Genomic DNA, 457,614 nt, shown 5'->3' on the forward strand with positions numbered 1-457,614 from the left:
ACAGCGCACTGAACGATGCAGCATCGAGCGCGTCGGCCGGAATCAGCAGCGGCCGGGCCCGCCGCGCGCCCTGCCCGACCGACAGCACCAGCAGCAGGCTGCTCCAGTGCGCGTGGCCGGTCACGCGGCCGCGGGCCAGCAACTGCCCGGTGCGGCCAAACGCCGCAATCTCCCCGAAGGCATCGATCCGCAGCTCGGCCGGCAGCCGGCGGGCGCAGGCCCGCGCCGCCCATACGGCCAGCAGTGCCGCCGTCGCGGCCGACACGCCCGCGCCGGCGGCAGCGCCCGCGCGCGGCGCCCAGAACAGGTACGCCGACGCGGCAGCCGACGCGACGAACGCGGCCAGCACGAGATACGACACGGCCGAGGCCCGCAACGCGAAGCGCTGCGGACGCCCGGCCGGAGCATCGAATGGACCCGTCAAGCGATTCGACTCAGACGCGCTTGAACACCAGCGTGCCGTTGGTCCCGCCGAAGCCGAAGTTGTTCTTCACGGCCACGTCGATCTTCATGTCACGCGCGGTGTTCGCGCAGTAATCGAGATCGCACTCGGGGTCCTGGTTGAAGATGTTGATGGTCGGCGGCGACACGTTGTTGTGCAGCGCCAGCACCGTGAACACCGATTCGAGGCCGCCCGCGCCACCCAGCAAGTGACCCGTCATCGACTTCGTCGAGTTGACCACCATCTTGTACGCGTGCTCGCCGAAGGCCGCCTTCACCGCGTCGGACTCGTTCTTGTCGCCCAGCGGCGTCGACGTGCCATGCGCATTCAGGTACTGGACCTCGTCGGCGTTCACGCCGGCGTCGCGCAGCGCCGCGACCATGCAGCGGCGCGGGCCGTCCATGTTCGGCGCGGTCATGTGGTACGCGTCACCCGTCATGCCGAAGCCCGAGACTTCCGCGTAGATCTTCGCGCCGCGCGCCTTCGCCGCCTCGTACTCCTCGAGCACCATCACGCCGGAACCCTCGCCCAGCACGAAGCCGTCGCGGTCCTTGTCCCACGGCCGCGACGCGGTAGCGGGATCGTCGTTGCGGGTCGACAGCGCGCGCGCCGCCGCGAAACCGCCGATGCCGAGCGGCGACACCGTCGATTCGGCGCCGCCCGCGACCATCACGTCCGCGTCGCCGGCCTGGATCAGGCGCGCGGCGAGGCCGATGCTGTGCAGGCCGGTCGTGCAGGCCGTCACGGCCGCGAGGTTCGGGCCCTTCAGGCCGAACATGATGCTCAGGTGACCGGAGATCATGTTGATGATCGAACCCGGCACGAAGAACGGCGAAATGCGGCGCGCGCCGCGATCGACGTAGGTCTGGTGCGTATCTTCGATCATCGGCAGGCCGCCGATGCCGGAACCGACCAGTACGCCGATGCGTTCCGCGTTGGCTTCGGTCACTTCCAGCCCGCTGTCGCGGATAGCCTGGACGCCGGCGGCGATGCCGTAATGGATGAACGTATCCATGTTCCGGGCTTCCTTCGCCGGGATGTACTCCTCGGCGCTGAAACCCTTCACTTCGCCCGCGAAATGGCAGGCGAGGCTCGACGCATCGAACTTCGTGACGGTGGCGATACCGGACTTGCCGGCGACGAGATTGGCCCAGCCGTCGGCAACATTATTGCCAACAGGCGAAATCAGCCCCAGGCCTGTAACGACAACACGACGGCGGCTCACGGTAACCTCTTTTCCATTATTGGATGACAAAAACAAAAGCCACAGTGGCCACAGGAATCAGCCCTGCGAGCCCTGTGGCTGTTAGTCCGTCCGGCGCGAAGCCGGCAGGATGGCGCGTCAATCGCGAAGATCGCGGCGACGTGGCGGACAAGCGCGAAAGGCGCTTACGCCTTGACGTTTGCGCGAGCGTAGTCGATCGCTTGCTGAACGGTCGTGATCTTCTCTGCTTCTTCGTCCGGGATTTCCATGCCGAACTCGTCTTCGAGCGCCATCACCAGTTCGACCGTGTCGAGCGAGTCGGCGCCCAGGTCGTTCACGAACGAAGCTTCGTTCTTGATCTCGGCTTCGGCGACGCCCAGTTGTTCAGCGACGATCTTCTTGACACGTTGTTCGATGTTGTCCATTACCCCTCCGAGGGAAAGTTCAGATTTACAAGTGCGCGCATTTTATCAGGTTTGCTGACGCCAAAACGCGCGTTGGCTTGATGGTCGATCAAGCGCCGATCCGCCTGAAAAACGGGATACGGCGCGGATGGTAAACGAAAACCGTTACGACATGTACATGCCGCCGTTCACGTGCAGCGTCGTGCCGGTGATGTAACCGGCCTGCGGCGAGGCGAGGAACGCGACGGCATGGGCGATGTCTTCCGGGCTGCCGAGGCGGCCGAGCGGAATCTGGGTCTTGAGCGCGGCCTGCTGTTCTTCCGGCAGCGTCTTCGTCATGTCGGTGTCGATGAAGCCCGGCGCCACGCAGTTCACGGTGATGCCGCGGCTGCCGATTTCGCGCGCGAGCGCACGCGTCATGCCCGCGACGCCGGCCTTCGCGGCCGCATAGTTGACCTGACCCGGATTGCCGGCCGAGCCGACCACCGACGTGATGTTGATGATACGGCCGCCGCGCGCCTTCATCATCGGGCGCAGCACCGCACGCGACAGACGGAACACCGACTTCAGGTTGGTGTCGATCACCGCGTCCCAGTCCTCGTCCTTCATCCGCATCGCGAGCTGGTCCTGCGTGATGCCCGCGTTGTTGACGAGCACGTTCAGCGCGCCGAATTCCTTCACGGTCGCATCGATCAGCGCTTCGGCAGCCGCCGCGTCGTTGACGTTCAGCACCGCGCCGCGGCCCGCGACACCCGCTTCCGCGAACGCCGCGGTGATCGCGGCGGCGCCCGATTCGCTCGTCGCCGTGCCGATCACCGTCGCGCCCAGACGCGCGAGTTCGAGCGCGATCGAGCGGCCGATGCCGCGCGACGCGCCGGTCACGATCGCAACCTGTTTATCGAGAGTCTTGTCCATGAATCGAATATCCGTTGCTTGGGAAAAGGCGCCGCGTCAGGCGGTCACCAGCTTGAGCGCTTCGTCGAGCGAAGCCGGATCGAACACCGACGCCCCCGTCAGGTTGCCGTCGATGCGCTTCGTCAGGCCGGCGAGCACCTTGCCCGGACCGCATTCGATCACGTGCGTGACGCCCGTGCCCGCGATGTGCCGCACGCATTCGACCCAGCGCACCGGGCCCGCGGCCTGGCGCACCAGCGCATCCTTGATCGCGGCCGGATCGCCGACCACGGCGACGTCGATGTTGTTGACGACCGGAATCTGCGGCGCCTTCACGTCGACGTTCGCGAGATAGTCGCGCAACTGATCCGACGCCGGCTTGAGCAGCGACGAATGGAACGGCGCCGACACCGGCAGCGGCAGCGCGCGCTTCGCGCCCTTCGCCTTCGCGATTTCGCATGCCTTTTCGACCGCAGCCTTGCTGCCTGCGATCACGACCTGCGCGGGCGCATTGAAGTTCACCGCTTCGACGACGCCCGCTTCCGCGGCTTCGGCGCACACCGCGCGCACCGTGTCGTCGTCGAGGCCCAGGATCGCGGCCATGCCGCCCTGGCCGACCGGCACGGCCGTCTGCATCGCCTGCGCGCGAAAACGCACGAGCGGCACCGCGTCCTTGAACGCGAGGGCGCCGGCCGCGACGAGCGCCGTGTATTCGCCGAGGCTGTGGCCGGCGACGATCGACGGCGCCGGGCCGCCCGCCTGCTGCCACGCGCGGTAGCACGCGTACGCTGCGGTCAGCATCACGGGCTGCGTGTTGGTGGTCAGGTTCAGCTCTTCGGCCGGACCTTCGGCGATCAGCTTGCCGAGATCCTGATCGAGCGCATCGGACGCTTCCTGGAGCGTCTCGCGCACGACGGCCAGATCGGCGAATGCGTTGAGCATGCCGATCGCCTGAGAGCCCTGCCCCGGAAAAACGAATGCAAATTTCATATCGTCCCCAATTGAATCGATTCGGACGGCGCACGCGAACGGCGCGCCGACGGGATCCGCGCGCGGCTTCGCGCGCCGCGGATCAGAAGCGGAAGACCGACGCGCCCCAGGTGAAGCCGCCGCCGACGCCTTCGATCAGCACGTGCTGACCGCGCTGGATGCGGCCGTCGCGCACCGCGGCGTCGAGCGCCAGCGGGATCGACGCGGCCGACGTGTTGCCGTGCTGGTCGACCGTCACGACCATGCGCTCCTGCGGCAGGCCGAGCTTGCGGCAGGTGCTGGTCATGATGCGGATGTTGGCCTGGTGCGGAATCAGCCAGTCGATTTGCTCGGGCGCGAGATTCGCCTTCGCGAGCGCTTCGATCGCGACTTTTTCCAGCACGTTGACCGCGAGCTTGAACACGGCCTGCCCGTCCATGTGCAGGAACGCGCTGCCGTCGATCACGCCGCGATTGACGTTGCCCGGCGTGCACAGGATGTTCGAGTAGCTGCCGTCCGCGTGCAGCGCGCTGCCCAGCACGCCCGGCTCTTCCGATGCGGACAGGATCACCGCGCCCGCGCCGTCGCCGAACAGCACGCAGGTCGTGCGGTCCTTGAAGTCGAGAATGCGCGAGAACGTCTCCGCGCCGACCACGAGCGCCGTACGGTGCTGGCCGCTGCGGATGAAACTGTCGGCCGTCGCCATCGCGTACGCGAAGCCCGAGCACACGGCCTGCACGTCGAATGCCGCGCCGCCGTTCTTGATGCCGAGCTTGTTCTGCAGCAGGCACGCGGTGCTCGGGAACACGAAATCGGGGGTCGAAGTCGCGACGATGATCAGGTCGATCGACTGCGGATCGACACCGGCCGCTTCGATCGCACGACGCGACGCTTCGAGCGCGAGATCGCTCGTCGTGACGTCGGGTGCGGCGAAATGGCGCGCGTGGATGCCCGTACGCGCCACGATCCATTCATCGCTCGTCTCGATGCCTTCCTTCGCAAGACGATCGGTCAACTGCTGGTTCGTGACGCGGTCGGGCGGCAGGAAGCTGCCCGTGCCGAGCACGCGGGAATAGAGAGTCGATTGGGCCATTTATGCTTTAGAGGATTGCGCAGCGGAAGGTTCGGCGTGATGGCCTGCGGCAGGGCTTGCATGGCCCGCGCCGCCCGCGTCGTGCTCGCCGTCGCCGAGCGACGCCGAATTATCCGCCATCGCGCGCGCGAGGCGCTCCAGCACCCCGTTTTTGACGGCATCATACCCGCGTTTGATCGCCCACTCAAACGCGTAGGCGTCGGCCGAGCCGTGGCTCTTGATCACGAGGCTCTTCAGCCCCAGCAGCGCCGCGCCGTTGTACTGGCGGTGGTCGACGCGCTTCTTGAAACGCATCAGCACGGGCAGCGCGAGCAGCGCCATCAGCTTCGACATCAGCGAACGGCCGAACTCCTCGCGGATGATGTCCGACAGCATCTGCGCGAGCCCTTCGGACGTCTTCAGCGCGACGTTGCCGACGAAGCCGTCGCAGACGATCACGTCGACGGTGCCCTTGTAGATGTCGTTGCCTTCCACGTTGCCGCGGAAATTGAGCGTGCTGGCGCGCAGCAGCTCGCCTGCGCGCTTGATCGTCTCGTTGCCCTTGATGACCTCTTCGCCGATGTTCAGCAGGCCGATCGTCGGGCGCTCCTTGCCTTCGAGCGCGGCCACCAGCGCGTGCCCCATCTCCGCGAACTGCAGCAGATGCTGCGGTTCGCAGTCGACGTTCGCGCCGAGGTCCAGCATCATCGTGTAGCCGGTCGGGTTCGGCAGCGCGAACGCGATCGCCGGCCGCTCGATGCCGGGCAGCGTCTTGAGTACGTAACGGGAAACGGCCATCAACGCGCCGGTATTGCCGGCGGAAATGCAGGCCTGCGCCGCGCCTTCCTTGACGTGGTTGAGCGCGACGCGCATCGAAGAATCCTTCTTCTTGCGCAGCGCCACTTCGACAGGGTCGTCCATCGCCACGACTTCGGTGGCGGGCACGATGGTCAACGCGGGATCGTCGAGGGCTTTCAGCTTCTTCAGCTGAGCGCGAATCGCGCTTTCGATGCCGACGAGCATCAGGTGCGCATCGGGATGCGCGCGGACGAACTTGACTGCCGCGGGAACGGTCACGGACGGGCCGTGGTCGCCTCCCATGCAATCGATTGTGAGCTTTACGGTCATGGAATGCGACGAATTTCAGGCACAAAAAAGCGGCAGTTGAATGCCGCCTTTTTGTCGAGCCAGGAAAGTGTCAAGCGAACCAGTTGTCACGCGAACGGCGAGCGTAGCGCGCAACGCGTGACTTGACGCTTAGTCGTTCTTCGTCTTGACGACTTTCTTGCCGCGATAGTAGCCGTTCGGGCTGACGTGGTGACGCAGGTGCACTTCACCCGTGCTCGGCTCGACTGCCAGCGGCGCTGCCGTCAGGAAATCGTGCGAACGATGCATGCCGCGCTTCGACGGCGACTTCTTGTTTTGCTGGACTGCCATGACTAACTCCTAAATAATTTTCCGGATTCTAACACAGCCCGATCCGGCGCTTAACTACCCTGGCCCAAAGCCCTACGCCTTCCCGCGCCACAACTGCTCAGTGTTTCTTGGTGCCGTCACCGTCCTTCTTCAACGCTTGCAGCGCTGCGAACGGATTCGGCCGTTTGCCTTCGTCCCCGGCTTCGTCGGACTCCTCGTCCGACTCTTCCGCGGGACCGCTCGCGCCCGACACGAGGCTTTCGTGAACTGCCGGGCAAACCTCGTGCTTGGGCACGAGCGGCAACGAAAGCAGCAATTCCTCTTCGATCAAGTCGACGAGATCGAACTGGCGCGAGCCCACGATCACATCGGCTTCATCGTCGTCGAGCGGAAATTCCTCGGCTTCTTCTTCGGTCGCGACGATCCGGTACGTCATGTCGACGTCGAACGCCTGGTCGTACGGCGTCATGCAGCGCTGGCACGTGAGCCATGCATGGCCGTGCACCGCGAGGCGCAGATACGGCTGCTGCCCGTCGGCGCCGTCGTCCTGCAACTCTTTCTGCGTGAACCCTTCCGCCTGCCACGTGAAGACCGTGTCGCGATCCGGCGCGTCCGTCGGCACTTCGTTTAACATGCGCGGCAGTTGCGAGAGACGCACGGCCCCGGCCGCCTGCCGCCCGCTGCGGGCGAACTCGAACAGGTCGACCGCATGCGGATCGAGGGCCGCTGCAGGTTTGCCAGAAGAAGTGTTCATGTGCGCTCCTGCCTACAGGCTGACTTGCGGGATCCGGCTTGGCACCGCTCGCGTACGGCTCATCGAGGGATGCCGTACTTTACTTCCGAAGACCCGGCAGGCGCCACCACAGCGAAAGCCTGCCGACGAAAAGCGGGAAAGCATACCTGTTTTACCTTTTGCGGTCAATCACTTAAGCTTGCGTCCGCGCAACGCCGCGCCACACCTGACGACTCACCGATCCAACCGACCATGCCGGATACCGTTTGCCGCCCGCCGCGGCTGATTCTTGCCTCCAGTTCCCGCTACCGCCGCGCGCTCCTCGAGCGCCTCGGCGTACCGTTCGACGTCGTGTCGCCCGACCTCGACGAAACCCCGCGCGCCGGCGAAACGCCGGCCGCGACCGCGCTGCGTCTCGCCGGCGCGAAGGCGCGCGCCGTGGCCGCGACGATCGACGCACCGGACGGCGTGCTCGTGATCGGGTCGGACCAGGTCGCGACCTTCGACGGGCGCCAGATCGGCAAGCCCGGCACGCATGAGCGCGCGCTCGCGCAACTCGTGTCGATGCAGGGCCGCGAAGTCGAATTCCACAGCGCGCTCTGCCTGTACGACAGCCGTACGGACGACGCGCAGATCGAGGACATCGTCACGCACGTGCGCTTCCGTTCGCTGCCCGAAGCCGAACTCGACGCCTACCTGCGCGCGGAAACGCCGTACGACGTGGCCGGCAGCGCGAAGTCCGAAGGGCTCGGCATCGCACTGCTCGACGCGATCGACTCGGACGACCCGACCGCGCTCGTCGGCCTGCCGCTGATCGCCCTCACGCGGATGCTGCGCGCCGCCGACTACCCGCTGTTTGCCATCACCCGAGGAGACCGCGCATGACCGCCGGCACGCTTTATCTCGTCCCCAACACGCTCGGCGAAGGCGACGAATCGATGCTCGCCGCCGTACTGCCCGCGGCCGTGCAGGCGCGCGCCGGCACGCTCGGCTATTACATCGGCGAAAACGCGAAAACGACCCGCGCGTTCCTGAAGAAGATCGGCACGACGCGCCCGATCCAGGAAATCGAGATCAGCGAGCTGAACGTGAATACGCCGGCCGGCGCCGTCGACCGGCTGCTCGCGCCCGTGCTGGCCGGCGCGGACGCCGGACTCGTGTCGGAGGCCGGCTGCCCTGCCGTCGCCGACCCCGGCGCGCTGCTGGTGCGCCGCGCGCACGAGCGCGGCGTGAAGGTCGTGCCGCTCGTCGGGCCGAGTTCGATCCTGCTCGCGCTGATGGCGTCGGGCCTGAACGGCCAGAGTTTCGCGTTCAACGGCTACCTGCCGGTCGATGCGGCCGCGCGCGCGAAGCGCCTGCGCGAACTCGAGCAACTGTCGCGCAAGGCGCGCCAGACGCAGATCTTCATCGAAACGCCGTACCGCAATCACGCGATGCTCGACACGCTGGTCGCGACCTGCGCGCCGTCGACGCAGATCTGCGTGGCGGCCGATCTGACCCTTGCGACCGAGACGATCGCGAGCCGCACGGTGGCGGATTGGAAAAAGGCGCCTGCGCCGAATCTGCACAAGCGCCCCGCGATCTTCCTGCTGCTCGCGAACTGACGCAGCGATCGATGAAAGTGAAAGGCGAGCCATCGCGGCCCGCCGATTGCCGCCGTCGGCCGCCGGCCGTCAGCGCAGGTTGACCGACGCGCCGCCGGCCGTCAGCGCCTTCATCGCGGCGCCCCCGACGGCCGCGCCGAACTTGCGCGCGACACGATTCGTCAGGCTTTCCTTCACCGTATAGTCGACCAGATCCGGTGCCTTCAGCACGTCGCGCGCGACCGTGTCGGTCGTGCCGTAGCCGTCGGCGAGCCCGAGCTCGACGCTCTTCTCGCCGGTCCAGAACAGGCCCGAGAACATGTCGGGCGTCTCGTGCAGCCGCTTGCCGCGGCCGTCCTTCACGGCCTTGATGAACTGCGCATGCACCTGATCGAGCAGCGCCTGCGCGTGCGCATCCATCTTCGGCGTTTCCGGCGAGAACGGGTCGTAGAAGCCCTTGTTTTCGCCCGACGTATGCAGGCGCCGTTCGACGCCGAGCTTGCCCATCAGCCCGGTGAAGCCGAACCCGTCCATCAGCACGCCGATCGACCCGACGATGCTCGCCTTGTCGACGAAGATCTTGTCGGCCGCGGACGCGATGTAATAGCCGCCCGACGCGCACATGTCGGTCACGACGACGTACAGCGGCTTGTTGGGATACTTGCCGCGCAACCGCCGGATCTCGTCGTAGACCATGCCGGCCTGCACCGGGCTGCCGCCCGGGCTGTTGATTCGCAGCACGACGCCGACCGTGCCGTCGTCGTCGAACGCGGCGTCGAGCGCCGTGTTGATGTCGTCGGCGTTCGCGTTGACGCCGGCCGCGATTTCGCCGTCGATCGTCACGAGCGCCGTATGCCGCCCGCTCGACGAAAACTTCGAATCGCTCGAGAAATCGATCAGCGCGAACGCCAGCAGCACGAACACGCCGAGAAACGCGAAGCGGAAGAAGATCTTCCAGCGCCGTGCCGCGCGCTGCTCCTTGACGGCCGCGAGCGCGATCCGCTCGAGCGCCGCGCGCTCCCAGCCCGGGTCACGGTCGTCGGGACGGGAGGAGGAATCCGGGAAATTCGGTTGGTCGGCCATGCAATGGTGTCGTCAGTCGGTCGTGGCGGGAGTGGCGGGATGCAGATCGGCATCGGGCACCCAGAATACCGCACGCCCGTCGGGCGTGTCGCGCTCGTCGACCTCGACCGGCCGCAGGCGGCCGCCGCGGCACGGGCCGCCGACGCACTTGCCGGTATCCGGCGCGTAGATCGCGCCATGCGTCGCGCACATCAGATAGAGGCCCGACGACTCGAAGAACTGCCCTTCGGCCCAGTCGAGCTCCATCGGCACATGCGCGCAGCGGTTCAGGTAGCCGTAGGCGCGGCCGTCGTAGCGCACGAAGAACACGACGGCCTGCTCGCCGCGCAGTGTCGCGTCGACGCGCACGCCGGCGCCGCCGTCGATCAGCGCGTCCGACGCGCACACGCGCACGGCGTCCGGCGCCGCGCTCATGCGTGCTCCCGCAGCCATGCGGCCAGCGCGCCGACGTCCGGCGCGACGAAGCGCGGCGCGAGCGCCGCCAGCGCGTCGGCCGTGTGCGCGCCGTACGACACCCCGACGCCTGCCGCGCCGGCGCTGGCGGCCATTTGCAGGTCGTGCGTGGTGTCGCCGATCATCACGGTGCGCGACAGGTCCTGCCCCAATTCCCGCGACAACTCGTGCAGCATCGCCGGATGCGGTTTCGAGAAGGTCTCGTCCGCGCAGCGCGTCGCGTCGAACCAGCTCGTCAGCTTCGACTGGTCGAGCACGCGATTCAGCCCGACCCGCCCCTTGCCGGTCGCGACGGCGAGCAGGTAGCCCGTGTCGCGCAGTTCGGCGAGCAGCTCGCGCACGCCGGCGAACAGCTCGATGCGCTGGTCGTCGAGCAGATAGTGGTAGCGGTAGCGCTCGGCGAGCCGCGCGTAGTCGGACGGATCGAGGGTCGGCGCCGCGATTCGCAGCGCATCGCGCAGGCCAAGGCCGATCACGTAGCGGGAAGCCTCGTCGGACGGCGTGGGCAAGCCGAGATCGCGGCACGCGGCCTGGATGCTGTGCGCGATGTGCGCGGTCGAATCCATCAGCGTGCCGTCCCAGTCGAAGACGATCAGGTCAAATTGCTGTCGGGCCATGCGGTTCAGGCGGTATCGCGCAATGCGCTGAGTTGGTCGAGAAAGCGCCGGCATTCGGCCGGCAGCGGCGCATCGAACTGCAGCGCCTCGCCGGTCAGCGGGTGAGCCAGCCGCAGCCGGTGCGCGTGCAGGAACATCCGTTTCAGCGACGGCTGCGCGTTCGCGCGCGCCAGCGCCTTGTTCAGTGCGAAATCGCCATACTTGGCGTCGCCGGCGATCGGCAGACCGAGATGCGCGAGGTGCACCCGGATCTGATGGGTCCGACCCGTTTTGAGTTCCGCTTCGACGAGCACATAGTCGGACCAGCGGTCGACGAGGTTGAACACCGTATGCGACGGCAGCCCGTCGTCCTGCACGCGCACGCGGCGCTCCCCTTCCGGGGTCGAATACTTGAACAGCGGCGCCTTCACCGCGCGGCGCCGGCCCCAGTCGGGCTGCCATTCGCCGTGCGCGCACGCGAAGTAGCGCTTGTCCATCCGGTTCTCGCGAATCTGCTCGTGCAGGCCCACGAGCGCCGTGCGCTTCTTCGCGAGCATCAGGATCCCGGACGTCTCGCGGTCGAGCCGGTGCACCAGTTCGAGGAATTTCGCACGCGGGCGCGCCTGGCGCATCTGCTCGATCACGCCGAACGCGACGCCGCTGCCGCCGTGGACCGCGACCCCGGCCGGCTTGTCGATGACGAGCATCGCGTCGTCCTCGTACAGCACGTCGAAATTCGCGGGCGGCACGACGGGCGTGTCGGCGCGCGCGAGGTCGGCCGCGGCCACGCGCACCGGCGGCACGCGGACGAGGTCGCCGAGCGCCAGGCGGTACTGCGCATCGATCCGGCCCTTGTTGACGCGCACTTCGCCGCTGCGGAGGATCCGGTAAATATGGCTTTTCGGCACGCCTTTACAGACGCGCAACAGGAAATTGTCGATCCGCTGACCGGCCGAGTTTTCGTCGATCTCGATCGTCGATACCTGGCCGCTTGCGACCGAATTCTGGGATATTTTGCCTAACTCATTCATACTGAATATAATTTTGCCCAGCCTGACGTTGTGGGTGGCCTGATCGGCCGGCCCCGGCTGAATTGGGCAAGGCGCAAGCGCAAACTGCTATTTTACTTGCGCCGGGGGTCCGCTGCTCGCCCCTAATCAAAGAGAAGCAGCAAGTTGCACGCACGGCGCCGCCCGTCGGCAAGGATCGCGCCCACAGGCGGATTCGGTCGGCAAGGCGCCGCGGTAACGGAAAGTTGGTTGAAAAGAATTTGATCGGCAGCCCGGCGGCGCGAAGTACGTCCGCAGGCTGCCGGTTGCGAAAATTACGGCGTTGCGCCCGATTTGGCCCCGCGAAGCGTGCGGGGCTTGGCGACGTCAAACCAGGGAAGTACACCCCAAGCGGGAAAGTCGGGCTGGATTCGATACTCCCCGCTGCGGCCCAAGCCGCAGCATCTGCCGCCCGTCGGCGCGCGCGACGCATTGTGCGCGCCCGTGGCAATGCCCGGACAGGCTTAGCGCGCTTTTGCAGCGTGCGGTGTGTGAACGCCGTGCTTTGAAGCCGTATTCGCAGGTGCCCTATGGCCGCCGGCCCCGTCTTTCGGGCCCAAGCGCCTCTTCAGGCAATTCTCCCCGCCAGCGTTCCCGCTCCAGCGTGCTCGTGACAACACAACAAGGTGCGGCCTGCCGTCGTTCCCGCCCTCGCGCCTGACAACCGCGAGGCGTCGGCAGCGGAGCCGCCTGGAGCCGTTCATGAAACGCATGCTGTTCAATGCGACGCAGCAGGAGGAGCTGCGCGTCGCCATCGTCGATGGGCAAAAGCTCATCGACATCGACATCGAAACCGCCGGGCGCGAACAGCGCAAAGGCAATATCTACAAAGGTGTCATCACCCGTATCGAGCCGTCGCTCGAAGCGTGCTTCGTCAACTACGGCGAAGACCGCCACGGCTTCCTGCCGTTCAAGGAAGTCGCCCGCCAGTACTTCAAGGACGGCATCGACATGCGCTCCGCGCGCATTCAGGATGCGCTGCGCGAAGGCCAGGAGCTGATCGTCCAGGTCGAGAAGGAAGAGCGCGGCAACAAGGGCGCGGCCCTCACCACCTTCATCTCGCTCGCCGGCCGTTACCTCGTGCTGATGCCGAACAACCCGCGCGGCGGCGGCGTGTCGCGCCGGATCGAAGGCGACGAGCGCCAGGAACTGCGCGAAACGATGGCGCAACTGCAGATTCCGGACGGGATGAGCATGATCGCCCGTACCGCGGGCATCGGCCGCAGCGCCGAGGAACTGCAGTGGGACCTGAACTACCTGCTGCAACTGTGGCGCGCGATCGAGGCCGCGTCGCAAAGCGGCAACGCCGGCCAGCCGATGCTGATCTATCTGGAATCGAGCCTCGTGATCCGCGCGATCCGCGACTATTTCCAGCCGGATATCGGCGAAATCCTGATCGATACGAACGAAATCCACGATCAGGCCCGCGCATTCATGGACATCGTGATGCCGGACAACGTCGCGAAAGTGAAGCGCTACCACGACGACGTGCCGCTGTTCTCCCGCTTCCAGATCGAGCACCAGATCGAAACCGCGTACTCGCGCACGGTCCCGCTGCCGTCCGGCGGCGCGATCGTGATCGACCACACCGAAGCGCTCGTCGCGATCGACGTGAACTCGGCGCGCGCGACCAAGGGCGCGGACATCGAGGAAACGGCCACCCGCACGAACCTCGAAGCGGCCGACGAAGTCGCCCGCCAGCTGCGCCTGCGCGACCTCGGCGGCCTGATCGTGATCGATTTCATCGACATGGAATCGGCGAAGAGCCAGCGTGAAGTCGAGCAACGCCTGAAGGACGCGCTCAAGCACGACCGCGCGCGCGTCCAGATGGGCAAGATCTCCCGCTTCGGCCTGATGGAGCTGTCGCGCCAGCGCCTGCGTCCGGCGCTGTCGGAAGGCAGTCACGTCACGTGCCCGCGCTGCAACGGCACCGGCCACATCCGCGACACCGAATCGTCCGCGCTGCAGGTCCTGCGGATCATTCAGGAAGAAGCGATGAAGGAGAACACCGCGGCGATCCACTGCCAGGTGCCGGTCGAGGTGACCGCCTTCCTGCTGAACGAAAAGCGTCAGGAAATCAACAAGATCGAGTCGCGCTTCAAGGTCGGCATCGTGCTGATCCCGAACAAGCACCTCGATACGCCGCACTACAAGCTCGAGCGCCTGCGTCACGACGACGCGCGCCTCGACGATCCGCGCGCGTCCTGGAAGATGGCCGAGGAAGCGGCCCGCGAGCTCGAGTCGGAAACGGGCTACAGCAAGCGTGCGGCCGAAGTGAAGCCGAAGCAGGAAGCCGCGGTGAAGGGCATCACGCCCGAGCGTCCGGCGCCGAGCCCGGCCCCGCAGCGTCCGGTCGAGCCCGTTGCGGCTCCGGCGGCGCCCGTCGCCGCGGCAAGCGGTGGCTTCATCGGCTGGCTGAAGGGGCTGTTCGGCGTGTCGCCGGCACCGGCACCCGCACCGGTCGCACCGGCACCGGCGAAGGAGCAGGCAGCCCGTCCGGCGCGCGAGCGCACCGAAAAGACCGAGCAGCGCGGCGGCGATCGCAATCGCAACCGTCGCGGCGGCGCCCAGCAGGCGCAAGGCGGCCGCGACCAGGCAGCGGCGGGCCGTGGCCAGCCGCAACGCCAGGAACGCGAAGGCAAGGAAGTGCGCGAACCGCGTGAAGGCCGTGAGCCGCGCGAGGGTCGTGAACTGCGCGAAGGCCGGGAAAACCGCGAAGGTCGCGAAAACCGCGAGGGTCGCGAGGGCCGTGGTCCGCGCGAAGGCCGTGAGCCGCGCGAACCGCGCGAAAACCGCGAACCGCGCGAGCGTGTCGAACAGCCGGAAGGCGTCGAAGCAGCCGGCCGCGGCGAGCGCCAGGAACGCGGCGAGCGTCGCGAGCGCGGCGAACGCCGCAAGCCGACCCAGCATGCGGCCACGCTCGAAACCGTCACCCGCGGCGAAAACCACCCGGAACCGGAAACCGACAAGGCCGTTGCAGAAGCCCTGCCCGGTGCGGAACCGGCAGCCGATGCGGAAGCCGGTGCACGTGACGGCGAAGAACGCCGCCGTCGTCGTCGCGGCCGCCGCGGCGGTCGTCGCGAGCGCGAGGAAGATGGCGCAGTCGACCAGGCCGAGCAAGGCGCCGAAGGCGACGTCGCCGCGCAAGCCGTGACGCCGAATGCACCGGTCGCAGCCGAGCCGGCCCACACGGCCGCACCGGCAGTCGTCGCGGCCGTGGCAGGTGCGGTCGCAGTGGAAGCCGTCGCCGAGCAGCATGCCGCTCCGGCCGCCGTCGAAGCGCAGCCGGCACCGGCAGCCGAAGCGGCACCGGCCGAGCCCGTCGTCGCCGTCCAGGCAGCCGAACCGGCACCGGTCGCACCGGCGGCGGCGGAAGCAGGCCCGGCGCCGGTCGCGGTGTCGCCGACCGATGCGTTCGAAGTGCCGGCAGCCGCTCCGGCCGCTGTCGAGGCGCCGCAAGCCGCACCCGTCGAGCCCGCCGCACCGGCCGTCGCGATCGAAGCCGCTCCGGTGGCGGTCGAGGCGCCGGTCGAGGCAGCACCGGCAGAGGCCGTCGCTGCACCGGCACCCGCCTCGACACCGGCTCCCGCCCCCGCCCAACCGGCAGCCGCGCCCGCTTCGGCGAGCCTGGATGCCGTGCTGGAGCAGGCCGGTCTCGTCTGGGTGAACACGGACGCCGACAAGTTCGCGGCCGCGCAGGAAGCCGCGTCGCGACTCCCGCGCCCGGCCCGCGTGCCGCGCGAACGCAAGGTGCTGCCGCCGGTCGATACGGCCCCGATGCAGCAGGTCGAAACGACGACGCACCACTGAACGGCGCATCGCACGACCAGGAAAAGCCCGCCTCCGGCGGGCTTTTTCATGCCCGCGCTGCGGGTTTCCGCCCCCGGACCCGCCGGCCGGTTGCGGCTAAAATAGCAGTCTGGTCCGTACTTCTTCCAACATGTCCCGACGCATCATTCCCCTCGCCGACGTCAGCGGGATGCCGGACGTCTCCGGCGTCGCGCATGCCCCCGACGGCACGCTGGCCGACACGTTCGCCAGGCCGCTGCGCGACCTGCGCATTTCGGTGACGGATCGCTGCAATTTCCGCTGCGTGTACTGCATGCCGCGCGCCGTCTTCGACAAGGACTACCCGTTCCTGCCGCACAGCGCGCTGCTCACGCACGAGGAAATCGAGCGCGTGGCGCGGCTCTTCGTCGCACACGGCGTCGAGAAGATCCGCATCACGGGCGGCGAGCCGCTGCTGCGCAAGAACCTCGAATTCCTGATCGAGCGGCTCGCGCGTCTGACGACGCACGCCGGCCGCCCGCTCGACCTGACGCTGACGACCAACGGCTCGCTGCTCGCGCGCAAGGCGCGCGCGCTGAAGGACGCCGGGCTCACGCGCGTCACGGTCAGCCTCGATGCGCTCGACGATGCGCTGTTCAAGCGCATGAACGATGCCGAGTTCGCGAGCGCCGACGTGCTCGACGGCATCTTCGCCGCGCAGGCCGCGGGCCTCGCGCCGGTCAAGGTCAACATGGTCGTGAAGCGCGGCACCAACGACGGCGAGATCCTGCCGATGGCCGAGCGCTTCCGCGGCACCGGCGTGATCCTGCGTTTCATCGAATACATGGACGTCGGCACGTCGAACGGCTGGAACATGACCGAGGTGCTGCCGTCGGCGGACGTCGTCGCGCGTATCGCCGAACACTTTCCGCTCGTGCCGCTCGAGCCGCACACGGCGGCCGAAACCGCGCAGCGCTGGGGCTATGCGGACGGCAGCGGCGAGATCGGCGTGATCTCGAGCGTCACGCAGGCCTTCTGCGGCGACTGCACGCGCGCGCGACTGTCGACCGAAGGCAAGTTGTACCTGTGCCTGTTCGCGTCGACCGGCCACGACCTACGTGCGCTCGTGCGCGGCGGCGCAAGCGATGCCGAGATCGCGACCGCGATCGCCCGCATCTGGCAGGCGCGCACCGACCGCTATTCGCAGCTGCGCGGCAGCGCATCGTCCGACGCCGCGCCCGAGGGCGCCGGCAAGCGCGTCGAAATGTCGTATATCGGCGGCTGACGCCCGCCGCTCTTTCCGCCTGCGCACGATGTCCGCTCCCGCGTCCGCCCCGTCGATCGCCGGCCTGCTGCTCGCAGGCGGGCGGGCCACCCGCATGGACGGCGTCGACAAGGGCCTGCAATTGCTCGACGGTACGCCGCTCGCGCTGCACGTGCTGCGCCGGCTGTCGCCGCAGGTCGACGAGACGCTGATCAGCGCGAATCGCCATGCCGATCGCTATGCCGAACTCGGTGCGCCGTTCGACGCGCGCATCGTCGCCGACGAAACCTCCGACTTCCCCGGGCCGCTCGCGGGCCTGCTTGCCGGCATGCGCGCGGCGCGCGCGCCGCTGCTCGCGTGCTCGCCATGCGATACGCCCTATCTGCCCGTCGACCTCGTCGCGCGGCTGCATGCAGCGCTCGACGCGCAGCAGGCCGACATCGCGATGGCGATTACCGTCGACGCGCGGCAGATGCGCTCGCCGCAACCGACGTTCGCGCTGCTGCGCACGTCGCTGGCCGACGACCTGGCCGCCCGGCTCGCGGCCGGCGACCGCAAGGTGCGTGCGTGGTACGCACGCCACAAGACGGTCGAAGTCGAGTTTCGCGACGAGCGTGCGTTTTACAATGCCAACTCCTGGCAGGAACTCGCCGCGCTGGCCCGCCGCTGACGGCCCGTGCCGTTCCCGCCCGGCGCCCGCCACACGCGAAACCCGCGCCCCGGCACCCTCCTCGCGCCACCGGCCACGAACCCGATACGCCTCGCGGCGCAGTCCGACTGATGATCACGCAATCCTCGCCCGCTTCCCGAACCGCACCCGGCCCCGATGCCCCGATGTCGCTCGCCGACGCGCAGGCGCTCGCGTGCCGCTTCGCGGCGCCGGTCGACGCGTACGACACGGTGACGCTGCGCGATGCGCTCGACCGCGTGCTCGCGGCCGACGTGAGCGCGCCGTTCGACATTCCCGCGTACGACAACTCGGCAATGGACGGCTATGCGTTCGACGGCAGCAGCGCAGCATTCGCGTCGGCGCAGAGCGAGGTCGCGATGACGGTCGCCGGCACCGCGTTCGCCGGCCATCCGTTCGACGGCGCCGTGGCGGCCCATGCATGTGTGCGCATCATGACCGGCGCGCCGATGCCGGCCGGATGCGACACGGTGATTCCGCAGGAACGCGTACGCGTCGATGGCGACACGATACGGTTCGCCGCACACGACGTCGCGCGCGGCGCGAACTGCCGCAAGGCCGGCGAAGATCTCGCGCGCGGCGCCTGCGCACTCGCCGCGGGCCGTATCCTGCGGCCATCGGATCTGGGCCTGCTCGCGTCGTTCGGGGTCACCGACGTCACGGTGCGCCGGCGCGTGCGCGTCGCCGTGTTCTCGACCGGCGACGAGCTGCGCGAGCCCGGCGAACCGCTCGGCCGCGGCGCACTGTACGACAGCAATCGCGGGATGCTGACCGCGATGCTCGCACGGCTGCACGTGGACACGATCGATCTCGGGATCGTCCGGGACGACCCGGCCGCGCTCGAAGCCGCATTGCGCGACGCCCTCGCCGCGCAGGCCGATGCGGTCATCACGTCGGGCGGCGTGTCGGTCGGCGAAGCCGACTTCACGCGCGACGTGATGGCGCGGCTCGGCGACGTGACGTTCGCGAGTCTCGCGCTGCGGCCCGGCCGGCCGCTCGCGTGCGGCACGCTCGCACGCCCGGGCGACAGCGCCGGCCACGCGCTGTTCTTCGGGCTGCCCGGCAATCCGGTCGCCTCCGCCGTGACGTTTTACGCGATCGTGCGCCCCGCACTGCTGACGCTGGCCGGTGCGCAGACGCCGCCGCCGGCGATGTACACGGCGCTCAGTACGCAGCCGTTGAAAACGCGTCCCGGCCGCACCGAATACCTGCGCGGCATCGCGACGCGCGCCGCCGACGGCCAATGGCACGTCGCGCCGGCCGGATCGCAAAGCGCCGCGTCGCTGAGCGGTCTCGCCGCCGCCAACTGTTTCATCGTCCTGGGCCACGATACCGCGGCAATCGACGCGGGCGCCCCGGTCGACATCCTGCCGCTCGACGGCCTGATCTGAATTCCAATCGGTATATCACTACGGGGGCAATCCGCACATGAAGAAACAAATCTCGTCGATCGCCGCGGGGCAGACCGCAAAGGCGCTGATCCTCGTCTACCTGACGTTCAGCGTGCCGATCGTGCTGCTCGGCATTCTCGTCGCGTATATCCGTTACGGGATGGTCGAGTTGAGCACGATCCTGAGCGCGCTGCTGCTGAACGCGATCCTCGGTTTCGTGCTGCTGTGGATCGCATGCCATGCGTACAACTGGGTCGCGTCGCGCTTCGGCGGCATCGAGATCGTGCTGTCCGATCCGCCGGAGGAAGCGTGAGCGGCACGCCGCTGATCCGCGCGGCCGACCCGCGCGACGTCGGCGCGATCCTCGCGCTGATGCGCGAGCTGGCCGAGTTCGAGAAGCTCACGCATCTGTTCGTCGCGACCGAAGCCGATCTCGCCGATGCGCTGTTCGGCGAGCACCCTGCCGCCGAGGCACGGGTGGCCGAGCAGGACGGCGCGATCGTCGCGTATGCGCTGTTCTTCCACAACTATTCGACGTTCCTCGGCCGCCGCGGGCTGTATCTCGAGGATCTGTACGTGCAGCCGTCGCAGCGCGGCACGGGCCTGGGCACCGCGATGCTGCGTCATCTCGCGGCACTCGCCGTCGAGCGTCGTTGCGCGCGCTTCGAATGGTCGGTCCTCGACTGGAACCAGCCGGCGATCGATTTCTACGAGAAGATGGGCGCGACCGTGCTGCCGGAGTGGCGCATCGTGCGCGTAACGGGCGACGCGCTGGACACGCTCGCCGCGCACTGAGCGCGAGCCGGCCGCGCCGGCGACCGCTGCCAACGCGCGTCACGCGTCGTCCGCATCGGCGCCTTCGGCCCCTTCCGCGCCGAGCAGACCGGCCGCCGCATCGCCCGGCAGCGCCTCGACCTGCTTCAGCTTGCGGCTCATCACACGCGTGCGCTGCTCGGCAGACTCGATCGAGCGCGTGACCGTTTCGAGCTGCGCCTTCGTGCGCGCGAGCACGTCGCCGAACTTGCCGAACTCCGTCTTGACCGCGCCGAGCACCTGCCACACCTCGCTCGAGCGCTGCTCGATCGCGAGCGTGCGGAACCCCATCTGCAGGCTGTTCAACAGCGCGGTGAGCGTGGTCGGCCCGGCGACCGTCACCCGATAGTCGCGCTGCAGCAGGTCGGTCAGCCCCGGGCGGCGCAGGATCTCCGCATACAGCCCCTCGGTCGGCAGGAACAGCAGCGCGAAATCGGTCGTGTGCGGCGGCGCGACGTACTTCTCGGCGATCGTGCGCGCTTCCATCCGCACCCGCGCCTCGAGCGCTCGCGCCGCCTCCTCGACCGCCACCGCATCGGCGCGCTCCTGCGCGTCGATCAACCGCTCGTAGTCTTCGCGCGGGAATTTCGCGTCGATCGGCAGCCACACCGGCGGCGCGTCGCGCGTGCCGGCAGCGCGGCCCGGCAGCCGGATCGCGAATTCGACGCGCTCGGTACTCTTCGGCACCGTCGCGACGTTCTTCGCGTACTGGTCGGGCGTCAGCATCTGTTCCAGCAGCGCCTCGAGCTGCACTTCGCCCCAGGTGCCGCGCGTCTTCACGTTGGTCAGCACCTTTTTCAGGTCGCCGACGCCGGCCGCGAGCGTCTGCATCTCGCCGAGCCCGCGATGCACCTGTTCGAGCCGGTCCGACACGAGCTTGAACGATTCGCCGAGCCGCTGCTCGAGCGTCGCGTGCAGCTTCTCGTCGACGGTGCGGCGCATCTCCTCGAGCTTCGCCGCGTTGTTCGTCTCGATTTCCTTCAGCCGCTGTTCGAGCGTCGCACGCACTTCGCCGATCCGACGATCGTTCGCCTCCGTCAGTTGCGTGAGCTGCCGGTTCAGCGTGTCGCCGAACAGCCGCAGCGCGCCCGTCTGTTCCTCGCGCGCCTGCTGGGCCTGGCGCTGCACGCTCTCGCGCATCGCGTCGAACTGCTGCGCATTGCCGGCGACGAGCTTGCCGAGCTGCTGCGCGAAACCGTCGATCTGGCTGTTCTGCACGGTCGCCACGCTCGTCAGTTGCGCGGCGAGCGTCTGCTGCAACTGGGCGAAGCTGCCGGCCAGCTCGGTACGCGACCCGCGCGCATTGTCGACGATCTCGCCGCGCAATTCGCGTTCGAGCCGCTCGACCGCGCGCGCCTGCGCATGCGCGGCATCCTCGATCCGGTCGCCGAGCACGGCCACGTCGTCGTGGCGGCCGCCGCCGCGCACGAGCGCGACGATCGCCACGGCGAGCGCGACGGCCAGCACGACGACCGCCGCCAGCAACAACATCATCGTCATGCGCGCGGCTTCCCGATCACGTCAGGGTTGATCGGATTCGGCGGCCGCCCCGCGCGCGGCCCCTCGCCGAGCGCGGCGATCAGGTTGTCGGCGGCGAGATTCGCCATCGCGCGGCGCGTCTTGTCGGTCGCGCTCGCGATATGCGGCGTCAGCACGACGTTCGGCACTTCGAGCAGCGCCGGATGCACGCTCGGCTCGCCTTCGTACACGTCGAGGCCGGCCGCGGCGATCGTCCCGTCCCGCAGCGCGGCGGCCAGCGCCGCATCGTCGACGATCCCGCCGCGCGCGATGTTGGTCAGCGTCGCCGTGGGTTTCATCTTCGCGAGCTCGGCCGCGCCGATCGTGTGATGGTTCTCCTTCGTGTACGGCAGCACGAGCACGACGTGATCGGCACGCGCGAGCAGCGCATCCTTCGACACGTATTCGGCCTCGAGCTCGGCTTCGATCTCGGGCGCGACCCGCGAACGGTTGTGATAAATCACCTGCATCCCGAAGCCGCGCGCGCGCCGCGCGAGCGCCTGGCCGATGCGGCCCATCCCGATGACGCCGAGCGTCGAGCCGTAGATGTCGGTGCCGAGGAAGCCGTCGTACGCCCACTTCCGCCAGTGACCGGCGCGCAGCCAGTGTTCGGATTCGGCGATCCGACGCGCGGCGGCCATCATCAGCGCCCAGCCGAAATCGGCGGTCGACTCGTTCAGCACGTCGGGCGTATTGGTACCGAGCACGTTCGCCGCGTTGAACGCGGCCATGTCGAAGTTGTTGTAGCCGACCGCCATGTTCGCCACGACGCGCAGGCGCGGCGCGGCCGCGAGCGTGGCCGCGCCGACCGGGTCGCCGGCCGTCAGCGCGCCGTCCTTGTCGGCCAGACGCGCGGCGAGCGCGTCGGGCGCGAGCGCGTCGCCGTCGTTCCAGTCGACTTCGAAATACTGCTTGAGCCGTTCGATCACGTCCGGAAAGATCGGACGCGCGACCAGGATCTTCTGCATCGCCATCTCCGCATGCCGCGGACGGGCCGCAGCGCCGTGCGCCGCCGGGACCGCCCGCTCGGGGTTGAAAATCGTCAGCTTACGCCGGGAAGAAAAGCCAGGACGTCAGCAGGAATACCGGTATCAGCACGACGAGCGCCCAGCCGAGGTACGCAAAGAAGCTCGGCATCTTCACGCCGCGCGATTCGGCGATCGCCTTCACCATGAAGTTCGGCGCATTGCCGATATAGCTGTTCGCGCCCATGAACACCGCGCCGGCGGAAATCGCGGCGAGCGTCGATGCGCCGGTCGTCATCAGCGTCTGCGCATCGCCGCCCGCGAGGTTGAAGAACACGAGATAGGTCGGCGCATTGTCGAGGAACGACGACAGAATGCCGGTCGCCCAGAAGTACATCGCATCGATCGGCTTGCCGTCGGGCCCCGTGACGAGATGGACGATCTGCGCGAACGCGCCGTCCGCCCCCGCGCGCAGGATCACGATCACCGGCGCGATCGTCACGAAGATGCCGGCGAACAGCTTCGCGACTTCCTCGATCGGCGCCCAGTTGAACGCGTTGCCCTCGCGCGCGGAACGCGGCGTCAGCGCGAGCGACGCGAGCGTCACCACCACGAGCGCGACGTCGCGCACGAGATTCTGCAGCGCGACGTGCGTGCCCCACACGTCGAACGAGACGCCCGGCTTCCACACGCCGCTCATCAGCACGAGCGCGATCACGGCCGCCAGCAGCACGAAGTTGATCTTGCCGTCGATCGACAGCGCCGCGCCGTCGGGCGTCGGATCGAGCGCGGCCGGCCGCTCCTCGCCGCCCTTCCGGTAGAAGTACGTATCGAGCGCGAAGAACAGCGTCAGCAGCACCGCGCAGATGAACAGCATCGGCAGCGCGAGATGCGTGGTCGTCCAGAAGAAGCTCACGCCGTTCAGGAAGCCGAGGAACAGCGGCGGATCGCCGAGCGGCGACAGCGAGCCGCCCGCGTTCGCGACGAGGAAGATGAAGAAGATCACGACGTGCACGACATGCTTGCGGTTGTCGTTCGCGCGCAGCAGCGGCCGGATCAGCAGCATCGCGGCGCCCGTCGTGCCCATCACGCTCGCGAGCAGCGTGCCGAGCGCGAGGATCGCGGTATTCAGTTTCGGCGACCCATGCAGATTGCCGTTCACGCAGATGCCGCCCGCGACCGTATAGAGCGCGGTGAGCAGCACGATGAACGGAATGTATTCCTCGAGCAGTGCATGCACGAGCGTGCCGAACGCGGTGCCGGCGCCGAACGCGACCGCGAACGGCGCGAGGAACACGATCGCCCAGCCGGCGGCGATCTTGCCGAAGTGGTGATGCCAGAACACGGGGGCGACGAGCGGAAACAGCGCGATGGACAGCAGGATCCCGGCGAACGGGATACCCCAGAGCGCCGACAGCGTGGAACCGTCGAGCGTGGCGGCCGATGCGAGCGCGGGAGCGGCGCCAAGCGCGATTCCCGACGCCATGCCCGCCCAGGCGGCATGTCGTTTCATGCGGAACTTCCTTGTTCGAAATAAGGGTGAAGGCAGCGGGCGCGTCATGCGCCCCGTACGACGATCGCGTGCACGCGGTACGGACCGTGTGCGCCCAGAATGATCGTTTGCTCGATGTCGCCGGTGCGCGACGGGCCCGACACGAAATTGACCGCGCGCGGCAGTTCGCCGCGCTCCGCGCGAATCAGCGCGAACGCGTCTTCATGACCGGCGACGATGCGCGACGCCGGCACGATCGCGATGTGGGTTTCCGGCAGCAGACCGGCCGATGCGTAAGTGTCGGGGCCGGACAGCAACACCAGCGACCCCGTTTCGGCGGTCGCGCAAAAGCAGCCGGTCAGGCCGACGAGATCGCCGTCGCGCGGCTTGCGGCACTCGACCGACAGGCCGGCGGCGGCCCAGTCGAGATCGGCCAGCGTGCGCCACGCGATGGCCTGCGCCGGCAGGCCGTGAGCGGCAAGATAGCGGGCGGCGGCGGCAGGCACGTCGGCCAGCGTCGCGACTTCGTCGACCGTGGTCGACAGGCGCTGCGCTTCGTCGACGAAAGCGGCGACGAGGTCGGCCGGCGCCGGCGGGCGCGGGCCTTGCGGATGACGGGCGAGGTAGTCGGCGACGCCGTCGCGCTCCGCTGCATCGGGTTCGGCCGCGCGCCCCTGCGCCGCGCGGATGCGCGCGAGGATCTGGCGACGGGCAGCGGAAGTGTCCATGAACGGTCCTCGTGACGTTGCGTGCAATACGTCGGATTATACCGGCCGCCCCTGCTGCGACACACCTTCGGCCGAACGGCCGGCGCCTACTTCGACGCGTCTTCCTCGACCGGCTGCGCGATGCCGAACACCTGGCGCAGGTACGCGAGATACGCCTTGTCGTCGCACATGCTCTTGCCCGGCGAATCCGACAGCTTCGCGACCGGCTGGCCGTTGCAGCGAACCATCTTGATCACGATCTGCAGCGGCACGTAACCGAGATCGTTGGTGAGGTTGGTGCCGACGCCGAACGCAAGCTTGCAGCGGCCGCGGAACCGTTCGTACAGCTGCATGACCTTCGGAATGTCGAGCGCGTCCGAGAACACGAGCACCTTGGTGCGCGGGTCGCACCGGTTCGCCTCGTAATGGCGCAGCATCCGCTCGCCCCAGTCGAACGGATCGCCCGAATCGTGGCGCGCGCCGTCGAACAGCTTGCAAAAGTACATGTCGAAGTCGTTCAGGAACGCGTCCATGCCGTAGACGTCCGACAGCGCGATCCCGAGGTCGCCGCGATACTCCTTCGCCCACATCTCGAAGCCGTAGATCTGCGAATCGCGCAACCGCGGGCCGAGCGCCTGGCACGCCTGCAGGTATTCGTGCGCCATCGTGCCGAGCGGCGTGATGCCGTGCTTCATCGCGTACAGCACGTTGCTCGTGCCCGCGAACTGCGGGCCGAGCCCGTCGCGCAGCGTGAGCGCGACTTCCTCGTGCCAGACCTTCGAGAAACGCCGGCGCGTGCCGTAGTCGGCGATCTTGCAGTCGGCGAATTCGGGCTTCGCGCCGAGCAGCTTGATCTTCTCGCGCAGCCGTTCGCGGCCTTCGCGATAGTCGGGCTCGCGCTGCGTGTTGCGGAAATAGACTTCGTTGACGATCGCGAGCACCGGGATCTCGAACAGAATCGTATGCAGCCACGGCCCTTCGATCACGATGTCGATCTCGCCGTTGCCCTTCGGCGAAGGCGTGATCGAGATGTACTTCTCGTTCAGGTGGAACAGCGCGAGGAAGTCGACGAAGTCGCTCTTGATGAAGCGCATCCGCCGCAGATAGTCGAGTTCGACGTCGGAAAAGCGCAGCGAGCACAGGCCGCGCACCTCGTCGCGAATCTCGTCGATGTACGGCACGAGATCGACGCCGGGCGTGCGGCACCGGAAACGGTATTCGACGTTGGCAGCGGGAAAGTGATGCAGGACGACCTGCATCATCGTGAACTTGTAGAGATCCGTGTCGAGCAGCGAAGTGATGATCATGATGACGGCAGCGCCAATATCGTGACCGGGCCCCGACGCACCGCGCGCCGCCCGGTCTGTCGGTCATGTTACCCGAATGCGTGCCGGACCATCGCGAAACCGCCCTCCGCCGTGCCGCATCACGCTCGTGCGCGGCGCGCGGTTGTGTCCGCGTTGCGCCGCCCATAAACTAATCACGAAACGATATAAGCCGGATAGCCGACCACGCGATGCGGGTTTTGCGCTTCAGTTACAATGCCGCTTTTGGCGCAAACGCCACCCCATATATACCGCCAAGCAGGAGCGTTTTAATGACTCACGTTGTGACCGAAGGCTGCATCAAGTGCAAATACACGGATTGCGTGGATGTGTGCCCGGTGGATTGCTTCCGTGAAGGTCCCAACTTTCTCGCCATCGATCCGGACGAGTGCATCGACTGCGCCGTGTGCGTCGCCGAATGCCCGACCAATGCGATCTATGCCGAAGAAGACGTTCCGGGCGACCAGCAGCAGTTCACCGCGTTGAACGCGGAGCTGGCGAAGAACTGGCCGTCGATCACGAAGACCAAGCCGGCGCCGGCCGACGCGGACGAGTGGAAGGACGTGCAGGACAAGCTGCACCTGCTCGAGCGCTGATCGCACGGCGGCGACTGCAAAAAATTTTATTCGCTGCGGCTCCAAAGTATTGACAGGTTAGCGAACACTCCATACAATCTCGTTTCTCTGCTGTTGTTGTTTGTTCCCCGATAGCTCAGTCGGTAGAGCGCCGGACTGTTAATCCGTAGGTCCCTGGTTCGAGCCCAGGTCGGGGAGCCAAAAACGCAAAGGCCCGTTGAAAGTGGACGGGTTTTTTGTTGAACGAGCAACACGCAGATGTACCGATTTATTCCCCGATAGCTCAGTCGGTAGAGCGCCGGACTGTTAATCCGTAGGTCCCTGGTTCGAGCCCAGGTCGGGGAGCCAAATAGCGAAAGGCCCGTCATTCGACGGGCCTTTTGTTTTTTCGGCCGCCGTTCCGCCCTTCTGCTTTTCGTGGCCTTTCGTGGCCCGGTCACGCGCATGCTAGAGTCTCTGTCCCGCATTCGCATCCGGTTCCGTCGATGAAGCATCGCCTCCTGCGCTCCGCCCCCGTCGCCCTCCTGCTCTCCGCATTCGCTGCAGCGCCGTTCGCGCAGGCGGAGGAAGTCGGCAGCGTCAATACCCATTTCCGCGTCACGGGCTCCGATCGCGTGGTCGTCGAGGCCTATGACGATCCGGTCGTGAACGGCGTGACCTGCTACGTGTCGCGCGCCCGCACCGGCGGGATCAAGGGCACGCTCGGCGTGGCCGAGGATCCGAGCGAGGCATCGATCGCGTGCCGGCAGGTCGGCCCGATCAGCTTCAAGGAACCGCTCAAGCAGCAGACCGACGTGTTCAGCGAACGCATGTCGTTCATCTTCAAGACGCTGCACGTCGTGCGCGTGGTCGACAAGAAACGCAACACGATCGTTTACCTGACCTACAGCGACCGCATCGTCAGCGGCAGCCCGAAGAACGCCGTCACCGCGGTGCCGATGCCGGCCGGCACGACGATTCCGGTCAAGTAAGCCCGCGCCGGCCGGGCGCGCGGGCGATACACTGTCGGTTCGACCGCTCCCGCGCCCGATCATGTCCGCCACCCGCCTTCCCGATTCCGCACGCTACTGGCGCACGCCGCTCGTGCCGGACGCGGATCTCCTCACGGCCACCTATCGCGATCACGCGTTCGCGCCTCACTGGCACGACGCGTACACGATCCCCGTGATTCTCGAAGGCGCGGAACGCTTCACCTATCGCGGCACCGGCCATGTCGCCGAAACGGGCACCGTGCCCGTGATCAATCCCGGCGAAGTCCATACGGGGTCGCGTGCCACCGACGAGGGCTGGTGCTATCGCGTCAGCTACATGCCAGTCGAATTCATCCGCGACCTCGCCGGTTCGATCGCGGGCCGCCCGCAGGATGCGCCGTGGTTTGCGCCCGACGTGATCCGCGACGCCGATCTCGCGGCCCGGCTCACGCTCGCGCACCGGATGCTGGAAGCCGGCAGCGAGCGCGCGCTGTCGTCGCATGCGTCCGGGCAGCCGGCCGACGCTCCGGCGGCCGACGCTCCGGCGGCCGACGCTCCGGCGGCCGGCGATCCGGTGGCCGGCGGTCCCGCCACCGGCGCGCCGCGCGTCTACGATCCGCTCGCCGCCGAAACCGCGATGCTCGACGCGCTGTCGACGCTGATCGCACGCCACGCCGACGTGCGGCCGCAGCCGGCGCCGCTCGCGGCCGACGAACCGCGCGTCGACGCGATGCGCGAGCGGCTCGCCGCCGATCTGACGGGCGCGGTGACGCTCGACGATGTCGCGCAGGCGGCCGGCCTGTCGCCGTTTCACGCGGCGCGCCTGTTCACCCGTACGGTCGGCATGCCGCCGCATGCATGGCGCAACCAGTTGCGGCTGCAGCGTGCGCTGGCGCCGCTGCGCGCGGGCATCCCCGTCGCCGATGTCGCGGCGGCCAGCGGCTTCGTCGACCAGAGCCACTTCACGCGGCATTTCAAACGGATGTTCGGCGTGCCGCCCGGGCGCTGGCAGGCAAGCTGACGCGCGGCTTCCCGCAGTCGTCGGCCGCGCCCGCGCCCCGCGCCGGCCGACACGCGAACCGGCGCCGCTGCGGCGGGCGCAAGAACATACAAGCCGGCTCGCCACCGGCCCGCTATCCTCCCCCTCATGGAGGAGCGCTTCTTGAACGAGACACCCGCATCGCCCCCGCGCCGCCCGCTCAACGAATGGCTCGACGGCGCACGCGACACGATTCCGATGATGATCGGCGCAGCACCGTTCGGCGTGATTTTCGGCACGCTCGTCGGCGGCGGCCCGCTCGCCGCCTGGCACGGCGCGCTGATGTCGCTCGCGGTGTTCGCGGGCTCCGCGCAGTTCATCGCGCTCGGCCTGATCGCCGGCAGCGCGAGTTTCGCCGTCGTGCTCGCCACGACGCTGATCGTGAACCTGCGCCACCTGCTGTACAGCGCGACGCTCGCGCCCTATGTCGCCCACCTGCCGCTGCGCTGGCGCGCGACGCTCGGCGCGTTGATGACCGACGAGGTATTCGCGGTCGCCTACGGACACTACCGGCACTACCCGCCCGGTACGATCGGCCCCCACTACTTTTTCGGCTCCGGGCTCGCGATGTACCTGAACTGGCAGGTCTGGACGCTCGCGGGCATCGGCTTCGGCACGGCATTCCCGGGCCTGCAGTCGCTCGGCCTCGATTTCGCGATGGCGGCGACCTTCATCGCGATCGTCGTCCCGCAGCTCGGCACGCTGCGCTACTTCTCGGCGGCCGCCACGGCCGGCACGCTCGCGTACTTCTGGCAGGGCTGGCCGTACAAGCTCGGGCTGCTCGGCGCGGTCGCCGCCGGCGTCGCAGTCGGCGTCGCGCTCACGCTGCTGCACGATCGCACGCGCGCCGGCTCCCGCCCGGAGGCGGCATCGTGAGTTACGCGCTGCTGATCCTCGGGATGGCCGTCATCACGTATGCGATCCGCTCGACGCTGTTCCTGTTCGGCGAGCGGCTGACGTTCCCGCCGCTCGTGCGGACCGCGCTCGGCTTCGTGCCGGTCACCGTGCTGACCGCGATCATCGTCCCGATGACCGTCTCGCCGCACGGCGGCACGGCCGAGCTGACCTGGCGAAACCCACAGCTCGTCGGCGCGCTCGCGGCCGTGCTCGTATCGGCCGCGACCCGCCGCCCGCTCGTGACGATCGCCGCCGGGCTCGCGGTGTTCTTCCTGTGGCAAGGGGTCGTACTGCCGCACTGGCCGCCCGCCTGAGCGCGGGCTGCGTCGCGCGCGCTCAAGTTTCCGCCCGGTGCGCCGATATAGGAGAGGAAGACCCGCCACCGGCCCCGGCGCGCATCGGTCGATCGACGCCGTGCCCCGTTCCCGGTGCGCCGCGCCGGCGCCGGCTTGCGCGGGCCGCCATCGAGACGATTCATGGGCCAGATCACCCTTTCCCTCAAGGACGACACGCTCGAGTCCCTGCGCAAGGACTACGATGCGTTCGTCCGCGTGTCGCTGAAGCTCGACCCGCAATTCGCGACGCCGTCGTTCGAGGATTTCCTGCGCGCCAAGCTGCTCGACAACATGGTGCCGCTGACCGAGCACGCCGTGCAGCGGATGCTGCAGGGCGGCCAGTACGCGTGGGCCAAGCGCACGCTCGACAAGGAATTTCCGGACGTCGTCGCGATCCTGATGCGGCAGGCCGGCGAATTCGGCTTCGGCTTCGCGTCGCGCTCCGAATGGACCCCCGACGAACTCGCGAAGGCATGTCGCGACTGGGCGAAGGCGATCGTGGCCGAAGCGCAGGGCGACGCGTCGCTGATCGACCCGCTCGCGTCGCAGATCAAGAGCGCGGCGCAGGACATCCAGACGCTCGAGGAACTGATGCAGACGCCTGCGTGGCGGCTCGCGGAATCGCTGCGGCAACGGATCTACGAGGCCAAGCTCGCGTGCGAGATGAGCGTCGGCAGCACCGCGCGCGACAAGCTCGGCGAACTGCGCGGGCTGCTGCGGCTCGGGCTCGCGCACGGCTCGTTCCAGAAGCAGGAAGCGCAGCAGATCATGGAATACCTGCGGCTGCTGAAGCCGGAGATCTTCGTCGAGGAACCGTACGACGTCTTCGCGCGCCTGGCCGCCTGGCTTCGCAGCGTGTTCACGCCGGCCGTCGCACGGCCGGCCCAGGGACAGGGGCAAGGCCAGCGCCGGCCCTGACCGCGCTCGTCCCGCGCAACGCACCGCCCCACGAAAACGGCCCGGTCGCGCGAAGCGAACCGGGCCGCCTGACGATTGCCGTCGCGACGCGCCTTCCAGGCGCGCGTCGCGACGGCGTCGGACACGCTTACTGCGTGGCGCCCTGCGCCGATGCACCGCCCTGCGCGCCGACCGATGCGCCGCCTTCGGTCGCCTCGTCGGCCTTCGCCTTGGCCGAGCCCGCATGGCCCTTGGCCGACTTCGCCGCATGCTTCGTATGCTTCTTGGCCGAATGAACGGCCGACGACGTCGTATCCTTCGCGCCATCGGCCGCCGCGCCGACCGCATCGGTCGCACCGCCCGTCGCATTGCCCGACGCGTTCGCGCCGGCGCCGCCCTGCGCGCCCGCACCGACACCTGCCGCCGGCGTCTGCGCCTGCACGCCGGCACCGGCTGCGCCTTGCGCCGTCGTGCCCGTCTGGGCGAATGCGGCCGAAGTGGCGAACGCCGTCAGCGCGGCACCGATCAGCATCGTACGAATCTTGGACATGGCAATTCTCCTCAAGAAGTTGTGCGTCCGGACCGCAGCGATGCGGTTCGTCGCGTCCCCGCCGCAACACGCAGCAGGTACGACAGAAGACCGGCCGCCCGCACGGCCGGTTCGCGAATCTCTCAGACTGTTACCCACCGTTTCATTTGCTGACGAATCGCTCACAGTCCTTTACATCCGCCGGCGGCCGCCCGCGCTCGCGTGCGGGCGCGCGGTGCCGTATGATGCGGAGCGTTTCCTCCCGCGCGTCGCGCCCCTTCCTCGTCATGCCCAATCTGGATTTCACGCTGACCGGCGAATACGTCGAGCTGCACAACCTTCTCAAGATCACCGGTCTCGCGGACAGCGGCGGCACCGCGAAGCTGATCGTCGCGTCCGGCGCCGTGAAAGTGGACGGCGCGATCGAGCTTCGCAAGACCTGCAAGATCCGCGCGGGCCAGGTCGTGCTGCTCGGCGACACGCGCATCGCGGTACGCGAGGCCTAGCGCTCGCGGGGGTTCCCCCTGCCCGCGACATGGCCATCGGCGCGCGCGTTCGACACGGTACGAATAAAGCCGTAAGCTAGCCGTCTCTCAAAATAAATACATATAGCGCGGGCCCGCACCCGCGCGAGCGCCCATTCCATGTCGCATTCCGGTCTTACGAGGACGGCCGCCGCGCCGCCGTCCCTGTCCAGTCATGCCGCCGATACCGCACGCCTCGCCGCGCCGCTCGCGATCGCGCAACTTTCCCAGATGGCGATGAGCGTCACCGACACGGTGCTGCTCGGTTCGCTCGGCCCCGATTCGCTCGCGGCGGGCGGGCTCGGCGCGAACTTCTTCTTCGTCATCGTGACGATCCTGCAAGGCGTGCTGTCGTCGGTCAGCGTGAGCGTCGCGCATGCGCGCGGCGCCCAGGCCGAGGATCGCGTGCCGCACATCTACTGGACGGGCTTCGCGCTGTCCGTGCTGCTCGCGATTCCGGCCATCGTCGCGCTGTCGCTTGCCGAACCGATCCTGCTGATGTTCCACGAGCCGCCGCTGCTCGCGCATCACGTCGGCGAATACACGGGCATCCTGCGCTTCGCGGCGCTCGGCAGCCTGATCGGCGTCGGGCTGATGCGCGCGTTCCTGCCGGCGATCGGCGCCGCGCGGCGGCTCCTGTGGGTGTCGATCGGCGGCGTCGGCGTCAACGGCGTGCTGAACTACGGGCTGATCCACGGCGCATTCGGGCTGCCGCGCCTCGGCTTTCTCGGTTCGGCCGTCGCGACGACGATCACGATCTGGCTCACCGCGCTCGCGCTGATCTGGCTGCTGCACGGCCGGCAGCGCTTCCGCCATTTCGTGACCGCGGCGCGCCCGAAGCTGCCCGTGATGGGCGAGCTGATCGGCATCGGCTGGCCGGTCGCGATCACGTACGGGGTCGAATCGACGCTGTTCCTCGCCACCGGCCTCACGGTCGGCGTGCTGGGCGCGACGTCGCTCGCCGCGCACCAGATCGCGCTGAACGTCGCATCGGTGTCGTTCATGGTGCCGCTCGCGATCGGCCAGGCGGCCAATGTTCGCGTCGGCTACTGGATCGGCGCGGGCTCGCCCGTCGCCGCGCGGCACGCGGGCTTCGTCGCGCTCGCGCTCGGCGTCGGCTTCATGTCGCTGTCGGGCCTCGTGATGATCGTCGCGCCGCATACGATCGTCGGCCTGTACCTGCACCTCGACGACCCGGCCAACGCGGCCACGGTGTCGCTCGCCGCGTCGCTGCTCGGCATCGCCGCGGTGTTCCAGATCGTCGACGGCATGCAGACCGTCGCGTCGGGTGCGCTGCGCGGCCTGAAGGACACGCGCATCCCGATGCTCGCCGCGACCTTCGGCTACTGGGGCATCGGCTTCCCGACCGGCTACTGGTTCGCATTCCACGCGGGCCTGGGCGCGCGCGGCCTGTGGTGGGGGCTCGCGGCCGGCCTGGCGAGTGTCGCCGCACTGATGGCATGGCGCTTTCACCGCAAGACCACCTCGCTCATCGCGACGGCGCGCTAGGCGCGACACGACGCGAAATCGCGGCCGGCGCTATGCTTGTCGATAGCCATCGAGACGCCGCGCGAGCGGCGCGACTGCCTCACGATACGTCCGATTACGTCTGACGCCGCGCGACGGCGCGCGGCCTTTCCCCTTTCCTGGAGGAGTGCATCATGAACGAAGCAGTTCGGATGGAACGCGACACGTTCGGCGAGATCGCCGTGCCGGCCGACCGGCTCTGGGGCGCGCAGACCGAGCGCTCGCTGCAGAATTTCCGGATCTCGACGGAGAAGCAGTCGCCCGAGCTGATCCACGCGCTCGCGATCGTCAAGCGCGCCGCGGCGGCCGTCAACCAGTCGCTCGGCGTGCTCGCCGACGACAAGGCGCGCGCGATCATCGAAGCCGCCGACGAGATCATCGCCGGCCGGCATCCGCGCGAATTCCCGCTCGCGGTGTGGCAGACGGGCTCCGGCACGCAGACCAACATGAACCTCAACGAGGTGATCGCGAACCGCGCGAGCGAGCTGATGGGCGGCGAGCGCGGCGAAGCGCGCAAGGTGCATCCGAACGACGACGTGAACCGCGGCCAGTCGTCGAACGACGTGTTCCCGACCGCGATGCACGTCGCGGCCGCGTATGCGATCGTCAATCACCTGCTGCCGGCACTGCGCACGCTACGCGCGACGCTCGACGCGAAGTCGAAGGCGTTCGCCGACATCGTGAAGATCGGCCGCACGCACCTGCAGGACGCCACGCCGCTCACGCTCGGCCAGGAGTTCTCCGGCTATGTCGCGCAGCTCGACCACGGCATCCGTCACGTCGAATCGGCGTTGCCGCACCTGTACGAGCTCGCGCTCGGCGGCACCGCGGTCGGCACGGGGCTGAACGCGCATCCGGAGTTCGCGGTGCGCGTGGCGGACGAGATCGGCCGGCTGACGAAGCTGCCGTTCGTGACCGCGCCGAGCAAGTTCGAGGTGATGGCCGCCGCCGACGCGCTGGTCTTCGCGCACGGCGCGCTGAAGACGGTGGCGGCCAGCCTGATGAAGATCGCGAACGACGTGCGCTGGCTCGCGAGCGGGCCGCGCTGCGGGCTCGGCGAGCTGTCGATTCCGGAAAACGAGCCGGGCAGCTCGATCATGCCGGGCAAGGTGAACCCGACGCAGTCGGAAGCCGTGACGATGCTGTGCTGCCAGGTGTTCGGCAACGACGTCGCGGTCAACGTCGGCGGCGCGAGCGGCAATTTCGAATTGAACGTGTTCCGGCCGATGATCGCGCACAATGTACTGCAGTCGGTGCGCCTCCTCGCCGACGGCGCGCAGAGCTTCAACGATCACTGTGCGGTAGGCATCGAGCCGAACCGCGCGCGGATCGATCTGTTGCTGAACGAATCGCTGATGCTCGTGACGGCACTCAATCCGCACATCGGCTACGACAAGTCCGCGCAGATCGCGAAGAAGGCGCACAAGGAAGGCACGACGCTGAAGGCGGCCGCGCTCGCGCTCGGCTACCTGACCGAGGCGGAATTCGATGCGTGGGTGCGCCCCGAGCAGATGATCGGCACACGGTAACGGCAGGACGGCGGGCGCGGCGCACGACGCGCGGCGCCCGCGGCACTCAGACGGTGCCCTTCGCGACTTCTTCCGGCTTCATCTCGACGATCTTGTCGAGCGCGGCCCGCACGTCGGCCGCGTATTTCGCCAGCACCCGCTGCTCGTCGGTTTCGGGCACGAACGGCGGCACCGGCACCGGGTTGCCGTTCTCGTCGACCGCGACGAACACGACGAGGCAATCGGTCGTCTGACGCAGCACGCCGCCCTTCGGATCGCCGGCGTGCACCGACACGTGGATGTGCATGCTGGTACGGCCCGTCGCGACGACGCGCGCCTTCAGTTCGACCAGATTGCCGACCAGGATCGGACGCTGGAAACGGATGTTGCCGACGCTGACCGTCACGCAATAGCGGCTCGACCAGACGGCCGCGCACGCATACGCGACCTCGTCGATCCACTTCATCAGCGCGCCGCCGTGCACCTTGCCGCCGAAGTTCACGGACGAAGGCTCGGCAAGGAAGCGGAATACGGTTTCGGTGCGGTCGAGGGCAGCCGGCACGGGGGACGGTCGAGGCATTGTTCTGGCTCCAGGCGGCAGGGGCGCCGTCATCGGGCCATTATACGTTGCACTGCGGCAACGCGGCGCGGCAAGCCCCGCGTGGCGGGGCTGCGGCGGCCATGCCGGCTCGCGCCGGACCGGCGCCGGTCAGCGGCGTACCGTGACGCCCTGGTCGATCGTTCCGTACATCTCGATACTGCCGCCGCGCTCGCCGGTCGCGCCCGCGCCGCCGGGTGCACAGGCGGCGCACACGAGCGCCGCCGCCAACACACAGAAAATCGTCTTCATCGTTGCATCGCGTCTCAGGCGGCGGCCCGCTGCCGCCGCGTCCGGCCATTCTACGCGTGCCCTGCAACGGGCTGCGGTTCGGTCCGCGCAGGGGGCGGCGCGCTGCATCCGACATTTCATCCGAGAGCGAAACATCGAATGCGCATCCGGACTACACTGCCCTCATCCCGCTCGACGAGACACGACGATGACCGATCAAGACGACCACCATTTTCCGGGCCTGAGCCGCATCGGCGCGCTGATCGCCGATCCCGGCCGCGCCGCGATGCTATGGGTGCTGATGGACGGCAGCGCGCGCCCTGCCGGCGAACTGACGATGATCGCGGGGCTGTCGCCGTCCGCGGCCAGCGCGCACCTCGCGCGCCTGACCGAGGGCGGCCTGCTGGCCCTCGACGTGCGCGGCCGGCATCGTTACTACCGCATTGCGTCGGCCGACATCGCGGCCTCGCTCGAAGCGCTGGCGAACGTCGCCCGCGCGGCCGCGCCGCATCGCCCGGTTCCGCCGCCGTCGCGCACGGTCCCGGCCGAACTGCGCTACGCACGCACCTGCTACGACCACATGGCCGGCGAGCTCGCGGTACGCATCTTCGACGGCCTCACCGCGCGCCGCTGGCTGCTCGCGAACGGCGACGCGATCGAGGCCACCGAACTCGGCACGCAGGCGCTCGCGCAATGGGGCATCGACGTCGCGCAGCAACGCACGCGCCGGCGCCGCTTCGCGTGCGGCTGCCTCGACTGGAGCGAGCGGCGTTCGCATCTCGGCGGCGCACTCGGCGCGGCGCTGCTCGAAAGCTTCTGCGCGCACGGCTGGATCGAGCGCGCCGACCGACCGCGCGTGCTGCGCGTCACGGTGCCCGGACAGCAGGTTTTCGACGCGTGGCTTACGTCCGCTTGACGCCGGCATTGCAGCTGCACGACAACAGCGCGCGATGGACAGGTTTTGTTACATCGCGTGCCATTCGACTTACAAAACACCGTGCCTTGAAACAGGCCGAGCGGATATTGTGAACTGGACGGCACGAATCGACGCGCCGCGATCACAACGATGACGCTCACCATGGCCTCCCTCTTCACGCTCAAGCGCACCGCCCGCTACACGCTGCTCGCGTTCGTCGCGCTGGCGGCGCTGCCGCCCGCCTTCGCCCAATCGGCCGATGCGCCGCCGAACCTGGCCGCGGCACGGCAACCGGGCGGCGATCCGCCCGGCCGCGTCGCGCGGCTCAATTACCTGTCGGGCGCCGTGACGACCGAACCGGCCGGCACCGATACGTGGTCGTATGCGGCGGTGAACCGGCCGCTGACGACCGGCGATCAGCTCTGGAACGATGCCGGCGCGCGCTCGGAGCTGCACATCGGCTCGACCGCGGTGCGGCTCGGCCAATCGACGAGTCTGTCGGTGCTGAACCTCGACGACACGACGACGCAATTGAAGGTGGGGCTCGGCACCGTGTCGACGCACGTGCGCGATTTGCCGGCCGGCGGATCGTACGAAATCGACACGCCGAACCTCGCGCTCGGCATCGCCGGCCCCGGCGACTATCGTGTCGATGTCGCGCCGAACGGCGCGAGCACGACGGTGACGGTACGCAGCGGGAGCGCGACCGTCTACGGCAGCAACGGCCAGTATCCGCTGTCGCCGGGGCAGCAGGTGGTGTTCACCGGCACCGATCTGCAGGTCGCGCAGCAATCGGCCGCGCCGGCCCCCGACGCGCTCGACCAGTGGGCTGCCAGCCGCGACGCGGCCGAAGCGCGCTCGGTGTCGGCCCGCTACGTGTCCCGCGACATTCCCGGCTACCAGGATCTCGACGCGAACGGCACGTGGCGCGAAACCCCGAATTACGGCGCGGTATGGGTGCCGAACGACACGCCGGCCGATTGGGCACCGTATCACGACGGCCACTGGATCTGGCAGGCGCCGTGGGGCTGGACCTGGGTCGACGACGCGCCGTGGGGCTTCGCGCCGTATCACTACGGCCGCTGGGCGTACGTGGACGACAGCTGGGCATGGGTACCCGGCCCGATGGTCGTCGACCAGCCGCCCGTCTATGCGCCGGCGCTCGTCGCGTTCGTGGGAGGCGGGGGCGGCGGCGGTTCCGACTGGAGCGTCGCGCTCACGGTCGGCGGCGTCGCCGCGGCCGGCTGCGCATGGTTCGCGCTCGGCCCCGGCGAGCCGTGGCATCCGGGCTGGGGCGGCTGGAGCCCGCACTACTACGACCGCGTCAACCGCAACATCGTGGTGAACAACGTCAACGTGAACAAGACCGTGAACGTGACGAACATCACCAATATCACCAACATCAACAAGACGTACGTGAACTTCCGTGCGCCGCACGCGATCACAGCCGTGCCGGCCACCGCGTTCGTGCACGGCCAGCCGGTCGCGCACTTCTCGCAGCACGTCGATCCGCAGCAATGGCGCAACGCGCACGTCACGCCGGGCACGCCCGGCATCGCGCCGGTGCGCCAGAGCTTCACCGGCGGGCTGCGCAATGCCAGCTACCGCCCGCCGGCGGCGATCGCGCAGCACCCGTACGTCGCGACACGCAATCCGGCCGTGCCCGCCGCCTATCGCGACCAGGCCGCCGCCCACCTCGCGCAGCAAGGCGGGCGCGTACCGGGCGCCGGCGCGCCCGTCGTGAAGACGAACGTGCCGGCCGACTATACGGCTCGGCCGGTCCGCGTTCCGGGCCAGCCGCCGGGCGGCGGCGCATGGGCGATGCACAACGTGCAGCTCGTGAATCCGCACGGGCCCGTCGTGCAGCCGGCCCACGCGTCGCGCGAAGGCCAGCCGGCCGGCGAGCAGGCCGCGCGGCCAGGCGCGTCGACGCCGGGCATGTCGAATGTCGCGCGGCCGCCGAACGGCGAAAGCCCCAACGCACCGCGTTTCGCCAACGGCGGCACGCCGCCGGCACCCGGCAACCCGACGCCGCATCAGGCGTTCGCGCCCGGCAACGGCGTCCCGCATCCGCCGGGCGCGAACGACGTTCCGGCCGCGACCGGCAACGCACACGCGGCCAACGCGCCGTCGCCCGTGTGGATGCAGCCGCACACGCCGATGGCGCGTCAACGTCCCGACTCGCCGACCGCACTGCACGCGGCAGGACAGAATGCGCTGCCCCCCGTGCGCAGCGCAGCGGTGCCGCATCCGGACGGCGTGCCGACGCCGCAAGGCGTACAGCCCAGCGGCCGCAACGAAGCGCCGCGCGCGCTGCCGCAACCGCGGGTCGACAATACCGCGCAAATTCAGCAACCGCGTCCGCACCCCGACTTCCAGACGCCGGCCCGGCATGCACAACCTCAGCCGCAACCGGAACGGGCCGCCCCCGCGCCGCAACCACGCCCGGACTTCGCTCAACCGGCGCCGCATCGCGAGGTCGCGCCGCCGCGCGCGAACGAGTACCGTCCGCCGGCGCCCGCGGTGCACGACATGCCGCGTCCGCAGCCGCAGGCGCCGCACATGGAGCCGCGTCCGCAGCCGGCGCCCCGCATGGAACCGCGCCCGTCGATGCCCGCTCCCCGGATGGAACCGCGGCCGCAGCCGGCGCCGCACGTCGAGGCGCCGCATCCGGCCAATCCGCCGCCGCAGGGCGGCCATGAGGAGCGGCATCGCCAGTAAGGGCAGCAAAGATGAAACAAGGCTCGACCGGCCAATACCGGTCGAGCCTTTTTTGCAAGGTACGGATCGACGAAACCGTGCGGCCTCGCCCGCGCGATCAGACCGCCATCGGCGCGGTCAGCGGCTCGTGGTGGCGATAGCCGACGAGCGAGAAATCGGACGGCTCGACCTGCTCCAGCCATTCGGGCGCATACACGCCCGTTTTCGCGTACTCGGGCACGCGCTCGGCAATCTCGAGCCGCGGGCTTTCGTACGGCTCGCGCGTGAGCTGCTGCTGCAGCATGTCGAGCTGGTTCTCGTAGATGTGGGCGTCGCCGATGAAATACGTGAACCAGCGCGGCGTGTAGCCCGTCAGCCGGCCCACGAGCGACAGCAGCGCGGCCCCTTCCGTCAGGTTGAACGGCGTGCCGAGACCGACGTCGTTGCTGCGAATGTACAGGCACAGCGAGATCTCGCGCTTCGTCGCGTTCGGCAGGAACTGGTACAGCAGATGGCACGCGGGCAGCGCGATCTGGTCGAGCACGGCCGGATTCCATGCGTGAAACAGGATGCGACGATCGGACGGATTCTCCATGATCGTGTCCAGGCATTGACGCAACTGGTCGATCGCCTTGTACAGCAGCACCTTCGGCGCGCCATCCTCGTCGAAACGCGTGACGATCCGGAAGCCGCGGCGCGTCGCGTCGGCGATCTGCGCGTCGGCGCCCGCATCGAGCACCTTGTAGCCAGGCCACTGGCGCCATTGCACGCCGTATACGTCGCCGAGATCGTCGACGCCCTGGCGATACGGGTTCGCGAGCCACTGCGCGTTCTCGTTCGCGTTCGCATCCCACACCTTGCAGCCGAGCGCGCGGAAATCGGCCGCGCTGCGCGACGCACGCAGGAAGCCGACCAGTTCGCCGATCGCCGACTTGAACGCGAGCTTCTTGGTCGTCACGGCCGGAAAGCCTTGCTGCAGGTCGAAGCGCAGCATCGCGCCCGGCATGCTGATGGTGCGGATCCCCGTGCGGTTCTCCTGCCAGGTGCCGGTATCGAGAATGGTACGAACGAGATCGAGATACTGTTTCATGCGGGTTCCTTCGGCCGCGAGAGGCGGCCGTACCCGCCGATTTTAGCAAGCGTGGCGCGGAAGCTCCGGCAACGGCGCCGAAAACCCTGCCAGCGTGTCGCCGCGATCGCGCATGCCGTGCGCGCACATCAGCCGGTAGAGCGTGACGCGCGACACGCCGAGCTCGCGCGCGGCATCCGCGAAACGGCCGCGATGGCGCAGCAGCGCCTGCTCGATCGCCTGCCGTTCGGCCGCCTCGCGCGCCTCCAGCAGCGACACCGGCGCGAGCGTCGCATAGTCGTTCAGCTCGAGATCGGCGGCGGTGATCATCCGGCCTTCGGACATCACGATCGCGCGGCGCACGCGGTTGATCAGCTCGCGCACGTTGCCGGGCCACGAATAGCCGTACAGCGACGCGACCGCATCCGGGGAAAAGCCGCGCAGGCGCCGATGCGCATCGCCCTTGAAGCGCTCGAGCATGTGGCGCGCGAGCACCTCGATGTCCTTGCCGCGCGCGCGCAGCGGCGGCTCCTCGATCTTCAGCACGCACAGCCGGTGAAACAGGTCCTCGCGAAAGCGCCCTTCGCGCAGCGCCGCTTCCATGTTCACGTGCGTCGCGCAGATCACGCGCACGTCGACCGGCATCGACACATGCGCGCCGAGCCGCTCGATCTTGCCTTCCTGCAGGAAGCGCAACAGGCTCGCCTGGCTTTCGAGCGGCAGGTCGCCGATCTCGTCGAGAAACAGCGTGCCGCCGTTGGCGGCCTCGACGCGGCCGATCTTGCGCTGGTTCGCGCCGGTGAACGCGCCGCGCTCATAGCCGAACAGTTCGGCCTGCAGCAGCGTCGACGGTATCGCACCGCAATTGATCGCGATGAACGGCGCCTGGGCGCGCGACGAACGCTCGTGAATCGCGACCGCCGTCAGCTCCTTGCCCGTGCCCGACTCGCCGGAGATGAACACCGGCGCGTCGGTCGCCGCGACGCGGCGAATCGTCCTGAAGAGCCCGAGCATCGCATCGCAGGTGCCGACCATCTCGCCTTCGCTGCGTCCTGCGCCGACGGGCGGCGAAACGGGATCGGTCAGTGCGACCATGCCGTGCGCATGACCGACGGTCTCGACGATCCGCGCCGTTTCGTACGGCATCGTCACGTAGTCGAAGCAATAGTCGCGAATGAGATGGCGCAGCGTCGCGTCCTGCAACTGGCCGCGCCGCGTCGCCGCGATCCAGCCGATATGCTGGATGCTCAGGCAGGATTCGAGTTCGCGCAGGTCCGACGGCTTGAAGCCCGGCGAGAAATCGAGCAGGCCGGCGGTCGCCACGCCGTGCTGCACGACGCGCCGCACATCGCGCACGGTCTCGGCCAGGTCGACGCGCCAGCCGCATTCGTCGAAATGGCCGCGCAACGCGTCGTTCGGTTCGCGCGAATAGTAGACCACGTGCCGCTGATCGGCTCCCATATGCTCACCCCGTTCATCAACCGTCCAACGATTGCCGCACACGTCGGATTGCGTGCAAAAGGATCGAATCGGGTCAGCCAGAGGTGGCTCGATTCGCCATGCCGATGCGTGGCAACGACACAGCCTCGCATGATGGCGCTTGTCTCGCGTCCAGTATTTTTTTGATCAAGACGATCTGGTTATAGGCACCGAATACGACAAATCCGTTTCGGTGCCGATGGCGACACGGCCGAATCGCTCAGCGGTCGATGCAGATCAATCATCTGCACATAGCACATGTGCAGCAAGGGTTTCGTCATCGACACACGCGCCGATTTTCATCCTTGAAGCGTGTCAATTGAATCAGCAGTATTCCCGAGCCCCATCGTTTCACGCCTGAAACATTTTCAGGCGTTTTCGGCCACCATTCGCAACGCTCGAGCGCGAGTCGCAATGGCGGCAATGGCCCCGGTACGGTGGCATGTATTTCGCTGAATACGTACACGATCGGAGACATCCGCCATGCGAAAAACTTTTTTACTTTCTTTCGTGTCGATGGCGCTCGCGCTCTCGGCCGCCGGGCCCCCTGCTCCGGCATGCGCGGACGAAGGCATGCAACCGGATCGCGCCATGCAGCTTGCCGGGAACACGCCGAGCACGCAGCACGGCAACGGGTTCGGCATCCTGACCGTGTCGGCCCCGCAACCGCTGCCGGCCGCCAACGCCGCCGTGACGCTGTGGGACGAGATCCCGCCGCCGCCCCTGTTGCCGATGCCGCTGCCGGCGCCGCAACCGGGCGACGTCCGGCATGCGATGGAAGGCAATGCGCGGGGCAATACGCATCCCTGATGCATGCGCCCCTTCAATTAATCAGGATAACGCATTTAACCGACGAGCCGGTCGAACGGGATGCCGTCGAGCGGACCCGGCCTCGCCGATCTCGCGACGTAAAACGTTTTGGTGCTCCGTCCCCCGGCGGGCACTCTTTTTATTCGGACGGGCCGTCGCGACGCGGGGCATCGCGCGTCGCGACGGACGGCGCCGGAAACGCCGGTCGCCGTGCGGGCGTGCGGAATCCGGCGCACGCCGTCGTTCCGGTAAAATCGGCCCCGTTCCCCTCTTTTCCGACCTTCATGACGACGTTGACCCTGATCGTCGCGCGTGCCCGCAACGGCATCATCGGCCGCGACAACCAGTTGCCCTGGAAACTTCCCGAGGATCTCGCGTTCTTCAAGCGCACGACGATGGGCGCGCCGATCGTGATGGGCCGCAAGACCCACGAATCGATCGGCCGGCCGCTGCCCGGCCGCCGCAATATCGTCGTCACGCGCGACGCCACGCGCCGTTTCGACGGCTGCGATACGGTCACGTCGCTCGCCGACGCACTGGCGCTCGCCGCGCGCGACGGCGCGTCGGAGGTCTTCCTGATCGGCGGTGCGCAACTCTACGCGGAAGGTCTCACGCTCGCCGACAGACTGGTCGTCACCGAGATCGACGCCGACTTCGACGGCGACGCGTCGTTCCCGGCGCCCGACGCCGCGCACTGGCAGGAAATCTCGCGCGACGCGCATCAGGCTGCCGCGCCGAACACGTTCGGCTATGCGTTCGTCGTCTACGAACGCAAGCGCGGCTGACGTATTCTTCCGCACGATGAAAAAAGCCCGACCGGCTTCGCGCCGGTCGGGCTTTCGTTTTCCGGCGGCCTGCGCCGCGTGCGGCTTACTGCCCTGCGATCGTCATCTGCTCGATCAGCACCGAGCCGGTTTCCTTCGTCCCGCGCACGATCGAATCCGCACCGATCGCGACGATATGACGGAACATCTCCTGCAGCGTGCTGGCAACGGTGATTTCCTCGACCGGATACTGGATCACGCCGTTCTCCACCCAGAAACCCGCCGCGCCGCGCGAATAGTCGCCCGTCACGTAGTTCACGCCCTGCCCCATCAACTCGGTCAGCAGCAGCCCCGTGCCGAGCTTCTTCAGCATCGCGTCGAAGTCGTCGCCCGCCTGCGTGTTCGTGCTGCGCAGCGCGAGATTGTGCGAGCCGCCCGCGTTGCCGGTGGTTTGCGTGCCGAGCTTGCGTGCCGAATAGGTCGACAGGAAATAGCCTTCGACGACACCGTCCTTCACGACGCTGCGCGCACGCGTGCGCACGCCTTCCTCGTCGAACGGCGCGCTGCCCATCGCGCGCGGCACGTGCGGATCCTCGACGATCTGGATGTGCGGTGCGAACACCGGCTTGCCGAGGCTGTCGACGAGGAACGACGTCTTGCGATACAGCGCGCCGCCGCTCACGGCCTGTACGAATGCGCCGAGCAGGCCGGCCGCGAGCGGCGCTTCGAACAGCACGGGCACCTTGCGCGTGTCCAGACGGCGCGCGCCCATCCGCGCGAGCGCACGCTCGGCCGCGTAACGGCCCACCGCCTCGGGCGCGGCGAGATCGATCGCGCTGCGCTTCGACGAATACCAGTCGTCGCGCTGCATGTGGCGGCCGCTGCCCGCGATCGGCGCGCATGCGATGTAGTGGCGCGAGTACGGATAGCCGGCGAGAAAGCCGCGCGACGTCGCAAGCACGAACTGAGAATGCTGCGCCGACACGCTCGCGCCTTCAGAATTGCGAATTTGCGGGCTGACCGCAAACGCGGCGTCTTCCGCGCGGCGGGCAAGCTCGACCGCGTCGTCGGCCGTCAGCGCCCACGGGTGGTACAGATCGAGGTCCTGCGGGTCGGTTTCGAGCAGCTCGGCTTCGGCGAGACCGGCCGCTTCGTCCTCGGCCGTGAAGCGCGCGATGTTGTAGGCGGCGGCGACGGTATCCTTGATCGCGGCCGGCGAGAAGTCCGACGTGCTCGCGTTGCCGCGTTTCTTGCCGATGAACACGGTGACGCCGACCATCTTGTCGCGGTTGTGCTCGATCGTTTCGACCTCGCCGCGGCGCACCGACACCGACAGGCCGTCGCCCTCGGAGATTTCGGTCGCGGCGTCCGTCGCGCCGAGCGCCTTCGCATGGCGAAGGATGTCCGATGCGATTTCCTTGAGCTGGTCCTGCGTGTGCGGGAAATAGCGCGCTTGTACGTCGAGATTGGCTGCCATCGTCTTGGTATCCGGTGGCGGGCGGGCGCCCGCATGGTCAAAATGTTGCGTATCCCGCGATCATAGCAAGGTCCGGGGCCGGGCACAGACAAGCTTGGGTATCCGCGCCGCGATACAATGCGGCCCATGACACGCAAAACCCGAATCCAGCCGATCGAACATGCCGTCGAGGACGACGACAATGGCTACGATCGCCCCAGCAAATCCCAGTTGAAGCGCGAAATGCACGCGCTGCAGGAACTCGGCCAGGCGCTCGTCGACCTGCCGAAGGACGCGCTCAAGCGCATGCCGATGCCCGAAGATCTCGCGGACGCCGTGCGCGAGGCCCGCCGGATCACCGATCACGAAGGCAAGCGCCGCCAGCTCCAGTACGTCGGCCGCGTGATGCGCTCGCTGACCGACGACGAAACGGCCGCGCTGCGCACCGCGCTCGACGCGCAACGCGGCGTGAACAAGGCCGCGACGGCCCGCCTGCACTGGATCGAGCGCACGCGCGAGCAACTGCTCGCGAGCGACGACGCGCTGACCGAATTCCTGCGCCAGCACCCCGACGCCGACATCCAGGAAGGCCGCACGCTGATCCGCAACGCGCGCAAGGAAGCCCAGCAAGGCAAGCCGCCGCGCTATTTCCGCGAGCTGTTCCAATGGATCAAGACCGCGAGCGGGACGCCCGGCGGCGATGACGAAGCGGGCGACGACGCCGGAGACGACCATGACGACGACGCGTAACCATCCGGACGAGCTGGTGGTCGGCCTCGTGTCGATCAGCGACCGCGCGAGTACGGGCGTCTACGAGGACAAGGGCATTCCGGCGCTGCAGGAATGGCTCGCCGGTGCGCTCGTCTCGCCGTGGCGCGCGCAAACACGCCTGATCCAGGACGACGCGCCGACGATCTCGGCCACGCTGACCGAACTGGTCGACGTCGCCGGCTGCGACCTCGTGCTGACGACGGGCGGCACCGGTCCCGCGCGCCGCGACGTGACGCCGGAAGCCACGCTGGCCGTGGCGACGAAGGAAATGCCGGGATTCGGCGAACAGATGCGGCAGATCAGCCTGAATTTCGTGCCGACCGCGATCCTGTCGCGGCAGGTCGCGGTGATCCGCGAAACGGCCGACCATGCGGCGCTGATCATCAACCTGCCCGGCCAGCCGAAGTCGATCCGCGAGACGCTGGAAGGGCTGCGCGATGCCGACGGCAAATCGACCGTGCCCGGCATCTTCGCCGCGGTGCCCTACTGCATCGACCTGATCGGCGGCCCGTATATCGAGACCGACGCCGCGGTGGTCGCGGCGTTCCGGCCGAAAAGCGCGCGGCGCTGAACGTGGCTCGAGCGCCGCGCGCGTGCCGGCCCGCTCAGGCGGCCGGCACGGAATCGCCTGCCGGCGCCGATGCGGCCGGAATCAGGAAATGCTCGCGATAGTACTTCAGCTCGTCGATCGACTCGTGGATGTCGGCGAGCGCGGTGTGCATCGCCCGCTTCTGGAAACCCTTGTAGATGGCCGGCTGCCAGCGGCGGCACAGCTCCTTGAGCGTGCTGACGTCGAGGTTGCGGTAGTGGAAGAACCGCTCGAATTCCGGCATCCAGCGCGCCATGAAGCGGCGGTCCTGGCAAATCGAGTTGCCGCACATCGGCGACTTGCCCGGCGACACGTACTGCGCGAGGAACGCCTGCAGTTGCGCGGCGGCTTCCGCCTCGGTCACGGTCGATGCGCGCACGCGGTCGATCAGCCCCGAACGGCCATGCGTCGACTTGTTCCAGTCGTCCATCTTCGCGAGCGTCTCGTCGCTCTGGTGAATCGCGAACACCGGGCCCTCGACGGCAACGTCGAGCGTGGAATTGGTCACGACGACCGCGATCTCGATGATGCGGTCGTTTTCCGGGTCGAGGCCCGTCATCTCCATGTCGAGCCAGACGAGGTTCAACTCGTTGCGCACGAGCGCGGGCTGGCTGGCGGAAGCGGCGGTATCGGTCATGATTCATCCTGGAAAATGGCGGACCGGGCGCGCCGACGCGGCGCCGCCCGGGCGGGCGGCATCGCATCAGCGGGGCCGGTCCGCAAGAACATATAATTCTCGCATAGAACCCTTTGGCGCCTTCGATGTCACCCTTTTCGTTCACCCTGCTGTTCGCGATCGCCGTACTCGCGATGGTCGTCACCAAGCTGTGGCTCGCGTCGCGGCAGATCCGCTTCGTCGCCGCGCACCGCAACGGCGTGCCCGCGCAATTCAGCGCCACCATCCCGCTGACCGCCCACCAGCGCGCGGCCGACTACACGGTCGAGCGCACCCGGCTCACGATGCTCGAGATCGTCGTCAGCGCGGCCGTGCTGGTCGGCCTCACGCTGCTCGGCGGCGTCGGCGCGCTCGACACGCTGCTGACCGGCTGGCTCGGCCGCGGCTACGGGCAGCAGGTCGCGCTGGTCGCCGCGGTGCTCGCGATCATGAGCGTGATCGACGTCCCGTTCGAGTATTACCGCCAGTTCGGGATCGAGCAGCGTTTCGGCTTCAACCGGATGACGAAGCGGCTGTTCTTCACCGACATGCTGAAGAATTCGCTGCTCGGCGCCGTGCTCGGCCTGCCGCTGCTGTTCGTCGTGCTGTGGCTGATGAACCAGGCCGGCAGCCTGTGGTGGCTGTGGACCTGGATCGTGTGGGTCGCGTTCCAGATGCTCGTGCTGCTGATCTACCCGACCTTCATCGCACCGCTCTTCAACAAGTTCGAACCGCTGAAGGACGACGCGCTGCGCGCGCGCATCGAGTCGCTGATGAAGCGCTGCGGCTTCGCAGCGAAGGGCCTGTTCGTCATGGACGGCAGCCGCCGCTCCGCGCACGGTAACGCGTATTTCACGGGCTTCGGCGCATCCAAGCGGATCGTGTTCTTCGATACGCTGCTCGCGCGCCTGTCCGGCCAGGAGATCGAAGCCGTGCTCGCGCACGAGCTCGGCCACTTCAAGCGCCGCCACGTGATGAAGCGGATGCTCGTGTCGTTCGTGCTGAGCCTCGTGCTGCTCGCGCTGCTCGGCTGGCTCGCCCAACGCACGTGGTTCTATACGGGGCTCGGCGTCACGCCGTCGCTCGACACCAGCAACGCGGGCGCCGCGCTCGTCCTGTTCTTCCTCGCGATTCCGGTATTCCTGTTCTTCGCGACGCCGTTCAGCAGCCTCACGTCGCGCAAGCACGAATTCGAGGCCGACGCGTTCGCGGCCAGCCAGACCGACGCGCAGGATCTCGTCAGCGCGCTCGTGAAACTCTATGAAGACAACGCGTCGACGCTGACGCCCGACCCCGTCTACACGGCCTTCTACTACTCGCATCCGCCTGCGTCGCAGCGGATCGACCGCCTGCTGCAGCACGCATGAGCCGGCCGACCTCCCGCAAGCCGGCCCCGCGCGCATCGGGCGCGCAACGGGCCGAAGGCCGCGTGATCGCGGCGCACGGCCGCCACTACATCGTCGCCCCCGACGACGGCGGCCCGATGCTGCAATGCTTCCCGCGCGGCAAGAAGAGCGACGTCGCGGTCGGCGACCGCGTCGCGTACGAACTCGCGTCGGCCGACCAGGGCGTGATCGTGGAGATCGGCGAACGGCGTAACCTGCTGTACCGCTCCGACCAGTTCAAGTCGAAGCTGTTCGCGGCGAACCTCGACCAACTGCTGATCGTGCTCGCGACCGAGCCCTATTTCAGCGAGGATCTGCTCGGCCGCGCGCTGATCGCCGCCGAAGCGAACGAGTTGAAGCCGCTCGTCGTGCTGAACAAGATCGACGTGGAGGCCGCACTGCCGGTCGCGCGCGAACGCCTCGCGCCGTACCGCGCGCTCGGCTACGACGTGCTCGAGCTGTCGGTGAAAGGCGCGCCGGACGACGCGCGCGCGCAACTGATGCCGCACCTCGCCGGCCATTCGACGATCCTGCTCGGCCAGTCGGGGATGGGCAAGTCGACGCTCGTGAACCTGCTCGTGCCCGACGCCGAAGCCGCGACCCGCGAGATTTCGGCCGCGCTCAACAGCGGCCGTCACACGACGACGTTCACGCGCCTGTACCCGCTGGAAGGCGGCGGTGCGCTGATCGATTCGCCGGGCTTCCAGGAATTCGGCCTCTACCACCTGACCGAAGGCCGCCTCGAGCGTGCGTTTCCGGAATTCCGGCCACTGCTCGCGGACTGCCGTTTCTATAATTGTCATCATCTGCACGAGCCGGGCTGCGCGATCCTCGAAGCCGTCGCCGACGGCCGCATCGCGCCGTCCCGGCATGCGCTGTACGCGCAGCTCGTGCACGAGGCGAGCCAGATCGTCCGCTGATCGCGCGACGTGTGCGACGGCCGGCCGGCGCCAGACGGGCCGGCCTTCATCGACAGGAGCGGCGATGCGTTTCAAGGCACCCGACCTCGCGACCGCGCAGCATTGGGCCAACGTGCTCCAGGTGGCCGGCATCGGTTGCGAACTGCACAACTGCTACGCGACCGGCGCGCTCGGCGGCCTGCCCGCCGATGCGTGCACGCCCGAACTGTGGCTCGACGACGAACGCGACGACGCGCTCGCCCGCCGGCTCCTCGATGCCGCATCGCACGGCCCGTCGGCCGGTGCCGCACCCTGGCGCTGCCGGCAGTGCGGCGAAGCGCTCGAAGCGCAATTCACCGCGTGCTGGCAATGCGGCGCCGTGCGCGATCCGCGCGACGACTGAACGCACTGCGCCGACCCACAGCGAAAAGGCCGGCATCAAGCCGGCCTGTTCATTTCGTCGGGCGCCGGGCTAGCGCGTCACGATACCCAGACCGCCAGCGTCAGCATCAGCAACAGGATCATCCACAGGATCACCGCGCGCCACACGAGGCCGACCGCCGACTGCAGCGTGCGCGGCGTGCAATCGTCACCGACCGTCAACGGACCGCTGTCGCCGACCGCCAGCGCATCGAGGCTCGACGGCTCCGCGAGCGGCCCGGCGAGACGCGCGCCGAGCGCCCCGCTGCCGGCGGCCAGCAGCACGCCGTCGTTCGGGTCGGGCCACTGGCGCGTATGGTTGCGCCACGCGTAGATCGCATCCTCGAAATTGCCGACGATCGCGAAGCCGAGCGCCGTCAGCCGGGACGGAATCCAGTCGATCACGAAGAACGCGCGCTGCGCGAACGTCGAGAAGGCAACCGTGCGGTCGTCGCCCGGCGTCGACCAGCTGCGCGCGAGGTATTCGGAAATCCGGTACAGCACGGCGCCCGCCGGACCGAGCGGCAGCACGTACCAGAAGAACACGCCGAAGACGTGGCGATGCGACGCGACGACCGCGTGGATCAGCGTATGACGGACGATTTCGCCGACCGGCATGTCGACCGTGTCGATACCCGTCCACTCGTGCAGGATTTCTCGCGCGCGCGGCACGTCGTCGTTGTTGAGCGCGAGATGGATATCGGTGAAGTAGTGGCTGAACTGGCGGAAGCCGAGCGTGAAATACACGACGGCGACGTTCCACAGAAACGCGAGCACGAAGCTCACCTTGTACAGCAGGAAATAGATCAGCGCGACGATCAGTACCCACGGCAGCACGACCGCGAGCCAGGCGAGGATTCCGTGCTTCTGCTTGCCGGCGTCGAGGCCATGCGCGACGGTTTCCGCATGAAACTGGAACAGCGCGAATACCGGATTGCTCGGCGACAACGCGCGGATCTGTTCGATGATGAGAGCGAGGAGAACCGAAAAGAAAGTCATGCGTGGCGCCGTCTTCGGAGTTATGTCATTTTTTGCATAACGATAGCACAGCGTCAGTCGCGCATGGCTGCGCGGCGCGGTCGCCGGGCAGCCGGTCGCGCGCGCCGGCCGGCGCGCCCGCCTAGCCGGCGGCCAAGAAGCGATACAAATTGCGAAACATGGCGGCAGTTGCACCCCAGATGAAGTAATGGCCGTCCGGTTTGCCATTCGGATAGGGCATGGCAAAAAAACGACGCTCGCCGCCCTCCCATCGGAACACGCGCACCTGATGGTTCGCGGGGTTCATCACGAACGCGAGCGGCACCTCGAAAATCTCGGCAACTTCGAACGTGTCGGCCTGCACGGTGAACGGCGGATGCACGAGGCCGACCACCGGCGTCACGCAGAACCCCGTGCCGGTCAGGTAGTCGGGCAGCGCACCGAGAATCTCGACGCGTTCGGCGGCCAGCCCGATCTCCTCCTTCGCCTCGCGCAACGCGGTGGCGGTCGCGTCGCGGTCGAACGGCTCGCGACGGCCGCCGGGAAAGCTGATCTGTCCGGCGTGGTCGTTCAGGTGATCGGCGCGCTGCGTCAGCAGTACGGTGAGGCCCGACTCGCGGACGACGAGCGGCATGAGGACGGCCGCGCTACGCGGATCGACGCCTTCCTGCAGCCTCGCCTCGCCGGGTTCGACGCTCCATTCGAGCGTGCGCGCGAACCGTTCGCGCAGGCCGGGCGGCGTCATCAGCCTGGAATCGATGACCGGCAGGCCGGCGCCGGTGCCTTCGACCGGCAATACTTCGGGATCGATGATGGGGCGGCGATTCAATGGGGCTCTCGGGTTCGTGTCGTATCGAGCATATTGTCGCGCCAGAATGAAAAAAGCACCCGGTTGGGTGCTTTTTCCTTACAGCTCTTACTCTTGGGAAGCTGCTGCGGCGCGATCCTTCGACACCAGCTTTTCCTTGATACGAGCCGACTTGCCCGAACGCTCGCGCAGGTAGTACAGCTTCGCACGACGCACATCGCCGCGACGCTTCACGACGATGCTTGCCAGCAGCGGCGAGTACGTCTGGAACGTACGCTCGACGCCTTCGCCCGACGAGATCTTGCGGACGATGAAGTTCGAGTTCAGACCACGATTGCGAATCGCGATCACGACGCCTTCGTAAGCCTGAACGCGCTTGCGGTTACCTTCAACCACGTTCACGTTCACGATCACCGTGTCGCCCGGGGCGAAATCGGGGATCGTCTTGCCGGCGAGCGCGCGCTCGATTTCTTCCTGCTCAAGTTTTGCGATCAGATTCATTACTGACTCCTTATGCCATCGTGTCGGCGTTCAACCCGCCTGCTTCCAGGCTTGGCCCCGATAGAGGATGGATTCACATCAGGCGCCGCACACGCATGTACGGCACCGCCAATTCCCGCTCGCGCAGCCGCCTCAGGAGGCGTCCTTCGCTTCGCGTGCGAGGTTCGCGAGCCACGCCTCGTCGGCGCGGCTCAACAACTTCTCGCGGCGCGCCCGGACGATCAGGTCCGGCCGCTTCCGCAACGTATTCCTCAATGCTTCCTGGCGCCGCCACCGCTCGATCTCGGCATGATGCCCGCCGAGCAGCACGTCCGGCACGCGCACGCCGGCGTATTCCTCGGGGCGCGTGTAGTGCGGGCAATCGAGCAGACCGTCGGCGAAGCTGTCCTGTACGGCCGACAGCGAATCGTTCAGCACGCCGGGCAGCAGCCGCACGACCGCATCCATCATCGCCATCGCCGGCAGTTCGCCGCCCGACAGCACGAAATCGCCGAGGCTGATTTCCTCGTCGACGCAACGGTCGAGCAGGCGCTGATCGATCGCTTCGTAGCGACCGCACAGCACGACGACGCCGGGCTCCTGCGCCATCCGCACCGCACGATCATGCGTGAGCGGCGCGCCTTGCGGCGACATCATCACGACACGCGTGCTCGCGATGCCCTGCTCCGCCTGCGCCGCTTTCGCGGCGTCGATCGCGGCTTCGAGCGGCCTGGCCAGCATCACCATGCCCGGACCGCCGCCGTACGGACGATCGTCGACCGTGCGGTAGTTGTCCGTCGTGAAATCACGCGGATTCCAGGTGCGCAGCCCGAAGCGCCCCTGCTTGACGGCCCGGCTGGTGATTCCCCAGTCGGTCAGTGCGCGGAACATCTCGGGAAAGAGCGTGACGACGTCGAACTGCACCGCGCTCTCGGTAACCTGGTTCATTTCAGTAATCGGCTTCCCAGTCGACGACGATACGACGCGCCGCCTGATCCACCGTTTTGACGTAGACGCCGACGAACGGAATCAACCGCTCGTCGGTGGTCGGCCGACCGTCTTTGCCGGTTGCCGGATACTCGACGCGCATGATCGAATGCACGCCGTTGTCGATCATCCCGCTCACCTTCCCGAGCGCCACCGATTGCTCGTTGACGACATCGAGGCCGATCAGGTCGACCCAATAGAATTCGTCCGCGGCCAGTGCCGGGAAATCTTCCCGGCGCACGAACACGCGAAAGCCGCGCATGGACAGCGCAGCATCGCGGTCGCCGACACCCGCGGGTTGCGCAACGACAGTGTCGCTGTGCGTCTTCGACTGCATGATGCGGACGGAAAGCCGCTCCGCACCGCGTTCCAGCCACCAGCGACGCGCGCTGAGCAGCGCGTCGCCACCGCGACCGTTATCGGCATGCGTCGCCACCTTGACCCAGCCCTTCAGGCCGTAGGCGTCGACTACCGCCCCGACCTCGACGGCATCGTCGGGCCAGGCTTGCGTCGCTTCGGGGCCGCCCTGTTCGGCAGCCTGACCGGCGTTCGCGACCGTGTCGCGCTCGACCGGCTTGCGGACGAATGCGCCGAATGACGCACGCCCGCGCCTTGCATTACCGGAATCGTGACCCGCCATCAATGCACCTCACAGCCGGCACGACCGGCACACCGTGCCACGTTAGGCAGCCGGTTGCGCCTTTTGCGCTTCCTTCACGAGACGCTGGACGGTCGGCGACAGTTGCGCGCCAACGCCTTGCCAGTACGTCAGGCGATCCTGAGCGATACGCAGCGATTCGCCCTTCGTGGCGACCGGGTTGTAGAAGCCGACGCGCTCGATGAAGCGGCCGTCACGACGGTTGCGCGAATCGGTAGCGACGATGTTGTAGAACGGGCGCTTCTTCGAGCCGCCACGAGCCAGACGGATGATAACCATATGATGTCCTTCGGGAAAACCGGGTTCGAAACTACTGAAACACGCGATTATAGCCGGAAACCAGAGGTACAACAAACACTTACGCGTAAAAATCCGCGGACGGCCCGCCAGCCGGGCCTACAATCGTCGTATCGAGGATGCTCCCGACCGTCATGCCGCCCCTTCGCGCCACCCCGATGCGCCGCGTGCAGCGCCAATTGGCGGCGCTGCTTGCCGGCCTTGCCTGCGTCGCGTCCGCACCGGCGTTTGCCGCGCCGCTGCCGGTGAACGAACTCGTTGTGCCGCCCGGCTTCCATGTGAGCGTGCTGACCGACGCCGTACCGGCCGCGCGCGAAATGGCGTGGTCGCCGCACGGCATTCTGTATGTCGGCACGCGAGACGGCCGCGTCCATGCGTTCGCGATGCACGAGGGCCGGATCAGCGCACACTACGTCATCGCGTCCGGGCTCGACCTGCCCGTCGGCGTCGCCTATCGCGACGGCGCCCTCTATATATCCGCCGTCTCGCGCATTCTGCGCCTCGATCGTATCGACGACCGGCTCGCCCGACCGCCCGCGCCCGTCGTCGTGACCGACGCGCTGCCGACCGACCATCATCACGGCTGGAAATTCATCGCGTTCGGCCCCGACGGCAAGCTGTACGTGCCCGTCGGCGCGCCGTGCAACGTCTGCCTCGCCGATCGCGACCGCTACGCGATCATCGCGCGGATGAACGCCGACGGCAGCGGGCGTGAAGTGGTGGCTCGCGGCATACGCAATACGGTCGGCTTTGCATGGCACCCTGACTCGGGCGAGCTGTTGTTCACCGACAACGGGCGCGACATGATGGGCGACGACGTACCCGACGACAAGCTGAACCGTGCGCCGCGCACCGGCCTCGACTTCGGCTTTCCATACTGTCACGGCGGCGATACGCCCGACCCCGAATTCGGCGGCGTCGACGTCTGCCGCCGTTATGTGCCGCCCGTCCTGAAACTCGGCGCGCACGTCGCGGCGCTCGGGATGCGCTTCTATACCGGGGCGATGTTTCCGGCGTCGTATCGAAATAATGTTTTCATTGCCGAGCACGGCTCATGGAACCGCAGCACGAAGGTCGGCTACCGCGTGATGCGCGTAGTCGTCTCGGCGGACGGCAGCCACGCTCGACAAACACCGTTCATCACGGGCTGGCTGCGGCCCGACGGCACCGTATGGGGACGCCCGGCCGATGTATTGCCGCTACCGGACGGCTCGCTGCTCGTCAGCGACGATTACGCCGGCGCGATCTACCGCGTGACCTATGCGGCACCTTGACGCAGGCGACGCGTGACCGGGCCCGACCGGGCATCGTAGAATGCGTGCCGGGCCGCGCGTCCGCGCCGGCCTGCCGGCCCCGCCCATGCCAACGACAATACGCCGCCATCCATGTCCAGCAGCACCGCTTCGCCCCGCCGCTTCCGCTCCAAGACGCTCACCGCCGCCCTCGCGTTCCTGCTCGGCTCGCTCGGCGCGCACCGCTTCTATCTGTACGGCTTTCGCGATGTGTACGGCTGGGCTCACCTGCTCGCGACGATCGTCGGCGTCCCGGGTTTCCTCCTGCTCGCAGCAACGCAGCGAAGCGCCGGCCTCGGCTGGTGGCTCGCGGTACCCGGCGCAATCTCGCTGCTGGCGGCGTTTCTTGCCGCACTCGTCTACGGGCTGCGCCCCGACGAAAAATGGGATGCGCAATTCAACGCGGACACCGGCAAGCACAGCCGGTCGGGCTGGACCGTGATCTTCGTCGTGATCTTCTCGCTGCTGATCGGCGCGTTCCTGTTGATGACCGCGCTCGCGCTGTCGTTCCAGACCTACTTCGAATCGCAGGTCGAAGCAGCCAAGCAGATTTCGCAGTAAGCACGACCGATACGGTCGATACGGCACACCGGCGACTGCATGGCTCGCCGGTCAGAACAGGTTCAACTGCATGTCGTCGCGCGGCTTCGCGCCGGCTGCGCGCACCGCGACACGCGGCGCCGGCACCACGGCGGCAGGTGCACCGCTGAACCGCGACAGATCGAGGATACCGTTCGTGCGTTCGTTCAACCCGAGCCGCTTGACGGCCTGGCGGAAGCGCTGCCGCAACAGGTCGGCCCAGATCCCCTCGCCCTTCATCCGTTTCGAGAAATCCGAGTCGTAATCCTTGCCGCCGCGCATGTCGCGCACGCGGTTCATCACGCGCTCCGCACGATCGGGAAAATGCGCGGCAAGCCATTGCTTGAACAACGGCGCAACCTCCCACGGCAACCTCAGGATGATGTAGCTCGCATGCGTCGCGCCGGCTTCCGCGCAGGCCTCCAGCACGCGCTCCATGTCGGGCTCGGTCACGAACGGAATCACCGGGGCAATGCTCACGCCGACCGGCACGCCCGCATCTCGCAGCGCGCGAATCGTGCGCAGCCGCCGCGCCGGCGTGGCCGCACGCGGCTCCAGCGTGCGCGCGAGCTCGGCATCGAGCGTCGTGATCGTGACCGCCGCCATCACCTGCCCGCGTTCGGCCATCGGTGCGAGCAGGTCGAGATCGCGCTCGATCAGCGACGATTTCGTGATCGCCGCGAACGGCAGCCCGCGATCGTGCATCACCTGGATCACGCTGCGCGTAATGCGCAGGTCGCGCTCGACGGGCTGGTACGCGTCGGTGTTGACGCCGAGCGCGATCGGCTCCGGCACGTAGCGCTTGCGCGAAATCTCGCGCTCGAGCAGTTCGGCCGCGTTCACCTTCGCGTAGATGCGGCTTTCGAAATCGAGCCCCGGCGACAGCCCGAGGTAGCTGTGCGTTGGCCGCGCGAAGCAGTAGATACAACCGTGCTCACAGCCGCGATACGGATTGAGCGACACGCTGAACGGAATATCGGGCGACTGATTGTGCGTCAGGATGCTCTTCGCCCGCTCCTCGAATACCTGCGTGCGCAGCGGCGCGGGGAAATCGGCGTCGTCGGACTCGTGCGTCCAGCCGTCGTCCACCGCTTCGCGCTGCGCGATTTCGTACCGCCCCTGGAAGTTGTCGACCGCACCGCGCCCCTTGCGGGGCACGGGCGGCGCTATCGGAAATTCGTTGTCGGACCGATCGTCCATGTGCCCACCCATTTGCCTGCGCCCAATACTGTACATTTATACAGTATTGGGCGCAGCATGCCAAGGACGGGATAAAGGGCCCGACAACGGGCCGTCGGCGCGTCACTCGCCGACGGCGATCGTCAGCGTTTCCTTGATTTCTTCCATCACGACGTAGCTCTTCGACTGCACGGCGCCGGGCAACTGCAGCAGGATGTCGCCGAGCAGTTTCCGGTAGTCGGCCATCTCGCCGATCCGCGCCTTGATCAGGTAGTCGAAATCGCCGGAAACGAGATGGCATTCGAGCACCTCGTCGATCTTCATCACTTCCCGGCGGAATTGCTCGAACATGTTGCCGCCCTTGTGGCCGAGCGTGATCTCGACGAACACCAGCAGCGCGGCGCCCAGCTGACCCGGGTCGACCCGCGCGTGATAACCGGTGATCACGCCGTCGCGCTCCATGCGTCGCACGCGCTCGATGCACGGCGTGACGGTCAGTCCGACCTGTTCCGCGAGATCTTTCATCGCCATCCGGCCGTCGTCCTGGAGCAGTTTCAGAATGCGCCGGTCGAGCTTGTCGAGCGAGCGTACGGGCTGACGTTGCGTTCTCATTTGTTTATGCTGAAAACCGAAAAAATACGATAACAAAAACTGTACATTCGACAATACCATAGCTCGAAAAACTAGATCAGCTAGAGGTTACACGGAGCCGCAGGTGCGCCCGGCCTCAATCTGGTCCCTTCCATCTGGAGCAGCTATGCGAGTCGTCATTCTGGGCAGCGGTGTAGTGGGCGTGGCAAGCGCGTATTACCTTGCGCGCGCCGGCCATGAAGTCACTGTGATCGACCGGGAAGCCGGCCCGGCGCTGGAGACGAGCTTCGCGAACGCAGGCCAGATCTCGCCCGGCTATGCCGCGCCGTGGGCCGCGCCCGGCGTGCCGCTGAAGGCCGTCAAGTGGATGTTCGAAAAGCACGCGCCGCTCGCGATCCGCCTCGACGGCACGCGCTTCCAACTCCAGTGGATGTATCAGATGCTGCGCAACTGCACGGCCGAGCGCTATGCGGTCAACAAGGGGCGCATGGTCCGTCTCGCCGAATACAGCCGCGACTGCCTGCAGGCGCTGCGGGCCGACACCGGCATCCAGTACGAAGGCCGCACGGGCGGCACGCTGCAACTGTTCCGCACGCAGCAGCAGCTCGACGGCGCGGCGAAGGACATCGCCGTGCTGCAGGAAGCGAACGTGCCGTTCGAACTGCTGTCACCGGCCGAACTGAAAAAAGCCGAACCGGCGCTCGCCGCCGTCTCGCACAAGCTGACGGGCGGCCTGCGCCTGCCGGGCGACGAAACGGGCGATTGCCAGCTGTTCACGACGCGCCTCGCCGCGCTCGCCGAATCGCTCGGCGTCAAGTTCCGCTACAACACGCCGATCGATGCGCTCGCGATCGCGGGCGGCAAGATCGCCGGCGTGCAGTGCGGCAGCGAGACGGTGCGTGCCGACGCGTACGTCGTCGCGCTCGGCTCGTATTCGACGCGCTTCATCTCGAACCTGATGAAGATTCCCGTCTATCCGCTCAAGGGCTATTCGATCACCGCGCCGATCGTCAACGAAGCCGCCGCGCCCGTGTCGACCGTGCTCGACGAGACCTACAAGATCGCGATCACGCGCTTCGACCAGCGCATCCGCGTCGGCGGCATGGCGGAAATCGTCGGCTTCGACAAGACGCTGCGCGCGGCACGTCGCGAAACGCTCGAGATGTGCGTGAACGACCTGTTCCCGGGTGGCGGCGACACGTCGAAGGCCACGTTCTGGACGGGCCTGCGCCCGATGACGCCGGACGGCACGCCGATCGTCGGCCGCACGCCGGTGTCGAACCTGTTCCTGAACACCGGCCACGGCACGCTCGGCTGGACGATGTCGTGCGGCTCGGGCCAACTGCTCGCGGACCTGATCTCCGGCAAGATGCCCGCGATCCAGGCCGACGACCTGTCGGTGCATCGTTACCTGAAGGACGTGCCCGGCCAGACGCGCCCGGCATACGCGTAAATCGGAACGGCCCGCGGCGATGCGGGCCCGTTGCATCAGCGAGAAAGGCGCCCGAGGGCGCCTTTCTCGTTTCGGCGGCTGCGAGCGCAACCGCGACCGCGAGTGTCGATTCGGCACGACGCTTCAATCGACCTGCGCATGCCGCCGTCGCACGGCGCTCGAATCGACGCTACCCGTCGTGCGTGCGCGAGGATACGTTCCGCACGACACGGTACGATCCGGATTCTTCCCGCCGAGCGACGCTCGCGCCTCTTCCACGACGACACAACAAAAAAGGGGCGCTCGTCGCGCCCCTCTTCCCGTGTGCTTACCGCTGAAGCGTCACGCCGCGTCAGCCGAGCTCGCTCACGAGTTCCGGCACGAGCGCGAACAGGTCGCCAACGAGGCCGTAGTCGGCCACGCTGAAGATCGGCGCTTCGGGATCCTTGTTGATCGCGACGATCACCTTCGAATCCTTCATCCCGGCCAGATGCTGGATCGCGCCCGAGATGCCGACCGCGATGTACAGCTGCGGCGCGACGATCTTGCCGGTCTGGCCGACCTGGTAGTCGTTCGGCACGTAGCCGGCGTCGACTGCCGCGCGCGATGCGCCGAGTGCGGCCGACAGCTTGTCCGCCAGCGGCTCCAGCACCTTCGTGTAGTTCTCGCCGCTGCCCAGACCGCGGCCGCCCGACACGATGATGCTCGCGCTGGTCAGCTCCGGACGGTCCAGCTTCGTCACTTCACGGCTGACGAATTGCGACTTGCCGGCGTCGGCTGCCGCTTCGATCTTCTCGACCGCTGCGCTGCCGCCTTCCGCTGCAACCGGATCGAAACCGGTCGCACGCACCGTGATGACCTTGATCGGGTCGCTCGATTGCACCGTCGCGATCGCGTTACCGGCGTAGATCGGGCGCTCGAACGTGTCGGCCGAATCGACTGCCGTGATGTCCGAGATCTGCGCGACGTCGAGCTTCGCGGCGATACGCGGCGCGACGTTCTTGCCGTAGGCCGTCGCCGGCGCGAGGATGTGCGAGTAGTCCTTCGCGATGTTCAGCGCGGTCGTCTCGACGTTTTCCGCCAGGCCTTCGGCCAGTTGCGGCGCGTCGGCCAGCAGCACCTTCGACACACCCGCGATCTTCGCGGCCGCGTCGGCAGCCGCTTGCGCGTTGTGACCCGCGACCAGCACGTGAATGTCGCCGCCGATCTTTGCCGCCGCCGCCACCGTGTTCAGCGTCGCGGCCTTGATCGACGCGTTGTCGTGTTCTGCAATTACCAGAATCGTCATTTCTTTCCGCTCCCTTTACAGCACCTTGGCTTCGGTCTTCAGCTTCTCGACCAGCGTCTTCACGTCCGGCACCTTCACGCCGGCCGCGCGCTTCGGCGGCTCGACCACCTTCAGCGTCTTCAGACGCGGCGCGACGTCCACGCCGAGGTCTTCCGGTTTCACCGTTTCGAGCGGCTTCTTCTTCGCCTTCATGATGTTCGGCAGCGTCACGTAGCGCGGCTCGTTCAGGCGCAGGTCGGTCGTCACGACCGCCGGCAGCGTCAGCGACAGCGTTTCCGCGCCGCCGTCGACTTCACGCGCAACGGTTGCCTTGCCGTCGGCGATCGTCACCTTCGATGCGAACGTCGCTTGCGGCAGACCTGCCAGCGCGGCCAGCATCTGGCCGGTCTGGTTCGAATCGTCGTCGATCGCCTGCTTGCCGAGGATCACCAGTTGCGGCTGTTCCTTGTCGACCAGCGCCTTGAGGATCTTCGCAACGGCCAACGGCTCGACGCTGTCGTTCGACTCGACGAGGATCGCGCGATCCGCGCCGATCGCCAGCGCCGTGCGCAGCGTTTCCTGCGCTTGCGCGACGCCCACCGACACCGCGATCACTTCGGTCGCGACGCCCGCTTCCTTCAGGCGCACGGCTTCTTCAACGGCGATTTCGTCGAACGGGTTCATCGACATCTTCACGTTCGCGATGTCGACACCCGTGTTGTCCGACTTCACGCGGACCTTCACGTTGTAGTCGACCACTCTTTTCACTGGCACCAGGATTTTCATGCACACGCTCCAAAGTTACGAATACGACCAGAGGCCATTTTATAGCGCGACCTCATGACTGCGCGGCCAGGCGGACCCAACCATCATGGTTGTCGAGGATACCGCTTCTTGGCGACGCGCCAATGATAGCGAACGGTCGTTCTATTTTAAAAGAGAAAAAACCCGGACGCAAAGCCCGGGTTTTCGATCATCGACTCTAATCCCGCCGGGCGTCCGCGCTCCATCGGTTACCAGGCGGCAACGACCGCGCCGCCGAACTTGCCTTCGATGAACTGCTTCACGTCGGCCGAGTGGTACGCCGCAATCAGCTTGGCGACCCACGGCTTGTTCCGGTCCGCCTCGCGGATCGCGAGAATGCTCGCGTACGGGCCGTTCGGGCCCTCGATCGCGATCGCGTCCTGCTTCGGTTTCAACCCCGCTTCCATCGCGTAGTTGGTATTGATCGCGGCCGCGTCGACGTCGCCGAGCGAGCGCGGAATCTGCGCCGCGTCGAGCTCGACGATCTTCAGCTTGCGCGGATTGTCGACGATATCGAGCGGCGTCGCCTTCAGCCCTGCATCCGCGCGCAGCTTCAACAGCCCCTGCTTCTGCAGCAACAGCAGCGCGCGGCCGCCGTTGGTCGGATCGTTCGGAACCGCGACGCGCGCGCCCGGCTTCAGTTCGGCCAGCGACTTCACGCGCTTCGAATAGATGCCCATCGGGAACGTGACGGTGTCCGCGACCTTGAGCAGCTTGTAGCCGCGATCCTTCACCTGCGCCTGCAGATACGGATCGTGCTGGTAGCTGTTCGCGTCGAGGTCGCCCGACGCGAGCGCCGCGTTCGGCTGCACGTAATCGGAGAACTCGACGATGCGGATCTCCAGGCCGTCCTTCGCCGCGACCTTCTTCACCACTTCCATGATCTGCGCGTGCGGACCGCCCGTCACCCCCACCTTGATGGTTTCGGCCTGCGCATGCGCGCCCGCGAACAGCGCGGCCGCGCCCAGCGCCGCCGCGAATTTCAGCATGAAGCGTCGTTGCATCGTGTCTTTCCTGTCGGATCGGTTTGGTCTTATTTGTGGCTCAGCCGGCGCACCAGCCAGTCGCCGAACGATTGCACGATCTGCACGAACACGATCAGGATCGCGACGACCGTCCACATCACTTCCGGCAGATAGCGCTGGTACCCGTAGCGGATCCCGAGATCGCCGAGCCCGCCGCCGCCGATCGCACCCGCCATCGCCGAATAGCCGACGAGCGACACGAACGTGATCGTCAGGCCCGCGACGACGCCCGGCAGCGATTCGGGCAACAGCACCTTGAATACGATCTGCGACGTGGTCGCGCCCATCGACTGCGCGGCCTCGATCAACCCGCGATCGACCTCGCGCAGCGCCGTTTCGACGAGACGCGCGATGAACGGCGCGGCCGCGAGCGTCAGCGGCACGACCGCCGCGGCCGTGCCGATCGACGAACCGGTGACGAGCCGCGTGAACGGAATCACCGCGACCAGCAGAATGATGAACGGCGTCGAGCGGACCGCGTTCACGATGCCGCCGAGCACGCGATTCACCGCGAGGTTCTGCAACACGCCCTGGCGATCGGTCAGGTAGAGCAGCACGCCGAGCGGCAGGCCGACGAGCGCGCCGACCGCCCCGGAGATGCCGACCATGATCAGCGTCTCCCAGAACGACTGCACGAACATATCGAACATCTCACTCAACATACGAAAGCTCCTCTACCACCACACCTTGTTCGCGCAGGAACGCGAGCGCCTGCCCGACCTTGCCCGGCTCGCCGCCGGCGAGCACCGCGAGCGAACCGAATGCCTGCCCCTGGATCTCGTCGATCTGGCCGTGCAGGATGTTGAAATCGAGTTCGTACCGGCGGATCGTCTCCGACAGGATCGGCTGGTCGACACCCGAGCCCGTGAACGCGAGCCGCAGCAGATGGCCGCTGCCCGTCTTCAGCCGCTCGGCCACGCGCGCCTTCAGCGCGGGCGGCAGTTCCTGCGCGATCACGTCGCCGATCAGCGCGCGCGTGACTTCGTGATGCGGCTGCAGGAACACGTCGATCACGCGGCCCTCTTCGACCACGCGCCCCGCGTCGAGCACCGCGACGCGATCGCAGACCTGCTTGATCACTTCCATCTGGTGCGTGATCAGCACGATCGTCAGCCCGAGTTCGCGGTTGATGCGCTTCAGCAGATCGAGGATCGAACGCGTGGTTTCGGGATCGAGCGCGGACGTCGCCTCGTCCGACAGCAGCACCTTCGGCTGGCTCGCCAGCGCGCGAGCAATGCCGACGCGCTGCTTCTGGCCGCCGCTGATCTGCGCCGGATAGCGATCCTTCTGCGCGGACAGCCCGACCAGGTCGAGCAGCGGCAACACGGCGGCCTCGATGTCGGCACGGCTCGCGCCGGCCAGTTCGAGCGGCAGCGCAACGTTGTCGAACACCGTGCGCGACGACAGCAGGTTGAAGTGCTGGAAGATCATGCCGATCTCGCGGCGCGCCTCGCGCAGCGCGCTGGCCGACAGCAGCATCAGGTCGCGCCCGCCGACGACGACATTGCCTTCGGTCGGCCGCGTGAGCAGGTTGATGGTGCGCACGAGCGTGCTCTTGCCGGCGCCGCTTCGGCCGATGATGCCGAACACCTCGCCTTGCGGGATCGTCAGGTTGACGTTGCGCAACGCTTCGACCCAGCCGCCCGGGCCGGGGAAACGCTGCGAAAGATTGCGTAATTCGATCATGTAAACAAAACGGCGGCCGGCCGGCGAGTTGGCCCGCCAGTCGGCCGCCGATGCATCGGGAATAGCCGGCGATTTTACCGCAAACCCCTCATTCCCCTTAATAATCGATTTCGATCTTTTCATAACCAGACGAAATTAGAGGAGCGCTGCTTCGCCCACGCCGGGAGGCCGCGACTATGATCGGGAACTCACTCGCCAACGAACCGGAGACACGCCAGATGAGCGCCACCACCACGCCGGCCGCCGCACCCGCCGCCATTGCCGGATCGGCGCCTTCGGCGCCCGCGCCGCACATGGGCCGGCTGCGTACCGCGGACGGGTTCGAACTGGCGTCGTACCGCTGGCCGGCCGGCGACGGCAGCGGGCCGCCGCGCGCGACGATCGCGCTCGTGCACGGCCTCGCCGAACACGCGGGCCGCTATGCCGCGCTCGCCGGCCGGCTGAACGCAGCCGGCATCGACGTGCTTGCGATCGATCTGCGCGGGCATGGCCAGTCGCCCGGCAAACGCGTGTGGGTCGAGCGTTTCGACGGCTACCTGAACGACGCGGATGCGCTGGTCGCCGAAGCCGCGCGCGGCGACGCGCCGCTATTCCTGATGGGGCACAGCATGGGCGGCGCGATCGCGGCGCTCTACGCGATCGAACGTGCACCGGCTCGCGGCCACGCACTGGCCGGCCTCGTGCTGTCGAGTCCGGCGCTTGCGCCGGGGCGCGACGTGCCGCGCTGGATGCTTGCGCTCAGCCGCCTCATCAGCCGTGCATGGCCTACTTTCCCCGCGATCAGGATCGATGCGGCCCTGCTGTCGCGCGATCCGGCCGTCGTCGCCGCCAATCGCGCCGACCCGCTCGTGCATCACGGCGCCGTGCCCGCCCGCACCGGCGCGGAGATCCTCGATGCGATGGCGCGCATCGAGCGCGGCCGCGGCGCGCTGCGCGTGCCGGTGCTCGTCTATCACGGCACGAAGGACAAGCTGACCGAACCCGACGGCAGCCGGGCGTTCGGCGCGCACGTCGGTTCGCCCGATCGTACGCTGACGCTGTACGAAGGCGGCTTCCACGAAACGATGAACGATCTCGAACGCGACCGCGTGATCGACGCGCTGATCGCGTGGATTCATGCGCGCGTGCCGGCGCGCTGAACGCGCCCGGCCCGGCCGGTCAATCGCGAATCAGATCCCGGCCAGCACGCGCAGGTGCGCGACGACGCTGCGCCCGAGCGCGGACAGGTTGTAGCCGCCCTCGAGGCAACTGACGATACGGCCCTGCGCATGCCGGCGCGCCACGTCGACGATTCGCGCGGTCAGCCATTCGAAGTCGGCTTCGACGAGCCCGAGATTGCCGATATCGTCCTCGCGATGCGCATCGAAGCCGGCCGACACGAACAGCATCTGCGGCTTGAACGCGTCGAGGCGCGGCAGCCAGAACATGTCGACGGCTTCGCGAATCGCCATCCCGTTGCTGCGTGCGGGCATCGGCAGGTTGACCATGTTCGGCGCCTGATGATCGACGCCCGAGAACGGATACAGCGGATGCTGGAAGAAGCTGCACATCAGCACGCGCTCGTCGTTCGCGAACGCCGCCTCGGTGCCGTTGCCGTGATGCACGTCGAAATCGACGATCGCGACGCGCTCGATGCCGTGTACGTCGAGTGCGTGCCGTGCGGCGATCGCGACGTTGTTGAAGAAGCAGAAGCCCATCGCGCGCGCGGGCTCCGCATGGTGGCCGGGTGGGCGGACGCCGCAGAACGCATTCGCATAGCGGCCTTCGATCACCGCGTCGGTCGCCGCGATCGCGGCGCCGGCCGCGCGCAGTGCCGCGCGCCACGTGTCGCGATTCATCAGCGTGTCGGGATCGATCTCGACGTAACCGTCGACCGGCGTCATGCTTCGGATGTAGTCGATGTGCGCCTGCGTATGCACCCGGCCCAGCGCGACCTCGCTCGCGAACGGCGCGGTTTCGTGCACGATCAGGTCGTCGATGCGGCTCGCAATCAGTTGATCCTGGATCGCCGACAGGCGGGCCGGACATTCCGGATGCCATTCCCCCATCTCGTGCAGCATGCAGTCGGGGTGCGTATAGAAAACGGTTGCCATAAGCTGTCATCCGCGGCGCACGGTGCGTCGCAGGTCTCCATCAATGATGTCCATCGTCTGCCGCGAATTCGCCGCTAACTTACCACAACGGGGGCCAGCTTCGGCCCGGTGCGCCGGATGCGTCGGGTATACTGCGCCGAACACAATCGCCCTGTCCGCCCGCTTCGACATGAATTCCAGCAAGCCTGCCGCCCTTCTTTCCGCGCTGTTCCGGGTTCGCGTTCCGCTCGTCGCCGCTGCCCTCGCCACGGCCCTCGGCACCGCGTCTGCCGTCGCGCAGACGCAGCCGGCGAAGCCCGCCGGCACGCTCGTCGCCCAAGCCCAGCCGCAGCAGGAGACGCCGCAAGGCCAGACCTTCGAAGAGGAAATCGTTCCACAGCGTTACGCGAACAATGCGAAGGTCGACGCGTTCATCGACGAGATGGTGAGCCGCAACGGTTTCGATTCGGCAAGCCTGCATGCGCTGTTTTCGCGCATCAGCTACTCGGCGACGGCCGTCAAGCTCGTGAAGCCGGCCCCGTCGCCGACGGTCAAGAACTGGCGCGTCTATCGCTCGCGCTTCATCGAGCCGATCCGCATCAACGCGGGCGTGAAGTTCTGGAAAGCGAACCAGGCCACGCTTCAGCGCGCGTCCGAGCAGTTCGGCGTGCCGCCCGAGGTGATCGTCGGCATCATCGGCGTCGAGACCATCTATGGCCGCTACATGGGCAATTTCCGCGTGCTCGACGCGCTGACGACGCTCACGTTCGACTACCCGGACACGCCGAACCGCGACAGCCGCCAGGCCACGTTCCGCAAGAACCTCGAAGACTTCCTGGTCTGGACCCGCGACAACCAGCTCGACCCCACCACCGTGCTCGGCTCGTACACCGGCGCGATCGGGATTCCGCAGTTCCTGCCGAGCAGCATCCGCGAATATGCGGTCGACTTCGACGGCACGGGTCACGTCGATCTGCGCAGCAGTCCTGTCGATGCGATCGGCAGCGTCGCGAACTACCTGAAGCAGCACGGCTGGGAAACGGACCGTCCGGTGGTCTGGCAGATCACGCCCGATACAGGCAGCCTGGGCATCGCCCAGGCCGCCGCCGACGGCCAGCCCGAACCGCACTGGGCGCTGTCGCAACTGCTGCGCGCGGGCATGACGTTGAACGAGCCGACGGTCAACATCACGACCGAAGCCGGCACGCCGGTCACCGTGGTCGACTTGCCGACGCCGGGTCGCGCGACCGAATACATGCTCGGCCTGAAGAACTTCTACGTGCTGACGCGCTACAACCGCAGTTTCTTCTACGCGCTCACCGTGTACCAGCTCGGCGAGGCCGTGAAAGCGCAGATGGAAGCGAGCGGCGCGCTGCAACCCGCCGCTGCCGCGGCGCAGTCGCAGTAAGCACCGGTCGCCCAAAGAAAAAACGCCGCAGAAGCGGCGTTTTTTATCGATGCGCGGGCCGCGCCCCCTCTCGCTCAGGCGGGAAACACGCCCGTGGACAGGTAGCGGTCGCCACGATCGCAGACGATGAACACGATCGTCGCGTTCTCGACCTGGCGCGCGATGCGCAACGCGACTTCGCATGCGCCGCCCGACGAAATGCCCGCGAAGATACCTTCGACCGCCGCGAGCCGGCGCGTCATCGTTTCAGACGCAGCCTGACTCACGCTCTCGACGCGGTCGACGCGGCTGCGATCGAAAATGGTCGGCATGTACGCTTCCGGCCACTTGCGAATACCCGGAATACGCGAGCCGTCTTCCGGCTGCGCACCGATGATCTCGATCGCCGGATTCTGTTCCTTCAGGTAGCGCGACGTGCCCATGATCGTGCCCGTCGTGCCCATGGCGGACACGAAGTGCGTGATGCGCCCCTCGGTATCGCGCCAGATCTCCGGCCCCGTGCCTTCGTAGTGCGCGACGGGATTGTCGGGGTTGCCGAACTGGTCGAGGATCACGCCCTTGCCTTCGCGCTGCATCTGCTCCGCGAGGTCGCGCGCCAGTTCCATCCCGCCCTTCACCGGCGTCAGGATGATTTCGGCGCCATAAGCCGCCATGCTCTGGCGGCGCTCGACCGACAGATCCTCCGGCATGATCAGCACCATCTTGTAGCCGCGGATCGCCGCGGCCATCGCGAGCGCGATGCCCGTGTTGCCGCTCGTCGCCTCGATCAGCGTATCGCCCGGCTTGATGCGCCCGCGCGCCTCGGCCTTGCCGATCATCGACAGCGCCGGACGATCCTTCACGGAACCGGCCGGATTGTTGCCCTCGAGCTTCGCGAGCACCACGTTGTTGCGGGCGCGAATCTCGTCGTCCGGCAGGCGGACCAGTTGCACGAGCGGCGTATTGCCGATCGTGTCTTCGATAGTTTTGTAAGCCATGGATATACCGTGAGTGCGAGGCCGATCAACCGATCGATTGTAAACCAGCGCCGGCACGCGCGTCGGCAACCCCATTGCGACGATGGAATACGCGCGCCGCGCGGTCGCGATCGCCGCGCATGCCGCTCCATGCAAAAAACCCGCGGCATGCCGCGGGAAGCCGTCGCAACGACGGCGACTGAAGGAGCCCTTGGTCGGGTAGGTGCGACCCGTTATTTCTGCGCGGTGCGAGCCGGTGCAGCGGCAGGCTTCGCCGCCGCCGGCTTGCCTGCGGCTGACGGCGCCGCGCCCGCCGCCGCACCGATCGTCAACCCTTCCTGCTGAAGCCGCTCGACGGTATGCCCGCCCATGCCCTTCACGCGCGCGGCGAGATCGTCTGCATTCCTGAACGGGCCGCGTGCGCCGCGCTCGTCGAGAATCGCCTTCGCCCGCGCCGGACCGATGCCCTTGATACCGACGAGCGCATCCTCGTTCGCGGTGTTGACGTCGACGGCCGCCCAGGCCGACGCCACTGCGCCGAGCATGACCGCCGCGGCAAACCATTTCCTGATCATGTGCTGGATCTCCGAAGAAAAACGGCCGGCGGCTGCCGACCGTGAGACCCAGTCTATCGATGCAACGCGCCGGTTTAAACCTGGCCGGATAGCCAACGGACGTAGCGGTCGACACCTTCCTGCACGGTCAGGAACGGTGCGTCGTAGCCGGCCGCGCGCAGCTTCGTCTGGTCGGCCTGCGTGAAGCACTGGTACTTGCCGCGCAGCGCATCGGGGAACGGCACGTATTCGATCAAGCCCTGCTCGACCTGCTGCGCGAGCGTGAGCGGCGGCTGGTTGTCGAGTGCGCGCAGCGTGTTCACGACCGTCGACGCGATATCGTTGAACGGTTGCGCCCGGCCCGTGCCGAGATTGAAGATGCCCGACTTCTCCGGATGATCGAAGAAGAACAGGTTCACCTTGGTCACGTCCTCGACGGACACGAAATCGCGCGTCTGCTCGCCCGGCGCATAACCGTTGTACTCGCCGAACAACTTCACCTTGCCTTCCGCGCGGAACTGGTTGAAGTTGTGGAACGCGACCGACGCCATGCGCCCCTTGTGCGTCTCGCGCGGGCCGTACACGTTGAAATAGCGGAAGCCCGCGATCTGGCTCTTCGCGCTCGGCAGCACGCGACGGATCACCTGGTCGAACAGGAACTTCGAATAGCCGTATACGTTCAACGGCGCCTCGACGTCGCGTTCCTCGACGAAACGCGTCGAGCCGCCGTAAATCGCGGCCGACGATGCATACAGGAACTGCGTGCCCTGCGCGAGGCAGGTATCGAGCACCGCGCGGCTGTAGCGGAAGTTGTTGTCCATCATGTAGCGGCCGTCGGTTTCCATCGTGTCCGAACAGGCGCCTTCATGAAATACCGCGCGCACCTTGCCGAAATCGCCGCGCGCGAAGCGTTCGACGAATTCGGTCTTGTCGAGATAGTCGTCGATCTCGCAGTCGACGAGATTGCGGAACTTGTCCGCGCGCGTCAGGTTGTCGACCGCGATGATGCGCGTCTCGCCGCGCTCGTTGAGCGCCTTGACGATGTTCGCGCCGATGAAACCGGCTGCGCCGGTAACGATGAGGGTCATGATCGTCCTGCCTGAAAAGTGCGAGCCACTCGTGCGGCGCGCTCGTCGCGCCGCCGAATGCACTCAGTGAAACAGTTCGTCGTAGTCCACCGTGGCCGTGCCGAGCTTGCCGACCACGATGCCGGCCGCGCGATTCGCGAGCACCACGGCGTCGACGAGCGGCACACCGGCGCCGAGCATCGTCGCGACCGTCGCGATGACGGTGTCACCCGCGCCCGACACGTCGAACACTTCACGCGCGAGCGCCGGCGCATGCAGTTCGCCGCCCGCGGAAAAGAGCGTCATGCCCTCTTCCGAGCGCGTGAGCAACAACGCGTCGATGCCGAGCGCCGCACGCAGATTCGCGACGCGCGCGCGCAGGTCGTCTTCCGATTTCCACTGCCCGACCACCTCGCGCAGTTCCGCGCGATTCGGCGTGATCAGCGATGCGCCGCGATAGCGTTCCCAGTCGTCGCCCTTCGGGTCGACCAGAACCGCCTTGCCGGCCGCACGCGCCTTCTCGATCATCGTCGTGACGTGCGTCAGGCCGCCTTTCGCGTAATCCGACATCAGCACGACGTCGTGCTGCGGCAACAGCGCATCGAAGCGCGCGAGCCCCGCGAGCAGCACCTCGTGCGTCGGCATCGCCTCGAAGTCGACGCGCAGCAACTGCTGCTGACGCGCGAGCACGCGCAGCTTGATCGTGGTCGGCAAGGCCGGATCGCGCTCGAGATGCGGCGTCACGCCGCTGCTGCCGAGCAGCTCGACGATCCGCTCGCCGGGCTCGTCGCAACCGACGACGCACAACAGCCCGGCCTGGCCGCCGAGCGTCACGGCATTGCGCGCAACGTTGGCCGCACCGCCGAGCCGCTCCTCCTGACGCTGCACGTGCACCACCGGCACCGGCGCTTCGGGCGAAATGCGATCGACGTTGCCGAACCAGTAACGGTCGAGCATCACGTCGCCGACGACGAGCACACGCGAGCGCGCGAGTTGCTCGCGCGGCACCGGAACGACTTCGCGAAGAGTATTCATCGTACGTTCAGCCACGGGGGAACGACTGGGGATCGACATACGGCCGGCCGATCGCGTAGTAATCGATGCCCAGTTCGGCCATCGCGTCCGGCTCGTACAGGTTGCGCCCGTCGAAAATCACCGGTGCCTTCAGTTCGGCCTTCAGGCGCGTGAAATCGGGGCTGCGGAATTCCTTCCATTCGGTCACGATCACGAGTGCGTCCGCGCCCGTGACCGCGGCATCCTGCGTGTCGACGAGATGCAGTCGCGCCAGCATGTGCGCATCGTCGCCGAAATCCAGCGCGAACACGCGCCGCGCTTCGTCGACGGCGACCGGATCGTAGGCGCGCACGGTCGCACCGCGTTCGAGCAGCGCGGCGATCAGGCGGCGGCTCGGCGCCTCGCGCATGTCGTCGGTGTTCGGTTTGAACGCCAGACCCCAGACCGCGAATTCGCGCCCCGTCAGGTCGGCGCCGAAGCGCTGCTCGATCTTGCCGATCAGCACGTCCTTCTGTGCATGGTTGGCGGCCTCGACGGCCTCCAGGATGCGCAGCGGCTGGCCGTTCTCGCCGGCGGTGCGGATCAGCGCCTGCACGTCCTTCGGAAAGCACGAGCCGCCGTAGCCGACGCCCGCGTAGAGGAAGTGATAGCCGATGCGCGGATCGGAGCCGATCCCGCGGCGCACGGCCTCGATGTCGGCGCCGACCTTGTCGGCGAGATTCGACATCTCGTTCATGAACGAGATGCGCGTCGCAAGCATCGCGTTCGCCGCATACTTCGCGAATTCGGCCGAACGTACGTCCATGTAGATCGTGCGCTCGTGGTTGCGGTTGAACGGCGCGTAGAGCTTCTTCATCTTCTCGCGCGCGATCGTGCCGGTGTCGTCGTCGTCGACGCCGATGATGATCCGGTCCGGGCGCATGAAGTCTTCGACCGCGGCGCCTTCCTTCAGGAATTCCGGGTTCGACACGACCGAGAAGCGATGCGCGACGCTGCCCGCGAGCCCGCGTGCGGCCAACGCCTCGTCGACCACCCCGCGCACGCGCCGCGCGGTGCCGACCGGCACCGTCGACTTGTCGACGATCACCTTGAAGCCCGTCATGTGGCGGCCGATGTTGCGCGCGGCCTCGAGCACGTATTGCAGGTCGGCCGAGCCGTCCTCGTCGGGCGGCGTGCCGACCGCGATGAACTGGATCTCGCCATGCGCGACGCTCGCCTCGATGTCGGTCGAGAAGCGCAGACGCCCCGCCGTGCGGTTGCGCGCGATGATGTCCAGCAGCCCCGGTTCGTGAATCGGCATCCCGCCGTTGTTCAGGATATCGATCTTGCGCGGATCGACGTCGAGACAGAAGACGTCGTGACCGATCTCCGCGAGGCAGGCGCCCGTGACGAGGCCGACATAGCCGGTGCCGATGATGGTGATTTTCATAGATGTTCCGGTACTTCCCGGTAATTGACTAACTTGGCCGCCGGGGCGAGCCCGGCGGCAACCGCAGCGCGTTGGCTCCGCGTGCCGGGATCAGCCCGGCATCGCAGGTTCGACGCGGCGCGGCGCATAGGTTTCCCAGCCGCTGCATCCGGGGCACTGCCAATAGAAGAGCCGCGCCCGGAAACCGCAATTCTGGCACGTATACCGTGGCAGATTTTTCGTGCGCTGCTTGATCAGCGCACGCATCATTTCAAGTTCCTTACGACGCGGCTCCTCGGCCGCCGCGATCTGCGCATCGAGCAGGTGCAGCATCCCCGACAGGTTCGGCGACTTTTCCATCTGCGTCCGCGCAAGCGTGTGTGCCGCATCCTGGCCGCGCAGCCCGGCGATATGCTGATAGGCGATGTCGAGCAGGTCGTTCGACGGATAACGATCGACGTACCCCATCAGCAACTCGGCGCCTTCGACGTTCTTGCCGAGCGCGACGTATGCCTTCATCAGCTTGTCGGCCACGAGCGGCAGATACGCCGGGTTCTGCGCTTCGACGCGCTTCCAGTGCTCGATCGCGCCCGCGTGATCGCCCGCCGCTTCCGCCGCGTCGCCGGACAGAACCGTCGCACGCACGTTCTGCGGATTCACTGTCAGCGCAAGGCGCAACTGTTCGGCCGCCGCGGCGGCATTCTTGCGCTGCAGCGCGTCCTGCGCGAGTTCGCAGTGAAACTGCGCGATTTCGACGCCGAGCGGCTTGTCGCTCATCGACTCGATGCGTTTCGCCGTATCGATCGACTTGTTCCAGTCCTTCTCGATCTCGTAGATCGTCAGCAGCGCCCGCTGCGCGCCGAGCGCGTAGTCGCCGTCCGCGAGCTTGTGGAACGCCTCTTCCGCGCGATCCAGCAGGCCGGCCTTCAGGAAATCCTGGCCCAGTTCGTACAGCGCGTGGTCGCGTTCGTTGACCGGCAGATCGGTGCGGCTCAGCAGGTTCTGGTGCACGCGGATCGCGCGGTCGGTCTCGCCGCGACGGCGAAACAGGTTGCCGAGCGCGAAGTGCAGCTCGACCGTTTCGGGATCGAGCTTGGCAACCTCGATGAACGCATCGATCGCCTTGTCGGGTTGTTCGTTCAACAGAAAATTCAGGCCGCGAAAATACGAACGCGGCAGGTTGGCGCTCTCCGACAGGAGATTCTTCAGGTCATAGCGTGACGCCGCCCAACCGAGCGCGAACGCGACCGGAATCGCGAGCAACCACCAGAAATCCAGATCCATGCGAAATATCGAAGCAGAGACGAAAACCGCGCGATGATCGCGCGGCGTCCGTGTTAAATGACGGGCGGCATCGGCGGCTGGTCGATGACGGCAGGCGTTTCGCGCGCCGCACGCAGATCGCGCTTCAAACGCCCGTTCTCGAGACGCAGGCGGAAGATCGAAGGCAGCGCGGACAGCAGGCCGGCCAGCAGCCCCACGGCGAAGAATGCCAGGCCGATCAGGATCAGCGGCGCTTGCCATGCGTAGCCGGCAACGAAATTCAGCGTCGCGGTTTGCGTATTGGCCAGCGCAAGCACCAGCAGCAGGACGAACACCAATACCCGGATCAGCCAGACGATAAACTTCATGAAGCCCTCTCTTTGTTGAGGTTTGCCGCGGCGCGCGACTCCCCTTCGTCGCACCGAATCGACCCGTATTGTAAAGGAAGCGTTTCCGCGGCTGCGCACATCCTGTGCGCGGCGTTGCGCGCGGGGCCGGAAATGAAAAAAGCGCCCGCAAGGGGCGCTTTCTTTTCAGCCTTCGCCGGACAGGTTCCGGGCACACCGAACGACGTTCAACGCTCGTCGTCCGGATCGTCAGCCTTCAGCGGTTCACCGGCGCGGCCGTCGACGCGTTCACGCAATTCCTTGCCAGGCTTGAAGTGCGGCACGAACTTCTCTGGCACCTGCACTTTCTCCCCCGACTTCGGGTTGCGTCCGACGCGCGCCGGGCGACGATTGAGGCCAAAGCTGCCGAAACCCCGAATTTCAATGCGATGCCCTTTCGCCAGGGCGTCGGACATCGCATCGAGCATCGTTTTCACCGCGAAATCCGCATCCTTGAGGACAAGTTGCGGAAATCGCGATGCCAGCTGCGCGACCAACTCGGATTTGGTCATACTTCAGCAGACCTCGTAAGGCTTACTGGTTTTGGCCGTCGAGCTTCGCCTTCAGCAGCGCGCCGAGGTTGGTCGTACCGGTCGCAGCAGCGCTGGAGTCCGACTGCAGGCCGCGGATCGCTTCCTGTTGTTCGGCCGAATCCTTCGCCTTGATCGACAGGTTGATGCCGCGCGACTTGCGATCGATGTTGATCACCATCGCGTTGACCTTGTCGCCTTCCTTCAGCACGTTGCGTGCGTCTTCGACGCGATCCTGCGAGATTTCCGACGCACGCAGGTAGCCTTCGATGTCGCCCGTCAGCGTGACGACCGCACCCTTCGCATCGACCGTCTTCACGACGCCATCGACGATCGAGCCCTTGTCGTTCATTGCAACGTAGTTGCTGAACGGATCGCCTTCGAGCTGCTTGATGCCGAGCGAAATGCGTTCCTTCTCGACGTCGATACCGAGCACGATCGCTTCGACTTCGTCGCCCTTCTTGTACTTGCGAACGGCTTCTTCGCCGGCTTCGCTCCACGACAGGTCCGACAGGTGGACCAGGCCGTCGATGCCGCCCGGCAGACCGATGAACACGCCGAAGTCGGTGATCGACTTGATTGCGCCCGTGATCTTGTCGCCCTTCTTGAAGTTGCGGCTGAAGTCGTCCCACGGATTCGGCTTGCACTGCTTCATGCCGAGGCTGATACGACGACGGTCTTCGTCGATCTCGAGGACCATGACTTCGACTTCGTCGCCCAGCTGGACAACCTTCGACGGCGCAACGTTCTTGTTGGTCCAGTCCATTTCCGACACGTGGACGAGGCCTTCGATGCCCGATTCCACTTCGACGAATGCGCCGTAGTCGGTGATGTTCGTGACCTTGCCGAACAGACGCGTGCCCGACGGGTAACGGCGCGAGATGCCTTCCCACGGATCGTCGCCCAGTTGCTTGATGCCCAGCGAGACGCGGTTCTTCTCTTGGTCGAACTTGAGGATCTTCGCGGTGACTTCCTGGCCAACCGACAGGACTTCGCTCGGGTGACGCACACGACGCCATGCGATGTCGGTGATGTGCAGCAGGCCGTCGATGCCGCCGAGGTCGACGAACGCGCCGTAATCGGTGATGTTCTTGACCACGCCGTTGACGATCGCGCCTTCCTTCAGCGTCTCGAGCAGCTTCGCGCGCTCTTCGCCTTGCGTTGCTTCGATCACTGCACGACGCGACAGCACGACGTTGTTGCGCTTGCGATCGAGCTTGATCACGCGGAACTCGAGCGTCTTGCCTTCGTACGGGGTCGTGTCCTTGACCGGACGCGTGTCGACCAGCGAACCCGGCAGGAACGCGCGGATGCCGTTGACCATCACGGTCATGCCGCCCTTCACCTTGCCGGTGATCGTGCCGGTGACGAGTTCGTTGTTGTCGAGGGCCTTTTCCAGCGACAGCCACGATGCGAGGCGCTTCGCCTTGTCGCGCGACAGGATCGTGTCGCCGTAGCCGTTTTCGAGTGCGTCGATCGCGACGGACACGAAATCGCCCGACTGCACCTCAACCTCGCCCTGATCGTTCAGGAATTCCTCGATCGGAATGTAAGCCTCGGACTTCAGGCCTGCATTGACGACCACGAAGTTGTGGTCGACGCGCACGACTTCGGCGGAAATCACTTCGCCGGCGCGCATGTCTTGGCGGGTCAGCGACTCTTCGAACAGAGCCGCAAAGGATTCGGTATTCGGGGTGGAGGTTTGCAGGTCGGACATAAAAATCTGATTGTGCATGGCTCGCTGTGCCACGCCGGCCGGAATGGCAGGCTGAAAGGGCCAGATCGAAGACCACACGGGGTTAAGGGTTCGAAACACGCTCCGCACTCACGCGCGGAGCACCTACTGCCGCCCAGCCTTCTCAGGCTGGCTGGCCGAGCGCCCGGTACCACTGCAGCACCTGATCGACGGCTTCATCGACCGAAAGTGCCGACGTATCGAGCAACTTGGCATCTGCCGCAGGCTTCAGCGGCGCGGCTGCGCGATTGCTGTCGCGCGCGTCACGTTCACGAAGATCCCGGAGCAAGTCATCTATGTTAGCAGAAAAACCTTTTTGCATCAATTGCTTATGCCGTCTGGTCGCGCGCGCCTCGGCGCTGGCCGTCAGGAACACCTTCAGCACGGCGTCGGGGAAGATCACCGTGCCCATGTCGCGCCCGTCCGCCACGAGGCCCGGCGTCTTGCGAAACGCCCGCTGGCGCGCGACGAGCGCGGTGCGCACGGGGCCGTGCACGGCAATGGCCGACGCGCGGTTGCCGACCGCTTCGGCACGGATGTCGTTCGACACGTCGACGCCGTCGAGTTGCGCGCAACCTTCACGGAACGTGATGTGCAGATCGTCGATCAGCTTCACCAGCGCGTCGATGTCTTCCGCTGCGATTCCGTAGCGCACGCTCGCGAGCGCCGCCACCCGGTACAGCGCGCCGCTGTCGAGCAGGTGGAAGCCGAGGTGCGCGGCGACGAGCGCCGCGACGGTGCCCTTGCCGGAGGCGGTCGGGCCGTCGATCGTGATGACGGGAGTCGGGTGAAAGGGTCGGGTCGATTTCATCGGAACAGTCGGATCAGGCTTTGGCGAGCGCGGCGAAGCGGTCGAAATAGTCGGGGAACGTCTTGCCGACGCACTTCGGATCGTTGATCCGCACGGGCACGCCGCCCAGGCTGACGAGCGAGAAGCACATCGCCATCCGGTGATCGTCGTACGTATCGATCGCCGCGTTCGGCGTGAGCTTTTCCGGCGGCGTGACGACGAGATAGTCGGGGCCTTCCTCGACGATCGCGCCGACCTTGCGCAGCTCGGTCGCCATCGCGGCGATGCGGTCGGTCTCCTTCACGCGCCAGCTCGCGATGTTGCGCAGCGTGCTCGTGCCGTTCGCGAACAGCGCCGCGATTGCGATGGTCATCGCCGCGTCGGGAATCAGGTTGAAGTCCATGTCGATCGGCTCGAGCTTGCCGTGATCGTGGCCGATGCCGCGCACGTCGATCCAGTCGTCGCCCATCGTCACGTTCGCGCCCATCTGCATCAGCGCATTCGCGAAGCCGACGTCGCCCTGGATGCTCGCCCGCCCCACGCCCTCGACCCGCAGCGGGCCACCGCCCAGCGCGCCGGCCGCGAGGAAGTACGACGCGGACGACGCGTCGCCCTCGACCATGATCCGCCCCGGCGAGCGGTAGCGCACGCCGGCCGGCACGACGAAGCGCTGCCAGCCGTCGCGCTCGACGCTCACGCCGAAGCGCGCCATCAGCCGGATCGTGATGTCGATGTACGGCTTCGAGATCAGCTCGCCGTCGACTTCGACGACGGTCCGGCCGTCCTTCGCCTTCACGAGCGGCAGCGTCATCAGGAGCGCGGTGAGGAACTGGCTCGACACGTCGCCGCGCACGCGGATCGGCGCATCGACCGAGATCGTCGCGGGCTTGATCCGCAGCGGCGGGTAGCCTTCGTTCAGCTCGTAGTCGATCTGCGCGCCGATCTGGCGCAAGCCGTCGACGAGATCGCCGATCGGCCGCTCGTGCATGCGGGGCACGCCGTGCACCCGGTAGTCGCCGCCGTTTACCGCGAGCGCGGCGGTCAGCGGCCGCACGGCCGTGCCCGCGTTGCCGAGGAACAGGTCGGCCGTCTTCGCGGTAAACGCGCCGCGCGTGCCGGCGACGACACAGGTGTCGCCGTCGCGCGCGAGCTTCACGCCGAGCTTGCCGAGTGCGTCGAGCATCACGCGCGTGTCGTCGGAGTCGAGCAGGTTGGTGATCGTCGTTTCGCCTTCGGCGAGCGCCGCGAGCAGCAGCACGCGGTTCGAAATGCTCTTCGAGCCGGGCAGGCGCACGGTGCCCGATGCACTGGAGTACGGGCCGAGATCGAGGTAGTCCATGGGAATCGTCCTGTTATTTCTTGACCGGTTCGGCAGCGGACGCGCCGCCGCTTTCCTGCCATGCCTTGCGCGCGGCGCGCGAGCGCGTGAATACGGCTTCGAGCGCCGCGCCGTCGCCGGCGTCGATCGCCGCGCGCAACCGCGCGAGCACGCGCGTGTAGCCGTCGAGTTCGTCGAGCAGCGCCGCGCGGTTCGCGACGCACACGTCGCGCCACATTTCCGGGTTCGACGCCGCGATGCGCGTGAAATCGCGAAAACCGCCGGCCGCGTACGAGAATTTCAGTTCCGCGTCGGCCTCGCCGAGAATCTGCTCGACGAGCGCGAACGACAGCACGTGCGGCAGATGGCTGATCGACGCGAATACGCGATCGTGCTGTTCGGTGGTCATCGTGCGCACGTCGGCGCCGGTCGCGCGCCACATCGCGTCGATCCGGGCCACCGCTTCGAGCGCGTTCTCCGGCAGCGGGCACAGTACGACGTTGCGGCCGACGTAGAGGTCCGGCAACGCAGCCTCGACGCCGCTCGACTCGCGCCCGGCGATCGGATGCCCCGGCACGAACTGCACGATCCGCGCGCCGAGCGCGTCGCGCGCAGCCGCAACGACATCGGACTTGGTGCTGCCCGCATCGGTGACGATCGTCGCGCCGTCGAGCCACGGCGCAATGCGCGCGAGCAACGGGCCCGTCTGCGCGACGGGCGCGGCCAGCAGGACGAGATCGGCGCCGGCAAGGGCGTCGCGCACCTGCGCGTCGTCGTCGAGCGCCGCCGCGCGGTCGATCACGCCGAGCGACAGCGCGCGCTCGACCGACGCACGCGAACGGCCCACGCCGACGATCTCGCCCGCACCGCCCGGCGCGCGCTCGCGCAGCGCGCGGGCCAGCGATCCGCCGATCAGGCCGACGCCGAAGATGACCAGTTTGTTGAATGCAAAGCCTGACACGACAAGAGCCAAGTTACGCATGCGGGACGACGCCCCGCACGCGGAATTCCAGATTCCGGGCAACGGGCCCGCACCCGGCGCAACCTGCGCCGGATACCGCCCGCTCCCGCCTTCGGCAGCGCCGATCGGCCTGCCCTGCCCGCTTCTTCGCGCGCCGCCTGCGCACCGCAGGCGACGCGCCGCCGCGTCAGCGTGCGCGCGGATACGAACCGAGTATCTTCAGGAACGCGGCCTTTTGGCCGAGTTCCGTCAGCGCGGCCGCCACCGCCGCATCGTCGCGATGCCCTTCGATGTCGATGTAGAAGTAGTACTCCCACGTGCCCACGCGCGCCGGACGCGACTCGAAGCGCGTCATCGACACGCCGTGCCGCGCGAGCGGCTCGAGCAGCTTGAACACGGCGCCCGGCTCGTTCTTCACCGACACGATCAGCGACGTCTGGTCGTGACCGCTCTGGCCGGCCGGCTGCTTGCCGACGATCACGAAACGCGTGCGGTTGTGCGGATCGTCCTGGATCAGCGAGAACGCGATCTGCAGGCCGTAATGCGCGGCCGCGCGATCGCCCGCGATCGCGGCGACGGTCGGATCGGCCGCGGCCAGACGCGCGGCCTCCGCGTTGCTCGCCACGGCTTGCCGCTCGAGCTGCGGCGCATTCGCCGCGAGCCACTGCTGGCATTGCGCGAGCGCCTGCCCATGCGCGCAGACACGCTTCACGCCGTCGAGCGTGCCGCTCTGCGTGAGCAGGTTGTGATGGATCGGCAGCGCGAGCTCGCCGCTGATCACCAGTTGGGTCTGCAACAGCAGGTCGAGCGTGCGCGATACCGCGCCTTCGGTCGAATTCTCGACCGGTGCGATGCCGAACGCGCACGCCCCGGCCTCGACCGAGCGGAACACCTCGTCGATCGACGGGCACGGCAGCCCTTCGATCGACTGGCCGAAATACTCGAGCATCGCCTGCTCGCTGTACGTACCGACCGGCCCGAGGAACGCGACGTGGATCGTCTGCTCGAGCGCGCGGCTCGCCGCCATGATCTCGCGCCAGATGGCGCTGATGTGCTCGCTCGCGAGCGGCCCGGCACTCATGTCCTGCAGCCGCGCGATCACCTGCAGCTCGCGCTCCGGCCGGAACACCGGCGCGTTGAAATGCTTCTTGACCTCGCCCACCTCCAGCGCCACCGCGGCGCGCTGGTTCAGGAGCGCGATCAGCTGCGCGTCGATCGCGTCGATGCGGTCGCGCAGCGGTTTCAGGCGGGAATTCAGTTCGTCGTCCATGCGTTTTGCCGTGCTGTTTGAACAGCGCCGCCGTCAGGCGCCGCGCTGCTCGAAGTCCTTCATGTACTCGACGAGCGCCTTCACGCCCTCGAGCGGCACCGCGTTGTAGATCGACGCCCGCATGCCGCCGACGGACTTGTGGCCCTTCAGCTGCAGCAGCCCGCGCGCCTTTGCGCCGGCGAGGAAGTCTTCGTTGCGCGTTTCGTCGGCCAGGAAAAACGGCACGTTCATCCGCGAACGCGCTGCCGGCTCGACCTTGTTCAGATAGAAACTGCTCGCGTCGATCGTGTCGTAGAGCAGCTTCGATTTTTCGATATTGCGGGCCTCGATCGCTTCGAGCCCGCCCTGCCGCTTCAGCCACTGGAACACGAGGCCCGCGATGTAGATCGCGTAGGTGGGCGGCGTGTTGTACAGCGAGTTGTTCGCGGCGATGGTCTTCCATTCGAATGCGGACGGGCAGATCGACAGCGCGCGATCGAGCAGATCCTCGCGCACGATCACGACCGTCACGCCAGCCATCCCGATGTTCTTCTGCGCACCGCCGAACAGCACGCCGTACTTCGCGACGTCCATCGGGCGCGACAGGATGTGCGACGAGACATCCGCGACCAGCGGCACGTCGCCGAGATCGGGGATCTCGAACGTCTCGACGCCGTCGATCGTCTCGTTGGTGCACAGATGCACGTAGGCGGGATCGTCCGACAGCTGCCATTCGGCACGCGCGGGCGCACGCGTGAAACCGCCCTCCGTCTTGCCGGTCGCGGCCAGATGCGGCGTGCAGAACTTCTTCGCCTCGCCGAACGATTTCTGCGACCACGAACCCGTCACGACGAAGTCGGCCGTCTTGCGCGAGCCGAGCAGGTTCATCGGCACGATCGCGTTTTCCGCGATGCCGCCGCCCTGCAGGAACAGGATCCGGTGGCTCGCCGGCACGCCGAGCAGGTCGCGCAGGTCGGTCAGCGCGGCCTCGTGGATCGACATGAACTCCTTGCCGCGATGGCTCATCTCCATCACGCTCATGCCGCTGCCGTGCCAGTCGAGCATTTCGTCGGCGGCCTGCCGCAGTACTTCCTCGGGCATCGCCGCGGGGCCGGCGGAGAAATTAAAGACGCGCATCGTGAAAACCTCGGGAGGGACGCGACCGGCTTGCCGCCGGCAGAACGCGCCAGAAAAGAAATGGCCGCTTGCGCTCGCGCGCAAACGGCCATTATCGCACTGTCGTCAGGCTCCCGCCAAACCCGGCCGAACGGCCGGGGGCGTGCCCGGACAGCTTACTTGCCCGGCTTGACTGCTGCGACTTCCTTGTCAGCCTGCGTACGCGTTGCCTGGATCGCTTGCGGCATGTACTTCTGCATCAGGCCGTTGACCACGTCGCGACCGACCTGATCCTGAACCTGGATGAACTTGCGGCCCGTCGGGCTCTTGTAGAACGTCGTCAGATCCTTGATCTCCGACGTGCTGTAGTACTTCGCGTACGCGTCGTACTGAGCCGACATCGCGTCGCTCTGGAACTGTTGCGTGCCGAACACCTTGCCTGCGCCGTCGACCAGCTTCGGCACCGCGTTCTTCTGCAGCGTCGGAACGGCAGCCTGCTTCTGCTTGTCGTTCAGCGTCTTGTTTTCCGACAGCGCGTCCGACAGGATCGCCGGCACGAGTTGCTTGGCCTGCATTTCGGCGCTGTTGCCGATTGCCGACACGAGCTTCGGCGCGTCGATCGCGTCGAGCAGATCCTTGATCGCTGCCTTCTTGTCGGCGTCGATCGGCGCAGCTGCCGCCGGAGCAGCCGGTGCGGAATTCGACAGCGCCTGCGCCATCGCGAACGTCGGCACCAGTGCAGCCAGCAGAACCAGTTGCTTGAATTGCTTTTGCATCATCACTCCCTTTTGGAAATATGAATGGTTGCTCGCCGGCCGCGGCGCATTTCGCCCGCGGCGGCCAGAGTCTCATCCGTTCTTCAGGCTTCGCCGTCCGACGCCTCGTCGGCCTCGCCCTCTCCCTCTTCGGCCTCCGCGATCTGCTGCAGGCCAGAGAGCTTGGTACCCTCATCGAGACTGATGAGTGTAACACCTTGCGTGGCGCGTCCCATCTCGCGTATCTCGGAAACACGGGTGCGAATCAACACGCCGGCCGTCGTGATCAGCATGATCTGATCCTCGGCGTCGACGAGCGTGGCGGCCACGACCTTGCCGTTGCGCTCGGACGTCTGGATCGCGATCATGCCCTTCGTGCCGCGACCGTGACGCGTGTACTCGGTGATCGGCGTGCGCTTGCCGTAGCCGTTTTCGGTTGCGGTGAGCACCGTCTGCTCCTCGCTGCCCGCGACCAGCATCGCGATGACCTGCTGCCCGTCCTCGAGCTGCATGCCGCGCACGCCGCGCGCCTCGCGCCCCATCGGACGCACGTCGTTCTCGTCGAAACGCACGGCCTTGCCGGAATCCGAGAACAGCATCACGTCGTGCGCGCCGTCGGTGATCGACGCACCGATCAGGTAGTCGCCATCGTCGAGGCCGACCGCGATGATGCCCTTCTTCATCGGGCGGCTGAATGCTTCGAGCGGCGTCTTCTTCACGGTGCCGAGCGACGTCGCCATGAAGATGAACTTGTCGGCCGAGAATTCCTTGACCGGCAGCACGACGTTGATCTTCTCGCCTTCCTGCAGCGGGAACATGTTGACGATCGGGCGGCCGCGCGAGTTGCGCGAGCCCTGCGGCACTTCATAGACCTTGACCCAGTACACGCGGCCGCGGTTCGAGAAGCACAGGATGTAGTCGTGCGTGTTCGCGATGAAAAGCGTCTCGATCCAGTCGTCTTCCTTCATCTGCGTCGCCTGCTTGCCGCGACCGCCGCGCTTCTGCGCGCGGTACTCGGACAGCGGCTGCGACTTCACGTAGCCCGCATGCGACATCGTGACGACCATGTCCTGCGGCGTGATCAGATCCTCGGTGTTCAGCTCGGTCGCGTTCAGCTCGATCTTCGAGCGGCGCGCGTCGCCGAATTCGGCCTTCACCGAGGTCAGTTCCTCGCCGATCATCGTCGTGATCCGCTCGGGGCGCGCGAGGATGTCCAGCAGGTCGGCGATCTGTGCCATCACTTCGCGGTACTCGCCGATGATCTTGTCCTGCTCGAGGCCGGTCAGGCGCTGCAGACGCATCTGCAGGATTTCCTGCGCCTGCGTGTCGGACAGACGGTACAGCCCGTCGGCCTGCATCCCGAACGCCGGGTTCAGGCCTTCCGGACGATACGCGGAACGGCCGCCGGCCGCCGCGTTCTCGCTCTCGGCGCGCGTCAGCATCTCGCGCACAAGCGACGAATCCCACGGTTTCGCCATCAGTTCCTGCTTCGCGATCGGCGGCGTCGGCGCGGCCTTGATGATCGCGATGAACTCGTCGATGTTCGCGAGCGCGACCGCGAGACCTTCGAGCACGTGGCCGCGCTCGCGGGCCTTGCGCAGTTCGTAGATCGTGCGGCGCGTCAGCACTTCGCGTCGATGCGACAAGAAGCACTGCAGGATTTCCTTCAGGTTCAGCAGCTTCGGCTGGCCGTCGACGAGCGCGACCATATTCATGCCGAACGTGTCCTGAAGCTGCGTCGCCTTGTACAGGTTGTTCAGCACCACTTCCGGCACTTCGCCGCGCTTGAGCTCGATCACGACGCGCATGCCGCTCTTGTCGGACTCGTCGCGGATGTCGGAAATGCCCTCGAGCTTCTTCTCATTGACGAGCTCGGCGATCCGCTCGAGCAGCGAGCGCTTGTTCACCTGGTACGGCAGCTCGTCGACGATGATCGCCATCCGCTGGCCGCGGTCGATCTCCTCGAAGTGCGTGGCCGCGCGCATCACGACGCGGCCGCGCCCGGTGCGGTAGCCGTCGCGCACGCCGGCGACGCCGTAGATGATGCCGGCCGTCGGGAAATCCGGCGCCGGGATGATCTCGATCAGCTCGTCGATCGTCGCCTCCGGGTTGCCGAGCAGATGCTGGCACGCGTCGACGACTTCGTTCAGGTTGTGCGGCGGAATGTTGGTCGCCATGCCGACCGCGATGCCCGACGAGCCGTTGATCAGCAGGTTCGGGATGCGCGACGGCAGGACCGACGGCTGCGTTTCGTTGCCGTCGTAGTTCGGCTCGAAATCGACCGTTTCCTTGTCGATGTCGGCGAGCAGCTCGTGACCGATCTTCGCCATGCGAATTTCGGTGTAACGCATCGCCGCGGCATTGTCGCCGTCGATCGAGCCGAAGTTGCCCTGCCCGTCGATCAGCATGTAGCGCAGCGAGAAGTCCTGCGCCATCCGCACGATCGTGTCGTAGACCGCGGTATCGCCGTGAGGGTGATATTTACCGATCACGTCACCGACGATACGCGCCGATTTCTTGTACGCGCGGTTCCAGTCGTTGTTCAGTTCGTGCATCGCGAACAATACGCGCCGGTGCACGGGCTTCAGGCCATCGCGGACATCCGGAAGGGCACGTCCGACGATCACGCTCATCGCGTAATCGAGATACGAACGGCGCATTTCCTCCTCGAGGGAGGTGGGCAGGGTCTCTTTGGCGAATTGATCCATGTATCCGTATCGTTTCGGAGCGAAGACGGCGAACGCCTTTCGCGTGGGCGCTGCATGCGCAACGCAACGCGAGATTCTAACATGCGCCCATCAGCCGCCAATCCGCTCCCCCTCTATATGTAAACAGCAAAAATCGCGGCGGCGGCGAATCGGCCGAAATCGATCGGCCGACATCGCGCGCGACGCTCGAGACGCCGCACGTGGTCGCATCCGCCGTGTTTCACGCGCGCGAGTAAACGACGGCATGCATTCGTGCGATTTCCCGGCCACGCTCTTGACAATCTCTAAAAGTTACGGCAGGCCGGTGTTGCGCATGCACCACAAAGTTGAAGCGATCTTGGGGTGGGGAGGATTTTTTTTCGTAGGAAGGGAACGATATGGCAAAATGCCAACGCACTGAAAGTTAGACGCTGCTCGAAGTCTACACAGAGCGGTGCCGCGTTTTTTGTGCCGCACCAATGTTATACTTCGAGCAATGTATGACTTGTCACCGTCAACAGGCTCGCAGTAAACCTGCGGTAATCTCAATTTCGAGAGGAGAAATATGAATAAACTTTCAAAGCTCGCGTTCATTGCAGCTACCGCAGTTATGGCTGCATCCGCTTCGGCACAGTCGGTGCCGGCGTCGCGTCAAGCCGTCAATGACAACTGGGTGAACGGCACGGGCGAATGGGTGTGGATGAACGGCACGAACGAGCTCTGCTGGCGCGATGCGTTCTGGACGCCGGCCACCGCCAACGCGAAGTGCGACGGCGCACTGGTCGCCCAGGCACCGCAGCCGCCGGTCGCTCCGGTCGCTCCGGCCATCACGAGCCAGAAGATCACGTATCAAGCTGACGCACTGTTCGACTTCGACAAGGCAACGCTCAAGCCGCTGGGCAAGCAGAAGCTGGACGAACTGGCATCGAAGATCCAGGGCATGAACACGGAAGTGGTCGTCGCAACGGGCTACACGGACCGCATCGGTTCGGACAAGTACAACGACCGTCTGTCGCTGCGCCGTGCGCAAGCCGTGAAGTCGTACCTGGTCAGCAAGGGTGTGCCGGCCAACAAGATCTACACGGAAGGCAAGGGCAAGCGCAACCCGGTCACGACCGGCTGCAACCAGAAGAACCGCAAGCAACTCATCGCCTGCCTCGCACCGGACCGCCGCGTGGAAGTCGAAGTGGTCGGTACGCAAGAAGTGCAGAAGACGACCGTTCCGGCGCAGTAAGCCGCGGTTTTCGACTGCTTCAAAGCCCCGCTCCGGCGGGGCTTTTTCATTGACGCCCGTCCAGACGCTCGCTGGCCTCGTCGTCCGCCCGCTTATATACTCGGGGCTGACGCACCGAAGCATCGCCCTCCTCTCGTAGCCCGTTTGCCGACATGACCAACGCCGATCCGCACGAACTCCAGAAATTCAGCGACCTCGCTCACCGATGGTGGGATCCAAATGCCGAATTCAAGCCGTTGCACGACCTGAACCCGGTGCGGCTCGGCTGGATCGACGCGCATGCGCATCTGGCCGGCAAGCGCGCGCTCGACATTGGCTGCGGCGGCGGCATCCTGTCCGAATCGATGGCCGGGCTCGGCGCCCAGGTGAAAGGCATCGACCTGTCGACCGAAGCGCTCGGCGTTGCCGACCTGCACAGCCTCGAAAGCGGCATTTCGGTCGATTACGAGGCGATCGCAGCCGAAGCGATCGCCGCGCGCGAACCGGGCACCTACGACGTCGTCACGTGCATGGAGATGCTCGAGCACGTGCCGTCACCCGGCGATATCGTGGCCGCGTGCGCGACGCTCGTGAAACCGGGCGGCTGGGTGTTCTTCTCGACGCTGAACCGCAATCTGAAGTCTTACCTGTTCGCGGTGATCGGCGCGGAATACATCGCACAAATGCTGCCGAAGGGCACGCACGATTACGCGCGCTTCATCCGCCCGTCGGAACTGGCCGGCTTCGTGCGCGCGACGGATCTGCACATCGTCGAGATCAAGGGCATCACGTATCACCCGATCGGCAAGCGCTTCGCGCTGTCGAACGACACCGACATCAACTACCTCGTCGCATGCCGACGCGGCGCATGATCTTTTGACCGGCATGACGACTCCCCTTTCGACCGCGCGGATCGCAGACGAACCGCGCCTGCTGCACTGCGATGCAGTCCTGTTCGATCTGGACGGCACGCTCGCCGACACGGCGCCCGATCTCGCGGCAGCCGTCAACAAGATGCAACGCGAGCGCGGCCTGCCCGAAACGTCGCTCGACGTGCTGCGGCCGCTGGCCTCGGCCGGCGCGCGCGGCCTGCTCGGCGGCGCGTTCGGCATCGATCCGCACACGCCCGGCTACGAAGCGATGCGCGACGAGTTCCTCGCCAACTACGCGGCCGATCTCTGCGTGCATACGACGCTATTCCCCGGCATCGGCGACGTGCTCGACGAACTCGATGCGCGCGGCGTGCGCTGGGGCATCGTCACGAACAAGGCGATGCGACTCACGGCACCGCTCGTCGAGCTGCTCGGTCTCGCGCCGCGCGCCGCGTGCGTCGTCGGGGGCGACACAACGCCGCACTCGAAGCCGCATCCGGCCCCGTTGCTGCATGCGGCCGACCAGTTGGCGCTCGCGCCTGCGCGCATCGTCTACGTCGGCGACGACCTGCGCGACATTCAGGCTGGCAGCGCCGCCGGCATGGCCACCGTGGCAGCCGCGTACGGCTATTGCGGCGACGGCGTCGCACCGGTCGACTGGCAGGCCCGGCACCTCGTCGACACGACGCAGGAACTGCGGGACCTGCTGCGCGATGTTGGGCTATAATGTTCGATCTTATCCGCGGGGGCGACCTGGTTTCGACAGGGGTTGTGAAGCGGCTAGGGCATGTCGAGGACCCGTCACCTCGTTAATCAATGGGAAAATCGTAACTGCAAACGACGATACGTTCGCACTGGCAGCCTAAGGGCCGCCGTCCTCTGCCTAGTTCACTGACGGGCTAGTGTCGCAAGACCGGTAGCAATACCGCCAGAGGTCATTTACGTCAGTTAAGCCCTGTCGGCGTCGCGACGCCAGGGTCGAAAACCTAGCGAATCGCCGTAGTGCAGCGTGTTCGTCCGCGTCGCTACGGTTAAATCAAAAGACTGGACTAAACATGTAGAACTAGTCGTGGAGCGCTTCTGGACGCGGGTTCGATTCCCGCCGCCTCCACCAAATTCCGCGCTCGTCGCACGAACCCCGCATGACGCAAGTCTGCGGGGTGTTTTGTTGCCGGCGAAACGCACGTCCGACACCTTCCGAAAAAGCGCCCAGCCCCCGATGGGCCGGGCGGAATGCCGCCGATGTCCGGCGGCAGGAGGTGACGGATGTTCTGCCGCGCGTGCCCCATCATCGGCTGCGCCGGGCGATGACCGGCCCGATGATCCGGCGTCGGGCGCGACGCCGCGCCGGTACCCGCCCGTAACCACCCCTACCGGGCGATACACGGCTTAGCTGCCGCGATACAGCGACTTCATTTCTTCCGCGCTGGCCGGGCGCACACCCATTGCGCGCGAACCCGACGCCGATGCGCCCTGTGCCTGCGCACCGTAGCCGCTGGCGTCGGCGCCCCGAGCTTGTGCGAGCGCACTGCGCTGCTGCTCCGCGATACGGGCCGTGGCGGCCTGGATCGCTTCCGGATAGTGCGGATCTTCGCCGCGGGCTGAGTTGTAACCAGCCTGCTGGAGTTGAACCAGTTCGGCGCGCACCTGCGCTCGGGTGATCGTCGAACCCGACTGGGCGAACGAAACGACCGGGGCAACGAGAGCAGCAGCAACGACAACGGCTTGAACGAGCGACTTCATGATGACCTACCTCCAGATTTGTCTGATTCGGCGGTGAACACCTGATCAGCGCCGACAAACCGAAGTTTATGTAGGTGGATGCTTAAGAATAAGGCAGGTTTCAGGAAGACATCCTTCCTGATTTACGGGTTAACCCTAGACTCCCGTCGCGACCGCAATGCGGGCGAATGGCCATTTCGTCCGCCCCGCATTGCATGAAGGACCGCAAAAGCGCGAGCCCCGCGAAGCGGCAGGCTTCGCGGGGCTCGAATGGAAGAGCGGAATCGGGCGGAACCTCTGCCGCCGTCTGTCGGTCGAGCGAACTGCTGCACAGAAGACAGGCGCGCCCGCTCGGGCGCAGACACGCCGGCTGCTCGTTACCGGGTATCCATCGGGCACTTCAGGTTGCAGCCGTTCGGGTCGCCCAGGTCACCCTTGCGGCGCAATGCCGACTTCTTGCCGGTCTGGTATTTCTGCGACGGCGCCGACGCGGCGAACGGCATCTGCGGATGCTCGTTCAGGCGGAACTGATCGCTCAGGATGCCGCCGGGCACCCCCGGGGAATTCTGCGCGAACGCAAACGGCGAAGCGACGACCAGCAGCCCCGCGGTCAACGCTGCCGCGGCAAGGGGAACGGAAAATTTCATGGCGGGATGACGCCTGAACGGCGTGCTTGTTGGAACGTTGATCAAGCGGCAAGCGTAGCGCAATTCCCCCACTGCTGCAGCGCGGCTCGATCGCGTCTTCGTTACCGGGCATTGCCGTCCGGGCCGCTCGCGTCGTCGCGGCCGGCCAGCCCGGTCGCGATGCGCTCCAGCGCGCCGCACGCGGCCGGATCGTAGCCGTCCAGATGCGCGACGCGCTCGACGAAGCGTGCGTCACGCAGCAGTGCCAGCACATCGGCGAGCGGCCGCCCATCGAGCCGTGCGCGTTCGCATGCGAAGTAATAGTCCTCGTCGACGACCGGGATGAAGTCGAGCCCGAAATGACGGGCGGCCGGCTCGACGCCGAACCCGAGATCGGCCATTCCGCTCGCGACGAACGCCGCGATCGCAGAATGCGTGAGTTCGGCCGACGCATAGCCGTCGATGCGCTCCGGATCGATGCCGATCGCGCGCAACGCGAGATCCAGCAACATGCGCGTGCCCGATCCCGGCTGGCGGTTGACGAAGCGGATGTCGTCGCGTGCCAGATCCGCGAGCCCGCGCACCTGCTTCGGGTTGCCGCGCGGGACGAATAGTCCTTGCTGTCGGCGCGTCAGATGGATCAGCACGTGGCGCGTGTCGTCGAGCCAGGGCCGGTAGATTTGCGCGCACTGCGCGCGAAACGCGCCGCGCGGCAAATGGAAGCCCGCGAGATCGCATTCGCCGCGCGCGAGCGCCTGCACGGCCTCGACGCTTTCGCGATATTTGATGTCGACGGCCGCCTGCGCCTCGACGAGCGCGGAAACGAGCGTCGCGACCGCGTAACCGTGCGAAGCATGAATGCGCACGGCGCCGTCGCGCTGCGCGAGCCGCCGGTTCAGGTCGCTGGCCACCTCGGCCGCCAGCGTGCGCAGGTTCCCGTCGAGGCGGCTGCGCGCCAGACGCTGCGCATCGACGACCGCCTGCCCGAGCACCGACAACGTCGAACCCTTGCCGCGCGCGGTTTCGATCAATTCCCCGCCGATGCACGATTCCAGCGCGCGCAGCATGCCCCACGCGTGCCGGTACGACAGCCCCTTGGCTTGCGCGGCCTGCGCGATGCTGCCCGTATCGGCCACGAGCTCCAGCAACGGCGCGACGTCGGACAGACTGGCCGAACGGCCTTCCGTGTCGCGTACGGTCAGATACGCGTCGCATTCGATCCGAATCAATTATGCACTCCGATTTCCTATTGCGACCGCGAAATCTTCCGCTTATCGTTGGTCAAAATCAATCAGAACGAAGTCCCGCTGCGCTATATATGAATTGCGAGCGCATATGAGACTTTGGAGGAGCATAACGATGTCCCCGAATTCCCCTGCGCCCGACGCGCTCGTCGAGCGCCATGCGCGCGCCGGCCGTTCGCTCGTCGCGATCCTGCACGCGATCCAGGACGACGCGGGCTACGTGCCGCCGGGCTGCGTCGCGCCGCTCGCCAAGGCGCTGAACCTGTCGCGCGCGGAAGTACACGGCGTCCTGACCTACTACCACCACTTCCGCACCACGCCGCCCGCCCGCGTGACGATCCAGATGTGCCGCGCCGAAGCGTGCCGCAGCATGGGCTGCGAAACGCTCGCCGCCCATGCGGAAGCCCGCACCGGCTGCCGGTTCGATGCCGCGCACGGCGATGCCGCCGCAGCGCACACGCGTGACGACGTCGCGCTCGAATCGGTCTACTGCCTCGGGCTGTGCGCGCAATCGCCGTCGATGACGATCAACGGGGTGCTCCACGCAAAGGTCACGCCGGAGAAGTTCGACGCGCTGCTGGCCGACGCGGTCGCCCGCACGCCGGAGGCCGCATGACGACCCGCATCTACGTTCCGCGCGATTCGTCCGCGCTGGCACTCGGCGCCGACGCGCTCGCCGCCGCGATCGTGGCCGAAGCCGAACGGCGCGGCGTCGCGATCGAGGTGATCCGCAACGGTTCGCGCGGGCTGCTGTGGCTCGAACCGCTCGTCGAAGTCGGGACGGCCGCGGGCCGCGTCGGCTATGCGAACCTGTCGTCCGCCGACGTGCCGGCCCTGTTCGACGCCGACTGGCTCGACGGCGGCACGCATCCGAGCAGTGTCGGCCTCGTCGACGCGCTGCCCTATCTGGCGCGCCAGCAGCGGCTCACGTTCGCGCGCATCGGCCTGACCGATCCGCTGTCGATCGACGATTACCTGCAACACGACGGCCTCGCCGGCCTGAAGAACGCACTGGCGCTCGGCGGCGACGCCGCATGCGACACGCTGATCGAGTCGGGGCTGCGCGGCCGCGGCGGCGCGGCGTTCCCGGCCGGCATCAAGTGGCGGACCGTGCGGCAAGCACGCGCCACGCAGAAATACATCGTCTGCAACGCGGACGAAGGCGATTCGGGCACGTTCTCCGACCGCCTGCTGATGGAATGCGATCCGTACTGCCTGATCGAAGGGATGATCATCGCGGGCATCGCCACCGGCGCGACGGTCGGCTACATCTACGTGCGCAGCGAATACCCGCACGCGATCGCCACGCTCGAAGCCGCGATCGTCCGCGCGCGCGAAGCCGGCTGGCTCGGCGAACACGTGCTCGGCTCCGCGCACGCGTTCGAGCTGCACGTCGCGAAAGGCGCGGGCTCGTACGTATGCGGCGAGGAAACGGCGCTGCTCGAATCGCTCGAGGGCAAGCGCGGCGTCGTGCGCGCGAAGCCGCCGCTGCCCGCGCTCGCGGGCCTGTTCGGCCAGCCGACCGTGATCAACAACGTGATCACGCTTGCGTCGGCGCCGGTGATCTTCGCGCGCGGCGCCGCGTTCTATCGCGACTACGGGATGGGCCGCTCGCGCGGCACGCTGCCGTTCCAGCTGGCAGGCAACATCCGTCACGGCGGCCTCGTCGAGCTCGCCTTCGGCGTCACGCTGCGCGAACTGCTGTTCGACTTCGGCGGCGGCACGGCCAGCGGCCGGCCGGCACGCGCCGCACAGGTCGGCGGCCCGCTCGGCACCTACTTGCCCGACCACCAGTGGGACGTGCCGCTCGACTACGAGGCGTACACGGCGATCGGCGCGGTGGTCGGCCACGGCGGCATCGTGCTGCACGACGACACGTCGAATCTCGCCGAACTGGCCGAATACGCGATGAAGTTCTGCGCGATCGAATCGTGCGGCAAGTGCACGCCGTGCCGGATCGGCTCGACGCGCGGCGTCGAGACGATCGCGCGGATTCGCGACGGCGATACGTCGGAGCGGCAGGTCACGCTGTTGCGCGACCTGTGCGACACGATGCTCGCCGGCTCGCTGTGCGCGATGGGCGGCATGACGCCGTACCCGGTGCTGTCCGCGCTCGACCATTTCCCCGAAGATTTCGGGCTCGCTGCCGGCAAGGATGCCGCGTCGGGCCCGGTCAAGGCTGCGGCCTGACCCAGAAGGAGCCCTGCATGTCCCTCGACACGAACAACGTCCGCCAAGGCGGCTGCGGCTCGGGCCAATGCGCGTGCAAGAGCGCCGCACAGGCGCGCGCCCGCGATCCGTTGGACGATACCGACTACGGCACGCCGCAACGGCATGCCGACACCGACGTCACGCTCGAAATCGATGGCCAGCCGGTCACGGTGCCGGCCGGCACGTCGGTGATGCGCGCGGCGATCGAAGCCGGCATCAACGTCCCGAAGCTCTGCGCGACCGATTCGCTCGAGCCGTTCGGCTCATGCCGGCTGTGCCTCGTCGAGATCGAGGGCCGGCGCGGCTATCCGGCGTCGTGCACGACGCCCGCCGAAGCCGGCATGAAGGTGCGCACGCAATCGGACCGGCTGCAGTCGCTGCGCCGCAACGTGATGGAGCTGTACATTTCCGACCACCCGCTCGACTGCCTCACCTGCCCGGCCAACGGCGACTGCGAGCTGCAGGACATGGCGGGCGTGGTCGGCCTGCGCGAAGTGCGCTACGGCTTCGACGGCGCGAATCACCTGAAGGACACGAAGGACGAATCGAACCCGTACTTCACGTATGACCCGTCGAAATGCATCGTCTGCAATCGCTGCGTGCGCGCGTGCGAGGAAACGCAGGGCACGTTCGCGCTGACGATCGCCGCGCGCGGCTTCGAATCGCGCGTCGCCGCGGGCGAAAGCGAATCGTTCATGGCGTCGGAATGCGTGTCGTGCGGCGCGTGCGTGGCAGCCTGCCCGACGGCCACGCTGCAGGAAAAATCCGTCGTGCAGCTCGGGCAGGCCGAGCACTCGGTGATCACGACCTGCGCGTACTGCGGCGTCGGCTGCTCGTTCAAGGCCGAGATGAAAGGCACGCAGGTCGTGCGCATGACGCCGCACAAGAACGGTCTCGCGAACGAAGGCCACGCATGCGTGAAGGGACGCTTCGCGTGGGGCTATGCGACGCACAAGGACCGCATCACGAAGCCGATGATCCGCGAGAAGATCACCGACCCGTGGCGCGAAGTGAGCTGGGACGAAGCCCTCACCTACGCGGCGACGCAATTCCGCAAGCTGCAGCAGAAGTACGGCCGCGATTCGATCGGCGGCATCACGTCGTCGCGCTGCACGAACGAGGAAACCTATCTCGTGCAGAAGCTCGTGCGCGCCGCATTCGGCAACAACAACGTCGATACCTGCGCACGCGTGTGCCACTCGCCGACCGGCTATGGCCTCAAGGCGACGCTCGGCGAATCGGCCGGCACGCAGACGTTCGCATCGGTCGGCCAGGCCGATGTGATCGTCGTGATGGGCGCGAACCCGACCGACGGCCACCCGGTGTTCGGCTCGCGGCTGAAGCGGCGCGTGCGCGAAGGCGCGAAGCTGATCGTGATCGACCCGCGCCGCATCGACGTGGTCGACGGCCCGCACGTGAAGGCCACGCATCACCTGCAGTTGCGTCCGGGCACCAACGTCGCGATCGTCAATGCACTGGCGCACGTGATCGTCACCGAAGGGCTGGTGGCCGACGCGTTCGTCGCCGAGCGCTGCGAGACGCGCGCGTTCGAGCAATGGCGCGACTTCGTCGCGCAGGCCGACAATTCGCCCGAGGCGACAGCGGACGTGACGGGCGTGCCGGCCGAGCTGGTACGCGCGGCCGCGCGCCTGTACGCAACGGGCGGCAACGCCGCGATCTATTACGGGCTGGGCGTGACCGAACACGCGCAGGGCTCGACGACGGTGATGGGCATCGCGAACCTCGCGATGGCGACCGGCAACGTCGGCCGCGAAGGCGTCGGCGTCAATCCGCTGCGCGGCCAGAACAACGTGCAGGGTTCGTGCGACATGGGCTCGTTCCCGCACGAACTGCCCGGCTACCGCCACATCGGCGACGCAGTCGTGCGCACGCAGTTCGAGCAGGCGTGGGCAGCCACGCTGCAGCCGGAGCCCGGATTGCGCATCCCGAACATGTTCGATGCGGCACTCGACGGCAGCTTCAAGGGGCTTTACTGCCAGGGCGAGGACATCGTCCAGTCGGACCCGAACACGCAGCATGTCGCGGCCGCGCTGTCGGCGATGGAATGCATCGTCGTGCAGGACATCTTCCTGAACGAAACCGCGAAATACGCGCACGTGCTGCTGCCGGGCTCGACGTTCCTCGAGAAGGACGGCACGTTCACGAACGCGGAACGCCGGATCTCGCGCGTGCGCAAGGTGATGCCGCCGCTCGCGGGCTACGCGGACTGGGAAGTCACGCTGCTGCTGTCGCAGGCGCTCGGCTACGACATGCACTACACGCATCCGTCGGAAATCATGGACGAGATCGCACGGCTCACGCCGACCTTCTCGGGCGTGTCGTACGACAAGCTCGACGCGCTCGGCAGCATCCAGTGGCCGTGCAACGAACACGCGCCGGAAGGCACGCCGACCATGCACATCGACACGTTCGTGCGCGGCAAGGGCCGGTTCGTGATCACCAAGTTCATTCCGACGCCGGAGAAGGTCACGCAGCGCTATCCGCTGATCCTGACGACGGGCCGCATCCTGTCGCAATACAACGTCGGCGCGCAGACGCGCCGGACCGAAAACGTGCGGTGGCACGAAGAGGATCGCCTCGAGATCCATCCGCACGACGCGGAGGATCGCGGGATCCGCACCGGCGACTGGGTCGGCATCGAATCGCGCGCGGGGCAGACGGTGCTGCGCGCGCTCGTGACGGAGCGCATGCAGCCGGGCGTCGTGTACACCACGTTCCACTTCCCCGAATCGGGCGCGAACGTGATCACGACGGACAGCTCCGACTGGGCGACGAACTGCCCCGAATACAAGGTGACTGCCGTGCAGGTGATGCCGGTGGCGCAGCCGTCCGACTGGCAGCGCGCGTATGCGCGCTTCAACTCGGAGCAGCTCGACCTGCTCGAGCGCCGCGCCGCCGCACCAGCCGCCGTGACGACGGGCAAGTGAGGCCGCAATGGACAACGACCACCTGATCGACATGGCCAACCAGATCGGCGCGTTCTTCGAATCGATGCCCGATCGCGACGAAGCGCTGACCGGGATCGCCGAGCATATCCGGCGCTTCTGGGAGCCGCGGATGCGACGCGCGTTGCTCGCCGCGCTGGACGATCCGTCGAACGAAGCCGGGCAACGCGCGATGCCGATCGTGCGCGATGCGGTCGCCGCGCATCGCGCGTCGCTCGTCCCTGCCGCGGCACCCGCCTGACCGCCCGGCTACGCGGACACCGACAGGCCCGCGAACCAGCTCTCGCAGTGGCGCAGCAACGCGTTGGCGTCGGTCGCCGTGCGCCCCCGCGCGGCGACATAGCCGTCGGGCCGCAGCAGATAGAACGACGGCCGCGAGCGGCCGTATTCCTGCGCGAGCCCCGCCGTGCCGTCGCCTTCGGCATCGGCGACGCGCCACACACGCACCGCTTCCGGCATGATCCGCGCGAGCCCCTGCACGAGCACCTGCGCATCGGCCGGGATCGGCGGCACTTCGCCAGCGTCGGTATTCACCGGCTCTTCGAGCAGCAACAGCGTGAAACTCGCCGGATCGTGAAGATCGTATAGCCGCGCCGTGCCGGGCGCCCGACCGAGCGGCCCGTCCAGCACGTGCACGAGCGCATCGGGCGCGCGCTCGCCCGCGCGCGGACCGCCGTCGAGCACCCGCTCGAGCGTGAGCGGACTCTTCCGGTACTGCACGCCGAGCTCGCTCACCGTGCGCCTGAGCGCGTCGCGCATCGGCCCGAACGACGCCAGCAGCGGCACGACATGATCGCGCAGCAGCTTCATCGCCCCGCGCTCGGCTTCGACCACCTGGGTGACGAAACCGGTCTGCCGCAACACGTCGCGCTCGATCGGATGGCGCTCCGCGTGATACGTGTCGAGCAACCGCTCGGGCGCGCCTGCGCCGAGGACGCGCGCGAGCTTCCAGCCGAGGTTGAACGCCTCCTGGATGCCGGTGTTCATGCCCTGCGCGCCGGCCGGGCTGTGGACGTGCGCGGCGTCGCCCGCGAAGAACACGCGGCCATGACGCAGCCGGTCGACCATCCGGCTGTGCAGGTGGAAATAGGACGACCACGCGAGATCGCTTGGCGAGATCGACGCGCCGACGCGCGCGCGGATGATCGCGTCGCATTCCGCGAGCGACGGAGCCGGTGCGTCGGGCGACGCACCGCCGCCGGGCGGTCGGTCCGCCACGAGCCGGTAACGGCCGCCTCCCATCGGAAACAGGCCCGCGATGCCTGCGGGCGTCGTGAACAGATGGATCTCCTCGTCCGGCCAGTCGGGTATCGCCGCGAAATCGGCAAGCAGGAAAGTCTGCTCGAACGCATGCCCGGCAAAGCCGAGGCCGAGGAGATGCCTGACCGTGCTGTGCGCGCCGTCGGCGGCAATCAGGTATGACGGGGTGAACGACTCGTCGCGGCCGTCGGCGCGGCGCAGCGTCACGTCGAGCGACGTGCCGCCCGCGTCGCACGCGGTCAGCGTCGTCCCGCGTTCGACGGTCACGCCCATCGTGGCCAGGTGTTCGGCGAGCAGCCGCTCGGTGATGCTCTGGTCGAGCAACATCAGATACGGATAGCGCGTTTGCAGCGGATCGAAATCGAGCCGTGCGATCACGCGGCCGTCGGCATGCAGCTCGGCCGCATGCGCGCGATGGCCGAGCGCGAGAAACGGTTCGACCGCACGATGCTGCTCCAGCAGCTCGAGCGTGCGCGCCTGGATGCCGATCGCACGCGAAAACGGCGCCGGCGCGACGAGACGATCGATGATGCGCACCGGCACGCGGGCCCGCGCGAGGCTCATCGCCGCGGCAAGGCCGGTCGGCCCCGCGCCGACGATCAGCACGGGCGGGATATCGGACAGTGTGTCAGCCATGAGACCCTCGATGACACGCGACTCTGCAAGTCTACGCCGCTCCGCGTCACGGGGCCATATGCCGACCGGCCGATACGCGCCCCCGCCGCGCGGTGTGGGAAAATACGCGCTTTCCGCCAGTTTTCGCGTCATGGATTCCGCATTCGACCGGGCGTACGCCGCGCACCGCGCGGGTCGCCTCGCCGAGGCCGAGCACGGCTATCGCAACGCGCTCGCCTCCAACCCCGCCGACGCCGACGCGCTGCACCTGTTCGGCGTGCTGCGGCACCAGCAGGGCCAGCACGCCGAGGCCGCCGATCTCGTCGGCCGCGCCGTCGCGCTGCGTCCGGACGATGCCGCGCTGCAGCTCAATCTCGGCAACGCGCTGAAAGCGCTCGGCCGGCTCGACGAAGCGATCGACCGCTTTCGCAACGCGCTGACGCTCGCGCCCGAGTTTCCGCTCGCGCACTACAACCTCGGCAACGCCTATGCGGCGGTGCAGCGTCACGACGATGCGATCGACGCCTTCGGCCGCGCGCTGCAGCTCACGCCCGACGACGCATCGATCTACAACAATCTCGGCAACGCGCTGAACGCGCTCGGCCGCCACGACGACGCGCTCGCCGCGTTCGGTCGCGCGCTCGAGCTCCGGCCCGGGCATGCAGGCGCGCACAACAACCTCGGGATGGCACTGAGCGCGATGGGGCGCGCCGACGAGGCGATCGCGCACTTCCAGGCCGCGATCGCCGCGCAGCCGCGGTTCGTCGCCGCGCATTTCAATCTCGGCAACACGCTCGACGCGGTCGGCCGGCATGCCGAGGCGGCGGCGGCCTTCGAAGCCGCGCTCGCGCTGCACCCGCCGTTTCCGCTCGCGCTGTTCGGGCTCGCGAACGCCCTCTGCGCGCAGGCGCGCCACCGCGACGCGCTGCCCTACTACGAACGCGCCGTCGGGCTCGATCCGTCGTTCGGGCTCGCATGGCTGAATCTCGGCAACGCGCATCACGCGCTCGGCGCGCACGAGATGGCGCTGCGCGCGTTCGACCAGGCGCTGCGCGTCGCGCCCGATCTCACGCTCGCGCGGCTGCATCGCGCGGTCACGCTGCTGACGCTGCGCGACTTCACGCGCGGCCTGCCCGCCTACGAAGCACGCCACGAGACGCCCGGCGCGACGTCGCTCGGCGCGCTGCCGCGCTGGCAGGGCGAGCCGATTGCGTCGCGCACGTTGCTGATCCGCGCGGAACAGGGGTTCGGCGACACGCTGCAGTTCGTCCGCTTCGTGCCGCTGGCCCGCGCACGCTGCGCGCGCGTCGTGCTCGAAGTCCAGCCGGAACTCGTCGCGCTACTGACGCCGGCCGCGTCGCGCTGGCGCGTGACGCTCGTCGCGCAAGGCGCCGCGAAGCCGCCTGCCGCGGACGTCGGCTGCACGCTGATGAGCCTGCCGTTCCTGCTCGGGCTTCAGCCGGAAGACATCGTCGGCTCGCGCTATCTCGATGCGCCCGACGGTGCCCGGCGGCGCTTTCGCGGGTCGCTCGGCGGGCAGTCGAAGCGCAAGTTCGGCCTGGCATGGTCGGGGCGCCGGCAGGCGCAGGAAAACCGCTCGATGCCGTTCGACGCACTCGCGCCGTTGCTCGCGCTGCCGGACATCGACTGGATCGTGCTGCAGCCCGCGCTGGACGACGACGAACGGGTGCGCGTCGACGCGCATCCGCGCGTGCATCGCCTCGACGGCCGGCTGAACGACTTTGCCGATACGGCCGCGCTGATCGAGCGGCTCGACGGCGTCGTCACGATCGACACGGCCGTTGCGCACCTCGCGGGCGCGCTCGGCAAGCCGCTGTGGGTCATGCTGCCGTTCGCGCCCGACTGGCGCTGGTTCACCGGAAACGACTGCCCGTGGTATCCGCAGGCCAGGATCGCCCGCCAGCCTGCGCCGGGCGCATGGCTCGACGTGGCGGCCACGGTGGCCGACATGCTGCGCGAGGCATGACCGCCAACGAGAAAGGGAGCGCATGGCGCTCCCTTTTTTCGATGCGATGCGATGCGATGCGCGGCCGACGCCACGCGATGGACCGGCCGCCGTCAGGCCGACTTGTACTGGTTGCGCGCATCGGCGGTGCGATAGAGCACGAGCGTCGCGATCAAGCCGCAGATCGCGGCCACGCTCAACCACAGCCCCGGCGCCGCTTTGTTGCCCGTCTGGTGGATCAGCAGCGTCGAGATCGCCGGCGTGAAGCCGCCGATCGTCGTTGCCAGGCTGTACGCGAGCGAGAAGCCGGCCGTACGCACGTCGGCCGGCATTACTTCGGTCAGCGCGACGACCATCGCCCCGTTGTACGACGCGTACAGGAACGACAGCCACAGCTCGACCGCGAGCAGCCGCAGGAACGACGGATCGCCGACGAGCCACAGCACGGCCGGGTAAGCCGACAGCAGCGTCAGCACGGTGAACGCGATCAGCACGGGGCGGCGGCCGATGCGGTCGGACAGCGCCCCGGACAGCGGCAGCCACACGAGGTTCGAGATCCCGACGCAGACGGTCACGACGAGCGCGTCGAGCGACGACAGGTGCAGCACTTCCTTGCCGAAGGTCGGCGTGTAGGCGGTAATCATGTAGAACGACACCGTCGTCATGATCACCATCCCCATGCCGGCCACCACGACACCCCAGTTGTCGAGCATCGAGCGCATGATCTCGCCCATCGTCGGGCGGTGACGCTTTGCAAGAAATTCGTCGGTCTCCTTCAGCGAACGGCGGATCAGGAACAGGAACGGCACGATCAGGCAGCCGATGAGGAACGGAATGCGCCAGCCCCACGCGGTCATTTCCTCGACCGGCAGCGCGCGGTTCAGCACGACGCCGACGAACGCGGCGAACACGACGGCCACCTGCTGGCTCCCCGACTGCCACGACGTGTAGAACCCCTTGTGGCCCTTCGTCGCGATCTCCGACAGGTAGACCGACACGCCGCCGAGTTCGACGCCCGCCGAGAAACCTTGCAACAACCGGCCGAACAGCACGAGCACCGGCGCCAGCACGCCGATCGTCGCGTATCCCGGTATCGCGGCCACCGTGAGCGTGCCGATCGCCATCAGCCCGAGCGTCAGGATCAGCCCCTTGCGGCGGCCGTGATGGTCGATATACGCGCCGAGCACGATCGCACCGACCGGCCGCATCAGGAAGCCCGCGCCGAATACCGACAGCGACAGCATCAGCGACGCGAAGGCGTTGCCGCTCGGAAAGTACGTTTTCGCGATGGCCGATGCGTAATACCCGTAGACCATGAAGTCGTACATTTCCAGGAAGTTGCCGCTGACGACCCGGAAGACGGTGCGGACTTTGGATTCCTGCGCGATGGCAGGGGATGCAGTGGACATGTTTTCTCGCTCAGCTCGGACGGCGCATACCGCACCGCATGAATCCGACGATGCACGACGCGCCGGGCCGAGCCGGCGCGCACGGGCATCGCTGCCCGCCGGCGGCGCGGCGCGTAACGGCGCGCCGCCGGCATGATTCGCGAATCATGCCACGCCAAGCCGACATTTGCCTTGTGGTGCCCTGTCATGACCGTCGCGGTATCCATCTCGTACACGTCGCCCCCAAACGGGCACGAGAATCAGATCGATCCGATCGATCTGCATTCGCCTGCCGACCACAATGTCAGGATTTGCGACGACATTTCCGCGCCGCGCTGGCACGCTCGCCCGTGTCGCACGGCGTGCTCCCGTCATGACCCCATCGCCTCTCGTCCCGGTCGAAGGCGCGCTCGCCCGCCCGCGCGCCACCCCGCTCGATCACGCCCCGCCGTTCGGCCGCGAATGGCGATTCTCCGGCGCGCCCGGCACACGGCCCGGCAGCACCTGCCTCGCGACACTGACGACGTCCTGCATCGATGTCGACCGGCCACACCGCGCGTGCCAATGGCAACCGCTGCCCGCGGTGGTGTCGCTGCCGGCTCCGGTCGGGGAGAACGTCACGCCGGCCGCGGCAACCGCTCGCCGCATGCGCCCCCCTCACGACCGGCGCGCGATGTACGCCGTCTGCTGGAGCATCGGCGCACTCGGCGTCATCGCTTGGCTGATCGGTGCGTACGACCCGCCTGCGAGGGTCGGTCCTGCGTACGCGACGCAAGCAGCCGGCAGTCCGGCCGATCTCGTCGCGACATCGGCCGGCACGATTCACGCCGCTGCGGCGCAACCGGGTACGTCGACGCATGTGCTGCCGCAGCGCAACGTGGCAACGCCTGTCGCGAACATGATCGGATCGCCGCCAGCCACGCATCGCATCGCACTTCGCCCGGCGCCGCTTCATCCGCAAGCGACGGCCGATGCGCAGCACGTCCGCCCTGCCTCGCCACGTCGGGCAACTCGCCAACACGCAACGGAAGCCCCGCCCCGCACACCGGTCGTGCCGCGGCTCGCCGCACATCCGTCGATCCAGCGCAGCGCGACCCACACCGGCACACGCGATCGGCTCGCTCCGTCGCCGCGCCTGGCGGACACCCTCGACACCCGCGACTCGCTCGACGATCCGGCCACGTTGATTGCCATGGCGAACGCGCTGCGCGCCACGCAGCCCGCGCGCCCGGCGCCGCCGCCCGCGGCCGGTTTCGACTGGATGGCGCAACTGTCGCACCGTCGCGTGACCGACGCGCCGGACGTGTTCGCGCACTGACGCCCACACAATAAAAAACCCGGCGAAGCGATCTTCGCCGGGTTTTTGCTCGTCTCGCTCCGTCCGTTCGACGAATCGTTACTTGTGCGCGGGCAACCCCGTCTCGGTCTGCTTCTCGAGTTGCCGCACCTGCTCCTGCAAATCGCGCAACTGCAGCTGCGCAGCCCGCTTCTCGACCTGCAGCGCCTGTGCCTGCTCCTGCGCCGACTTCTGCCGCTGCGCGACTTCGGCCTGCTGGCTGCGCGCGACGCTCAAGTCGGCCTGCAACTGTTGCGCACGATTCGCCTGCAGCGCGATCACGCGTTCGAGAAAGGCCTTCTGCGCCTGCAGCTCGGTCCGGCGGATCTCGATATCGGCGAGCTGCACCGTCTGCTGGACGAAGTTCGCGTACACCATCTCCGCGCGATTCTTTTCCTGCGAACGGATCACGCGCCACAGGTTCTTGTCCTGGAACAGCGCGACGTAGTACGTCATCTCGCGCGGATCGAACATCAGGCTCGCGCCGTAGCTGCCGTTGTACGTCGTGCGCATCTCGACGATCCGGCCGTCGTGCAGCATCTGCGTCAGTTCGGCGACGTTGCCTTGCGCAGCGGCGTCCGTCGCGGCCGCGGCCGATGCCGACGGCTGCGCGCCGCCGCTCAGGCTCGTGACCGCCGGACGCGTACCGGCGACGGGTGCGGTCGCATCGGCGGACCAGGCCGTGCCCGCTTGTGCGCAGGCAATCAGCGCAACGATCCACGTCGCGCATCGTGCTGGGGAGAAGTTTCGGAAAGCCAACGTCGGACTCCGGCGAACGAATCGGAACTCGCGATTATCGTTCAAAACCAAACGGCCGCATCTCGAATTTATCGGAATGCGGCCGGCCGTCGTGCAACGCGAAAAATACTGCGTACTACAGACGCGTTTCGCGCGCCGCGCGCAGGAACGCATCGAGCAGCGGCGTGCAGTCGAGCAGTTCCGAGCCGCCCGCGCGATGGAACTCCGGATGCCACTGCACGCCGACGACGAACGGCGAACGCCGATGGCGAATGCCTTCGATGATCCCGTCGCCGGCCGACACGGCCTCGATGTTCAGGTCGCGGCCGAGATCGCGGATCGCCTGGTGGTGTATCGAGTTGACGATCGCTTCGCTGCGCCCCGGGAACATGCTCGCGAGCGTCGACGAGTCGGGGAAGCGGATCGCGTGACGATGCTGGTCGTAATGCTCGCTCACGTGCGCGTTCGCGGTCGGCACGTCGGTGGCGATGTCCTGGTACAGCGAGCCGCCGAACGCGACGTTGATCAACTGGCAGCCGCGACACACGCCGAGCACGGGTTTGCCGGATTCGACGAATTCGTGCAGCAGTTCGAGCTCGTACATGTCGCGCACGCGATCGCCCGGCCATTCGGGGCGCGCATCCGACGCCGCGTAGGTCTGCGGCGACACGTCGGCGCCGCCTTGCAGCAGCAGGCCGTCGAGATGCTTCGCGTAATCGCGCAAGCGGATGTTGCTCGGATGGATCATGCCTTGATGGCCGACGGTCGGAATCATGAACACGAGCACGTCGCGCGACATCACCCAGTGGGCGATCGATTCCTCGAGATACTGCAGCGTCTTGCCGCGCAACCCCTTCGCGCCGGGCTCCGGATGGAAGATCCGCGCCGACACGCCGATGCGCAGCGTGCGCTGCGTGATGCGCTGACCGGCGCGGTCGAACAGCCGTCGCGCGCGGGCCGCGACGATCCGGCCGAACACCGACCACGGCGTGTCGCTCTGCTTCAGGTAGGCCGGCGGCGCATTCTGCGCGTTCGCGGGCGGCGGCCGAGGCGTGTCGAAATCGGGCGGCGCGCCGAATCCGGGCGGCGGCGAGCCGGGCCTCGGCGGCGCGCCGAATCCGGGCGGCGGCGAGCCGGGCCTCGGCGGCGCGGCCGTGGCGGCGCCATCACCGGGTGCGCCCGCCGCGCCGGGCGCACCCGGCTCGGAGGCGGCCGTGACGGGCGACGCGCCGTCGTCGGCGACGTTCTCAGCGGCGGCCTGCGTGGCCGGCGCAGCGGGCGTTTTCACCGGATCGGGACGGGGGGAATCGGAAGAAGCGGAAGAGGTGCCGGGCAGACCGGCCGGAGAAGGCGTGTTTTCGCTCATGACGATGGTCTGATGCGTCGCTCGCGCGTAGGGATAGACGAGGATTCATTATGCTTCAGTGCACGATCGCGCGGCAAACCTGCAACATCCTGTCGATATTGTTGCAAGTCGTCGGCAAGCCGCGCGGCAGAACGGCTCGGTCACGCGCCCGCCTCGTATCGACCATGCTGGACATCACTGATATATCACAATAATATCCAGAGATCGTCCATGCTTCCCGAGCCATCCGCGCCATGATCGCGCCCCTTCCGGCCCTGGCGCCGCACCCCGTATGAGCACCCTCACCGACGTCGCCCGCGACCGCGCCGCCGCGTCGCCGGCCAGCCTCGCCGAGCGCGCGTACGCGCTGATTCAGCGGGACATCATCACGATGCGCCTGAAGCCGGGCGCCGCGCTCAACGAAGCCGATCTCGTCGCCCGCACGGGGATCGGCCGCACACCGGTGCACCAGGCCGTGCATCGGCTCGTACTCGAAGGGTTGCTGTCCGTGATGCCGCGCAAGGGCTTGATGGTGCAGCCGCTGTCGCTCGACGACATCGTCGCGGTGATCGACGTGCGGCGCATCAACGAAGCGCACTGCGCCGAACTCGCCGCGCGCCATGCGACGCCCGACGATCTCGCGCGCCTGGCCGCGTTGCTCGACGACGGGCAGGCCTGCGTCGACACCCACGACGTCGAGGGCATGATGGCGCTTGATCGCGCGTTTCATCAGACGATCGCCACGGCCGCGCGCAACGCGGTGCTCGCCGACATCCTGCGCGCGCTGCACGATCGTTCGCTGCGCTTCTGGTTCGTCACGCTGTCCGAACCGCACCATCTCGCCGACGTCCAGCACGAGCACCGCGCGCTGTTCGATCGGCTGTCCGCACGCGACGGCGCCGGCGCACGCGCGGCCGTCGAAAGCCATATCGATTCGTTTCGCTCCACGCTTCTTCAACATCTTCGCCCCTGAGCCGCCATGACCACTTTCACGCCCTTCCCCCCGCTCGCCCAGCTCGCCGCCGACCTCGCCGCCGGCCGGACCACGAGCCGCGCGCTCGTCGACACCGCGCTCGACCGGATCGCCGATCCGTCGGGCCAGGGCGCCGTCGTCTTCACCGAAGTCGACGCGGACAACGCCCGCGCGGCCGCCGACGCACACGACCGGCTGCGCGCCGCGGGCACCGTGCTGTCGCCGCTCGCGGGCATTCCCGTGTCGGTCAAGGATCTGTTCGACGTCGCGGGCCAGGTCACGCGCGCGGGTTCGCGCGTACTCGACGGCGCGCCGGCCGCGCGCACCGACGCGGTCGCCGTCGCGCGGCTCAAGCGTGCGGGCGCGGTGCTGGTCGGCCGCACCAACATGAGCGAGTTCGCGTTCTCGGGGCTCGGGCTGAATCCGCACTTCGGCACCCCGCGCTCGCCGTACCGCCGCGACGTGCCGGGCGATGCACGGATTTCGGGCGGCTCGTCGTCCGGTGCGGCCGCATCGGTCGCCGACGGGATGGCTGCGGTCGCGCTCGGCACCGACACCGGCGGCTCGATCCGCATTCCGGCCGCGCTGTGCGGGCTGACGGGCTTCAAGCCGACCGCGAGCCGGATCCCGACGCAAGGCGGCGTGCCGCTGTCGACGACGCTCGACTCGTTCGGCCCGATCGGCCTGACGGTCGCGTGCTGCGCACTCGTCGACCGGATGCTCGCGGGGCTCGAGCCGCACGTGCCGGCGGCCCGGCCGCTCGAGGGCGTGCGGCTCGGCGTGCTGACGAACTACGTGACGGACGGCGTCGATGCCGACGTCGCGGCCGCGCTCGACACCGCGCTCAAGCATCTCGAAGCCGCCGGCGCGATCGTCACCGAAGTGCGCTTCCCCGCGCTCGACCGGCTGCCGGAGATCAACCGTTTCGGCTTCTCACCGATCGAGGCGTACGCATGGCATCGCCCGCTGCTCGCCACCCATCGCGACCGGTACGACCCGCGCGTGCTGACGCGAATCCTGAAGGGCGAGCCCGCGACGGCCGCCGACTATCTGGACCTGCTCGCCGCACGCGCCGCGATGCTCGACGAAGCCGCGCACACGGTCTGGTCGCGCTTCGATGCGCTCGTCGCGCCGACGGTGCCGATCGTGCCGCCGCGCATCGCCGAACTCGAAACGGACGACGACGCGTTCACCCGCACCAACGCGCTGATCCTGCGCAACCCCAGCGCATTCAACTTCCTCGATGCGTGCGGCCTGTCGCTGCCGTGCCATCCGCGCGACGCCGCGCCGGTCGGCCTGATGCTCGCGGCGGCGCCGCATCGCGACGACGCGCTGCTCGCGATCGGCCAGTCGGTCGAGGCCGTGCTGAACACGATCCGCTGAGCGCGCCGACCGACGACCAGCCGATGGCGAGCCGATCGCCGGCGGCCCGCGCGCGGTGCGGCAGGGTGCCGCGCGCGCGCCGTCAGTTTCGTGCCAGACCGTTCGCGCTAAAATCGCGCGATTGTTTTCCGGACCGACCGACGAGGAACCCCGCCGACATGAACGACTACACGCTTGCACTACGCCGCGAACGCCGCCTGCTGATGCTGCTCGGATGGGTGTGCATCGCCCTGTTGGCCGGCGCGCTGTACCTGCAGTACGTGAAGAACGAAGACCCGTGCCCACTGTGCATCATCCAGCGCTACTTCTTCTGCGCGATCGGGATCTTCGCGTTCCTGGCCGCGGGGATCCGCAACTGGCGCGGCGTCTGGGTGCTCGAACTGCTGATCGCGATCGCCGCGGCCGGCGGCGTCGCCACGGCCGCGCGGCACCTGTCGATCCAGATGAATCCGGGCTTCAGCTGCGGCTTCGACACGCTGCAGCCGATCGTCGACAGCCTGCCGCCCGCGCAGTGGTTCCCCGGCATGTTCAAGGTCGCAGGGCTGTGCGAGACCGTCTACCCGCCGATCTTCGGCATCCTGCTGCCCGGCTGGGCGCTGATCGGCTTCGCCGCGATCCTGATCGCGGTCGTCGCGAGCCTCTGGCGCCATCGCCGCAAGCTCGCGAGCTGACCGGCCGGCCGTTTTGCCGGCCCATGGCCGGCGCGACCCGGCCGAATGGGCCGCGCGGCGTCGACGAGCCGCCACCCGGTCGCGGCGAGCGCCTGCGCCGGCCCTGCCCGGTCGTCGCGCGTAAACACCTACCCCGCCGCCGCCCGGATCGCCGGGCCGGCGTGCGTCGCGCGATCGCCCGGCTCCCGCCCGCCGCGCGGGCGTTTCCGCCCGATGCGCATGCGTCGGCGCCCCGATCCCGCGCAGCGCGCCTATGATCGACATGATCGCCGCCTGATAGCCCGGATCACCGCCCGCCCATGTTCCCGGCGCGTGGCGGTGCTATCTTCGGGACTGGATGGCGATCTACGTGCGCGAGGCCAGGCGGTCTCACCGCTGCCTGCGTAACGCGCGCCCGATCCGCAATGTCGACTGGATTCATCATGACAACGCAAACCATCCGCATCCGTCACCCTCATGGCGTCCGCGCGACCGGCGGCGCCGTTCGCGCACGCCGTCGGTCCCCGGCCGCCGCGCCGCAGCGGCCGTGCAGCCGGCCCGCCCCGCTCCCGTCCGTCCTCGTTGCCGCCGCGCCCGCCAGCCGGCGCCGCGTGTCGTGCCGCGTCGTCCCGAACGGAGCGTGCTGATGGAAGCCTGGCTCGGCGATCTGCAGCAACTGCTCGCGCACGGCGAAGCGGCCGTGCTCGTGACGGTCGCGCACACCGACGGCTCCGCGCCGCGCGAGGCCGGCACCAAGATGCTCGTCACGCGCGACACGGCACGCCATACGATCGGCGGCGGTCATCTGGAATGGAAGGCGATCGAGATCGCGCGGCACCTGCTGAAGGACGGCGCGCACGTGCCGCACGCCCGCCGGCTCGAGCGGCTCGCGCTCGGCCCGAGCCTCGGCCAGTGCTGCGGCGGCGCCGTGGTGCTCGCGTTCGAGCGGCTCGACGTCGGCGATCTCGGCTGGATCATGTCGCTCGCGAAGCGTGTCGCGGCCGGCGCCGCGACCGTCCGTAGCGTATCATTCGGCCCCTCGCCGGGCGCACCGCTGTTGAGCGAGCCCGAATCGGAAGCCGCGCGCGCCGACTGCCTGCTGTGGGAAACCGGCGGCGTATCGCTGATGACCGAAACGATCGCCCCGTACGCGTTCCCCGTCATGCTGTTCGGCGCGGGGCACATCGGCAGCGCGCTCGTGAAGGTGCTGGCGACGCTGCCGTGCCACGTGCGCTGGATCGACCGGCCCGATGCGGCATTCCCGCCGGCCGACGCGCTCGCCGGCATCGGCAACCTCGCGATCGATGCGGCCGCTTCCCCGGCGGACGCGGTCGACGCAGCGCCGCCGCAGTCCTACTTCGTCGTGATGACGCACGACCACGCACTCGATTTTGCGCTGGCCGAGCGCATCCTGCGACGCGGCGACTATGCATACTTCGGGATGACCGGCTCGCACACGAAACGCGTGCAGTTCGATCATCGCCTCGCCGCGATCGGCATCGACCCCGCCCAGCTCGCGCGGATGCACTGCCCGATCGGCGTCGAAGGCATCGTCGACAAGGCGCCCGAAGTGATCGCGATCTCGGTGGCCGCGCAGTTGCTGCAGGCCGTCGAGGCGAATGCGTCCGCGCAGGCTTCCCCATCCTACTGACCGACCAAGAACGACGCCATGACCCCGACATTCAAGGACAAGATTGCCCGCGCACCGAAAGCGGAGCTGCACATCCATATCGAAGGCTCGCTCGAGCCCGAGCTGATCTTCGCGCTCGCGCAGCGCAACGGCGTGAAGCTCGCCTACGATTCGATCGATGCGCTGCGCGCCGCGTACGCGTTCACCGACCTGCAATCGTTCCTCGACATCTACTACGCCGGCGCGAGCGTGCTGCTCACCGAGCAGGATTTCTACGACATGACGGCCGCGTACTGCGAACGCGCGCTCGCCGACAACGTCGTCCACACCGAACTGTTCTTCGACCCGCAGACGCACACCGAGCGCGGCGTGCCGATCGAGACGGTCGTCGCGGGCATCGAGCGCGCACTCGCCGATGCCGAACGACGCGGGCTGTCGAGCAAACTGATCCTGTGCTTCCTGCGCCACCTGTCCGAAGAAGATGCGCTCGCGACGTTCGAATCCGCATTGCCGCTGTTCGAACGCTATCGTCATCGCCTGATCGGCGTGGGCCTCGATTCGTCGGAGCTCGGCCATCCGCCGACGAAGTTCGCACGCGTGTTCGAGAAGGCGCGTGCGCTCGGGCTGAAGCTGGTCGCGCACGCCGGCGAGGAAGGTCCGCCCGCGTATATCTACGAAGCGCTCGACGTGCTGAAGGTCGACCGGATCGACCACGGCGTGCGCAGCATCGAGGATGCGGCGCTCGTCGAACGGCTCGCGAAGACGCGCACGGCGCTCACCGTCTGCCCGCTGTCGAACCTGAAGCTGTGCGTGTTCGACGACATGGCGAAGCACACGCTGAAGGCCTTGCTCGACCGTGGCGTGGCGGTGACGATCAATTCCGACGATCCGGCCTATTTCGGCGGCTACGTCAATGAAAACTACTTCGCGACGGCCGAAGGGCTGCAACTCACGGATGCCGAAGTCCATGCGGTGATCCGCAACGGCTTCGAGGCGTCGTTCATCGAGCCGGCGCAGCGCGACGCACTGTACGCGCGCCTCGACGCTTACTGGAACGCCGCGTGACGACCCGCATCGAGGAACGCTGACGGATGACACACGACAACGGCATCGGCTTCGCGATCACCGGTTCGGCCTGGCGCCGCGCCGACCGGCTGCGTGCATGCGGGGCGACGGCGCGGTGCGTCGTCGCCCGCACGCACCGGCCGTCGCGGCTTGCCGTGCCGTTCGCCGTCGTACCGGTTGCGGGCGCACCGGTTGCGAGGTGCGCGGGCAACCACTCGCTGGCGGCTTCGGCCGCCACGTCCGCCCACGCCGTCGCCGCCGGCCGTGCCGCACGTCGCGCGCCGCCGCCGCTCGCGAAGCACCGTCCCGCCGCCATGCGGCGTCGATCGCTTTCTTCCGTTCGCCTTACCTTGATGCAGGACCCTTCGTCATGACGCAAACCGCTTTCCGTTCCCAACTGCTGACCTTCAACGGCGACCCGGCGCAATCGAGCCAGGCCGCGAATTACGAGACCGACGGGCTCCTGATCGTCGACGCCGGCAAGGTCGTCGCGGCCGGCCCGTATGCACGGCTCGCCGCGACGCTCGCGCGCGACGCGGTGGTCCACGACCTGCGCGACAAGCTGATCGTGCCCGGCTTCATCGACACGCACATCCACTATCCGCAGACGGACATGATCGCGTCGCCGGCCCCGGGCCTGTTGCCGTGGCTCGACAAGTACACGTTCCCGACCGAGCGCCGCTTCGGCGACCCCGAACATGCACGCGAAGTCGCCGACTTTTTCGTCGACGAACTGCTCGCGTGCGGCACGACGAGCGCGCTCGTCTACTGCACGGTGCACAAGCAGTCGGCCGATGCGCTGTTCGCGGCGAGCGACGCACGCAACCTGCGAATGATCGCGGGCAAGGTGCTGATGGACCGCAACTGCCCCGAATTCCTGCGCGACACCGCGCAATCGGGCTATGACGACAGCGCCGAGCTGATCGGCCGCTGGCACGGCAAGGGTCGCCAGATGTACGCGCTCACGCCGCGCTTCGCGCCGACGTCGACCGAGGCGCAGCTCGAGGCGTGCGGCGAACTCGCGCGCCGCCATCCGGACGTGTTCGTGCAAAGCCACGTCGCGGAAAACGTCGACGAGGTGAAATGGGCGGCCGAGCTGTTCCCCGGCCACCGCAGCTATCTCGACATCTACGACCGCTACGGGCTGCTGCGTCCGCGCGCGGTGTACGGCCACTGCATCCACCTCGACGACGAGGATCGCCGCCGGATGGCCGAGACGCGCACCGTCGTCGCGCACTGTCCGACGTCGAACTTCTTCCTCGGCAGCGGGCTGTTCGATTTCGACAAGGCCGGCGAATACGACGTGCCGGTCACGCTCGCGACCGACGTCGGCGGCGGCACGTCGTTCTCGATGCTGCAGACGATGAACGAGGCGCACAAGGTCGCGCGGCTGTCGGGCCATCACCTGAGCGCCACGCGGATGTTCTGGCTCGCGACGGCCGGCGCCGCGCAGGCGCTCGACCTCGCGGACACGGTCGGCACGCTCGAGCCGAGCACCGAAGCCGACTTCGTCGTGCTCGACCCGCAGGCGACGCCGCTGCTCGCGCGCCGCACGAAGCGCGCGGAGTCGCTCGAGGAACTGCTGTTCGCGTTCGCGCTGCTCGGCGACGACCGCGCGGTATACCGCACTTATGCGGCCGGCGAACTCGTGCACGAGCGCGGTGCCGCTCGTCGCCCCGCCGCCGCGTAACGCCCGGCGGGCACGCCGTGCCGGCAGCGCGGCCGCTTCGCCGCCGTGCATGCCGGCAATCGAATGCACGGCGGCCGGCCCGCTTTCCCGTGTGCAATGCGCCGTGCTAGAATTCGCCGCTCATTGGGGAGTAGCCGCTCCGCTCGATGTCCCGCGCCACCGGCGCGCATCGTGACGGAGGCGTCCGTCAACAGACTTGGCCGTTCGGCCATGGCGGGCGCAGCCACGTTGGCCTGGCGAGACCGATGGTTCACAGTGCGCCGCATCAGGGCCCGGCGCGCGGTGGATCGTCGCTCGCACGCACAACAACGGCCCGTGGAACCCCATTCGTGTCTCAAGCCTTCCTGATCTCCACCGGCGCCGTCGCCCTCGCTGAAATCGGCGACAAGACCCAACTGCTTTCCCTCGTTCTGGCCGCGCGCTATCGCAAGCCGATACCGATCATTCTCGGCGTGCTCGTCGCGACGCTCGTGAATCACGGGTTCGCCGGCGCGCTCGGCGAATGGCTGGGTGTACTCGTCACGCCGTCGATCATGCGTTGGGCGCTCGCGTTCTCGTTCATCGCGATGGGGCTGTGGATTCTCGTGCCGGACAAGCTCGACGAGAACGAAGCCAATGCGACCCGCTCGCGGCTCGGCGTGTTCGGCGCGACGCTCGTCGCGTTCTTCCTCGCGGAAATGGGCGACAAGACGCAGATCGCGACCGTTGCGCTGGCCGCGCGCTTCCAGGATTACATCGGCGTCGTGGCCGGCACGACGTTCGGGATGATGCTCGCGAACGTGCCGGCGATCCTGCTCGGCGACCGCTTCGCGCACCGTCTGCCGACGAAGCTCGTGCACGGCATCGCGGCCGTGCTGTTCGTCGTGCTCGGCGCGCTGGCGCTGCTGGGTATCGGGATCTGACGGAAAGGCAGGTAGCCGGCGCGGCCGGGCGGCCGCGCCACGATGGATGCGGGGTTACTTCGCGACGGTCGCGCCCGCCGGCGGCGCGGTCGGTACCGCGCGCTCGTTGGCGGCCGGTGCCGCCGGCCCGCCGCGCTTGTCGACCGGCAGCCGGACCGAGCGAACCGCCCCGTTCGACAACGGGAAATCGGCGAGCGCGCTGCGCGCGAGGAACGGCATCGCGTACAGCAGCGTGCCGTTGTCGCCGGTCGTGCGTGCGGACACGTTGTAGACCTCCTTGCCCGTCGCGCGCTCGGTGATGCGGATGCCGAGCACGTAGTCGAACACCTGGTACGTCTGCGCGACGTAACCGGCCGGCATCGGCCCCCAGGGACCCCACGGGCCCCAGGGATTCCACGGTCCGCGCCGCCAGTACGGCCCGGGCGCGAACCACGGATCGTAGTAGACCGGCTGCGGCACCGTCACGAGATCGCTGCCGACCGCATAGGTCAGCCCGACGAGATAGCGCGCCTGCGACTGCGGCACCTGCCGGAACGCATACGCGGACAGCTCGTTCGCGACGATCGGCTCGTAGGTCGACTGCTCGATGCTGTTCTTCTGCGCGTCCGTGCGCGTGAACGCATAGGTGCGCGTCGCGTCGCTGCCGCTCCAATCGGAGAAGGCCGTGACCTGGGTGGTCACGTAGCTGGTGCAGCCGGTCAGCAGTGCGACGCACAGCGCCGCCGCCCAGCCCGCACTGCGGAAAATCCATTCGCGTTTCATGATGATCCTCGTCGATCCGTCACCCGTTCGTCGCACCGCGCGAAGCGTACGGGATGCCGATAATACGCGGACTCCCGGGATCGGTAAAAAGTTCGCCCGACACGCAGCCGCCAGCCTTTGTACAATGGCCCGGTTCGCCTGGCCCGCGCGACGGGCCGCCCCCCACTCCACCGATCTCGACGACCATGTCCGACAACGCCTCCTCCACCGTGATCCGCCGCGCCGACTACACGCCGCCGGCCTTCCTCATCGATTCCGTTGCTCTCGAATTCGACCTCGCGCCGGCCCGCACGGTCGTCAGGAATACGATGCGCGTACGCCGCAATCCGGATGCCGCGCCCGCGCCCCACCTGGAACTGATGGGAGAGGCGCTCGAATTCCTCGGCGCGCGGCTGGATGGCGCACCGCACGGCGCGGTGCGCGCGCACGAACACGGCCTGACCGTCGAGAACGTGCCCGACGCTTTCGAGCTGACGCTCGAAAGCGCGTGCGCCCCCGATCAGAATACGACGCTGTCGGGCCTTTACGTGTCGAGCGGCAACTTCTTCACGCAGTGCGAAGCCGAAGGCTTTCGCCGCATCACCTACTTCCTCGACCGCCCCGACGTGATGGCGTCGTACACCGTCACGCTGCGTGCCGACAAGGCCGCGTACCCGGTGCTGCTGTCGAACGGTAACCTCGTCGATTCGGGCGACCTGCCCGACGGCCGCCACTTCGCGAAATGGGAAGACCCGTTCCGCAAGCCGAGCTACCTGTTCGCGCTGGTCGCGGGCAAGCTCGTCGCGATCGAGGAAACGATCACGACCGGCTCCGGCAAGGAAAAGCTGCTGCAGGTATGGGTCGAACCGGCCGATCTCGACAAGACGCGTCACGCGATGGACTCGCTGATCCACTCGATCCGCTGGGACGAAAAGCGCTTCGGCCTCGAGCTCGATCTCGACCGCTTCATGATCGTCGCGGTCGGCGATTTCAACATGGGCGCGATGGAAAACAAGGGGCTCAACATCTTCAACACGAAGTACGTGCTGGCGAACCCCGAGACCGCGACCGACACCGATTTTGCGAACATCGAGTCGGTGGTCGGCCACGAGTATTTCCACAACTGGACCGGCAACCGCGTGACCTGCCGCGACTGGTTCCAGTTGAGCCTGAAGGAAGGCCTGACGGTGTTCCGCGACCAGGAGTTCTCGGCCGACATGGCCGCGGGCGACGACGTCGAATCGGCGGCCCGCGCGGTGAAGCGCATCGAGGACGTGCGCGTGCTGCGCCAGTTGCAGTTCGCCGAGGATGCCGGCCCGATGGCGCACCCGGTGCGCCCGGAGAGCTACGTCGAGATCAACAACTTCTACACGATGACGGTCTACGAGAAAGGCTCGGAAGTCGTGCGGATGTACCAGACGCTGTTCGGCCGCGACGGCTTCCGCAAGGGGATGGATCTCTACTTCAAGCGCCACGACGGCCACGCGGTGACCTGCGACGACTTCCGCCTCGCGATGGCCGACGCGAACGGGCGCGACCTCGCGCAATTCGAGCGCTGGTACAGCCAGGCCGGCACGCCGCGCGTGTCGGTGCGCACCGCGTACGACGCGGCCGCGCGCCGCTATACGATCACCCTCGCGCAAGGCTACGGCGACGCGTCGCCGGCCGCGCGCGAAACGCAGCAGGGGCCGCTGCTGATCCCGTTCGCCGTCGGGCTGATCGGCCGCGACGGCCGCGACCTGCCGCTGCGTCTGGACGGCGAAGCCGCCGCATCGGGCACGACGCGCGTGCTCGAGTTCACCGATACCGAGCAGACCTTCACCTTCGTCGACGTGCCGGAAGCGCCGCTGCCGTCGCTGCTGCGCAACTTCTCGTCACCGGTGATCGTCGAGTACGACTACAGCGACGACGATCTCGCGTTCCTGCTCGCGCACGACAGCGATCCGTTCAACCGCTGGGAGGCCGGCCAGCGCCTCGCGACGCGCGCGCTGCTGACGCTCGCCGCGCGTGCCGCCGCCGATGCGCCGCTCGCGCTCAGCGAGAACTTCGTCGCCGCGTTCCGCCGCGTGCTGGCCGATGAAAGCCTGTCGCCGGCGTTCCGCGAACTCGCGCTGACGCTGCCGTCGGAGACCTATCTCGCCGACCAGATGGCCGAGGCCGACCCGGCCGCCGTGCATCGCGCGCGCCAGTTCGTGCGCCGCCAGCTCGCGAGCGCGCTGCGCGCCGACTGGCTCGCCGCGTACGAACGGCACCAGACGCCTGGCGCCTACGAGCCGACGCCGGAAGCCTCGGGCCGCCGCGCACTGAAGAACCTCGCGCTCGCGTATCTCGCCGAACTCGACGATCCGGCCGATGCCGTGCGCCTCGCCACGGCCCAGTACGACGCGGCGAACAACATGACCGATCGCGCGGCTGCGCTCGGCGCGCTGCTGTCCGCAGCCGCCGCGGGCGCGAACGGGCCGGCCGAGCACGCGCTCGACGACTTCTATCGTCGCTTCGAGAAGGAAGCGCTCGTGATCGACAAGTGGTTCGCGATGCAGGCGGCGCAACGCGGCACGCCCGCGCAGCCGACGCTCGCGAAGGTGCGCAAGCTGCTCGCGCACCCCGCGTTCAACCTGAAGAATCCGAACCGCGCGCGTTCGCTGATCTTCAGCTTCTGCGCGGCCAACCCCGCGCAATTCCACGCGGCGGACGGTTCGGGCTACGCGTTCTGGGCCGAACAGGTGCTCGCGCTCGATGCGATCAACCCGCAGGTCGCGGCGCGCCTCGCGCGCTCGCTCGAACTGTGGCGCCGCTTCACGCCGACGCTGCGCGACCGGATGCGCGAAGCGCTCGAACAGGTCGCCGCCGGCGCGAAATCGCGTGACGTGCGCGAGATCGTCGAGAAAGCGCTCGCATAAGTCGCGCGATCGCCCTGTCGCGTCCGAGCGATCGAGCCGGCGCCCGCTGACGCGGCGCCGGCTTTTTTATTGCGCGGGCCCCGTCCTGAAATCACCCGCACGCGCGGGGTCGGACCGCGCGGCGCACCTGCGTCGCGATGCGCGCCCCGCCCGTCACCGCCGCCCGACTCCGCCCCGACCCGGCGGCCGGCCATGTAACCGGACGAAAAAAGCCGGCGGCACCGGAGGCGCGACGGGTAAAATTGCGGCCATTCAAGGATTCTTTGGCCTTTCGGAGTCTGTCATGTCCATTGCCCGCCGCACCACGCTGTCGAAGTTCCTGATCGAACAGCAACGTGAGACCAACAACCTCCCCGCCGACCTGCGCCTGCTGATCGAAGTCGTCGCCCGCGCGTGCAAGGCGATCAGCTACAACGTGTCGAAGGGCGCGCTCGGCGAGGCGCTCGGCACCGCCGGCAGCGAGAACGTCCAGGGCGAAGTGCAGAAGAAGCTCGACATCCTGTCGAACGAAATCCTGCTCGACGCGAACGAATGGGGCGGCAACCTCGCCGCGATGGCGTCGGAAGAAATGGAAACGTTCTTCCCGATCCCGGCGAACTACCCGCGCGGCGAATACCTGCTCGTGTTCGATCCGCTCGACGGCTCGTCGAACATCGACGTGAACGTGTCGATCGGCACGATCTTCTCGGTGCTGCGCTGCCCGGACGGCAAGCAGGCGACCGAAGAATCGTTCCTGCAGCCCGGCACGCAGCAGGTCGCGGCCGGCTACGCCGTCTACGGCCCGCAGACGGTGTTCGTGCTGACGACCGGCAACGGCGTGAACTGCTTCACGCTCGATCGCGAAGTCGGCTCGTGGGTGCTCACGCAGAGCAACATGCAGATCCCGGCCGACACGCGCGAATACGCGATCAACGCATCGAACGCCCGCCACTGGTACGACCCGGTCAAGCGCTACGTCGACGAACTGAACGCCGGCAAGGACGGCCCGCGCGGCGACAACTTCAACATGCGCTGGATCGCGTCGATGGTGGCCGACGTGCACCGGATCCTGAATCGCGGCGGCATCTTCATGTATCCGGCCGACAAGCGCACGCCCGATCGCCCGGGCAAGCTGCGCCTGATGTACGAAGCGAACCCGATGTCGTTCATCGTCGAACAGGCGGGCGGCGCCGCGACGACCGGCACGCAGCGCATCATGGAAGTGCAACCGACCGGCCTGCACCAGCGCGTGCCCGTGTTCCTCGGCTCGAAAAACGAAGTCGAGCGCGTGACCGGCTATCACGACGAAGCAAAATAATTGCACTGCAGCACTGGACGGAGGCGCGAGACATCAGTACAATCGCGCCTTCGCGATGTGGCCCTAACCGGTCGCGTCGCAGTGAAGTGAAAGCGGAAAGTCCGCCGGATCGAGGGTTTCGCGAAGCAGCCGCAGCAAGCTGAAAAAATTTCGCAAAACCTATTGCCAAGATCGCGGATTTCACCATATAATTTCATTTCTCTGCTGCCGGTGTAGCTCAGTTGGTAGAGCAGCGCATTCGTAATGCGAAGGTCGTAGGTTCGACTCCTATCTCCGGCACCAAGACATAAAGGTCTGACAAGCATCGCTTGTCAGACCTTTTCTCTTTTCCGGCGCCGAAATCCCGAAGTCGTTCGACGACGCACCGCCCGATCGCCGATCGCGCCGCACGCGATCGCATGCGCGTTCGGCAACCGCCGCGCACGTTGCTTGACTCGTCGCCAATCGTCGCACCAGCCGTTCTCCGCGCAACCTCGCCGCCACATCGGCACGACGTTTCCACGCACGCGACGGCTACCCGCGATCGCATCGCACGCGGTGCGCAGCGCACGGCCTGCATGGCGACGATGGCCAGATCGACGACCTCCACGGCGCACGCACCGGCACCGTCCATCCCGGGCTCGGCCGCTGGCACGACGCACGCACCGACGACATGGCCGCCACGGTCGATCTCCCGCTCCATCGCATACCGTGACCGAAGCCTGTCCTTCAGGATACCGAACGATGACGGACATCGGATACGACCGCCCTACACCGATCCGCGCCACACGACGCCCTGGATCGGCGATGCGACGCACCGTGCTGCCTCACCCGTTTTGCACTGCTTTCGATCGAGGCGATCGACGACGCGCGACCGTCACGCACTGATCGCCGACGCAGCCGATAGACACCAGCGGCGGCCAATTCTTACAAATTCATTTCGCCAAACCTGGGGCGCGCACGGATCGTGCCGTGCGCAGACAAATCCCCCTGGCAAATCTGCTTAAGGGTGCATAACATTACTTAACGATCCTGACCCGTCTATCGCGTTACATTGCGTGGGCGGCGCGGCGGTCGCAGTCGCTTTCAATCGGCTTTTCGGCGTGCGGCAGCCGACGCGCGGTCATTTCGACTCAACTCCAAGGAGAGGACCACCATGACTCATGGCTTGATTATGTGGCTCATCATCGGCGCGATCGCCGGCTGGCTTGCCGGTTTGCTCGTGAAGGGCGGCGGCTTCGGGCTGATCGTCGACATCATCGTCGGCATCGTCGGCGCGGTGATCGGCGGCTGGCTTGCCGGACTGCTCGGCATCAGCATCGGCAGCGGCTTCATCGGCTCGGTGATCGTCGCGGTCATCGGCGCGGTGATCCTGCTGTTCGTGATCCGGCTATTCAGGCGAGCGGCCTGACGTTTCTCTCCACGCGCCTTCGGGCGCGTTTTCGCATCGGGCCGGCGCGCGGCCGGTTCGCCGCGCGCCGCCGGCTTGGTCGGCGCTTCGCGTACGGCAACCAGCCGTCGAGCACGTCAGCCATCAGCCATCCGCTGCGCGCTTCGCGCGCACGCCTTCGCGCCCGATCCATACGGTGCGTGACATCTCCCCTCTCCATCCCGCATCGAACGGCATCGACCACGACACGCATACCGCGCGCCCGGCCGGGCTCGTCGCGAGCCTCGGGCGATTGTCGACGCGCGTGCAGATCCGCTCCGGCACCGCGTAGACGGTGACGGGCACGGACAGCGTGCGGCCCGCATCGTCGCCAGGGTCGACGACATGCGCGCCGCCGACCCAAGCAACCCACAGCGGGCGCCGCGCGTCGAACGCGGCGCCGGTCGCGAGCGACTGCTTCCGGCGCGGACGCAGCCCGATGCTCATATGCGCGACGAGCGTCTCGGCGGCCTCGGCCCACCGCGCGCATCGTGCGCGCCGGCGGGCGACGACAGGTCCGCGAACCGCGGCGCACGGTCTGCCGCGAACGATTTCACAGCGACCATTTCAGTTCTCCATAGAAAGTGCGGCCCGGATACGGGTGGAACGTGTAGTAGCGGCGGTCCGTCAGGTTGTCGATGCCGGCCGACGCGCTCCAGTGACGATCCAAGCGGTAGCGCGCCTTCAGATCGACGACGGTGAACGAACTCGTACCGCCGTAGACGTCCGGATTCACGTCGCTGTTGTCGAGCGTGTTGAACTGGCGGCCCGAATAGCGCACGCCGACGCTCGCGAGCCAGTGCTCGTCGAAGCGATACGACGCGAGCAGATTCGCGCGCATGCGCGGAATGCGCGGGAAACGCGAACCGACGTAGGCCGGGTTCGCGGCATCGGCGAGAATTTGCGCGTTGCTCGCCGACACGTTCGCATCGACGTTGAATCCGCGCAGCCCGACGTTCTCGCCGCTGAACGCGAGTTCGACACCGCGTACGCGCACGCGGTCGACGTTGGAGATGTTCGTGACGGTCGTGGCGCCCGACACCGTCGTCTGGCTGTAGATCGAATCGCGCAGGTCGCTCTGGAACACGCTGGCGCGCACGACGCCGACGCCCACGTCGCGCTCGGCGGTGAAATCCCAGTCGATCGCCTTTTCCGGCCGCAGGTTCGGGTTGTTGTTGACGATCGCGTTGTTCGAAATCGTGCCCTGGAACAGTTCGCCGACCGTCGGGAATCGCGTGCCCGTCGCGAACGACAGCCGGAAGCGCCAGGCCTCGGTCGCGTCCCACTGCAGCGCGACTTTCGGCGACAGCGCATTCGCGCTGCGGTCCGCATAGCCGAGCGTGCCGCTCGCATTGCCGAGCGCGCCGCCGTATGCATCCCAGCGCTCGTAGCGCAGCCCGAGCGTCGCCAGCCAGCCCGGCGCGAAGCGCCACGCGTCCTGCCCGAACAGCGCCTGCGCGCGCGTGTCGCCGCGATAGACGCTCGCGAGCGACGTGGTCGGTCCGGCCAGCCAGTCGGCCGTGTTGTACGTGACGTTGCGCAGGAAGTAGTTGTCGTAGTGATAGCCGAACGTGAACGCATGCCCCTTCACTTCGGGCGCCTCCGCCTTCAGGTCGAGCGTGCGCCAGCCGGTGCCGTCGCCCTGGAATAGCGTACCCGCGCCGCCCTGCACGGTCGACGCCGCGCGCAGTACGTCGCGCGAGACGTCGTACGCGGACACGACGCCCGACAGCCGCCAGCCGGAATCGAGCCGGCCGTTCAGCCCGAGCGCATACAGCCAGTTCTCCTGGTCGCCGCGCTGCGGCGCGAACGCGTTCGGCGCCACGGTCATGTTCCGGCCGCCGATCGACACGTTGCCGCCGTAGACCGGATTGCCGGCCGCATCGCGCAGGAAGGTCTCGCCGTGCTGCCGGTAATGGTTCTCCCAATGCCCGAGCGTCAGCGTCGCATCGACATGATCGGTGAACGCATAGCCCATCCGGACCGTCTCGTTGAGCTGCTCGGTCCGCTCGATCGTCTGTGCGCCGACGATCGCCCGCGGCTTGCCGTTGGGTCCGATGTCGGTCGCGGCGCCCGTCACGGGCACGGCGGCGCCGAGTTTCGGGTTGTAGGCCGAATTGGGGCTCGCATACTGCATCGGCTGGCCGTCGTTCTCCAGCCGGTCGAGCGACAGCGCGAACCAGAACCGGCCGACGCGGTTCGCGATTCGCGCGGTCTGATGATTGCCGCCGAAGCTGTCCGCGAACCCGTAGCCGTCGTGGTAGCGCTGCGTAAAGAACTGCGTCGACAGCGACGCCTCGAGCCGTTCCGGGCGGCGCGTGGTGAGCAGCACGGTCGAGCCGATCGCATTGCCCGGATACAGCGCGGAAAAAGGGCCATAGAGCACGTCGACGCGCGCGATGTCGTCGGGCGGAATCAGCGACCAGCGCGGCGGGTACGCATAGCTCGACCCGAGCAGGTTCGACAGCAGCACGCCGTCGGCATAGACGAGCCCGCGCGCGCTCTGCAATTCGTTGAAGTCGCGGCCTGCGAATACGCTGTTGCGGTCGCCGATGTAGCGCTTGCGGACCATCAGGTTCGGTGCGTACTTCAGCGCGTCCTCGGTGGTGACGTTGGTGTGCGCATCGATCTGCTCGCGCGTGATCGACGTGACGACGGCCGGCGTATCCGGGTCGACCGGTTGGCGTTGCGCGGTCACGCTGACGGCGGTCAGCGTATCGCCGGCCGGCGCGGCCGACGCAGCGACGCCGACGGCACCCGGCGCAGCGGTGGCGAGATGCCCGACGCCACCGCTGCGGGCGGCCTCGGCGCGTCCATCATCCATCGAAGCCGCGTGAGCGGCCGGCCATGCGAAAGCGGCCGCGCATGCGAGCGCGAGCCGGCCGCGCGACGGCCGCGCGGCAAGAGTAGACGACATGAGTGAGTTCCTGAAAACGTGATCGGACGCCGCCGGACACGAGCGCGCGAGCCGCGCACGAACGGCGCGACACGCGGACCAGGGTCGCGGGCGGCTCGCGCGCCACCGGGGCGCGCGGACGACATCAATCAGACCGGAACGTTTTCAGGCGGGGCGCGCGGCTGCGCGAGACGGATGCCCTTGCGGGGCACGTCGGGAACGATCGGCGCGGCTACCCGATACGCGAACGTGCGCACGAAGCCCGGCATCGCGGGCAGGCTCGTACCCAGCGCGACGTTCGCCGCGAAGCCGGGGCAGTACACGCAATGCGGGACGCCGGCATGGTCGAACGACGCCGTGTCGCGGTCGTCGCCCGCTTGCGCGAGCACGACCTGACGCGCGCCCGCTGCACTGCACAATTCGAGCGTGAGCGCGCCGGAGCCGCTCGACGCGAGACGCGCGTAGCCGACGACGGGCGACAGTACGTTCAGTACCAGCGCCAGCCATACGAGGCCGATCCATCGCGTCGTTCGTCTCATCGCGGTCCAGGAAAAAGTGCGCGCAAGTATAACAAGCAGCCCGATTGTTGCCGATCGTGCAGCGTGCAATACCGGGGATCGCAGCGCGCGCCGGAACGCATGTGCCGTTAATACAACAGAGACAAAATCTAACGATTCGCCGCTGGCATAAATCCGAGCGCGAGGTTGATAATCATTGCACCTGCTGGAGAAACGATCATGGACGAAAGACCAACTCGCATGCCACCGCCCGAGCAAGTAATGAGCCCGGATCCGGAACCCGTCGGCGTGGAATTTCTCGCCGAATTGCCCGAGCACGTTCGGGCGTTCTTCGACGAGCAGCACAAGCTGTACGCGCCGAAGTGAACGTCAGTTCGGTTCTGTAACCGCCACGTGTCGATCATCGCTATCGTGCGGTTCATTCGTGCGCTTCGCGCGCAATTCGCCTCGCACCCGGGCCGCAACAGCCTGACGGTGCCGGATCGGCTCGCCCGCTGATTCTGCTGTCGCGACGCTGCGCCGCGCGACTGTCTTCGTCTATCCTTCTGGTTTTCCACGTCCGGCCCGCCCGGCCCTCCCGATCGCTCCGATGAAGCAAGCCATTCGTGCCAGCCTCGCTGTCGCCGTGCTCGGCGTCGCCCTCTTTTCGTCCCCTCACATCGCTCGCGCCGACGGCGACGACACCGCCCTCACCAACGTCGTGGCGCTCGCGTCGCAGCGCCTCGCGCTCGCCGAACCGGTCGCGCGATGGAAATGGGCGAATCACAGGGCCATCGAGGACGGGCCGCGCGAAGCGGCATTGCTCACCGCAGTCGAAAAACGCGCCGTACAGGCCGGCGTCGATCCCGCATTCGCCCGCACGTTCTTCGAGGATCAGATCGCCGCAAGCAAGGACGTGCAGAACGCACTGTTCGCGACCTGGCGCACGACGCGGCCGCCGGAAGGCACGCCGCCCGATCTCGCGACCAGCACGCGCCCGGCACTCGATCGGCTGACGCAGAAAATGCTCGCCGGTCTCGCGCAGGTCGCCCCGCTGCGCGATGCGCCCGACTGCCAGGCGCGGCTCGCGCGCAGCATCGCAAACTGGAAGACGCTCACGCGCTACGATTCCACGCAGACGCAGGCACTCGATACCGCGCTGTCGCATGTTTGCGCCGCCGGCGGGGCCAGCGCGATCGGCTGACGCGGCGGGCGCGGATCGCGCCGTGGCGCTTGCATGTTCAAGTCTGACCAGCGCGGTAAAGTCTGAACGTAGCCAGACTAGACCGTGCAGTTGTCGGGCACTCAGTCCGCCGGCGTCAGCGCCATGAGCGGAATCATTTGCAGGCCGCGCGCGAGATGCGTCTGCAGCAGGCGATGAGTGAAGGGTTCGAACGCGCCGCCCGCCGCGTCGGCCACAAGCCGTGCGGCTGCATCGAGCGATTCCGCCGAACCGAGATAGCACCAGCCGTCGATCACATGAAACAGGCGGCGCTCGCCGCTCGCCTCGAACGCGACCGCGCCTTCGAACGGCCAGGGCGCACCGCCCCCGCGAGCGCCGTCGGCTGCCGGACGCCGGTTGTACGACGGACGCAAGCGGGCGATCCATTGCGCTTCGGCAAGCATCGCCCCCAGCTCGTTGCCGGTCTCGCGCCATTCGACGCGGCGCACCTGCTGCGCCAGCCGCATTTCCTTCGACGAGCGGCGCTCGCCGGTCAACAGCGCGCGCAGCCGCTGCCGTACGCGCACACTGCGGCCGACATACAGCGCTTCGTCACGCTCGCCGAAGAGCGCATACGCGCCGCACCCTGCCGGCGCGGTATCCAGCCAGGCCTCGGTCAGGTCGCCGCCCAAACGGAAGTGGCGTGTCGTCCGCGCGATCTGGTCGCGCAGCCGCTCGAGCGGCACGATGTCGTGCAGTTGGCGCCAGAACTGCCAGAGCAGGTCGGCATCGGCCAGCGCCCGGTGGCGCGCGGCCGGAACGAGCCCATGCCGCTCGATCAACGCATCGAGCCCGTGCCGCGATTCGCGCGGAAACAGCGCGCGCGACAGCCGCACCGTGCACAGCACATCGGGATTGAACGCCAGGCCGGCACGCTCGAACTCGGCGCGCAGGAAACCGCGGTCGAAGCTCGCGTTGTGCGCGACGAACAGCTTGCCGTCGAGCCGCTCGAACAGCGCCGGCGCGAGCGATGCGAACGTCGGCGCATCGCGCACCATCGCGTCCGAGATGCCCGTCAGTTGCTGGATGAAGGGCGGAATCGCCTGCCCCGGATTGACGAGGCTCGTCCACGTCGACACGCCGAGCGGTCCGATTTCGACCACGCCGATTTCGGTGATCCGGTGGTCGGCGGGCGAACCGCCGGTGGTTTCAAGGTCGACGAAGACGAGCGGCTGCTCGCTGGCGGGATCGGACGGACGGGAATCGGACATGAAAAGGCAGGGAAACGATGCTTCCATGAGTATGCACCGGCATGCGTACTCGCGGCCAGCCCGGACGGCTCGTTCCGTCCCCGGAAAACAAAAAGCCCCCGCGATGCGGGGGCCGGACGTGATCGGCAATGCGAGGCGCGTCAGACCGCCTGGATATTCGCCGCCTGCTTGCCTTTCGGCCCGACTTTGACCTCGAACGAAACACGCTGGTTTTCCTTCAGCGTCTTGAAGCCGTCCATCCGGATTTCGGAAAAGTGCGCAAACAAATCTTCACCGCCATTGTCCGACGTAATAAAGCCAAAACCTTTAGCATCGTTAAACCATTTCACGATACCGGTATCCATGTCTTCGTTCCCCACTCGATAAGATCAAAAAAGCTATTTTTATAGCCGTTTCCCGAAATCCCGAAACATCGCGCCAGCACCCGTACCAGCGCTCCGCCCGAGGACGGAGTGCTGACTTTATAAATTGGACGATCCGGGCGCGTCAAGAAAATTTTTAGCGAACGCTTTCTCCAAAAGACGCTAATACCACTGGAATCGGTACACCATCGCCTTTAATTAATTGATGCGCATCAAGAACCTGTCAATATTACCGGGACCGGATCGTCATTAATCCGGAGCGTGAAATTCCTACCGGGGACAAATCGATTCGGTAAAATCCTCGGGTTTTTTCCGGGTTGCGGAAATCCGGTGACGTTGCGATCCTGAATCAACGCCGAAAGGAAGGAGAGGGTCATGTGGTTGGACGGAATCATGCGCTTCGCGAGCCGGCTCGGGCGCGTACGTCGCAAGTCCCGCGCCCTGGCCGAGTCCGCGCGCGAAGCGCCGTGCGATACCGAATTCGATACGACGTGGCACGGCGATCACTGGCAGAACCTGCTCGCATCGCCTCTGGATGCCCGTCACTACGTGATGGAAGACTGGACCTACACGCCGCCGCCGATCGAGGCAGAAGACGCCGCGCCTGCGGGCAAGCGCAAGCGCCGCTCGTACACGCCGTAGCGCGCCGGGCAGCGGGCAAAAAAAAGCGCGACTGGGAAGTCGCGCCGACAAAGGTTTGGAGATCTTTTCCGTCAACGAAAAAGTCTGCTTCGGAAAGCAGAGATCGCAGTATAGCGAGAGAACTACCTTTCATTATCCATGCTCCACACAAACCTCTATTGCCGATGTGTCAATAATCGCGCTATAGCGGCCCCCGCCCTCCACTGACCGTCTGTCGCAATCACGCAACGCCCCCTCGGCAGTCCTGATCGTCATTTCTCTTCGCTGCACCGCCACAAACCCTTGCTGGGCAACCGTTTGCGCGGTTTTTCCGATTTTTGCGGATTCCAAAATATATTATTTCTTAAAGCGTAAGACACCCCTGCTCCGCACACTCCGTACACTGCAGACGGCTTTCTGATAAGCGCACCGCCGTTCTGCCGGACCGGCTACAGCGTCAAGCAAACCACCGCCAGTCCACCGCAGGTTCGATCGACATCATCGTGTTTGGAGACATATCCATGAAAAAAACCCTGATCGTCACCGCGTTGTCGGGCGTGTTCGTTACCGCAGCCCATGCTCAAAGCAGCGTGACGCTGTACGGCCTGATCGATGCTGGCATCACCTACACGAACAATCAGGGCGGGCACAGCTCATGGTCGGAACGCAGCGGCCAGATCAACGGCAGCCGCTGGGGCCTGCGCGGCACGGAAGATCTCGGCGGAGGCCTGAAAGCGATCTTCGTGCTGGAAAACGGCTTCAACATCGCCAACGGCACGCTCGGCCAGAATGGCCGCGAATTCGGCCGCCAGGCGTTCGTCGGCCTGTCGCAAGACCAGTTCGGCTCCGTCACCCTCGGTCGCCAGTACGATAGCGTCGTCGACTACATCGGGCCGCTGTCGCTGACCGGCACGCAATTCGGCGGCACCCAGTTTGCCCACCCGTTCGATAACGACAACCTGAACAATTCGTTCCGGATCAATAACTCGGTCAAATATACGAGCGTCAATTTCGGCGGCTTGAAGTTCGGCGCGTTGTACGGCTTCTCGAACAGCAGCCAGTTCTCGAACAATCGCGCATACAGCGCGGGCGTGTCGTATTCCTACGCCGGCTTCAATATCGGCGCCGGCTACCTGCAGCTGAACAACGACATCTCGGGCCTCACGTCGGCTGCGGTCACCAACAGCGCCGGCGCAGTGGCAGGCGACAACACGTTCGTCGGCAAGCGTCAGCGCGTGTTCGGCGGCGGCCTGAACTACACGTTCGGCCCGGCCACGGCCGGCTTCGTATTCACGCAATCGCGCGTGAACCGGGCGCTCGGCATCTCGGCGGGTGCGTCGGGCGTGTCGAACGGTCTGGCCCTCGACGGCACGTTCGCCCGCTTCAACAACTACGAAGTCAACGCCCGCTACGCGCTCACGCCGGCCTTGTCGCTGGCCGGGTCGTACACGTACACCGCCGGCTTCCTGGACGGCCGCCATCCGGGCTGGAATCAATTCAACCTGCAGACCGACTATGCGCTGTCCAAGCGAACCGACGTGTATGTGCAAGGCGTGTATCAGCGAGTCAGCACGGACGGCCTGGGCCTCGGCGCCTATGTCAATGGTCTCGGCGGCGCTTCGTCGACCAACAAGCAGATCGCGGTGACTGCCGGCCTGCGTCACCGTTTCTGACCGGAGCGGCTTCGGCACAAAAAAGCGCCTCGCGAGGCGCTTTTTTTTCGCGAAGAGGTCTCGCCGATGGCCGGACTGCCCGGCGAAGGGCCGGCCACGGGGTTCACGTCCCGCTGTCCGCGGCCGGGTAACGCACATCGAGGATATCGATCGGCTGCGGGCCGGCCGGCGTCATCAGCGTGACGGTATCGCCGATCTTCGCCTTGATCAGCGCGCGTGCGACCGGCGAAATCCAGCTGACGCAGCCGCGGTCGAGATCGACCTCGTCGATCCCGACGATCGTCACCGTGTGATCCTCGCCGTCCGGCGTCTCGTAATCGACCGTCGCGCCGAAGAACACCTGATCGACGTTCTCCTGCCGGCTCGCGTCGACGACTTCGGCGAGGTCGAGCCGTTTCGTCAGGAAGCGGATCCGGCGGTCGATCTCGCGAAGCCGCCGCTTGCCGTAGATGTAGTCGCCGTTTTCCGACCGGTCGCCGTTCGACGCGGCCCACGATACGAGCCGCACGACCTCGGGACGCTCGACGTCGATCAGGTTCAGCAGCTCGTCGCGCAGCCGCTTGTGGCCGGCCGGCGTGATGTAGTTCTTCGCGCCCGCCGGAATCGCGGGTTGAGCCTGGTCGAGATCGTCGTCGTCACCGTCCGATTCTTTGACAAACGCCTTGTTCATGATGCAGATTCAACGTGGATGACTGATCCCCCAAGGGTACACGAAGGGCGGTCGACCAAGGCCATGCCACCTTATTCGCGAATAAGGCTTCCCTTTTTATATGACTCTGCTATACTTCCGCTTCTGCGTGCGGCTGTAGCTCAGTTGGATAGAGTACTTGGCTACGAACCAAGGGGTCGTGGGTTCGAATCCTGCCAGCCGCGCCACTTTTTCGAGGGCCTTCCGAACCGAAGGCCCTTTCAGTTCGAAGCAGTAGAAGTTTGTTTTTGCGTGCGGCTGTAGCTCAGTTGGATAGAGTACTTGGCTACGAACCAAGGGGTCGTGGGTTCGAATCCTGCCAGCCGCGCCACTTTTTTGGGGGCCTTCCCATCGCAGAAGGCTCCGACAGTTGAAGCAGTACCGTTTTGCGTGCGGCTGTAGCTCAGTTGGATAGAGTACTTGGCTACGAACCAAGGGGTCGTGGGTTCGAATCCTGCCAGCCGCGCCACCTTAAAAGGGCTTTCCTCCGGGAAAGCCCTTTTTCTTTTTGCGCCCACCTCCCCCTCGCTCGCGCCATCAGTCCGGACGCCGCCGGCAACGTCGGCCGCGTTTCAGCAAGCTCCAATGAAAACGGCGGCCATAGGCCGCCGTCCGTCGATCGTCGAATTCGCCCGCCACCAAGGAGCGCCTGCGTCAGTAATCCTGCCGCTCGCGCTCGATGCGCATGCCGCCGTCATGGCGCGCGTGCGCGCCGTCGTCGGTCGAACGCTCGCGCATGATCCGCATCACGTCCGGATTGGTTCTCACGCGCCGCATCACGTTCGCGAGATGCACGCGGTCGCTGACCTGGATCACGAAGCGCAGCACCGTCGATTCGTGCGTCAGATCCTCGTCCATCGCGATATGGACGATGTTCGCGTCGGCCGACGTGATATCCGCCGCGACGCGCGCGAAGATGCCCTTCGTGTTCTTCACGAGCGCCTTCACCGCGACATCGAACAGGCGGCCCGGCTGCGGCGCCCATTCGACGTCGATCCAGCGCCCCGGATCGCGGCGATGGATGCGCTGCGCGACACGGCAATCCGTCGTATGAATCGCCATGCCCAGACCGATGCCGATGTAACCCATGATCGCGTCGCCGGGGATCGGCCGGCAGCAGGCGGACAACTGCACGGACATCCCTTCGGTGCCGGTGATCACGACCGGCGGCGCGTGATGCGCGGGATGCCGCTCGGACTTCGGGAGATCGTCGTCCGCGTCGCGGCCGCTCATCAGCACCTCGATGCGCTTGGCCATCACCGCGGCGACGCGACGGCCGAGGCCGATGTCCGCGAAGATTTCCTGGCGACTCTTGTTGCCCGTCCACTGCACGAGCTTCTCCCACACTTCCGGCTCGACGTCGGCCAGCGCGAGACCATAGACCTTCAGGCTCTGGTCGACGAGCCGCTCGCCTAGTTGCACGGACTCGTTCAGGCGCATCGTCTTCAGGTAGTGGCGAATCGCCGAGCGCGCCTTGCCGGTACGCACGAAGCCGAGCCACGCGGGGTTCGGCTTCGAATACGGCGCGGTGATCACCTCGACGATGTCGCCGCTCTTCAATTCGGTGCGCAGCGGCAGCAGCTCGTTGTTGATCTTCACGGCCACGCACTGGTTGCCGAGATCGCTGTGGATCGAATACGCGAAATCGAGCGCCGTCGCGCCGCGCGGCAGCGCCATGATCTTCGACTTCGGCGTGAACACGTAGACCGCGTCGGGGAACAGGTCGATCTTCACGTGCTCGAGGAATTCGCTCGAATCGCCGGCTTCGCTCTGGATGTCGAGCAGCGACTTCAGCCACTGATGCGCGCGCTTCTGCACGTCGCTGAGATCCGCGCTGCCGTTCTTGTACAGCCAGTGCGCAGCGACCCCCGCCTCGGCGATCTCGTGCATCTTGCGCGTGCGCACCTGGAACTCGATCGGCGCGCCGAACGGGCCGACGAGCGTCGTGTGCAGCGACTGATAGCCGTTGATCTTCGGGATCGCGATGTAATCCTTGAACTTGCCGGGCACGGGCTTGTACAGCGCGTGCAGCGCGCCGATACACGTGTAGCAGTCGAGCGGGCTGTCGACGACGACCCGGAAGCCGTACACGTCGAGCACCTGCGAGAACGACAGCTGCTTGTCGCGCATCTTGCGGTAGACGCTGTAGATGGTCTTCTCGCGGCCGGTGATCTCGGCGTCGATCTTCGCGTCGGCCATCGCGCGCTGCGCGGCCTCGAGGATCTTGCTGATCACTTCGCGGCGGTTGCCGCGCGCGGCCTTCACGGCCTTCTCGAGCGTCGCGTAGCGATGCGGGTTGAAGTTCGCGAAGCTCATGTCCTGCAGCTCGCGATACGTGTTGTTCAACCCGAGCCGGTGCGCGATCGGCGCGTAGATGTCGAGCGTTTCGCGCGCAACGCGACGGCGCTTTTCCATCGGCACCGCGCCGAGCGTGCGCATGTTGTGCAGGCGATCGGCGAGCTTGACGAGAATGACGCGCACGTCGCGCGCCATCGCGAGCAGCATCTTGCGGAAGTTTTCCGCCTGCGCTTCCTCGCGGCTGCGGAATTCCATCTTGTCGAGCTTCGACAGGCCGTCGACCAGTTCGGCGACCTTCGGGCCGAACCGCTCGGCCAGCTCGTTCTTGGTCACGCCCTGGTCTTCCATCACGTCGTGCAGCAACGCGGCCATCACGGCCTGCGCGTCGAGCTTCCAGCCGGCGCAGATTTCCGCGACGGCGACGGGATGGGTGATATAGGGCTCGCCGCTCTGGCGATATTGACCGAGGTGGGCTTCGTCGCTGAAGTGGAACGCCGCCTTGACCTCTTTGATTTCGTCCGGAGCGAGATATTCGGCAAGCATGGCCGTCAGTTTCGCGATCGAAACGACGCCGTGCTTGCGCGGCTGCTCCGGTGTGGCGGTCGGCCCGAACAGATGCCGGAAGGACTGTTCGAGGACCGCGTCGATGTACTGGCGCGCAGGCGACTGGGCCGGGGCTTCGGTGGTCGGATCCGCGGAGGCGGACGATGGGGTGGTGCTCATATTCGCCTCCAGGTCGAGTCGTTGCGCGCGGGGACTACATGGCTGGAACGGGCCGGATGCGCGTTACACCGGCACCTTCTTCAGCATCTCGACGCCGACCTGGCCGGCGGCGATTTCGCGCAGCGCGACGACGGTCGGCTTGTCGCGGCTTTCGATTTTCGGCGTATGGCCTTGCGCGAGCTGCCGCGCGCGATAGGTGGCGGCGAGCGCCAGTTCGAAGCGATTCGGGATTTGCTTCAGGCAGTCTTCGACGGTAATGCGAGCCATGTTGGTAATTCCTTCTGAATATAGTCCTTATTCTACCTTATGTCCCTCGTGCCCCGCGTCATTCCGCGTGGGGCAGATGGATGCCGAGCTCGATGAACAGCTCCGCGTGTCGCGCGTACTGCGAAGCAAAACGCAGGCGCGTCGCCGCGACGATGCATTCGAGTTCCGCGAGCGCACGCTCGAAATTCTCGTTGATCACCACGTATTCCGCTTCCGACGCGTGCGCGATCTCGCTGCCGGCGGCCAGCAGCCGTCGCGTGATCACGTTCGGTTCGTCCTGGCCGCGCTTCTTCAGGCGCTCCTCGAGCGCATCGAGCGACGGCGGCAGGATGAAGATGCCGACCGCGTTGCGGAACTGCTTCTTCACCTGCAACGCACCCTGCCAGTCGATTTCGAGCAGCACGTCGTGGCCGTTCCTCATCTGCTCTTCGATCCAGACGCGCGACGTGCCGTAGTAGTTGCCGTGCACTTCCGCGCTCTCGAGGAATTCGTGCGCCGCGTGACGCGCGCGGAAGTCCTCGACGGTCGTGAAGTGGTAGTGCTGACCGTCCTGCTCGCCCGGGCGCGGCTTGCGCGTCGTGTACGAGATCGACAGGCAGATTTCGCTGTCCTTCGACAGCAGCGCATTCACGAGCGTCGACTTGCCGGCGCCCGACGGTGCGACCACCATGAACAGGTTACCGGGATAGACGCCGCCGTGCAGCGAATGCGACGCGTGGCCGTCGCGATGGGATTCGGTCATGTTGCTTTTACTCCAGGTTTTGCACTTGCTCGCGCATCTGCTCGATCAGCAGCTTCAGCGCCATCGACGCGTCGGCGAGTTCCTTCGCCGCCGCCTTCGAGCCGAGCGTGTTCGCTTCGCGATTCAGTTCCTGCATCATGAAGTCGAGACGCTTGCCGACCCGGCCGCCCTTCTCGATCACGTGACGCGTTTCGTTCAGGTGCGCGGTGAGCCGCGACAGCTCTTCCGCGATGTCGATCCGGATCCCGTACATCGTCACTTCCTGACGGATGCGCTCCGCGGCTTCCTCGCGCGTGACGACCGTCGAGCCGCCTTCGGGCGCCGCGAGGCCAAGCGCTTCCTGCAGCCGCTCGACGATCTTCTGCTGGTGCTTCGCGATCAGCTCCGGCACGAGCGGCGTGATGCGCGCGACGATCGCCTCCATCTCGGTAACGTTCGACAGCAGCATCGTCGCCAGTTGCGCGCCTTCGCGCGAACGCACGACGACGAGCTCGCCGATCGCCTCCTTGCCGCATGCGAGCACCGCGTCGCGGATCGCGTCGGCCGATACCCCGCTCTCGGCGAGCACGCCGGGCCAGCGCAGGATTTCGCCCGCGCGCAGGCGGCCGACGCCCGGAAACGAATCGAGCACCGCGCGTTCGAGCTCGGCAAGCTGGCCGAGCGCCGACTGATTCAGCGCGCCCGCGCCAATGCCCTGCTCGCCGCGCTGCAGGTTGATGCGCACGTCGACCTTGCCGCGCGACAGCTTGTTCATCAGCATTTCGCGCAGCGCGGGTTCGCACGCGCGCACGTCGTCCGGCATCCGGAAATTGAGATCGAGGAAGCGCGAGTTCACGGTGCGCAGTTCGACCGACACGCTGGTGCCGCCGTTGCCGGTGGCCGTCGCGAGTTCGCGCGTCGCGCTCGCGTAGCCCGTCATGCTGTAGATCATGGTTCGTCTCGCCGTCTGATGCCCTCGCGGGCGGGGATACATCGAGGCGCCCGGCGCATCGAAAGGCGCGGGGCGGGAAGCGCGCATTATCCCATTTTTGCGGACCATCCCGCCGGGCACGCCCGCCGTTCGGCGCTAAAATCGGGGTTTCCTCCCCTTCCGCGATTTCCCATGACGTCTTCCGTTTCCCGCCCGAGCGGCCGCCGCGCCGACGAACTGCGCAAGGTCGCCCTCACGCGCCACTACACGAAACACGCCGAAGGCTCCGTGCTGGTCGAATTCGGCGACACCAAGGTGCTCTGCACCGCAAGCGTCGCCGAGCGCGTGCCCGAGTTCCTGCGCGAGCGCGGGCAAGGCTGGCTGACCGCCGAATACGGGATGCTGCCGCGCGCGACCCACACGCGCAGCGACCGCGAAGCCGCCCGCGGCAAGCAGACGGGCCGGACGCAGGAAATTCAGCGCCTGATCGGCCGCGCGCTGCGCGCGGTGTTCGATCTCGAGGCGCTCGGCCCGCGCACGATCCACATCGACTGCGACGTGATCCAGGCCGACGGCGGCACGCGCACGGCCAGCATCACCGGCGCGTTCGTCGCCGCGCACGACGCCGTGTCGACGCTGATCGCGGCCGGCAAGCTCGCACGCTCGCCGATCACCGACCATGTCGCCGCGATCTCGGTCGGCGTGTACGAAGGCGCGCCCGTGCTCGATCTCGACTACGCGGAAGATTCGCGCTGCGACACCGACATGAACGTCGTGATGACGGGCGCGGGCGGCTTCGTCGAAGTGCAGGGCACGGCCGAAGGCGTGCCGTTCTCGCGCGCGGAGATGAACGCGCTGCTGGACCTCGCTCAGGGCGGGATCGCCGAGCTCGTGCGGCTGCAGAAAGATGTCCTGGGCGAGAACCATGCCTGACGACCTCACCCTCGCGCCGCTGTCGCGCATCGTGCTCGCATCGAACAACCCGGGCAAGCTGCGCGAATTCACCGCGCTGTTCGCGACGGTCGGCATCGAGATCGTCCCGCAGGGCGACCTCGCGGTGCCGGAGGCGGAAGAGCCGTTCGGCACGTTCATCGAGAACGCGCTGACCAAGGCGCGCCACGCATCGCGGCTCACCGGGCTGCCGGCGATCGCCGACGATTCCGGCCTGTGCGTGCGCGTGCTGCGCGGCGCGCCGGGCGTCTATTCGGCGCGCTACGCGCAGCGCGCGGGCCGCGCCAAGGGCGACGCGGCGAACAATGCGTATCTCGTCGAGCAGTTGCGCGGCGTCGACGACCGGCGCGCCTACTACTGCTGCGTGCTCGCGCTCGTGCGCCATGCGGACGATCCGGAACCGCTGTTCGCCGAAGGGCGCTGGGCCGGCGAGATCGTCGATACGCCGCGCGGCGAACACGGATTCGGCTACGACCCGTATTTCTACCTGCCGTCGCTCGGCGCGACGGCCGCCGAACTCGAGCCGGCCGTGAAGAACACGCACAGCCATCGCGCGCTGGCGCTGAAGGCACTGCTCGCCCGGCTCGCGGAGGAAGCATGACCGTACCCGATATCGCTTCGCCGCGGGAGGTGGCATGAGCCAGGCCGCGGAAACCGGCGCACGCGTCGTCGCGACCTTCACGTCGCCCGGCCAGGTGCGCCTCACGTCGCTGCCGCCGCTCGCGCTGTACGTGCATTTCCCGTGGTGCGTGCGCAAGTGCCCGTACTGCGATTTCAACTCGCACGAATGGAAAGGCGAGCGGTTTCCGGAAGCCGACTATCTCGACGCACTGCGTGCCGACCTCGAGCAGGCGCTGCCGCTCGTGTGGGGGCGGCAGGTGCATACCGTGTTCATCGGCGGCGGCACGCCGAGCCTGCTGTCGGCGGCCGGCCTCGACCGGATGCTGTCCGACGTGCGTGCGCTGCTGCCGCTCGACGCCGATGCCGAGATCACGCTCGAGGCGAATCCGGGCACGTTCGAAGCCGCGAAGTTCGCGCAGTTCCGCGCAAGCGGCGTGAACCGCCTGTCGGTCGGCATCCAGAGCTTCAACGAGGCGCACCTGAAGGCGCTCGGCCGGATTCACGACACCGCGCAGGCACGCGCGGCCGTCGAGATCGCCGCGCAGAACTTCGACAACTTCAACCTCGACCTGATGTTCGCGCTGCCGAACCAGACGCTCGACGAATGCCGCACCGACATCGAGACCGCGCTGTCGTTCGCGCCGCCGCACCTGTCGCTGTATCACCTGACGCTCGAGCCGAATACGCTGTTCGCGAAGTTCCCGCCGGTCGTCCCCGACGACGACGCGTCGGCCGACATGCAGGAATGGATTCATGCGCGCACGGCCGAAGCCGGCTACGGACGCTACGAAGTGTCCGCGTACGCGAAGCCGAATCATCAGTGCAAGCACAACCTGAATTACTGGCGCTTCGGCGACTATCTCGGGATCGGTGCGGGCGCCCATACGAAGCTGTCGTTCCCGAACCGGATCCTGCGGCAGGCGCGCTACAAGCATCCGGCGACCTTCATCGAGCAGGCGAAGGCCGGCACGGCCGTGCAGGAAGAGCGTGAAGTCGGCGCGCGCGATCTACCGTTCGAATTCATGCTGAACACGTTGCGGCTCGTCGAGGGCTTCCCCGTGCACAGCTTCGCGGAACGCACGGGCCTGCCGATGAGCACGATCGAGCCGGCGCTGAAGGAAGCGGAGCGGCGCGGACTGATCACGCGCGATTTCACCCGGATCGCGCCGACGCCGCTCGGCCAGCGTTTCCTCAACGACCTGCAGGAATTGTTCCTGCGCGACGACTGATCGAATGAACGCGGCGGCATTTCGGTTACAATGCCGCCTCGTGTGGAAGCGTGGCCGAGCGGTTTAAGGCACTGGTCTTGAAAACCAGCGACGGGAAACTGTCCGTGAGTTCGAATCTCACCGCTTCCGCCAGGAAGTTCGCCCAACCCCGTCCATTCCCGGAATGACGGGGTTTTTGTTTGGCCGCACACGTGCGCGCCGCACGTTCCGACGCGTCCCGCCGGATGCCGTTACAATCCCGCGCTCCGATTCGCGAAACGGGAAATCCACGTCATGAAGCCCTTCCTCGTCTCGTCGCTCGTCGCGGTGCTGGCCACCGTCAGCACGCATGCGGCGGCCGACACCGCCGCCGGCAGCGACGCGCAGGCGTCGTGCGCGATCGCGTACGTAACCGGCGTCGGCGGTTCGCCGCGCGGCCTGAGCGAATATCTCGCCAGCCCGTCGCCGTACAACTACCTGAAAGACAACGAGCTTCAGTGCAAGGTGGGCGACGACGGACGCACGTCGAACTGCACCGGCGTGACCTACCTCCGCAACGAACAGGTCAGCGTGTACGACGATTCCGATCCCGCGACGCTGACCGTCGTCGCGCGCGTGGAGCTCGATCACGGCCAGAAGTATCCGGTGATCGTCGTCGTGCAACGCAAGGACGCGCGCTGCAAGTAGCGATGTCGCGGTGCGACACGCCTGTCGATCGAGTCGGAACGCGCGTTTGTGCCGCGCCCTGCGCGGCACCTGGCTGGCAAGCCGGGGCGGCGGCGCCGGACACGAACACGCCGCACGCGATCAATACGACAATCCCCGTTTCCGTCGCTCGCCAATGGAATCGGCGCCCGATCGTCGGCGCCGAATCGGCGTGGTATGTGTGCCCGGCCGGAGGTCGCCGCACACCGCCGCACGCCTCCCGACCCGCCCCGCCATCGCCTAGAATTCGTTCAACACGGCGACACGAACGCCGCCGCGTATTCGATGCCGCACGCGCCACCCTTGCGTGCGGCACACGGAGATCGCCATGACCGACCTGTCGACCGCGACGGACCACGTCGATTACGAAGGCTTCGAGATCCATGTCGTGCCGGCCGCGATGCCCGGTAGCGACACGCGCTATACCTACACCGGCTACGTGTGTCATCCGGGCGCGAATCCCGCGCTGCCCGGCCATGCGGTGCCGTTCCACGCGGACGGCGAGGAAAGCTTCGCGAGCCTCGACGAGGCCGCCCACGAAGCCGTGCACATCGGCAAGAGCATCATCGACGGCACGCACCCCGATCTGTCGGTACTGTCGCTCGTGACGCACGGCTTCTGACGCGGCCGGCCCGCATCGCCTGCGATCGCGCGGACGGACGGCCGAGGTTGCCGCATAGGTCAATCGCGCCGCCCGGCCGGACGATCGCGGCATGCTGCGGCTTGCGACCTCGCAACGTGCGCCCCCCACGGACGCTGTCACATGTCGCGTCACATCGGGACACACGCTGCACGACGCACGTAGCCCGACGCGGCGCCCGGCCACCATCATCAGCGATCGCCGCGACCGCTCCCGCGCGCTATGCGTTTCTCCCCATATCGCCTCGCGTCGGTGCGCCTATCATTTTTTTATCGTCCCTCCTGGCCATCACCTCATGCGCCCCCTTCTTCGTCCGCGCGTCGCCCGGCTGCGTGTTGCCGCGCTGGCCGCCGTCGCCCTGCTTGCCGCGTGCACGATCACGCCACCTTCGTCGCTACGCTCGGTCCTGACGATTCCGTCGGTCACACGCAGCGGCAGCCTCGACCAGTATCGCGTCGAAGTCGCCCATCGTGTCGCCGAACGCAATCCGTCCGGGATGCTGCGCGGCACGCCACAGGCCATGCTGCGTTCGCTCGTCGTCGTGGCCTTCACCGTCGACGGCAGCGGCCGCGTCGTCAATGCATCCGTCTATCGCAGCAACGGCGACAGCGAAGCGGAAGCGCTGGCGCTCGCGTCGCTGCGCCGCGCGGCGCCGCTGCCGGCGCCGCCGTCGCGGCTGCTCGACGGCAACGGCCGGCTCGAACTGATGGAAGGCTGGCTCTTCAACGACGACGGTCACTTCCAGCTGCAAAGCACCGCGTCCGCGCAGGCGCAATCGATCGATTGACGCGCCGCCGCGACCCGATTGCGGGTGAGCGGCGGCGCTGGCTATAATTTTCCGCACTCGCGCGGCCATCACGCCGCGCGTGCGTTCGCGCGCCCCACCCGGCAAGCGAGCCGACCACGCCGGCACCGGGCGGCGACGTACCCGTCTCCATCGTCGACCGGCGGGTGACGTCCGCGCCACGGCGCGCGTCCACGCCGCCACCGCGTCATCCGCATCATCCTCTGCCCGGCTGCTCCCGGCAGGCAGTCGCCTGCCCGAGTGCATGCTCGGCCGACCGCCCCAACGACAAAACGGAGACATCCATGTCCGCATCCCCCCCGGCCGTTGCACACGCAACCGGTTCGGCCGGCGCCGTCAGCCACCGGCGCATCGTGTTCGCGAGCTTCATCGGCACCGCGATCGAGTTCTACGATTTCTACGTGTACGCGACGGCCGCCGCCCTGGTCATCGGCCCCGTCTTCTTCCCGCACGGTTCGGCGACCGCCCAGGCGCTGTCCGCGTTCGTCACGTTCGGCATCGCGTTCATCGCGCGCCCGATCGGCTCGTTCCTGTTCGGGCACTTCGGCGACCGCATCGGCCGCAAGTCGACGCTCGTCGCATCGCTGCTCGTGATGGGCGTGTCCACCACCGCGATCGGCTTCGTGCCCGGCTACGACGCGATCGGCGCGCTCGCGCCAGTACTGCTGTGCGTACTGCGCTTCGGCCAGGGGATCGGCCTCGGCGGCGAATGGGGCGGTGCGGCGCTGCTCGCGACCGAGCACGCGCCGCAGGGCAAGCGCGGCTGGTTCGGGATGTTCCCGCAACTGGGGCCGTCGGTCGGCTTCCTGATGTCGAACGGGCTGTTCTTCGCGCTCGCGCTGTCGTTGTCCGACGCGCAGTTCCGCAGTTGGGGCTGGCGCATCCCGTTCCTCGTCAGCGCGGTGCTCGTCGCGCTCGGCCTGTACGTGCGACTCAAGATCGCCGAAACGCCCGCGTTCCAGGCCGCACTCGACCGCAACGAGCGGGTGCGCGTGCCGGTCGCGACGCTCGTCACGCAGCACTGGCAGCCGACGCTGCTCGGCGCGCTCGCGATGGTCGTCTGCTACACGCTGTTCTACATCTCGACGGTGTTCTCGCTGTCGTACGGCGTGTCGACGCTGCACATTCCGCGCCAGAGCTTCCTCGGCCTGCTCTGCTTCGCGGTCGTCTTCATGGGCCTCGCGACGCCGCTGTCCGCATGGGCGTCGGACCGCTTCGGGCGCAAGCCGGTGCTGGTCGTCGGCGCGATCGCGGCGCTGCTGTCGGGATTCGCGATGGCGCCGCTGCTCGGCAGCGGCTCGATGCCGCTCGTCGCGCTGTTCCTGACGATCGAGCTGTTTCTGATGGGCGTGACGTTCGCCCCGATGGGCGCGCTGCTGCCGGAATTGTTCCCGACCAACGTCCGCTATACGGGCGCGGGCGTCGCGTACAACCTCGGCGGGATTCTCGGCGCATCGATCGCACCGTATATCGCGCAACTGCTGGCTGCGCATGGCGGGCTGTCGTGGGTCGGCGGTTATGTGTCGGTGGCGGCGGCGATCAGCCTGATCGGCGTACTGCTGATGCGCGAAACGCGAGACGCGTCGCTCGTCTGACCCTCCGGGGCGACCCGGGTTGTACGGCGGCGAGCGCGCTCTATACTCGATCCTGGGCGCGGCGTTACGCGCCCGGTGATCCCGCCCCGACAGGAGCCGCCGCCATGAACATCCGCCTCGCCAATGCCGATCTGATCCTGATCCTCGCACTCGCGCTGGGTGGCGCGCTGCTGCTCGCGCTGCGGTTCCGGCCGAAGACCTGGCGCGGCCTCGTGTTCGAGGCGCTGCTGGCGAATCTGGCAGCCATTGCCGCCGTCGTCACGGTCGAGATGTTGCTGGCCTGATCGCGGCCGCCGCGCCGCGTCAGGCGGACAGCCGCGCGCGCAACGCGCCGTAGGCCGGGCACACCGTATCGATCGCGTCCAGCGCCTCGCCGACGGTCGGCATCGCGCCCGGCTCGCCGATCGACAGCGCATTCGGCGCGCCGCCGATGCCGCAATGGTGACGCGACGTCGCGACGAAAATCATCACGGTCGGCCGCTGCAGGGCATGCGCCATGTGCACGAACCCCGTATCGACCCCCACCACGAGCGCAGCCCGGCCAAGCGCCGCGCCGAGCTCGCGCACCGTCATCGCCGGTAACACGATCGCACCCGGCGCACGGGCGGCGATATCCCGCGCATCGTCGTGCTCGGCCGCCGATCCCCACGGCAACAGCACGCGCACGCCGCGCGCCATCATCTGCGTGGCAAGCGCGGCCCAATGCTCGGCCGGCCATTTCTTGTCGGGATTGGACGTTGCATGGAACAGCAACATGAACGGCCCGCCGTCGGTCACGGCGGCCGGCAGGCTCGCATCCTGCGGTGCGACGATGCCGTACGTGGCAGGCCCTTCGGGCACATAGCCGAGCGCTTCGCCGGCACTCACGCGCATCCCGTGCCATGCATCGCAGTCCGGCCGCGGACCGAAACGGTGCGAATACGCGAAGCGCGCGCCCGTTTCGCCGAGATCCTGCGTCTGGTAGCCGACGCGGCGCGCGGCACGCGCCAGCGACGAAATGATCGCGCTCTTGTAGACGCCGTGCAGATCGATGGCGGCGTCGTACCGATGCGCACGCAACGCACCGATCGAAGCGGAGATCGCCTTCAGGTCGGCGACGTTGCGCATTTTCTTGAAGCGGCGCAGCGGCGCGCACAGCACGGCGCTCACGCCCGGATGCCAACGCACGACCTCCGCGCACGATTCGTCCACGGCCCAGTCGACCGTCACGCCGGGGAAGGCGCGATGCAGGTCGGCGACGACGGGCAGCGTCTGGACGACGTCACCGAGCGACGTCACTTTCACGATGAGGATGCGTTTCACGATGTACGGGAATTCCTGACTGGCCATTCGGCATGCTAACGACGGTTTCTGTGCGCAAACATTACGCCCGCATTACATTTGCAACAAATTGCATCTCCTTTGTGAATTTTTGTCGCGCCTCGCAGGCGTTTGTCGCCCCCGCTGGCATCGGGTTCTTTTTATAATTCACTCTTTGCCTCCGGCCCGAGCCAATGCCGCGCCCCGCCCTTCCCTCGCTGTTCCCCGCCCTCACCCGCCGCTCGCTGCGAATCTGGCGTCAATACGGTGTTTTCTGGCTCGGCGCGATCGTCGTCGGCCTCGCCGCCGTACTGTACGCCCGGTTGATCGACTGGGGCTACGAGACTTTCCGCACGATGCGCGATCACGCCGTCTGGCTGCCGCTGCTGCTGACGCCGGCGATCGCCGCGATGTCGGTATGGATCACGCGCCGTTTCTTCCGCGGCGCCGAGGGCAGCGGCATCCCGCAGGTGATCGCGACGCTGCATGCGCGCCCGAGCGCATTCGGCGCCCGGCTGCTGACGCTGCGCATCCTGTTCGGCAAGGTGCTGATCTCGCTCCTCGGTATCCTCGGCGGCTTCACGATCGGCCGCGAAGGGCCGACGGTGCAGGTCGGCGCAGCGCTGATGTTCAACCTGCGGCGCTTCTACCCGCGCTCGAACGCGCAGATCGAACGCCAGCTGGTGCTGGCCGGCGCGGCGGCCGGGCTGTCGGCCGCGTTCAATACGCCGCTCGCCGGGATCGTGTTCGCGATCGAGGAGCTGACCCGCAGCTTCTCCGCGCGCGCCAGCGGCGTACTGATCACCGCGATCATCCTCGCCGGCGTCGTCGCGCTCGGCCTGAACGGCAACTACACGTATTTCGGCACGATCGACACCGGTCTCCATTTCCCGAAGCTGCTGGCGGTCGCGGTGCTGGTCACCGCGATCGTGACGGGCATCGCGGGCGGGCTGTTCTGCTGGCTGCTGCTCAATACGGGGCGCTGGCTGCCCGCGCAACTGCTGAGCCTGTATCGCGAGCGGCCGGTCGCGTTCGCCGCACTGTGCGGCTTCGCGATCGCCGTCGTGGGCCTCGTATCGGGCGGCACGACGTTCGGCAGCGGCTACGCCGAGGCGCGCGGCCTGCTCGACGGCAGCCAGCAGTTGTCGGTGTTCTATCCGTTCCTGAAGATGGTGTCGATGGTCGCGTCGTACCTGCCGGGCATTCCGGGCGGGATCTTCGCGCCGTCGCTGTCGATCGGCGCCGGCTTCGGCAATCTGCTGCATGCCGTGTTCACCCACATGAGCCTGCCGATGCTGATCGCGCTCGCGATGGTCGGTTATCTGGCCGCCGTCACGCAGTCGCCGATCACGTCGTTCGTGATCGTGATGGAAATGATCAACGGTCATGCGCTGGTGATTTCGCTGATGGCGACCGCACTGGTATCGAGCCGGGTCTCGCGCTTTTTCGCGCCGCCGCTCTACGAAACGCTCGCGCAGCGCTATCTCGCGCCGCCGGTCGCGGCGGCCGCGCCGGCTGCGGCAACCGCAGCGGCCGCTGCGAGCAACGTGACCGACGTGACCGAACCCCAGGACGCAAACGCCGCCCCCGCCGATCCGCTCGACACGCTGCGCGACGAAGGCGGCAACGAGCCGGCCACCGCAGCAGCAGCCGACAGGGCTGCGCATGCACCGGCGCCGCACGATGACGGGCCGGCTGCGACCGACGCAAACGGTTCGGCGCAGCGGCACGGCCCGCGCGACGCTCAGTAGATCACGACGGGCGCCGGCCGGTAGTAGACCGGCCGCGCCGGCACGACGATGCATCCGGCCAGCGTGATCGCGACGAGCACGATGGCGATTGCGGTTCTTTTCATCGCGCGCCTCCGTCAAGCCCAGTGGCCGCGCGTCCAGAACCAGTTCGGGCCGCGCTGGTCCCAATGCCCCGGCACCCATTGCATGCCCACGCGCTCGGCTTCCCAGTGGCCGCCGATCCATACGTAGCGGCCATGATCCCAGTGCCAGTGCCCGCGCTCCCACACGTAGCCCACGCGCGTGGCCGGTACGACCTCGTAGCGCACGGGCGGCGGCGCATTCGGCGCGACGACGACGACTTCCTCGGTGCGCACGGCGACCGGCTCCGCGATGACCATGCGCCCCTGCGGCGCGATCACGGGCGCACCGACGAGAATCTCGTCCGCCTGCGCGGCAAGCGGTGCGACGACGGCTGACAGGCCCGCGGCGAACAGCGCGAGCGAAACGATACGACGTGAAACGGTAGAAACGGCCATCACAACCTCCGGGTTGAACAAGTGACGCGAGCGTATTCGTTCAATGCGGGAGGGTCGATTGCGGCCGACAGGCGCCGTGTTACGGCGTGCCCGAAAGTGCAACAGGGCGTAAGACGCGCACGGCGGCGGGCGCCGCCGTGCGGAAGGACACGCGCAAGCGTCAGGCTTGCGGGATCTCGATCTTCACTTCGAGGACTTCGAGATCGTCCTGGCGCTCGAGGCTCACGCGAATGTCATCGTCGGAAATATGAACGTACTTCGAGATGACCGCGACGAGCTCTTTCTGCAGCGCCGGCAGATAATCGGCCGGCGGCCGGCCGCCGACGCGCTCGTGCGCGATGATGAGCTGCAGGCGCTCCTTCGCGACCGATGCGGACTTCTTCTTCTCGCCGAGGAGAAACGAAAGGATGGACATGGGCGGCCTCCGTTACTTGCTGCCGAAGAGGCGCTGCAGCAGGCCCGGCTTCTGGTAATCGGTGAAGCGCAGCGGCTTGTCCTCGCCGAGAAAGCGCGCGACGACGTCCTTGTACGCTTCCGCGACGTCGGTGCCGTCGATGTGCACGGCCGGCAGACCCTGGTTCGATGCGTGCAGCACGGCCTCCGACTCGGGCACCACGCCGATCAGCTTGATGCGCAGGATCTCGCTGATGTCCTCGAGCGACAGCATCTCGCCCTCGCTCACGCGCTTCGGGCTGTAACGCGTGATCAGCAGGTGTTCCTTGATCGGCTCCTTGCCTTCGGTCGCGCGCTTCGTCTTCGACGACAGGATGCCGAGAATGCGATCCGAGTCGCGTACCGACGACACTTCCGGGTTCGTGACGATCAGCGCTTCGTCCGCGAAGTACATCGCGTGCAGCGCGCCCGCCTCGATACCGGCCGGCGAATCGCAGACGATGTATTCGAAATCCATCGCGACGAGGTCGTTCAGCACCTTCTCGACGCCGTCGCGCGTCAGCGCATCCTTGTCGCGCGTCTGCGACGCCGGCAGGATGAACAGGTTCTCGCACTTCTTGTCCTTGATCAGCGCCTGGTTCAGGTTCGCTTCGCCCTGGATCACGTTCACGAGGTCGTACACGACGCGACGCTCGCAGCCCATGATGAGATCGAGGTTGCGCAGGCCGACGTCGAAGTCGATCACGGCCGTCTTGTGGCCGCGCAGCGCGAGGCCCGACGCGAAGCTCGCGCTCGTCGTCGTCTTGCCCACGCCGCCCTTGCCCGAGGTCACCACGATGATTTTTGCCATTTACCCAATACCCTGTGTTCGTCAATGAGAGCCGATCGATCCGGAGCGCACCGCGTGAATCACGTCAGGCGCAGCGGTTCGATCATCAGTTTTTCCTCTTCGAGCCGGATCTGCACCGATTTGCCCAGTACGTCGGCGGGCAGCGGGTTCTCGGTCGTTCGATAGATACCCGCGATCGAAATCAGTTCCGGTTCGAGACACGTGCAGAAAATGCGCGCGTCGTGATTGCCGTGCACGCCCGCGAGCGCGCGGCCGCGCAACGGCGCGTAGATGTGGATATTGCCTTCCGCGATGATTTCCGCGCCGTGACTGACCGGCGCGAGCACCACGAGGTCTCCTTTCGCGTAAATCTGCTGCCCCGAACGCAGCGGCCGGTCGATCACCAGCGTCTGGCCGCCGGCCTGCGAGAGCGTCGGCGCGGGCTCCGACGACTGTTCGGGCGCCGCTGCGGTTGCCGCAGCGGCGGCGGTCTCGGCGGCTGGCACGGCCGCCGGTTCCGCTTCGTCGGCAGGTTTCGCGGCCGGCGCGCGGCGATCGCGCGCCTCCAGCAACGGCAGGCCGGCTTCCCCCGCCCAGCCCTGCGTTGCCAGTGCGACGACGCCCACCGGACGCATCCGCACGTCGTTCAGCATCTGCCGGATGTCCGCGAGCGCGACGCGTTCGCCGTCAGCCAGGCGGCGGACGTCGATCGCGACGACATCGTCGGCGAAAAACTCGGGAGTCGCTTCGAAGCGCTTGACCAGTTCGGTACGCAACGCATCGAGATCGGTCGTCTTCACGGTGAACAGCAACGTATCGACCGATCCGCTGCGCAGCTCGAAGAATGGCGATTTTTTAAGCGACATGGACACTCTGCAAAAATTTTTTGCGTATTTTACAGGCGTCCACGCGTGCGGCCATTATTTTTGGGACGAGGCGTGGCGGCGAGCCGGGCGGACGCGCCACCGGCCAGCGGGCGGGCCGGTGGGCGACCGGGCTGTCATCGCGCCACGCGGTGGCCTTTTTGAGGTCGCGTCAGTGCTTCACCTGCGACACGAACAGCGATTTCATCGCGCCGGGCATCCGTGCGATCGGCGCGTGTTCGCCGGTGTTGCCGAAGCCGGCACGCTCGTAGAAGCGGATCGCGTTGCGGTTCGCATCGGCGATCCACGCGTAGACGTCGGTGGCGCCGCGCTCGGCGAGCCATGCGGTGGCCGTCTCCAGCAGCAGCACGCCGCCGCGCAGGTGACGCACCGCATGCGCGACCCACAATTCGCTGACGAACGCGCGCCGCTCGGGGGTGTTGTCGAAATACGCGCCGATCATGCCGGCCGGGTGGCCTTCGGTGTACAGCAGGAAAGTCGTCGACTCGTCGGACACGGCGCGCTGCGCGGCAATCGCCGACGCCTCGTCCGTTTCGACGGTCAGCAATTCGGCCTCCGGCGCTTCGCCGGGTGCGTAGGGCTCACGCAGCGACGCGGCGCGGAGTTCGCGATACACGCCGCCCTGATCGGCAGCGATACGACGAACGGTCAAGGTCGAACTCATGCAGGCACAGCCCCCTTCGGACAGCAAGCTAGTAGCTTCAACCGAAAGCGGGGCATGAGTCAAATCGTAATTTTCAAATGGCGGCGCGGATCGAAAGGCGGCAGACGTCATCCGCGGCAATATGCGCCGCTCGGTGTGCAGGTGCAGCATCGGCGCAAGCCGGCCGATGGCGCGTGCGATCTCGCGATCCGACGCTTCGCGTCGTTCTCCTTGCGACGCGCGGTCGTCCGGTTGCGAGCCGCGTTGGGTCGCATTGCCGCGACCGTAATGCTACGTAATATAAGCGAACGAAAAGCCCGCTGCGCCCCTCCTTCGCCGACTTCCGTATTGCAACGCAACATTTGTTGTAACCGCGTCGTACCGGCCGGTGCGTGCCGCCCGCGGAGTCATTCATCCGACGAACACATCGCCGCCGCGGGCCGATCCGCCGTCGTCGGCATGTTTCAATCGGCGCGCGTCGGGCCCTCCCCGGCGCACGTCGCACGCACCCCGTCGTTTGGAGCGACACGCCTAGCGTCGGAGTTTGGCAAGCGCGCGCACCGGTCGTATAACAGGCAGAACCGGACGGCGATCCGGCGGCTGCCGCGCGCGTCGCGGCCCACGAGGATTCGAACGATGTTGCGGCCGCCCGCGGGTCGGCCGACTGGAGGGAGACAATGGCAATGACCGACGGACCGGCTTCGGGCTGGTCGGATGGCAAGCGTTACCTGTGGCTGCTCGGCGCGTTGACGATCACGCTGCCGATCCTCGCCGCGCAGCTCGCGCTGTCGACGGGCCTTCATGTGTTCTGGTGGTTCGGCCCGCTGTTCGCGTTCGGCGTGATCCCGATCCTCGACACGCTGATCGGCGACGATCGCGACAATCCGCCCGAAGTCGTCGTGCCCCATCTCGAACGCGAGCGCTATTACCGGTACATCGTCTATCTCGCGACTTTCGTCGAATACGTCGCGTTCTTCATGTGCGTGCGGATCGTCGGCACGCATGCGCTCGCGTGGTACGACTACGTCGGCTTCGCGCTGTCGCTCGGCGCCGCGACGGGCATCTCGATCAATACCGCGCACGAGCTCGGACACAAGACCGACCGCTTCGAACGCTGGCTCGCGAAGATCACGCTCGCGCCGGTTGCTTACGGCCACTTCTACGTCGAGCACAATCGCGGCCATCACGTGCGCGTCGCGACGGCCGAGGATCCGGCGAGCGCGCGCTACGGCGAGTCGTTCTGGGCATTCCTGCCGCGCACGGTGACCGGCAGCATCCGCTCCGCGTGGCGGCTCGAAAAGGCCCGCCTCGAACGGCTCGGGCATTCGCCGTGGACCTGGCGCAACGAAGTGCTGCACGCGTGGGCGATGACCGCGGTCGTGTGGGGCATCGCAATCGCGATAGCCGGCAAGATCGCGATCCCGTTCCTCGTGATCCAGGCCGTCTACGGCGCGTCGCTGCTCGAAGTCGTGAACTACGTCGAACACTACGGGCTCGGTCGTCGCAAACTGCCGAGCGGCCGCTACGAACGCTGCACGCCGCAGCATTCGTGGAACAGCAATCACGTCGTCACGAACCTGTTCCTGTACCAGTTGCAGCGACACGCCGACCATCACGCGAATCCGACGCGCTCGTACCAGGCGCTGCGCCACTTCGACGATGCGCCGCAGTTGCCGGCCGGCTACGCGACGATGATCCTGCTCGCGTACGTACCGCCGCTCTGGTATCGCGTGATGAACCCGCGCGTGGTCGCGCACTATCGCGGCGACATGGCGCACTCGAACATCAAGCCGTCGATCCGCGACAGGGTGCTGGCGCAGTATCCGGCGGCGGCGTGATGCTCGGCGAGGGCCGGCGAAAGGCGGCGCGCATGGCGCGCCGCGGCCGGCGCGAGCGCCCTGCCGTCACGCCATCTCCGGCAGCCTGAACACGGCCACCGCGTGCCGCAGTGCGCTCGCCTGCTCGGCCAGTGCGTGAGTCGCGGCCGCGGCCTGCTCGACGAGCGCCGCGTTGCGCTGGGTCGCCTCGTCCATCTGCGTGACCGCGACGTTCACCTGATCGATGCCGCCGCTCTGCTCTTGCGACGCGGACGAGATTTCCCCGACGATCGTCGTGACGCGCTGCACTGCGTCCACGATCTCGTGAATCGATTCCCCCGCACGGCCGATCAGCACGGCACCCTCGTCGACCCGCCGAGTCGATTGTTCGATGAGTCCCTTGATCTCCTTCGCGGCCGACGCGCTGCGCTGCGCGAGCGTGCGCACCTCCGCCGCGACGACGGCGAAGCCGCGCCCCTGCTCGCCGGCGCGCGCGGCTTCGACCGCAGCGTTCAGCGCAAGGATGTTGGTCTGGAAGGCGATGCCGTCGATCACCGCGATGATTTCGCCGACTTTCGTCGCGCTATCGGCAATGCCGTTCATCGTGTGGACGGCGTCCGTCATCACGCCGCCGCCGGTCGACGCGATGTTCGATGCATCGTGCGCCAGTTGCGCCGCATGTTGCGCGTGCTCGGCCGACTGACGCACGATGCCGGTCAACTGCGCCATGCTCGCGGCTGTCTCCTCGAGCGACGCGGCCTGCGATTCGGTCCGCGACGACAGGTCGTGATTGCCGGAGGCGATCTGCGCGCTCGCGGTTGCGACGGCCTCGGCATGCGTGCGCACTTCGAGCACGACGCGAGACAGGCTGGTCTGCATCGTCTGCAATGCCCGCAGCAGATGGGCGATCTCGTCTCGGCCGCTCGCATCGACGTCGCGGGTCAGGTCGCCGCCGGCGACGGCCTGGGCACACGCCACTGCGCGATCGAGCGGGCGCAGGATCGCGCGACTGAACAGGAACGCCCCGACCATCGCGACGCCGAGCACAATCAGCATCAGCACGAGGCTCACGGCGGTCGCCCGCTGCGCGTCGCGGCTCGCCTTCGCCGACACGGCGGCACTCTCGGCGGCGATCGTCCGTGCCGCCCGCTCAAGCAGCGCAGCGGGCTCGCGGTCGACGCCCGCGACGGCGGCGTCGCCGGCCGACGGGTCGAAACCGGCTGCCTTGAACGCGTCGAAGCCACGCCGGTAGCCGTCACCCATCGTCGCGTGCTCGCGCATGAACTGCTCGACGAGCGAGCGGCTCTCGCCGGCCGGCAACCGCCGGACGAGCTGCGCGGCGAGCGAATCGACCGCGCGTTCGCGCGTCTGGAATGCCTGCCAGTAGCGCTCGAGCTTCTCGGGCTGCTTGCCGCGCAACAGCGTGTCCTTCCATTCCTGCACCTGCAGCTTGAATTGCACGAGCGAGGCCGACACGAGCCGTTCGTTGCCGACGTTCGTCTGCACGTCTTCGGCAAACGTATCGATCGACCGGTTGAGGATGTGGATGCCATATAGCGCGCCGCAGAACATCAGTGACAGCGCGACGGCAAATGCGAGAGGAATCTTGTAGCTCAGCTTCATGGAACCTTGAGTCGACGTGGAACGATGGCGGGCGGCATGGGTGCCGGCCGCGGTACCGTGTTAACGGCGCGGACATCGAAGGTTTAAAGCTGAGGAAAGCGGTGAAGGCCGGGTACCGCGCGGACCGGTCAGGTCGAACGGCGCGTACGGTGCCGTGGCGCGACTGTCCCGCGGCGTCATCCAGCGGCGCACGATGACGAGCTACACATTGCACCGGCGACCAAAAACGAAAAACCCCTTGATCCTTCCGGATCAAGGGGCTTCGTATTTTGGCGGAGAGGGTGGGATTCGAACCCACGGTACGGGGAAACCGTACGCCTGATTTCGAGTCAGGTACATTCGACCACTCTGCCACCTCTCCTTCCTTACTGCATTTCGCGGTTGGTCGTTTCCGCGAAAGAAAAGATTATAAAACGATCTTTTCTTGGCTGACAAGCCCCTTCTGCAAATTTTTTTGCGGGGCTTCGGAAGGCCCGCGTTACGACGCCTGTGCCGGCGCGTCGATGCGCTCCATGCCGCCCATGTACGGACGCAGCACTTCCGGCACCGTGACCGAGCCGTCCGCGTTCTGGTAGTTCTCCAGCACCGCGACGAGCGTGCGGCCGACCGCCAGGCCCGAACCGTTCAGCGTGTGCACGAGCTCCGGCTTGCCTTGCGCGTTGCGGAACCGCGCCTGCATCCGGCGCGCCTGGAACGCCTCGGTATTCGAGCAGCTCGATATCTCGCGATAGGTGTTCTGCGCGGGCAGCCACACCTCGAGGTCGAACGTCTTCGCGGCCGAAAAGCCCATGTCGCCCGTGCACAGCGTGATCACGCGGTACGGCAGGCCGAGCTTCTGCAGGATCGCCTCCGCGTGGCCGACCATCTCGTCGAGCGCCGCGTACGACGTTTCCGGCGCGACGACCTGCACCATCTCGACCTTGTCGAACTGGTGCTGACGGATCATCCCGCGCGTGTCGCGGCCGTACGAACCGGCTTCCGAGCGGAAGCACGGGGAATGCGCGGTGAGCTTGATCGGCAGCGCGGATGCGTCGACGATCGACTCGCGCACGGTGTTCGTCAGCGAAATCTCGGACGTGGAGATCAGGTATTGCGTGACCGTGTTTTCCGCGCCGCCCTTCTCGACGCGGAACATGTCGTCCGCGAACTTCGGCAACTGGCCCGTGCCGTACAGGATCTCGGGATTCACGATGTACGGCGTATACGTTTCGGTATAGCCGTGCTGCTGCGTGTGCGTGTCGATCATGAACTGCGCGAGCGCGCGGTGCAGGCGCGCGATCGGGCCGCGCAGCATCGTGAAGCGCGCGCCGGCGAGCTTCGCGCCGGTCTCGAAATCGAGACCGAGCGGCGTGCCGACGTCGACGTGATCCTTCACCTCGAAGTCGAACTGGCGCGGCGTACCCCAGCGGCGCACCTCGACGTTGTCGGCTTCGTCCTTGCCGACCGGCACGCTTTCGTGCGCGACGTTCGGCATGCCCAGCATCAGGTCGGACAGGCGCGCCTGGATCTCGCCGAGCTTGGCTTCCGACGCCTTCATGTCGTCGCCGATCCCGCCGACCTCGGCCATCACGGCCGACGTGTCCTCGCCCTTCCCCTTCATCGCACCGATCTGCTTCGACAGGCTGTTGCGGCGCGCCTGAAGCTCTTCGGTGTGGGTCTGGATCGCGCGGCGTTCCGCCTCGAGGGCGGAGAACGCGGCGACGTCGAGGGTGTAGCCGCGATCGGCGAGGCGCTTGGCGACGCCGTCGAGGTCTTTGCGCAGCAACTGGATGTCGAGCATGGGAGGACTTGGAAAAATCGTTGTGTAAGACGGGAATTCTAACGCACCCCGCGGCCGCCACGGCATTGGCCGGACGGACGATGCCGCAAATGGGCGGCCATGGCAGTATCGCATTGGCGGTCGGCCGCACCAGTGGCCGGCGAATGGCCGCGCGCCTCGCGATGACGGATCGCGACACGCCCGCGCCGGCGCATGGCAACCGAATCAGGCGAAGCGCCGGCTTCGCGTCACAGCCCCAAGGAATCCGATGACCATCGAACTCGACAAGGATCTACGCGACCGCGCGATCGCGTCGCTGCAACGTTATTTCACAGAAAACATGGACGAGCCGATCGGCAACATCCAGGCCGGCGCGCTGCTGCATTTCTTCGTCCAGGAAATCGCGCCGGCGATCTACAACCTCGCGATCGCCGACGCGCAGGAACGCCTGCATGCGCGGGTCGCCGAACTCGACATCGAATGCCACGAAGAGCCGTTCGAATACTGGAAGAAACAGCCGCCGGGCCGCAACAAGCGCTGACGCCTCCGCGGCGGCGCAGGCCGGAGCGGCCCGCGCGGCGCCGTCAGTCCTTCTTGCCGGCCTCGCGATCGAGCTCGCGCAGCCATGCAAGCTTGTCGGCGATCTTCGATTCGAGCCCGCGCGGCACCGGTTGATACCAGCGCGGCTCGCGCATCCCGTCCGGCAGGTACGTCTCGCCGGCCGCGTACGCGTTCGGTTCGTCGTGCGCGTAGCGATAAGCGTGACCGTAGCCGAGCTCCTTCATCAGCTTGGTCGGCGCGTTGCGCAGGTGCACGGGCACCTCGCGCGACTTGTCCTGCTTCACGAACGCCATCGCCTGGTTGAACGCGTTGTAGCCGGCGTTGCTCTTCGCCGCGCACGCGAGATAGATCACGGCCTGCCCGAGCGCGAGCTCGCCTTCCGGCGAGCCGAGCCGCTCGTAGGTTTCGGCGGCGTCGTTCGCCACCTGCAACGCACGCGGATCGGCCAGGCCGATGTCTTCCCATGCCATCCGCACGATGCGCCGCGCGAGATACTTCGGATCCGCGCCGCCGTCGAGCATCCGGCAGAACCAGTACAGCGCGCCGTCCGGGCTCGAGCCGCGCACCGACTTGTGCAGCGCCGAAATCTGGTCGTAGAAGTTGTCGCCGCCCTTGTCGAAGCGCCGTGCGTTCAGCGTCATCGCGCTGCCGACGAAATCCGCATCGATCGTCGCCACCCCGGCCGACGCCGCCGCCGTCTGCGCCTGTTCGAGCAGGTTCAGGAAGCGGCGCGCGTCGCCGTCCGCGTAGCCGACCAGCGTATCGATCGCCTTGTCGTCGAACGCGAGGCCGTCGAGCGCGATGTCCTGCGCCCGCTTCAGCAACTGGCGCATCTCGTCGTCGTTCAGCGACTTCAGCACGTACACCTGCGCACGCGACAGCAACGCCGAATTGACCTCGAAACTCGGGTTTTCGGTCGTCGCGCCGATGAAGGTCACGAGGCCCGACTCGACGAACGGCAGCAGCGCATCCTGCTGCCCCTTGTTGAAACGGTGGATCTCGTCGACGAACAGGATCGTGTGGCGCCCGGTGCGGTTCAGCGTGTCCTTCGCCTGCTCCATCGACTCGCGGATGTCCTTCACGCCGCCGAGCACCGCGGACAGCGCGATGAACTCGCAGTCGAACGCGAGCGCGGTGAGCCGCGCGAGCGTCGTCTTGCCGACGCCGGGCGGCCCCCACAGGATCATCGAATGCGGCTTGCCCGATTCGAACGCGAGCCGCAGCGGCTTGCCTTCGCCCAGCAAATGCGTCTGGCCGATCACCTCGGCGAGCGTTTTCGGCCGCAGCGCCTCGGCGAGCGGCCGGCGCGGCTCGACTTGAAACAGGTCGGACATGAACCCTCGCTCCAGATCAAACGATGGCGGCCGAACCGGCCGCCGGACCTGACATTATGACAGCCGCGCGACCATGCCGCCGCGCGTGGTGGGCAGTGATGGCGCCTGGCGCCGGTACTCCGTACCCGCACAGAGTACGGACGCCATGCGCCGCGCCCGGTAACCGCGCCTGAAAACAACACGGGCCTGCCGTCGCCGGCAGGCCCGTGTCGGGAAAACGACGCAACGAACGTCAGCCGTTGATCACGTCCGCGCCCTTCGGCACGACGAACTTGAATGTATCGCCCTTCAGCGGCGGGTTCGTCTGGATGTTCGTGAAGGTCAGCAGCGTCACGTTGCCGAACACGTCGTGCAACTCCATCGCGGCGAGCGTGCCGTTGCGGAAGCCGATGCCGATCCGCTGGAACTGCGTGTCCTGCGCCTTCGGCAGCATCTCGAGCCACTCGATGCCGCCCTTCTCGCCGGCGTCGCGCAGCGTGTAGTTCTTGTCGAGATCGTTGCTGCCGAACAGGATCGCGGCCGGGCTCGCGCCCAGCGCGCCGTTCAGCTTGCGCTCGGTGACCTGGTTCAGGTCGCGGTCGTACACGTACAGCTTGTCGCCGTCGGCCTGCAGCACCTGCTGGTACGGCTTCTGATACGTCCAGATGAATTTGCCCGGACGCGAGAACACGAACGTGCCGCTCGAATTGTCGGTGGGCTTCGGCGCGGCCTGCGCGGCGCTCGCGCCCTTGGCCGGCGCCTTGACGATCTGCTGCGTGAAATCGCCCTTGGCCGAACGCACCTGCGACACGAAGGCCTTCAGTTGCTCGGTGCCGCCCGCGAACGCGTGCGTCGCCGCGAGCATCAGCGAGGCGCCGGCGAGCGCCGCACCGAGCCAGCGCCGCGTCGAACGAAGAGACATGGCGAACGAATGTTGCTGCATATTGCGGTTTTCTCCCTGGGTGGCCGGCGCCGCGGACTCATTCCGCATCGCGCGCCGGCACAAGAATTTCGCGGTTGCCGCTCGACGACATCGCCGACACGAGCCCCGACTGTTCCATCTGCTCGAGCAACCGCGCCGCGCGGTTGTAGCCGATCCGCAGATGACGCTGCACGAGCGAGATCGACGCGCGGCGGTTCTTGATGACGATCTCGACCGCCTGGTCGTACAGCGGATCAGACTCGCCGCCGCCTTCGCCGGTTCCCGCGCCGGCCGAGCCCTCGTCGCCGTCGGCGGTGCCGCCTTCGAGCAGACCCTCGACGTAGTTCGGCTCGCCCTGCTCCTTGAGCTTCTCGACGACGCGGTGCACTTCGTCGTCGGCGACGAACGCGCCGTGCACGCGCACGGGCAGCCCGGTACCGGGCGGCAGGTACAGCATGTCGCCCATCCCGAGCAGCGATTCGGCGCCCATCTGGTCGAGAATCGTGCGCGAGTCGATCTTCGACGACACCTGGAACGCGATCCGCGTCGGCACGTTCGCCTTGATCAGGCCGGTGATCACGTCGACCGACGGCCGCTGCGTCGCGAGGATCAGGTGGATGCCGGCCGCACGCGCCTTCTGCGCGATCCGCGCGATCAGCTCCTCGACCTTCTTGCCGACGACCATCATCAGATCGGCCAGCTCGTCGATCACGACGACGATGTTCGGCAGCCGGCCGAGCGGCTCGGGATCGTCCGGCGTCAGGCTGAACGGGTTCGGGATCTTCTCCTCGCGCTTCGCCGCGTCGTCGATCTTGTTGTTGTAGCCCGCGAGGTTGCGCACGCCGAGCTTGCTCATCAGCTTGTAGCGGCGCTCCATCTCCGCGACCGTCCAGTTCAGCGCATGGCCGGCCTGGCGCATGTCGGTGACGACCGGGCACAGCAAGTGCGGAATGCCTTCGTAGACGCTCATTTCGAGCATCTTCGGATCGATCAGGATCAGGCGCACCTGCTCGGCGGTGGCCTTGTACAGCAGCGACAGGATCATCGCGTTGATCCCGACCGACTTGCCCGAACCGGTCGTACCGGCCACCAGCAGATGCGGCATCTTCGCGAGATCCGCGCACACCGGCTTGCCGCCGATGTCCTTGCCGAGGCTCAGCGTCAGCGCCGACGCCGCGGCCGCATACACCTCGGAGCCGATGATCTCGGACAGGTGCACCGTCTGGCGGCGCTGATTCGGCAGCTCGAGCGCCATGTAGTTCTTGCCGGGGATCGTCTCGACCACGCGGATCGACACGAGCGACAGCGAACGCGCGAGATCCTTCGCGAGGTTGACGATCTGGCTGCCCTTCACGCCGGTGGCCGGTTCGATCTCGTAGCGCGTGACGACCGGGCCCGGATACGCGGCGACGACGCTCGCCTCGACGCCGAAGTCCTTCAGCTTCTTCTCGATCAGGCGCGACGTGAACTCGAGCGTATCGGCGGAAATCGCTTCCTGCGTCTTCGGCGCGGGATCGAGCAGCGACACCGGCGGCAGCGTCGAATCGCCCGGCAGGTCGGTGAACAGCGGCACCTGGCGCTCGCGCTCGACGCGCTCGGACTTCGCGGGCGTGACGACCGGCGGCACGATCGTCACGGGCTCGTGATCCTCGATGCGCACGCGCTCCTCCTCGACCTTGCCTTCGCGCCGCACCGCCGCGGCCTCGCCGAGCTTGCGGTCGCGCTCGGCCTCGCGGCGCAGCTTCGCGACGTTGACCGCGGACAGGATCGCGCCGCCGACCCGCTCGGCGACCGACAGCCACGAGAAGCGGAAATACAGCGACAGGCCGATCGCGAGCGCGATCAGCAGCAACAGCGTGCCGCCCGTGAAGCCGAACGCATGCGACATCGCACCCGCGACGGCCTCGCCGACGACGCCGCCCGGCGCACGCGGCAACTGCACCTTCAGCGACCACATGCGCAGCGCCTCGATGCCGTCGCAGGCGAGCACGACCAGCACGAACGCAAAGATTTCGGTCAGCCAGCCGATCGGCCGCTCCGGTTCGTCGGGAATCGCGTCGTGGCGCGTGATGCGGCGGTAGTTGACGGCGATGCGCCGCCCGAGCGGCACGATCAACCAGTAAGCCGACAGGCCGAACAGCAGCAGGATGATGTCGGCCGTCCACGCGCCGACGCGGCCGGCCCAGTTCGAGATGTGATCGACCTGGGCGGCGTGCGTCCAGCTTGGATCGCGCCGGCTGTAGCTCAGCAGGGCCATCACCAGAAAGGCGCAGAGCGCGACCTGGAGAATCCAGCGGATCTCCGTGAGGAGCTTCGACATCCGGTGCGGCAACGCCTGTGCCTGGGCGGAATAAGGAGCTTTTGCCATGAATCCGTATAAAGAGGACGGGCCGTGCGCCCGCCTGTCGTTCGATCGCGCTTATTGTAAACGCTGCACCGCGCCGCCAAGTGTAAATGACGGTTACATAAGAGGGCCGGGATCACGCATCGAGCGGATACCGGGATACCGCGCGGGCGAGCCCGACACGCGCCGGCCCGTCACTCGCGCCCGACTGCGGCAATGCGGCCGCCCGATGCGGCGGTGCCGGGGGGCGTCGCTGGCGCCCCGCCCTGCTTGCCGCGCCGCCGGTCGCCCGCGAGACACTATCGTCGCGATTGAAACTCTCGTTCGGCAGCGCAGCAACGGGGCCTTTATAATGCGCGTCTGATACCCATCTATGACGGCATCCCGGTCAACCCAGACCGTCCGGCGAGCCCTACCCCGCCCGCCGCGGCCGCCTTTTACGGATTCGCACATGTCCACGCCCAAACACGCCAAAGTCCTGATTCTCGGTTCCGGCCCCGCCGGCTACACGGCCGCCGTCTACGCGGCACGCGCCAACCTGTCGCCGGTGCTGATCACCGGCATCGCGCAGGGCGGTCAGCTGATGACCACGACCGACGTCGAAAACTGGCCGGCGGACGCGAAGGGCGTGCAAGGCCCGGAACTGATGGCGCGCTTCCAGGAGCATGCCGAGCGCTTCAACACCGAAATCGTCTTCGACCACATCCACACCGCGAAGCTGCACGAGCAGCCGATCCGCCTGATCGGCGACTCGGGCGAATACACGTGCGACTCGCTGATCATCGCGACCGGCGCGTCGGCGCAGTATCTCGGCCTGCCGTCCGAGGAAGCGTTCATGGGCAAGGGCGTGTCGGCCTGCGCGACCTGCGACGGCTTCTTCTATCGCGGCCAGGAAGTCGCGGTGATCGGCGGCGGCAACACGGCGGTCGAGGAAGCGCTCTACCTGACCGGCATCGCGAAGAAGGTCACGGTGATCCATCGCCGCGACAAGTTCCGCGCGGAGCCGATCCTGATCGACCGCCTGCTGGAGAAGCAAAAGGAAGGCGTCGTCGACATCAAGTGGGATCACGTGCTCGACGCGGTGACGGGCGAGGAATCGGGCGTCACGGGCCTGCGCATCAAGAACGTGAAGACCGGCGCGACGGAAGACCTGCACGTGCAGGGCGTGTTCGTCGCGATCGGCCACAAGCCGAACACCGACCTGTTCCAGGGCCAGTTGGAGATGAAGGACGGCTACATCCTGACGAAGAGCGGCCTGCAAGGCAACGCGACGTCGACGAGCGTGCCGGGCGTGTTCGCCGCGGGCGACGTGCAGGACAACGTGTACCGCCAGGCGATCACCAGCGCGGGCACGGGCTGCATGGCCGCGCTCGACGCGCAGCGCTACCTCGAAAGCCTGCACGACAAGAAGTAAGGCGGGAGCGCTGCCGCGCCGGACGCTACAATGGCGTCCGCTGCCGCGAAGCGGGCTCGACCGGAAAGCCGCTGCCGCCGCGCAGCGGCTTTTTTTGTGCCCGCGCGCCCGAACGCGCCTGCCCCGTTACCGAATCATGGCGAAGAACCAGCCCCATCCGAGCGATCCCGCGAAGCGGAAGATCGCTGCCCGTCCCGTGACCCCGGCGCCCGAGGCGCCGCCGCCCGCGCCCGATGCGGCCGCGTTGCGGGGCCAGGGTCTCGCGGGCCTCGGCGCATTGCGCAAGTCGCTGCAAGGCGAAGCCGATCGTCGCGAACGCGCGCGCATCGAAGCCGCGAAGGCCGAGCGCAAGGCGGAAGCCGACGCGAACCTGTTCCGCAACGAAATCGGCGCGATCCGGCCGCTGAACGCGCCGCCGCGCGCGTCGTCCGGCCGCATGCCGCCCGACCCGGTGCCGAAACAGACGCAGCGCGACGAGGAAGCCGTGCTGAACGCGACGCTGTCCGACGAATTCGATCCGGAGACGCTGCTCGACAGCGACGAATCGCTGTACTACCACCGCCCCGGCATCAGCCGCGAGGTGGTGCGCAAGCTGAGGAGCGGCGCATGGATCGTGCAGGCGCAGATCGATCTGCACGGCATGCGGCGCGACGAAGCGCGCGATGCGCTCGCCGAATTCATCCGCGAAGCCGGCAAGAAGGGGCTGCGCTGCCTGCGCGTGATCCACGGCAAGGGGCTCGGCTCGATCGGCAAGGAACCCGTGCTGAAGGGCAAGGTGCGCGCATGGCTCGTGCAGAAGGAAGAAGTGATCGCATTCTGCGAGGCCCGCGGCCACGACGGCGGCGCGGGCGCGGTGCTGGTGCTGCTGCAGCCGCACGCGGCGCCGACCGACCGGGGGCCGCGTGCCGCATCCTAGGCTGACGCTCGCGATCGCGGTACTGGAGGCGATCGCCACGCTGGCCTTCGCGATTTCGGGGTTCATCGAGGCGCGCAAGAACCGCCTCGACTCGGTCGGCACGTTCGTCGTCGCGCTCGCGACCGCATTCGGCGGCGGCACGCTGCGCGACATCCTGCTCGAGCGCCGGCCGTTCTACTGGGTCGTGCACGACGACTACGTGATCGCGATCTTCGTGCTCGCGCTGTTCGCGCCGTTCGTTCTGCGGATGCTGTCGCGGCTGTCGGCCGAACGGCTGCTGCTGATCGCCGATGCGATCGGGCTCGGCATCTTCAGCATCTCGGGCACGGCGATCGCGCTCGACGCCGAGATGCCGCGCTTCATCGCGGTGATGATGGGCGTGATTACCGGCGTGGTCGGCGGGATCGTCCGCGACGTGCTGTGCAACGACATCCCGCTGATCCTGCGCGATTCGCGGCCCTACGCGACCTGCGCGTTCGTCGGCTGCTGGTTCTACCTGCTGCTCGTGTGGCTGCAGTTCGACTCGGTGTACAGCGTGCTGCTCGCGACCGGCTTCATCCTCGTCGCCCGGCTCGCGACGTTCAAGTTCGACGTGCGGTTGCCGCATTGAGCGGCTCGACCCGCCGCCGCGCCTCACCTCGACAATTCACCGCTGAACGCCGCTCGGTACGAATCTTGAACGCGGCATCGAGAGCAGTATGCCGCTTCGCTCCTTCGAATGTATCGGTTGCCTTTGCAGTGTTGCTTCTCAAGATCAATGCAACCCGACGCCCCCAGGCGAATATCTCAAAATAAACCGCTTGCAAATGATCATCAATTACGCAACACTAAGAAAGCAATTCGTAATAATTTAACTAAATAATTTCGAGGGTAAATATCAAATGAGAGAATTGACCATCAACGAATTGGATCTCGTTTCCGGCGCCACGTGGGCAGGTGATATCGCCATGAGTGCGGCGACTGGCTGGGCCGGCGCTGTCGCGGGGTTCGGCATCGGCGGCGTGATCGGGGGCCCCGTCGGCGGTATGATCGGCGGCGCGGTCGGTTTTGGAATGGGAGTGGCCGCGAGTGCAGGGTTCTCTGCGAGTGGCGGTACATTCGGGCGTGAACCAGCGGGCACGGATTATTCCGGCTGCAGCTACCATTAACACTAATGACGCTTCACGACATAAAAATTTCCGAAAGGAGACTTCGTGAGCATTCAATTCAGCATCGAACCTTCCCTATTCAAAAATCAATATCAAGAAAAGCAGCCGCTCCTCATGAGGAGCGCAGCTTCGATCGAGAATTTTTCTTGGAGAGATGTAAACGAAATTTTTTCAAGATGCGATGTCGACTCGAAAGATTTCAAGATTTCATATAACGGCATTCGTCCAAAGCACGAGTACGTCGAGAGCTATCTGGATATCGGAACGCTGCGACACCGGCTGGTCAAGCCTGTTGTATACGACCTTCTGCGCAAAGGCGCGACATTGATCGCGAATAAAATTACCAATGAGCCGCGAATATATGAATTTTCACGCGCCATCGCGCAGTACACCGGACGGCGGATTGTAAGTAGCGCATATGCGGCGTTCGGGACGAAGGACTCATATCGTTGTCATTGGGATACCCGCGATGTCTTTGCCATACAGATCATCGGACGGAAGCGCTGGATTCTGTATGAACCGTCTTTAGACTTACCTCTCTACACCCAACAAAGCAGAGACTATGAACATCTACATCCTTGCCCCTCGGCGGTGTATATGGACACCGTCCTGGAGCCCGGCGACGTTTTGTACATTCCACGCGGATGGTGGCACAACCCGCTACCGCTAGGCGGTGGAACGTTTCATCTAGCTCTAGGGACTTTTCCAGCGTATGCGATCGATTATCTGAGCTGGATCGTAGCTCAAATGCAAAATTTTTTATCTGCAAGAAAGGCACTTGTCGATCCGAGGCCGGACAGTGAATTAATGGACGAACTTACCAAGGACTTGAGCTCCTTGATAATGGACCCAAAATCATACGCCAAATTCATCGATGAATACATTGGAGCAACCCGAATCGACACGCCTCTTGCAATCGACATTTTTGGCAACACGCAAATTGATGCAATAAGCGACAGCACTTCATTGCGAATTGCAACGCAGACACCACATCACGGCCTTGCCAATCGCTACATCATAGCAAATGGAACCAAGATCAATCTCAGCGAACAGAGTATGATGTTGATTACAACAATCATCGAAAAACCGGGGATTACAGTTGGGAATTTGAAATATCACCACCCTGACTTCGATGGAAACAAAGTCACAAAACTAATAACCGATCTCTGCCATCATGACATTATTGAAATAATGCCCGAATGATATGTCGCGCCGATTTATCATCGGAGATCATTCCAACCATTTCGCACGACCAGCTCTATCCTATCCAGCTTCGACCAAACTTCCCGGTCAAACATCGATTACGCCAAAAAGACGCCCATGAAGACGATCCCATTCCTATTCGTCCTTCGACTAATAGTTCCAGAACTCAAATCCATCCCGAAAAACGAAATTCACCTCGTTCTCGAAAGCGCCGAACTTACCTCGGAGGACCGCACAAAAAAATGCTACCGGCAATGCTTCGTCGCGTCCATATTTGTTCCATTCATCGCATTGCTCTCCATCTTCTTTTCGTTCGGCCTATTCTCAATAGAATCTAGGATGCTAACCGTACCGGTTCTAAGTGCGGCCTCGGTCTACTTGAGCCTGCTCATGCTCTCCATTCTCGGTTCAGTTATATTTGCCCCCGCGGTTCGCGAGGAACTCAAATCGAGGCGCAACCTTCGCCAATTCGATTGATATCGTTTCAGATGGTATTTTTCAGTGATCGAGGACTCTTGAAGCCCTCTCATCACGCCCTTCAGAAATACAGGCTGGAACCAGATGTTTTCTCGCGCTTTTTTGAGACACGGAGCGCATTTGCCAACGTACGGAACATTGCGCGCCGCAGCAGTAAGCGGCCGTGTATTCCGCAAAATACGCAAAGGGCCGTCACATGGGACGGCCCTTTGCATTTTCGGCGGGACGTGCCTGCGTCACGCGATCCGCTCTTCCGACGCCGGATCGAACAGCACCGCCTTCGACACGTCGAACAGCAGCGACTGCGTCTGCCCCGGCTGCGGGTTCGCGGCCGGATGCACGCGGCTCACGATCCGCTTGCCGTTCACCTGCGCGAACACGTGCGTGTCCGGCCCGGTCGGCTCGGTCACGTCGACGCGCACGTCGATCGGCTGCAGGTTCGACGCCTCGCCGTTGTGCGCGTTACGCGCGTCGGTGATGCGCTCCGGACGCAGGCCGAGGATCACCTCGCGGCCGACGTGCGACTTCAGCTTCGCCGCGTCGAACGGCAGGATCAGCGCGCTGCGCGCGAGGCCCGTGTCGATCTCGAGCGCGATCCCGCTGCCCTGCTCGACCAGCTTGCCGTTGATGAAGTTCATCGGCGGCGCGCCGATGAAGCCCGCGACGAACAGGTTCGACGGCGAATCGTAGATCTCCTGCGGCGCGCCGAACTGCTGGACCACGCCGTCCTTCATCACCGCGATGCGATCGCCGAGCGTCATCGCCTCGATCTGGTCGTGCGTCACGTAGACGATCGTCGTGCCGAGGCGCTGGTGCAGCAGCTTGATTTCCGCGCGCATCTCGATGCGCAGCTTCGCGTCGAGGTTCGACAGCGGTTCGTCGAACAGGAACAGCGACGGATCGCGCGCGAGCGCGCGGCCCATCGCGACGCGCTGGCGCTGGCCGCCCGACAACTGGCCCGGCTTGCGATCGAGCAGATGCTGGATCTGCAGCATCGCGGACACGCGCTCGACGATCTGCTGCTGCTCGCTCTTCGGCACCTTGCGGATGTTCAGCCCGAACGAGATGTTCTCGCGCACCGTCATCGACGGATACAGCGCGTACGACTGGAACACCATCGCGATGTCGCGATCCTTCGGCGACAGGTCGTTGACGACCTTGCCGTCGATGCAGATCTCGCCGCTCGTCACGGTCTCGAGGCCGGCGATCATGTTGAGCAGCGTCGACTTCCCGCAGCCCGACCCGCCGACCAGGATCAGGAATTGTCCGTCCTCGATCTCGATGTCGACACCCTTCAGGACCGGCACCCCGTTCGGGTAGGTCTTGTACACGTCACGGATGGAAAGGCTTGCCATGCTGTGAATCCTCTGTCTCGTCTCGCGCGGCGCGCTCCGGCGCCGCGTCGGGTTCGTTTCGATGCGCCGCGCGTCCTGCGCGGCCGGTTCGTCGTATCGGATAAAGCCGCGCTTACCCCTTCACCGCGCCCGCCGTCAGCCCGCGCACGAAGTAGCGGCCGGCGACGATGTAGACGAGCAGCGTCGGCAGCGCGGCGATGATCGCGCCGGCCATGTCGACGTTGTATTCCTTCACGCCCGTCGACGTGTTGACGAGGTTGTTCAGCGCCACCGTGATCGGCATCGAGTCGACGCCGGAGAACACGATCCCGAACAGGAAGTCGTTCCAGATCTGCGTGAATTGCCAGATCAGGCACACCATGAAGATCGGCAGCGACACCGGCAGCAGGATCTTCGTGAAGATCGTGAAGAAACCCGCGCCGTCGATGCGCGCGGCCTTCACGAGTTCGGCCGGCACGCTCACGTAGAAGTTGCGGAAGAACATCGTCGTGAACGCGATCCCGTACACGACGTGCACGAACACGAGGCCCGGAATCGTATTGGCGAGGCCGAGCATCCCCTGCAGGCGCGCCATCGGCAGCAGGATCACCTGGAACGGGATGAAGCAGCCGACCAGCATCATCGTGAACAGCGCATCCGCGCCGCGAAAGCGCCAGTGCGTGAGCACGTAGCCGTTGAACGCGCCGATCAGCGACGAGATCAGCACGGCCGGAATCACCATCTGCAGCGAGTTCAGGAAGAACGGCTTCATCCCGTCGCAGCGCACGCCGGTACACGCGCCGCTCCACGCCTTCACCCACGGATCGACGGTCCAGTGCGACGGCGGCGTCAGCAGGTTGCCGGTGCGCAGCTGGTCGAGGTCCTTGAACGACGTCGACAGCATCACGTAGATCGGGAACAGGAAATACAGCGCGAACAGGATCAGCGCCGCATAGATCACTGCCCGGCTGATCGTCATCTTAGGCTGCATTGCGGGTGCTCCTCGATTCCATATACATCAGCGGCACCAGCACCGCGACCACGGTCGCGAGCATCATCACCGAGGACGCCGCGCCCAGGCCCAGCTGGCCGCGGTTGAACGAAAACGTGTACATGAACATCGCCGGCAGCGACGACGACGTGCCCGGGCCGCCTGCCGTCAGCGCGACGACGAGGTCGAAGGTCTTGATCGTGATGTGGCAGAGGATCAGCAGCACCGAGAAGAACACCGGGCGCATGCTCGGGATCACGATCTTGCGGTAGATGGTCGGCAGCGTCGCGCCGTCGACCTGCGCGGCCTTGAAGATCTCGCCGTCGACGCCGCGCAGCCCCGCGAGGAACAGCGCCATCACGAAGCCGGTCGACTGCCACACGGCCGCGATCACCACGCAGAAGATCGCCTTGTCCGGATCGTCGAGCCAGCCGAACGAAAAGCTCGTCCAGCCCCAGTCGTGCATCACCTTCTCGAGGCCGAGGCCCGGGTTCAGGATCCACTGCCACGCGGTGCCGGTGACGATGAACGACAGCGCCATCGGGTACAGGAAGATCGCGCGCAGCGCGCCTTCGTTGCGGATCCGCTGATCGAGCAGGATCGCGAGGAACAGCCCGAGCCCGACGCAGATCGCGATGAACGGAATCCCGAACCAGCCGAGGTTCGCGGCGGAAGTCCACCACACGTCGTTCTGGAACAGGTCCGTGTAACGGTCGAAGCCGTCGAATTCGTAGTTGGGCAACAGCCGCGAGTTGGTCAGCGACAGATAGCCGGTAATCAGGATGAAGCCGTAGATGAACACCACGGCGATCGCGACGCTCGGCGCGAGCACGAGCTTCGGGATCCAGCGATCGGCGAAGGCCGACATCGGCGACGTACGCCGTGCGGCGGCAGCGCCGGATCCGTTTCCGCTAAGAGGGGCAGCCACTTGATTCGACTCCTGGAACGAGGGCGGCGCAGGCCGGGCCGGCGCCGGGTACGGCACGAGCCCGCGGGCGAGCCCGTTTGCTGCACATGCAAAAACGCCCGGCCGATAAAGCGTTTCCGGCCGGGCGCCTGGCGCGCGTTACTTGACCTTCGCGGCCTTCGCGAGCGCGGCGACCGCGCTCTTCGAATCCTGCTGCGAGTTCATGAACTTCGTCACGACGTCGGTGATCGCGCCGGCGGTCGCGTCGCCTTGCGCCATGCCGTGCGCGAGCGACGGGACGAAACCGCCCGACTTGATCGCGGTCTGCTCGTCGGCATACGACTTCTTCGCGCAGTCGTCGAACTTGTCCATCTTCACGCCGAGACGCACCGGCACCGAGCCCTTCAGCAGGCTGAACTGCTCCTGGAAGTCCGGCGTCATGATCGTCTTCGCGAGCGCGAGCTGGCCCGGCGTCGCGTTCTTCTCGCCCTTCTGCTGGAAGAACACGAACGAATCGACGTTGAACGTGTACGAATTCGCGGTGCCCGGCACCGGCGCGCAGATGTAGTCCTTGCCCGCCTTCTTGCCGGCGTTCTCGAACTCGCCCTTCGCCCAGTCGCCCATGAACTGCATGCCGGCCTTGCCGTTGATGACCATCGCGGTCGCGAGGTTCCAGTCGCGGCCGTTACGGCCGGTATCGAAGTAGCCCTGGATCTTGCGCACCGTGTCGAACACCGACAGCATCTGCGGCGACGTCAGCGTCGCTTGGTCGAGATCGACCAGCGCCTTCTTGTAGAACGCCGGGCCCTGCGACAGCACGACGTCTTCCCACAGCGTCAGGTCCTGCCACGGCTGGCCGCCCATCGCGATCGGCTGGATGCCCGCGGCCTTCAGCTTGTCGGCCACCGCGAAGAATTCGGGCCAGGTGGTCGGCACCTTCGCGCCGACCTTGTCGAGCGCGGCCTTGTTGATGTAGAGCCAGTTGACGCGGTGCACCGAGAACGGCGCGGCGACGGTGTGACCCTTGTACTTGATGATCTTGTCGATTTCCGGCGGCAGGTTCTGCTTCCAGTCGCCGGCGGCCGAATCGATGTTGACGAGCACGCCCTGGTCGGCCCAGTCCTGGATCAGCGGGCCCTTGATCTGCGCGGCCGACGGGGAGTCGCCGCTGATCACCTTGGTCTTCAGCGCGGTCATCGCCGCGGCGCCGGCGCCGCCCGCGACCGCGAAGTCCTTCCACACGTAGCCCTGCTTCTGCAGGTCGTCCTTCAGCACGCCGACGGCCTTCGACTCGCCGCCCGAGGTCCACCAGTGCAGCACGGTTACGTTTTCGGCTGCCTGCGCCGCCACGGCGCCAGCCATCAGGCCTGCGGCGCAGAGCGCGCCCATGATCGAGCGAACTTTCATTACTTATCTCCTCCAGACTGAATCAACTCGTGAAGTTCCCTGACCGGGAACCGGCTTCTTGATAACGACGGGGAAATCGAGCCGCGGGACGCATGCAGCGTACGGGCCGATGACCGGCCGGGCTCTTACAGAAAGCGTGAATCGAGATTCAACGGCGTGTCTCCTCTTTGTGTTTCTGGCCCGCCGCGATGCGGCACGAGCCCGGGGCTCGACGGCGCGCGGACGATGCGCTCCGTCAATGTCCGATAACATTCGGCACAAGGCGTTCCCGGAAGCGAAGCTCGCGCAGCTCATCGACCGCACTTCTTTTTTTCTTCACCCAGGTGCTACCCCTTGCGGCGGATTGTAGTTAAACTACAATTCAGTGTCAAAAATATTTTTATCGCACTACGGATCGCTTCCGAGCACCCCAACACGGCGGAGACACATGCATACCGATTCCAGCTTTACCTTCGTACTTTTCGGCGGCACCGGCGACCTGTCGATGCGCAAGATCCTGCCCGCGCTGTTCGAAGCGCACCGCGGCAACATGCTCGCGGAAGGCGGCCGGATCATCGCCGTCGCGCGACACGAATCGGACCGGGCCCACTATCTCGAGTGGGTCGACACGCACGTGAAACCGCATGCGGCGAAGGCAGCCGGCGGCGCATTCGACGAAAGCGCCTGGAAGTCCTTCCTCGAGCGCATCGAATACGTGAACCTCGACCTCGGCCGCGCGGAGGACTACGGCGTGCTGCGCGACGCGATCGCGCATCTGCCCGGCATTCGCGTGTTCTACCTCGCGACGGGCCCGTCGCTGTTCGTGCCGATCTGCAAGGCGCTCGCGTCGGTCGGCCTGAACGAAGGTTCGCGCATCGTGCTCGAGAAGCCGCTCGGCTACGACCTGAAGTCGTCGAACGCGATCAACGACGCGGTCGGCGAGATCTTCGCGGAAGGCCAGATCTACCGGATCGACCACTATCTCGGCAAGGAGCCGGTACAGAACCTGCTCGCGCTGCGCTTCGGCAATGCGCTGTTCGAGCCGCTGTGGCGCCGCGAATGGGTCGAGAGCATCCAGATCACGATCGCCGAGGAGCTCGGCGTCGAGGCGCGCGGCGATTTCTACGACAATACGGGCGCGCTGCGCGACATGGTGCAGAACCACCTGCTGCAGTTGCTGTCGATCGTCGCGATGGAGCCGCCGCACTCGATGGATTCCGACTCGGTGCGCGACGAGAAGCTGCGCGTGCTGCGTGCGCTGAAGCCGGTCGATCCGCGCGACATCGGCAAGGTCGCGGTGCGCGGCCAGTATCATGCGGGCGTGATCAAGGGCGTGCAGGTGCCGGCCTACGCGACCGAACCGGGCGTGAAGCCCGACAGCCAGACCGAAACCTTCGTCGCGCTGAAGGTCGAGATCGAGAACTGGCGCTGGGCCGGCGTGCCGTTCTTCCTGCGCACCGGCAAGCGTCTGGCCGACCGCGTCGCGGAGATCGTCGTCAACTTCCGCCCGGTGCCGCACTCGGCGCTCGGGGCCTCCGCGCTGCGCCCCGGTGCGAACCGTCTCGTGATCCGGCTGCAGCCGAACGAGACGATCCGCCTGTACTGCCTCGCGAAGCAGCCGGGCGAAGGGATGAATCTCGCGAGCGTGCACCTCGACCTCGCGTTCGACCAGTTCTTCAAGGAAGGGCAGATGGAGGCGTACCAGCGCCTGCTGCTCGACGTGATCAACGGCCGGCTCGCCCTGTTCGTGCGTCGCGACGAACAGGAAGCCGCATGGCAGTGGGTCGAGCCGATCCTGAACGAATGGGCACGCACGCTGAAGCCGCCGAAGCCGTACGCGGCGGGCACGTGGGGGCCGGCCGCGTCGAGCGCGATGCTCGCGCAGCACGACACCTGCTGGCTCGAAGAAGAAAACTGATGCAACCCGTTGCCGCGTACGCCACCGTACGCGGCAACACGCTTCACGATTCGTACGATTTGAACAGACAAAGCAGTCCGGAGGAGATGTGATCGAGATCCACGCTTTCGACACCCAGGAAGCGCAAAGCGAAGCGCTCGCGCGCGCCGTCGGCGACGCGCTGCGCGCGGCGCTCGCCGGCCCCGCGCGCCCGACGCTCGCGGTGTCCGGCGGCACCAGCCCGCGCCCGTTCCTGCACACGCTGTCGCATGCGGCGCTCGACTGGGCCGGCGTCGACGTCACGCTGGTCGACGACCGCTGGGTGCCGGACGACGACGCGGCGAGCAATGCGCAACTCGTGCGCGACACGCTGCTGCAGCACGCGGCGGCCCCTGCCCGCTTTCTGCCGCTCGTCGACACCCGCACCACGCTCGACGCGCGGGTCGCCGCGCTCAACGCGAACGCCGATTACCGCGTGCCGAGCGTCGCGGTGCTCGGCATGGGCGAGGACGGCCACACCGCGTCGATCTTCGCCGACGCGCCCGAATGGGACCACGCGATCACGACGCCCGAGCGTTTCGTCGCCGTGCATCCGGGCGCGGCGCCCCATGCACGCGTGAGCTATTCGCTCGATGCGCTCAAGCGCGTCGAGCGGCTGTTCCTGCTGATCGCGGGTGCCCGCAAGCGCGACGTGCTCGACGCCGCGGCCGCGTCGCTGCAGAAGAACGCGATTTCCCAACTGGCCAACGACAAGGGGACCCAGCTCGATGTCTACTGGTGCGCAAAGTAAGGCGGCCGTCGCGGGTCAGCATGCCGACGGCCCGCGCCTGCTCGCGGACGTCGGCGGCACCAACGCGCGCTTCGCGCTGGAAACCGGCCCGGGCGAGATCACGCAGATCCGCGTGTATCCCGGCGCCGACTATCCGACGATCACCGACGCGATCCGCAAGTATCTGAAGGACGTGAAGATCAGCCGCGTGAATCACGCGGCGATCGCGATCGCGAACCCGGTCGACGGCGATCAGGTCACGATGACCAATCACGACTGGCGCTTCTCGATCGAGGCGACGCGCCGCGCGCTCGGCTTCGACACGCTGCTGGTCGTCAACGACTTCACCGCGCTCGCGATGGCGCTGCCCGGCCTGACCGACGCGCAGCGCGTACAGATCGGCGGCGGCACGCGCCGCCAGAACAGCGTGATCGGGCTGCTCGGGCCCGGTACCGGACTCGGCGTGTCGGGCCTGATTCCGGCGGACGACCGCTGGATTGCGCTCGGCAGCGAAGGCGGTCATGCGTCGTTCGCGCCGCAGGACGAGCGCGAGGATCTGGTGCTGCAATACGCGCGCAAGAAATTTCCGCACGTATCGTTCGAACGCGTGTGCGCGGGCCCCGGCATGGAGATCATCTATCGGGCGCTCGCTGCGCGCGACAAGAAGCGCGTCGCCGCGTCCGTCGATACGGTCGAGATCGTCGAGCGCGCGCATGCGGGCGACGCGCTCGCGCTCGAGACGGTCGAATGCTTCTGCGGGATTCTCGGCTCGTTCGCCGGCAGCGTCGCGCTGACGCTCGGCGCGCTCGGCGGCGTCTATATCGGCGGCGGTGTCGCGCTGAAGCTCGGCGAGTTGTTCACGCGCTCGTCGTTCCGTACGCGGTTCGAGGCGAAGGGCCGCTTCGCGCACTATCTCGAGAACATCCCGACCTACCTGATCACCGCCGAATACCCGGCGTTCCTCGGCGTGTCGGCGATTCTCGCGGAGCAGTTGTCGAACCGTTCCGGCGGCGCGTCGTCTGCCGTGTTCGAGCGGATCCGCCAGATGCGCGACGCGCTGACGCCGGCCGAACGCCGCGTCGCCGATCTCGCGCTGAACCATCCGCGCTCGATCATCAACGATCCGATCGTCGACATCGCGCGCAAGGCCGACGTGAGCCAGCCGACGGTGATCCGCTTCTGCCGCTCGCTCGGCTGCCAGGGCCTGTCGGACTTCAAGCTGAAGCTCGCGACCGGTCTCACCGGCACGATTCCGATGAGCCACAGCCAGGTGCATCTCGGCGACACGGCCACCGATTTCGGCGCGAAGGTGCTCGACAACACGGTGTCCGCGATCCTGCAACTGCGCGAACACCTGAATTTCGAGCACGTCGAAAACGCGATCGAGATCCTGAACGGCGCGCGGCGCATCGAGTTCTACGGGCTCGGCAATTCGAACATCGTCGCGCAGGACGCGCACTACAAGTTCTTCCGCTTCGGGATTCCGACGATCGCGTACGGCGACCTGTACATGCAGGCCGCGTCGGCCGCGCTGCTCGGCAAGGGCGACGTGATCGTCGCGGTGTCGAAGTCGGGGCGCGCGCCCGAGCTGCTGCGCGTGCTCGACGTCGCGATGCAGGCCGGCGCGAAGGTGATCGCGATCACGTCGAGCAACACGCCGCTCGCGAAGCGCGCGACCGTCGCGCTCGAGACCGACCACATCGAGATGCGCGAATCGCAGTTGTCGATGATCTCGCGGATTCTGCATCTGCTGATGATCGACATCCTCGCGGTCGGCGTCGCGATCCGTCGCGCGTCGACCAACGGCGAGCTGCCCGAGGCCGTCGCGCAGGCGAAGGCGCGCGCCGCCGACGACGAAACGGCCGACGTGCTCGACTGGCTGAGCCACGGCGCGTCGCCGGCGGCGAAGGACGTCGCGCGGGACTGACGCGCGGCGCGGCGAGCGCCGCTGCCCGCGTCCCGATGAAAAACGCCACCGGCGCATCGCGCGCGGTGGCGTTCTTCATTGCGCGGCCCGGCTGGCGGGGCGGCTCAGGCGCCCGCTTTCACCGGCCGGCCGTGCCAGCGCAGCACGAGGTAGCGCCCGGCGAAACACAGCAGGCCCGACACGCCGATCGTCACGCCCATCGCGAACGGCGTGCCGTCCGCGAGTACGCCGATCGCCACGCTCGCCAGCGCGCCGAGCGCGAGCTGCATCGCGCCGAACACGGCCGCCGACGCGCCCGCGTTGTGCGGATAGCGGTGCATGAGGTCGGTCGTGCAGTTCGCGGACAGGATCCCGACCACGCCGACGACGAAGAACAGACACACGACGATCGACCACAGCCCGCCCCACCCCGTCAGCGCGACGAGCGCGACCGCGAGCGACGCGATGCAGCTCACGAGCGACGCGGCCGCGATGATGCGCAGCGAACCGATGCGGCCGACGAGGCGCGTGTTCGCGAAGTTGCCGATCATGATCCCGACGACGTTCAGGCCGAACAGCAGCCCGTAGTGCTGCGGCGACACGTGGAAATACTCGATGTACACGAACGGCGTCGCGGTGATGTACGAGAACATCGACGCGAACGCCATCCCGCCGCACAGCATGTGCCCCCATGCGACCGGGTCGGACAGGATGCGCCCGTACGATGCGAATGACGCGAGCACGGCCGCGCTCTTGCGCCGCTCCTTCGGCCAGGTTTCGGGCACCCGCAGATACGCGGTCGTCGCGCAGATCGCGCCGAACACGGCCAGCACGACGAACACGCCACGCCAGCCGGCGAAGCGCAGGATCTGGCCGCCGATCAGCGGCGCGAGCAGCGGCCCGACCGCGGTGACGATCGCGACCATCGACAGCACCTTCGCCGCGTCGCTCGGCTCGTGCGCGTCGCGTGCGATCGCACGTGCGAGCACCGACGCGGCGCCGGCGCCGAGCGCCTGCAGGAAGCGCACGACGATCAGCATGTCGATCGAGCCCGACACGAAGCAGCCGACGCTCGCGAGCGTGAACAGCGCGATCCCGCCGAGCAGCACGGGCCGGCGGCCCCACGTGTCGGACAGCGGGCCGTACAGCAGCATGCCGATCGAGAAGCCGGCCATGAAGCTGGTCAGCGTGCGCTGCGCGGCGCCGGGGCTGACCGAAAAGCCGGCGGCGATCGACGGCAGGCTCGGCAGGTACATGTCGGTGGCGATCGGCCCGCAGGCCGCGAGCGCGCCGAGCAACAGGATCAGCCGGGCATCGGGCCGGCGCCGGACGACGTGGGACATGGGTATCCGGAATGGGAGTCCGCGCGCATCGGGGCGCGCGTGACGGTGAAGACGGGAAGCCGCGCCGCAAGCGGCGCGTTCAGGCTCATGATTGTACGCGCAACTTTTTTGCGTGCCTCGGACCGCGCGGCGGCGGCCGGGGAACCGCCCACGCGCGTCGCGCATACCCACGAGCACGCCGGCGGATTCGATTAAGCTTGCGGCTGCCCGCCGCGCTTGTCCGATCCATTCGACGTACGACCGAACCGATGACCGCTTTCCTGCTGATCTGGAGCCCCAAGAAATGGCCATGGCCCGAACTGCCCGACGTCGCCGCGCGCGTGAAGGCCGGCGAGGCCGTGCATGACGTATGGGGCTGCGGCTTCGCGCGCGGCATCCTGCCGGGCGACCGCGTATTCCTGCACCGCGTCGCGCAGGCGCCCAAGGGCGTGTTCGGCTCCGGCTACGTGACACGCGCACCTTACGAGGTGCCCGATCCGTCGACCAGGCGCGGTTACCGGCTGTGCATCGACTTCGTGTACGACTGGCTGGTCGACGCGCACCAGGACGTCGTGATTGCGCGCGACGCGCTGCGCGTCCATCCGTATTCGGTGCAGACCTGGGATGCGCAGAGCTCCGGCACGTCGATCAAACCGATGGTCGAAGGTCCGCTCGAAAAGCGCTGGGCCGAGCTGACCGGCAAGCGCAAGCCGCCACGGTGACCGGAAACCGGGTCGAATCAGGCCTGCATTACCCGGCCCGGCAATCCCCTGCGCGCCGAAAGGCCGCAGACCGGCGGCGGGCCTGCCTCGCGCGTCTCCGGTACAATCGGACGATCGTTCCGCCCAGGCGCCGCGGCCCGTGCACAGGCCCCCGCGCCGTTCTCTCGCAGGTTTCGCTCATGTCCAACAATCAGATCCTCTTCGAACGCGCCCAGACGACCATTCCGGGCGGCGTCAACTCGCCGGTACGCGCGTTCCGTTCGGTCGGTGGCACGCCGCGCTTCGTCGCGCGCGCGCAAGGCCCGTATTTCTGGGATGCCGACGGCAAGCAGTACATCGACTACATCGGTTCGTGGGGCCCGATGATCGTCGGCCACGTCCATCCGGAAGTGCTGTCGGCCGTGCAGAACGTGCTCGCCGACGGCTTCTCGTTCGGCGCGCCGACCGAAGCCGAGATCGAGATCGCCGAGGAAATCTGCAAGCTCGTGCCGTCGATCGAGCAGGTGCGGATGGTGTCGAGCGGCACCGAGGCCACGATGAGCGCGCTGCGTCTCGCGCGCGGTTTCACGGGCCGCAGCCGCATCGTGAAGTTCGAGGGCTGCTACCACGGCCACGCGGACAGCCTGCTGGTCAAGGCCGGCTCGGGCCTGCTGACGTTCGGCAATCCGACGTCGGCTGGTGTGCCCGCCGACATCGCGAAGCACACGACCGTCCTCGAATACAACAACGTCGCCGCGCTCGAGGAAGCCTTCGGCGCGTTCGGCGACGAAATCGCCGCGGTGATCGTCGAGCCGGTGGCCGGCAACATGAACCTGGTGCGCGGCACGCCCGAATTCCTGAACGCGCTGCGCGCGCTGTGCACGAAGCACGGCGCCGTGCTGATCTTCGACGAGGTGATGTGCGGGTTCCGCGTCGCGCTCGGCGGCGCGCAGGCGCACTACGGGATCGCGGCCGACCTCACCTGCCTCGGCAAGGTGATCGGCGGCGGGATGCCGGCCGCCGCGTTCGGCGGCCGCCGCGACATCATGGCCCACCTCGCGCCGCTCGGCGGCGTCTACCAGGCCGGCACGCTGTCGGGCAACCCGATCGCGGTCGCCGCGGGCCTGAAGACGCTGCAGCTGATCCAGGCGCCGGGCTTCTACGACGCGCTCACCGCGCAGACGAAGCGGCTCGCCGACGGCCTCGCGGCCGAAGCGCGCGCGGCCGGCGTGCCGTTCGCGGCCGACTCGATCGGCGCGATGTTCGGCCTGTACTTCGCCGAACGCGTGCCGGGCAGCTTCGCGGAAGTCACGAAGAGCGACACCGAGCGCTTCAACCGCTTCTTCCACCTGATGCTCGACGAGGGCGTGTACTTCGCGCCGTCGGCCTACGAGGCGGGTTTCGTGTCGAGCACCCACGACGACACGGTGATCGACGCGACGCTCGCGGCCGCGCGCCGCGCGTTCGCGGCACTCGCCGCCTGACCCGGGGCCGCGCGCATGTTCTCGGATACCGATTTCGCCCACATGCAGCGCGCGCTCGCGCTCGCCGCGCGCGGCATGTACACGACCGCGCCGAATCCGCGCGTCGGCTGCGTGATCGTCAAGCACGGCGAGGTGATCGGCGAAGGCTTCACGCAGCCGGCCGGCCAGGATCACGCGGAAGTGCAGGCGCTGAAGGACGCGCGTGCGCGCGGCCACGACGTCGCGGGCTCGACCGTGTACGTGACGCTCGAACCGTGCAGTCATTTCGGCCGCACGCCGCCGTGTGCGAACGCGCTGATCGACGCGCGCGTCGCGAAGGTCGTCGCGGCGATGGAAGACCCGAATCCGCAGGTGTCGGGCCGCGGCCTCGGGATGCTGCGCGATGCGGGCATCGACGTGCGCTGCGGGCTGCTCGCGCACGAGGCCGGCGAGCTGAACATCGGCTTCGTGTCGAGGATGACGCGCGGCCGCCCGTGGGTGCGGATGAAGACCGCCGCATCGCTCGACGGCCGCACCGCGCTGCCGTCCGGCGAAAGCCAGTGGATCACCGGCGAGGCCGCGCGCCTCGACGGGCACGCGTGGCGCGCCCGCGCGTGCGCGATCCTCACCGGCATCGGCACCGTGCGCGAGGACAATCCGCTGCTGACCGTGCGCGGCATCGACACGCCGCGTCAGCCGCAACGCATCCTCGTGGACAGCCGCCTCGACCTGCCGCTCGACGCGCGGCTGCTCGAAGGCGCGCCGCTGCTGATCTTCTGCGGCCGGCTCGACGCCGCCGGCGAGGTCCGCGCGAACGTGCTGAAGTCGCGCGGCGCGGAAATCGTGCCGCTCGCGAACGCGCACGGCAAGGTCGACCTGCCCGCGATGCTGGCGGCGCTCGGCGCGCGCGGCGTCAACGAGCTGCACGTCGAGGCCGGCCACAAGCTCAACGGTTCGCTGCTGCGCGAACGGTGCGTCGACGAATTGCTGGTGTATCTGGCGCCGAGCCTGCTGGGCGCCGACGCGGCCGGCATGTTCGATCTCGCCGCGCCGGCGAGCCTCGATGCGCGCACCCGACTGTCGTTCCACGGTATCGAGCGGATCGGCGACGACTTGCGGATCCTCGCGCGGCTCGCGTCGCCCGACGCCTCTCACTGAACGGAATCGTCACGATGTTTACCGGAATTGTCGCGGCCGTCGGCCGCATCGAATCGATCGCCCCGCTCGGCACGTCGGCCGACGCCGGCGTACGCCTGACCGTGCAGGCCGGCGGGCTCGACCTGGCCGATGTCGCGCTCGGCGACAGCATCGCGATCCAGGGCGCGTGCATGACGGTGATCGCAAAGACCGACACCGCGTTCGACGTCGACGTGTCGCGCGAAAGCCTGAACCGGACGGTCGGCCTCGCGCAGCCCGGCGAAGTGAATCTCGAGAAGGCGCTGCGCGCGCACGATCGCCTCGGCGGGCATATCGTGTCGGGCCATGTGGACGGCATCGGCACCGTGTCGCGCTTCGCGCCGGTCGGCGAGTCGCACGAACTGCGGATCGTCGCGCCGCGCGAACTCGGCCGCTATCTCGCGTACAAGGGCTCGATCACGGTGAACGGCGTGAGCCTGACCGTCAATACGATCGACGATCGCGCGGACGGCTGCGAATTCTCGATCAACCTGATTCCGCATACGGTCGAAGTCACGACGCTGCGTCACGTGAAGGCCGGCGACAAGGTCAATCTCGAAGTCGACATGATCGCGCGGTACGTGGAGCGGATGCTGTCGTCGTCGCAGGGCGTGCATCAGGACTGATCGGCCGGCCCCGTCCGGTGCGGGGAATGACGGCTGGCGGTTCGCCCGGCATGGTTCGGGCGTCGCCGCCGCCCCGTCGCTTGACCACTCGCCGGCCACCGGCCCGATCGCGTGCATGGGCCGAACGGGCCGCGCCGCGCTTTGCTCCCACCCTACTTCGTGCCGGGCCGCTCCGTCGCCGGACACCGACACGCCGCCATCGGGATCGCGTTCGGTCGTTGGCCGTTTGGCCAGCCGACACCTGGCCAAACGGCCAACGACGCGCACGGGTCATGCCGTCGCGCTAAGATGCGTCGACAGCGGTTTCAACGCCGCAACGCACGACGTGCCGCGTACCGCGCCGCCTCTCTTCCCACAGGAGTCGTTCCCATGTCCATCTCGATGTACCAGGCTTCGCTGCCCGTCCTGATCCGCGGCCTCACCAACCTGCAGCACATCCTCGGCAAGGCGCAGGCCCATGCGGCCGAAAAGCAGATCGATCCGTCGGTATTCGTCGGCGCACGCCTCTATCCGGACATGCTGCCGCTCGTCCGCCAGGTCTACATCGCGACCGACACGGCCAAGGGCTGCGCCGCGCGGCTCGCCGGCGTGGACATCCCGAGCTACCCGGACGTCGAGCAGACCTTCGACGAACTGCATGCGCGCATCCAGAAGACGATCGACTACCTGAAAAGCTTCGACGCCGCGCAGATCGACGGCAGCGAGACGCGCCAGGTCGTGCTGAAGATGCGCGTCGGGCCGATCGAATTCACCGGCCAGTCGTATCTGCTGAATTTCGTGCTCCCCAACTTCTTCTTCCACGTGACCACCGCGTACGACATCCTGCGCCATAGCGGCGTCGAACTCGGCAAGCTGGACTACCTCGGTGGGCGCAACGAGCACGCGTGACGCGCGGCCGCGCAACGCCGGCCCGCTGCCGTGCGCACCCGCGCGCAGGCCGGCCACAGCGCTTTCCGGAGCGCAGGCCGGCCCCGCCCGGCCCGCGCCAGCCGAAACGCCGCCCGGCTGGCGTAAAATACGCACTTTCCTCTTTCTCGCCCCCTTATGACGCTCGCCTCCACGCTCGACATCATCGCCGAGCTGAAAGCCGGCCGGATGGTGATCCTGGTCGACGAAGAAGACCGCGAAAACGAGGGCGACCTCGTGATCGCCGCCGAATTCGTCACGCCGGAAGCGATCAACTTCATGGCCAGGTACGGCCGCGGCCTGATTTGTCTGACGTTGACGCAGGAACGCTGCAAGCAGCTGCACCTGCCGCTGATGACCTATCGCAACGGCACGCAGTACGGCACCGCGTTCACGGTCAGCATCGAAGCGGCCGAAGGCGTGACGACCGGCATCTCGGCCGCCGACCGCGCGCACACGATCGCCACGGCGGTCGCGCACGACGTGCGCCCCGAGCACATCGTGCAGCCGGGCCACGTGTTCCCGATCATGGCGCAACCGGGCGGCGTGCTCGTGCGCGCGGGCCACACCGAGGCCGGCTGCGACTTCACCGCGCTCGCGGGCCTCACGCCGGCCGCGGTGATCTGCGAGATCATCAAGGACGACGGCACGATGGCGCGCCTGCCGGACCTGATCGAATTCGCGAAGGAACACGACCTGAAGATCGGCACGATCGCCGACCTGATCCAGTACCGCAGCCGCACCGAATCGATCATCGAGCGGATCGCCGAGCGCACGATGCAGACCGCGCACGGCACGTTCCGCGCGGTGCTGTACCGCGACCAGCCGAGCGGCTCGCCGCACATCGCGCTGGTGCGCGGCATGCCGTCGCCCGACGTCGATACGCCGGTGCGCGTGCACGAGCCGCTGTCGGTGCTCGACCTGCTCGAGACGGGCATCTCGACGCACTCGTGGACGCTCGACGCCGCGATGCGCGAGATCGCGGAACGCGACCTCGGCGTGATCGTGCTGCTCAACTGCGGCGATACGAAGGAACACCTGATCGACGTCTTCAAGGCGTTCGACGAGGAAGAAAGGGCCGCTGCGCTCAAGCGCCGGCCGGTCGATTTCAAGACGTTCGGCATCGGCGCGCAGATCCTGCGCGATGTCGGCGTCGGCAAGATGCAGGTGCTGTCGAATCCGCGCAAGCTGGGCAGCATGTCCGGCTACGGCCTCGAAGTCACGGGCTTCATTCCGATGCCCGGCGGCGAGGCCAAGTCCTGCCCGGCGTCCCACGCGTAACCCGCCACGGCGCTTTCGCCCTATAACCGTTCATCCACACCACGGACCAGATCATGGAAATCGGACAATACCAACCGAATCTCGAAGGCGACGGCCTGCGTATCGGCATCGTGCAATCGCGCTTCAACGAACCCGTGTGCAACGGCCTCGCCGACGCGTGCGTCGAAGAACTGGAGCGCCTCGGCGTCACCGGTGAAGACGTGCTGCTCGTGTCGGTGCCCGGCGCGCTGGAAATCCCGCTCGCACTGCAGAAGCTCGCCGAAAGCGGCCAGTTCGACGCACTGATCGCGCTCGGCGCGGTGATCCGCGGCGAGACCTACCATTTCGAACTCGTGTCGAACGAGAGCGGCGCGGGCATCACCCGCATCGGCCTCGACTTCAACCTGCCGATCGCGAATGCGGTCCTGACGACCGAAACCGACGAGCAGGCCGTCGCGCGCATGACCGAAAAGGGTCGTGACGCCGCACGCGTCGCCGTCGAGATGGCCAACCTGACGATGGCGCTCGACCAGCTCGGCGACGACGAGGACGAAGAGGAAGACGAAGACGACGAAGAGGAGCGCGCATGAAGAAGAGCGCCCGCCGACAATCGCGCGAGCTGGCGACGCAGGGCCTGTACCAGTGGCTGCTGTCGAACGCGCCCTCCGGCGAGATCGACGCGCAACTGCGCGGCGCGCTCGGTTACGACAAGGCTGACAAGGAACTGCTCGAAGCGATCCTGCACGGCGTGATCCGCGAACATGCGACGCTCGTCGAAGCGCTGGCGCCGTCGCTGGACCGTCCGATCGATCAGTTGTCGCCGGTCGAACGCGCGGTGCTGTTGATCGCGACGTTCGAGCTCACGCACCACGTCGAAACGCCGTATCGCGTGATCATCAACGAAGCCGTCGAACTCGCGAAGACGTTCGGCGGCTCCGACGGTTACAAGTACGTGAACGGCGTGCTCGACAAGCTGGCCGCGAAGCTGCGCCCCGCCGAAACGCAGGCGCGTCGCAACGGCTGATACCGTTGGTTGGTCCACGGGCGCGCAAGCGCCCGTTTTTCATTCTTTTTCCCCTCCGTCCCGCCCGCCGATGAATACCACCGCCGATTCGCTCGTCACGCTCGCCGCACGCGTCGACGCGATCCAGCCCTTCCACGTGATGGAACTGATGAAGGAGGCACAGCGGCTCGAGTCCTTGGGGCGCGACGTTATCCACATGGGCATCGGCGAGCCGGATTTCACCGCGCCGGAGCCGGTCGTCGAGGCCGCCGCGGCCGCGCTGCGCCGCGGCGTCACGCAGTACACGAGCGCGCTCGGCATCGCGCCGCTGCGCGAGGCGATCGCCGCGCACTATGCGCGCGCGTACGGCCTCGCGATCGCGCCCGAGCGGATCGTCGTGACGGCCGGCGCATCGGCCGCGCTGCTGCTCGCGTGCCTCGCGCTGGTCGGCCGCGACGACGAAGTGCTGATGCCCGACCCGTCGTATCCGTGCAACCGGCACTTCGTCGCGGCGGCCGAAGGTCGCCCGGTGCTCGTGCCGAGCGGCCCGGACGCACGCTTCCAGCTCACCGAAAACGACATCCGCACGCACTGGAACGCGCGCACGCGCGGCGTGCTGCTCGCGTCGCCGTCGAACCCGACCGGCACGTCGCTCGAACCGGACGAGCTGAAGCGGATCGTCGAAGCGGTGCGCGCACGCCACGGCTTCACGATCGTCGACGAGATCTACCAGGGGCTCAGCTACGACGCCGCGCCCGTCTCGGCGCTGTCGTTCGGCGACGACGTCATCACCGTGAACAGCTTCTCGAAGTATTTCAGCATGACGGGCTGGCGGCTCGGCTGGCTCGTCGTGCCGCCCGCGCTCGTCGGCTCGTTCGAGAAGCTCTCGCAGAACCTGTTCATCTGCCCGTCCGCGCTCGCGCAACACGCGGCGCTCGCCTGCTTCGAACCCGCGACGCTCGACATCTACGAAACACGCCGGCTCGAATTCAAGCGCCGCCGCGATTTCATCGCACCGGCGCTCGAACGGCTCGGCTTCACGGTGCCGGTGATGCCAGACGGCGCGTTCTACGTGTATGCGCATTGCGGCGGCGTCGCCCACCCGGCGGCCGGCGACAGCGCCGCACTCACGCAGGCGATGCTGCACGACGCAGGCGTGGTGCTGGTGCCGGGCATGGACTTCGGTGTCCATGCGCCGCGCGACTATATCCGCCTGTCCTATGCGACGGCCTACTCGCGGCTCGAAGAGGCCGTCGACCGGCTCGCGGCGCTGTTCGGCCGGCACTGACGCCGCGCCGGGGCGTACCGCCGCTTCACGCATCGCAAAAAGAAAAAGCACCCGATTCGGGTGCTTTTTTCATGTCGTGCCGGCCGGAGCCGCCGAAACGCGACCGTTACGCGCCGAGCTCCGAATGATCGCCGTGCGACTGCTTCGCGGTATCGACGCTCGCGTCGTCCTGCGGGGCGGCTTCCTTCGGCGCCGCCTTGATCGAGGTCGTGCCATCGAGCGTCGCATGCACGCGCTTCGCGCCGCCTGCCGCGGCCGTCACGGCAGCGGCGGTGACGATCGGCTTCGCGGGTTGCGCGGGCGCCTGCGGCGCGTTGATCGGCACGCTGCGGCCACGCGCGACGTCGCGCAGGCGGCCGCGTTCGGCCATCACCTTCGCGCCGTAGCCGTTGTCGTCGGGATTCGTCGAGCCGTTGTACAGGCGCAGGCCGTTCGCGAGCGAACCGCCGCGCGCGATGCAGTCCTTCAGCACCAGCGCGCCGACCTGCAGGTTCGCGAGCGGCTGCAGCGCGGTGTCGGTGCCGCCGAAATACTCGAACTTGTCGGAATGAACCTTCGACATGACCTGCATCAGCCCCTTCGCGCCGACGCCGCTTTCGGCGTACGGGTTGAAGCCCGATTCGATCGCCATCACGGACAGCAGCAGCAGCGGATCGAGGCCGACGTCGCGACCGGTCTGGAACGCCGCCTTGACGAGCTGGCCGAGCGGCTCCTGGGCGACGCGGTAACGGCGCGACAGATAGGTGGCGACGAGCGCCTGTTCGCGGTTCGACGCGAGCGCGCGATCGTCGCGGGCATCGGCCGCCACGCGCTGAATCGGGATCAGTTTCGCCAGCGCGACGGGCGACGGGCCGTTACGGGCCGGATCGGACGCATCGCCCTGGGCGCCCTGAGCGGCGGCTTCCGGTGCGACGTCGAGGCCGACTGCAAGCGCATCCGTTTCCGGATTCTCTTCCTGCTGCGGCTGCGCGCCGGCAGGCGCGAAGTTCGGCAGCGGATGGCCGGACAGCAGACGGGCCGGACCGGCCTGCACGGCCGCGGACACGACCGGCATCAGCTTCGCGGCGAGCGTGCCGCGCACGGTTGGCAGCAGCCACAGTGCAAGCGCGACCGCGACAGCGAAACAGCCGACAACGCTGAATAGATGGTGACTGACACGCGTCCCGCGACGCAGCAAGTTGCGCACGATTTGCGCATGCTGCTCGGTGGGACGCCACGATAACCAAGCGTTCATTCAGATCATCTCCCATGAACATGACTCGTGCGGCTCGCTCAGCTCGATGGCGAGACGGAAAACGCGCCGCGGAATCACGACGCCGCACGCCTTGGTTGGGACGCGCAAGCATCGGGGAAACGGTATAAGTACCGTTCGAGGCCACGGTGTAAGAAGGCCGGCGCCTTCGCACACTGGGCGAGGCGGGCATACGCGGTGGCACCCACGCAAAAAACCAGCGTCTGGTGGCGCTGGCTGGGACTACGACAAAGGCCGTCGAAAACGCCGTGCAGGATTCGGCGGACGGTGACGCGCTGCGTCAAGGATCGGTGATTGGCGGCTCGAAGCCTTTTACCCTGCAACCAATGTGAGCGGATTCTAGCAGGGTTTTATAGATCGTCAACACTATAAAACTTTCAAATCATAACAAAAAGTAATTTAAAACCGCTCTTCAGAACGCAATCCCCGTGCCGTAAGGGGTTTGCGCTCGATCGACTTTTTTCTGCGCCGGGCGGCCGCGCGGCGACCCGGGTAAAATCGTCGGTCGATTCGGGGTCGCAGCCGGCCGCTGCCCCCGCCCACCGCTGCCCGTCCTGCGGGCAGCCCGGACCTTCTTCATGAAATACAAAGACTTACGCGATTTCATTCAGCGCCTCGAGGCGCTCGGCGAACTGCGGCGCGTCACGCAGCCCGTGTCGCCCGTGCTCGAAATGACCGAGCTGTGCGACCGCGTGTTGCGCGCCGGCGGCCCGGCGCTGCTGTTCAACGCGCCGCCCGGCCATGCGTTCCCGGTGCTCGGCAACCTGTTCGGCACGCCGCGCCGCGTCGCGCTCGGGATGGGCGTCGATGCGGGCGACGATGCCGCGCTCGGTTCGCTGCGCGATCTCGGGCGCCTGCTGTCCGCGCTGAAGGAACCCGATCCGCCGAAGAGCCTGAAGGACGCCGGCAAGCTGCTGTCGCTCGCGAAGGCGGTGTGGGACATGGCGCCGAAGTCGGTGTCGTCGCCGCCGTGCCAGGAAATCGTCTGGGAAGGCGCCGACGTCGACCTGAACAAGCTGCCGATCCAGACCTGCTGGCCCGGCGATGCGGGGCCGCTCGTCACGTGGGGCCTGACGGTCACGCGCGGGCCGAACAAGCCGCGCCAGAACCTCGGCATCTACCGTCAGCAATTGATCGGCCGCAACAAGCTGATCATGCGCTGGCTCGCGCACCGCGGCGGCGCGCTCGACTTCCGCGAGTTCGCGCTGCGCAACCCCGGCAAGCCCTATCCGGTCGCGGTCGTGCTCGGCGCCGATCCGGCCACGACGCTCGGCGCGGTGACGCCCGTGCCCGATTCGCTGTCCGAGTATCAGTTCGCCGGCCTGCTGCGCGGCAGCCGCACGGAACTCGCCAAGTGCCTGACGCCCGGCGTCGACACGCTGCAGGTGCCCGCGCGCGCGGAAATCGTGCTGGAAGGCTTCATTCATCCGCAGGAAGGCGCCCCTGCCCCCGCGCCGGTCGGCGCGCCGCCGCGGCCCGCCGGCAACGCGGCGGCCGCGTACGAACACGCGCTCGAAGGGCCGTACGGCGACCATACCGGCTATTACAACGAGCAGGAGTGGTTTCCGGTGTTCACCGTCGAGCGCATCACGATGCGCCGCGACGCGATCTACCATTCGACCTACACGGGCAAGCCGCCCGACGAGCCCGCGGTGCTCGGCGTCGCGCTCAACGAGGTGTTCGTGCCGCTGCTGCAGAAGCAGTTCACGGAAATCACCGACTTCTATCTGCCGCCCGAAGGCTGCAGCTACCGAATGGCCATCGTCCAGATGAAGAAGAGCTACGCGGGCCACGCAAAGCGCGTGATGTTCGGCGTGTGGAGCTTCCTGCGGCAGTTCATGTATACGAAGTTCATCGTCGTCGTCGACGAGGACGTGAACATCCGCGACTGGAAGGAAGTGATCTGGGCGATCACGACGCGCGTCGACCCCGTGCGCGACACGGTGATGGTCGACAGCACGCCGATCGACTATCTTGACTTCGCGTCGCCGGTGGCCGGACTCGGCTCGAAGATGGGGCTCGACGCGACCAACAAGTGGCCGGGCGAAACGAATCGCGAATGGGGCCGCCCGATCGAGATGGACGCGACCGTGAAGGCGCGCGTCGACCGGCTGTGGCAGGAGATCGGCCTCTGACGCCACGCGGCCGGCATCCGCCGGCCCGCGCATCGCAATCGCCGCACGCCCCCGAAGATGAACTTTCCGCCCGCCTCCATGCTGTCCGACGGATTCTTTCTGTCGCTATCGTTGTGTCTCGACATCGGCCTCGTCAACGTCGCGATGCTGTCGCTGACGCTGTCGCACGGCTTCCGGCCGGGCTTCTGGCTCGGCGTCGGCTCGTGCGTCGGCGATCTCGTCTATGCGGCGCTCGCGCTCGCGGGGATGGCCGTGCTCCTGCAGTTCGAACCCGTGCGCTGGATCGTGTGGATCGGCGGCGGCGCGGTGCTGCTGTTCCTCACGTGGAAGATGGCGCGCGAAGCGCTGGCGCCCGTCAAGGCAGCCGAAGACGACGCCGACGATGCCCCGCCGCCGCGGGCGAGCGCGCGGCGCAGTTTCGTGCGCGGGATGCTGCTCGCGATGTCGTCGCCGAGCGCGATCCTGTGGTTCGCAGCGGTCGGCGGCGCGCTGATCGCCAAAGCCGGCGCGACGACGCCGGCCACCGCGTCGGTGTTCCTGTCGGGCTTTTTCCTCGGCGGCCTCGCGTGGACGCTCTTCATGTGTACGCTCGCGGCGCAGGGCCGCAAGCGTGCGGGCGCCGGGCTGATGCGTGCGTGCCATGTCGCGTCGGCGCTGCTGTTCGCGTATTTCTCGTACAGCGTGATCGTCGGCGGCTATCGCGACCTGATCGCGCACGCGGCGTAGCGGCGACGCCTGCCGCGTGCGAAGCCGCGCGGCTCCAATGAAAACGGCGCAATGCCCTTGCGGACATTGCGCCGTTTCGCCGTGACGCGGCTTGCGTCGGATCACCAGCGACGCCAGCCGTGCCCGTAGTAGCCGTGATGACGCCAGTACGGACGGCCGTAGTAGCCGCCGACGACCACGGCGGGCGGCGGCGCATAGTAGGCCGGCGCCGGCGCGTAGTACACGGGCGGAGGCGGCGGCGCATAGTACACGGGCGGCGGCGGTGCATAGACGGGATACGCGGGTGCGACCGGGATGCCGATGCCGACCCCGATCGACACGTGAGCCTGCGCGGCGCTTGCGGCACCCAGGCCCAGCGCGGCGGCGGCGATGAACGGAATGAGCTTTTTCACTTCGATTCTCCTGCTGGAGCGGTATTTTAGGCGCTCCTGTCGGCAACGGCGGGCATGCACGTCGCATGCAAGCAATGTAGCGAAAACCCGCCCCGCGCGTATCGTGCATTTGTTGCAAATTGCAATTGCGCGCGGCCGGAGCCGCCGCCCGGCGCGGGGCCCGGCGTGGGCGGCGACCCTTGCGGGTCGCGCGATTCCATCCGAGAAGTCGGGTCGCGACACGACGACCGGTCAGTCTTACCGGATCCGGCGCGCGCAGCCGGCACGCGTACGTAATGAACGATTACAAATTCGAGACAACATGCCGACATTTCAAGCGGGGGCGGCGCACGAAATTTCGGGGTCGGATTCTGTAATCCTGATTCCGCCGCGATACCGGACGCCTGCCCACGCATCGATCGCACCGCGTACCGGTAATTCATACGCGCGGCCGCCTCGCAGGCGGGCTTGCGCGACGCCGCCGTCATTCCTGCGATACTGACGGCTGCTTCGTTTTCGCTTACATCCGCTTGCCATGCCGCTTCCCGACACACCCCGTCTCGGCTTCATCGGCGCCGGCCGCCTCGCGCGCTGTGTCGCGCAGCGTTTCGCGCAGGCCGGCTTTCCCGTCGTCGCGATCGCGAGCCGCACGCCCGCCTCGGCCACCGGCCTCGCCGCGCGCATCGACGGCTGCCGCGCGGTCGATACCCCGCAGCAGGTGGCCGACGTCGCCGACCTGATCTTCGTGACGACGCCCGACGATCATCTCGCGTCGAGCGCCGCGGCGCTGCGCTTCGACGCGTCGCGCGCCGCCCGCCAGGCGGTCGTTCATTGCAGCGGCGCATCGCCGGTCGCGCTGCTCGATCCGGCGAAGCAGCAAGGCGCGGCCACCGGCGGCTTCCATCCTCTTTATCTGTTCGGCGGCACCGATGCCGACCTCGCCCGCATCGACGGCTGCTCGGTCACGATCGAAGCGGACGGCGCGCTGCACGCGACGCTGCTGCGACTTGCCGCCGCACTCGGCTGCCATCCGCTGTCGATTCCGGCCGGCGGCCGGATGCTGTATCACGCGGCCGCCCACTACGCGGCGAGCTTCGCGCTGTGCGGGCTGTCGGAAGCGGTCGAGCTGTGGCGCGGCCTCGGCTTCGACGAGGAAGCCGCGCTGCGCGCGCTGCTGCCGATGCTGGCCGGCACGATCGAGACCGCCCGCGACAAGGGGCTCGCGAATGCGCTGTCCGGGCCGGTGTCGCGCGGCGACACGGGCATCGTCGAGCGCCAGCTCGCGCTGCTCGAGGCGCGCGGCGGCGATCATGCGGCACTGTACGCGCTGCTGACGCGCCGCGCGGTCGCGCTCGCGGCGAAGCGCGCGACGCCGCCGGCCTCGCTGCCGGCGCTGGCCGCAGCCGTCGAAACGTCGCTCGCGCGCGCGGCCGCGCACCCCTCCCCGTCGCGAGACGAGGCGTGATAAGGTGTCGGCCGATGCGCCGCCAACCGGCGTTGGCGGCCGCACGCTACTGACTGTATAAAAAGGATGCCAACGATGTTCGGCGAGATCGCCCGTTTTCTGCTCAATACCGTCTTCACGCTATTCGGTGCCGCGCTGATCCTGCGCGTCTGGATGCAGGCCGTCCGCGTGCCGCCGTACAACCCCGTCACGCAAGCCGTGCTGCAGGCGACCAACTGGCTCGTGCTGCCGCTACGCCGCGTGATCGCGGGCGTACGCGGCATCGACTGGGCCAGCGTCGTCGCCGCGCTGCTCACCGCGCTCGTCTACGTCGTGCTGATGGTGGTGATGGCCGGCTTCGATCCGGCCGCCGTGATCGCGACGCTTGTCGTGGTCGCGCTGCTCACCGTCGTGAAGTGGGCGCTCAATCTCGTGATCTGGATGACGATCCTGATGGCGCTGCTGTCGTGGCTCAACCCGCACTCGCCGGCGATGCCGATCCTCTACCAGCTCACCGCGCCGTTCCTGAACCCGCTGCGCCGCGTGATCCCGAACCTCGGCGGCATCGACCTGTCGCCGATCCTGCTGTTCGTGATCGTGCAGGTGCTGCTGATGATCGTCACGCGCGCTGCCGTGTCGCTGACGATGTTCGGCATCTGATCCGGCGCCGCGCCCTACGCCGCCGGCCCCTGCGCCGGCGGTGCGCCGAGCGTGTCGATCACGCCGAACCGCGCGGGCATCATCGCGTAGCACACGCGCACTTTCTCGTGCGACAGCCGCTCGAGCAGCCGTTGCGCTTCGTCCTCGGTGACGATGAATTCGACCTCGATCGCGACCGAGCCCTGCAGTTCGAAGAAGCGATCCTCGTGCAGCACGCGATGCTGGCCGAAGCCGGCCATCGCGCGAAACGCGGAGCCGCCCGCGACGCCCATCCGGTTCGCCTCTTCCAGCAGCCATTCCCACAGCGGCTTCCAGTGCAGCCGATGCTGCTCGTGCACGTAGAAGCGCAAGAAGACCCTGTCCATCGCTCCCTCCGATGACGGCCCGCTCAGGCCGCCGCGAGCCACGCGCGCGCGGTCCACATGCCGAGCGCCGTCAGCGCGAACGATCCAGTCAAGTGTAGGGCAGCCACCGCCAATGCCCATCCGAATTCGCCCTCGAGCGCGTGCGTCATCACTTCGACCGAAAAGGTCGAGAACGTCGTGAGGCCGCCGAGAAAACCCGTGATCACGAACAGCCGCCACTCGGGCGGCAACCCGACGCGAGCGGTAAACAGGACGGCGGCCACGCCGATCACATAGCCGCCGATCAGATTCGACGCGAGCGTGCCGAGCGGCACCGCGGGAAAGAACGCGTTGAGCGCGAGGCTCAGGAACCAGCGCAGCAACGCGCCGAGCCCAGCGCCGACGAAGATCGCGACGATCGAATAGAACAAGGGCACTCCTGTCTGGCGGCGCCGCGCGGCGCGCGCGGCCTACGCGGAACTGTATGCGCAATCGCGCCGCGCCGGCAATGCCGACGGGCGGCGGATCGTGTCGCGAACGCATGGCGCCTTTCACGATTTCCACGCGCGCGCCGCGGCCTCGGTTCGCCGATCGCGCCGGCGCTCGTGCAGGCGCTCGTCGCGCGGCCGCGGCCGGTCGGCGCGTGGCTCAGCCGCCGCGCCACGCGCGCTCGAGCGCGTTCAGCGTCGCCAGCGCACCGCCCTTCAGCCCGATCACGTCCGCCCTGCGCGCATGCGCTTCGCGCACGTTGATGCGGATCACGTCGTCCCCCAACCGTTCGCTCGACAGGCGCACGGTCGGAATCGCGGTGCCCGCGCCGATCTCGACCACTGCGACGCGCCCCGCCCGCGCGATCCATTCCTCGAGCGCGCGCGCCTGAGCGTCGTAGCGCGCACCGAGCCAGCCGGTGTCGCCGAACATCAGAATGTTCGGCCGCGCGAGCCCGCCGCAGTGCGGGCAGCGCGGTAGGTCTCCCACGAGGCGGCACGTCGTTTCGTCGACCTCCGGCACGAACGGCGCCGCGTCCCACGTCTCGTCCGTGCACGGGCGCAGGCATTGCATCGCATGAATCGAGCCGTGGATCTCGACGATGCGCGCCGGATCGAAGCCGGCTTTCTGAAACTGGCCGTCGACGTTGCTCGTCAGCACGAAGCCGCCGTTCGGCATCGCGTCGATCCAGCGGCGCAGGATCGCGAAGCCGGCGTGCGGCACCGTCGCGCGGTAGAGCGCGAGACGGTGCCCGTAGAACCCCCACGCGAGCGGCGCACGCGCACGAAACGCGTGCGGCGACGCGATCTCGTGGAATTCGAAACGCTCGTGGCGCAGCGCCGGATACGCGCGCCAGAAGCCGTCCGTGCCGCGAAAATCGGGCAGCCCGGAATCGACGCCGATGCCCGCGCCGGCCGTGACGAGCAATGCGTCCGCGCGCGCGAGTGCGTCGACGGCGGACGCGACGAGATCGGCGGGAAGCGGCGCGGCGGCGGAACCGGAGGGATCGGCGGAGTCGGCGAAATCAGCGGGATCGGAAAAAGGCATGATGGAGAAGCAGTGGCGTCGAGCATTGCGCGAGTGGCGTCGCGATCATACGCCGGTTGGGACGCCGCGCTGCATCGGCCACGCAACGCGGCATGCACGCCACGCGCCGGCCTGGGGCGATGCGCGTGCCGGCCGGCAGCAAGCGCCGCACCGGCGATGCCGCCAACCGGCGCCCATGTTCGCTCAGTCAGCCGAATCGTCCCGCGCAACCGGCATCTCGTCGACCGCGAAATAGACCGGCTTGCCGAGTCGCCGCGCAAGCGCCACGTCCGCATCCGCCCCGCGCGACACGCCGTCGATGCGCAGCACCGCGTCGCAGCGCCGCAGCAGCCGGTGCGCGGCCGGATACAGGAAGGTTTCGCCGATCGCGTCGCCGATCTGCGTCGACCCGGCCGCGGCCGCGAGCGGCAGCGACACCCACTCGCCGATCATCGGCACGTGCCCGCGCCGATACACGGCGAGCGCCGCCGCTTCCAGCCGATGCAGGTTCGCGGCGATGCGCGCCGGGTCGCCGTCCGTGCCGCTGCGATAGGGGCCGGCGACCAGCACGAGCCGCGGCGTCATGCGGCGCGCGCGCCCGCGGTGTCCCGCAGCGCGACGTACTGGAGCAGCATGATCGTCTTCGCATCGACGATCTCGCCGCGCTCGACCGCGTCCAGCGCCGCCTGCAGCGGCATCTCGACGACCTCGAGATCCTCGCCCTCTTCCGCGACGCCGCCGCCCGCGCCGGTGCGCAGCGACGCATCGTATTCGCCGACGAAGAAATGCAGCTTCTCCGTCACGGAACCCGGGCTCATGAACGCCTCGAACACCTTGCGCACGCCGCGCACGCGATAGCCGGTCTCCTCCTCGGCTTCCGCGCGGATGCGCGCTTCGGGCGTTTCGTCGTCGAGCAGGCCGGCGGCCGCTTCGAGCAGCATGCCGTCGTGCCCGCTCACGAACGCCGGCATCCGGAACTGCCGCGTCAGCAGCACGTCGCCCGTCTCGGCATGACGCAGCAGGATCGTCGCGCCGTTGCCGCGATCGTAGGTCTCCCGGCTCAGGCGTTGCCACGTGCCGTCGCGGCGCAGGAAATCGAACGTCACCTTGCGCAGCACATACCAGTCATCGGACAGCACCGTCGTATCGACGATGCGGACCCGCTCCCGCGTTGCAGCCATTGCAGCCTCCGGTTCGACAAAGGACGGCGCCCATGGTAACGTGCATATTCGTGCAATTTCAAGAATTTTCGTGCAAAGACGATGCTGACGACGCAACGCAAGAAAGCGATCCTCGATGCGCTCGCGCGCGACGGCCAGGTGCTGGCTGCCGAGTTGAGTGTGCAATTCGGCGTGTCCGAAGACACGGTGCGCCGCGACCTGCGCGAACTCGCGGCCGAAGGGCTGCTGCAGCGCGTGCATGGCGGCGCGCTGCCGGCGTCGCCGGCCGTCGCGCCGTTCGCGCAGCGCGAAGCGCTCGAAACCGCGGAGAAGCGGCGCATCGCGCGCCGCGCCGCGCAAATGATCGCGCCCGGGCAAGTCGCGATCGTCGACGGCGGCACGACCTCCGCGCTGCTCGTCGGCCAGTTGCCGGCCGACCTGCGCGCGACGATCGTCACGCACAGCCCGAGCGTCGCGGTCGCGCTGGCCGCGCATCCGTCGATCGACGTGATCCTGATCGGCGGGCGGCTCTACAAGCACTCGATCGTCGCGGTCGGCGCGGCGGCGATGGAAGGCATCGCGCGCATCCATGCGGACCTGTATTTCATGGGGGTCACGGGCGTGCATCCGGTCGCGGGGCTGAGCACCGGCGATTTCGAGGAAGCGGCGATCAAGCGCGCGCTGGCCGAACGCGCGGCCGAGACGGTCGTGCTCGCGTCGCAGTCGAAGCTACGTGCGGCGTCGCAGTTCGTGATCGGCGATATCGCGCTGGCGCAGGCGATCGTCGTCGAAAGGGAAACCGACGCCGCGCTGACGAAGCCGATCGAGGCCGCCGGCGTGACGGTGGTGCGCGCATGACGCGCGGCGGCCCGGCCGCGTCGAACCGCTCGCGGAGCCGGGGTCGTGCGGACGCCGCGCCCATGTCAGCGTGCTGACAGGCACCGCTTGCTAACATGGGCGATCGCCCGATCCCCACGTGCTACCCGCCCGATGCCTCCCGCCTCCACCACGACTCCCCCGGCCCCTCCGGCAAGCGACGCGCCGCCAGGCGTCCTCGCACTGTTCGTCGCGTTCGCGCAGATCGGCCTGACCAGCTTCGGCGGTGGACTCAGCGGACGGATGATGCGCGACTTCGTGCACGAGCGGCGATGGCTCGACGAAGAGGCGTTCCTCAACGGCCTCGCGCTGTCGCAGGCGTTGCCGGGCGTCAACGTGAAGAACCTCGCGATCTGGATCGGCTACCGTCTCGCCGGATGGCGCGGCGCGGTGGCGGGCTTCACCGGCATCATCGCGCCGCCCGCCGTGCTGATCGTGCTGTTCGGCGTCGCGTTCTCGACCCTCACGCGCTTCCCGCTCACGCATGTCGCGCTCGCCGGTGCGGCGGCCGCGGCGATCGGGCTGTCGATCTCGATGGCGATCACCGCGGTGCGCCGCCTGCCGCGCCGCGTGCTGCCGTTCGCGGTCATGACGCTCACCTTCGTGTCGGTCGCGGTGCTGCACTGGCCGCTGGTGTGGACCGTGCTGATCGGCGGCACGCTGAGCGTCGCGCTCGAATACCGCCGTGCGCCCGCGGCGCCGGGCGGGAGCGACGCACGATGAACGCGTCCGCACGTTACGCGGCACTGTTCGGCGTGTTCGCACCGCTGTCGATCGCGACGATCGGCGGCGGGCAGGCGGTCATCGCGGACATCCAGCGGCAGGTCGTCGACGTCCATCACTGGATGAGCGCCACGCAATTCGTGAACGACTTCGCGATCGCGCGGATGGCGCCGGGCCCCGGCTCGCTGCTGGCGACGCTGATCGGCTGGCAGGTCGCCGGTTTCTGGGGCGCGGTGATCGCGACGCTCGCGCTGTTCGGGCCGACCGCGTTCCTGATCTACGGTGTCGCGCATCTATGGCGGCGACACCGAGGCGCGCGCTGGCAGATCGCGCTCGAAGCCGGCCTGCGCCCGGTCGCGGCCGGCATGATTCTCGCGTCGGTGTGGGTACTGCTGCAGGCGCTCGACGGCGGCTGGCCCGCGCGCGCGATCGCCGTCGCATCGACGCTGTGCGTGATCTACACGCGCGTTCATGCGCTGCTGCTGATCGCGATCGGCGCGCTGCTGCTCGTCGGCGTACATGCGCTCGGCGGCGCATGACGCTCGCCACCGTCGTCGCATCGGACCGTCGTCTGTCCGCCTAAATCCCGCGAAACACCGGCGCGCGGCGTTCCGCGAACGCGCGCAACCCTTCGTCGAAATCCGCGCCTCCGCACGCCTGCCGACGCAACTCGGCGATGCGTTCGAAGGCGTCGGCCGGCAATGGCCGCGCATCCTGCAGCACGCGCAACTGCTCCTTCACCGCGTGCACCGCGAGCGGCGCCTTCGCGGCAATCGTGCGCGCGACGTCGAGCGCCGCATCGTCGACCCCGCCGGCGTCGGCCAGCCGGTTCACGAGCCCGTGATGCGCGGCGCGTTCCGCGTCGAGCGGCTGCGCGCAGAAGAACAGCTCCTTCAGCACGTGGATCGGCAGGTTGTCGTAGAAGCGCAGCAAACCGCTCGTCGAATACGGCAGGCCGATGTTCGCGGGCGTCATCGCGAAACGCGCGTCGCGCGCCGCCACGACGAGATCGCAGCTCATCGCGAGATCGACCGCCCCGCCCCACGCCGATCCGGCCACCGCCGCGATCACCGCGCCCGGATAGGTCCGCACGCGCCGCAGCGCGCGTTCGAGCGGCTTGCCATATGCGAGCGGATCGCGATCGTCGGCCAGTTCGCGCAGGTCGTGCCCGGCGCTCCACACGTCGCCGCTGCCGTCGTTCGACAGAATCACGACCGGCGGCGGACGATGTCCGGCCAACGCATCGAGGTGTGCAACGAGGGCGTCGAGCAGCGGCGCGTCGAGCGCATGCCGTCGCGCCGGGTTCGCGAACCGCACGCGCGCGATCCGCTCGCCGATCAGGTCGACCGTCACGGTCGACGCCCCGTCCCGTTTCGTCGCGTCGGTCATTGCACGGCCTCCGCCACCGCATCCGCCTGGAAGATCGCGCGCTCCGCCAGCAGCGCGTCGATCGCGTCGTCGCCGTAGCCGGCTTCGCGCAGCACGTCGACCGTATGCTCGCCGAGCAGCGGCGGCGCATGGCGCGTGCGCGGCGCCGGCAGGTCGTCGCCCATCCCGCCGAGCGGCGTGACGACCTGACGCAGCGTGCCGAGCGTCGGATGCGCGACCGGCTCGACCAGCCCGCAATGCGCGAGCTGCGGATCGTCGAACACTTCGTCGAGCGTATGGATCGGCCCGGCCGGCAGCCCGGCCTCGACGAACCGCTGCGTCCATTCGTGCTTGCCGCGCGTGCGCAGCCGGCTGTCGAGCAGCGCCTTCAGTTCGTCGCGATGGGCCACGCGCGCATCGTTGGTCGCAAAGCGCGGATCGGCCGGCAGTTCGGGCAGGTCCAGCAACCGGCACAGCCGCTCCCACATGTCGGTCGTGATCGGTGCGAGGTTCAGCGGGCCGTCGGCCGTGTCGAACACGCCGTACGGCGCGATCACCGCATGCGCATTGCCGGTGCGGCGCGGCACGTCGCCGAGGCTCAGGTAGCGTTGCCCGTGCACGCTCAGCAGCGCAACGAGGCTTTCGAGCAGCGACGTGCCGACATGCTGGCCGCGCCCGGTGCGCTCGCGCTCGAACAGCGCGGCCATCACGCCGGTCGCGACCCACATCCCCGAGCTGAGATCGCCGATCGCGGTGCCCGTGCGGGTCGGCTCGCCGTCCGGGAAGCCGGTGAGGCTCATCAGCCCCGCATAGCCCTGCGCGATCTGGTCGAAGCCCGGCCAGTCGCGCAGCGGGCCGCGCGGGCCGAACGCGGTGACGCTGCCCATCACGAGCCGCGGGTCGCGCGCGCTCAGTGCGGCGTAGCCGAGCCCCATCGCGTCCATCGTGCCGGCCTTGAAATTCTCGATCACGACGTCGGCCTGCGCAATCAGGCGCCGCACGACGTCGAGGCCGGCCGGCTGCCGGAAGTCCACGCAGATGCCGCGCTTGTTGCGGTTGCAGGACAGGTAGTACGTGCTCACGCCGCGATCGAACGGCCCCCACGCGCGGCTCATGTCGCCGTGCGGCCCCGACTCGACCTTGATCACGTCGGCGCCGAGATCGGCGAGCACCATCGAGCAGAACGGCCCCGACAGCGCACGACTCAGATCGACGACCCTGATTCCCGTTAATGACTGCATTCCGGACTCCTGATGTTGATGACTGGGTGTGGCGTGTTGGCGAACGACGGCGGCATGCCGCTCATTCGGGTAGTGTCTGGTGGCGCGTTTCGACCGCGAACGGCAGGATCAGGATGCCGAGTCCGAACGCGGCCGCGGTCCATGCGACCGGCACGCCGAGCGATCCGTAACCGTGAATCGCGGCGCCGAGCAGGAAGTTCACGCCCGCGCCGATGAAGCGGCCGACCGACGCGTTGAACGCGAACGCGGTGGCCCGCACGCGCGTCGGATATTGCTCGGGCAGCCACAGCGAGAAGATCGCGAAGTTGCCGCCGAAGAAGCCGAGGAACGCGAGCGACACCATGAACGCCGCAAGCCCGTTCGGCTGGTAGAACGCCCAGCCGAACGCGAACACGATCGAGCCGGCCATTCCCGTGAAATACACGCCGAGCGCGGTGCGCCGGCCGAGCCGTTCCGACAGCCACGGCGCCGCCAGACAACCGGCGATCGTCGCGCACGACAGGATCGCCGCCCCGATCGACGCCAGCCGCAGCGCACCGACGTGATCGATGCCCGCGCGTGTCGCCAGCGTGGTGACCGCGCTCGCCTCGTAGACGGAGCCGGCCCACAGCCCGACGATCGCGACGCCGACGAGGCTCGCGCTCGTCAGCGTGCGGCGCAGGAACGCCGGCGCGAAGATCTCGCGCAGCGGATGCGCGCGGCGCGCGTCGGCCACGTCGCCGTCGCGCGCGTCGTGCCGGCGCCACTGCCCCGGCTCCTTCACGCGCATGACCGTAAACACCGCGAGCAGCGCGGGCGCCAGCCCACACAGGAACATCGCGCGCCAGCCGTAGGCCGCGCCGATCGTGTAGTTCAGGCAGGCCGCGATGAAGAAGCCGAAGTAGTAGCCCGTCTGCAGGTAGCCGGCGCCCATCTTGCGGCGGTCCTCCGGCCAGCTTTCGGCGACGTAGGTGCCGGCGAGCGCCCATTCGCCGCCGACGCCGATCCCGGCGATCAGCCGGCACGCGGCCAGCGCCCATACGTCGTGCACGAACGCGGCCGCGCCGGTGAACACCGAATAGATCAGAATGCTCGCCGCGAGCGTGCGCACGCGGCCGAAGCGGTCGGCGAGCGGCCCCCAGACGAACGACAGCCCCCAGCCGATCAGGAACAGCGCGAACAGGATCGAGCCGTACATCCCCAGATTCGCGGGCGTCGCCGCGATGCCGGAGGCCGGCAGCAGTTCGGTCAGCGCGGGGATCAGCACGAGCGCGTAGATCACCGAATCCACGCCGTCGAGCACCCAGCCCGCGTACACGGCCCAGAAGCCCTTGACCTGCTCGCGCGTGAGCGGCGTGCGCCGCGGCTTCGCGCCGGCCGCCGGCGCGTCGATCGCCTTGAACATCTTCGTCTCCTTGCCGGCGGGGCCGGCGCTTTCGCCGCGTCCGGTCCGGGATGGCCGGCAGTCGGGCTCTTGTGTGAGACGAGTATAGAAACGCGATCGATCGCCGAAAAATATGATATTCATCTTGCTCGATCGGATTGGCTTATGGCTCGAATCGAGCGCGAATCGGGAGACGGCGGCGATGGACTTGAGACAGTTGCGCTATTTCGTGAAGGTCGTCGAATGCGGCAACGTCACGCATGCGAGCGAGGCGCTGCACGTCGCGCAACCGGCCGTGAGCCAGCAGATGCGCAATCTCGAGCAGGATCTCGGGATGCAACTGCTCGAACGAAGCGTGCGCGGCGTCGCGCCGACCGCCGCCGGCCGCACGCTGTACCGGCACGCGCTCGAACTGCTGCGCCAGGCCGACGGCACGCGCGAGCTGCTGCGCCGCGACGCCGACACGCCGCAAGGCCGCGTGACCGTCGGCATGCCGTCGAGCACGGCGCGCGTGCTGGCCATTCCGCTCGCTCGCGCGGTGCGCGACCGCTTTCCCGGCATCATGCTGGAGCTGATCGAGGCGCCGAGCGCCGATCTCGACACGCTGCTCGAACGCGCACGCCTCGATCTCGCGATCGTCGTCGATGCGGTGGACACGCGCGGCATCGCGATCCATCGGCTGCTGACGGAAACGCTGTACCTGATCACGTGGCCCGGGTTCCCGGTGCCGGACGCCCCCGTGCCGCTCGACGCGATCGCGCGGATGCCGCTCGTGTTGCCGAGCGCGCCGAACACGATCCGCAACCGCGTCGACTGGGCGATGCGCGAGGCCGGGCTGTCGTACGAGATCGGCTTCGAGGCAAGCTCGACCGGGCTGCTGTTCGCGGCCGTGATGGCCCGGCTCGGCGTGACGATCCTGCCGTGGACGGCCGCGCACGTCGAGATCGAGGAGCGCAAGCTCAAGCTGTCGACGGTCGCGCACCGGCTGTTCGCACGCGACCTGTCGCTGTGCTGGCACGACACGGCGCTCGTCAGCAACGCGGTGCAGAAGGTGAAAGCCGAAATCGTCCGGCTGTTCGACACGCTCGGGCAGCGGCCGGAGTGGGCGGCCGGCCATGCCGGTCGCGCGTGACGTACCTTGTGCCGCCCCGTCGCGCGTACTAAGCTCGTTTCATTCTGGGTACCGCTGACACCCCACTTTTCCTCGCCGCTCGGTATAAGCGTCGGGGGAAGGAGGCCGTCCGTGTCCCCGTTCCAGTTTGCCTGGCTTCTGCTGGGCGTCAGTGTCCTCGCCGAAGTGCTCGGCTCCGTTGGCCTGAAGTGCTCGGCCGGTTTGTCCCGCCCGTTGCCGTCCGCGATCGCGATCGTCTGCTATGCATGTGCGGTATGGCTGATGGCGCTCGCGACGAAGCGAATCGAAATGGGGCTCGCGTATGCGAGCTGGGCCGCTGCCAGCACGGCGGCCACGGCCATGATCGGCATCGTCTGCTTCGACGAATCGGTGTCGTCGCTGAAGCTCGTCGGCATCGCGCTGACCGTCTGCGCGCTCGTCGCGCTCAACCTCGGCGATGCGGCGGCACGATGATCCCCTGCGCACGCATCCGACGGGGGCATTGACAACGCTCCCCGCCGACCCTTAACGTTTCCCTCATCGTAACCATCACCGGTTCAGCTTAAGAGGTTGTCGGCCCGCTCGTGCTCGACACCTCCGCCTTCCTCGAAGGCCTGCTGCTTGGCGCCGGCTTGTTCACGTCGGTCGGCCCGAAGGACGCCTTCGTCATCAAGCGCTCGATTTCGAGCCCTCACCTGCTCTCCATCGCCCTCGTCTGCGCGGGCAGCGACGCGCTGCTGATCGCGCTCGGCGCGCACGGGCTGTCGTCGTTGCTGTCGCGCCATCCCGGCGTGGTGGCGGCCGCACTGTGGGCCGGCATCGCGTATCTCGCCGGTTACGGGCTGCTCGCGCTGCGCGCGGCGATCGTCGGACGGCGGCCCGCGCACGTCGGCAGCGCGTCCGCTCGCCGCGAACCCAGCCGGTCGCGCACGGTGCTCGCGGCCGCCGCGGTTTCGCTGCTCAATCCGTATGCATGGATCGATACGGTGCTGCTGCTCGGGACCGTGATCGCGAGCCACGCGCCGTCCGCACGCGAGCCGTTTGCGATCGGCGCGATGACGGCTTCGCTCGCGTGGTTCCTGATGCTCGCGTACGGCGCACGCGCGTGCCGTGCGTGGTTCGCTCGAACGCTCGCATGGCGCGTGCTCGACGGCTTCGTCGCGGTGACGATGCTCGGCTTCGCGGTGCGTTTCGCGATCGACGCGCTTTAGGCGTCAGCGGCCCGACGCCGAAACCGTGCGGAATGCGTCGTACGCGTGGGCATGCAGTTCGAACCCGATACCCGGCGCCTGCGGCACGCGCGCGTATCCCGCGTCGACGATTTCGCCGTCGGCGAGTCCGCTGAACGGATGGAAGGCGAACGGGCTGACTTCCGCGCCGCCGAGCCCGAGCGCCGCGACGACGTGCAGCGAGAACAGATGGCCGCCATGCGGCCAGAACGCGTCGCGCCGCCAGCCGCGCGACACGAAGTGATCGACGATCTGCAAATAGCCCGGCAGCCCGTAGCTGTGCACCGGATCGAACACCAGCACGTCGCGGTCGGCGCGCAGGCCGCCGTAACGGTCGAGCAGCTTCGCTTCCGCAAGCGAGAACAACGCTTCGCCGGCCGCGATCGGCGGTGCGTACCGCGCAGCGACGTCTGCCTGGAGCGGCAGGTCGAGCGGGTCGCAGATGTCCTCGAACCACCAGAGACCTAACGGCGCGAGCATGTCCACGGCCTGGCTGGCGGTCGTCGCGTCGTACGTGTTCATCGCGTCGACCGCGAGATGCGATGAGCCGGCAAGACGCGCGGCCGCGGCTTCGATACGGCGCCGGTCCTGATCGAGATTCGCGCCACCGATCTTGATCTTCGCGTGCGTGTAGCCGAGATCGACGATCCGGCGCATCTCGTCCGACAGGCGCGCGAGATCGTCGTGCGGATAGCGGTAGCCGCCGCCCGCGTACACGCGCACGCGCGGTGCCGCCGTGCGCTGGAGGCGGTCGGCGAGAAAGCGATGCAGCGGCAGGTCGGCGATCTTCGCGGCGGCGTCCCAGATCGCCATGTCGAGTGTGCCGACCGCGACGCAGCGTTCGCCGTGTCCGCCCGGCTTCTCGCCGGCCATCATCGCGCGCCATGCGCGCAACGGGTCGAGGTTCGTGCCGGCTTCGTCGGCGAGCGTGTCGGCCGCGGTCAGCAAACGCGGCGCGAACCGCTCGCGGATCAGGCCGCCCTGCGCGAAGCGGCCGATCGACGCGTAGCCGTAGCCCGTCACCGGGCGGCCGTCGCGCACGACGTCGGTGACGACCGCGACGACGCTCGTCGTCAGGCCACCGGACGCAATCGCCGGATCGGCATAGCGGGACACGGGAATCGCGCGTTCGTGGATCGCGGTGATGCGCATGGTCGGGCTCCGGAGGGGCGTCCGGCGCAGGCGGAAGAGTCGCGCTGCAGCGGAAACGATGGGCGGATCGCTGCATCTTAGGGGTTTGTGCGGCAGCGTGCAGGGCCGGCGGCGCGCGTCATCGTGTCGTCGCCGGACAACCGCGTGTCGCACGCGTTACGTCGCGGGTTGCAGCCGGATAGCGGAGCGCGCCGAGCCCGTCACCACGCTCGGCGCGCCGTTTCCGAAGCGGTCGACCTGCATCGAACCGGAATCCCGCGTTTGTCCGGCCGGCTTCGTGAACCGGGAGGATGGGGGGCCGGTATGCGTGGGTCGGGCGAATCGGCCGGCCCGCTCAGGCGAACACGAAGTACTTGCGCACCGTCTCCACCACTTCCCACGTCCCCTTCATGCCGGGCTCGATCACGAACACGTCGCCGGCTTTCAGGTGCACCGGCTCCTCGCCTTCCGGCGTGATGATGCAGTAACCGTCGAGGAAGTGGCAGTACTCCCATTTTTCGTAATTCACCTCGAACTTGCCCGGCGTGCAGATCCACGTGCCCATGATCTTGCTGCCGTCCTTCGAGACGTACGCGTTGAGGTTCACGGTGTGCGGATCGCCGCCGATGCGCTTCCACTTGGTCGCGTCAAGCACAGGCGTCGGGCAGGTTTTGCGCAGAACGGTGATGAAATCGGACATGTCGGCTCCAGGCTAACGATCGTGTGAGAGGCCTGTCACGTTAGTTCGAAAGCGTTGTCGCGACTTGTATGCGTCCGACACCGACTCGTCAATTTTCGACATCGGCTGGTAGGCAGGCACACTGCCGTCGAGGTTATCGTGCGGCTGCGGCGGTCTCTCTCGTTACGGTCGAACTGCTTGTGTAGCTGGCGCATCGAGAGGGCGCGCACTCCACGAACTCGAAGTCCGTTTGCCGACGTGAACGAAAACGCATTCTGGTAGAGCCTGCGCGCGACGAGGCCTTCGCCGCCGGCAGGCCTGGGAATGCGGGCGCCGTTTGCCCGAACTGCCATCGACGACTTCACTTCTCAGAAAATGCTCGTGCATACCGAGAAACGCTCCAGGTAAAAATGTCGGAGCTGGTGCGCGAGTAGATAACTCAGAAATTGACCGGACGACCGCTGTACGTCACCCATGCTGATTCGATGAACGTCGCATCCACACTGCCCGCCTCGAACCCCGGAACGTCTTCGAGAAGCAACAGCAGAGTTTCGGTGAAATCTGGCGGGGACAGGGTGCCGGCAAATTCTTCGCGCACAGCAGCAGCCGGATCGCGAATCTGATCGATGGTCAGCGGCGTGAAATCGTTTTGGTGTTTGATGTGCCCGTGCGACGACTATCCCGGCAGGTCCGCGGTCTATACAACAACGTGAACGGTTCGCGCCTCCGAAATATGTGGAAACCCGCCGGCTTCCAACGACTCACACATAAAGGCTCAACATCCGATTGAAAAGATGAACAAACCGCCCACTATTCTATCGATTGAATTACCTCCCGATAGCCTAATCTTTATAAAATGACCACACCCACTCAAGAACCATCAATAAAATTCAAAAGCGGAATGGATTAAAAATATCAAATATGAGCAGAGCAACGACCCACCGAATTCTATCGATTCGATTATTCAGAAAAAACAAAAGAGAAACCAATGCACCTAATCGGAAATGTTTTGGGCCAGTCGACATTGCAGCCATACTAGCGATCCTCACATTGATTTTGTGTGAATTTCTATTTCCACTTGCCGACAAGGATTTTGACGATCAGGCATCTCGACCTTTAGTGACACTGAAGCTGCTTTCAACTCCGGCGGCAGATGCAATGGATCGATTCCACAAGGCACGCGCCGAATTTTATCGAAACACGATGGGACACACTCGAGATATAGGTACCATAGGGGCAGACGCAGACTATCTTCTGGGGTTGCAGCTTCAATACCTATCCTACTATCGTGTCGCCAGCATCGTCTTGATCGATGAGATGAATCATATAGAAATGCTGGGAAGCGATATACCAAATCTCGACAAACTAAATTCAACAAAAAATGTTTTGTCATCCCTAAAGGAAATCCTAGCACTTCAGCCTAAACTTAATGAATGCATTCAAACGGCTTTCACACAACAACAAGCAATCGACGCACCCCTGCGAAAAGGCCCCACCGACAGCACCAGAACTTCGCTGATGATATCGACATTGAACACACTGCCAGATTTGATTCGCGACAAAACTGCACATTGGCTGCAGTGTCAAAACAACCTCCTTGAATTCGATCAGCGATTGAATGAGATGACAATCGCTTATCCATCAATTGTTAAGCAATTGGAGTCCAGATCCGAACAGCAAAGGAAAACGCGGACGGTAATGCGTTGGATTGCGACTTTGTTGCTCTTCTACTGCGGACGGCTGTATAGGCGTCGATGGATGGAGGCAGCGTCGTCAACGCTAGGTGGGTAAAACAATGGATGCTTCGAAAACCAAAAATCACGCCAGCGGATGCGCGTAACGATATCAGCCAGTGGGAACGCGGCACTCGGATGCCGACCTTGCATCGCTCCAGCAGCTCAGTGGCGCACTTGGCTGCTCGATAGACCAGCTATTGCAGCGTGGATCGAGACGGCCGGACGACCAACTGGCCATGATCGCCGATGCACTTGATGGACTGGATAGTGACGAACGGGGACTCGTCGTGAATTTCGTTCAGCAATTTGCCGACATGCTCAAAGCCAAACATCCAGCCAAGAGCAAGCGGCGCAAATAGCGATCAGGACTCGAAGCGACGGGCGCTGTATTCGGCCCACGCCGATTCGATCAAGTGCAGGGACATCGCCCGTCTCGTAACCCGGCACGTCTTCCAGTAGAGCTAGTAGATGGTTGGCGAATACGGCTCGCGAGAAGTCATTGCCGAACGCGTCTTGAATGGATTCCACCAGATCCCGAATCTGGTCGGCGGTCAGCGGCGGGAAGTCGTCGTGGTGTTTGATGTCGTCCATGCGACGACTATCCCGGCAGGTCCGTGGTCAATACAACGAGGTCTCACCGGCTCAACCAGCTGTATGTCATCGTCGCGATATGTGATACTTCCACAAAAATTGAACTAGATACGGGGCGTCATCGTGGGGCTGATATTCAGAAAATCGATTAAAGTAGGGCCATTCCGCTTCAATCTTTCCGGGTCCGGCGTTGGAGTGTCTGTCGGGGTGCCGGGATTTCGGATCGGAACTGGCCCACGCGGTAACTACATATCGATGTCAGGCGGAGGATTTACCTACCGCACTTCTCTCGGCTCCCGAAGTCCTCACGGAGTATCATTCCCTGAGGCCATCCCCGCATCTCGCGAGGATGCAGAACCTCGTCAGGGACAACGTTTTATCCCGAGCGGTAGCACTACAGTCGCGCCGCTCGAGGTTATTCAGTCAGCTGATGTCCGGCAACTTTCTGATACTGATTCCGCGGACTTAGTCGAGGAAATCAATGTCAAGCGGCGCAAGTTCGCCGTTTGGTACTGGCCTCTCGTACTGCTTGGCGTACTTTGGCTTGAAGCACTGCAAGTTGATGGCGCGTCGAACTCCGTCTTTATCGGCGTACTGGCCGTGCTATCGATCGCGACACTTGCCGGATGCTACTGGTTGTATCTATGGGACGAGGCTCGCCGCAGCACCGTCCTCTTTTACGACTTTGACGACGTTGCTGCACGGACATATGAACATGTTCTGAGTGCCTTCGAAGCGCTACGCGACTGTCGTGCCGCATGGCGTATTTTAGCGAGCGGACAAGTTCTGGACGGACGATACAACGCAGGGGCGGGGCAGACCCTGAAACGCAAACCTACTTCGCTAGATACTGGCGGTGTGAAGCATGTCAAGTGCAACATTGATGTGCCTTGTTTGGAAGCCGGCCGCAATCGGTTCTATTTTTATCCAGACCGCGTATTCATAGTCAGCGGAAGACATGCAGCCGTGTGTACTTACGACTCGCTCGACATCCGGACACGACCGACACTCTTCGTTGAAGAAGAGCAGGTTCCATCCGACTCTAATGTCGTGGACCACACTTGGCGCTTCGTCAACAAGAATGGTACGCCGGATCGGCGCTTCAAGAACAACCGGCAGATCCCAATTGCTCAGTATGAGGAACTGTGGATGTCTTCTGCACAAGGCATCCAAGAGTGCTTCCAGTTTTCGAAAGTCGGTGCGGCGAAATCATTTGTTAGCGCGCTGACGCCACTAGGTCGATACGGAGCAACTGTCGGACGGCATTCGCCGCAACGCAGCGCACGTTGAGTTATCGACGCAGCTGACTTGGGCTCTCCTCAGCACGAAGATGCTCTATCCAATGTCGAACCAGCACGACCTGCGACGCACCAAGTTCTTGCTTGTCGTGGGTACGGGTCGCTAGCTGTAGATCGACCACGCCCGGCCGGCGCCATAGCAGCGGAATCTCACGTCGGCCACCAGCTTCAGCATCCTCTACTCCACGCCACTCATTTCTTTCTAGTCGTTTGCCGCTGCGAAAGCGCCGAGCCAGCTGCACTCTTTGAAGCCGCACTTGTTCGACCATCACGAAGTACTTTCGAAGCACTGGATGCGGCACTTGATGATGTGACTTTCTTGGGAGCGGCCACCTGCGAGAGAGCACTGCCCGCAGCAGTTTTTGAATTTTTACCAGTGGAGCCGTTCGAGAGAACCTGCGACGCACTGTGAGCGGCCTTCGGTCCCGTAACTTTACTTTTCATGTTTTCCCCGAATAGATTGATCATTTGGGATTATTACTGCACTCCAGTATCACACATCCCTTCCCAATCCCCCTGCATCGTTTACCCGAACCGGACTAGTGGCCGGAATCGTCCCGATGTTGGGAACTCATCCATGCGACAATCCCTCTGATGGAGCGCCGCTCAACGCAACGACTTAGGTCATTGGGATTTGATAGTCAGCTCGTGTCATCCCAATACGACCGTTCGAACCTACGACATCAGGGCCCGTGCCACGATCAAGCGCGTAATCACTGAAGGTCATCGTACGCCTATCGATCGGCGCTCCTCTAGCATAGAAGTGTATCCTTACTATAACGAAGGAAAGGAGTTAGCAGTGTCAGAAGCACTGGATATTGCGGGAGAAGTAATTTTAGCAAGCCTGTTCACGGACTTTACCCAACGCAATCTCGGTTCCGAAGCATTGCATAGCGGGTACATTGGGCCCACTATCTCTGCAATCAAGCACGAGATTCTTGCGTCCGGTAATTTCACGAATGTTGACTTCGATCTGGCGCTGAAGCAGTTGGAGGAGCAGAGATTCGTCGACACCGGGCCGTGGAAAGCGTTTGAAAACGACCCCTACTCGTCGGTAGTCTTTATCGGTGGTTTCTCTGCGCGAGAATACGTCTATCTAACCGAGCGTGGTTATCGACAGGCGAAACCGTCACCTCGGTCTAGTGGCAGTGGCCAGAGTGTGGCCAGCGTCCATATTTCTGGCGGGACGTTTCACCAATCGCAAATCGGAATCGGAGATAACGTACATCAGCATCTTTGCGTTGATATCTCGAACGATGCAGCAACTGTCGACTATCTGCTCGACCTGCTAAAACGCTCAGGACAGCCTGTGGATGACGCAGCACGATCACATATCACGGAAATGGTAAGCAACGCGAACGCTGGAAATCTCGCAACAGTCAAGCCGGTATTTCAGCGCTTCTTCGGGGCGGTTGCGGACGGTGTGAAGCAGATCGCCTGGGGAGTGATCACAGCGATTATCACAAAGCAAATCGGCATGAGCTAACTGGTTATCATCTCCGCAGCCGAAGATCATCGGTGGCCAAGGTGTATGCGCGGCCCGCTGGTTAGTTACACGGACCAAGCAACGCGAACAAAGACCCGTTAGGCGGCGCAATGTGCGCTGCCTAATTAGAGCAACAAGACGCTCTCTAATCTCAGGGGCTAGGCAACGTCCGCCACCCGCACTCAGTGGCAGTAGTGGGTGCTGCCAGCGACGCCACCGCCCCAGCATCGAGCCATGCCAGTTTCGCTGCCACCGCCCAAAACCGCCCGCTTGCCATTCCCGCCGAAACCCCTGTAGAATTACGCGTTCTGCGGGCGTCGTATAATGGCCATTACCTCAGCTTCCCAAGCTGATGACGTGGGTTCGATTCCCATCGCCCGCTCCACTCCCCTCTCAAGTCCTTTCCGCGCTTGGCGCGCAGCGCTTCCGGCAGCCGCCGAATCTCCCCTTGCCAGCGATATTTGCTCCAGAGTGTGCGTAGCGAAGCACTTCCGTGGCCCCTCGTCGCCCGATAGCTCGTTCGTGGCGAAAAGCCCGACGCCCGCTCCCCTGGAAGCACACCTCCAGCCGCGCGCGCACGCAGCCCCTACCTCATACCGCCTGCAAAAATCACGATGAGAATGGGCAGACACAGCAAGCCATGAAGCACGATCGCGCAATACGCGGGAATTGCATCCGATCCGGCAGATCCCGCATCGTCGTTCGCGTGGAGCAAGGTGCCGATCGCCCAAACGAGACCGCCCAGCGATACGATGCCGCACAGGATCGCGACGCCCAGTGCCGCGCCGATCGCACCGAATCCCGACGCGCCGGCAAAACTGCCCGGATCGCTCACGATTGAAATGCCCGCGATGCCGGCGATCACGCACTCGGCGAGGGCGAGCATCGCCGGGCCACTGCCGACCTTGCGGCGCGCGGAAGTTGTTTCATTCATGGCTTTTCTCCCTAAAGGCCAATGCTCCCGAATCGTGCCGAGGCGCCATCTCGCACTGTCGTTGCGAAAGCAACCATCGCTCGAACGTGAAGCGTCATGGCGACCGCCGTCGTTTCTCGTCGTTCCGGCTGCGTGCACCCGGACGAAGCGCGCGCGGTTCATTTTCATCGCGTTACGCACGCCTCTGACGCATCCGGTTGCGCCTGTAGCGCCCGCGATTCTACTCAATCGCCCAGCGGCAGCGAGACGTCGCGCGAACGCCCCGCTACCTTGCCAGCCCGATCAAACCAGTCCATAATCCGGCTCTTTCCGGTTAGCTGGACGAGAAATCCTTAAGGATCAACGGTTTGGCGGCGCATCGCCGCGTCCGTCTCCACGTTCCGCAACCGCGCGCCAGCCGCCTCGTCGAAGGCGGCTTTTTGTACCGCGCCGGCGCGTCCCGCGCGCCTGATGCCCTCGCCCGAACCCAGCCTTTCTCTGTACCGATGATGCACGACGATCCGAACGAAGCCGGCCTGCCGCCCCGCGACGACGCCATTCCCGACGAAGCGCCCGAAGGCGCCGACGCAGTCAACCCGCTGCACCACCGCCGCATCCGCAGCTTCGTGACGCGCGCCGGCCGCGTGTCGACCGGCCAGCGCCGTGCGCTCGACGAATTCGGCCCGCGCTTCGTCGTCCCGTATGCGCCGGCACTGCCAGACTGGGACGCGATCTTCGGCCGCAGCGCGCCGCGCATCCTCGAGATCGGCTTCGGGATGGGCGCATCGACCGCGGAGATCGCCGCGAACCGCCCCGGCGACGATTTCCTCGGCGTCGAGGTGCACGAGCCGGGCGTCGGCGCGCTGCTGAAGCTGATCGGCGAGCAGGATCTGACGAACATCCGCATCATCCAGCACGACGCGGTCGAGGTGCTCGAGCACATGATCGCGCCGGAAAGCCTCGACGGCGTGCACATCTTCTTCCCCGATCCGTGGCACAAGGCGCGTCACCACAAGCGCCGACTGATCCAGCCGCCGCTCGTCGCGCATCTCGCGTCGCGGCTGAAGCCCGGCGCCTACATTCACTGCGCGACCGACTGGCAGAACTACGCGGAACAGATGCTGGACGTGCTCGGCGCGGAACCGACGCTCGAAAACACGGCCGCCGACTACGCGCCGCGGCCCGACTACCGCCCGGTGACGAAGTTCGAGCGGCGCGGGCTGCGGCTCGGCCACGGCGTGTGGGACCTGGTGTTCCGCAAGCGCGCAGGCTGAGCGCCCGGCCGGCGCACTACCCGGCGGCCCCGCCAAATAAAACGGCCTGATCGGCAGTTGCCGATCAGGCCGTTTTTCATGACGCCCGCGATGCGCGCCGGACGCGCCCGGCGTGTCCGCCCGGCATCACGCCCAATTCAACCACCCGCTGTACCCCACCAGCAGCACGAACAACCCGAACGCGATCCGGTACCACGCGAACACCGTGAAGTCGTGCGTCGCGACGTAGCGCAGCAGCCAGCGCACGCACACGAACGCGCTGACGAACGCCGCGACGAGCCCGAGCGCGAACAGGCCGAGCGAATCGACGGTGAACGCCTGCCAGTCCTTGACGGTTTCGTAGAGCGTCGCCCCGAAGATGATCGGAATCGCGAGAAAGAACGAGAATTCGGTCGCCACGCGCCGGTCGAGACCGAACAGCATCCCGCCGATGATCGTCGAGCCCGAACGCGACATGCCGGGCACGAGCGCGAAGCACTGCGCGATACCGACCTTGAGCGCGTCGAGCGGCGTCAGCGCATCCACCGACATCACGCGCGGCGGCTCGCTGCGTTCGCGCTGCCGCGCCTCGGCCCACAGGATGATCGCACCGCCGACGACGAGCGCGAACGCGACGGGCACCGGCGAGAACAGCACGGCCTTGATCTTCTTCTCGAACAGGAGGCCGAGCGCGATCGCGGGAATCGTCGCGATCACGACGTTCAGCGTGAAGCGCTGCGCGTCGGGCCGGCTCGGCAGCCCGGACACGACGGACACGATCCGTTGCCGGTATTCCCAGCAGACGGCGAGGATCGCGCCGAACTGGATCACGACGTCGAACGTCTTCGCGTGCGAATCGTTGAAATTCAGGAAGCTGCCCGCGACGATCAGGTGACCGGTGCTCGACACCGGCAGGAATTCCGTCAGCCCCTCGACGACGCCGAGGATCAATGCCTTGCAGATCAGGATCCAGTCCATCCGTGGCCCAACTCCGAAATGGTCGAAAGAAAAGGCCACTCTTGCGCGCGCGGCCCGCCCGGCCGTGCGCGCCCCGTCGTCACTTTTCGACGATCGCCACGCGTATGCCGTTTGTAAGGATCGTAATTGTACCGGGTTCGTAGTTCACCCCGGCAAATTGCAGTTGTTCCGGCTTGAACGTGTAGATCGGATAGTTGGTCAGCAGCTGCGTCGCGAGCAGGCCGGCGGCCGCGCCGACCTGCTGCGCGTACATCTGCGCGTCGCCGTCGAGCGCGAGGCTGTCGACGGCCGGCGCCTTCAGCACGACCGAGCGGCTCGGCGCGTCGTACGCGAGCTGGCCCGACACGGTGAACTTGCCGCTGACGGGCTCGCGCAGGAACGGGCTCGCGAAATGGGCATCGAGCTGCACGGCGACGCGGTTCTGGTCGGGCAGCAGGTTGACGGCCGGGTTCGCGAGCGACACGTCGACCACCTGCGCGACCGTCTTCTGGTACGGAAACTTGCGCGCGACGGCCTTCTGCACGTCGCCGCGCGAGAACGTGTAGTGATCGGGGATGAACGGGAACGTCGACGCGCACGCGGCAAGCGATACGCACACGCCGACGGCGCCGACAGCGGCGGCGAGAAAACGGCGCCGACCGGGCGCGCGAGGGATGGTCATGCTGAACGCTCTCCTGGATGCGCCGGCCGCGTCGCGACCTCGAGGCGCGTGAGCCACGCGAGCGCGTCGTCGCGCGACGCGCCGCACATGTCGGCGGACGGCTGCAGCCCGGAACAGCACGCAGGGCGCTCGGGCCGCCCGAAAATCATGCAGCGGAGGTCGTCGCCGAGCTGCGCGCAGCGCACGCCGGCCGGCTTGCCGCCGGGCATGCCCGGAATCGGGCTGGAAATCGACGGCGCGATGCAGCACGCGCCGCAGCCCTCGCGGCACGCATGCGGCGGCGGGACTTCGGCGGGCGCCGGGCGAACAACAGGCATTTCGACGGACACTCGGCTCTCTCGACGAACAACGAAAAACGGTGCGGCAACCGGACGCGGCATCCGGCAGCCCCACCCCGCATTGTGCCATCGCCGGCTGCGACGTTATTACACAATGCAGCCCGATCGGGCGTTCATATACTCGAAAGCATCTAAAAAACGCGAGACCGTCATGCGTTCTGGTTCTGCCGACACGATGTTCCGTCCCGATTTACTCGCGAAATACGGCGCGAACGGGCCGCGCTACACGTCGTACCCGACCGCGCTGCAATTCCGCGACGATTTCGATCCGGCCGACTACGTACGCGCGGCCGGCGCCCCCGGCGCATCGTCGAGCGACCTGTCGCTGTACTTCCACATCCCGTTCTGCAACACCGCGTGCTTCTACTGCGGCTGCAACAAGATCGCGACCAACAACCGCCGCCGCGCGCGCCCGTATCTCGACCAGCTCGAGCGCGAAATGGCGCTGCAGGCCGCGCTGTTCGATCCGTCCCGCCCCGTCACGCAACTGCACTGGGGCGGCGGCACGCCGACCTTCCTGTCCGACGACGAAACGGCCGAGCTGATGGCGGCCACGCGCGAGCATTTCGTGCTGGCGCCGGACGCCGACGCCGAGTTCTCGATCGAGATCGATCCGCGCACCGTCACGCCGGCAACGCTCGTCCACCTGCGCACGATCGGCTTCAACCGGCTGAGCCTCGGCGTGCAGGATTTCGACCCGGTCGTGCAGCAGGCGATCAACCGCATCCAGCCGCGCGCGATGACCGCCGACCTGCTCGCCGCCGCACGGGCGACGGGCTTCCATTCGGTGAGCGTCGACCTGATCTACGGGCTGCCGCACCAGACGGTCGCCGCGTTCGCGCGCACGCTCGAGACGATGATCGAGCTCGCGCCCGACCGCCTGTCGGTGTTCGGCTACGCGCACATGCCGCACCTGTTCAAGATGCAGCGGCAGATCGACGATGCGGCGCTGCCGCCGCCGGAAACGCGCATCGCGCTGCTCGGCCTCGCGATCGACATGCTGACGTCGGCCGGCTACGTGTACATCGGGATGGATCACTTCGCGCGGCCGTCCGACGAACTCGTGCGCGCGCAGCGCAACGGCACGCTGCAGCGTAATTTCCAGGGCTACAGCACGCGCGCGGATACCGACCTGATCGGCTTCGGCGTGTCGTCGATCGGCAAGGTCGGCGACGTCTACGCGCAGAACGCGAAGGACCTGCCCGCCTACGGCGCCGCGCTCGACGCGGGGCGGCTGCCGATCGCGCGCGGCGTACGGCTCACGCCGGACGACCGGCTGCGCCGCGACGTGATCACGCAACTGATGTGCAACCTCGATCTGCCGTTCTCGCATGTCGAGGCCGCGCACGGCATCCGCTTCGCCGATCATTTCGCGCGCGAGCTCGACGCGCTGCGCCGGTTCGAGCGCGACGGGCTGCTGACGATCGCGCGCGACCGGCTGACGATCCATCCGGCCGGCCGGATGGTCGTGCGCAACATCGCGATGGCGTTCGATGCGTACCTCGGCCAGACGCCGCGGCAGCGCTATTCCCGCACGGTCTAGGGTGCGGTTCGCGCGGGCGCCGGGCGGGCGCCGAACGCATGCGGCCGGCCGGTTTGATAGAGTGTGAGGCTTACACCCGCTTCGCCAGCCCCCAAGATGCGCACCACCAAAGCGACCCACGCGGTCGAACGCCTGAAGACCCGCTCCGGCAACCCGCAATTCGCGGCCGTCGCGATGGCGGGCGGCCTGTTCTACCTCGTCGACCGCTCGGGCGGCACCGCCGAGAAGCGCTGCGAACCGCTGCCGCTCGACGAGTTCGTCAAGTTCGTCGACGAATTCGGCCCCAAAAAACCGCGCAAGGCGAGCAAGCTCGACCTCGCCTTCGAGGCGCAGATCAGGAAGAGCAAAGGGTAAAGGTCCGTTGCAGGCCGCCTGAAGGCTTCGCGGCCGTGCCGTTTGGTACAATCACGAAGTTTCTCTATCCCCGCTGATGGCCGACCAGGCTGCGTGACCACACCATGAATATCGAAAACGCGCGTTTCAACATGATCGAACAGCAGATCCGTCCGTGGGACGTGCTGGATCTGGATGTCCTGGGCCTGCTGTCGATCGTCAAGCGTGAAAACTACGTGCCGGCCGAATACCGCGATCTCGCGTTCGCCGATCTCGAACTGCCGCTGCCCGGCGGCGCCAGCAAGATGCTGTTCCCGCGCGTCGAAGCGCGCGTGCTGCAGGAACTGGCGGTCAAGAAGCACGAGAACGTGCTCGTGATCGGCGCGGGCTCGGGTTACCTGGCCGCGCTGTTCGCGCACCGCGCGCAGCACGTGACGGCCGTCGAGATCGATCCGACGATCGCGAAGTTCGCGGAAGACAACCTGCGCAACGACGGCGTGACCAACGCCGAAGTCGTGCTCGGCGACGGTTCGCGCGGCTGGGCCGCGAAGGCGCCGTACGACGTGATCTGCGTCGCGGGCGGCCTGCCGGTCGTGCCGCAGGAAATGCTCGAACAGCTGAAGATCGGCGGCCGCCTGTCGGCGTTCGTCGGCGGCCGTCCGGTGATGAAGGCGCAGATCATCACGCGTATCGACGACAAGCAGTACCGCGTCGCCGACGTGTTCGAAACGTACATCGACCACCTCGTCAACGCGATCGAGCCGTCGCGCTTCAAATTCTGAGCGGCGGAGCCTCCATGCAGATCCTGACGCCCGCGATGCTCGCGGAATGGCTCGGCGACACGGCGCGCCCCGCGCCGGTCGTGCTCGACGTGCGCGAGCCGTGGGAAATCGCAACCGCGCAGATCGCCGGCAGCGTGGCGATTCCGATGCAGCAGATTCCCGCGCGCAGCGAAGAGCTCGACGACGAAGCGGAAATCGTCTGCGTGTGCCATCACGGGATGCGCAGCGCACAGGTCGCGATGTTCCTCGAATCGCGCGGCTTCACGAAGCTGTACAACCTGCAAGGCGGGATCGACGCGTGGTCGCGCGACGTCGATCCGTCCGTGCCGCGCTACTGATCGATCCTTCCGGCGGCGCATCGTGCGCCGCCGCGCCGCCCGGCACCCTGCCGCCGGCCGCACGAAATCGCCGAACGGGCGCGCACGGCGCGCCCGTTTCTCTTTTCCGCTCCTCCGTTTCCGGCGTTGCGACGCCGCAGCACCGCCGTGCACCATTTGCGCCCGTGCGTCTGCACCGCAACGGACCGCGCATGCTGCACGGCGCGTCATCCGCACCGTCCCGATGCTCGCCCGCACCCCGCGCAGGCACGCCGGGCGTGCATCCGCACGACTGGCACATGCCTTGCGTTACACGATGGCCGGCGCCGCCACGGCGCACGCACATCCAACACGACAAGGGGATCCCGATGAAACGTCGCAGTCTGTTGAAGTTCGGTTCGATGGCCGGCGCACTCGCGCTGGCGGGCAAGAGCCCGTTCGCGCACGCGGCCGATGCGGGCACCGGCCCGATCAAGGTCGGCATCCTGCATTCGCTGTCGGGCACGATGGCGATCTCGGAGACGTCGCTGAAGGACACCGCGTTGATGACGATCGCCGACATCAACAAGAGCGGCGGCGTGATGGGCCGCAAGCTCGAACCGGTGGTGGTCGATCCCGCGTCGAACTGGCCGCTGTTCGCCGAGAAGGCGCGCCAGCTGCTCACGCAGGACAAGGTCGCGTGCGTGTTCGGCTGCTGGACGTCGGTGTCGCGCAAGTCCGTGCTGCCGGTGTTCGAGGAACTGAACGGGCTGCTCTATTACCCGGTGCAGTACGAAGGCGAGGAAATGTCGCGCAACGTGTTCTACACGGGCGCCGCGCCGAACCAGCAGGCCATTCCGGCCGTCGAGTACCTGATGAGCGCGGAAGGCGGCGGCGCGAAGCGCTTCTTCCTGCTCGGCACCGACTACGTGTATCCGCGCACGACCAACAAGATCCTGCGCGCGTTCCTGAAATCGAAGGGTGTGAAGGACGCCGACATTCAGGAGGTCTACACGCCGTTCGGCCACAGCGATTACCAGACCATCGTCGCGAACATCAAGACTTTCTCGCAAGGCGGCAAGACGACCGTGGTCTCGACGATCAACGGCGACTCGAACGTGCCGTTCTACAAGGAGCTGGGCAACCAGGGGATCAAGGCGACCGACGTGCCGGTCGTCGCGTTCTCGGTCGGCGAGGAAGAGCTGCGCGGGATCGACACGAAACCGCTCGTCGGCCACCTCGCCGCATGGAACTACTTCATGTCGGTGAAGAATCCGACCAACACGAAGTTCAAGGACCAGTTCGCCGCGTGGGTAAAGGCGAACAACCTGCCGGGCGGCGCGAAGCGCGTGACCAACGATCCGATGGAAGCCACCTACGTCGGCATCCATATGTGGAAGCAGGCCGTCGAGAAGGCGAAGAGCACCGACGTCGACAAGGTGCGCGTCGCGATGATCGGCCAGACGGTGGCCGCGCCGTCGGGCTTCACGCTCGCGATGGACGGCAACCATCACCTGCACAAGCCGGTGATGATCGGCGAGATCCGCGGCGACGGGCAGTTCAACGTCGTGTGGAAGACGAAGACGGCCGTGCGCGCGCAGCCGTGGAGCCCGTTCATCGCGGGCAACCAGGGCAAGCCGGACGTCGTCAGCTCGATTCCGGCGTTCCTGCGCCGGCAACGCGCGGCGCTGGCCTGATGCGGTGCGCGGGCGCTGCGTGCACATGCAGCGTCCCGGCCGCGCGCGGCTCGCGCGGCCGCAACGCGCCGAAACCGGCGAGCCGGTGCGGCGGCATGAAGCGCCGTCGCCAGTGCCGAAGCCGCCGCCGTCATGCCACTGCGTGAGAGCGCTTCTCCAAGCCTGACAGGAATTCCGATGCCGATACGCTTTCACCGGACCGTCGTTGCGATCGTCGCGGGCGCAGCGCTCCTCTGCGCGCTGCCACGCGCCGCGTGCGCACTGACGGCCGCCGATACCGCCGCGCTCGCCGGCGACGACTTCGATGCCAAAACGGCCGCGATCGAACGGCTCGCCACCGACACCGATCCGCGCGCCGTTGCGGTGCTCAACGCGCTGTCGAGCAGCGATGCGCTCGCGACCGGCGACGGCCGCCTGCTGATCCAGGCCGGCGACACCGCGCACGACGCGCTCACGCAGGCCGCGACGCCGGCCGGCGACGCGCAGCCGGTGATGCTGAACAACCTGCTGCGCACGAAGATCGCCGGCGCGCTGTCGGGCCTCGCGCTCGCGTCGCCCGACGCCGCCGCGCGCCGCGACGCGATCGACGCGCTGCTGAAGTCGCCCGACCCGGCGCTCAAGCCCATGATCGACCGCGCCCGTGCAAAGGAAACCGATCCGGCATTGAAACGTCGTCTCGACGCGCTGTGGGCGATCGCCGCGCTGCACGACGCCGATCCGGCCAAGCGCCTCGAAGCCGTGCAGGTGGTGGCCGCGCGCAGCGATCTCGACATGATCGAACAACTGCGCCCGCTGGTCGCGAAAAACCCCGACGGCAGCTACGCCGAACCCGATGCACAGGTCCGCGCCGCGGCGCAACAGGGACTCGACGCGCTCCACGCGCTGCAGCGCCGCGGCGAAATCGCCGGCACGCTGTTTGCCGGCCTGTCGCTCGGCAGCGTGCTGCTGCTCGCCGCGCTCGGTCTCGCGATCACGTACGGGCTGATCGGCGTGATCAACATGGCGCACGGCGAATTCCTGATGATCGGTGCGTACGCAACCTATGTCGTGCAGACGCTGATCCAGCGCTACGCGCCCGGCGCATTCGACTGGTATCCGCTCGTCGCCGTGCCCGTGTCGTTCGCGGCGGCCGCGCTCGTCGGCATCGTGCTCGAGCGGCTCGTGCTGCGGCACCTGTACGGCCGCCCGCTCGAAACGCTGCTCGCGACCTTCGGCGTGAGCCTGATCCTGATCCAGGCGACGCGCATGCTGTTCGGCGCGCAGAACGTGCAGGTCGTGAACCCGTCGTGGATGAGCGGCGGCGTGACGGTGATGCAGAACCTGATCCTGCCGTACAACCGGCTCGCGATCCTCGCGTTCGCGCTCGCGGTGGTGTTCGTTGCGTGGGCCGTGCTGACGAAGACGCGGCTCGGGCTGTTCGTGCGCGCGGTCACGCAGAACCGCCGGATGGCCGCCTGCGTCGGCGTGAAGACCGCACGCGTCGACGCGTATGCGTTCGCATTCGGCGCGGGCATCGCGGGCCTCGGCGGCTGCGCGCTGTCGCAGATCGGCAACGTGGGCCCCGATCTCGGCCAGAACTACATCATCGATTCGTTCATGGCCGTCGTGCTCGGCGGCGTCGGGCAGATCGCCGGCACCGTGCTCGGCGGCTTCGGGCTCGGGCTCGCGAGCAAGGCGATCGAACCGTTCTGGGGCGCCGTGCTCGCGAAGATCGCGGTGCTCGCGATGATCGTGCTGTTCATCCAGAAACGCCCGCAGGGCATGTTCGCCCCGAAGGGCCGCAGCGCGGAGGCTTGACGTGACTTCATTCACCGATTCGATGCCGAACCCGGTCGCCGATACGTCGAAGCCCGCCGCCGGCGCACGCGCGGCGGACGGCTTCGCGCTCGGCCTGCCGCCCCGCCCGGCGCTGCTGTCGCGCCGCGCATGGCTCGCGCTCGTCGCGCTGTGCGTGGCGATCGGCATCGGCGTGCCGCTCGCCGCGCTCGTCGTGCCGGAAACCAGCGCGCTGCATCTGTCCGCGTACACGATGACGCTCGCCGGCAAGCTGATGTGCTACGCGATCGCCGCGCTCGCGCTCGATCTCGTGTGGGGCTACTGCGGAATCCTGAGCCTCGGCCACGGGTTGTTCTTCGCGCTGGGCGGCTATGCGATCGGCATGTACCTGATGCGCGAGATCGGCCGCGACGGCAAGTACGGCAGCGACCTGCCCGACTTCATGGTGTTTCTCGACTGGCACCAGCTGCCGTGGTACTGGAGCGGCACACAGCATCTCGCGTGGGCGCTCGCGCTCGTCGTGCTCGTGCCGGCCGTGCTCGCGTGGGTGTTCGGCTTCTTCACGTTCCGCTCGCGCGTGAAAGGCGTGTACCTGTCGATCATCACGCAGGCGCTGACGTTCGCCGCGATGCTGCTGTTCTATCGCAACGAGACGGGCTTCGGCGGCAACAACGGCTTCACCGATTTCAAGCGCATCGCCGGCTTCGCGATCACGTCGCCGGGCACGCGCACGGTGCTGCTGCTGCTGACGTTCGCGACGCTCGTGCTCGCGTTCGTCGCCGCGCGCGCGATCGTCACGAGCAAGCTCGGGCGCGTGGTGACGGCCGTGCGCGACGGCGAGACGCGGCTGATGTTCCTCGGCTACAGTCCGCTCGCGTACAAGCTGTTCGTGTGGACCGTGTCGGCCGTGCTGTGCGGCGTCGCCGGCGCGCTGTACGTGCCGCAGGTCGGCATCATCAATCCCGGCGAGATGTCGCCGGGCAACTCGATCGAAATGGCGATCTGGGTCGCGGTGGGCGGGCGCGGCACGCTGATCGGGCCGATCGTCGGCGCGTTCGCGGTGAACGGCGCGAAGAGTTTCTTCACCGCGTACTTCGCCGAATACTGGCTGTTCTTCCTCGGCCTGATCTTCGTGCTCGTGCCGCTGTTGCTGCCGCGCGGCATCATGGGCCTCGTCGAAACCGTGCTCGCAAAGGGGAAACGCGCATGAACGGAACGGCGCTCTACCAGTTCACGCCGCCGCCCGAAGACGAACTGCTCGCCGTCAGCGGCAGCGCGTCGATGGGGCGCGTCGTGCCGCCCGGCATCGACACGTCGCACGGCACGATCCTGTATCTCGAGGATATCGAGGTGAGCTTCGACGGCTTTCGCGCGCTGAAGAAGCTGTCGCTCGCGATCGACGCGGGCGAGCTGCGCTGCGTGATCGGCCCGAACGGCGCGGGCAAGACGACGATGATGGACGTGATCACCGGCAAGACGCGGCCCGATGCGGGCAAGGTGTTTCTCGGCCAGACGATCGATCTCGCACGGATGAACGAGCCCGAGATCGCGCGTGCGGGCATCGGCCGCAAATTTCAGAAGCCGACCGTGTTCGAACAGCATCCGGTGTGGGAAAACCTCGAACTCGCGATGCAGACCGACAAGGGCTGGCTCGCGTCGCTGCGCGCGCGGCTCGACCGCACCGCGCAGGCGAAGATCGAGGAGACGCTCGCGCTGATCGGCCTCGAAAGCCACGCGTATCGCGCGGCCGGCGAACTGTCGCACGGGCAGAAGCAGCGGCTCGAAATCGGCATGCTGCTGATGCAGCGCCCCGCGCTGCTGCTGCTCGACGAGCCGGCGGCGGGGATGACCGACCACGAGACGATGGAGCTCGCCGAGCTGCTGAACACGCTGCGCGGCACCTGCTCGATGATGGTCGTCGAGCACGACATGGAATTCGTCGCGGCGCTCGCGGGCGACACGGGGCGCGTGACGGTGATGGCCGAAGGCGCGGTGCTCGCGCACGGCACGCTCGACCAGGTCAAGCGCGACGACGCGGTGATCGAGTCTTACCTCGGACGATGATGCGATGCTGAAAATCGAAGCGCTGAACCAGTACTACGGCGGCAGCCATATCCTGCGCAACGTGAACCTCGCCGCCGACGACGGCAAGCTCACCGTGCTGCTCGGCCGCAACGGCGTCGGCAAGAGCACGTTGCTGCGCTGCCTGATGGGCGTCGTCGCCGCGAAGAGCGGCAGCGTGTGGTGGCGCGGCACCGCGCTCGCCGCACTGCCGCCGTATGCGCGCGTCGCGGCCGGGCTCGCGTATGTGCCCCAGGGCCGCGACATCTTTCCGCGGCTCACCGTCGAGGAGAACCTGCTCGTCGGCGCGGCGAGCCGCAAGGCGCCCGCGAAGGTGCCTGACCGCATCTACGACCTGTTCCCGGTGCTGAAGGACATGCGCGCACGGCGCGGCGGCGACCTGTCGGGCGGCCAGCAGCAACAGCTCGCGATCGGCCGCGCGCTGATGAGCGAGCCGCAGTTGCTGATCCTCGACGAGCCGACCGAGGGCATCCAGCCGTCGATCATCCAGGACATCGGTCGCACGCTGCGCCAGCTCGTCGACGAATCGAAGATGACCGTGCTGCTCGTCGAACAGTATTACGATTTCGCGCGATCGATCGCCGATCGCTACTGGGTGATGAGCCGCGGCGAGATCGTCGCGGGGGGCGATGCGCGCGACATGGAGACGAACGGCGTGCGCGAGCTGATCGCGGTGTGACGCGCGGCACGGCGGTAGGCACGGCGGTAGGCACGGCGGCAGGCACCGCGCATGACGACGCAGGCCGCACGGGCGGCCGGCTCGCGGAGCGTCCGCACGCGGCGCTTTCGGCGAACGCGGCATCTGCATTATTGTTCCGGTAGCATCCACGTTCTTCACGCCCGTTTCCTTCGTTTCCCGTTCGCCGCCGATGTCCGCCCCCGATTCGCATGCCTCGCTGTCCCGCCCTGCCGTCGCCAAGTCGTGGCGCGGCCGCCTCGAACTCGGCTTCGAGCGGCACGGCGCGCGCACGACGCTCGCGCACCGGCTGCACGACGGCCCGTTGCGCGTGCAACGGCCGCTGTACCCGGAAGGCGACGCGATCTGCCACGCGGTGATCGTCCATCCGCCGGGCGGCGTCGCGGGCGGCGACCGGCTCGACATCGACGTCGCGCTCGGCGACGGCACGCACGCGGTGCTGACGACGCCCGGCGCGACCAAGTGGTACAAGTCGAACGGGCTCGATGCGACGCAGCGCATCGGCGTGACCGTCGGCGAGCACGCGAAGCTCGACTGGCTGCCGCAGAACAACCTGTTCTTCGACGCCGCGCACGCGTCGCTCGACTTCACGGTGACGCTCGGCGCCGGCGCGAGCGCGATCGGCTGGGACGCGACGCAGCTCGGCCGGCAGGCGGCCGGCGAAACCTGGTCGGCGGGACGCCTCGCGTCGACCTCGGCGCTCGTCGATGCCGACGGCCGGCCGCTGTGGACCGAGCGCGCGCTGCTCGACGCGCGCGACCCGCTGCGCGGCGCGCTGCAGGGCCTCGCCGGCTTTCCCGTCTACGGCACCCTGTGGGCCGCGGGTGCCGCGTGCGACGCCGCGCTCGCCGAATCGCTTGCCGCGCGCATGCCGTTCGACGACACGCTACGTGCGGGCGCCACCTGCGTGACGCCCGGCGTCGTGCTGGTGCGTGCGCTCGCGACGTCGATGGAAGCGCTGCAGCGCCACTTCGCCGACTGCTGGCTGCAGTTGCGGCCGATCGTGCACGGCGTCGACGCGCGGCCGCTGCGTCTCTGGCAAACCTGAGCGCGCTCGCACCACGCACCGTTTCGGCGCATTTCACATCGGGCGCCGCACGTTACCCATGCATCGCGCACCACGAGCGCGCATCGCGCTGCATTCGATGCACATGGCACGCGCCTTGCTGCTTACATAACCGATACACGGCGCGCACCGAACAGCGCGGTGCTACGATGCCCGTGCATCCGTCCGGTTACGGGTGCATCGACAAAAATTACGTTTTACTGAACGCCTGCCTTCATGAAACTGACTCCCCGCGAAAAGGACAAGCTGCTGATCTTCACGGCGGCGCTGCTCGCCGAACGCCGTCGCGCGCGCGGCCTGAAGCTCAACTATCCGGAGGCGGTCGCGTTCATCACCGCCGCGCTGATGGAAGCCGCGCGCGACGGCAAGACGGTCGCCGAAGTGATGCACTACGGCACGACGCTGCTCACGCGCGACGACGTGATGGACGGCGTGCCGGAAATGATTCCCGACATCCAGGTCGAAGCGACCTTCCCCGACGGCACGAAGCTCGTGACCGTCCACCACCCGATTCCGTGAGGCACCGCATGATCCCCGGCGAAATCCTCACCGACGACGGCGAGCACGAACTGAACGCGGGCCGCGAAACGCTGACGCTCGTCGTCGCCAACACCGGCGATCGCCCAGTGCAGGTCGGCTCGCACTACCACTTCTTCGAAGTCAACGACGCTTTGTCGTTCGACCGCGCGGCCGCGCGCGGCTTCCGGCTCAACATCGCGGCCGGCACGGCCGTGCGCTTCGAACCGGGCCAGACGCGCACCGTCGAGCTCGTCGCGCTTGCGGGCGAGCGCGCCGTCTACGGTTTTCAGGGCAAGGTGATGGGGCCGCTGTAAACCGCGCCCCGCTCTTCAGGAACAGCACATGACATTACGCTTGAGCCGCCGCGCGTACGCGGAAATGTTCGGGCCGACGACGGGCGACCGCGTCCGGCTCGCCGATACCGAACTGCTGATCGAGATCGAGCGCGATTTCACGACCTACGGCGAGGAAGTGAAATTCGGCGGCGGGAAAGTGATCCGCGACGGGATGGGCCAGTCGCAGCGCGTGGCCGCCGACGTGCCCGACACGGTCGTCACGAACGCGGTGATCCTCGATCACTGGGGCATCGTGAAGGCCGACATCGCGATCAAGCACGGCCGCATCGCCGCAATCGGCAAGGCCGGCAACCCCGACATTCAACCGGGCGTGACGATCGCGATCGGCGCGGCCACCGAAGTGATCGCCGGCGAAGGGCTGATCGTCACCGCGGGCGGCATCGACACGCACATCCACTTCATCAGCCCGCAACAGATCGACGAGGCGCTCGCATCGGGCGTCACGACGATGCTCGGCGGCGGCACGGGGCCGGCCACCGGCACCAACGCGACGACCTGCACGCCGGGCCCGTGGCACATGGAACGGATGCTGCAGGCCGCCGACGGCTGGCCGATCAATCTCGGCTTTCTCGGCAAGGGCAACGCGAGCCTGCCGCAGCCGCTCGTCGAGCAGATCGCGGCCGGTGCGATCGGCCTGAAGCTGCACGAGGACTGGGGCACGACGCCCGCCGCGATCGACAACTGCCTGTCGGTTGCCGACGACACCGACACGCAGGTCGCGATCCATACCGACACGCTGAACGAAGCCGGCTTCGTCGAATCGACGGTCGCGGCGTTCAAGGGCCGCACGATCCACACGTACCACACCGAAGGCGCGGGCGGCGGCCATGCGCCCGACATCCTGAAGGTGTGCGGCGAGGCGAACGTGCTGCCGTCGTCGACCAATCCGACGCGCCCGTACACGATCAACACGCTCGACGAGCATCTCGACATGCTGATGGTGTGCCATCACCTCGATCCGTCGATCGCCGAGGATCTCGCGTTCGCCGAATCGCGGATTCGCCGCGAGACGATCGCGGCCGAGGACATCCTGCACGATCTCGGCGCGCTGTCGATGCTGTCGTCCGATTCGCAGGCGATGGGCCGCGTCGGCGAAGTGATCATCCGGACGTGGCAGACCGCGCACAAGATGAAGGTGCAGCGCGGCGCGCTGCCGGAAGACGGCGCGCGCAACGACAACTTCCGCGCGAAGCGCTACGTCGCGAAGTACACGATCAACCCGGCGCTCACGCACGGCATCGCGCACGAAGTCGGCTCGATCGAGCCCGGCAAGTGGGCCGACCTCGTGCTGTGGGAACCGGCGTTCTTCGGGATCAAGCCGTCGATGATCCTGAAGGGCGGGATGATCGCCGTCGCGCAGATGGGCGACCCGAACGCGTCGATCCCGACGCCACAACCGGTTCACTATCGCGAGATGTTTGCGACGCGCGGCGGTGCGCTCGCGCGCACGTCGCTGACCTTCGTGTCGCAGATGGCGGCCGATGCGGGCATCGCGCAGCGCTATGGCCTCGCGAAGCGGATCGTGCCGGTGCGCAACTGCCGCAACGTGACGAAGGCCGACATGATCCACAACGCATGGCGCCCGTCGATCAGCGTCGATCCGGAAACCTACGACGTGATCGCCGACGGTCAGTTGCTCACCTGCGAACCGGCAACGGTGCTGCCGATGGCGCAGCGCTACTTCCTGTTCTGATTCGGAATCCTTGGTTTCATGCGCACCCTCGACAAACGCATTGCCCCGAACGTGAAGCTCGCCGCGTCGCTCGTCGCACGCGCGCCGACGCTCACGCTCGCCTATGACGCCCGCTGCAAGAGCCGCCTCGCGGCGACGCTCGATACCGGCGAGGACGTCGCGGTCCTGCTGCCGCGCGGCACCGTGCTGCGCGACGGCGACGTGCTCGTCGCCGACGACGGCGCGCTCGTGCGCATCGCCGCGGCGCCCGAAACCGTGCTGCTCGTGCGCGCGGCCGACCCGCTCACGCTGATGCGCGCCGCGTACCATCTCGGCAACCGCCATACGCCGGTCGAGATCGGCGAAGGCTACCTGAAGCTCGAGGCCGATCCGGTGCTCGCGGACATGCTGCGCCGGCTCGGCACGCAGGTCGAATCCACGCATGCACCGTTCCAGCCGGAAGCCGGCGCGTACGGCGGCGGTCACAAGCACGGACACGACGCGACGTTCGCCGAGGATTACGCGCTCGCGCAGCAGGTGTTCGGCGAACACCACGGGCATTCGCATTCGCACGATCACGATCACGATCACGATCACGATCACGATCATCAGCATGGTCCCGGCTGCACGCACGGCCACCACGGTCATGACCACCACTGAACTCGTCGCGCTGCTGCACCTCGCGTCGCCCGCGTTGCCGATCGGCGCGTACAGCTACTCGCAGGGGCTCGAAGCCGCGCTCGACGCGAACCTGATCCGCGATGCCGATTCCGCGCGCGACTGGATCGCGAGCGGCCTGACCGACGTGCTCGCGCACGGCGAATTGCCGTTCCTCGCACATCAGCTCGCGCGCTGGCAGACGCACGACACGCACGCGCTCGCCGCCGAAAACGCCTGGTTCGTCGCGAGCCGGGAATCGGCCGAACTGCGCCGCGAAACCGAACAGATGGGCTGGTCGCTCGCGCAGCTGTGCGCGTCGCTCGAATGGGGCGACGCCGCACGCCGCGCGACGCTCGCATCGCTGTCGCCGGTCGCGCTGCCGACCGCGTTCGCGTATGCGGCCGCCGCCCACGACGCCAGCGCCGACGCAACGCTCGCCGCGTACGCGTTCGGCTGGGTCGAGAACCAGACGTCCGCCGCGCTGAAGGCCGTGCCGCTCGGCCAGCTCGCCGGGCAACGCATCGTCGTCGCGCTGCGCGGCGCGATCGACGCGGCCGTGCGCCGCGCGCTCGCGACGCCGCCCGACGCCGTCAACACGTTCGCGCCGCAGCTCGGCATCCTGTCCGCGCGGCACGAAACCCAGTATTCGCGGTTGTTCCGCTCCTGAACCTCATCGCCCGACCATGAACGCACCTGCACCCTCCTCCGCTCGCCGCACGAAGAAACTGCCGCCGCTGCGCGTCGGCATCGGCGGCCCCGTCGGCTCCGGCAAGACCACGCTGCTCGAAATGCTGTGCAAGGCGATGCGCGAGCGCTACGACCTCGTCGCGATCACGAACGACATCTACACGAAGGAAGACCAGCGGCTGCTGACGGTCGCGGGCGCACTGCCCGAGGAACGCATCATGGGTGTCGAAACGGGCGGCTGCCCGCACACGGCGATCCGGGAAGATGCGTCGATCAACCTCGAAGCCGTCGACCGGATGCTCGCGCGCTTTCCCGATGCCGACATCGTGTTCATCGAGTCGGGCGGCGACAATCTCGCGGCAACCTTCAGCCCCGAGCTGTCGGACCTGACGATCTACGTGATCGACGTCGCCGGCGGCGAGAAGATTCCGCGCAAGGGCGGCCCCGGCATCACGAAGTCCGACCTGCTCGTGATCAACAAGACCGACCTCGCGCCGCTGGTCGGTGCGAACCTCGACGTGATGGCGTCCGACACGAAGAAGATGCGCGGCGAGCGGCCCTACGTGATGACGAACCTGAAGGCGCTCGACGGCGTCGCGGACGTGATCGCGTTCATCGAGAAGAAGGGCTTGCTGACGGTGTGAGCCGCGCGGCGGCGCGCGGCGGCGCCGCCGCGCGTGTCCGGGCGGCATCGCGCCGCCCGTCCCGCCGTCTATGCGTCGTCGTCGGCGGCGTCCGGCAACGCACGCGCGCCGGCTTCGGCGGGCGGCAGCAGTGCGGCGAGCACGTCGACCGTGCGCGCGGTCGCGCCGCGGTGACGCGACGCGAAGGCCGCGCCGGCCGCGCCCATCGCGATGCGCCGCGCCTTGTCGGCGAACAGCGCGTCGAGCACGTGCGCGAGATCGAGCGGATCCTCGACCTGCATCGCCGCACCTGCCGCGACCGCATCGGCGGTCGCCTGCGTGAAGTTGAACACGTGCGGCCCGATCAGCACCGGCACGCCGACCGCGCACGCTTCGATCAGGTTCTGCCCGCCGAGCGGCAGCAGGCTGCCGCCGATGAACGCGATGTCGGCCGCCGCGTAGTACGCGCCGAGCTCGCCCATCGAATCGCCGAGCAGCACCGTCACGTCGTCCGGCAGCGGTTCGGCGGCCGGACGGCCCGCCGCGAGCGCGGCCGCATCGGCGGCCCAGACCGAGCGCCGCACGCACTTGAGCCCGCTGCGCGCGACGAGCGCCTCGACTTCGGCGAAGCGCTGCGGATGACGCGGCACGAGCACCAGCAGCGCGCCGGGCGTGCGCATTTCCGCGAACGCCTGCAGCACCAGCGCCTCTTCGTTCTCGCGCGTGCTGGCGGCGACCCACACCGGCCGCGCACCGATCGCGTCGCGCCACGCATGGCCGCGCGCCGCGAGTTCCGGCGGCGTCGTCATGTCGAACTTCAGGTTGCCGAGCACGGTCACGTTGCGTGCGCCGAGCGACGTCAGCCGCTCCGCGTCGGCCGGGCTCTGCGCGAGCACGCGCGAGAAGCCGCCGAACACGTCGCGCGTCGCCGCGCCGAACTTCGCCGCGCGCCGGAACGAACGCGCGGACATCCGCGCATTGGTCAGCACGAGCGGCACGTCCGCGCGGCGGCACTCGTCGATCAGCGTCGGCCACACCTCGGTTTCCATCACGAGGCCGAGCGTCGGCCGCCATGCGTGCAGGAAGCGCCGCACCGCGCCCGGCATGTCGTACGGCAGGTAGCAGCGCAGCACGCGATCGCCGAAGATCTGTTCGCCGGTCGCGCGGCCGCTCGGCGTCATGTGCGTGAGCAGGACGCGTGCATCGGGGCGCGCGCGCAGCAGCGCATCGATCAACGGCTGCGCGGCGCGCGTCTCGCCGACCGACACCGCATGCACCCAGATCAGCGGCGCGCGATCGTCGCGCGAGCGGCCCGCGACGTGGCCGAAGCGCTCGCCGATATGTTCGCGATAGCCGCGCTCCTTGCGCGAGCGCACGTAGAGCCGGATGACCGCGGCCGGCGCGACGAGCCACCACAGCGCGCGATAGATCGCCCTCAGCATGCGGCCGCCCGGGTGTGGCGTCGAAGCAGGTGCGCGCTCAAACCAGCGCCCTGCCCGTCAGGCGTTCGAGAATGCCGAGCGGCGCGCACTCGCGGCGGACCATCGCATCGACCGGCAGGAAAAAAGTCTGCTCGAGCATGAACTGGCCGGACATCACAGCGTGCGAAGTCTGATCCGAGAAACATATCCACACGCTGCCCGGCGGAAACGGCATCGTTTGCTGCGGACACGTCTTCTGGTAGTCGAGATCGGCCTTCATCCCGTCGTGCAGGTTCAGCATCAGATGGTCGTACGCGCTGCGCGGCGATTTCGTCACGTGCAGCAGGTTCAGCAGCCACGCCGAGCCCGGGAGCTGCGGCCGGATCGTCGGCAGGAAGCGCTTCGCGACGTCCTCGAACGGCTCGCCGACCCGCCACACGCGCGGCACGCCGGCCGGATTCACGTTCGTGAACACGCGCAGGATGCGCTCGCCGTAGTTCGGCCGCGACGGGAACGCGTCGACGTGCAGCCGGCTGTCGTCCTTGCGCCACGACGTCTGGCGCGTCTCGACCTGCATCAGCCGCAGGCTCGTCGGCGCGACGCGCAGCTTGCCGCGGTATTCGGGAAAGAGGCCGTCGACGAGCGTGCCGGCCTGCTGCTGGAAGCGCGCGACGAGCGCGCGCACGGCCGATTGCGTGACGCTGTCGCCCAGCACGCCGGCGAGCGCGCCGCCGTTCGGCGCGAGGCTGATGTTCTTGCGTTTCGGATCGGCGAGCGCCGGATCGAGCAGCGCTTCCTCGCCGCCTTCGATCGCGAAGCGCAAGTGCGGGAAATACAGCACCTTGCCTTCCTCGACCGCGGCCAGCAACTGCTCGCGCGGCGCCGACAGGTTGTGTCCGCTCCAGTCGGCGGACGGGACTTCGATGATCTGGGATTCGCTCATGATCGGTTCGCGTGTGGACAGCGTTACAGGAGACCGAAGCCCGCGAGCGCCGACTTCACCTGCGCGATCGACGGGGGCTGCCCCGCCGTGCCGAGATTGACGACGTTCGGCGACCAGTAGCCGCCGGTCCGCCAGGCCGTCGCGAAATTGTACAGTTCGATCGTCGGACGCTTCAGCGCGGCCGCGATGTGAACCAGACCTGTATCAACCCCGACCGTCGCGGCCGCGCCGTCGATCAGACCGACCACGGCCGGCAGCGACAGCTTCGGCGGCACGATCGCCGCCGCGCCGAATTCCTTCGCGAGCCGCTCGCTGGTCGCCCGCTCCGCGTCGTTGCCCCACGGCAGCACGAGCGACGCGCCGCGCCGCACGAGCGCCTGGCCGAGCTCGATCCATGCGGCGTCCGGCCACTGCTTGTCGGCGCGCGACGTCGCATGGACGAACACGACGTACGGCACCGGCAGGTTCAGGCCGAGCGCGGCCACCGCGAGCGCCGCCGCGCGCGTGTCGAGGCCGAATTCGACCGGATCGGTCGGGGTCGGCGCCGGGTCGTTCAGCGCGGCCGCGACGAGCTGGCGCGAGCGCTCGACCACGTGCGTGCGCGGCGCGATCGGCACGCGCTTGCGGTAGAAGAAACGCACCGGCCATTCGTAGCCGGCGCCGTCGGTGCGATTGCCGAGCCCGACGAGCGGGCCGCGCGCCCAGCTCGCGACCCACGCCGTCTTGATGAGGCCCTGGCAGTCGATCACGAGGTCGTACTGCTCGGCCGCGAGGCGCCGGCGGAAGGCGCGAATCTCGCGCCACGTCGCGCCCGAGAACGGCTTCTTGCGCCAGCGGCGCAGCGAGAACGGCAGCACGTTGCGCACGCCGTCGACGAGCCGCACGAGGTCGACGAAGCTTTCCTCGACGAGCCAGTCGATCTGCGCATCGGGGTGACGGCGCCGGATATCGGCGATCACCGGCATGTTGTGCACGACGTCGCCCAGAGACGACACGCGCACGATCAGGATCTTTTGCACGCTGAAAAAACGCCGGCTGGCAGCCGGCGACGGACATAAAGGAGGGATTTTATCCCGGCCGAAGGGCCGGATAGACAAAAAGCGGCCGCGCGCCCGGGGCGCGCGCCGCTTTTCGGGATATGCACGGCCGACGAACGGCCGTCGTACGGGCGGCCCGCCGGCCGCCGGCGCTCAGAACGGCAGCTTGACGTCCGGCTTCGCGGCCGTCAGCACGCGGCGGAAGTCTTCCTGGATGCGCTTGAGCCCTTCCTGCGTCTCGGCCTCGAAACGCATCACGACGACCGGCGTCGTGTTCGACGAACGCGCGAGACCGAAGCCGTCCGGGTACTCGACGCGCAGGCCGTCGATCGTCACGACTTCCTCGGCGCCGTCGAACTTCGCCTCTTTCTGCAGCTTGTCGATCAGGCGGAAATTCTCGCCTTCGTCGAGCCAGAGCTGCAGTTCGGGCGTGCTCATCGCGTCCGGCAGGCCGTTGAGCAGCGCGCTCGGATCGGCCGTCTTCGCGAGGATCTCGAGCAGCCGTGCACCGGTGTACAGGCCGTCGTCGAAGCCGTACCAGCGATCCTTGAAGAACACGTGGCCGCTCATTTCGCCGGCGAGCGGCGCACCGGTCTCGCGCAGCTTCGCCTTCACGAGCGAGTGGCCCGTCTTCCACATCAGCGGCTCGCCGCCCTTCGACTTCACCCACTGCGCGAGGTGGCGCGTGCACTTCACGTCGTAGATGATCTGCGCGCCCGGGTTGCGCGACAGCACCTCTTCCGCGAACAGCATCAGCTGGCGGTCCGGATAGATGATCTGGCCGTCCTTCGTGACGACGCCCAGGCGGTCGCCGTCGCCGTCGAACGCGAAGCCGAGCTCCGCATCGGTGTCCTTCAGCGCCTGGATCACGTCCTGCAGGTTTTCCGGGTGGGCGGGATCGGGGTGGTGGTTCGGGAACGTGCCGTCGATGTCGGTGAAGCGCTCGACGAGTTCGCAGCCGAGCGCCTTGAACAGGCGCGTCGCGAGCGGGCCCGCGACGCCGTTGCCGGCGTCGACCACGAGCTTCAGCGGCCGGGCGAGCTTCACGTCGCCGACGATGCGTGCGATGTATTGGTCCGCGACGTCGATTGCTTCATACGTGCCGCTGCCCGTCTCGAACCGCTCGTCGACGATGCGGCGGTACAGCGCCTGGATCTGCTCGCCGTAAATCGCGGCGCCGCGCAGCACCATCTTGAAGCCGTTGTAGTCGGGCGGGTTGTGACTGCCCGTGACGACGATGCACGAATCGACGCGGCGCTCGCCGCCCTTCAGCGCCAGCGGCACGTTCGCCGCGAAATAACCGACCGGCGTCGGCACCATGCCGACGTCCACGACGTCGACCCCGGCCGCACGCAGGCCGTCGGCCAGCGCGCCGACCAGCTCCGGCCCGGACAGGCGGCCGTCGCGCGCGACGACGACCGCATCGCCGCCCTGCGCACGCACTTCGCTGCCGAATGCCCGGCCGATGCCGCGCGCGGTGTCGACGTCGAGTGTCTTGCCGACCACGCCACGAATGTCATATGCCTTGAAGATGGATTGGGAAATCATCGATTCTCTTCTCTCGGTTGCGTGCATGGAAAATTGTCTGGCTTGCGCGGCCGCCGCTCGCGGGTGCCGCACATGATACGTGGCTGCCGGCACGACACGGCGAGCAACGGCTGGAGCAGCCGCGATCCCACTTATAATCGCGGGTTTTGATGACGCGCATGTCGCCCATTTTAATGCCTAGCCGTCCCGCCGCCGCCCACCCGCCGTTTCCGGCCGCCCGCCGCGCGCGCCGCCGCTGCCGCGCATGCTGAAGCGCTTCGGCAACCCGGACGTCGCGAAGGCCGTCGCGAACCTCGTCTGGCTGGGGCTCGAACGGCTCACGCAGATCGGCGTCGCGATCGCGATCAGCGGCCTGCTGGCCCGTTATTTCGGGCCAGATGTGTTCGGCAAATGGCAGTATGCGAATACGCTTCTCCTGGTACTGGCGCCGCTCACCTGGGTGTGCGGCGCGGAAATCCTCGTCCCGACCATCGTCCAGCGCCCGCCCGCCCAGCTCGGCGCGGTGCTCGGCAGCGCGTTCGTGCTGCGCATCGCCGTGTCGGCTGCCGCGCTCGTCGCGACCTGGATCGCGATCGCCGCGGGCGCCTTCGACCCGCTGGTCGGCGCGATGCTCGCGGGCCTGGCGGTCACGATGGTGTTCCGCGAGCCGTTCGTCGGCGTGATCAACGCGTGGCTGCAGAGCATGACCTACAGCAAGCCGCAGCTCGTCACCAGCATGGTCACCGCGCTCGCCAAGGCGCTGCTCGTCTGGCTGCTGGTGCGCGCGGCCGCCGGCCCCGCCCGCTTCGCGTGGCTGTGGGCGCTGGAAGCCGCCGCGATCGGCTTCGCGCTGCTGCTGTACTACCGCCACCGTAACGGCGGTGCGCTCGGCTGGACGTTCGATACCCCGCTGTTCCGGCACTTTGCGACGGCCGGCACCGTGTTCTGGCTCGGTCTCATCTGCATGTACCTGTTCCTGAAGCTCGACCGCCTGATGCTCGAGCGCCACGTGTCGTTCGCCGACCTCGGCCGCTATTCGGCCGCGCAGCAGCTCAACGAGAACTGGATCACGCTCGCGCTGATGCTCGCGCAGACGATCGCGCCCGCCTTCGTCTACCGCGTGCAGGACGTCGCCCGGCTGCGCCGCAACATCGTCCGGCTGATCGCGATGACGGCCGGCCTGATGACCGCCGGCGCGCTCGTGCTCGACGCGGCCGCCCCGCTGATCGTCGGCAAGGTGTTCGGCCGCGGCTACGAGGCGTCGGTCGACATCTTCCGCTGGGCCATCTGGCTGTCCGTGCCGGCCGGCATCGAGGCGATAGGCAATCTTATCGTTCTCAAATATCAAGCAAAATTCGTGTTGCTGACGAAATGGCTGCTCGCGCTGGCGATCGCCGCGCTCGTCAACCTGTTCGCGATCCCGCGGCTCGGCCTGTACGGCGCGCTCGTCGGACTGGCGGCCGGCTACCTGGCCGCCGCCGCCGTCAACTTCTATTACATCCGTTTCAAGCTGCGAACATGACGTCCCCCGATTGCCCGCCCCCGCTCGACGACGTGGCCGTGCTGATGCCGGCCTACAACGGGCACGACGACGTCGCCCGCACCCTCGCGTCGTTTCGCGAGGATGCGCCCGTGCACGTGCTGATCGTCGACGACGGCAGCACGCCGCCGATCGTCGCGCCCGACTTGCCGGGCCTGTCGATCGACGTGCTGCGCATGCCGCGCAACGGCGGCATCGAACGCGCGCTGGCGGCCGGCATCGATGCGCTCGCGGCGCGCGGCTTCCGCTACGCGGCCCGCATCGACGCGGGCGATCTCGCCGCGCCGCAGCGCCTCGCGAAAGAGCGCGCCTATCTCGGCGCCCACCCGCGCGTGGCCTGCGTCGGCATGTGGACGCAGGTCGTGTCGCGCGCCGGCGAGCCGCGCTTCATGCTGACGCCGCCCGCCGATCCGCGCACGCTGCGCCGCACCCGCTTCCTGCGCTCGCCGCTCGTGCATCCGTCGGTCATGTTGCGCATCGACGCCGTGCGCGAAGTGGGCAACTATCGCGCGAAGTACCGCGCGGCCGAGGATCTCGATCTTTTTTTACGGTTAATGCAACGCTACGATTGCGCGAACCTGCCGGAACTCGGCCTGTATTACGAGCTTAACGAGGGCGGGATCAGTGCGACCAAACGCCGGCGCCAGCTGGTGTCGACGCTCACGCTGCTGCTGCGCCACTTCAACGTGCTGAACCCGTACGACTGGGCCGGCCTCGCCAAGAACCTGCTGCATTTCGTGACGCCGTACCGTACGCTGCAGCGGATCAAGCAGACGCTGTTCGCCGCGCGGCCGTCCGCCTGACGCGTATCCGGCCCGTTCGGCAATTTCGACGCTTTATTTTTTCTTTTTTTCATGTCCGCCACCTCCCCGCTGCGCATCGCGCTCGTCTGCAACACGGCCTGGGCGATCCATACGTACCGCCACGGGCTGATCCGCGCGCTCGTCGCGCGCGGCGCCGAGGTCGTCGTAATCGCGCCGCACGACCGTACGGTGCCGCTGCTCGAGCAGATGGGCTGCCGCTACGTGGCGCTCGCGGTCGCGTCGAAAGGCACGAGCCCGCGCGAGGATCTCGGCACGCTCGCCGCGCTGGTGCGCCACTACCGCGCGCTGCGGCCCGATCTCGTGTTCCATTACACGATCAAGCCGAACATCTACGGCTCGGTGGCCGCATGGCTCGCGCGCGTGCCGTCGATCGCGGTGACGACGGGGCTCGGTTACGTATTCATCCAGAAGAGCCGCGCGGCGAGCGTCGCGAAACGCCTGTACCGGTTCGCGTTCCGCTTTCCGCGCGAAGTCTGGTTCCTGAACCGCGACGATCTCGCGACCTTCGCCGACGAACGGCTGCTCGCGCATCCCGAGCGCGCGCGGCTGCTGCACGGCGAAGGCGTCGATCTCGAGCAGTTCGCGCCCGTGCCGCTGCCCGCCGGCGACGCGCCCGTCTTCATCCTGATCGGCCGGCTGCTGTGGGACAAGGGCGTGCGCGAATACGTCGACGCCGCGCGCCGCGTGCGCGAGCGCTACCCGAACGCGCGCTTCCAATTGCTCGGGCCGCTCGGCGTCGACAATCCGAGCGCGATCGGTCGCGCGGATGTCGACGCGTGGGTCGCCGAAGGCGTCGTCGAGTATCTCGGCGAAGCGCACGACGTGCGCCCGCACATCGCGGCGGCCGATTGCGTCGTGCTGCCGTCGTACCGCGAAGGCGTGCCGCGCACGCTGATGGAGGCATCGGCGATGGGGCGGCCGATCGTCGCGACCGACGTGCCGGGCTGCCGCGACGTCGTCGCCGACGGCGAAACGGGCTTCCTGTGCCGCGTGCGCGACAGCGCGAGCCTCGCGGAGCAACTGAATCGCATGATCGCGCTCGGCCCGCAAGGCCGTGCGGCGATGGGCGCACGCGGCCGGCACAAGGTCGCGGCGGAATTCGACGAACAGCAGGTCGTCGAACGTTACCGGGAGACCATCCATTCGTTGACAGGATTCACACTCTGAAGGAGCGCATCAGCAATGACCGCTAAAGGCACCATCCTCGTCACCGGCGGCGCCGGCTATATCGGCTCGCACACGGCCGTCGAACTGCTCGACAACGGCTACGACGTCGTGATCGTCGACAACCTCGTCAACAGCAAGGCCGAGTCCGTGCGCCGGATCGAGCAGATCACGGGCAAGACGCCCGCGTTCCACCAGGTCGACGTGTGCGACGAAGCCGCGCTCGCGAAGGTGTTCGACGCGCACCCGATCACCGGCACGATTCACTTCGCGGCGCTCAAGGCCGTCGGCGAATCGGTCGCGAAGCCGCTCGAGTACTACCAGAACAACATCGGCGGCCTGCTCGCCGTGCTCAAGGTCATGCGCGAGCGCAACGTCAGGCAGTTCGTGTTCAGTTCGTCCGCGACCGTGTACGGCGTGCCCAAGCGCTCGCCGATCGACGAATCGTTCCCGCTGTCCGCGACCAACCCGTACGGCCAGTCGAAGCTGATCGCCGAGCAGATCCTGCGCGATCTCGAGGTGTCCGATCCGTCGTGGCGCATCGCGACGCTGCGCTACTTCAACCCCGTCGGCGCGCATGCGAGCGGGCTGATCGGCGAGGATCCGGCCGGCATTCCGAACAACCTGATGCCGTACGTCGCGCAGGTCGCGGTCGGCAAGCTGGAGAAGCTGCGCGTGTTCGGCTCCGACTACCCGACGCCGGACGGCACCGGCGTGCGCGACTACATCCACGTCGTCGATCTCGCGAAGGGGCACATCGCCGCGCTCGACGCGCTCGCCAGGCGCGACGCGAGCTTCGTCGTGAACCTCGGCACCGGCCAGGGCTACAGCGTGCTGGAAGTCGTGCGTGCGTTCGAGAAGGCGTCGGGCCGCCCGGTGCCGTACGAACTCGTCGCGCGCCGCCCGGGCGACATCGCCGAGTGCTATGCGAACCCGCAGGCCGCGGCCGACATCATCGGCTGGCGTGCGACGCTCGGCATCGAGGAAATGTGCGCCGACCACTGGCGATGGCAGGAGGCGAACCCGCGCGGTTTTGTATAATCCGCTGTCCATTTTTCGAGCGATCCCATGCTCAGCTTCGCGTCCGGCTTCATCGTCTCCTTGCTCGTCACGCTGTTCATCGTGCGCTACGCGCACCTTCACGAGAAATTCTCGATCGACAGCGACCTGGCCGGCGTGCAGAAATTCCATGTGCGGCCGGTGCCGCGGGTGGGCGGCATCGGGATCCTCGCCGGGGTCGTCGTGGCCGGGCTGCTCGTCTCGCGGCGCTACCCGACGATCGCCGGCAGCATTCTCGGGATCGCGGCCTGCGGGTTGCCGGCGTTCCTGTCCGGCCTCGTCGAGGACCTGACCAAGCGCGTGTCGCCGCGCGCGCGGCTGCTCTGCACGATGGGCGCGGCCGCGCTGGCGTTCTGGCTGATGGGCATCGCGGTCAAGCGCATCAGCGTGCCGCCGCTCGATTTCCTGCTCGGGTATGTCGCCATCTCGGCGTTCATCACGGTGCTCGCGGTCGCGGCGCTCGCGAATGCGATCAACATCATCGACGGCTTCAACGGGCTCGCGTCGATGGTCAGCTTCATGATGTTCGCGTCGCTCGCGTACGTCGCGTTCCACGTCAACGACCCGGTCGTGATGTCCGCGTCGATCATCATGATGGGCGCCGTGCTCGGCTTCTTCCTGTGGAATTTCCCGGCCGGGCTGATCTTCCTCGGCGACGGCGGCGCGTATTTCATCGGGTTCATGCTCGCGGAGCTCGCGATCATGCTCGTGATGCGCAATCGCGAAGTGTCCGCGTGGTACCCGGTGCTGCTGTTCATGTATCCGATCTTCGAGACCTGCTTCTCGATCTACCGGAAGAAATTCATTCGCGGGATGTCGCCGGGGATTCCAGACGGCGTGCACCTGCATATGCTCGTGTACAAGCGGCTGATGCGGTGGGCCGTGGGGACGAAGCATGCGCACGATCTGACGCGACGCAATTCGCTGACTTCACCTTATCTGTGGCTGCTGTGCCTCGTCGCGGTGATTCCGGCGACGCTGTTCTGGCGGCATACGGTGCATCTGTTCGTGTTCGTCGTGCTGTTCGCGCTCACTTATGTCTGGCTTTATCTCAGCATCGTGCGGTTCAGGGCGCCCAGATGGATGGTCGTGCGCAAGCACCGACGGAGCCGCTGAGCGATACGCCGCTTCCAGACAAAAAAAGCGCCCTGCCGGGCGCTTTTTTATTCGCCGCAACGTGCGACTCGCAGACTGATCGCGTCACCCGTTCGATGCGACGCGCACCGACGGCACGCTCTGCAACACGGGGGCAACGGCCGTCTGGTATTCCGGCACCCAGCGCCGCAGATCGCGCCGCACTTCGTCGTCGGACAACACGCGATGCTGCATCAACCACGGCAGCAATTCATCGAGCAGGTTGTCCGGTACTTCGCGCGCGCGCGCGATCCGCAGTTTCGGGTGCGGCGTACGCGTCGTCGCCTCATCGTCCGCCAGCAGTTCCTCGTACAGCTTCTCGCCCGGCCGCAGCCCGGTGAACTCGATGCGGATCTGCTCTTCCGAAAAGCCGTACAGGCGGATCAGGTCGCACGCGAGATCGACGATCTTCACCGGCTCGCCCATGTCGAGAATGAAGATCTCGCCGCCCTGCCCCATGCTCGACGCCTGCAGCACGAGTTGCGACGCTTCCGGAATCGTCATGAAGAAACGCGTGATTTCCGGATGCGTGACCGTCACCGGGCCACCCTTCGCGATCTGCTGCTGGAACTTCGGGATCACGCTGCCCGCGCTGCCGAGCACGTTGCCGAACCGCACCGTCTCGAACTGCGTGCGCCCGCTCGTCTGCTGCAACGCCTGGCACGCCATTTCGGCGAGGCGCTTGCTCGCGCCCATCACGTTGGTCGGATTGACGGCCTTGTCGGTCGAGATCAGCACGAAATGACGCACGTCGTGGCGAATCGCCGCGCGCGCCACGCGATAGGTGCCGAGCACGTTGTTGCGCAGCGCCTGCCACGCGTTGTGCTCTTCCATCAGCGGCACGTGCTTGTAGGCGGCCGCATGGAACACGATGTGCGGCGCATGGCGCGACATCACCTGGTCGAGCAGCAGCGAATCCTTCGCATCGCCGATGATCGGCAGGACGGGAAGATCCGGGAAGCGCTCGCGCAGCTCCTCCGTCAGCCGATACATCGCGTATTCGGACAGGTCGAACGCGACGAGCTGCGCCGGCGCGAAGCGCAGGATCTGCCGGCACAGCTCGGAGCCGATCGAGCCGCCCGCGCCCGTCACCATCACGACGCGGCCGCGCAGCAGCGCCTCGACGTGCGGCGTGTCGATCGTCACCGCATCGCGTCCGAGCAGATCCTCGAGATCGATGTTCCGCACCTGCGACAGGAAGCCCTGCCCCGGCATCAGTGCGGTCAGCGAAGGCAGCACCATCGCCTTGACGCCGGCGCGCACGCACAGCGTCGCGACGCGACGCTGGGTTTCGACCGACGCCGACGGAATCGCGATGATCGCGTATTCGACCTTCATCGCATCGGTCCAGTGCTTGAGATCGTTGAACGAGCCGAGCACCTTGTAGCCGTAGATTTCGCGGCCCTGCTTCGTGACGTCGTCGTCGAGCAGGCCGACGAGGCGCCATTCGCCGGAGCGCGACAGTTCGCGCGCAAGGCTCGCGCCGGCCGTGCCGGCGCCGAGCACCAGCACCGGCTTGCCCTTGCCGACGAGCCCGCCGTACAGGTAGTACTCCTTCGTCGCGCGATACAGCGCGCGTGCGCCCCCCATCGCGAGGAACAGCATCAGCGGCGACACGAGCAGCACCGAGCGCGGGATGATCGGCTGCGGCTGGAACATCACGGCGCCGATCATCACGATCACGCCGCCGCCGACTACGGCCTTCGAGATCCGAACGAGGTCGGGAAGGCTCGCGAATACCCATAGGCCGCGATACAGGCCGAACACGAGGAACATCAGCGCATAGACGGGCAGCACCCAGACGAGCGCCGTCAACGCGCCGCCAAGGAAATCAGACGGAATACTGCCGTTGAATCGGACAAGATAGGCGAACAACCACGCGGCGGTGACCGCCGTCAGGTCAAACAGGAAAGCGCTTAGCGAAAGCCATGATGCTTTGGATCGCAACATCGGCGGGAAACCTCAAGAGTTATTTTCGGCGGCCGACTGAAACCGGCGCCAACGCATGTCGATCACCAATCCGATACATGCCAGGACGCCATACCACGCGAAGAACGACAGCCACTGCTGCAGTTCCGGGCGGCCCTTTGCCCACACGGCGACGATTATGCCTGCGAGCATGATGAGGTACCAATAAAGAGCAGTCCGGCGGTGACCTACGCCCGCCCGGACCATCCTTTGATAATAGTGCTCCCGGTGCGCCTGCCAGAACTTTTCGCCACGTAACAGACGTCTCAAAAGTGTTACAGATGCATCGGTAATAAAGGGCGCAAACACCAACGCCGGGAACCAGATCGGCCACACGCCCCCGCTCCAGCCCCAGTAGCCAAGCGCTCCAGCCAGGAATCCGAGCGGAATCGAGCCGGCATCGCCGAGAAACAGCCGAGCGGGATGGAAATTCAGCAGCAAGAAGCCGAGTGCGGCGCCGGAGATAGCCGACCCGGCCACGACCAGATCCGGCGACGGCGTCGGGCCGGTCAGCGCCGCGACCGCGTACGCGCCGAAGCCGAACAGCGCCATGCCGCCCGCGAGGCCGTCCGCGCCATCCATGAAGTTGTACAGGTTCGTCAGCCAGACCATCGCGAAACCCACGCCGGCAAGCAACCACCAGGGTGCGGCGGCAGGAAAGACGACGATCAGCGAGACGACCGCCGCAAGATGTGCCGAGAACCGCACGCGTGCCGGCAGCCCGCGCCGGTCATCGATCTGCGACATCGCGGCCAGCCCCGCGGCGGCGGCGACGATGAGCCACAACCGCGGCGCCAGCGCCAGGAGCACAACGATGCATACCGGCACGATGCCCCATCCGCCGACCCGCGGCGTCGGCAGCGTATGGAGCGAACGGTCGTTCGGAATGTCGGTGGCGAGGCGCCATGCGAGGCCGGTCGCGAGCAGCATGCGCAGGGCGGCCGTCGATGCGAGGGCAGCGACCAGCGCCACCACGACCGCGGCAGGCCATGTGGAAATCGAGAAATGCATGTCGACTATTGTTGTGTATCGCGCGAACGATACCATGCGGCGGTCGCTTCGAGGCCCTGGCGAGTCGTATAGGGGGGATGCCAGCCAAGTACGCGCGTGATCCGGCCCGTATCGAGCTGGAGACTGCCGGTCAGGCGGTCGATCGCCGCCCGACGCCCGGTCAGCGCACCGAGCGCCCGCAGCACGACGGACGGGACGGCAATCAGGCATGCCGGTTTGCCAAGTGCATCGCCGACCAGGCGCAACAGGTTCGTGACCGACGGCGCGTCATCGTCGGCGACGTGGAAGCACTCGCCGGCCGCGCGCGGATCGATCGCGCATTGCAGCAGTGCGTCGGCCAGGTTGTCGACGTAGACGATGCTGCGGCGCGCCGGGATGGAACCGAGCGGCAGCGGCATCCCACGCGCAACCGCGTCCATCATGCGCAGAAAGTTGGCGCGGACCGCCGGACCGTAGACCAGCGGTGGTCGAACAACCACGACCTCGAACCCGTTCGACACACCGAACTGCGCAAGCTGCTGCTCCGCTCGCAGCTTCGAGCGGCCGTACGCATCCTGCGGACCGGGACGCGCGGTTTCCGACAACGGCACCCCGCCATCGCTCTCGCCAACTGCCTTGATGCTGCTCGCGTAGACGATGCGGCGCACGCCGTGGTGGCGCGCCGCCTGGGCGAGACGCAGGGTGCCGGCGACGTTGGTCGCGTCGAACGCAGCGTCGGGATCGGGCGATTCGTCGCGCATCACGTGCACGCGGGCCGCGAGGTGGATAACACAGTCGGCGACCAGATCGGCTGGCCAACCTGCATCCACGCCTTCGAAATCGGCAGCGTCATGCACCCATTCGCGTACGCCGGCGATGCATCCTCCCGCGCGCCTTACCAGGGCGGTAACGGTATGTCCGGCGTCCAGCGCGCGGCGGCAGACCGCGCGACCGACGAAGCCGTTTGCACCGGTCACGACGAGACGGCTCACCACAGCCTCCAGCCGAAGCGGTTGTAGAACTTGAAGGCCGACGCGGCGAACATCCGGATATGCGCGAAGCCCTTGCGCGATGCGCCGCCGCCGTGATGGATCACGCGCACCGACGGGACGTACGCGACGCGGGCAACCTCGTGCGTGCGCAGGCTGAGGTCGTAGTCTTCGAAGTACAGGAAGTAGCGCGGGTCGAAACCGCCGAGTTTCTTCAGGACTTCAGTGCGGAACAGCATGAAGCAGCCGCTGACGATGGGGGGATCCCAGACGATGTCGCGGTCGTTGATCACGTCGCGCATTTCGTAGTGGGCGAGGCGCACGTCGAAAAACTGCCGGATTCGCGCAGGTAAAAATCCGCGCGCGAAAAGGTCGAATAAGGTCGGGAAGCGACGGCACAAGTACTGGATGCCTCCCCCGTCCTCGCCAATGTACGGCGTCAACAGTCCGGCGTCCGGATACGCGTCGAGAAAATCGAGCGCTCGCTCCAGCGCATCGGGAGTTGTATCGATATCGGGGTTGAGGACGAGGTGATAGTCGCTCTCAACCACATCGACCGACAAATTATGGCCACGTGCATAACCGATGTTGCCGTGACCTGTCAGCACGCTGCATTCGATGCTCGCCTCAAGAAAAGCGTCTCGAGCCACCGCCAGTTTCGCCGCGTCGCCTCCGTTGTCGACCAGGAAAACACGGACGGCAAGCCCGGGATGCGCCTTGCGCAATTCCCGGCAGGCGACGAGCAAACTCGAGAAAGTCTGCACAAGCATTGCTGCATCGGAGTGAAAGGTCACTACGGAAACAGACAACACCTCGTCTTTGGGCGTGGACGAACAAGAAAGAAGAGACTCGGAGCAAGGAGATACCACGTTTTAACAGAATCCGTAAGGTCACGGGCAAGTGTGCCACACTCATCGCGCCCGGAGACTGCACTTGTCCAATTTTCACAACCACGCCTCACCCGCGAGCCAACGCGCCAATTCTCGTGCCGCTCGTATCCGGTGCCGTTACACCGCCTTGTTGATGCGTACCTCGGGTTACCCCAACGCAGAACTGCGTTGCAATCAACCTACCTATCGCATCGAAACACCGTGACATCTGTATGCGGGCCGACAGATTGAACGGATCTGAGTCTCGCAATCTTGCGAAGCGATGCGTGAAGGGGCTCAGAGAAGTGCACCATCGGATTTCTGGCGCGCCCGTCATAGTCGCCGCCATACCCGGAAACAGCGGTGTTCTCTCGGTTGCGAGCCGTCGGTCACTTCCTGAAGCCGTGCTAGCTTTCGAGCCCCATACGGCGATGCCCTCCCAAGTGCGTCGGGCGCTTGGCGCTCCAAAGCATGCTTTGTCAGATATGGCCGCGACAGGCAAGACCATTTGCGAATAGTTACGGCGCTAGCGCCCCCGTGACATTTCCGCGAACATAGACGAACGCTTCGTCGGAACCGCCTCCCACAGCCCGCCTACGCCGTCATATCGGGGTACGCGGTCGGATCCCACTGGATGATGACGCAAGAGGCGTAAGGTAAAATATGCCTTTCAGCCGCTCCATATCGCGGCTGATCCAGCCCCACGGAAACAATAGGCGTTATCTCGACGCTATCGCCTGAGAGTATCGAATGAATACGGCCAAGTTCCGAGTCCTCCTGCTTGACACGAAATATCGCAACCCGAACCACTACATCTGCCTTGCGGTGCTCGGTGCCCTCAAACGCCATCCGGACGTCGAATTCGTGGCAAACGCCGATCCTATCGATGCCATGTCGGCAGCAGTCAAGAACCGTTGCAACTTGTTTATTGCGTTCGACGGCGAGGAACTGGACACCACGCTCTGCGCTCAACTCAGCCGAGCCTGCGGACGAGCCGCTCTGTGGGTAACGGAAGACCCTTACGAGATCAATATCAATGTCCGACATGCCGAGTACTTCGATCTGGTATTCACGAACGATTCGTCCAGCGTCGATGCGTACGGGGGCAAGGGCAATCATCTGTCTCTCGCCGGCTCCACCGAATTCCATTCGCTACCGGTCTGTCCGGTAGATCGTCCGCTGCGGTATGAGTTGTTTTTCGCTGGAACGGCATGGCCGAACCGAAGCGCCTTTCTTCGTTCGATCCTCAAACGCTTCCCGACCGACTGGAAGTGCAAGATTGCGCTGCCGACGAACCAGTTCCTCCCGCCTCATGGCGTCGACCTGCCGGAGAGCACGCTTTCGTGGCGCACGTCTCCAGTCGACTTCGCGCGATTCGTCAATCGCAGTGCTATCACGTTAATGCTTCCTCGCGTTTTTTCGGCATCCGGAGGACGCGAGTTTGCGGAAACGCCGCCACCCCGTTTGTTCGAGGCTGCGCTGGCTGGTGGGGCACAAATGATTCACGAGTCACTGGCAGAAATCGACCAATCGTTTGAGCCCGGCAAGGAGGTCATACTTTTCTCCTCGGAGCTGGACTTCCTCGAGAAAGCGACCGAACTCGTCAACAACCGACCATACCGTAATACGATCGCCGAGGCGGCTCGCAAACGCGCACTTGAACAGCATACGTACGACTGTCGGATCCATACGATGTTGACTCGCGTGGCCACTCTACCAGTCAGGCCAGTCACGTCGAAACAGGATAAGACACATACACTGCTCTTCGTCACCCACAACATTCCCAGCCGAGGCAATTTCGGCGGAGTGGAAGTCTATCTCGACTATCTAAAGCAATCGCTGCCAGAAAACTGGAAGATCCTGTTTTACGCCCCCGACATGCGTGGACGGAAAAATTCGACCTGTGTACTTTCTGATAGCTACGAAGAAATTGCGCGTTACCAGTTCAGCACCGGTTACTCGCCTGCGCTGCTGACGTGCGATGAACGTGAACGCGCGTTCCGCGAAGTGCTTCGCGATCACGGCGTCGATTTGGTCCACTTCCATCACTTCGTCGGACACGTCCCGTCGCTTGCGCACGTTGCCAAGCACCTCGGCATTCCGACCGCGTTCACAGCCCACGACTTCTTCGGTGTGTGTCATGAATTCAACCTGTTGTCTTACAAGAAGGAGTTTTGCGGCGCTCCCGACGTCTCGATTTCGCAATGCGATGTTTGCCTGGGAAACAAACACAATATCGCCAGCGGATCGCAGGCCGCACGCAGGAATTTCTGGAACGACGTGCTGCGTCATCTGGACATGCTCGTGTTCAACACCGAATATAGCAAGCAAACGTTCGCGCAGATCTATCCAGCTGTCCGACAGCATCAGCACACGCGAGTACTGCCGGTTCCTATCCCGGACGGCAGTATCCAGCGACAACACCACACGGCACGACCACTGAAAATAGCGCTACTCGGCAATCTCACGTTCCAGAAAGGCGGCGACGTGCTAGCGCGAGCGCTACCCTCGCTCGCAACCGCTCCCGTCGAATTTCATATCTTCGGGCGCGTAGATCCGCAGTACGACTGGCTGTCGAACCGGAACAAGCACAAGAACATCACCGTTCACGGTACGTACGACGTCGGCAAATTACCCGACGCGCTTCGCGAATGCCAAGTATCCCTTCACGTCTCGATCTGGCCTGAAACCTACTGCCTTACCTTGTCCGAGGCATGGCAACTTGGCTTGGTACCGATCGTAGCCGACATAGGCGCACTAGGTGAACGTGTCACACACATGGTGAACGGTATCAAGATCAAGCCGAACGACGAAGGCTCGCTCATTGATTCGATCCATGCCCTTGCTAACGCGCCCGACCTGCTTGAGTCGCTGAGGAGCGGTGCGACCGAAGCGAACTACTCGCAACTTTCCCGGCATGCCGAACTGCTTCGCAGGGAATATTCAGTGTTGCTCGACGATACTCCTCGTGCGCTGATGAAGGATGTTCCTCTGACACATCCCCCGATTCAAGAGTTGGGTGTCGTTCTCCCATCGCCCAATTGGCAACTCGGAACCGCGCAGTCGATCATCGGGCCGTCCTATCTGACACAGATTCGGCGCCTGCATCATTTCTACAAGACAAACGGACTTCGCCCGACCGTGCGCATCCTGACTAATCGTATTCGCACCTCGCGATGACCTACGCAATGAACGTACTCATTTCTGGCGCGTCGCCTGACTCGATCAACAACAACGCCACCTTGCGCGGTTACGTTGCAAACGGATTCAAGGGTCTACCTGGTGTGACGAGTGTTCAAGCATGTTCGCTCGAAAGCGCCGCAACACTCGCACGTTCGACCCACCCCAATTTGATCATTGTGTTCGGATCATGCATGCCTTCCGTTTGCCATTACCTCGATCTCAAGCAGGTCGCACTCGATACTGGCGCCTGTGTCGCCTTCTGGCTGCATGACGACCCATATGAGTTCGACTATTCACAGAAGATCATTCCGTTGGCCGATATCATATTTTCGAACGACCGCTGGAGTTCAACGCACTACGACCATCCGAACGTACATCATCTACCGCTCGCCGCAGATCTCGATGCTCATTTCCAAGAGCCGGAACAAACAAAGTCTCGCGACGTCTTCTTCTGTGGTGTAGGCTTTGCGAATCGCATTCAACTGCTGCGAGACTGTGCAAGTTCTCTTGATGGATTCAAAGTGGAAGTTCTCGGCGCCGAGTGGCCAGACGATTTGCCTTTTGCTGCAAATCGCAGGGTACCGAACGCCGATCTTCCGAAACTACACGCCACATCCCTCGTCACATTGAACATGGGCCGCCGTCTCGATCTGGCTAACGAGCGTTTCAAGCTCGACGCATCTACGCCCGGCCCTCGTACTTTCGAAGCCGCCGCCGCAGGTACCGTACAGTGCATGTTTGTCGAAGGGCTTGAAATCGACGACTACTACAGCGAACAGAACGCAGAAATCCTGTTGTTCGATTCACCCGAGGAACTTCGCCGACATATCGAGATGCTACGAGATGACCCAAAACGGGCAATGGACATCGCACTGGCCGCGCAACAACGAACCCGCCGAGATCACACATACAAGAATCGCGCCGAAACCATACTGTCTCGAATCGCGTTCACCGTTCAACACTAGGCTCGATCGATATCCGACAGCACCCATTTCAAGGGATAACCGTTATTTGAAGTGAACCATGGCCAGAAAGCTCTTCGTCCATTGCGGCCTTCACAAGACGGCAACGACAGCCTTGCAGGCCGCATTCAGTAACAACAGCGAAAAAATGCACTCGATGGGCCTCTTATATCCGCGCACTGGGCGTCTGTCGGATGTGAGCGGCCATCACAACATCGCGTGGCAATTGGCGCGGGATCGTCGTTTCAACCGATCCTTCGGCACCCTGGACAGGCTATTCGACGAAGTCTCATCCTTCGATGGCGACGTTGTGTTGTCTTCAGAGGATTTCGAAAGCTCGCTCACCCGCCCTGAAAGATGGGACCCACTTCTGCAAATGGCAGAGCGATGTAATTTGGAGCCCGTCGCGATCATCTACCTTCGCAACCAGGCGTCGTACCTCGAATCCTTATACTTGGAGATGCTGAAACATGGGTTCGGCGAAGAGTTTTCCAATTATGCGATGGATGTACTCTCGAATGGATCGCTTCGGCTCAAGGAATGGATCTTCCATTTCGACTACGTAATTGCCCTTCGTACCATGTCGTCGATTCCGGGGCTCAGAATAGTGCTCCGAAACTATGATGCCTGCGCCAACGGTTCGATTGCCGCCGATTTCCTCAACGCCGTAGATATCGTGAAACCCATTCACATTGAGGTACCACACGCGAATCAACGGGATACATTGGTCGATGCACTGACGAACTTCTATCGGAATCGCGTCGAACGGCCACTTCAGGAAAACGAAATCGCCGCGGTCCATCACCTCTGCTCGCACGTGTCGGAACAGCCTGCGATTTCCCGCAATCTTCGCGACGCGCTTCGCGAGCGATTCTCGACATCAAATCTCGAGATTTGCAACGCTCACGAACTGAATCGCGTGCGGCTGACCGACTTCTCACATCGAGAGCCATTGACACGTTCAGTATGCATGGAGAGAGTCTTCTCCTTTGAAACGCATGTGTCACTGTCCACCGTTGCAGCGATCCTTGACGGAAATCTACCCGAACCCGGCCCGGGGCTGCACACAACTGTAGAAAACTGGTCTGCGTGGGTTCACGCTCAATAACGAAACTTGTTACCCTGCGCGATCGAATGCCGCCGGACCTTATTGTCGTCACGCATACGAACCGACCGTGGCAATCTATGCCGGGCTCGCGGGTTCATCGATTCCCCGGCTCAAATATCCCAGTAAAAGTGCGGTTAACTTTACGAATCGATTGGCACTTCGACAGTTATCGGACACAGTCCAGCCTGAGTATGGAAGGCCGGCCGAATAGCTGCGGACGCAGCCATACCAGCCCCCGTTACTCTCACTGTTATTCGACTGCGCTTCCTTCGATATAACTCGTCAGATTCATGCGTGCATTGCGTGTGCTGGCCCAAGCGTCGAAATTTTCGACTCCAGCCAGCAGTTCGAGCGATGCCTGATCGATGCGCTCGACATAACGAATGAGCGGAGCCACTGTATCGAGCGGATCTTCCTTTAATTCCAACAGCGCTCTCATCGCCCTGAACTGTCGGCCGAAAGCCAGCATACCGGCGACGATTTCGTTCGATATGTCACGCTGCCGTGGCATCGGATCACGCCCTGGATCTTCGACCGATCCGACTTGGCCATCCGATGCGGGTTCGTAACCGATCACCGCATCGTGCGGCGCCGAGAAGAACAGTTCGACCGCCACTCGGTTCGCATATACTTTTGCGAGACGTGCAGGGTCGATCGACGTCCGCGACAGCAGCGCGCTCATTCGCATAGTCCGTTCACGCGCCCGAGTCTGCTCCGAGTCGTTCAGGCAGAAATAGTAGCCATGCAGATCGATATCCATGAGCCCCTGCAACGCACGCACGAGCATTTCCTGTGCGGTACCGTTCCACCCGACGTCGACGACGGCGACCCGCATGCCTGGCCTGATACCGAGTTCGACCAGATACTGAAATAATCCGCGGCGATTGCGGCGGCATACGCGCAAGATATCCGCCCGGCACGCACGCAACAGACCCCGCACCTTTTCGATGTTGCGATCATCAACGACAACATTCGCCCCGAGCCCGATGTCATTCATCACGGTATCGGCAGGCGGCGTCACGCCAATCCGTTCGAACACCTCGATCGGTCGCAGACCGTGTGCACCAGCGATAAAAAAATCGGTCAGCTCGTCGAAATTCGCTTCGTTCGCGGCCGCCGTCGCAAATGCGACACGTGACCCCCTGAAGTAAGAGAACGGCGGCAGCACTTGACCGGTTAGCTCGCACGCCATGCGCTCGAGCACGTAACCATCGCGCGACACAAACAGCAAATGATCGATACGGTCCCGCCGTGACTGATCCACGATCCAATCGAGGAAGCCGACGGCGCCAGGCCCACCGTAACGTAACCCGAGGTCACCAAACGTGCCAACCGGCGGCCCCTCTGGAATCACTCGGGGCAGCCCGCTTCCTAGTGAAGCAAGAGGCGTCGACTGATCGACCTCACTCGCCGTGACCGTATCGACGTAATGAAACGTCGAAAAGCCGCGCTCCTGCGCTCGGGTAATATCCGACACCGGGTTGTCGCCGATATGCAGGATGCGTGACGGCACGACGCCCAACTCTCGAGCAACGATGTCGAACAATGCACCGCGATCGCGTTTCGTCGCATTACGCTCCGACGACACGAACACGCCCGACGGACGCAGCCCGTGACGGCGAAACAGTTCATCGAAGAATGCGCGTGGCAGGTACATGTCCGACGTGATCACGACTGGCTTGTCCACGATGGCCGCATTGAATGCCTCAATCAGGCGCGGGTTCGGCACCGTGACGGCCAGCTCAAGATCGAGTTCGGCGTCGCGCAGCGTCGCAGCGGGCACGGCGACCGTGTCGAAGCACGCGTAGATCCCGTCGAGCGTGATCTCCTCGTCCCCGGCTTCATGCATCCGTTGAAACGCGCGTTGCTGCGCCTGCTGGCGAAGCGTGCGGAAATTTGCAATGCCGTACCGGTGTCCGAGCAGATCGAAAACATCTTCCGGATCGCGCAGCAAACGCAGGAACAGCGTATCGAAAATGTCGAACGAAACCGCCTCGGCCGAGGCGATCAAATTTTTCAGTTGGGTCAGCGTCGACTCAGGCACGGCATTATTCAGATTTCGGGTTTCCATGATCGATCCTGATGTCGCTTATGCCGCAGGAATCACGAAGTTAACATCCTGCTGATCCAGATTCGGATTGTGAAACGGATCGAACATATAGAAGTCGGGATGCTTGAGGTACAGGAGCGTCTTGTCTCGCGCGAGGCGCTTCAGCTTCTCCGCATTCGCGTCGTCACGCCCCCTGCTTAGCGATTCGTAATGAATCAGCTCGACGCTCGGACAAACGACGTTGTACCAGCCCGCCTTGACGAGGCGGAAGCACAGGTCAACATCGTTGTATGCGACAGGAAATGCCTCGTCAAATCCGCCGATCCGATCGAACCTCTCTCGGCTCAGCATCAAGCACGCGCCGGTCACGCCGATCCAGTTGTACTCGAGCAGGTTCCGCGCAAAGTATCCCGGAGAATCAGCGTTCAGCAATAGGAACGCATGATTCGGACCGTCCGCGAGATTCACTAGTCCGGCGTGCTGCACCTGACGCCCGCCCGGATAGATCAGTTTTGCGCCGACGGCTCCGATGTGATCGAGCTGTGCATATCCGAGCATGTCGGAGAGCCACGTTTCAGTGACGACTTCCGTGTCGTCGTTCAGAAACACCAGGAATTCGCCGACTGATTCGCGAACACCCACGTTGTTGATCTCGGAATAGTTAAACGGCACGTCATGGCGAAGCACTTTTACGCCGTCCATCCGAGCCATGTCGCTGAAACACCGAAGCGCGTCTGCATCCGTCGACCCGTTGTCGATCAAGATGATTTCAAAATTGCGGTACGTGGACTTGTTCCGAATGGATTCAACACACCGCTTCAGCACGCGGCCATTGTTCTTGCTCGGAATGATGATCGAGATTTTTGGTTCGCCTTTGTACGCATAGCTTGCGCGAAAATATCCGGGCAACTGCCGCACAGGTTCCATCGTCCCGGTCAAACCGCGCCGCTCTATCGCCGCTTGGCGGGCACGGCGCCCGGCATCAACTGCGTACGGCTTCGCGTTCAGGTCGGACGCAACCGACGCGGGGATCACGCGCCAGTGATAGAGTACTTTTCGGACGTGACTGATCTTGTTCGCTTGCTCTGTGACGCGCAGCACAAAATCCCAGTCCTGGCTGCCATCGAACTCGGACCGCAAGCCACCGACGCGTTGCTGCAGCGATCGACGAACGCACGACACGTGGCACGTATACATCGTGCTCATCATCGTGTCCGGAGACCAGTCCGGTTTGAAGAACGGCTGACCGTACATTCCGTCCGCCTCGATCTTGTCCTCGTCGCTGTACAAGAAGTCGGGATCCTCGGCAGCAATGCATTTCGCAAGTTCGAACAGGCAGTCGCACGTCAATTCGTCATCGTGATCGAAGAACACGATGTAGTCTCCCTGCGCCGCATCGAGACCCGCATTGGTCGCACCTGAGATGCCGCGGTTGTCGTCGAGCCGAATGATCTTGATACGCGGGTCATTGAGCTTATCAAGACGCTCGCGAACGACCGGCGACGGACTCTTGTCATCGACCAGCACGAGTTCCCAGTGTGGATACCACTGCGCGAATACCGAACCGATCATCGCGTCGAACAGATCAGGCGGCGTGTTGTAGAGCGGCACGACTATCGAGAACGTTGGTCGCACGGTCAGCGCGGCAATGCGTGCGTCGAGGTCGTCAGGCTTGCGCGGCGGGATGTATACGTAGCCACCCGCCGTACCTGAGAGATCGTACCGTCCGCCGCGAGCGCCCGCGTCGGTCCCGCCCGTCGGCGTGTATACGAGATACTGACCTTCGGGATAGCGCACGTGGTCGGAAGCGTTACCGCGTGCTGCACTCGCGGCCCGTCTCGCAGACAGAAAACGCAGGCGTGCCAACATGCGGTGTGGCGTCGCAGCCCACCACGCGGCCTTCAGCACTTTGCGGACTGTCATGCGGAGACCGGGTGGCATCATCACGGCTAGCGCACGCACCTTGAGAAACGCGCGCCACATCGTGCTGGTCCGAATATTGTTCAATTCCTGCTCGGTTCGCATCGCCGTCGCTTGCCATTCTCGCTGGCGAACCTCAGTTAGAGCCATTTCCTGGCGCAACTCGTCGACCGTCACCTGAAGCTCGTCGAGCTCGTCGCCCAACTTGTTCGATGTGGCTTCGCGACCGTCGCGCGATGCAGTCGGACTCCGCTGCAACGTCGCCTGAATATCGGCACGACCACGTCCGCGAGCAATATCTCTAATCGACTCGATGCGCGCTGTGCTCTGGTCAATCACGCGTTGCTGTTCGCGGATCGCATCCACATGTTCACCGAGTTGCACGCCCAATTGCCGGGCTTCGTCGGATCGTTCTGCGAGGCTACGTGTCGTCTCATGCAGCCGCTCCTGCAATTGCGTAACGGCCATATCGCGCTCTTCAATCTGGCCGTGTGCGACCTCTAACTGACCGTGTGCGGCATCCAACTGTTGACGAACCGCTCCTAACTGGCCGCCCACAACGTCAAGCTGGTAGCGAAGCGAGACCGCAGCACCCAAGCGGGCATACATCCGACGAATGCGCTCCCGATCATTTTCCGTGGCCTCGATCAGCGGCCGTATACCGTCGGGAATTTCAGTTCCTGGGCACAGCACTCCGAGCCCGTGACCGTGAATAAATTCGAACGACGGGAAGCGCGTTCGCAACTCTTCCCAAAAACGCCATACGCCAAAATCGCGCTCTCGTACATTGGTATCGTGAAAAAGCACGACGCCACGCTCCGATAGCTTCGACTTCCATGTCGAATAGTCCTCGACGACGTCTTCATAGCGATGACGTCCATCTACGTGGAGCAAGTCGATCGTGCCATCGCCAAACCCAGAAAGCGCTTCGTCGAAACGTGCCCGTATCAGACGTGAAAAATCACCGAACTCCCTGGTCTGCACCGCGCTGAGCGTGTCGAACACGTTTGCCTGATAGAAACCCGCATGCTCGTCGCCCTGCCACGTGTCGATTGCGTAACATGATGTCGACAGATCAAGTTGCTGAATTGCTTGGCAGAACGCAAGAAACGAAAAACCCGCGTGCGTTCCAAGCTCGACAACTGTTCGAGGTTTCAGCACGTCCGTGAGCCAAAAGGCGAACGGTGCGTGTTCAAGCCAGGCGGATTCAACAACATGTCGCGGCGTCCAGAACGAGGCTGGCGAAATGCACGCCAACGACCCTGAACTTAGGTCGGTGTCGCGGCGCATGGCCGGCAGCTCGTGCGAATGAGGTAAGGTAATTTTTTGCATAACTTAATATGGCCGAAAATAGAATTTCGAGTTGATCGTCACTCGCAAAATTCGACCGCGTATCAGCCTCCCATCGCCGCTTCATAGGCCGTCAGAATTTCTTCGACCTCACCGAACGCACGAACCTGACCGCGCTCCATCCAGAGCACCTTGTTGCAGACTTTCCGAATCTCGCTGTTCGAATGCATCGCGAGTACAACGATCTCGGCTCGGCTGTGCAAATCGGCGAGACGCGCTTCCGCCTTATGCATGAACGATGCGTCACCGACGCCCATAACTTCGTCGAGCAGCAGAATCTCGGCATCAACCGACGTCGAAACAGCAAAGGCTAGTCGCATCTTCATCCCGCTGGAATACGTGCGGATAGGAAGATCCAGATAGTCACCCAATTCACTGAACGCGGCGATATCACTCTGCTTCTCGCGAATCTCGGCGTCGGTCATGCCGAGCAATAGGCCACGCAGACGGATGTTCTGCATGCCGGTCGAGTTCTCGTCCATACCGAGGCTAATATCGAGCAGCGGCACGACCTTGCCCTCTCGCGACAACGTACCGCCCGTCGGGGAATAAATGCCCGCCATCGCACGCAGCAGCGTCGATTTCCCTGCGCCGTTGTGTCCGATGAGCCCCACGCGATCGCCGCGATCAAAGCGAAAACTCAGGTCGTCGAGCGCACGGACGACAATGACGCCATCGTTGCCCTCCGCAATCCGGTTGCGTCGTCCCATGCGAAGCACCTGCTTCTTCAGCGAACGGCCTTGCACGTCGTAGATTGGCAAATCCAGCGTCACGTTCTTCAGTTCGATGTGTGCCATGTCGTCCTCTTCAGATCCAGTACGGCAGACGTTTCAGATAACGACCCGTCATCAGCAACGCGATCGGCCATCCGATGACCGCCATGCCGATGGTCACTTCCCACGTCAGTGCACTCGGCATCTGTCCGATCAGCGGACCCCGCACGACATCGATCAGGTAGGCAAGCGGATTCCACTCGACGATGAACGAGAACCGGTTCAGTGCATTGGGACGGAAGATGATCGGCGTGACATAGAACGCGACCTGGAGCAACGCGCCGATAATCTGCGGAAGATCGCGAAAGCGTGCTGACAACAAGCTTGTCAGCATCGCGATCCACATCGCATTCAGAACGTACACCAGCAACCCCGGAATGAACATCGGCAACGTCTCCCAGCTTTTGACGCCGAAAATCATCAGGAGACCGATGATGATGACGAAGTTGTGGGCCAGGACGATCAGATTTCGCCATACGACTTGTAGAATGTAGATCAGCTTTGGCGTGGGAACCTGGCGGATGTAGGACCCACTACTGATATAAGCGACGCTTCCCTCCTGGATCGTCTGCGAGAAAAGTCCCCACAGCACGATACTCGACGCGAGGAACGGCAAATAGTCACTCATCTTCTGACCGAACAATGTGCCGTAGACTACACCGAGCGACGTAATCATCACGCCCATGCTGATCGTGAGCCAGAACGGGCCGACGCTCGAGCGCGCATAGCGCTGCCGGATTTCGAGCCAGCCGAGCAATGTCCATAACCGCCACGAAGCAATGCTCTGTTTGAGGTCAGCAAGTGAAAGAGTCAGCATGCAAGCTTTCTAGTTGAATGAGATTGAAAAATGGGGCACCGGCGCGTCACAGCGCGCCGGTACGACCGGTCAGTCCGTGCCAGATCCCGAGCATCGACAACCGCAGATGCGCCATTCGCGGCTGCATGAACAACGCATAGATCGCAAGCCGGACCGGCATCTTGACGAGTTCCGTCGATTTCCAGCTCCACGGCACATAGGCGCGCCGGATCAGCGCGATCGCATTGCGGAACAGATAGTAATGCCGAACCGCACTATGCCCCGGGTAGCTCCGCCCGAACACCTTCACCGGCTCGCCGCCCAGTTCGTGCTTCAACCGCAGCGCCGGCGCGCCGAGCACCGCGTACCCCTTCGAGCGCGCGCGGACACACCATTCGAGATCGACGAAGTCGATGAACAGCGAGTCGTCCATCGGGCCGATGTCGCGCCATACGGCGAGATTCACGCACGACCCCGACGTGATCAGAAAGTCGACCTCGACCGGCTGCACACCGTCCGGCCGAATCCGGCGCAGCTTCACGTACCCGAAGCGGACGAACGGCGCGACGCCGCCCAATCGTGCATCCTCGTACGCGGGGCCGATGAGCGCTACGCGACGATTGCGCATGCGTTCGGCCGCCATCGTCCGAGGCAGCTCGATCAGCAATTCGTCCGACGGCTCGCTATCCTGATCGAACAACAACGCTGCCGTACAGCCGGCCGCGATCAGGCGCTCGACCCCCTGGTTGAGCGCCGTCGCAATGCCGAGGTTCGCACCATTGGCGACATAGCCGACTCGCCGGTCGAGGCCAAGCGCCTCTGGCGTCGACACGGTCTCCGTGTTATCCACCACCACGCACGGCCATACTTTGGCGAGCCGGTTTGCACGAGTCACGCAACCGCTATCCGGTCGGTAGAACACGATCACGACACCGACCCGCTCCTGAACCGCGGAATTCTGATCCAAGTTACTCACTCAGGCACAGCTTCAGCGCATCGGCCCAGTCCGGCAACCGCAACCCGAATGCTTCGGTCAGCTTGTCGTGCGACAGTCGCGAATTGGACGGGCGCTTGGCCGGAACCGGGTAGTCGCTCGCGGGAATCGGCAGCACCTTCGGCGCACGCTCGCCCATCGCATGGGCGAAGATTGCCTCGGCAAACCCGTGCCACGACGTCGCGCCGGCCGACGTGAAGTGATAGACGCCGGAACGCTGCGCCCACCAGTCTGCATCGTCGGCCGCCAACGCTTGCGCGACGATGTGCGCGGTCGCGGTGGCGATCGTCTTCGACCACGTCGGCGCACCGACCTGATCCGCGACGACACGCAACTCCGGACGCTCGCTCCCGAGCTTCAACATCGTCAGCAGGAAGTTCTTGCCGCGCCGGCCGTACACCCAGCTCGTTCGCAGGACCAGGTGTGCGCATCCCGTCGCCGCGATGGCCTGCTCGCCCTCGAGCTTGGTCAGCCCGTACACGTTCTGCGGGTTGGTCGCGTCCGTTTCGACATAGGCGCCCTCTTTGGTCCCGTCGAACACATAGTCGGTCGAGTAATGAACCAGCGCTGCGCCGAGGCGCGCAGCCTCCTCCGCAAAAGCACGCGGCACGTCGGCATTCAGCCGGCGCGCGGCGTCGACGTCCGTCTCCGCCTTGTCGACGGCCGTGTACGCAGCAGGATTCACGATGATCGACGGCTTCAACTCGCGCACGACGCTGCGCACCCGATCGAGATCGGACAAGTCGAGCATCGAACGGTCGCATGCCACCACACGACCGAGGCCTTGCAGCGAACGCAGCAGTTCGAACCCGACCTGGCCATTCACACCCGTCACGAGGATCGTCGGTTCAGGAGTCACACCCACCTCACGCATAAACTTCGGCTTCGCTCAACCGCTTGCCGGCCGCATCCTTCGCCGCCAGCAGCGGCTCGAAGTCGATCGGCCATTCGATCCCGATCTCCGGATCGTTCCACACGATGCTGCGCTCGTGTTCCGGAAACCAGTAGTCGGTCGTCTTGTAGAGGAACTGCGCGGCCTCCGACAGCACGACGAAACCGTGCGCGAAACCGGGCGGCACCCACAGTTGCCGGTGGTTGTCGTTCGACAGCACCACGCCCACCCACTTGCCGAAGTTCGGCGAACCCTTGCGAATGTCGACGGCCACGTCGAACACTTCGCCTTCGACCACGCGAACGAGCTTGCCCTGAGCGTGCTGGATCTGATAATGCAGCCCGCGCAGCACGCCCTTCGACGAGCGCGAATGGTTGTCCTGCACGAATTCGACGCCGGGTGCGACGTGGTCGGCGAATTCCTTCCCGTTGAAGCTCTCGTAGAAGAATCCGCGCGCGTCGCCGAACACCTTCGGCTCGATGATCTTGACTTCGGGCAGCGCCGTTGCCGTTACTTGGATGGCCATGCGACTTGATCCGTGAGAATGTTCTTCAGGTACTGACCGTATGCGTTCTTCGCGAGCGGCTGGGCCAGCTTCAACACTTGCTCCGCGTCGATCCAGTTGCGGCGATACGCGATTTCTTCCGGACATGCGACCACGAGACCCTGTCGCTTCTGCAGCGTCGCGATGAAACTGGCCGCCTCGATCAGCGAATCGTGCGTGCCGGTGTCGAGCCACGCGTAGCCGCGCCCCATGATCTCGACATTCAGCGCGCCGCTATCGAGGTAGCGCGAGTTGACGTCGGTGATTTCCAGCTCGCCGCGGGGCGACGGCTTGATGTCGGCCGCGATGTCGCACACGCGGTTGTCGTAGAAATACAGGCCCGTCACCGCGTAGTTCGAACGCGGCTTGGCCGGCTTCTCCTCGATCGACAGCGCGCGGAACGACTTGTCGAATTCGACGACACCATATCGCTCAGGGTCGTGCACGTGATACGCGAACACGGTCGCGCCGCTTTCCTGCGCATGCGCACGCTCGAGCTGCTTCGCGAGATCGTGCCCGTAGAAGATGTTGTCGCCGAGGATCAGCGCCGACGGATCGTTGCCGACGAACTCCTTGCCGATGATGAATGCCTGCGCGAGGCCGTCGGGCGACGGCTGCACCGCGTACTGGATGTTCATCCCCCACTGGCTGCCGTCGCCGAGCATCGACTCGAAGCGCGGCGTGTCCTGCGGCGTCGAGATGATCAGCACATCGCGAATACCCGCGATCATCAGCGTCGACAGCGGGTAGTAGATCATCGGCTTGTCGTACACCGGCAGGAGCTGCTTCGATACGACGTGCGTGATCGGATACAGCCGGGTACCGGAACCGCCGGCGAGAATGATGCCTTTACGTGCCATCGCTTCTCTCCTCAGGTGCGTTTCGCGTAGTTCGTCTCGACCCACTTGCGGTACTCGCCCGATGCGACCTCGTCGGCCCAGGCCTGGTTGTCGAGGTACCAGTCGACCGTCTTCGCCAGGCCCGTCTCGAACGTTTCCGCCGGCTTCCAGCCGAGCTCGCGTTCGAGCTTGCGTGCATCGATCGCGTAGCGGCGATCATGGCCCGGGCGGTCGGTCACATAGGTGATCTGGTCGCGGTACGACCCGGCTGCCTTCGGGCGCGCCTTGTCGAGCAGGTCGCACAGCGTATGCACGACTTCGAGGTTCTTCTTCTCGTTCCAGCCGCCGACGTTGTACGTCTCGCCCGGCACGCCGCGCGCGAGCACTTCGCGGATCGCGCTGCAGTGATCGCCGACGTACAGCCAGTCGCGCACGTTCTGGCCGTCGCCATACACCGGCAGCGGCTTGCCCGCGAGCGCATTCGCGATCATCAACGGGATCAGCTTTTCCGGGAACTGGTACGGGCCGTAGTTGTTCGAACAGTTCGTCGTCAGCACCGGCAGACCGTACGTATGATGGTATGCGCGCACCAGGTGGTCGGAACCCGCCTTCGTCGCCGAATACGGGCTGTTCGGCGCGTACGGCGTCGTCTCGGAGAATTGCGGATCGGTGGCCGACAGCGAACCGAACACCTCGTCGGTCGACACGTGCAGGAAGCGGAACGCAGCCTTGTCGGCGTCGTTCAGGCCGTTCCAGTACTGGCGGGTCGCCTCGAGCAGCGTAAACGTGCCGACGACGTTGGTCTGCACGAAGTCCGCGGGGCCGTGGATCGACCGATCGACGTGGCTTTCCGCGGCGAAGTGCAGCACCGCGCGGGGCTTGTGCTCGGCCAGGAGTGCGTCGAGTGCAGCACGGTCGCAGATGTCGACGCGGGCAAACACGTGCTTCGGGTTTCCGTCCAGCGACTGCAGCGTGCGCAGGTTCCCTGCGTACGTCAGCTTGTCAACGTTGAGCACGGCTTCGTCGGATGCGCGCAGCCAGTCGAGTACAAAATTGGCACCGATAAAACCCGCGCCGCCCGTAACCAGGATCATGAGGCTCCCTCAAATAGTGTGTGGCAGGCGCCATCAGGCGCCGGCCACATCGGATTCGCAAATGCCAGTAGCTTGTGATTGCCACGTCAGACCGGGAATTTTAACCGGTCGACATGGCCTCCAAAGTCATGAAATGCTAATTTTGTTGGGGAAAGCGACAATTATAGGGAGCCGCCCCCTGCAAAAGCCATGCCGCTAACAACTTGATACAGCGCTTCGAACCCTTTCCACGCGCGAAATTTATTGCCAGATTGCCGCGCTGTTGCGGAACAGAAATTGCACAGCGCCGCATTGACTGGATAATTTTTCCCGCGTTCTCGATACTCGCAAAGTCCGCCGCCCCATGACCCTCCCTCCCATCGCCATCGGCGACATCCAAGGCTGTCATTCCGCTTTCCAGTCGCTGCTGGCCAAGCTTTCAGTCCCCGCCGACACGCCGCTCTGGATCGCCGGCGACGTCGTCAACCGCGGCCCGGGCTCGCTCGCCGCCTTGCGCGCCATCGTCGATCTCGGCCCGCGCGCGACGGTCGTTCTCGGCAACCACGACCTTCATTTGCTCGCCGTCTCGGCCGGGATCCGCACCGAACGCCCCGGCGACACCATCGGCGAAATCCTCGACGCGCCCGACGCCGACGCACTGCTCGACTGGGTCCGCCACCGTCCGTTCGTGCATGTCGACGACGGAAAACTGCTCGTGCACGCCGGCGTGCTGCCGCAATGGGACACCACGCTTGCCCTCGAACTCGCCGACGAACTGCAGCACGCGCTGCGTGCCTCCGACTGGCGCGACACGTTGCAAGGGCTGTACGGCAACGAGCCGAACCAGTGGAGTCCGAACCTGAAGAAACGCGACCGGATGCGCGTCGCATTCAATGCGTTCACGCGCCTGCGCTTCTGCACGCCCGACGGCGCGATGGAGTTCAAGGCGAACGGCGGCCCCGACAGCGCGCCGCCCGGCTACCTGCCGTGGTTCGACGCGCCGGGGCGCCGCACCGAGGACGTGACGGTCGTGTTCGGGCACTGGGCCGCGCTCGGCCTGATGCTGCGCGACAACGTCGTCGCGCTCGATTCGGGTTGCGTATGGGGAAACCAGTTGTCGGCCGTGCGACTCGCGGCCGATCCGGCGCAGCGCACGGTCACGCAGGTGCAGTGCGAAGCGTGCCGCTCGCCGGGCGGCGAGTGACGGCACGCTGATTCACGCGCCGCGGTCGCGCGTCAGCCCTCGCGCCCCGGCACGGGCGCGTCGGGCGTCGCGTCGCCCGCAGCATCGGCGCCGAGCTCGGTCGCCGGATACGCATGCTTCTGCAGCTCGGCAAGCGACTCCGCCGTCGGCTTGCCGACCTTCTCCTGCAGCGTCGCCAGTGCGGCGGCGATCGCGTCGCGCGCCGCCGCGGACGTCGCGCGGCGGTCGCCGCCCGGCGCGATCGGTTCGCACACGTACAGATGCGCGACGAGCGGGCCGCCGCGCAGCACCATGTCGAGCGACTTGCCGAGCGACAGGTCGCCCGTGTACGCCGGCGCGACCGACTGCCGCCCGTGCGCGTCCTCGTACATCAGGCAAATCGGCTGCACCGCGCAGCCGGCCGATACCGCGGCCTGGAACAGGTTCGCATGGAACGGCAGCAGATCCTGGCCGTCGGACGTCGTCCCTTCCGGAAACACGCACATCACGCCGCCGTTGCGCAGGCGCTCGGCCATCTCGTGCATGATCCGCATCGCCTCGGTACGCTTCTCGCGCTGCAGGAACACGGTGTCGAGCTTCTCGGCGAGCCAGCCGACGATCGGCCACTGCCGCACCTCGGCCTTCGACACGAACGGCGTCGGCCGCCACGCGTTGACCGCATAGATGTCGAGCCACGAGACGTGATTGCCCACGACGAGCGCGCTCGCGTCGAGCCGCGCGCCGTCGTTGTGGACGACGAGGCGCATCCCGCAGATCCGCAGCATCTTGAGCGACCAGCGGCGTATCAGCTCGGCGCGGTGCGCGGGCGTGACGTGCGAAAAGCGCAGCGCGACGATCGCCATGCCGCGCAACAGGTGAAAGACGAGACGCAGCTTGCGAATGGCGGTCATGGCGAAGGTCCGACGGGGTTCAGTGGCGCTCGAACGCGATCTGCCCGGCGACGAGCGTCGTGCGCACGGTGGCCGGCAGTTCGTAGCCGAGGAACGGCGAGTTGTGGCCCTGGCTCTTCAGCGCACGCGGCTCGACGCGCCAGTGCGCGCGCGGATCGAACACGCACAGGTCGGCCGCGCCGCCTTCGGCGAGGCGGCCCGCCGGCAGCTGCAGCACGTCGGCCGGCGCGGACGTGATGCGGCGCAGCGCCTGCGCGAGCGGCGTGCGCGTCTCGTCCGCCCACTTCAGCGTCAGCGACAGCAGCAGCTCGAGCCCCGTCGCGCCCGGCGTCGCTTCGCCGAACGGCAGCAGCTTCTCGTCGTCGTCGACCGGCGTGTGATCCGAGCAGATCGCGTCGATCGTGCCGTCGGCGAGCGCCACGCGGATCGCTTCGCGGTCGCGCTCGCCGCGCAGCGGCGGGTCGAGCCGGAACTGCGAATCGAAGTAACCGATGTCGACGTCGATCAGGTGAACGTGGTTCGCGCCGACGTCGCAGGTCACGGGCAGTCCTTCCGCCTTCGCCGCACGCACGAGCGCGAGGCCGGCCGCCGACGACAGCCGCGCGAGGTGCACGCGCGCGCCCGTCACGCGCATCAGCTCGAAAATGGTGTGCAGTGCGATCGTCTCGGCCGCGACCGGCACGCCGGAGAGCCCGAGCCGCGACGCGAGCGCGCCGCTCGCGGCCACACCGCCGCGGCCGATGAACGCGTCGAGCGGACGCAGCCACGTCGTGTAACCGTAGGTGCTCGCGTATTGCAGCGCGCGCAGCAGCACCTGCGTGTCGCGCACCGGCACGTTGGCGTGCGTGAAGCCGACGCAGCCGGATTCGGTCAGCGCGACCATCTCGGTGATCACCTCGCCCTTGAGGCCGACCGTCAGCGCGCCGAGCGGATGCACGTTCGCCTGCCGCAGGTTGCGCGCGCGGAACTTGAGCATTTCGACGAGGCCCGGCTCGTCGAGCACGGGGTCGGTATCCGGCGGGCACACGAGCGTCGTGACGCCGCCCGCGACGGCCGCGGCCATCTCGGACGCGAGCGTCGCCTTGTGCTCGTAGCCGGGCTCGCGCAGCCGCGCGCACAGGTCGACGAGGCCGGGCGCGACGATCAGGCCCGACGCGTCGATCGTCCTGTCCGCGTTGAAACCGGCCGGCGCGCTGCCAAGCGCGGCGATCTTGCCGTCCGCGACGAATACGTCGGCCTGCCCTTCGGTGCCGGCGACCGGGTCGATCAGCGTGCCGCCTTTGATATGAATCTTCATGCGCTGTCTGTGAATGCGTTGATTGCGTTGAATGCCTGGATCGGGATGCGCGAAAGCGGGCTCAGTCGCTGTTGCCGGCGACGATGCCCATCACCGCCATCCGCACGGCGATGCCGAACGTGACCTGGTTGAGGATCACCGACTGCGGACCGTCGGCGACCTGCGAATCGATCTCGACGCCGCGGTTCATCGGGCCCGGATGCATCACGATCGCGTCGGGCGCGGCGAGCGCGAGGCGCTCGGGCGTCAGGCCCCACGTCTTGAAGTACTCCTGCGCGGACGGCAGCAGCGCGCCGCTCATCCGTTCGTTCTGCAGGCGCAGCATGATGATCACGTCGACGCCCTTCAGCCCCTCGTCGAGGTTGTGGAACACCTTCACGCCCATCTGCTCGAGCCCGCCCGGCAGCAGCGTGCGCGGGCCGATCGCGCGTACTTCCGGCACGCCGAGCGTGGTGAGCGCGTGAATGTCGGAGCGCGCGACGCGCGAATGCAGGATGTCGCCGACGATCGCCACGCGCAGCTTCGTGAAGTCGCGCTTGTAGTGGCGGATCGTGTACATGTCGAGCAGGCCCTGCGTCGGGTGCGCGTGGCGGCCGTCGCCGGCGTTGATCACGTGCACGTGCGGCGCGCAGTGCTCGGCGATCAGGTACGGCGCGCCGCTCGACGCGTGGCGCACGACGAACAGGTCGGCATGCATCGCCGACAGGTTGTTGATCGTGTCGAGCAGCGACTCTCCCTTGCTGGTCGACGACGCATTGATGTTCAGGTTCAGCACGTCGGCCGACAGGCGCGTCGCGGCGATCTCGAAGGTCGTGCGCGTGCGCGTCGAGTTCTCGAAGAACAGGTTGAACACGGACTTGCCGCGCAGCAGCGGCACTTTCTTCACCTCGCGGTCCGTCACGCTGACGAACTGCTCGGCCGTATCGAGGATGTGATTGACGATCGAGCGCGGCAGGCCCTCGATCGACAGCAGGTGCTTCAGCTCGCCGTTTTTCGTGAGCTGCGGGTTGCCCTTCAGGAACCCGTAGCGAAACCGGTCGGGGCTCGCGGCCGCCGCGGGATTGCCGGTGCGGCCAGTGGTGTCGGTGGTCATGGTGTGCGTGATTCCAACTATGCAAACGGGCCGCGGTGCAAACCAGCGGCCCGGGATACGGTTCGCGTGTCGTTCAGGTGCCGTGCGGCTCGGCGTGCAGCGTGAACCGCGTATCGTCGCGCGCGAGCACGAGCGTCGCGTCGGCCGGCACGTCGAGCGTGCCGCCCGCGAAACGCGCGGCGACCGGCAGCTCGCGGCCGCCGCGATCGGCGAGCACCGCGAGCTCGACCGCGGCCGGACGGCCGTAGTCGAACAGCTCGTTGAGCGCGGCGCGCACGGTGCGCCCGGTGTACAGCACGTCGTCGACGAGCACGATGCGCGCGCCGTCGACGTCGAACGGCAGCGACGTCGGGCTGGCCTGGCTGTGCAGCCCCTTCTTCGCGTAGTCGTCGCGGTGCAGCGCGACGTTGACGACGCCGAACGCCGGTGCGCCGAGATCGCGCGCGAGGCGCTCGGCGAGCCACGCGCCGCCGCTATGAATGCCGGCGAGCCGCGGGCCGCCCGGTTCGGCGAACGCCGTGCCGTACGCGGCGCGAATCTGGTCGAGCAGGGCGCGGTAAAGCGCCTCGGCGTCAATGGTGCTCATGGTCGGACAATTGATCGAGATACTGTTGAAGGATGACGCGCGCGGCTTCGGCATCGAGCATGTCGGTGCGTGCGCGGCCGCGCACGCTGCGCTCGCGCAGCCCGGCCTCGGCCTCGACCGACGAATAGCGCTCGTCGATCCACGTGACGGGTAGCCCGAAGCGGCCGTTCAACTGGTTGCCGAAGCGCTTCGCCTGCTGCGTCATGTCGTGCGGCGTGCCGTCCGGATGCATCGGCAAGCCCACGACGAGGGCGTCCGGCCGCCATTCGGCCAGCAGGTCGCCGACCGCCTTGAAGCGGTGTTCGCGGTTCAGGTTCTGGATCACGACGAGCGCACGGGCCGAGCGCGTCAGCGCGTTGCCGATCGCGACGCCGATCCGTTTCTCGCCGTAGTCGAACGCCAGGAGCGTCGCATCGCGCGCGCTCGCGCCGCTCATGCGTGCCCTGCCTCGCCGGACAGCATCGACGAGCTGACGCCGAGCAGGCCGAGCGCCGCTTCGAAGCGCTCTTCGGCCGGCGTGTCGAACACGATGCGCGGGTCGGCGGCGACCGTCAGCCAGCCGTTGCGGGAAATTTCTTCCTCGAGCTGCCCGGCGCCCCAGCCTGCATGGCCGAGCGTCAGCAGGAAACGTTTCGGGCCGGTGCCCGTCGCGACCGCCTCGAGCACGTCCTTCGACGTCGTCATCTCGAGCCCGCCGTCGACGGACATCGACGAGTTGTAGCTCGCGCCCTCGACCGGCTCGTGCAGCACGAAACCGCGCTCGGTCTGCACCGGGCCGCCGAAGTACACGGGAATGTGCAGCAGCGGCTCGATGTCGAGCTTCAGGTCGATGCGGTTGAACAGCGATTCGAGGTCGATGTCGGTCGGACGATTGATGACGAGGCCGAGCGCACCGCGCTCGCTGTGATCGCAAAGATAGATCACCGTTCCCGAGAACGTCGGATCGGCCATGTTGGGCATGGCGATCAGGAACTGGTTGGTGAGATTGATGCGATCGGAAGGCTTTGACATGGTTTGAATTTTAGCAAAGACGCCGCGACCTGACCGGGCCGCGATCAACAAGCAACGCCGCGCCGCGCTGGCAACGACGCGCGCGGATCACACGGCACTCTAACACGCGCGCGGGCGCTGTCGGCAGCGTGTTGCAGGCCCGCGCGACAAGGGCCGCCGGCGCGTGTCCGTCCCCTGGTTCGTCAGGTCCGGTCGAGCGCGGCACCGAGCGCTTCGGACGCCGCCGTGAGATCCGGCGGCGCGACGCCGGCCGCGATCTTCAGGAGCGCCGCGCGCAGCATGTCGGACGCATGGCGGTGCGCATCGAGGCCGCCGTCGGCGAGCGGCACGCCGTGCGCCGCACGGCGCCACGCCAGGCCGAGCGTGTCGGCCAGCAGCGCCGCGTGGCCGAGCCCGAGCGCGCAGGCGGCCGTGCCGACCCGATAGGCCGCGCCGGACGCGTGCCACGCGGCGCCAGTGTCGGCCGCGGCCGGGTCGGCCGCCAGGTCGGCCATCGACGCATCGGCGGTCTGCAGGAAATCCTCATAGGCATGCGCATTGACGGTCACGACGCCGAGCGCGCGAGTCGGGGCGACGGCGACCGCCTCGTGCTCGGCCCGCGCGGCATCGGCCTCCCACAACGCTTCGGAAGCGGGCGTGCCGGCGACGTGCCAGTCGACCGTCAACCCGTAGTCGTGCAGCACGTCGACGAGCGCGACGTCCTCGGCCGCGGCGCCGAACAGCGCGAAATCGCGCCATAGCAGCGCCACCGTCTCGCGCACCAGTTCGGGCGGCGCGCCGCGCCGGCCCTGCGCGTGTTCGCCGAGCAGCAGGTTGGTTCGCGCGAGAAAGCGCTTCAGTTCGGGCGCGCCGCTCGCGCGCAGCGCACGCACGCACGCGGCCGCGAGCCGCCAGAAATCGTACGGTGCGTCATCGGTGAGCGCGGCCAGCATCGTGTCGAGTTCGTCGAGCGCCGCCCCCGGCGCACCGTGTTCGGCACGCAGCACGCCCAGCAGCGCCTGCTCATAGCGGGCGCGAATCCGGGCCGCAAATGCATCGGGCAGCGCGCGCAGCGTGGCAGGCGGCACCGCGCGGCCGACCAGCGCGAGCGCGTCGAGCGGCGCGCTCGCGCGCAAGTCGGCGGCGCTTTGCGCGCGCAACGCACGGAAATGCTCGAAGAGAACGGGCGAGCACGCGAGCTCGCGCAGGTTGTGGCGCCCGACGGCCGCACGAAAATCGTGCAGCGCGGCCCGCCAGCCGGCCGAAGTCGGCTCGGTGCCGACGAGCGGCACGGCGGCCGACAGTTGCCCGGCGAAACGCGCGGCCGGCAGCCAGCCGGCTTCCGCCAGCACGGCCGCGGCCGCGGCAAGCGGCGCCACGGCATCGTCGCGCCGCTCGAATGCATCGGCAGCCGCTGTCAGCCATGCTTCGGCCGCGCGCACGGCTCCGCCACGCGGATTGGGCAATGCGTCAGGGTGGGGAACGTTCGCCGGATCGGACGTCATGGGCACGCGCGCCTGTCATCGTCGAGTCGCTCGCGCGAATCGCGGCACGCGAGCGCCGGATCCGTGCAAGGCCTGAGCGGAGTGTGCGTGGGCCAGCGGTCCGATCAGATCTGGACCATCTCGAAGTCTTCCTTGCGGGCGCCGCATTCGGGACACGTCCAGTTGATCGGGACGTCTTCCCAGCGCGTGCCCGGGGCAATGCCCTCTTCCGGCAGCCCGGCTTCTTCGTCGTAAATCCAGCCACAAATCAGGCACATCCAGCTCTTGTATTCCATCTTAAGCCGCGTCGGGGAAAGTCGGTAAATTCGGGAGCCATGATGGTACCGTGTCGGGGCCGGACTGCCTAGCAATCGCGCTGGAGGACGGCGACTACGTTGCGCTGCGCTAAAAAATCCGTCGTACCGGCCGGATTCCACCGCATAATGGTTGAAAGTGCGGCCTGCCGGGCAACACAGGGCCGAAAACGCCCCACTCGCCTCGCCGTCCGCATCTCCGTCGCTTTTCCGTTTTTCTCTTGCCCCATTTTTACATGTCCAGCAACGCCCCTCCGATCGTCCTCACCTTCGGCCTGTCCGATCCCACCGGCGGCTCCGGCCTCCAAGCCGATCTGATGACCCTGGCGAGCATGGGCTGTCACGGCGTGTCCGTCCTGACCGGCTATACCGTGCGCGACTCGGCCGCCTGCGATGAAGTGACCGGCCTCGACCCCGACGTCGTCGCCGCGCAGGCGCGCATGCTGCTCGAAGACATGCCGGTGGCCGCGTTCAAGATCGGCGCGGCGACGCGTGCGGAAGTCGTGAGCGCGATCGCCGAAGTCGTCGCCGACTACGACGGCGTGCCGCTCGTGCTCGCGCCGGACTTCACGCTCGACGACGAACACGTGCTCGCCGCCGACGACCTGCGCGAATCGATCGCCGACCTGCTGGCGCCGCAAACCACCCTGCTCGTCGCCGATCACGCGACGCTGATCGCGCTCGCGCAGCCGGACGGCGATGCCGAAGCGCCGAATCTCGATGCGGCCGTGTCGCACCTGCTGTCGCAAGGTTGCGAATACATCCTGTCGTCGGAAACGGGCTCGCACCGCCTCGTCAATACGCTGTACGGCGAAGAAGGCCAGCTTCGCGAAGACATGTGGGACCGCTCGCCGCACCGGCTGATGGGCATCACCGATACGCTCGGCGCGGCCATCGCGGCGCTGCTCGCAAACGGCCAGGAGCCGCCGGAGGCCGTGCGCGAGGCGCAGGAATACCTGTACCAGGCCGTGCGCGACGCGTTCCGGCCCGGTATGGGCGCATACCTGCCCGACCGGTTCTTCTGGGCGCGCAGCAACGACGATTCGGACGCGCCGCCGGCCGTGAAGGCCGATCCGGCGCCGAGGACGTCGCACCGGCATTGAGTCGCGACGCGGCGAGCAGGTCCCGCCGCACGCCGCGCCGCTTTGAGGCGTGACGTATCCGGCCGCCTCGCGCACGCATCGAAAACCGCGCGCACATAAAAAAAGACCCGCATCGCTGCGGGTCTTTTCTTTTGGCTGGAACGCGCATCGCTGCGCGCTCCGGACACCGTCGACCGAAGTCGATTACATGTCCATGCCCATGCCGCCCATGCCGCCCGGCATGCCGCCCGGCATCGGTGCGTCTTCCTTCGGCAGTTCTGCGACAGCTGCGTCCGTCGTCAGCAGCAGGCCTGCAACCGACGCTGCGTTCTGCAGTGCGGTGCGCGTGACCTTGGTCGGGTCGACGACGCCGGCTTCGACCATGTCGACGTACTCGCCCGTTGCTGCGTTGTAGCCGTAGTTGCCCTTGCCTGCAGCAACCGCTGCGACCACGACGCTCGCTTCTTCGCCGCCGTTCGTGACGATCTGGCGCAGCGGCTCTTCCATCGCGCGCAGCACGATCTTGATGCCGGCGTTCTGGTCGGCGTTCACGCCGGTCAGGCCTGCGATCGCGGTGCGTGCACGGATCAGCGCGACGCCGCCGCCCGGGACGATACCTTCTTCAACGGCAGCGCGGGTTGCGTGCAGCGCGTCTTCGACGCGTGCCTTCTTTTCCTTCATTTCGACTTCGGTCGCAGCGCCGACCTTGATCACCGCAACGCCGCCGGCCAGCTTCGCCACGCGCTCTTGCAGCTTCTCACGGTCGTAGTCCGACGTCGCTTCTTCGATCTGCGTGCGGATCTGCTTGACGCGCGCTTCGATGTTCACGGCTTCGCCTGCGCCGTCGATGATCGTCGTGTTTTCCTTGCCCACTTCGATGCGCTTCGCCTGGCCCAGTTCTGCCAGCGTTGCCTTCTCGAGCGTGAGGCCGGTTTCTTCCGCGACGACCTGACCGCCGGTCAGGATCGCGATGTCTTCCAGCATCGCCTTGCGACGGTCGCCGAAGCCCGGCGCCTTGACCGCGACGGTCTTCAGGATGCCGCGGATGTTGTTGACGACCAGCGTTGCGAGCGCTTCGCCTTCGACGTCTTCGGCGATGATCAGCAGCGGACGGCCTGCCTTCGCGACTTGCTCGAGCACCGGCAGCAGATCGCGGATGTTCGACACCTTCTTGTCGTGCAGCAGCACGAACGGGTTCTCGAGGACGGCGACTTGCTTGTCCGGGTTGTTGATGAAGTACGGCGACAGGTAGCCGCGGTCGAATTGCATGCCTTCGACGACGTCGAGTTCGTCGGCCAGCGACTTGCCGTCTTCGACGGTGATGACGCCTTCCTTGCCGACCTTGTCCATCGCTTCAGCGATGCGATCGCCGATCGACGAATCGCTGTTCGCCGAGATCGAGCCGACCTGTGCGATTTCCTTGTTGGTCGTGCACGGCTTGCTGATCTTCTTCAGCTCTTCGACGGCCGCTGCGACTGCCTTGTCGATGCCGCGCTTCAGGTCCATCGGGTTCATGCCCGACGCGACGTACTTCATGCCTTCGCGAACGATCGATTGCGCGAGGACGGTTGCCGTCGTCGTGCCGTCGCCTGCGTTGTCGCTGGTCTTGGAAGCGACTTCCTTGACCATTTGCGCGCCCATGTTCTGGAGCTTGTCCTTCAGCTCGATTTCCTTCGCGACCGACACACCGTCCTTGGTGACCGTCGGGCCGCCGAAGCTGCGCTCGAGCACGACGTTGCGGCCCTTCGGACCCAGCGTGACCTTGACTGCGTTGGCGAGAATGTTCACGCCTTCGACCATCTTCGAACGGGCGGAATCGCCGAATACGACGTCTTTAGCTGCCATCTTTAACTCCTTGAATTCTTGGGAATATGTACCGTCGGAGGACGCTTACTTGGCGTTGACAACGGCCATGATGTCTTCTTCGCGCATGACCAGCAGTTCCTGGCCGTCGACCTTCACGGTCTGACCTGCGTACTTGCCGAACAGGACACGATCGCCGACCTTCACGTCGAGTGCGATCGGCGCGCCCTTGTCGTCGCGCTTGCCCGGGCCGATGGCCAGGACTTCGCCCTGATCCGGCTTTTCAGCAGCGGCGTCGGGGATCACGATGCCCGAGGCGGTCTTGGTTTCCTGATCCAGGCGCTTGACGATCACGCGATCGTGCAAAGGACGAAGGTTCATATTCACTCCTCTCTTGACTGAGATTGAAGAACGCTTAGGGAAACTGCCCGGCTCGTCGCCCGGCAGAGAATTGTTAGCACTCTCGTGCAGCGAGTGCTAATTATATGGACGGGTTTTGACAAATTCAAGAAGGGGAACCGGGGGAATTTTCGCGGCGGCGAGACGGCGGGAAAAACACCGAAATACAGCAAAAAACCCTTTCAAAACAATACCCTGAGGACCACAACCGTCGCACCGGACGGCCCCTTGCGACCCGCCAACCTCATCCAGCCCCGATTGGACACCGGGTAAGCCCGGAGTTCCTGAGACCGGCGACATCGCAGCGAAAAAGCCGTGCGGGCGCCGATTTCACCCGCCGCGACGCGTTCGTTCGCCGGCATCGTCGGGACGAGCCTCGCGCGCCTCACGCATCGGCACAGTCCGCGTCCGACAGCGGCCGGAAGGTCCGGCCGTCCGTCTCGACGGCCGCGCCCAGCCGCCGCGCGAGCCCCTTCGCGCCTTCGCGCATCACGACGTCGTGATTCCATCGGAACAGCGGCCGTGCGAGCGGCTCCAGCCAGTTCATCCAGCCGTGCGTGCGAATGTGCCAGTCGTAGCGCACGACGGTGCGCGCGCCGTCGGCGGCGAACGACCAGCGTCCGTCGCCCTCGATCGCGCCGCTCGCACGGCCTTCGAGCACATGCGGCCGCTCGACGCGCCGCACGCGCATGTCGAAGGTCAGCCGGTACGGCAGCGCGCCCTTCCACGTATACCGGTGCAGCGCGCCGACGCCGCGCGCGTCGCCATGCTCGAGCTCGACGGTGCGCACGGCGCCCTTCCACCAGTCGGGCCAGCGATCGACCTGGTAGATCGCATCCCAGACCGCCGCGAGCGGCGCATCCACCCGCCAGATCGTCGAAAACCGGTACTCCGCCATGCAGCCTCCGGCATGCGCGTCAGGAACGCGGATCGGCGCGCCGTCAGGGCGCGAAGAAACGCTCGGGAAACGCGACGTCGATCTCCACGTCGTCGAGCGTCACGGTTTCGAGCGGCACGTCGTCGCCGTCCGCGTAGCTGACGACCTTCAGCGGAAAACCGTCTGCGGCGTCGAGCCACAGCCGGTAGCGATGCACGCCGTCGACCGCGTGCGCAGGCGCGCCCGTGACCAGCACGCGCAGCGCGGTCCGGCCGCCGACGGCCTCCTCGCCTTCGGTCACCGTCGCGCCGCCCTGCTGCAGCGCATGGACGTTGCGCAGCAGTTCGCCGACGTCCGAGCGGTCGACCCGGTGGCCGGTGCGGTCGCGCACGAGCGGATTGGACGGCGACAACGTCAGCGCGGGCGGCGCGTGCGTGCCGAACGGGCGCAACCGCACCTTGCCGTCGCCGGGATCGTACGCGAGCACCGCGCCGCGATGCGGCGACACGAAATCCATCCGGACGAAGCCCGGTTTCAGGTACGCGTAGCGGATTTCGGTGTGCTCGCCGTCGCGCGCCGACGAGCGAATCGTCGCGCGGTACGAGCGGACGTGGTCGAAATGCGCCTGCGCGACGGTTACGGGATCGGCTGTCATGCTCGCTCCTATCAGGCTCGCGGCCAGCAACGCGGTGATCACGGCGCCGCCTCGACATCGAGCACGCCTTCCATCCCGCGCTCGCGATGGCTCCTGAAAAACAGCAGCCGGTGCGTGCAATAGTAGGCGAATCGCCCCGGCTGCAGCGGCGTGAAACGAAACGTCCTCGGCGTCGTGCCGAGCTCGGTGCGTACCGCGATGCCGGCCTGCGGCGCATCGAGTTCGAAGCTGTGCGGCACCGCGCCGGGCTCGGCCGACACGGTCAGCTCGACCGGCACGTGCGCGCGCACGATCACGTGGTTCGGCCGGAAGAAATAGCTGCCGCCGACGATCGCCACGCGCTGCACGCCATCGGCGTCGACGGGCACACGCACGGTCGGGTCGCCTTCCGCTCGCGCAAGCATCGTGCCCGCGAGGCACGCTGCCAGCCCGAGCCCCTTGATCATCGCCGTTTTCATCGCCTGCTCCCTGCGAGCGCCGCGCGTCATCCCTTCCATGCGTCGGTCGGGCCGCCCAGCGCACCGCATGCGTCGATCGCGAGCGCGCGCAGGCGCCGTTCGTCGCCGCGGCCGGACAGCGCATAACCCATGCCGCGATCCGACCAGAAATACGTGTAGCGCCCGCCGGCCGACATCGCCCGCGGCGCGAGGCGCCGCGCATCGTATGCGGTCATGTACAGCGTCACGCGCGCGCCGTCCGCGCGCTGGTACATGAGCTGCGCGGCCGGCCCCGCGTCGCCGGGCAGCACCCGGCCGCCCAGCAGCGCGTAACCGTATTCGTCGAGCGACGGTGCGCGCACCGGCCGGCCGACGCGCGCCGACAGCCACGCGGCGAGCCGCGCGGGATCGGCCGCGCCGACTTCCACCGGATGCTCGCGGTCGGCGGCGTACACCGCGTATGCGACGTCCGCGCGCGCGGCGAACGCCGGTTCGCGGCCGAACGCCGCCCAGCCGGCATGCAGCGCGACACCGATCAGCAGCCCGGCCGCGAGCCCCGCGAACGCATGCGTGACGGCACGCCAGCGCGGCGCGCGGCGCTGCACGAACAACGCCGGCGCGGCCGCCGGCAACGGAAACAGCGCTTTCAGCGCATCGCGCTGCGCGCGGTAATGCGCGAATCGTTCGGCTTCCTGCGGATCGGACTGCAGGCGCTCGAGCATCTCGCGCCGCTCGTGCCCGGACAGCTCGCCGTCCAGCAGCGCGGACAGCAGTTGCGCCGACGCGTCGTCGTCCCCCCGATTCGAAGGCTTGCGCGGATCGTCCATCATGGCTTCCCGATCACCCGTAACGCGGCCGCGCCGTGCGCCGACGGCACGTCCGACAGCAACGCGCGCATCTGCGCGCGCGCCCGCGCGAGTCGCGACATCACCGTGCCCACCGGCACGCCGAGCACCTGCGCGGCATCGCGATAGCTCAACTCCTCGAGCGCGACCAGCAGCAGCACCTCGCGCTGTTCGACCGGCAGCCGGTACAGCGCGCGCTGCACGTCGCGCAACTCCAGCCCGCCGACCTCGCCGGCCGGCGCGGCCATCGTCTGCCACGGCGCGGTCGCGTCGTCGACCGCGATCTCGTGCCGGGCGCGCAACTGGTCGATGAAGCGGTGCCGCAGCAGCGTCAGCAGCCACGCGCGCAGGTTGGCGCCGTCGCGCGGCGGCCGGTTCAGTGCACGCTCGAGCGTGTCCTGCACGAGATCGTCGGCCCACGCGCGCTCGCCCGTCAGTGCACGCGCATAGCGCGTGAGATGCGGGAGCCACACCAGCAGGTCCGATTCATAGCTCATCGGAGCGCCTCGCGCGTCGCCGCGCGATCACGGCCGCGCGACGTGCCACACGCCGCCGACGCCGTCGCCGCCCGCGTCGCCGGCCTTGCGGTCCATCTTCCAGCGATACAGCGGGCGGCCGCGGTACGCCCATTGCTTCTTGCCGTCGTCGCGGGCGACGAGGCTCAGCGCACCCGACGCCTTGTCGTACGCGTCGGCGAGCGCGGGCGGCCAGTTGGCCGCGCATGCGCCGTCGCACATGCTCTTGCCCGGCGCATCGCGATCGAACACGTACAGCGTCATGTGCGCTTCGTCGACCAGCTTCCCGTCGGCGACCTGCGGCGGTTCCGCAGCCGCCGGCCGCACGAACGCCGCCGTCAGCGCGGCGGCGAACAGCATCCGTTTCATTCCCGTTCTCCTTGGCGTCGTCTCGCGACACGTCGCCGCCGAACGGGACGATCGGCTGCGTCGCGATCATTATCCCGCCGGCCGGCCGTGCCGGAACTCGGTATGTAAACGGACGGCGACGGCCGGTTATTCCATCGCACGCCATGCCGTAACGCGCCGCGACGAGCGGCGGCGATCCTTCATGCGACGAAAGAAAACGGGAAGCCCGAAATGACGACGCGGCACGACATCGCTGTCATGCCGCGTTGCGCGCCCCCTGTTGCACGACCGTTGCGCACGACGGCCGATGCAGCGCCGTCGTGCGGTTTCGGCCGATTACCTCGGCAGTGCGCCGGTCAGCGACTGGAGCAGCGTCGTCACCGGTGCGAGCGGGTTGTTCGGCGAACTGTTGCCGGAATGCGGCGTCACCGACAGGCTCGGTGCGGAGCCGAGCACCGTGCCCGCCGACGTGCCGACCGCATTGACGACCGTCGCGGTCGAGTTGGCACCCGTCGTCAGCAGCGACCCCACCGCGCCCGCCGTGCCGCCGGCCGCATTCGCGCCCGAGCCGAGCAGACTGCCGCCTGCCGCTGCCGTCGAACCGGCCGCACCCGACAGCGCGCCGGCCGCCTGGCCGAGCGCGGCCGGACCGGACGCGAGTGCGCCCGTCACCGAACCGAGCGCGCCAGTCAGTGCGCCGGCCGGGTTGGCGCCGCCCGTCAGGCCGCTCACGAGGTTCGTGATCGGCGCGATCGGGCTGTTGCCGGCCGCGCCGGACAGCGTGCCGACCACCTGGTTCACGACGCCTTGCACCGGCGCCAGCGGGTTGGAACCGCCGAGGTTGCCGAGAGCGCCCGTCACCGAGTTCAGCGCGCCCGTCAGGGCGCCGGCCGGATTGCCGCTGCCGAGCGTACCGACGACCTGGTTCACGACACCCTGCACCGGCGCCAGCGGGCTCGTGCCGCCGAGGGCGCCGAGCGCGCCCGCCACCGAACCGACCGCATTGCCGATCGCGCCCGTGGCCGTCCCCACCGCGTTGCTCAGCGTGCCGGCCGCGTTGCTGCCGCCGAGCGTACCGACCACCTGGTTCACGACGCCTTGCACCGGCGCCAGCGGGTTGGTCCCGCCGAGATTGCCGAGCGCGCCCGTCACCGAACCGAGTGCGCCGGTCAGCGCGCCGGCCGGATTGCCGCCCGGCAGGGCGTTCTGCAGACCGTTGACGAGGTTCGTGATCGGCGTGATCGGGCTGCCGCCGCCCGCACCCGACAGCGTGCCGACGACCTGGTTCACGACACCCTGCACCGGCGCCAGCGGGTTCGCGCCGCCGAGCGCGCCCGTCACCGAGTTCAGCGCGTTCGTCAGCGCACCGGCGGGATCGCCGTTGCCGAGCGTGCCGGCGAGTTGCGTGACGGCGCCTTGCACCGGCGCGAGCGGGCCGCCTGCGCCACCGACGTTGCCGAGCGTGCCCGTGATCGTGTTGACCGCGTTGCTCAGTGCGCCGGCCGGGTTGCCGCTGCCGAGCGTGCCCGTGACCTGGTTCACGATGTTCTGGATCGGGGTGATCGGGTTCGCGCCACCGCCGAGGTTGCCCAGGGCGCCGGTTACCGTGCCGAGTGCGCCGGTCAGCGCGCCTGCCGGATTGCCACCGCCGACGCCGCCCAGTGCGCCCGTTACCGTGCCGAGTGCGCCGGTCAGCGCGCCCGCCGGGTTGCCACCGCCGACACCGCCCAAGGCGCCCGTTACCGTGCCGAGTGCGCCGGTCAGCGCGCCTGCCGGATTGCCGCCGCCAAGCGCACCCGTAACGCCGTTCACCACGCCCTGCACCGGCGCGAGCGGATTCGAGCCGCTGCCAAGGTTGCCCAGTGCCCCCGTGACCGTGCCAACGACACCGGCCAGTGCACCGGCCGGATCGCCGCCGCCGATCGTGCTCGTGAGGCCGTTCACGACACCCTGAACGGGTGCCAGCGGATTCGAACCACCGCCGAGATTGCCCAGTGCGCCGGTCACCGTGCCCACTGCGCCAGTCAGCGCACTCGCCGGGTTACCGCCACCGAGCGCGCCCGTTACCTGATTCACCACACCTTGCACCGGCGCCAGCGGGTTCGCGCCGCCACCGATTCCGCCCAGTGCGCCCGTTGCCGTGCCGAGCGCGCTGCTCAGCGTGCCGGTTGCCGTGTTCAGCGCGCCCGTCAGTGCACCGGCCGGGTTACCGCCGCTCAACGCGCCCGTCACTTGATTCACCACACCCTGTACCGGCGCCAGCGGGTTCGTGCCACCTCCGATACCGCCCAGCGCGCCCGTTGCCGTGCCGAGCGCATTGCTCAGCGTGCCGGTTGCCGTGTTCAATGCACCGGTCAATGCACCGGCCGGGTTGCCGCCACTCAATGCACCGGTCACTTGATTCACCACGCCCTGTACCGGCGCCAGCGGGTTCGCGCCGCCTCCGATTCCGCCCAGTGCGCCCGTCACCGTGCCAAGTGCGCCGGTCAACGCTCCCGCCGGGTTGCCGCCACCGAGCGCACCCGTTACCTGATTCACCACACCTTGCACCGGCGCCAGCGGATTCGAACCGCCACCGATCCCGCCCAGCGCGCCCGTTGCCGTGCCGAGCGCATTGCTCAGCGTGCCGGTTGCCGTGTTCAATGCACCGGTCAATGCACCGGCCGGGTTGCCGCCGCTCAACGCGCCGGTCACTTGATTCACCACGCCCTGTACCGGCGCCAGCGGGTTCGTGCCGCCACCGATCCCGCCCAGTGCACCCGTTACCGTGCCGAGTGCGCCGGTCAACGCGCCCGCCGGGTTACCGCCACCGAGCGCGCCCGTTACCTGATTCACCACGCCTTGCACCGGCGCCAGCGGGTTCGAACCGCCTCCGATCCCGCCCAGTGCACCCGTTGCCGTGCCGAGTGCATTGCTCAGCGTGCCGGTTGCCGTGTTCAATGCACCGGTCAATGCACCGGCCGGGTTGCCGCCACTCAATGCACCGGTCACTTGATTCACCACGCCCTGTACCGGCGCCAGCGGGTTCGCGCCACCGCCGATCCCACCCAGTGCGCCCGTCACCGTGCCGATTGCCCCCGTCAACGCACCCGCCGGATTGCCGCCACCGAGCGCCCCCGTCACCTGATTCACCACGCCCTGTACCGGCGCCAGCGGGTTCGCGCCACCGCCGATCCCGCCCAGTGCGCCCGTCACCGTGCCGATTGCCCCCGTCAACGCACCCGCCGGATTGCCGCCACCGAGCGCCCCCGTCACCTGATTCACCACGCCCTGCACCGGCGCGAGCGGCTGCACCGTGCCGCCGCCACCGCCGAGTGCGCCCGTCACCGCCCCCACGGCGCCCGACAGCACTTGCCCCGGCTCCCCGAGCGACGTCTGGATCGCGCCCGACCCGCCCGCCGTCACGGTCACCGAGCCCAGCGGCGACGTGCCCGTCGCGACCAGCCCGACCGACACGCTGTTCGTCGGTGGATTGACGATCACCTGCGGGATCGGCAGCGCATCGAGGGCGCCCGCCATCGCGGAACCCGAAGCCAGCACCCCGAACACCGTCGCGACCGACAGCGCCACACCCGTCAATTTGAAGTTCTGTCCCATCGTTATTTTCCCCATCTCGGTTGGCACTACGTTGACAAAGCATGGGGACGGATTGCACGAAGCGTGCCAATTCCAAAAACCGGCCGTTTCGCCTATCTGTTGATCGTCAATAAGCCTTTTTAATTGATTTCAAGCGAAATCGGTGGATTGCAGCGCCTTAATCGTCTGATGAAAAAGGCCTTCGGAACACGGATGTAACGTAACGTTTGCGAGCCCCGCGGTAACGTGTTCCGGTACATGCCGCGTACCGCCGGAGCATGCGGCCGCGATGGGACCTATACCGTCGGAGCCGGCTGCCCATTACGCATTTCAGCAATATGAAAATGCATTGATAAATCGCGAATTTGCTGATTTTCTTTTATCGCGAGATTTTCTTTCTTATCGATTACGCAGGTCATTTCAGATTGCGCGGATTTCGATAATCCGGACGGCAAAATGAAAAACTGTGAACGGCACGCATTGCTACCGATGCATGCCGGTGGCCGAAACCGCATCTGCGCGCCGCGGGTTCAACCGAAGCGTGCGGGCCGGTACGGATGGGGATCGATATAGGTCGGCGCACCCGTCATCATTTCGGCGAGCAGACGGCCGGTCGCGGGCCCAAGCGTGAGCCCGTGATGGCAGTGGCCGAACGCGAACCACAAATGGCGGTGGCGCGGCGCGGGCCCGATCACCGGACGCATGTCGGGCGTGCACGGCCGCATCCCGAGCCACGGCTCCGGATCGAGCCGCTCGCCGATGCCGAACGCGTCGCGCGCCAGCGGTTCGGCGCGTGCGAGTTGCACGCCGGTCGGCGGCGCGTCGCGCGGCGCGATCTCGACGCCGGTCGTGAGCCGCAGGCGGCCGCCCTCCATCGGCGCGACGACGAAGCCCTCCTCGGTATCGCACACGGGCACGTTCAGCAGCGTGCGGGTCGGCAGGTAATGCATGTGATAGCCGCGCTTCGCGCGCAGCGGAATCCGGTAGCCGAGCGGCGCGAACACCCGATCGGACCACGGCCCGAGCGCGACCACGGCCGAGCGCGCCGATATCGGCCCGTGCTCGGACCCGACCTGCCAGCCGTCATCCACCTGCGCGAGCGTCGTCGCGTCGCCGCGCACGAACGTGCCGCCGTCGCGCTCGAACAACCGCGCATAGGCCTTGGTCAGCCCGCCCGGGCTCGACACCGTCTTCGGGTCCTGCCAGTGGAAGGCGCCGCAGAAGGCGCCGCCGATACCGGGCTCGCGCGCACGCAGCGCAGGCGCGTCGAGCACGGTCATCCGCAGCCCGTGCGCGTCGGCCACGCGCTGCTGGGCGCGCGCTTCCGCGTCGAACAGCGCGGGCGAACGAAACGCCTCGATCCATCCGCCGTCGTGCACGAGCGGCTGCGCGTCGGTGCGCGCGAGCAGCGCATCGTGCTCGACGACGCTCGCCGCGACGAGCGGCAGCAGGTCGCGCGCGGCGGCCGCGAGCCGCTGCGGCGACGATTCGCGCCAGAAGCGCGAGAGCCAGCCGGCATACTCGGGCAGCGCCTTGTAGTCCCAATAGAGATCGACCGAACGGTTGCGCGCGTAGCGCAGCAGCGTGCCGAGCCGGCGCGGAAACGCATACGGCACGACCGACGAGCGCTCGATCAGCCCCGCATTGCCGTGGCTGGTTTCCTCGCCGGGCGCGCGCCGGTCGACGAGCGCGACGCGCAGCCCGCGATCCTGCAGATGCAACGCCGACGACACGCCGACGATGCCGGCCCCCAGAACGATGACGTCGAAATCCATGGTTCCCCGCACTGCGTCGAGATGGGAGGCGCCGTGCGCCGGCCCCGCGGCCGACGCACGGCGGCGCTTACTTCGCGATGATGTCGCGCTTGAAGTACTTCCGCGACAGCGCGCTCAGCGTGCCGTCCTGCTTCAGCGCGTCGAGCGCGCCGACGATCTTCGCCTGCAGCGCCTTGTCGTTCTTGCGCATCCCGAAGCCGGTGCCTTCGCCGAGCGTCGCCGGATCCTTCAGCGGCTCGCCGACGATCTGGTAGTCGCGACCGGCCGGCTTGTCGAGGAACCCGTCCTGCGCGGTCTGCGCTTCCTGCACGGCCGCGTCGAGGCGCCCCGCGACGAGATCGGCGTAGATCTGGTCCTGATCCGCGTACGACACGACGGCCACGCCCGCGTCGGCCCAGTGCGCCTTCAGGAAATCCTCCTGCGACGAGCCTTGCAGCACGCCGACGTGCTTGCCGCGCAGGCTCGCGGCGTCGGGCTTCAGCGGCGAGCCGTGCTTCGCCACCATCACGATCGGCACCACGTAGATTGCCGGCGTGAAGTCGATGCTCTGCTTGCGCTTCGCGGTGATGTTCATCGCAGAGTTGATCGCGTCGAACTTGCGCGCCTGCAGCGCCGGGATCAGCCCGTCGAACGCATTCTCGACCCACACGCATTTCATGTTCAGCTTCGCGCACACCGCGTTGCCGATGTCGACGTCGAACCCCTGCAACCGACCGGCCGGCGTCTTGCTCTCGAACGGCGGATAGGCGGCTTCGATCCCGAAGCGCAGCGTGGTCTGTTCCGCATGGGCCGCGACGGCCGCGCACGCGAGCGCCGCAGCGGCGCAAAGGGAAAGTTTCCAGTTCATGACGGTCCTTCTGTTCCGGATTGAGGCTGAAGATCGGTCGCACGACGCCCTCGACCGGGCGCCAGGGCAGCATCCGACGCACGCAGCCGCGTGGCGGCGTGTCGGATTCTGCATGCGAAATATAGACTTAAAGTCTACTATAGACTATAGGGGATACGAGAATGCCGCGTCGTTTCTCGACGTCGGAATTTCGTCGCCTGCTTCCGGATGCTTTTGATTCCATGGCTTTTTCCATGAACCCGGCAACGACACGACGTCTCGAAAAGAAAAATCCTCCCGACTTTATTTGTCTATATTAGACTTTTCGTCCATCACGAACCCGCCGGACGCCGTCTTTCGAGACTTTCTGTCCAGCCCGAACCGGAGATGTCCGATGACGCAAACCGTCCCCACCCCACCGCTGATCGTCGACGAAGCCGCAGTGCGCGCGGCGCTTCCGTCGCTCGACGTGCTCGGCACGCTGCGCCGCATGTTCGCTTCGCTCGCCGCGGCGCGCGCGGTGCAGCCGCCGCAGACGCTCACGCTGTTTCCCGACCGGGCCGGCGACTTCATCACGTATCTCGGCGCGCTCGCCGATGCGCAGGTGTTCGGCGCGAAGCTGTCGCCGTACATCGTGGCGGGCGGCCAACCCGACGGGCGACCCGACGGGAAGCCCGACGGGAAGCCCGACGGGAGACCGATCGTCACCGCATGGACCGCGCTGATGTCGATGCAAACCGGCCAGCCGCTGATGTGGTGCGACGCGGGGCTCTTGACCGTCGAACGCACGGCCGGCACGACGGCGCTCGCGGTCGACTGCCTCGCGCCGCGCGACGCCCGTCGTCTCGCGATCGTCGGCACGGGCGCGGTCGGCATCGCGCACCTCAGGCACACGGCGGCGCTGCGCGACTGGGACACGATCCGCGTGTACTCGCCCGCACTCGCCGGCGACGCCGCACAGCAAGCGGCCCTCGCCGCGCTCGACCCGCGCGCCCACGCGGCGGCGAGCATCGAGGCCTGCGTGCGCGACGCGGACGTGGTGATGCTGTGCACGTCGTCGGGCACGCCCGTGCTCGGCGACCGGATGCTCACGCGCCCCGCGCTCGTCACGTCGATCAGCACGAACGTCGCGCGCGCGCACGAAATCCCGCCCGCGTGGCTGCCGGACATGGACGTCTACTGCGACTACCGGCACACGACACCCGCGAGCGCCGGCGAGATGCAGATCGCGGCGGCCGAGCACGGCTGGGATGCCGGCCGGATCGTCGGCGACCTGCCCGCGCTCGTCGCCGGCACCTGCGCGGCGCCGTCGCGCACGCGTCACGCGTTGTTCCGCTCGATCGGCCTCGGGCTCGAGGACATCGCGATCGCGCATGCGCTGTACACGCATCTGACGCACGCATGAACGGCACGCGCACGCGGGGCCGATACAATGGCGCAACCGCCGCCGCGGCCGCGCGCGGGCGCACGGGCATGCCGGCCGACGGTGCGCCGGCTCGCCGCCCCGACACGCTGCCCGGCTTCCGCCCACCCGAGATCGCGACACCGATGCGCAAGAAGAAATCTCCCGTCAAAGACCTGCTGCTCACCCGCTATGCGCCGATCGCCGACGGTATCGCCGCACTGTTCTTCCCGTACGCGGAAGTCGTGATCCACGACCTGCACGACCAGACCGTGCTGTATCTCGCGAACAACCTGTCCAAGCGCGAGGTCGGCGACGATTCCGCGCTCGAGGAAATCGATCATTCGGCGCGCGAGCGCGTGATCGGCCCGTACGAGAAGCTGAACTGGGACGGCCGGCGAATGCGCTGCGTCAGCAACGTGCTGTTCGACGACGACAGCCGCCCGGCCGGGATGATGTGCATCAACTTCAACATCGCGGTGTTCGACGAAGTGCGCGCGACGCTGGACCTGTTCATCAAGGGCGCAGGCGTCGTCGCGCAGCCCGACGAGCTGTTCCGCGACGACTGGCAGGAGCGCATCAACACGTTCCTGCACGGCTGGCTGCGCGAGCGGCAGGTCGGGCTGAACGGGCTCACGCGCGAGCACCGGCGCGAGCTCGTCGAGGCGCTGTACGCGGAAGGCGCGTTCCGCGGCAAGAGCGCGGCGAACTACGTCGCGAACGTGCTCGGGATGGGGCGCGCGACGGTCTACAAGCATCTCAAGCACCTGAAGGAAACGCAGGGCGACGCGTGAGCGCGACGCGGCGGGCGCCATCGCGGTAGCCCGGTCGTCGGTACCGGCCGGCAGTTCCACGCCCCTGCTTCGCGACATGCGGGCGCGCTCCCTTTCGCACCGTGCCACGCGGTTGCGCGAGCGACGAAGCGTCGAAACATAAAATGATATAGTCTCAGTTACATTTTTTTGCCGCCCGAACCGCCCATGACGACCGCTCCCGCCCCGACTGCCCGCCCGACCCTGACCGTCGAAATCTGGTCCGACCTGATCTGCCCGTGGTGCTGGATCGGCAAGCGCCGCTTCGACGAGGCGCTGGCCGCGTTCGCGCACGCCGACCGCGTCGACGTCGCGCTGCGCGCGTACCGGCTGATGCTTGGCCAACCCGTCGAGCCGGTCGAGGCGATGCTGGCCGGCAAATACCGGATGGCGCCTGCGCAGGTCGACCAGATGCTGCGCCAGGTGACCGATGCGGCCGCGAGCGTGGGGCTGCGCTACGACCTGCCCGGCACGCTCGTCGGCGACACGCTCGACGGCCACCGGCTCGTGAAGCTCGCGCAAGCGTCGGGCCGCGCGCAAGCGCTGACCGAGCGGCTCTACCGCGCCTATTTCTGCGAGCACGGCTCGCTGTTCGATCATGCCGAGCTGACCGAGCTTGCGGTCGAAGCCGGGCTCGAGCGCTCGGCCGTCGAAGCCGTGTTGCGCAGCGACGCGTATCGCGACGAAGTCGAAGCCGACATCGCGCGCGCCGCACGAATCGGCGGGCGCGGCGTGCCGCTGTTCGTGTTCGGCGACCGCTATGCGGTGTCGGGCGCGCAACCGGCCGATGCGTTCGCGCAGGCGCTCGACCAGGCGTGGCGCGACGGCATCGTCGAGCCCGGCGGCGGCGACGCGGCCGCCTGCGGCCCCGACGGCTGCGAACTGCCGGCTCGGCCGTAACGCTCATCCCGCTCCACGCGCGCCGCAGCCGCGCGCGCCACTACGCGACGCTCCTGCCACAAACCGGCAGGAAGCGCGCGCCGCCGGCATCTACAATGCATCCTTTCAAATAACTATCGGAAGGCTGCAAGCCCATGACCCACGGGATTCACGGCGAGAAGCGCTGGTACGCGCTGATCGTGCTCTGCCTCGGCGTGCTGATGATCGTGCTCGACAGCACGATCGTGAACGTTGCGCTGCCGTCGATCAGCACCGATCTCCACTTCACCGAAACGGCCCTCGTGTGGGTCGTCAATGCATACCTGCTGACGTTCGGCGGCTGCCTGCTGCTCGGCGGCCGGCTCGGCGACCTGTACGGCCAGCGGCGCATGTTCCTCGCGGGCCTCGTCGTGTTCACGCTCGCGTCGCTCGCGTGCGGCCTCGCGCAATCGCAGGGGATGCTGATCGCCGCACGCGCGGCGCAGGGGTTCGGCGGCGCGGTCGTGTCGGCCGTCTCGCTGTCGCTGATCATGAACCTCTTCACGGAACCCGGCGAACGCGCACGCGCGATGGGCGTCTACGGTTTCGTGTGCGCGGGCGGCGGCAGCATCGGCGTCCTGCTCGGCGGGCTGCTGACAAGCTCGCTGTCGTGGCACTGGATCTTTCTCGTCAATCTGCCGATCGGCGTCGCCGTCTACGCGATGTGCGTCGCGCTGCTGCCGCGCACGCGTGCGCCGGCGGGCACCGCACGGCTCGACGTCGCCGGCGCGATCACCGTGACCGCGTCGCTGATGCTGGCCGTCTACGGCATCGTCGGCGGCAACGAGGCCGGCTGGCTGTCGACGCAGACCGTCGCGCTGATCGGCGCGGCCGTCGTGCTGCTCGTGCTGTTCATCGCGATCGAGTCGCGCGCCGCGCATCCGTTGATGCCGCTCACGCTGTTCGCCGCCCGCAACGTCGCGCTCGCAAACGCGATCGCCGTGCTGTGGGCGGCCGCGATGTTCGCGTGGTTCTTCCTGTCCGCGCTGTACATGCAGCGGGTGCTCGGCTACGGGCCGCTGCAGGTCGGCCTCGCGTTCCTGCCCGCGAACCTGATCATGGCCGCATTCTCGCTCGGGCTGTCGGCGCGCATCGTGATGCGCTTCGGGATCCGCGGCCCGATCGCCGTCGGCCTGCTGATCGCGGCGTGCGGCCTCGCGCTGTTCGCGCGCGCGCCGGTCGACGGCGCTTTCGTGTGGCACGTGCTGCCCGGCATGACGCTGCTCGGCATCGGCGCGGGCGTCGCGTTCAATCCGGTGCTGCTCGCCGCGATGAATGACGTCGACCCGGCCGATTCCGGGCTCGCGTCGGGCATCGTCAACACCGCGTTCATGATGGGCGGCGCGCTCGGGCTCGCGGCCCTCGCGAGTCTCGCCGGCGCCCGCACCGACGCGCTCGCGGCGGCGCAAGCCGCGCCGCTCGACGCGCTGAACGCCGGCTACCGCGCGGCATTCGCGTTCGGCGCGGCGTTTGCGGCCGTGGCCGCGCTGATCGGTTTCGCGCTGCGGATTCGGCCGCCACGCGCGGTCGAAGGCGCCGGCCCCGCGATGCACTGACCGTCGGCAGCCGAGCGGGAACCGGCGTCGAATCGGGGCGCGCAGTGTCGCGCCCTTTTTTGCGCATGCCGGATGCGCGGCATACGCACCCGGTTCGTCTTACCGTTCAGGCCGACGATCCTCGGCCCGCCCCTGCTCAAACGCCCGTTTGACGCCCCGCCGGCGGCCGCCGCGTGAGCTCCCCCCGCCGATTTTTAACGCAGTCGTACGTTGACGCGTCACTTTTGCGACAATGGCGGACTTTGATGCGCGCGCCGCGGCCGCGCGCCGCCGCCGAACGCCGCATAACCGCCTGCTTCCGATGTCGCTTCCCCATATCGATCTGCTGTACTCCCTGTCCGGCCTGTTCGTCGGCATCCTCGTCGGCCTGACGGGCGTCGGCGGCGGTTCGTTGATGACGCCGATTCTCGTGCTGCTGTTCGGCGTCCACCCCGCGACGGCGGTCGGCACCGACCTGCTGTACGCGGCCGCGACCAAGGCCACCGGCACGCTCGTCCACGGCCTGAAAGGCTCGATCGACTGGCGTATCACGGGCCGGCTCGCGGCGGGCAGCGTGCCGGCCGCGGCGCTCACGCTGTGGTGGCTGCACACGCACGGGATGAACACGCCGGGCACCGCGCGGATGATCCAGCTCGTGCTCGGCGTCGCGCTGCTGCTCACGTCGGTCGCGCTGATCTTCCGGCCGCAGCTCACGGCCTTCGCCGCACGCAACCCGCTCGCGCCGAGCCCCGCGCGCACGCTGTGGTCGACCGTGCTGACGGGCGCCGCGCTGGGCGTGCTCGTGTCGATGACGTCGGTCGGCGCCGGCGCGATCGGCGTGACCGTGCTCCTGTTGCTGTATCCACTGCTCGCGACGACCCGCATCGTCGGCTCCGACATCGCGCATGCGGTGCCGCTCACGCTCGTCGCGGGCATGGGCCACTGGCTGCTCGGCTCGGTCGACTGGTCGATGCTGCTGTCGCTGCTGCTCGGTTCGCTGCCCGGCATCGTGATCGGCAGCCTGCTGTCGGCGCGCGCGCCCGAGCGGCTGCTGCGCAACCTGCTCGCGTCGACGCTCGTCGCGGTCGGCGTGCGGCTCGTGCTCGCGTAAGCGGCGGGGCGGCCCTTTCCTCCGCGGTTACGCCCCTTCCCGTCCGGCGCACGACGCGCCGGCCCAGCGCGCGCCGCACAAGAAAAACAGCCCGACCGGCCTGCGCCGATCGGGCTGTCGTCCATCCGGGGCGGCGCGGGCCGCCCGCGCCGCTTACTGCCCCTGCTGCTGCAGTTTCTGCTGCTTCATCTGCTGCGTGCGCGCCTGCAGCTTCAGCACGCGCTGCAACGCGGTGCGGTTCGCGAGGATGCCGTCGTAGAAGTTGGCGAGATCGCCCTTCAACGCGGTCCGCGACGCGTCGTTCAGGTAGATCATGTGGCCCGACGGGTAGTTCTTGATCGTCAGGTTCTGCGCCTTGAGCGTCGGATCGAGCGGCATCTGCGCGAGCGTCAGCTCCGTCTGGTGGAACGGCGTGACGGCGTCGAAATAGCCGTTCGCCGACAGCACCTTCAGGTCCGGGTTCACGCTCATCGTCGATGCGAGGTCGCCGGCCGTGTACAGCGTATTGCCGCCGCCCTTGTTCGCGCCGGTCGGGTCCGTATGGCTGAAGTCCCAGTTGTTGAAGACCTGGTCGTTCAGGTCCACGAACGAAGACGTCGACGTGTACTTGAGGTCGGTGTTGATGTAGCTGTTCCACAGCACCGTGTATGCGCCGCCGACGTTCGTGATCGACGGATCGTTGCTGCCCGAGTTCGGCAGGATGTACGGCGCGATGCCCTTGCCCGTGAAGTTCGCGCGACCGTCGTACTGGCCGATCTGCGTGCCCGGCACGAGCGTCAGGAAGAACGTGTACGGCGGGTTGTCGTCCGACGACGGCACGTTGCCGAGCGCGGCCGGGTTGCCGAAGGTCTGGATCAGCGACGTCGGGTCCGTGCCGATGTACGAACCCATCTGCTGCGCGGTCTGCAGGTTCAGGTTCAGCCGCACGTTCACGAAGCCGCCGTCCTGCGGGTTCGGCTTCTGCGCGAGCGGCGCGAGCGTGTTGTCCGCGTAGTTGCGGGCCTGGACCATGTACGCGTCGAGATCGGTCGGCGTCGGGTTGAGCGTCGTCTTCTTCCAGTAGAACGCGTCGGCCGCGAGCGTCGGGAACGTGCCGACCGCGGACAGCGCGTTCGCGTAGTCGAGGATCGACGACTGCAGCGTGATCCCGTTCAGGTCGATGCCGTCCTCGTGCAGCACCCATGACACGACCGCGCTGCGCGCGGTGCCGTACGACTCGCCGTACAGGAACTTCGGCGAATTCCAGCGCGAGTACTTGGTCAGGTAGCGCTGGATGAAGCGGTCGATCGAGCGCGCATCCTGGTCGGTGCCCCAGAAGTCCTTGTTCTTCGCCGGCGCGATCGCCGTCGAGTAGCCTGTGCCGACCGGGTTGATGAACACGAGGTCGGTGCGGTCGAGCAGGCTGTCCGGGTTGTCGAGCAGCTTGTACGGCGCGGGCGGCGTGAAGTTCGGGAACGACGACTGCAGGCGCTTCGGCCCGTACGAGCCGAGCAGCAGGTAGACCGACGACGAACCGGGGCCGCCGTTGTAGAAGAACGTGACCGGACGCGGCTTCGACGGGTCCGGATTGTCCTGCGTGTACGCGACGTAGAACATCTTCGCGTTCGGCGCCGACGTGATCGGATCGATCGTCGTCAGGTGGCCCGTGGTGGCCGTGTACTTGATCGTCTTGCCGCCGATCGTCACCTGGCGGTGCACGACTGCCGCGCCTTCGGTCGAATCCGTGACCGCGTCGTTCGGCCCGGTGCCGTACACGTCGGTGTCGACGTACGGCTGGTCGGCCGCAGCGGCGGCCGTTGCGTCGGTATTGACCGACGTGCTGCCGCTGGACGTCGCGGCCGCGGTGGCGGCCGCCGCGCTCGGGCTCGGCCCGTCGTCGCCGCCGCACCCCGTGACGAGCAGCGCCGCGGCCGCTGCCGCGGCGAGCGGTACGCTCAGGGTCGTTCCAAATAGCGCGAAACCGTCTTTCAAGGACTTGCGTGTCGTCATTATTGCCTCTCGAACAGAACGATAAATACCGCCGGCCGCAAAGGATCGTTTGCGCCGGCGCTCCGCACCGGGAATGCATTCGTTATGCGACGCACTCCGAGTTTTTTACCGGATCGGCGAATACCGATCGGCACGATTTACCCCACCCATGTTTTTTTGCAACCGCACAATGGAATCAATTCCATTGCGAACGACCATTCAACGGTTCGCAGCAATGCGAATTCATTTCGCGAATTCGCAAGCGCACGAAATCGACGACAAGGCGACACCCTGCGAAGCCCGCCAGACAAGGCGCCTTCACTTCGAAAAGACGAACGATTCCGGTCGGCACGACACCGACTAATCGCGAAACGGCGATCAATCGCGGCTCGGGCCGACTGAATAAAATCGAAAGGATCGATTAACTAAAAGGAAAGGAATATTCTCGTATCTGGAATTTATTAAATTAAGTGAAAATACCGGCGCATAATAGGTTCCGGATTTATGGCCGTAAAGTAATAATTTGTTACGGCGCTCGCCATTCGAATAAAAGGCAGTACGGGACCGATTCCAGGCGATGCAAAGAAAAAAGCCGGACGGCTGCCCGGCTTCGTCGGAGGCGGCGCAACGGCCGCCGTCAGAGCGGCACGTCGATCGTGCCGACGCCGACGGAAATCGCGTTCGCGCCCGGCGCGGCCGAGATCGGCGGCAGGTTCGCGCTCGTCAGCGCGGGCGCGGCGCCCGGCGTGCCGCCGCGCGGCACCGTGCGGATCACCTGCGACGGCGGCAGCGGCGCGCCGTTCTTCAGGTGCTTCCACATCAGGTTCAGCGCCTGCACGTTGTAGTAGTGAACCGGCACGAAGCGCGTGTCGAAGCCGGGAACCGACAGGAATGCGTCGAAGTGCTGGCCGTTCGTCACTTCGTAGAACACCAGCTGGCTGCGCCCGGCTTCGCTGATGCCGTTCTGCGCGACGTACGCGCGCGACGCGTGGTTCACGGGCACGAGCGCGTCGCTGCGGCCCTGCACGATGATCGCCGGCTTGCCGTGCAGGTTCGCGTTCACGCGCACCGCGTCGACGTTCGCGGGCATGCCGAGCATCCCGTTCGTCCACAACTGGCGCAGGCACAGCGCGCCCGCGAAGCTCGCGTCCGGCGTCGCGAGCCGGTGGTCGACACCCGCGCCGTTGTTGAACACGAGATTGATGCCGGCCGTCGGCGGCACGCCGTTGCCGGCGCCGAACACGGCTGGCATCGGCGACGCGGCGGGCGCCGCGACCGCGCCGGTCGCCGGGTTCGTCGTCGCGAAGCTGAAGTTGCACAGGTTGTCGGTCACGCGCGAGCGCGTGTACGCGTTCGCATAGGTGACCGCAATCGCCGGAATCGCCTGCGAATCCCACATCGGCGCCTGCAGCAGGTCGGAATCGGCCAGATAGCCGGCCGCATGGAGCTGCGCGAGCGCGTCGGCCGCCTGGCTCTGCGTGTCGGCGCCCGCCACCAGCCCGGCCGCGGCGAGCGTCGCGCAGCGCTGCGTGCGGATCGACTGCGTGGTCGCGGCCGGCAGCGCGCTCAGGTACGGCGCGGCGGCGAGCGACGCCGACGCGGCCGCGCACGGTTCCAGCAGGTTCGCGAGCGTCGCGTAATCGGCCAGCGGCCGGCCGAACGACGGCACCGGCTGGCCGCCGGCGCGCACGACCGCATTCGGCGCCATCCGCACGTTGATCTGCGGCTCGCCGACCACGACTGCGGTAATCCAGCCGCGGTCGTCCTGTTCGGCCGCCGCGAGCGACGCGCCGCCGCCGTTGCTGACCGACGCGGCGATCGTCGTGATGTCGCCCGCGCGATAGCGCACGCCGTGACGCGCGCCGTCGACCAGCGGTCCGAACTGCTCGTTGAGTGCCCAGTACGCGAACTCGACCGACTGCAGCGTCACGCGCCCCCAGTCCTGCTCGGGATTCTGCTGCGAATGCGCGTGCTTGAACGCATAGCGGTTCGGGAAGCGGCCGTTGAACGCGGCGAGATCGCCGCTCGTCACGTTCGCGGTGAACAGGCTCGCGGTGCCGGCCAGCACCGCGTTGGCGAGCGTGCCGTCGATCAGCGTGACGGTGTCGGAGCCGAGCTCGTGCGCGCCGTTGCCGCCGCCCTTGTCGTTGTAGGCCACCGCGCAGCCGCGCTTGAGCGCCCACTCGCCGGCCGCGGAAATCGCGCCGTACACGCCGCGCGAGCCGGACGACGTCGCGGTGACGATGCACGGCTGCGCGGGATCGAAGCGCGCGGGCACCTGCACGAGCAGCGTCACGTTCTTTGCGCCGCTGCCGTCGTCGGCATACGCGAGATATTCGGTGCCGGCGATCTTGCCTTCGCCCAGCGTATCGTTGCCGTCGAGGTCGACGTTCGGCCCCCAGAAGCGCCCGTAGCCGCCGTTCGCGCTCATGTCGACGAGCGCGCGGTAGTTCGACCAGATCGCGAGGCGACGCAATTCGGCGCTCGTCGGCCGCGACGGGTTCGCGAAGCCGGGCGCACTCGCCGCGGCGAGGCCCGTCTTGCCGAGGCCGGCCGTCAGCAGGTCGTCGCTCGCGCCGTCGTAGGCCGTCGTGCGCACGCTGCCGGACACGAAGCCGGGCAACCGGTTGCGCTCGGCCGATTCGTCGCCGTTGCAGGCGCCGAGCATCGCGACCGCGGCCAGCACCGCCCCCCACACCACCCGCCTGCCCCACCCGAGCTTCGTCATCGCCGCCCCCTCGATATCGTTATCGGTCCGCCGCCGCGCCGCGCGCGGCGCTCGGTCTCTGAAACGCAAACGGGCCCCGGCATGCCGGGGCCCGCCTGGAAACGGGCGCACGCGGCGCTCGCGCGCCGCCGCCCGGCGTTACTGCTGCTGAACGGTCAGCTTGTTCGTGACCGACGTCACGCCCTTCACGCTCTTGGCTGCCTCTTCCGCCTTGTCGATCTGTGCCTGATCGGGCACCGTGCCCTCCAGCGAGATCGCGCCACCCTTCGAGCGCACGACGATGTTCGCCACGTCGATGCCGCCCGCCTTCGTAATGGCCTTGCGCACCGCGTAGCCGAGCTTGCGGTTCGCCTTCTTCGCGGTTTTCGCGGCGGCCTTCGGCGCGCTCGCCGCGGCCGACGGCGCTTCCGTACCCGCTGCGTCGCTCGACTGCGCATACACGCTGCCCGACAGACAGGCCGCCACGGCGGCGACACCCAACGCTCTCAACACGATCGACTTCATGCTATCTCCTTATCACTCCGGAACGGCCGTGCACAGTACGGCCGAATACCCCCAAAAACAGCCGGCCCGCGCGCGAACGGGCGGGACAGCCGGTGTTTTCCACGGCGATACGAGAGAGGCGTCACGGGCCGGCGGCCGGCGCACGCGAAAGCGGGCCGGCCGGGCCGGACAGCCGCCGGCCGGACGCGCCCGGTCTCATGACGTGCCGGGTCGCGCGCGATTCGGGCGCGGCTGCGTCGCACAATGTAATCCAGCGCCCGCGGAAGCGCAAAGCTTTTGACGCGACGGCGCGCCGCTGCCGCCGCGCCGCCGTGCCATCCCGCCGCGACTCGCGCATGGGCGGCGAAACCGGGTACCATCGCCGCGAGCATCCGCGTCGTCCGGTGACGACCGTCACCGATGCGTCACGCCAGCGTCACTCGCCGATTCCATGAAGCCTGCCCGCCCTCGCCCGCCGCGCCGTATCCTCGCCCGCTTCGTCGCCGTCTCGTGGCGCGACCTTGCGCTGTCGATCGGCCCGACCGTGCTGCTCGCCGGCGCGGCCGTCTGGCTCGCGGTCAAGCTGATCCAGCCGGCGCCGCCGTCCACGCTCGTGATTTCGTCCGGGCCGCCCGGCAGCACCTACTGGAACGCCGCCCAGAAATACAAGGCGATCCTCGCGAAAAACGGCGTCACGCTCGACGTTCAATCGTCCGAAGGTTCCGCGCAGAACCTCGCGCGGCTGTCGAACCCGAACGCGCCGGTCGACGTCGGCTTCGTGCAGAGCGGCATCGGCCCGAAGGAGCGCGACGAGCATCTCGCGTCGCTCGGCAGCATCGGCTACGTGCCGCTCGCGATCATGTACCGCGGCCCGGTCGTCGGGCGCCTGTCCGACTTCAAGGGCAAACGGCTCGCGCTCGGCGCGGAAGGCAGCGGCGCGCGCGAACTGAGCCTCGCGCTGCTGAAGATGAACGGCATCGAGCCGGGCGGCCCGACCGAGCTTCTGCCGACGGCCGGCGAGGACGCCGCGACCGCGCTGCTCGACGGCAAGATCGACGCCGCGTTCCTGTCGGGCGACTCGACGCAGATCCCGGTGATGGCGAAGCTGTTCCGCGCGCCGGGCGTGCACGTCTACTCGTTCACGCAGGCCGACGCGTATGCGCGGCGCTTTCCGTACCTGACCGCGATCACGCTGCCGATGGGCGTCTACGATCTCGGCCGCAACCTGCCGCCCGCCGACATCCACACGGTCGCGCCGACGATCGAACTCGTCGCGCGCGACTCGCTGCACCCCGCGCTGTCCGACCTGCTGATCGAGGCGGCGCGCGAAGTGCACGGCCACGCGACGATCCTGCAGCACGCGGGCGAATTCCCGTCGTCCGTCACGCGCGGCTTCCCGCTGTCCGACGATGCCGCCCGCTACTACAAGTCGGGCAAGACCTTCTTGTACCGGCGGTTGCCGTTCTGGGTCGCGAGCCTCGTCGATCGGCTGCTGGTCGTCGTCGTGCCGCTGATCGTCGTGCTGATCCCCGGGCTGCGGCTCGTGCCGTCGCTGTACGGCTGGCGCGTGCGCTCGCGCATCTACCGCTGGTACGGCGCGCTGATCGCGCTCGAGCGCAGCGCGCTCGGCGAACATACGGCCGACGAGCGCGTCAAGCTGCTCGACGAGCTGGACGACATCGAGGAAGCCGTGAACCGGATGAAGATGCCGCTCGCGTACGCGGGACAGTTCTACGTGCTGCGCGAGCACATCGGTTTCGTGCGCGAACGGCTCACCGCGCACGACCAGGATGCGCCGGCGGCCCCGCCCGGCGCCGGCCATCCGCCGGCACGCACGGAAACCGACCCGCCGCCGGCCGGCGACGCCCCCCGGGCGACTCCCGGTTCCGCGTAAGCGAACGATCCGCGATCATTGCTGCATGCGCGCGCCGCCGCGTAACATGGAGGCCGCCGCCAGGCGCCGCACGCCCCACCCTCTGGAGAACGACATGACAACCGGCCTCGATACCGCCCAACCCGCCTGGTTCTTCGACTTCGTGTCGCCGTTCTCGTATCTGCTGCTCGAACAGCACGACAAATGGCCGGACGTGCCGTTCAACCCCGTCGTCGTCTCGCTGCCCGACCTGCAGCGCCACTGGGGCCAACGCCCGAGCGCCGACGTGCCGGCCAAACGCGTGTTCACGTACCGGCATGCGCTGTTTCGCGCGGAACAGCTCGGCATCCGCTTCAAGATGCCGCCCGCGCATCCGTTCGATTCCGACAAGGTCCTGCGCCTCGCGATCGCGCTGCGCGCCGATATCGTGACGGTGCTGGAAATGTTCCGCTTCATCTGGCGCGAAGGGAACGACCCGTCGACGCCGGAAGGCTTCGCGGCGCTGTGCGAACGCGTCGGCGTCGGCCACGGCGACGAGCTGATCGAATTCGAGGAAACCGCCGCGCAACTGACCCGCAACACGGCCGACGCGATCGCGCTCGGCGTGTTCGGCGTGCCCACCTTCTGGATGAACAAGCAGCTGTTCTGGGGCGAGGACGCGCTGCCGATGGTGCTGTACTGCGCGCGCACGCCGAACTGGCTCGAATCGCGCGAGGTCAAGCGGATCAGCACGCTGCCGAAGGGCCGCGCGTGATGGCCGGTATCACGCACGGCAACGCGCGGCTGCGGTAAGGTTACGCGTCACCGGACTCACCCCCAATCGATGGAAGACGACGACCGTACCGCCTCGCTCGACATCTGGCTCGTGCGCGTGTTGCGCACGCTGCTGCTCGAGCGCAGCGTCACGCAGGCCGCGCTGCGGCTGAACCAGACGCAGCCCGCGATCAGCACCGCGCTGCGCAAGCTGCGCGAGACGCTGAACGACCCGATCCTCGTGCGCGGCAAATCCGGCATGGTGCCGACCGAGTACGGCGCGTCGCTGCTCGACGCCGCATCGCGCGCGCTGCGCGAGGTCGATTTCATCGCGACGCCGCACGGCGACTTCGATCCGTCGTCCGCGCGGCGCACGTTCCGCGTCGCCGCGCCCGACTACCTGAACGATTTCTTCATGCCGACGCTGATCGAGCGCTTTCGCGATGCGGCGCCGCATGCCCATCTGGAGATCGATTCGCTGAATCCCGCGCTCGACCACGCGGGCGCGCTCGAATCGGGCGCGCTCGATCTCGTGATCGGCAACTGGCCGAAGCCCGACCCGCAGTTCGCGCGCCAGGACCTGTTCTCCGACACGATCGTGTGCCTGATGCGCGACGCGCATCCGCTCGCCCGCGTGCCGCTCACGCGCGACGCGTATGCGTCGGCCGCGCACGTCGCGCCCACCCCGTACACCGGCGACAAGCGCAACGCGATCGAGATCGGCCTGGCGCGCGCCCGCCTCACGCGGCGCATCGTGACGACGCTGCCGTACTTCGGGATCGTGCCGCAGGTGCTGCTGCAATCGGACCTGATCTTCACGACGACGCGCCGCTTCGCGACGCACTACGCGCAACTGCTGCCGCTCGTCGTCGTCGCGCCGCCCGTGCCGTTCCCGCGCATCAAGAGCTACCTGCTCACGCATCCGCAGCCCGATCGGCCGACCGACATCGCGTGGCTGTGCGCGCTGATGCAGAGCGTGTCCGACGAACTGACGGTCGCCCGCACGCGCAAGCGCTGAAGCGGCGCGACGCGCGACGCGGGACGCCCCCGCGCACGATCACGCCGCGCGGCCGCTCAGGCCGTGCAGAACGTTTCCTGAAGATGGGTCCAGCGCACGACGCCCGCCGCGTCGCGCTCGAACACGGCCGTCGCGCGCCGCGCGGGCAATTCGCCCGAGGCCGCATGCTGCGCTTCGACGTAGGTGAGCGTCACGTGCGACGCGCCGGCCGCGAGCACGCGAATGTCCGACAACCCGATCCGCAGCCCCGGCTTCGCGCCGCCGAGCTGCGCGAGCAGTGCGCGCAGGCCGTCGCGATCGAGCAGGCGGCCGTCGGTCAGGATCATCGTGAAACCGGTGGAGAAAGACGCGAGCACCGCATCGAGCGCCGCGGGCGCGGTATCGGCGCCGGACAGCCAGCGCTCGATGGCGACGACGCTCGCATCGAGCGCGTCGAGATAGACCCGGTGATCGGACATGGTGCGTGCACGAAAGACGCGCGGCCCGATGCCGCGCGATCCGTGCAGTGTAGGCAAAAACGCGCCGGCGTGCGCCGGGCGTATCGGCCACGCGTCGTTATCGTGCGCAGCTGACGTCGTCGCGCGCGCGGCCCGCGGCGGCGGCCTTCGCATCGGCCACCGGCATGCCCGAGCGTGCCTGCAGCAGCTCCGCGCAGACGGCCACCGCGATCGCGCCCGGCGCCTTGTCGACGATGCCGGCGACACCGATCGGACACACCATCTCGACGAGCCGCGCCGGGTCGACGCCGCGCGCGGCGAGGCGGCGCTCGAACTTCACGCGCTTGGTGCGCGAGCCGATCATCCCGAAGTACGCGTAGTCGCGCCGCCGCATGATCTGCGCGGCGAGCGAGAAGTCGAGCGCGTGGTTGTGCGTCATCACGAGGAAGTACGCGCCGGGCGGCGCCGCGTCGACGACGGCCTCCGGCGTGTCGGTCGGCTCCGGCTGCACGTTCGGCGGACATTCGTCCGGGAACAGCTCGTCGCGCGTGTCGACCCACTGCACGACGCACGGCAGCGCGCCGAGCAGCGTGACGAGCGCGTGGCCGACGTGCCCGGCGCCGAACAGCACGATGTGCATCGGCGCCGGCGCCGCGGTTGCGCGGTTGCGCTGGCCGGTGCCCGGCGCGAACGGCTGCAGTTGCGACGGCGCGCTGCCGCACACGCCGTCGCATCCCGCAACGGGTGCCGGCGACGCGGCACGCGGCGAACGAGCGCGGCCGTTCATGCCGGCCTCCCGCGGGCCATCCCGACGGCGTCGACCGCACCGTCGAGCCGAGCGCACGAAGCGGGCGTGGAGCGGCGGTTCATCGTCTCACCCTGCCCGAGCGGCGCTCGCCGCCCGTACCGCCTGCACCGCGCGCAGGATCGACTCGCCGGTGGCCGGCGCGTCGAGCGGCGGATTCACCCGGTAATCGCCGACAGCCGCGATCGCATCGCGCACCGCGAAGAACACCGAGAACGGCAGCAGCAGCGGCGGCTCGCCGACGGCCTTCGAGCGGTGGATACTGTCCTCGACGTTGCGGTTCCGGAACAGCCGCACGTTGAACTCGGGCGGCGTGTCGTTCACCGTCGGAATCTTGTACGTGGACGGCGCGTGCGTCATCAGCTTGCCGCCCGCGTTCCACCACAGCTCTTCGGTCGTCAGCCAGCCCATCCCCTGGATGAACGCGCCTTCGACCTGACCGATGTCGAGCGCCGGGTTCAGCGACGCGCCCACGTCGTGCAGCGCATCGACGCGCAGCGTGCGCATCTCGCCCGTCAGCGTGTCGATCACGACTTCCGACACGGCCGCGCCGTACGAGTAGTAGTAGAACGGGCGGCCCTGCAGCTTCGACTGATCCCAGTGCAGCTTCGGCGTCGCGTAGAAACCGTCGGACCACAGCTGCACGCGCGCGAGATACGCCTTCGCGATCACCTCGCCGAACGGCACGCTCGCGCCGCCGACCCACACGAAGTCGTTGCCGAACTTCACGTCGGCCGCCTCGACCTTACCGTCGCCGAACTGCTTCGCCGCGAACGCCGCGAGCCGCTCGCGCAACTGGCGCGCCGCATCCTGCGCGGCCTTGCCGTTCAGGTCCGAGCCCGTCGACGCGGCGGTCGCGGACGTGTTCGCGACCTTGCTCGTATCGGTCGCCGTCACGCGGATCCGGCCGAAGCGGATGCCGAGCTCGTGCGCGACCACCTGCGCGACCTTCGTGTTGAGCCCCTGCCCCATCTCCGTGCCGCCGTGGTTCACGAGCACCGAGCCGTCGGTGTAGATGTGCACCAGCGCGCCGGCCTGGTTGAAGTGCGTGACGTTGAACGCGATCCCGAACTTCACCGGCGTGAGCGCGATGCCCTTCTTCAGCACCGTGTTGCGTGCGTTGAATGCGCGCACGCCCGCGCGCCGCGCGCGGTAGTCGCTCGTCGTCTCGAGTTCGCCGAGCAGCTCGTGCAGCACGTTGTCCTCGACCGTCTGCCCGTAAGGCGTCACGTTGCGTTCGGTCTTGCCGTACAGGTTCGCGTAGCGCACGTCGAGCGGATCGCGGCCGAGCGAGCGCGCGATGTCGTCGAGGATGTATTCGATCGCGAACGCGCCCTGCGGGCCGCCGAAGCCGCGGAACGCGGTGTTCGACTGCGTGTTGGTCTTGCCACAGTAGCCGGCGATGTCGACGTCGCCGAGCCAGTACGCGTTGTCGAAGTGGCACACCGCGCGCGTCATCACCGGGCCCGACAGGTCGGCCGAGAAGCCGCAGCGCGACGTCATGTCGAGTGCGACGCCGTCGATGCGGCCGTCGTCGTCGTAGCCGACGTCGAAGCGGTAATGGAAATCGTGCCGCTTGCCGGTGATCATCATGTCGTCGTCGCGGTCCGGACGCAGCTTCACCGGGCACAGCAGCTTCCACGCGGCAAGCGCCGCGCAGCACGCGAACAGGCCCGACTGCGATTCCTTGCCGCCGAACCCGCCGCCCATCCGGCGGCATTCGACCAGCACGTTGTGCGACGCGACGCCGAGCACGTGCGCGACGAGGTGCTGCATCTCGCTCGGGTGCTGCGTCGAGCAGTACACGTGCATCCCGTCGTCGTCCTTCGGCACCGCATACGCGATCTGCCCTTCCAGGTAGAACTGCTCCTGGCCGCCGAGCAGCATCTCGCCCGACTCGCGGTGCGGCGCGGCGGCGAGCCGCGCGGCCGCATCGCCGCGCGCAAGCTTCAGCGGCGGGATCACGTAGGTTTCGGCCTTGCGCGCTTCCTGCGCGGTCAGGATCGCGGGCAGCTCCTCGTAGTCGATCTGCGCGCGGCGCGCGGCGAGCCGCGCGGTTTCATGCGAGGTCGCGACGACGATGAACATCGGCTGGCCGACGAACTGCACGACGCCCTTCGCGAGCACCGGATCGTCGTGGATGATCGGCCCGCAATCGTTGACGCCCGGGATGTCGTCGGCCGTGAACACGGCGACCACGCCCGGCGTCGCGCGCACCGCGTCGAAGTTCATCGACACGATCTTCGCGTGCGGCTTCGCCGACAACCCGAGCGCCGCATGCAGCGTGCCGGCGACGAGCGGGATGTCGTCGGTGTAGGTGGCGCGCCCGCTCACGTGCAGGTGGGCGGATTCGTGCGCACGCGACACGTGCACTTGCGCGGCGTCGGCCTGCAGGTCGACGGTGCTGAGGAACGGTTCTGCTTGCTGGTTCATGTTCGGTGTTCTCCGTCTTCAGACGCGCGCCGCGTCGTCGGCAACTTCGGCGGCCACTTCGCGCACGTTCAGCGCCTGCGGCGGCAGCGGGTCGTGCGGACGCGTCTCGAGCCAGAAGCGATACATCAGGTTCTTCGCGGTATCGAGACGATACGCGCTCGTCGCGCGCATGTCGGACAGCGGCTGGTAGTCGCGCTCGAGCGCCTGCATCGCGGCCTGCGCGGTGGCTTCGTGCCACTGTGCGCCATCGAGCACGGCTTCCGTATGCGTGGCGCGCTTCGGCGTCGCCGCCATCCCGCCGAACGCGACGCGCGGCTCGCGGATCGTGTCGCCGTCCGCGATGAACGCGAACGCCGCGCACACGGCCGAGATGTCGGAGTCGAACCGCTTCGACAGCTTGTAGGTGCGGAACTGCAGCTTCGCGCGCGCGCCGGTGCGGGTCGGCACCTTCAGGCCGACGACGAATTCATGCGGCGCCATGTCCTTTTGCTGATAGCCCGTGTAGAGCGCCTCGAGCGGCAGCTCGCGCACCGTGTCGCCGCCGCGCAGCACGACGCGCGCGCCGAGCGCGATCAGGCCCGGCATCGAATCGCCGATCGGCGAGCCGTTCGCGACGTTGCCGCCGATCGTGCCCGCATTGCGGATCGGCAGCGACGCGAAGCGCTTCCACATCTCGGTCAGCTCCGGGTACGTGCGGGCGAGTGCCGCATAGGCCTTCTCGACCGTCACGCCCGCGCCGATCTCGATCCAGTCGTCGCCATCCACGACCTGCTGCAGTTCGGCGATCTGGCCGACGTAGATCAGATCGTCGAGGCGGCGCATCTGCTTGGTGACCCACAGGCCGATGTCGGTGCTGCCCGCGAGCATGCGCGCGTCGGGACGCTCGGACTTCAGCGCGGCCAGCGCGTCGAGCGTGCGCGGCGCGGCGAAGCGCGCGCCGTTGGCCGCCGTGTAGTCGAACGTGTCGTCGCGCTTGAGCGATGCGAGCGTGCGGGCAAGCGCCGCCGTGTCGACCACCGCCGACGGCGCCGACGCACCTTCGCCGGTCGCACCTTCGCCGGCCGCGTCGAACATCCGCACCGCCGCATCGACGATCGGGCGATAACCGGTGCAGCGGCACAGGTTGCCGGTCAGCGCATCGGCGATCTCGGTGCGCGTCGGCACGTCCTTCGCCTTCGCGCACGCGTTGCCGCAGCCTTCGTGGCCGTGCTTCTCGTACAGCGCCCACATCGACATCACGAAGCCGGGCGTGCAGAACCCGCATTGCGAACCGTGGCAATCGACCATCGCCTGCTGCACCGGATGCAGCGCGCCGTCCGGCTGGCGCAGGTCCTCGACCGTCAGGAGCACCTTGCCGTCGAGCGTCGGCAAGAACTGGATACACGCGTTGACGGCCTTGAACTCGACCGCACCGGCGTCGGTCAGTTCGCCGACGACGACCGTGCACGCGCCGCAGTCGCCTTCCGCGCAGCCTTCCTTGGTGCCGGTGCAATGCGCGTCCTCGCGCAGGTATTGCAGCACGGTGCGGGTCACGTCCGCGCCGCTCACTTCGCGGATCGCGTGACGATGGTAGAAGCGGATCGGCTCACTCATGTCTCGGTGTTTCTTCAAATTGGGGGCTAGGCGGCCTGCGCGGAGCGCTCGACCGACGTTTTTCCGACAGTTTGCACGCTATCACCGTCAAATTCCGCAACCCATAGCCCATCGCGCATGCGGCTCATATCACTGCCGCGATATGCGCGCCCGACCGCCCGCGCCCCTTGCCGCACGGTGCGCCGCGCCCGTTTCCGACGCCCGCGACCGCCGGTCGTCTTCACGAACGGCAGGCAGTTAACTAAACGGTACCTGCGTGAAAACCGGTTCCATGGGAAAATCCCGATTCCCTTTTCCGCCGTTTTCCGTTCGATCCGTCATTCGTTCCGACCCCATGTCAACCGATTCCGCCACACCGCCGCACAGCGGGTTCGCAGTCACGCTGCAAATCGTGTCCGTCGTCTGCTTCACGTTCATCTGCTACCTGACCATCGGCCTGCCGCTCGCGGTGCTGCCGGGCTTCGTCCACGACGACCTCGGCTTTTCCGCGATCGTCGCGGGCGGCGCGATCAGCGTCCAGTATTTCGCGACGCTCGCGTCGCGGCCGCTCGCCGGGCGCCTCGCCGACACGCTCGGGCCGAAGCAGACGGTGCTGCGCGGGCTGGTCGGCTGCGGCGTGTCGGGCGTGCTGCTGCTCGTCGCGCTGCTGCTCGCGCACTGGCCGGTCGCGAGCCTCGTGCTGCTGATCGGGAGCCGGCTGGTGCTCGGCGTCGGCGAAAGCCTGTGCGGCACCGGCGCGATCCTGTGGGGCATCGGCCGGGTCGGCGTCGCGCACAACGCGAAGGTGATCTCGTGGAACGGCATCGCGACCTACGGCGCGCTCGCGCTCGGCGCGCCGGTCGGCGTCGCGATCGCGCACACGCTGAATCCGGCGCTGATCGGCGTGATCGTGATCGCGCTGGCCGCGCTCGGCTTCTACCTCGCCCGCCTGATCGCCGCCGTGCCGCTCGTGCACGGCGAACGGATGTCGTATGCGAGCGTGTTCACGCGCGTGCTGCCGCACGGCCTCGGCCTCGCGCTCGGCTCGGCCGGCTTCGGCTCGATCGCCACGTTCGTCACGCTGTACTACGCGGCGCGCCACTGGCCGAACGCCGCGCTGTCGCTGACCGTGTTCGGCACGCTGTTCATCGGCGCGCGCCTGCTGTTCGCGAACACGATCAAGACCCACGGCGGCTTCCGCGTCGCGATCGTGTCGTTCGCGTTCGAATGCGCGGGCCTCGTGCTGTTGTGGCTCGCGCCGGTGCCGCACGTCGCGCTCGTCGGCGCGGCACTGACGGGCTTCGGCTTCGCGCTGATCTTCCCGGCGCTCGGCGTCGAGGCCGTCGCGCTCGTGCCGCCCGCGAGCCGCGGCGCGGCGCTGTCCGCGTATTCGGTGTTCCTCGACCTGTCGCTCGGCATCACCGGCCCGCTCGCCGGCTATGTCGCGGGTGCGTTCGGCTATCCGCAGGTGTTCCTGTTCGCGGCGGTGGCGGCCGCCGGGGGCGTCGCGCTGTCGATGGTGCTGTATCAGCGGCAGGCGCGCGTGGCGGGAAGCGGCGCGGCGGCCTGAGAGACGCGACACGTGTTGGCGCACGCGCAACGCGCGTCAACGCAGCAGCACGTTGAAGTCCCGCAATACGCGGGCCGCATCGGGGTGATGCCTGAACGGAACGGCGTTCCCGAGCGAGAGCTTGTGCTCGGCACGATCGAAGAGCACGAGCGCTTCCGACGTGTTGAGATGGCGCGACATGTACAAAAATCCGTCGACGCGACGGGGATGCCGGTGGACGGCTAGCGACCATTGTTGCGGCACGTCGTACGGCACGATGGTCGACAGCGCGCCGTCGCCCCCGAGATTTTTCAGCGGCAAGCCGTGCAGGACGGCGACGCTCAGCGGCGCGCCGTCGAATGAAAGGACGTGGCGATCGAGTTCGGTCGTCACGAGCGGAAAACCGCCCAGCACCAGATTGGCGACTTCGTCATGCAGCACCGTCTCCGCGAATGCGCAATGCAGATCGAAGCCGAAATAGCTGGTGCCGTACCGCCGCCGCTTGCGCGGATCGTCGAAACGATTGCCGCCCGATTTTCCGAAGTACGGCTCGCCGGTCGCATATCGCGAGATGCGCACCAGCGTTGCCGGCGCGACCTCGCGGATGACGAGCGCCGCGCTCGCGAAATGTTCGCCCGGTGCCGTCAGCAAGCGCGGCTCCTAGCGTTCGCGGAATGCCGCAGCGGCACGTTCGACATCGTCGAGCTTGCCGCGCGACAGCGCGACGAGCGGGGTGACGTTGCCCAGCGACGCCTTGGGCGTCGTGAAGAACTGCCATTTGCTCCAGCCGGGCAAATCGCCAAGACACTGCGTGACCCGCCCCAACGTCTTGCGGTCGACGTCTCCCGCCAGATAGAAAGCCGGATAGTACTGTGCGGCGCCGACATCGACCGCGAAGATGCGGCCCGACCCGACCGCCTTGCTCAGCGCCTGCCGCGTCATGCCGAGCCCCGTCCACGTCTGCGCGGCGGACAGCAGCCGGCCCTCGGCAACCAGCGCGCGCCGTTCGGCCTGCACCTGCCGCTCGAGATCGGCGACGCCGGCATCCGCGCGTGCAGCCGTCCCCCGCTTCTGCCGGCCGGCCGGCTTCCTGTCGCGCGTCGCGGCAGCGGCGATGCCGAAGGTGATCGTGCCGGCCAGATCGATGACCTGCGCGATGCCCACCTTGAACAGGTGCCCCAATTGCTCGTCCGACAGCGCGAGCAGTGCGCGGGCGCGATCGGGGCCGAGCATGGTCGCGGCGCCGACCGCGCTGCGCAGCGCCTCTTCCGTCTCGATATCGAGAACCGCAGCCGCGCCTTCGAACACATGAGCTTGCGTGACCATCCTGACCTCCTGATCCAACCGGACGATCAAGCGTAGTCCCGAATCGAAACCAAGTCAACCAAGTCAACCAGACGGAACGGCTTTCCGAGCCTCCGGCATCGCCGTCGGCATTGCGTCACGCCGTCCGCAAAAACAACCGGCGCGTGAGATCGAACGCGACGAGATTGCCGGCCACCACGAGCAGCAGCCCGATCACCGCGAGCGGCGACCACTGGTAGCCCTCGAACACCGTCGACACGGCCAGCGCGACGATCGGGAACAGCACCGTGCAGTACGCGGCGCGCTCCGGCCCGATCCGACCGACGAGCGTCAGGTAGGCGGTAAAACCGATCACCGAGCCCGGCACGGCCAGGTACAGGAGCGCGCCGAGATAGCGCGGGCTCATGTCGAGCGTGAACGGCATGCCGGCCGCCGCGCTGCCGACGGTCAGGATCGCCGCGCCGATCAGCATCGCCCAGCCGTTGGTCGCGAGCGGGTGCAGCCCCATCGACTGCATCCGGCTGGACAGCAGGTTGCCCGCCGAGAAACACATCGTGCCGGCGAACGCGATCGCGAGCCCGATCCACGTCGCGTGGTCGTCGAGATGGCCGGCCATCTGCTGCCAGAACAGGCATGCGATGCCGGTCAGGCCGAGCAGCGCGCCCGCGATCGCCGACGGCCGCAGCGGGCGGCCCATGAACAGCCGGCCGTTGATCGAGTTCAGCAGCGGCGCGGTCGAGAAGATCACCGCGACGAGCCCGCTCGGCACGACTTGCTCCGCATAGTAGAAGCACAGGAAATTCAGGCAGAACAGCGCGAAGCCCTGCGCGACGAGAAAGCGCCACGCTTCGCGCGGCGGGCGCACCGGCCGGCGCATCGCGCGCAGCAGCGCGAACAGCACGGCGGCCGCGAGCCAGAAGCGCCATGCGATCGACACGGGCGGCGGCACCGAGCCGAGTTGCCACTTGATCGCGATCCAGGTGGTGCCCCAGATCAGCACGGTGACGAAATAAAGCGACAGGTTCATGGCGGCAATTCGGGAAATCGGGTGAATCGGGATCCCGACTATGCGGCCGCCCCGCGCATGCCGATTGTCCGGAATTGCGGTCTTTTTCGGGACGCCGCACACGCCGTCGCGCGGCCGCTTATACTCGGCGCATCATGAGTCTCTCCCTCTGCGCCCCGCCCGTCGACCGCGCCGCCGCCCTGGCCGGCGGCGAGCTGCCGTTCGGCCTGCAGTCGGTCTGCCGCACCCTCGCCGACGCGAACGCGACGCTCGAGCGCTTCGCATGGCTCGGCGACCATCTCGCGATCGCCGAATGGACGCGGATCACCGACGAAAGCGAGACGATCTACGAGCAGCCCGGGCACCACACGCTGTCTTGCTACCTCGACGGCGGCTACCGGACCGAGCGCCAGCGCGTGCCGCGCTACGGCGCGCCGAGCCTGCTGTGCGCATTGCCGGGCGACCATGAATCGCGCTGGTGGGTGCGCGGCGAAATGCATTTCGTCCACCTGTATTTCCTGCCCGAACACTTCACGCAGCGCGCGATCCGCGAGCTCGACCGCGAACCGCGCGAACTGAAGCTGGCCGATCGCACCTATTTCGAGGATGCGCGCGTCGCCGCGCTGCTGCGCTCGCTCGCGCTCGACGGCTGGGACGATGCCGACGACCGGCTACGCGCGAACGAAACCGCGCATGACGTGCTGAGCCTGCTGCTGCGCGGCCAGAGCATGACGCGCACCGACACGTCGTTCCGCGGCGGGCTCGCGCCGGCCGTGCGCCGCCGCGTGCGCGACTACATCGACACGTACCTGACGCAGCCGCTGACGCTCGGCGAACTCGCCGAGGTCGCCGCGCTGTCCGAATACCACTTCTCGCGGATGTTCCGGCTGTCGTTCGGCCGTGCGCCGCACGCCTGGGTGGCCGAGCAACGGCTCGCCCGGGCCCGCGAGCTGCTGCGCACGACGGCGCTGCCGCTCGCGCAGATCGCGGCCGAGTGCGGCTACGCGAACGCCGGCCACTTCAGCCATCGCTTTCGCGACGCGCACGGCACGACGCCGAATACCTACCGGCGCGCGATGCAGGGCCGCTGAGCGCGGCCCCGTACCGCTTGTCCGCGCTTACGCGCCGCGCCGCGACAGTTCCTGTTCGAGCGCGGCGACGCCGGCCGGCAGATCGACCGGCACCTTCAGGTCGACCATCGTGCGACCGAACGCATGCAGCGTGCGAAACAGGTTGTGCTCGCGACACTGCTCGCCCATCTGTCCGATCCGCACGATCGGCAACCCGAACGACCCCGAGATCTCGACCTGGTACTGCTTCGAGATATGGCCGCAGACCATCCCCGGCGTGAGCCCCTCCGGCGTCTCGATCCCGACCACCGAATTGAGCCGGCAGTCCTTCGGCGCATAAAGCTTGAGCCCCATCGATTCGACGCCCGCCTGCAGCGCCAGCGAGCAGCGCAGGTGGCGCGCGAAGCGGCTTTCGAGCGTCTCCGCGCAGACGAGCCGCAGCGCCTCGTGCAGCGCGAGCACGCCCGACACGGGCGCCGTGTAGTGATAGCCGGCGTTGTGCCAGAAATTCTCCGCGAGCGCCATGTCGAGGCACCAGTGCGCATTCGGCTCGGGGCGCTGCTTCATGCGTTCCCACGCGGCATCGGAAAACGCGATCAGCGACACGCCCGGAATCGACGACAGCCCCTTCTGGCCGCCGGTGATCACCGCGTCGATGCCCCACGCGTCCATCTCGAGCGGCATCGTCGACAGCGTGCACACCGCATCGACGACCACCAGCGCGCCGGCCGCCTTCGCGAGCGCGGCGATGTCGCGCAGGTCGCGGTTCCATACGGTGTTCGACGTCTCGCCCTGCACGATCGTGACGATCTCGGGCCGCTCGCGCGCGATCGCGTCGGCGATCTCGTCGAGGCTCGTGACCGCGCGGTCGGCGACTTCGAGCGTCGCGACGTCGGCGCCGACGCGCGTGGCCATCTCGGCCATCCGCGCGCTGAAGAAGCCGTTGCGGATCGACAGCACGCGCGTGCCGCGCCACGCGAGGTTCGAGATCGCCATTTCCATCGCGGCCGAGCCCGGGCCCGCGACGCCGAGCACCCACTTCGTGCGGGTCTGGAACACGTAGCGCGCCATCTCCTTCACCTGCTCGATGATCTTCGCCATCGTCGCGCCGAGGTGATTGATCACGATCGTGTTCGCCTTGGCCACGGCGGCCGGGATCGGAACCGGGCCGGCCCCCATCATCAGCAGCGGTTCTTCGGGCAGGATCGCGTCGAGCGGCACGACGACGGGACAGGGAATCGGCGAATAATCGATGGACATGGCTGGAAAATGATGAGGGAAGAAAAATGCCCGGACGCCGGCGGCATGGCACGGCGAACTGGTCGATCATTCCCCGTTCCGCCGGCCCGCGCAAGAGGCACGCACGCGCGGACAGCGCGACGCCGGCCGGTCGCCGGACCGGGCCAGCCGGTCGCGCCGCGACCTGCCACATTGAAAAAGGGAGTGCGGGCCGTTTCCGAAACGGTTCCATTCGGGTTCCGCCCGCACGATTTTCTCCGCCAATATCGGCAACGGTTCGCCGAAACCGGCGGTTCAGTCCGATTCTCGGATCGAACGAAATGGAGCGGCCACCTGATACAAATCGCGGAGCGAATTCGATACACGAAATCCGAACGTGGAAAAAACATCCACCATTGCGGCATGTATTGGGGAGCGACGCCGAAATCGCCCTGTCTCGGTTCGCGCGAATTTAACCCAACACGTTGATTGAAATAGGGAATCCCGGCCGAGTCGACGCATATTCCAATATCGCGCCGTTTTCCCTCGACGTTCTTGCTGCATTGCAGCGTCAAACCGGTACTCGCGATTTCGATTTTACGCAAGCCGCCCCTTTTCTCAGGTTGACGGATATCGGTTCCGTATTGAACAATCGTCTGCGGAATCGAAATTCGATTTTCGATACGAGGGAGAGCTGGGGCCGCGCAATGCGCTTTCGATGTCGTGCGGCGATAAATCACAACCAAAATCAATCAACCGGGCCAGAAATACGCAAGCCATGAACCAGATTCAGACCATGCGTGTATTCGTCTGCGTCGCCGAACAGCAAAGCTTTCGGCGCGCGGCGCACCATCTCGGCGTGTCCAATGCGCTCGTCACGCGTTCGATCGCGATGCTCGAGGGCCACCTGAACACACGGCTGATCCATCGCACCACGCGCAACCTGTCGCTCACCGAGGCCGGCGTGCGCTACCTCGATGGCTGCCGTGCGCTGCTCGAGGAATTCGACCACCTCGAATCGTCGGTCGCGCATGCGGTGCGCGAACCGGCCGGCACGCTGCGCGTCGTCGCGTCGGGGCTGCTGTCGCCGCTGGCGCTGACGCCGCTCGTCAGCAGCTTCCGGCACCGCTATCCGGAGCTGCGCGTGCAGCTGACCGTCGCCGAAGGGCCGCTCGACGTACTCGATTCGGGCTACGACGTCGGCATCGTCACCGGCACCCGGCTCGACGGCAACCCGTCGCTGATCGGCCATGCCCTCGCGCCGAATCCGTTCGTCGCGTGCGCGGCACCGGCCTATCTCGACCGTCGCGGCGAGCCGCGCGTGCCCGACGATCTACCGGGCCACGACTGGGTGACGCTCGCGCCGCACCAGCACGCGCCGACGTGGCAACTGGTCGGTCACGACGGCGTCGCCCATTCGGTCACGGTGCGCCCGGCCTGCACGGTCAACCAGCTCGCGCTCGTGCAGGCGGCGGCCGTGGCCGGCGCCGGCATCGCGGTGCTGCCCGAGCCGTGCGTGGCCGACGCGCTCAACCACGGCACGCTCGTGCGGCTGATGGCCGGCTACCGGATCGACGATCCCGACGCGCAGTTGTCGCTCGTCTATCCGAACCGCCAGTACGTGCCGGCCCGCACGCGCAGCTTCGTCGAGCATGCACTCGAGCACTTCGGCGCGTCGTCCGCCCGCGAACGGACGGACTACGGCTTCTTGCGGCCGGCGCGCGGGCCCGAACACGCCGACATCGTCACGGGCCTGCAGTAAACTGCGCGCGTCAGCCATCGGAGGTGCAGCGTGCGCGTGATCCTGTTCAGCAGCCGGCAGTACGACGACGATTCATTCACCGCCGCCAACCGGCAGTTCGGCTATCGGCTGCACTTCCAGCCGTCGCACCTCGACGCGGAAACGGCGATCCTCGCGCACGGCTATGACGTCGTCTGCCCGTTCGTCAACGACACCGTCGATGCGGCCGTGCTCGAGCGGCTCGCCGACGGCGGCACGCGGCTGATCGCGCTGCGCTCGGCGGGCTTCAACCATGTCGACCTCGCCGCCGCCGAACGGCTCGGCGTCGCGGTCGTACGCGTGCCCGCGTATTCGCCGCACGCGGTCGCCGAGCACGCGGTCGCGCTGATCCTCGCGCTCAACCGCCGCCTGCCGCGCGCCGTCGCGCGCACGCGCGAAGGCGATTTCTCGCTGAACGGCCTGCTCGGCTTCGACCTGCACGGCAAGACCGTCGGCGTGATCGGCACCGGCATCATCGGCAGCGTGTTCGCGAAGATCATGATGGGGTTCGGGATGCACGTGCTCGCGCACTCGGTGCCGCCGTACAACGACGAGCTGATCGCGTTCGGCGCGCGCTACGTCGAGCTCGACGAGTTGCTGCATCACGCCGACATCGTCAGCCTGCATTGCCCGCTGCTGCCGTCGACACACCACCTGATCAACGAACGCACGCTCGCGCGGATGAAGCACGGCGCGATGCTGATCAACACGGGGCGCGGCGGCCTCGTCGATGCGCAGGCGCTGGTCGACGCGCTCAAGCGCGGCCAGCTCGGCCATCTCGGGCTCGACGTGTACGAAGAGGAAAGCGGGCTCTTCTTCGAGGATCACTCCGACCTGCCGCTGCAGGACGACGTGCTCGCGCGCCTGCTGACGTTCCCGAACGTGATCGTCACGTCGCACCAGGCATTCTTCACGCGCGAGGCGCTGGCCGAGATCGCGCACACGACACTGTTGAACATCGAGGCGTGGCATGCGGGCGCTCCGCAGAACGTCGTGATCGCGAACCGTTGAAAAACTGCCCGTTTCATGGTCGGCAGCGCGCCCGCAATCGTTTGCTTCTGTCTGCTGCCACGCACCGCGCCCCACTTCGTCAACAATTGAGTGCATTGTTTCGCATGAAGTAACGTTTCGTGCGCGCCGTCTGTTATCGTTGCGCCGACGTCCTTCCCTGCCTTTGCCGCTCATGCGTTTCGACGATTCCGACATCGCCGCCGTCTATCGTGCCATCTTCGAACGGCGCGACATGCGCCACTTCACGCCGGGGCCCGTCGATCCGGCCGTGCTCGCGCGGCTGCTGCGCGCGGCGCACCACGCACCGAGCGTCGGCTTCATGCAGCCGTGGCGCTTCATCCGCGTCACCGATCCCGCATTGCGCACCGCCATTCACGCGCTGGTCGAGGCCGAGCGCCGCGCGACCGCCGACGCGCTCGGCGAGCGTCAGGACGAGTTCATGCGGCTGAAGGTCGAGGGCGTGCGCGAATGCGGCGAGCTCCTGGTCGTCGCGCTCGCCGACGGCCGCGAACGCCATGTGTTCGGCCGCCGCACGCTGCCGGAGATGGATCTGGCATCCGCCGCGTGCGCGATCCAGAACATGTGGCTCGCGGCGCGCGCGGAAGGCCTCGGGATGGGCTGGGTGTCGCTGTTCGACGTCGATGCGCTGCGCACGCTGCTGCGGATGCCCGACGGCGCGAAGCCGATCGCCGTGCTGTGCGTCGGGCACGTCGATGCGTTCTATGCGAAGCCGATGCTCGAAGCAGAACGCTGGGCCGCGCGGATGCCGATCGAAGCCTGCCTGTTCGAGAACGGCTGGGACGCGCCGGCGGCGATCGACGGGGCCGGATCGGCTGCGTCGCCGACAGGCACTGAAACCAAAGAAATCTCGGGCGCGATGCCCGACGGGGCGCCCGAACGCATCGCCTGAGGCACGGTTCGGCAGCCACCATCGCGCCGCAGCCGGATCGCCACCGATCCCACCGGGTGAGCCCCCTGCCCGCCGCCCCGTCGCACGCCGGCAACAACCGTTTTGGCCCCAAGCATAGGGGTTTTCACTGAAGTAGAATCGCGGCTGACGTTCGCCTGACCGACCGCCCGTCCCGCGCATCCCGCGCCCGGCTCGAGCGGCATCCTTTCCCGAGCCTACCGCGATGCCCCTGCCTCTTTTCGCCCTTGCCGTCGCCGCATTTGGAATCGGTACCACCGAATTCGTGATCATGGGCCTGCTGCCGAACGCCGCGCGCGACCTCGGCGTGTCGATCCCGGCCGCCGGGATGCTCGTGTCGGGCTATGCGCTCGGCGTGACGGTCGGCGCGCCGATCCTCGCGATCGTCACCGCGAAGATGCCGCGCAAGCGTGCGCTGATGGGCCTGATCGGGCTGTTCATCGCGGGCAACCTGTTCTGCGCGATCGCGCCCGGCTATGCGGTACTGATGGCCGCGCGCGTCGTCACCGCGTTCTGCCACGGTGCGTTCTTCGGCATCGGCTCGGTGGTCGCGAGCAACCTCGTCGCGCCGAACCGCCGCGCGCAGGCGATCGCGCTGATGTTCACCGGCCTCACGCTCGCGAACGTGCTCGGCGTGCCGCTCGGCACCGCACTCGGCCAGGCGTTCGGCTGGCGCGCGACGTTCTGGGCCGTCACCGGCATCGGCATCGCCGCGGCCGCCGCGCTCGCGGTGTGCCTGCCGAAAAACCTCGCGATGCCCGACACCAGCATCACGCGCGAATTCAGCGTGCTGAAGCACCCGCAGGTGCTGATGGTGCTCGGCATCAGCGTGCTCGCGTCCGCGAGCCTGTTCAGCGTGTTCACGTACATCACGCCGATCCTCGAGGACGTGACGGGCTTCTCGCCACGCCAGGTCACCTACGTGCTGCTGCTGTTCGGCCTCGGCCTGACGGTCGGCGGCACGCTCGGCGGCAAGCTCGCCGACTGGCGCCGGATGCCGTCGCTGATCGCGACGCTCGCGCTGATCGGCATCGTCCTCGCGCTGTTCGCGGGCACGATGCATCTGCCGTTCGCCGCGCTCGCGACGATTTTCGTGTGGGGCATCCTCGCGTTCGCGATCGTGCCGCCGCTGCAGATCATGATCGTCGATCGCGCGAGCGACGCGCCGAACCTCGCATCGACGCTGAATCAGGGCGCGTTCAACCTCGGCAACGCGACCGGCGCGTGGCTCGGCGGCATGGCGATCGGCTCCGGCGTGTCGCTCGTGAACCTGCCGTGGGTCGGCGTCGCGATGGCCGTCGCCGCGCTCGCGCTCACGCTGTGGTCGGCGTCGCTCGAACGCCGCCCGGTGGCCGTGCCGACCGAGTACGTATGACATCGCCCTCATGCGATCGTTGCGGACACAACGCCATCCGAACCTGATGGCCTTCATGGACCTTTCAACGATCGCGGTGTAGCATCGCGGCCGATGAAAGCCATTCTCAATCGCGATTTTCTCGCACTGATCCTGAGCGTCGCGGTGATCGGCCTCGGCACCGGCGCCACGCTGCCGCTCACCGCACTTGCACTGACCGAAGCCGGACACGGCACCAACGTCGTCGGCATGCTGACGGCCGCGCAGGCCCTCGGCGGCCTCGCGATCGTCCCGTTCGTCACCGCGCTCGCACGGCATATCGGCGCGCGCCGCGCGATCGTCGTGTCGGTCGTGCTGCTCGCGGCCGCCACCGCGCTGATGCAGTTCACGTCGAACCTGGTCCTGTGGGGCGTGCTGCGCGTGCTGTGCGGCGCCGCGCTGATGCTGCTGTTCACGATCGGCGAGGCATGGGTCAACCAGCTCGCCGACGATTCGACGCGCGGCCGCGTCGTCGCGATCTACGCGACCAATTTCACGCTGTTCCAGATGGCAGGCCCGGTGCTCGTCAGCCAGATCGCCGGCGCGACGAGCATCCGCTTCGCGCTGTGCGGCGCGCTGTTCCTGCTCGCGCTGCCGACGCTCGCGACGATCCGCCGTGCGCCGCTCGCCGGCGACGACGCGCATCACGACGCGCACGGCCGCTGGCTCGACGTGCTGCCGCGCATGCCCGCGCTGATCATCGGCACCGGCTTCTTCGCGCTGTTCGATACGCTCGCGCTGTCGCTGCTGCCGCTCTACGCGATGGATCACGGCGTCGCGAGCGCGACCGCCGTGCTGCTCGCGTCGATCATGCTGTTCGGCGATACCGCGATGCAGTTCCCGATCGGCTGGCTCGCGGACAAGCTCGGCCGCGAACGCGTGCATCTCGGCGCCGGATGGATCGTGCTCGCCGGCCTGCCGCTGCTGCCGTTCGTGATCGCGAACCCGTGGCTGTGCTGGCCGCTGCTGTTCGTGCTCGGCGCGGCGGCCGGCAGCATCTACACGCTGTCGCTCGTCGCGTGCGGCGAGCGTTTCCGCGGCGCGGCGCTCGTCACCGCGAGCTCGCTCGTGTCGGCGTCGTGGAGCGCCGCGAGCTTCGGCGGCCCGCTGGTGGCGGGCGCGTTGATGGAGCAACTGGGCAGCAACGCGCTGGTCGGCGTGCTGGTCGCCTGCGTCGCCGCGTTCGTCGCGGCCGCGTTGTGGGAACGACGCGCGGCGGTGCAACGCGCGGTCTGATGCAGATTGGCGTTGGCGTTGGCGTTGGCGTTGGCGTTGGCGTTGGCGTTGGCGTTGGCGTTGGCGTTGGCGTTGGCGTTGGCGCGCAACATCATGCATCGATACGCGTCGGCCCGCTCGCACCCATGCTCCGATAAACGAAAAACGGCCCGCGCAATGCGGACCGCCCCGTCATGCCGTACTAGCGTGGCCGGCCTGCGTGTGACTTCTCGCGCTGCGGTCCGTCAAGCACGCCGCGCCGGCAAAATCTTGCCGGCACACGTGCCGAAGCCGACGCGATAGCCGTCGCCCTGGCACCATCCCGTCAGTGTCAACTCGTCGCCGTCCTCGATGAACGTGCGGCTGCCGCCGCCGTTCAGCGCGACCGGCTCCTTGCCGTTCCACGTCAGTTCGAGCAGGCTGCCGAACGAATCCTTGGTCGGCCCGCTGATCGTGCCCGAACCCATCAGGTCGCCCACGCGCGTGTTGCAGCCGGCCACCGTGTGATGCGCCAACTGCTGCGCCATCGTCCAGTACATGTGCTTGAAATTCGTGCGGCAGATCGACGTCGCTTCGGCCGCCCCCTCGGCGCGCAGCGTCACTTCGAGCGCGATGTCGAATGCATGCTTGCCCGCATGCCGCAGATACGCGAGCGGCTGCGGCGACTGCTCCGGCTGCGCGACGCGGAACGGTTCGAGCGCGTCGAGCGTGACGATCCACGGCGAGATCGTCGTCGCGAAGCCCTTCGAGTTGAACGGCCCGAGCGGCACGTACTCCCACTGCTGGATGTCGCGCGCGCTCCAGTCGTTCAGCAGCACCATCCCGAAGATATGCGCTTCCGCGTCCTCGCACGCGATCGGCTCGCCGAGCGCATTGCCTTGGCCGACGATGAAGCCCGTCTCCAGTTCGATGTCGAGCTTGCGGCATGCGCCGAACACCGGACGCTCCTGGTCGGGCAGCTTCAGTTGCCCGTTCGGGCGCCGCACCGGCGTGCCGCTCACGACCACCGACGACGCGCGGCCGTTGTAGCCGATCGGCATCTCCGACCAGTTCGGCAGCAGCGCATTCTTCGGATCGCGGAACATCGAGCCGACGTTGGTCGCGTGCTCCTTCGACGAATAGAAATCGGTGTAGCCGGGAATCTCGACCGGCAGATGCAGCGTCGCATCGCGCTGCGCGACGAGCACCTGCGCGCGCAGCGCCGCATCGTCGCGCAGCCGCGCGTTGTCGCGCGAGAACAGGTCCGACAACTGCACGCGCACGCTGCGCCACGCGTCGCGGCCGAGCGCGATGAACGCGTTGAGCGTCGGCGCGGCGAACGCATCGGCGCCGGCCGGCAGCGTCACGAGGCCCGCACGCGCGAGCGCGGCGAGATCGACGATCCGGTCGCCCAGCGCGACGCCCGCACGGCGCGCCGGTTGCTTCGCATCGCTGAAGATCCCGAACGGCAGGTTCTGGATCGGGAAATCGCAGGCAGGATCGTTCGCGGTCTCGACCCAGCTCTTGCGAGCCGGGTCGAGCGTCGCGCGCCAGTCTTGGGTATCGCTCACTTTTGCTCCGGATTGAAGTGTTTCTTGATGCCTTGCCAGCATTCGAAGTAATCGGCCTGCAGCTGCGCGGTGTCGAGCGCGTAGCGCGTCGGCCGGATCAGCGTGCGGGTTTCGAACATGAACGCCATCGTCGCGTCGACCTTGTGCGGCTTCGTCGTATCGCTCGCGGACGCCTTCTCGAACGTGTCCGCATCGGGCCCGTGGCCCGACATGCAGTTGTGCAGGCTCGCGCCGCCCGGCACGAAGCCTTCGGCCTTCGCGTCGTACGCGCCGTGCACGAGCCCCATGAACTCGCTCGCGACGTTGCGGTGGAACCACGGCGGGCGGAACGTATCCTCGGCCGCGAGCCAGCGCGGCGGGAAGATCACGAAGTCGATCGTGTCGACGCCCGGCGTGTCGCTCTGCGCCTGCAGCACGAGGAAGATCGACGGATCGGGATGGTCGAAGCTGATCGAGCCGATCGTATTGAACAGGCGCAGATCGTATTTGTACGGTGCGTAGTTGCCGTGCCACGCGACGACGTCGAGCGGCGAATGGCCGATGTCCGCGCGCCAGAGGCGCCCGTTCAGCTTCGCGATCAGCTCGAACGCACCTTCGCGATCTTCGTAGGCGGCCTGCGGCGTCAGGAAGTCGCGCGGGTTCGCGAGCCCGTTCGAGCCGATCGGGCCGAGATCCGGCAGGCGCAGCAGCGCGCCGAAGTTCTCGCAGATGTAGCCGCGCGCGTCGCCGTCCGGCAGCGCGACGGCAAAACGCACGCCGCGCGGAATCACCGCGATCTCGAACGGCTCGACGTCGAGCCGGCCCAATTCGGTCGCGATGAACAGGCGCCCCTGCTGCGGCACGATCAGCAGTTCGCCATCCGCGCTGTAGAAGAAGCGGTCCTGCATCGAGCGGTTCGCCGCATACAAGTGGATCGCGCAGCCGTTCATCGCGGCAGCCGAGCCGTTGCCGGCCATCGTCACGAGGCCGTCGACGAAATCGGTCGGCTCGACCGGCATCGGCAGCGGATCCCAGCGCAACTGGTTCGGCGGCGTCGGCGGCACGTCGGCCGAATCGCCGAATTCCGACACGAGCCGCTGCGGGCCCGCGTACGGCTCGAACGGCCGGTGCACGGCGGCCGGGCGAATCCGGTACAGCCACGCGCGGCGGTTGTGGCCGCGCGGCGCGGTGAACGCGGTGCCCGACAACTGCTCCGCGTACAGCCCGTACGGCGCGCGCTGCGGCGAGTTGCGCCCGTGCGGCAGCGCGCCGGGCAGCGCCTCGGTCGCGAATTCGTTCGCGAAACCGCTCAGGTAGCCGGCGGTCGCCGGTTTCGACAGGTCAAGCGTCATCGTTTCCTTTCTCCATCAATTCAGGGCGGCGTCCGGCGCCTGCGCGCCGCTGCGCCGCGTGACGCCCGCCAGGCCCAGCACGAACAGCGCCGAGCACAGCACGGGTACCGCGGCCGCGTGGAACAGCGCGCCGTTCGACCAGTTGAGCGCAATCAGTTGCCCGCCGACGAGCGGCCCGAGCACCGAGCCGATCCGGCCGATACCGAGGCTCCAGCCGATGCCGGTCGAGCGCAGCGACGTCGGGTAATACTGGCCCGCGAGCGCGTTCACGGCCGGCTGCCCGCCGACGACGCAGAACCCGCCCGCGAACACGACGACCAGCAGCCACGGCAGCGCATGCGCGACCGAGCCGATCAGCCCCACCGACACGGCCGCGCACGCGAAGCATGCGAACAGCACGCGCACGAAGCCGTGACGTTCGATGAACCAGCCGAGCGACAGCGTGCCGATCACGCCGCCCGTCTGCAGCACCGTGCCGACGATCACCGCCGTGCTCGGCGAATAACCGGCTTCGCGCATCACGGTCGGCAGCCAGTTCGACAGGAAGTACAGGTCGATCAGGTTCATGAAGCTGATGGCCCACAGCAGCAGCGTGACCGGCAGGCGGCCATGGCGGAACAGCTCGGCGACCGGCGCGCCGCTCGCGGCACGCTCGCGCACGACGAGCCGCGTATTCGCATCGATGCCGGCTTGCGGCGCGAACCGCGCGAGCCAGTCGCGCGCCTGCGCGACGCGCCCTTTCAGCACCAGGAACTGCAGCGACTCCGGCAGCCGCGCGAACATCGCGATCGTCAGCACGAGCGGCACCGCGCCGCCGACGAAGAACACCGAACGCCAGCCCAGCGCCGGAATCAGCGCCGCGCTGATGAAGCCGCCGACCGCCGCGCCGAGCGTGAAGCCGCACGACACGATCATCATCCGCTTCACGCGATGCGCGGCCGGGCTGAACTCGCCGACCAGCGCCATCGCGTTCGGCATGATGCAGCCGAGGCCGAGGCCGGTGACGAAGCGCAGCGCCATCAGCACGGGGATCGAGCGCGCGAACGGCGTCGCGAGCATCGTCGCCGCGAAGAACAGCGTCGAGCCGATCAGCACCGGGCGCCGGCCGATCCGGTCGGCCAGCACCGACAGCCCGAGCGCGCCGAGCAGCATCCCGAACAGGCTCGCGCTGAACACCGGCCCGAGCGCCTGCTTCGGCACGCCCCATTCGGCGATCACGCTGGGCGCGACGTAGCCCATCGCCTGCGCATCGAACCCGTCGATCACGAGGCATAGCCCGCACAGCATCAGCAGCATCCAGTGAAACCCCGGGCGATGGGTCTCGTCGATCACGCGCTCGACTTCGAGCACGCGCGCGTCGGCCGGCGCCGCGCTCATTGCGCGACCTCGGCGGCCGGATGCACGGGCGGCGTCACGCCCTGGCGCGCGAGCGCCATCGCTTCGCGCAGCACGTCGGCGTCGCCGACCTGGTTCGCGAGCAACAGGATCAGCTTCGCGTTGACGAGCTGGCTGTCGGCATCCGACAGATCGCGATGCATGTCGATCAGCGCTTCGTAGAACGCGTCGGGGTCGGCCAGGCGCGGGCGGGTATCGAGTGGGGGCATGACGGTGTCTCCGGTGTCTTTCTTTGTCGTATCAGCGGGCGCAGGTCGCGCGCGCCAGTGCGTCGGCAATCGCCTGACGGTCGAGCGTGCGCGTGCGTGCGCAGACGTGCTGGTCGGGGCGCAACAGGTAGAACGTGCCGGGCTGCGCGTCGTAGCGCCGCGCGGCGAGCCCGTCGACGTCCTCCACGACGTCGACGCCGGCCACCGGCTGCGCGTGCCCGGCCGGCACGACGAGCACGGGACGCACCGGCAGCGCGAGACCGCCGACGGCCTGCGCGAGCGCCGCCGCGTCGCCCGGCAAGCCGAACAGCACGCCGGTGAAGCCGCCGCGCAGATGCTGCAGCAGCCAGCCCGGCGCGCCCTGCACGCGCACCGGCGCATCGGCCGCCGCCGCGCCCGGCCGCATCGCGCACGCGAATGCGTCGCCGGCGCGGTCCGGCGTGTTGAGCGGCGAATCGGCGAGCACGGCCGGCACCGACAGGCGCCCGCTGTTCACCAGCTTGCGCGCGAACTCGCAGTCGCGCGCGAGCTTCAGCGTCGCATCGCGGAACACGCGCGACACCGCGCTCTTCGGCGTGATGAAATCGGTCGAGCGCGTCGAGTGGCGGATGTTCTCGTCGGCCGCGAACTCGCGCTCGCTCGCATACGTATCGAGCAGGGCGTCGGCGGAATGGCCGTCGAGCACCAGCTTCAGCTTCCACGCGAGGTTGTCCGCGTCCTGCACGCCGCTGTTCGCGCCGCGCGCGCCGAACGGCGACACGCCGTGCGCGGAATCGCCCGCGAACAGCACGCGGCCGTGACGGAACGTGTCCATTCGCTGGCAGCGGAACGTATAGACGCTCACCCACTCGAGCTCGAACTCGACGTCCGGCCCGAGCAGCGCGCGCACGCGCGGGATCACGCGCTCCGGCTGCTTCTCGGCGACGGGATCGGCATCCCAGCCGAGCTGGAAGTCGATGCGCCACACGTTGTCGGGCTGGCGGTGCAGCAGCACCGACTGGTTGCGGTGAAACGGCGGATCGAACCAGAACCAGCGCTCGGTCGGAAACTCCGCCTTCATCTTCACGTCGGCGATCAGAAAGCGGTCCTTGAACGTGCGGCCGCGGCTTTCCAGGCCCATCATCGTGCGCATCGGGCTGCGCGAGCCGTCGGCCGCGATCACGTACTGCGCGCGCAGCGTCGCGACGCCGTCCGGCGTCTCGACCGTCAGCACCGCGTGTTCGGCCGACTGCTCGATACCCGTCACCTTGTGCTTCCAGCGGATGTCGATGTTCGGCAGCTCGAACGCGCGCTCGGCCAGATAGCCTTCGACGTAGTACTGCTGCAGGTTGATGAACGCGGGGCGCGCATGCCCCTCCTCGGGCAGCAGGTCGAACGCGTAAAGCTGCTCGTCCTGCAGGAACACCTTGCCGACGTGCCAGCTCACGCCCTTGTCGACGAAGCGCTCGCCGCAGCCGAGCCGGTCGAAGATCTCGAGCGTGCGCTTCGCGAAGCAGATCGCGCGCGAGCCGGTCGACAGCGTGTCGTCGTCGTCGAGCAGCACGACGGGTACGCCCTGCTGGGCGAGGTCGATCGCGGCCGCGAGGCCCACCGGGCCCGCGCCGACGACGATCACCGGGTGGACGGCCGCGTCGTGCGCGCGGGCGCGGTACTCGAACTTCAGCGTCTGGTAATCGATGCTCATGGTCGCCATCCGCTCCTCAACCGCGCCGTGCGCGCACCGCCGCGCCCGTCGTGCCGTCCGTCTCCTGCCGGTGCGCCTGCCCGCCTGTCCTGTCAACCGCCACGTCTCGCTCCTTGCTTCCCGTTGATTCGCGAACTGCGCCGCTTCGCGGCGCCCGCATGCCGCATTGCTTGATCGGCGACACATTCTGGATTTACGAATAGTAAAACCAATTACGAATAGTGAAATCAACGTAAACCCTAGCCATCGCCACGGGGACGGGATAACCATATGAGCGAAACGCCGAGCCGAGCGCGGCGCGCACTGCTAATATCAAGTCAACGAGGCGGCCCTTTCGGCCGCCATTTTTCCTTCTCACGCCGATGATTCCGCCTACCATCCCCGAGCTGGTCGCCCGTGCAGGGCAACTACCGTATCTGCGGGAACACCTCGCGCTTGCCGAGGGCGGCACCGCGTGCGCGAATCTGCCCGAGCGCACGCTCGCCAGCGCGTACGAGCCGATCTACGACGTGACGATGCCCGGCTCGCCGCAATCGACGTCGTTCGCCGACGCGATCGAGCGCTACGGCGACGAGCTCGGCTTCCAGGCCGTCACGCTCGTCACGGGCGCGCAGCACGATCCGGTCGACGCGGCCGTCGACGACCAGACGCTGGTCGCGATCGACCGCCTGTCGCGCGCGCTGCACGCGATCAATTTCTTCGGGGCGCAGCGCCACGGGCTGTTGTTCCTGCGCGTGCACGAGCGGCTGCTCAAGAGCGTGAAATACGACCACGGCAAGCATTTCTCGTCGGTGCTGCAGCGCTTCGGGCTGCCGCCCGAGCGGATCGTGATCGAGCTGCCGGCGGTCGCGGTCGCCCACAAGACGTTCCTCGGCTACCTGACGCGCAGCTACCAGCATCACGGGTTCAAGGTCGCGGACAAGCTGCCGGACCCGGGCCGCATCCTCGCGGTCGAATCGGACATGGCGCGCCCCGACTACATCAAGATGGATGCGGGCATCGCGTTGCGCGACGGGATGGTCAAGGCGCTCGTCGCCTACGCACAGCGCGTGCGGATTCCGCTGATCTTCGACGGCGTCGTCGACGAGACGCAGTGCGAGCTGCTGCGCCAGCACGACGTGCGGTTCATGCAGGGGCCGGTGTTCGCGAAGGTCGTGACGGCCTGAGCGATCGGCGGGGAAGGCGCGCGGCAGCGGCGCGCCGGACGGCGCACGCCGGTGTCGTGTCGCTTCGCGGATCGGGTTTCGGCACGCAGCGTGGCGCGACGCCGGTCGGTTCCTGGTTCGTTCATGCAGCAAGGCCGGACGCGCTTGCGCGCCCTCGACGCCGGTGCCGCGACGCCGATGTGCGCCTATTCTGGTCCGCCGTCGGCGTACTTCGGTAGATCGTCGTCGATCTCGATGCCGGGGAAACGATTCCCGTACCAGACATGCCACGCCGGACGCAGCCGCGACGGTTCGTCGAGCGTCGCGGAATTGATCTCGACCGTCTGCGGCGCGTCGGAGCGCCGGTATTCGAGCTGCGCGCCGCAACGGCCGCAGAAGCGCCGCTCGCCCCACGCGCTCGATGCATAGACGGTCGGTTCGCCCTGCAGGTATTCGAATGCGCCGATCGGCACCGATGCCGACGCAACGACCGCCGCGCCGGTCGTGCGCTGGCAGAGCCGGCAGTGGCAAAAGCCCGCGTCGGCGGGAACGTCGGCGATACGGTAGCGGATCGCGCCGCACGCGCATCCGCCTTCCATCGGTTCGGCGTGCGCCATTGCAAACCTCGTCGTCGGGAAGCACGCGAACGATGATGAGCGCGGTTCTCCCGTCGCGCAATACGCAACGGCGCCGCGCTCTACGCTTTACGCCCTACTCCCTACTCCCTACGCCTTACGCCCTAGCCCTACGCCCGACGCTCTACGCCTTACGCCCTACACCGCCCCGGCGCGAACCAACCGGTTGCCGCGCGACGGCAACGCCCGCGCGCTTGCTCAGATCGTCGGCCCGAGCCGCTGCGCGAGCGCCTTCAGTCGCGGTCCGACCTGCGTGCGAAACACGCCCTCGTCCATCGACGATGCGGGGCCGCTGCAGCTCAGGATCAGCCAGCGCCCCTCGCGCGGCTCGCGAAACGGCACGGCCGCCGCATTCACGTCCATGTGCCACGCGCGGAACGAATAGCAGCAACCGCCCGTCGAGAACTCGGCCACCGCGCGCTGCGCGGCCTCGACGAGCGCATCGGCGTCGGCCGCGCCGCCGGCCGCGCGGTGCAGTTCGGCATAAAGCGCGCGGCGCGCGTCCTCCGGCTGCACGGCCAGGTACGCGCGCCCCATCGAGCTCGTCAGCATCGACAGCCGCGAACCGGGCGCGAGCCCGAGCGTCAACGCGGTCTCGCTGCGGATCGTCTCCAGGTAGATCATGTCGAGCCCGTCTCGGCAGCCGAGCGACACCGCCGCGCCGATCTCGCGCGCCAGCGCCTGCATGTGCGGCCGCGCGAGATCGATCGTCCCCGAGCCCGACAGCAGCGCGTAGCCGAGCGACAGCACGCCGGCGTCCAGCGCATACTTTCCGAGCGTCTCGTCGTAGCGCAGATAGCCGAGTACCGTCAGCGTATAGGCGAGCCGGTTCACCGTCGCCTTCGGCAGGCCCGTGCGTTCCGCGAAATCGCGATTGCCCAGCATCGTCTCGCCGGGCCGGAAGGCGCGCAGCAGGTCGAGCCCGCGCGCGAGCGCGACGACGAACTTGCGCTCGTCGATCGGGGTGTCGTCGATGGTTGAAAGTGTCATCCGGTGCTACACTGAGTTCGATTTGCAAAACATTGTTCCGCACAGCGGAACGCAAGTCAAGCGAACTTCACGCATCAGCCCGGAGCAAGCACCGAAGCGCCCCCTCTGCCCGACCGAAAAACACGGGGGCGGAGTCGACGCCGAGACGCCCGCTCCGACCGACCGCAAAGCATGGGGCCGAGTCAGCGCCACTCGGGCCGACAGGAGATGAGACGATGAGTGCTGCAACTTTTCATTGGGACGATCCGCTGCTGCTCGACCAGCAACTGACCGAGGAAGAGCGAATGGTCCGCGATGCCGCGCAGGCGTACGCACAGGACAAGCTCGCGCCGCGCGTCACCGAAGCGTTCCGCCACGAACGCACCGACGCGGCCATCTTTCGCGAGATGGGCGAGGTCGGCCTGCTCGGCCCGACGATTCCCGAGGAATACGGCGGCCCCGGCCTCAACTACGTGAGCTACGGGTTGATCGCGCGCGAAGTCGAGCGCGTCGATTCGGGCTACCGGTCGATGATGTCCGTGCAGTCGTCGCTCGTGATGGTGCCGATCCACGAGTTCGGCTCCGACGCGCAGAAGCAGAAATACCTGCCGAAGCTCGCGACCGGCGAATGGATCGGCTGCTTCGGCCTGACCGAGCCGAACCACGGTTCCGATCCGGGCAGCATGGTCACGCGCGCGAAGAAGGTGCCGGGCGGCTACTCGCTGTCCGGCGCGAAGATGTGGATCACCAACTCGCCGATCGCCGACGTGTTCGTCGTGTGGGCGAAGCTGGAAGAAAACGGCAAGGACGCGATCCGCGGCTTCATCCTCGAGAAGGGCTGGAAGGGCCTGTCGGCGCCGGCGATCCACGGCAAGGTCGGGCTGCGCGCATCGATCACCGGCGAGATCGTCCTCGATGAGGTGTTCGTGCCCGAAGAGAACCTGATGCCGAACGTGAGCGGCCTGCGCGGCCCGTTCACCTGCCTGAACTCGGCGCGCTACGGGATCGCGTGGGGCGCGCTCGGCGCCGCCGAGTCGTGCTGGCACACCGCGCGCCAGTACGTGCTCGACCGCCGGCAGTTCGGCCGGCCGCTCGCCGCGAACCAGTTGATTCAGAAGAAACTCGCCGACATGCAGACCGAAATCACGCTCGGCCTGCAAGGCGTGCTGCGCCTCGGCCGGATGAAGGACGAAGGCACGGCCGCCGTCGAAATCACGTCGATCATGAAGCGCAACTCGTGCGGCAAGGCGCTCGACATCGCCCGCCTCGCGCGCGACATGCTCGGCGGCAACGGCATCTCCGACGAATTCGGCGTCGCGCGCCACCTCGTGAACCTCGAGGTGGTCAACACGTACGAAGGCACGCACGACATCCACGCGCTGATCCTCGGCCGCGCGCAGACGGGTATCCAGGCATTTTTCTGACGATCCGGCCATGACGCACGCGGCAGCGATGCCGCGCACGCGCATGCCGCCACGGAAAAGGCCCGCCCGGCATCGCTGCCGGGCGGGCCTTCGTCATCGGAGCCGCAGCTCCGGGCTGCCGCTGCTTACTTGTTCGGCTGCGGCGTCAGGCGCAGATACGGACGCACCGCGTTGAAGCCCTTCGGGAAGCGCTTCTTCAACTCTTCCGGATCCTGCAGCGACGGCACGATCACGACGTCGTCGCCGTCCTTCCAGTTGCCGGGCGTCGCGACCTTGTAATTGTCGGTCAGTTGCAACGAATCGATCACGCGCAGCACTTCGTCGAAGTTGCGCCCCGTGCTGGCCGGATAGGTGATCGTGAGCCGCACCTTCTTGTTCGGGTCGATCACGAACAGCGAACGCACCGTCAGCGTTTCGTTCGCGTTCGGGTGAATCATGTCGTACAGCTGCGATACCTTGCGATCCGCGTCGGCGATGATCGGGAAGCCCACGACCGTCGACTGCGTTTCGTTGATGTCGTTGATCCAGCCCTTGTGCGATTCGACGCCGTCGACCGACAGCGCGATCACCTTCACGTTGCGCTTCTCGAATTCGCCCTTCAGCTTCGAGGTCAGCCCGAGTTCGGTCGTGCACACCGGCGTGTAGTCGGCCGGATGGGAGAACAGGACACCCCAGCTGTTGCCGAGCCACTCGTGAAACTTGATGGTGCCCAGGCTCGATTCCTGCTCGAAATCCGGTGCGATGTCGCCAAGACGCAGACTCATGATGTTCCCTCCTCGAACGATGCTGGTTGAAACCGCGCGCCGGACAGCGCGAGGCAGTCCATCAGCTTACGGGAAGCAATGGGCCGTGCGAACGATTATTCCGTTTGATATTCATACTTTTTTGTCATTTTTACCCGGCGTCGTCGCAGGGCGGAGGGCCGCGAGGGAAACTTTTCAATCCTTTGTCGCTCTGTTCATGATTACAAGTCGTTTACCATGCAGTCTTGCGCTGCCGCCGTGTGTCTTCCCGGCTCGCCAGCAGGCAGGGGTTTCGCTACGATGTGAACCTGCAGCATGACAGCACGAAGGGAGTTGCAATGTCGGAAATCAACAAGGAGAAACTGATGTCGGATATCAAAACCGTTCTCTCGGACGCCGAAGACCTGCTCAAGCAAGCGGCGAGCAGCACGGGCGACCGTGCGGCCGAGCTGCGCGAGAAGGCCATGTCTCGCCTGAAGCAGGCCAAGGAAAAGGCGGCCGACGTCCAGGTCGTGGTGGTCGAGAAAGGCAAGAAGGCCGCGCGCGCGACCGACGACTACGTGCACGAGCATCCGTGGACGTCGATCGGCGTGGCCGCCGGCGTCGGCGTGCTGATCGGCCTGCTGATCAACCGCAAGTAACGCGCTTGGCGCCGTTTCGTCCCGCAGGCCGCGTCGCGCGGCCCGCGGGCGTCGAAGCCAGCCGGCTGCGCCGGCCGGCTTTGTCCTAGCTGCTCACTGCACGCGCAAGCCCCTCATCCATGACGACAGACACCCCCTCGCAGCCGTCCGGTCAAGGACCGCTGCGCCGCCTCGTCGGCTCCGCCATCGGCCTTCTGCAGACGCGCCTCGAACTGGTGGGCATCGAGCTCGCCGAGGAGAAGGAGCGCCTGATGGGCGTGCTGTTCCTCGGACTCGCCGCGATGATGCTCGCGACGATGGCGCTCATCAGCCTGACCGTGCTGGTCGCGATCGCGTTCTGGGATACCTACCGCTGGCAGGCGCTCGCCGCGATCACCGCGCTGTATGCCGTTGGCGGCATCGTGTGCGCGCTGAAGGCCCGCTCGGGCCTGCGCGACGCGCCGACCGTGTTCGAGGCGACGCTCGCCGAACTCGAGAAAGACCGCGACCTGTTCCGCGGCAAGTCGTGAACGCCCTCGCGCTCATCCCTCCCACCTATCTCGCCGACGCGCCATGAGCCAGAACATCACGGGCAATTCATCCCGCTCCCATTCGTCGCGATCGAACTGGAGCGCATCGCAGCACCGCGCGCTCCGCAAGGAATTGCTGATCCTGCGATCCGAAGTCGAGCGGCTCGAACTCGCGGAAGCCGCCGCCGAAATGCGTCAGGCCGTCACGCGCTTCAGTTGGCTCAAGGTGTTCATCCCCGGCCTGTCCTCCCACAAGTTCGGCCAGTCGGCGAAGAACCTGAACGCAAGCCTCGGTCAGCTCGTCAACCAGTATCCGATGTTGAGCTCGCTCGCGTCGCTCGTGCTGGCGAAACCCGTTCGCTCGCTGCTGCGCGCGAGTGCGGGCCCCGCGTTGAAGTGGGGCACGCTCGGCTTCGCCGCGTGGGAGGTCTACCGGATCTGGAAGCAGTCCCGCGACGAGCGCGGGCTCGACGCACACGACGACTGACCGTCGGCATCCCCGCGCGCACGGCCATAGCCGCTGCGCGCCTTCCTTGCGAACTCAGCGCCCGCCCCAGCAGACGGCGCCCGGTTCATCGGCGTCATCGGTTCCTGCATTGCCCTTCGTGCCGTCCGAGCGCAGCGTGAATGTGCCGCATGCATCGTCGCGCATCGGGCCGGTGTCGAGCGGCGTCGCTGCCAGTTCGTAGCTCACCGGCGAATCGTCGCCGTCGGGCCGCCCGAGCGTCAATCGATACACGGCATGCCCGTCCGGCGGCGCGTGCGCGAGCGCATCCGGCAATGCTGCAGGCGGCGCCCCGTCCAGCGTTTCTAGATACTGGGCCGCACGGTACAGCGCGGACACCGCCGACGCGCGGTGAACACGCACGACATGCTCGCGATACGACGGAATTCCCCAGCCGGCCAGCACCGCGACGATCGCAAGCACGATCATCAGTTCGATCAGCGTGAATCCCGCCGCCCGGCCCATCGACAGGCGGCCGTTCATCGAAGCACCGCCGCGACACGACGCCAGCGCAGCACGACGATGTGGCCGTCGCGTATCGCGACCTGGTGTTGCAGCCACACGGCGCTCGACGCGTGCGCGCCGACGCCGCGCGCGGTGACCAGGTAAGTGCGCTCGCCGGCCTGCCCTGCCGGACGCCGCCACGCCTCGATCAGGCATCGCGGCGGTTGCGCGGCCGTCGGCCAACCGGCGAATGGCGCGAATGCTTCGACCGCCGCCAGCGGCGGCATGCGTCGCCATGCGACGGGTTCCGCATGCGATTCGCTTTCGTTCACATACGGCGCCGAGCCGCGCAGCAATCGCCAGGTGCACGCGGCAAGCGCGGCATCGGCCGCGTGGAAGGCGATCAACCGATCCGACAACGCGCGGGTGCGGCGCGACTCCGTCAATGCCGCGTCGAACCACGTGCCGGTCAGTGCCGCGATCGCTGCGCCGACCGCAATCACTGCGGGCAACGCAAGACCCGCGTCGCGACGCCAGGCGCGGCGGGTCGAGCGCAAATGCATGTGCGGCTCGCGCGAGCTCGCCGCCGAACGGTCCGCGCATGCTCTCTGCTGCCGGTCGTCGCCGCGCGCGACCGTGCGCTCATGCGCGTGGCCTGGGTCAACGCATCGGGAGAGGGTGTCCCGCGCATACTGCGCTGCTCCGCTCATCGCGCCACCCCGCTTGCTCGCGTTGCATCATGCAACGCAACGTCGGATGGGAGCGCGACGTTCCGCAACGCGACGATTCGATCAAGCGTCAAACGTGCACGACCGTCCGGCGCCAAGGCGGCGCGACCGTCGCAGTCGACATGCCGCGTCGGTTCGCGCATCGGCTCGCCGCGCGCCCGCACGCAGACATGCACGGCCACGACCTCGCGCCAGTCGTCGGCACGTATCGCATCGGCGTCGACAAACTGCGTGGCGCCGCGACGCAGATAGCGCATGCGCAATTGATCGATTCCCGCCACGACGGGCTGCGGCGTACCCGGCCGACCGCTTCCTTCGCAATACAGTTCGGGCTCGCCCGTCGACGGACTGATATGCGCGTCGAAGCGATTCTCCACCGGCGCCGGTTCGCCCGGCACGCCGACACCCTGCCCGAGGCAATCCGTCGCCTGACCGCTCACCGTCGCCCACGTCGATACGGCATCGCCGACATACCGGATCAGCAACGCGTCCGATGACAGGCGCGAGGGCTCGCAGCGCACCTGTGCGCCGCTCCCCCGCACGCGCGCCGCCGAACACCCGAACACCGGCGGCAACGACGATACCGCTTCGGCATCGAGCGGCCGGAATCCTGCGATTTGGAGCTGCTGACCGATCAGCATCAGCGCGGTCGTGGCCGCGTCGCGCATCCTGAACCCATCTTCCGCGCGACGCTGCGCAATGCGCTGTGCGTGGTATAACGCACCGGCCGCCGCGAGCACGAGAAGCCCGACGGTCATCGCGATCAGCACTTCGAGCAGCGTATGCCCACGCGTACGGCGATCAGTGTTCATCGCCTGCCCGCTCGCGAAATGGCATCCGGACACACGATGGCGGTCGCGTCGACGTTCCCGCCGCGTCGCAGCGCGGCGGCGCGCTTCCATTGCCGCCACGCCAGCGGACAATCGCATATCGGACGCTGCCCGGCCCACCGGCGAGTGTCATCGCGCCATCCGGCAACGACGCCGCCGCCAGCGCCGCGAGGCCGTCGTCGGCCGCGGCCGCAGCATGCAGGCGCTCGATACGCGCGTCGGCCAGCCACAGCGCGCGTTCGCGCCAGATCGTCGCGCGCTGCGCACGCGCCATCGCGAGCTGGCTGCCGGCGACTGCCAGCATGACGGTGGCGAGCAACGCGATGGCCAGCGTCGCCTCGATCAACGACGTACCGCGCATGGCATCGCGCATGGCGATCACACCGCGTCGCAACGGCCGGCGACCACTCGCGCGCGGCCGCCTGCCGCAATCCGCACGCAACGCGACGCGTGCGCATCGTCGGCGCCGGACACGCTGCGCCGCGGACGCACCTCGAAACGCCGGATTCCGCCGACCGACTGTCCGACCGGCGGCGCAAACGCAAGCTCATGTGCGGCGCCCGAAACGGCCACTTCGGCATCGCGCGGGTAGCGTCGCAGCACACGCGATTGCCCGTCGACCAGCCCGCTGACGAGCCAGTCGCACGACCATTCGGCCGGTTCGCATCGCTCGCCGGCGCGCAGACAGACACCGTCGCGCCCGGCACGGCACAGCGTGACGCGCGTGCCGAGACGCGTTGCCTCGGCACGCGCAAACGACAGCGCACCGAGCAGCGCACGCGAACGGGCATCCACCCGTTCGCGCATGCGCCACTGGTCGAACGTGGGCACCGCATAGAGCGCGAGCCCCGCCGCCAGCGACATGGCGACCATCAGCTCGACGAGCGTGAATCCGCCCGGTCGTTGCACCACATTCTTCAAGGATTGGGCGCCCAGTTCCATCGCAATCGTCCTCCGCCACGGTAATGCGACGACTGTAGCGGCGCGTGCGGACGCGCGCCATTGGCCGAACGGCCGACTGGCGACATGCGATCGCAGCCGACACAATCGGCGCGAATCGAATCAACGGAGCAGACGATGAACGAACGCAGCGCGTCAGCGCTTACGTGGGGTCTTGGCGGGAGAGGTGCGACGGAACTCTTCGATCACGTCGGCAAATTCGGAAACGTCCTCGAACTGGCGATACACCGATGCGAAGCGCACATAGGCGATCGTATCGAGGCCGCGCAACTCGTTCATCACGAGTTCGCCCAGCTTCTCGCTACGCACTTCGCGCTCGCCAGTCGCGAGCAGTTGATATTCGATACGGGCGACCGCCGCATCGATCGCGTCGGCGGCAACCGGCCGCTTGCGCAGCGCGAGTTGCATGCTGGCGACGATCTTGCGACGGTCGAATTCCGTGCGACTGCCGTCCTTCTTCACGACGAACGGCAGGGACAACTCGACCCGCTCGTACGTCGTGAAACGCTTGTCGCAAGCCGAGCAGCGACGGCGCCGCCGAATCGCGGCGCCATCTTCGGACACGCGCGAGTCAACGACCTGCGTGTCGTCATGCCGGCAGAACGGGCAGCGCATCGGCGATCAGCGGTAGACCGGGAAACGCTTGGTCAGCTCGGCGACCTGCGCGCGTACGCGCTCGATCGTCGCTGCGTCTTCCGGGTTCTCCAGCACGTCGGCAATCAGGTTGCCCACCTGCTCGGCTTCCGCCGGCCCGAAGCCGCGCGTCGTCATCGCCGGCGAACCGAGACGGATGCCGCTCGTCACGAACGGCTTTTCCGGGTCGTTCGGGATCGCGTTCTTGTTCACCGTGATGTGCGCCGCGCCGAGCGCCGCTTCGGCGGCCTTGCCCGTGATGTTCTTCGCACGCAGATCGACCAGCATCACGTGGCTTTCCGTACGGCCCGACACGATGCGCAGGCCGCGCTTCACCAGCGTTTCGGCCAGCACGCGCGCGTTCTCGACGACCTTCTGCTGGTATTCCTTGAACTCCGGCGACAGCGCTTCCTTGAACGCCACGGCCTTCGCCGCGATCACGTGCATCAGCGGGCCGCCCTGGATCCCCGGGAAGATCGCCGAGTTGATCGGCTTCTCGTACTCGGCCTTCATCAGGATCACGCCGCCGCGCGGGCCGCGCAGGCTCTTGTGCGTCGTCGTCGTCACGAAATCCGCGTGCGGCACCGGGTTCGGGTACACGCCCGCCGCGATCAGGCCTGCGTAGTGGGCCATGTCGACCATCAGGTACGCGCCGACCGACTTCGCGATCTTCGCCAGACGCTCGAAATCGATCTTCAGCGCAAACGCCGACGCGCCCGCGACGATCAGCTTCGGCTTGTGTTCCTGCGCGAGCTGCTCGGCCGCGTCATAGTCGATGTCTTCGTTTTCGTTCAGGCCGTAGCTCACCACGTTGAACCACTTGCCCGACATGTTCACCGGCGAGCCGTGCGTCAGGTGGCCGCCATGCGCGAGGCTCATGCCCATGATCGTGTCGCCCGGCTTGAGCATCGCGAAGAACACGCCCTGGTTCGCCTGCGAACCGGAGTTCGGCTGCACGTTCGCCGCTTCCGCGCCGAACAGTTGCTTCACACGGTCGATCGCCAGCTGCTCGACCACGTCGACGTACTCGCAGCCGCCGTAGTAGCGCTTGCCCGGATACCCTTCCGCGTACTTGTTCGTGAGCTGCGAGCCCTGCGCGGCCATCACGGCCGGGCTCGTGTAGTTTTCCGACGCGATCAGCTCGATGTGATCTTCCTGGCGGCGGTTTTCCTGCTCGATCGCTGCAAAGATTTCGGGATCGACGTTCGCGATGGTGCTTTGGGCTCTGTCAAACATACGGTTTCCGTTAAGTGTGTACAGGTTGACCGGAGTGGCCAAGTACGGTGCGCTGCTGGCGAGACCAGCTCGACGTGGCGGAAGAATCCGTATGACGCGAGGCAGGACAGCCACCGGCGATGCACGCGACGGCACACAACGGCTGCCCAGGCGAACGGCAAAAACAGCGCCCCGCGCTTCACGGTGGGATGCTCCACCTTGAACCCGAAGGGTTCTATCGCCAGTCACGCAGGGGTGATGAGCGCATTAGTGTATTGGATGCGTCATGAATAGGCAACCGCGCGGCGGGGCGCCCGAATCAATTGGGGCCAGGTTTTACGCGCCCGTGCCGAAACGCTTCGTCGCCTTGCCGCGGTGCGGCATTCTCAGTAGGCTTGCAGGATTCCACCCGCTATCACGTCACCGACCAGGAGCAGTAATGATCGTGTTCGTCACAGGCGCGTCCGCCGGTTTCGGCGCCGCCATCTCCCGTGCCTTCGTGAAGGGAGGCCACCGCGTGGTCGCGACCGCGCGCCGCAAGGATCGTCTCGATGCGCTCGCCGCCGAGCTCGGCGATGCCCTTCTGCCGCTCGAGCTCGACGTACGCGACCGCGCGGCCGTCGAAGCCGTGCCGGCCGCCCTTCCCGCCGAATTCGCGGCGCTCGACGTGCTCGTCAACAACGCCGGCCTCGCGCTTGGCGTCGAGCCGGCCCATAAGGCCAGCCTCGACGAATGGCAGACCATGATCGATACGAACTGCTCGGGCCTCGTGACCGTCACGCATGCGCTGCTGCCCGGCATGATCGAGCGCGGCCGCGGCCATATCTTCAACCTCGGTTCGGTTGCCGGCACCTATCCGTATCCGGGCGGAAACGTATACGGCGCAACCAAGGCTTTTGTCCGACAATTCAGTCTGAACCTGCGCGCCGACCTGATCGGCACGCCGTTGCGCGTGACCGACATCGAGCCGGGCCTGTGCGGCGGCACGGAATTCTCGAACGTCCGCTTCCGCGGCGACGACGCGAAGGCGGCGAACGTGTACCAGAACGTCCAGCCGCTCACGTCCGAGGACATCGCCGACACGATCTACTGGATCGCGACGCGCCCGGCGCACGTGAACATCAATACGATCGAGATGATGCCGGTCGCCCAGGCGCCGGCCGGCCTCGCGATCCATCGCGGCTGACGCATTGCGCACGACCGCGGCCGCCTCCGGCCGGCCCGCGGTGTGCCGCGTCGCACTACATTCCGTTACGAAACCGTAACGAATCCGGTTCCTGCGTTCCGGTAGAATGCGCGCCATGACTCAGCCTACCCGCTCCCCGGAAGCGCCGTCCGGCTTTACCTGGCCGGTGCGCGTGTACTACGAGGATACCGATGCAGGCGGCATCGTCTTCTATGCCAACTACCTGAAGTTCTTCGAGCGCGCCCGCACCGAGTGGCTTCGCGCGTGCGGCGTCGACCAGCGCCGGCTCGCCGACGATACCGGCGCGATCTTCATCGTGCGCAGCACGTCGCTCGACTACCGCGCGCCGGCGCGACTCGACGACACGCTGACGATCACGAGCCGGCCCGGACGCATCGGCCGCGCGTCGGTGGAATTCACGCAGGAAGCCTGGTGTGGCGACACGCTGCTCGTGGCCGGGCACATCCGCCTCGGCTGCGTCGACCGTCACGGCATCCGGCCCGCGGCCATCCCGCCGGCCGTGCTCGACGCGCTGCAACGCGGGCCCGTCATCGACGACGCCGGGCAGGCTGACCTGTCAACGAAGCTCGCATGAGCGCCGTTTAGACACAGCCTATGAACTTGCCGTTCTGATTCGATACTAAGCAAGGTTCGGCGTCAGGCATGGCCGGCGCGCCGCGCCGCACGCACACCGGACGCCCTTGCCGGGCACTCCCGAAGGGACGTTACTCAAACCTCTATGAATACTGCTCAAGACCTGTCGATCATTTCCCTCGTCCTCAACGCGAGCGTGCTGGCCCAGGCCGTGATGGGACTGCTGCTGCTGCTGTCGCTGATGTCGTGGACCTTCATCTTCCGCAAGTGGTTCGCGATCCGCCGCGCGCGCGCGCAAACCGAACGCTTCGAGAAGGATTTCTGGTCGGGCGGCGACCTACAGGCGCTGTACCAGAGCGCAGCCAACAACCGCCACACGATCGGCGCGCTCGAGCGGATCTTCGAATCGGGGATGCGCGAATTCCTCAAGGCGAAGGAAAAACGCCTCAGCGATCCGGGCCTCGTGCTCGACGGTGCGCGCCGCGCGATGCGCGCGTCGTTCCAGCGTGAAATGGACGTGCTCGAAGCCAACCTCGCGTTCCTCGCGTCGGTCGGCTCGGTCAGCCCGTACATCGGTCTGTTCGGCACGGTCTGGGGGATCATGAACTCGTTCCGCGGCCTTGCGAACGTGCAGCAGGCCACGCTCGCGAACGTCGCGCCCGGTATCGCCGAAGCGCTCGTCGCCACCGCGATCGGCCTGTTCGCCGCGATTCCGGCGGTGGTCGCGTACAACCGCTACGCGCATGACATCGACCGCCTCGCGATCCGCTTCGAGACCTTCATCGAAGAGTTCTCGAACATCCTGCAGCGTCAGGCCCAGTAAGGAGCGCGCCATGGCAGGAAGCCCCATCCGATCCAGCATGCGCGGCGGCCGCTCGCGCCGCGCGATGGCCGACATCAACGTCGTGCCGTACATCGACGTGATGCTGGTGCTGCTCGTGATCTTCATGGTCACCGCACCGCTCGTCGCGCCGTCGATCATCAATCTGCCGACCGTCGGCAACGCCGCGCCGCAGGAGCAGACGCCGCCCGTCGTCGTCAACATCAAGGCAGACCGCACGATGAGCGTCAAGTACAAGGGCGACTCGGGCGCGACCCAGGAAGACACGATGACGAAGGCCGAGCTCGACAGCTTCATCTCGGCCCGGCAGGCCGATCACCCTGACCAGCCGGTCGTGATCGCCGCCGACAAGACCGTGCAGTACGATGCCGTCATGACCGTGATGTCCGATCTGAAGGCGCGCGGCGTCAAGCGCGTCGGCCTCCTCGTCAAATCGCAATGAACCGGCAGCAATCCACGCGCAGATCCGCGTACCCGCTCCAGCCTCCCCGCGAGCGTGGGACGTGGCGCGCGTTCGCGCTCGCCGCGCTGATGCACGTGCTGCTCGCGCTGTTCCTCTATCACGGCGTGCAGTGGCAGAACAGCACGCCGGCCGGCGCCGAAGCCGAGCTGTGGACCGAAGTACCCGACGTCCCCGCGCCGCGGCCCGTCGTCGCGCCCACGCCGCCCGCGAAGGTCGCGCCGCCCCCTCCCCCGGTGCGCGACGAACAGGCCGACATCGCGCTGCAGCAGAAGAAGCGTCAGCAGGAAGCGGCCGCGCGCGAAGCGCAGCTCGAGCAGCAACGCCGCGCGCAGCAACTGAAGGCCCAGCAGGAAGAGGAGGCGCGCCGCGCACAGCTCGCCGCGCAACAGGCCGCCGCGCTCGCCGCCCAGAAAGCCGCGGAACGCGACAAACAGAAGCAGGCCGAGAAACTCAAGCAACAGCAGCTCGCCGAGCAGCAGAAGCTCGAACAGCAGAAACTCCAGCAGCAAAAGCAGGCTCAGCTCGAAGCGCAGCAGGCGGCGAAGGCAAAGGCCGACGCAGCCGCGAAGGCAAAGGCGGAAGCGCAGGCCAAGGCGAAGGCCGAAGCCGCGGCGCGCGCGAAGGCCAATGCGGCAGCGAACGCGAAGCTCGACCGCGAGCGCAGTGCCCGCCTCGCGCAGTTGCAGGGGCTGTCCGGCGCCGGCGAAGGCGGCGGCGAAGGCCTCGCGAAAAGCGGCACGGGCACGGGCTCCGGCGGCAATGCCGCCACGCCCGGCTATGCCGACAAGGTGCGCCGCCGCGTCAAGCCGAACATCGTTTGGGGCGGCGAGCGGGCAGGCCTGACTACCGTCGTCAAGATTCGGTGCACGCCGTCCGGTGACGTATTGAGCGCATCGGTCTCCCGCTCGAGCGGGAATTCGGGGTGGGATCAAGCCGTGGTCAATGCGATCCACGCATCGGTCCCGTTGCCGCCCGATTCTAACGGTCGTACCCCGTCTGACATTACGATCACCTTCAAGGCGGCGGAGTGAAACGAAATGCGCTTACACTCCGGGCGTCGCTGTCAGATGGGAACGAATCGGGTATTTTTACTGTCTCTGCCGTTGCGCAGCGATCCAAGCCATACGGGAAGCAAGAAGCATGAGTTTGATGACAAAGCTAGGTTTCAGGGCACTCGTGGCCTCGTGTCTGATTACGGCCGGCAGCGCCGCTAACGCCCAGGTCAACGTGCTGATCACCGGTGTCGGGTCGACCCAGTTCCCCATCGCCACCGCGAATTTCACGAACGAGGCGAACCTGCCGCAGCAGGTCACGTCGATCGTTCGCGCCGACCTCGCCCGCAGCGGCAAATTCACCAACATCGACGCCGGCAGCACGCCCGTGCCGGAGACCGCATCTGTCGATCTCGGCGCATGGAAGGCCAAGGGCGCGAATGCGTTCGTGGCCGGCAGCGTGAACCGCGACGCAAACGGCCAGTACAAGGTCAACTTCATCCTGTACGACACCGTGAAGCAGCAAAGCCTCGGCGGCCTGTCGCTGACGGCCACCGACACCACGCTGCGCACGGCCGGCCACAAGATCGCCGACTACATCTACCAGAAGCTGCTCGGCGTGCGCGGCGTGTTCGCCACGCGCCTGTCGTACGTGATCAAGACCGGTAACCGCTACCAGCTGCAGATTTCGGATTCGGACGGCCAGAACGCACGCATCGCGCTGTCGAGCACCGAACCGATCATCTCGCCGGCCTGGTCGCCGAGCGGCACGAAGGTCGCGTACGTGTCGTTCGAGCGCAAGAAGCCGATCGTCTACATCCATGACCTGCCGACCGGCAAACGCTACATGGTCTCCGACCAGAAGGGCAACAACAGCGCACCGGCATGGTCGCCGGACAGCAACACGCTCGCGGTCGCGCTGTCGCTGACGGGCAATACGCAAATCTATACGGTCAACGCGAACGGCGGCGGCCTGCGCCGTCTCACGCAGAGCAGCTCGATCGATACCGAACCGTTCTACTCGCCGGACGGCCGCTGGATCTACTTCACGAGCGACCGTGGCGGTGCGCCGCAAATCTACCGGATGCCCGCACAGGGCGAAAGCGCCGGCGCCGCACAGCGCGTGACCTTCACCGGCAGCTACAACACGAGCCCGCGCGTGAGCCCGGACGGCAAGCTGCTCGCTTACATCTCCCGCACGGGTGGGGGCTTCAAGCTGTACGTTCAGGATCTGCAGACCGGCGCGGCGAACGCCATCACGAACACCAATCGCGACGAATCGCCGAGCTTCGCGGCAAACGGCCAGTACCTTCTGTACGCGACCCAGTCGGGCGGTCGCAACGTTCTGGCTGCAGTGCCCTCCGACGGCAGCGCGCCGCCACAGATCCTGTCCGTCCAGGGCGGCTCCGTTCGCGAGCCGTCGTGGGGGCCCTTCATGCAATGACCACAAGGAGAGTAACCATGATGTCGAATAAAGCTCGTCTGGCCCTGGCCGTGATGATGATCAGCGCGCTCGCAGCGTGCAAGTCGGGCGTGAAGCTCGACGACAAGGCGAACAACGCGGGCGCGGTCAGCACGCAGCCGAGCGCCGACAATGTCGCGCAAGTGAACGTCGATCCGCTGAACGACCCGAACAGCCCGCTCGCGAAGCGCAGCATCTACTTCGATTTCGACAGCTATTCGGTGAAGGACGAGTACCAGCCGCTGATGCAGCAGCACGCGCAGTACCTGAAGAGCCACCCGCAACGCCACGTGCTGATCCAGGGCAACACCGACGAACGCGGCACGAGCGAGTACAACCTCGCGCTGGGCCAGAAGCGTGCGGAAGCCGTGCGCCGTGCGATGGCCCTGCTCGGCGTGAACGATTCGCAAATGGAAGCCGTGAGCCTCGGCAAGGAAAAGCCGCAGGCAACGGGTCACGACGAAGCATCGTGGGCGCAGAACCGTCGCGCCGACCTCGTCTACCAACAGTAAGTAACGGAAGAATCGCCGTATGACGCACCGTTTAACCTGGCTGCGCGTTGCCGCAGCATTCTGCGTCGCGGGCGCGGCGTGGTCGGCCGCGCCGGCGCACGCCGGCATGTTCGACGACAACGAAGCGCGCCGTGCCGTACTCGATCTGCGCAGCAAGAGCGACAACCTGTCGAGCCAGTTGTCGGCCGCCCAGCGTACGATCCTCGATCAATCCGGCCGTATCGACCAGCTGAATCAGCAGGTCGCGACGCTGCGCGGCGAGAACGAGGATCTGACGAACCGGCTGACGACGCTCGAGCGGCAGCAGAAGGAGTACTACCAGGATCTCGACACGCGGCTCAAGAAGTTCGAGCCGCAGCAGGCGACGATCGATGGTGTCGAAGGCACCGTGCAGCCGGGTGAAACGGATGCGCTCAGCGCGGCGCAGCAGCAGTTCCGCAACGGCAACTTCAAGGCGGCGGCGGCGTCGTTCCGTGCGTTCATCGCGAAGTATCCGCAGAGCCCCTATCAGCCGACCGCGCAGTACTGGTACGGCAACGCGCAATACGCGCTGCGCGACTACCGCGGTTCGACCGCGACGTGGCAAGGGATCGTCAGCAAGTTCCCGCAGCACCCGCGCGCGGCCGACGCCCTCGTGGCGATCGGCACGAACCAGCTCGAGCAAGGCCAGAAGGCGGCCGCGAAGAAGACGTTCGAGCAGGTCGTGTCGCAGTACGCCGGGTCGAACGCGGCGCAGACGGCCCAGGGCAAGCTCGAAACGATCAAATAATTATCGTGACGGGTTGTTGACAGCCCTGCAACCCGTCGCTATAATCTTTTGCTCTTTAGGTCGTTGCCCAAGTTGCTGAAGCAACGAACCGACCAGTTTCAAGAACGTGGGGTGGTAACTCAGTTGGTTAGAGTATCTGACTTTTAATCAGAGAGTCGAGGGTTCGAGTCCCTCCCACCCTACCAACTATCTTCGATAGTGCAAAAAAGCCTCCTTCGCGGAGGCTTTTTTGCGTCTGCCGCTTTTGTGTCGCACTCCGACGTCCCCGATAGGCTCGCCATAGGCCCCGCCGGACTTGTCACACAACCCAACCGTCGCACGTACTCAGTACGGCCACAAAGTTCGGTATCCAGAACATCACCATCGCCCTGCGCGACGGCATGGATGAAACGAACGGACGGTCGCGCTGCGGCGCCCCGATGGATACGTTCCGCCGCAGACCTCATCGCGCAACGGGCGGCCTCGGCGAGCGCCCGCGGCGCGTGCCTTCACTCCTGGATCGACGGCGCGGAATCGGCGTCGGTATAGCGCGGCTTCGCGTTCTGCAAATCGCGCGTGTTCTTCTGCACGGCCACCGAACCGAACAGCGCGAGCACGAACGACATCGCGTAAAAGCCCTTCTCGCTCAATTGAAGCGTCGCGTTGAACAGGCCAACGATCAGCAGCGCGATCGACAGCAGCAGCGCGATCCAGCTGAGACCGTAGTAGATGCCGGTGACGGGAATGCCTTCCGCGCGGTCGCGCACGCTCTTCTGCAGCGAGATCGCCGCATAGAGGCCGAACACCAGCACGGTGAAGTAGTAGCCCTTCTCGTTGAGCTGCATGCCGGCGTTCCAGAGCCCGATCAGGAATGCCGCGAAACCGGCGAGCAGCGCGGCCCACGACGCGGCCACGAACGCGAACGACGGTTGCTGGATGGTGGTCTGGTTCATTGCTTTGCCCTCTCTTTCTTGTTGTTCGAAATCGTTTTCGTTGAACAGCGTTTTGCGCATGGTAGCAGCTTTGGCGCGCGTCACGACGCGCGCGCTCGCAGGTTCACGTTTCGCGCCGCGCGCCGCCAGCGCCCCGGCGTCGTGCCGAGCACCGCGCGAAACGCCTTGCCGAATGCGGCCTCGGACTGGTAGCCGACCGCCTGCCCGATTTCCGCCTGCCCGCGCTGCGTGTCCTGCAGCAGCGCGCACGCATGCATCATCCTGATCTGCGCGACGAACGCGCCGACGCTCATCCCGGCCTTCTCGCGGAAATGCCTCGCATAGGTCGCGCGCGACATCGCCGCCGCGGCGCCGAGCGATTCGACCGTCCACGGTTGCGCCGGCGCCTGCAGCACGGCCCGGACCGACGGGCCGAGGCGCGCATCGGCCGCCAGCGCGAGCCAGCCGGACGGCACGCGCGCGCCGCGGCCGTATGCACGCAGTGCATACGCGAGCAGCGTCTGCCCAAGCGCGTTCACGATCGCGCCGGCGCCCGGCTGCATGTTCGACGCTTCGGTACGCAGCACGCTCGTCAGCAGTTGCAGCGGCGCGGCGCCCGATGCGTCGCGCAAGCCGACGTGCAACACCTGCGGCAGCGTGCGCATCAGCAGTTCGCCCGCGCCGCGCGCATAGACGAACCGTCCGCAGAGCAGATCCACGCTCGCGCTGCCCGGTTCGGCCGGATCGAGATTCGACTTGATCGGCAGCACCGCGCCGTCGCCGGCACTCGAATCGCGCAGCGGCACGAGCGGCTTCGACCGGCTGCCCGCCGCGTCGAGCAGGTCGTGCGCGCCACCGGCGGGCAGCAGTACGAAATCGCCGTCCGCGAGTTCCAGCGTGCGCCCGTCGGCGGCACGCAGCCGGCAGGTTCCGGCCAGCACCAGATGGAACGCCGCCTCGCCGGGCGGCAGCGGGTCGTGCGGCATCGCGAACGGGCCGTCGAGCAGGCAGCGCACGTCGAGCTCGACATGGCTGCGACCGAGCGACAGCAGTTGACTCAATGCATCCATGAGACGATTGCGCTAAAAATCGACACTCTAGCGTATCGAAACTATCAGCGCGAGCGCTCAGAATAGCCCTGCATCGCCCGAGATCGCGGCACCCGCCGCCCTCCTCACTCTTCTCGACAAGGACGCATCATGCTGAACTGGAACGAATACCGGAAGGAACTCTCGACGCGTATCGGCGACATCGCCAAGCTGTCGCCCGATACGCTGGCCGGCTACAAGGCGCTGTCCGGCGCAGGCGCCAAGACCGGCCATCTCGACGCGAAGACACGCGAACTGATCGCGCTCGCGGTGGCCGTCACGACGCGCTGCGACGGCTGTATCGCCGTGCATACGGCCGAAGCGGCCAAGCATGGCGCAACCAAGGAGGAAGTGGCGGAAGCGCTCGGCGTCGCGATTGCGTTGAATGCGGGCGCGGCGCTCGTCTATTCGGCGCGTGTGATGGACGCGCTCGGCGATTGAGCCGGCGGCTGCGGCACGACCGTCGGGCCGCACCGTATTTGTCGTGTTGCGCCCGGCCGCATGGCCGGGCGATCGCGCATCGCGCGGACGGCGATGTACGAAGCGCGTGCGGGTGACGCGCCTGGGCGCGTAAGCGTCGCGGAGTCGGCTACCATGCGCGAACGATACACATCGTGAAGGAGCGCTTCATGTGCCGCTGGCTCGCCTATACGGGTAATCCGATCCATCTGGAAACCGTGCTGTTCCGCGCGAAGCATTCGCTGATCGACCAGAGCCTGCATTCGGAGCTGGGCGCGACGACCACCAACGGCGACGGCTTCGGCATCGGCTGGTACGGGCACCCCGACGAACTCCCGTTCCGCTATCGCTCCGTGCATCCCGCGTGGAACGACCGCAACCTGCGCGAAGCCGCGCGTGCGATCCGCTCGCGAATGTTCGTCGCGCATATTCGCGCGGCAACCGACACGCCCGTGCAGGAAACCAACTGCCATCCGTTCCGCCACGGCCGCTGGCTGTTCGCGCACAACGGGCTGATCCGCGACTTCCACAAGCTGCGTCGCGACCTGACGATGAAGGTCGATCCTGCGCTGTTCCCGACGCTCGAAGGCTCGACCGACTCCGAGCTGATGTTCCGTCTCGCGCTGACGTACGGTCTCGAGCAGGCGCCGCTGCCGGCGCTCGAACGGATGGTCGGCGTAGTGGAGGAAACCGCCGCGCGGCATCGCGTCGCCGATCCGCTCAACATGACGATCTGCGCGACCGATGGCGAACGGATCGTCGCGGTGCGTTACTCGAGCGAACGGCAATCGCGATCGCTGTTCCACAGCACGTCGTTCAAGCACCTGCACGAGTTGTATCCGCATAACCCGCGCATCGCCGAAGCCGGCGACGATGCGTTCATGGTCGTGTCGGAGCCGCTCGTCGACCTGCGCGGCGCGTGGGAGGAAGTGCCGGAGGGGATGGCGATCGTCGCGCACGGCGCCGACGTGCAGCAGCGGCCGTTCGGGCCGCGGCACAAGTGACATGCCGCAGTCCTGACGAAATCGGGCGTATTCCAAGTGTCGAATACTTCGGCGCGATACGGCAGTTGCGGCAATCCGTTTTGACGGACCGGCGATCGGTACCGCCGAATCAATCGAAAGCGATACGAATCATCTGCCGACGAATACGATCGGGCAACGGGCCTGAGATAATTCCCCAATTCGATAATGAGCGACGGAATCGCATGACGAAAGCAGACCTGCGCACTACTGAAATTTTCGCCGAATAAAAAATTAATACTCTTGCGATTTGATTCCGGCCAGGAATCCAGGGCGATAATCGACGTACGCGCGACAACATAGGTACGAGGAATTCCGCGACACGTCGACGAACAATCGTCACCGTTCTTCCAACGAATTCCGACGCAAATCGTCTGCCCCATTGCCCTCGTGGCACGGGCGTGATCGGGACATACCGAAAATCCAGCGGGCGATAAAACGGGGGCGATATTGTACGCACCTTCCACCGCGTCGGCGACACGCCGTCATTTCGAATTATTACGGCGAATCGGCAATCATTACCTGACGGACAGGGCTCGCACATCGTCGTGCCGCGAGAGGGCGAACGCTTATTCCTGATTAAAATATTCAAGTTACGAATTTTGAAAAGGCACGTTACAATTCGCCGACGGATGAATCCGCATCACAATAAAGTAGCGACGCAGCTACCGGCACATCGACTCCGAGATGACTCAAGATCTCCAAAACCCACTCCCTGTCATGCTGACGGGCGACCAATCCGTGCTTTCCAGCATGAAGCAGGACCATGCCTTCGTGGTATGGCTCACCGGTGTCTCCGGTGCCGGCAAATCGACGCTCTCGAATCTACTGAAGGAACAACTCGACACGCGCGGCCTGCGGACTTTCCTGCTGGACGGCGACCAGCTTCGCGAAGGATTGAATCAGGACCTGGGATTCAGCGACGCAGACCGCCACGAGAACATTCGTCGAACGGCCGAGGTCGCGCGCCTGATGGTGGATGCGGGGCTCGTCGTCATCGTTGCGCTGATCTCGCCGTTCCGGGAGGCACGCGCCAAAGCGCGCGCACGTTTTCCGCAGGGCAGGTTTTTCGAAGTCTTCGTCGACGTCGCGCTGGATGTGGCGGAAGCGCGCGACCCCAAGGGGCTGTATGCGTTGGCAAGGCAAGGGACCATTCGGCAGTTCACCGGCATCGAATCGACCTATGAAAAACCGGTATTGCCCGACGTGCATGTGCGCACCGGCGAAGCAAGTCCGCTGGAATGCGTGCACGCGATCATGCAGAAATTGCCGTTGAACGGCTGATACTGGCGCGGCCATCGGGCCGCCAGCGCCCCCGCTCCCTTCTTCTTTTTCGGCGCGCTATTGTGGCGACCGGCGGTTGAACTGTCCGCGTTACGCCACATCGGCCCGCTGTCTTGGTTGGCCGCGACGATCAAACCGCATCCGAATCGAATCGAGCTCGCCCGGCAACCTGCGCGAACGCGCGCGCAGCCGCGGTAGCGCCACGAACCCGAGGCGTTCGTACAGCGCGCGGACGCGCACGTTGCACGTCAGCACGTCGAGCACGACGTCACGGCTGCCGTCGGCCGGCAACGCGCCGGCATCGAGCGCGTCGCGAAACAGCGCGGTGAAGATGCCCGTGCCGCGCTGGCGCGCGTCCGTCGCGCAATGTGCGATCAAAATCTGCGAACGCTTCGGCGCCGGAATCTCTGTCTCGAGCACCAGCCCGCGTAGCAGCTGGCCGATCGTACGGCGCAGCCCAAAGAAGCGCATCAATGCCCACACGACGTGCACGTCGTCGAACGTCGTCCGCCGCCCGTCGTGAATCGCCATCACCGCGAGCACCGTGCCATCGTCGGCGACTGCGACGCGATGCCGGCGCCACGAGAAGCGTCCGTGGCGCGACCGGAATGCCTGTTGCAGGAAAGCGATGCAGCGCGCGTCGCTTTCGCCAAGAAAGAAGCCGAATTCGGCCACACCGGACGCAAACACGAGCGGCGCGCATGCTGCCGCGTCATCCGCATCGGCCGCGCGAAACCGCGCCGGTTCACCGGCGCGCGGAACCGCTTGCGAAACCGCGACGCCCCGCGTCACGCACTGCGCCCTGCAAGACGCGACAACACGGCAACCGCCCGACTGATCTGCTCCGGCTCATGCGTCGAACAGATGAAAAAGCGCAGCCGCGCGGCCTTTTCCTCGACGGCCGGATAGAAGATCGGCTGCACGTTGATCCCTTCGTCGAACATCGCGTTCGCCCACTGGGCGGCCTTCAGCGAACTACCCGTGATCACCGGCACGACCGCATACCCGGCGCTCGTGCCCGTATTCAACCCGGCGGCACGCGCCTCGGTCAGGAACTGCCGCCCGCGCGCCTGCAGTTGCGCGACGCGCTCCGGCTCGGCCTGCAGGCGTTCGAGCGCAGCCAGCGACGCCGCGGCGAGCGTCGGCGCGAGCCCGACGCTGTACAGGAAACCCGGCGCCAGATGGCGCAGCATGTCGACGAGCGGCTGACAGCCGGCGATGAAACCGCCGCAACCGGCCAGCGTCTTGCTCATCGTGCCCATCCACATGTCGACCTGGTCGGGCGCGACGCCAGCATGCTCGCGGATGCCCTTGCCGGTCGCGCCGAGCACGCCGAGCGAATGCGCCTCGTCGACCAGCAGGAATGCCCCGTGGCGTGTCTTCACGTCGACGAAGCGCTGCAGGTCGGGGAAATCGCCGTCCATGCTGTACAGCCCTTCGATCGCGATCAGCACGTGCCGGTATTCGCGGCGCACGCGCGACAGCAGCTCGTCGAGCGCCTGCCAGTCGTTGTGCGCGAAGCTCAGCCGCTTCGCGCCGCTCAACTGCGCGCCCTGCACGATGCTGTTGTGCGCGAGCGCGTCGTGGACCACCAGGTCGCCCGGGCCGAACAGCGCGCCGATCACGGTCACGTTGGTCGCATGGCCGCTCACGAACGCGACGCAGTCGTCGGTCTCGTAGAAGCCGGCCAGCGCCCGCTCGAGCTCGCGCTGCACCGGCCGCTCGCCCGCGACCATCCGGCTCGCCGAGGCCGACGTGCCGTAGCGGTCGATCGCGGCTTTCGCGCGCGCGGACACCGCCGGATCGCCGGCCAGGCCCAGGTAGTTGTAATTCGCGAAGTTCAGGTATTCGCGGCCGCCGATCTGCGTGGTCGCTCCGGCGACGCCGTCGTGCACGCGGAAAAACGGCGAGTCGACCCGCAGCTTCTCGCCCATCTCGCGCATGATCCGGACCTGCTGATACTGCGGCATCGATTCGAAGCGGCTGCGCGCCGACGTGGCCTGCGCCGCCGGCGTGCCCGGCACGCCGGGCGCCGCCGCGGCGTCGGTCGCGCGCTCCAGTTGCCGTTTCAGCGCTTTCGCCGCCAGTTGCTGGCGAAGATGCTCTCCCAGTGCCATTGCTTCCTTCGCTGTATCTCGAAAAGACGCTATGTTACGCCGCGTATTTTTAAAAGGCGTGGTGTCACGCGTCGGAAAAGTCGGCCCACTGCCACGCATCGGGCGTGGCCAGCAACGCATCGACCAGCCGGAAATTCATCTCGTGGCTCGGCCGCAGCGCGCTCACGCGCGCGAGCAGCGGCGCACCGGCCAGCGCGAGATCGCCGATCAGGTCGAGCACGCGATGCCGGACGAACTCCTCCGGCAGCCGCATCCCGCCCAGCACGCGATTGCCGACGATCGACGCGGTGCACGACGGCCGCGCGCCGCGCAGGATCGGCACGCCGCGCAGATAGCCGGCGACGATCGCCGGCACGGCCCACTTCACGCGCCCGTACGAGCGCGACGGCGCGATGTCGGTCGCGAATGCGGCCGGCGTCAGCGCGCCGTCCCAATGCATGTCGCCGAAGCCGCGCAGGTCGTTGCGCACGCTCAGTTCGTAGCGCGGCGCGGGCTCGAGTCGCATTTCGCGCCGCTGGTCGCCACCGCCGTCCGTGACGACGACCGGCCGCAATACGCGGATGAAGCGCTTCGGCGCATCGAGCGCAACGCGGCCGCACGCGCGGATCGCGTCCACCCATGGCGTTGCGCTGCCGTCGAGAATCGGCACCTCTTCCGCGTCGAGCTCGACGATCGCATGATCGATTTCGCAGGCGAGCAGCGATGCAAGCAGGTGCTCGACCGTACGCACGCCGATGCCGTCGGCGTTGCGCAGCATCGTGCAGAGCGGCTGCGCACGGCGCAGCGCGGGATCGACGGGCAGCGTCGCAAGCGTGCGCCCGTGCTCGACCCGACGAAACACGATGCCCGTCACGCCGTCTGCCGGACGCGCGGGCAGAATCCGCACGGCGACCCGGCGGCCCGTGTGCAACCCGTGCCCGTCGATCGTCAGCGGGCGCGCCAGCGTGCCCTGCCGCGTCGCCCAACCGGTCGGCGCGCTCACCGCGCCACCTCGAGCGACGGCTGGCCGGCAACCGGCGCCGGCCGCGTATCGAGCATCGCGCGCGCTTCGCCGTCGATCGCATGCTTCGCGGCGAGCGCCGCGACGGCCTCTTGCGCGGCATCGGTCGCCGACACGGCATCGACGCCGGTATCGGCCGACGCGCCGATCGAATCGACGATGCGCGCAGCCAGCGTCGTCACCGACGCGCCTTCGGCGATCGCCATCACCGACAGCTTGACCTCGAACGCTTCCTCGACCGCGAGGCCGAGCTCCATCCCCATCAGCGAATCCATGCCCATGTCGAGCACCGACTTGTCGAGCGCGATGCGATCGGGCGTCATGTGCAGAATCCGCGCGATCTGCGCCTGCAGCGTCCGCGCGACCAGCGCGACCGCTTCGTCGCGCGGCAGCGCGAGCACCTCTTCGCGCAGCTGCGTGCCGCCGTCGCGCGCATCGCCGCCCTTCGCCTGCGATTGCAGCAGCGCATACCGGCGCGCCTTCGCGGCCGGCATCCCGCGTGCGACCGCGTGCCAGTCGAGCCGCACCACCGCTTCGCCGGCCGCGCCCGCGGTCAGCACGCGCTCGAGCGCGGCCATCGCTTCGTCGGACGTGATCGACGCGCCGCCGATCCGCGATTGCAACGCTTCGCGCGTATCGGCGTGGCGTGCGAGGAAGCCGACGTCCTCGAGCGGCCCCCAGGCCATGAACGTACCGGGCAAGCCTGCCGCACGACGATGTTCGACCAGCGCCTCGAGGAAGGTGTTGGCCGCGACGTAGTTCGATTGCCCCGGATTGCCGAGATAGGTCGTCGCCGACGAATAGACGACGAACAGGTCGAGCGGCAGCCCGCGCGTCGCGCGATGCAGGTTCCATGCGCCGGCCACCTTCGGCGCGAGCACTGCGGCCATCCGCGCATCGTCGAGATTGCGCACGAGGCCGTCGTCGATCGACATCGCGGAATGCAGCACGCCCCTCAGCGGAAGGCCGTGCCGGACGATCGCGGCGATCATCGCGTCGACCGCCGCGGCATCGGTCACGTCGCACGACACGACGTCGACGGTGACGCCGAGCGTATCGCGCCAGCGCGCGACCTCGTCGCGCGCCGCCGCAGCGAGTTCGCCGGAGCGGCTCGCCAGCGTCAGCCGGCGTGCGCCGTGCTCGACCATCCAGCGCGCGCTCGCGAAGCCCAGGCCGCCCGTGCCGCCGACCACCAGGTATGCGCCGTGCGGATCGAGCGCGAACGACTCCGCTCGAGCGACACCGCGCGTCGGCGCGGGCGTGCCGGACGGATAGGTCACGAGCACCTTGCCGATCTGGCGCGCCTGCTGCATGTAGCGGAACGCATCCTCGGCCCGCTCGGCCGGGAACGCGCGATACGGCAACGGATGCAGCACGCCTGCCGAGAACAGCGCCATCACTTCGCCGAACAGTCGCGCGGTCAGCGCCGGCAACGCGCCCATCAACTGGTCGGCGTCGATGCCGAAATAGCTGATGTTGTTGCGGAACGGCCGCAGGCCGATATGACTGTTTTCGTAGAAATCGCGCTTGCCGAGTTCGAGGAAGCGGCCGAACGGACGCAACGTATCGATGCTGCGCACCATCGCCTCGCCGGCGAGCGAATTCAGCACGATGTCGATGCCCTCGCCGCCCGTCATCGCGCGAATCTCGTCCGCGAAGGCCAGGCTGCGCGAATCGAGCACGTGATCGACGCCGAGCAGGCGCACGAACTCGCGTTTCTCGTCGCTGCCGGCCGTCGCGAACACTTCCGCGCCGAAGTGGCGCGCCAACTGGATCGCGGCGATCCCGACGCCGCCCGCGCCGCCATGCACGAGCACGCGCTCGCCGCGACGCAGCCGTGCGAGTTCAACCAGTGCGTAGTACGCGGTGAAGAACGTGGTCGGCACGGTCGCCGCTTCCTCGAACGACAGGCGTTCGGGTTTCGGCGCGATGGCCTGCGCGCGCGTCCGCACGCGCGTCGCGAACGATGCCGGCGCGAAGCCGAGCACCGCGTCGCCCGGCGCGAATTCCGTCACCGCGCGGCCCACCCGGACGACGCGGCCGGACAGTTCCATGCCGATCGTCGCGCCCGCGAAGCCGGTCTCGACCGCCTCATCGGACAGGAGCCCCATCGCATACATCACGTCGCGGAAATTCAGGCCGGTGGCAACCGGCTCGATTTCCACCTCGTCGTCGCCCAGCGCGCGTTCCGGCAACGCGAACCATTCGAGATTGCGCAGCGAGCCCGGTGCGTCGAACGCGAGCACCGACGCGTGCGCCATCGCGCCGTCGCTGCGCGCCGCGGCCTGCGCGGCCGTCAGCATGCGCGGCACCAGCCGCCCGTGTGCGCTCAGTACGACTTCTTCCTCGACCGCCGCGCCGGTCAGCTCGCGAATCAGCGCATCGGGAATCCCGTCCGCCGTGCGATCGACGTCGATCAGCCGGCACGCGAGTTCGGGATGCTCGTTCGCCAGCACGCGACCGAGGCCCCACAGCGTCGCCTGTTCCGGATGCGCGTTCGCGGCACCGGCGAACGGCGCGCCGCCGCGCGTGACGACGGTCAGTCGCGTGGCCGCGTCCGGCTGCGCGCCGAGCGCGCGCACGAGCGCGGCCAGCGCGATCACGCCGTGACGCAGCGCGGCCATCAGGCCGTCTCCCGTCGTCGTATCGGCGAGCGGCGTCTCCGGCGCGCAGAACACGACATGCGCCGGCTGCCCGACCGGCAACGACGCGATCGCGTCGGCCGCATGCGTGACGTCGACGATATCGGTCGGATAGCCCGCGTGCGCGAGCGCATCGGCCAGTCGCCCGCCGAAACCGCCGGCCGCATCCGGCGCGTGCATCACGAGCCATCGTTCGCTGCGGGCAAGCGTATCGAAATCGCTCGCGTCGCTGCCGCATCGCGCAGCCAAGGTGCTCGCCGGGTTGCGCGCGATGACGAACGTCGGCGTGCCATCCAGATCGAGCCCCTGCTCGACATGCCGCACGACGTCGACGTAGCCCGCGCGCGCCAGCGCCGCTTCGAGATCCGCCGGCGCCAGCGGCGTGGGCGCATCGGCCTCCGTCGCCGCCGCCTGCGCGGCGAACACGATGTCGGAGAAGCGGCCGCGACGCGACTCCGCCAGCAGCAGCAAGCCGCCCGGCGCCAGCCACGACCGCATCGCATTCAGTGCATCGGCCGGATCGTGACGACCGCTCAACGCGCGGTTCGCGACGATCAGGTCATAAGGCCCGGCATCGTCGGCGGACAGCGACAAGCGTTCGCCCGGCTGCAACGCCACCGTGCGCACCGTCGCTTGCGCATCCGTATCGAATCCGGCCAGTTGCCCGGCCGTCGCGGCGATCGTGTGATCGCAGCGCGCGGCGGCGAGATGCATGCCGAGCGTCTGCAATACGTCGCCGTCCGTCGCACCGAGTTCGAGCACGCGCAGCCGGCGCGTCGGCTGCCACGCGTCGACCGCCTGCTCGACGCCGGCCGCCAGCAGCGCATGCACGTGCTGCCAGGTCGGCGATGCGGCAAGCAGTTGCTCGACCAGACTGTGCCCGGTCGGCGACAGCCAGCGAGCATCGTCCTTCGTGCCGCTCAGCACGTCGGGCAGCGCCGCGCCGCAATGCGCAAGCAACGTCAGTTCGGCCACGTGCCCCGGCGATTCGGCCAGCAGCCCGCGCCACAGATCGTCGAGCGGCGGCAGCGCCGCGCACGCCGCATCGTCGCGCACCAGGCGCGCGCCGTCACGCGCGGCAAGACCATCCTCGACGAGCATGTCGGCCAGGCGTGCAGCGAACGCCGCCCGCTCCGGAGCGGGCTGCCACGTGCCGGCGAACACGCCGAGCGCATCGAACGCGCGGAGCACGTACAGGCTTGCCAGCACGTCGAGCAGCGGCAGGATTTCGGTCAAATGCTGCGTCCGGCGACCGTCGAGCCCGGCGGCATCGACGCGCGCGACGGCTTGCGCGAGCAGCGCGTCGGGCGCCGGCAATCCGGCCGCGTCGACGTCGTTCGGCAACGGCATCTCTTCGAGGCGGTAGACGAAACGCGAAGGCAGGTTCTGGCGACGGCCGACGAGGTCCACGCGCCGGAACCGGCATGCGCCGAGCCGCGCCACGATCGCGCCTTGCGCGTCGAGGAATTCGAAATGCGCGACGATCGAATGCGGGCTACGCCGCTCGATCCGCGCGAGCACGCGGGCGACCGTGTCGCCGCGCAGATAATCGACCCGGCCGATCTGCACCGGCACGTAAGCCGGATGCTCGCCGTCGCGCGCATGCGCGGCAAGCAGCGCGAACAGCGGATGAAACCCGCTGTCCATCAGCGCCGGATGCAGCAGATAGGCGGACAGCGCCCGCGCATCGCCGCACGCGGCCGGCGCGGCGACGTCGGCCAGCGCGGCGTCCTCGGCCGCGGCAACCCGCACGGTCCGGACCCAGCGGAACGCCGGCCCGTAGCCGAGGCCGATCGCCGCGGTATTCGCATACAGCGTGTCGCCGTCGGCGGCCGGCAGCGCAAGCAGGCGCTCGAGCGTCTCGGCCGGCACGATGCTCGCGGCGCCGAGCGCGTTGCCGCTTTCGAGCATCCGCCCCGTCACGTTCAGCGCCCATGCGCCGTCGGACATCCGGTCGCGCGTCTCGATCGTAAACGTCGCGGTGCGCGGCTCGATCACGAGCCGGAACAGCTTCGCCTGCTGCGGCTGGAACACGACCGGCGTGCGGATCTCGACGTTTTCGAGCGCCGCATCCGGCGTGTCGAAGAAGGTGCGCGCCGCGGCGAGCGCCATTTCCACGTAGCCGGCGCCCGGGAACGCCACGCCGCCGTCGACGACGTGATCGGCCAGCATCGGCAGCTTCGCCGGATCGAGCTGGTTTTCCCAACCGAATGCGTGTTCGTGCAGGCGATAGCCGAGCAGCGGATGCTCGCGGCGACGATCGACGAGACCGTAGCCTTCGACGGTCGGCGTGAGCCAGAAGCGGTCGCGCTGCCACGGATAGGACGGCAATGCCGCACGCGACGCGCCGGGCGCGAAGCGGTCGGGATCGACGCCCGCGCCGTGCGCGATCGCCGCGAGAATCGCTTGCCGCAGCGTCGCCGCGCTGCCGTGATCGCGCTTGAGCGTCGGCAGCGCCACGCCGGTCACGCCGGCCGCCGTCAACGCCTGCTTCACGTACGTGCGCAGGATCGAATGCGGCGAGACTTCGATGAACAGCCGGACGCCCTGCTCGATCAAGTGCGCGATGCCGTCGCCGAAGCGCACCGGCTCGCGGATGTTGCGCCACCAGTAGCGCGCATCCAGTTCGTTGCCGGCCAACGGGCCGCCGGTCACCGTCGACACGAATGCGCCGTTGCCCGGTTGCGGCCGCACGCCGGCCAGTTCGGCCAGCACCACCGGCTCGATGCGATCCATGTGGCTACTGTGGAACGCATAGTCGAGATCGAGCATCTGGAAGAACTTGCCGCTGCCGCGCAGCGCCGCTTCCAGCGCCTGCAAGCCCTGCAGCTCGCCTGCGAGCGTGACCGCATCGGGGCTGTTGACGCCGGCCACCTCGACCCGGCGCGCCAGCCCGTGGCGCGCGATCAGCTCGCGCGCCGCCGCCTCGCCGATGCCGACGGCTGCCATCCGGCCGCTGCCGCGCGTCATCGCCTGCGCGCGACTGCGGATCTTGATCACGCGCACCGCGTCGGCAAGCGACAGCGCGCCCGTCACCCACGCCGCGGCGATTTCACCGACGCTATGGCCGATCGCCGCGTCGTAACGCATGCCGCGTGCGTCGATCACGCGGATCATCCCGACCTGGATCGCGAACAGCAGCGGCTGCGCGTTCTCCGTCGCGGCGAGCCATTCGGCGCCCGCGCCGGCCAGCCATTCCGCGCTCGAGCCGCCGCGCATCACGTCGACGAGCGACGGGCTACCGTCCTCGCACCACAGCGCGTCGACTTCGTCGAGCGCCGCACGGAAAACCGCGTTCTCAGCATAAAGTTCGTTGCCCATCCCGACCCACTGGCAACCGTTGCCCGAGAACACGAGCGCGGTGCGCAACGCGTCGGCGGGCGCCTGACCGGTTGCGACGCAGGCCGGCAGCCCTTCCTGCGCCGGGTGCGCGAGCGCCGCAAGCGCCGCACGGCCTTCCGTCACGTCGGCAGGCGCGACGATCGCGCGATGTTCGAACCATTGACGTCGACGCGCGGCCGCGCCGGCGAGCGCCTGCCAGTCGGCGCCGTCGTCGAGCATGGCCAGATAGCGGCCTGCGAGCGCCGCGAGCGCATTCGCGCTGCGCGCCGTCAGCACGAGCGGCGACGGTTGCGCTGGAATCGGCTGGGGCGCTGCCGTCGACACGTCGTTTGCGACCGGCGCCTCGGTCAGCACGACGTGGGCGTTCGTTCCGCCGAAACCGAACGAGTTGACGCCGATCGTCAGCGGCGCGCCGCCCGCGTCGAGCGGCATGTAGCGATCGACGACACGCAGACGCCCGCCGTCGAAATCGATCCCGGGATTGGGCGTGACGAAGTGCAGCGAGCGCGGCACCGCGCGATGCTTCAGGCACAGCACGGCCTTCAGCAGGCCGGCCATGCCGGATGCCGTTTCGAGGTGGCCGATGTTGGTCTTCACCGAGCCGATCAGCAGCGGACGGTCCGCCGGGCGCTCGCCCGACACGACGTCGATCAGCGCGCGCGCTTCGATCGGATCGCCGACCGCCGTACCGGTGCCGTGCGCCTCGAGATAAGCGAGCGACTGCGGATCGATGCCGGCGCGTGCATACACGCTGCGCAGCAGCGCTGCCTGCGCGGCCGCGCCCGGCACGCTGATCCCGCCCGGCGAGTGGCCGACCGAGTTCACGCCGGAGCCGGCGATCACTGCATGGACCGTGTCGCCGTCCGCCAGCGCACGATCAAGCGGCTTGAGCAGCACGACCGCACCGCCTTCCGAGCGCACGTAGCCGTCGCCGGTCGCGTCGAATGCGCGGCAACGGCCGCGCGGCGACAGCATCGACGCCTTGGAGAAGCTGACGAAGCCGAACGGGTGCAGCAGCAGGTTGACGCCGCCGGCGAGCGCCACGTCGGCTTCGCCGGACTGCAGCGCCTTGACGGCCTGATGAAGGGCGACGAGCGACGACGAGCAGGCCGTGTCGACCGTCATGCTCGGGCCGTGCAGGTCGAACAGATAGGACACGCGGTTCGACGCGATGCTCAGCGTATTGCCGGTCGCCGAATACGGATCGATCACGTTCAGATCGTCCATGTTGCGGTTGCCGTAATCCATGCTGGCCGCGCCGACAAAAACGCCGCAGTTGCTGCCGCGCATGTCGGACGGGCGCACGCCGGCGTCCTCGAACGCTTCCCATGCGAGTTCGAGCAGCAGGCGCTGCTGAGGGTCCATCTGGGCCGCTTCGCGCGGGGAAATGCCGAAGAACGCGGCGTCGAAGCCGGCGACGTTGTCGAGCACGCCGGCCGCGAACGTGTAGCTCTTGCCCGGTTCGCGTTTGGACGGGTGCTGGTAGAAATCGGTACCGAAGCGGTCGGCGGGGATTTCGGTTACTGCGTCGCGTTCGTCGCGCAGCAGTTGCCAGAAGTCGCCAAGATTGTTTGCGCCCCCGGGAAACCGACAAGCCACCCCAATTATTGCAATCTTACTGTTCATCTTTTATGTCGCTTTCTCGGATGCGTGCGGTTCTTCCGCGCGATTTCCGTCATCTTGTACCACATGCAGCAGTGCAACCCCAAGCTCTTCGGCTGCCAAATTCCGGCATTCTGGAGTATCTGCGCCGTAATTTCGCCAAATGAAGTAGTCGCTGGTTTGTGGAGAAACGCCCAGCTTTTCGAATACGCGAGGTAACGCGGGAACGTGATCGCCGTAAAAGCAAACGACCGTTTCACGATCGCTGGCGCGTAAATGATCGAGCAAGCGGCCGATCATTGCGTCGGCGTTTTCAATGTGTCTCAGATAGGCAGTCAGATCGCGCCAGGATGCGCCCTCGCCCAAAGTATGCCGTGAAGAGGATTCTCCAGGCAAAACCTCCTCGAGATGCAGCGGGCCGTGGTTTTCCATCGTCATCGCGAAGATGAAGCGCGGCGCGCTTCGAGGTTCGTCCAGTACATCGATGACAGTATCCAGCACGGCCGAATCCGCTATATAGGGGCCGGCTCGGGGCGAATCGGAAAAATATTCGATATCCAGAAATTTGCCGAAACCGAGCAACGGAAAAGCCCTGTTCCTTCCGAAGAAGTCTGCATAGTACGGATGAACCGCGACAGTCTTGTAACCGCCGCGCTGAAACCAGGTTGCGATCGTTGCGCACGTGCGCCGCACGAAAGCGTACGGGTAGAAACGAGCGTAGCCGAGACGCGCAGGCGCCAGTCCGCTCAGCATCGCAAACTCCGTACGCATCGTATTCGCTCCCCAGGCCGGCACGAACAGTTCGCCGTGGTAGCTGGATTCCCGACGCGCGATGTCCAAATGACGGTAGTTCGCGGGATCGATCTCCGCGCCAAGGCGCCGCGCGTCGAAATACGACTCGCTCTGAATCACGATCACGTCAGGTCCCGCGGGCGGCGCGCCCGATGCGAACGGACCCGTCCGGGCAGCTTGTTCGAACGCGCGCAGCGTCGCGGGACGCAGGCCATTCAGCAGATATGCGACGAATACTGCGAAAAATCCATGCCGCTGCTGGTCCGCGCCGGCGTCCAGCGTAAGCGGCAAGCGTGCTGCCAGCCAATAGCTCGCGACCGCGGACGCCACGAGGAGCGTCGTCACCAGCCAGAGCGCCCCGTCGAACGGTCGCTCAGCAAAGAAGCCGCTCAGCAGCGCCGCGACGCCAATCACGATTCCGATTACCTTGCCGACACTCAGGAACGGCAGGTACAAGCGGGGATGCGCGAACAACTGGCTGAACAGACTCAAATCCGTAAAAACAAATGGTTCGCGCAGCGACTCGTACTTTGCATTGCTCACAGTGACCAACAGGCCGACGAGTGCCACTGCAATGCAGATCGAAAATACGAGGCGTCTCGTCACGATCAGCATCGCACCAGTCAGAAACAAAAGTGCAACCGCATGCAGCATTAGGGCAACGCCGGAACGGTGCCGCATGCGTGGCAACGCCAAGGCATCCAGCACGAACGACGCGCCAAGCGCGATCGGTAGCGTGAGCAACATGCCGACGCTCAAGCTAGCGCTCCCGCCGAGGTAAGTAGGACAGTCCGCCGAGTATCGCGTCACCGAATCGCGCCGGTAGCAGCGTCAACAGGCGCATACCGAGCGCGAGCAATCCCGGAAACGCAATCTCGGCCCGCCGCGCCGCCAGCTTGCGGCGAATGTAGCCAGCGGCTTTGTCCGCCGACCACATGAACGGCTTGTCCCCCGGGAATACATCACTCATCGCAGTCTTGACGAAGCCGGGCAAAACGATCGCGAGGTGTATGCCGTCGCGCGCCAGCAACGGGCGCACCGAATCGCCGTACGCCTTGAGTGCCGCCTTGCTCGCGCAATACGCCGGTGAAATCGCCATCCCGCGCAGCGCAGCGATGGAGCTCACCAACGCAATCTGGCCGCTGCACCGCGCTCGCATGCGCGCAATCACCGGCAGTACCGCGTGCATCGCCCCATAGAAGTTGGTATCGACGACGGCGGCCATACGACCAAGCTCTTCCCAGTCGTAAGCTGACTCAAGCGTACTTGCAATCCCGGCGTTGGCGATCAGCAAATCTATCGAATATGTGTCGTCAAACCGCCAAATCCATGCCTGCATCGCCGTTGCGTCTCGCACGTCGACTTGTGCGGTCACCACCTGGGCGCCAAGCGCGCGGCACGCATCAGCGCAGGCATCAAGCCGTCGCACATCCCGACCAACCAGCCCCAACACCACACCGGGCGCGGCGTAGGCGGTCGCGAGCGCGCGTCCGATGCCTGCGCTTGCGCCGGTAATGACAATGTGGCGAGGGGTAGTGCTAGTCATGCGGCGCCTCAAGCCGTGACACAGCACCACGAATCGCCCGCTCGATCCCCGTACGGGTATAGAAGTCGCCGTTGATTTGGGTATGGTGAATAACGTAGTCGAGAAACGCTTGGTAAAGCTCACGATCAGGTTCAAATTCAGCTTTCCAAAAATCATCAAGACTGCCTTGCCATGTCAGTCCCTGCATATCGTAGATCGCATGCCCGAGAGCAATTAGCGGCCGTCTATGATGAAGGGCTGACAACCCAACCGTACTGTTCACGACGATTACGCCGCGCGCATACTCGAGCAAGGTCGGCAAGTGCCCCGCGTCGATGAAGGTAACGCGGTCGGCGACCCCCAATTCCTGCGCGAGCAGCAGCACATGACGCCGATGATCGATTAGCCCCGTATCTAACGGATGATTCTTGACCACGAGACGGACGTTGGAGTCGGCATGGGCAGCGAATGACCGTAGTACTTGATCGACCGCCGGCCGGGTGCCGCCAAATGGGGAATGCACAACAAGTTGAGCATCCGAATTGAGTTGCAGGGGGAACAAAAAGTAGCCGTCAGTTGCGCGAAGCAATTGATCCGTTACCCGGCCTGCATCACGCTCGAATCCACGCTGCGCAAGTGCGCGCCAGGCGAGCCCGACATACTCTACGAACCCGTTATGTGGCCGATGACTGCGATAGTGCGGAAATCGACGTGAAAATAGCGTATTGGCGCCGCGATAGGCGATATCGTGAAAAGCTCGCTCGCGAAGGTTATAGCCGGTCGGTGCGGCAGGCGGACTTGCTGGCGTCTCCTTGCGTCGGTCACGATACCAGTCCGGATCCCGGGGTAGCAGGGAGCGTCCATTGACGCCATGGCGCTCCAGCGTCAGCCAGTGCGGTCGCACATAGCCCTCTTCGAAGACATGTACGCGCATGCCCGCCTTCTGTGCTATCGCGTGCGCGGGTACATGAACCTCGCGACAGTCGCCGAACATCAGTACATCGGTGAAGTCACCTCGTCCGATTACGTCCGAATACCATGCCGGCAGTTCGCCAAGGCGCCCCTCATAATTCACGGCATGGCGGGCAGCCCCCCCGTATAGAAGATCTCCTCCACAAAAATTGACCTTCTGTACTGCATGGCCGCGCGTGCGCAAAGCCTCGGCCAGCTTGGAAAAAAAAGGGGAGGCCGTACCCTGAAGCGCAAGATATGAGCGACGCATGAAAGAATGTTGCGAGCGGTGCGGATACACAGAAACCGAGACGCTTTCGTCCCTCACAGCATCCACACTATATATATGAACCGGACGTGGAAATCACACGGGCGCCACCGCCAGCCATTATCGCATTCGGCAGCACCAAAAACATTAGCGCGAACAAAATCGTGAGCCGAAACAGAAATGCAGTGACGCACGTCACGTAACGTCGCTATAATACGCGCCCCTCGTTGCCCCCTCCTCGCATACCGCCATCGAGCGTGGCCCGATCCGACTACGCCACCGACCAGCGCGTATACGCCATCAGATCCCCCGCTGCAACCGCCTGAATCTGGCCCGCAAAATCACCAAGCCGCTTGCAAGCCTTACCACTCACATTCGAAAAAATTACACAAATGACATTGTTGAGTCAGGTGCGAAAAACCACACTTAGATAGCGCAAAATTACGGTGCTGGCTATAATCACTCGCCCGAATTTCGGTGTGAACGTCGCCTGCCAGAGGTGCAGCGACACGAACGCTGGGTCGCGAAGCAACCCACTACGCATACCTTGCGCTGGTGGCGCATGCCCTTGACGGTGGACGCGAGCGGCGCCCCCGGCATCCCAAGATCTTTGGCAATTGAGTTTGGACAAGACGTTGAAAACGCTATCGGAAAAGTATTCGGCGTCGTCGCTAGGCGGCAACGATAAGGGTGTAGTGGCACGGCTCAAACGAATCAACACGTTGTTTGCAGTTACCGTTCTGGCCCCGACCATCATCGCCACGGCCTACTACGGCCTGATCGCGTCGGACATCTATGTTTCCGAATCTCGGTTTGTTGTCCGCAGCCCGCAGCGCCAAAGCCAGACAAGCCTTCTCAGTTCTCTGCTACAAGGTACTGGCGCGGCCCGCGCGCAAGACGACACATACTCTGTAGTCGACTACATTCGGTCCCGCGACGCACTGCGCGAGCTGAATCGGGATAACTATATTCTTGACGCCTACAGCCAGCACGGCGACGTAGTCAGTCGCTTTTCACGTTATTTCGACGACAGTTTCGAAGCGCTGTGGCGCTACTACGGCAAACGAATTGTCTCCGTCGATCTGGATTCGACGTCGGCAATCACGACCCTACAGGTACGTTCGTATACCGCAAGTGACGCGCAAAAGATCAATGAAGACCTGATTGCGATGAGCGAGCGCCTCGTCAACCGCATGAATCAGCGTGCGGCAGCAGATACGGTCAGATTTGCACAACAACAAGTAGACTCTGCAACGACAAAAGCGAAAGACGCGGCCGCAACCGTAGCAGCCTATCGCAATTCTTTTTCCGTGTTCGACCCGGAACGCCAGTCCGCTTTGCAGTTGCAGCAAATCACCGGTTTGCAGAATCAGTTGCTTACGGCGCAAAACCAACTCATCCAGCTTCAGTCAATCGCTCCGCAGAACCCACAGATTCCTGTGCTGAAGACGAATATTCAGACACTCGAAAAGCAAATCGCGAATACAACCGTTGGTGTCGCCGGAAGTAAAGATTCCCTTTCCGCGAAGGCCGCCAATTACGCACGTCTGCAACTTGATGCTCAATTTGCCGATCGCCAACTGGATGCGGCAATGACCGCTCTTCAAAACGCACGAGTGGAAGCAAGCCGCAAGCAGCTGTATCTTGAACGTCTCGTCGAACCCAACAGGCCCGATGTCGCGATCGAACCTAAACGTATCCGCGGCATTGTTACTGTGTTTGTGCTTGGCATTGTAGCTTGGGCCTCGCTCAGCCTGCTGATTGCAAGCGTGCGCGAACATCAACACTGACGTCATGTCGTCTCCTCGGCCATATCCTTCGCTGCTTACCTCGCTCAAAATCCAGATGCGAGTAGTTTTCGCGCTAACCATGCGTGAAATTATTACGCGCTACGGTCGGCACAATATTGGTTTCGCATGGCTGTTTGCAGAACCAATGTTGTTCACGGTCGGTATCGCGGCACTTTGGAACCTGCTACACGAGACGGGACAGGGACACGAGATCAACGTGACAGCGTTCGCGGTCACAAGCTACTCCACGGTTCTGGTCTGGCGTAACACAATTGGGCGATGCACGCTGGCTGTCGAGCCCAATGCGGCCTTGCTGTTCCATCGCAATGTTCGCGTTATCGACCTGTTTTTTGCGCGCATCACACTTGAGATTGTCGGCACAACGCTATCGATGCTGGTGCTGACCAGCACACTGATCGCGATAGGAATAATCGACCCGCCCGCCGATGTCCTGAACATGGCAGCCGGCTGGGTGTTGTTATGCTGGTATTCGGCCGCGCTTGGCCTGCTGATCGGCGGACTGTGCGAATACAGCGAACTTGTCGAAAGACTCTGGCACCCGATTTCCTACTTCCAACTTCCTGTATCCGGCGCCTTCGTTATGGCGAGTTGGCTTCCCCCCAACCTGCGTGACATCGCAATGTTGTTTCCTGCGCCGAACTGCGTGGAATTATTTCGCTACGGTTACTTCGGCTCACAGATCACGCCATACTACGACGTTCCCTATACGATCACGGTCTGTGCTTTCCTAACGTGGATCGGACTTGCGGTTGTGAGAGACGTGTCGACGAGAGTGGAACACTGATGTTAAATCTTCAAGACGTGTCGAAGCACTACAGCACACGCAACGGCAGACGGTTAATTCTCGACCATATCAATCTCACAATCGAGCCGTCCGAACGCATCGGCATTCTAGGACGCAACGGCGCGGGCAAATCGACACTCGTTCGCCTGATCAGCGGCTCCGAATTACCGACTTCGGGTACTATCGAGCGAGCAATGAGCGTATCTTGGCCGCTCGCCTTTTCAGGCGGATTCCAAGGAAGCCTGACCGGTCTCGATAATCTGCGGTTCGCCTGTCGAGTCTACGGTGCATCCTACGAGGCCGCCCTACCTTTTGTGGAAAACTTCACCGAACTGGGAATGTATCTGCGAGAGCCGGTGAAAAAATATTCAAGCGGTATGCTTGCGCGACTTGCGTTCGCGATGTCAATGGCGATCGAATTCGACTGCTTTCTGATCGATGAGGTTATCGCAGTCGGTGACGCAAGTTTTCGCGACAAATGCCATCAGGAACTATTTGAAAAACGCCGCGATCGAGCGATGATTATGGTGTCGCATGATCCTCATATTATTCGTGAACACTGCACGCGTGCATGTGTACTTGAGAAAGGGGTCCTGCGCGAGTTCCTGGATGTAGACTCAGCATTTGATTTCTATCACGAAATCACGGGTCAACCTATTCACTCGTAAGTTTGACCCACTTTCTTTCGTCGAACATGTGCCGCATCGTCCATGCACTCGACACGGCAACGGGTAGGCTAACATTTCACTTGTCGCCGTTGTGCGTTAGACAACGCCCTGAGCAACACTATCGCAAATCCGATCACGCACGCATTGGAGCCCTACCGTGATTTTCAAGAAGCGCAAAACTGACGCCACCACAGAATCAGATCGGGCGTCGCAAGCCGACAACGTCAACGTAGTGGCATATGACGTTACTACCGAAGGGTTTCGATCATCCTCGGCAATAATCCGCGAGAACGATCCAGCTGTTGATGAGCTCGTACGTGACCTGATAGAGGATGCGAAGCGGCGTGTGCACACGGGCGCCATCAAGGAGTTGTGCGAAGAATATTTGAAGCATGAGAGCTATCGGATTGCGCGGCGAATTCTCGATCTCGCGAAAAACGCATTTCCTAATGACGCGAGCGTGCATGAACTCTTGGCACGCGCGTGTCACTTCCTTGGTGATCACCCCGCAGAAGCAGACGCTTGGCATCATGCCGCTGAATTGACCAATCGGATCGAATTCAAGGTCTGCGAAGCGCACGCCCGGATGCGTACCAGCGATTTCACAACAGCTGAGACGATTCTCCAGGCAGCCTCCAGCGACGGCATCACTCGCTTCGATGTCGCCGCTGGCCTTGCGGAATGCGCATACCGGCGCCACGATCTAATGCGCGCTTTCGAGTACTGGACGCGTGCGGCGGAACTCGATCCTGAAGATTTGAATGCCTCACTGCAGCGAACCAATGTCCTGATCGAAATGGGAGACTTGCGTACAGCCGAGGCCATTATCGACGACGCGCAGGAGAGGTGGCCGGGCTCGGCGCTCGTTGCGGAAACAAAGGCACGCGTTCTGAAGAGCCGTGCCGATTATCCTGCGGCGCTCGAGTTCAGCCAGCTTGCTGTCGTCATGGATTCGTCACCCAATCTGCATTTGACCCATGCAAGTGTCTTGCTGGCACTCGGTCGCGCAGATGACGCGTGTCAAACGCTACGACAGGCGCTCGTACGGCAGCCTCGAGATACGAGTGTGCTTGCCATGCTCGCTGAATGCGAAGAGGCCGCTGGTCGCCGTTCGATAGCATTGGCAACCTGGCGCGGCTTGCTGCACTTTCAACCGGATTTTGTTCGAGCGCACATTGAGACGGCCAGGTTGGAAAATGTCGGGCGTTCTGCACAGGATTACCGCGATGCATTGCTGAAGATTGCTGGACGCTATCCGCTGGCAGCAGAGCCTCTTGTAGCAGTGGCCGATATTGCACGCGACGCTCGTCAACAAACAGAAGTCGCGTCGCTTTGGAATCGAATCCTGACTATCGCACCTGGTCGTAAAGAATTCTGGCTACGGTGTGCAGCAGCCCTGCGCGAGTGTGACAAACTCGACGACGCAGAAAAAATGGTGTGGAATGCTCTCGAACGTTTCCCAGAGGATCGTGATCTTCTAGAGGACGCGCTCGACCTAAGTACCGGCCTGGAACATCAGGGCCGAGCGATTGAAGCCGGTAGGCGTCTGACTTCACTGCTGCGCCGCACCCATAGCGATGAGCCGGGATCACCCGATATGGCCAATCCCCTGTTCAACGCATATACGCGCCTGACTTGGTTGCATTTCAACGTTTGGGATTTTAAGAATTCCCGTGCGGTATGCGAAGAAATCGCGGAAATCTGGCCGAATTGCGCGTTCTATCTTGAACTGCGCGCGATGATGTCGATCCGGGAGCGTAACTGGCAAGATGCGCTCGACTCGGCACGTACCTACAATTACCTGTTCCCGCACTATCCGCGTGGCATTGAACTCGAGTACGAAGCGCTGCTTGGCGCTCGGGAATTCAATGCTGCAGCAGAGTTGCTTACTCGCGAAGACCTCGCGATGCGTTTTCCCGAATGGACTAGCCGATTCGCAGCCTGGCGCGACGCGGTTCGCTCCATTCGTCCGCCTGAACAGCCTACTGATACCCGTCTTGTGCTAGACGTCACAAGCCTCGCCACCGTTGTTGCGGCATCTGCCGCGCCTGGCGGGATCGAGCGAACGATCGTCGAAGTCGTACTGGAATTGTTCGAAAGCTGGAAGGGCAACCTTGTACTCGTGAACTGGAAAACGATCGCCGTCGAAGTCGACCAAGCGGATTTCACGTCGGCTATCTTCCCATCGAGCTTCGGCGAAGCATCACAGCAAAAAGTCAATCCGTTCGTCCAACGTACGCTCACGAATGGAGAGAAAGCGTTCGAATCGAGCCCGTACGACATCGTCGTCATTCTCGGCTCGGCTTGGCACTACGATGCAAATAACGCGATTCTCAACGAATACAAGCGAGCTGGATCGCGTGTCGCAATATACATCCACGATCTGTTGCAGTTGTACTATCCAACGCTCGTCAGCGAAAAATGGGCGGCCATTTTCCGCTACTGGATCGGACCTGCGCTCGACCAAGCTGATCTGGTGATGGTCAACTCGAACCACTCCGGACGAGAAATTCAGCAGTTTTGCGCCGAAACCGGCCGCCAGCCGATCGAAGCCATCAAGGTCGAACTCGGTGACGATTATCGTTGCCTGCCTCGGAAACAACGTGTCGACGAGGCAAAAGTCGCGTCCGTTCTTCGCCTTGCGAAAAGCTCCGGCTACGTCATGTTCGTGTCAGCACTTGGCAAACGCAAGAATCACGGGTTCCTCGTCCGTGCGTGGGACAGACTGCGCAAGATGAGCGGTGAGGATTGTCCGACGCTCGTGTTCGTCGGCTCGCCGGGCGATGGCATGACCGCAATCGAGGCAGAACTTCGCGCCACGCAATATGCCGGTGGCAAGGTTGTCCTATTGCACAATGTCGATGATGCGAGTCTGGACAAGCTCTACGAGAATTGCTTGTTCACCGTGTTTCCAAGTCTGTGCGAAGGCTGGGGGTTACCGATTGCTGAAGCCTTGTCTCACGGGAAAGTTTGCCTCGCATCAGCGACGACATCCATGCCGGAAGTCGGCGGCGACTGCGCGGACTATTTCCAGCCAACCGACGAGGACGCATTCATTGCCCTGGCAACCCAATATGTCTACGATCAGCCAAAGCGCAGGGAGCGCGAAGCGTACGTCCGAGAGCACTATCAGCGTCGCAAATGGAGCGCCACGACAGAGCATATCGTCTCCCTAGTCGATGCGCGCCTGCTCGCATCGGGCGGCAAGCCGGTCCTGCCAATTCCGAGAACAACGCAAATTGCAGGCGTCATTCAGGTATGCGCGAGCTACGGAAAGCAATGCGGTATCGCTAGCTATACATCCCACGTCGCAGCCGCAATGCGAGGACAAGGTCGGGATACCGTGATCGTCCGCGGGGTCGACGAATGTGAACCGTATCTGGCGACGGGTCGTTATGGCTATGTATTCGTGCAGCATGAATACGGGTTGTATGATTCCTTCAATCCGTCTCTTGCCGGACCGGATACGACCGGAGAATTGATCGAGCGACTCGAAGACTACTCGGAGCGTTACCCGAACGTGAGCTCAGCTGTCGTGATGCACACGATCGACATGAACAAGCCCGATCTACGTGAGCGCAGTCAAATGCTGTTTAACTCTACGATTCCTGTCGTTACTCTAAGCAGTGCCGCTGCACGCAATACCCGTGCAATATTCGTTGAGCACGGCATTCATGTGACGTCACCGATCGCTCCAGTTGAAGCCTCCGCACGTGCCAACGGAAATGCTCTAACCGTATCGTCCTTCGGATTCCTGTCCCCTCATAAACGTATCGATCGGATTCTCCAGGCGTGCGTCGAGTCGAATAGTCGTCTTGTCGCCAACTTCGCATGTGATTCCGCCGAGCGGGCACAGCGAGCTCGAGAACTGGTCGCGAGCATGGGCGTTGCCGGCAAGGTCACTTTTGACTTCCAAACCGACGAGGAAATTCTCGCAACGTTGCGCTCGGGCGATGTCGTGTATTTCCCGCAAGGTCCGATTTCTTATTGGGCGACTACCGGCTCCGCTCGTGTGGCAATGACGGCCGATCGGCCAGTCGTCACCTCCCCGGAAGATCAGTTCGAGGACATGGCCGCCGGCGTTATTTTTGCGACCGATGCCGATTTGCCGACCGTTCTTCGCAGATTGTCGAACCCAACCTACTACGCACAAGTTCTGGGCCGGTTAAGGGCGTTTCGTGACGAAAACACGATCGATGCAGTCTATCGCGACGCGTTGGCTGTGTTGAATTCCGAAAATCGTGCTGCGCGCATTCCGAGTGCCCGGTCCGCAATCATCGTGTCGGATCTACTCGCGCTTCCGGCACGCACGGCCGTAAAGACGCTCTATACTTCTCAATTCGATCGACAACCCACATCAAACGAACTCGAATCGTTCGAAGCTACCGAAGGTGGCTCCGTTGATACTCGACTGGCAGCGATTTTTGATGCTGCTTGCAATGCTCTCACGCAGGGGCGCCCGCTGGATCTGGCCGTTGATCCATGTCATGCTGATCTGCTCGCAAATTCCGAGCTCTCCGCTATAGACGGCAACCGACTCGTCAGTGCACTTTCGCTATTGTTGCTCGACCAAACTGACTTCATCGACATGGCCATGTTGGCCATCGCCAAGCGTCGTCCGTCCGATTCCGAACGCGCGGAACTGGATGCGATGCCCGCCGACGATATCGCTGCACGAATGTCCGTTCTGCGTGCAATCGTACACATTGCAAATAAGGTACGCGCGACACGCAGCGCAATCGGTGACTTGCAGGCCCACCTATACCTCCAAGCACCGGTTCCCGGTCAAATTCAGCATTCGCGACGCCGTTATCATCTATCGGAATTGTGTGTGTATCCTGCTATCTACCGTGCGATTGCGGTTTATCGCACGCTCTTCAAGCGCGATCCGTCACTCGAGGAGCATCTTGCGCTATCGTCGGTAGATTCATACGAGGCTATCGACAGAATCAGCCAATTGGCAGCCACCACCGATGCAGTTCATTTGATCGACAATATCCCCGATCGCGCCGGCTGGTTGATGACAATGCAACGCGTACAGTCGGTGCTCGAAGAAATTAGCGATACACAGGCTGATGAGATGACCGGTGAGAATCTCTGTTCGCTCGAGAAGCGACGGTTGTCACGTGCATTCCCCAGCTTTTTGCTGCTCACCTGAAACCTCATCGTGCGCGCGAATCTATCGCGCGCACGATGTTGGTCACGGTCAATTCAATCCTGGACGCGGAAGATTCTCTACGTCCGGACGACAATATCCCCGCGAACCGGCCATGTTGCGCCGTTTTGCTACCACCGGTGTCTACCGCAGGATATGAACTGCGATCGCACCGCTCTATTTCTATGAAGCTGATTCTCCACATTGGCACAGAGAAGACGGGAAGTTCTTCACTGCAACTCACGCTTGCACACCAACGAGACCGCCTCGCCGACCAAGGTGTATGGTACTCGCGAGTGCTAGGTGAATACGCTCATCGCAAGCTGTCGCTCTATGGGAGGGACCCGCTGAATGTGATGACGGACAGCCGACTTGCCGCATTCGGTGTCCAGAATTCGCAGCAGTACGCGGCGCTTTGCGCGTCGATTGAAAGCGATCTGCAGAGCGACTTCGAAGCGGCACTCTCCCGCAACTGCCGATACTTTATCGTCAGTTGTGAGTATTTCAGCAGCTTGTATCGCAATACAAACGAAACGGCTCGACTTGCCGGCATGCTCTATCGGTACTTTGACGAAATCGAGATCATTTGCTTTATTCGACCTCAGATCGACGTATTGATTTCCCGAGTATCAACACTCGCCTGCGACGGGATCGAAATCAACGAATCGATGATCCACGATCTCGCTGAAGACGAGCAGTATTTTAATTTTGACCTTCTGCTTGATAGATGGGCACATAGTTTCGGCCACGATTCTATCAACCCGATTCCTTATAAACGGAATCGCGATACCCTCGCTTATCTAACGAACAAAATCGGAATTCGGATTGAAGAGATTGGACTCGAACGTATCAACCAGTCTATTGACGTCGAATCGATTGCACTGCTGAATGCAGCTCGCTTATCGGGTAGCACACTCGAATCGGTTGCGACTTATCTCAAGGATTTCGGTGCAACAAACAAGCTCAATTTGTCGCGCCAAGGTCAACAGAGACTGCAATTAAAATTCGAAGAAAGCAACTCGGCACTTTGCTCGAAATGGCCGATGATTGCGCCAGCGGATCTACAACCAAGCGATGTAGCGGACGATGAGGGCGGAAATCTCCATTTGCTCACTGCAGCAGATCGGTTCGCACCGCAACTTCGCTACGTGCTCGAACGCTTTCAGACCGAAGTGGCTTCACGTGCTCGCCGGCACACCTTCGTCCGCGCGTGCGACTTCACGCTAGCCATTCCGGAGGGACACTTTGCAACCCGCTATCTTCAGGAAGGGGGGCTTTTTCGACCGCGATTTATTCCCGTGTTCGAGAAATTGCTGCATAACGGTCACGTGGTCATCGACGTCGGCGCCAACATCGGTTTCTTCAGTTTGCTCGCGGCCCAACGCGTTGGGCCGAGCGGGAAAGTCATCGCCTTTGACCCGAGTGCCAAGGCGATCTCCGCACTGTTGCACGCATCAGCCATCAACAATCTGTCCAATATCGAGGTGCACAACGTCGCGTTGTACGAGCGATTTGATACGCTGGCGATCGTCCACAACCTAGTATCGACCAACTGTGTCGTAAAGCCAGTCAGCGCGATACCAAGTCATTTGATTGACTACTCACAACTCGATCTTGTTTCTGCAATACAAGCTGACGTTGCGCTCTGCGATCTCACGCGCTGCGATCTCGTGAAGGTCGCCGTAGGCGGCAACGAACTTCCCGTCATGCGTGGTGCGCAAAGATTACTCGATCGATTTAAACCAGTCGTCTTGTCGGAGTACTCCCCCGCTTATCAAGCTGACGTTTCGGGCACTGCACCCGATGCCTACTGGCAAGTGTTCGCCGAACTCGGTTACCGCTGCCGTGTTATCGGGGTTGACGGCCAATACGAAACCATGGCGGATTTATCGCAATTGCTCGAACGTTACGAAGCGGAAGAACGAACATGTGGAGGCGTGACTCACCTTGAGCTCTGCTTCGACCATCCGGCTTCGTCATTGCGGCTCTTCGAATAAACGTTAGTATGTGTACGACGCTTAAAGATCCGCTTCCGTTGTCGTCGCCTCGAGTTCCGCAGCTTCCCATTGACGTCCGACGGCAATGAGTTTTGTACTAAGCTGGGAACTAATTGACTGAATCCAGTGCTTATCGAAGCGATGCACATGTACAAAATGCCGGAACAAGCCGATCGTCCACGATCCGTGGCGTTCAGCACTGGCCAAAAGCAGCGACCGAGCGTAGTGTTGAGACCCGTTTCGAATATCCTTGCGCAACTGGCGCACCGAAATTGGCACATCCTCGATTAGATCGCGAATCAACGTACTCAGTCGACGACATTCGAATAGTGCAGTTGCACTGGGGTGCCCAGAGAAAGGCAATGCAATATCGTCGTGATTCGGGAAAACGAATTTCAGGTACTCTACATGGCGTCGATCAGACGCCATCCTCGAATCATAAATGAAATACGCGTGCTGCCTGACAGGCTCACGCCATCTATGGGAGTAGCCCATGCGGCTACGCACGTCATGCCATCGATCCTCGAATGACGTATCTGCCGGCCTTGGTGAGTATTGCGGACTAATTGCAATAACTTTATCCACACCGAGTGCTTGAGAAAAATACAACGCAGCGTACGCACCCATACTCGAACCATACGAAATACGTCGACTATATCTTTTGAGCAAGGCGCGACAGTAATGCTCGATCATACCGGTGGTGATGTCCTGATACCAAATATTGCGCTTCGGTTTAAAGCACAGTACGTCCAGCCCCAGGGATGAGAAATAATCCTCCCCAAATCCCGACCTCTCGAAGCCCACATAATCAAATGGCTGAAACGTAATAATAATGGTATCCGAACCAACTGACGTTAATTCAGCAATCGTCTCCTCATTATCAAAAATCACTCGTTTGCAACGCTGACTATTAGCTTCCGTAGACACGAGCTTCGTCACGCTAATCCGGTCAATAGCCACCATCGAGTGTGCGTCAACATGTGTGCGAATTTCGAGATCTTGACAAGGCGCGTCGAGAGTGAAAATCAGGTTCCGAACCAACCTTCGGCCTGACGTGTTCGCTTCGATTTGAGCCACCACGTGCTTTCCAAGATCGACAGTCACTTCGACAAGACATATGCCGCCATCGGCGATCGTACCCTCGCCGTCAATATCGACACGATATCGTCCCTTGTCCAAGGTCAAATACGGTCCGTAGGTCAACCAACCTGCGGCACCTGACGAGACGAGCCGATCGCCTTTGAAGGCGCCCACGACGGACTTGATCTCCTGCTTAGCCGCCAGTAATGAGCAAATTGTCTCGGCAGCCGATGCCGGCGCCGTAGTGGTTGCGATCCGGTTCGACTCATCCGATCGATTACCACCGAACAACTTTGCTGCTCGCCTCAAAAACATCATTGATATCTTGCCTCTATCGAAATATTTCGAAACGACCGTGTGCTCGGGTCGATATGAACATCAAGGCATTATGCGGTTATACATTGCCTGCAGGCGATCGGTATAAGTCGCTGAATCGAACATTTGAGCACGTGCGACTCCACGTACCGCAAGCTGAGCTCGCAACTCAGCGTCCTGTTCGAGTTGACGCAAGCCATGAGCAATCGAGTTCACGTCGTACGGATCGACAATTACGCTAGCATCTCCAGCGATTTCCGGCAGCGAACCGCCCGTCGAACATAGCGTAGGGGTACCAAGCTGCATTGCCTCGAGGATTGGTAGGCCAAATCCCTCGTATAGCGACGGGAACACCACAGCCTTGGCCGCGCGAATAAGGCTGATCAGGAATGAGCGCGGCGTGTAGTCGAACACATGAATTCGGCGCCTCAGGTCGGGCCGCTGCTTCAGCATCGCGTTAATGAGCTTCATTTCCTCGTCCGCCTTCCATGCGAGCGAACCGACAATGACCAACTGCGTGTTCAATCGCGCAGAGAGAAATGCCTCGACCAGGCGCCCAACATTCTTCTTCGGCTCAATTGCACCGAAGAACAAAAAATAACTCCGAGGCTCCAGTCCAAAAATTCCCTCGACCTCAAGCTCCGCATCATACAGGCTCTTGCCAGCGGCCACGTCACTTGTGTCAACCGCCTGATAGGTATTGCTGACGTGTTGCGGCGACGTACCGAACAATTCAATAATATCCATCTTGGAACGCTCCGATACCGTACAGATGTGAGCGCTCGTTTCGAGACAAGATTTGATCAATCGATAGTAATAGCGCTTATTGTCGAGAGTGGTATACGGCAATCGCAGCGGTACGAGGTCGTGAATTGTGTAGACGTTAGGTACACCCTCTATACGAATAGGAAGTGGGTAGGTCCAATGCATCACGTCCGGCTTTTGTGGAAGACGAATCGTGAGGAACTTTCCATAACGCCGGAAATGTGCACGCGCGACAGAAAAGAGATCTGTCACATTCCAGATATCGGACTCTCTCGGTAACCGCTCCGCAAAACGGGCAGTTTCCACCTTCCCCGAGACTGGTATGGGGCTGGCCTCGTAGCCGAACGGAGCCGACAGTGTCGACTTTACGTAAGACACGGCAGTCTGGAGCAGCTTGCGATTCGGTGTCGTTCCGCCAAGATAGTCGAAGAATGAAATCTCGCGCAGCAACGGAAGCAGCTTCGGCGAAATGGGGGCGCCATACAGTGTCTGGGTACGCCCCCCCATCTGACTCACGTGATTCGCGAGATTGCGCGCATAGGTGGCAACGCCCGTTCCGCGTTGAAGCGCAAGATTGTGTCCGTCGATAGCAACCACTTTATTCATTGAAACGGGTCACAACATAGATTTCTTGATCAGATGGCCAGCGCATGAGCCGCTCGACCGCACAATAGTGACGGCCGACATCCAGTGCGATGGACGTATACAACTATTTGAAATTCTGGACGCCGGTCACGACCGGATAGGCGACCGAAAACACAAGATTCAGCACCTTTTGAATTTCAGTAACAGGTGCGTTCGAAACATAGAGCAGGTCCTTATTATCCATCATGAAACTCTGGGCGACGAAAAAGGCATTTGGATCGCGCAAATTCACTCGATAAATAACTGGAACCTTGCCGTCGACCGTAGTTCGGACAGGTGAATTGGGCCATGTAATCGCATTCTGATCTTCCAGTCGGAAAATAAACACGCCCTGTGCATCCGAACGCGAATCCTCCAATCCGCCGGCCCTTGCCAACGCTTGCGCCAGTGTGATCCCCTGCGCTTCGAAGTTAATTTCTTGGTTCTTGCCGGTAGCCCCAAGCGCCGTAAAGCTGTATGGCTGATATAACGCCGTCACGACATCGCCGGCTCGCAACACGACATTTTGGCGAGGATCCCGGATGATCGCTTCCAGTGGCTGCGAAACGACTGTGTTACCCCGCGTAACCTGTATCGTCACTTTATTGATCGACTCGCGCACGCCGCCTGCGGTCGCCAGCGCGTCAAGTAGGCGCTCACCACGCGCGGTCAGTTGCATCCTGTTGCTGGCGGCGACATCGCCGACGATGGTCACATACGACGTCACATTCTTGGACAACTTGACAAGAACTTGCGGGTTGTGAGCCATGCCGCGCAGCCGTGCGGCGATACGCTCCTGCAATTGCGAAGACGTACTACCGGCGGCCTTGACCGCGCCGATAAAGGGCACATTTATATTGCCATCACCGTCGATCATTTGATCCGGCAGGACCGTAACACGCGCGCCATTCACGCCGCTAGCCGACTCAAGCTGCTGGCCCGCACCAAACAAAGCCGCGGGCGGCGCCTCCCAAATCGACACGGAAATGGTATCGCCAGTCCCGAGTTGCTGCTGGAATTCCGACCCTCCACCAAGCGTCGAAAAAAAGTCAGTTTGCTTGCGATCTGCATACAGCTGGCGTGCGACTTCATCCGTAACATCGACGATCTGAATGCCGGAAGCGTTATTCCGGGCCTGCCCTGCACCATCGATCTGAGCTCTACTTGGGCCCGACGTCGGAATTGCAGAACAGCCTGCAAGCCATACGACGCCACAGCAGAGCAATCGCCCACCGATACCTCGAAACAAATGCAGCATTTTTGACACACGTGATTGAGTTCGACGCAAATTGTCTCACGTAGTCCATTAGAATGAAGCGTAGAAGCAAAAAAACCACGCTCGAAGTGCGAACGCGTCTCGATTGACTAGCACACAAATGTAACAGCAGTGTTGAATATCTTCCTTGACGTCTCCCGCCTGATGACGCGGTTGTACGATGGCCTGCACCCCACCGGGGTCGATCGCGTAGGACTTGCTTACATCCAGCGATACGGGACAAACGCGCGTGCGGTGCTAAGTGAGCGAGGCTTCTGTTCCATCTTGTCCGCCGTGGACACCCGCGCGACCTTCGACCTACTCCTTTCTTCAAGAATCGACCGCTGGGCAATACGCAAGATTGTGGCGCGAGCATGCGTGCAGAGCGTCTCGAGACAGGCAACGAACGGCGGTATATTGCTACATACCAGTCACAATGGGATGGAGCATGGCCGTTACTATGACGCTCTGGCGCGTCGAAATATTCGCCCAGTCTTCTTGATTCATGATTTGATTCCTGTCACTCACGCCGAATTTTGTCGCCCTGGCGTCGATGCATTACATCGTCATAGAATCGATACTGCGCTGCGACGTGCTGCTGGACTGATCGCGAACTCCAATGCCACCTTGGAGAGTCTTTTAACAGAGGCAGTAAAAGCGGGTATAACAAGACCTCCACCAACTGTCGTTGCGCGCCTCGCGCCGGGCACTGTCGAGTGCCCGTCATCTCCTGCCCCCATCGATGAGCCGTATTTCGTTATGTTGGGCACGATCGAACCTCGCAAGAACCACTGGCTCATTCTTCATGTCTGGCGACGCCTTGTTGAACAGATGGGTAACGACGCGCCCAAGCTTGTCATTATCGGTCGGCGTGGCTGGGAGTGCGAAAACGTTATAGATATGCTTGAACGCTGCGAGCCGTTGCGTCGAGTGGTCATCGAAGAATCGGATTGCAGCGATATACAACTCAGCGCGTGGCTGCAGCACGCACGCGCCTTGTTGTTCCCTTCTTTCGTCGAAGGTTACGGCATGCCGCTTGTGGAAGCGTTGGGCCTTGGTGTACCGGTAATCGCGAGTGACCTGCCGGTGTTCCACGAAATTGCGTCGGATTTCCCCACGTATCTTGACCCGCTCGATGGACCCGCCTGGTATGCAAATATCCGGGCCTATATGGAACATGACAGCCCCGAGCGTCGCCATCGGATTCAAAAAATTGCCCGCTTCCGCACGCCGACATGGAGCGAACATTTCGAGCAAGTTGATAGCTTTCTCGATTCGTTACGTTAAATGATGCCCCCATCACACTCCTACTCCACGTCGATGGCCGACCGCGAATTTGATGCGCGTTCGATAGTTCGCGGCAGACGACTAATCGGATGGATGACCGGTAGGTCACCGCTGATGTGGGTAGACACGTTGCTGGGTCGCATAGCGGCTCGTTCGGCACTCGCCGTCGGAGCCGCCGTGCAGGCGACCTATCCGGGGCCGATACTCGGACACCGCAAGCAACATGCACCTCCGCTTTCGTGGTTCGCGTGTCCTGATGATTGCCTCTCCCGTGGCGGACTCGTTGCCGCACTGGAGTCGCAACTTTTGCGTTCCTCCGATGCCATGTCACAAGAGCATATAGAGGATGCAATCGCCCGCGTTCTCGCAACGGATGCTCTCCATATCCGTCATCGCGACACGCCATTGCCGAAACAATGGCACGACCTATGCGCCACCTCACGAGTCGTTTTGCTGGACGAGCGCGCAACTACGCACATTGACTACTGTACGCCGCGTGCCTCTCGAAGAGCGGCATTCATTGAAATGGTGGCCAATGCAAGCCGCTCGCATCCTGATGCGCAATTCTGGCTACTGAGGTCGTCAGACTCCGGCCACGGCACGTGGCTGTCAAGCCAGACGACACTGCCTCCGGATACGACCTTACTTGAAGTCGACCACTCACTATACGAAATGCTCGGTCGAATAGATGTGGTGTATGTCGTCGGAGCCTCGGAAGGAATGGCCGCTCTGTTGGCAGGCATTCCAACTCACGTCTTTGGAACCCCTTACTATGCGGGATGGGGTCTCACTCAAGACTATGCAGCGATGCCCGAACGTACAGCGCGCCCCACGCTCAATATGTTCTTCAACGTAGTGTTTCAACAACTTGCTCGTTATCTCGATTCGACTACCGGTCAGCCTGGTTCGCTCGATGCGGCACTGGATAGTGTCGCCCTGCAGCACTCGGTCGCCAGTCGCTTCGTTGACTTGAAGGCGATCGCTGCATTGCGCTTTCAGTGGTGGAAACGCTCATATGTCGCTCCTTACCTGCTTGCTGGCGGCTCCAACTTGCGTTGGGTTGGAAAAACCGGGGACATTAGCTCTGACGAGACCGCAGCCGTTTGGGGTGGCCGCACCGCAGACGGCTTGCCCGCCGGCACGCGCGTGGTTCGTATAGAAGACGGGTTTCTGCATTCGGCGGGTCTCGGTTCGGACATGTCAGCGCCGTATAGTCAGGTAGTCGATTTTCAAGGAATCTACTTCGACGCCACCCGTCCAAGCGACTTAACCGCGATACTCAATACCGCGCAGTTTGACGAGCGGGAACTTGAACGCGCAGCAGCGTTGCGTCACGCTATCGTGCGATTCGGGCTGACCAAATACAATCTTGGCAGGCGCGCGCCTGCATGGCGCGCCCCGTCTGGACGACGCATTGCATTGGTTGCCGGCCAGGTTGCGGATGACGCTTCAATCAGGCTGGGAACCGGAAGTATCGCAACGACCGAGGCTTTGCTTAAGGAAGTGCGCTCACGCTATCCCGACACGTTCATCGTGTATAAGCCGCACCCTGACGTGATGTCCGGAAATAGGCCCGGTGTCATCGATGGAGCGAAACTCGCTGACATCGTCGACGACCGATCAGACCTCGTATCGCTCATCAACGCAGTAGACGAAGTCCATACGTTGTCTTCATTGACGGGCTTCGAAGCACTGTTGCGCCGTAAAAAAGTCTACACCTACGGACTGCCGTTCTATGCCGGCTGGGGACTAACCCACGACGCGCTACCCCAGCCCTGGAGAACTCGAACGCTAACGCTCGACATGCTGACAGCCGGTGTATTGCTCCGGTATCCAATCTATTGGGACTGGGATCTTGCACTATTCACCAGCCCCGAGGCGGTCGTTCTGCGGTTATCGCGGATGGCCAATCGCCCTCTTGGCGAAATCCGCAAGGACCGCAAACGCCTGTTCGTCAAAGCAGCACGATGGAGCCGCAATGTGCTTTGGCATGCGCTATGGCACTGCCACCACCACCCGAACAATTCCCGATCGAGGTGGCGCAGGCAGACATAAAGGGCTTCCTGCAATATTGCATTTCACCCTTTCCTCTATGTCGGTCGAAAACTGATATCAGAGGTATTTCAACTCGAGGCATCCTATGATTTATCCGGTCATCCTATGCGGTGGTAGCGGCACTCGGCTCTGGCCGATGTCACGCGGCGGCTATCCCAAACAGTACCTGAAACTCACGGGTGACAATACGCTCGTGCAGCAAACGGCGCTACGTCTGCGCAACATACCGGACGCTATTAACCCGATCGTCGTCACGAACAATGAGCAACGTTTCTTGGTCGCCGAACAACTTCGACAGATCGGCGTCGTACCATCCTCGATCGTGCTGGAGCCAATCGCTCGCAACACTGCACCAGCGATAGCAATCGCCGCTCTGCTGGCACAACAGAGCAATCCTGATGCATTGCTGCTGGTGCTGCCGTCCGACCATGTCATCCAGAATGAAGCTGCGTTTGTAGCGACAGCCGCAGAATCGGCATCGATTGCCAAACAGGGACATCTCGTCACCTTCGGCATCAAACCGGCCGAACCACATACCGGGTATGGTTATATTCGTCGCGGCGTGCCCGTCGCCGACGGCATTGCGGCATTTCTGGTCGACGCATTCGTCGAAAAACCCGACGCTCCGACGGCCGAACGCTTCCTCAGCGACGGCAATTACTACTGGAACAGCGGCATGTTCATGCTGAAGGCGTCCACGTACATGGAGGAGCTGCATCGCCATGCACCGGAAATCGCCCGTCAGGCCGAACTCGCGTTCGAATCCGCCAAGCGCGACAACGACTTCCTCCGTCTCGACGCCGAAGCGTTCGCGGCCTGCCCGAATGTCTCGATCGACTACGCGGTGATGGAGAAGACCGAGCGCGCCGCCGTCGTCGCGGCGGCCGACCTCGGCTGGAACGACATCGGCTCGTGGAGCGCACTCGCGGAAATCGCGGAAGCCGACGACCAAGGCAATGCACTCATCGGTGACGTCTTCACCGATTCGGTAAAGAACTCGTACATCCGCGCGGAACACCGGATGGTCGCCGCCCTCGGCCTCGACAACATCGTGATCGTGGAAACGGCCGACGCCGTCCTCGTCGCGCATCGCGACAAGGCGCAGGACGTCAAGAAAATCGTCGAATGGCTGAACGAGTCGGGCCGCCACGAATCGGTCACCCACCGCCGCGTCGTCCGCCCGTGGGGCTCGTACGAAGGCATCGACCAGGGCGACCGCTTCCAGGTCAAGCGCATCATCGTGAACCCCGGCGCACAGCTCAGCCTGCAGATGCACCACCATCGCGCCGAGCACTGGATCGTCGTGAAGGGCACGGCGATGGTCACGAACGGCGACAAGGAAATCATGCTGACCGAGAACCAGTCGACCTACATCCCGCTCGGCGCAACTCACCGGCTGACGAACCCCGGCAAGATTCCGCTTGAGCTGATCGAAGTCCAGTCGGGCGCGTATCTCGGCGAGGACGACATCGTCCGCTTCGAGGACACCTACGGCCGCGCAGCGCGGTAAGCAACTCGACACCCGGCGCACGACAGGCCGCGCCACGAACGGGCAGCACGCACCCGCGTCCTGCCCGTTTTTCATTACGTCAACCAATGTCAGCCCGGTTGCCCACCCCTCACGGCTCGGGTTATAAAAGCGCCACTCATTCCGGTGCATGCGCCGCCTTTTTACCCTTGACTTCGGAGAACGCATGATCGATCTCGCCACCGCCCAGCAATTCCTGATGACCCGCGGCCTCGACTTCGGCCTGAACCTCCTCGCCGCGATCGTCCTGTGGTTCGTCGGCCGCTGGGCGATCCGCATCGGTACCCGCCTGCTCGGCAAGGTCGTCCGCCGCAGCGGCAAGGTCGACCCGACGCTCACCGACTACCTGACCTCCGTCGTCGGCGTGCTGCTGACGATCCTGCTGATCCTCGCGATCCTGCAGCTCTTCGGCGTACAGACCACGTCGTTCGCCGCGTTGCTCGCCGGCCTCGGTCTCGCGATCGGCACGGCCTGGGGCGGCCTGCTCGCGCATTTCGCCGCCGGCGTGTTCATGCAGGTGCTGCGCCCGTTCAAGATCGGCGACGTGATCAGCGCGGGCGGCGTCACCGGCACCGTGAAGGAGCTCGGCCTGTTCGGCACGACGATCATCACCGCCGACAACATCGTGACGATCGTCGGCAACAACAAGATCTTCTCGGACAACATCGCGAACTACAGCGCGACGCCGCACCGCCGCGTCGACCTGACCGCGAAGATCGCGAACAGCGTCGACGCGGCCGATGCGATCAACCGTCTGAAGACGCAGATCCAGTTGATTCCGAACGTGCTGAAAGTGCCGGCGCCGGACGTCGGCGTGCTGCAGTTCACGCCGGAAGGTCCGCTGCTGTTCGTGCGCCCGTCGACTCAGCCGGAGAACTACTGGCAGGTGTACTGCGACACCAACCGCGTGATCCTCGAGACGTTCCGCGACGCCGGCTATCCGACGCCCGAAACGCCGATCTCGCATCGCAACACGTAACGCAAGCAGCCGAACCGCACGAACGAAAAAAAGCGTGGCTCTCGCCACGCTTTTGACTGCTCCAGAAAAGAAGCAACGCGCTCAGCGCCCGCCCGCCTTCGGCGCCCCATCCGAGCGCCGCCCGCGCACGAGCTTCCACACCGCGCCGAGCGCGACCGGCACGATCGCCGCGCCGATCCCGACCAGCACGATCACGTTCAGATACTGGCGGATGAACGGGATGTTGCCGAAGAAATAGCCGAGCAGCACGAGCAGCAGCACCCACACCAGCGCGCCGATCACGTTGAACAACTGGAAGCGCGCGACGCTCATCGACGACGCGCCCGCGACGAACGGCGCGAACGTGCGCACGACCGGAATGAAGCGGGCGAGCACGATCGTCTTGCCGCCGTGCTTGTCGTAGAACGAATGGGTCTTCTGCAGCGCGGCGCGATCGAGGAACCGCTCGAGCACCGGAATATGCGTATTGAACACCTTCGGGCCGATCCAGCGGCCGATCAAGTAGTTCACGGTGTTGCCGGAAATCGCCGCGACGAGCAGCAGCACGATCAGCAAGCCGACGTTCATTTCGCCCGTCGCCGCGAACGCGCCGCCGATGAACAGCAGCGAATCGCCGGGCAGGAACGGGAACACGACGAGCCCCGTCTCGCAGAACACGATCAGAAACAGGACGAGATAGACCCACGCGCCGTACTGCCGGATGAAATCGCCGAGGAAAGCGTCGATATGCAGGACAAGGTTGACGAAATGAAGCAGCGTATCCAAATGCGATTCCTCGAAGGCGGTAGGGCCGGAACGGCCGGAACAGGCCAGAGATGGCCGAGGCGCCCGCCAGCCAAGGCGGCGCGTGCAACCCAGCGATGATACCGAAACTACCTTAAGGCTCCGTGAAAAAACGTAACGGCCGGCCGCCCCGGCACGCGTTCGCCGCCTCGCTATAATTCGGCCATGTCCGATATCACCGAAACGGCCGCGGGCGCCGCGCCCGCCCCCGCCGCGCGCCCGCTGCGCGCGATCCAGCCCCTGCCCGACCAGCTGATCAGCCAGATCGCCGCCGGCGAGGTAGTCGAACGCCCGGCGTCGGTCGTCAAGGAACTGCTCGAGAACGCGATGGACGCCGGCGCGACGACGCTGCGCATCGTGCTGGAAGAAGGCGGCGTCAAGCGCATCTCGATCACCGACGACGGCTGCGGGATTCCGCCCGACGAACTGGCGCTCGCGCTGATGCGCCACGCGACCAGCAAGATCCGCTCGCTCGAGGAGCTCGAGGCGGTCGCGACGCTGGGCTTTCGCGGCGAAGCGCTCGCGTCGATCGCGTCGGTGGCCGAGATGTCGATCACGAGCCGGACGGCCGATGCCGCGCACGCGACGAAGATCGATGCGCAGACGGGCGTGCTGTCGCCCGCCGCCGGCTCGATCGGCACGACGATCGAGGTGCGCGAGCTGTACTTCAACACGCCCGCGCGGCGCAAGTTCCTGAAGAGCGAGCAGACGGAATTCGGCCACTGCCTGGAAATGATCCGCCGCGCGGCGCTCGCACGGCCGGACGTCGCGATCTCGGTGCTGCACAACGGCAAGGCCGTCGAGCACTGGAATGCGACCGAGCCCGCGCAGCGCGTCGCGAAGATTCTCGGCGAAAGCTTCGCGACGGCGCACCTGCCGCTCGACGAGCAGGCGGGCCCGCTCGCCGTCTACGGCTGCGCCGGCCTGCCGACCGCGAGCCGCGGTCGCGCCGACCAGCAGTATTTCTTCGTGAACGGCCGCTTCGTGCGTGACAAGCTGCTGACGCACGCGGTGCGGGCGGCCTACGAGGACGTGCTGCACGGCGACCGCTACCCGTCGTACGTGCTGTTCCTCGACCTGCCGCCCGAAGCCGTCGACGTGAACGTGCATCCGTCGAAGATCGAAGTGCGGTTCCGCGATTCGCGCTCGATCCACCAGTACGTGTTCCACGCGGTGCAGCGTGCGCTTGCTCGCCATGCGGGCGCATCGCCGGAAACCACCGCGGGCGGCCATGCCGCGCATATCGAACCCGCGCCGCGCGGGCCGGCATCGTTCGTCGATACGCCGCTCGGCCAGGGCGCGAGCGCCGCGACCGGCGGCAGCGGCGGCAGCGGTTTCTCGGCGCCGTCGTCTTCGTCGTCGGCGGGCAACACGTGGATGCGCCAGGCGCGGATGACGCAGGGCACGCTGCCCGTCGCGCAACCGCTCGCGCTCTACGATGCGCTGTTCGGCCGCAAGGACAGCGGTGCCGGCACGCCGGACGGCACGACGCTCGTGGCGCGCGATGCCGCCGACGCCCCGGCCGCGCCGCTGCCGGGCTTCGCCGCGTCGCCGCTCGCCGCCGTCACGCACGACGAGCAGCCGCTCGGCTTCGCGCTCGGCCAGATCCACGGGATCTACGTACTCGCGCAGAACGCGTACGGTCTCGTGATCGTCGATATGCACGCGGCGCACGAGCGGATCCTGTACGAGCAGTTCAAGAACGCGCTCGCGGATCGCTCGGTCGCCGTGCAGTCGCTGCTGCTGCCGATCTCGATGACGGCCACGCCGGTCGAGATCGGCACGGTCGAGGAAGAGCGCGACACGCTCGAATCGCTCGGCTTCGACCTCGCGGTGCTGTCGCCGACGACGCTCGCGATCCGCGCGGTGCCGGCGCTGCTGAAGGATGCGGACCTGCAGTCGCTCGCGCGCGCGGTGCTCGCCGACCTGCACGCGTTCGGCGGCTCGCGCGTGCTCACCGAGCGCCAGCACGAACTGCTCGGCACGCTCGCGTGCCATCACGCGGTGCGCGCGAACCGGCGCCTGACGCTCGACGAGATGAACGCGCTGCTGCGCCAGATGGAGGCGACCGAGCGCGCGGACCAGTGCAATCACGGCCGGCCGACCTGGTATCAGCTCACGCTGAACGATCTCGACCGTCTCTTCATGCGCGGGCAATGAGCGCTTCCTCGCAGTCCAGCCCGACGACGATCGCCTGCCTGCTCGGCCCCACCGCTTCCGGCAAGACGGCCGCGGCGCTGGCGCTCGCCGCGCGCCGTCCGATCGAGATCGTCAGCGTCGATTCGGCGCTCGTCTACCGCGACATGGATATCGGCACCGCGAAGCCGTCGCGCGACGAGCGCGCGAGCGTGCCGCATCACCTGATCGACATCATCGACCCGGCCGACGCGTATTCGGCCGCGGAATTCCGCGCGGACACGCTGCGCCTGATCGGCGAGATCGTCGCGCGCGGCCGCACGCCGTTGCTCGCGGGCGGCACGATGCTGTACTACAAGGCGCTGACGCAAGGGCTCAACGACCTGCCGGGCGCCGACGCGGAGATCCGCGCCGCACTCGATGCCGACGCCGCGCGCGACGGCTGGCCCGCGCTGCACGCACGGCTCGCGCAGGTCGACCCCGACACGGCCGCGCGGCTCGCGCCGAACGATTCGCAGCGGATCCAGCGTGCGCTGGAAATCTTCATGCTGAGCGGGCAGCCGATGTCGGTGCTGCTCGCCGCGCCGCGCCGCACGGACGATGCGGCCGCCGCATACCGCTTCGTGCCGGTCGCGCTCGAGCCGTCGGATCGCGCGGTGCTGCACGCACGGATCGCGCAGCGCTTCGACGCGATGCTCGACGCGGGCTTCATCGACGAAGTCGAACGGCTGCGGCGCCGCGCCGATCTCCATCCCGACCTGCCGTCGATGCGCTGCGTCGGCTACCGGCAGGCGTGGGAATTCCTCGACGGCGTCACCGACTACCGGACGATGCGCGACAAGGGCATCTTCGCGACACGCCAGCTGTGCAAGCGCCAGATCACATGGCTGCGCGCGATGCCGGAGCGGATCGTGGTCGACTGCATCGCGCCGGATTCGACGGCCCGCGCGCTAGACGCACTCGAACGCGTCCTCGACGGCCGCTCGCCGGACTGACGCGGTCAGCCCGCCCGCCGCGCCGCCAGGCGCGCGCGGGCGCCGTCGACGATCCACGCGATGCCGCGCTCGAACGCTTCGTCGCCGCTGCGCGCCCGCAGCGCGGCCCAGCCTTGCGCGAGCCGCGGGTACTCGGCCGCGTCCGGCAGCGGCGCATCGGCGTCGCCGTCCGGCGCCGCCTGCTCTTCCAGCACCCATCCGACCACGAAGCGGCCGATCGCAACCATCACGTCGACCGCTTCGTCCGGCGTGAACCCCGCGTCGCCGAGCAGCGCGACCTTGCGTTCGATCGAGCTGAAATGCAGGGCGCGCGGCTGCGTGCCGGCATGCAGGCGTGCGCCGTCGCGATAGGCCAGCAGCGCTCGGCGAAAACTGCGCGCATTCTCCGCGAGCCATGCATCCCAGACCTCGCCTGGCCGTGGCAGCGACGCGCCGTGACGCTCGAGCATGATCGCCTCGGCCATTGCGTCGAGCAGCTCGGCCTTGTTCCTGAAATGCCAGTACAGCGTCGGCGATTGCACGCCAAGGCGCTCGGCAAGCCGTCGCGTCGACAGTCCGTCGATCCCCACCTCATTCAGCAATTCGAGCGCCGCGCGCAATACCGTGTCGCGCGTCAGCCGCGCCCCCGTGTCCTTCATCTCTATCACCGATAGGGAAACTGTGGAATACTCTGCACTCTATCATCGATAGAGTGATCCTCTTGAACCCGTCCCTGATTGCCATCCTGGCCACGGTCCTGCTCGACGCGATCGGCGTCGGGATCGTGATGCCGATCCTCCCCGGGCTGCTGCGCTCGCTCGCCGGCGCGGGCAGCACCGACACCCACTACGGAATCCTGCTCGCGCTGTACGCGTTCGCGCAGTTCCTGTGTGCGCCGCTGCTCGGCACGCTGAGCGACCGTTTCGGCCGCCGCCCGGTGCTGCTCGCGTCGCTCGCGGGCGCCGCGCTCGATTATCTGCTGATGGCGCTCGCGCCGACGCTCGCGTGGCTTTACGTCGGGCGGCTGATCGCGGGCATCACCGGCGCGAACGTCGCGGTCGCGACCGCGTACGTGACCGACGTGACGGCCGAACCGGATCGCGCCCGGCGCTTCGGCCAGCTCGGCGCGATGATGGGCATCGGCTTCATCGCCGGCCCGCTGATCGGCGGGCTGCTCGGCGTGCTGCACCTGCGTGCGCCGTTCGTCGCGGCCGCGTTGCTCAATGCGCTGAACCTCGTGCTCGTGTGGCGCGCGCTGCCGGAATCGCGGCCGGCCCGGGAAGGCCGGGAAGCCCGGACGGTCGGCGCGCTGAACCCGTTCGCGAGCCTGCGCCGGCTGAGCGGCGCGCCCGCGCTCGCGCCGCTGGTCGGCATCTACGTGATCGTGGCGCTCGTGTCGCAGGCGCCCGCGACACTGTGGATTCTGTACGGCCAGGAACATTTCGGCTGGTCGACGCCGGTCGCCGGCCTGTCGCTCGCCGGTTACGGCGCGTGCCACGCGCTCGCGCAGGCGTTCGCGATCGGGCCGTTGATCGCGCGGCTCGGCGAGCGGCGCGCGCTTGCACTGGGCCTGGCAGGCGACGCGCTCGGGCTGGCGGTCATCGCGTGCGCCACCGCCGCCTGGGTGCCGTTTGCGCTGCTGCCGCTGTTCGCGGCCGGCGGCATGACGCTGCCGGCGTTGCAGGCGATGCTCGCTCGGCAGGTCGACGACGCGCGCCAGGGCGAACTGCAGGGCACGCTGGCGAGCGTGGCGAGCCTGATCGGCGTCGCGGGGCCGCTGGTCGTTACCGCGACCTACGCGGCGACGCGCGCGACCTGGCCGGGGCTCGTGTGGGCTGCAGCCGCGCTGCTGTACCTGCTCGTGCCGCCGTTGCTGGCCGGCGCGCGGCCGGCGAACGCACCGCGGGCGTCCGCGTAAGCGTGAACGTGGGCGTGCGCCGTCGCGCTCAGCCCGCGAGCGTGACGAGATTCGCGTCGCGCACGAGCTGCCAGCGGCCGTCGGCCTTGCGGAAGATCGTCAGCGTGTGGCCCGAGCGGCGGATCGTCTCGCCGCCCGGCGGCGTCGCGTCGATCTCGATGAAATTGCGCATGTATGCCCAATCGCCGATCACGCGCAGCTCGTCGATCCGGTAGCGGCCGTCGATCTTCGGCGGGGGGGCCGCGCCGGCGTTCGCGTCGCGCGACGCGGCCGCGAACGCCGCCTTGTCGAACGGCGGCTTGCCGGCCACCATGAAGATCGCGTCGTCGGCGATCAGGTCGAGCACGGTCGCCAGATCGCCGCGCCGGCTCGACACGAACCAGGTTTCCACGAGCTCGCGGATCGCGCGTTCGTCTTCGGTCATCGTCGCTCCTCCTTCATCGGCGCGCGTCCGTACGCACGCGGCGCCCGAAAAAAAAGCCGCCCGGAGCGATGCCGGGCGGCTTTCCATACTGCATTCTGCTGCTGCCGTGCGTCAGACCACGACCGTCTGCGCCTCGCCTTCGCGGGTCGCACGCACGGTGCCGATCTTCCACACCTGTTCGCCGGCGGCGGTCAGGTCGGCGATCGCTGCGTCGGCATCGGCCGCCGAGACGATCACGGCCATGCCGATCCCGCAGTTGAACACGCGGTGCATTTCCGCGTCGGCGACGCCGCCGTGCTCCTGCAGCCACTTGAACAGCGGCGGCAACGGCCATGCGTGCTGGTCGAGCTCGGCGGTGAGGCCTTCGCGCAGCACGCGCGGGATGTTCTCGACGAGACCGCCGCCCGTGATGTGCGCCATGCCCTTCACCGTCAGCTTCTGCATCAGCGCGAGCAGCGGCTTCACGTAGATGCGCGTCGGGGCCATCAGCGCGTCGGCCAGCGAGCGGCCGTGGAAATCCGCCGACAGATCGGGATTCGCGCGCTCGATGATCTTGCGCACGAGCGAGAAGCCGTTCGAGTGGATGCCGCTCGATGCGAGGCCGAGCACCACGTCGCCTTCGGCGATCGTGCTGCCGTCGATGATCTTGCTCTTCTCGACCGCGCCGACCGCGAAGCCGGCCAGGTCGTATTCGCCGTCCGGGTACATGCCCGGCATTTCGGCGGTTTCGCCGCCGATCAGCGCGCAGCCCGACAGTTCGCAGCCCTGCGCGATGCCCTTGACGACGGTCGCGGCCGTGTCGACGTCGAGCTTGCCGCACGCGAAGTAGTCGAGGAAGAACAGCGGCTCGGCGCCCTGCACGAGGATGTCGTTGACGCTCATCGCGACGAGATCCTGGCCGACGGTGTCGTGTTTGTTCAGATGAAAGGCCAGCTTGAGCTTGGTGCCCACGCCGTCGGTGCCCGACACGAGCACGGGCTCCTTGTACTTCTTCGGCACTTCGAACAGCGCGCCGAACCCGCCGATGCCGCCGAGCACGCCGTCGCGCAAGGTTTTCTTCGCAAAAGGCTTGATCTTGTCGATGAGCGCGTCGCCTGCGTCGATGTCGACGCCTGCGTCGCGGTAGGACAGACCCTGAGCGTCGGGAGCGGATTTCGGAGGATTCATGGGGGAATGCGAGAAGGTCGGTAAAATGCGATTTTACCCGAAGCCGGCCGGTTGGCCGGAATTCCCAGCACCGAATCGTCAGGGATCGCATCTTGGTCAACACGTCCCCGTTTTCATCGCCGGGCGAAGCGCGCCGAAACCCGCGCCGCGCCGTGCGTACGGTCGCGCGTGAAGCCAGCCGGGGCGCCTTCCCTCGCGCGTGCCCGGCGTACGGCACGCGTTTTTTCAACCGACCCGCATTGTGACTGCTGTGTCCCGTCAACTGACGCTCGATCTCGGCACGCCGCCGCCCGCCACGTTCGACAACTTCATCATGAGCGACGAGAACGACGAGCTCGTCACGCGCCTGCAGAAGCTCGATCTCGCGCTCGCGGCCGGCCCCGTGCCGGACCGGTCGTTCTATATCTGGGGCGAACCGGGCAGCGGCCGCACCCACCTGCTGCAGGCGCTCGTGAGCGATGCGTCGTACGGCTATGCGCGCTACCTGACGCCGCAGAGCCCGCTCGGCGCGTTCACGTTCGACCCGCGCATCGGCATTTACGCGATCGACGACTGCGACCGGATGAGCGACACGCAGCAGGTCGCGCTGTTCAACCTGTTCAACGAAGTGCGCGCGCACCCGTCGAGCGCGTTCGTCGCGGCGGGCCCGGCGGCGCCGCTCGCGCTCGACGTGCGCGAGGACCTGCGCACGCGGCTCGGCTGGGGGCTCGTGTTCCACCTGTCGCCGCCGTCCGACGCCGGCAAGATCGCCGTGCTCAAGCTCGCGGCGAAGGAGCGCGGGATCGCGCTCACCGACGACATCGCCGCGTACCTGCTCACCCATTTCCGCCGCGACATGCCGAGCCTGATGGCATTGCTCGACGCGCTCGACCGCTTCTCGCTCGAGCAGAAACGCGCGGTCACGCTGCCGCTGCTGCGCCGGATGCTCGCGCGTCCCGGCGACGACATCGCTCCACCGGGCACGGGCCCGAACCGCTTCGAGTAAAATGCGCTTCCATGACTAATCTGGCACTCTTTGACCTCGATCACACGCTGATCCCGACCGATAGCGACCACGAATGGGGTCGCTTCATGGTGAAGCTCGGCATCGTCGACGCGGAAAGCTTCTCGCGTCAGAACGATCAGTTCTTCGCCGACTACAAGGCCGGCAAGCTCGACATCCACGCGTACCTGTGCGCGATGCTCACGCCGCTCGCGAAGTATTCGCGCGCGCAGCTGGCCGAATGGCACGAGCAGTACATGCACGAGGTGATCCGCCCCGCGATGACGCCCGCCGCGCTCGAACTCGTGCGCAAGCACATCGACGCCGGCGATCTGTGCTGCGTCGTGACGGCCACCAACGAATTCATCACGCGCCCGATCGCGACCGCGTTCGGCGTCGACACGCTGATCGCGTGCGAGGTCGAAACGACCGACGGGCATCCCGATTCGCCGTACACGGGCCGGCCGACCGGCACGCCGAGCTATCGCGAAGGCAAGATCGTGCGCACCGAAGCGTGGCTCGCATCGCTCGGCAAGCACTGGGACGACTTCGAACACAGCTATTTCTACAGCGACTCGCACAACGACATTCCGTTGCTCGAGAAAGTCACCGACCCGATCGCGACCAACCCCGACGACACGCTGCGTGCGCACGCAAGCAACCGCGGCTGGCGCATCCTGGATCTCTTCTGAACGTCGTGATCAAAAAATTCATTCGCAAGCTGCTCGGGCAGGACGAAACCGAGCAAACGCCTCCCGCCGCGGCCCCGGCCGACGAAACGGCCCCTGCTGCCCCGCGCGCGCCGAAGGGCGCCCGCGGCGGCGCGAAGCAATCGCGCAGCAACCATGCGCCGACCGTCGTGCCGGCCAGCGTGCACGGCATCAACCCGGCGCTGATCTCGAGAAACGCGGTGCGCGTGACCGACACGCTGCAGCAGGCGGGCTTTCGCGCGTTCATCGTCGGCGGCGCGGTGCGCGACCTGCTGCTCGGCATCGCACCGAAGGACTTCGACGTCGCGACCGACGCGACGCCCACCGAGGTGCAGCGCCTGTTCCGCCGCGCACGCCTGATCGGCCGCCGCTTCCAGATCGTCCACGTGCAGTTCGGCCAGGAGCTGATCGAGGTATCGACGTTCCGCGCGCTGGTCGACGCGCCGCCCGAGGCGGCCGCGGCCGAGCCGCCGAAGCGCCTGAAGCGCGACGAACTCGATCGCCGCACGCACGCGGTCGATGCGAGCGGCCGCGTGCTGCGCGACAACGTGTGGGGCGAGCAGCACGAGGACGCCGCGCGCCGCGACTTCACGATCAACGCGATGTACTACGACCCGTCGACGCAGACGGTGCTCGACTATCACGACGGGATGGCCGACGTACGCGCGCGCCTGTTGCGGATGATCGGCGATCCGGCCACCCGCTTCCGCGAGGATCCGGTGCGGATGCTGCGCGTCGTGCGCTTCGCAGCGAAGCTCGATTTCGAGATCGAACCGCATACGCGCGAGCCGATCCACGCGCTCGCCGACCTGATCAACAACGTGCCGGCCGCGCGCCTGTTCGACGAAATGCTGAAGCTGCTGCTGTCGGGGCACGCGCTCGCGTGCCTGCAGCGGCTGCGCAAGGAAGGCCTGCATCACGGGCTGCTGCCGCTGCTCGACGTCGTGCTCGAACAGCCGCAGGGCGAGAAGTTCATCACGCTCGCGCTGAACAACACCGACGCGCGCGTGCGCGCCGGCAAGCCGGTGTCGCCGGGTTTCCTGTTCGCGACGCTGCTGTGGCACGACATGCGCCAGCGCTTCGAGCAGTACACGGCCGCGGGCGAAATCCCGGTGCCGGCGCTCCATCGCGCGATGGACGACGTGCTCGACATGCAGACCGAGAAACTCGCGATCCACAAGCGTTACTCGGCCGACATGCGCGAGATCTGGGGCCTGCAGTTGCGCCTCGAGAAGCGCTCGGGCCGCAGCGCGATGCGGCTGCTGGAACACCAAAGGTTTAGAGCGGGGTATGATTTCCTCCTGTTACGCTGCGAATCCGGCGAGCTCGACGCGGAAGTCGGACAGTGGTGGACGGATTTCATCGAAGGCGACGCGGCCGCTCGCGAGGCATTGCTCACGCAGGGCGGCTCGAAGGAAAAATCGCCCCGCAAGCGGCGCCGCCGCGGCGGTGCGCGAAACCGCAATCCGGGTGAAGGCGCCGCCGCGCAGGCGCCGGATACCGCGGGCGATACCGCGAGCGGTTCCGACGACTGACGCATGCGCCGGCGAACGACGTAGGAAGTGATGCCATGACGGTTGCATATATCGGATTGGGGGCGAATCTCGGCGATGCACGCCAGACCCTGAAGGACGCGGTGGTGTGCCTCGCGCAGCAGCGCACCATCTCGATCCTCGGCAAGTCGAGCCTGTATCGCACGGCGCCGTTCGAAGCCGGCGGCGACGACTACTACAACTGCGTCGTCAAGCTCGACACGACGCTGTCGGCCCGCGAGCTGCTCGCGCTCTGCCAGAAGATCGAACATCACTTCGGCCGCGAGCGCCCGTACCGCAATGCGCCGCGCACGCTCGACCTCGACATCCTGCTGTTCGGCGCCGATTCGATCGACGAACCCGACCTGATCGTCCCGCACCCACGCCTCACCGACCGCGCATTCGCGCTCGTGCCGCTCGTCGAAATCGAGCCGGCGCTCGACATCCCCGCGCGCGGCCGTGCCGACGCCTTTCTCGCCGCGGTCGCGGATCAGCGCGTCGAAAAGGTGCAAACCTGCCAGTGCCCGATGCAGAAGGCGCTCGCCGCCGGCGAAAACGCCGACAAGACCCGCTGCCGATGAACTCGACTCCGCTGACCGTCACCGCGCCCGACCTGCGCGCCCCGCACCGCTATCTCGTGATCGAAGGCCCGATCGGCGTCGGCAAGACGACGCTCGCGCGCCTGCTCGCCGAGCGCTGGTCGATGCAGACGCTGCTCGAACGCCCGCAGGACAACCCGTTCCTCGAGCGCTTCTATCGCGACACCGCGCGCTACGCGCTGCCCGTCCAGCTGTCGTTCGCGCTGCAGCGCGCGCAGCAGGCGCGCGAGCTGATCGGCGCGCTCGACACGGGCCGGCCCGTGATCGCCGATTTCATGCCGCAGAAGAACGACATCTTCGCGCGGCTGAACCTGCCGGAAGACGAGTGGCAACTGTATCGCTCGGTCGCCGCGCACGTCGACGTGCCGCAGGCGCCGTCGCCCGATCTCGTCGTCTACCTGCAGGCCAGCCCCGAAGTGCTGTTCTCGCGCATCCAGAAGCGCGGGACGCCGATGGAGCTGCAGATCAGCGACGCGTACCTGCGCTCGCTCGTCGACGCGTACAACGAATTCTTCTACCACTACGACCGCACACCGGTGCTGACGGTCGCAGCCGAACACCTGAACCCGCTGGATTCCCCCGAGGATCTCGCCCTGCTGGTCGAGCGCATCGAGACGATGCGCGGCCGCAAGGAATTCTTCGTCAAGGGCGAGACGGCGCGTTGACGCGTCCCGCCTGTCGTTCCTCCCTCATCGACCCGGATTTCCCATGACCTATCTCCAGGAATCGAGCCGGCCTGCCGTGACGGTACCCAAGCTGCAGGCAATGCGCGACGCCGGCGAGAAGATCGCGATGCTCACGTGCTACGACGCGAGCTTTTCGGCGCTGCTCGATCGCGCCGGCACCGACGTGCTGCTGATCGGCGATTCGCTCGGCAACGTACTGCAGGGCCATACGACCACGCTGCCCGTGTCGCTCGACGACATCGCCTATCACACGGCCTGTGTCGCACGTGCGCAGCCGCGTGCGCTCGTCGTCGCCGATCTGCCGTTCGGCACGTACGGGACGCCGGCCGACGCGTTCGCGAATTCGGTCAAGCTGATGCGCGCGGGCGCGCAGATGGTCAAGCTCGAAGGCGGCGAATGGCTCGCCGATACGATCCGCTTCCTCGTCGAACGGTCGGTGCCCGTGTGCGCGCATCTCGGCCTCACGCCGCAGTCGGTGCATGCGTTCGGCGGCTTCAAGGTCCAGGGCAAGACTGAAGCGGGCGCCGCGCAACTGCTGCGCGATGCGCGCGCGATCGAGGAAGCCGGTGCGCAACTCGTCGTGCTCGAAGCCGTGCCGACGCTCGTCGCATCCGAAGTCACGCACATGCTGAAGATCCCGACGATCGGCATCGGCGCGGGCGTCGACTGCTCGGGGCAGGTACTCGTGCTGCACGACATGCTCGGTGTGTTCCCCGGCAAGCGGCCGCGTTTCGTGAAGGATTTCATGCAGGGACAGCCGAGCATTCAGGCGGCCGTCGAAGCCTACGTGAGCGCGGTGAAGGACCAGTCGTTCCCGGGCCCGGAACACTCGTTCTGACGCGCACCCGGCGGCTCGTTCGCCGGTGCCCTGCCGATAAAAAAAACGCGGCGCCCTTTGCGGGCGCCGCGCTTTTTTACGGAAGCCGCGTGGCCGATGCTCGGCGGCCGCGGCCCGGGCGCGCTGCTCGAGCCGTCACCCCGTCACTTCAGCACCGCGTCGAGCGCTCCGCGCAGTGCGTTGGTCAACAGCAACGCCTGCGCGCGCGCCAGATCGTCGCGCATGACGACCCGCTCCACCGCGCCGAACGCGCGATCGTCGAGCAACACGCCGCGCATCACGCCCGGCAGCACGCCGCTCGTCAACGGCGGCGTCACCCACTGGCCGTCGAGCTTCACGAACAGGTTCGAGCGGCCGCCTTCCGTCACCTCGCCGCGCTCGTTGACGAACAGCATGTCGAACCCGCCGAGCGCCTCCGCCGCCTGCCACGCGCGGTCGTATTCGGCACGGCGCGTGGTCTTGTGCAGCAGCAGCGCATCGCTCGCGCGGGTCGGCGCGAAGCCGTGCGCGCAGGCCAGCAGCACGCCGACCGGCCCCGCCGGCAGCGGCTTGAGCGGCGCCGCGACGATCTCGATCGTGCCGTCCTTCGCCAGCGCGAGCTTCATCCGGTACGCGCCGTCGCCGTCGAGCGCCGCGCAGCGCGCATCGATCTCGCGACGCAACGCGTCGGCATCGAAGCGAAACCCGAACGCCTCCGCACTGCGTTGCAGCCGCGCGAGATGGCGATCGAGATGGCGGATTCCGTCCGCCCGCGTCGCGGCCGTCGTTTCGAACAGCTGGAAGCCGGGGTCGGCATCCGTCAGGAATCGCGCTTTCAATTCGCACTCCGCGTATTCATCGGCCGCGACGCTGTCGAGCACGATGCCCGCGCCAACGCCCATCGTGCCGCACCGCCGGCCGGCGGCGGCCGTTGCCGCGTCGCGCGCGGCGATCGTCGCGGCGGAATCGGCTGCGACCGCATCGAGCGTCAGCGTCCGGATCGCGACCGACAGGCAGAAATCGCCGCACCCGGCCGCAGCGCCTGCCGACGCGGCCTCGTCCTTCGGTGCGTCGAGCCAGCCGATCGCACCGGTATACAGCCCGCGCGGCGTCGACTCGATCGCATCGATCAATTGCATCGTCTTGTACTTCGGCGCGCCCGTGATCGACCCGCAAGGAAACAGCGCGCGCAGCATCTGCGCGAACGTCGTGCCGTCGCGCCAGCCGGCTTCGACCGTCGACGTCATCTGCCACACCGACGCATACGGCTCGACGGAGAACAGCGCCGGCACCTTGACGCTGCCCGTGCGCGCGATCCGCGACACGTCGTTGCGCAGCAAGTCGACGATCATCACGTTTTCCGCACGGTTTTTCGGGTCGCTCGCGAGGAACGCGGCCGCCGCCGCGTCTTCACGCGGGTCGGCCGAGCGCGGCGCGGTGCCCTTCATCGGCCGCGCGCGCAGCACGTCGCCATGCTTCTCGACGAACAGCTCCGGCGAGCACGACACGACCCACGCGCCGTCGGGCAGGGCGATCAGCGCGCCGTACCGCACCGGCTGGCGCGCGCGCAGCCGCCGGTACAGCGCGAGCGGCGTGCCGAATACGTCGAAATTCAGCCGGTACGTGTAGTTGACCTGATACGAATCGCCCGCGCGCAGCGCGTCGTGCACCGCGGCGATCGCCGCGTCGAACGCATCGCGCGACACGCTCTTCGCGACGTGCGCGACGCCCGCGATCGACGGCGTGCCGCCGCCGTCCTGCTGCGCGAGCCATGCGTCGACGTCGTCGCGCGACAGCCGCTCGCAGCGCGCATACAGCAAAAAGCGCAGCGGGGCATCGCCCGGCTGCGCCCGTTGCAGGTTGCGTCCGAATTCGTAATCGCCGACGACGACCGCATGCAGCCCGTCGCGCAGATCCTGCGCGAGCGCCGCGTCGATGGCGTCGAGCTGCGCCGGGTCCGTGCACACGCGTTCGCGCACGAAGCCCGAATACAAACGACTCGACCGCGCGGACGCGGTCGAGTCGCAATCGTCCAAGAGCGCGAACGACGCGCTCTCGTTGCCTTCAGTCATGCCGTTACTCGAAGAAGCTCTTCACCCGATCGAACCAGCTCTTGCTCTGCGGGCTGTGGCGCGCGCCGCCCTCGGCCAGCGACTTCTCGAACTGCTTGAGCAGGTCGCGCTGGTGATCGGTCAGCTTCACCGGCGTCTCGACCTGCACGTGCACGTACAGATCGCCCGCAATGCTCGAACGCAGCCCCTTGATGCCCTTGCCGCGCAGGCGGAACGTCTTGCCCGACTGCGTGCCTTCCGGCACCGGGAACGACGCACGGCCGGCCAGCGTCGGCACCTCGATCTCGCCGCCAAGTGCGGCGGTCGTGAACGGAATCGGCATCTGGCAGTGGAGATCGTCGCCGTCGCGCTCGAACACCGCGTGCGGCTTGATGTGGATCTCGACGTACAGGTCGCCCGGCGGCCCGCCGTTGATGCCCGGCTCGCCGTTGCCGGCCGAGCGGATCCGCATCCCGTCGTCGATCCCGGCCGGGATCTTCACTTCGAGCGTCTTGGTTTCCTTCACCTTGCCCGACCCGTGGCAATGCGCGCACGGCTCGGGGATGTAGGTGCCGGTGCCGTGGCACTTCGGGCAGGTCTGCTGGATGCTGAAGAAGCCCTGCGACATGCGCACCGTGCCCTGGCCGTGACAGGTCGGGCAGGTTTCCGGCTTCGTGCCGGGCTTCGCCCCCGAGCCGTGACAGACTTCGCACGACACCCAGCTCGGCACGCGGATCTGCGTGTCGTAGCCGTGCGCGGCCTGCTCGAGCGTGATTTCCATGCTGTAGCGCAGGTCGGCGCCGCGATACACCTGCGGGCCGCCGCGGCCGCCGCGCGCGGCGCCGCCCGCGGCCTGGCCGAAGATGTCGCCGAAGATGTCGCCGAATGCATCCGCGAAGCCGCCGAAGCCCTGCGCGCCCGCACCGCCCATGTTCGGATCGACGCCCGCGTGGCCGTACTGGTCGTACGCGGCCCGCTTCTGACCATCCGACAGCATTTCATAGGCTTCCTTCGCCTCCTTGAAATGCTCTTCCGCATCCTTGCTGTCCGGATTGCGGTCAGGGTGATACTTCATCGCAAGCTTGCGATATGCCTTCTTGATTTCGTCGTCGCTCGCGTTCTTCGCGACGCCCAGAACCTCGTAGTAATCCCGTTTCGCCATATCGATTCACTGTGCCGCCACGCATCGCGCACGCGGCGGCTCCTTTCGCCCGCAGTAAAGTCTCTCGACTCGTCTGGCGCTGCGCCGTCCGCGGACGGCTCACGCAGCACCCGCCAAAAAACAAATGTGCCCGGAGGGCCGCAAGGCCCGCCAGGCGTGGAGTCGATCCGGCCATCCGGAAGGAAAGACAGACCGCTTGTCAGCCGCGCCGCGCGCATTTCGCGCGCGGCGTACGGTGCCATGGCAACCCGGCTTAGTCCTTCTTCACTTCCTTGAACTCGGCGTCGACGACGTCGTCGGCAGCCTGTTGCGCACCGCCCGCATGGGCCGCGCCTTCCGCCGCACCGGCCGCACCGGCCGCACCCGCCTGCTGGGCCTGCATGTCGGCGTACATCTTCTCGCCGAGCTTCTGCGACACCTTGCCGAGCTCCTCGACCTTCGCGTCGATCGCCGCCTTGTCGGCCGACGTGTCCTTCAGCACGTCCTCGAGCGACTTCAGCGCCGCTTCGATCGCTTCCTTCTCGCCCGCGTCCAGCTTGTCGCCGTACTCGGTCAGCGCCTTCTTCGTGCTGTGGACCAGCGCGTCGCCCTGGTTGCGCGAATCGGCCAGCTCGCGCAGCTTGTGGTCTTCCGCTGCGTTCGCTTCCGCGTCCTTGATCATCTGGTCGATTTCAGCCTCGGACAGGCCCGAGTTCGCCTTGATCGTGATCTTGTTTTCCTTGCCGGTCGCCTTGTCCTTCGCGCCGACGTGCAGGATGCCGTTCGCGTCGATGTCGAAGGTCACTTCGATCTGCGGCACGCCGCGCGGTGCCGGCGGGATGCCTTCGAGGTTGAACTCGCCGAGCAGCTTGTTGCCCGCCGCCATTTCGCGTTCGCCCTGGAACACCTTGATCGTCACGGCCGACTGGTTGTCGTCCGCCGTCGAGTACACCTGCGCGTGCTTCGTCGGGATCGTCGTGTTCTTGCTGATCATCTTCGTCATCACGCCGCCGAGCGTCTCGATACCGAGCGACAGCGGGGTCACGTCGAGCAGCAGCACGTCCTTGCGGTCGCCCGACAGGACCTGGCCCTGGATCGCCGCGCCAACCGCGACGGCTTCGTCCGGGTTCACGTCGCGGCGCGGATCCTTGCCGAAGAACTCCTTCACCTTGTCCATGACCTTCGGCATGCGCGTCTGCCCGCCGACCAGGATCACGTCGTCGATGTCCGACACCTTGACGCCTGCGTCCTTGATCGCGATGCGGCACGGTTCGATCGTGCGCTCGACGAGGTCTTCCACCAGCGCTTCCAGCTTCGCGCGGGTGATCTTCAGGTTCAAGTGCTTCGGGCCCGACGCGTCCGCCGTGATGTACGGCAGGTTGATTTCGGTCTGCTGGCTCGACGACAGCTCGATCTTCGCCTTTTCGGCCGCTTCCTTCAGGCGCTGCAGCGCGAGCACGTCCTTCGACAGGTCGACGCCCTGCTCCTTCTTGAACTCGCCGATGATGTAATCGATGATGCGCTGGTCGAAGTCTTCGCCGCCGAGGAACGTGTCGCCGTTGGTCGACAGCACTTCGAACTGCATTTCGCCGTCGACGTCCGCGATCTCGATGATCGACACGTCGAACGTGCCGCCGCCGAGGTCGTACACGGCGATCTTGCGGTCACCCTTCTCGGCCTTGTCGAGGCCGAACGCGAGCGCGGCTGCCGTCGGCTCGTTGATGATCCGCTTGACTTCGAGGCCCGCGATGCGGCCGGCGTCCTTGGTCGCCTGGCGCTGGCTGTCGTTGAAGTACGCCGGCACGGTGATCACGGCTTCCGTGACCGGCTCGCCGAGGTAGTCTTCCGCCGTCTTCTTCATCTTGCGCAGCACTTCGGCCGACACCTGCGGCGGCGCGAGCTTTTCGCCGTGCGCTTCGACCCATGCATCGCCGTTGTCGGCCTTGATGATCGAGTACGGCATCAGGCCGATGTCCTTCTGGACTTCCTTCTCTTCGAAACGGCGGCCGATCAGGCGCTTCACGGCGAACAGCGTGTTCTTCGGGTTGGTCACCGACTGGCGCTTGGCCGGCGCGCCGACGAGGACTTCGTTGTCGTCCATGTAGGCGATGATCGACGGCGTGGTGCGCGCGCCTTCCGAGTTCTCGATGACCTTGACCTGGTTGCCTTCCATGATGGCGACGCACGAGTTCGTGGTGCCGAGGTCAATACCGATGATCTTTCCCATTTTTTCCTAATCTCCAGAAATGCTTGTTTGCTGCACGAAACGCCGCGTTTTTGGGCGGTTTCGCACGCCAGAATTCAACTCTGTTCCCGAAATGCGTCCGTCCGATCCGTTTTCAAGACCTGACGAGCGATGCGGATATTAAATTTTTTCAATCGCCGCCGGCTAGCGGATCGTGCCGGCCGCCGACGCTTTCGCCGGACGGCGCGCCTCCCGCCGCGGCCATCTTCGCGCGCGCCGCCGCGACGGCTGCCTGGAACTGCGCGAGGCCATGCCAGCCGGTCGCGCGGCCCAGCCGCTTGCCGCGGTGGAAGAAGAACCACGTCGGCACGCCGTGCAGCCCGAAGCGGCGCCCCAGCTGTGGGTGCTCGTACACGTTGCAATGGAACCACTTCAGGCCCAGCGCGCGGATCGCGTCGGGCTGCGCGAGCATCGCCTTCTTCGCGATCTCGCAGTTGAAGCAGTCGACGCCCCAGAAGAACACCACGGCCAGTGCGTCGCCCGCGCCGTCGATGGCCGCGTCGAACGTGCCGGCGTCGAGCGCCTGCATGTCGAACGCGTCGAACGCGACCGGATCGACGCCGGCGGGCACCATGTCGGCCGCCTTACTTCGGCTGGGCGACGGTGACGAGCGCCGGGCGCAGCACGCGGTCGGCGATCATGTAGCCCTTTTGCAGCACCGTGACGACGGTGTTCGGCTCCTGCTCGGCCGGCACCATCGAAATGGCCTGGTGCTGGTGCGGATCGAACTTCTCGCCGACCGGATTGATCGCGACGACGCGGCCCTTCTCGAGCGCGCTCGTCAACTGGCGCAGCGTCAGCTCGACGCCTTCGCGCACCTTCGCGATGTCGCCGGAGGTATCGCTGACGGCCGCTTCCAGGCTGTCCAGCACGGGCAGCAGGTGTTCCGCGAAGCTCTCGATCGCGAACTTGTGCGCCTTCGACACGTCGTCCTGCGCGCGGCGGCGCACGTTCTCGGTCTCGGCCTTCGCCCGCAGGAAGCTTTCCTGGAGCTCGGCGACCTTGGCTTGAGCCTCCGCGAGCGCCGCGTCGGCGGCTTCGGCGGCGGGTGCGGCGCCTTGCGCCGCCTGCTTTTCGCTACCGATGTCTTCGGCCGATTGGGTAGCCGGGTTCTCTTGCGTGTTTTCCATGTCGCTGAAAGTCGATTAGAGGTTGAAGCCAAATCGGCAACCGTCGGACGTATACCCGACGGCACCGCACATTGGTGGTGCAAATAAGGGCGAAAACTGCGATTTCAAGAGGGTCTTTCGCCGACATTCGCCAATGCCGTGAAACAACCGCGCGTTTCCTGGTGCAGGCGTCGCATCGTTCGCCGGATCGGGCGAAACGGCCTGTAACAACGCTTACCCGGCAAGTACTAGCTCCGCACAGGCCCGCTGCACTACACTCCACTCAAGCGTCGGAAAAGCGTGTTTACCCCTAGCTGACCGCCGCCCGACATCCACCTGGCGCCGTTTTCACCCTTGTTCTCGAGGGGAGTACCGTGAAACTGACCTTTGCGATATCGGTGGTCGCGCTGGTACTCATTGCCGGCACCACCACCATCTGCCTGTCGGGAGCCGTCACCGACCGCACGACCGAATACGGAAGCGCGCGGGCGACGTTCGACCAGATGTTCAGCTCCCACCAGAAAATCTGTCGATGATGCGCCGGTCGCGCTTGGTCGGCCGGCCGTGCAGCCCGGCCGCCGGCTCGCGATACGTGCGGCGCCGCTCCAGTTCGGCGAGCCGCGCGGCCCGCCCCGCTTCCGTTTCCTCGTAGAGCGTCTGCGCGACGCTCGCGGGGCCGCGCACGTCGCACACGCCCAGCACGGCAATGTGCCAGACGATGCCGTCGATCGCAATCTCGACCTCGTCGCCCACTCGCACGTCCTTCGCCGGCTTGACCGCTGCACCGCCGATCTTCACGTGTCCCTTGTCGACCGCATCGGTCGCGAGCGAGCGCGTCTTGAAGAACCGGGCCGCCCACAGCCATTTGTCGATGCGCAGCTTCGCGCCCGGCTCGGTGGAAATCTTGTAGTTCATGTCAGCCTCCGCAGGGCCGTCCCAAGCAGGCTGACCGCCCCCTCGGGGGGCAGCGAACGAAGTGAGCGTGGGGGTCGTTTCATGTCAGCCTCCGCCGGGCAACCCCAAGGAGGCTGACCGCTTTCCGGGAAAACGGCGAACAAAAAAGCGCGTGGAAATCGTTTCATCTCGTCTCAACCGACCGTTTCGGGCTGCGCGGCCTTGACGGGCCAGCCCTGCAGATTCTCCGCGACGATCTCGCCGAGCGCGCCGATCCACGCGGACGCGCCGTTCAGACACGGAATGCGGTGGAAGGTCTTGCCGCCGCCGGCGAGGAACTCGTCGCGCACTTCCATGCCGATTTCCTCGATCGTCTCCAGGCAATCGGCCGTGAAGCCGGGACAGAACACGTCCGCCCGCCGCACGCCGGCCTCGCCGAATTCGCGCAACGTCGGCGCGGTGTACGGCTGCAGCCATTCGGCCTTGCCGAAGCGCGACTGGAACGTGACGCGGCATTCGGTACCCGACAGCCCGAGCGCGGCCATCAGCAACGCGCCGGTCTGCTGACACTGGTCGTGATACGGGTCGCCGAGGTCGAGCGTGCGCTTCGGCACGCCGTGGAAACTCAGCACCAGCTTGTCGCCGGCCGCGAAATCGGGCCGGCCATGCTGCGCCCAGTACTGGCGCACCTGTTCGGCCAGCGCATGGATATAGGCCGGATGGTCGGCGTAGTGCCGCACCGTGCGCACTTCCGGCTGGTTGCGCATGCGCGCGAGCGCGTCGAACGCGGCATCGAACGCGGTGGCCGTGGTCGACGCCGAGTATTGCGGATACATCGGCATCAACAGCACGCGCTCGACGCCCGCGCGCTTGAACTGCGCGAGCGCATGCGCAATGTTCGGGCTGCCGTAGCGCATCGCGTAGTCGACCGTCACGTGATAGCCGTTCGACACGAGCAGGTGTCGCACGCTGTCGGTCTGACGCTCGGTATACACGCGCAGCGGCGAGCCCTCGGGCATCCAGACGGCCGCGTATTTCTTCGCGGAGGCACGGCCGCGCAGCGGCAGGATCAGCGTGCGCAGCAGCACCTGCCAGACGGCCTGCGGAATTTCGACGACCCGTGGATCCGACAGGAATTCGGCCAGGTAGCGCCGCACCGCGCGCGGCGTGGGCGCGTCGGGCGTGCCGAGATTGATCAGCAGCACACCGATGCGATGGGCGGCCGCGATGTTCGAAGGCGGCTCGAGATCGAAACGCATGGGCAAGGACGTGCTCGAGGCACGGGACCGGACGGCCCTCAATTATAGCGGGCCGCCCCGTGCCGTTCGGCCGACTGTCGCCGCAAGCGGCGGCACGGCACGATAGCGGGGCGGGATCGGGCCGGCGATCGCCGGTTATTGCTGGCTATTGCTGGCTCAGCGTGAGCGACAGCAGGCGCGCGGTGATGTCGACGATCGGTATCACCCGGTTGTACGCCATCCGGGTCGGGCCGATCACGCCGAGCGTGCCGACGATCTGCCCGTTCACCTCGTACGGCGCGGTGACGACGCTCATTTCCTCGATCGGCACGAGCGTCGATTCGCCGCCGATGAAGATCTGCACGCCCTGGGCGTGGCTCGACACGTCGAGCAGTTGCAGGAGGCCCGTCTTTTGGTCGAATACGTCGAACAGCTTGCGCAGCCGCGCCATGTCGGACGACAGATCCGCCACTTCGAGCAGGTTGCGCTCGCCGGAAATCAGCACGGTGTCCTCGGTGTCGGGCACCTCGGTGCTGGCCGTCACGGCCGCGTGCATCAGCGTCGTCATGTCGCCGCGCAGCTGGTCGATCTCGTCGCGCAGGCGGCGGCGCACCTCGTCGAACGACAGCCCGGCGAAATGCGCATTGATGTAGTTGGACGCCTCGGTCAGCTGCGACGGCGAATAGTCGCGCGGCGTCGCGAGCATGCGGTTCTGCACGTCGCCCTCGGGCGTGACGATGATCAGCAGGATGCGCTTGTCGGACAGACGCATGAACTCGATCTGCTTGAACACGTGGCTGCGGCGCGGCGTCAGCACGACACCCGCGAACTGCGACAGGTTCGACAGCACGCTCGCGGCGGCGGCGACCACCCGCTGCTGCGGCTCGCCGGCCTGCAGCGTGTTCTGCACCTGGCGCGCGACAGCCTCGGCGTCGATCGGTGCCTCGACCGTCAGCATCGTATCGACGAACAGCCGGTAGCCGCGCGGCGTCGGCACCCGGCCGGCCGACGTGTGCGGACTCGACACGAGGCCGAGCTCCTCCAGGTCGGACATCACGTTGCGGATCGTCGCCGGGCTCAGCTCGAGCCCGGAGTAACGGGACAACGTGCGCGATCCGACCGGCTGACCGTCGGCGATATACCGTTCGATCAGGGTTTTCAGGAGGGTTCGTGCGCGAGGATCTAGCATGGTGGAAAATTTTAGCGCAACCGCGCGAGCGCGGCGAGTGGCGTCGACCACCATTGCGCGGGCCGGCCCGATCCGGCCCCGTCGGCGCACAGCCGGTTCTTTTCGTCAACGAGCTATGGTGTAATGCCGGCATGAAAACCGGTAATCAGTTCAACACTGTCGCGCTCGTCGGCCGGAGCAACACGCCCGGCATCGCCGAGCCGCTCGCCACGCTGGCCGACAGCATCGCCACGCTCGGCTTCGAGGTCGTATTCGAAGGCGAGACCGCGCGCGAAATCGGCATCGCCGGCTACCCGGCGCTCACGCCGGCCGAAATCGGGGCGCGAGCGGACGTGGCGATCGTGCTCGGCGGCGACGGCACGATGCTCGGCATCGGCCGCCAGCTTGCGCCCTACCGGACCCCGCTGATCGGGATCAACCACGGGCGGCTCGGCTTCATCACCGACATCGCGGCATCCGACATGCAGGCGCTCGTGCCCGTGATGCTGGCCGGCAAGTTCGAGCGCGAGGAGCGCTCGCTGCTCGAGGCGCGGATCGTGCGCGACGGCGAACCGATCTACCACGCGCTCGCGTTCAACGACGTCGTCGTGAACCGCAGCGGCTTCTCCGGGATGGTCGAGCTGCGCGCGTCGGTCGACGGCCGCTACATGTACAACCAGCGCTCGGACGGCCTGATCGTCGCGACGCCCACCGGCTCGACCGCGTATGCGCTGTCGTCGGCCGGCCCGATCCTCCATCCGCAGCTGGCGGGCATCGTGCTCGTGCCGATCGCGCCGCACGCGCTGTCGAACCGGCCGATCGTGCTGCCCGACGATTCGAAAATCGCGATCCAGATCGTCGGCGGCCGCGACGTCAACGTGAACTTCGACATGCAGTCGTTCACGTCGCTCGAACTGAACGATACGATCGAGGTGCGCCGCTCGAAGCACACGGTGCCGTTCCTGCACCCGATCGGCTACAGCTACTACACGACGCTGCGCAAGAAGCTGCACTGGAACGAACACGCATCGAACGAAGACGACAAGGCGTCCTGACGCCGCTCCGCCCGATACCATGCTCCGCCACCTCTCGATCCGCGACTTCGTCATCGTCGCCGCGCTCGATCTCGAATTCGACAGCGGCTTTTCCGTCTTTTCCGGCGAAACCGGCGCCGGCAAATCGATCCTGATCGACGCCCTCGCCCTCGCGCTCGGCGAACGCGCCGACGCGAGCGTCGTGCGCACCGGCTGCGGCCGCGCCGACATCACGGCCGAATTCACGCCGCACGACCGCGTCGCGCGTTGGCTCGACGAGCACGCGTTCGACGCCGAGGACACCGTGATGCTGCGCCGCGTGATCGACGCGAACGGCCGCTCGCGCGCGTTCATCAACGGCACCAGCGCGACGCTCGCGCAACTGCGCGAGCTCGGCGAGATGCTCGTCGACATCCACGGCCAGCACGCGCATCAGTTGCTGATGCGGCCCGACGCGCAGCGCGAGCTGTTCGACACGCACGCGGGGCTCGTCGCCGAGGCCGCGAACGTCGCGCGCGCGTGGCGCGTGTGGCGCGACGCGACGCAGGCGATCGACGCCGCGAAGGCGCACGAGCGCGAGCTGCAGCTCGAACGCGAAAAGCTCGCATGGCAGCTCGCCGAACTCGACAAGCTCGCGCCGCAAGCCGGCGAGTGGGACGAAGTCAGCAACGAACACAAGCGCCTGTCGCATTCGGCGAACCTGATCGAAGGCGTGCGCGGCGCGCTCAACGCACTGTCCGAGTCCGACGACGCGATGCTCGCGCAGCTCGGCGCGATCGTGTCGAAGCTGCGCGGCCTGGCCGACTACGACACCGCGCTCGGCGATGCGCTCGCGTCGCTGGAGCCGGCCGAGATCCAGTTGCAGGAAGCCGTCTATTCGCTGTCGCACTATGCACAGCGCGTCGATCTCGACCCCGAGCGGCTCGCGCAGGTCGAAACGCGTCTCGACGCGCTGCACTCGACCGCCCGCAAGTTCCGGCTGCCGCCCGACACGCTGCACGAAGAGCATGCGGCGCGCCGCGCGCAACTCGCCGCGCTCGACGCGGCCGCCGATCTCGGCGCGCTCGAGGCGGCGCAGGCCAAGGCGCGGGAAGCCTATCTCGCCGACGCCAAACGCCTGTCGAAGGCGCGCGCGCAGGCCGCCAAGGCGCTCGGCGCGGCCGTCACGGCCGGCATGCAGGAATTGTCGATGGCGGGCGGAAGCTTCGAAGTCGCGCTCGTGCCGCTCGCAGACGGCAGCCCGCACGGGCTCGAGCAGGTCGAATTCCGCGTGGCCGGTCACCCGGGCGTGCCGCTGCGGCCGCTCGCGAAGGTCGCGTCGGGCGGCGAACTCGCGCGGATCAGTCTCGCGCTCGCGGTGATCGCCAGCGCGGCGAGCCCGACGCCGACGCTGATCTTCGACGAAGTCGATACGGGAATCGGCGGCGGCGTCGCCGAAGTGGTCGGCCGCCTGCTGCACCAGCTCGGGCGCGACCGCCAGGTGTTGTGCGTGACGCACCTGCCGCAGGTCGCCGCGCGCGGCGACCATCATTTCCAGGTGGCGAAGGGCGCCGACGAACGCGGCGGCACGGTATCGACCGTGGTTGCGCTAGACCGCGCCAGCCGGATCGAGGAAGTCGCGCGGATGCTCGGCGGGCTCGAAATCACGGCCACCACGCGCAAGCACGCGAAGGAAATGCTGGCGGCCTGACATGGCTGCCGCCTGTCCCGCTCAAGTCGAACGGGCTCGCCCATTCGACTCAGGGCGGTACGCGGATCGATGCCGCGCCCGCCCCGCCTTCGTTCAAACGCCCGTTTCAACCGCGCCGAACACACGCGTCCACAGCGCCGTCACGGCCGCGCGCTCGTCCGCGACCACCGCCGGATCGACACGCGCCTTCTCCATCCCGTCGAGCCGCAGCTTGTGCTGCAGCTTCCGGTATGTGCGATACGCCGCGCCGACGCGCTCGGCCTCGTCCTCGCCCATCAGCCCGAAGCGCGCGACTTCGCGCAGCAACGCGATGTTGCCGGTATTGCGGATCAGCTCGGCGTCGCTCGACGCATGCAGCAGCACCCAGTACTGGACGATGAACTCGATGTCGACCATCCCGCCACGATCGTGCTTCAGGTCGAACAGCGCGGTCTGGTTCGGGTGGCCGGCAAACACCTTGCCGCGCATGTCGACGATCTCCTTCGCGAGCACGCCGCCGTCGCGCGGCGTCGTCAGCACCTGCTGGCGGATCGCCTCGAAATCCGCGCCGATTTGCGCGTCGCCCGCGCTGTAGCGGGCGCGCGTCAGCGCCTGGTGCTCCCACACCCACGCGGTGTTCGCCGCATCGCCCTCGCGCAGCTGATAGCGACGGAACGCGTCGAGATCGGTGACGAGCAGCCCGGCCTCGCCGTTCGGCCGCAGCCGCAGGTCGATGTCGAACAGCGCGCCCGCGCCGGTCGCGGTCGTGAGCCACGTGATCAGGCGCCGCGTGAAGGTCGTGTAGACGTCCGCCGAGCGCTCGTCCGGGTCGTCGTACAGGAAGATCAGGTCGAGATCCGACGCATAGCCGAGCTCCTTGCCGCCCAGCTTGCCGTACGCGATCACCGCGAACTTCGGCACGTCGCGGTGGCGCTTCGCGAGCTGCGACCAGACGACTTCGATCGTCACGTCGAGCACCGCGTCGGCCAGCTCGGACAGCCGGTCGCTCACGTGCTCGACCGACAGTTGCCCGGCCAGATCGATCAGCAGGATCCGGAACACCTCCGCATGCTGCGCGTGGCGCAGCAGGTCCATCTGCTGCTCGGGGCCGTCGGCCGCCGCGAGCCGCGCGCGCAGCGCATCCTTGAACGCGGGCCAGTCGAACGGGCTCGCGATCGCCTCGTCGTCGAGCAATTCGTCGAGCAGCTGCGGGTGGCGGATCAGGTAGCCGCCGCCCCAGCGCGTCGCGCCGAGCACCGACAGCACGCGGTCGAGCGCGGCCGGATATTCGGTCAGCAGCGCGAGATAGACGCCGCGCCGGCTGACCGTCTCCAGCAGGTCGAACAGGCGCACGATCGTGTCGTCGCGGCGCGCGGCGTCGATCTTCGGCGCGGCGTCGAGCGCGCGCTGCGCGACGCTGTCGAAGCGCTGCCGGCTCTTTTCCGGCAGCCCCGTATAGCGCGACGATTGCCAGATCGCGCGCAGCCGCGCGAGCACGGCGGCCGGATCGGCGAAGCCCAGGCCGTCGAGGCGCGCGACCAGCGCGTCGTCCTCGCCGTCGTCGGCCAGCGCGCCGCTCCAGATCCACGCGGCGGCCGTGTCGTCGCCGGCCGCGCACGGCGCGCCGCTCGCCTTGTCGGCGAAAATCTGGTCGAACTGCGCTTCGACGAACGTGCGGTGGCCATCCAGCACCGTCATCAGCGCCGCATAGTCGGCAAAACCGAGCGACGCGGCCAGCGCCGCGCGCTCGTCGGGCTCGACCGGCATCGCGTGCGTCTGTGCGTCGTTGCGATACTGCAGCCGGTGCTCGAGCGTACGCAGGAAGTTGTAGGCGTCGGTCAGGCAGGCGCATACGTCGTCGCCGATCAGCCCGCGCGCCTGCGCATGCCGCAGCACCGCGAGCGTCGGCCGCACGCGAAATCCCGCATCCTGGCCGCCGCGGATCAACTGGAACACCTGCGCGCTGAACTCGATCTCGCGGATCCCGCCGCGCCCAAGCTTGATGTCGTCGGCCTTGTCGGGCCGCATCGACGCGCGCCGCGCCGCTTCGTGCCGGATCTGCTGGTGCAGCGAACGGATCGCGCCGATCACGCCGAAATCGAGATAGCGACGGTAGACGAACGGCTTGACGATCGACTCGAGCTGCGACGCGAGCCGCTGCGCCGCGTCGCTGTCGCCTTCCGACACGAGCCGCCCCTTGATCCACGCATAGCGCTCCCACTCGCGCCCCTGCACGTAGAAATATTCCTCGAGCATGCCGAGGCTGCACACGAGCGGCCCCGAATCGCCGTTCGGGCGCAGCCGCATGTCGACGCGAAACACGTAGCCGTCGGCCGTGACCTCGGACAGCACGCCGATCAGGCGCCGGCCGAGCCGCGTGAAGTATTCCTGCGTGGACAGCGGCGAACGTGCGCCGCCGGTGGTCTCGCCGTCGTCCTCGTAGACGAAGATCAGGTCGATGTCCGACGACACGTTCAGCTCGCGGCCGCCGAGCTTGCCCATCCCGACCACGCCGAGCACGACGCGCTGGCCGTCGGCGCCGCGCGGCTCGCCGTACAGCGCCTCGAGTTCGGCCGACAGCAGTGCCAGCGAGCGCTGCACGGCCACCTCGGCGAGATCGGTCATCGCGCCCGTGACCTCGGCGACGTTCGCCAGCCCGCGCAGGTCGCGCTCCGCGACCGCACCGAACGCCTCGGCGCGCAATTGCCGCAGCGCGCGCTTCAGTTGCTCGTCGCCCGGCGCGGCCGTGCCGGCCGGCGTCGCGAGCAGCTCGGTCAAGCGCGCGTCGAGCTGCGCGCGGCCGAGCGGCGCGGCCGCCCACGCGGCGACCTGCTCGGCCAGCGCGGGTCGAGCGGCAGCCGCGCGGGCCAGATATCGGGAATAGGACGTGCTGATCAGGTCGGAAGCGTCGGTCATCGAGAAGCGGGCCTGGCGGAAAGGCCGGGGGCGGCGGGCCGGCGCGTGCGCGCCCCGCTGCCGACCGGCCCCATGGACTCGGCGCGGCGTCGCGACGGACGCTCGTGCGCCCGTCGCGACGCCGCGCGCCGGAAAGCCCGTGCCGCGCTGCCCCAACGGCCGCCGGCACGAACCCGTGTGATACATTTCAACGTCAGTCTGCAAAACTACCATATCGCCGCCCGTCCGCCGCATGTCCGACCGTCAGGAATCCGCCGTAGCTGCGCCCGAAGCGGGACCTCCGAAGCACGATCATCCGGTCCTGCGTCGCGTGTTCAGGGTGACGCTGGCAGTCGGGATCGGCACCTACTTCGTCGCGTCCGGCGCCCTCCTCGGGCTGCGCTACGTACTGCTGCCCCGCATCGACGAATTCCGCCCGCGCATCGAGCGCGCGGTGTCCGACAAGCTCCACGCGCAGCTTTCGATCGGCAAGCTTTCCCCGAACTGGTCCGGCATGCAGCCGGGCGTCGAACTCACGAACCTGACGATTCGCGGCCGTGACGGCCAGGTCGCGCTGTCGGTGCCGCACGCGACGGCCGCGCTGTCGTGGATGTCGCTGCTGCGGCTGTCGCCCGCGCTGTCGAGCCTGATCGTCGACCAGCCCGACCTCGTCGTCGCGCGCGCGGCCGACGGCTCGCTGAGCGTCGCCGGCGTCGGCGTGGCCACCACCCACGGCGGCAACGACACGTTCGGCACCTGGCTGCTGAAGCAGGAGGCGATCGTGCTGCGCGGCGGCACGCTGCGCTGGCGCGACGCGCAGCACGACGCACCGGAGCTGGTGCTGTCGGGCATCCGGCTCGCGGTGCTCAACGACGGCCGCGTGCACAAGGCCGCGCTGCAGGCGCCCGCGAACGGCACGCTGCTGCTCGGCCCGCTCGATTTCCGCGCGCGCTTCAGGCACAAGCCGCTCGCGCCGATCGGCAAGCCGGCGAACTGGACCGGCGACGCCTACCTGTCGACCGGCCCCGTCGACCTGCAGACGCTCACGCGCTATCTCGACGTGCCGCTCACGATCCACGCGGGCCGGATCGACAACGCGATCTGGGCGACCTTCGGCGACGGCCACCTGCGCTCGGCGGGCGGCGACCTGCAAGGCGCCGACGTCGCGCTGCGCGTGCGCCCGACGCAGCCGCGGCTCGACGTGCCGACGGTCGGCTTCGGCTGGGACATGGTGCTCGACGCTGGCCACGACTACACGCTGCACCTGACGCGCTTCAATGCGGAGCTCGGCCAGCCGCCGCTGCCGGACGGCACGCCGCTCGCCCGCTCGCTCGCGCTGTCGACGCTGACCGCGCGCTACCGCGTGCCGACCGCGAACCAAGGGCAACTGCTCAGCGTGGTCGGCGACCGCGTCGATCTCGGCATCCTCAGCGAATTCATCCGCGGGCTGCCGCTGCCGGCGCGCCTGCGCAACGAGCTGATCAAGATCGACCCGCGCGGGATGGTGTCGAACTATCACATCGAGGTCGAGCGCGCGAAACCCGCGCACGCCGATCTCGCCGACGAGGAGCGGCGCCTGGGCGCCGCGCCGATCGTCCGCTACCGCTTCCTCGGCGATCTGCAAGGCATCAGCTTCGCCGCGCAGGAGCCGCCGCCCGGCCTCTCGCCGCGCGGCCACCCGCGCGCCGGCTGGCCGGGCGTCGAGAACCTGTGGGGCCGCGTCGACGCGAACGAGACGGGCGGCGCCGCGCATATCGACACGGTCAACGCGGCCGTCACCGTGCCCGGCGAATTCGACGAGCCGCGCCTGACGTTCGACCGGCTGCGCGGCAATGCCAAATGGACGATCACGCCCGCGCCCGGCGACAAGCACGCGCGCGTCGACGTGTCGCTGCCCGACCTGCTCGTGTCGAACCCCGATGCCGAAATCGCGGTGTCGGGCTCATACACGAACCCCGGCCACGGCCGCGGCTCGCTCGACCTGCGCGCCGATTTCGCGCGCGCGTCGGTCGCGCGCATTCCGCGCTACCTGCCGACCGGGATGTCCGAACACCTGCGCGACTATCTCGGCCACGCGTTGCAGGACGGCAAGGTGACCAAGGGCGCGTCGATCGTCGCGCGCGGCCCGCTCGAGAAATTCCCGTTCGAACACGAGCCGGACGCCGGCGTGTTCCACATCGTCGCGCCGTTCACCGGCGGCCGCTTCGAGCCGACGCCGTACCCGCCGCGCAAGCTCGCGAACGGCACGCCGAGCGTCTGGCCCGCGCTCGACGGCATCGACGGCGTGTTCGAGCTCGCGCAGAACAAGCTGCGCTTCGACATCGAGCGCGCGCACTACAAGCGCGTCGCGCTGACGAAGGTCGCCGGCCGCATCGACGATCTCGGCAATCCGTCGCACTCGCCGCTGATCATCGACGGCCATGCGCAGGGCCCGCTCGCCGACCTGATCGACTACGCGGACAACAGCTCGCTCGGCACGATGAGCAACCACATCGGCCAGCGCATCGATGCGCAGGGCCCCGCGTCGCTCGCGCTCAAGATCACGATTCCGCAGCACGTCCCCCATCCGCACACGCACGTCGAAGGCACGCTCGCGTTCGGCGGCAACACGCTGTCGACCAGCGGCGTGCCGCCGCTGTCGGCCCTGCGCGGCAGCGTCGGCTTCACCGAGGCCGGCGCGTCGCTGCGCGCGCTGTCGGGGCACTTCCTCGGCGGCCCGGTGCGCGCGAACGGCAACTTCCAGTCGCACGGCCCGTACGCGGTGGACGTCGACGGCCGGCTCGCGCTCGACGCCGCGCGCGGCCTGAACCTGCACGGCGCGGCCGCCGCGCTGCTCGAGCACGTGGTCGGCGACGCGCCGTACAAGATCGCCGTGCGCGGCGCGCCGGGCCGCCTGCCCGACGTCAGCGCGCAATCCGACCTGACCGGCGTGGCGCTGAACTTCCCGGCGCCGTTCGCGAAGCCGGCCGGCACGCCGATGCCGTTCCGCTTCACGCTGCAGCCGGCGCCGCAGGCGGACGGCAAACGCCTCGAACACGCCGACCTGACGCTCGGCCCGGTGAGCGCGACCTACCTGCTCGACGCGACGCGCGGCCAGCCGCTGCGCGCGGTGCGCGGCGCGATGGGCATCCACCGGATGCCCGACATGCCGCAGGACGGCGTGAGCGCGGCCGTCGACGTCGGCGAACTGGACGCCGACGCGTGGCTCGCCCTCGCCCATACGCTGCAGCCCGACACGCCGCACGCGCCGGCGCCGCAGGCTGCGCCGCGCGTCGATGTCGCGAGCTTCGCGCCGAAGCGCTTCGCGTTCCATTTCGGCACGCTGAAACTGCTCAAGCGCAACTGGGAAAACGTGATCGTCGGCGCGTCGCACGTCGACGACCTCTGGCAGGCGAACATCGCGTCGAACCAGGTCTCGGGCTACCTGTCGTGGGCGCCGGGCGGCGGTCACAACGGTGCGGGCGTGCTCAACGCGCGGCTCGCGAAGCTCGTCGTGCCGCAGAGTTCGCAGCACGACCTCGTCGGCCGCGCGATGAACCTGCCGACGCCGGCCGACCGCCCGATGCCGTCGATCGACCTGATCGTCGATCAGGTCGTCGCGCGCGATCACGACATCGGCCGCCTCGTCGTCAACGCACGCAACATCGACGAAGACGGCACGCCCGTGTGGCAGCTCGACAAGCTGGAACTGTCGAACCCGGCCGCGAAGCTCACGGCGACCGGCAACTGGCGCACGTCGCGCCGCGCGCTCGCTCGCGGCGCCGACGAACCCGACGCGCCGCGCCGCACCGTGTTCGACTTCAAGCTCGACATCGACAACGCGGGTGCGCTGCTCGACCGCGTCGGCCTGCCGCGCACGCTCGCGGACGGTCACGGCTCGGTCACGGGCAAGGTCGGCTGGCGCGGCGGCCCGACCGCGCTCGACTTCCCGTCGCTCGGCGGCCAGGTCGCGGTCGACCTCGAACACGGGCAGATCCTGAAGGTCGATCCGGGCGCGGCGAAACTGCTCGGCGTGCTGAGCCTGCAAAGCCTCGCGCGCTTCCTGACGCTGAACTTCCGCGACGTGGTCGGCAAGGGGCTGCCGTTCGACAAGATCACCGGTACCGGCCGGATTTCGAACGGGATCGCGCGCACCGACGACTTCTCGATGATGACGGGCCCCGCGAACGTCACCGTGCGCGGCGCGGTCGATCTCGGCGCCGAGACGCAGGATCTGCATGCGCACGTCGCGCCGAAAATCAGCGCGGGCGCAGCCGCGATCGGCGCGGCCATCATCAACCCGCTGCTCGGCGTCGGCGTGCTGGCCGCGAACTATGCGCTGTCCGAGACGCTGTCGCGGGCGTTCGCGCTCGACTACGCGATCACCGGCTCGTGGGCGCACCCGCACATCGAGCGGGTGCGCGGCGATCAGGGTAAGATGAATCACGGTCCGGCCGATGCAGCGAGCCATTGAGCGCGCATCGAAGCGCGCAGGGTGCCGGGCCGCACCCCATTTATGACGCAACCGATTCCGCGATGACCGACCACGCCCGTTCCGCCACGCCCTTCCGGGTCGCCGCGCTGCAGATGGTGAGCACGCCGGACGTCACACGCAATCTGGCCGAAGCGCGCCGCCTGATCGCGGAAGCCGCCGGCGAAGGCGCGCAGCTCGTGCTGCTGCCCGAGTATTTCTGCTTCATGGGTCACCGCGACACCGACAAGCTCGCGCTCGCCGAACCGTACCGCGACGGCCCGATCCAGCACTTCCTCGCCGACGCGGCGCGCCGCCACGGCATCTGGGTGATCGGCGGCACGCTGCCGCTGAAGGCGCCGGAGCCCGGTCGCGTGCTGAACACGACGCTCGTGTTCGATCCGTCCGGCCACGAGGCCGCGCGCTACGACAAGATCCACCTGTTCAACTTCGAGAAAGGCGACGAATCGTTCGACGAGGCGCGCACGATCCGCGCGGGCGACACGGTCGTCGCGTTCGACGCGCCGTTCGGGCAGGTCGGCCTGTCGGTCTGTTACGATCTCCGCTTTCCGGAGCTGTACCGCCGCATGGGCGACTGCGCGCTGATGGTCGTGCCGTCGGCGTTTACGTATACGACGGGCCGCGCGCACTGGGAAACGCTGCTGCGCGCGCGGGCCGTCGAGAACCAGTGCTACGTGCTCGCGGCCGCGCAGGGCGGCAAGCACGAGAACGGCCGGCGCACGTGGGGCCACAGCATGCTGATCGACCCGTGGGGCGAGATCGTCGCGGTCCGCGACGAGGGCGCCAGCGTCGTGCTCGGCACGATCGATCCGCAGCGCATCGCCGACGTACGCCAGAGCCTGCCCGCATGGCGGCACCGCGTGCTGACCTGAATCCGCCGCACCGCTTGACACGCCGTGCGGCCCACCCGTCTGCACGGCAGCACCCGACAACTTTTTGAGAACTCCCGATATCCGCATGAACATCATCGAACCCGGCATCCGCAACCTCGCGCTGGCGAAGGACATCCTGCTCACGCCGTACGGCCTCGACGAAAGCCTGCTCACGCGCACGATCGCCGACATCTTCACGCATCGCGTCGACTACGCGGACCTGTACTTCCAGGCGACCCGCAGCGAAGCGTGGAGCCTCGAGGAAGGCATCGTCAAGTCGGGCAGCTTCAGCATCGACCAGGGCGTCGGCGTGCGCGCGGTCGCGGGCGACCGCACCGCGTTCGCGTATTCGGACGACCTGTCGCCCGAAGCGATCGCGCAAGCCGCCGCCGCGACCAAGGCCATCGCGGCGGCCGGCGGCGGCCGCCAGAAGATCAGGGCAGCCACGTCGCTGACGGGCATCTCGGGCCGCGACCTGTACCTGCCGTCCGACCCGCTCGCGTCGCTCGACGCGACGGCCAAGGTCAAGCTGCTCGAACGCATCGAGCAGATGGCGCGCGGGCGCGACCCGCGCGTCACGCAGGTGATGGCCGGGCTCGCCGGCGAATACGACGTCGTGCTGGTCGCGCGCAGCGACGGCGCGCTCGCGGCCGACATCCGGCCGCTCGTGCGCGTGTCGGTCACGGTGATCGCCGAACAGAACGGCCGCCGCGAAATCGGCTCGGGCGGTGGCGGCGGCCGCTTCGACTACGGCTACTTCACCGACGAAGTGTTGTCGCGCTACGTCGACGACGCCGTGCACGCGGCGCTCGTCAACCTCGATGCCCGCCCCGCGCCGGCCGGCGCGATGACGGTCGTGCTCGGGCCGGGCTGGCCGGGCGTGCTGCTGCACGAGGCGATCGGCCATGGCCTCGAGGGTGACTTCAACCGCAAGGGCTCGTCCGCGTTCGCGGGCCGGATCGGCGAGCAGGTCGCCGCGAAGGGCGTGACCGTCGTCGACGACGGCACGCTGCCGAACCGCCGCGGCTCGCTGAACATCGACGACGAAGGCAACCCGACGCAGTGCACGACGCTGATCGAGGACGGCATCCTGAAGGGCTACATCCAGGACACGCTGAACGCGCGCCTGATGAAGATGCCGGTCACGGGCAACGCGCGGCGCGAGTCGTACGCGGCGCTGCCGATGCCGCGCATGACGAACACCTACATGCTGAACGGCGACAAGGATCCGCAGGAAATCATCGCGTCGGTGAAGAACGGCCTGTACGCGGTGAACTTCGGCGGCGGCCAGGTCGACATCACGAACGGCAAGTTCGTGTTCTCGGCGTCCGAGGCGTACATGATCGAGAACGGCAAGATCACCTACCCGGTGAAGGGCGCGACGCTGATCGGCAGCGGCCCGGAATCGCTGAAGTACGTGAGCATGATCGGCAACGACATGTCGCTCGACACGGGCGTCGGCGTGTGCGGCAAGGAAGGCCAGAGCGTGCCGGTCGGCGTCGGCCAGCCCACCCTGCGGATCGACAAGATGACGGTCGGCGGTACGGCATAACCGCATCGCGGTGCAGACAATCCGCGCTTTTTGACCAAAACGCGCGGATTGTCCGCATTTTTGACGATTCCCGGTTGCCAGCCGTCCAGGGACGGGGTATAAATTCCGAATCAACTTTTTTGACGAGCCGAATTTCCGTCATGTCCGCCAAGTTTTACTTTTACTTTTTTTGGTATCTCAGACCGCTGGCGGATCGAGAGGGTTGATGGCGCGTGAAGCGCAACCGAAATTCCCGAAAAAACCGCCGGCGAACCCGGCGGTTTTTTTTCGCCCTTCGCCAGCCGGTCGTCGCCGCAGCGGTCCCGCGGCCCCGACCGACACCACCGAATTGCCCGAATCGATGAATCCGCCGCACGCGCACTGACCGAACGGCGCCCCGGAAAACCAGGAGAAACAGCATGCCCCCGCACAACACCGACGACGTCCGCATTCGCGAACTCAAGGAACTGACGCCGCCCGCCCACCTGATCCGCGAATTCGCGTGCTCCGAAGCCGCGTCCGAGCTGATCTACCACTCGCGCCAGTCGATGCACCGCATCCTGCACGGGATGGACGACCGGCTGATCGTCGTGATCGGGCCGTGCTCGATCCACGACACGAAGGCGGCGATCGAATACGCGGGCCGGCTCGTGAAGGAACGCGAGCGCTTCAACGGCGAACTGGAAATCGTGATGCGCGTGTACTTCGAGAAGCCGCGCACGACGGTCGGCTGGAAGGGGCTCATCAACGATCCGCACCTCGACAACAGCTTCAAGATCAACGAAGGGCTGCGCACCGCGCGCGAGCTGCTGCTGCAGATCAACGAAATGGGGCTGCCGGCCGCGACCGAATACCTCGACATGATCAGCCCGCAGTACATCGCCGACCTGATCTCGTGGGGCGCGATCGGCGCGCGCACGACCGAGTCGCAGGTGCACCGCGAGCTCGCGTCGGGGCTGTCGTGCCCGGTCGGCTTCAAGAACGGCACCGACGGCAACGTGAAGATCGCGGTCGACGCGATCAAGGCCGCGTCGCAGCCGCATCATTTCCTGTCGGTGACGAAGGGCGGCCATTCGGCGATCGTGTCGACGGCCGGCAACGAGGATTGCCACGTGATCCTGCGCGGCGGCAAGACGCCGAACTACGACGCGGACAGCGTGAACGCCGCCTGCGCGGACATCGGCAAGGCCGGCCTCGCCGCGCGCCTGATGATCGACGCGAGCCACGCGAACAGCTCGAAGAAGCACGAGAACCAGATCCCCGTGTGCGCCGACATCGGCCGCCAGATCGCGGCCGGCGACGAACGCATCGTCGGCGTGATGATCGAGTCGCACCTCGTCGAGGGTCGCCAGGACCTGAAGGAAGGCTGCGCGCTGACCTACGGTCAGAGCATCACCGACGCGTGCATCGCATGGGACGACAGCGTGAAGGTGCTCGAAGGCCTCGCGCAAGCCGTGAAGGCGCGCCGGGTCGCGCGCGGCAGCGGCAACTGAACGACGCCGGCAGGCTGACCGTATGGCGCAGCCTGCCGGCGCATTGGCCATGCGGCCAGCCTGCGGTTGGCGTGTCACTCTGCTAGACTAGCTAACACCACCTAGCTAACCGGATTGAGCAACCATGCCGACCGTCAACATGCACGATGCCAAGTCGCGGCTCTCAAGCCTCGTCGAAGCGCTTGAATTGGGGCGCGAATCCGAAGTCGTGATTGCCCGCAATGGCCATCCGGTCGCCCGGATCGTGCCTTACTCCGCCCCGAAGCGGATCGGCGCAGCGCGTCAGCTGCTTGCCGGATTGCACATCCCGACCAGCGTCGAGGCTTTCAATGCGGGCGACGAATCGATCGCTGCCGACTTCGATGCCAGCGCGGACCAGGGACTCGCGCCGTGAAGCTGTTGCTCGATACGCATATCGCGCTCTGGGCGGCCGAAGGCGCATCGCAACTTTCGCCGACTGCAGTCGCATTGATCGACGATCCGGAGAACACGCTGTACGTCAGTACCGCGTCCATTTGGGAAATCGCAATCAAACATCGCAAGGGCAATCTCCTTGTTCATCCGCGGGATGCCCGTTCGGCGTTCCGGCTCGCCGGGTTCGCCGAGTTGCCGATCAGTAGCGATCACGCCGAGGCAGTCGCCGCGCTGCCGGATTTCGCCGATCACGCCGATCCGTTCGACCGCGTAATGGTCGCTCAGGCACTGCATGAAGGCATGCCGCTCGTCAGTGCCGATCCGAAGGTGTGGCGCTATCACGCAACGCTGATGTTGCGCGCCTGAAGTCGTCCGTCCGGCGCTCGCTGCCAGTACAAAGCCCGGCTCGCGCCGGGCTTTTGTCATTGTGTCGTTGCGTGCGCCGAAACGGGCCGTCGAATCCTCATTCGAGCGCACCCGAGCCGAAGATCTCGGTGTTCACGCGCTCCGGCGCGACGCCGAGGGCGACGAGCGCGTCGCGCTGCGCCTTCATGAACGCGATCGGCCCGCAGATGTAGTAGTCGGCATCCGGCACCAGCGCATATTGCTTCACGCGCTCCGGCGTCAGGCGCCCTTCGAGATCGTGATCGACACCGGCGCGGTCGTTCGGGCCGACCCGTTCGTACAGCACCGTGCGCTTCACGTTCGCGTGCTCGCGCGCCGCGTCGTTCAGCCAGTCGCGGAATGCGTGCACCGCGCCCGAACGGCATGCGTGGATGAATCGCACATCGCGCTTGCTGCCTTCGGCGATCAGCGTCGATGCCATCGACATCATCGGCGTGATGCCGACCCCGCCCGAGATCAGCACGACCGGCGTATCCGCGTCGCGCTTCAGCGAGAAGTCGCCCATCGGTGCGGTCACCTCGACGATCGCGCCCTCTTCCACGCCGTCGTGCATCAGCGTCGACACCTTGCCGGCCGGGATCGCTTCGGCCTTGCCGGCCTCGCGCTTCACCGAGATGCGCAGCCACTTGCCGTGCGGCGCGTCGGACAGGCTGTACTGGCGCGGCTGGTCGACGCCGAGGTCGCCGACGAAGCGCTTCACGGTGAGGTACTGGCCCGGCTCGAACGTCGGCGCCGCGCCGCCGTCGGCGGGCGTCAGGTAGAACGACGTGATCTCGTCGCTTTCGCGCACCTTGCGCGCGACCTTGAACGGGCGGAAGCCGCTCCACGCGGCGTTCGCGTACAGATCGGCCTCGGCGCCGATCATGATCTGCGCGAGCTGGCCGTACGCGACGCGCCACGCTTCGAGCGTGTCGGCATCGACCGCGTCGCCGAGCACTTCGACGATCGACGCAAGCAGGTTCTCGCCGACGATCGGGTAGTGCTCGGGGCGGATGTTCAGGCTCGCGTGCTTGTGCGAGATGCGCGACACCGCGCCGCCGAGCGCGCCGAGGTTGTCGATGTTGGCCGCATACGCATAAACGGCCTTCGCGAGCGTTTCGGGCTGGCTGCCGGTCTTCTGGTGCGTCTGGTTGAACAGGTTCTTCAGTTCCGGATGACGCGCGAACATGCGCTGATAGAAATGCTTCGTGATCGTCGCGCCGTGCTCGGCGAGGACGGGGGCCGTGGCCTTCACACGGGCCATCTGGTCAGCGGTGAGGTGGGTCATGTGCGTTCTCCGTTAAACATGCTCATACAATACATGTTTAAAAACGCACGCCCGCCGGACAAATTGTCGCAGTGCGCAAAAACGTGGCGGCGCGCTAGCGGACGCGCCCGCGCTCCCACAGCACGTCGGCGCCGCCGCCGGCGCGGTTCAGCACGCGCGCCAGCACGAACAGCAGGTCGGACAGCCGGTTCACGTACCGCCGCGGTGCGTCGTTGAGCGTGTCGCCACGCCCGAGCGCGACGATCGAGCGCTCCGCGCGGCGGCACACGGTGCGGCAGACGTGCGCGAGCGATGCGGCGCGCGAGCCGGCCGGCAGGATGAATTCCTTCAGCGGCGGCAGCGTCGCGTTGTAGTCGGCGAGCCACCGGTCGAGGCGCGCGAGATGCGTATCGTCGAGCACCGTATGGCCGGGAATGCACAGCTCGCCGCCGAGATCGAACAGGTCGTGCTGGATCGTGACGAGCGCCGTGCGCACGTCGTCCGGCAACGCCTCGGCCAGCAGCACGCCGAGATTCGAGTTCAGTTCGTCGACGTCGCCGATCGCGGCGATCCGCGCGTCGTCCTTGCCGATGCGCCGCCCGTCGCCCAGCCCGGTGGTACCGTCGTCGCCCGTGCGCGTCGCGATCTTGCTCAAGCGGTTGCCCATGCGAATGTCCTCTCGTGCGCGGCCGCCACGCGGCCCGGTTGGCTGGAACGCGATTATCGCAGCCCGCGGCGGCAGGCGCAGCGGACGTTACAGCGTAGAATGAGCCGACAGCATGAAAAGTAGTCAGGAGACATTCGTGAATCACCCTGCCCCGCCGGCCGCCACGCGCCGCCCGCTCCCCCCCGCCATGCTCGATGCGCTGCGCGCCGCTTTCGGCGAGCGCGTGTCGACCGCCGACGCGGTTCGCGCCCATCACGGCCGCGACGAATCCCCGTTCGATCCGCAACTGCCCGACGCCGTCGTGTTCGCGCGCAGCACCGACGACGTGCGCGAAGTCGTGTCGCTGTGCTCGCTCTACGGCGTGCCGCTGATCCCGTACGGCGCCGGCTCGTCGCTCGAAGGCCACCTGCTCGCGGTGCGCGGCGGCGTGTCGCTCGACCTGTCGGACATGAACCGCGTGCTGTCGATCAACGCCGAAGATCTCACGGTGACGGTCGAGCCGGGTATCACCCGCAAGGCGCTCAACGAAGCGTTGCGCGACACCGGCCTGTTCTTCCCGATCGATCCGGGCGCCGACGCGAGCATCGGCGGGATGACCGCGACCCGCGCGTCGGGCACCAACGCCGTGCGCTACGGCACGATGCGCGAGAACGTGCTCGGCCTGAGCGCGGTGCTCGCGGACGGCCGCGTGGTGAAAACCGGCTCGCGCGCGCGCAAGTCGTCGGCCGGCTACGACCTCACGCGGCTGTTCGTCGGGTCCGAAGGCACGCTCGGCGTGATCACCGAGATCACGCTGCGCCTGCATCCGCTGCCCGAGGCCGTATCGGCCGCGATCTGCACGTTCCCGACGATGGGCGACGCGGTCCGCACGGTGATCGAGACGATCCAGATCGGCGTGCCGATCGCGCGCGTCGAATTCGTCGACGCGCTCGCGGTGCGCTCGATCAACCGTCACTCGAACCTGACGCTGACCGAAGCGCCGACGCTGTTCTTTGAATTCCACGGCACCGACGCCGGCGTGAAGGAACAGGCTGAACTCGTGCAGGCGCTCGCCGGCCAGCATTCCGGCCAGGGCTTCGAATGGGCGACGCGCCCCGAGGATCGCACGCGGCTCTGGTCCGCGCGCCACAACGCGTACTTCGCGATGCTGCAGTTGAAGCCCGGTTGCCGCGCGGTGACGACCGACGTGTGCGTGCCGATCTCGCAGCTCGCCGCGTGCGTCGAGGAAACCGAGCTCGACCTGCGCGCGTCGTCGCTGCCCTGCCCGATCGTCGGGCACGTCGGCGACGGCAATTTCCACGTCGCGATCCTGATCGATCCCGACAAGCCCGAGGAACTCGCCGAAGCCGAACGCATCAACGACCGGATCGTCGAGCGCGCGCTGCGCCTGGGCGGCACCTGCACGGGCGAGCACGGCGTCGGGCTGCACAAGATGCGCTTCCTGCCGAAGGAGCACGGCGACAACGCCATCGACACGATGCGCGCGATCAAGCTCGCGCTCGATCCGCGCAACCTGATGAATCCGGGCAAGATTTTCACGTGCTGACACGGCGGCGCGACGCCGCGCCCACGCAGGAGACCTCATGAACGCTCCCGTCGAACTGTCGAGCGCCGCACGCGCGCAGCGCCAGCGCGAAGTCGTGCAGGCGCTGATGGCCGTGCTGCCGACGCACTGCCTGCTGTACCGCGACGAGGACACGGCGCCGTACGAATGCGACGGCCTGTCCGCGTACCGCCGGCTGCCGCTCGCGGTCGCGTTGCCCGAGACGGAGTCGCAGGTGCAGCGGATCGTGCAGATCTGCCGCCGCATGGAAGTGCCGATCGTGCCGCGCGGCGCCGGCACCAGCCTGTCGGGCGGCGCGCTGCCGATCGCGCTCGGCGTCGTGCTGTCGCTCGCGCGCTTCACGCGCATCGTCGAAGTCGACCCGTACGCACGCACGGCGACCGTGCAGCCCGGCGTGCGCAACCTCGCGATCTCGGAAGCGGCCGCGCCGTACGGCCTGTATTACGCGCCCGACCCGTCGTCGCAGATCGCCTGCACGATCGGCGGCAACGTCGCGGAAAATTCCGGCGGCGTCCACTGCCTGAAATACGGGCTGACCGTGCACAACGTGATGCGCGTGCGCGCGGTGACGATCGACGGCGAGATCGTCGAGTTCGGCTCGCTCGCACTCGACATGCCGGGCCTCGACCTGCTTGCCGTGATGATCGGCAGCGAAGGGATGTTCGCGATCGTCACCGAGGTCACGGTGCGACTGATCCCGAAGCCGCAGACCGCGCAGCTCGTGATGGCGAGTTTCGACGACGTCGTCAAGGGCGGCGAGGCCGTCGCGGCGATCATCGCGTCGGGCATCATCCCGGCCGGGCTCGAGATGATGGACAAGCCGGCGACGCAGGCCGTCGAGGCGTTCACGCACGCGGGCTACGACCTCGACGCGAAGGCGATCCTCTTGTGCGAATCGGACGGCACGCCCGAAGAAGTCGCCGAGGAAATCGTGCGGATGACGGCCGTGCTGCGCGAACACGGCGCGACGCGCATCCAGGTGTCGCGCAACGAAAGCGAACGGCTGCGCTTCTGGTCCGGCCGCAAGAACGCGTTCCCGGCCGCCGGCCGCATTTCCGCCGATTACTACTGCATGGACGGCACCGTGCCGCGCCGCGCGATCGGCCCGCTGCTCGCGCGCATCGAGCAGCTCGAAACGCGCTACGGGCTGCGCTGCATCAACGTGTTCCATGCGGGCGACGGCAACATGCATCCGCTGATCCTCTACAACGCGAACGATCCGGACGAGCTGCACCGCGCCGAGCAGTTCGGCGCGGAGATCCTCGAATGCTGCGTGGAATTCGGCGGCAGCGTGACGGGCGAGCACGGCGTCGGTATCGAAAAGCTCAATTCGATGTGCGTGCAGTTCTCGCCGCAGGAGCGCGATGCGTTCTTCGCGGTCAAGCGCGCATTCGATCCGGCCGGGCTGCTGAACCCGGACAAGGGCATCCCGACCCGCGCGCGCTGCGCCGAATACGGGCGCCAGCACGTGCGCGGCGGGCTGCTGCCGCACCCCGACCTGCCGCGCTTCTGAGCGGCGCGCGCGGGTCGCGGCCCGCACCGGCGGCCGCGGGGCGCGGGTCCGCCGTGCCCGCGCGGCGCGTTCGCGTGCCGGCCGCACATGCCGGCTGCGGGACTGGGCTTAGGGATAGTCGCGATGTGGAATCGCGCCACCCCGGTACAATCGACCGGACAACGAGACGAGAAAGCAACGGAACATGGAAGAGGACGACATCGTCGCCGGATGGGCCGAGCGCATCCGCGCCGCCAGTGCCGACGGCCGGCCGCTGCGGATCCGCGGCGGCGGCACCAAGGACTGGTACGGCCAGGCGCTCGAGGGCGAAATACTCGACACGCGCGCGTTTCAAGGCGTCGTGTCGTACGACCCGGCCGAACTCGTCGTCACGGTCCGCGCAGGCACGCCGCTCGCGCAACTTGAAACCGTCCTCGCCGAGCACGGCCAGATGCTGCCGTTCGAGCCGCCGCACTTCGGCCGTTCGGCCACCGTCGGCGGCTGCGTCGCGGCCGGCCTCGCGGGCCCGCGCCGCGCCACCTGCGGCGCACCGCGCGATTTCGTGCTCGGCACCACGCTGATGAACGGTCGCGGCGAAACGCTGCGCTTCGGCGGGCAGGTCGTGAAGAACGTCGCCGGCTACGACGTGTCACGGCTGATGGCCGGCGCGCTCGGCACGCTCGGGCTGATGCTCGACCTGTCGATCAAGGTGCTGCCGATGCCTGTCGCCGAAGTCACGCTCAAATTCGAGATGACAGCGACCGACGCGGTGCGCAAGCTCAACGAATGGGGCGGCCATCCGCTGCCGGTCAGCGCGAGCGCGTGGCGCAACGGCACGCTCGTGCTGCGCCTGTCGGGCGCGGAAGCCGCCGTGAAATCCGCGAAAACGCTGCTCGGCGGCGAAGTCGTCGACGCGGTCGAGGCCGAGCGCTTCTGGTCCGGCCTGCGCGAGCATACCGATCCGTTCTTCAACGGCATCCCGCCCGGCTACGCGCTGTGGCGCCTGTCGCTGCCGTCGATCACCGAACCGATGCATCTGCCCGGCACGCAGTTGATGGAATGGGGCGGCGCGCAGCGCTGGTGGATCACCGACGCCGACGCGCAGACCGTGCGCATGAGCGCGAAGCAGGCCGGCGGCCATGCGACGCTGTTCCGCGCGGGCGACACCTACGACCGCAGTGCGGGCGTGTTCACACCGCTGCCCGCGCCGATGATGAAGATCCACCGCGGGCTGAAGAGCGCGTTCGATCCCGCGCGCATCTTCAATCGCGGCCGGCTGTACCCGGAACTTTGAGGGCAGGATGCAAACGAACCTCGCCGATTTCATCCGCAATACGCCCGACGGCGACGAGGCCGACGCGATCCTGCGCAAGTGCGTGCACTGCGGGTTCTGCACCGCGACCTGCCCGACCTATCAACTGCTCGGCGACGAACTCGACGGCCCGCGCGGACGCATCTACCTGATCAAGCAGATGGTCGAAGGCGCGCCCGTCACGCGCAGCACGCAGCAGCACCTCGACCGCTGCCTCACCTGCCGCAGCTGCGAGACGACCTGCCCGTCCGGCGTCCAGTACGGCCGGCTCGTCGAGATCGGCCGCAAGCACGTGGAGGCGCAGGTGGAACGCCCCGCGCAGCAGCGGCTCATGCGCCGCGTGCTCGCGAGCGTCGTGCCGAACGCCGCGCTGTTCTCGCCGGCGATGCGGCTCGGCCAGCACGTGCGGCCGCTGCTGCCGAAGCGGCTGCGCGACAAGGTGCCGCCGCGCACGCGGCTGCTCGAATGGCCGCACCGCACGCATACGCGCAAGATGCTGATGCTCGGCGGCTGCGTGCAGCCGTCGATGCTGCCGAACATCAATATCGCGACCGCACGCGTGCTCGACGCGCTCGGCATCGAGACGGTCGTCTCGCCCGACGCGGGCTGCTGCGGCGCGATCCGCCTGCATCTGAACTATCACGACGAAGCGCTCGACGACGCGCGCCGCAACATCGACGCGTGGTGGCCCCACGTCGAACAGGGCGCCGAGGCGATCGTGATGAATGCATCGGGCTGCGGCGCGACGGTGCTCGAATACGCGCACCTGCTGCGCGACGATCCGGCCTATGCGGAGAAAGCGCAACGCATCGTGTCGCTGACGCGCGACATCTCCGACGTGCTGCTCGCGTTCGAGGCCGAACTCGCGACGATCGCCCGGCGCCGCGCGATCCATACGGTCGCGTACCATCCGCCGTGCACGCTGCAGCATGGGCAGCAGTCGCGCGGCAAGGTCGAGCGCCTGCTCGAGACGCTCGGCATCGACGTGCGGCTGCCGGCCGACAGTCATCTGTGCTGCGGCTCGGCCGGCACCTACTCGCTGACGCAGCCGTCGCTGTCGTACCGGTTGCGCAAGCAGAAGCTGCTGAAGCTGCAGGCGCTCGAACCGCAGATGATCGTATCCGGCAACATCGGCTGCATCGCGCATCTGCAAAGCGGCACGCAGGTGCCGGTCGCCCACTGGATCCAGCTCGTCGAGCATTTGCTGTACGGCTAGGCTAGCGCCCGTTCACGCATGACGGGCAGGCGCGCAGCGTCCGTATAATGAGCGGATCGATGCGCCGCGGATCGCTGCGCATCGGCTTCATGCCCGTTTCCGCGCTGCTTGCGTGCCTGCTTCCGTGCCCGTCATGTCCGATCTCGCCGCCCGTCTCGACTCCGTTCACCGCCGCATCGCCGACGCCGCCCGCGCGGCCGGCCGCGATCCCGCCACCGTATCGCTGCTCGCCGTGTCGAAGACGTTTCCGGCCGACGACGTGCGCGCCGCGCATGCAGCCGGGCAGCGCGCCTTCGGCGAGAACTACGTGCAGGAGTCGATCGACAAGATCGACGCGCTCGCCGACCTGCGCGCGAGCCTCGAATGGCATTTCATCGGGCCGCTGCAATCGAACAAGACGCGCCCCGTCGCCGAGCGCTTCGACTGGGTCCATTCGGTCGACCGGCTGAAGATCGCGCAGCGCCTGTCGGAACAACGCCCCGCGCATCTGCCGCCGCTCAACGTATGCGTGCAGGTGAACATCAGCGGCGAGGCGTCGAAGAGCGGCGTCGCGCCGGCCGACGTGGCCGAGGTCGCGCGGGCGGTCGCCGCGCTGCCGTCGCTGCGGCTGCGCGGCCTGATGGCGATTCCCGAGCCGGCCGCCGACACCGACGCGCAGCGCGCGCCGCACCGCGCGCTGCGCGCGTTGTTCGACGCGTTGCGCGCCGACGGCCTGCCGCTCGACACGCTGTCGATGGGCATGTCCGCCGATCTCGACGCGGCCGTGCTCGAAGGCGCGACGATCGTACGCGTCGGCACCGCGATCTTCGGCGCGCGCGACTACTCGCGCTGAACGCCGCGTTCTTTTCCGCCTTTCCGTTCACTCACTCGCTCATTCCCGACATCATGAAAATCGCATTCATCGGCGGCGGCAACATGGCCGCGGCCCTGATCGGCGGCCTGATCAAGCGCGGCGTCGCCGCGGACGGCCTGTATGCCGTCGACATCAACGAAGACGTCCGCGCGCGCGCCGCGCAGCAATTCGGCGTGCGCACCGGCGCGGCCGTCGACGCAACGCTCGCCGATTACGACGCGATCGTGCTCGCGGTGAAGCCGCAGGTGCTGAAGGACGTCGCGCAGGCGCTCGCGCCGCACCTGAAGTCGCAGCTCGTGATCAGCATCGCGGCCGGCATCCGCGGCACGGATCTCGCCCGCTGGCTCGGCGGCTACGCGCGCGTCGTGCGCACGATGCCGAACACGCCGGCGCTGGTCGGCATGGGCGTGACCGGCCTGGCCGCGCTGCCGGGCGTCGACGCGGCAGGCCGCGAACTCGCGTCGAGCGTGCTCGGCGCGGTCGGCGAGATCGTATGGTTCGACGACGAATCGCAGCTCGACGCGGTCACGGCGATTTCGGGCAGCGGCCCCGCGTACGTGTTCTATTTCATCGAAGCGCTGCAGGAAGCCGCGCGCCGTCTCGGCATGAACGACGAACAGGGCCGCGCGCTCGCGGTCGCGACGTTCGCGGGCGCCGCGCAACTGGCCGCGCAATCGGGCGAGCCGGCGAGCGTGCTGCGCGAACGCGTGACGTCGAAGGGCGGCACGACGGCCGCCGCGCTCGCGGCGTTCGACGCGCAGGGCGTGAAGGAAGCGATCGTGCGCGGCGCGCTCGCGGCCGACGCGCGCGCGAAGGAAATGGGCGACGAGCTCGGTCGCGCGTAAGCGCGACAACGGCGCCGGTTTGGCCGGCGCCGGACGTAAAAAAAGCGACCGTCGGGTCGCTTTTTTCGTTGGCGCCGCCCGCAAAGGCGCGATATGTCGGGGTGTCGTTCAGCGAGCGGCCAGCAGGTAATGCGCGGCGATGCCCGCGAACAGCACGCCGCCGAGCCAGTTGTTGTGGCGGAACGCCGCGAAGCACGGCATCCGTTCGCGACCCTTGATCAGCGTGTAGTGATACAGCGCGCAGCCGAGCGCCGCCGCCCAGCCGGCCCAGTACGCGATGCCGAAGCCGAGCGTCACGCCGATCCACACGTAGATGCCGAGCGTCACCGCGTAGCACGCCATCACGGCCGCGACGTCGAAGCGGCCGAACGTCAGCGCGGACGTGCGGATGCCGATCTTGATGTCGTCGTCGCGATCGACCATCGCATATTCGGTGTCGTACGCGACCGACCAGAAGATGTTCGCGACCAGCATCACCCACGCCAGCATCGGCACCGTGTCCTGCACGGCCGCGAACGCCATCGGGATGCCGAAGCCGAACGCGATGCCGAGATACGCCTGCGGAATCGCGAAGAAGCGCTTCATGAACGGGTAGGAGCCGGCGACGAACAGTGCGACGACCGACAATTCTTTCGTCAGCGTATTGAGCGGCAGGATCAGCAGGAACGCGACGAACGACAGCCCGACCGCGATCGCGACGGCCTCCCATGCGCGGATCTTGCCCGACGTCAGCGGCCGGTCGGCCGTGCGCTTCACGTGGCGGTCGAAATCGCGGTCGGCGTAATCGTTGATCGCGCAGCCGGCCGAGCGCATCAGCAGCGTGCCGAGCGTGAAGATCACGAGCAGCGGCCAGCGCGGCTTACCGTCCGATGCGATCCACAGCGCGTTGAGCGTCGGCCACAGCAGCAGCAGGCTGCCGATCGGCTTGTCCATCCGGACGAGCCGCAGATACAGGGGAAAGCGGGCAAGCATGGCGAAGCACCAGGAAGAGAATCCCGGCATTTTAGAGCCGAGCGGCGCTGCGCGTCATGTCGGCGCGACCCGCGGCCCACGGTCGCGGCGGGCGGGCCGGCCGCTCCGGCCCGCTGCGCACGGCCGCGCGGCGGCGGACATCGATCCAGGGACAGATTCGGCGCCGACCCGCCCGGGCCCGGCCTGACGCGCCAGCGGCTTCGGGCTCACGCGAGCAGCGACCGCAGCATCCATGCGGTCTTTTCGTGCGTCTGCAAGCGCTGCGTGAGCAAGTCGGCGGTCGGCTCGTCGCTCGCCGCGTCGGCGATCGGGAAGATTTCGCGCGCGGTGCGCACGACCGTCTCGTGCCCTTCGACGAGTTGGCGGATCATCTCCTCGGCGGCCGGCACGCCCTTCGCTTCCGGCACCGACGACAGTTTCGCGAAATCGCCGAACGTGCCGGGCGCGACGACGCCCAGCGTGCGAATGCGCTCGGCGACGGAGTCGACCGCGAGCCATAGTTCGTTGTACTGCTCCTCGAACATCAGGTGCAGCGTGTTGAACATCGGTCCGGTCACGTTCCAGTGGAAATTGTGGGTCTTCAGGTACAGCGAAAACGTATCGGCGAGCAGGCGCGACAGGCCCTCCGCGATGTTCTTGCGGTCCTTGTCGCTGATGCCGATGTTGATCTGCGTGGCGTTGCCTTTCTTGGCCATCTTCGGGACTCCTCATTCGAAATGTCGAACCGGCGAAAATGCATCGGGCAATCCGCATGCCGCATCGCGCGGCATCCGTTCGCGACTCGCCAGTCTAGCGTCGCGAATCCGTTGCCGCCCTCAACCGCCGGCGGCCGACACGACCGGCGCGAGCGCGTGCAGCGCCTGCGAGGCCAGCTCCGCCGCTCCGCCGACGACGATCGCGAAGCCGACGACGTAGCGCGCCAGCTCCACCGGCGATCGCAGAATGGGCAACGCGGCCGCGCGCATGTCGAGCATCATTTGCGTCATGGTCGTCACTCCTTTGACAAGACATCGTTCAGGGAAGAAACGGCCGGTCGCCGGACCGGCCGTTTCACGTTACTGCATGACTGCATCGCCGCATCGGCATGCGGCCGGGTTCATGCGAGGTCGAAGCGGTCGAGGTTCATCACCTTGTTCCAGGCCGCGACGAAATCGCGCACGAACTTCTCCTTCGCATCCGCGCTGCCGTACACCTCGGCCAGCGCACGCAGTTGCGCATGCGAACCGAAGATCAGGTCGACGCGCGTGCCCGTCCACTTGAGCTCGCCCGTCGCGCGATCGCGCCCTTCGAACACGTCGTTCGCGGCCGACACCGGCTTCCACTCGGTGCCCATGTCGAGCAGGTTCACGAAGAAGTCGTTCGTCAGCGTTTCCGGACGATCGGTGAACACGCCATGCTTCGCATCGCCGGCATTCGCACCGAGCACGCGCAGGCCGCCGACGAGCACCGTCATCTCCGGTGCGCTCAGCGTCAGCAACTGGGCCTTGTCGACCAGCAGCGCCTCGGCCGGCGTCTTGTACGCGTGCTTCAGGAAGTTGCGGAAACCGTCGGCGAGCGGCTCGAGCACGGCCATCGCGTCGACGTCGGTTTCTTCCTGCGAGGCGTCCATCCGGCCCGGTGCGAACGGCACGGTGACCGCGATACCCGCATTCTTCGCGGCCTGCTCGACGCCGGCCGCACCGGCCAGCACGATCAGGTCGGCCAGCGACACCTTCTTGCCGTCCGTCTGCGCATCGTTGAACGCCTTCTGCACGCCTTCGAGCGTTTCGAGCACCGCCGCGAGTTCGGCCGGGCGGTTCACTTCCCAGTCCTTCTGCGGCGCGAGGCGGATGCGCGCACCGTTCGCGCCGCCGCGCTTGTCCGAGCCGCGGAACGTCGACGCGGACGCCCAGGCGGTCGACACGAGCTGCGACACCGACAGGCCCGTCGCCAGCACCTTCGCCTTCAGCGCGGCGACGTCGGCGGCGTCGATCAGCGGGTGATCGACGGCCGGGATCGGGTCCTGCCACAGCAGGTGTTCCGCCGGTACTTCCGGGCCGAGATAACGGGCGCGCGGCCCCATGTCGCGGTGCGTGAGCTTGAACCACGCGCGTGCGAACGCGTCGGCGAATTCGTCCGGGTTCTCGTAGAAGCGGCGCGAGATCTTTTCGTAGGCCGGATCGAAACGCAGCGACAGGTCGGTCGTCAGCATCGTCGGACGATGCTTCTTCGATGCGTCGTACGCGTCCGGAATGATCTCGTCCGCATCCTTCGCGACCCACTGGTGCGCGCCCGCCGGGCTCTTCGTGAGCTCCCACTCGTAGCTGAACAGGTGCTTGAAGAAGTCGTTGCTCCACTTCGTCGGCGTCGACGTCCACGTGACTTCGAGACCGCTCGTGATCGTGTCCTTGCCCTTGCCCGTGCCGAACGTGCTCTTCCAGCCGAGGCCCTGCTGCTCGAGGCCCGCGGCTTCCGGCTCGGGACCGACGTTCGAGGCCGGGCCGGCGCCGTGCGTCTTGCCGAACGTGTGGCCGCCCGCGATCAGCGCGACCGTTTCCTCGTCGTTCATCGCCATCCGCGCGAACGTCTCGCGGATGTCGTGCGCGGCGGCGACCGGGTCGGGGTTGCCGTCCGGGCCTTCCGGGTTCACGTAGATCAGGCCCATCTGCACCGCGGCGAGCGGGCTTTCGAGCTCGCGCTTGCCCGTGTAGCGGCTGTTCGGGCCGCCGCTCAGTTCCAGCCAGATCTTTTCCGAGCCCCAGTAGACGTCGTCCGGTTCCCACGTATCGACGCGGCCGCCGGCATAGCCGAACGTCTTGAAGCCCATCGATTCGAGCGCGACGTTGCCGGTCAGGATCAGCAGGTCGGCCCACGAGATGTTGCGGCCGTACTTCTGCTTGATCGGCCACAGCAGGCGGCGCGCCTTGTCGAGGCTCACGTTGTCCGGCCAGCTGTTGAGCGGCGCGAAGCGCTGCTGCCCGCCGCCCGCGCCGCCGCGGCCGTCGGCCGTGCGGTACGTGCCGGCGCTATGCCATGCCATGCGCACGAACAGGCCGCCGTAGTGGCCGAAGTCGGCCGGCCACCAGTCCTGCGACGTCGTCATCAGCGCGTGCAGGTCCTGCTTCACCGCGGCGAGATCCAGCTTCTTGAACGCCTCGGCGTAGTCGAAATCCGCGTCCATCGGATCGGACAGCGCCGAATGCCGATGCAGGACGTTCAGGTTCAGCTGATTCGGCCACCAGTCCTTGTTCGTCGTGCCGCTGCCTGCGGTGTGGTTGAACGGGCACTTCGTTTCGTTCGACATGCTTTTTTCTCCTTCACTGGCTCGTAGGCCCCCACGTGCCGGGCGCGGTTCGTGGAGCGTTGCGGGGGGGTAAGAAACGGAACAGGCGGGTCCTCCTGTCGTACTACGGGATGTCGTGCGCGGCCCTGGACACGCGTTCCCGTTGCCGTGCGCCGCAGGCGGGGCACTCGGGGAAGCGGCTGCCGGTAGCCGTCGTACCGGCGACGCGGGCGGTTTTTCGGATATCGGACATGCGATGCTCCCTCAAGGCTCGACGGCAGGTGATTCGGGGGAACACTGGACCGGCGTGCGGCGGCACTCATCCGCCATACACACGGTCCGCCAGGTACGCGAACGCAATCGGGCGCAGGCCGCGAACCGCCGCCCTGGCGCGATGTACGACCGTGTCGCGCGACGGGATGTTCCGCTGCGCGTGCTTCAATACCGACCGCATCATGACATCCTCCTTTGACGCTTGCATCCAACGTGCATCTCGCCCATCGGCTCGACATCGATCCATGTAGAGGATTCTATCTATATCTATCAATTATTTGAATTTGATAAATTTCATCTATACGATAGGGAAAAATAAACGGGGTCACACGACCCCGTTCATCACGCTGCCACAGACGCCTCGTCGGCACGTCAGTTCATCGTGGCCGGCATGTCGAGCTTCGCGACGCCCGGCAGCTCGCATGCGGCAATCGCGTCGCTGATCGCGTCGATCGCCGGCATCCGCGTGAAGCTCTTGCGCCACACGAGCACCACGCGGCGGTCGGGCACCGGTTCGTTGAACGGCACGTACGACAGCAGCTCGGCATCGGGGCCGTTCGCCCGCGGGCCGATCTCGGCGACCGACATCCGCGGCAGCACGGTGATGCCGACGCCGCTCGCGACCATGTGGCGAATGGTTTCGAGCGACGAGCCCTCGAACGTCTTCTGGATGCCGTCGGCCGTCTGCGAGAAGCGCATCAGTTCCGGACACACCCCGAGCACGTGATCGCGGAAGCAGTGGCCGTTGCCGAGCAGCAGCATGGTTTCCTGCTTCAGATCCTCGGCGTCGATTTCGTCGCGCTTCTCCCACGGATGGCCGGCCGGCAGCGCGACGACGAACGGCTCGTCGTACAGCGGCCGCACCATCAGGCCGGTTTCGGGGAACGGCAGCGCCATGATCGCGGCGTCGATCTCGCCCTGCTTCAGCAGTTCGAGCAGCTTCAGCGTGTAGTTCTCCTGCAGCATCAGCGGCATCTGCGGGACACGCTGGATCATCTGCTTGACGAGCGTCGGCAGCAGGTACGGCCCGATCGTGTAGATCACGCCGAGGCGGAACGGGCCGACGAGCGGGTCCTTGCCCTGCTTCGCGATCTCCTTGATCGCGAAGGTCTGCTCGAGCACGCGCTGCGCCTGGGTGACGATCTGGTCGCCGATCGGCGTCACGCTCACTTCGCTCGCGCCGCGCTCGAAAATCTGCACGTTGAGCTCGTCTTCGAGCTTCTTGATCGCCACCGACAGGGTCGGCTGGCTCACGAAGCACGCTTCGGCCGCGCGACCGAAATGCCGCTCGCGCGCGACCGCGACGATGTACTTCAATTCAGTCAGGGTCATTGTGGGTCAATCAGAGATATACAGGCGATAGGTTTAATTTATACACCCTCTGACCCAGGTTCGCCAAGTTTCTCTGCATCTCGATGCGTCGAGTGGCGGCCTCCGATCCGGCCCCAAGCCGGTCGATCAGGCCTTCAGATACTGCTCGCGCGCGCCGAGCCAGCGCGCGAGATGCTGCGTGACGACCTCCGGATACGCGGCAATCAGCCGCGCCGCGGCCTCGCGGGCAGGATCGATCAGCCAGCCGTCGGTCTCGAGGTTCGCAAAGCGCAGCATCGCCGCACCCGACTGGCGCGCGCCGAGGAATTCGCCGGGGCCGCGGATTTCGAGGTCGCGCCGCGCGATCTCGAAACCGTCGGTCGTCTCGCGCATCGTCTTCAGCCGCTCGCGGCCGGCGATCGACAGCGGTCCGGTGTACAGCAGCACGCACACCGACGCCGCGGTGCCGCGCCCGACGCGGCCGCGCAACTGGTGCAGCTGCGCGAGGCCGAACCGCTCCGCGTGCTCGATCACCATCAGCGACGCGTTCGGCACGTCGACGCCGACTTCGATCACGGTCGTCGCGACCAGCAACTGCACTTCGTTGCGCGTGAACGCTTCCATCACGGCCGCCTTGTCGGCCGGCGACAGGCGGCCGTGCACGAGGCCGACCTTCAACTCGGGAAGCGCCGCGGCCAGCGTCTCGTAGGTTTCGACGGCCGTCTGCAACTGCAGCGTCTCGCTCTCCTCGATCAGCGGGCACACCCAATACACCTGGCGCCCGGTCAGCGCGGCCTCGCGCACGCGGGCGATCACTTCCTCGCGCCGCGCGTCGCCGACGAGGCGCGTCAGCACGGGCGTGCGGCCGGGCGGCAACTCGTCGATCGTCGATACCTCGAGGTCCGCGTAGTACGTCATCGCGAGCGTGCGCGGAATCGGCGTGGCCGACATCATCAGTTGGTGCGGCTGAAAGTCGCGCGCGCCGTTGGCGGCATTCGCGGCCTTCGCGCGCAACGCGAGACGCTGCTCGACGCCGAAGCGGTGCTGCTCGTCGACGATCACGAGGCCGAGCCGCGCGAATTCGACCGTGTCCTGGATGATCGCGTGCGTGCCGATCACGAGCTGCGCGGTGCCGAGCGCGGCGGCCTCGATCGCCGCGCGTTTCTCCTTCGCCTTCAGGCTGCCCGCGAGCCATGCGACCGTGACGCCGAGCGGCTCGAGCCATGCGCGCAGCTTGCGCGCGTGCTGTTCCGCGAGGATTTCGGTCGGCGCCATCAGCGCGGCCTGGTAGCCGGCGTCGATCGCCTGCGTGGCGGCCAGCGCCGCGACGACCGTCTTGCCGCTGCCGACGTCGCCCTGCAGCAGGCGCTGCATCGGGTGCGGGAGCGTGAGGTCGTGCGCGATCTCGTCGACGACGCGCGCCTGCGCGCCGGTCAACGTGAACGGCAGCGCCGCGTAAAGGCGCGTGGTCAACGCATCGGTATCGGTCGCGGCGCGGCGCGGCATCGCGGGCGCGGCGCGGGTGCGGCGCTCCTCGTGCGCCCGCTTGAGCGACAGTTGCTGCGCGAGCAGCTCCTCGAACTTGATGCGCGTCCATGCCGGATGCGAGCCGTCCATCAGCGCGGCTTCGTCGGAATCGACGCCCGGGTGGTGCAGGATCCGCACGGCCTGCGCGAGCGTCGGCACGCCGAGCGGCTTCAGGTAGTCGCGCTCGATCTCGGGCGGCAGCAGCTCGGGCAGCGGCGTGCGCTCGACCGCGTTCTCGATCGCCTTGCGCAGATACGCCTGCGACACGCCGGCCGTGCTCGGGTAGACGGGTGTGAGCACCTGCGGCAGCGGCGCATCGGCTTCGACGACGCGCACGGCCGGATGCACCATCTCCATTCCGAAGAAGCCGCCGCGCACGTCGCCGCGCACGCGCAGCCGCTGGCCGACGGCCATCTGCTTGACCTGCGAGCCATAGAAATTCAGGAACCGCAGCACGAGTTGCTCGCCGTCGTCGTCCTGGATCTTCACGACGAGCTGGCGGCGCGGCCGGTACGCGACCTCGTTGTCGAACACGACGCCTTCGGTCTGCGCGATGCCGCCCGGCAGCAGTTCGCCGATCGGTGTGAGCGTGGTTTCGTCCTCGTAGCGCATCGGCAGATGCAGCACGAGATCGATCGAGCGCGTGAGGCCGAGCTTCGCGAGCTTGTCGGCGGTTTTCACGGGTTTGTCCGCGGCCGGTTTCTTCTTGCGCTTCGTGCCGGGTGCGCCGGGTGCGCCCGCTTCCGCCGCTTCGTCGCCGTCCGCGCCGGGTTCGACGCCGGGCGCGGCCGCGGCCGGCTGCGCGAGCCGCCCGTCGGCGCCGCGCTTCGGGCCCGCGCGACGCGATGCCGCGCCACGCGGCGCGGCGCGCTCGCCCGCGGCTTGCGCGGGCGGCACGGCATCGTCCGCGTCGAACGGATCGGCGGAATCGGCAACGGCGGCGGAGGAGCGGCGGGGTGATACGGGCATCGGATCGTCTGGGTGCTTCGCAAGGCAAGTACAATAGCGGCTTTCACGTCGTCCGAACGAACGGCGCCGGCCAGGCCGCGCATCCCGCCATCATAGCGGCTCGCGCGCGCCGTTTACGCGTTTCCGCCCTGTCGGCGGCGCCCGCCGGCCGTTTCGAACCAGCCCGCATGTTCACGCTTTCCGATTTCGATTTCAATCTGCCGCCCGAGCTGATTGCACAGACCGCGCTGCCCGATCGCACCGCGAGCCGCCTGCTCGAGGTCGACGGCACCGCCGAGCCCGCACGCCTCGTCGACCGCCGTTTCGCCGAGCTGCCGTCGTGCATCGCGCCGGGCGACCTGCTCGTGTTCAACGATACCAAGGTGCTGAAGGCGCGGTTCTTCGGCCAGAAGGCCAGCGGCGGCAAGATCGAGGTGCTGATCGAGCGCGTGACGGGCACGCACACGGCGCTCGCGCAGATCCGCGCGAGCAAGTCGCCGGGCGCCGGCACGACGCTGCGCCTGGCCGATGCGTTCGACGTGACGGTCGGCGAGCGCGTCGAGCCGTTCTTCACGCTGCACTTCCCCGCGCCGTGCCTCGAGCTGATTGAGCAGTACGGCCGCCTGCCGCTGCCGCCCTACATCGAGCACGATCCCGACGCGACCGACGAAACGCGCTACCAGACCGTCTACGCGAGCAACCCGGGCGCGGTCGCGGCGCCGACGGCCGGGCTGCACTTCGACCAGACGCTGCTGGAGAAGCTCGACGCGATGGGCGTCGAGCGCGCGACGCTGACGCTGCACGTCGGCGCCGGCACGTTCCAGCCGGTGCGCGTCGAGAACATCGCCGAGCACAAGATGCACAGCGAGTGGTACGACCTGCCGCAGTCGCTCGTCGACAGGATCGCCGCGACCCGCGCCCGCGGCGGCAACGTGATCGCGGTGGGCACGACGTCGATGCGCGCGCTCGAAGCCGCCGCGCGTTCGGCCGACGAAGCCGGCCGCCCGCTCGCGGCGACGCAGGCCGAGACCGACATCTTCATCACGCCCGGCTACCGTTTCCGCGTCGTCGACCGGCTCGTCACGAACTTCCACCTGCCGAAGTCGACGCTGCTGATGCTGGTGTCCGCGTTCGCGGGCGTCGAGACGATCCGCGCCGCGTACCGGCACGCGATCGAAGAACGCTACCGCTTCTTCAGCTACGGCGACGCGATGCTGCTCACGCGACGCGACACGCCGGAGGCGCCGCGCGCGTAAAGCACGGCGGGCGCGACGGCCCGCGCACCACGCACCGCGCGGCCGCCGTTGCATCGCGACGCCCGTATTCCCGCTGCGCGCGCTACGCTTTTGCGCGCACCCGCTTTTCCCCGCCGCCGGTTTCCCGGCGGCGTTACCAACATGCGCCGGACTGTTTTCCGGTGGCAAGGAGAATGACGCGATGACCGAAGGTTCATCCCACGATACGCCCGCTGATACGCACGCCCCCGTGCAGGACCGCCCGGCGAACGGGCTCGAATTCGAACTGCTGACGACCGACGGCCACGCGCGCCGCGGCCGCGTGAAGCTCAACCACGGCACGGTCGAGACGCCGATCTTCATGCCGGTCGGCACGTACGGCACCGTGAAGGCGATCCAGCCGCGCGAACTGCACGAAATCAAGGCCCAGATCATCCTCGGCAACACGTTCCACCTGTGGCTGCGCCCGGGCCTCGACACGATCGACGCGCACGGCGGCCTGCACGGCTTCATGGGCTGGAACAAGCCGATCCTGACCGACTCGGGCGGCTTCCAGGTGTTCTCGCTCGGCGACCTGCGCAAGATCACCGAGGACGGCGTCACGTTCGCGTCGCCGATCAACGGCGACAAGCTGTTCCTGTCGCCGGAAGTGTCGATGCAGATCCAGAAGGTGCTGAACTCGGACATCGTGATGCAGTTCGACGAATGCACGCCGTACGCGACCAACGGCGTGCCGACGACGCACAAGGAAGCGGCCGACTCGATGCGCATGTCGCTGCGCTGGGCGAAGCGCTCGCTCGACGAATTCGACCGGCTCGGCAATCCGAACGCGCTGTTCGGGATCGTGCAGGGCGGGATGTTCGAGGACTTGCGCGACGAATCGCTCGCGGGCCTGTCCGAACTCGGCTTCCACGGCCTCGCGATCGGCGGGCTGTCGGTCGGCGAGCCGAAGGAGGACATGATGCGCGTGCTGCGCCACGTCGGCCCGAAGCTGCCGGCGAACAAGCCGCACTACCTGATGGGGGTCGGCACGCCGGAGGATCTCGTCGAAGGCGTCGCGAACGGCGTCGACATGTTCGACTGCGTGATGCCGACCCGCAACGCGCGCAACGGCTGGCTCTTCACCCGCTTCGGCGACGTGAAGATCCGCAACGCGACGCACAAGAATTCGCTGAAGCCGCTCGACGCGAGCTGCACGTGCTACACGTGCCAGAATTTCTCGCGCGGCTACCTGCATCACCTGCACCGGGTCGGCGAAATCCTCGGCGCGCAGCTCAACACGATCCACAACCTGCACTACTACCTGCAGCTGATGAGCGAGATCCGCGAAGCGATCGAGACCCACACGTTCGACGCGTTCCGGCAGCGCTTCGCGGAGGATCGCGCGAGAGGAGTCGACTGACTGGCCGGCGGGCGGCCCCTGTAGGACACGACCTGAAAGAAAACGATATCCAATAGGACACGCACTAAAAAACCCCGGCCCGCCCGCCGAACCGAGCCATCAAACATTACAATTGCCTTTCCAAGCAAGCCGCAACGGTATCGGTTCGCGCTTTAACAGCTTGATCCGAAAGCGCATTTGCCGCGCCGTTTGCGCATGGGGCCGGTGGTAGAATAACCGGCTTATTTTTCGATCTTCCCCTACGGAGAGACCAACGTGCCGTTCATTTCCAATGCCTTCGCGCAAGGTGCCGGTGGCGCCGAATCGAGCCTGATGAGCTTCCTGCCGCTCATCCTGATGTTCGCGGTGCTGTACTTCATCATGATCCGTCCGCAGATGAAGCGCCAGAAGGAACACCGCAACATGCTCGCGGCCATGGCGAAGGGCGACGAAGTCGTCACGAGCGGCGGCCTCGTCGGCAAGGTGACGAAGGTCACCGAAGGCTACATCGGCGTCGAAATCGCCGAAGGCACCGAAATCACCGTGCAGAAGGCTGCCGTCACGACCATTCTGCCGAAGGGCACGATCAAGTCGCTGTAAGGCTTATACCGAGCGTCCGGCTCCCCGCGCCGTGCCCGCCTGAGAGCGCGGGCCGCCGCGGCGCCGGACGCGACGCTTTCACGCCAACCACCCGTTCGGCCCCCTCATGAATCGTTATCCACTCTGGAAATATGTCGTGATGGTCGTGGCGCTCGCCATCGGCCTTCTGTACACATTGCCCAACTTCTTCGGCGAAGCGCCGGCGGTGCAGGTGTCGAGCGGCAAGGCCACGGTCAAGCTCGACTCGGCCACGCTGACCCAGGTCGAATCGGCGCTCGCGTCCGCGCAGATCGCGCCGGACGACGTCACCTTCGAGAACACGGCGACCAACGCGAACATCCGCGTGCGCCTGAAGGACACCGATACGCAGCTGCGCGTCAAGGACCTGCTGCAGAAGTCGCTGAACGCCGACCCGAACGATCCGCAGTACGTCGTCGCACTGAACCTGCAGAGCGCGTCGCCGCGCTGGCTGACCGCCCTGCACGCGCTGCCGATGTATCTCGGCCTCGACCTGCGCGGCGGTGTGCACTTCCTGCTCCAGGTCGACATGACGGGCGCGCTCACGAAGAAGCTCGACTCCGACGCGTCCGACGCGCGCACGCTGCTGCGCGACAAGAACATCCGCGACGGCGGCGTGAGCCGCGTCGAGCAGTCCGTGGTCGTCAACTTCAGCGATGCGCAGACGGCGGAAGACGCCCGCAAGGTGCTCGCCGCGTCGATCACCGAGCTGCAATGGGCGACGCAGCCCGGCGGCGGCGGCACGCAGGTGGTCGGCACCTTCACGCCGGCCGTGCAGAAGTCCGTGGAAGACGCCGCGCTCAAGCAGAACCTGACCACCCTCCACAACCGCGTGAACGAACTCGGCGTGTCCGAACCGATCCTGCAGCAGCAAGGCAGCGACCGCATCGTCGTCGAACTGCCGGGCGTGCAGGACACCGCGAAGGCGAAGGACATCATCGGCCGCACCGCGACGCTCGAGGCGCGCCTCGCCGACCCGATCAACACGCACCCGAACCCGAACGACCCCGTGCCGCCGGGTGAGGAACTGTTCACGCAGGGCAACCAGGCGCCCGTGCTGCTGAAGAAGGACGTGATCTTCACCGGCGACCGCATCATCGACGCGTCGGCCGGCTTCGACGATCACCAGCGTCCGTCGGTCAACATCCGCCTCGATTCGGCGGGCGGCCGTGCGGTGCGCGCGGTGTCGCGCGAGAACATCGGCAAGCCGATGGCGATGGTGCTGTTCGAGAAGGGCAAGGGCGAAGTGCTGACGGTCGCGACGATCCAGTCCGAACTCGGCGACCGCTTCCAGATCACGGGCCAGCCGACGCCGCAGGCCGCGGCCGACCTCGCACTGCTGCTGCGCGCCGGTTCGCTCGCCGCGCCGATGGACATCATCGAGGAACGCACGATCGGCCCGAGCCTCGGCGCCGACAACATCAAGATGGGCATCCACTCGGTGATCTGGGGCTTCTGCGCGATCGCCGTATTCATGGTCGCGTACTACATGCTGTTCGGCGTGGTGTCGGTGATCGGCCTGTCGGTCAACCTGTTGCTGCTCGTCGCCGTGCTGTCGCTGATGCAGGCGACGCTGACGCTGCCGGGCATCGCGGCCATCGCGCTCGCGCTCGGCATGGCGATCGACTCGAACGTGCTGATCAACGAGCGCGTGCGCGAGGAACTGCGCGCCGGCCAGCCGCCGCAGCTCGCGATCCAGGCCGGCTACGCGCACGCGTGGGCGACGATTCTCGACTCGAACGTCACGACGCTGATCGCCGGCCTCGCGCTGCTCGCGTTCGGCTCGGGCCCGGTTCGCGCGTTCGCGATCGTGCACTGCCTCGGCATCCTGACGTCGATGTTCTCCGCGGTGTTCTTCTCGCGCGGGATCGTCAACCTCTGGTACGGCGGTCGCAAGAAGCTGAAGTCGCTCGCGATCGGCCAGGTGTGGAAGCCGGAAGGCGCCGCTGCCGGTGCCGCCGGCGCGTCGTTCGACGCGGCCGACGAATCGACCGACACTGCCCGCGCCGCGAAGCTCGCCGCCCCGGCGAAGGGCAACGCGCCGCGCGCCGGCAAGCCGCAGTTGCGCAACCGCGCGCAGCAAGGCGTGTCGCCGAAGAAACCGGGCTCGACCCAATAAGGCCCCGGAGACGAAGCCATGGAATTTTTCCGCATCCGTAAAGACATTCCGTTCATGCGGCACGCGCTGGTGTTCAACGTGATCTCGCTGGTCACGTTCCTCGCCGCCGTGTTCTTCCTGTTCCACCGCGGGCTGCACCTGTCCGTCGAATTCACCGGCGGCACGGTGATCGAGGTCCAGTACCAGCAGGCCGCGCAGCTCGAACCCGTGCGCGCGACGCTCGGCAAGCTCGGCTATGCCGACGCGCAGGTGCAGAACTTCGGCACGTCGCGCAACGTGCTGATCCGCCTGCAACTGAAGGAAGGCCTCACGTCCGCGCAGCAGAGCGACCAGGTGATGGGCGCGCTGAAGGCGCAGAGCCCGGACGTGACGCTGCAGCGCGTCGAGTTCGTCGGCCCGCAAGTCGGCCGCGAGCTCGCGACCGACGGTCTGCTCGCGCTCGCGTGCGTCGTGATCGGCATCGTGATCTACCTGTCGTTCCGCTTCGAATGGAAGTACGCGGTGGCCGGCATCATCGCCAACCTGCACGACGTCGTGATCATTCTCGGCTTCTTCGCGTTCTTCCAGTGGGAGTTCTCGCTGGCGGTGCTCGCGGCGATCCTCGCGGTGCTCGGCTACTCGGTCAACGAGTCGGTCGTCATCTTCGACCGGATCCGCGAAACGTTCCGCCGCGAACGCAAGATGAGCGTGCAGGAAGTGATCAACCACGCGATCACGACCACGATGTCGCGCACGATCATCACGCACACGTCGACGGAAATGATGGTGCTGTCGATGTTCTTCTTCGGCGGCCCGACGCTGCACTACTTCGCGCTCGCGCTGACGGTCGGCATCATGTTCGGCATCTACTCGTCGGTGTTCGTCGCGGGCTCGCTCGCGATGTGGCTCGGCATCAAGCGCGAAGACCTGATCAAGGAAAAGAAGGCCGCGCACGATCCGGACGATCCGAACGCCGGCGCGCAGGTTTGAGCGCCACGCCGTTTTCGGCTTCGAAAAACCGGCCCGTTTGGGCCGGTTTTTTTATGTGCGGGGCCACCGCGGTACGGCAGGCGGCCGGCGCGGTCGCGAGGGTCGGCTACAATCGTCACCGCCCTGCCCCGTCGCGTGCCGGTTGCCTCGCGCACCCGGCACGCGCCTCGCCACCCTTCCGAACGTGCGGTCCCGATGATGCCTCCCATGCGTGTCGTTCGTCGCCTCGCCGTCTGCGCAGCCGTCGCGACCGCGTGCCCGTATGCGCCGCTCGCCGGTGCGCAACCGGCATCCGCGCCGCCCGCCGCTTCACCCTCCGCCGCTTCGCTGCCTGCCGCTTCACCCGCCGCCGCTTCCGCGCCCGCCGCCCAACCGCCGTCGCCCTGCCCGCCCGACTGGGAGCCGCAGCTCTGCGAACTGAAAGCGGCGGTCGAAGTGCTGAAGAAACAGCACCTGACCGACGTCGATATCGGCGCGCTGCTCGACGCCGCGACCCACGAAGGCATCAAGACGCTGCCGTACGCACGCTTCTTCAACGCGAGGGAAGAGCAGGAACGGCGCGACGACGAACGGCGCGCGCGCGACGGCACGCCGGGCATCGGCATCGTGTTCGAGACGCGGCCCGACGGGCTGCACATCATCGACGTGATTCCCGATGCGCCGGCCGAAAAAGCCGGCGTGCGGCCCGACGATCTCGTCGTCGCGATGAACGACCGAAGCGTCGTCGGCATCGACGGCAGCGAGTTGATGAAGCTCGCGAAGGGCGACGCGGGCGTGCCGCTGAAGCTCACCGTGCAGCGCGGCCCGAAGCATGCGGTGCTGAGCTTCGCGCCCGTGCGCACGATCGTCAAACCGCATCCGGCGACCGCGAAGCGGCTCGACGGCGACATCCTGTACACGCGGCTGTCGAGCTTTCCGGAGCCGGCGGTCGGCGACTATATCGACGCGGTGCAGGCCGCGCGCCGCACGGGACCGCCGCCGAAGGGCGTGATCCTCGACCTGCGCATCAACGGCGGCGGCGCGCTCAATGCGGCGATCGGCATCACCGCGCTGTTCGCGGGACGCGACCGCACCGCGATGGTGACGGTCGAGCGCGGCGACACGCACCGCCGCCGCTACACGACCAACTGGCCCGACTACCAACTGCCCGTCATGCACGGGCAGGACCCGCTCGCGCCGCTGCAGGCCGACGACTGGTGGCGCACGGTGCCGCTCGTGGTGCTGGTCGACGGGCAGAGCGCGTCGGCGGCCGAAGCGACCGCGGCCGCGCTGAAGGATCTCGGCCGCGCGAAACTGCTCGGCATGCCGACCTACGGGAAAGGGCTCGCGCAGACGGGCGTCGACCTGATCGACGGCACGCGTCTCAATTTCACGTTCGCGCGCAACCTGCGGCCGAACGGCTGCCCGATGGACGGCTATGGCGTCGTGCCGGACTGGCTCGTGCCGCCGCGCGTCGATTCGGACGTCGACGGCGTGCTGCTGTGGTACCGGGAAGTCGATCTTCCGCGCGCACCGTACGCGGACCGCCAGGCGCCCGATCCGTTCGCGAAGGTGCGCAAGGATCGGCAGAAGCTGCGCGAGCGGCGCGCATTCGCGAAGATCGATACGGCGAAGAGCGCGGCGCTGCCGCAGCGCGCGTTCGGCACGGCCGCGGACTGGCAGCTCCGACAGGCGCTCGCCGCGCTCGCGGGGGACCCGGTCCGGAGCGTCGACGCGCCGCCGCAACTGATGCCGGCGCAACCGGTGTGCGAGCGCGGCGGCAACTGACGCGCCGTCCGCCCCTTTCAGCGAAACCCGAACCGCCGCCGCAGCACGACCAGCGCCGCGAGGCTCAGCACGGCCGCGAACATCAGGTAGAAGCTCGGCGCGGTCTTCATCCCGGTCTCGCGGATCAGCCAAGCGATGATGAACGGCCCGAAGCCGCCGAAGATCGTCACCGCGACGTTATACGCGAGCGACATCCCGGTCGTGCGCGTCTGCACCGGAAACACCTCCGACAACAGCCCTGGCAGCGCCGCGAAGTAGCCGGTCATCAGGAACGCGAGCAGCACCTGCAGCGCGATCAGCGTGCCGAAGCCCGGATGCGCGACGAGATACGCGAACGCCGGATAGATCAGCACGAGGATGCCGACGGCCGGCGCGATCATCACGCGCACGCGCCCGTAGCGATCCGACCAGTGGCCGACGAGCGGCGCGAACGCCATCTGGATCACGCCGACGACGAGAATCGCCGCGAATGCGGCGGACGGCGCGAGGCCGAGCTGCTTCACGCCGTAGGTCGGCATGAACAGCACGAGATAGGTCGCGACGGTGCCGAGCACGACCACGCCCATTGCCGCGACGAGGCGCGCCTTGTGCGACGCGAACGTATCGCGCAGCGGGTTCGCGGTGCCTTCGGCCGCGAGGAATTCGGGCGTCTCGTCGACCTTGGTGCGGATGTAGTACGCGACCGGCCCGAGCAGCAGCCCGAAGAAGAACGGCACGCGCCAGCCCCACGACGCCATCTGCGCGGCCGACAGCTGCGCGTTCAGCACGGTGCCGAAGCCGGCGGCGAGCAGCGTCGTGAGCCCCTGGCTCGCGACCTGCCAGCTCGCGAAGAAGCCGCGCCGGCCCGGCACGTGCTCGGCGAGGAACGCGGTTGCGCTGCCGAACTCGCCGCCTGCCGAAAAGCCCTGCATCAGCCGCGCGGCGACGAGGATCACCGGCGCGGCGACGCCGATCGTCTCGTAGGTCGGCAACACCGCGATGATCAGCGTGCCGGCCATCATCAGCAGGATCGACAGCGTGAGCGCGGCCTTGCGGCCCGCGCGGTCGGCATAGGCGCCCAGCACGATCGCGCCGAGCGGCCGCATGAAGAACGACACGCCGAACGTGCCGAGCGTGAGCAGCAGCGACACGGTATCGTTGCCGGCCGGGAAGAACAGCTTCGAGATCGTCACCGCGAAAAAACCGTAGACGACGAGATCGAACCACTCGAGCGCGTTGCCGATCGACGCGGCGATCACCGCGCGCCAGACGCGCGGCGACGAGGCAATGGAACGGGACTGCGTGACGGCATGCATCGGCGATCTCCTTGTCGTTGTACGTTCTGTTCGAGGCGGCCGCCGTCGCGCCGTCGGCCTGCCGGCGCCGCATGGCCGCATGCTGCGCTCGGGCGATTATAGGCGCGCAAAAAAACCGCCGCGCCCCGGTCACGGGAGCGCGGCGGTTTGCCCGCAGGGGCCGGCACGATGGCCGGCCCGGCCGGAGCGTCTTACTGCTGCTTGACCGCTTCGGCCGTGATCAGCAGCTTCGTCTTCATCTTGAAGCCGTACTGCTTGCCGTAGTCGAGACCGAAATCGTCGCGGCTGAATTCGCCGACCGCGTCGACGCCGCACACTTCACGCTTGAGCATCGGGTGCGGCATGCACTTGAACGAATCGATCTTCAGCGTGAGCGGCTTCGTGACGCCGTGCAGCGTCAGATTGCCGACCACCGACACCGGCTTGTCGCCGTCGAACTTGATCGTGCCCTTGTAGTTCGCCTGCGGGAACTTCGCGACGTCGAAGAACTCGGGCGTCTGCAGGTGCTCGTCGAGCTTCGCGCTGCCCGTGTGAATCGACGCGATGTCGGTCGTCACGTCGACCGTGCCGGTCTTCGCCGCGCGATCGAGCGTCACGGTGCCGCTCGACTTGTCGAACTTGCCGCGCCAGACCGACAGGCCGCCGAAGTGGTCGGCCTCGAAGCTCGGGTACGTATGGCTCGGGTCGAACTGGTAGGTCGCGCTTTCGGCGAAGGCCGAGAACGACAGCGAAGCAGCCAGCGCGCCGGCGGCGATGATCAGATGCTTTTTCAAACTTTTTCTCCTGGAAACGGCGCCGCGCCCTCGCGCGGCATACAGTTGAGGCGGCAACCTGCCGCTTACTTCGTGGCGACGAGATGGAACTTGATCTGCACTTCGTCCGCGACGATCGACGTGTCCTTCCACTCGCCGGTGCCGACGTTGAAGGCCGAGCGCTTGATCGGCAGCACGCCGTCGAACGTCTGCGTCGCGCCGTTTTGCGCGACCGTGACGGGCACCGTGACGGTCTCGGTCTTGCCCTTGATCGTCAGCTTGCCGGTCACGTTGTACTTGTTGCCGCCGGCCGGCGCGATCGCCGACGACACGAACGTCGCCTGCGGATAGGCCTTCGCGTCGAACCAGTCCTTGCCGGCGACCTGGTCGTTGTACATCTTGTCGCCGAGGTCGAAGCTCGCGACGTCGACCGTCATTTGCGCGCTGCCCTGCGCGGCCTTCGCCGGGTCGAACTTCACCTGCGCGGTAAATTTCCTGAACGCGCCTTCGGTCGGCACGTTCATCTGCTTCGACACGGCGGACACCTTGCTCTTCGCGAGATCGACGTCGGCATGCGCCGCGCCCGACGCGACAAACGCCGCCGCGGCGAACGCGGTCAGCATGGAGCGGGAGAAAGACACTTTCATGGGATCCTTCATTTGGCAAAGGGAAGCATGCGCGACAACAGGCCGTCGCGGTCCAACAACTGATGCTTGAGCGCCGCGAGCACGTGCATCGCGACGAGCGCAAGCAGAATGTAATTCAAAGACACGTGCAGCGTCTTGAAGGTTTCCTTGAGCGCCGGATCGGGGTCGATCAGGCGCGGCAGCGGCACGATGCCGAGATAGACGACCGGGATGTTCGACGCCGAGCTGTACAGGTAGCCCGTCGCCGGAATCACGATCATCAGCACGTACAGCAGCATGTGCACGCCGTGCGACGCCGCGCGCTGCCACGCCGGCGTGTCGCCCGGCAGCGGCGGCGGCACGTGGGTCGCACGCCAGAGCACGCGCACGACGGCGAGCGCGAACACCGTCACGCCGATCCACTTGTGCCACGAGAAGTACTTCAGCTTGGTCGGCGTGAAGCCGGGGATGTCCGTCATCACCCAGCCGAGCGCGAAGCCGCAAACGATCAGCAGCGCGATCAGCCAGTGCAGGGCGATCGCGGTAGGCGCGTAGCGTGCCGGCGCGGCCGGCGGCGATTTCGATGCCATCTTGGGTTCCTCAGTTCAGCGAACGGCTGCGCCGGTAAATTCGGCCGACGCATGTCGAGGGCGCCATGCTACCGCAACCTTTTGACGCGCGCGGACTCTGAGGACAGGCGCGCCAGTCGGCTGACGGCTTCCCGTCATGTTACCGACCGGTCACGCAACGCACGATCCTTGACCCATCGAAAAAGCCCTTTTGGTAAGATTGGCGCGGGTTCCGGCCCCGTCGACGCGTTCCCCCGGCCGTCGCAGCACCGCCTTTTCCATGCAACGATACGACCTGATTGCCTGCCACGAATGCGACGCACTGTTGCATAAACCGCGCCTGAGCGGCCGCGAGATCGCACGCTGTCCGCGCTGCGACGCGCTGCTCTATCGCAACAGCACCACGCAGATCGAGCGCATCACCGCGCTCGCGGTCGCGGCGCTCGTCACGTTCGTCATCGCGCAGGCGTTCCCGATCCTCGAAATGGACCTGAACGGCACACGCGTGCAGACGACGCTGATCGGCGCGATCGATGCGCTGTGGCATCAGGACATGGCGATCGTCGGCGTGATGGTGTTCTGCTCGACCGTGCTGTTCCCGCTCGTCGAGATGGCCGCGCTCCTTTACGTGCTGCTGCCGATCCGGCGCGGCATCGTGCCGCCCGGCCTCAACCTCGTGCTACGCACGATCCAGCTCGTGCGGCCGTGGGGGATGATCGAGGTGTTCATGCTCGGCATCGTGGTCACGATCGTGAAGATGGTGAGCCTCGCGCGCGTCGTGCCCGACGCGGCGCTGTTCGCGTTCGGCGCGCTCACGCTGATGACCGCCGTCGTGCTGATGTTCGACCCGCGCACGGTATGGGACATCGCCGACGACCTGCGCGCCGGCCGCGCGCCCGAGCGGCCCGACCCGGCCGCGCCGCTGCCGGACGCGCCGCGCCGATGACGCAGCCCACGCCTACCGCCGCCCGCGAGGGCTACGCCAGCTGCCACGCGTGCGGGCTCGTGCAGACGATCGACCGGCCGCACGCGCATTGCGCGCGCTGCGGCAGCGCGCTTCACGTGCGCACGCCGAACAGCGTCATGCGCACGTGGGCGCTGCTGCTCGCGGCCGCGATCCTCTACATTCCGGCGAACCTGCTGCCGATCATGCGGACGTCGTCGATCGTCGGGTCGCAGCAGGACACGATCATGAGCGGCGTCATCTATTTCTGGACGTCCGGCGACTGGCCGCTCGCCGTGGTCGTGTTCGTCGCGAGCATTCTCGTGCCGATGCTCAAGCTCGCCGTCCTGACGATCCTCGTCACCAGCGCGCAGCGCCGCGCCGCCTGGCGGCCGCTGCAGCGCACGCGCCTCTATCGGATCGTCGAGCGCATCGGCCGCTGGTCGATGCTCGACATCTTCGTCGTGACGCTGACCGTCGCGCTCGTCCATTTCCGTTCGCTCGCCGTCATCACGGCCGGCCCCGGCGCACTCGCGTTCGGCTCGGTCGTGATCCTGACGATGCTCGCGTCGATGCAGTTCGATCCCCGCCTGATCTGGGATCCAGTCGAAACCTCAGGGAATCACCATGAATAGTCCACAAGGCCCGCAGCACGACGCGCCCCGGCCGCCCGATCCGGCGATCTCGACGAAAAGCGGCTGGCTGCCGTCGCTCGTCTGGCTCGTGCCGCTGATCGCCGCGCTGATCGGCATCGGCCTCGTGATCAAGTCCGTGCGCGAGCGCGGCCCGGAAATCACGATCAGCTTCCACAGCGCCGAAGGGCTCGAGCCGGGCAAGACCCAGGTCAAGTACAAGGACGTCGAGATCGGCATGGTCAAGACGATCAAGCTGTCGAAGGACCTGTCGCGCGTGCTGGTGCAGGTGCAGCTCAAGAAGGAAGCCGAGGACTTCGCGGTCCAGGGCTCGCGCTTCTGGATCGTGCGCCCGCGCGTGGGCGCGACCGGCGTGTCGGGGCTCGGCACGCTGCTGTCCGGCGCGTACATCGGCGTCGACGCCGGTCACGGGCAGGACACGCTGACCGACTTCACCGGCCTCGAGACGCCGCCCGCCGTCACGGGCGACCAGAAAGGCACGCAGTACGTGCTGCGCGGCGATTCGCTCGGCTCGGTCGACATCGGCTCGCCGGTCTACTACCGCCGCGTCCAGGTCGGCCAGGTGGTCGGCTTCTCGCTCGACAAGGACGGCACGGGCGTCACGTTCAACGTGTTCGTCAATGCGCCGTACGACCAGTACGTCGGCATGAACTCGCGCTGGTGGCAGGCGAGCGGCGTCGATCTGCGGCTCGACTCGAGCGGCCTGAAGCTGAACACGCAGTCGCTCGCGACGGTGATCCTCGGCGGCATCGCGTTCCAGACGCCGCCGAACCAGGGCAGCGGCACGACCGCGCCGAACAACACGACGTTCCGTCTCGGCTCCGACGAGGGCGACGCGATGCGCGACCCGGACGGCCAGCCGCTGCAGGTCGTGATGAACTTCAACCAGTCGCTGCGCGGGCTCGCCGTCGGCGCACCGGTCGACTTCCGCGGCATCGTGCTCGGCGAAGTGACGAACATCGGCATCGACTTCGATCCGAAGACGAAGAACTTCCTGATGCCGGTGACGATGAACGTGTATCCGGAACGCCTCGGCCGCCGCTTCCGCGAGACGATCGAGAGCAAGGGCGAACCGGCGCGCCGCGAAATCGTCGAGCGGCTCGTCCAGCACGGGCTGCGCGGCCAGCTGCGCACCGGCAACCTGCTGACGAGCCAGTTGTACGTCGCGCTCGACTTCTTCCCGAAGGCGCCGGCCGTGAAGATCGACACGGCCCGCCAGCCGCTCGAGCTGCCGACCGTGCCGAATACGCTCGACGAGCTGCAGTTGCAGGTCGCCGACATCGCGAAGAAGCTCGACAAGGTACCGTTCGACCAGATCGGCGCGAACCTGAACAGCGCGCTCGCGAACGCCGACAAGCTGTTCAAGCAGCTCGACACGCAGGTCGCGCCGGAAGCGCGCGACACGCTGTCGGCCGCGAAGCAGACCTTCTCGACCGCCGAGGCGACGCTGCAGCAGGATTCGCCGCTGCAGTCCGACGTGCGCGGCGCGCTGAAGGAACTCACGCGCACGCTGCAATCGCTGAACGCGCTCGCCGACTATCTGGAGCGCCACCCCGAATCGCTGCTCAAGGGCAAGCCAGGAGATAAACCATGACGACACGCGTGAACGGTTTCGCGAGCGGCGCGGCGGCAGTCTTCGCCGCACTCGCGCTCGCCGCATGCAGCTCGCCGCCCGCGCGGTTCTACACGCTCAGCCCGGCCGACGCCGCGGCGCCGCTGCGCACCGCGCCGGCCAACCCGGCGTTCCTGATCGAGGTGCCGTCGGTCGGCGTGCCGGAGCAGGTCGCGAGGAACCAGTTGGTCGTGCAGAAGAACGCCGCGCAGGTCGACGTGCTCGAGCAGGAACGCTGGGCGTCGCCGCCCGCCGACGAGATCCGCCGCGCGCTGTCGGACGATCTCGCCGCTCGGCTCGGCACGATCGACGTCGCGAATTCCGCCTATCCGGCCGGCGTGCCCGTGTACCGCATCAGCGTGAACGTGCAGCGCTTCGAGTCGTGGCCCGGCAAACGGGCCGCGATCGACGCCGTGTGGAGCGTGCGCTCGCTCGCCACGCAGGCCGTGATGACCTGCCGCACGAGCGTCGTCGAACCGGTCGCCGACGGCTACGACGCACTCGTCGCCGGCCACCGGCGCGCGCTCGACGCGCTTGCCGCGCAGGCCGCGGACGGCGTGCGCGCGATGGCCGCCCGCCGCGGCGCGCCGGCCGCGGCCGCGACCGGCGGCAAGACGACGGCCGCGCCGGTCGTGCCGTGCCCGGCCAACCCGACGTCCGGCGGCGACGCCGGCGCGACGGGCAAGTCCGGCGCATAAGCGAACGCCGACGGCGCGCAGGCGAACGTTCGGCACGGCGTTCGCCCGCGCGGTGTCGAACGGCGCGGCGCGACCGGCCGCGCGCGCCGCCCGTCGGAGGCTGCACGCCGCCGGCCTCGCGCACCGCCTTCATCGGCCGAACGGCCCTTTACATTCTTTGTCAAAGCCGCCGGAACCCGCGCCATGCAACGCGGTCGGCTTGCGTTTTCCGGCCCGATTGACGATCCTACGCACTTTCGGGCTCGCGCCGTTCGTCGTGCGCACCAGCCAGCGGCGCCGAGCCGCGTTCGGCCCGGACGCCGTGCCTCCCGGCGCTGCGCGCGGTCGGCGTGCACCGCAGCGGGGCAGCCGCATCGCGGGTCGCCGCGCCCCGTCCGGCGCCGGCCCCGTCTCACCCGTTCTCCCGGCGCCGCGCCGTTTCCCGGCCGGCATCCCGAACCCGCCCGTCCCGGGCTTTCGCTATTCCGTTTATGTTTCGTTCCCTGACGACCCTGATCAAGAAGTGGCGCGCGTCGCGCAATGCCGGTCACCAGCTCGATGCGCTGCTCGCGCATGCCGACGCCGACGCGTCGTACGCCGAGCGCAGCGAATGGCTGATCGAGCTCGCGCACTGGCTGCGCCGCAACGGCACGGTGCAGGACACGCCGGCCGAGCGCGACGCCGACACGCGCGCGTATCCGGCGCATGCGCGGCTGCGCTACCTGTTCCACGTGCTCGATCGCAACCCCGCGTGGAAAGCGCACGCCGCGCGCATCCTGCGCGGCATCCTGCGCGAGTGCGACGGCATCTCGCTGCTGTGCGACGCCGGCATGCCCGTGCATTCGGGCTTCTTCGGCGCGCTGTTCGAGCGGATCGATTCGTCGCTGATCCCGCCTGCGCCGAACCGCCGCGAGCTGTCGGCGTTGTTCACGCTGATGTTCCCGACGCCCGAGGACGCGAAATGGATCGACGCGCTGCCCGACGATCTGCTCGCGCGCCTCGCCGAACTGCTCTCGTTCGACGTCACCGACGAAGAGCGCCACGAGCCCGGCTCGTTCTCGCGCGACCTGCTGGCCGCGCTGCACAACCTGACCTGCCAGATCAGCTCGACCGGCCTGTCGCAGACGGTGCGCAGCCGGCTGTCCGACGACGATGCGCGCAAGCCGCTCGAATCGCAGCCGTTCTATCGCCTCACGCGCGCGATGCTCGCGGTCGAGACCGCGCACGCGGCCGTCGAGGACGGCGGCGACCCGAGCAAGCTGCTGCACGAGGTGAACTACCTGCGCGTGCTGCTCGACGAATGCCGGATCGCCGTCGACAACGTGTTCGCGCACCTGTACCGCAACGGCGTGTCGGTCGACATCGTGTTCCAGGTCGAGCGGATGCGCATGCGCATCCTGCGCGCGGAGATGCTGCTCAACGCGTGGATGGCGCGCGACGACCTGCACGGCATGGCGCACCTGACCGCCGAGCTCGTCGACGCGAACCAGAGCAGCCAGAGCGTCGCGCACCTCGTGCGCAGCAACTTCTCGCTGTTCGCGCGCAAGCTCGTCGAGACCAACGCGGACACCGGCGAGCACTACATCTCGCGCGGCCGGGCCGAGTATCTGAAGATGCTGCGGATGGCGGCCGGCGGCGGCCTCGTCACGGTCGCGACCGTGTGCGTGAAGTTCGCGATCACGGGTGCGCACCTGCAGTCGATGCTCGAAGGGCTGCTGGCGGGCATCAACTACGCGGCCAGCTTCATGCTGATGCACTTCCTGCATTTCACGCTCGCGACCAAGCAGCCGGCGATGACCGCGCCGACGCTCGCGCGCGAACTCGACGACACCGGTCACGAGGAAGGCGTGAAGGCGTTCGTCGCGTCGGTGATCGCACTGATCCGCACGCAGGCGGCCGCGATTTCCGGGAACGTGGTCGTCGTGCTGCCCGTGTGCCTGCTCGTGCAGCTGTTCGCGGCCAACGTCACGCATACGAACCTGATCTCGCCGGAGAAGGCGCACGCGACGCTGCATTCGTTCTCGCTGCTCGGCCCGACGCCGTTCTATGCGGCGCTCACGGGCGTGCTGCTGTGGGCGTCGAGCCTGCTCGCGGGCTGGGCCGACAACTGGTTCGTGCTGCACCGCGTCGGCGACGCGCTCGCGTACAACCGCCGGCTGCGCCTGACGCTCGGCGCGGCCGGCGCCGCGAAGCTCGCGCATTTCTGCCGGTCGAACGTCGCCGGCGTGGTCGCGAACGTCGGCCTCGGCCTGATGCTCGGCCTCGTCCCGGCGATCGTCACCGTGTTCATGTTCCCGTTCGAGGTGCGGCACGTGACGCTGTCGGCCGGCTCGATCGGGGTCGCGCTCGGCGTGCTGGGCAAGGATGCGCTCCGCACGCCCGAACTGTGGTGGGCCGGCGCCGGCGTGCTCAGCATGGCCTTCCTCAACGTGCTCGTGAGCTTCGCACTCGCGTTCACGATGGCCGTGCGCTCGCGCAGCCTGCGCCCGACCAAGGTGCGCGCGCTCGTCGCCGCGATCGTCCGCACGGTGCTCGCGAAGCCGTCCGCGCTGTTCTGGCCGGCGGGCAACTCGGCCGCGCGCGCCGGCCAGCCGGGCGCACACTGACCGGCGGCGGGGGCGGCGGGGAGGGGGAGCGGCGGCGCCCCGCCGCCCCCGTCGCCCTCCCGGCACGCGCGAGCGGCCGCCGCGCCGGCGCCGCCACGCCGAAACGCCGGCCCCGGTCGCCTGCGCCGCGTACAATAGTGGACTTTTGCACGTCCTCACCCGCCTTATGTCCTCGCCCACCCTGTTCGAATTCTTCGCCCCCTGCCCGCGCGGCCTCGAAGCGGCGCTTGCCGCCGAGCTGGCCGAAATCGCCGGCCGCCACCTGAACGGCGCGCCGTTCACCGCGGGCGCGCAGGTGCCGGGCGGCGTCCATTTCAGCGGCGGTTGGGCCGCCGGCATGGCCGCGAACCTCCATTCGCGGATCGCGAGCCGGATCCTGCTGAAGATCGCGCACCGCGCGTACCGCAACGAGCAGGACGTCTATGCGCTCGCGCTCGAGCAACCGTGGGAACGCTGGTTCGCGGCCACGCAGACGCTGCGCGTCGACATCACCGCGATCAAGTCGCCGCTGAAGAGCCTCGAATTCGCGACGTTGCGCGTGAAGGACGCGATCTGCGACCGGATGCGCGACAAGACCGGCGCGCGCCCGAGCATCGACACCGGTGCGCCGGACGTGCGCGTGTTCGCGTTCCTGACGGCGGACGAATGCACGCTGTACCTCGACACGTCGGGCGAGCCGCTGTTCAAGCGCGGCTGGCGTCTCGACAAGGGCGCGGCGCCGCTGCGCGAGAACCTCGCGGCCGGCATCCTGCGCCTGACCGGCTGGACGCCCGGCACCGCGCTGTACGACCCGATGTGCGGCAGCGGTACGTTCCTCGCGGAAGCCGCGCAGATCGCGCTCGGCGTGGCGCCCGGCGTCGAGCGCCGGTTCGGCTTCGAAAAGCTCAAGCAGTACGACATCACCGCGTGGCAGGGGCTGAAGGTCCCGGCGCTCGACGCGAAGCGCGCGGCGCGGGCCAGGCGCGGCGACGCGCTCGGCGTGTACGGCAGCGACATCTCCGGCGACATGCTCGAGAAGGCGCGCGCGAACCTCGAGCGCGCGGGCGTGCCGTCGGTGTGGCTCAAGCAGGTCGATGCGCGCGGGATGACGCCGCCGTGCGACGGGCCGGGCATCCTCCTCGCGAACCCGCCGTACGGCGAGCGGATCGAAGTGCGCGGCCGCAGCGCGCGCGGCGAGGTGCGCGAAACCGGCCGCAACCGCGGCAACGACGACGCATTCCGTCGCACGCACACCGACGCGCCGGACAGCGAGTTCTTCAACGCGCTCGGCGATGCGCTGAAGCAGCGCTTCACGGGCTGGCAGGCGTTCCTGCTGACGTCCGACCGTTCGCTGCCGGGCCAGTTGCGCCTGCGCGAATCGGCCAAGACGCCGCTGTTCAACGGCGCGCTCGAATGCCGGCTGTTCCGCTTCGACCTGATCGCCGGCAGCGTGAAGGCACGCGCGGCCGCGCCGGAGGGCGACGCGTAAGCCATCCGTGCGCTTGCGCAAGCCACGACGTGCAGGGGCCGCCATCGCGGCCCCTGTGCTTTTCCGCTGCCGGTCAATGCTTCGACTGCGACCAGCGCGCCATCGTAAACGGCAGTGCATGCCCCGTCTCGAGCAGCGTCTTCAGGCTCGACAGCACGACCGGCCAGCCGCCGCGAATCCCGCGGTCCATCTCCGAACCGGGCACCAGCCCGTCGTGCGTGACGGTCAGCTTCACGACGCCCTCGTGCGGCTCGACCAGATAGGTCACGCGCGATTCCTCGCCCTCCCCCGACGGCGTGCGCCACGTGACGACCAGCCGGCGCGGCGGATCGTGCTCGACCACTTCGCCGACGATGTCGACCCGCGACGGATCGTCGTAGTCCTGATGTTCCCACCGCGAACCCGGCCGCCAGTCGGGCGACGCGTTGCGATGCCGCACCCAGTAGTCCTTCGTCAGCTCGGCATTGGTCAGCGCGTCGAACACGCGCTCGGGCGTGGCCGCGATGAAGGTCACGTACACGAAATCGGGATTACCCATTGTCGTCTCCCGTGTCGCGGGGCGCTTCCAGCCCCCGCTTGAGGTCCGCCAGCGCCTGCAGGCGCTGACGCTCGAACTTGCCGATCCAGCGTTGCGCGATGTCATGGATCGGCACCGGATTCAGGTAATGCAGCTTCTCCCGACCGCGCCACGTCGTCGCGACGAGGTTCGCGGCCTCGAGCAGCGCGAGATGCTTGCTCACGGCCTGCCGGCTCATCGCGAGCCCGTCGCACAGCTCGGACACGGTCTGGCCGTTTTTTGCGTACAGCAGATCGAGCAACCGACGGCGCGTGGCGTCGGCCAGTGCCTTGAAAACGAGATCCATGCCGCTCCCGGGTCGATGGCCTTATTATGCAACCGAATGGTTGCATGTCAAGGGTGACAACTCTACTGACAATACGGTGTCAGCAGCCCGCGATCACACTGCAATCCCGGCGCAATGCAGGCTGGTTTTCCCATCGAATCCGCATAACAACGCAACACAAGGAGCTCGTCATGACGTCAGCAACCGCCACTGCAACCCTGGAACGCGCGATCGCCTGGTTCGACATTCCGTCCCTCGATTTCGACCGCGCGATCCGCTTCTACGAAACCGTGCTGCAAACCACGTTGCAGCGCAAGGTCATCGGCGGCGTGCCGATGGCGACGTTCGATCGCGACGCATCGAGCACGGGCGGCAGCATCGTGTTCGATCCGCAGCAGATGAAGCCGAGCGCGAACGGCGTGCTTGTCTACCTGAACGCCGGCGAATCGGTCGTCGCGGCGCTCGAACGCGCGAAGCGCGCGGGCGGCGTCGTGCAGGGCTCCGTCGTCGAGCTGCCGAACAACTACGGCTACGTCGGCTACCTGATCGACACGGAAGGCAACCGCGTCGGCCTGCACGCGCCGAAATGCCACTGAGCGCAGCGGCCAGCGGGCTCGCGCGGCGCTATCATCGCGAAGTCCCCGTAGCCAGAGGAATCGAGGTGCCGTCATGACCCGCCGTGCCGACCGCCTGTTCCAGATCGCCGAGCTGTTGCGCGGGCGTCGCCTCACGACCGCGCAACAACTGGCCGACTGGCTGTCGGTGTCGCCGCGCACGGTCTACCGCGACGTACGCGACCTGCAACTGTCGGGCGTGCCGATCGAAGGCGAGGCCGGCATCGGCTACCGGCTGAACCGCAACGCGAGCCTGCCGCCGCTCACGTTCACGGCCGAGGAGCTGGCGGCGCTCGCCACCGGCGCGCGCATGCTCGAGACCTGGGGCGGTGCGCGCTTCGCGAGCGGCGCGCGCTCGGCGCTCGCGAAGATCGCGTCCGCGATGCCGGCCGACAAGCGGACCGCGCTCGACCGGCTGCCCGTGTTCGCGCCGTCGTTCCACATCGACGCGACGTTTTGCGCGAAGGTCGACGCGATCCACCAGGCGATCGACACGCGCCACATCGTCAGCTTCGACTATCGCGACCGGCTCGGCGCGCATTCGCAGCGTCGCGTCTGGCCGCTCGGGCTCGTCTACTGGGGCGGGCGCTGGACGATCGGCGCGTGGTGCGAGCTGCGCGACGATTTCCGCACCTTCGACATCGCGCGGATGGGCGACATCACCGTGCACGAGCAGTTTCCGGACATGGAGGGCCGGCGGATCGCCGACTACATGCGGATCGCGGAAGCGCCGATGCGCTGACGCGGCGCGGCGGCGAGCGCGCGGTCGCGTCGAGCGGGTTCTTCGCGGCCGGGCTCAACCGGTGTGCGTCGCGACGGGCGGCTATGCGTGCCCGATCGATCCGGCCGACCGCGTGCGCGACACGGTCACCGCCTGCGTCGCACGCCTCGTCGCACCATGAAAAAGGCCCGGCCGGCTTGTGAACTGCACCGGTCGGGCCCGTCCGCGGCCGCGACGCCCGCGCATCGAAGCGGGCGCCGCGTGCCGGCGCCTGCGTTACTCGACCGCCTTCACCATGTCCTCGATGACCTTCTTCGCATCGCCGAACACCATCATCGTCTTGTCCATGTAGAACAGGTCGTTGTCGAGACCCGCGTAGCCGGCCGCCATCGAACGCTTGTTGACGATCACCGTGCGCGCCTTGTACGCCTCGATGATCGGCATCCCCGCGATCGGCGATTTCGGATCGTTCTTCGCGGCCGGGTTCACGACGTCGTTCGCGCCGAGTACGAGCACCACGTCCACCTGGCCGAATTCGCCGTTGATGTCCTCCATCTCGTGCACGATCTCGTACGGCACTTCCGCTTCCGCGAGCAATACGTTCATGTGGCCCGGCATCCGGCCGGCGACCGGGTGGATCGCGTACTTCACGTCGATGCCCTTCTCGACCAGCTTGTCGGTCAGCTCCTTCAGCGCGTGCTGCGCACGGGCGACGGCGAGCCCGTAACCCGGCACGATCACGACCGATTCCGCGTTGCCGAGCATGAACGCCGCGTCGTCGGCCGAACCCGACTTCACCGGCCGCTGCTCCTGCGCGCCCGCCGCGCCGCCGGCCGCCGCTTCCCCGCCGAACCCGCCGAGGATCACGTTGAAGAACGAGCGGTTCATCGCGTGGCACATGATGTACGACAGGATCGCGCCCGACGAGCCGACCAGCGAACCCGCGATGATCAGCATCGCGTTGTTCAGCGAGAAGCCGATGCCGGCCGCCGCCCAGCCCGAGTACGAGTTCAGCATCGACACGACCACCGGCATGTCCGCGCCGCCGATCGGGATGATGATCAGCACGCCGAGCACGAACGCGATCGCCGTCATGATGATGAACGGCAGCCAAGCCTGCGTGATGAAGAACAGGATGCCGAAGCCGAGCATCGCGATCGCGAGCATCAGGTTGATCAGGTGCTGGCCCGCGTACACGACCGGCGCGCCCTGGAACAGCCGGAACTTGTACTTGCCCGACAGCTTGCCGAACGCGATCACCGAACCGGAGAACGTGATCGCGCCGACGAACGTGCCGATGAACAGCTCGACGCGGTTGCCGTACGGGATGAAGCTCGACGACACCGCGTCCTGCGGCACGAGCCCGAACGCTTCCGGCTCCGACACCACCGCATACGCGATGCACACGGCCGCGAGACCGATCAGCGAGTGCATGGCCGCGACGAGTTCCGGCATCTTCGTCATCTCGACGCGCGCGGCGACGAACGCGCCGACGCCGCCGCCGACGATCAGCGCGCCGAGCACGAGCGCGAGGCCGAGCGGCAGGTTCGCGCCGAGCCACGCGGCCTGCTTGACGATCAGCGCGATCGTCGTGAGGATCGCGATGGCCATCCCGACCATCCCGAACAGGTTGCCGCGCCGCGCGCTCTTCGGATTCGACAGGCCCTTCAGCGCCTGGATGAAGCACACCGACGCGACGAGGTACAGCAGCGTAACGACGTTCATGCTCATCGCGCGCCCTCCTTGCCGCCCTCGACGCGCTTGGGCTCCTTCTTGCGGAACATCTCGAGCATTCGCCTCGTCACGAGAAAGCCGCCGAACACGTTGACGGCCGCGAGCGCGACCGCGAGCGTGCCGAAGAACTTGCCGGTCGCGCCGACGGTGAGCGCCGCCGCGAGCATCGCGCCGACGATCACGATCGCCGAGATCGCGTTGGTCACGGCCATCAGCGGCGTATGCAGCGCCGGCGTGACGTTCCAGACGACGTGGTAGCCGACGTACACCGCCAGCACGAAGATGATCACGTTGATCACCGTGTGATTGATGACTTCCATGGTCTCCTCCGTTATTTGCGCGTGACTTCACCGTCGCGGCACAACAGCGTCGCGGCGACGATGTCGTCGGTCAGGTCGATGTTCAGCGCGCCTTCCTTCGTGACGATCAGCTTCGTGAAGTCGAGCAGGTTGCGCGCGTACAGCGCCGACGCGTCCGACGCGACCATCGACGCGAGATTCGTGTAGCCGGCGATCGTCACGCCGTCGTGCACGATCACCTGGTCGGCGACGGTCAGCGGGCAGTTGCCGCCCCGGCGGCCGTCGATTTCCGGGCCGCGGCCGGCCGCGAGATCGACGAGCACCGAGCCGGGCTTCATCGCCCGCGCGGTGTCGACCGAGATCAGCGTCGGCGCCGGGCGCCCGGGAATCAGCGCGGTGGTGATCACGATGTCGGCCTGCCTCGCCCGCTCGTGCACGAGCGCGGCCTGGCGGCCGAGCCACGACGCCGGCATCGGGCGCGCATAGCCGCCGACACCCTGCGCGGCTTCGCGCTCTTCGTCGGTTTCGAACGGGACGTCCAGGAATTTCGCGCCGAGCGACTCGATCTGCTCCTTCACGGCCGGCCGCACGTCGGACGCCTCGATCACCGCGCCCAGCCGCTTCGCGGTCGCGATCGCCTGCAGGCCCGCGACGCCCGCGCCGAGAATCAGCACGCGCGCCGCCTTCACGGTGCCCGCGGCCGTCATCAGCATCGGCATGAAGCGCGGATACAGCGACGCGGCCACCAGCACGGCCTTGTAGCCGGCGATGTTCGCCTGCGACGACAGCACGTCGAGACTCTGCGCACGCGTCGTGCGCGGCGCGGCCTCGAGCGCGAAACCGGTCACGCCGGCCGCGGCGAGTTTCGCCGCCTGCTCGCCGTTGAACGGCTCGAGCATGCCGATCAGCACGGTGCCGCGCTTGAGCAACGGCAGTTCGGCATCGGTGGGCGCCTGGACCTTCAGGACGAGATCGGCGTCGAACGCGGCCGACTGGTCGGTCAATTCGGCGCCGACGGCCGCATAGGCTTCGTCGGGATAGCTGGCTGCGCTGCCGGCCCCTTTCGCGATACTGACGCGATGGCCGGCCGCCGCGTACTTCTTCACGGTTTCCGGCGTCGCAGCCACACGCGCCTCGTTGGCCCGCGTTTCAGCAGGCACTCCAATATGCATCGTCAGTTCCTCCAGTCATTGTCAGTATTTCTTTTCTTGCGATCTTTACTGCGCAACGAGCCGGACAGGCTGACTTACCGGCTCACGAGCAACGGCTTTCACGCTGCACTTTAACCGAAAGCGATGGTCGCGCCAGCACTTTCCGCACGACCGTGCTCGAATGCGACAGGCGCTTGGCCCGCGCCGTCACGCAGCGTCGCCACGCAGCGCCGGGACGGGCGATCCGCGAGGGTCGGATCGCTTGACGAACGGCCGGCGGCGGACGACCGGCAGCGTTCGGGCGCAACCGGTAAAATGCCGAACCATGAAACCCGAAATCTGGACCCCGCATGTGACGGTCGCCGCGCTCGTCGAGCGCGCCGGCCGCTTTCTCGTGATCGAGGAAGAAACCTCGACGGGCCTGCGCATCAACCAGCCGGCCGGTCATCTCGAAGCCGGCGAAACGCTGGCCGACGCCGTGATCCGCGAAACGCTCGAGGAAACCGCGCGCCCGTTCACGCCCGACGCGCTCGTCGGCGTCTATCTCGCGCATTACGATCGCCCCGGCAGCGCCGGCGCGACCTACCTGCGCTTCACGTTCTGCGGCACCGCCGGCGAACCGGTCGCGGGCCATGTGCTCGACGACGGCATCGTCCGCACGCTGTGGATGACGGCCGACGAACTGCGCGCCTGCAGCGAGCGCCATCGCTCGCCCGCGGTGATGCGCTGCGTCGACGACTATCTCGCCGGGCGGCGCATTCCGCTCGATTTCGTGCACACGCACTCGGTCGCCCCGCGCCCCGAGGCATTCGAACGTCAGGCGGTCGGCAAATGAGCAAGCGCCGTGTAGTGGTGGGCATGTCGGGCGGCGTCGATTCGTCGGTGACCGCGTGGCTGCTGAAGGAACAAGGCTACGACGTGGTCGGCCTGTTCATGAAGAACTGGGAAGACGACGACGACGGCGAGTACTGCTCGACGCGCCAGGACTGGATCGACGTCGTGTCGGTGGCCGACCTGATCGGCATCGACGTGGAAGCCGTCAACTTCGCCGCCGAATACAAGGACCGCGTGTTCGCCGAGTTCCTGCGCGAATACTCGGCCGGCCGCACGCCGAACCCCGACGTGCTGTGCAACGCCGAGATCAAGTTCAAGGCGTTCCTCGACCACGCGATGTCGCTCGACGCGGAAATGATCGCGACCGGCCACTACGCGCGCGTGCGCGAGCGCGACGGGCGTTTCGAACTGCTGAAGGCCTTCGATCATACGAAAGACCAGTCGTACTTCCTGCACCGGCTGAACCAGGCGCAACTGTCGAAGACGATGTTCCCGCTCGGCGAGATCCCGAAGACGAAGGTGCGCGAGATCGCCGCGCAGATCGGGCTGCCGAATGCGAAGAAGAAGGATTCGACCGGCATCTGCTTCATCGGCGAACGGCCGTTCCGCGATTTCCTGAACCGCTATCTTCCGACGAAACCCGGCCCGATGAAGACGCCCGACGGCAAGGTGGTCGGCGAGCACATCGGCCTCGCGTTCTATACGTTCGGCCAGCGCAAGGGCATCGGCCTCGGCGGCAGCAAGAGCGGCAGCGGCGAGCCGTGGTTCGTCGCCGCGAAGGACATCGCGTCGAACACGCTGTACGTCGTGCAGGGTCACGATCATCCGTGGCTGCTGTCGCGCGAGCTCGTCGCCGGCAACGTGAGCTGGGTCGCCGGCGAGCCGCCGGCGGACGGCTTCGCGTGCGGCGCGAAGACGCGCTACCGGCAGGCCGACGCGGCGTGCAGGTTCGGCCGGGCCGCGGACGGACGCTTCTCGCTCGCGTTCGACGACGCGCAGTGGGCCGTCACGCCCGGCCAGTCGGCCGTGCTGTACGACGGCGAGATCTGCCTCGGCGGCGGCATCATCGAGTCCGCGGCCACCGGCCAACCCGGTCAGGCTGCACCGGCGGGCCGCGCACCGGCGCTCGCCGAAGCACGCTGACATCCATTCGGTTTAGACTTGCGGCACGCCGCGCCCGGCGGAACACGATTCCGCCACGGCCGGTGTGCCGCCTTCGCAGCGCACGCATGGCGGTATCTCAAGATTCTTATGGAGTCCCCATGCTTTCAAGACGCTACCTCGCGATGTGGTGTGCCGTGCTGCTGCTCGTCGCAGCGGCCGCGCTCGCGTCGGCCCACGTTCTTTCCTGGCTGTGGATCGTCATCCCCATCGCCCTCGTCGCGCTCGGCCTGTACGACCTGAACCAGGACCGCCACGCGATCCTCCGGAACTACCCGCTCTGGGGCCACTTCCGCTTCCTGTTCGAATTCATCCGACCTGAAATCCGCCAGTACTTCGTCGAGGACGACACCGACGAAAAGCCGTTCTCGCGCGCGCAGCGCAGCCTCGTCTACCAGCGCGCGAAGAACGTCGCGGACAACCGTCCGTACGGCACCGAGCTGAACGTGAAGGCCGTCGCGCACGAATGGATCAGCCATTCGCTCGCGCCGACGAAGCTGCCGAGCCACGACTTCCGCATCCGCGTCGGCGCGAATCGCGCGCAACCGTACGACATTTCGATCTTCAACATCTCGGCGATGAGCTTCGGCTCGCTGTCCGCGAACGCGATCCGCTCGCTGAACCTCGGCGCGAAGAAAGGCGGCTTCGCGCACGACACCGGCGAAGGCTCGCTGTCGAAGTACCACCGCGAGCACGGCGGCGACATCATCTGGGAAATCGCGTCCGGCTACTTCGGCTGCCGCAACGACGACGGCACGTTCAACCCCGACAAGTTCGCGAAGCAGGCGGCCGATCCGCAGGTCAAGATGATCGAGGTGAAGCTGTCGCAGGGCGCGAAGCCCGGCCACGGCGGCGTGCTGCCGGCCGCGAAGATCACGCCGGAAATCGCCGAGACGCGCGGCGTGCCGATGGGCAAGGACTGCATCTCGCCCGCGACGCACTCGGAATTCTCGACGCCGCGCGGGCTGCTCGAATTCGTCGAGCGGCTGCGCACGCTGTCGGGCGGCAAGCCGACCGGCTTCAAGCTGTGCATCGGCCATCCGTGGGAATTCTTCGGGATCGCGAAAGCGATGCTCGAGACGGGCATCGTGCCCGACTTCATCGTCGTCGACGGCGCGGAAGGCGGCACGGGCGCGGCGCCGCTCGAATTCACCGACCACGTCGGCGTGCCGCTGCAGGAAGGGCTGCTGCTCGTGCACAACACGCTCGTCGGGATCGGCGTGCGCGATCGCGTGAAGCTCGGCGCGAGCGGCAAGATCATCACCGCGTTCGACATCGCGCGTACGCTCGCGATCGGCGCGGACTGGGTGAACTCGGCGCGCGGCTTCATGTTCGCGGTCGGCTGCATCCAGGCGCAGCACTGCCACACCGACCGCTGCCCGACCGGCGTCGCGACGCAGGACCCGGTGCGCCAGCGCGCGCTCGTCGTGCCCGACAAGGCCGAGCGCGTGTACAACTTCCACCGCAATACGCTGCATGCGCTGCAGGAACTCGTGCAGGCGGCCGGCCTCGCGCATCCGTCCGAGCTGCGCGCGCATCACATCGTGCAGCGGGTCGCGCCGCACGAGGTGCGGCTGATGTCGCAACTGCTGAAATACCTGAAGCCCGGTGCGCTGCTCGACGGCCAGACCTGCGGCTTGTCCCTGTACGACAAGTGGTGGCCGATCGCGCGCAGCGATTCGTTTGCGCTCGGCGAAGCCGTGTACGCGTCGATCGAGTGACGCGCGCGGCCCGCGCCGGCGTTGGCCGGCGGCCGGCGCCGCAAAAAGAAAAGCGCCCCGCGGGGCGCTTTTCTTTCGTCTGCCGAATGCGTGAAGGCCGGGCCGCGGCTCAGTTCTGCGGCAGCGTATCGGCGAACGACTGTCGCTGCTGCAGCTTCACGAAGTGCTTGTCGAGGTTCGGGTGGCGATCGCGCCAGTCGAGCTCGGGCATCCGGAAATCGAGATAGCCGAGCGCGCAACCGAGTGCGATGTCGGCGAGCGTGTAATGATTGCCGACGCACCACGTCTTGCCGCCGAGACCCTGCGACATCGCGACGAGCGCGTCGTCGATCTTGCGTTGCTGGCGCGCGATCCAGCTCGCGCTGCGCTGCCCTTCTTCCCGCAGCGTGTGTTCGAGACGGATCGCGACCGCCGCGTCGAGCACGCCGTCGCCCAGGGCTTCCCAGCAGCGCACTTCGACGCGCTCGCGGCCCGACGGCGGAATCAGCTTGCCGACCGGCGACAGCGTATCGACGTATTCGCAGATCACGCGGGAATCGAACACCGCGGCGCCGTCCTCCATCACGAGGCACGGGACCTTGCCGAGCGGATTCGATGCATGAATATCCGTCTCCGGCGCCCACACGTTCTCGAGCTCCAGCTTGTAGTCGATCTTCTTTTCAGCAAGCACGATCCGCGCCTTTCGGACGTACGGGCTGCTGAGCGAACCGATTAATTTCATCATCTGCCTTTTCAAGGGAACCGCCGAGAGTATACGTTGTCGCCGATCATAACCGGCACGCGCGGCCGGGTAGAAAATCGCCCGTCCGGCCTGTGGATGGTTTGCAACAACCGCCGCGCGGGCCTTGGCCGGAGCGGCTTGCGGCCCCACCCTCACGCACCGCGTCGCGCGGCGCTACAATCGCACGATGAATGCGCCCCTCGATACCGCCATTGCCGTCGACGTCTACCGCCAGCGCCGCGAACGCGTGCTTGCCGCACTGCGTGCCGCGGGCGGCGGCGTCGCCATCGTCCCCACCGCGCCGGAAATGCTGCGCAACCGCGATACGGCCTACCCGTACCGGTTCGACAGCTACTTCCATTACCTGACGGGCTTCACCGAACCGGATGCCGTGCTCGTGCTGAACGCGGCCGCGCCGCACGGCGCGCCGGAATCGATCCTGTTCTGCCGCGGCAAGAACGTCGACCGCGAGATCTGGGAAGGCTTTCACTACGGGCCCGACGCCGCGCGCGACGCGTTCGGCTTCGATGCGGCATTCGCGGTCGACGTGATCGACACCGAAATGCCGCGCCTGCTCGCCGATGCGGGCACCGTGCACTACCGGTTCGGCGCATCGGCCGACTTCGAGCGCCAGCTCGCAGGCTGGATCGACGCGGTACGCGCGCAGGCACGCACGGGCGTCGCCGCGCCGGACGCGCTGCTCGACCTCACGCCGCTGCTCGACGACATGCGGCTCGTGAAGGACGAACACGAACTCGCGATCATGATGCGCGCCGCGCACATCTCCGCGCTCGCGCACCGCCGCGCGATGCAGGTGTGCCGCCCCGGCATCCGCGAATACGAGCTCGAGGCCGAGCTGCTGTACCTGTTCCGCAAGCACGGCGCGCAGGCGCCCGCGTACGGTTCGATCGTCGCGGCCGGCGCGAATGCGTGCGTGCTGCACTATCCGGCCGGCAACGCGGCCGCGCGAGACGGCGACCTGATCCTGATCGACGCCGCCTGCGAACTCGACGGCTATGCGTCGGACATCACGCGCACGTTCCCGGCCAACGGCCGCTTCTCGCCCGCGCAGCGCACGCTGTACGACATCGTGCTCGCCGCGCAGCAGGCCGCGATCGACGCGACGCGCGCGGGCG

The 457,614-nt window shown here is 66.7% G+C and carries 416 protein-coding genes, 10 tRNA genes, 1 other RNA gene, 1 pseudogene and 2 riboswitches (2 of these 430 only partly in view); of the genes and pseudogenes, 215 read left to right on the forward strand and 213 right to left on the reverse strand.

Annotated elements, in window-relative coordinates; all coding sequences use genetic code 11:
* The 9 genes from WS95_RS13270 to WS95_RS13310 all read right to left on the reverse strand — a co-directional run.
* A protein-coding gene (locus WS95_RS13270) for a protein YgfX (protein WP_059824212.1) crosses the window boundary here: on the reverse strand, positions 1–424 show its 5' portion. It extends 41 nt beyond the left edge of the window; the window shows 424 of its 465 coding nt (coding positions 1–424); the start codon lies at positions 422–424; the stop codon falls past the left edge of the window.
* 10 nt (positions 425–434) lie between these two features.
* Positions 435–1,667 (reverse strand): beta-ketoacyl-ACP synthase II, encoded by a 1,233-nt coding sequence (gene fabF / locus WS95_RS13275; RefSeq protein WP_059824214.1) that lies wholly within the window; start codon positions 1,665–1,667, stop codon positions 435–437.
* A 164-nt stretch (positions 1,668–1,831) separates the two neighbouring features.
* Positions 1,832–2,071 (reverse strand): acyl carrier protein, encoded by a 240-nt coding sequence (acpP, locus tag WS95_RS13280; protein ID WP_004197638.1) that lies wholly within the window; start codon positions 2,069–2,071, stop codon positions 1,832–1,834.
* A gap of 144 nt (positions 2,072–2,215) precedes the next feature.
* A complete protein-coding gene (fabG, locus tag WS95_RS13285) occupies positions 2,216–2,965 on the reverse strand; it encodes a 3-oxoacyl-ACP reductase FabG (protein WP_034206773.1) in 750 nt (249 codons plus the stop codon).
* A gap of 36 nt (positions 2,966–3,001) precedes the next feature.
* Positions 3,002–3,934 carry an ACP S-malonyltransferase gene (gene fabD / locus WS95_RS13290; RefSeq protein WP_034206772.1) on the reverse strand — a complete coding sequence of 311 codons (933 nt, stop codon included), beginning with the start codon at positions 3,932–3,934 and terminating at the stop codon, positions 3,002–3,004.
* An 82-nt stretch (positions 3,935–4,016) separates the two neighbouring features.
* Entirely contained in the window at positions 4,017–5,006 is a 990-nt protein-coding gene (locus WS95_RS13295) for a beta-ketoacyl-ACP synthase III (RefSeq protein WP_034206771.1), read from the reverse strand.
* Positions 5,007–6,113 (reverse strand): phosphate acyltransferase PlsX, encoded by a 1,107-nt coding sequence (plsX, locus tag WS95_RS13300; protein WP_034206770.1) that lies wholly within the window; start codon positions 6,111–6,113, stop codon positions 5,007–5,009.
* Between the two features lie 129 nt (positions 6,114–6,242).
* Positions 6,243–6,422 (reverse strand): 50S ribosomal protein L32, encoded by a 180-nt coding sequence (gene rpmF, locus WS95_RS13305; RefSeq protein ID WP_006051932.1) that lies wholly within the window; start codon positions 6,420–6,422, stop codon positions 6,243–6,245.
* 97 nt (positions 6,423–6,519) lie between these two features.
* Positions 6,520–7,155: a YceD family protein gene (locus WS95_RS13310; RefSeq protein ID WP_034206769.1), complete on the reverse strand. Its 636-nt coding sequence runs from the start codon at positions 7,153–7,155 to the stop codon at positions 6,520–6,522.
* A gap of 231 nt (positions 7,156–7,386) precedes the next feature.
* Between WS95_RS13310 and WS95_RS13315 the strand changes: the two genes are divergently transcribed.
* Positions 7,387–8,019 carry a Maf-like protein gene (locus WS95_RS13315; RefSeq protein WP_059779751.1) on the forward strand — a complete coding sequence of 211 codons (633 nt, stop codon included), beginning with the start codon at positions 7,387–7,389 and terminating at the stop codon, positions 8,017–8,019.
* A complete protein-coding gene (locus WS95_RS13320; protein ID WP_059501598.1) occupies positions 8,016–8,738 on the forward strand; it encodes an SAM-dependent methyltransferase in 723 nt (240 codons plus the stop codon). The genes WS95_RS13315 and WS95_RS13320 overlap by 4 nt, the downstream gene beginning before the upstream one ends.
* 69 nt (positions 8,739–8,807) lie before the next feature.
* On the opposite strand, the gene WS95_RS13325 is transcribed toward WS95_RS13320, so the two are convergent.
* The 4 genes from WS95_RS13325 to WS95_RS13340 are packed head-to-tail and all read right to left on the reverse strand — an operon-like array spanning position 8,808 to position 11,880.
* A complete protein-coding gene (locus WS95_RS13325; RefSeq protein WP_059779750.1) occupies positions 8,808–9,800 on the reverse strand; it encodes a S49 family peptidase in 993 nt (330 codons plus the stop codon).
* A gap of 12 nt (positions 9,801–9,812) precedes the next feature.
* The gene (locus WS95_RS13330; protein ID WP_034206765.1) at positions 9,813–10,214 is read right to left on the reverse strand and encodes a Rieske (2Fe-2S) protein; all 402 of its coding nucleotides are present in this window, start codon (positions 10,212–10,214) and stop codon (positions 9,813–9,815) included.
* On the reverse strand, positions 10,211–10,870 hold the full coding sequence (locus WS95_RS13335; RefSeq protein ID WP_034206764.1) for an HAD-IA family hydrolase: 660 nt from the start codon (positions 10,868–10,870) through the stop codon (positions 10,211–10,213). Before WS95_RS13335 ends, WS95_RS13330 begins: the two co-directional genes overlap by 4 nt.
* A 5-nt stretch (positions 10,871–10,875) precedes the next feature.
* A complete protein-coding gene (locus tag WS95_RS13340) occupies positions 10,876–11,880 on the reverse strand; it encodes an RluA family pseudouridine synthase (RefSeq protein ID WP_034206763.1) in 1,005 nt (334 codons plus the stop codon).
* Between the two features lie 720 nt (positions 11,881–12,600).
* On the opposite strand from WS95_RS13340, the gene WS95_RS13345 reads away from it, so the two are divergent.
* The 6 genes from WS95_RS13345 (at position 12,601) to WS95_RS13370 (ending at position 19,804) form a co-directional block, all read left to right on the forward strand.
* Positions 12,601–15,708, forward strand: a complete 3,108-nt coding sequence (locus WS95_RS13345) for an Rne/Rng family ribonuclease (protein ID WP_059824216.1) — start codon at positions 12,601–12,603, stop codon at positions 15,706–15,708.
* A 130-nt stretch (positions 15,709–15,838) separates the two neighbouring features.
* The gene (gene moaA, locus WS95_RS13350) at positions 15,839–16,951 is read left to right on the forward strand and encodes a GTP 3',8-cyclase MoaA (RefSeq protein WP_059824218.1); all 1,113 of its coding nucleotides are present in this window, start codon (positions 15,839–15,841) and stop codon (positions 16,949–16,951) included.
* Between the two features lie 28 nt (positions 16,952–16,979).
* The gene (mobA, locus tag WS95_RS13355) at positions 16,980–17,600 is read left to right on the forward strand and encodes a molybdenum cofactor guanylyltransferase MobA (RefSeq protein WP_059824220.1); all 621 of its coding nucleotides are present in this window, start codon (positions 16,980–16,982) and stop codon (positions 17,598–17,600) included.
* 110 nt (positions 17,601–17,710) lie between these two features.
* The gene (gene moeA / locus WS95_RS13360) at positions 17,711–19,009 is read left to right on the forward strand and encodes a molybdopterin molybdotransferase MoeA (protein WP_059824222.1); all 1,299 of its coding nucleotides are present in this window, start codon (positions 17,711–17,713) and stop codon (positions 19,007–19,009) included.
* 37 nt (positions 19,010–19,046) lie between these two features.
* Entirely contained in the window at positions 19,047–19,322 is a 276-nt protein-coding gene (locus WS95_RS13365; protein ID WP_006476519.1) for a hypothetical protein, read from the forward strand.
* On the forward strand, positions 19,319–19,804 hold the full coding sequence (locus WS95_RS13370) for a GNAT family N-acetyltransferase (protein WP_034206758.1): 486 nt from the start codon (positions 19,319–19,321) through the stop codon (positions 19,802–19,804). Before WS95_RS13365 ends, WS95_RS13370 begins: the two co-directional genes overlap by 4 nt.
* Positions 19,805–19,843: 39 nt before the next feature.
* Here the strand turns inward: WS95_RS13370 and rmuC are convergent, their stop codons facing one another.
* The 5 genes from rmuC to pncB all read right to left on the reverse strand — a co-directional run bounded on the left by rmuC (position 19,844) and on the right by pncB (position 25,811).
* Positions 19,844–21,322 (reverse strand): DNA recombination protein RmuC, encoded by a 1,479-nt coding sequence (rmuC, locus tag WS95_RS13375; RefSeq protein WP_059824223.1) that lies wholly within the window; start codon positions 21,320–21,322, stop codon positions 19,844–19,846.
* Entirely contained in the window at positions 21,319–22,308 is a 990-nt protein-coding gene (locus tag WS95_RS13380) for a 2-hydroxyacid dehydrogenase (protein WP_059824600.1), read from the reverse strand. The genes rmuC and WS95_RS13380 overlap by 4 nt, the downstream gene beginning before the upstream one ends.
* A 79-nt stretch (positions 22,309–22,387) precedes the next feature.
* Positions 22,388–23,818, reverse strand: a complete 1,431-nt coding sequence (locus WS95_RS13385; protein ID WP_059779737.1) for a sodium:proton antiporter — start codon at positions 23,816–23,818, stop codon at positions 22,388–22,390.
* A 44-nt stretch (positions 23,819–23,862) separates the two neighbouring features.
* The gene (locus WS95_RS13390; RefSeq protein WP_034206755.1) at positions 23,863–24,525 is read right to left on the reverse strand and encodes a LutC/YkgG family protein; all 663 of its coding nucleotides are present in this window, start codon (positions 24,523–24,525) and stop codon (positions 23,863–23,865) included.
* Positions 24,526–24,611: 86 nt separating this feature from the next.
* Positions 24,612–25,811, reverse strand: a complete 1,200-nt coding sequence (gene pncB / locus WS95_RS13395; protein WP_034206754.1) for a nicotinate phosphoribosyltransferase — start codon at positions 25,809–25,811, stop codon at positions 24,612–24,614.
* 290 nt (positions 25,812–26,101) lie between these two features.
* Between pncB and fdxA the strand changes: the two genes are divergently transcribed.
* The 8 genes from fdxA to WS95_RS13435 all read left to right on the forward strand — a co-directional run bounded on the left by fdxA (position 26,102) and on the right by WS95_RS13435 (position 30,564).
* Positions 26,102–26,425 carry a ferredoxin FdxA gene (gene fdxA / locus WS95_RS13400; RefSeq protein ID WP_009688972.1) on the forward strand — a complete coding sequence of 108 codons (324 nt, stop codon included), beginning with the start codon at positions 26,102–26,104 and terminating at the stop codon, positions 26,423–26,425.
* Positions 26,426–26,529: 104 nt separating this feature from the next.
* Positions 26,530–26,605: transfer RNA gene (locus WS95_RS13405), tRNA-Asn, on the forward strand.
* Between the two features lie 71 nt (positions 26,606–26,676).
* Positions 26,677–26,752 (forward strand) — tRNA-Asn (locus WS95_RS13410).
* A gap of 137 nt (positions 26,753–26,889) precedes the next feature.
* A complete protein-coding gene (locus tag WS95_RS13415) occupies positions 26,890–27,375 on the forward strand; it encodes a CreA family protein (RefSeq protein ID WP_034206753.1) in 486 nt (161 codons plus the stop codon).
* Between the two features lie 61 nt (positions 27,376–27,436).
* Positions 27,437–28,396, forward strand: coding sequence for an AraC family transcriptional regulator (locus tag WS95_RS13420; protein ID WP_059824225.1), 960 nt, complete (start codon positions 27,437–27,439; stop codon positions 28,394–28,396).
* 126 nt (positions 28,397–28,522) lie between these two features.
* Positions 28,523–29,290 carry an AzlC family ABC transporter permease gene (locus tag WS95_RS13425; protein WP_059779730.1) on the forward strand — a complete coding sequence of 256 codons (768 nt, stop codon included), beginning with the start codon at positions 28,523–28,525 and terminating at the stop codon, positions 29,288–29,290.
* The gene (locus tag WS95_RS13430; RefSeq protein ID WP_059824226.1) at positions 29,287–29,625 is read left to right on the forward strand and encodes an AzlD domain-containing protein; all 339 of its coding nucleotides are present in this window, start codon (positions 29,287–29,289) and stop codon (positions 29,623–29,625) included. The genes WS95_RS13425 and WS95_RS13430 overlap by 4 nt, the downstream gene beginning before the upstream one ends.
* Before the next feature lie 162 nt (positions 29,626–29,787).
* A complete protein-coding gene (locus WS95_RS13435; protein WP_059779728.1) occupies positions 29,788–30,564 on the forward strand; it encodes a DUF4088 family protein in 777 nt (258 codons plus the stop codon).
* Between the two features lie 127 nt (positions 30,565–30,691).
* Here WS95_RS13435 and WS95_RS13440 read toward each other — a convergent pair whose 3' ends face one another.
* Complete coding sequence (locus WS95_RS13440) at positions 30,692–31,093, reverse strand: hypothetical protein (RefSeq protein WP_059779725.1); 402 nt, start codon at positions 31,091–31,093, stop codon at positions 30,692–30,694.
* Positions 31,094–31,359: 266 nt separating this feature from the next.
* On the opposite strand from WS95_RS13440, the gene WS95_RS13445 reads away from it, so the two are divergent.
* From WS95_RS13445 to fumC, 3 genes are all read left to right on the forward strand, one after another.
* On the forward strand, positions 31,360–31,578 hold the full coding sequence (locus tag WS95_RS13445) for an RNA-binding S4 domain-containing protein (RefSeq protein ID WP_027783904.1): 219 nt from the start codon (positions 31,360–31,362) through the stop codon (positions 31,576–31,578).
* Positions 31,579–31,716: 138 nt separating this feature from the next.
* Entirely contained in the window at positions 31,717–33,105 is a 1,389-nt protein-coding gene (norM, locus tag WS95_RS13450; protein WP_059779723.1) for a multidrug efflux MATE transporter NorM, read from the forward strand.
* A 152-nt stretch (positions 33,106–33,257) separates the two neighbouring features.
* Positions 33,258–34,652 carry a class II fumarate hydratase gene (gene fumC, locus WS95_RS13455; RefSeq protein ID WP_059779721.1) on the forward strand — a complete coding sequence of 465 codons (1,395 nt, stop codon included), beginning with the start codon at positions 33,258–33,260 and terminating at the stop codon, positions 34,650–34,652.
* Positions 34,653–34,698: 46 nt separating this feature from the next.
* On the opposite strand, the gene WS95_RS13460 is transcribed toward fumC, so the two are convergent.
* Both WS95_RS13460 and WS95_RS35345 read right to left on the reverse strand, forming a co-directional pair.
* Positions 34,699–35,211, reverse strand: a complete 513-nt coding sequence (locus WS95_RS13460) for an acyl-CoA thioesterase (protein ID WP_059824228.1) — start codon at positions 35,209–35,211, stop codon at positions 34,699–34,701.
* A 129-nt stretch (positions 35,212–35,340) separates the two neighbouring features.
* Positions 35,341–35,481 (reverse strand): hypothetical protein, encoded by a 141-nt coding sequence (locus WS95_RS35345; protein WP_179948993.1) that lies wholly within the window; start codon positions 35,479–35,481, stop codon positions 35,341–35,343.
* 187 nt (positions 35,482–35,668) lie between these two features.
* Between WS95_RS35345 and WS95_RS13465 the strand changes: the two genes are divergently transcribed.
* Together WS95_RS13465 and WS95_RS13470 are read left to right on the forward strand one after the other, a co-directional pair.
* The gene (locus tag WS95_RS13465; RefSeq protein ID WP_034206745.1) at positions 35,669–36,376 is read left to right on the forward strand and encodes an ArsR/SmtB family transcription factor; all 708 of its coding nucleotides are present in this window, start codon (positions 35,669–35,671) and stop codon (positions 36,374–36,376) included.
* Positions 36,377–36,526: 150 nt separating this feature from the next.
* Complete coding sequence (locus WS95_RS13470; RefSeq protein WP_257139764.1) at positions 36,527–39,097, forward strand: DUF6600 domain-containing protein; 2,571 nt, start codon at positions 36,527–36,529, stop codon at positions 39,095–39,097.
* A gap of 97 nt (positions 39,098–39,194) precedes the next feature.
* Here the strand turns inward: WS95_RS13470 and WS95_RS13475 are convergent, their stop codons facing one another.
* Positions 39,195–40,166 carry a thymidylate synthase gene (locus tag WS95_RS13475; protein ID WP_034206744.1) on the reverse strand — a complete coding sequence of 324 codons (972 nt, stop codon included), beginning with the start codon at positions 40,164–40,166 and terminating at the stop codon, positions 39,195–39,197.
* Between the two features lie 42 nt (positions 40,167–40,208).
* The gene (locus WS95_RS13480; RefSeq protein ID WP_034206743.1) at positions 40,209–41,606 is read right to left on the reverse strand and encodes a sigma-54 dependent transcriptional regulator; all 1,398 of its coding nucleotides are present in this window, start codon (positions 41,604–41,606) and stop codon (positions 40,209–40,211) included.
* Between the two features lie 609 nt (positions 41,607–42,215).
* Here WS95_RS13480 and WS95_RS13485 point away from each other — a divergent pair.
* Positions 42,216–42,434: a hypothetical protein gene (locus tag WS95_RS13485; protein ID WP_373557155.1), complete on the forward strand. Its 219-nt coding sequence runs from the start codon at positions 42,216–42,218 to the stop codon at positions 42,432–42,434.
* 284 nt (positions 42,435–42,718) lie between these two features.
* A complete protein-coding gene (locus tag WS95_RS13490) occupies positions 42,719–43,219 on the forward strand; it encodes a dihydrofolate reductase (RefSeq protein ID WP_034206741.1) in 501 nt (166 codons plus the stop codon).
* An 85-nt stretch (positions 43,220–43,304) separates the two neighbouring features.
* Here WS95_RS13490 and pmbA read toward each other — a convergent pair whose 3' ends face one another.
* Positions 43,305–44,675 carry a metalloprotease PmbA gene (gene pmbA / locus WS95_RS13495; protein ID WP_034206740.1) on the reverse strand — a complete coding sequence of 457 codons (1,371 nt, stop codon included), beginning with the start codon at positions 44,673–44,675 and terminating at the stop codon, positions 43,305–43,307.
* A 126-nt stretch (positions 44,676–44,801) separates the two neighbouring features.
* Here pmbA and yjgA point away from each other — a divergent pair, with 126 nt between their 5' ends.
* Both yjgA and mog read left to right on the forward strand, forming a co-directional pair.
* On the forward strand, positions 44,802–45,404 hold the full coding sequence (gene yjgA / locus WS95_RS13500) for a ribosome biogenesis factor YjgA (RefSeq protein WP_306453922.1): 603 nt from the start codon (positions 44,802–44,804) through the stop codon (positions 45,402–45,404).
* Entirely contained in the window at positions 45,388–45,996 is a 609-nt protein-coding gene (gene mog / locus WS95_RS13505) for a molybdopterin adenylyltransferase (protein WP_080747797.1), read from the forward strand. Before yjgA ends, mog begins: the two co-directional genes overlap by 17 nt.
* A gap of 34 nt (positions 45,997–46,030) precedes the next feature.
* Here mog and orn read toward each other — a convergent pair whose 3' ends face one another.
* Positions 46,031–46,651, reverse strand: coding sequence for an oligoribonuclease (orn, locus tag WS95_RS13510; protein ID WP_059501648.1), 621 nt, complete (start codon positions 46,649–46,651; stop codon positions 46,031–46,033).
* Positions 46,652–46,776: 125 nt separating this feature from the next.
* On the opposite strand from orn, the gene WS95_RS13515 reads away from it, so the two are divergent.
* The 3 genes from WS95_RS13515 to WS95_RS13525 all read left to right on the forward strand — a co-directional run bounded on the left by WS95_RS13515 (position 46,777) and on the right by WS95_RS13525 (position 49,356).
* Complete coding sequence (locus tag WS95_RS13515; protein WP_059824229.1) at positions 46,777–48,036, forward strand: M48 family metallopeptidase; 1,260 nt, start codon at positions 46,777–46,779, stop codon at positions 48,034–48,036.
* Positions 48,033–48,974 carry a ribosome small subunit-dependent GTPase A gene (rsgA, locus tag WS95_RS13520; protein WP_034206736.1) on the forward strand — a complete coding sequence of 314 codons (942 nt, stop codon included), beginning with the start codon at positions 48,033–48,035 and terminating at the stop codon, positions 48,972–48,974. Before WS95_RS13515 ends, rsgA begins: the two co-directional genes overlap by 4 nt.
* Positions 48,975–49,038: 64 nt before the next feature.
* Complete coding sequence (locus WS95_RS13525) at positions 49,039–49,356, forward strand: putative signal transducing protein (protein ID WP_021159739.1); 318 nt, start codon at positions 49,039–49,041, stop codon at positions 49,354–49,356.
* Between the two features lie 77 nt (positions 49,357–49,433).
* On the opposite strand, the gene WS95_RS13530 is transcribed toward WS95_RS13525, so the two are convergent.
* The 6 genes from WS95_RS13530 to rpsP form a co-directional block, all read right to left on the reverse strand.
* Positions 49,434–50,372, reverse strand: coding sequence for a CobD/CbiB family protein (locus tag WS95_RS13530; RefSeq protein ID WP_059824231.1), 939 nt, complete (start codon positions 50,370–50,372; stop codon positions 49,434–49,436).
* A gap of 121 nt (positions 50,373–50,493) precedes the next feature.
* Entirely contained in the window at positions 50,494–51,180 is a 687-nt protein-coding gene (locus tag WS95_RS13535) for a CoA pyrophosphatase (protein WP_034206734.1), read from the reverse strand.
* Positions 51,181–51,267: 87 nt separating this feature from the next.
* On the reverse strand, positions 51,268–51,660 hold the full coding sequence (gene rplS, locus WS95_RS13540; RefSeq protein WP_006486838.1) for a 50S ribosomal protein L19: 393 nt from the start codon (positions 51,658–51,660) through the stop codon (positions 51,268–51,270).
* 132 nt (positions 51,661–51,792) lie between these two features.
* A complete protein-coding gene (gene trmD, locus WS95_RS13545) occupies positions 51,793–52,587 on the reverse strand; it encodes a tRNA (guanosine(37)-N1)-methyltransferase TrmD (RefSeq protein ID WP_034206733.1) in 795 nt (264 codons plus the stop codon).
* Position 52,588: 1 nt separating this feature from the next.
* Entirely contained in the window at positions 52,589–53,266 is a 678-nt protein-coding gene (gene rimM, locus WS95_RS13550; RefSeq protein WP_059779713.1) for a ribosome maturation factor RimM, read from the reverse strand.
* 42 nt (positions 53,267–53,308) lie between these two features.
* On the reverse strand, positions 53,309–53,563 hold the full coding sequence (gene rpsP, locus WS95_RS13555) for a 30S ribosomal protein S16 (RefSeq protein WP_006476550.1): 255 nt from the start codon (positions 53,561–53,563) through the stop codon (positions 53,309–53,311).
* Positions 53,564–53,715: 152 nt separating this feature from the next.
* On the opposite strand from rpsP, the gene WS95_RS13560 reads away from it, so the two are divergent.
* Both WS95_RS13560 and WS95_RS13565 read left to right on the forward strand, forming a co-directional pair.
* On the forward strand, positions 53,716–54,855 hold the full coding sequence (locus WS95_RS13560) for a PQQ-dependent sugar dehydrogenase (RefSeq protein ID WP_059824604.1): 1,140 nt from the start codon (positions 53,716–53,718) through the stop codon (positions 54,853–54,855).
* 111 nt (positions 54,856–54,966) lie between these two features.
* Complete coding sequence (locus WS95_RS13565; protein WP_034206731.1) at positions 54,967–55,434, forward strand: NINE protein; 468 nt, start codon at positions 54,967–54,969, stop codon at positions 55,432–55,434.
* Positions 55,435–55,485: 51 nt separating this feature from the next.
* Here the strand turns inward: WS95_RS13565 and WS95_RS13570 are convergent, their stop codons facing one another.
* The gene (locus tag WS95_RS13570; RefSeq protein ID WP_059779711.1) at positions 55,486–56,664 is read right to left on the reverse strand and encodes a PA0069 family radical SAM protein; all 1,179 of its coding nucleotides are present in this window, start codon (positions 56,662–56,664) and stop codon (positions 55,486–55,488) included.
* 90 nt (positions 56,665–56,754) lie between these two features.
* A complete protein-coding gene (locus WS95_RS13575; RefSeq protein ID WP_012492860.1) occupies positions 56,755–57,243 on the reverse strand; it encodes an Lrp/AsnC ligand binding domain-containing protein in 489 nt (162 codons plus the stop codon).
* Between the two features lie 145 nt (positions 57,244–57,388).
* Here WS95_RS13575 and WS95_RS13580 point away from each other — a divergent pair, with 145 nt between their 5' ends.
* Complete coding sequence (locus WS95_RS13580; RefSeq protein ID WP_034206729.1) at positions 57,389–58,675, forward strand: D-amino acid dehydrogenase; 1,287 nt, start codon at positions 57,389–57,391, stop codon at positions 58,673–58,675.
* A 331-nt stretch (positions 58,676–59,006) separates the two neighbouring features.
* Here the strand turns inward: WS95_RS13580 and WS95_RS13585 are convergent, their stop codons facing one another.
* The 5 genes from WS95_RS13585 to WS95_RS13605 form a co-directional block, all read right to left on the reverse strand.
* The gene (locus tag WS95_RS13585) at positions 59,007–59,942 is read right to left on the reverse strand and encodes an electron transfer flavoprotein subunit alpha/FixB family protein (RefSeq protein ID WP_059824233.1); all 936 of its coding nucleotides are present in this window, start codon (positions 59,940–59,942) and stop codon (positions 59,007–59,009) included.
* Positions 59,943–59,957: 15 nt separating this feature from the next.
* Positions 59,958–60,707 carry an electron transfer flavoprotein subunit beta/FixA family protein gene (locus WS95_RS13590; protein WP_034206727.1) on the reverse strand — a complete coding sequence of 250 codons (750 nt, stop codon included), beginning with the start codon at positions 60,705–60,707 and terminating at the stop codon, positions 59,958–59,960.
* Between the two features lie 227 nt (positions 60,708–60,934).
* On the reverse strand, positions 60,935–61,729 hold the full coding sequence (locus tag WS95_RS13595; RefSeq protein ID WP_059824235.1) for a MetQ/NlpA family ABC transporter substrate-binding protein: 795 nt from the start codon (positions 61,727–61,729) through the stop codon (positions 60,935–60,937).
* Between the two features lie 29 nt (positions 61,730–61,758).
* Complete coding sequence (locus tag WS95_RS13600; RefSeq protein ID WP_006486982.1) at positions 61,759–62,412, reverse strand: methionine ABC transporter permease; 654 nt, start codon at positions 62,410–62,412, stop codon at positions 61,759–61,761.
* Entirely contained in the window at positions 62,402–63,436 is a 1,035-nt protein-coding gene (locus WS95_RS13605; protein WP_034206725.1) for a methionine ABC transporter ATP-binding protein, read from the reverse strand. The genes WS95_RS13600 and WS95_RS13605 overlap by 11 nt, the downstream gene beginning before the upstream one ends.
* 218 nt (positions 63,437–63,654) lie before the next feature.
* On the opposite strand from WS95_RS13605, the gene WS95_RS13610 reads away from it, so the two are divergent.
* Entirely contained in the window at positions 63,655–64,575 is a 921-nt protein-coding gene (locus tag WS95_RS13610) for an alpha/beta hydrolase (protein ID WP_059824606.1), read from the forward strand.
* Positions 64,576–64,605: 30 nt separating this feature from the next.
* Here WS95_RS13610 and WS95_RS13615 read toward each other — a convergent pair whose 3' ends face one another.
* Positions 64,606–65,529 carry a histone deacetylase family protein gene (locus tag WS95_RS13615; protein ID WP_059824237.1) on the reverse strand — a complete coding sequence of 308 codons (924 nt, stop codon included), beginning with the start codon at positions 65,527–65,529 and terminating at the stop codon, positions 64,606–64,608.
* Positions 65,530–65,698: 169 nt separating this feature from the next.
* Between WS95_RS13615 and mltB the strand changes: the two genes are divergently transcribed.
* Positions 65,699–66,916, forward strand: a complete 1,218-nt coding sequence (gene mltB, locus WS95_RS13620) for a lytic murein transglycosylase B (protein ID WP_059824238.1) — start codon at positions 65,699–65,701, stop codon at positions 66,914–66,916.
* Positions 66,917–66,990: 74 nt separating this feature from the next.
* Here the strand turns inward: mltB and cysM are convergent, their stop codons facing one another.
* The 16 genes from cysM to gyrA all read right to left on the reverse strand — a co-directional run bounded on the left by cysM (position 66,991) and on the right by gyrA (position 84,726).
* On the reverse strand, positions 66,991–67,893 hold the full coding sequence (gene cysM / locus WS95_RS13625; protein WP_034206721.1) for a cysteine synthase CysM: 903 nt from the start codon (positions 67,891–67,893) through the stop codon (positions 66,991–66,993).
* A gap of 212 nt (positions 67,894–68,105) precedes the next feature.
* On the reverse strand, positions 68,106–68,447 hold the full coding sequence (locus tag WS95_RS13630) for a ComEA family DNA-binding protein (RefSeq protein ID WP_059824240.1): 342 nt from the start codon (positions 68,445–68,447) through the stop codon (positions 68,106–68,108).
* Positions 68,448–68,521: 74 nt separating this feature from the next.
* Complete coding sequence (gene rfaD / locus WS95_RS13635; protein WP_006496538.1) at positions 68,522–69,514, reverse strand: ADP-glyceromanno-heptose 6-epimerase; 993 nt, start codon at positions 69,512–69,514, stop codon at positions 68,522–68,524.
* A gap of 63 nt (positions 69,515–69,577) precedes the next feature.
* The gene (rfaE1, locus tag WS95_RS13640; RefSeq protein ID WP_052100257.1) at positions 69,578–70,528 is read right to left on the reverse strand and encodes a D-glycero-beta-D-manno-heptose-7-phosphate kinase; all 951 of its coding nucleotides are present in this window, start codon (positions 70,526–70,528) and stop codon (positions 69,578–69,580) included.
* A 7-nt stretch (positions 70,529–70,535) separates the two neighbouring features.
* Positions 70,536–71,936 carry a UDP-glucose dehydrogenase family protein gene (locus WS95_RS13645; RefSeq protein ID WP_059779702.1) on the reverse strand — a complete coding sequence of 467 codons (1,401 nt, stop codon included), beginning with the start codon at positions 71,934–71,936 and terminating at the stop codon, positions 70,536–70,538.
* 90 nt (positions 71,937–72,026) lie between these two features.
* Positions 72,027–73,199: a lipopolysaccharide assembly protein LapB gene (lapB, locus tag WS95_RS13650; RefSeq protein WP_059779700.1), complete on the reverse strand. Its 1,173-nt coding sequence runs from the start codon at positions 73,197–73,199 to the stop codon at positions 72,027–72,029.
* A gap of 53 nt (positions 73,200–73,252) precedes the next feature.
* On the reverse strand, positions 73,253–73,546 hold the full coding sequence (locus tag WS95_RS13655) for a lipopolysaccharide assembly protein LapA domain-containing protein (protein ID WP_012328123.1): 294 nt from the start codon (positions 73,544–73,546) through the stop codon (positions 73,253–73,255).
* 206 nt (positions 73,547–73,752) lie between these two features.
* Positions 73,753–74,076: an integration host factor subunit beta gene (locus tag WS95_RS13660; RefSeq protein WP_006486894.1), complete on the reverse strand. Its 324-nt coding sequence runs from the start codon at positions 74,074–74,076 to the stop codon at positions 73,753–73,755.
* 22 nt (positions 74,077–74,098) lie between these two features.
* Positions 74,099–75,811 carry a 30S ribosomal protein S1 gene (rpsA, locus tag WS95_RS13665; RefSeq protein ID WP_011544885.1) on the reverse strand — a complete coding sequence of 571 codons (1,713 nt, stop codon included), beginning with the start codon at positions 75,809–75,811 and terminating at the stop codon, positions 74,099–74,101.
* Positions 75,812–75,953: 142 nt separating this feature from the next.
* Positions 75,954–76,640 (reverse strand): (d)CMP kinase, encoded by a 687-nt coding sequence (gene cmk, locus WS95_RS13670; RefSeq protein WP_059824242.1) that lies wholly within the window; start codon positions 76,638–76,640, stop codon positions 75,954–75,956.
* A 13-nt stretch (positions 76,641–76,653) separates the two neighbouring features.
* On the reverse strand, positions 76,654–77,958 hold the full coding sequence (gene aroA, locus WS95_RS13675; protein ID WP_059824244.1) for a 3-phosphoshikimate 1-carboxyvinyltransferase: 1,305 nt from the start codon (positions 77,956–77,958) through the stop codon (positions 76,654–76,656).
* Between the two features lie 13 nt (positions 77,959–77,971).
* Positions 77,972–78,898 (reverse strand): prephenate dehydrogenase, encoded by a 927-nt coding sequence (locus WS95_RS13680; RefSeq protein ID WP_059824245.1) that lies wholly within the window; start codon positions 78,896–78,898, stop codon positions 77,972–77,974.
* 187 nt (positions 78,899–79,085) lie between these two features.
* Positions 79,086–80,168, reverse strand: a complete 1,083-nt coding sequence (gene pheA / locus WS95_RS13685) for a prephenate dehydratase (RefSeq protein ID WP_059779684.1) — start codon at positions 80,166–80,168, stop codon at positions 79,086–79,088.
* Positions 80,169–80,201: 33 nt separating this feature from the next.
* Positions 80,202–81,284, reverse strand: coding sequence for a 3-phosphoserine/phosphohydroxythreonine transaminase (gene serC, locus WS95_RS13690; protein WP_059501692.1), 1,083 nt, complete (start codon positions 81,282–81,284; stop codon positions 80,202–80,204).
* A gap of 155 nt (positions 81,285–81,439) precedes the next feature.
* The gene (locus WS95_RS13695; RefSeq protein WP_006486966.1) at positions 81,440–82,039 is read right to left on the reverse strand and encodes a DUF2059 domain-containing protein; all 600 of its coding nucleotides are present in this window, start codon (positions 82,037–82,039) and stop codon (positions 81,440–81,442) included.
* Positions 82,040–82,122: 83 nt separating this feature from the next.
* Entirely contained in the window at positions 82,123–84,726 is a 2,604-nt protein-coding gene (gene gyrA / locus WS95_RS13700) for a DNA gyrase subunit A (RefSeq protein WP_059824247.1), read from the reverse strand.
* A gap of 544 nt (positions 84,727–85,270) precedes the next feature.
* Here gyrA and ompA point away from each other — a divergent pair.
* The 4 genes from ompA (at position 85,271) to ssrA (ending at position 87,904) form a co-directional block, all read left to right on the forward strand.
* Positions 85,271–85,939: an outer membrane protein OmpA gene (ompA, locus tag WS95_RS13705; protein ID WP_006400736.1), complete on the forward strand. Its 669-nt coding sequence runs from the start codon at positions 85,271–85,273 to the stop codon at positions 85,937–85,939.
* A 152-nt stretch (positions 85,940–86,091) separates the two neighbouring features.
* A complete protein-coding gene (ubiG, locus tag WS95_RS13710) occupies positions 86,092–86,790 on the forward strand; it encodes a bifunctional 2-polyprenyl-6-hydroxyphenol methylase/3-demethylubiquinol 3-O-methyltransferase UbiG (RefSeq protein ID WP_059501696.1) in 699 nt (232 codons plus the stop codon).
* Positions 86,791–86,803: 13 nt separating this feature from the next.
* Positions 86,804–87,517, forward strand: coding sequence for a phosphoglycolate phosphatase (gene gph / locus WS95_RS13715; RefSeq protein ID WP_034206712.1), 714 nt, complete (start codon positions 86,804–86,806; stop codon positions 87,515–87,517).
* Positions 87,518–87,534: 17 nt separating this feature from the next.
* Positions 87,535–87,904: a transfer-messenger RNA gene (ssrA, locus tag WS95_RS13720) on the forward strand.
* A gap of 275 nt (positions 87,905–88,179) precedes the next feature.
* Here the strand turns inward: ssrA and WS95_RS13725 are convergent.
* The 3 genes from WS95_RS13725 to WS95_RS13735 form a co-directional block, all read right to left on the reverse strand.
* Complete coding sequence (locus tag WS95_RS13725; protein WP_059824248.1) at positions 88,180–88,533, reverse strand: DUF4148 domain-containing protein; 354 nt, start codon at positions 88,531–88,533, stop codon at positions 88,180–88,182.
* A gap of 356 nt (positions 88,534–88,889) precedes the next feature.
* The gene (locus WS95_RS13730; RefSeq protein WP_034206710.1) at positions 88,890–89,159 is read right to left on the reverse strand and encodes a hypothetical protein; all 270 of its coding nucleotides are present in this window, start codon (positions 89,157–89,159) and stop codon (positions 88,890–88,892) included.
* 101 nt (positions 89,160–89,260) lie between these two features.
* A complete protein-coding gene (locus WS95_RS13735) occupies positions 89,261–90,367 on the reverse strand; it encodes a substrate-binding domain-containing protein (RefSeq protein WP_059824250.1) in 1,107 nt (368 codons plus the stop codon).
* A gap of 130 nt (positions 90,368–90,497) precedes the next feature.
* Here WS95_RS13735 and WS95_RS13740 point away from each other — a divergent pair, with 130 nt between their 5' ends.
* The 4 genes from WS95_RS13740 to WS95_RS13755 are packed head-to-tail and all read left to right on the forward strand — an operon-like array spanning position 90,498 to position 95,800.
* A complete protein-coding gene (locus WS95_RS13740) occupies positions 90,498–90,998 on the forward strand; it encodes an NAD(P)H-dependent oxidoreductase subunit E (protein WP_034206708.1) in 501 nt (166 codons plus the stop codon).
* On the forward strand, positions 90,995–92,572 hold the full coding sequence (locus WS95_RS13745) for a formate dehydrogenase beta subunit (RefSeq protein WP_059824252.1): 1,578 nt from the start codon (positions 90,995–90,997) through the stop codon (positions 92,570–92,572). Before WS95_RS13740 ends, WS95_RS13745 begins: the two co-directional genes overlap by 4 nt.
* Before the next feature lie 17 nt (positions 92,573–92,589).
* Complete coding sequence (fdhF, locus tag WS95_RS13750) at positions 92,590–95,541, forward strand: formate dehydrogenase subunit alpha (RefSeq protein WP_059824254.1); 2,952 nt, start codon at positions 92,590–92,592, stop codon at positions 95,539–95,541.
* Between the two features lie 7 nt (positions 95,542–95,548).
* Positions 95,549–95,800, forward strand: coding sequence for a formate dehydrogenase subunit delta (locus WS95_RS13755; protein ID WP_034206705.1), 252 nt, complete (start codon positions 95,549–95,551; stop codon positions 95,798–95,800).
* An 8-nt stretch (positions 95,801–95,808) separates the two neighbouring features.
* On the opposite strand, the gene WS95_RS13760 is transcribed toward WS95_RS13755, so the two are convergent.
* Positions 95,809–97,455 (reverse strand): FAD-dependent monooxygenase, encoded by a 1,647-nt coding sequence (locus WS95_RS13760; RefSeq protein ID WP_059824256.1) that lies wholly within the window; start codon positions 97,453–97,455, stop codon positions 95,809–95,811.
* Positions 97,456–97,585: 130 nt separating this feature from the next.
* Between WS95_RS13760 and WS95_RS13765 the strand changes: the two genes are divergently transcribed.
* Complete coding sequence (locus WS95_RS13765) at positions 97,586–99,421, forward strand: tetratricopeptide repeat protein (protein ID WP_441294159.1); 1,836 nt, start codon at positions 97,586–97,588, stop codon at positions 99,419–99,421.
* 92 nt (positions 99,422–99,513) lie between these two features.
* On the opposite strand, the gene WS95_RS13770 is transcribed toward WS95_RS13765, so the two are convergent.
* Positions 99,514–100,809 (reverse strand): MFS transporter, encoded by a 1,296-nt coding sequence (locus tag WS95_RS13770; protein ID WP_034206702.1) that lies wholly within the window; start codon positions 100,807–100,809, stop codon positions 99,514–99,516.
* A gap of 280 nt (positions 100,810–101,089) precedes the next feature.
* Between WS95_RS13770 and WS95_RS13775 the strand changes: the two genes are divergently transcribed.
* Positions 101,090–102,106 (forward strand): hypothetical protein, encoded by a 1,017-nt coding sequence (locus tag WS95_RS13775; protein ID WP_059824259.1) that lies wholly within the window; start codon positions 101,090–101,092, stop codon positions 102,104–102,106.
* 78 nt (positions 102,107–102,184) lie between these two features.
* On the opposite strand, the gene WS95_RS13780 is transcribed toward WS95_RS13775, so the two are convergent.
* A complete protein-coding gene (locus tag WS95_RS13780; protein ID WP_034206700.1) occupies positions 102,185–102,883 on the reverse strand; it encodes a DUF2968 domain-containing protein in 699 nt (232 codons plus the stop codon).
* A gap of 115 nt (positions 102,884–102,998) precedes the next feature.
* Complete coding sequence (locus WS95_RS13785; RefSeq protein WP_059824261.1) at positions 102,999–104,228, reverse strand: gamma-glutamyl-gamma-aminobutyrate hydrolase family protein; 1,230 nt, start codon at positions 104,226–104,228, stop codon at positions 102,999–103,001.
* 271 nt (positions 104,229–104,499) lie between these two features.
* On the opposite strand from WS95_RS13785, the gene WS95_RS13790 reads away from it, so the two are divergent.
* From WS95_RS13790 to WS95_RS13825, 8 genes are all read left to right on the forward strand, one after another.
* Positions 104,500–105,180 (forward strand): GntR family transcriptional regulator, encoded by a 681-nt coding sequence (locus tag WS95_RS13790; RefSeq protein ID WP_059779662.1) that lies wholly within the window; start codon positions 104,500–104,502, stop codon positions 105,178–105,180.
* Positions 105,181–105,186: 6 nt separating this feature from the next.
* A complete protein-coding gene (locus WS95_RS13795; RefSeq protein WP_059824262.1) occupies positions 105,187–106,563 on the forward strand; it encodes an amidase in 1,377 nt (458 codons plus the stop codon).
* Positions 106,564–106,721: 158 nt separating this feature from the next.
* Positions 106,722–107,234, forward strand: a complete 513-nt coding sequence (locus WS95_RS13800) for a disulfide bond formation protein B (RefSeq protein WP_034206696.1) — start codon at positions 106,722–106,724, stop codon at positions 107,232–107,234.
* 625 nt (positions 107,235–107,859) lie between these two features.
* A complete protein-coding gene (gene xdhC / locus WS95_RS13805) occupies positions 107,860–108,864 on the forward strand; it encodes a xanthine dehydrogenase accessory protein XdhC (protein WP_034206695.1) in 1,005 nt (334 codons plus the stop codon).
* A gap of 18 nt (positions 108,865–108,882) precedes the next feature.
* Positions 108,883–109,908 (forward strand): adenosine deaminase, encoded by a 1,026-nt coding sequence (locus tag WS95_RS13810; RefSeq protein ID WP_034206694.1) that lies wholly within the window; start codon positions 108,883–108,885, stop codon positions 109,906–109,908.
* A gap of 26 nt (positions 109,909–109,934) precedes the next feature.
* Entirely contained in the window at positions 109,935–110,282 is a 348-nt protein-coding gene (locus WS95_RS13815) for a hypothetical protein (protein ID WP_059824264.1), read from the forward strand.
* A complete protein-coding gene (guaD, locus tag WS95_RS13820; protein WP_059824265.1) occupies positions 110,279–111,598 on the forward strand; it encodes a guanine deaminase in 1,320 nt (439 codons plus the stop codon). Before WS95_RS13815 ends, guaD begins: the two co-directional genes overlap by 4 nt.
* Positions 111,599–111,711: 113 nt before the next feature.
* Positions 111,712–111,833: riboswitch (yybP-ykoY riboswitch) on the forward strand.
* 94 nt (positions 111,834–111,927) lie between these two features.
* A complete protein-coding gene (locus WS95_RS13825) occupies positions 111,928–112,500 on the forward strand; it encodes a TMEM165/GDT1 family protein (protein ID WP_034206691.1) in 573 nt (190 codons plus the stop codon).
* A 54-nt stretch (positions 112,501–112,554) separates the two neighbouring features.
* On the opposite strand, the gene WS95_RS13830 is transcribed toward WS95_RS13825, so the two are convergent.
* On the reverse strand, positions 112,555–113,262 hold the full coding sequence (locus WS95_RS13830; RefSeq protein WP_059779650.1) for a DUF4136 domain-containing protein: 708 nt from the start codon (positions 113,260–113,262) through the stop codon (positions 112,555–112,557).
* Positions 113,263–113,447: 185 nt separating this feature from the next.
* Here WS95_RS13830 and pepN point away from each other — a divergent pair, with 185 nt between their 5' ends.
* The 4 genes from pepN (at position 113,448) to WS95_RS13850 (ending at position 118,828) form a co-directional block, all read left to right on the forward strand.
* Complete coding sequence (pepN, locus tag WS95_RS13835) at positions 113,448–116,141, forward strand: aminopeptidase N (RefSeq protein WP_059824267.1); 2,694 nt, start codon at positions 113,448–113,450, stop codon at positions 116,139–116,141.
* 283 nt (positions 116,142–116,424) lie between these two features.
* Positions 116,425–117,438 (forward strand): class 1 fructose-bisphosphatase, encoded by a 1,014-nt coding sequence (locus WS95_RS13840; protein ID WP_006485729.1) that lies wholly within the window; start codon positions 116,425–116,427, stop codon positions 117,436–117,438.
* Positions 117,439–117,644: 206 nt separating this feature from the next.
* Positions 117,645–117,720 (forward strand) — tRNA-Thr (locus tag WS95_RS13845).
* An 853-nt stretch (positions 117,721–118,573) separates the two neighbouring features.
* Positions 118,574–118,828 (forward strand): GlsB/YeaQ/YmgE family stress response membrane protein, encoded by a 255-nt coding sequence (locus WS95_RS13850; RefSeq protein ID WP_006476609.1) that lies wholly within the window; start codon positions 118,574–118,576, stop codon positions 118,826–118,828.
* Between the two features lie 189 nt (positions 118,829–119,017).
* On the opposite strand, the pseudogene WS95_RS35750 reads toward WS95_RS13850, so the two are convergent.
* The 3 genes and pseudogenes from WS95_RS35750 to WS95_RS13865 all read right to left on the reverse strand — a co-directional run.
* A pseudogene (locus WS95_RS35750) lies at positions 119,018–119,412 on the reverse strand (exo-alpha-sialidase); the annotation flags it as partial.
* Complete coding sequence (locus tag WS95_RS13860; protein ID WP_059824269.1) at positions 119,400–121,763, reverse strand: TonB-dependent receptor; 2,364 nt, start codon at positions 121,761–121,763, stop codon at positions 119,400–119,402. The gene WS95_RS13860 and the pseudogene WS95_RS35750, both read right to left, overlap by 13 nt.
* A 128-nt stretch (positions 121,764–121,891) precedes the next feature.
* Positions 121,892–122,281 carry a DUF2946 domain-containing protein gene (locus tag WS95_RS13865; RefSeq protein WP_034206685.1) on the reverse strand — a complete coding sequence of 130 codons (390 nt, stop codon included), beginning with the start codon at positions 122,279–122,281 and terminating at the stop codon, positions 121,892–121,894.
* A 240-nt stretch (positions 122,282–122,521) separates the two neighbouring features.
* Here WS95_RS13865 and WS95_RS35350 point away from each other — a divergent pair, with 240 nt between their 5' ends.
* Positions 122,522–122,626 (forward strand): chorismate mutase, encoded by a 105-nt coding sequence (locus WS95_RS35350; protein ID WP_162499609.1) that lies wholly within the window; start codon positions 122,522–122,524, stop codon positions 122,624–122,626.
* 223 nt (positions 122,627–122,849) lie between these two features.
* On the forward strand, positions 122,850–123,443 hold the full coding sequence (locus tag WS95_RS13870) for a chorismate mutase (protein WP_059779641.1): 594 nt from the start codon (positions 122,850–122,852) through the stop codon (positions 123,441–123,443).
* A gap of 101 nt (positions 123,444–123,544) precedes the next feature.
* On the opposite strand, the gene WS95_RS13875 is transcribed toward WS95_RS13870, so the two are convergent.
* Together WS95_RS13875 and WS95_RS13880 are read right to left on the reverse strand one after the other, a co-directional pair.
* Positions 123,545–124,672: an exonuclease domain-containing protein gene (locus WS95_RS13875; protein WP_059824271.1), complete on the reverse strand. Its 1,128-nt coding sequence runs from the start codon at positions 124,670–124,672 to the stop codon at positions 123,545–123,547.
* Between the two features lie 140 nt (positions 124,673–124,812).
* The gene (locus WS95_RS13880) at positions 124,813–125,016 is read right to left on the reverse strand and encodes a cold-shock protein (protein WP_027783827.1); all 204 of its coding nucleotides are present in this window, start codon (positions 125,014–125,016) and stop codon (positions 124,813–124,815) included.
* 393 nt (positions 125,017–125,409) lie between these two features.
* Here WS95_RS13880 and WS95_RS13885 point away from each other — a divergent pair, with 393 nt between their 5' ends.
* Both WS95_RS13885 and WS95_RS13890 read left to right on the forward strand, forming a co-directional pair.
* Positions 125,410–125,676 (forward strand): hypothetical protein, encoded by a 267-nt coding sequence (locus WS95_RS13885; RefSeq protein WP_034206682.1) that lies wholly within the window; start codon positions 125,410–125,412, stop codon positions 125,674–125,676.
* Between the two features lie 500 nt (positions 125,677–126,176).
* Entirely contained in the window at positions 126,177–127,328 is a 1,152-nt protein-coding gene (locus WS95_RS13890; protein WP_034206681.1) for a porin, read from the forward strand.
* A 103-nt stretch (positions 127,329–127,431) separates the two neighbouring features.
* Here the strand turns inward: WS95_RS13890 and greB are convergent, their stop codons facing one another.
* Positions 127,432–127,998, reverse strand: coding sequence for a transcription elongation factor GreB (gene greB / locus WS95_RS13895; protein ID WP_059824274.1), 567 nt, complete (start codon positions 127,996–127,998; stop codon positions 127,432–127,434).
* A gap of 129 nt (positions 127,999–128,127) precedes the next feature.
* Between greB and WS95_RS13900 the strand changes: the two genes are divergently transcribed.
* From WS95_RS13900 to WS95_RS13910, 3 genes are all read left to right on the forward strand, one after another.
* A tRNA-Arg gene (locus WS95_RS13900) sits at positions 128,128–128,204 on the forward strand.
* A gap of 66 nt (positions 128,205–128,270) precedes the next feature.
* Positions 128,271–128,347: transfer RNA gene (locus tag WS95_RS13905), tRNA-Arg, on the forward strand.
* A 61-nt stretch (positions 128,348–128,408) separates the two neighbouring features.
* Positions 128,409–128,485 (forward strand) — tRNA-Arg (locus WS95_RS13910).
* 185 nt (positions 128,486–128,670) lie between these two features.
* Here WS95_RS13910 and WS95_RS13915 read toward each other — a convergent pair.
* From WS95_RS13915 to WS95_RS13930, 4 genes are all read right to left on the reverse strand, one after another.
* Positions 128,671–131,037 carry a RelA/SpoT family protein gene (locus tag WS95_RS13915; RefSeq protein ID WP_034206679.1) on the reverse strand — a complete coding sequence of 789 codons (2,367 nt, stop codon included), beginning with the start codon at positions 131,035–131,037 and terminating at the stop codon, positions 128,671–128,673.
* Positions 131,038–131,100: 63 nt separating this feature from the next.
* The gene (gene rpoZ, locus WS95_RS13920; RefSeq protein WP_006025620.1) at positions 131,101–131,304 is read right to left on the reverse strand and encodes a DNA-directed RNA polymerase subunit omega; all 204 of its coding nucleotides are present in this window, start codon (positions 131,302–131,304) and stop codon (positions 131,101–131,103) included.
* A gap of 58 nt (positions 131,305–131,362) precedes the next feature.
* The gene (gene gmk / locus WS95_RS13925; protein WP_034206678.1) at positions 131,363–132,046 is read right to left on the reverse strand and encodes a guanylate kinase; all 684 of its coding nucleotides are present in this window, start codon (positions 132,044–132,046) and stop codon (positions 131,363–131,365) included.
* Positions 132,047–132,053: 7 nt separating this feature from the next.
* On the reverse strand, positions 132,054–132,977 hold the full coding sequence (locus WS95_RS13930; protein WP_034206677.1) for a YicC/YloC family endoribonuclease: 924 nt from the start codon (positions 132,975–132,977) through the stop codon (positions 132,054–132,056).
* A gap of 171 nt (positions 132,978–133,148) precedes the next feature.
* On the opposite strand from WS95_RS13930, the gene rph reads away from it, so the two are divergent.
* From rph to WS95_RS13975, 9 genes are all read left to right on the forward strand, one after another.
* Positions 133,149–133,889, forward strand: a complete 741-nt coding sequence (rph, locus tag WS95_RS13935; protein ID WP_059824275.1) for a ribonuclease PH — start codon at positions 133,149–133,151, stop codon at positions 133,887–133,889.
* Positions 133,882–134,508: an RdgB/HAM1 family non-canonical purine NTP pyrophosphatase gene (gene rdgB / locus WS95_RS13940; RefSeq protein ID WP_034206675.1), complete on the forward strand. Its 627-nt coding sequence runs from the start codon at positions 133,882–133,884 to the stop codon at positions 134,506–134,508. The genes rph and rdgB overlap by 8 nt, the downstream gene beginning before the upstream one ends.
* A gap of 34 nt (positions 134,509–134,542) precedes the next feature.
* A complete protein-coding gene (hemW, locus tag WS95_RS13945) occupies positions 134,543–135,757 on the forward strand; it encodes a radical SAM family heme chaperone HemW (RefSeq protein WP_059779633.1) in 1,215 nt (404 codons plus the stop codon).
* A 44-nt stretch (positions 135,758–135,801) separates the two neighbouring features.
* Positions 135,802–135,889, forward strand: a tRNA-Ser gene (locus tag WS95_RS13950).
* A gap of 141 nt (positions 135,890–136,030) precedes the next feature.
* Entirely contained in the window at positions 136,031–136,423 is a 393-nt protein-coding gene (locus WS95_RS13955; protein ID WP_034206673.1) for a hypothetical protein, read from the forward strand.
* A 346-nt stretch (positions 136,424–136,769) separates the two neighbouring features.
* Positions 136,770–137,063 carry a hypothetical protein gene (locus tag WS95_RS13960; RefSeq protein WP_059824608.1) on the forward strand — a complete coding sequence of 98 codons (294 nt, stop codon included), beginning with the start codon at positions 136,770–136,772 and terminating at the stop codon, positions 137,061–137,063.
* Positions 137,064–137,376: 313 nt separating this feature from the next.
* Positions 137,377–137,868 (forward strand): energy transducer TonB family protein, encoded by a 492-nt coding sequence (locus WS95_RS13965; protein ID WP_059824277.1) that lies wholly within the window; start codon positions 137,377–137,379, stop codon positions 137,866–137,868.
* A gap of 302 nt (positions 137,869–138,170) precedes the next feature.
* Entirely contained in the window at positions 138,171–139,481 is a 1,311-nt protein-coding gene (locus WS95_RS13970; RefSeq protein WP_034206670.1) for an MFS transporter, read from the forward strand.
* A 104-nt stretch (positions 139,482–139,585) separates the two neighbouring features.
* Positions 139,586–139,765 carry a hypothetical protein gene (locus tag WS95_RS13975; RefSeq protein WP_034206669.1) on the forward strand — a complete coding sequence of 60 codons (180 nt, stop codon included), beginning with the start codon at positions 139,586–139,588 and terminating at the stop codon, positions 139,763–139,765.
* A 19-nt stretch (positions 139,766–139,784) separates the two neighbouring features.
* Here the strand turns inward: WS95_RS13975 and waaC (WS95_RS13980) are convergent, their stop codons facing one another.
* Entirely contained in the window at positions 139,785–140,783 is a 999-nt protein-coding gene (gene waaC / locus WS95_RS13980; RefSeq protein ID WP_059824609.1) for a lipopolysaccharide heptosyltransferase I, read from the reverse strand.
* 191 nt (positions 140,784–140,974) lie between these two features.
* Here waaC (WS95_RS13980) and WS95_RS13985 point away from each other — a divergent pair, with 191 nt between their 5' ends.
* Positions 140,975–142,531: a chloride channel protein gene (locus WS95_RS13985; protein WP_034206668.1), complete on the forward strand. Its 1,557-nt coding sequence runs from the start codon at positions 140,975–140,977 to the stop codon at positions 142,529–142,531.
* A gap of 116 nt (positions 142,532–142,647) precedes the next feature.
* Here the strand turns inward: WS95_RS13985 and WS95_RS13990 are convergent, their stop codons facing one another.
* From WS95_RS13990 to WS95_RS14010, 5 genes are all read right to left on the reverse strand, one after another.
* On the reverse strand, positions 142,648–143,049 hold the full coding sequence (locus tag WS95_RS13990; protein ID WP_059824279.1) for a YXWGXW repeat-containing protein: 402 nt from the start codon (positions 143,047–143,049) through the stop codon (positions 142,648–142,650).
* A gap of 160 nt (positions 143,050–143,209) precedes the next feature.
* A complete protein-coding gene (gene minE, locus WS95_RS13995) occupies positions 143,210–143,464 on the reverse strand; it encodes a cell division topological specificity factor MinE (protein WP_006476634.1) in 255 nt (84 codons plus the stop codon).
* A gap of 12 nt (positions 143,465–143,476) precedes the next feature.
* The gene (minD, locus tag WS95_RS14000; protein WP_006476635.1) at positions 143,477–144,292 is read right to left on the reverse strand and encodes a septum site-determining protein MinD; all 816 of its coding nucleotides are present in this window, start codon (positions 144,290–144,292) and stop codon (positions 143,477–143,479) included.
* Positions 144,293–144,351: 59 nt separating this feature from the next.
* Positions 144,352–145,137: a septum site-determining protein MinC gene (minC, locus tag WS95_RS14005; protein WP_059499921.1), complete on the reverse strand. Its 786-nt coding sequence runs from the start codon at positions 145,135–145,137 to the stop codon at positions 144,352–144,354.
* A gap of 169 nt (positions 145,138–145,306) precedes the next feature.
* Entirely contained in the window at positions 145,307–145,930 is a 624-nt protein-coding gene (locus tag WS95_RS14010; protein WP_257127820.1) for a GNAT family N-acetyltransferase, read from the reverse strand.
* A 545-nt stretch (positions 145,931–146,475) separates the two neighbouring features.
* On the opposite strand from WS95_RS14010, the gene WS95_RS14015 reads away from it, so the two are divergent.
* Positions 146,476–147,636, forward strand: coding sequence for an alkane 1-monooxygenase (locus tag WS95_RS14015; RefSeq protein ID WP_059824281.1), 1,161 nt, complete (start codon positions 146,476–146,478; stop codon positions 147,634–147,636).
* A 66-nt stretch (positions 147,637–147,702) separates the two neighbouring features.
* Here the strand turns inward: WS95_RS14015 and WS95_RS14020 are convergent, their stop codons facing one another.
* The 3 genes from WS95_RS14020 to serS all read right to left on the reverse strand — a co-directional run bounded on the left by WS95_RS14020 (position 147,703) and on the right by serS (position 151,018).
* Positions 147,703–149,238 carry a methyl-accepting chemotaxis protein gene (locus tag WS95_RS14020; protein ID WP_059779580.1) on the reverse strand — a complete coding sequence of 512 codons (1,536 nt, stop codon included), beginning with the start codon at positions 149,236–149,238 and terminating at the stop codon, positions 147,703–147,705.
* A gap of 270 nt (positions 149,239–149,508) precedes the next feature.
* Positions 149,509–149,599, reverse strand: a tRNA-Ser gene (locus tag WS95_RS14025).
* Positions 149,600–149,716: 117 nt separating this feature from the next.
* Entirely contained in the window at positions 149,717–151,018 is a 1,302-nt protein-coding gene (serS, locus tag WS95_RS14030; RefSeq protein WP_034206662.1) for a serine--tRNA ligase, read from the reverse strand.
* 247 nt (positions 151,019–151,265) lie between these two features.
* Between serS and WS95_RS14035 the strand changes: the two genes are divergently transcribed.
* On the forward strand, positions 151,266–151,538 hold the full coding sequence (locus tag WS95_RS14035) for a DUF2164 domain-containing protein (protein ID WP_059499917.1): 273 nt from the start codon (positions 151,266–151,268) through the stop codon (positions 151,536–151,538).
* 43 nt (positions 151,539–151,581) lie between these two features.
* Here WS95_RS14035 and WS95_RS14040 read toward each other — a convergent pair whose 3' ends face one another.
* The 3 genes from WS95_RS14040 to WS95_RS14050 form a co-directional block, all read right to left on the reverse strand.
* Positions 151,582–152,892, reverse strand: coding sequence for a replication-associated recombination protein A (locus WS95_RS14040; protein ID WP_034206660.1), 1,311 nt, complete (start codon positions 152,890–152,892; stop codon positions 151,582–151,584).
* A gap of 232 nt (positions 152,893–153,124) precedes the next feature.
* Complete coding sequence (gene lolA / locus WS95_RS14045; RefSeq protein WP_034206659.1) at positions 153,125–153,814, reverse strand: outer membrane lipoprotein chaperone LolA; 690 nt, start codon at positions 153,812–153,814, stop codon at positions 153,125–153,127.
* Positions 153,815–153,851: 37 nt separating this feature from the next.
* Positions 153,852–156,161, reverse strand: coding sequence for a DNA translocase FtsK (locus WS95_RS14050; protein WP_034206658.1), 2,310 nt, complete (start codon positions 156,159–156,161; stop codon positions 153,852–153,854).
* A 427-nt stretch (positions 156,162–156,588) separates the two neighbouring features.
* Between WS95_RS14050 and trxB the strand changes: the two genes are divergently transcribed.
* From trxB to WS95_RS33340, 5 genes are all read left to right on the forward strand, one after another.
* The gene (trxB, locus tag WS95_RS14055) at positions 156,589–157,551 is read left to right on the forward strand and encodes a thioredoxin-disulfide reductase (protein ID WP_059824282.1); all 963 of its coding nucleotides are present in this window, start codon (positions 156,589–156,591) and stop codon (positions 157,549–157,551) included.
* A 136-nt stretch (positions 157,552–157,687) separates the two neighbouring features.
* Entirely contained in the window at positions 157,688–158,467 is a 780-nt protein-coding gene (locus tag WS95_RS14060; RefSeq protein ID WP_059824284.1) for a Smr/MutS family protein, read from the forward strand.
* Entirely contained in the window at positions 158,454–159,077 is a 624-nt protein-coding gene (locus WS95_RS14065) for a trimeric intracellular cation channel family protein (protein WP_006491172.1), read from the forward strand. Before WS95_RS14060 ends, WS95_RS14065 begins: the two co-directional genes overlap by 14 nt.
* Before the next feature lie 271 nt (positions 159,078–159,348).
* Positions 159,349–159,615 carry a hypothetical protein gene (locus WS95_RS14070; RefSeq protein WP_052100255.1) on the forward strand — a complete coding sequence of 89 codons (267 nt, stop codon included), beginning with the start codon at positions 159,349–159,351 and terminating at the stop codon, positions 159,613–159,615.
* 45 nt (positions 159,616–159,660) lie between these two features.
* The gene (locus tag WS95_RS33340) at positions 159,661–160,818 is read left to right on the forward strand and encodes a JmjC domain-containing protein (RefSeq protein ID WP_082746916.1); all 1,158 of its coding nucleotides are present in this window, start codon (positions 159,661–159,663) and stop codon (positions 160,816–160,818) included.
* Positions 160,819–161,531: 713 nt separating this feature from the next.
* On the opposite strand, the gene WS95_RS14080 is transcribed toward WS95_RS33340, so the two are convergent.
* From WS95_RS14080 to WS95_RS14095, 4 genes are all read right to left on the reverse strand, one after another.
* Positions 161,532–162,650: an ABC transporter ATP-binding protein gene (locus WS95_RS14080; protein ID WP_059824288.1), complete on the reverse strand. Its 1,119-nt coding sequence runs from the start codon at positions 162,648–162,650 to the stop codon at positions 161,532–161,534.
* Between the two features lie 112 nt (positions 162,651–162,762).
* A complete protein-coding gene (locus WS95_RS14085; protein ID WP_034206653.1) occupies positions 162,763–163,620 on the reverse strand; it encodes a carbohydrate ABC transporter permease in 858 nt (285 codons plus the stop codon).
* Entirely contained in the window at positions 163,610–164,548 is a 939-nt protein-coding gene (locus WS95_RS14090) for a carbohydrate ABC transporter permease (RefSeq protein ID WP_034206652.1), read from the reverse strand. The genes WS95_RS14085 and WS95_RS14090 overlap by 11 nt, the downstream gene beginning before the upstream one ends.
* 138 nt (positions 164,549–164,686) lie before the next feature.
* Complete coding sequence (locus tag WS95_RS14095; RefSeq protein ID WP_034206651.1) at positions 164,687–165,934, reverse strand: ABC transporter substrate-binding protein; 1,248 nt, start codon at positions 165,932–165,934, stop codon at positions 164,687–164,689.
* A 427-nt stretch (positions 165,935–166,361) separates the two neighbouring features.
* On the opposite strand from WS95_RS14095, the gene zwf reads away from it, so the two are divergent.
* The 3 genes from zwf (at position 166,362) to WS95_RS14110 (ending at position 170,506) form a co-directional block, all read left to right on the forward strand.
* Complete coding sequence (gene zwf / locus WS95_RS14100) at positions 166,362–167,831, forward strand: glucose-6-phosphate dehydrogenase (protein ID WP_034206650.1); 1,470 nt, start codon at positions 166,362–166,364, stop codon at positions 167,829–167,831.
* 88 nt (positions 167,832–167,919) lie between these two features.
* Positions 167,920–168,600 (forward strand): 6-phosphogluconolactonase, encoded by a 681-nt coding sequence (gene pgl, locus WS95_RS14105; RefSeq protein WP_034206649.1) that lies wholly within the window; start codon positions 167,920–167,922, stop codon positions 168,598–168,600.
* Positions 168,578–170,506 carry a bifunctional transcriptional regulator/glucokinase gene (locus tag WS95_RS14110; RefSeq protein WP_059824290.1) on the forward strand — a complete coding sequence of 643 codons (1,929 nt, stop codon included), beginning with the start codon at positions 168,578–168,580 and terminating at the stop codon, positions 170,504–170,506. Before pgl ends, WS95_RS14110 begins: the two co-directional genes overlap by 23 nt.
* A gap of 104 nt (positions 170,507–170,610) precedes the next feature.
* Here WS95_RS14110 and WS95_RS14115 read toward each other — a convergent pair whose 3' ends face one another.
* Complete coding sequence (locus tag WS95_RS14115) at positions 170,611–171,828, reverse strand: Bcr/CflA family multidrug efflux MFS transporter (RefSeq protein ID WP_034206648.1); 1,218 nt, start codon at positions 171,826–171,828, stop codon at positions 170,611–170,613.
* 248 nt (positions 171,829–172,076) lie between these two features.
* On the opposite strand from WS95_RS14115, the gene WS95_RS14120 reads away from it, so the two are divergent.
* The 9 genes from WS95_RS14120 (at position 172,077) to WS95_RS14160 (ending at position 180,230) form a co-directional block, all read left to right on the forward strand.
* On the forward strand, positions 172,077–172,529 hold the full coding sequence (locus WS95_RS14120) for a hypothetical protein (protein ID WP_034206647.1): 453 nt from the start codon (positions 172,077–172,079) through the stop codon (positions 172,527–172,529).
* A 179-nt stretch (positions 172,530–172,708) separates the two neighbouring features.
* Positions 172,709–173,992 carry a glutamate-1-semialdehyde 2,1-aminomutase gene (hemL, locus tag WS95_RS14125; protein WP_059824292.1) on the forward strand — a complete coding sequence of 428 codons (1,284 nt, stop codon included), beginning with the start codon at positions 172,709–172,711 and terminating at the stop codon, positions 173,990–173,992.
* 15 nt (positions 173,993–174,007) lie between these two features.
* A complete protein-coding gene (gene ribD / locus WS95_RS14130) occupies positions 174,008–175,129 on the forward strand; it encodes a bifunctional diaminohydroxyphosphoribosylaminopyrimidine deaminase/5-amino-6-(5-phosphoribosylamino)uracil reductase RibD (RefSeq protein WP_034206645.1) in 1,122 nt (373 codons plus the stop codon).
* A gap of 14 nt (positions 175,130–175,143) precedes the next feature.
* Complete coding sequence (locus tag WS95_RS14135; protein WP_034206644.1) at positions 175,144–175,773, forward strand: riboflavin synthase; 630 nt, start codon at positions 175,144–175,146, stop codon at positions 175,771–175,773.
* Positions 175,774–176,142: 369 nt separating this feature from the next.
* The gene (locus WS95_RS14140) at positions 176,143–176,661 is read left to right on the forward strand and encodes a DUF1993 domain-containing protein (protein WP_059824294.1); all 519 of its coding nucleotides are present in this window, start codon (positions 176,143–176,145) and stop codon (positions 176,659–176,661) included.
* Between the two features lie 156 nt (positions 176,662–176,817).
* Positions 176,818–177,960, forward strand: a complete 1,143-nt coding sequence (gene ribBA, locus WS95_RS14145; RefSeq protein WP_059824295.1) for a bifunctional 3,4-dihydroxy-2-butanone-4-phosphate synthase/GTP cyclohydrolase II — start codon at positions 176,818–176,820, stop codon at positions 177,958–177,960.
* A gap of 53 nt (positions 177,961–178,013) precedes the next feature.
* Entirely contained in the window at positions 178,014–178,529 is a 516-nt protein-coding gene (gene ribH, locus WS95_RS14150; RefSeq protein WP_034206641.1) for a 6,7-dimethyl-8-ribityllumazine synthase, read from the forward strand.
* A complete protein-coding gene (gene nusB, locus WS95_RS14155) occupies positions 178,526–178,963 on the forward strand; it encodes a transcription antitermination factor NusB (protein ID WP_006476662.1) in 438 nt (145 codons plus the stop codon). Before ribH ends, nusB begins: the two co-directional genes overlap by 4 nt.
* A 70-nt stretch (positions 178,964–179,033) precedes the next feature.
* Positions 179,034–180,230: a pyridoxal phosphate-dependent aminotransferase gene (locus WS95_RS14160; RefSeq protein ID WP_059824297.1), complete on the forward strand. Its 1,197-nt coding sequence runs from the start codon at positions 179,034–179,036 to the stop codon at positions 180,228–180,230.
* 106 nt (positions 180,231–180,336) lie between these two features.
* Here WS95_RS14160 and WS95_RS14165 read toward each other — a convergent pair whose 3' ends face one another.
* Positions 180,337–181,464, reverse strand: coding sequence for a transglycosylase SLT domain-containing protein (locus WS95_RS14165; protein ID WP_059779569.1), 1,128 nt, complete (start codon positions 181,462–181,464; stop codon positions 180,337–180,339).
* A 596-nt stretch (positions 181,465–182,060) separates the two neighbouring features.
* Here WS95_RS14165 and WS95_RS14170 point away from each other — a divergent pair.
* Positions 182,061–183,617, forward strand: a complete 1,557-nt coding sequence (locus WS95_RS14170; RefSeq protein ID WP_059824299.1) for a UbiD family decarboxylase — start codon at positions 182,061–182,063, stop codon at positions 183,615–183,617.
* A 57-nt stretch (positions 183,618–183,674) separates the two neighbouring features.
* A complete protein-coding gene (locus tag WS95_RS14175; protein ID WP_059824301.1) occupies positions 183,675–184,343 on the forward strand; it encodes a LysE family translocator in 669 nt (222 codons plus the stop codon).
* A gap of 101 nt (positions 184,344–184,444) precedes the next feature.
* Here the strand turns inward: WS95_RS14175 and WS95_RS14180 are convergent, their stop codons facing one another.
* Positions 184,445–184,735, reverse strand: coding sequence for a hypothetical protein (locus WS95_RS14180; RefSeq protein ID WP_034206636.1), 291 nt, complete (start codon positions 184,733–184,735; stop codon positions 184,445–184,447).
* Positions 184,736–185,249: 514 nt separating this feature from the next.
* Between WS95_RS14180 and WS95_RS14185 the strand changes: the two genes are divergently transcribed.
* Together WS95_RS14185 and WS95_RS14190 are read left to right on the forward strand one after the other, a co-directional pair.
* Positions 185,250–186,179: a Rossmann-like and DUF2520 domain-containing protein gene (locus WS95_RS14185; RefSeq protein WP_059824303.1), complete on the forward strand. Its 930-nt coding sequence runs from the start codon at positions 185,250–185,252 to the stop codon at positions 186,177–186,179.
* A gap of 75 nt (positions 186,180–186,254) precedes the next feature.
* Complete coding sequence (locus tag WS95_RS14190; RefSeq protein WP_034206634.1) at positions 186,255–186,818, forward strand: YggT family protein; 564 nt, start codon at positions 186,255–186,257, stop codon at positions 186,816–186,818.
* Positions 186,819–186,832: 14 nt separating this feature from the next.
* Here the strand turns inward: WS95_RS14190 and WS95_RS14195 are convergent, their stop codons facing one another.
* From WS95_RS14195 to WS95_RS14215, 5 genes are all read right to left on the reverse strand, one after another.
* Positions 186,833–187,183 carry a DUF190 domain-containing protein gene (locus WS95_RS14195; RefSeq protein WP_059499891.1) on the reverse strand — a complete coding sequence of 117 codons (351 nt, stop codon included), beginning with the start codon at positions 187,181–187,183 and terminating at the stop codon, positions 186,833–186,835.
* A 23-nt stretch (positions 187,184–187,206) separates the two neighbouring features.
* Positions 187,207–187,593 (reverse strand): fluoride efflux transporter CrcB, encoded by a 387-nt coding sequence (gene crcB, locus WS95_RS14200; RefSeq protein ID WP_034206632.1) that lies wholly within the window; start codon positions 187,591–187,593, stop codon positions 187,207–187,209.
* Between the two features lie 217 nt (positions 187,594–187,810).
* Positions 187,811–188,698 carry an SIR2 family NAD-dependent protein deacylase gene (locus WS95_RS14205; RefSeq protein ID WP_059824305.1) on the reverse strand — a complete coding sequence of 296 codons (888 nt, stop codon included), beginning with the start codon at positions 188,696–188,698 and terminating at the stop codon, positions 187,811–187,813.
* A 183-nt stretch (positions 188,699–188,881) separates the two neighbouring features.
* Positions 188,882–189,262: a hypothetical protein gene (locus tag WS95_RS14210; RefSeq protein ID WP_059824307.1), complete on the reverse strand. Its 381-nt coding sequence runs from the start codon at positions 189,260–189,262 to the stop codon at positions 188,882–188,884.
* The gene (locus WS95_RS14215; RefSeq protein ID WP_034206629.1) at positions 189,259–189,858 is read right to left on the reverse strand and encodes an NUDIX domain-containing protein; all 600 of its coding nucleotides are present in this window, start codon (positions 189,856–189,858) and stop codon (positions 189,259–189,261) included. Before WS95_RS14215 ends, WS95_RS14210 begins: the two co-directional genes overlap by 4 nt.
* 81 nt (positions 189,859–189,939) lie before the next feature.
* Here WS95_RS14215 and WS95_RS14220 point away from each other — a divergent pair, with 81 nt between their 5' ends.
* The 3 genes from WS95_RS14220 to WS95_RS14230 all read left to right on the forward strand — a co-directional run bounded on the left by WS95_RS14220 (position 189,940) and on the right by WS95_RS14230 (position 191,975).
* Entirely contained in the window at positions 189,940–190,695 is a 756-nt protein-coding gene (locus tag WS95_RS14220; RefSeq protein WP_059824309.1) for a DeoR/GlpR family DNA-binding transcription regulator, read from the forward strand.
* A 132-nt stretch (positions 190,696–190,827) separates the two neighbouring features.
* A complete protein-coding gene (locus tag WS95_RS14225) occupies positions 190,828–191,436 on the forward strand; it encodes a chromate transporter (protein WP_059824311.1) in 609 nt (202 codons plus the stop codon).
* A complete protein-coding gene (locus WS95_RS14230) occupies positions 191,433–191,975 on the forward strand; it encodes a chromate transporter (protein WP_059824313.1) in 543 nt (180 codons plus the stop codon). Before WS95_RS14225 ends, WS95_RS14230 begins: the two co-directional genes overlap by 4 nt.
* Before the next feature lie 40 nt (positions 191,976–192,015).
* On the opposite strand, the gene scpB is transcribed toward WS95_RS14230, so the two are convergent.
* The 3 genes from scpB to WS95_RS14245 all read right to left on the reverse strand — a co-directional run bounded on the left by scpB (position 192,016) and on the right by WS95_RS14245 (position 195,429).
* The gene (gene scpB, locus WS95_RS14235) at positions 192,016–192,825 is read right to left on the reverse strand and encodes a methylmalonyl-CoA decarboxylase (RefSeq protein ID WP_059824315.1); all 810 of its coding nucleotides are present in this window, start codon (positions 192,823–192,825) and stop codon (positions 192,016–192,018) included.
* A complete protein-coding gene (locus WS95_RS14240) occupies positions 192,822–194,045 on the reverse strand; it encodes a CaiB/BaiF CoA transferase family protein (protein WP_059824317.1) in 1,224 nt (407 codons plus the stop codon). Before WS95_RS14240 ends, scpB begins: the two co-directional genes overlap by 4 nt.
* A gap of 61 nt (positions 194,046–194,106) precedes the next feature.
* On the reverse strand, positions 194,107–195,429 hold the full coding sequence (locus WS95_RS14245) for an MFS transporter (protein WP_059824319.1): 1,323 nt from the start codon (positions 195,427–195,429) through the stop codon (positions 194,107–194,109).
* 181 nt (positions 195,430–195,610) lie between these two features.
* Here WS95_RS14245 and WS95_RS14250 point away from each other — a divergent pair, with 181 nt between their 5' ends.
* The 3 genes from WS95_RS14250 (at position 195,611) to WS95_RS14260 (ending at position 197,730) form a co-directional block, all read left to right on the forward strand.
* Positions 195,611–196,540, forward strand: coding sequence for a LysR substrate-binding domain-containing protein (locus tag WS95_RS14250; RefSeq protein ID WP_059779549.1), 930 nt, complete (start codon positions 195,611–195,613; stop codon positions 196,538–196,540).
* Between the two features lie 111 nt (positions 196,541–196,651).
* Positions 196,652–196,993: a DMT family transporter gene (locus WS95_RS14255; RefSeq protein WP_059791622.1), complete on the forward strand. Its 342-nt coding sequence runs from the start codon at positions 196,652–196,654 to the stop codon at positions 196,991–196,993.
* Positions 196,994–197,103: 110 nt separating this feature from the next.
* Positions 197,104–197,730 (forward strand): LysE/ArgO family amino acid transporter, encoded by a 627-nt coding sequence (locus WS95_RS14260; RefSeq protein ID WP_059824320.1) that lies wholly within the window; start codon positions 197,104–197,106, stop codon positions 197,728–197,730.
* Positions 197,731–197,733: 3 nt separating this feature from the next.
* Here WS95_RS14260 and WS95_RS14265 read toward each other — a convergent pair whose 3' ends face one another.
* From WS95_RS14265 to WS95_RS14275, 3 genes are all read right to left on the reverse strand, one after another.
* Positions 197,734–198,900 carry an enolase C-terminal domain-like protein gene (locus WS95_RS14265; protein WP_059824322.1) on the reverse strand — a complete coding sequence of 389 codons (1,167 nt, stop codon included), beginning with the start codon at positions 198,898–198,900 and terminating at the stop codon, positions 197,734–197,736.
* A 334-nt stretch (positions 198,901–199,234) separates the two neighbouring features.
* Positions 199,235–199,579: a cupin domain-containing protein gene (locus WS95_RS14270; RefSeq protein WP_027783759.1), complete on the reverse strand. Its 345-nt coding sequence runs from the start codon at positions 199,577–199,579 to the stop codon at positions 199,235–199,237.
* A 418-nt stretch (positions 199,580–199,997) separates the two neighbouring features.
* Positions 199,998–200,156 (reverse strand): hypothetical protein, encoded by a 159-nt coding sequence (locus WS95_RS14275; protein ID WP_257139776.1) that lies wholly within the window; start codon positions 200,154–200,156, stop codon positions 199,998–200,000.
* Between the two features lie 323 nt (positions 200,157–200,479).
* Here WS95_RS14275 and WS95_RS34815 point away from each other — a divergent pair, with 323 nt between their 5' ends.
* Positions 200,480–201,349, forward strand: a complete 870-nt coding sequence (locus WS95_RS34815; protein ID WP_156444479.1) for a hypothetical protein — start codon at positions 200,480–200,482, stop codon at positions 201,347–201,349.
* Between the two features lie 263 nt (positions 201,350–201,612).
* Here WS95_RS34815 and WS95_RS14280 read toward each other — a convergent pair whose 3' ends face one another.
* On the reverse strand, positions 201,613–201,885 hold the full coding sequence (locus WS95_RS14280) for a hypothetical protein (RefSeq protein ID WP_257139777.1): 273 nt from the start codon (positions 201,883–201,885) through the stop codon (positions 201,613–201,615).
* A gap of 123 nt (positions 201,886–202,008) precedes the next feature.
* Between WS95_RS14280 and WS95_RS33365 the strand changes: the two genes are divergently transcribed.
* The 3 genes from WS95_RS33365 to WS95_RS14285 all read left to right on the forward strand — a co-directional run bounded on the left by WS95_RS33365 (position 202,009) and on the right by WS95_RS14285 (position 205,054).
* Entirely contained in the window at positions 202,009–203,175 is a 1,167-nt protein-coding gene (locus tag WS95_RS33365) for a DUF4236 domain-containing protein (protein WP_179950195.1), read from the forward strand.
* 807 nt (positions 203,176–203,982) lie between these two features.
* Positions 203,983–204,669 carry a hypothetical protein gene (locus WS95_RS34820; RefSeq protein ID WP_156441783.1) on the forward strand — a complete coding sequence of 229 codons (687 nt, stop codon included), beginning with the start codon at positions 203,983–203,985 and terminating at the stop codon, positions 204,667–204,669.
* A 310-nt stretch (positions 204,670–204,979) separates the two neighbouring features.
* Positions 204,980–205,054 (forward strand) — tRNA-Gly (locus tag WS95_RS14285).
* 201 nt (positions 205,055–205,255) lie between these two features.
* Here the strand turns inward: WS95_RS14285 and WS95_RS14290 are convergent.
* Positions 205,256–205,603 carry a hypothetical protein gene (locus tag WS95_RS14290; RefSeq protein WP_059824326.1) on the reverse strand — a complete coding sequence of 116 codons (348 nt, stop codon included), beginning with the start codon at positions 205,601–205,603 and terminating at the stop codon, positions 205,256–205,258.
* 485 nt (positions 205,604–206,088) lie between these two features.
* On the opposite strand from WS95_RS14290, the gene trmB reads away from it, so the two are divergent.
* Entirely contained in the window at positions 206,089–206,856 is a 768-nt protein-coding gene (gene trmB / locus WS95_RS14295) for a tRNA (guanosine(46)-N7)-methyltransferase TrmB (RefSeq protein ID WP_059824328.1), read from the forward strand.
* A gap of 126 nt (positions 206,857–206,982) precedes the next feature.
* Here trmB and WS95_RS14300 read toward each other — a convergent pair whose 3' ends face one another.
* The 3 genes from WS95_RS14300 to WS95_RS14310 form a co-directional block, all read right to left on the reverse strand.
* The gene (locus tag WS95_RS14300; protein ID WP_011544783.1) at positions 206,983–207,813 is read right to left on the reverse strand and encodes an undecaprenyl-diphosphate phosphatase; all 831 of its coding nucleotides are present in this window, start codon (positions 207,811–207,813) and stop codon (positions 206,983–206,985) included.
* Between the two features lie 79 nt (positions 207,814–207,892).
* Complete coding sequence (locus WS95_RS14305) at positions 207,893–208,474, reverse strand: DUF1439 domain-containing protein (protein WP_034206615.1); 582 nt, start codon at positions 208,472–208,474, stop codon at positions 207,893–207,895.
* Positions 208,471–208,791: a YkgJ family cysteine cluster protein gene (locus WS95_RS14310; protein WP_059779795.1), complete on the reverse strand. Its 321-nt coding sequence runs from the start codon at positions 208,789–208,791 to the stop codon at positions 208,471–208,473. Before WS95_RS14310 ends, WS95_RS14305 begins: the two co-directional genes overlap by 4 nt.
* Positions 208,792–208,963: 172 nt before the next feature.
* Between WS95_RS14310 and hemN the strand changes: the two genes are divergently transcribed.
* The 16 genes from hemN (at position 208,964) to ureG (ending at position 223,622) form a co-directional block, all read left to right on the forward strand.
* A complete protein-coding gene (gene hemN / locus WS95_RS14315; RefSeq protein ID WP_059824329.1) occupies positions 208,964–210,355 on the forward strand; it encodes an oxygen-independent coproporphyrinogen III oxidase in 1,392 nt (463 codons plus the stop codon).
* Between the two features lie 96 nt (positions 210,356–210,451).
* A complete protein-coding gene (locus WS95_RS14320) occupies positions 210,452–210,709 on the forward strand; it encodes a hypothetical protein (RefSeq protein WP_059824331.1) in 258 nt (85 codons plus the stop codon).
* A 104-nt stretch (positions 210,710–210,813) separates the two neighbouring features.
* Positions 210,814–211,470, forward strand: a complete 657-nt coding sequence (locus tag WS95_RS14325; protein WP_006476691.1) for a protein-L-isoaspartate O-methyltransferase family protein — start codon at positions 210,814–210,816, stop codon at positions 211,468–211,470.
* Positions 211,471–211,484: 14 nt separating this feature from the next.
* The gene (locus tag WS95_RS14330; RefSeq protein ID WP_006476692.1) at positions 211,485–211,808 is read left to right on the forward strand and encodes a rhodanese-like domain-containing protein; all 324 of its coding nucleotides are present in this window, start codon (positions 211,485–211,487) and stop codon (positions 211,806–211,808) included.
* Between the two features lie 347 nt (positions 211,809–212,155).
* Entirely contained in the window at positions 212,156–213,463 is a 1,308-nt protein-coding gene (gene urtA, locus WS95_RS14335) for an urea ABC transporter substrate-binding protein (RefSeq protein WP_034206613.1), read from the forward strand.
* A 177-nt stretch (positions 213,464–213,640) separates the two neighbouring features.
* A complete protein-coding gene (gene urtB, locus WS95_RS14340) occupies positions 213,641–215,260 on the forward strand; it encodes an urea ABC transporter permease subunit UrtB (protein WP_059824333.1) in 1,620 nt (539 codons plus the stop codon).
* A 1-nt stretch (position 215,261) separates the two neighbouring features.
* The gene (gene urtC, locus WS95_RS14345) at positions 215,262–216,449 is read left to right on the forward strand and encodes an urea ABC transporter permease subunit UrtC (protein ID WP_059824334.1); all 1,188 of its coding nucleotides are present in this window, start codon (positions 215,262–215,264) and stop codon (positions 216,447–216,449) included.
* Entirely contained in the window at positions 216,446–217,303 is an 858-nt protein-coding gene (gene urtD, locus WS95_RS14350; protein ID WP_034206610.1) for an urea ABC transporter ATP-binding protein UrtD, read from the forward strand. Before urtC ends, urtD begins: the two co-directional genes overlap by 4 nt.
* Before the next feature lie 4 nt (positions 217,304–217,307).
* Entirely contained in the window at positions 217,308–218,000 is a 693-nt protein-coding gene (gene urtE / locus WS95_RS14355) for an urea ABC transporter ATP-binding subunit UrtE (RefSeq protein WP_059824336.1), read from the forward strand.
* Between the two features lie 190 nt (positions 218,001–218,190).
* Positions 218,191–219,066 carry an urease accessory protein UreD gene (locus tag WS95_RS14360; protein ID WP_059824338.1) on the forward strand — a complete coding sequence of 292 codons (876 nt, stop codon included), beginning with the start codon at positions 218,191–218,193 and terminating at the stop codon, positions 219,064–219,066.
* 234 nt (positions 219,067–219,300) lie between these two features.
* Entirely contained in the window at positions 219,301–219,603 is a 303-nt protein-coding gene (gene ureA, locus WS95_RS14365; protein ID WP_006406310.1) for an urease subunit gamma, read from the forward strand.
* A gap of 8 nt (positions 219,604–219,611) precedes the next feature.
* Positions 219,612–219,917, forward strand: a complete 306-nt coding sequence (locus WS95_RS14370) for an urease subunit beta (protein ID WP_034206607.1) — start codon at positions 219,612–219,614, stop codon at positions 219,915–219,917.
* 28 nt (positions 219,918–219,945) lie between these two features.
* Entirely contained in the window at positions 219,946–221,652 is a 1,707-nt protein-coding gene (gene ureC / locus WS95_RS14375) for an urease subunit alpha (protein WP_034206606.1), read from the forward strand.
* An 18-nt stretch (positions 221,653–221,670) separates the two neighbouring features.
* Positions 221,671–222,291 carry an urease accessory protein UreE gene (ureE, locus tag WS95_RS14380; RefSeq protein WP_059824339.1) on the forward strand — a complete coding sequence of 207 codons (621 nt, stop codon included), beginning with the start codon at positions 221,671–221,673 and terminating at the stop codon, positions 222,289–222,291.
* The gene (locus WS95_RS14385) at positions 222,278–222,958 is read left to right on the forward strand and encodes an urease accessory protein UreF (protein ID WP_034206604.1); all 681 of its coding nucleotides are present in this window, start codon (positions 222,278–222,280) and stop codon (positions 222,956–222,958) included. Before ureE ends, WS95_RS14385 begins: the two co-directional genes overlap by 14 nt.
* 16 nt (positions 222,959–222,974) lie before the next feature.
* Positions 222,975–223,622 (forward strand): urease accessory protein UreG, encoded by a 648-nt coding sequence (gene ureG / locus WS95_RS14390; RefSeq protein WP_034206603.1) that lies wholly within the window; start codon positions 222,975–222,977, stop codon positions 223,620–223,622.
* 68 nt (positions 223,623–223,690) lie between these two features.
* Here the strand turns inward: ureG and waaA are convergent, their stop codons facing one another.
* The 4 genes from waaA to WS95_RS14410 form a co-directional block, all read right to left on the reverse strand.
* Positions 223,691–225,043, reverse strand: coding sequence for a lipid IV(A) 3-deoxy-D-manno-octulosonic acid transferase (gene waaA / locus WS95_RS14395; protein ID WP_059824341.1), 1,353 nt, complete (start codon positions 225,041–225,043; stop codon positions 223,691–223,693).
* A 37-nt stretch (positions 225,044–225,080) separates the two neighbouring features.
* Positions 225,081–225,965 (reverse strand): Kdo hydroxylase family protein, encoded by an 885-nt coding sequence (locus tag WS95_RS14400; RefSeq protein ID WP_034206601.1) that lies wholly within the window; start codon positions 225,963–225,965, stop codon positions 225,081–225,083.
* Positions 225,966–225,988: 23 nt separating this feature from the next.
* On the reverse strand, positions 225,989–226,984 hold the full coding sequence (gene waaC / locus WS95_RS14405; protein WP_059824342.1) for a lipopolysaccharide heptosyltransferase I: 996 nt from the start codon (positions 226,982–226,984) through the stop codon (positions 225,989–225,991).
* Between the two features lie 171 nt (positions 226,985–227,155).
* Positions 227,156–228,550 (reverse strand): phosphomannomutase/phosphoglucomutase, encoded by a 1,395-nt coding sequence (locus WS95_RS14410; RefSeq protein WP_034206600.1) that lies wholly within the window; start codon positions 228,548–228,550, stop codon positions 227,156–227,158.
* 244 nt (positions 228,551–228,794) lie between these two features.
* Here WS95_RS14410 and WS95_RS14415 point away from each other — a divergent pair, with 244 nt between their 5' ends.
* From WS95_RS14415 to WS95_RS14435, 5 genes are read left to right on the forward strand one after another with little or no spacing between them, the layout of a single operon-like run.
* Entirely contained in the window at positions 228,795–230,051 is a 1,257-nt protein-coding gene (locus WS95_RS14415) for a lipopolysaccharide biosynthesis protein (protein ID WP_059824344.1), read from the forward strand.
* Positions 230,048–230,872, forward strand: coding sequence for a glycosyltransferase (locus tag WS95_RS14420; RefSeq protein WP_059824346.1), 825 nt, complete (start codon positions 230,048–230,050; stop codon positions 230,870–230,872). The genes WS95_RS14415 and WS95_RS14420 overlap by 4 nt, the downstream gene beginning before the upstream one ends.
* A 51-nt stretch (positions 230,873–230,923) precedes the next feature.
* Positions 230,924–232,060, forward strand: a complete 1,137-nt coding sequence (locus WS95_RS14425; RefSeq protein WP_059824348.1) for a glycosyltransferase family 4 protein — start codon at positions 230,924–230,926, stop codon at positions 232,058–232,060.
* 15 nt (positions 232,061–232,075) lie between these two features.
* The gene (gene galE / locus WS95_RS14430) at positions 232,076–233,098 is read left to right on the forward strand and encodes a UDP-glucose 4-epimerase GalE (protein WP_059824350.1); all 1,023 of its coding nucleotides are present in this window, start codon (positions 232,076–232,078) and stop codon (positions 233,096–233,098) included.
* Positions 233,099–233,125: 27 nt separating this feature from the next.
* Positions 233,126–234,232, forward strand: a complete 1,107-nt coding sequence (locus WS95_RS14435) for an MraY family glycosyltransferase (RefSeq protein WP_034206595.1) — start codon at positions 233,126–233,128, stop codon at positions 234,230–234,232.
* An 84-nt stretch (positions 234,233–234,316) separates the two neighbouring features.
* On the opposite strand, the gene WS95_RS14440 is transcribed toward WS95_RS14435, so the two are convergent.
* Genes WS95_RS14440 through WS95_RS14455 form a run of 4 tightly spaced genes read right to left on the reverse strand, consistent with a single transcriptional unit; the run spans position 234,317 to position 239,066 of the window.
* Positions 234,317–236,200, reverse strand: a complete 1,884-nt coding sequence (locus WS95_RS14440; RefSeq protein WP_059824351.1) for a polysaccharide biosynthesis protein — start codon at positions 236,198–236,200, stop codon at positions 234,317–234,319.
* A 12-nt stretch (positions 236,201–236,212) separates the two neighbouring features.
* Positions 236,213–237,229 (reverse strand): MraY family glycosyltransferase, encoded by a 1,017-nt coding sequence (locus WS95_RS14445; RefSeq protein ID WP_059824359.1) that lies wholly within the window; start codon positions 237,227–237,229, stop codon positions 236,213–236,215.
* A 5-nt stretch (positions 237,230–237,234) separates the two neighbouring features.
* Entirely contained in the window at positions 237,235–238,200 is a 966-nt protein-coding gene (locus WS95_RS14450) for a UDP-glucose 4-epimerase family protein (RefSeq protein ID WP_059824611.1), read from the reverse strand.
* Positions 238,197–239,066 (reverse strand): glycosyltransferase family 2 protein, encoded by an 870-nt coding sequence (locus WS95_RS14455; RefSeq protein ID WP_059824360.1) that lies wholly within the window; start codon positions 239,064–239,066, stop codon positions 238,197–238,199. The genes WS95_RS14450 and WS95_RS14455 overlap by 4 nt, the downstream gene beginning before the upstream one ends.
* A gap of 750 nt (positions 239,067–239,816) precedes the next feature.
* Here WS95_RS14455 and WS95_RS14460 point away from each other — a divergent pair.
* From WS95_RS14460 to WS95_RS14470, 3 genes are read left to right on the forward strand one after another with little or no spacing between them, the layout of a single operon-like run.
* On the forward strand, positions 239,817–242,246 hold the full coding sequence (locus WS95_RS14460; protein ID WP_059824362.1) for a glycosyltransferase family protein: 2,430 nt from the start codon (positions 239,817–239,819) through the stop codon (positions 242,244–242,246).
* An 8-nt stretch (positions 242,247–242,254) separates the two neighbouring features.
* A complete protein-coding gene (locus WS95_RS14465; protein WP_218921597.1) occupies positions 242,255–243,214 on the forward strand; it encodes a CgeB family protein in 960 nt (319 codons plus the stop codon).
* Positions 243,215–243,272: 58 nt separating this feature from the next.
* Entirely contained in the window at positions 243,273–244,319 is a 1,047-nt protein-coding gene (locus WS95_RS14470) for a hypothetical protein (protein WP_059824365.1), read from the forward strand.
* Positions 244,320–244,569: 250 nt separating this feature from the next.
* On the opposite strand, the gene WS95_RS14475 is transcribed toward WS95_RS14470, so the two are convergent.
* From WS95_RS14475 to rfbB, 9 genes are all read right to left on the reverse strand, one after another.
* The gene (locus tag WS95_RS14475; protein WP_059824367.1) at positions 244,570–246,390 is read right to left on the reverse strand and encodes an HAD family hydrolase; all 1,821 of its coding nucleotides are present in this window, start codon (positions 246,388–246,390) and stop codon (positions 244,570–244,572) included.
* Between the two features lie 18 nt (positions 246,391–246,408).
* Complete coding sequence (locus WS95_RS33380) at positions 246,409–249,579, reverse strand: glycosyltransferase (protein ID WP_059824369.1); 3,171 nt, start codon at positions 249,577–249,579, stop codon at positions 246,409–246,411.
* A gap of 104 nt (positions 249,580–249,683) precedes the next feature.
* On the reverse strand, positions 249,684–250,436 hold the full coding sequence (locus WS95_RS14485) for an ABC transporter ATP-binding protein (RefSeq protein WP_059824371.1): 753 nt from the start codon (positions 250,434–250,436) through the stop codon (positions 249,684–249,686).
* A gap of 10 nt (positions 250,437–250,446) precedes the next feature.
* Positions 250,447–251,229 (reverse strand): ABC transporter permease, encoded by a 783-nt coding sequence (locus tag WS95_RS14490; RefSeq protein ID WP_059824373.1) that lies wholly within the window; start codon positions 251,227–251,229, stop codon positions 250,447–250,449.
* A 46-nt stretch (positions 251,230–251,275) separates the two neighbouring features.
* Positions 251,276–252,136: a glycosyltransferase family 2 protein gene (locus tag WS95_RS14495; protein ID WP_034207845.1), complete on the reverse strand. Its 861-nt coding sequence runs from the start codon at positions 252,134–252,136 to the stop codon at positions 251,276–251,278.
* Positions 252,137–252,176: 40 nt separating this feature from the next.
* On the reverse strand, positions 252,177–253,076 hold the full coding sequence (gene rfbD / locus WS95_RS14500) for a dTDP-4-dehydrorhamnose reductase (protein ID WP_034206579.1): 900 nt from the start codon (positions 253,074–253,076) through the stop codon (positions 252,177–252,179).
* The gene (gene rfbC / locus WS95_RS14505; RefSeq protein ID WP_059824376.1) at positions 253,069–253,620 is read right to left on the reverse strand and encodes a dTDP-4-dehydrorhamnose 3,5-epimerase; all 552 of its coding nucleotides are present in this window, start codon (positions 253,618–253,620) and stop codon (positions 253,069–253,071) included. The genes rfbD and rfbC overlap by 8 nt, the downstream gene beginning before the upstream one ends.
* A complete protein-coding gene (rfbA, locus tag WS95_RS14510) occupies positions 253,605–254,498 on the reverse strand; it encodes a glucose-1-phosphate thymidylyltransferase RfbA (protein ID WP_034206577.1) in 894 nt (297 codons plus the stop codon). The genes rfbC and rfbA overlap by 16 nt, the downstream gene beginning before the upstream one ends.
* 11 nt (positions 254,499–254,509) lie before the next feature.
* The gene (gene rfbB / locus WS95_RS14515) at positions 254,510–255,571 is read right to left on the reverse strand and encodes a dTDP-glucose 4,6-dehydratase (protein ID WP_059824377.1); all 1,062 of its coding nucleotides are present in this window, start codon (positions 255,569–255,571) and stop codon (positions 254,510–254,512) included.
* A gap of 343 nt (positions 255,572–255,914) precedes the next feature.
* On the opposite strand from rfbB, the gene WS95_RS14520 reads away from it, so the two are divergent.
* A complete protein-coding gene (locus WS95_RS14520; RefSeq protein ID WP_059824378.1) occupies positions 255,915–256,754 on the forward strand; it encodes a symmetrical bis(5'-nucleosyl)-tetraphosphatase in 840 nt (279 codons plus the stop codon).
* A gap of 32 nt (positions 256,755–256,786) precedes the next feature.
* On the opposite strand, the gene WS95_RS14525 is transcribed toward WS95_RS14520, so the two are convergent.
* The 8 genes from WS95_RS14525 to WS95_RS14560 all read right to left on the reverse strand — a co-directional run bounded on the left by WS95_RS14525 (position 256,787) and on the right by WS95_RS14560 (position 263,390).
* Positions 256,787–257,644, reverse strand: a complete 858-nt coding sequence (locus WS95_RS14525) for a lysophospholipid acyltransferase family protein (RefSeq protein ID WP_034206574.1) — start codon at positions 257,642–257,644, stop codon at positions 256,787–256,789.
* A gap of 19 nt (positions 257,645–257,663) precedes the next feature.
* Positions 257,664–258,941 carry a dihydroorotase gene (locus WS95_RS14530; protein ID WP_059824380.1) on the reverse strand — a complete coding sequence of 426 codons (1,278 nt, stop codon included), beginning with the start codon at positions 258,939–258,941 and terminating at the stop codon, positions 257,664–257,666.
* A 61-nt stretch (positions 258,942–259,002) separates the two neighbouring features.
* A complete protein-coding gene (locus tag WS95_RS14535) occupies positions 259,003–260,034 on the reverse strand; it encodes an aspartate carbamoyltransferase catalytic subunit (protein WP_006476735.1) in 1,032 nt (343 codons plus the stop codon).
* 73 nt (positions 260,035–260,107) lie between these two features.
* Positions 260,108–260,620 (reverse strand): bifunctional pyr operon transcriptional regulator/uracil phosphoribosyltransferase PyrR, encoded by a 513-nt coding sequence (pyrR, locus tag WS95_RS14540; protein WP_059824382.1) that lies wholly within the window; start codon positions 260,618–260,620, stop codon positions 260,108–260,110.
* A complete protein-coding gene (ruvX, locus tag WS95_RS14545) occupies positions 260,607–261,056 on the reverse strand; it encodes a Holliday junction resolvase RuvX (protein ID WP_059824384.1) in 450 nt (149 codons plus the stop codon). The genes pyrR and ruvX overlap by 14 nt, the downstream gene beginning before the upstream one ends.
* Positions 261,053–261,631: a YqgE/AlgH family protein gene (locus tag WS95_RS14550; protein WP_034206570.1), complete on the reverse strand. Its 579-nt coding sequence runs from the start codon at positions 261,629–261,631 to the stop codon at positions 261,053–261,055. The genes ruvX and WS95_RS14550 overlap by 4 nt, the downstream gene beginning before the upstream one ends.
* Before the next feature lie 182 nt (positions 261,632–261,813).
* Positions 261,814–263,115, reverse strand: coding sequence for a hypothetical protein (locus tag WS95_RS14555; RefSeq protein ID WP_059824386.1), 1,302 nt, complete (start codon positions 263,113–263,115; stop codon positions 261,814–261,816).
* A 104-nt stretch (positions 263,116–263,219) separates the two neighbouring features.
* On the reverse strand, positions 263,220–263,390 hold the full coding sequence (locus WS95_RS14560; RefSeq protein WP_004186709.1) for a rubredoxin: 171 nt from the start codon (positions 263,388–263,390) through the stop codon (positions 263,220–263,222).
* A 254-nt stretch (positions 263,391–263,644) separates the two neighbouring features.
* On the opposite strand from WS95_RS14560, the gene WS95_RS14565 reads away from it, so the two are divergent.
* Positions 263,645–264,511, forward strand: a complete 867-nt coding sequence (locus WS95_RS14565; protein WP_034206568.1) for a hydroxymethylpyrimidine/phosphomethylpyrimidine kinase — start codon at positions 263,645–263,647, stop codon at positions 264,509–264,511.
* Between the two features lie 183 nt (positions 264,512–264,694).
* Here the strand turns inward: WS95_RS14565 and groL are convergent, their stop codons facing one another.
* The 11 genes from groL to WS95_RS14620 form a co-directional block, all read right to left on the reverse strand.
* Positions 264,695–266,335: a chaperonin GroEL gene (groL, locus tag WS95_RS14570; RefSeq protein ID WP_034206567.1), complete on the reverse strand. Its 1,641-nt coding sequence runs from the start codon at positions 266,333–266,335 to the stop codon at positions 264,695–264,697.
* A gap of 45 nt (positions 266,336–266,380) precedes the next feature.
* The gene (gene groES / locus WS95_RS14575) at positions 266,381–266,674 is read right to left on the reverse strand and encodes a co-chaperone GroES (protein WP_004186661.1); all 294 of its coding nucleotides are present in this window, start codon (positions 266,672–266,674) and stop codon (positions 266,381–266,383) included.
* Between the two features lie 403 nt (positions 266,675–267,077).
* A complete protein-coding gene (locus tag WS95_RS14580; RefSeq protein WP_059824388.1) occupies positions 267,078–267,590 on the reverse strand; it encodes an SRPBCC family protein in 513 nt (170 codons plus the stop codon).
* A 43-nt stretch (positions 267,591–267,633) separates the two neighbouring features.
* Positions 267,634–268,266 carry a LolA family protein gene (locus tag WS95_RS14585; RefSeq protein WP_059824391.1) on the reverse strand — a complete coding sequence of 211 codons (633 nt, stop codon included), beginning with the start codon at positions 268,264–268,266 and terminating at the stop codon, positions 267,634–267,636.
* Complete coding sequence (locus tag WS95_RS14590; protein WP_059824613.1) at positions 268,263–268,682, reverse strand: hypothetical protein; 420 nt, start codon at positions 268,680–268,682, stop codon at positions 268,263–268,265. The genes WS95_RS14585 and WS95_RS14590 overlap by 4 nt, the downstream gene beginning before the upstream one ends.
* Positions 268,683–268,708: 26 nt before the next feature.
* Complete coding sequence (locus WS95_RS14595) at positions 268,709–269,491, reverse strand: anti-sigma factor family protein (RefSeq protein WP_059824392.1); 783 nt, start codon at positions 269,489–269,491, stop codon at positions 268,709–268,711.
* Positions 269,488–270,003 (reverse strand): sigma-70 family RNA polymerase sigma factor, encoded by a 516-nt coding sequence (locus tag WS95_RS14600; protein WP_059824394.1) that lies wholly within the window; start codon positions 270,001–270,003, stop codon positions 269,488–269,490. Before WS95_RS14600 ends, WS95_RS14595 begins: the two co-directional genes overlap by 4 nt.
* Before the next feature lie 27 nt (positions 270,004–270,030).
* A complete protein-coding gene (locus WS95_RS14605; RefSeq protein ID WP_059824396.1) occupies positions 270,031–270,390 on the reverse strand; it encodes a COG4315 family predicted lipoprotein in 360 nt (119 codons plus the stop codon).
* 315 nt (positions 270,391–270,705) lie between these two features.
* Positions 270,706–273,966: a beta strand repeat-containing protein gene (locus tag WS95_RS14610; RefSeq protein WP_059824398.1), complete on the reverse strand. Its 3,261-nt coding sequence runs from the start codon at positions 273,964–273,966 to the stop codon at positions 270,706–270,708.
* Between the two features lie 509 nt (positions 273,967–274,475).
* The gene (locus WS95_RS14615; protein WP_059824400.1) at positions 274,476–275,720 is read right to left on the reverse strand and encodes an NAD(P)/FAD-dependent oxidoreductase; all 1,245 of its coding nucleotides are present in this window, start codon (positions 275,718–275,720) and stop codon (positions 274,476–274,478) included.
* Positions 275,721–275,787: 67 nt separating this feature from the next.
* Positions 275,788–276,567 carry an ABC transporter substrate-binding protein gene (locus tag WS95_RS14620; RefSeq protein ID WP_059779418.1) on the reverse strand — a complete coding sequence of 260 codons (780 nt, stop codon included), beginning with the start codon at positions 276,565–276,567 and terminating at the stop codon, positions 275,788–275,790.
* Positions 276,568–276,940: 373 nt separating this feature from the next.
* Between WS95_RS14620 and WS95_RS14625 the strand changes: the two genes are divergently transcribed.
* The 5 genes from WS95_RS14625 to WS95_RS14645 all read left to right on the forward strand — a co-directional run bounded on the left by WS95_RS14625 (position 276,941) and on the right by WS95_RS14645 (position 282,324).
* Complete coding sequence (locus tag WS95_RS14625; protein ID WP_059824401.1) at positions 276,941–277,951, forward strand: ornithine cyclodeaminase family protein; 1,011 nt, start codon at positions 276,941–276,943, stop codon at positions 277,949–277,951.
* Entirely contained in the window at positions 277,948–278,742 is a 795-nt protein-coding gene (locus WS95_RS14630) for a helix-turn-helix transcriptional regulator (protein ID WP_059779412.1), read from the forward strand. Before WS95_RS14625 ends, WS95_RS14630 begins: the two co-directional genes overlap by 4 nt.
* A gap of 186 nt (positions 278,743–278,928) precedes the next feature.
* Entirely contained in the window at positions 278,929–279,660 is a 732-nt protein-coding gene (locus tag WS95_RS14635) for a DsbA family oxidoreductase (protein ID WP_059824403.1), read from the forward strand.
* Between the two features lie 134 nt (positions 279,661–279,794).
* Positions 279,795–281,234, forward strand: a complete 1,440-nt coding sequence (locus WS95_RS14640; protein WP_059824405.1) for a DHA2 family efflux MFS transporter permease subunit — start codon at positions 279,795–279,797, stop codon at positions 281,232–281,234.
* Between the two features lie 301 nt (positions 281,235–281,535).
* Positions 281,536–282,324, forward strand: coding sequence for a sulfite exporter TauE/SafE family protein (locus tag WS95_RS14645; RefSeq protein ID WP_034207843.1), 789 nt, complete (start codon positions 281,536–281,538; stop codon positions 282,322–282,324).
* A gap of 153 nt (positions 282,325–282,477) precedes the next feature.
* Here WS95_RS14645 and WS95_RS14650 read toward each other — a convergent pair whose 3' ends face one another.
* From WS95_RS14650 to WS95_RS14660, 3 genes are all read right to left on the reverse strand, one after another.
* On the reverse strand, positions 282,478–284,313 hold the full coding sequence (locus WS95_RS14650; RefSeq protein ID WP_059779405.1) for a S10 family peptidase: 1,836 nt from the start codon (positions 284,311–284,313) through the stop codon (positions 282,478–282,480).
* A 616-nt stretch (positions 284,314–284,929) separates the two neighbouring features.
* Positions 284,930–287,020 carry a D-(-)-3-hydroxybutyrate oligomer hydrolase gene (locus WS95_RS14655; RefSeq protein WP_059824407.1) on the reverse strand — a complete coding sequence of 697 codons (2,091 nt, stop codon included), beginning with the start codon at positions 287,018–287,020 and terminating at the stop codon, positions 284,930–284,932.
* Positions 287,021–287,158: 138 nt separating this feature from the next.
* Entirely contained in the window at positions 287,159–287,524 is a 366-nt protein-coding gene (locus WS95_RS14660; protein WP_059824408.1) for a BON domain-containing protein, read from the reverse strand.
* 430 nt (positions 287,525–287,954) lie between these two features.
* Between WS95_RS14660 and WS95_RS14665 the strand changes: the two genes are divergently transcribed.
* The 3 genes from WS95_RS14665 (at position 287,955) to WS95_RS14675 (ending at position 291,147) form a co-directional block, all read left to right on the forward strand.
* Positions 287,955–289,397 (forward strand): TAXI family TRAP transporter solute-binding subunit, encoded by a 1,443-nt coding sequence (locus WS95_RS14665; protein WP_059824410.1) that lies wholly within the window; start codon positions 287,955–287,957, stop codon positions 289,395–289,397.
* A 94-nt stretch (positions 289,398–289,491) separates the two neighbouring features.
* Complete coding sequence (locus WS95_RS14670) at positions 289,492–290,130, forward strand: 2-hydroxychromene-2-carboxylate isomerase (protein WP_059824411.1); 639 nt, start codon at positions 289,492–289,494, stop codon at positions 290,128–290,130.
* A gap of 69 nt (positions 290,131–290,199) precedes the next feature.
* Positions 290,200–291,147: a LysR family transcriptional regulator gene (locus WS95_RS14675; protein ID WP_034206550.1), complete on the forward strand. Its 948-nt coding sequence runs from the start codon at positions 290,200–290,202 to the stop codon at positions 291,145–291,147.
* Positions 291,148–291,203: 56 nt separating this feature from the next.
* Here WS95_RS14675 and WS95_RS14680 read toward each other — a convergent pair whose 3' ends face one another.
* From WS95_RS14680 to xdhA, 4 genes are all read right to left on the reverse strand, one after another.
* Positions 291,204–291,605, reverse strand: coding sequence for a hypothetical protein (locus WS95_RS14680; RefSeq protein ID WP_059824413.1), 402 nt, complete (start codon positions 291,603–291,605; stop codon positions 291,204–291,206).
* A 97-nt stretch (positions 291,606–291,702) separates the two neighbouring features.
* On the reverse strand, positions 291,703–292,371 hold the full coding sequence (gene xdhC / locus WS95_RS14685; protein ID WP_059824415.1) for a xanthine dehydrogenase accessory protein XdhC: 669 nt from the start codon (positions 292,369–292,371) through the stop codon (positions 291,703–291,705).
* Between the two features lie 87 nt (positions 292,372–292,458).
* A complete protein-coding gene (gene xdhB / locus WS95_RS14690) occupies positions 292,459–294,822 on the reverse strand; it encodes a xanthine dehydrogenase molybdopterin binding subunit (protein ID WP_059824416.1) in 2,364 nt (787 codons plus the stop codon).
* An 18-nt stretch (positions 294,823–294,840) separates the two neighbouring features.
* Positions 294,841–296,415: a xanthine dehydrogenase small subunit gene (gene xdhA / locus WS95_RS14695; RefSeq protein WP_059824418.1), complete on the reverse strand. Its 1,575-nt coding sequence runs from the start codon at positions 296,413–296,415 to the stop codon at positions 294,841–294,843.
* A 334-nt stretch (positions 296,416–296,749) separates the two neighbouring features.
* Between xdhA and WS95_RS14700 the strand changes: the two genes are divergently transcribed.
* Positions 296,750–297,964, forward strand: a complete 1,215-nt coding sequence (locus WS95_RS14700) for an MFS transporter (RefSeq protein WP_059824420.1) — start codon at positions 296,750–296,752, stop codon at positions 297,962–297,964.
* A 36-nt stretch (positions 297,965–298,000) separates the two neighbouring features.
* Here WS95_RS14700 and WS95_RS14705 read toward each other — a convergent pair whose 3' ends face one another.
* The 3 genes from WS95_RS14705 to WS95_RS14715 all read right to left on the reverse strand — a co-directional run bounded on the left by WS95_RS14705 (position 298,001) and on the right by WS95_RS14715 (position 300,275).
* Positions 298,001–298,594, reverse strand: a complete 594-nt coding sequence (locus WS95_RS14705; protein WP_059824422.1) for an RES family NAD+ phosphorylase — start codon at positions 298,592–298,594, stop codon at positions 298,001–298,003.
* Between the two features lie 9 nt (positions 298,595–298,603).
* Positions 298,604–299,269 (reverse strand): hypothetical protein, encoded by a 666-nt coding sequence (locus WS95_RS14710; protein WP_059824423.1) that lies wholly within the window; start codon positions 299,267–299,269, stop codon positions 298,604–298,606.
* Between the two features lie 115 nt (positions 299,270–299,384).
* Positions 299,385–300,275: a DMT family transporter gene (locus tag WS95_RS14715; RefSeq protein WP_059824425.1), complete on the reverse strand. Its 891-nt coding sequence runs from the start codon at positions 300,273–300,275 to the stop codon at positions 299,385–299,387.
* A 134-nt stretch (positions 300,276–300,409) separates the two neighbouring features.
* Here WS95_RS14715 and WS95_RS14720 point away from each other — a divergent pair, with 134 nt between their 5' ends.
* Complete coding sequence (locus tag WS95_RS14720; RefSeq protein WP_059779375.1) at positions 300,410–301,345, forward strand: AraC family transcriptional regulator; 936 nt, start codon at positions 300,410–300,412, stop codon at positions 301,343–301,345.
* Positions 301,346–301,372: 27 nt separating this feature from the next.
* Here the strand turns inward: WS95_RS14720 and WS95_RS14725 are convergent, their stop codons facing one another.
* Positions 301,373–302,584, reverse strand: coding sequence for a pyridoxal-phosphate-dependent aminotransferase family protein (locus WS95_RS14725; RefSeq protein WP_059824427.1), 1,212 nt, complete (start codon positions 302,582–302,584; stop codon positions 301,373–301,375).
* Positions 302,585–303,320: 736 nt separating this feature from the next.
* Here WS95_RS14725 and WS95_RS14730 point away from each other — a divergent pair.
* From WS95_RS14730 to WS95_RS14750, 5 genes are all read left to right on the forward strand, one after another.
* A complete protein-coding gene (locus tag WS95_RS14730) occupies positions 303,321–304,304 on the forward strand; it encodes a LysR family transcriptional regulator (protein ID WP_059779369.1) in 984 nt (327 codons plus the stop codon).
* A gap of 30 nt (positions 304,305–304,334) precedes the next feature.
* Entirely contained in the window at positions 304,335–305,333 is a 999-nt protein-coding gene (locus tag WS95_RS14735) for a 2-hydroxyacid dehydrogenase (RefSeq protein WP_059824429.1), read from the forward strand.
* Positions 305,334–305,505: 172 nt separating this feature from the next.
* Positions 305,506–306,243, forward strand: coding sequence for a 5,6-dimethylbenzimidazole synthase (bluB, locus tag WS95_RS14740; protein WP_059824430.1), 738 nt, complete (start codon positions 305,506–305,508; stop codon positions 306,241–306,243).
* 223 nt (positions 306,244–306,466) lie between these two features.
* Complete coding sequence (locus WS95_RS14745) at positions 306,467–307,636, forward strand: MFS transporter (protein WP_059824432.1); 1,170 nt, start codon at positions 306,467–306,469, stop codon at positions 307,634–307,636.
* A gap of 93 nt (positions 307,637–307,729) precedes the next feature.
* Positions 307,730–308,890 carry an MFS transporter gene (locus WS95_RS14750; RefSeq protein ID WP_059824433.1) on the forward strand — a complete coding sequence of 387 codons (1,161 nt, stop codon included), beginning with the start codon at positions 307,730–307,732 and terminating at the stop codon, positions 308,888–308,890.
* A 224-nt stretch (positions 308,891–309,114) separates the two neighbouring features.
* Here WS95_RS14750 and fahA read toward each other — a convergent pair whose 3' ends face one another.
* Genes fahA through WS95_RS14775 form a run of 5 tightly spaced genes read right to left on the reverse strand, consistent with a single transcriptional unit; the run spans position 309,115 to position 315,038 of the window.
* Entirely contained in the window at positions 309,115–310,419 is a 1,305-nt protein-coding gene (gene fahA / locus WS95_RS14755; protein WP_059824434.1) for a fumarylacetoacetase, read from the reverse strand.
* Entirely contained in the window at positions 310,416–311,750 is a 1,335-nt protein-coding gene (gene hmgA, locus WS95_RS14760; protein ID WP_034206535.1) for a homogentisate 1,2-dioxygenase, read from the reverse strand. Before hmgA ends, fahA begins: the two co-directional genes overlap by 4 nt.
* 15 nt (positions 311,751–311,765) lie before the next feature.
* The gene (locus WS95_RS14765; protein ID WP_059824436.1) at positions 311,766–313,127 is read right to left on the reverse strand and encodes an MFS transporter; all 1,362 of its coding nucleotides are present in this window, start codon (positions 313,125–313,127) and stop codon (positions 311,766–311,768) included.
* Complete coding sequence (locus WS95_RS14770; RefSeq protein ID WP_034206533.1) at positions 313,124–313,354, reverse strand: DUF2783 domain-containing protein; 231 nt, start codon at positions 313,352–313,354, stop codon at positions 313,124–313,126. Before WS95_RS14770 ends, WS95_RS14765 begins: the two co-directional genes overlap by 4 nt.
* 31 nt (positions 313,355–313,385) lie before the next feature.
* Positions 313,386–315,038 (reverse strand): FAD-dependent oxidoreductase, encoded by a 1,653-nt coding sequence (locus WS95_RS14775; protein ID WP_059824615.1) that lies wholly within the window; start codon positions 315,036–315,038, stop codon positions 313,386–313,388.
* A 362-nt stretch (positions 315,039–315,400) separates the two neighbouring features.
* On the opposite strand from WS95_RS14775, the gene WS95_RS14780 reads away from it, so the two are divergent.
* Positions 315,401–316,204 carry an EAL domain-containing protein gene (locus WS95_RS14780; RefSeq protein ID WP_034206532.1) on the forward strand — a complete coding sequence of 268 codons (804 nt, stop codon included), beginning with the start codon at positions 315,401–315,403 and terminating at the stop codon, positions 316,202–316,204.
* Positions 316,205–316,389: 185 nt separating this feature from the next.
* Here the strand turns inward: WS95_RS14780 and WS95_RS14785 are convergent, their stop codons facing one another.
* Positions 316,390–316,800, reverse strand: coding sequence for a GFA family protein (locus WS95_RS14785; RefSeq protein WP_034206531.1), 411 nt, complete (start codon positions 316,798–316,800; stop codon positions 316,390–316,392).
* 216 nt (positions 316,801–317,016) lie between these two features.
* Positions 317,017–317,808, reverse strand: a complete 792-nt coding sequence (locus tag WS95_RS14790) for an IclR family transcriptional regulator (protein ID WP_034206530.1) — start codon at positions 317,806–317,808, stop codon at positions 317,017–317,019.
* A 215-nt stretch (positions 317,809–318,023) separates the two neighbouring features.
* Between WS95_RS14790 and WS95_RS14795 the strand changes: the two genes are divergently transcribed.
* Positions 318,024–319,211, forward strand: coding sequence for an acyl-CoA dehydrogenase (locus tag WS95_RS14795; RefSeq protein WP_034206529.1), 1,188 nt, complete (start codon positions 318,024–318,026; stop codon positions 319,209–319,211).
* A gap of 125 nt (positions 319,212–319,336) precedes the next feature.
* On the opposite strand, the gene WS95_RS14800 is transcribed toward WS95_RS14795, so the two are convergent.
* Positions 319,337–319,975 (reverse strand): peroxiredoxin, encoded by a 639-nt coding sequence (locus WS95_RS14800; RefSeq protein WP_006476788.1) that lies wholly within the window; start codon positions 319,973–319,975, stop codon positions 319,337–319,339.
* A 317-nt stretch (positions 319,976–320,292) separates the two neighbouring features.
* On the opposite strand from WS95_RS14800, the gene WS95_RS14805 reads away from it, so the two are divergent.
* The 3 genes from WS95_RS14805 (at position 320,293) to WS95_RS14815 (ending at position 321,591) form a co-directional block, all read left to right on the forward strand.
* Complete coding sequence (locus WS95_RS14805) at positions 320,293–320,595, forward strand: DUF883 family protein (RefSeq protein ID WP_006494044.1); 303 nt, start codon at positions 320,293–320,295, stop codon at positions 320,593–320,595.
* A 119-nt stretch (positions 320,596–320,714) separates the two neighbouring features.
* Positions 320,715–321,104: a phage holin family protein gene (locus tag WS95_RS14810; protein ID WP_059501079.1), complete on the forward strand. Its 390-nt coding sequence runs from the start codon at positions 320,715–320,717 to the stop codon at positions 321,102–321,104.
* A 43-nt stretch (positions 321,105–321,147) separates the two neighbouring features.
* A complete protein-coding gene (locus WS95_RS14815) occupies positions 321,148–321,591 on the forward strand; it encodes a DUF3318 domain-containing protein (RefSeq protein ID WP_034206527.1) in 444 nt (147 codons plus the stop codon).
* A 54-nt stretch (positions 321,592–321,645) separates the two neighbouring features.
* On the opposite strand, the gene WS95_RS14820 is transcribed toward WS95_RS14815, so the two are convergent.
* The 7 genes from WS95_RS14820 to glyA all read right to left on the reverse strand — a co-directional run bounded on the left by WS95_RS14820 (position 321,646) and on the right by glyA (position 326,440).
* A complete protein-coding gene (locus WS95_RS14820; RefSeq protein ID WP_059824437.1) occupies positions 321,646–322,092 on the reverse strand; it encodes a type IV pilin protein in 447 nt (148 codons plus the stop codon).
* Complete coding sequence (locus WS95_RS14825; RefSeq protein ID WP_059824616.1) at positions 322,089–322,553, reverse strand: pilus assembly protein; 465 nt, start codon at positions 322,551–322,553, stop codon at positions 322,089–322,091. The genes WS95_RS14820 and WS95_RS14825 overlap by 4 nt, the downstream gene beginning before the upstream one ends.
* A 206-nt stretch (positions 322,554–322,759) precedes the next feature.
* The gene (locus WS95_RS14830) at positions 322,760–323,593 is read right to left on the reverse strand and encodes a type IV pilus assembly protein (RefSeq protein WP_059824439.1); all 834 of its coding nucleotides are present in this window, start codon (positions 323,591–323,593) and stop codon (positions 322,760–322,762) included.
* Positions 323,583–323,984, reverse strand: a complete 402-nt coding sequence (locus WS95_RS14835; protein ID WP_082746922.1) for a type IV pilus modification PilV family protein — start codon at positions 323,982–323,984, stop codon at positions 323,583–323,585. Before WS95_RS14835 ends, WS95_RS14830 begins: the two co-directional genes overlap by 11 nt.
* 5 nt (positions 323,985–323,989) lie before the next feature.
* On the reverse strand, positions 323,990–324,553 hold the full coding sequence (locus tag WS95_RS14840; protein ID WP_059824442.1) for a GspH/FimT family pseudopilin: 564 nt from the start codon (positions 324,551–324,553) through the stop codon (positions 323,990–323,992).
* Between the two features lie 153 nt (positions 324,554–324,706).
* Positions 324,707–325,186, reverse strand: coding sequence for a transcriptional regulator NrdR (gene nrdR / locus WS95_RS14845; RefSeq protein WP_034206522.1), 480 nt, complete (start codon positions 325,184–325,186; stop codon positions 324,707–324,709).
* Positions 325,187–325,192: 6 nt separating this feature from the next.
* Positions 325,193–326,440, reverse strand: a complete 1,248-nt coding sequence (glyA, locus tag WS95_RS14850) for a serine hydroxymethyltransferase (protein WP_034206521.1) — start codon at positions 326,438–326,440, stop codon at positions 325,193–325,195.
* A gap of 137 nt (positions 326,441–326,577) precedes the next feature.
* Positions 326,578–326,678: riboswitch (ZMP/ZTP riboswitch) on the reverse strand.
* A 180-nt stretch (positions 326,679–326,858) separates the two neighbouring features.
* Between glyA and WS95_RS14855 the strand changes: the two genes are divergently transcribed.
* The 9 genes from WS95_RS14855 (at position 326,859) to WS95_RS14895 (ending at position 333,423) form a co-directional block, all read left to right on the forward strand.
* Complete coding sequence (locus WS95_RS14855; protein ID WP_034206520.1) at positions 326,859–327,605, forward strand: SDR family NAD(P)-dependent oxidoreductase; 747 nt, start codon at positions 326,859–326,861, stop codon at positions 327,603–327,605.
* A 106-nt stretch (positions 327,606–327,711) separates the two neighbouring features.
* Positions 327,712–328,200: a tol-pal system-associated acyl-CoA thioesterase gene (ybgC, locus tag WS95_RS14860; RefSeq protein ID WP_059824444.1), complete on the forward strand. Its 489-nt coding sequence runs from the start codon at positions 327,712–327,714 to the stop codon at positions 328,198–328,200.
* A 144-nt stretch (positions 328,201–328,344) separates the two neighbouring features.
* On the forward strand, positions 328,345–329,022 hold the full coding sequence (gene tolQ / locus WS95_RS14865) for a protein TolQ (protein ID WP_027783647.1): 678 nt from the start codon (positions 328,345–328,347) through the stop codon (positions 329,020–329,022).
* Between the two features lie 10 nt (positions 329,023–329,032).
* On the forward strand, positions 329,033–329,482 hold the full coding sequence (gene tolR, locus WS95_RS14870) for a protein TolR (RefSeq protein WP_006484943.1): 450 nt from the start codon (positions 329,033–329,035) through the stop codon (positions 329,480–329,482).
* Positions 329,479–330,534, forward strand: coding sequence for a cell envelope integrity protein TolA (gene tolA, locus WS95_RS14875; RefSeq protein ID WP_034206518.1), 1,056 nt, complete (start codon positions 329,479–329,481; stop codon positions 330,532–330,534). Before tolR ends, tolA begins: the two co-directional genes overlap by 4 nt.
* Before the next feature lie 109 nt (positions 330,535–330,643).
* On the forward strand, positions 330,644–331,939 hold the full coding sequence (gene tolB, locus WS95_RS14880) for a Tol-Pal system beta propeller repeat protein TolB (protein WP_034206517.1): 1,296 nt from the start codon (positions 330,644–330,646) through the stop codon (positions 331,937–331,939).
* Between the two features lie 17 nt (positions 331,940–331,956).
* Positions 331,957–332,469, forward strand: coding sequence for a peptidoglycan-associated lipoprotein Pal (gene pal / locus WS95_RS14885; protein ID WP_006484980.1), 513 nt, complete (start codon positions 331,957–331,959; stop codon positions 332,467–332,469).
* Between the two features lie 19 nt (positions 332,470–332,488).
* Entirely contained in the window at positions 332,489–333,238 is a 750-nt protein-coding gene (ybgF, locus tag WS95_RS14890; protein WP_011544679.1) for a tol-pal system protein YbgF, read from the forward strand.
* A 108-nt stretch (positions 333,239–333,346) separates the two neighbouring features.
* Positions 333,347–333,423: transfer RNA gene (locus WS95_RS14895), tRNA-Lys, on the forward strand.
* A gap of 303 nt (positions 333,424–333,726) precedes the next feature.
* Here WS95_RS14895 and yiaA read toward each other — a convergent pair.
* Complete coding sequence (gene yiaA / locus WS95_RS14900; protein WP_059642197.1) at positions 333,727–334,170, reverse strand: inner membrane protein YiaA; 444 nt, start codon at positions 334,168–334,170, stop codon at positions 333,727–333,729.
* An 80-nt stretch (positions 334,171–334,250) separates the two neighbouring features.
* Positions 334,251–335,219 (reverse strand): cupin domain-containing protein, encoded by a 969-nt coding sequence (locus WS95_RS14905; protein ID WP_059824445.1) that lies wholly within the window; start codon positions 335,217–335,219, stop codon positions 334,251–334,253.
* Positions 335,220–335,348: 129 nt separating this feature from the next.
* On the opposite strand from WS95_RS14905, the gene WS95_RS14910 reads away from it, so the two are divergent.
* The 3 genes from WS95_RS14910 to cysC all read left to right on the forward strand — a co-directional run bounded on the left by WS95_RS14910 (position 335,349) and on the right by cysC (position 338,002).
* Positions 335,349–335,678: a carboxymuconolactone decarboxylase family protein gene (locus WS95_RS14910; protein WP_006484989.1), complete on the forward strand. Its 330-nt coding sequence runs from the start codon at positions 335,349–335,351 to the stop codon at positions 335,676–335,678.
* A gap of 188 nt (positions 335,679–335,866) precedes the next feature.
* Positions 335,867–336,700, forward strand: coding sequence for a class II glutamine amidotransferase (locus tag WS95_RS14915; protein ID WP_059824618.1), 834 nt, complete (start codon positions 335,867–335,869; stop codon positions 336,698–336,700).
* A 738-nt stretch (positions 336,701–337,438) separates the two neighbouring features.
* Positions 337,439–338,002, forward strand: a complete 564-nt coding sequence (gene cysC, locus WS95_RS14920) for an adenylyl-sulfate kinase (RefSeq protein ID WP_059824447.1) — start codon at positions 337,439–337,441, stop codon at positions 338,000–338,002.
* Between the two features lie 90 nt (positions 338,003–338,092).
* Here cysC and WS95_RS14925 read toward each other — a convergent pair whose 3' ends face one another.
* From WS95_RS14925 to WS95_RS14955, 7 genes are all read right to left on the reverse strand, one after another.
* Complete coding sequence (locus WS95_RS14925; RefSeq protein ID WP_034206508.1) at positions 338,093–338,794, reverse strand: GNAT family N-acetyltransferase; 702 nt, start codon at positions 338,792–338,794, stop codon at positions 338,093–338,095.
* A complete protein-coding gene (locus tag WS95_RS14930; protein ID WP_059824449.1) occupies positions 338,791–340,119 on the reverse strand; it encodes an aminotransferase class I/II-fold pyridoxal phosphate-dependent enzyme in 1,329 nt (442 codons plus the stop codon). The genes WS95_RS14925 and WS95_RS14930 overlap by 4 nt, the downstream gene beginning before the upstream one ends.
* Before the next feature lie 64 nt (positions 340,120–340,183).
* Positions 340,184–341,101 carry a UDP-3-O-acyl N-acetylglycosamine deacetylase gene (locus WS95_RS14935; protein ID WP_059824450.1) on the reverse strand — a complete coding sequence of 306 codons (918 nt, stop codon included), beginning with the start codon at positions 341,099–341,101 and terminating at the stop codon, positions 340,184–340,186.
* Complete coding sequence (locus tag WS95_RS14940; RefSeq protein ID WP_059824452.1) at positions 341,098–348,729, reverse strand: type I polyketide synthase; 7,632 nt, start codon at positions 348,727–348,729, stop codon at positions 341,098–341,100. The genes WS95_RS14935 and WS95_RS14940 overlap by 4 nt, the downstream gene beginning before the upstream one ends.
* A 3-nt stretch (positions 348,730–348,732) precedes the next feature.
* Positions 348,733–350,256 (reverse strand): LTA synthase family protein, encoded by a 1,524-nt coding sequence (locus WS95_RS14945; RefSeq protein WP_059824454.1) that lies wholly within the window; start codon positions 350,254–350,256, stop codon positions 348,733–348,735.
* A 1-nt stretch (position 350,257) separates the two neighbouring features.
* Entirely contained in the window at positions 350,258–351,043 is a 786-nt protein-coding gene (locus tag WS95_RS14950; RefSeq protein ID WP_059824455.1) for an SDR family NAD(P)-dependent oxidoreductase, read from the reverse strand.
* The gene (locus WS95_RS14955) at positions 351,036–352,244 is read right to left on the reverse strand and encodes a capsule biosynthesis protein (protein WP_059824457.1); all 1,209 of its coding nucleotides are present in this window, start codon (positions 352,242–352,244) and stop codon (positions 351,036–351,038) included. The genes WS95_RS14950 and WS95_RS14955 overlap by 8 nt, the downstream gene beginning before the upstream one ends.
* A gap of 620 nt (positions 352,245–352,864) precedes the next feature.
* Here WS95_RS14955 and WS95_RS14960 point away from each other — a divergent pair.
* From WS95_RS14960 to WS95_RS14975, 5 genes are all read left to right on the forward strand, one after another.
* Positions 352,865–354,031, forward strand: a complete 1,167-nt coding sequence (locus WS95_RS14960; protein ID WP_059824458.1) for a hypothetical protein — start codon at positions 352,865–352,867, stop codon at positions 354,029–354,031.
* Between the two features lie 4 nt (positions 354,032–354,035).
* The gene (locus tag WS95_RS14965) at positions 354,036–354,836 is read left to right on the forward strand and encodes an ABC transporter permease (protein ID WP_059824460.1); all 801 of its coding nucleotides are present in this window, start codon (positions 354,036–354,038) and stop codon (positions 354,834–354,836) included.
* Complete coding sequence (locus tag WS95_RS33410; RefSeq protein ID WP_082720305.1) at positions 354,836–355,504, forward strand: ABC transporter ATP-binding protein; 669 nt, start codon at positions 354,836–354,838, stop codon at positions 355,502–355,504. The genes WS95_RS14965 and WS95_RS33410 overlap by 1 nt, the downstream gene beginning before the upstream one ends.
* Positions 355,505–355,661: 157 nt before the next feature.
* A complete protein-coding gene (locus tag WS95_RS14970; RefSeq protein WP_059824462.1) occupies positions 355,662–360,662 on the forward strand; it encodes a glycosyltransferase in 5,001 nt (1,666 codons plus the stop codon).
* A gap of 182 nt (positions 360,663–360,844) precedes the next feature.
* Positions 360,845–362,656 (forward strand): FkbM family methyltransferase, encoded by a 1,812-nt coding sequence (locus WS95_RS14975; RefSeq protein ID WP_257139786.1) that lies wholly within the window; start codon positions 360,845–360,847, stop codon positions 362,654–362,656.
* A 21-nt stretch (positions 362,657–362,677) separates the two neighbouring features.
* Here the strand turns inward: WS95_RS14975 and WS95_RS34830 are convergent, their stop codons facing one another.
* The 3 genes from WS95_RS34830 to WS95_RS14985 form a co-directional block, all read right to left on the reverse strand.
* Positions 362,678–364,054 carry a hypothetical protein gene (locus WS95_RS34830; RefSeq protein ID WP_156444480.1) on the reverse strand — a complete coding sequence of 459 codons (1,377 nt, stop codon included), beginning with the start codon at positions 364,052–364,054 and terminating at the stop codon, positions 362,678–362,680.
* 60 nt (positions 364,055–364,114) lie between these two features.
* The gene (locus WS95_RS14980; protein ID WP_059824464.1) at positions 364,115–365,422 is read right to left on the reverse strand and encodes a glycosyltransferase family 4 protein; all 1,308 of its coding nucleotides are present in this window, start codon (positions 365,420–365,422) and stop codon (positions 364,115–364,117) included.
* Positions 365,423–365,525: 103 nt separating this feature from the next.
* Positions 365,526–366,698, reverse strand: coding sequence for a polysaccharide biosynthesis/export family protein (locus tag WS95_RS14985; protein ID WP_059824466.1), 1,173 nt, complete (start codon positions 366,696–366,698; stop codon positions 365,526–365,528).
* A 162-nt stretch (positions 366,699–366,860) separates the two neighbouring features.
* Here WS95_RS14985 and WS95_RS33415 point away from each other — a divergent pair, with 162 nt between their 5' ends.
* The 4 genes from WS95_RS33415 to WS95_RS15000 all read left to right on the forward strand — a co-directional run bounded on the left by WS95_RS33415 (position 366,861) and on the right by WS95_RS15000 (position 372,544).
* A complete protein-coding gene (locus WS95_RS33415; RefSeq protein WP_082746929.1) occupies positions 366,861–367,982 on the forward strand; it encodes a glycosyltransferase family 4 protein in 1,122 nt (373 codons plus the stop codon).
* Entirely contained in the window at positions 367,983–370,037 is a 2,055-nt protein-coding gene (locus WS95_RS33420; protein WP_082746923.1) for a capsular polysaccharide export protein, LipB/KpsS family, read from the forward strand. It begins immediately after the preceding gene.
* 85 nt (positions 370,038–370,122) lie between these two features.
* Positions 370,123–371,547, forward strand: coding sequence for a mannose-1-phosphate guanylyltransferase/mannose-6-phosphate isomerase (locus WS95_RS14995; RefSeq protein ID WP_059824469.1), 1,425 nt, complete (start codon positions 370,123–370,125; stop codon positions 371,545–371,547).
* Between the two features lie 184 nt (positions 371,548–371,731).
* Complete coding sequence (locus WS95_RS15000) at positions 371,732–372,544, forward strand: mechanosensitive ion channel family protein (protein ID WP_059824472.1); 813 nt, start codon at positions 371,732–371,734, stop codon at positions 372,542–372,544.
* An 81-nt stretch (positions 372,545–372,625) separates the two neighbouring features.
* Here WS95_RS15000 and WS95_RS15005 read toward each other — a convergent pair whose 3' ends face one another.
* Entirely contained in the window at positions 372,626–373,309 is a 684-nt protein-coding gene (locus tag WS95_RS15005) for a DedA family protein (RefSeq protein WP_034206490.1), read from the reverse strand.
* A gap of 183 nt (positions 373,310–373,492) precedes the next feature.
* Between WS95_RS15005 and mutL the strand changes: the two genes are divergently transcribed.
* Together mutL and miaA are read left to right on the forward strand one after the other, a co-directional pair.
* On the forward strand, positions 373,493–375,487 hold the full coding sequence (mutL, locus tag WS95_RS15010; protein WP_059824474.1) for a DNA mismatch repair endonuclease MutL: 1,995 nt from the start codon (positions 373,493–373,495) through the stop codon (positions 375,485–375,487).
* Positions 375,484–376,458, forward strand: a complete 975-nt coding sequence (gene miaA / locus WS95_RS15015) for a tRNA (adenosine(37)-N6)-dimethylallyltransferase MiaA (protein WP_059824476.1) — start codon at positions 375,484–375,486, stop codon at positions 376,456–376,458. Before mutL ends, miaA begins: the two co-directional genes overlap by 4 nt.
* Before the next feature lie 5 nt (positions 376,459–376,463).
* On the opposite strand, the gene tetR is transcribed toward miaA, so the two are convergent.
* Positions 376,464–377,096, reverse strand: coding sequence for a tetracycline resistance transcriptional repressor TetR (gene tetR / locus WS95_RS15020; RefSeq protein WP_059824478.1), 633 nt, complete (start codon positions 377,094–377,096; stop codon positions 376,464–376,466).
* Between the two features lie 62 nt (positions 377,097–377,158).
* Between tetR and tet the strand changes: the two genes are divergently transcribed.
* Entirely contained in the window at positions 377,159–378,355 is a 1,197-nt protein-coding gene (gene tet / locus WS95_RS15025; RefSeq protein WP_063890167.1) for a Tet(A)/Tet(B)/Tet(C) family tetracycline efflux MFS transporter, read from the forward strand.
* A 28-nt stretch (positions 378,356–378,383) separates the two neighbouring features.
* On the opposite strand, the gene WS95_RS15030 is transcribed toward tet, so the two are convergent.
* Both WS95_RS15030 and purM read right to left on the reverse strand, forming a co-directional pair.
* Entirely contained in the window at positions 378,384–378,779 is a 396-nt protein-coding gene (locus tag WS95_RS15030; protein ID WP_059779272.1) for a YybH family protein, read from the reverse strand.
* A gap of 111 nt (positions 378,780–378,890) precedes the next feature.
* The gene (purM, locus tag WS95_RS15035) at positions 378,891–379,946 is read right to left on the reverse strand and encodes a phosphoribosylformylglycinamidine cyclo-ligase (protein ID WP_027783630.1); all 1,056 of its coding nucleotides are present in this window, start codon (positions 379,944–379,946) and stop codon (positions 378,891–378,893) included.
* 250 nt (positions 379,947–380,196) lie between these two features.
* Here purM and hda point away from each other — a divergent pair, with 250 nt between their 5' ends.
* From hda to panB, 6 genes are read left to right on the forward strand one after another with little or no spacing between them, the layout of a single operon-like run.
* Positions 380,197–380,931 (forward strand): DnaA regulatory inactivator Hda, encoded by a 735-nt coding sequence (gene hda, locus WS95_RS15040; RefSeq protein ID WP_034206485.1) that lies wholly within the window; start codon positions 380,197–380,199, stop codon positions 380,929–380,931.
* Between the two features lie 11 nt (positions 380,932–380,942).
* Positions 380,943–381,620, forward strand: a complete 678-nt coding sequence (locus WS95_RS15045; RefSeq protein ID WP_059824480.1) for an HAD family hydrolase — start codon at positions 380,943–380,945, stop codon at positions 381,618–381,620.
* Positions 381,621–381,625: 5 nt separating this feature from the next.
* Entirely contained in the window at positions 381,626–383,173 is a 1,548-nt protein-coding gene (pcnB, locus tag WS95_RS15050) for a polynucleotide adenylyltransferase PcnB (RefSeq protein WP_059824482.1), read from the forward strand.
* Positions 383,174–383,208: 35 nt separating this feature from the next.
* A complete protein-coding gene (gene folK, locus WS95_RS15055) occupies positions 383,209–383,751 on the forward strand; it encodes a 2-amino-4-hydroxy-6-hydroxymethyldihydropteridine diphosphokinase (RefSeq protein WP_059779268.1) in 543 nt (180 codons plus the stop codon).
* Positions 383,748–384,434, forward strand: coding sequence for a deoxynucleoside kinase (locus WS95_RS15060; protein WP_059501043.1), 687 nt, complete (start codon positions 383,748–383,750; stop codon positions 384,432–384,434). The genes folK and WS95_RS15060 overlap by 4 nt, the downstream gene beginning before the upstream one ends.
* Before the next feature lie 43 nt (positions 384,435–384,477).
* On the forward strand, positions 384,478–385,293 hold the full coding sequence (gene panB / locus WS95_RS15065; protein ID WP_034206480.1) for a 3-methyl-2-oxobutanoate hydroxymethyltransferase: 816 nt from the start codon (positions 384,478–384,480) through the stop codon (positions 385,291–385,293).
* 143 nt (positions 385,294–385,436) lie between these two features.
* Here the strand turns inward: panB and WS95_RS15070 are convergent, their stop codons facing one another.
* The 5 genes from WS95_RS15070 to grpE all read right to left on the reverse strand — a co-directional run bounded on the left by WS95_RS15070 (position 385,437) and on the right by grpE (position 391,839).
* Positions 385,437–387,344: a chorismate-binding protein gene (locus tag WS95_RS15070; RefSeq protein ID WP_059824484.1), complete on the reverse strand. Its 1,908-nt coding sequence runs from the start codon at positions 387,342–387,344 to the stop codon at positions 385,437–385,439.
* Positions 387,345–387,348: 4 nt separating this feature from the next.
* On the reverse strand, positions 387,349–388,485 hold the full coding sequence (gene dnaJ / locus WS95_RS15075) for a molecular chaperone DnaJ (protein WP_034206478.1): 1,137 nt from the start codon (positions 388,483–388,485) through the stop codon (positions 387,349–387,351).
* Positions 388,486–388,738: 253 nt separating this feature from the next.
* Complete coding sequence (gene dnaK, locus WS95_RS15080; RefSeq protein WP_034206477.1) at positions 388,739–390,691, reverse strand: molecular chaperone DnaK; 1,953 nt, start codon at positions 390,689–390,691, stop codon at positions 388,739–388,741.
* A gap of 148 nt (positions 390,692–390,839) precedes the next feature.
* Entirely contained in the window at positions 390,840–391,283 is a 444-nt protein-coding gene (locus tag WS95_RS15085) for a thioredoxin family protein (RefSeq protein WP_059824486.1), read from the reverse strand.
* Positions 391,284–391,293: 10 nt separating this feature from the next.
* The gene (gene grpE, locus WS95_RS15090) at positions 391,294–391,839 is read right to left on the reverse strand and encodes a nucleotide exchange factor GrpE (RefSeq protein ID WP_034206475.1); all 546 of its coding nucleotides are present in this window, start codon (positions 391,837–391,839) and stop codon (positions 391,294–391,296) included.
* A gap of 353 nt (positions 391,840–392,192) precedes the next feature.
* Here grpE and WS95_RS35355 point away from each other — a divergent pair, with 353 nt between their 5' ends.
* Positions 392,193–392,354, forward strand: a complete 162-nt coding sequence (locus WS95_RS35355; protein WP_006476841.1) for a hypothetical protein — start codon at positions 392,193–392,195, stop codon at positions 392,352–392,354.
* On the opposite strand, the gene WS95_RS15095 is transcribed toward WS95_RS35355, so the two are convergent.
* The 3 genes from WS95_RS15095 to hrcA form a co-directional block, all read right to left on the reverse strand.
* Positions 392,326–392,733 carry an RNA-binding S4 domain-containing protein gene (locus tag WS95_RS15095; RefSeq protein ID WP_034206474.1) on the reverse strand — a complete coding sequence of 136 codons (408 nt, stop codon included), beginning with the start codon at positions 392,731–392,733 and terminating at the stop codon, positions 392,326–392,328. The genes WS95_RS35355 and WS95_RS15095 overlap by 29 nt on opposite strands.
* A gap of 173 nt (positions 392,734–392,906) precedes the next feature.
* Positions 392,907–393,971: a ferrochelatase gene (gene hemH, locus WS95_RS15100; protein ID WP_059791790.1), complete on the reverse strand. Its 1,065-nt coding sequence runs from the start codon at positions 393,969–393,971 to the stop codon at positions 392,907–392,909.
* A 145-nt stretch (positions 393,972–394,116) separates the two neighbouring features.
* The gene (gene hrcA / locus WS95_RS15105) at positions 394,117–395,139 is read right to left on the reverse strand and encodes a heat-inducible transcriptional repressor HrcA (protein ID WP_011544637.1); all 1,023 of its coding nucleotides are present in this window, start codon (positions 395,137–395,139) and stop codon (positions 394,117–394,119) included.
* 131 nt (positions 395,140–395,270) lie between these two features.
* On the opposite strand from hrcA, the gene WS95_RS15110 reads away from it, so the two are divergent.
* Together WS95_RS15110 and recN are read left to right on the forward strand one after the other, a co-directional pair.
* Positions 395,271–396,173: an NAD kinase gene (locus WS95_RS15110; RefSeq protein WP_034206472.1), complete on the forward strand. Its 903-nt coding sequence runs from the start codon at positions 395,271–395,273 to the stop codon at positions 396,171–396,173.
* 19 nt (positions 396,174–396,192) lie between these two features.
* On the forward strand, positions 396,193–397,842 hold the full coding sequence (gene recN / locus WS95_RS15115; protein ID WP_059824487.1) for a DNA repair protein RecN: 1,650 nt from the start codon (positions 396,193–396,195) through the stop codon (positions 397,840–397,842).
* 93 nt (positions 397,843–397,935) lie between these two features.
* Here the strand turns inward: recN and glnE are convergent, their stop codons facing one another.
* Positions 397,936–400,737 carry a bifunctional [glutamate--ammonia ligase]-adenylyl-L-tyrosine phosphorylase/[glutamate--ammonia-ligase] adenylyltransferase gene (glnE, locus tag WS95_RS15120; RefSeq protein WP_059824489.1) on the reverse strand — a complete coding sequence of 934 codons (2,802 nt, stop codon included), beginning with the start codon at positions 400,735–400,737 and terminating at the stop codon, positions 397,936–397,938.
* Positions 400,738–400,969: 232 nt separating this feature from the next.
* On the opposite strand from glnE, the gene WS95_RS15125 reads away from it, so the two are divergent.
* The 6 genes from WS95_RS15125 (at position 400,970) to WS95_RS15150 (ending at position 409,863) form a co-directional block, all read left to right on the forward strand.
* Positions 400,970–405,169 (forward strand): YhdP family phospholipid transporter, encoded by a 4,200-nt coding sequence (locus WS95_RS15125; RefSeq protein WP_059824491.1) that lies wholly within the window; start codon positions 400,970–400,972, stop codon positions 405,167–405,169.
* Positions 405,170–405,231: 62 nt separating this feature from the next.
* The gene (locus WS95_RS15130) at positions 405,232–406,059 is read left to right on the forward strand and encodes a carbon-nitrogen hydrolase family protein (RefSeq protein ID WP_059824493.1); all 828 of its coding nucleotides are present in this window, start codon (positions 405,232–405,234) and stop codon (positions 406,057–406,059) included.
* Positions 406,060–406,144: 85 nt separating this feature from the next.
* The gene (tldD, locus tag WS95_RS15135) at positions 406,145–407,611 is read left to right on the forward strand and encodes a metalloprotease TldD (RefSeq protein WP_034206467.1); all 1,467 of its coding nucleotides are present in this window, start codon (positions 406,145–406,147) and stop codon (positions 407,609–407,611) included.
* A gap of 398 nt (positions 407,612–408,009) precedes the next feature.
* Positions 408,010–409,083, forward strand: a complete 1,074-nt coding sequence (aroG, locus tag WS95_RS15140; RefSeq protein ID WP_059779255.1) for a 3-deoxy-7-phosphoheptulonate synthase AroG — start codon at positions 408,010–408,012, stop codon at positions 409,081–409,083.
* Between the two features lie 124 nt (positions 409,084–409,207).
* Positions 409,208–409,477: a type II toxin-antitoxin system Phd/YefM family antitoxin gene (locus tag WS95_RS15145; protein ID WP_059824494.1), complete on the forward strand. Its 270-nt coding sequence runs from the start codon at positions 409,208–409,210 to the stop codon at positions 409,475–409,477.
* Positions 409,474–409,863 carry a type II toxin-antitoxin system VapC family toxin gene (locus WS95_RS15150; protein ID WP_059824496.1) on the forward strand — a complete coding sequence of 130 codons (390 nt, stop codon included), beginning with the start codon at positions 409,474–409,476 and terminating at the stop codon, positions 409,861–409,863. Before WS95_RS15145 ends, WS95_RS15150 begins: the two co-directional genes overlap by 4 nt.
* 97 nt (positions 409,864–409,960) lie before the next feature.
* On the opposite strand, the gene hmpA is transcribed toward WS95_RS15150, so the two are convergent.
* Together hmpA and WS95_RS15160 are read right to left on the reverse strand one after the other, a co-directional pair.
* Positions 409,961–411,169 (reverse strand): NO-inducible flavohemoprotein, encoded by a 1,209-nt coding sequence (hmpA, locus tag WS95_RS15155; protein WP_059824497.1) that lies wholly within the window; start codon positions 411,167–411,169, stop codon positions 409,961–409,963.
* A gap of 94 nt (positions 411,170–411,263) precedes the next feature.
* Positions 411,264–411,815 (reverse strand): cob(I)yrinic acid a,c-diamide adenosyltransferase, encoded by a 552-nt coding sequence (locus WS95_RS15160; protein ID WP_059824499.1) that lies wholly within the window; start codon positions 411,813–411,815, stop codon positions 411,264–411,266.
* A 136-nt stretch (positions 411,816–411,951) separates the two neighbouring features.
* On the opposite strand from WS95_RS15160, the gene WS95_RS15165 reads away from it, so the two are divergent.
* The 6 genes from WS95_RS15165 to proC all read left to right on the forward strand — a co-directional run bounded on the left by WS95_RS15165 (position 411,952) and on the right by proC (position 419,097).
* Complete coding sequence (locus tag WS95_RS15165) at positions 411,952–413,361, forward strand: FAD-binding oxidoreductase (protein ID WP_034206462.1); 1,410 nt, start codon at positions 411,952–411,954, stop codon at positions 413,359–413,361.
* Between the two features lie 37 nt (positions 413,362–413,398).
* A complete protein-coding gene (locus tag WS95_RS15170) occupies positions 413,399–414,892 on the forward strand; it encodes an FAD-linked oxidase C-terminal domain-containing protein (protein ID WP_034206461.1) in 1,494 nt (497 codons plus the stop codon).
* Between the two features lie 184 nt (positions 414,893–415,076).
* Positions 415,077–416,165 (forward strand): glycolate oxidase subunit GlcE, encoded by a 1,089-nt coding sequence (glcE, locus tag WS95_RS15175; protein ID WP_059779250.1) that lies wholly within the window; start codon positions 415,077–415,079, stop codon positions 416,163–416,165.
* A 7-nt stretch (positions 416,166–416,172) separates the two neighbouring features.
* Entirely contained in the window at positions 416,173–417,399 is a 1,227-nt protein-coding gene (gene glcF / locus WS95_RS15180; protein ID WP_034206459.1) for a glycolate oxidase subunit GlcF, read from the forward strand.
* 133 nt (positions 417,400–417,532) lie between these two features.
* Entirely contained in the window at positions 417,533–418,231 is a 699-nt protein-coding gene (locus WS95_RS15185) for a YggS family pyridoxal phosphate-dependent enzyme (RefSeq protein ID WP_034206458.1), read from the forward strand.
* A gap of 53 nt (positions 418,232–418,284) precedes the next feature.
* Positions 418,285–419,097 (forward strand): pyrroline-5-carboxylate reductase, encoded by an 813-nt coding sequence (gene proC / locus WS95_RS15190; RefSeq protein ID WP_059779248.1) that lies wholly within the window; start codon positions 418,285–418,287, stop codon positions 419,095–419,097.
* A gap of 108 nt (positions 419,098–419,205) precedes the next feature.
* On the opposite strand, the gene ubiA is transcribed toward proC, so the two are convergent.
* The 6 genes from ubiA to recG all read right to left on the reverse strand — a co-directional run bounded on the left by ubiA (position 419,206) and on the right by recG (position 427,411).
* Entirely contained in the window at positions 419,206–420,069 is an 864-nt protein-coding gene (gene ubiA, locus WS95_RS15195; protein ID WP_059824501.1) for a 4-hydroxybenzoate octaprenyltransferase, read from the reverse strand.
* A gap of 206 nt (positions 420,070–420,275) precedes the next feature.
* Positions 420,276–420,764, reverse strand: a complete 489-nt coding sequence (gene dpsA, locus WS95_RS15200) for a non-specific DNA-binding protein DpsA (protein WP_034206455.1) — start codon at positions 420,762–420,764, stop codon at positions 420,276–420,278.
* A gap of 120 nt (positions 420,765–420,884) precedes the next feature.
* A complete protein-coding gene (locus tag WS95_RS35360; RefSeq protein ID WP_179948997.1) occupies positions 420,885–421,055 on the reverse strand; it encodes a hypothetical protein in 171 nt (56 codons plus the stop codon).
* Between the two features lie 110 nt (positions 421,056–421,165).
* Positions 421,166–423,352, reverse strand: coding sequence for a catalase/peroxidase HPI (gene katG, locus WS95_RS15205; RefSeq protein ID WP_059779246.1), 2,187 nt, complete (start codon positions 423,350–423,352; stop codon positions 421,166–421,168).
* Between the two features lie 624 nt (positions 423,353–423,976).
* Positions 423,977–424,936, reverse strand: coding sequence for a LysR substrate-binding domain-containing protein (locus WS95_RS15210; RefSeq protein WP_006754461.1), 960 nt, complete (start codon positions 424,934–424,936; stop codon positions 423,977–423,979).
* 126 nt (positions 424,937–425,062) lie between these two features.
* Positions 425,063–427,411 carry an ATP-dependent DNA helicase RecG gene (recG, locus tag WS95_RS15215; RefSeq protein ID WP_059779244.1) on the reverse strand — a complete coding sequence of 783 codons (2,349 nt, stop codon included), beginning with the start codon at positions 427,409–427,411 and terminating at the stop codon, positions 425,063–425,065.
* Positions 427,412–427,578: 167 nt separating this feature from the next.
* Here recG and queA point away from each other — a divergent pair, with 167 nt between their 5' ends.
* From queA to WS95_RS15245, 6 genes are all read left to right on the forward strand, one after another.
* On the forward strand, positions 427,579–428,646 hold the full coding sequence (queA, locus tag WS95_RS15220; RefSeq protein WP_059779242.1) for a tRNA preQ1(34) S-adenosylmethionine ribosyltransferase-isomerase QueA: 1,068 nt from the start codon (positions 427,579–427,581) through the stop codon (positions 428,644–428,646).
* Positions 428,647–428,827: 181 nt separating this feature from the next.
* The gene (gene tgt / locus WS95_RS15225) at positions 428,828–430,027 is read left to right on the forward strand and encodes a tRNA guanosine(34) transglycosylase Tgt (RefSeq protein WP_059779240.1); all 1,200 of its coding nucleotides are present in this window, start codon (positions 428,828–428,830) and stop codon (positions 430,025–430,027) included.
* Positions 430,028–430,282: 255 nt separating this feature from the next.
* The gene (gene yajC, locus WS95_RS15230) at positions 430,283–430,606 is read left to right on the forward strand and encodes a preprotein translocase subunit YajC (RefSeq protein WP_006476868.1); all 324 of its coding nucleotides are present in this window, start codon (positions 430,283–430,285) and stop codon (positions 430,604–430,606) included.
* A gap of 106 nt (positions 430,607–430,712) precedes the next feature.
* Positions 430,713–432,743, forward strand: coding sequence for a protein translocase subunit SecD (gene secD, locus WS95_RS15235; protein ID WP_059779238.1), 2,031 nt, complete (start codon positions 430,713–430,715; stop codon positions 432,741–432,743).
* A gap of 18 nt (positions 432,744–432,761) precedes the next feature.
* Positions 432,762–433,712: a protein translocase subunit SecF gene (gene secF / locus WS95_RS15240; RefSeq protein WP_034206449.1), complete on the forward strand. Its 951-nt coding sequence runs from the start codon at positions 432,762–432,764 to the stop codon at positions 433,710–433,712.
* A gap of 207 nt (positions 433,713–433,919) precedes the next feature.
* Positions 433,920–435,479 (forward strand): S41 family peptidase, encoded by a 1,560-nt coding sequence (locus WS95_RS15245; protein WP_179950197.1) that lies wholly within the window; start codon positions 433,920–433,922, stop codon positions 435,477–435,479.
* A gap of 17 nt (positions 435,480–435,496) precedes the next feature.
* On the opposite strand, the gene WS95_RS15250 is transcribed toward WS95_RS15245, so the two are convergent.
* From WS95_RS15250 to WS95_RS15265, 4 genes are all read right to left on the reverse strand, one after another.
* Positions 435,497–436,774 carry an MFS transporter gene (locus WS95_RS15250; RefSeq protein ID WP_059779236.1) on the reverse strand — a complete coding sequence of 426 codons (1,278 nt, stop codon included), beginning with the start codon at positions 436,772–436,774 and terminating at the stop codon, positions 435,497–435,499.
* Between the two features lie 191 nt (positions 436,775–436,965).
* Complete coding sequence (locus tag WS95_RS15255; RefSeq protein ID WP_059824502.1) at positions 436,966–437,547, reverse strand: YceI family protein; 582 nt, start codon at positions 437,545–437,547, stop codon at positions 436,966–436,968.
* A 65-nt stretch (positions 437,548–437,612) separates the two neighbouring features.
* Positions 437,613–438,173, reverse strand: coding sequence for a YceI family protein (locus tag WS95_RS15260; RefSeq protein WP_059824623.1), 561 nt, complete (start codon positions 438,171–438,173; stop codon positions 437,613–437,615).
* 8 nt (positions 438,174–438,181) lie between these two features.
* A complete protein-coding gene (locus tag WS95_RS15265; protein ID WP_034206446.1) occupies positions 438,182–438,742 on the reverse strand; it encodes a cytochrome b in 561 nt (186 codons plus the stop codon).
* A gap of 259 nt (positions 438,743–439,001) precedes the next feature.
* On the opposite strand from WS95_RS15265, the gene WS95_RS15270 reads away from it, so the two are divergent.
* From WS95_RS15270 to WS95_RS15295, 6 genes are all read left to right on the forward strand, one after another.
* Complete coding sequence (locus WS95_RS15270) at positions 439,002–439,667, forward strand: paraquat-inducible protein A (protein WP_034206445.1); 666 nt, start codon at positions 439,002–439,004, stop codon at positions 439,665–439,667.
* Entirely contained in the window at positions 439,664–440,299 is a 636-nt protein-coding gene (locus WS95_RS15275) for a paraquat-inducible protein A (protein WP_034206444.1), read from the forward strand. Before WS95_RS15270 ends, WS95_RS15275 begins: the two co-directional genes overlap by 4 nt.
* The gene (locus WS95_RS15280) at positions 440,292–441,911 is read left to right on the forward strand and encodes a PqiB family protein (RefSeq protein ID WP_034206443.1); all 1,620 of its coding nucleotides are present in this window, start codon (positions 440,292–440,294) and stop codon (positions 441,909–441,911) included. Before WS95_RS15275 ends, WS95_RS15280 begins: the two co-directional genes overlap by 8 nt.
* On the forward strand, positions 441,908–442,627 hold the full coding sequence (locus WS95_RS15285) for a PqiC family protein (protein WP_059824505.1): 720 nt from the start codon (positions 441,908–441,910) through the stop codon (positions 442,625–442,627). Before WS95_RS15280 ends, WS95_RS15285 begins: the two co-directional genes overlap by 4 nt.
* A 470-nt stretch (positions 442,628–443,097) precedes the next feature.
* Positions 443,098–445,212, forward strand: a complete 2,115-nt coding sequence (locus WS95_RS15290) for a site-specific recombinase (protein ID WP_059824506.1) — start codon at positions 443,098–443,100, stop codon at positions 445,210–445,212.
* A gap of 166 nt (positions 445,213–445,378) precedes the next feature.
* Positions 445,379–446,680 (forward strand): THUMP domain-containing class I SAM-dependent RNA methyltransferase, encoded by a 1,302-nt coding sequence (locus WS95_RS15295; RefSeq protein ID WP_059824508.1) that lies wholly within the window; start codon positions 445,379–445,381, stop codon positions 446,678–446,680.
* A 73-nt stretch (positions 446,681–446,753) separates the two neighbouring features.
* Here WS95_RS15295 and WS95_RS15300 read toward each other — a convergent pair whose 3' ends face one another.
* Together WS95_RS15300 and WS95_RS15305 are read right to left on the reverse strand one after the other, a co-directional pair.
* Positions 446,754–447,218, reverse strand: a complete 465-nt coding sequence (locus WS95_RS15300) for an SRPBCC family protein (protein WP_034206439.1) — start codon at positions 447,216–447,218, stop codon at positions 446,754–446,756.
* Positions 447,211–447,543 carry an ArsR/SmtB family transcription factor gene (locus tag WS95_RS15305; RefSeq protein ID WP_059501009.1) on the reverse strand — a complete coding sequence of 111 codons (333 nt, stop codon included), beginning with the start codon at positions 447,541–447,543 and terminating at the stop codon, positions 447,211–447,213. Before WS95_RS15305 ends, WS95_RS15300 begins: the two co-directional genes overlap by 8 nt.
* 170 nt (positions 447,544–447,713) lie before the next feature.
* Between WS95_RS15305 and WS95_RS15310 the strand changes: the two genes are divergently transcribed.
* Together WS95_RS15310 and WS95_RS15315 are read left to right on the forward strand one after the other, a co-directional pair.
* The gene (locus WS95_RS15310; protein WP_059824510.1) at positions 447,714–448,118 is read left to right on the forward strand and encodes a VOC family protein; all 405 of its coding nucleotides are present in this window, start codon (positions 447,714–447,716) and stop codon (positions 448,116–448,118) included.
* Positions 448,119–448,191: 73 nt separating this feature from the next.
* The gene (locus tag WS95_RS15315) at positions 448,192–448,878 is read left to right on the forward strand and encodes a helix-turn-helix transcriptional regulator (RefSeq protein ID WP_059501008.1); all 687 of its coding nucleotides are present in this window, start codon (positions 448,192–448,194) and stop codon (positions 448,876–448,878) included.
* A gap of 255 nt (positions 448,879–449,133) precedes the next feature.
* Here WS95_RS15315 and WS95_RS15320 read toward each other — a convergent pair whose 3' ends face one another.
* From WS95_RS15320 to WS95_RS15330, 3 genes are read right to left on the reverse strand one after another with little or no spacing between them, the layout of a single operon-like run.
* Positions 449,134–450,588 (reverse strand): NAD(P)(+) transhydrogenase (Re/Si-specific) subunit beta, encoded by a 1,455-nt coding sequence (locus WS95_RS15320; protein ID WP_006483443.1) that lies wholly within the window; start codon positions 450,586–450,588, stop codon positions 449,134–449,136.
* The gene (locus WS95_RS15325; protein ID WP_006476884.1) at positions 450,585–450,911 is read right to left on the reverse strand and encodes an NAD(P) transhydrogenase subunit alpha; all 327 of its coding nucleotides are present in this window, start codon (positions 450,909–450,911) and stop codon (positions 450,585–450,587) included. Before WS95_RS15325 ends, WS95_RS15320 begins: the two co-directional genes overlap by 4 nt.
* A gap of 11 nt (positions 450,912–450,922) precedes the next feature.
* On the reverse strand, positions 450,923–452,062 hold the full coding sequence (locus tag WS95_RS15330; RefSeq protein ID WP_059824512.1) for a Re/Si-specific NAD(P)(+) transhydrogenase subunit alpha: 1,140 nt from the start codon (positions 452,060–452,062) through the stop codon (positions 450,923–450,925).
* Positions 452,063–452,366: 304 nt separating this feature from the next.
* Between WS95_RS15330 and WS95_RS15335 the strand changes: the two genes are divergently transcribed.
* From WS95_RS15335 to WS95_RS15345, 3 genes are all read left to right on the forward strand, one after another.
* Positions 452,367–452,876, forward strand: coding sequence for an NUDIX hydrolase (locus WS95_RS15335; protein WP_059779224.1), 510 nt, complete (start codon positions 452,367–452,369; stop codon positions 452,874–452,876).
* The gene (gene mnmA / locus WS95_RS15340; RefSeq protein WP_059824514.1) at positions 452,873–454,018 is read left to right on the forward strand and encodes a tRNA 2-thiouridine(34) synthase MnmA; all 1,146 of its coding nucleotides are present in this window, start codon (positions 452,873–452,875) and stop codon (positions 454,016–454,018) included. The genes WS95_RS15335 and mnmA overlap by 4 nt, the downstream gene beginning before the upstream one ends.
* A gap of 119 nt (positions 454,019–454,137) precedes the next feature.
* Positions 454,138–455,757: an FMN-binding glutamate synthase family protein gene (locus WS95_RS15345; RefSeq protein WP_059824515.1), complete on the forward strand. Its 1,620-nt coding sequence runs from the start codon at positions 454,138–454,140 to the stop codon at positions 455,755–455,757.
* A gap of 109 nt (positions 455,758–455,866) precedes the next feature.
* Here the strand turns inward: WS95_RS15345 and WS95_RS15350 are convergent, their stop codons facing one another.
* The gene (locus WS95_RS15350) at positions 455,867–456,481 is read right to left on the reverse strand and encodes a glutathione S-transferase family protein (protein WP_027783574.1); all 615 of its coding nucleotides are present in this window, start codon (positions 456,479–456,481) and stop codon (positions 455,867–455,869) included.
* 184 nt (positions 456,482–456,665) lie between these two features.
* Here WS95_RS15350 and WS95_RS15355 point away from each other — a divergent pair, with 184 nt between their 5' ends.
* Positions 456,666–457,614, forward strand: partial view of an aminopeptidase P N-terminal domain-containing protein gene (locus tag WS95_RS15355; protein WP_059779219.1) — the 5' portion only. Its footprint extends 449 nt past the window's final position; only the first 949 of its 1,398 coding nucleotides appear in the window; the start codon lies at positions 456,666–456,668; its stop codon lies off the right edge, out of view.

It is taken from the genome of Burkholderia sp. MSMB1826 (genome assembly GCF_001526325.1).
Lineage (GTDB): Bacteria > Pseudomonadota > Gammaproteobacteria > Burkholderiales > Burkholderiaceae > Burkholderia.

Excerpts from the sequence above, each read along its gene's own strand:
- acpP (WP_004197638.1), bottom strand. The coding sequence starts at position 2,071 with ATGGACAACATCGAACAACGTGTCAAGAAGATCGTCGCTGAACAACTG.
- fabG (WP_034206773.1), bottom strand. The coding sequence starts at position 2,965 with ATGGACAAGACTCTCGATAAACAGGTTGCGATCGTGACCGGCGCGTCG.
- fabD (WP_034206772.1), bottom strand. The coding sequence starts at position 3,934 with ATGAAATTTGCATTCGTTTTTCCGGGGCAGGGCTCTCAGGCGATCGGC.
- WS95_RS13295 (WP_034206771.1), bottom strand. The coding sequence starts at position 5,006 with ATGGCCCAATCGACTCTCTATTCCCGCGTGCTCGGCACGGGCAGCTTC.
- plsX (WP_034206770.1), bottom strand. The coding sequence starts at position 6,113 with ATGACCGTAAAGCTCACAATCGATTGCATGGGAGGCGACCACGGCCCG.
- rpmF (WP_006051932.1), bottom strand. The coding sequence starts at position 6,422 with ATGGCAGTCCAGCAAAACAAGAAGTCGCCGTCGAAGCGCGGCATGCAT.
- WS95_RS13310 (WP_034206769.1), bottom strand. The coding sequence starts at position 7,155 with ATGAACACTTCTTCTGGCAAACCTGCAGCGGCCCTCGATCCGCATGCG.
- WS95_RS13315 (WP_059779751.1), top strand. The coding sequence starts at position 7,387 with ATGCCGGATACCGTTTGCCGCCCGCCGCGGCTGATTCTTGCCTCCAGT.
- WS95_RS13320 (WP_059501598.1), top strand. The coding sequence starts at position 8,016 with ATGACCGCCGGCACGCTTTATCTCGTCCCCAACACGCTCGGCGAAGGC.
- WS95_RS13325 (WP_059779750.1), bottom strand. The coding sequence starts at position 9,800 with ATGGCCGACCAACCGAATTTCCCGGATTCCTCCTCCCGTCCCGACGAC.
- WS95_RS13330 (WP_034206765.1), bottom strand. The coding sequence starts at position 10,214 with ATGAGCGCGGCGCCGGACGCCGTGCGCGTGTGCGCGTCGGACGCGCTG.
- WS95_RS13335 (WP_034206764.1), bottom strand. The coding sequence starts at position 10,870 with ATGGCCCGACAGCAATTTGACCTGATCGTCTTCGACTGGGACGGCACG.
- WS95_RS13340 (WP_034206763.1), bottom strand. The coding sequence starts at position 11,880 with ATGAATGAGTTAGGCAAAATATCCCAGAATTCGGTCGCAAGCGGCCAG.
- WS95_RS13345 (WP_059824216.1), top strand. The coding sequence starts at position 12,601 with ATGAAACGCATGCTGTTCAATGCGACGCAGCAGGAGGAGCTGCGCGTC.
- moaA (WP_059824218.1), top strand. The coding sequence starts at position 15,839 with ATGTCCCGACGCATCATTCCCCTCGCCGACGTCAGCGGGATGCCGGAC.
- mobA (WP_059824220.1), top strand. The coding sequence starts at position 16,980 with ATGTCCGCTCCCGCGTCCGCCCCGTCGATCGCCGGCCTGCTGCTCGCA.
- moeA (WP_059824222.1), top strand. The coding sequence starts at position 17,711 with ATGATCACGCAATCCTCGCCCGCTTCCCGAACCGCACCCGGCCCCGAT.
- WS95_RS13365 (WP_006476519.1), top strand. The coding sequence starts at position 19,047 with ATGAAGAAACAAATCTCGTCGATCGCCGCGGGGCAGACCGCAAAGGCG.
- rmuC (WP_059824223.1), bottom strand. The coding sequence starts at position 21,322 with ATGACGATGATGTTGTTGCTGGCGGCGGTCGTCGTGCTGGCCGTCGCG.
- WS95_RS13380 (WP_059824600.1), bottom strand. The coding sequence starts at position 22,308 with ATGCAGAAGATCCTGGTCGCGCGTCCGATCTTTCCGGACGTGATCGAA.
- WS95_RS13385 (WP_059779737.1), bottom strand. The coding sequence starts at position 23,818 with ATGAAACGACATGCCGCCTGGGCGGGCATGGCGTCGGGAATCGCGCTT.
- WS95_RS13390 (WP_034206755.1), bottom strand. The coding sequence starts at position 24,525 with ATGGACACTTCCGCTGCCCGTCGCCAGATCCTCGCGCGCATCCGCGCG.
- pncB (WP_034206754.1), bottom strand. The coding sequence starts at position 25,811 with ATGATCATCACTTCGCTGCTCGACACGGATCTCTACAAGTTCACGATG.
- fdxA (WP_009688972.1), top strand. The coding sequence starts at position 26,102 with ATGACTCACGTTGTGACCGAAGGCTGCATCAAGTGCAAATACACGGAT.
- WS95_RS13415 (WP_034206753.1), top strand. The coding sequence starts at position 26,890 with ATGAAGCATCGCCTCCTGCGCTCCGCCCCCGTCGCCCTCCTGCTCTCC.
- WS95_RS13420 (WP_059824225.1), top strand. The coding sequence starts at position 27,437 with ATGTCCGCCACCCGCCTTCCCGATTCCGCACGCTACTGGCGCACGCCG.
- WS95_RS13425 (WP_059779730.1), top strand. The coding sequence starts at position 28,523 with ATGGAGGAGCGCTTCTTGAACGAGACACCCGCATCGCCCCCGCGCCGC.
- WS95_RS13435 (WP_059779728.1), top strand. The coding sequence starts at position 29,788 with ATGGGCCAGATCACCCTTTCCCTCAAGGACGACACGCTCGAGTCCCTG.
- WS95_RS13440 (WP_059779725.1), bottom strand. The coding sequence starts at position 31,093 with ATGTCCAAGATTCGTACGATGCTGATCGGTGCCGCGCTGACGGCGTTC.
- WS95_RS13445 (WP_027783904.1), top strand. The coding sequence starts at position 31,360 with ATGCCCAATCTGGATTTCACGCTGACCGGCGAATACGTCGAGCTGCAC.
- norM (WP_059779723.1), top strand. The coding sequence starts at position 31,717 with ATGTCGCATTCCGGTCTTACGAGGACGGCCGCCGCGCCGCCGTCCCTG.
- fumC (WP_059779721.1), top strand. The coding sequence starts at position 33,258 with ATGAACGAAGCAGTTCGGATGGAACGCGACACGTTCGGCGAGATCGCC.
- WS95_RS13460 (WP_059824228.1), bottom strand. The coding sequence starts at position 35,211 with ATGCCTCGACCGTCCCCCGTGCCGGCTGCCCTCGACCGCACCGAAACC.
- WS95_RS35345 (WP_179948993.1), bottom strand. The coding sequence starts at position 35,481 with ATGAAGACGATTTTCTGTGTGTTGGCGGCGGCGCTCGTGTGCGCCGCC.
- WS95_RS13465 (WP_034206745.1), top strand. The coding sequence starts at position 35,669 with ATGACCGATCAAGACGACCACCATTTTCCGGGCCTGAGCCGCATCGGC.
- WS95_RS13470 (WP_257139764.1), top strand. The coding sequence starts at position 36,527 with ATGACGCTCACCATGGCCTCCCTCTTCACGCTCAAGCGCACCGCCCGC.
- WS95_RS13475 (WP_034206744.1), bottom strand. The coding sequence starts at position 40,166 with ATGAAACAGTATCTCGATCTCGTTCGTACCATTCTCGATACCGGCACC.
- WS95_RS13480 (WP_034206743.1), bottom strand. The coding sequence starts at position 41,606 with ATGGGAGCCGATCAGCGGCACGTGGTCTACTATTCGCGCGAACCGAAC.
- WS95_RS13485 (WP_373557155.1), top strand. The coding sequence starts at position 42,216 with ATGCAGCTTGCCGGGAACACGCCGAGCACGCAGCACGGCAACGGGTTC.
- WS95_RS13490 (WP_034206741.1), top strand. The coding sequence starts at position 42,719 with ATGACGACGTTGACCCTGATCGTCGCGCGTGCCCGCAACGGCATCATC.
- pmbA (WP_034206740.1), bottom strand. The coding sequence starts at position 44,675 with ATGGCAGCCAATCTCGACGTACAAGCGCGCTATTTCCCGCACACGCAG.
- yjgA (WP_306453922.1), top strand. The coding sequence starts at position 44,802 with ATGACACGCAAAACCCGAATCCAGCCGATCGAACATGCCGTCGAGGAC.
- mog (WP_080747797.1), top strand. The coding sequence starts at position 45,388 with ATGACGACGACGCGTAACCATCCGGACGAGCTGGTGGTCGGCCTCGTG.
- orn (WP_059501648.1), bottom strand. The coding sequence starts at position 46,651 with ATGACCGATACCGCCGCTTCCGCCAGCCAGCCCGCGCTCGTGCGCAAC.
- WS95_RS13515 (WP_059824229.1), top strand. The coding sequence starts at position 46,777 with ATGTCACCCTTTTCGTTCACCCTGCTGTTCGCGATCGCCGTACTCGCG.
- rsgA (WP_034206736.1), top strand. The coding sequence starts at position 48,033 with ATGAGCCGGCCGACCTCCCGCAAGCCGGCCCCGCGCGCATCGGGCGCG.
- WS95_RS13525 (WP_021159739.1), top strand. The coding sequence starts at position 49,039 with ATGCGTTTCAAGGCACCCGACCTCGCGACCGCGCAGCATTGGGCCAAC.
- WS95_RS13530 (WP_059824231.1), bottom strand. The coding sequence starts at position 50,372 with ATGACTTTCTTTTCGGTTCTCCTCGCTCTCATCATCGAACAGATCCGC.
- rplS (WP_006486838.1), bottom strand. The coding sequence starts at position 51,660 with ATGAATCTGATCGCAAAACTTGAGCAGGAAGAAATCGAGCGCGCGCTC.
- trmD (WP_034206733.1), bottom strand. The coding sequence starts at position 52,587 with ATGAACCAGGTTACCGAGAGCGCGGTGCAGTTCGACGTCGTCACGCTC.
- rimM (WP_059779713.1), bottom strand. The coding sequence starts at position 53,266 with ATGGCGGGTCACGATTCCGGTAATGCAAGGCGCGGGCGTGCGTCATTC.
- rpsP (WP_006476550.1), bottom strand. The coding sequence starts at position 53,563 with ATGGTTATCATCCGTCTGGCTCGTGGCGGCTCGAAGAAGCGCCCGTTC.
- WS95_RS13560 (WP_059824604.1), top strand. The coding sequence starts at position 53,716 with ATGCCGCCCCTTCGCGCCACCCCGATGCGCCGCGTGCAGCGCCAATTG.
- WS95_RS13565 (WP_034206731.1), top strand. The coding sequence starts at position 54,967 with ATGTCCAGCAGCACCGCTTCGCCCCGCCGCTTCCGCTCCAAGACGCTC.
- WS95_RS13570 (WP_059779711.1), bottom strand. The coding sequence starts at position 56,664 with ATGGGTGGGCACATGGACGATCGGTCCGACAACGAATTTCCGATAGCG.
- WS95_RS13575 (WP_012492860.1), bottom strand. The coding sequence starts at position 57,243 with ATGAGAACGCAACGTCAGCCCGTACGCTCGCTCGACAAGCTCGACCGG.
- WS95_RS13580 (WP_034206729.1), top strand. The coding sequence starts at position 57,389 with ATGCGAGTCGTCATTCTGGGCAGCGGTGTAGTGGGCGTGGCAAGCGCG.
- WS95_RS13585 (WP_059824233.1), bottom strand. The coding sequence starts at position 59,942 with ATGACGATTCTGGTAATTGCAGAACACGACAACGCGTCGATCAAGGCC.
- WS95_RS13590 (WP_034206727.1), bottom strand. The coding sequence starts at position 60,707 with ATGAAAATCCTGGTGCCAGTGAAAAGAGTGGTCGACTACAACGTGAAG.
- WS95_RS13595 (WP_059824235.1), bottom strand. The coding sequence starts at position 61,729 with ATGCAACGACGCTTCATGCTGAAATTCGCGGCGGCGCTGGGCGCGGCC.
- WS95_RS13600 (WP_006486982.1), bottom strand. The coding sequence starts at position 62,412 with ATGTTGAGTGAGATGTTCGATATGTTCGTGCAGTCGTTCTGGGAGACG.
- WS95_RS13605 (WP_034206725.1), bottom strand. The coding sequence starts at position 63,436 with ATGATCGAATTACGCAATCTTTCGCAGCGTTTCCCCGGCCCGGGCGGC.
- WS95_RS13610 (WP_059824606.1), top strand. The coding sequence starts at position 63,655 with ATGAGCGCCACCACCACGCCGGCCGCCGCACCCGCCGCCATTGCCGGA.
- WS95_RS13615 (WP_059824237.1), bottom strand. The coding sequence starts at position 65,529 with ATGGCAACCGTTTTCTATACGCACCCCGACTGCATGCTGCACGAGATG.
- mltB (WP_059824238.1), top strand. The coding sequence starts at position 65,699 with ATGAATTCCAGCAAGCCTGCCGCCCTTCTTTCCGCGCTGTTCCGGGTT.
- cysM (WP_034206721.1), bottom strand. The coding sequence starts at position 67,893 with ATGGCTTACAAAACTATCGAAGACACGATCGGCAATACGCCGCTCGTG.
- WS95_RS13630 (WP_059824240.1), bottom strand. The coding sequence starts at position 68,447 with ATGATCAGGAAATGGTTTGCCGCGGCGGTCATGCTCGGCGCAGTGGCG.
- rfaD (WP_006496538.1), bottom strand. The coding sequence starts at position 69,514 with ATGACCCTCATCGTTACCGGCGCAGCCGGTTTCATCGGCGCGAACATC.
- rfaE1 (WP_052100257.1), bottom strand. The coding sequence starts at position 70,528 with ATGAATACTCTTCGCGAAGTCGTTCCGGTGCCGCGCGAGCAACTCGCG.
- WS95_RS13645 (WP_059779702.1), bottom strand. The coding sequence starts at position 71,936 with ATGAAAATCACCATCATCGGCACCGGCTATGTCGGCCTCGTCACGGGC.
- lapB (WP_059779700.1), bottom strand. The coding sequence starts at position 73,199 with ATGGATCTGGATTTCTGGTGGTTGCTCGCGATTCCGGTCGCGTTCGCG.
- WS95_RS13655 (WP_012328123.1), bottom strand. The coding sequence starts at position 73,546 with ATGAAGTTTATCGTCTGGCTGATCCGGGTATTGGTGTTCGTCCTGCTG.
- WS95_RS13660 (WP_006486894.1), bottom strand. The coding sequence starts at position 74,076 with ATGACCAAATCCGAGTTGGTCGCGCAGCTGGCATCGCGATTTCCGCAA.
- rpsA (WP_011544885.1), bottom strand. The coding sequence starts at position 75,811 with ATGTCCGACCTGCAAACCTCCACCCCGAATACCGAATCCTTTGCGGCT.
- cmk (WP_059824242.1), bottom strand. The coding sequence starts at position 76,640 with ATGAAATCGACCCGACCCTTTCACCCGACTCCCGTCATCACGATCGAC.
- aroA (WP_059824244.1), bottom strand. The coding sequence starts at position 77,958 with ATGGACTACCTCGATCTCGGCCCGTACTCCAGTGCATCGGGCACCGTG.
- pheA (WP_059779684.1), bottom strand. The coding sequence starts at position 80,168 with ATGGACGACGAACTGAATTCCCGCCTGAAACCGCTGCGCGACCGCATC.
- serC (WP_059501692.1), bottom strand. The coding sequence starts at position 81,284 with ATGCGCGTCTTTAATTTCTCCGCCGGCCCCGCGGCGATGCCCGAGGAA.
- WS95_RS13695 (WP_006486966.1), bottom strand. The coding sequence starts at position 82,039 with ATGCAAAAGCAATTCAAGCAACTGGTTCTGCTGGCTGCACTGGTGCCG.
- gyrA (WP_059824247.1), bottom strand. The coding sequence starts at position 84,726 with ATGGATCAATTCGCCAAAGAGACCCTGCCCACCTCCCTCGAGGAGGAA.
- ompA (WP_006400736.1), top strand. The coding sequence starts at position 85,271 with ATGAATAAACTTTCAAAGCTCGCGTTCATTGCAGCTACCGCAGTTATG.
- ubiG (WP_059501696.1), top strand. The coding sequence starts at position 86,092 with ATGACCAACGCCGATCCGCACGAACTCCAGAAATTCAGCGACCTCGCT.
- gph (WP_034206712.1), top strand. The coding sequence starts at position 86,804 with ATGACGACTCCCCTTTCGACCGCGCGGATCGCAGACGAACCGCGCCTG.
- WS95_RS13725 (WP_059824248.1), bottom strand. The coding sequence starts at position 88,533 with ATGAAGTCGCTCGTTCAAGCCGTTGTCGTTGCTGCTGCTCTCGTTGCC.
- WS95_RS13730 (WP_034206710.1), bottom strand. The coding sequence starts at position 89,159 with ATGAAATTTTCCGTTCCCCTTGCCGCGGCAGCGTTGACCGCGGGGCTG.
- WS95_RS13740 (WP_034206708.1), top strand. The coding sequence starts at position 90,498 with ATGTCCCCGAATTCCCCTGCGCCCGACGCGCTCGTCGAGCGCCATGCG.
- WS95_RS13745 (WP_059824252.1), top strand. The coding sequence starts at position 90,995 with ATGACGACCCGCATCTACGTTCCGCGCGATTCGTCCGCGCTGGCACTC.
- fdhF (WP_059824254.1), top strand. The coding sequence starts at position 92,590 with ATGTCCCTCGACACGAACAACGTCCGCCAAGGCGGCTGCGGCTCGGGC.
- WS95_RS13755 (WP_034206705.1), top strand. The coding sequence starts at position 95,549 with ATGGACAACGACCACCTGATCGACATGGCCAACCAGATCGGCGCGTTC.
- WS95_RS13760 (WP_059824256.1), bottom strand. The coding sequence starts at position 97,455 with ATGGCTGACACACTGTCCGATATCCCGCCCGTGCTGATCGTCGGCGCG.
- WS95_RS13765 (WP_441294159.1), top strand. The coding sequence starts at position 97,586 with ATGGATTCCGCATTCGACCGGGCGTACGCCGCGCACCGCGCGGGTCGC.
- WS95_RS13770 (WP_034206702.1), bottom strand. The coding sequence starts at position 100,809 with ATGTCCACTGCATCCCCTGCCATCGCGCAGGAATCCAAAGTCCGCACC.
- WS95_RS13775 (WP_059824259.1), top strand. The coding sequence starts at position 101,090 with ATGTCAGGATTTGCGACGACATTTCCGCGCCGCGCTGGCACGCTCGCC.
- WS95_RS13785 (WP_059824261.1), bottom strand. The coding sequence starts at position 104,228 with ATGAGCGAAAACACGCCTTCTCCGGCCGGTCTGCCCGGCACCTCTTCC.
- WS95_RS13790 (WP_059779662.1), top strand. The coding sequence starts at position 104,500 with ATGAGCACCCTCACCGACGTCGCCCGCGACCGCGCCGCCGCGTCGCCG.
- WS95_RS13795 (WP_059824262.1), top strand. The coding sequence starts at position 105,187 with ATGACCACTTTCACGCCCTTCCCCCCGCTCGCCCAGCTCGCCGCCGAC.
- WS95_RS13800 (WP_034206696.1), top strand. The coding sequence starts at position 106,722 with ATGAACGACTACACGCTTGCACTACGCCGCGAACGCCGCCTGCTGATG.
- xdhC (WP_034206695.1), top strand. The coding sequence starts at position 107,860 with ATGGAAGCCTGGCTCGGCGATCTGCAGCAACTGCTCGCGCACGGCGAA.
- WS95_RS13810 (WP_034206694.1), top strand. The coding sequence starts at position 108,883 with ATGACCCCGACATTCAAGGACAAGATTGCCCGCGCACCGAAAGCGGAG.
- WS95_RS13815 (WP_059824264.1), top strand. The coding sequence starts at position 109,935 with ATGACACACGACAACGGCATCGGCTTCGCGATCACCGGTTCGGCCTGG.
- guaD (WP_059824265.1), top strand. The coding sequence starts at position 110,279 with ATGACGCAAACCGCTTTCCGTTCCCAACTGCTGACCTTCAACGGCGAC.
- WS95_RS13830 (WP_059779650.1), bottom strand. The coding sequence starts at position 113,262 with ATGAAACGCGAATGGATTTTCCGCAGTGCGGGCTGGGCGGCGGCGCTG.
- pepN (WP_059824267.1), top strand. The coding sequence starts at position 113,448 with ATGTCCGACAACGCCTCCTCCACCGTGATCCGCCGCGCCGACTACACG.
- WS95_RS13840 (WP_006485729.1), top strand. The coding sequence starts at position 116,425 with ATGTCCATTGCCCGCCGCACCACGCTGTCGAAGTTCCTGATCGAACAG.
- WS95_RS13850 (WP_006476609.1), top strand. The coding sequence starts at position 118,574 with ATGACTCATGGCTTGATTATGTGGCTCATCATCGGCGCGATCGCCGGC.
- WS95_RS13860 (WP_059824269.1), bottom strand. The coding sequence starts at position 121,763 with ATGTCGTCTACTCTTGCCGCGCGGCCGTCGCGCGGCCGGCTCGCGCTC.
- WS95_RS13865 (WP_034206685.1), bottom strand. The coding sequence starts at position 122,281 with ATGAGACGAACGACGCGATGGATCGGCCTCGTATGGCTGGCGCTGGTA.
- WS95_RS35350 (WP_162499609.1), top strand. The coding sequence starts at position 122,522 with ATGAGCCCGGATCCGGAACCCGTCGGCGTGGAATTTCTCGCCGAATTG.
- WS95_RS13870 (WP_059779641.1), top strand. The coding sequence starts at position 122,850 with ATGAAGCAAGCCATTCGTGCCAGCCTCGCTGTCGCCGTGCTCGGCGTC.
- WS95_RS13875 (WP_059824271.1), bottom strand. The coding sequence starts at position 124,672 with ATGTCCGATTCCCGTCCGTCCGATCCCGCCAGCGAGCAGCCGCTCGTC.
- WS95_RS13880 (WP_027783827.1), bottom strand. The coding sequence starts at position 125,016 with ATGGATACCGGTATCGTGAAATGGTTTAACGATGCTAAAGGTTTTGGC.
- WS95_RS13885 (WP_034206682.1), top strand. The coding sequence starts at position 125,410 with ATGTGGTTGGACGGAATCATGCGCTTCGCGAGCCGGCTCGGGCGCGTA.
- WS95_RS13890 (WP_034206681.1), top strand. The coding sequence starts at position 126,177 with ATGAAAAAAACCCTGATCGTCACCGCGTTGTCGGGCGTGTTCGTTACC.
- greB (WP_059824274.1), bottom strand. The coding sequence starts at position 127,998 with ATGAACAAGGCGTTTGTCAAAGAATCGGACGGTGACGACGACGATCTC.
- WS95_RS13915 (WP_034206679.1), bottom strand. The coding sequence starts at position 131,037 with ATGAGCACCACCCCATCGTCCGCCTCCGCGGATCCGACCACCGAAGCC.
- rpoZ (WP_006025620.1), bottom strand. The coding sequence starts at position 131,304 with ATGGCTCGCATTACCGTCGAAGACTGCCTGAAGCAAATCCCGAATCGC.
- gmk (WP_034206678.1), bottom strand. The coding sequence starts at position 132,046 with ATGACCGAATCCCATCGCGACGGCCACGCGTCGCATTCGCTGCACGGC.
- WS95_RS13930 (WP_034206677.1), bottom strand. The coding sequence starts at position 132,977 with ATGATCTACAGCATGACGGGCTACGCGAGCGCGACGCGCGAACTCGCG.
- rph (WP_059824275.1), top strand. The coding sequence starts at position 133,149 with ATGACGTCTTCCGTTTCCCGCCCGAGCGGCCGCCGCGCCGACGAACTG.
- rdgB (WP_034206675.1), top strand. The coding sequence starts at position 133,882 with ATGCCTGACGACCTCACCCTCGCGCCGCTGTCGCGCATCGTGCTCGCA.
- hemW (WP_059779633.1), top strand. The coding sequence starts at position 134,543 with ATGAGCCAGGCCGCGGAAACCGGCGCACGCGTCGTCGCGACCTTCACG.
- WS95_RS13955 (WP_034206673.1), top strand. The coding sequence starts at position 136,031 with ATGAAGCCCTTCCTCGTCTCGTCGCTCGTCGCGGTGCTGGCCACCGTC.
- WS95_RS13960 (WP_059824608.1), top strand. The coding sequence starts at position 136,770 with ATGACCGACCTGTCGACCGCGACGGACCACGTCGATTACGAAGGCTTC.
- WS95_RS13965 (WP_059824277.1), top strand. The coding sequence starts at position 137,377 with ATGCGCCCCCTTCTTCGTCCGCGCGTCGCCCGGCTGCGTGTTGCCGCG.
- WS95_RS13970 (WP_034206670.1), top strand. The coding sequence starts at position 138,171 with ATGTCCGCATCCCCCCCGGCCGTTGCACACGCAACCGGTTCGGCCGGC.
- WS95_RS13975 (WP_034206669.1), top strand. The coding sequence starts at position 139,586 with ATGAACATCCGCCTCGCCAATGCCGATCTGATCCTGATCCTCGCACTC.
- WS95_RS13985 (WP_034206668.1), top strand. The coding sequence starts at position 140,975 with ATGCCGCGCCCCGCCCTTCCCTCGCTGTTCCCCGCCCTCACCCGCCGC.
- WS95_RS13990 (WP_059824279.1), bottom strand. The coding sequence starts at position 143,049 with ATGGCCGTTTCTACCGTTTCACGTCGTATCGTTTCGCTCGCGCTGTTC.
- minE (WP_006476634.1), bottom strand. The coding sequence starts at position 143,464 with ATGTCCATCCTTTCGTTTCTCCTCGGCGAGAAGAAGAAGTCCGCATCG.
- minD (WP_006476635.1), bottom strand. The coding sequence starts at position 144,292 with ATGGCAAAAATCATCGTGGTGACCTCGGGCAAGGGCGGCGTGGGCAAG.
- minC (WP_059499921.1), bottom strand. The coding sequence starts at position 145,137 with ATGTCGCTTAAAAAATCGCCATTCTTCGAGCTGCGCAGCGGATCGGTC.
- WS95_RS14010 (WP_257127820.1), bottom strand. The coding sequence starts at position 145,930 with ATGACGTCTGCCGCCTTTCGATCCGCGCCGCCATTTGAAAATTACGAT.
- WS95_RS14015 (WP_059824281.1), top strand. The coding sequence starts at position 146,476 with ATGGCAATGACCGACGGACCGGCTTCGGGCTGGTCGGATGGCAAGCGT.
- WS95_RS14020 (WP_059779580.1), bottom strand. The coding sequence starts at position 149,238 with ATGAAGCTGAGCTACAAGATTCCTCTCGCATTTGCCGTCGCGCTGTCA.
- serS (WP_034206662.1), bottom strand. The coding sequence starts at position 151,018 with ATGCTCGACATCCAGTTGCTGCGCAAAGACCTCGACGGCGTCGCCAAG.
- WS95_RS14035 (WP_059499917.1), top strand. The coding sequence starts at position 151,266 with ATGACCATCGAACTCGACAAGGATCTACGCGACCGCGCGATCGCGTCG.
- WS95_RS14040 (WP_034206660.1), bottom strand. The coding sequence starts at position 152,892 with ATGTCCGACCTGTTTCAAGTCGAGCCGCGCCGGCCGCTCGCCGAGGCG.
- lolA (WP_034206659.1), bottom strand. The coding sequence starts at position 153,814 with ATGCAGCAACATTCGTTCGCCATGTCTCTTCGTTCGACGCGGCGCTGG.
- WS95_RS14050 (WP_034206658.1), bottom strand. The coding sequence starts at position 156,161 with ATGGCAAAAGCTCCTTATTCCGCCCAGGCACAGGCGTTGCCGCACCGG.
- trxB (WP_059824282.1), top strand. The coding sequence starts at position 156,589 with ATGTCCACGCCCAAACACGCCAAAGTCCTGATTCTCGGTTCCGGCCCC.
- WS95_RS14060 (WP_059824284.1), top strand. The coding sequence starts at position 157,688 with ATGGCGAAGAACCAGCCCCATCCGAGCGATCCCGCGAAGCGGAAGATC.
- WS95_RS14070 (WP_052100255.1), top strand. The coding sequence starts at position 159,349 with ATGAGAGAATTGACCATCAACGAATTGGATCTCGTTTCCGGCGCCACG.
- WS95_RS14080 (WP_059824288.1), bottom strand. The coding sequence starts at position 162,650 with ATGGCAAGCCTTTCCATCCGTGACGTGTACAAGACCTACCCGAACGGG.
- WS95_RS14085 (WP_034206653.1), bottom strand. The coding sequence starts at position 163,620 with ATGCAGCCTAAGATGACGATCAGCCGGGCAGTGATCTATGCGGCGCTG.
- WS95_RS14095 (WP_034206651.1), bottom strand. The coding sequence starts at position 165,934 with ATGAAAGTTCGCTCGATCATGGGCGCGCTCTGCGCCGCAGGCCTGATG.
- zwf (WP_034206650.1), top strand. The coding sequence starts at position 166,362 with ATGCATACCGATTCCAGCTTTACCTTCGTACTTTTCGGCGGCACCGGC.
- WS95_RS14110 (WP_059824290.1), top strand. The coding sequence starts at position 168,578 with ATGTCTACTGGTGCGCAAAGTAAGGCGGCCGTCGCGGGTCAGCATGCC.
- WS95_RS14115 (WP_034206648.1), bottom strand. The coding sequence starts at position 171,828 with ATGTCCCACGTCGTCCGGCGCCGGCCCGATGCCCGGCTGATCCTGTTG.
- WS95_RS14120 (WP_034206647.1), top strand. The coding sequence starts at position 172,077 with ATGACCGCTTTCCTGCTGATCTGGAGCCCCAAGAAATGGCCATGGCCC.
- hemL (WP_059824292.1), top strand. The coding sequence starts at position 172,709 with ATGTCCAACAATCAGATCCTCTTCGAACGCGCCCAGACGACCATTCCG.
- ribD (WP_034206645.1), top strand. The coding sequence starts at position 174,008 with ATGTTCTCGGATACCGATTTCGCCCACATGCAGCGCGCGCTCGCGCTC.
- WS95_RS14135 (WP_034206644.1), top strand. The coding sequence starts at position 175,144 with ATGTTTACCGGAATTGTCGCGGCCGTCGGCCGCATCGAATCGATCGCC.
- WS95_RS14140 (WP_059824294.1), top strand. The coding sequence starts at position 176,143 with ATGTCCATCTCGATGTACCAGGCTTCGCTGCCCGTCCTGATCCGCGGC.
- ribBA (WP_059824295.1), top strand. The coding sequence starts at position 176,818 with ATGACGCTCGCCTCCACGCTCGACATCATCGCCGAGCTGAAAGCCGGC.
- ribH (WP_034206641.1), top strand. The coding sequence starts at position 178,014 with ATGGAAATCGGACAATACCAACCGAATCTCGAAGGCGACGGCCTGCGT.
- nusB (WP_006476662.1), top strand. The coding sequence starts at position 178,526 with ATGAAGAAGAGCGCCCGCCGACAATCGCGCGAGCTGGCGACGCAGGGC.
- WS95_RS14160 (WP_059824297.1), top strand. The coding sequence starts at position 179,034 with ATGAATACCACCGCCGATTCGCTCGTCACGCTCGCCGCACGCGTCGAC.
- WS95_RS14165 (WP_059779569.1), bottom strand. The coding sequence starts at position 181,464 with ATGAACGCTTGGTTATCGTGGCGTCCCACCGAGCAGCATGCGCAAATC.
- WS95_RS14170 (WP_059824299.1), top strand. The coding sequence starts at position 182,061 with ATGAAATACAAAGACTTACGCGATTTCATTCAGCGCCTCGAGGCGCTC.
- WS95_RS14175 (WP_059824301.1), top strand. The coding sequence starts at position 183,675 with ATGAACTTTCCGCCCGCCTCCATGCTGTCCGACGGATTCTTTCTGTCG.
- WS95_RS14185 (WP_059824303.1), top strand. The coding sequence starts at position 185,250 with ATGCCGCTTCCCGACACACCCCGTCTCGGCTTCATCGGCGCCGGCCGC.
- WS95_RS14190 (WP_034206634.1), top strand. The coding sequence starts at position 186,255 with ATGTTCGGCGAGATCGCCCGTTTTCTGCTCAATACCGTCTTCACGCTA.
- WS95_RS14195 (WP_059499891.1), bottom strand. The coding sequence starts at position 187,183 with ATGGACAGGGTCTTCTTGCGCTTCTACGTGCACGAGCAGCATCGGCTG.
- WS95_RS14205 (WP_059824305.1), bottom strand. The coding sequence starts at position 188,698 with ATGCCTTTTTCCGATCCCGCTGATTTCGCCGACTCCGCCGATCCCTCC.
- WS95_RS14210 (WP_059824307.1), bottom strand. The coding sequence starts at position 189,262 with ATGACGCCGCGGCTCGTGCTGGTCGCCGGCCCCTATCGCAGCGGCACG.
- WS95_RS14215 (WP_034206629.1), bottom strand. The coding sequence starts at position 189,858 with ATGGCTGCAACGCGGGAGCGGGTCCGCATCGTCGATACGACGGTGCTG.
- WS95_RS14220 (WP_059824309.1), top strand. The coding sequence starts at position 189,940 with ATGCTGACGACGCAACGCAAGAAAGCGATCCTCGATGCGCTCGCGCGC.
- WS95_RS14225 (WP_059824311.1), top strand. The coding sequence starts at position 190,828 with ATGCCTCCCGCCTCCACCACGACTCCCCCGGCCCCTCCGGCAAGCGAC.
- WS95_RS14230 (WP_059824313.1), top strand. The coding sequence starts at position 191,433 with ATGAACGCGTCCGCACGTTACGCGGCACTGTTCGGCGTGTTCGCACCG.
- scpB (WP_059824315.1), bottom strand. The coding sequence starts at position 192,825 with ATGACCGACGCGACGAAACGGGACGGGGCGTCGACCGTGACGGTCGAC.
- WS95_RS14240 (WP_059824317.1), bottom strand. The coding sequence starts at position 194,045 with ATGCAGTCATTAACGGGAATCAGGGTCGTCGATCTGAGTCGTGCGCTG.
- WS95_RS14245 (WP_059824319.1), bottom strand. The coding sequence starts at position 195,429 with ATGTTCAAGGCGATCGACGCGCCGGCGGCCGGCGCGAAGCCGCGGCGC.
- WS95_RS14250 (WP_059779549.1), top strand. The coding sequence starts at position 195,611 with ATGGACTTGAGACAGTTGCGCTATTTCGTGAAGGTCGTCGAATGCGGC.
- WS95_RS14265 (WP_059824322.1), bottom strand. The coding sequence starts at position 198,900 with ATGCGCATCACCGCGATCCACGAACGCGCGATTCCCGTGTCCCGCTAT.
- WS95_RS14270 (WP_027783759.1), bottom strand. The coding sequence starts at position 199,579 with ATGTCCGATTTCATCACCGTTCTGCGCAAAACCTGCCCGACGCCTGTG.
- WS95_RS34815 (WP_156444479.1), top strand. The coding sequence starts at position 200,480 with ATGAGCAGAGCAACGACCCACCGAATTCTATCGATTCGATTATTCAGA.
- WS95_RS14280 (WP_257139777.1), bottom strand. The coding sequence starts at position 201,885 with ATGGACGACATCAAACACCACGACGACTTCCCGCCGCTGACCGCCGAC.
- WS95_RS14290 (WP_059824326.1), bottom strand. The coding sequence starts at position 205,603 with ATGAATGAAACAACTTCCGCGCGCCGCAAGGTCGGCAGTGGCCCGGCG.
- trmB (WP_059824328.1), top strand. The coding sequence starts at position 206,089 with ATGATGCACGACGATCCGAACGAAGCCGGCCTGCCGCCCCGCGACGAC.
- WS95_RS14300 (WP_011544783.1), bottom strand. The coding sequence starts at position 207,813 with ATGGACTGGATCCTGATCTGCAAGGCATTGATCCTCGGCGTCGTCGAG.
- WS95_RS14305 (WP_034206615.1), bottom strand. The coding sequence starts at position 208,474 with ATGACCATCCCTCGCGCGCCCGGTCGGCGCCGTTTTCTCGCCGCCGCT.
- WS95_RS14310 (WP_059779795.1), bottom strand. The coding sequence starts at position 208,791 with ATGCCTGTTGTTCGCCCGGCGCCCGCCGAAGTCCCGCCGCCGCATGCG.
- hemN (WP_059824329.1), top strand. The coding sequence starts at position 208,964 with ATGCGTTCTGGTTCTGCCGACACGATGTTCCGTCCCGATTTACTCGCG.
- WS95_RS14320 (WP_059824331.1), top strand. The coding sequence starts at position 210,452 with ATGCGCACCACCAAAGCGACCCACGCGGTCGAACGCCTGAAGACCCGC.
- WS95_RS14325 (WP_006476691.1), top strand. The coding sequence starts at position 210,814 with ATGAATATCGAAAACGCGCGTTTCAACATGATCGAACAGCAGATCCGT.
- WS95_RS14330 (WP_006476692.1), top strand. The coding sequence starts at position 211,485 with ATGCAGATCCTGACGCCCGCGATGCTCGCGGAATGGCTCGGCGACACG.
- urtA (WP_034206613.1), top strand. The coding sequence starts at position 212,156 with ATGAAACGTCGCAGTCTGTTGAAGTTCGGTTCGATGGCCGGCGCACTC.
- urtB (WP_059824333.1), top strand. The coding sequence starts at position 213,641 with ATGCCGATACGCTTTCACCGGACCGTCGTTGCGATCGTCGCGGGCGCA.
- urtD (WP_034206610.1), top strand. The coding sequence starts at position 216,446 with ATGAACGGAACGGCGCTCTACCAGTTCACGCCGCCGCCCGAAGACGAA.
- urtE (WP_059824336.1), top strand. The coding sequence starts at position 217,308 with ATGCTGAAAATCGAAGCGCTGAACCAGTACTACGGCGGCAGCCATATC.
- WS95_RS14360 (WP_059824338.1), top strand. The coding sequence starts at position 218,191 with ATGTCCGCCCCCGATTCGCATGCCTCGCTGTCCCGCCCTGCCGTCGCC.
- ureA (WP_006406310.1), top strand. The coding sequence starts at position 219,301 with ATGAAACTGACTCCCCGCGAAAAGGACAAGCTGCTGATCTTCACGGCG.
- WS95_RS14370 (WP_034206607.1), top strand. The coding sequence starts at position 219,612 with ATGATCCCCGGCGAAATCCTCACCGACGACGGCGAGCACGAACTGAAC.
- ureC (WP_034206606.1), top strand. The coding sequence starts at position 219,946 with ATGACATTACGCTTGAGCCGCCGCGCGTACGCGGAAATGTTCGGGCCG.
- ureE (WP_059824339.1), top strand. The coding sequence starts at position 221,671 with ATGCGCACCCTCGACAAACGCATTGCCCCGAACGTGAAGCTCGCCGCG.
- WS95_RS14385 (WP_034206604.1), top strand. The coding sequence starts at position 222,278 with ATGACCACCACTGAACTCGTCGCGCTGCTGCACCTCGCGTCGCCCGCG.
- ureG (WP_034206603.1), top strand. The coding sequence starts at position 222,975 with ATGAACGCACCTGCACCCTCCTCCGCTCGCCGCACGAAGAAACTGCCG.
- waaA (WP_059824341.1), bottom strand. The coding sequence starts at position 225,043 with ATGCTGAGGGCGATCTATCGCGCGCTGTGGTGGCTCGTCGCGCCGGCC.
- WS95_RS14400 (WP_034206601.1), bottom strand. The coding sequence starts at position 225,965 with ATGAGCGAATCCCAGATCATCGAAGTCCCGTCCGCCGACTGGAGCGGA.
- WS95_RS14410 (WP_034206600.1), bottom strand. The coding sequence starts at position 228,550 with ATGATTTCCCAATCCATCTTCAAGGCATATGACATTCGTGGCGTGGTC.
- WS95_RS14415 (WP_059824344.1), top strand. The coding sequence starts at position 228,795 with ATGCTGAAGCGCTTCGGCAACCCGGACGTCGCGAAGGCCGTCGCGAAC.
- WS95_RS14420 (WP_059824346.1), top strand. The coding sequence starts at position 230,048 with ATGACGTCCCCCGATTGCCCGCCCCCGCTCGACGACGTGGCCGTGCTG.
- WS95_RS14425 (WP_059824348.1), top strand. The coding sequence starts at position 230,924 with ATGTCCGCCACCTCCCCGCTGCGCATCGCGCTCGTCTGCAACACGGCC.
- galE (WP_059824350.1), top strand. The coding sequence starts at position 232,076 with ATGACCGCTAAAGGCACCATCCTCGTCACCGGCGGCGCCGGCTATATC.
- WS95_RS14435 (WP_034206595.1), top strand. The coding sequence starts at position 233,126 with ATGCTCAGCTTCGCGTCCGGCTTCATCGTCTCCTTGCTCGTCACGCTG.
- WS95_RS14440 (WP_059824351.1), bottom strand. The coding sequence starts at position 236,200 with ATGTTGCGATCCAAAGCATCATGGCTTTCGCTAAGCGCTTTCCTGTTT.
- WS95_RS14445 (WP_059824359.1), bottom strand. The coding sequence starts at position 237,229 with ATGCATTTCTCGATTTCCACATGGCCTGCCGCGGTCGTGGTGGCGCTG.
- WS95_RS14460 (WP_059824362.1), top strand. The coding sequence starts at position 239,817 with ATGAATACGGCCAAGTTCCGAGTCCTCCTGCTTGACACGAAATATCGC.
- WS95_RS14465 (WP_218921597.1), top strand. The coding sequence starts at position 242,255 with ATGAACGTACTCATTTCTGGCGCGTCGCCTGACTCGATCAACAACAAC.
- WS95_RS14470 (WP_059824365.1), top strand. The coding sequence starts at position 243,273 with ATGGCCAGAAAGCTCTTCGTCCATTGCGGCCTTCACAAGACGGCAACG.
- WS95_RS14475 (WP_059824367.1), bottom strand. The coding sequence starts at position 246,390 with ATGGAAACCCGAAATCTGAATAATGCCGTGCCTGAGTCGACGCTGACC.
- WS95_RS33380 (WP_059824369.1), bottom strand. The coding sequence starts at position 249,579 with ATGCGCCGCGACACCGACCTAAGTTCAGGGTCGTTGGCGTGCATTTCG.
- WS95_RS14485 (WP_059824371.1), bottom strand. The coding sequence starts at position 250,436 with ATGGCACACATCGAACTGAAGAACGTGACGCTGGATTTGCCAATCTAC.
- WS95_RS14490 (WP_059824373.1), bottom strand. The coding sequence starts at position 251,229 with ATGCTGACTCTTTCACTTGCTGACCTCAAACAGAGCATTGCTTCGTGG.
- rfbD (WP_034206579.1), bottom strand. The coding sequence starts at position 253,076 with ATGCGTGAGGTGGGTGTGACTCCTGAACCGACGATCCTCGTGACGGGT.
- rfbC (WP_059824376.1), bottom strand. The coding sequence starts at position 253,620 with ATGGCCATCCAAGTAACGGCAACGGCGCTGCCCGAAGTCAAGATCATC.
- rfbA (WP_034206577.1), bottom strand. The coding sequence starts at position 254,498 with ATGGCACGTAAAGGCATCATTCTCGCCGGCGGTTCCGGTACCCGGCTG.
- rfbB (WP_059824377.1), bottom strand. The coding sequence starts at position 255,571 with ATGATCCTGGTTACGGGCGGCGCGGGTTTTATCGGTGCCAATTTTGTA.
- WS95_RS14520 (WP_059824378.1), top strand. The coding sequence starts at position 255,915 with ATGACCCTCCCTCCCATCGCCATCGGCGACATCCAAGGCTGTCATTCC.
- WS95_RS14525 (WP_034206574.1), bottom strand. The coding sequence starts at position 257,644 with ATGACCGCCATTCGCAAGCTGCGTCTCGTCTTTCACCTGTTGCGCGGC.
- WS95_RS14530 (WP_059824380.1), bottom strand. The coding sequence starts at position 258,941 with ATGAAGATTCATATCAAAGGCGGCACGCTGATCGACCCGGTCGCCGGC.
- WS95_RS14535 (WP_006476735.1), bottom strand. The coding sequence starts at position 260,034 with ATGACCACCGACACCACTGGCCGCACCGGCAATCCCGCGGCGGCCGCG.
- pyrR (WP_059824382.1), bottom strand. The coding sequence starts at position 260,620 with ATGAGCACCATTGACGCCGAGGCGCTTTACCGCGCCCTGCTCGACCAG.
- ruvX (WP_059824384.1), bottom strand. The coding sequence starts at position 261,056 with ATGAGCGGCGCGAGCGCGCGCGATGCGACGCTCCTGGCGTTCGACTAC.
- WS95_RS14550 (WP_034206570.1), bottom strand. The coding sequence starts at position 261,631 with ATGTCAAAGCCTTCCGATCGCATCAATCTCACCAACCAGTTCCTGATC.
- WS95_RS14555 (WP_059824386.1), bottom strand. The coding sequence starts at position 263,115 with ATGACGTCCGATCCGGCGAACGTTCCCCACCCTGACGCATTGCCCAAT.
- WS95_RS14560 (WP_004186709.1), bottom strand. The coding sequence starts at position 263,390 with ATGGAATACAAGAGCTGGATGTGCCTGATTTGTGGCTGGATTTACGAC.
- WS95_RS14565 (WP_034206568.1), top strand. The coding sequence starts at position 263,645 with ATGTCCAGCAACGCCCCTCCGATCGTCCTCACCTTCGGCCTGTCCGAT.
- groL (WP_034206567.1), bottom strand. The coding sequence starts at position 266,335 with ATGGCAGCTAAAGACGTCGTATTCGGCGATTCCGCCCGTTCGAAGATG.
- groES (WP_004186661.1), bottom strand. The coding sequence starts at position 266,674 with ATGAACCTTCGTCCTTTGCACGATCGCGTGATCGTCAAGCGCCTGGAT.
- WS95_RS14580 (WP_059824388.1), bottom strand. The coding sequence starts at position 267,590 with ATGGCGGAGTACCGGTTTTCGACGATCTGGCGGGTGGATGCGCCGCTC.
- WS95_RS14590 (WP_059824613.1), bottom strand. The coding sequence starts at position 268,682 with ATGAAAACGGCGATGATCAAGGGGCTCGGGCTGGCAGCGTGCCTCGCG.
- WS95_RS14595 (WP_059824392.1), bottom strand. The coding sequence starts at position 269,491 with ATGATGGACGATCCGCGCAAGCCTTCGAATCGGGGGGACGACGACGCG.
- WS95_RS14600 (WP_059824394.1), bottom strand. The coding sequence starts at position 270,003 with ATGAGCTATGAATCGGACCTGCTGGTGTGGCTCCCGCATCTCACGCGC.
- WS95_RS14605 (WP_059824396.1), bottom strand. The coding sequence starts at position 270,390 with ATGAAACGGATGCTGTTCGCCGCCGCGCTGACGGCGGCGTTCGTGCGG.
- WS95_RS14610 (WP_059824398.1), bottom strand. The coding sequence starts at position 273,966 with ATGGGACAGAACTTCAAATTGACGGGTGTGGCGCTGTCGGTCGCGACG.
- WS95_RS14615 (WP_059824400.1), bottom strand. The coding sequence starts at position 275,720 with ATGGATTTCGACGTCATCGTTCTGGGGGCCGGCATCGTCGGCGTGTCG.
- WS95_RS14620 (WP_059779418.1), bottom strand. The coding sequence starts at position 276,567 with ATGAACTGGAAACTTTCCCTTTGCGCCGCTGCGGCGCTCGCGTGCGCG.
- WS95_RS14625 (WP_059824401.1), top strand. The coding sequence starts at position 276,941 with ATGACGCAAACCGTCCCCACCCCACCGCTGATCGTCGACGAAGCCGCA.
- WS95_RS14630 (WP_059779412.1), top strand. The coding sequence starts at position 277,948 with ATGAACGGCACGCGCACGCGGGGCCGATACAATGGCGCAACCGCCGCC.
- WS95_RS14635 (WP_059824403.1), top strand. The coding sequence starts at position 278,929 with ATGACGACCGCTCCCGCCCCGACTGCCCGCCCGACCCTGACCGTCGAA.
- WS95_RS14640 (WP_059824405.1), top strand. The coding sequence starts at position 279,795 with ATGACCCACGGGATTCACGGCGAGAAGCGCTGGTACGCGCTGATCGTG.
- WS95_RS14645 (WP_034207843.1), top strand. The coding sequence starts at position 281,536 with ATGTCGCTTCCCCATATCGATCTGCTGTACTCCCTGTCCGGCCTGTTC.
- WS95_RS14650 (WP_059779405.1), bottom strand. The coding sequence starts at position 284,313 with ATGACGACACGCAAGTCCTTGAAAGACGGTTTCGCGCTATTTGGAACG.
- WS95_RS14655 (WP_059824407.1), bottom strand. The coding sequence starts at position 287,020 with ATGACGAAGCTCGGGTGGGGCAGGCGGGTGGTGTGGGGGGCGGTGCTG.
- WS95_RS14660 (WP_059824408.1), bottom strand. The coding sequence starts at position 287,524 with ATGAAGTCGATCGTGTTGAGAGCGTTGGGTGTCGCCGCCGTGGCGGCC.
- WS95_RS14665 (WP_059824410.1), top strand. The coding sequence starts at position 287,955 with ATGAAGCCTGCCCGCCCTCGCCCGCCGCGCCGTATCCTCGCCCGCTTC.
- WS95_RS14670 (WP_059824411.1), top strand. The coding sequence starts at position 289,492 with ATGACAACCGGCCTCGATACCGCCCAACCCGCCTGGTTCTTCGACTTC.
- WS95_RS14675 (WP_034206550.1), top strand. The coding sequence starts at position 290,200 with ATGGAAGACGACGACCGTACCGCCTCGCTCGACATCTGGCTCGTGCGC.
- WS95_RS14680 (WP_059824413.1), bottom strand. The coding sequence starts at position 291,605 with ATGTCCGATCACCGGGTCTATCTCGACGCGCTCGATGCGAGCGTCGTC.
- xdhC (WP_059824415.1), bottom strand. The coding sequence starts at position 292,371 with ATGAACGGCCGCGCTCGTTCGCCGCGTGCCGCGTCGCCGGCACCCGTT.
- xdhB (WP_059824416.1), bottom strand. The coding sequence starts at position 294,822 with ATGAACCAGCAAGCAGAACCGTTCCTCAGCACCGTCGACCTGCAGGCC.
- xdhA (WP_059824418.1), bottom strand. The coding sequence starts at position 296,415 with ATGAGTGAGCCGATCCGCTTCTACCATCGTCACGCGATCCGCGAAGTG.
- WS95_RS14700 (WP_059824420.1), top strand. The coding sequence starts at position 296,750 with ATGTCAACCGATTCCGCCACACCGCCGCACAGCGGGTTCGCAGTCACG.
- WS95_RS14710 (WP_059824423.1), bottom strand. The coding sequence starts at position 299,269 with ATGGTCACGCAAGCTCATGTGTTCGAAGGCGCGGCTGCGGTTCTCGAT.
- WS95_RS14715 (WP_059824425.1), bottom strand. The coding sequence starts at position 300,275 with ATGAACCTGTCGCTTTATTTCGTCACCGTGCTGATCTGGGGCACCACC.
- WS95_RS14720 (WP_059779375.1), top strand. The coding sequence starts at position 300,410 with ATGAGTCTCTCCCTCTGCGCCCCGCCCGTCGACCGCGCCGCCGCCCTG.
- WS95_RS14725 (WP_059824427.1), bottom strand. The coding sequence starts at position 302,584 with ATGTCCATCGATTATTCGCCGATTCCCTGTCCCGTCGTCGTGCCGCTC.
- WS95_RS14730 (WP_059779369.1), top strand. The coding sequence starts at position 303,321 with ATGAACCAGATTCAGACCATGCGTGTATTCGTCTGCGTCGCCGAACAG.
- bluB (WP_059824430.1), top strand. The coding sequence starts at position 305,506 with ATGCGTTTCGACGATTCCGACATCGCCGCCGTCTATCGTGCCATCTTC.
- WS95_RS14745 (WP_059824432.1), top strand. The coding sequence starts at position 306,467 with ATGCCCCTGCCTCTTTTCGCCCTTGCCGTCGCCGCATTTGGAATCGGT.
- WS95_RS14750 (WP_059824433.1), top strand. The coding sequence starts at position 307,730 with ATGAAAGCCATTCTCAATCGCGATTTTCTCGCACTGATCCTGAGCGTC.
- hmgA (WP_034206535.1), bottom strand. The coding sequence starts at position 311,750 with ATGACGCTTGACCTGTCGAAACCGGCGACCGCCGGCTACCTGAGCGGT.
- WS95_RS14765 (WP_059824436.1), bottom strand. The coding sequence starts at position 313,127 with ATGAGCGCGGCGCCGGCCGACGCGCGCGTGCTCGAAGTCGAGCGCGTG.
- WS95_RS14770 (WP_034206533.1), bottom strand. The coding sequence starts at position 313,354 with ATGCCCCCACTCGATACCCGCCCGCGCCTGGCCGACCCCGACGCGTTC.
- WS95_RS14775 (WP_059824615.1), bottom strand. The coding sequence starts at position 315,038 with ATGAGCATCGATTACCAGACGCTGAAGTTCGAGTACCGCGCCCGCGCG.
- WS95_RS14780 (WP_034206532.1), top strand. The coding sequence starts at position 315,401 with ATGATTCCGCCTACCATCCCCGAGCTGGTCGCCCGTGCAGGGCAACTA.
- WS95_RS14785 (WP_034206531.1), bottom strand. The coding sequence starts at position 316,800 with ATGGCGCACGCCGAACCGATGGAAGGCGGATGCGCGTGCGGCGCGATC.
- WS95_RS14790 (WP_034206530.1), bottom strand. The coding sequence starts at position 317,808 with ATGACACTTTCAACCATCGACGACACCCCGATCGACGAGCGCAAGTTC.
- WS95_RS14795 (WP_034206529.1), top strand. The coding sequence starts at position 318,024 with ATGAGTGCTGCAACTTTTCATTGGGACGATCCGCTGCTGCTCGACCAG.
- WS95_RS14800 (WP_006476788.1), bottom strand. The coding sequence starts at position 319,975 with ATGAGTCTGCGTCTTGGCGACATCGCACCGGATTTCGAGCAGGAATCG.
- WS95_RS14805 (WP_006494044.1), top strand. The coding sequence starts at position 320,293 with ATGTCGGAAATCAACAAGGAGAAACTGATGTCGGATATCAAAACCGTT.
- WS95_RS14810 (WP_059501079.1), top strand. The coding sequence starts at position 320,715 with ATGACGACAGACACCCCCTCGCAGCCGTCCGGTCAAGGACCGCTGCGC.
- WS95_RS14815 (WP_034206527.1), top strand. The coding sequence starts at position 321,148 with ATGAGCCAGAACATCACGGGCAATTCATCCCGCTCCCATTCGTCGCGA.
- WS95_RS14820 (WP_059824437.1), bottom strand. The coding sequence starts at position 322,092 with ATGAACGGCCGCCTGTCGATGGGCCGGGCGGCGGGATTCACGCTGATC.
- WS95_RS14830 (WP_059824439.1), bottom strand. The coding sequence starts at position 323,593 with ATGAACACTGATCGCCGTACGCGTGGGCATACGCTGCTCGAAGTGCTG.
- WS95_RS14835 (WP_082746922.1), bottom strand. The coding sequence starts at position 323,984 with ATGCGCGATGCCATGCGCGGTACGTCGTTGATCGAGGCGACGCTGGCC.
- WS95_RS14840 (WP_059824442.1), bottom strand. The coding sequence starts at position 324,553 with ATGGAACTGGGCGCCCAATCCTTGAAGAATGTGGTGCAACGACCGGGC.
- nrdR (WP_034206522.1), bottom strand. The coding sequence starts at position 325,186 with ATGCGCTGCCCGTTCTGCCGGCATGACGACACGCAGGTCGTTGACTCG.
- glyA (WP_034206521.1), bottom strand. The coding sequence starts at position 326,440 with ATGTTTGACAGAGCCCAAAGCACCATCGCGAACGTCGATCCCGAAATC.
- WS95_RS14855 (WP_034206520.1), top strand. The coding sequence starts at position 326,859 with ATGATCGTGTTCGTCACAGGCGCGTCCGCCGGTTTCGGCGCCGCCATC.
- ybgC (WP_059824444.1), top strand. The coding sequence starts at position 327,712 with ATGCGCGCCATGACTCAGCCTACCCGCTCCCCGGAAGCGCCGTCCGGC.
- tolQ (WP_027783647.1), top strand. The coding sequence starts at position 328,345 with ATGAATACTGCTCAAGACCTGTCGATCATTTCCCTCGTCCTCAACGCG.
- tolR (WP_006484943.1), top strand. The coding sequence starts at position 329,033 with ATGGCAGGAAGCCCCATCCGATCCAGCATGCGCGGCGGCCGCTCGCGC.
- tolA (WP_034206518.1), top strand. The coding sequence starts at position 329,479 with ATGAACCGGCAGCAATCCACGCGCAGATCCGCGTACCCGCTCCAGCCT.
- tolB (WP_034206517.1), top strand. The coding sequence starts at position 330,644 with ATGAGTTTGATGACAAAGCTAGGTTTCAGGGCACTCGTGGCCTCGTGT.
- pal (WP_006484980.1), top strand. The coding sequence starts at position 331,957 with ATGATGTCGAATAAAGCTCGTCTGGCCCTGGCCGTGATGATGATCAGC.
- ybgF (WP_011544679.1), top strand. The coding sequence starts at position 332,489 with ATGACGCACCGTTTAACCTGGCTGCGCGTTGCCGCAGCATTCTGCGTC.
- yiaA (WP_059642197.1), bottom strand. The coding sequence starts at position 334,170 with ATGAACCAGACCACCATCCAGCAACCGTCGTTCGCGTTCGTGGCCGCG.
- WS95_RS14905 (WP_059824445.1), bottom strand. The coding sequence starts at position 335,219 with ATGGATGCATTGAGTCAACTGCTGTCGCTCGGTCGCAGCCATGTCGAG.
- WS95_RS14910 (WP_006484989.1), top strand. The coding sequence starts at position 335,349 with ATGCTGAACTGGAACGAATACCGGAAGGAACTCTCGACGCGTATCGGC.
- WS95_RS14915 (WP_059824618.1), top strand. The coding sequence starts at position 335,867 with ATGTGCCGCTGGCTCGCCTATACGGGTAATCCGATCCATCTGGAAACC.
- cysC (WP_059824447.1), top strand. The coding sequence starts at position 337,439 with ATGCTGACGGGCGACCAATCCGTGCTTTCCAGCATGAAGCAGGACCAT.
- WS95_RS14930 (WP_059824449.1), bottom strand. The coding sequence starts at position 340,119 with ATGGCACTGGGAGAGCATCTTCGCCAGCAACTGGCGGCGAAAGCGCTG.
- WS95_RS14940 (WP_059824452.1), bottom strand. The coding sequence starts at position 348,729 with ATGAACAGTAAGATTGCAATAATTGGGGTGGCTTGTCGGTTTCCCGGG.
- WS95_RS14950 (WP_059824455.1), bottom strand. The coding sequence starts at position 351,043 with ATGACTAGCACTACCCCTCGCCACATTGTCATTACCGGCGCAAGCGCA.
- WS95_RS14955 (WP_059824457.1), bottom strand. The coding sequence starts at position 352,244 with ATGCGTCGCTCATATCTTGCGCTTCAGGGTACGGCCTCCCCTTTTTTT.
- WS95_RS14965 (WP_059824460.1), top strand. The coding sequence starts at position 354,036 with ATGTCGTCTCCTCGGCCATATCCTTCGCTGCTTACCTCGCTCAAAATC.
- WS95_RS33410 (WP_082720305.1), top strand. The coding sequence starts at position 354,836 with ATGTTAAATCTTCAAGACGTGTCGAAGCACTACAGCACACGCAACGGC.
- WS95_RS14975 (WP_257139786.1), top strand. The coding sequence starts at position 360,845 with ATGAAGCTGATTCTCCACATTGGCACAGAGAAGACGGGAAGTTCTTCA.
- WS95_RS34830 (WP_156444480.1), bottom strand. The coding sequence starts at position 364,054 with ATGATGTTTTTGAGGCGAGCAGCAAAGTTGTTCGGTGGTAATCGATCG.
- WS95_RS14980 (WP_059824464.1), bottom strand. The coding sequence starts at position 365,422 with ATGAATAAAGTGGTTGCTATCGACGGACACAATCTTGCGCTTCAACGC.
- WS95_RS14985 (WP_059824466.1), bottom strand. The coding sequence starts at position 366,698 with ATGCTGCATTTGTTTCGAGGTATCGGTGGGCGATTGCTCTGCTGTGGC.
- WS95_RS33415 (WP_082746929.1), top strand. The coding sequence starts at position 366,861 with ATGACGCGGTTGTACGATGGCCTGCACCCCACCGGGGTCGATCGCGTA.
- WS95_RS33420 (WP_082746923.1), top strand. The coding sequence starts at position 367,983 with ATGATGCCCCCATCACACTCCTACTCCACGTCGATGGCCGACCGCGAA.
- WS95_RS14995 (WP_059824469.1), top strand. The coding sequence starts at position 370,123 with ATGATTTATCCGGTCATCCTATGCGGTGGTAGCGGCACTCGGCTCTGG.
- WS95_RS15000 (WP_059824472.1), top strand. The coding sequence starts at position 371,732 with ATGATCGATCTCGCCACCGCCCAGCAATTCCTGATGACCCGCGGCCTC.
- mutL (WP_059824474.1), top strand. The coding sequence starts at position 373,493 with ATGTCCGATATCACCGAAACGGCCGCGGGCGCCGCGCCCGCCCCCGCC.
- miaA (WP_059824476.1), top strand. The coding sequence starts at position 375,484 with ATGAGCGCTTCCTCGCAGTCCAGCCCGACGACGATCGCCTGCCTGCTC.
- tetR (WP_059824478.1), bottom strand. The coding sequence starts at position 377,096 with ATGAAGGACACGGGGGCGCGGCTGACGCGCGACACGGTATTGCGCGCG.
- WS95_RS15030 (WP_059779272.1), bottom strand. The coding sequence starts at position 378,779 with ATGACCGAAGACGAACGCGCGATCCGCGAGCTCGTGGAAACCTGGTTC.
- purM (WP_027783630.1), bottom strand. The coding sequence starts at position 379,946 with ATGAATCCTCCGAAATCCGCTCCCGACGCTCAGGGTCTGTCCTACCGC.
- WS95_RS15045 (WP_059824480.1), top strand. The coding sequence starts at position 380,943 with ATGACTAATCTGGCACTCTTTGACCTCGATCACACGCTGATCCCGACC.
- folK (WP_059779268.1), top strand. The coding sequence starts at position 383,209 with ATGACGGTTGCATATATCGGATTGGGGGCGAATCTCGGCGATGCACGC.
- WS95_RS15060 (WP_059501043.1), top strand. The coding sequence starts at position 383,748 with ATGAACTCGACTCCGCTGACCGTCACCGCGCCCGACCTGCGCGCCCCG.
- panB (WP_034206480.1), top strand. The coding sequence starts at position 384,478 with ATGACCTATCTCCAGGAATCGAGCCGGCCTGCCGTGACGGTACCCAAG.
- WS95_RS15070 (WP_059824484.1), bottom strand. The coding sequence starts at position 387,344 with ATGACTGAAGGCAACGAGAGCGCGTCGTTCGCGCTCTTGGACGATTGC.
- dnaJ (WP_034206478.1), bottom strand. The coding sequence starts at position 388,485 with ATGGCGAAACGGGATTACTACGAGGTTCTGGGCGTCGCGAAGAACGCG.
- dnaK (WP_034206477.1), bottom strand. The coding sequence starts at position 390,691 with ATGGGAAAGATCATCGGTATTGACCTCGGCACCACGAACTCGTGCGTC.
- WS95_RS15085 (WP_059824486.1), bottom strand. The coding sequence starts at position 391,283 with ATGGTGCCCGCCGGCGTCGATCCGGTCGCGTTCGACGCGTTCGACATG.
- grpE (WP_034206475.1), bottom strand. The coding sequence starts at position 391,839 with ATGGAAAACACGCAAGAGAACCCGGCTACCCAATCGGCCGAAGACATC.
- WS95_RS15095 (WP_034206474.1), bottom strand. The coding sequence starts at position 392,733 with ATGAACTACAAGATTTCCACCGAGCCGGGCGCGAAGCTGCGCATCGAC.
- hemH (WP_059791790.1), bottom strand. The coding sequence starts at position 393,971 with ATGCGTTTCGATCTCGAGCCGCCTTCGAACATCGCGGCCGCCCATCGC.
- hrcA (WP_011544637.1), bottom strand. The coding sequence starts at position 395,139 with ATGCTAGATCCTCGCGCACGAACCCTCCTGAAAACCCTGATCGAACGG.
- WS95_RS15110 (WP_034206472.1), top strand. The coding sequence starts at position 395,271 with ATGAAAACCGGTAATCAGTTCAACACTGTCGCGCTCGTCGGCCGGAGC.
- recN (WP_059824487.1), top strand. The coding sequence starts at position 396,193 with ATGCTCCGCCACCTCTCGATCCGCGACTTCGTCATCGTCGCCGCGCTC.
- glnE (WP_059824489.1), bottom strand. The coding sequence starts at position 400,737 with ATGACCGACGCTTCCGACCTGATCAGCACGTCCTATTCCCGATATCTG.
- WS95_RS15125 (WP_059824491.1), top strand. The coding sequence starts at position 400,970 with ATGTCCGACCGTCAGGAATCCGCCGTAGCTGCGCCCGAAGCGGGACCT.
- WS95_RS15130 (WP_059824493.1), top strand. The coding sequence starts at position 405,232 with ATGACCGACCACGCCCGTTCCGCCACGCCCTTCCGGGTCGCCGCGCTG.
- tldD (WP_034206467.1), top strand. The coding sequence starts at position 406,145 with ATGAACATCATCGAACCCGGCATCCGCAACCTCGCGCTGGCGAAGGAC.
- aroG (WP_059779255.1), top strand. The coding sequence starts at position 408,010 with ATGCCCCCGCACAACACCGACGACGTCCGCATTCGCGAACTCAAGGAA.
- WS95_RS15145 (WP_059824494.1), top strand. The coding sequence starts at position 409,208 with ATGCCGACCGTCAACATGCACGATGCCAAGTCGCGGCTCTCAAGCCTC.
- hmpA (WP_059824497.1), bottom strand. The coding sequence starts at position 411,169 with ATGACCCACCTCACCGCTGACCAGATGGCCCGTGTGAAGGCCACGGCC.
- WS95_RS15160 (WP_059824499.1), bottom strand. The coding sequence starts at position 411,815 with ATGGGCAACCGCTTGAGCAAGATCGCGACGCGCACGGGCGACGACGGT.
- WS95_RS15170 (WP_034206461.1), top strand. The coding sequence starts at position 413,399 with ATGAACGCTCCCGTCGAACTGTCGAGCGCCGCACGCGCGCAGCGCCAG.
- glcE (WP_059779250.1), top strand. The coding sequence starts at position 415,077 with ATGGAAGAGGACGACATCGTCGCCGGATGGGCCGAGCGCATCCGCGCC.
- glcF (WP_034206459.1), top strand. The coding sequence starts at position 416,173 with ATGCAAACGAACCTCGCCGATTTCATCCGCAATACGCCCGACGGCGAC.
- WS95_RS15185 (WP_034206458.1), top strand. The coding sequence starts at position 417,533 with ATGTCCGATCTCGCCGCCCGTCTCGACTCCGTTCACCGCCGCATCGCC.
- proC (WP_059779248.1), top strand. The coding sequence starts at position 418,285 with ATGAAAATCGCATTCATCGGCGGCGGCAACATGGCCGCGGCCCTGATC.
- ubiA (WP_059824501.1), bottom strand. The coding sequence starts at position 420,069 with ATGCTTGCCCGCTTTCCCCTGTATCTGCGGCTCGTCCGGATGGACAAG.
- dpsA (WP_034206455.1), bottom strand. The coding sequence starts at position 420,764 with ATGGCCAAGAAAGGCAACGCCACGCAGATCAACATCGGCATCAGCGAC.
- WS95_RS35360 (WP_179948997.1), bottom strand. The coding sequence starts at position 421,055 with ATGACGCAAATGATGCTCGACATGCGCGCGGCCGCGTTGCCCATTCTG.
- katG (WP_059779246.1), bottom strand. The coding sequence starts at position 423,352 with ATGTCGAACGAAACGAAGTGCCCGTTCAACCACACCGCAGGCAGCGGC.
- WS95_RS15210 (WP_006754461.1), bottom strand. The coding sequence starts at position 424,936 with ATGACCCTGACTGAATTGAAGTACATCGTCGCGGTCGCGCGCGAGCGG.
- recG (WP_059779244.1), bottom strand. The coding sequence starts at position 427,411 with ATGCCCGTATCACCCCGCCGCTCCTCCGCCGCCGTTGCCGATTCCGCC.
- queA (WP_059779242.1), top strand. The coding sequence starts at position 427,579 with ATGTTCACGCTTTCCGATTTCGATTTCAATCTGCCGCCCGAGCTGATT.
- tgt (WP_059779240.1), top strand. The coding sequence starts at position 428,828 with ATGACCGAAGGTTCATCCCACGATACGCCCGCTGATACGCACGCCCCC.
- secD (WP_059779238.1), top strand. The coding sequence starts at position 430,713 with ATGAATCGTTATCCACTCTGGAAATATGTCGTGATGGTCGTGGCGCTC.
- secF (WP_034206449.1), top strand. The coding sequence starts at position 432,762 with ATGGAATTTTTCCGCATCCGTAAAGACATTCCGTTCATGCGGCACGCG.
- WS95_RS15245 (WP_179950197.1), top strand. The coding sequence starts at position 433,920 with ATGCGTGTCGTTCGTCGCCTCGCCGTCTGCGCAGCCGTCGCGACCGCG.
- WS95_RS15250 (WP_059779236.1), bottom strand. The coding sequence starts at position 436,774 with ATGCATGCCGTCACGCAGTCCCGTTCCATTGCCTCGTCGCCGCGCGTC.
- WS95_RS15260 (WP_059824623.1), bottom strand. The coding sequence starts at position 438,173 with ATGAAAGTGTCTTTCTCCCGCTCCATGCTGACCGCGTTCGCCGCGGCG.
- WS95_RS15265 (WP_034206446.1), bottom strand. The coding sequence starts at position 438,742 with ATGGCATCGAAATCGCCGCCGGCCGCGCCGGCACGCTACGCGCCTACC.
- WS95_RS15270 (WP_034206445.1), top strand. The coding sequence starts at position 439,002 with ATGCAACGATACGACCTGATTGCCTGCCACGAATGCGACGCACTGTTG.
- WS95_RS15275 (WP_034206444.1), top strand. The coding sequence starts at position 439,664 with ATGACGCAGCCCACGCCTACCGCCGCCCGCGAGGGCTACGCCAGCTGC.
- WS95_RS15280 (WP_034206443.1), top strand. The coding sequence starts at position 440,292 with ATGAATAGTCCACAAGGCCCGCAGCACGACGCGCCCCGGCCGCCCGAT.
- WS95_RS15285 (WP_059824505.1), top strand. The coding sequence starts at position 441,908 with ATGACGACACGCGTGAACGGTTTCGCGAGCGGCGCGGCGGCAGTCTTC.
- WS95_RS15290 (WP_059824506.1), top strand. The coding sequence starts at position 443,098 with ATGTTTCGTTCCCTGACGACCCTGATCAAGAAGTGGCGCGCGTCGCGC.
- WS95_RS15295 (WP_059824508.1), top strand. The coding sequence starts at position 445,379 with ATGTCCTCGCCCACCCTGTTCGAATTCTTCGCCCCCTGCCCGCGCGGC.
- WS95_RS15300 (WP_034206439.1), bottom strand. The coding sequence starts at position 447,218 with ATGGGTAATCCCGATTTCGTGTACGTGACCTTCATCGCGGCCACGCCC.
- WS95_RS15305 (WP_059501009.1), bottom strand. The coding sequence starts at position 447,543 with ATGGATCTCGTTTTCAAGGCACTGGCCGACGCCACGCGCCGTCGGTTG.
- WS95_RS15310 (WP_059824510.1), top strand. The coding sequence starts at position 447,714 with ATGACGTCAGCAACCGCCACTGCAACCCTGGAACGCGCGATCGCCTGG.
- WS95_RS15315 (WP_059501008.1), top strand. The coding sequence starts at position 448,192 with ATGACCCGCCGTGCCGACCGCCTGTTCCAGATCGCCGAGCTGTTGCGC.
- WS95_RS15320 (WP_006483443.1), bottom strand. The coding sequence starts at position 450,588 with ATGAGCATGAACGTCGTTACGCTGCTGTACCTCGTCGCGTCGGTGTGC.
- WS95_RS15325 (WP_006476884.1), bottom strand. The coding sequence starts at position 450,911 with ATGGAAGTCATCAATCACACGGTGATCAACGTGATCATCTTCGTGCTG.
- WS95_RS15330 (WP_059824512.1), bottom strand. The coding sequence starts at position 452,062 with ATGCATATTGGAGTGCCTGCTGAAACGCGGGCCAACGAGGCGCGTGTG.
- WS95_RS15335 (WP_059779224.1), top strand. The coding sequence starts at position 452,367 with ATGAAACCCGAAATCTGGACCCCGCATGTGACGGTCGCCGCGCTCGTC.
- mnmA (WP_059824514.1), top strand. The coding sequence starts at position 452,873 with ATGAGCAAGCGCCGTGTAGTGGTGGGCATGTCGGGCGGCGTCGATTCG.
- WS95_RS15345 (WP_059824515.1), top strand. The coding sequence starts at position 454,138 with ATGCTTTCAAGACGCTACCTCGCGATGTGGTGTGCCGTGCTGCTGCTC.
- WS95_RS15350 (WP_027783574.1), bottom strand. The coding sequence starts at position 456,481 with ATGATGAAATTAATCGGTTCGCTCAGCAGCCCGTACGTCCGAAAGGCG.